The 396,763-nt window shown below is 65.7% G+C and carries 334 protein-coding genes, 2 tRNA genes, 1 pseudogene and 2 riboswitches (1 of these 339 cut by a window edge); of the genes and pseudogenes, 171 read left to right on the top strand and 166 right to left on the bottom strand.

Annotated features, from left to right (window positions below; all coding sequences use genetic code 11):
* Positions 1-204, top strand: a 204-nt coding sequence (locus tag EWH21_RS04860) for an IS3 family transposase (RefSeq protein WP_277698747.1), incomplete at its 5' end; no start/stop codon positions are given.
* Positions 205-222: 18 nt separating this feature from the next.
* On the opposite strand, the gene EWH21_RS04855 is transcribed toward EWH21_RS04860, so the two are convergent.
* The 8 genes from EWH21_RS04855 to fdnG all read right to left on the bottom strand — a co-directional run bounded on the left by EWH21_RS04855 (position 223) and on the right by fdnG (position 12,059).
* On the bottom strand, positions 223-612 hold the full coding sequence (locus tag EWH21_RS04855; RefSeq protein WP_277699945.1) for a hypothetical protein: 390 nt from the start codon (positions 610-612) through the stop codon (positions 223-225).
* Positions 613-1,249: 637 nt separating this feature from the next.
* A complete protein-coding gene (locus EWH21_RS04850) occupies positions 1,250-1,600 on the bottom strand; it encodes a hypothetical protein (RefSeq protein WP_277699944.1) in 351 nt (116 codons plus the stop codon).
* 1,043 nt (positions 1,601-2,643) lie between these two features.
* On the bottom strand, positions 2,644-4,596 hold the full coding sequence (gene selB / locus EWH21_RS04845; RefSeq protein WP_277699943.1) for a selenocysteine-specific translation elongation factor: 1,953 nt from the start codon (positions 4,594-4,596) through the stop codon (positions 2,644-2,646).
* Positions 4,593-5,999 carry an L-seryl-tRNA(Sec) selenium transferase gene (gene selA / locus EWH21_RS04840; RefSeq protein ID WP_277699942.1) on the bottom strand — a complete coding sequence of 469 codons (1,407 nt, stop codon included), beginning with the start codon at positions 5,997-5,999 and terminating at the stop codon, positions 4,593-4,595. The genes selB and selA overlap by 4 nt, the downstream gene beginning before the upstream one ends.
* Before the next feature lie 12 nt (positions 6,000-6,011).
* Complete coding sequence (gene fdhE / locus EWH21_RS04835) at positions 6,012-6,944, bottom strand: formate dehydrogenase accessory protein FdhE (RefSeq protein ID WP_277699941.1); 933 nt, start codon at positions 6,942-6,944, stop codon at positions 6,012-6,014.
* Positions 6,945-7,408: 464 nt separating this feature from the next.
* Positions 7,409-8,041 (bottom strand): formate dehydrogenase subunit gamma, encoded by a 633-nt coding sequence (locus tag EWH21_RS04830; protein ID WP_277699940.1) that lies wholly within the window; start codon positions 8,039-8,041, stop codon positions 7,409-7,411.
* 9 nt (positions 8,042-8,050) lie between these two features.
* Entirely contained in the window at positions 8,051-8,977 is a 927-nt protein-coding gene (gene fdxH, locus EWH21_RS04825) for a formate dehydrogenase subunit beta (RefSeq protein WP_277699939.1), read from the bottom strand.
* A 10-nt stretch (positions 8,978-8,987) separates the two neighbouring features.
* On the bottom strand, positions 8,988-12,059 hold the full coding sequence (gene fdnG / locus EWH21_RS04820) for a formate dehydrogenase-N subunit alpha (protein WP_277699938.1): 3,072 nt from the start codon (positions 12,057-12,059) through the stop codon (positions 8,988-8,990).
* A gap of 160 nt (positions 12,060-12,219) precedes the next feature.
* Here fdnG and EWH21_RS04815 point away from each other — a divergent pair, with 160 nt between their 5' ends.
* Positions 12,220-12,669, top strand: coding sequence for a DMT family transporter (locus EWH21_RS04815; protein ID WP_277699937.1), 450 nt, complete (start codon positions 12,220-12,222; stop codon positions 12,667-12,669).
* 1 nt (position 12,670) lies between these two features.
* On the opposite strand, the gene EWH21_RS04810 is transcribed toward EWH21_RS04815, so the two are convergent.
* Positions 12,671-13,609 carry an SdiA-regulated domain-containing protein gene (locus tag EWH21_RS04810; protein WP_277699936.1) on the bottom strand — a complete coding sequence of 313 codons (939 nt, stop codon included), beginning with the start codon at positions 13,607-13,609 and terminating at the stop codon, positions 12,671-12,673.
* 290 nt (positions 13,610-13,899) lie between these two features.
* Here EWH21_RS04810 and EWH21_RS04805 point away from each other — a divergent pair, with 290 nt between their 5' ends.
* Complete coding sequence (locus tag EWH21_RS04805; RefSeq protein ID WP_277699935.1) at positions 13,900-15,036, top strand: GGDEF domain-containing protein; 1,137 nt, start codon at positions 13,900-13,902, stop codon at positions 15,034-15,036.
* Here the strand turns inward: EWH21_RS04805 and EWH21_RS04800 are convergent.
* From EWH21_RS04800 to EWH21_RS04785, 4 genes are all read right to left on the bottom strand, one after another.
* Entirely contained in the window at positions 15,026-16,957 is a 1,932-nt protein-coding gene (locus tag EWH21_RS04800) for a methyl-accepting chemotaxis protein (RefSeq protein ID WP_277699934.1), read from the bottom strand. The two genes, EWH21_RS04805 and EWH21_RS04800, sit on opposite strands and share 11 nt — an antisense overlap.
* 192 nt (positions 16,958-17,149) lie before the next feature.
* On the bottom strand, positions 17,150-19,474 hold the full coding sequence (gene pbpC, locus EWH21_RS04795) for a peptidoglycan glycosyltransferase PbpC (protein WP_277699933.1): 2,325 nt from the start codon (positions 19,472-19,474) through the stop codon (positions 17,150-17,152).
* Positions 19,475-19,546: 72 nt separating this feature from the next.
* Positions 19,547-20,077: a transposase gene (locus tag EWH21_RS04790; RefSeq protein ID WP_277699932.1), complete on the bottom strand. Its 531-nt coding sequence runs from the start codon at positions 20,075-20,077 to the stop codon at positions 19,547-19,549.
* A gap of 109 nt (positions 20,078-20,186) precedes the next feature.
* Positions 20,187-25,085, bottom strand: coding sequence for an alpha-2-macroglobulin (locus tag EWH21_RS04785; protein ID WP_277699931.1), 4,899 nt, complete (start codon positions 25,083-25,085; stop codon positions 20,187-20,189).
* Positions 25,086-25,248: 163 nt separating this feature from the next.
* Between EWH21_RS04785 and EWH21_RS04780 the strand changes: the two genes are divergently transcribed.
* The 3 genes from EWH21_RS04780 to EWH21_RS04770 are packed head-to-tail and all read left to right on the top strand — an operon-like array spanning position 25,249 to position 28,107.
* Positions 25,249-26,628: an MATE family efflux transporter gene (locus tag EWH21_RS04780; RefSeq protein WP_277699930.1), complete on the top strand. Its 1,380-nt coding sequence runs from the start codon at positions 25,249-25,251 to the stop codon at positions 26,626-26,628.
* On the top strand, positions 26,600-27,628 hold the full coding sequence (locus tag EWH21_RS04775) for a sensor domain-containing diguanylate cyclase (RefSeq protein ID WP_277699929.1): 1,029 nt from the start codon (positions 26,600-26,602) through the stop codon (positions 27,626-27,628). Before EWH21_RS04780 ends, EWH21_RS04775 begins: the two co-directional genes overlap by 29 nt.
* 17 nt (positions 27,629-27,645) lie before the next feature.
* Positions 27,646-28,107: a DUF2214 family protein gene (locus EWH21_RS04770; protein WP_037052621.1), complete on the top strand. Its 462-nt coding sequence runs from the start codon at positions 27,646-27,648 to the stop codon at positions 28,105-28,107.
* Between the two features lie 3 nt (positions 28,108-28,110).
* Here the strand turns inward: EWH21_RS04770 and EWH21_RS04765 are convergent, their stop codons facing one another.
* Genes EWH21_RS04765 through EWH21_RS04755 form a run of 3 tightly spaced genes read right to left on the bottom strand, consistent with a single transcriptional unit; the run spans position 28,111 to position 29,598 of the window.
* Entirely contained in the window at positions 28,111-28,542 is a 432-nt protein-coding gene (locus tag EWH21_RS04765; protein WP_037052619.1) for a carboxymuconolactone decarboxylase family protein, read from the bottom strand.
* The gene (locus EWH21_RS04760; RefSeq protein WP_037052616.1) at positions 28,539-29,162 is read right to left on the bottom strand and encodes an NAD(P)H-dependent oxidoreductase; all 624 of its coding nucleotides are present in this window, start codon (positions 29,160-29,162) and stop codon (positions 28,539-28,541) included. The genes EWH21_RS04765 and EWH21_RS04760 overlap by 4 nt, the downstream gene beginning before the upstream one ends.
* Before the next feature lies 1 nt (position 29,163).
* Positions 29,164-29,598 carry a GNAT family N-acetyltransferase gene (locus EWH21_RS04755; protein ID WP_051800588.1) on the bottom strand — a complete coding sequence of 145 codons (435 nt, stop codon included), beginning with the start codon at positions 29,596-29,598 and terminating at the stop codon, positions 29,164-29,166.
* Between the two features lie 91 nt (positions 29,599-29,689).
* On the opposite strand from EWH21_RS04755, the gene EWH21_RS04750 reads away from it, so the two are divergent.
* Positions 29,690-31,102, top strand: coding sequence for a PLP-dependent aminotransferase family protein (locus EWH21_RS04750; RefSeq protein WP_277699928.1), 1,413 nt, complete (start codon positions 29,690-29,692; stop codon positions 31,100-31,102).
* A gap of 3 nt (positions 31,103-31,105) precedes the next feature.
* Here the strand turns inward: EWH21_RS04750 and speA are convergent, their stop codons facing one another.
* From speA to EWH21_RS04730, 4 genes are all read right to left on the bottom strand, one after another.
* Positions 31,106-33,019 (bottom strand): arginine decarboxylase, encoded by a 1,914-nt coding sequence (gene speA, locus EWH21_RS04745; RefSeq protein ID WP_152487820.1) that lies wholly within the window; start codon positions 33,017-33,019, stop codon positions 31,106-31,108.
* A gap of 123 nt (positions 33,020-33,142) precedes the next feature.
* Positions 33,143-33,514 carry a translation initiation factor Sui1 gene (locus tag EWH21_RS04740; protein ID WP_277699927.1) on the bottom strand — a complete coding sequence of 124 codons (372 nt, stop codon included), beginning with the start codon at positions 33,512-33,514 and terminating at the stop codon, positions 33,143-33,145.
* 296 nt (positions 33,515-33,810) lie between these two features.
* Entirely contained in the window at positions 33,811-34,359 is a 549-nt protein-coding gene (locus tag EWH21_RS04735) for an NUDIX hydrolase (protein ID WP_277699926.1), read from the bottom strand.
* Positions 34,359-35,426 (bottom strand): DUF2333 family protein, encoded by a 1,068-nt coding sequence (locus tag EWH21_RS04730; RefSeq protein ID WP_037052604.1) that lies wholly within the window; start codon positions 35,424-35,426, stop codon positions 34,359-34,361. Before EWH21_RS04730 ends, EWH21_RS04735 begins: the two co-directional genes overlap by 1 nt.
* A 319-nt stretch (positions 35,427-35,745) precedes the next feature.
* Here EWH21_RS04730 and EWH21_RS04725 point away from each other — a divergent pair, with 319 nt between their 5' ends.
* From EWH21_RS04725 to EWH21_RS04590, 28 genes are all read left to right on the top strand, one after another.
* Positions 35,746-37,359 carry a PleD family two-component system response regulator gene (locus tag EWH21_RS04725; RefSeq protein WP_277699925.1) on the top strand — a complete coding sequence of 538 codons (1,614 nt, stop codon included), beginning with the start codon at positions 35,746-35,748 and terminating at the stop codon, positions 37,357-37,359.
* Positions 37,360-37,494: 135 nt separating this feature from the next.
* Positions 37,495-39,459, top strand: a complete 1,965-nt coding sequence (locus tag EWH21_RS04720; RefSeq protein ID WP_175254112.1) for a methyl-accepting chemotaxis protein — start codon at positions 37,495-37,497, stop codon at positions 39,457-39,459.
* A 153-nt stretch (positions 39,460-39,612) separates the two neighbouring features.
* On the top strand, positions 39,613-41,388 hold the full coding sequence (locus tag EWH21_RS04715) for a protein-disulfide reductase DsbD (protein ID WP_277699924.1): 1,776 nt from the start codon (positions 39,613-39,615) through the stop codon (positions 41,386-41,388).
* Positions 41,389-41,563: 175 nt separating this feature from the next.
* The gene (gene aroQ / locus EWH21_RS04710) at positions 41,564-42,010 is read left to right on the top strand and encodes a type II 3-dehydroquinate dehydratase (protein WP_037052599.1); all 447 of its coding nucleotides are present in this window, start codon (positions 41,564-41,566) and stop codon (positions 42,008-42,010) included.
* Between the two features lie 50 nt (positions 42,011-42,060).
* Positions 42,061-42,525, top strand: coding sequence for an acetyl-CoA carboxylase biotin carboxyl carrier protein (gene accB, locus EWH21_RS04705; protein ID WP_277699923.1), 465 nt, complete (start codon positions 42,061-42,063; stop codon positions 42,523-42,525).
* Between the two features lie 17 nt (positions 42,526-42,542).
* Complete coding sequence (gene accC, locus EWH21_RS04700; protein WP_037052595.1) at positions 42,543-43,898, top strand: acetyl-CoA carboxylase biotin carboxylase subunit; 1,356 nt, start codon at positions 42,543-42,545, stop codon at positions 43,896-43,898.
* Between the two features lie 127 nt (positions 43,899-44,025).
* The gene (gene prmA / locus EWH21_RS04695) at positions 44,026-44,904 is read left to right on the top strand and encodes a 50S ribosomal protein L11 methyltransferase (protein ID WP_152487814.1); all 879 of its coding nucleotides are present in this window, start codon (positions 44,026-44,028) and stop codon (positions 44,902-44,904) included.
* 53 nt (positions 44,905-44,957) lie between these two features.
* The gene (locus EWH21_RS04690) at positions 44,958-46,193 is read left to right on the top strand and encodes a DUF3426 domain-containing protein (RefSeq protein ID WP_152487813.1); all 1,236 of its coding nucleotides are present in this window, start codon (positions 44,958-44,960) and stop codon (positions 46,191-46,193) included.
* Between the two features lie 229 nt (positions 46,194-46,422).
* Positions 46,423-47,421 (top strand): tRNA dihydrouridine synthase DusB, encoded by a 999-nt coding sequence (dusB, locus tag EWH21_RS04685; protein WP_037052578.1) that lies wholly within the window; start codon positions 46,423-46,425, stop codon positions 47,419-47,421.
* A complete protein-coding gene (gene fis / locus EWH21_RS04680) occupies positions 47,418-47,738 on the top strand; it encodes a DNA-binding transcriptional regulator Fis (protein ID WP_037052576.1) in 321 nt (106 codons plus the stop codon). Before dusB ends, fis begins: the two co-directional genes overlap by 4 nt.
* 75 nt (positions 47,739-47,813) lie before the next feature.
* On the top strand, positions 47,814-49,421 hold the full coding sequence (gene purH, locus EWH21_RS04675) for a bifunctional phosphoribosylaminoimidazolecarboxamide formyltransferase/IMP cyclohydrolase (RefSeq protein ID WP_037052574.1): 1,608 nt from the start codon (positions 47,814-47,816) through the stop codon (positions 49,419-49,421).
* A 130-nt stretch (positions 49,422-49,551) separates the two neighbouring features.
* Complete coding sequence (purD, locus tag EWH21_RS04670; RefSeq protein WP_277699922.1) at positions 49,552-50,841, top strand: phosphoribosylamine--glycine ligase; 1,290 nt, start codon at positions 49,552-49,554, stop codon at positions 50,839-50,841.
* Between the two features lie 208 nt (positions 50,842-51,049).
* Positions 51,050-53,830, top strand: coding sequence for a hybrid sensor histidine kinase/response regulator (locus EWH21_RS04665; protein WP_037052570.1), 2,781 nt, complete (start codon positions 51,050-51,052; stop codon positions 53,828-53,830).
* 66 nt (positions 53,831-53,896) lie between these two features.
* Positions 53,897-54,490 carry a MarC family protein gene (locus tag EWH21_RS04660; protein WP_277699921.1) on the top strand — a complete coding sequence of 198 codons (594 nt, stop codon included), beginning with the start codon at positions 53,897-53,899 and terminating at the stop codon, positions 54,488-54,490.
* A gap of 211 nt (positions 54,491-54,701) precedes the next feature.
* Positions 54,702-56,501 (top strand): allophanate hydrolase, encoded by a 1,800-nt coding sequence (gene atzF / locus EWH21_RS04655; protein WP_277699920.1) that lies wholly within the window; start codon positions 54,702-54,704, stop codon positions 56,499-56,501.
* Between the two features lie 4 nt (positions 56,502-56,505).
* Positions 56,506-57,210, top strand: a complete 705-nt coding sequence (locus tag EWH21_RS04650; RefSeq protein ID WP_150607951.1) for a GntR family transcriptional regulator — start codon at positions 56,506-56,508, stop codon at positions 57,208-57,210.
* A 75-nt stretch (positions 57,211-57,285) separates the two neighbouring features.
* Positions 57,286-58,551, top strand: a complete 1,266-nt coding sequence (gene urtA / locus EWH21_RS04645; RefSeq protein WP_037052561.1) for an urea ABC transporter substrate-binding protein — start codon at positions 57,286-57,288, stop codon at positions 58,549-58,551.
* A 208-nt stretch (positions 58,552-58,759) separates the two neighbouring features.
* Positions 58,760-60,328, top strand: coding sequence for an urea ABC transporter permease subunit UrtB (urtB, locus tag EWH21_RS04640; RefSeq protein WP_277699919.1), 1,569 nt, complete (start codon positions 58,760-58,762; stop codon positions 60,326-60,328).
* A gap of 110 nt (positions 60,329-60,438) precedes the next feature.
* Positions 60,439-61,524, top strand: a complete 1,086-nt coding sequence (gene urtC, locus EWH21_RS04635; RefSeq protein WP_047589862.1) for an urea ABC transporter permease subunit UrtC — start codon at positions 60,439-60,441, stop codon at positions 61,522-61,524.
* A 145-nt stretch (positions 61,525-61,669) separates the two neighbouring features.
* Entirely contained in the window at positions 61,670-62,512 is an 843-nt protein-coding gene (gene urtD / locus EWH21_RS04630) for an urea ABC transporter ATP-binding protein UrtD (protein ID WP_080757063.1), read from the top strand.
* A gap of 82 nt (positions 62,513-62,594) precedes the next feature.
* Complete coding sequence (urtE, locus tag EWH21_RS04625; RefSeq protein WP_037052544.1) at positions 62,595-63,293, top strand: urea ABC transporter ATP-binding subunit UrtE; 699 nt, start codon at positions 62,595-62,597, stop codon at positions 63,291-63,293.
* A 248-nt stretch (positions 63,294-63,541) separates the two neighbouring features.
* Positions 63,542-64,300: an SDR family NAD(P)-dependent oxidoreductase gene (locus tag EWH21_RS04620; protein ID WP_037052541.1), complete on the top strand. Its 759-nt coding sequence runs from the start codon at positions 63,542-63,544 to the stop codon at positions 64,298-64,300.
* 115 nt (positions 64,301-64,415) lie between these two features.
* On the top strand, positions 64,416-65,252 hold the full coding sequence (locus EWH21_RS04615; RefSeq protein WP_277699918.1) for an urease accessory protein UreD: 837 nt from the start codon (positions 64,416-64,418) through the stop codon (positions 65,250-65,252).
* Between the two features lie 84 nt (positions 65,253-65,336).
* Entirely contained in the window at positions 65,337-65,639 is a 303-nt protein-coding gene (gene ureA, locus EWH21_RS04610; protein WP_017678731.1) for an urease subunit gamma, read from the top strand.
* Between the two features lie 2 nt (positions 65,640-65,641).
* Positions 65,642-66,142: a GNAT family N-acetyltransferase gene (locus EWH21_RS04605; protein ID WP_150607945.1), complete on the top strand. Its 501-nt coding sequence runs from the start codon at positions 65,642-65,644 to the stop codon at positions 66,140-66,142.
* Between the two features lie 7 nt (positions 66,143-66,149).
* Positions 66,150-66,458 carry an urease subunit beta gene (locus EWH21_RS04600; RefSeq protein WP_037052530.1) on the top strand — a complete coding sequence of 103 codons (309 nt, stop codon included), beginning with the start codon at positions 66,150-66,152 and terminating at the stop codon, positions 66,456-66,458.
* A 141-nt stretch (positions 66,459-66,599) separates the two neighbouring features.
* Positions 66,600-68,300: an urease subunit alpha gene (ureC, locus tag EWH21_RS04595; RefSeq protein WP_277699917.1), complete on the top strand. Its 1,701-nt coding sequence runs from the start codon at positions 66,600-66,602 to the stop codon at positions 68,298-68,300.
* Positions 68,301-68,413: 113 nt separating this feature from the next.
* Positions 68,414-68,791 carry a DUF3592 domain-containing protein gene (locus EWH21_RS04590; protein ID WP_277699916.1) on the top strand — a complete coding sequence of 126 codons (378 nt, stop codon included), beginning with the start codon at positions 68,414-68,416 and terminating at the stop codon, positions 68,789-68,791.
* Positions 68,792-68,831: 40 nt separating this feature from the next.
* Here EWH21_RS04590 and EWH21_RS04585 read toward each other — a convergent pair whose 3' ends face one another.
* From EWH21_RS04585 to EWH21_RS04555, 7 genes are all read right to left on the bottom strand, one after another.
* Positions 68,832-69,275: a hemerythrin domain-containing protein gene (locus EWH21_RS04585; protein WP_037052521.1), complete on the bottom strand. Its 444-nt coding sequence runs from the start codon at positions 69,273-69,275 to the stop codon at positions 68,832-68,834.
* Positions 69,276-69,347: 72 nt separating this feature from the next.
* Complete coding sequence (locus tag EWH21_RS04580; protein WP_037052517.1) at positions 69,348-69,614, bottom strand: DksA/TraR family C4-type zinc finger protein; 267 nt, start codon at positions 69,612-69,614, stop codon at positions 69,348-69,350.
* A 75-nt stretch (positions 69,615-69,689) separates the two neighbouring features.
* Positions 69,690-70,553: an oxaloacetate decarboxylase gene (locus EWH21_RS04575; RefSeq protein WP_037052663.1), complete on the bottom strand. Its 864-nt coding sequence runs from the start codon at positions 70,551-70,553 to the stop codon at positions 69,690-69,692.
* A 137-nt stretch (positions 70,554-70,690) separates the two neighbouring features.
* Positions 70,691-71,692, bottom strand: a complete 1,002-nt coding sequence (locus EWH21_RS04570) for a type II secretion system F family protein (RefSeq protein ID WP_277699915.1) — start codon at positions 71,690-71,692, stop codon at positions 70,691-70,693.
* A gap of 55 nt (positions 71,693-71,747) precedes the next feature.
* Positions 71,748-72,500, bottom strand: a complete 753-nt coding sequence (locus EWH21_RS04565) for a transporter substrate-binding domain-containing protein (RefSeq protein ID WP_210390359.1) — start codon at positions 72,498-72,500, stop codon at positions 71,748-71,750.
* A gap of 40 nt (positions 72,501-72,540) precedes the next feature.
* Positions 72,541-73,314, bottom strand: coding sequence for a transporter substrate-binding domain-containing protein (locus EWH21_RS04560; RefSeq protein WP_277699914.1), 774 nt, complete (start codon positions 73,312-73,314; stop codon positions 72,541-72,543).
* Between the two features lie 79 nt (positions 73,315-73,393).
* On the bottom strand, positions 73,394-74,299 hold the full coding sequence (locus tag EWH21_RS04555) for a substrate-binding domain-containing protein (protein WP_277699913.1): 906 nt from the start codon (positions 74,297-74,299) through the stop codon (positions 73,394-73,396).
* A gap of 165 nt (positions 74,300-74,464) precedes the next feature.
* On the opposite strand from EWH21_RS04555, the gene EWH21_RS04550 reads away from it, so the two are divergent.
* The 6 genes from EWH21_RS04550 (at position 74,465) to EWH21_RS04525 (ending at position 79,275) form a co-directional block, all read left to right on the top strand.
* Positions 74,465-75,187 carry a VC0807 family protein gene (locus EWH21_RS04550; RefSeq protein ID WP_037052502.1) on the top strand — a complete coding sequence of 241 codons (723 nt, stop codon included), beginning with the start codon at positions 74,465-74,467 and terminating at the stop codon, positions 75,185-75,187.
* A gap of 40 nt (positions 75,188-75,227) precedes the next feature.
* Positions 75,228-75,665: a YqaA family protein gene (locus EWH21_RS04545; RefSeq protein ID WP_277699912.1), complete on the top strand. Its 438-nt coding sequence runs from the start codon at positions 75,228-75,230 to the stop codon at positions 75,663-75,665.
* 192 nt (positions 75,666-75,857) lie between these two features.
* On the top strand, positions 75,858-76,820 hold the full coding sequence (locus EWH21_RS04540; RefSeq protein WP_277699911.1) for a YbhN family protein: 963 nt from the start codon (positions 75,858-75,860) through the stop codon (positions 76,818-76,820).
* 137 nt (positions 76,821-76,957) lie between these two features.
* On the top strand, positions 76,958-78,223 hold the full coding sequence (locus tag EWH21_RS04535; protein ID WP_150607933.1) for an Hsp70 family protein: 1,266 nt from the start codon (positions 76,958-76,960) through the stop codon (positions 78,221-78,223).
* 84 nt (positions 78,224-78,307) lie between these two features.
* Entirely contained in the window at positions 78,308-78,841 is a 534-nt protein-coding gene (locus tag EWH21_RS04530; protein WP_179553366.1) for a hypothetical protein, read from the top strand.
* The gene (locus tag EWH21_RS04525; RefSeq protein WP_277699910.1) at positions 78,838-79,275 is read left to right on the top strand and encodes a VOC family protein; all 438 of its coding nucleotides are present in this window, start codon (positions 78,838-78,840) and stop codon (positions 79,273-79,275) included. Before EWH21_RS04530 ends, EWH21_RS04525 begins: the two co-directional genes overlap by 4 nt.
* Positions 79,276-79,280: 5 nt before the next feature.
* On the opposite strand, the gene EWH21_RS04520 is transcribed toward EWH21_RS04525, so the two are convergent.
* The 3 genes from EWH21_RS04520 to EWH21_RS04510 form a co-directional block, all read right to left on the bottom strand.
* Positions 79,281-81,467: an EAL domain-containing protein gene (locus EWH21_RS04520; RefSeq protein WP_277699909.1), complete on the bottom strand. Its 2,187-nt coding sequence runs from the start codon at positions 81,465-81,467 to the stop codon at positions 79,281-79,283.
* Positions 81,464-82,000, bottom strand: a complete 537-nt coding sequence (locus EWH21_RS04515; protein ID WP_277699908.1) for a heme NO-binding domain-containing protein — start codon at positions 81,998-82,000, stop codon at positions 81,464-81,466. The genes EWH21_RS04520 and EWH21_RS04515 overlap by 4 nt, the downstream gene beginning before the upstream one ends.
* Positions 82,001-82,116: 116 nt before the next feature.
* On the bottom strand, positions 82,117-83,016 hold the full coding sequence (locus EWH21_RS04510; protein WP_277699907.1) for an AEC family transporter: 900 nt from the start codon (positions 83,014-83,016) through the stop codon (positions 82,117-82,119).
* A 271-nt stretch (positions 83,017-83,287) separates the two neighbouring features.
* Here EWH21_RS04510 and EWH21_RS04505 point away from each other — a divergent pair, with 271 nt between their 5' ends.
* Positions 83,288-83,671 (top strand): hypothetical protein, encoded by a 384-nt coding sequence (locus EWH21_RS04505; RefSeq protein WP_047588308.1) that lies wholly within the window; start codon positions 83,288-83,290, stop codon positions 83,669-83,671.
* A gap of 43 nt (positions 83,672-83,714) precedes the next feature.
* On the opposite strand, the gene EWH21_RS04500 is transcribed toward EWH21_RS04505, so the two are convergent.
* The gene (locus EWH21_RS04500; protein ID WP_277699906.1) at positions 83,715-84,848 is read right to left on the bottom strand and encodes a fatty acid desaturase; all 1,134 of its coding nucleotides are present in this window, start codon (positions 84,846-84,848) and stop codon (positions 83,715-83,717) included.
* A complete protein-coding gene (locus tag EWH21_RS04495) occupies positions 84,806-85,894 on the bottom strand; it encodes a ferredoxin reductase (protein WP_277699905.1) in 1,089 nt (362 codons plus the stop codon). The genes EWH21_RS04500 and EWH21_RS04495 overlap by 43 nt, the downstream gene beginning before the upstream one ends.
* A 149-nt stretch (positions 85,895-86,043) precedes the next feature.
* Here EWH21_RS04495 and EWH21_RS04490 point away from each other — a divergent pair, with 149 nt between their 5' ends.
* The 10 genes from EWH21_RS04490 to azu all read left to right on the top strand — a co-directional run bounded on the left by EWH21_RS04490 (position 86,044) and on the right by azu (position 94,142).
* On the top strand, positions 86,044-86,679 hold the full coding sequence (locus EWH21_RS04490; RefSeq protein WP_037052479.1) for a TetR family transcriptional regulator: 636 nt from the start codon (positions 86,044-86,046) through the stop codon (positions 86,677-86,679).
* 163 nt (positions 86,680-86,842) lie between these two features.
* The gene (gene ureE, locus EWH21_RS04485; protein ID WP_277699904.1) at positions 86,843-87,343 is read left to right on the top strand and encodes an urease accessory protein UreE; all 501 of its coding nucleotides are present in this window, start codon (positions 86,843-86,845) and stop codon (positions 87,341-87,343) included.
* Between the two features lie 40 nt (positions 87,344-87,383).
* Positions 87,384-88,058 (top strand): urease accessory UreF family protein, encoded by a 675-nt coding sequence (locus tag EWH21_RS04480; protein ID WP_277699903.1) that lies wholly within the window; start codon positions 87,384-87,386, stop codon positions 88,056-88,058.
* Between the two features lie 14 nt (positions 88,059-88,072).
* Positions 88,073-88,687, top strand: a complete 615-nt coding sequence (gene ureG / locus EWH21_RS04475) for an urease accessory protein UreG (RefSeq protein ID WP_037052472.1) — start codon at positions 88,073-88,075, stop codon at positions 88,685-88,687.
* Positions 88,688-88,709: 22 nt separating this feature from the next.
* Positions 88,710-89,282, top strand: a complete 573-nt coding sequence (locus EWH21_RS04470) for a HupE/UreJ family protein (RefSeq protein ID WP_277699902.1) — start codon at positions 88,710-88,712, stop codon at positions 89,280-89,282.
* A gap of 148 nt (positions 89,283-89,430) precedes the next feature.
* Positions 89,431-90,345, top strand: coding sequence for a glycerophosphodiester phosphodiesterase (locus EWH21_RS04465; RefSeq protein WP_037052467.1), 915 nt, complete (start codon positions 89,431-89,433; stop codon positions 90,343-90,345).
* A 515-nt stretch (positions 90,346-90,860) separates the two neighbouring features.
* The gene (locus tag EWH21_RS04460) at positions 90,861-91,475 is read left to right on the top strand and encodes a LysE family transporter (RefSeq protein ID WP_037052456.1); all 615 of its coding nucleotides are present in this window, start codon (positions 90,861-90,863) and stop codon (positions 91,473-91,475) included.
* Between the two features lie 229 nt (positions 91,476-91,704).
* Positions 91,705-92,292 carry a TIGR00730 family Rossman fold protein gene (locus EWH21_RS04455; RefSeq protein WP_037052454.1) on the top strand — a complete coding sequence of 196 codons (588 nt, stop codon included), beginning with the start codon at positions 91,705-91,707 and terminating at the stop codon, positions 92,290-92,292.
* A 68-nt stretch (positions 92,293-92,360) separates the two neighbouring features.
* Positions 92,361-93,293, top strand: a complete 933-nt coding sequence (locus EWH21_RS04450) for a DUF808 domain-containing protein (RefSeq protein WP_277699901.1) — start codon at positions 92,361-92,363, stop codon at positions 93,291-93,293.
* Between the two features lie 399 nt (positions 93,294-93,692).
* A complete protein-coding gene (gene azu / locus EWH21_RS04445; RefSeq protein ID WP_037052448.1) occupies positions 93,693-94,142 on the top strand; it encodes an azurin in 450 nt (149 codons plus the stop codon).
* Positions 94,143-94,154: 12 nt separating this feature from the next.
* On the opposite strand, the gene EWH21_RS04440 is transcribed toward azu, so the two are convergent.
* The 3 genes from EWH21_RS04440 to EWH21_RS04430 form a co-directional block, all read right to left on the bottom strand.
* Positions 94,155-95,048 carry a transglutaminase family protein gene (locus tag EWH21_RS04440; protein WP_037052446.1) on the bottom strand — a complete coding sequence of 298 codons (894 nt, stop codon included), beginning with the start codon at positions 95,046-95,048 and terminating at the stop codon, positions 94,155-94,157.
* Positions 95,045-97,531, bottom strand: a complete 2,487-nt coding sequence (locus tag EWH21_RS04435; protein ID WP_037052442.1) for a circularly permuted type 2 ATP-grasp protein — start codon at positions 97,529-97,531, stop codon at positions 95,045-95,047. Before EWH21_RS04435 ends, EWH21_RS04440 begins: the two co-directional genes overlap by 4 nt.
* Positions 97,532-97,644: 113 nt before the next feature.
* Positions 97,645-100,950, bottom strand: a complete 3,306-nt coding sequence (locus EWH21_RS04430; RefSeq protein WP_277699900.1) for a transglutaminase family protein — start codon at positions 100,948-100,950, stop codon at positions 97,645-97,647.
* A gap of 222 nt (positions 100,951-101,172) precedes the next feature.
* Here EWH21_RS04430 and EWH21_RS04425 point away from each other — a divergent pair, with 222 nt between their 5' ends.
* The 8 genes from EWH21_RS04425 (at position 101,173) to EWH21_RS04390 (ending at position 113,759) form a co-directional block, all read left to right on the top strand.
* Positions 101,173-101,955, top strand: a complete 783-nt coding sequence (locus EWH21_RS04425) for an efflux RND transporter periplasmic adaptor subunit (protein WP_277699899.1) — start codon at positions 101,173-101,175, stop codon at positions 101,953-101,955.
* Positions 101,952-103,271: an HlyD family efflux transporter periplasmic adaptor subunit gene (locus tag EWH21_RS04420; protein WP_277699898.1), complete on the top strand. Its 1,320-nt coding sequence runs from the start codon at positions 101,952-101,954 to the stop codon at positions 103,269-103,271. Before EWH21_RS04425 ends, EWH21_RS04420 begins: the two co-directional genes overlap by 4 nt.
* Positions 103,272-105,368: a biotin/lipoyl-binding protein gene (locus EWH21_RS04415; protein ID WP_277699897.1), complete on the top strand. Its 2,097-nt coding sequence runs from the start codon at positions 103,272-103,274 to the stop codon at positions 105,366-105,368.
* A 199-nt stretch (positions 105,369-105,567) separates the two neighbouring features.
* Positions 105,568-106,059, top strand: a complete 492-nt coding sequence (locus EWH21_RS04410; protein WP_277699896.1) for an N-acetyltransferase — start codon at positions 105,568-105,570, stop codon at positions 106,057-106,059.
* Positions 106,056-106,373: a hypothetical protein gene (locus EWH21_RS04405; RefSeq protein ID WP_037052431.1), complete on the top strand. Its 318-nt coding sequence runs from the start codon at positions 106,056-106,058 to the stop codon at positions 106,371-106,373. Before EWH21_RS04410 ends, EWH21_RS04405 begins: the two co-directional genes overlap by 4 nt.
* Before the next feature lie 54 nt (positions 106,374-106,427).
* Positions 106,428-107,072 carry a tail fiber protein gene (locus EWH21_RS04400; RefSeq protein WP_277699895.1) on the top strand — a complete coding sequence of 215 codons (645 nt, stop codon included), beginning with the start codon at positions 106,428-106,430 and terminating at the stop codon, positions 107,070-107,072.
* A gap of 73 nt (positions 107,073-107,145) precedes the next feature.
* Positions 107,146-112,215 (top strand): Ig-like domain-containing protein, encoded by a 5,070-nt coding sequence (locus EWH21_RS04395; RefSeq protein WP_277699894.1) that lies wholly within the window; start codon positions 107,146-107,148, stop codon positions 112,213-112,215.
* A gap of 59 nt (positions 112,216-112,274) precedes the next feature.
* Positions 112,275-113,759: a TolC family protein gene (locus EWH21_RS04390; RefSeq protein WP_277699893.1), complete on the top strand. Its 1,485-nt coding sequence runs from the start codon at positions 112,275-112,277 to the stop codon at positions 113,757-113,759.
* A 90-nt stretch (positions 113,760-113,849) separates the two neighbouring features.
* Here the strand turns inward: EWH21_RS04390 and EWH21_RS04385 are convergent, their stop codons facing one another.
* Positions 113,850-116,144 carry a YgiQ family radical SAM protein gene (locus tag EWH21_RS04385; protein WP_037052419.1) on the bottom strand — a complete coding sequence of 765 codons (2,295 nt, stop codon included), beginning with the start codon at positions 116,142-116,144 and terminating at the stop codon, positions 113,850-113,852.
* 227 nt (positions 116,145-116,371) lie between these two features.
* Here EWH21_RS04385 and EWH21_RS04380 point away from each other — a divergent pair, with 227 nt between their 5' ends.
* On the top strand, positions 116,372-118,279 hold the full coding sequence (locus tag EWH21_RS04380; RefSeq protein WP_277699892.1) for a GGDEF domain-containing protein: 1,908 nt from the start codon (positions 116,372-116,374) through the stop codon (positions 118,277-118,279).
* Here EWH21_RS04380 and alr read toward each other — a convergent pair whose 3' ends face one another.
* From alr to rnr, 8 genes are all read right to left on the bottom strand, one after another.
* Positions 118,280-119,356, bottom strand: a complete 1,077-nt coding sequence (gene alr, locus EWH21_RS04375; RefSeq protein ID WP_277699891.1) for an alanine racemase — start codon at positions 119,354-119,356, stop codon at positions 118,280-118,282.
* 125 nt (positions 119,357-119,481) lie between these two features.
* Positions 119,482-120,876 carry a replicative DNA helicase gene (dnaB, locus tag EWH21_RS04370; protein ID WP_037052414.1) on the bottom strand — a complete coding sequence of 465 codons (1,395 nt, stop codon included), beginning with the start codon at positions 120,874-120,876 and terminating at the stop codon, positions 119,482-119,484.
* Positions 120,877-120,993: 117 nt separating this feature from the next.
* Positions 120,994-121,440, bottom strand: coding sequence for a 50S ribosomal protein L9 (gene rplI, locus EWH21_RS04365; RefSeq protein ID WP_037052411.1), 447 nt, complete (start codon positions 121,438-121,440; stop codon positions 120,994-120,996).
* Between the two features lie 21 nt (positions 121,441-121,461).
* Positions 121,462-122,355, bottom strand: a complete 894-nt coding sequence (locus EWH21_RS04360; protein WP_037052409.1) for a hypothetical protein — start codon at positions 122,353-122,355, stop codon at positions 121,462-121,464.
* 36 nt (positions 122,356-122,391) lie between these two features.
* The gene (gene rpsR, locus EWH21_RS04355) at positions 122,392-122,622 is read right to left on the bottom strand and encodes a 30S ribosomal protein S18 (protein WP_003246847.1); all 231 of its coding nucleotides are present in this window, start codon (positions 122,620-122,622) and stop codon (positions 122,392-122,394) included.
* Positions 122,623-122,650: 28 nt separating this feature from the next.
* On the bottom strand, positions 122,651-123,073 hold the full coding sequence (gene rpsF / locus EWH21_RS04350) for a 30S ribosomal protein S6 (protein WP_047590140.1): 423 nt from the start codon (positions 123,071-123,073) through the stop codon (positions 122,651-122,653).
* 174 nt (positions 123,074-123,247) lie between these two features.
* Positions 123,248-124,000, bottom strand: a complete 753-nt coding sequence (rlmB, locus tag EWH21_RS04345; protein ID WP_152487778.1) for a 23S rRNA (guanosine(2251)-2'-O)-methyltransferase RlmB — start codon at positions 123,998-124,000, stop codon at positions 123,248-123,250.
* On the bottom strand, positions 123,997-126,486 hold the full coding sequence (gene rnr / locus EWH21_RS04340) for a ribonuclease R (protein ID WP_047590144.1): 2,490 nt from the start codon (positions 126,484-126,486) through the stop codon (positions 123,997-123,999). Before rnr ends, rlmB begins: the two co-directional genes overlap by 4 nt.
* Before the next feature lie 209 nt (positions 126,487-126,695).
* Here rnr and EWH21_RS04335 point away from each other — a divergent pair.
* Positions 126,696-126,782, top strand: a tRNA-Leu gene (locus EWH21_RS04335).
* A gap of 80 nt (positions 126,783-126,862) precedes the next feature.
* Positions 126,863-126,949: transfer RNA gene (locus tag EWH21_RS04330), tRNA-Leu, on the top strand.
* A 77-nt stretch (positions 126,950-127,026) separates the two neighbouring features.
* On the opposite strand, the gene EWH21_RS04325 is transcribed toward EWH21_RS04330, so the two are convergent.
* From EWH21_RS04325 to EWH21_RS04265, 13 genes are all read right to left on the bottom strand, one after another.
* On the bottom strand, positions 127,027-128,961 hold the full coding sequence (locus EWH21_RS04325) for a methyl-accepting chemotaxis protein (protein ID WP_134676024.1): 1,935 nt from the start codon (positions 128,959-128,961) through the stop codon (positions 127,027-127,029).
* 136 nt (positions 128,962-129,097) lie between these two features.
* Positions 129,098-130,393, bottom strand: a complete 1,296-nt coding sequence (locus EWH21_RS04320; protein ID WP_037054814.1) for an adenylosuccinate synthase — start codon at positions 130,391-130,393, stop codon at positions 129,098-129,100.
* 56 nt (positions 130,394-130,449) lie between these two features.
* The gene (locus EWH21_RS04315) at positions 130,450-131,637 is read right to left on the bottom strand and encodes an ATP phosphoribosyltransferase regulatory subunit (RefSeq protein ID WP_037054815.1); all 1,188 of its coding nucleotides are present in this window, start codon (positions 131,635-131,637) and stop codon (positions 130,450-130,452) included.
* Between the two features lie 37 nt (positions 131,638-131,674).
* A complete protein-coding gene (locus tag EWH21_RS04310) occupies positions 131,675-131,860 on the bottom strand; it encodes a DUF2065 family protein (RefSeq protein ID WP_003459207.1) in 186 nt (61 codons plus the stop codon).
* Between the two features lie 125 nt (positions 131,861-131,985).
* Complete coding sequence (gene hflC, locus EWH21_RS04305) at positions 131,986-132,855, bottom strand: protease modulator HflC (RefSeq protein ID WP_037054817.1); 870 nt, start codon at positions 132,853-132,855, stop codon at positions 131,986-131,988.
* Complete coding sequence (gene hflK / locus EWH21_RS04300; protein WP_277699890.1) at positions 132,855-134,027, bottom strand: FtsH protease activity modulator HflK; 1,173 nt, start codon at positions 134,025-134,027, stop codon at positions 132,855-132,857. Before hflK ends, hflC begins: the two co-directional genes overlap by 1 nt.
* 97 nt (positions 134,028-134,124) lie before the next feature.
* Positions 134,125-135,426, bottom strand: coding sequence for a ribosome rescue GTPase HflX (gene hflX / locus EWH21_RS04295; RefSeq protein ID WP_134676025.1), 1,302 nt, complete (start codon positions 135,424-135,426; stop codon positions 134,125-134,127).
* A gap of 12 nt (positions 135,427-135,438) precedes the next feature.
* Positions 135,439-135,699, bottom strand: coding sequence for an RNA chaperone Hfq (gene hfq / locus EWH21_RS04290; protein ID WP_037054821.1), 261 nt, complete (start codon positions 135,697-135,699; stop codon positions 135,439-135,441).
* 100 nt (positions 135,700-135,799) lie between these two features.
* A complete protein-coding gene (miaA, locus tag EWH21_RS04285) occupies positions 135,800-136,771 on the bottom strand; it encodes a tRNA (adenosine(37)-N6)-dimethylallyltransferase MiaA (protein ID WP_047590154.1) in 972 nt (323 codons plus the stop codon).
* A gap of 60 nt (positions 136,772-136,831) precedes the next feature.
* The gene (mutL, locus tag EWH21_RS04280; RefSeq protein ID WP_277699889.1) at positions 136,832-138,712 is read right to left on the bottom strand and encodes a DNA mismatch repair endonuclease MutL; all 1,881 of its coding nucleotides are present in this window, start codon (positions 138,710-138,712) and stop codon (positions 136,832-136,834) included.
* Positions 138,712-140,139 carry an N-acetylmuramoyl-L-alanine amidase gene (locus tag EWH21_RS04275; protein WP_277699888.1) on the bottom strand — a complete coding sequence of 476 codons (1,428 nt, stop codon included), beginning with the start codon at positions 140,137-140,139 and terminating at the stop codon, positions 138,712-138,714. The genes mutL and EWH21_RS04275 overlap by 1 nt, the downstream gene beginning before the upstream one ends.
* Positions 140,140-140,150: 11 nt before the next feature.
* Positions 140,151-140,618: a tRNA (adenosine(37)-N6)-threonylcarbamoyltransferase complex ATPase subunit type 1 TsaE gene (gene tsaE, locus EWH21_RS04270; protein WP_037054830.1), complete on the bottom strand. Its 468-nt coding sequence runs from the start codon at positions 140,616-140,618 to the stop codon at positions 140,151-140,153.
* On the bottom strand, positions 140,606-142,105 hold the full coding sequence (locus tag EWH21_RS04265) for an NAD(P)H-hydrate dehydratase (RefSeq protein ID WP_277699887.1): 1,500 nt from the start codon (positions 142,103-142,105) through the stop codon (positions 140,606-140,608). The genes tsaE and EWH21_RS04265 overlap by 13 nt, the downstream gene beginning before the upstream one ends.
* Before the next feature lie 61 nt (positions 142,106-142,166).
* On the opposite strand from EWH21_RS04265, the gene queG reads away from it, so the two are divergent.
* Complete coding sequence (gene queG, locus EWH21_RS04260) at positions 142,167-143,228, top strand: tRNA epoxyqueuosine(34) reductase QueG (protein WP_152487770.1); 1,062 nt, start codon at positions 142,167-142,169, stop codon at positions 143,226-143,228.
* A 68-nt stretch (positions 143,229-143,296) separates the two neighbouring features.
* Here the strand turns inward: queG and orn are convergent, their stop codons facing one another.
* Positions 143,297-143,839 (bottom strand): oligoribonuclease, encoded by a 543-nt coding sequence (gene orn / locus EWH21_RS04255; RefSeq protein ID WP_037054835.1) that lies wholly within the window; start codon positions 143,837-143,839, stop codon positions 143,297-143,299.
* A 31-nt stretch (positions 143,840-143,870) separates the two neighbouring features.
* Positions 143,871-144,659: a class I SAM-dependent methyltransferase gene (locus tag EWH21_RS04250; protein WP_277699886.1), complete on the bottom strand. Its 789-nt coding sequence runs from the start codon at positions 144,657-144,659 to the stop codon at positions 143,871-143,873.
* 87 nt (positions 144,660-144,746) lie between these two features.
* On the opposite strand from EWH21_RS04250, the gene rsgA reads away from it, so the two are divergent.
* Positions 144,747-145,778 (top strand): small ribosomal subunit biogenesis GTPase RsgA, encoded by a 1,032-nt coding sequence (rsgA, locus tag EWH21_RS04245; RefSeq protein WP_047590171.1) that lies wholly within the window; start codon positions 144,747-144,749, stop codon positions 145,776-145,778.
* Here the strand turns inward: rsgA and motB are convergent.
* Positions 145,772-146,776, bottom strand: coding sequence for a flagellar motor protein MotB (gene motB, locus EWH21_RS04240; protein WP_277699885.1), 1,005 nt, complete (start codon positions 146,774-146,776; stop codon positions 145,772-145,774). The genes rsgA and motB overlap by 7 nt on opposite strands.
* A 3-nt stretch (positions 146,777-146,779) precedes the next feature.
* Entirely contained in the window at positions 146,780-147,631 is an 852-nt protein-coding gene (gene motA / locus EWH21_RS04235) for a flagellar motor stator protein MotA (RefSeq protein ID WP_037054844.1), read from the bottom strand.
* A gap of 117 nt (positions 147,632-147,748) precedes the next feature.
* On the opposite strand from motA, the gene EWH21_RS04230 reads away from it, so the two are divergent.
* The 5 genes from EWH21_RS04230 to EWH21_RS04210 all read left to right on the top strand — a co-directional run bounded on the left by EWH21_RS04230 (position 147,749) and on the right by EWH21_RS04210 (position 155,176).
* Positions 147,749-149,278 (top strand): HDOD domain-containing protein, encoded by a 1,530-nt coding sequence (locus EWH21_RS04230; protein WP_277699884.1) that lies wholly within the window; start codon positions 147,749-147,751, stop codon positions 149,276-149,278.
* 51 nt (positions 149,279-149,329) lie between these two features.
* Positions 149,330-150,145 carry a rhodanese-like domain-containing protein gene (locus EWH21_RS04225; RefSeq protein WP_277699883.1) on the top strand — a complete coding sequence of 272 codons (816 nt, stop codon included), beginning with the start codon at positions 149,330-149,332 and terminating at the stop codon, positions 150,143-150,145.
* A 69-nt stretch (positions 150,146-150,214) separates the two neighbouring features.
* The gene (gene asd / locus EWH21_RS04220; RefSeq protein ID WP_047590180.1) at positions 150,215-151,075 is read left to right on the top strand and encodes an archaetidylserine decarboxylase; all 861 of its coding nucleotides are present in this window, start codon (positions 150,215-150,217) and stop codon (positions 151,073-151,075) included.
* Between the two features lie 166 nt (positions 151,076-151,241).
* On the top strand, positions 151,242-153,044 hold the full coding sequence (locus tag EWH21_RS04215; protein WP_152487764.1) for a molecular chaperone: 1,803 nt from the start codon (positions 151,242-151,244) through the stop codon (positions 153,042-153,044).
* Positions 153,045-153,106: 62 nt separating this feature from the next.
* A complete protein-coding gene (locus tag EWH21_RS04210; protein WP_037054852.1) occupies positions 153,107-155,176 on the top strand; it encodes an EAL domain-containing protein in 2,070 nt (689 codons plus the stop codon).
* 60 nt (positions 155,177-155,236) lie between these two features.
* Here EWH21_RS04210 and serB read toward each other — a convergent pair whose 3' ends face one another.
* A complete protein-coding gene (serB, locus tag EWH21_RS04205; RefSeq protein ID WP_277699882.1) occupies positions 155,237-156,451 on the bottom strand; it encodes a phosphoserine phosphatase SerB in 1,215 nt (404 codons plus the stop codon).
* 174 nt (positions 156,452-156,625) lie between these two features.
* Between serB and EWH21_RS04200 the strand changes: the two genes are divergently transcribed.
* Positions 156,626-158,164, top strand: a complete 1,539-nt coding sequence (locus EWH21_RS04200; protein ID WP_277699881.1) for an AhpA/YtjB family protein — start codon at positions 156,626-156,628, stop codon at positions 158,162-158,164.
* Between the two features lie 14 nt (positions 158,165-158,178).
* Here the strand turns inward: EWH21_RS04200 and EWH21_RS04195 are convergent, their stop codons facing one another.
* From EWH21_RS04195 to EWH21_RS04180, 4 genes are all read right to left on the bottom strand, one after another.
* Positions 158,179-159,087 (bottom strand): hypothetical protein, encoded by a 909-nt coding sequence (locus EWH21_RS04195; protein ID WP_047590193.1) that lies wholly within the window; start codon positions 159,085-159,087, stop codon positions 158,179-158,181.
* A 146-nt stretch (positions 159,088-159,233) separates the two neighbouring features.
* The gene (locus EWH21_RS04190; protein ID WP_037054858.1) at positions 159,234-160,046 is read right to left on the bottom strand and encodes an aldo/keto reductase; all 813 of its coding nucleotides are present in this window, start codon (positions 160,044-160,046) and stop codon (positions 159,234-159,236) included.
* Complete coding sequence (locus tag EWH21_RS04185) at positions 160,043-161,218, bottom strand: FAD-dependent oxidoreductase (protein ID WP_277699880.1); 1,176 nt, start codon at positions 161,216-161,218, stop codon at positions 160,043-160,045. Before EWH21_RS04185 ends, EWH21_RS04190 begins: the two co-directional genes overlap by 4 nt.
* Positions 161,219-161,282: 64 nt before the next feature.
* Complete coding sequence (locus tag EWH21_RS04180; protein WP_037054862.1) at positions 161,283-161,615, bottom strand: multidrug efflux SMR transporter; 333 nt, start codon at positions 161,613-161,615, stop codon at positions 161,283-161,285.
* A gap of 90 nt (positions 161,616-161,705) precedes the next feature.
* Between EWH21_RS04180 and EWH21_RS04175 the strand changes: the two genes are divergently transcribed.
* Both EWH21_RS04175 and waaA read left to right on the top strand, forming a co-directional pair.
* Positions 161,706-162,593: a LysR family transcriptional regulator gene (locus EWH21_RS04175; protein WP_277699879.1), complete on the top strand. Its 888-nt coding sequence runs from the start codon at positions 161,706-161,708 to the stop codon at positions 162,591-162,593.
* Between the two features lie 43 nt (positions 162,594-162,636).
* Positions 162,637-163,902 carry a lipid IV(A) 3-deoxy-D-manno-octulosonic acid transferase gene (gene waaA / locus EWH21_RS04170; RefSeq protein WP_277699878.1) on the top strand — a complete coding sequence of 422 codons (1,266 nt, stop codon included), beginning with the start codon at positions 162,637-162,639 and terminating at the stop codon, positions 163,900-163,902.
* Between the two features lie 91 nt (positions 163,903-163,993).
* On the opposite strand, the gene EWH21_RS04165 is transcribed toward waaA, so the two are convergent.
* Positions 163,994-165,436, bottom strand: a complete 1,443-nt coding sequence (locus EWH21_RS04165; protein WP_152487759.1) for a TolC family outer membrane protein — start codon at positions 165,434-165,436, stop codon at positions 163,994-163,996.
* Positions 165,437-165,656: 220 nt separating this feature from the next.
* A riboswitch (TPP riboswitch) is annotated at positions 165,657-165,763 on the top strand.
* A 96-nt stretch (positions 165,764-165,859) separates the two neighbouring features.
* On the opposite strand from EWH21_RS04165, the gene thiC reads away from it, so the two are divergent.
* The 10 genes from thiC (at position 165,860) to EWH21_RS04115 (ending at position 177,146) form a co-directional block, all read left to right on the top strand.
* Positions 165,860-167,743 carry a phosphomethylpyrimidine synthase ThiC gene (gene thiC / locus EWH21_RS04160; RefSeq protein ID WP_037054868.1) on the top strand — a complete coding sequence of 628 codons (1,884 nt, stop codon included), beginning with the start codon at positions 165,860-165,862 and terminating at the stop codon, positions 167,741-167,743.
* Positions 167,744-167,858: 115 nt separating this feature from the next.
* Positions 167,859-168,458: an NUDIX domain-containing protein gene (locus EWH21_RS04155; RefSeq protein WP_152487758.1), complete on the top strand. Its 600-nt coding sequence runs from the start codon at positions 167,859-167,861 to the stop codon at positions 168,456-168,458.
* Entirely contained in the window at positions 168,449-168,901 is a 453-nt protein-coding gene (locus tag EWH21_RS04150) for a DUF1249 domain-containing protein (RefSeq protein ID WP_037054870.1), read from the top strand. The genes EWH21_RS04155 and EWH21_RS04150 overlap by 10 nt, the downstream gene beginning before the upstream one ends.
* Positions 168,902-169,047: 146 nt before the next feature.
* Positions 169,048-169,863 carry a 3',5'-cyclic-AMP phosphodiesterase gene (cpdA, locus tag EWH21_RS04145; RefSeq protein ID WP_152487757.1) on the top strand — a complete coding sequence of 272 codons (816 nt, stop codon included), beginning with the start codon at positions 169,048-169,050 and terminating at the stop codon, positions 169,861-169,863.
* Positions 169,864-169,967: 104 nt separating this feature from the next.
* Positions 169,968-170,579, top strand: a complete 612-nt coding sequence (locus EWH21_RS04140; protein ID WP_152487756.1) for a YqiA/YcfP family alpha/beta fold hydrolase — start codon at positions 169,968-169,970, stop codon at positions 170,577-170,579.
* Between the two features lie 15 nt (positions 170,580-170,594).
* A complete protein-coding gene (gene parE / locus EWH21_RS04135; protein WP_037054875.1) occupies positions 170,595-172,493 on the top strand; it encodes a DNA topoisomerase IV subunit B in 1,899 nt (632 codons plus the stop codon).
* Positions 172,493-173,476 (top strand): esterase-like activity of phytase family protein, encoded by a 984-nt coding sequence (locus EWH21_RS04130; RefSeq protein ID WP_277699876.1) that lies wholly within the window; start codon positions 172,493-172,495, stop codon positions 173,474-173,476. The genes parE and EWH21_RS04130 overlap by 1 nt, the downstream gene beginning before the upstream one ends.
* Entirely contained in the window at positions 173,473-173,997 is a 525-nt protein-coding gene (locus EWH21_RS04125; RefSeq protein WP_037054879.1) for a TIGR02281 family clan AA aspartic protease, read from the top strand. The genes EWH21_RS04130 and EWH21_RS04125 overlap by 4 nt, the downstream gene beginning before the upstream one ends.
* Positions 173,998-174,004: 7 nt before the next feature.
* Positions 174,005-176,254 (top strand): DNA topoisomerase IV subunit A, encoded by a 2,250-nt coding sequence (gene parC, locus EWH21_RS04120; protein ID WP_277699875.1) that lies wholly within the window; start codon positions 174,005-174,007, stop codon positions 176,252-176,254.
* Positions 176,255-176,426: 172 nt separating this feature from the next.
* Positions 176,427-177,146, top strand: coding sequence for an ABC-type transport auxiliary lipoprotein family protein (locus tag EWH21_RS04115; protein ID WP_037054883.1), 720 nt, complete (start codon positions 176,427-176,429; stop codon positions 177,144-177,146).
* Between the two features lie 44 nt (positions 177,147-177,190).
* Here EWH21_RS04115 and EWH21_RS04110 read toward each other — a convergent pair whose 3' ends face one another.
* The 6 genes from EWH21_RS04110 to msbA all read right to left on the bottom strand — a co-directional run bounded on the left by EWH21_RS04110 (position 177,191) and on the right by msbA (position 185,447).
* The gene (locus EWH21_RS04110) at positions 177,191-178,402 is read right to left on the bottom strand and encodes an acyl-CoA dehydrogenase family protein (protein ID WP_047591114.1); all 1,212 of its coding nucleotides are present in this window, start codon (positions 178,400-178,402) and stop codon (positions 177,191-177,193) included.
* A gap of 13 nt (positions 178,403-178,415) precedes the next feature.
* Positions 178,416-179,696, bottom strand: coding sequence for an acyl-CoA dehydrogenase family protein (locus tag EWH21_RS04105; protein ID WP_277699874.1), 1,281 nt, complete (start codon positions 179,694-179,696; stop codon positions 178,416-178,418).
* A 143-nt stretch (positions 179,697-179,839) separates the two neighbouring features.
* Positions 179,840-181,261, bottom strand: a complete 1,422-nt coding sequence (hldE, locus tag EWH21_RS04100; protein WP_277699872.1) for a bifunctional D-glycero-beta-D-manno-heptose-7-phosphate kinase/D-glycero-beta-D-manno-heptose 1-phosphate adenylyltransferase HldE — start codon at positions 181,259-181,261, stop codon at positions 179,840-179,842.
* A gap of 61 nt (positions 181,262-181,322) precedes the next feature.
* Positions 181,323-182,705 carry a PIG-L family deacetylase gene (locus EWH21_RS04095; protein ID WP_277699870.1) on the bottom strand — a complete coding sequence of 461 codons (1,383 nt, stop codon included), beginning with the start codon at positions 182,703-182,705 and terminating at the stop codon, positions 181,323-181,325.
* A gap of 4 nt (positions 182,706-182,709) precedes the next feature.
* Positions 182,710-183,606 (bottom strand): GNAT family N-acetyltransferase, encoded by an 897-nt coding sequence (locus EWH21_RS04090; RefSeq protein ID WP_277699869.1) that lies wholly within the window; start codon positions 183,604-183,606, stop codon positions 182,710-182,712.
* A complete protein-coding gene (gene msbA, locus EWH21_RS04085) occupies positions 183,606-185,447 on the bottom strand; it encodes a lipid A export permease/ATP-binding protein MsbA (protein WP_277699868.1) in 1,842 nt (613 codons plus the stop codon). The genes EWH21_RS04090 and msbA overlap by 1 nt, the downstream gene beginning before the upstream one ends.
* Before the next feature lie 129 nt (positions 185,448-185,576).
* Here msbA and EWH21_RS04080 point away from each other — a divergent pair, with 129 nt between their 5' ends.
* Both EWH21_RS04080 and EWH21_RS04075 read left to right on the top strand, forming a co-directional pair.
* Positions 185,577-186,758, top strand: coding sequence for an O-antigen ligase family protein (locus tag EWH21_RS04080; protein ID WP_277699867.1), 1,182 nt, complete (start codon positions 185,577-185,579; stop codon positions 186,756-186,758).
* The gene (locus EWH21_RS04075) at positions 186,758-187,408 is read left to right on the top strand and encodes a hypothetical protein (RefSeq protein ID WP_206596599.1); all 651 of its coding nucleotides are present in this window, start codon (positions 186,758-186,760) and stop codon (positions 187,406-187,408) included. The genes EWH21_RS04080 and EWH21_RS04075 overlap by 1 nt, the downstream gene beginning before the upstream one ends.
* 29 nt (positions 187,409-187,437) lie before the next feature.
* Here the strand turns inward: EWH21_RS04075 and EWH21_RS04070 are convergent, their stop codons facing one another.
* The 15 genes from EWH21_RS04070 to glnE form a co-directional block, all read right to left on the bottom strand.
* Positions 187,438-188,061 carry a CatB-related O-acetyltransferase gene (locus tag EWH21_RS04070; RefSeq protein ID WP_206596598.1) on the bottom strand — a complete coding sequence of 208 codons (624 nt, stop codon included), beginning with the start codon at positions 188,059-188,061 and terminating at the stop codon, positions 187,438-187,440.
* 5 nt (positions 188,062-188,066) lie between these two features.
* Entirely contained in the window at positions 188,067-188,945 is an 879-nt protein-coding gene (locus EWH21_RS04065) for a glycosyltransferase (RefSeq protein WP_277699866.1), read from the bottom strand.
* Positions 188,942-190,087, bottom strand: a complete 1,146-nt coding sequence (locus tag EWH21_RS04060; protein WP_277699865.1) for a glycosyltransferase — start codon at positions 190,085-190,087, stop codon at positions 188,942-188,944. Before EWH21_RS04060 ends, EWH21_RS04065 begins: the two co-directional genes overlap by 4 nt.
* Before the next feature lie 2 nt (positions 190,088-190,089).
* Positions 190,090-190,968: a DUF6625 family protein gene (locus tag EWH21_RS04055; RefSeq protein ID WP_206596688.1), complete on the bottom strand. Its 879-nt coding sequence runs from the start codon at positions 190,966-190,968 to the stop codon at positions 190,090-190,092.
* A gap of 23 nt (positions 190,969-190,991) precedes the next feature.
* Entirely contained in the window at positions 190,992-192,113 is a 1,122-nt protein-coding gene (locus EWH21_RS04050) for a glycosyltransferase (RefSeq protein ID WP_277699863.1), read from the bottom strand.
* On the bottom strand, positions 192,100-193,854 hold the full coding sequence (locus tag EWH21_RS04045; protein ID WP_277699862.1) for a carbamoyltransferase: 1,755 nt from the start codon (positions 193,852-193,854) through the stop codon (positions 192,100-192,102). The genes EWH21_RS04050 and EWH21_RS04045 overlap by 14 nt, the downstream gene beginning before the upstream one ends.
* A 12-nt stretch (positions 193,855-193,866) precedes the next feature.
* Positions 193,867-195,312 (bottom strand): lipopolysaccharide kinase InaA family protein, encoded by a 1,446-nt coding sequence (locus EWH21_RS04040; RefSeq protein ID WP_277699861.1) that lies wholly within the window; start codon positions 195,310-195,312, stop codon positions 193,867-193,869.
* Positions 195,312-196,055 (bottom strand): lipopolysaccharide kinase InaA family protein, encoded by a 744-nt coding sequence (locus EWH21_RS04035; RefSeq protein ID WP_277699859.1) that lies wholly within the window; start codon positions 196,053-196,055, stop codon positions 195,312-195,314. Before EWH21_RS04035 ends, EWH21_RS04040 begins: the two co-directional genes overlap by 1 nt.
* Positions 196,052-196,786: a lipopolysaccharide kinase InaA family protein gene (locus EWH21_RS04030; protein WP_277699857.1), complete on the bottom strand. Its 735-nt coding sequence runs from the start codon at positions 196,784-196,786 to the stop codon at positions 196,052-196,054. The genes EWH21_RS04035 and EWH21_RS04030 overlap by 4 nt, the downstream gene beginning before the upstream one ends.
* Entirely contained in the window at positions 196,786-197,592 is an 807-nt protein-coding gene (gene rfaP, locus EWH21_RS04025; RefSeq protein ID WP_277699856.1) for a lipopolysaccharide core heptose(I) kinase RfaP, read from the bottom strand. The genes EWH21_RS04030 and rfaP overlap by 1 nt, the downstream gene beginning before the upstream one ends.
* Positions 197,589-198,713 (bottom strand): glycosyltransferase family 4 protein, encoded by a 1,125-nt coding sequence (locus EWH21_RS04020; RefSeq protein ID WP_277699854.1) that lies wholly within the window; start codon positions 198,711-198,713, stop codon positions 197,589-197,591. Before EWH21_RS04020 ends, rfaP begins: the two co-directional genes overlap by 4 nt.
* A 9-nt stretch (positions 198,714-198,722) precedes the next feature.
* Positions 198,723-199,727 carry a lipopolysaccharide heptosyltransferase I gene (gene waaC, locus EWH21_RS04015; protein WP_277699852.1) on the bottom strand — a complete coding sequence of 335 codons (1,005 nt, stop codon included), beginning with the start codon at positions 199,725-199,727 and terminating at the stop codon, positions 198,723-198,725.
* A gap of 2 nt (positions 199,728-199,729) precedes the next feature.
* Entirely contained in the window at positions 199,730-200,773 is a 1,044-nt protein-coding gene (gene waaF / locus EWH21_RS04010; RefSeq protein WP_277699851.1) for a lipopolysaccharide heptosyltransferase II, read from the bottom strand.
* Between the two features lie 61 nt (positions 200,774-200,834).
* Positions 200,835-201,758 carry a branched-chain amino acid transaminase gene (locus tag EWH21_RS04005; RefSeq protein WP_037054925.1) on the bottom strand — a complete coding sequence of 308 codons (924 nt, stop codon included), beginning with the start codon at positions 201,756-201,758 and terminating at the stop codon, positions 200,835-200,837.
* A 56-nt stretch (positions 201,759-201,814) separates the two neighbouring features.
* A complete protein-coding gene (gene glnE, locus EWH21_RS04000) occupies positions 201,815-204,757 on the bottom strand; it encodes a bifunctional [glutamate--ammonia ligase]-adenylyl-L-tyrosine phosphorylase/[glutamate--ammonia-ligase] adenylyltransferase (RefSeq protein WP_277699849.1) in 2,943 nt (980 codons plus the stop codon).
* 271 nt (positions 204,758-205,028) lie between these two features.
* Here glnE and aceE point away from each other — a divergent pair, with 271 nt between their 5' ends.
* The gene (gene aceE, locus EWH21_RS03995) at positions 205,029-207,674 is read left to right on the top strand and encodes a pyruvate dehydrogenase (acetyl-transferring), homodimeric type (RefSeq protein ID WP_047592756.1); all 2,646 of its coding nucleotides are present in this window, start codon (positions 205,029-205,031) and stop codon (positions 207,672-207,674) included.
* A gap of 11 nt (positions 207,675-207,685) precedes the next feature.
* Complete coding sequence (gene aceF / locus EWH21_RS03990) at positions 207,686-209,650, top strand: dihydrolipoyllysine-residue acetyltransferase (RefSeq protein WP_277699846.1); 1,965 nt, start codon at positions 207,686-207,688, stop codon at positions 209,648-209,650.
* 97 nt (positions 209,651-209,747) lie between these two features.
* On the opposite strand, the gene EWH21_RS03985 is transcribed toward aceF, so the two are convergent.
* The gene (locus EWH21_RS03985) at positions 209,748-210,281 is read right to left on the bottom strand and encodes a hypothetical protein (RefSeq protein WP_231499301.1); all 534 of its coding nucleotides are present in this window, start codon (positions 210,279-210,281) and stop codon (positions 209,748-209,750) included.
* 139 nt (positions 210,282-210,420) lie between these two features.
* Between EWH21_RS03985 and EWH21_RS03980 the strand changes: the two genes are divergently transcribed.
* From EWH21_RS03980 to EWH21_RS03965, 4 genes are all read left to right on the top strand, one after another.
* A complete protein-coding gene (locus tag EWH21_RS03980; protein ID WP_037049784.1) occupies positions 210,421-213,126 on the top strand; it encodes an EAL domain-containing protein in 2,706 nt (901 codons plus the stop codon).
* Positions 213,127-213,176: 50 nt separating this feature from the next.
* The gene (msrA, locus tag EWH21_RS03975) at positions 213,177-213,830 is read left to right on the top strand and encodes a peptide-methionine (S)-S-oxide reductase MsrA (RefSeq protein ID WP_277699843.1); all 654 of its coding nucleotides are present in this window, start codon (positions 213,177-213,179) and stop codon (positions 213,828-213,830) included.
* 15 nt (positions 213,831-213,845) lie between these two features.
* A complete protein-coding gene (locus tag EWH21_RS03970; protein ID WP_037049790.1) occupies positions 213,846-214,043 on the top strand; it encodes a putative motility protein in 198 nt (65 codons plus the stop codon).
* Between the two features lie 61 nt (positions 214,044-214,104).
* Entirely contained in the window at positions 214,105-215,358 is a 1,254-nt protein-coding gene (locus tag EWH21_RS03965; RefSeq protein ID WP_152487733.1) for an HD-GYP domain-containing protein, read from the top strand.
* A gap of 69 nt (positions 215,359-215,427) precedes the next feature.
* Here EWH21_RS03965 and rlmJ read toward each other — a convergent pair whose 3' ends face one another.
* Both rlmJ and EWH21_RS03955 read right to left on the bottom strand, forming a co-directional pair.
* Positions 215,428-216,282 carry a 23S rRNA (adenine(2030)-N(6))-methyltransferase RlmJ gene (gene rlmJ, locus EWH21_RS03960; protein WP_277699841.1) on the bottom strand — a complete coding sequence of 285 codons (855 nt, stop codon included), beginning with the start codon at positions 216,280-216,282 and terminating at the stop codon, positions 215,428-215,430.
* Positions 216,283-216,308: 26 nt separating this feature from the next.
* Positions 216,309-217,196 (bottom strand): LysR substrate-binding domain-containing protein, encoded by an 888-nt coding sequence (locus EWH21_RS03955; protein WP_277699840.1) that lies wholly within the window; start codon positions 217,194-217,196, stop codon positions 216,309-216,311.
* A gap of 94 nt (positions 217,197-217,290) precedes the next feature.
* On the opposite strand from EWH21_RS03955, the gene EWH21_RS03950 reads away from it, so the two are divergent.
* The 10 genes from EWH21_RS03950 to EWH21_RS03905 all read left to right on the top strand — a co-directional run bounded on the left by EWH21_RS03950 (position 217,291) and on the right by EWH21_RS03905 (position 232,249).
* Entirely contained in the window at positions 217,291-218,481 is a 1,191-nt protein-coding gene (locus tag EWH21_RS03950) for a YbfB/YjiJ family MFS transporter (protein WP_277699839.1), read from the top strand.
* Entirely contained in the window at positions 218,472-219,524 is a 1,053-nt protein-coding gene (locus tag EWH21_RS03945; protein WP_277699837.1) for a nitronate monooxygenase, read from the top strand. The genes EWH21_RS03950 and EWH21_RS03945 overlap by 10 nt, the downstream gene beginning before the upstream one ends.
* Before the next feature lie 121 nt (positions 219,525-219,645).
* The gene (locus EWH21_RS03940; RefSeq protein ID WP_277699836.1) at positions 219,646-221,451 is read left to right on the top strand and encodes an acyl-CoA dehydrogenase; all 1,806 of its coding nucleotides are present in this window, start codon (positions 219,646-219,648) and stop codon (positions 221,449-221,451) included.
* A gap of 187 nt (positions 221,452-221,638) precedes the next feature.
* A complete protein-coding gene (locus tag EWH21_RS03935) occupies positions 221,639-223,384 on the top strand; it encodes a potassium/proton antiporter (RefSeq protein ID WP_210390289.1) in 1,746 nt (581 codons plus the stop codon).
* Between the two features lie 114 nt (positions 223,385-223,498).
* Positions 223,499-226,849 (top strand): mechanosensitive channel MscK, encoded by a 3,351-nt coding sequence (mscK, locus tag EWH21_RS03930; protein WP_277699835.1) that lies wholly within the window; start codon positions 223,499-223,501, stop codon positions 226,847-226,849.
* Between the two features lie 18 nt (positions 226,850-226,867).
* Positions 226,868-228,331 carry a protein adenylyltransferase SelO gene (gene selO / locus EWH21_RS03925; protein ID WP_277699834.1) on the top strand — a complete coding sequence of 488 codons (1,464 nt, stop codon included), beginning with the start codon at positions 226,868-226,870 and terminating at the stop codon, positions 228,329-228,331.
* A 177-nt stretch (positions 228,332-228,508) separates the two neighbouring features.
* On the top strand, positions 228,509-230,299 hold the full coding sequence (locus EWH21_RS03920) for an SLC13 family permease (protein ID WP_277699833.1): 1,791 nt from the start codon (positions 228,509-228,511) through the stop codon (positions 230,297-230,299).
* A gap of 59 nt (positions 230,300-230,358) precedes the next feature.
* A complete protein-coding gene (gene trxC, locus EWH21_RS03915) occupies positions 230,359-230,793 on the top strand; it encodes a thioredoxin TrxC (protein WP_277699832.1) in 435 nt (144 codons plus the stop codon).
* 92 nt (positions 230,794-230,885) lie between these two features.
* Positions 230,886-231,329, top strand: coding sequence for a YiiD C-terminal domain-containing protein (locus tag EWH21_RS03910; RefSeq protein ID WP_210390286.1), 444 nt, complete (start codon positions 230,886-230,888; stop codon positions 231,327-231,329).
* A 122-nt stretch (positions 231,330-231,451) separates the two neighbouring features.
* Positions 231,452-232,249 carry a universal stress protein gene (locus EWH21_RS03905; protein ID WP_037049814.1) on the top strand — a complete coding sequence of 266 codons (798 nt, stop codon included), beginning with the start codon at positions 231,452-231,454 and terminating at the stop codon, positions 232,247-232,249.
* 42 nt (positions 232,250-232,291) lie between these two features.
* On the opposite strand, the gene EWH21_RS03900 is transcribed toward EWH21_RS03905, so the two are convergent.
* Positions 232,292-233,062 (bottom strand): ParA family protein, encoded by a 771-nt coding sequence (locus EWH21_RS03900; protein WP_037049815.1) that lies wholly within the window; start codon positions 233,060-233,062, stop codon positions 232,292-232,294.
* Between the two features lie 145 nt (positions 233,063-233,207).
* Here EWH21_RS03900 and EWH21_RS03895 point away from each other — a divergent pair, with 145 nt between their 5' ends.
* Complete coding sequence (locus tag EWH21_RS03895; protein ID WP_037049817.1) at positions 233,208-233,639, top strand: hypothetical protein; 432 nt, start codon at positions 233,208-233,210, stop codon at positions 233,637-233,639.
* Between the two features lie 44 nt (positions 233,640-233,683).
* On the opposite strand, the gene hemE is transcribed toward EWH21_RS03895, so the two are convergent.
* The 12 genes and pseudogenes from hemE to EWH21_RS03835 form a co-directional block, all read right to left on the bottom strand.
* Positions 233,684-234,751 carry a uroporphyrinogen decarboxylase gene (gene hemE / locus EWH21_RS03890; protein ID WP_047591919.1) on the bottom strand — a complete coding sequence of 356 codons (1,068 nt, stop codon included), beginning with the start codon at positions 234,749-234,751 and terminating at the stop codon, positions 233,684-233,686.
* A 104-nt stretch (positions 234,752-234,855) separates the two neighbouring features.
* A pseudogene (locus EWH21_RS03885) lies at positions 234,856-235,019 on the bottom strand (cyanate hydratase); the annotation flags it as partial.
* 236 nt (positions 235,020-235,255) lie between these two features.
* Entirely contained in the window at positions 235,256-236,674 is a 1,419-nt protein-coding gene (locus EWH21_RS03880) for an FAD-dependent oxidoreductase (protein ID WP_277699830.1), read from the bottom strand.
* 118 nt (positions 236,675-236,792) lie between these two features.
* The gene (gltB, locus tag EWH21_RS03875; protein ID WP_277699829.1) at positions 236,793-241,241 is read right to left on the bottom strand and encodes a glutamate synthase large subunit; all 4,449 of its coding nucleotides are present in this window, start codon (positions 241,239-241,241) and stop codon (positions 236,793-236,795) included.
* Positions 241,242-241,481: 240 nt separating this feature from the next.
* Positions 241,482-243,074, bottom strand: a complete 1,593-nt coding sequence (locus tag EWH21_RS03870) for an AAA family ATPase (RefSeq protein ID WP_277699828.1) — start codon at positions 243,072-243,074, stop codon at positions 241,482-241,484.
* A 10-nt stretch (positions 243,075-243,084) separates the two neighbouring features.
* On the bottom strand, positions 243,085-244,188 hold the full coding sequence (gene aroB / locus EWH21_RS03865; protein ID WP_277699827.1) for a 3-dehydroquinate synthase: 1,104 nt from the start codon (positions 244,186-244,188) through the stop codon (positions 243,085-243,087).
* A gap of 51 nt (positions 244,189-244,239) precedes the next feature.
* Complete coding sequence (aroK, locus tag EWH21_RS03860) at positions 244,240-244,758, bottom strand: shikimate kinase AroK (protein ID WP_277699825.1); 519 nt, start codon at positions 244,756-244,758, stop codon at positions 244,240-244,242.
* A 5-nt stretch (positions 244,759-244,763) separates the two neighbouring features.
* A complete protein-coding gene (pilQ, locus tag EWH21_RS03855) occupies positions 244,764-246,872 on the bottom strand; it encodes a type IV pilus secretin PilQ (protein WP_277699824.1) in 2,109 nt (702 codons plus the stop codon).
* Positions 246,873-246,927: 55 nt separating this feature from the next.
* A complete protein-coding gene (gene pilP / locus EWH21_RS03850; RefSeq protein ID WP_037049843.1) occupies positions 246,928-247,452 on the bottom strand; it encodes a type 4a pilus biogenesis lipoprotein PilP in 525 nt (174 codons plus the stop codon).
* Positions 247,452-248,072 carry a type 4a pilus biogenesis protein PilO gene (gene pilO / locus EWH21_RS03845; protein ID WP_152487717.1) on the bottom strand — a complete coding sequence of 207 codons (621 nt, stop codon included), beginning with the start codon at positions 248,070-248,072 and terminating at the stop codon, positions 247,452-247,454. The genes pilP and pilO overlap by 1 nt, the downstream gene beginning before the upstream one ends.
* Positions 248,069-248,641, bottom strand: coding sequence for a type 4a pilus biogenesis protein PilN (gene pilN / locus EWH21_RS03840; RefSeq protein ID WP_277699822.1), 573 nt, complete (start codon positions 248,639-248,641; stop codon positions 248,069-248,071). Before pilN ends, pilO begins: the two co-directional genes overlap by 4 nt.
* The gene (locus tag EWH21_RS03835) at positions 248,641-249,705 is read right to left on the bottom strand and encodes a pilus assembly protein PilM (protein ID WP_037049850.1); all 1,065 of its coding nucleotides are present in this window, start codon (positions 249,703-249,705) and stop codon (positions 248,641-248,643) included. The genes pilN and EWH21_RS03835 overlap by 1 nt, the downstream gene beginning before the upstream one ends.
* Positions 249,706-249,886: 181 nt before the next feature.
* Between EWH21_RS03835 and EWH21_RS03830 the strand changes: the two genes are divergently transcribed.
* On the top strand, positions 249,887-252,298 hold the full coding sequence (locus tag EWH21_RS03830; RefSeq protein WP_277699820.1) for a penicillin-binding protein 1A: 2,412 nt from the start codon (positions 249,887-249,889) through the stop codon (positions 252,296-252,298).
* A gap of 84 nt (positions 252,299-252,382) precedes the next feature.
* Here EWH21_RS03830 and EWH21_RS03825 read toward each other — a convergent pair whose 3' ends face one another.
* From EWH21_RS03825 to rpmE, 4 genes are all read right to left on the bottom strand, one after another.
* Entirely contained in the window at positions 252,383-253,651 is a 1,269-nt protein-coding gene (locus tag EWH21_RS03825) for a malic enzyme-like NAD(P)-binding protein (protein ID WP_037049853.1), read from the bottom strand.
* Positions 253,652-253,754: 103 nt separating this feature from the next.
* Positions 253,755-255,191 carry a M48 family metalloprotease gene (locus EWH21_RS03820; RefSeq protein WP_277699819.1) on the bottom strand — a complete coding sequence of 479 codons (1,437 nt, stop codon included), beginning with the start codon at positions 255,189-255,191 and terminating at the stop codon, positions 253,755-253,757.
* Positions 255,188-255,988: a thermonuclease family protein gene (locus tag EWH21_RS03815; RefSeq protein WP_277699817.1), complete on the bottom strand. Its 801-nt coding sequence runs from the start codon at positions 255,986-255,988 to the stop codon at positions 255,188-255,190. Before EWH21_RS03815 ends, EWH21_RS03820 begins: the two co-directional genes overlap by 4 nt.
* Positions 255,989-256,014: 26 nt before the next feature.
* Positions 256,015-256,227 carry a 50S ribosomal protein L31 gene (gene rpmE / locus EWH21_RS03810; protein WP_003459015.1) on the bottom strand — a complete coding sequence of 71 codons (213 nt, stop codon included), beginning with the start codon at positions 256,225-256,227 and terminating at the stop codon, positions 256,015-256,017.
* 158 nt (positions 256,228-256,385) lie between these two features.
* Here rpmE and EWH21_RS03805 point away from each other — a divergent pair, with 158 nt between their 5' ends.
* The 10 genes from EWH21_RS03805 (at position 256,386) to EWH21_RS03760 (ending at position 269,244) form a co-directional block, all read left to right on the top strand.
* A complete protein-coding gene (locus EWH21_RS03805; RefSeq protein WP_277699816.1) occupies positions 256,386-258,605 on the top strand; it encodes a primosomal protein N' in 2,220 nt (739 codons plus the stop codon).
* Between the two features lie 136 nt (positions 258,606-258,741).
* Positions 258,742-260,481, top strand: coding sequence for an arginine--tRNA ligase (gene argS / locus EWH21_RS03800; protein ID WP_277699815.1), 1,740 nt, complete (start codon positions 258,742-258,744; stop codon positions 260,479-260,481).
* Positions 260,482-261,156, top strand: a complete 675-nt coding sequence (locus EWH21_RS03795; RefSeq protein ID WP_037049868.1) for an SPOR domain-containing protein — start codon at positions 260,482-260,484, stop codon at positions 261,154-261,156.
* Positions 261,157-261,251: 95 nt separating this feature from the next.
* On the top strand, positions 261,252-261,782 hold the full coding sequence (hslV, locus tag EWH21_RS03790; RefSeq protein WP_037049870.1) for an ATP-dependent protease subunit HslV: 531 nt from the start codon (positions 261,252-261,254) through the stop codon (positions 261,780-261,782).
* A 43-nt stretch (positions 261,783-261,825) separates the two neighbouring features.
* Complete coding sequence (hslU, locus tag EWH21_RS03785) at positions 261,826-263,166, top strand: HslU--HslV peptidase ATPase subunit (protein WP_277699814.1); 1,341 nt, start codon at positions 261,826-261,828, stop codon at positions 263,164-263,166.
* 93 nt (positions 263,167-263,259) lie between these two features.
* Positions 263,260-263,631, top strand: coding sequence for a DUF971 domain-containing protein (locus EWH21_RS03780; RefSeq protein WP_037049873.1), 372 nt, complete (start codon positions 263,260-263,262; stop codon positions 263,629-263,631).
* Positions 263,632-263,927: 296 nt separating this feature from the next.
* Positions 263,928-265,607, top strand: a complete 1,680-nt coding sequence (gene phaC, locus EWH21_RS03775) for a class II poly(R)-hydroxyalkanoic acid synthase (RefSeq protein ID WP_037049875.1) — start codon at positions 263,928-263,930, stop codon at positions 265,605-265,607.
* Between the two features lie 144 nt (positions 265,608-265,751).
* Positions 265,752-266,609 carry a poly(3-hydroxyalkanoate) depolymerase gene (gene phaZ / locus EWH21_RS03770; protein ID WP_037049877.1) on the top strand — a complete coding sequence of 286 codons (858 nt, stop codon included), beginning with the start codon at positions 265,752-265,754 and terminating at the stop codon, positions 266,607-266,609.
* A 216-nt stretch (positions 266,610-266,825) separates the two neighbouring features.
* Entirely contained in the window at positions 266,826-268,508 is a 1,683-nt protein-coding gene (phaC, locus tag EWH21_RS03765) for a class II poly(R)-hydroxyalkanoic acid synthase (protein WP_277699813.1), read from the top strand.
* 121 nt (positions 268,509-268,629) lie between these two features.
* A complete protein-coding gene (locus EWH21_RS03760; protein WP_047588806.1) occupies positions 268,630-269,244 on the top strand; it encodes a TetR/AcrR family transcriptional regulator in 615 nt (204 codons plus the stop codon).
* Positions 269,245-269,321: 77 nt separating this feature from the next.
* On the opposite strand, the gene EWH21_RS03755 is transcribed toward EWH21_RS03760, so the two are convergent.
* The 3 genes from EWH21_RS03755 to EWH21_RS03745 form a co-directional block, all read right to left on the bottom strand.
* Positions 269,322-270,170 (bottom strand): phasin family protein, encoded by an 849-nt coding sequence (locus EWH21_RS03755; RefSeq protein ID WP_277699812.1) that lies wholly within the window; start codon positions 270,168-270,170, stop codon positions 269,322-269,324.
* A gap of 10 nt (positions 270,171-270,180) precedes the next feature.
* Positions 270,181-270,627 carry a phasin family protein gene (locus EWH21_RS03750; protein WP_037049887.1) on the bottom strand — a complete coding sequence of 149 codons (447 nt, stop codon included), beginning with the start codon at positions 270,625-270,627 and terminating at the stop codon, positions 270,181-270,183.
* A gap of 215 nt (positions 270,628-270,842) precedes the next feature.
* The gene (locus EWH21_RS03745; RefSeq protein WP_037049889.1) at positions 270,843-271,118 is read right to left on the bottom strand and encodes a polyhydroxyalkanoic acid system family protein; all 276 of its coding nucleotides are present in this window, start codon (positions 271,116-271,118) and stop codon (positions 270,843-270,845) included.
* A gap of 147 nt (positions 271,119-271,265) precedes the next feature.
* Here EWH21_RS03745 and ubiE point away from each other — a divergent pair, with 147 nt between their 5' ends.
* From ubiE to EWH21_RS03700, 9 genes are all read left to right on the top strand, one after another.
* On the top strand, positions 271,266-272,036 hold the full coding sequence (gene ubiE / locus EWH21_RS03740) for a bifunctional demethylmenaquinone methyltransferase/2-methoxy-6-polyprenyl-1,4-benzoquinol methylase UbiE (protein WP_047587328.1): 771 nt from the start codon (positions 271,266-271,268) through the stop codon (positions 272,034-272,036).
* Positions 272,036-272,653 (top strand): SCP2 sterol-binding domain-containing protein, encoded by a 618-nt coding sequence (locus tag EWH21_RS03735; RefSeq protein WP_037049893.1) that lies wholly within the window; start codon positions 272,036-272,038, stop codon positions 272,651-272,653. Before ubiE ends, EWH21_RS03735 begins: the two co-directional genes overlap by 1 nt.
* Positions 272,650-274,233: a ubiquinone biosynthesis regulatory protein kinase UbiB gene (gene ubiB, locus EWH21_RS03730; RefSeq protein ID WP_134676124.1), complete on the top strand. Its 1,584-nt coding sequence runs from the start codon at positions 272,650-272,652 to the stop codon at positions 274,231-274,233. The genes EWH21_RS03735 and ubiB overlap by 4 nt, the downstream gene beginning before the upstream one ends.
* A gap of 70 nt (positions 274,234-274,303) precedes the next feature.
* Positions 274,304-274,702, top strand: coding sequence for a phosphoribosyl-AMP cyclohydrolase (gene hisI / locus EWH21_RS03725; protein WP_037049899.1), 399 nt, complete (start codon positions 274,304-274,306; stop codon positions 274,700-274,702).
* On the top strand, positions 274,695-275,027 hold the full coding sequence (locus EWH21_RS03720) for a phosphoribosyl-ATP diphosphatase (protein WP_037049903.1): 333 nt from the start codon (positions 274,695-274,697) through the stop codon (positions 275,025-275,027). The genes hisI and EWH21_RS03720 overlap by 8 nt, the downstream gene beginning before the upstream one ends.
* A 30-nt stretch (positions 275,028-275,057) precedes the next feature.
* A complete protein-coding gene (gene tatA / locus EWH21_RS03715) occupies positions 275,058-275,291 on the top strand; it encodes a twin-arginine translocase TatA/TatE family subunit (protein ID WP_037049905.1) in 234 nt (77 codons plus the stop codon).
* A 3-nt stretch (positions 275,292-275,294) separates the two neighbouring features.
* Positions 275,295-275,636, top strand: coding sequence for a Sec-independent protein translocase protein TatB (gene tatB / locus EWH21_RS03710; protein ID WP_037049907.1), 342 nt, complete (start codon positions 275,295-275,297; stop codon positions 275,634-275,636).
* Positions 275,633-276,427, top strand: coding sequence for a twin-arginine translocase subunit TatC (gene tatC, locus EWH21_RS03705; protein ID WP_037049910.1), 795 nt, complete (start codon positions 275,633-275,635; stop codon positions 276,425-276,427). The genes tatB and tatC overlap by 4 nt, the downstream gene beginning before the upstream one ends.
* Entirely contained in the window at positions 276,424-277,134 is a 711-nt protein-coding gene (locus EWH21_RS03700) for a 16S rRNA (uracil(1498)-N(3))-methyltransferase (protein ID WP_277699811.1), read from the top strand. Before tatC ends, EWH21_RS03700 begins: the two co-directional genes overlap by 4 nt.
* A 60-nt stretch (positions 277,135-277,194) precedes the next feature.
* On the opposite strand, the gene EWH21_RS03695 is transcribed toward EWH21_RS03700, so the two are convergent.
* The 3 genes from EWH21_RS03695 to pip are packed head-to-tail and all read right to left on the bottom strand — an operon-like array spanning position 277,195 to position 279,185.
* Complete coding sequence (locus EWH21_RS03695) at positions 277,195-277,743, bottom strand: RDD family protein (RefSeq protein WP_179553245.1); 549 nt, start codon at positions 277,741-277,743, stop codon at positions 277,195-277,197.
* Positions 277,744-277,779: 36 nt separating this feature from the next.
* Complete coding sequence (gene dtd / locus EWH21_RS03690; RefSeq protein WP_277699810.1) at positions 277,780-278,217, bottom strand: D-aminoacyl-tRNA deacylase; 438 nt, start codon at positions 278,215-278,217, stop codon at positions 277,780-277,782.
* On the bottom strand, positions 278,214-279,185 hold the full coding sequence (gene pip, locus EWH21_RS03685; RefSeq protein WP_037049918.1) for a prolyl aminopeptidase: 972 nt from the start codon (positions 279,183-279,185) through the stop codon (positions 278,214-278,216). The genes dtd and pip overlap by 4 nt, the downstream gene beginning before the upstream one ends.
* A 186-nt stretch (positions 279,186-279,371) precedes the next feature.
* On the opposite strand from pip, the gene EWH21_RS03680 reads away from it, so the two are divergent.
* Positions 279,372-279,809, top strand: coding sequence for a hypothetical protein (locus tag EWH21_RS03680; protein ID WP_037049920.1), 438 nt, complete (start codon positions 279,372-279,374; stop codon positions 279,807-279,809).
* Between the two features lie 37 nt (positions 279,810-279,846).
* On the opposite strand, the gene EWH21_RS03675 is transcribed toward EWH21_RS03680, so the two are convergent.
* The 7 genes from EWH21_RS03675 to EWH21_RS03645 all read right to left on the bottom strand — a co-directional run bounded on the left by EWH21_RS03675 (position 279,847) and on the right by EWH21_RS03645 (position 289,253).
* Positions 279,847-280,389, bottom strand: a complete 543-nt coding sequence (locus tag EWH21_RS03675) for a lipocalin family protein (protein WP_277699809.1) — start codon at positions 280,387-280,389, stop codon at positions 279,847-279,849.
* A 12-nt stretch (positions 280,390-280,401) separates the two neighbouring features.
* Positions 280,402-280,653, bottom strand: coding sequence for a lipoprotein (locus tag EWH21_RS03670; protein WP_047590086.1), 252 nt, complete (start codon positions 280,651-280,653; stop codon positions 280,402-280,404).
* Between the two features lie 71 nt (positions 280,654-280,724).
* Complete coding sequence (locus tag EWH21_RS03665; RefSeq protein WP_277699808.1) at positions 280,725-281,339, bottom strand: DUF924 family protein; 615 nt, start codon at positions 281,337-281,339, stop codon at positions 280,725-280,727.
* Between the two features lie 3 nt (positions 281,340-281,342).
* Entirely contained in the window at positions 281,343-282,350 is a 1,008-nt protein-coding gene (locus EWH21_RS03660; RefSeq protein WP_037049929.1) for a class 1 fructose-bisphosphatase, read from the bottom strand.
* Between the two features lie 62 nt (positions 282,351-282,412).
* Positions 282,413-284,083, bottom strand: coding sequence for a histidine kinase N-terminal 7TM domain-containing protein (locus tag EWH21_RS03655; RefSeq protein WP_277700590.1), 1,671 nt, complete (start codon positions 284,081-284,083; stop codon positions 282,413-282,415).
* Positions 284,084-284,277: 194 nt separating this feature from the next.
* On the bottom strand, positions 284,278-285,621 hold the full coding sequence (locus EWH21_RS03650; RefSeq protein ID WP_277699807.1) for a DUF3999 domain-containing protein: 1,344 nt from the start codon (positions 285,619-285,621) through the stop codon (positions 284,278-284,280).
* Positions 285,618-289,253 carry a DUF2339 domain-containing protein gene (locus EWH21_RS03645; RefSeq protein ID WP_277699806.1) on the bottom strand — a complete coding sequence of 1,212 codons (3,636 nt, stop codon included), beginning with the start codon at positions 289,251-289,253 and terminating at the stop codon, positions 285,618-285,620. Before EWH21_RS03645 ends, EWH21_RS03650 begins: the two co-directional genes overlap by 4 nt.
* Before the next feature lie 309 nt (positions 289,254-289,562).
* Between EWH21_RS03645 and EWH21_RS03640 the strand changes: the two genes are divergently transcribed.
* Complete coding sequence (locus tag EWH21_RS03640) at positions 289,563-289,958, top strand: YkgJ family cysteine cluster protein (RefSeq protein ID WP_047588238.1); 396 nt, start codon at positions 289,563-289,565, stop codon at positions 289,956-289,958.
* A gap of 7 nt (positions 289,959-289,965) precedes the next feature.
* Here EWH21_RS03640 and EWH21_RS03635 read toward each other — a convergent pair whose 3' ends face one another.
* From EWH21_RS03635 to choX, 4 genes are all read right to left on the bottom strand, one after another.
* A complete protein-coding gene (locus EWH21_RS03635) occupies positions 289,966-290,442 on the bottom strand; it encodes a thioesterase family protein (RefSeq protein WP_037049939.1) in 477 nt (158 codons plus the stop codon).
* A gap of 112 nt (positions 290,443-290,554) precedes the next feature.
* Positions 290,555-291,526 carry an L-carnitine dehydrogenase gene (locus EWH21_RS03630; protein WP_277699805.1) on the bottom strand — a complete coding sequence of 324 codons (972 nt, stop codon included), beginning with the start codon at positions 291,524-291,526 and terminating at the stop codon, positions 290,555-290,557.
* A 105-nt stretch (positions 291,527-291,631) separates the two neighbouring features.
* Complete coding sequence (locus EWH21_RS03625; protein ID WP_037049944.1) at positions 291,632-292,519, bottom strand: 3-keto-5-aminohexanoate cleavage protein; 888 nt, start codon at positions 292,517-292,519, stop codon at positions 291,632-291,634.
* A 98-nt stretch (positions 292,520-292,617) separates the two neighbouring features.
* A complete protein-coding gene (gene choX, locus EWH21_RS03620) occupies positions 292,618-293,550 on the bottom strand; it encodes a choline ABC transporter substrate-binding protein (RefSeq protein WP_152487697.1) in 933 nt (310 codons plus the stop codon).
* A gap of 213 nt (positions 293,551-293,763) precedes the next feature.
* Here choX and EWH21_RS03615 point away from each other — a divergent pair, with 213 nt between their 5' ends.
* Entirely contained in the window at positions 293,764-294,714 is a 951-nt protein-coding gene (locus EWH21_RS03615; protein WP_047588230.1) for a GlxA family transcriptional regulator, read from the top strand.
* 8 nt (positions 294,715-294,722) lie between these two features.
* Here EWH21_RS03615 and EWH21_RS03610 read toward each other — a convergent pair whose 3' ends face one another.
* From EWH21_RS03610 to EWH21_RS03595, 4 genes are read right to left on the bottom strand one after another with little or no spacing between them, the layout of a single operon-like run.
* Positions 294,723-294,944 carry a formate dehydrogenase subunit delta gene (locus EWH21_RS03610; protein WP_037049955.1) on the bottom strand — a complete coding sequence of 74 codons (222 nt, stop codon included), beginning with the start codon at positions 294,942-294,944 and terminating at the stop codon, positions 294,723-294,725.
* A complete protein-coding gene (gene fdhF / locus EWH21_RS03605; RefSeq protein ID WP_037049957.1) occupies positions 294,941-297,817 on the bottom strand; it encodes a formate dehydrogenase subunit alpha in 2,877 nt (958 codons plus the stop codon). Before fdhF ends, EWH21_RS03610 begins: the two co-directional genes overlap by 4 nt.
* The gene (locus EWH21_RS03600) at positions 297,814-299,373 is read right to left on the bottom strand and encodes a formate dehydrogenase beta subunit (protein WP_175253252.1); all 1,560 of its coding nucleotides are present in this window, start codon (positions 299,371-299,373) and stop codon (positions 297,814-297,816) included. Before EWH21_RS03600 ends, fdhF begins: the two co-directional genes overlap by 4 nt.
* Complete coding sequence (locus EWH21_RS03595) at positions 299,367-299,849, bottom strand: formate dehydrogenase subunit gamma (RefSeq protein WP_150607715.1); 483 nt, start codon at positions 299,847-299,849, stop codon at positions 299,367-299,369. The genes EWH21_RS03600 and EWH21_RS03595 overlap by 7 nt, the downstream gene beginning before the upstream one ends.
* 487 nt (positions 299,850-300,336) lie before the next feature.
* On the opposite strand from EWH21_RS03595, the gene EWH21_RS03590 reads away from it, so the two are divergent.
* The 7 genes from EWH21_RS03590 to EWH21_RS03560 all read left to right on the top strand — a co-directional run bounded on the left by EWH21_RS03590 (position 300,337) and on the right by EWH21_RS03560 (position 308,681).
* A complete protein-coding gene (locus tag EWH21_RS03590) occupies positions 300,337-301,314 on the top strand; it encodes a dipeptidase (protein WP_037049964.1) in 978 nt (325 codons plus the stop codon).
* A gap of 147 nt (positions 301,315-301,461) precedes the next feature.
* Positions 301,462-301,992, top strand: coding sequence for a DUF5943 domain-containing protein (locus EWH21_RS03585; protein ID WP_037049967.1), 531 nt, complete (start codon positions 301,462-301,464; stop codon positions 301,990-301,992).
* A gap of 89 nt (positions 301,993-302,081) precedes the next feature.
* Positions 302,082-304,142 (top strand): dimethylglycine demethylation protein DgcA, encoded by a 2,061-nt coding sequence (gene dgcA, locus EWH21_RS03580; protein WP_037049972.1) that lies wholly within the window; start codon positions 302,082-302,084, stop codon positions 304,140-304,142.
* Positions 304,143-304,256: 114 nt separating this feature from the next.
* Positions 304,257-306,218: a dimethylglycine demethylation protein DgcB gene (gene dgcB, locus EWH21_RS03575; RefSeq protein ID WP_277699804.1), complete on the top strand. Its 1,962-nt coding sequence runs from the start codon at positions 304,257-304,259 to the stop codon at positions 306,216-306,218.
* 88 nt (positions 306,219-306,306) lie between these two features.
* Positions 306,307-307,536, top strand: coding sequence for an electron transfer flavoprotein subunit alpha/FixB family protein (locus tag EWH21_RS03570; RefSeq protein ID WP_277699803.1), 1,230 nt, complete (start codon positions 306,307-306,309; stop codon positions 307,534-307,536).
* A 74-nt stretch (positions 307,537-307,610) separates the two neighbouring features.
* Positions 307,611-308,384, top strand: coding sequence for an electron transfer flavoprotein subunit beta (locus EWH21_RS03565; RefSeq protein WP_037049981.1), 774 nt, complete (start codon positions 307,611-307,613; stop codon positions 308,382-308,384).
* Between the two features lie 45 nt (positions 308,385-308,429).
* Positions 308,430-308,681, top strand: coding sequence for a hypothetical protein (locus EWH21_RS03560; RefSeq protein WP_047592973.1), 252 nt, complete (start codon positions 308,430-308,432; stop codon positions 308,679-308,681).
* Between the two features lie 95 nt (positions 308,682-308,776).
* Here EWH21_RS03560 and EWH21_RS03555 read toward each other — a convergent pair whose 3' ends face one another.
* Positions 308,777-309,871: a GlxA family transcriptional regulator gene (locus EWH21_RS03555; protein ID WP_037049985.1), complete on the bottom strand. Its 1,095-nt coding sequence runs from the start codon at positions 309,869-309,871 to the stop codon at positions 308,777-308,779.
* A gap of 761 nt (positions 309,872-310,632) precedes the next feature.
* Here EWH21_RS03555 and EWH21_RS03550 point away from each other — a divergent pair.
* From EWH21_RS03550 to betA, 8 genes are all read left to right on the top strand, one after another.
* The gene (locus EWH21_RS03550; RefSeq protein ID WP_047592974.1) at positions 310,633-311,577 is read left to right on the top strand and encodes an ABC transporter substrate-binding protein; all 945 of its coding nucleotides are present in this window, start codon (positions 310,633-310,635) and stop codon (positions 311,575-311,577) included.
* A 962-nt stretch (positions 311,578-312,539) separates the two neighbouring features.
* Complete coding sequence (locus tag EWH21_RS03545; RefSeq protein ID WP_152487688.1) at positions 312,540-313,745, top strand: glycine betaine/L-proline ABC transporter ATP-binding protein; 1,206 nt, start codon at positions 312,540-312,542, stop codon at positions 313,743-313,745.
* Complete coding sequence (locus EWH21_RS03540) at positions 313,738-314,622, top strand: proline/glycine betaine ABC transporter permease (protein WP_047592976.1); 885 nt, start codon at positions 313,738-313,740, stop codon at positions 314,620-314,622. Before EWH21_RS03545 ends, EWH21_RS03540 begins: the two co-directional genes overlap by 8 nt.
* A gap of 28 nt (positions 314,623-314,650) precedes the next feature.
* Positions 314,651-315,595, top strand: a complete 945-nt coding sequence (locus tag EWH21_RS03535) for a choline ABC transporter substrate-binding protein (protein WP_277699802.1) — start codon at positions 314,651-314,653, stop codon at positions 315,593-315,595.
* A 207-nt stretch (positions 315,596-315,802) separates the two neighbouring features.
* Positions 315,803-316,654, top strand: coding sequence for a glycine betaine ABC transporter substrate-binding protein (locus tag EWH21_RS03530; protein WP_037049999.1), 852 nt, complete (start codon positions 315,803-315,805; stop codon positions 316,652-316,654).
* A 138-nt stretch (positions 316,655-316,792) separates the two neighbouring features.
* Complete coding sequence (gene betI, locus EWH21_RS03525) at positions 316,793-317,383, top strand: transcriptional regulator BetI (protein ID WP_047592981.1); 591 nt, start codon at positions 316,793-316,795, stop codon at positions 317,381-317,383.
* A 156-nt stretch (positions 317,384-317,539) separates the two neighbouring features.
* Positions 317,540-319,012, top strand: coding sequence for a betaine-aldehyde dehydrogenase (gene betB / locus EWH21_RS03520; protein ID WP_037050004.1), 1,473 nt, complete (start codon positions 317,540-317,542; stop codon positions 319,010-319,012).
* A 119-nt stretch (positions 319,013-319,131) separates the two neighbouring features.
* Positions 319,132-320,838: a choline dehydrogenase gene (gene betA / locus EWH21_RS03515; RefSeq protein WP_277699801.1), complete on the top strand. Its 1,707-nt coding sequence runs from the start codon at positions 319,132-319,134 to the stop codon at positions 320,836-320,838.
* On the opposite strand, the gene torT is transcribed toward betA, so the two are convergent.
* The gene (gene torT, locus EWH21_RS03510) at positions 320,827-321,846 is read right to left on the bottom strand and encodes a TMAO reductase system periplasmic protein TorT (RefSeq protein WP_175253257.1); all 1,020 of its coding nucleotides are present in this window, start codon (positions 321,844-321,846) and stop codon (positions 320,827-320,829) included. The genes betA and torT overlap by 12 nt on opposite strands.
* Positions 321,847-321,948: 102 nt before the next feature.
* Here torT and mdtD point away from each other — a divergent pair, with 102 nt between their 5' ends.
* The 3 genes from mdtD (at position 321,949) to EWH21_RS03495 (ending at position 326,133) form a co-directional block, all read left to right on the top strand.
* Positions 321,949-323,397 carry a multidrug transporter subunit MdtD gene (gene mdtD, locus EWH21_RS03505; protein WP_277699800.1) on the top strand — a complete coding sequence of 483 codons (1,449 nt, stop codon included), beginning with the start codon at positions 321,949-321,951 and terminating at the stop codon, positions 323,395-323,397.
* 81 nt (positions 323,398-323,478) lie between these two features.
* The gene (gene dbpA / locus EWH21_RS03500) at positions 323,479-324,855 is read left to right on the top strand and encodes an ATP-dependent RNA helicase DbpA (protein WP_277699799.1); all 1,377 of its coding nucleotides are present in this window, start codon (positions 323,479-323,481) and stop codon (positions 324,853-324,855) included.
* 42 nt (positions 324,856-324,897) lie between these two features.
* Positions 324,898-326,133, top strand: a complete 1,236-nt coding sequence (locus tag EWH21_RS03495) for a diguanylate cyclase (RefSeq protein ID WP_152487681.1) — start codon at positions 324,898-324,900, stop codon at positions 326,131-326,133.
* On the opposite strand, the gene EWH21_RS03490 is transcribed toward EWH21_RS03495, so the two are convergent.
* Positions 326,134-326,865, bottom strand: a complete 732-nt coding sequence (locus EWH21_RS03490; protein ID WP_150607705.1) for a transporter substrate-binding domain-containing protein — start codon at positions 326,863-326,865, stop codon at positions 326,134-326,136. It lies immediately after the preceding gene.
* A 192-nt stretch (positions 326,866-327,057) separates the two neighbouring features.
* Here EWH21_RS03490 and EWH21_RS03485 point away from each other — a divergent pair, with 192 nt between their 5' ends.
* Positions 327,058-328,242, top strand: a complete 1,185-nt coding sequence (locus tag EWH21_RS03485; protein WP_277699798.1) for an NAD(P)/FAD-dependent oxidoreductase — start codon at positions 327,058-327,060, stop codon at positions 328,240-328,242.
* An 86-nt stretch (positions 328,243-328,328) separates the two neighbouring features.
* Positions 328,329-330,146, top strand: coding sequence for an SLC13 family permease (locus tag EWH21_RS03480; protein ID WP_277699797.1), 1,818 nt, complete (start codon positions 328,329-328,331; stop codon positions 330,144-330,146).
* Positions 330,147-330,153: 7 nt separating this feature from the next.
* Here the strand turns inward: EWH21_RS03480 and EWH21_RS03475 are convergent, their stop codons facing one another.
* The 5 genes from EWH21_RS03475 to EWH21_RS03455 all read right to left on the bottom strand — a co-directional run bounded on the left by EWH21_RS03475 (position 330,154) and on the right by EWH21_RS03455 (position 334,447).
* A complete protein-coding gene (locus EWH21_RS03475) occupies positions 330,154-330,912 on the bottom strand; it encodes a transporter substrate-binding domain-containing protein (RefSeq protein WP_277699796.1) in 759 nt (252 codons plus the stop codon).
* 105 nt (positions 330,913-331,017) lie between these two features.
* Positions 331,018-332,139, bottom strand: a complete 1,122-nt coding sequence (gene ald / locus EWH21_RS03470; RefSeq protein WP_047593006.1) for an alanine dehydrogenase — start codon at positions 332,137-332,139, stop codon at positions 331,018-331,020.
* Positions 332,140-332,405: 266 nt separating this feature from the next.
* Positions 332,406-333,089, bottom strand: a complete 684-nt coding sequence (locus EWH21_RS03465; protein ID WP_277699795.1) for a glutathione S-transferase N-terminal domain-containing protein — start codon at positions 333,087-333,089, stop codon at positions 332,406-332,408.
* Complete coding sequence (locus EWH21_RS03460) at positions 333,086-333,787, bottom strand: glutathione S-transferase N-terminal domain-containing protein (protein WP_175253265.1); 702 nt, start codon at positions 333,785-333,787, stop codon at positions 333,086-333,088. Before EWH21_RS03460 ends, EWH21_RS03465 begins: the two co-directional genes overlap by 4 nt.
* 63 nt (positions 333,788-333,850) lie before the next feature.
* Positions 333,851-334,447 (bottom strand): TetR/AcrR family transcriptional regulator, encoded by a 597-nt coding sequence (locus EWH21_RS03455; protein ID WP_277699794.1) that lies wholly within the window; start codon positions 334,445-334,447, stop codon positions 333,851-333,853.
* A gap of 119 nt (positions 334,448-334,566) precedes the next feature.
* On the opposite strand from EWH21_RS03455, the gene yccS reads away from it, so the two are divergent.
* Positions 334,567-336,750, top strand: a complete 2,184-nt coding sequence (yccS, locus tag EWH21_RS03450; protein ID WP_277699793.1) for a YccS family putative transporter — start codon at positions 334,567-334,569, stop codon at positions 336,748-336,750.
* A 58-nt stretch (positions 336,751-336,808) separates the two neighbouring features.
* Positions 336,809-338,608 carry a diguanylate cyclase gene (locus tag EWH21_RS03445; RefSeq protein WP_277699792.1) on the top strand — a complete coding sequence of 600 codons (1,800 nt, stop codon included), beginning with the start codon at positions 336,809-336,811 and terminating at the stop codon, positions 338,606-338,608.
* Positions 338,609-338,612: 4 nt separating this feature from the next.
* On the opposite strand, the gene EWH21_RS03440 is transcribed toward EWH21_RS03445, so the two are convergent.
* The 6 genes from EWH21_RS03440 to EWH21_RS03415 all read right to left on the bottom strand — a co-directional run bounded on the left by EWH21_RS03440 (position 338,613) and on the right by EWH21_RS03415 (position 345,500).
* Positions 338,613-339,287, bottom strand: a complete 675-nt coding sequence (locus EWH21_RS03440) for a response regulator transcription factor (RefSeq protein ID WP_277699791.1) — start codon at positions 339,285-339,287, stop codon at positions 338,613-338,615.
* A 246-nt stretch (positions 339,288-339,533) separates the two neighbouring features.
* Entirely contained in the window at positions 339,534-340,523 is a 990-nt protein-coding gene (locus tag EWH21_RS03435) for a fimbrial protein (protein WP_277699790.1), read from the bottom strand.
* Positions 340,520-342,946 carry a fimbria/pilus outer membrane usher protein gene (locus EWH21_RS03430; RefSeq protein ID WP_277699789.1) on the bottom strand — a complete coding sequence of 809 codons (2,427 nt, stop codon included), beginning with the start codon at positions 342,944-342,946 and terminating at the stop codon, positions 340,520-340,522. The genes EWH21_RS03435 and EWH21_RS03430 overlap by 4 nt, the downstream gene beginning before the upstream one ends.
* A gap of 64 nt (positions 342,947-343,010) precedes the next feature.
* Positions 343,011-343,790 carry a molecular chaperone gene (locus EWH21_RS03425; RefSeq protein WP_277699788.1) on the bottom strand — a complete coding sequence of 260 codons (780 nt, stop codon included), beginning with the start codon at positions 343,788-343,790 and terminating at the stop codon, positions 343,011-343,013.
* A gap of 97 nt (positions 343,791-343,887) precedes the next feature.
* Positions 343,888-344,412: a fimbrial protein gene (locus tag EWH21_RS03420; protein ID WP_152487671.1), complete on the bottom strand. Its 525-nt coding sequence runs from the start codon at positions 344,410-344,412 to the stop codon at positions 343,888-343,890.
* Positions 344,413-344,783: 371 nt separating this feature from the next.
* Positions 344,784-345,500, bottom strand: coding sequence for a response regulator transcription factor (locus EWH21_RS03415; protein WP_277699787.1), 717 nt, complete (start codon positions 345,498-345,500; stop codon positions 344,784-344,786).
* A gap of 379 nt (positions 345,501-345,879) precedes the next feature.
* On the opposite strand from EWH21_RS03415, the gene EWH21_RS03410 reads away from it, so the two are divergent.
* From EWH21_RS03410 to EWH21_RS03400, 3 genes are all read left to right on the top strand, one after another.
* Entirely contained in the window at positions 345,880-346,233 is a 354-nt protein-coding gene (locus EWH21_RS03410) for a response regulator transcription factor (protein ID WP_152487669.1), read from the top strand.
* A gap of 123 nt (positions 346,234-346,356) precedes the next feature.
* Positions 346,357-346,839 carry a GreA/GreB family elongation factor gene (locus EWH21_RS03405; protein ID WP_152487668.1) on the top strand — a complete coding sequence of 161 codons (483 nt, stop codon included), beginning with the start codon at positions 346,357-346,359 and terminating at the stop codon, positions 346,837-346,839.
* Between the two features lie 64 nt (positions 346,840-346,903).
* Entirely contained in the window at positions 346,904-347,137 is a 234-nt protein-coding gene (locus EWH21_RS03400; RefSeq protein WP_277699786.1) for a DUF2789 domain-containing protein, read from the top strand.
* Between the two features lie 8 nt (positions 347,138-347,145).
* Here the strand turns inward: EWH21_RS03400 and EWH21_RS03395 are convergent, their stop codons facing one another.
* From EWH21_RS03395 to EWH21_RS03385, 3 genes are read right to left on the bottom strand one after another with little or no spacing between them, the layout of a single operon-like run.
* A complete protein-coding gene (locus EWH21_RS03395; RefSeq protein WP_277699785.1) occupies positions 347,146-347,652 on the bottom strand; it encodes a M48 family metallopeptidase in 507 nt (168 codons plus the stop codon).
* 30 nt (positions 347,653-347,682) lie between these two features.
* On the bottom strand, positions 347,683-348,783 hold the full coding sequence (locus EWH21_RS03390) for a PQQ-dependent sugar dehydrogenase (protein ID WP_152487665.1): 1,101 nt from the start codon (positions 348,781-348,783) through the stop codon (positions 347,683-347,685).
* 13 nt (positions 348,784-348,796) lie between these two features.
* Positions 348,797-349,264: a hypothetical protein gene (locus EWH21_RS03385; RefSeq protein WP_037050066.1), complete on the bottom strand. Its 468-nt coding sequence runs from the start codon at positions 349,262-349,264 to the stop codon at positions 348,797-348,799.
* 345 nt (positions 349,265-349,609) lie between these two features.
* On the opposite strand from EWH21_RS03385, the gene EWH21_RS03380 reads away from it, so the two are divergent.
* Positions 349,610-350,293 (top strand): polysaccharide lyase family 7 protein, encoded by a 684-nt coding sequence (locus tag EWH21_RS03380; RefSeq protein WP_037050069.1) that lies wholly within the window; start codon positions 349,610-349,612, stop codon positions 350,291-350,293.
* An 86-nt stretch (positions 350,294-350,379) separates the two neighbouring features.
* On the opposite strand, the gene fba is transcribed toward EWH21_RS03380, so the two are convergent.
* From fba to EWH21_RS03345, 7 genes are all read right to left on the bottom strand, one after another.
* Positions 350,380-351,444 (bottom strand): class II fructose-bisphosphate aldolase, encoded by a 1,065-nt coding sequence (gene fba, locus EWH21_RS03375; RefSeq protein ID WP_277699784.1) that lies wholly within the window; start codon positions 351,442-351,444, stop codon positions 350,380-350,382.
* Between the two features lie 160 nt (positions 351,445-351,604).
* Positions 351,605-351,931 (bottom strand): MliC family protein, encoded by a 327-nt coding sequence (locus tag EWH21_RS03370; RefSeq protein ID WP_152487664.1) that lies wholly within the window; start codon positions 351,929-351,931, stop codon positions 351,605-351,607.
* A gap of 12 nt (positions 351,932-351,943) precedes the next feature.
* Entirely contained in the window at positions 351,944-352,129 is a 186-nt protein-coding gene (locus tag EWH21_RS03365; RefSeq protein WP_047586104.1) for a hypothetical protein, read from the bottom strand.
* Between the two features lie 103 nt (positions 352,130-352,232).
* On the bottom strand, positions 352,233-353,393 hold the full coding sequence (locus tag EWH21_RS03360; RefSeq protein WP_277699783.1) for a phosphoglycerate kinase: 1,161 nt from the start codon (positions 353,391-353,393) through the stop codon (positions 352,233-352,235).
* A gap of 4 nt (positions 353,394-353,397) precedes the next feature.
* On the bottom strand, positions 353,398-354,465 hold the full coding sequence (epd, locus tag EWH21_RS03355; RefSeq protein ID WP_037050082.1) for an erythrose-4-phosphate dehydrogenase: 1,068 nt from the start codon (positions 354,463-354,465) through the stop codon (positions 353,398-353,400).
* 119 nt (positions 354,466-354,584) lie between these two features.
* The gene (gene tkt, locus EWH21_RS03350) at positions 354,585-356,585 is read right to left on the bottom strand and encodes a transketolase (protein ID WP_277699782.1); all 2,001 of its coding nucleotides are present in this window, start codon (positions 356,583-356,585) and stop codon (positions 354,585-354,587) included.
* Between the two features lie 99 nt (positions 356,586-356,684).
* On the bottom strand, positions 356,685-357,839 hold the full coding sequence (locus EWH21_RS03345; RefSeq protein WP_277699781.1) for a TDT family transporter: 1,155 nt from the start codon (positions 357,837-357,839) through the stop codon (positions 356,685-356,687).
* Positions 357,840-357,950: 111 nt separating this feature from the next.
* On the opposite strand from EWH21_RS03345, the gene EWH21_RS03340 reads away from it, so the two are divergent.
* The 4 genes from EWH21_RS03340 to EWH21_RS03325 all read left to right on the top strand — a co-directional run bounded on the left by EWH21_RS03340 (position 357,951) and on the right by EWH21_RS03325 (position 361,772).
* Positions 357,951-358,859 carry a LysR family transcriptional regulator gene (locus tag EWH21_RS03340; RefSeq protein ID WP_277699780.1) on the top strand — a complete coding sequence of 303 codons (909 nt, stop codon included), beginning with the start codon at positions 357,951-357,953 and terminating at the stop codon, positions 358,857-358,859.
* Positions 358,860-358,904: 45 nt separating this feature from the next.
* Complete coding sequence (locus EWH21_RS03335) at positions 358,905-359,909, top strand: metalloregulator ArsR/SmtB family transcription factor (RefSeq protein ID WP_277699779.1); 1,005 nt, start codon at positions 358,905-358,907, stop codon at positions 359,907-359,909.
* Positions 359,906-361,096, top strand: a complete 1,191-nt coding sequence (gene metK / locus EWH21_RS03330; protein WP_277699778.1) for a methionine adenosyltransferase — start codon at positions 359,906-359,908, stop codon at positions 361,094-361,096. Before EWH21_RS03335 ends, metK begins: the two co-directional genes overlap by 4 nt.
* 280 nt (positions 361,097-361,376) lie before the next feature.
* Positions 361,377-361,772, top strand: a complete 396-nt coding sequence (locus tag EWH21_RS03325; protein WP_047591642.1) for a DUF1090 domain-containing protein — start codon at positions 361,377-361,379, stop codon at positions 361,770-361,772.
* Here EWH21_RS03325 and EWH21_RS03320 read toward each other — a convergent pair.
* The 3 genes from EWH21_RS03320 to EWH21_RS03310 form a co-directional block, all read right to left on the bottom strand.
* A complete protein-coding gene (locus EWH21_RS03320) occupies positions 361,766-362,215 on the bottom strand; it encodes a cytochrome c (protein WP_152487658.1) in 450 nt (149 codons plus the stop codon). The genes EWH21_RS03325 and EWH21_RS03320 overlap by 7 nt on opposite strands.
* Positions 362,216-362,326: 111 nt before the next feature.
* A complete protein-coding gene (locus tag EWH21_RS03315) occupies positions 362,327-362,716 on the bottom strand; it encodes an MAPEG family protein (protein WP_152487657.1) in 390 nt (129 codons plus the stop codon).
* 125 nt (positions 362,717-362,841) lie between these two features.
* Positions 362,842-363,231 (bottom strand): hotdog domain-containing protein, encoded by a 390-nt coding sequence (locus EWH21_RS03310; RefSeq protein ID WP_277699777.1) that lies wholly within the window; start codon positions 363,229-363,231, stop codon positions 362,842-362,844.
* A gap of 183 nt (positions 363,232-363,414) precedes the next feature.
* Positions 363,415-363,507: riboswitch (S-adenosyl-L-homocysteine riboswitch) on the top strand.
* A gap of 23 nt (positions 363,508-363,530) precedes the next feature.
* Here EWH21_RS03310 and ahcY point away from each other — a divergent pair.
* The 5 genes from ahcY (at position 363,531) to EWH21_RS03285 (ending at position 370,241) form a co-directional block, all read left to right on the top strand.
* Positions 363,531-364,922: an adenosylhomocysteinase gene (ahcY, locus tag EWH21_RS03305; RefSeq protein ID WP_277699776.1), complete on the top strand. Its 1,392-nt coding sequence runs from the start codon at positions 363,531-363,533 to the stop codon at positions 364,920-364,922.
* A gap of 97 nt (positions 364,923-365,019) precedes the next feature.
* Complete coding sequence (gene metF / locus EWH21_RS03300; protein ID WP_277699775.1) at positions 365,020-365,865, top strand: methylenetetrahydrofolate reductase [NAD(P)H]; 846 nt, start codon at positions 365,020-365,022, stop codon at positions 365,863-365,865.
* A 76-nt stretch (positions 365,866-365,941) separates the two neighbouring features.
* Positions 365,942-367,315, top strand: a complete 1,374-nt coding sequence (gene ppnN / locus EWH21_RS03295) for a nucleotide 5'-monophosphate nucleosidase PpnN (protein ID WP_152487654.1) — start codon at positions 365,942-365,944, stop codon at positions 367,313-367,315.
* 67 nt (positions 367,316-367,382) lie between these two features.
* A complete protein-coding gene (locus EWH21_RS03290; protein WP_277699774.1) occupies positions 367,383-368,153 on the top strand; it encodes a transporter substrate-binding domain-containing protein in 771 nt (256 codons plus the stop codon).
* 189 nt (positions 368,154-368,342) lie between these two features.
* Positions 368,343-370,241 (top strand): DEAD/DEAH box helicase, encoded by a 1,899-nt coding sequence (locus EWH21_RS03285; protein WP_047591632.1) that lies wholly within the window; start codon positions 368,343-368,345, stop codon positions 370,239-370,241.
* A 150-nt stretch (positions 370,242-370,391) separates the two neighbouring features.
* On the opposite strand, the gene EWH21_RS03280 is transcribed toward EWH21_RS03285, so the two are convergent.
* Complete coding sequence (locus EWH21_RS03280; protein WP_179553207.1) at positions 370,392-370,967, bottom strand: YceI family protein; 576 nt, start codon at positions 370,965-370,967, stop codon at positions 370,392-370,394.
* A 59-nt stretch (positions 370,968-371,026) separates the two neighbouring features.
* Positions 371,027-371,572, bottom strand: a complete 546-nt coding sequence (locus tag EWH21_RS03275; protein WP_277699773.1) for a cytochrome b — start codon at positions 371,570-371,572, stop codon at positions 371,027-371,029.
* A gap of 255 nt (positions 371,573-371,827) precedes the next feature.
* On the opposite strand from EWH21_RS03275, the gene EWH21_RS03270 reads away from it, so the two are divergent.
* The 3 genes from EWH21_RS03270 (at position 371,828) to EWH21_RS03260 (ending at position 375,740) form a co-directional block, all read left to right on the top strand.
* Positions 371,828-373,231: an adenosylmethionine--8-amino-7-oxononanoate transaminase gene (locus EWH21_RS03270; RefSeq protein WP_037050121.1), complete on the top strand. Its 1,404-nt coding sequence runs from the start codon at positions 371,828-371,830 to the stop codon at positions 373,229-373,231.
* Positions 373,232-373,315: 84 nt separating this feature from the next.
* Entirely contained in the window at positions 373,316-374,041 is a 726-nt protein-coding gene (locus EWH21_RS03265) for a 16S rRNA (uracil(1498)-N(3))-methyltransferase (RefSeq protein WP_134676172.1), read from the top strand.
* A gap of 208 nt (positions 374,042-374,249) precedes the next feature.
* The gene (locus tag EWH21_RS03260; RefSeq protein ID WP_152487650.1) at positions 374,250-375,740 is read left to right on the top strand and encodes an alanine/glycine:cation symporter family protein; all 1,491 of its coding nucleotides are present in this window, start codon (positions 374,250-374,252) and stop codon (positions 375,738-375,740) included.
* An 82-nt stretch (positions 375,741-375,822) separates the two neighbouring features.
* On the opposite strand, the gene EWH21_RS03255 is transcribed toward EWH21_RS03260, so the two are convergent.
* The 8 genes from EWH21_RS03255 to pilG form a co-directional block, all read right to left on the bottom strand.
* A complete protein-coding gene (locus EWH21_RS03255) occupies positions 375,823-376,293 on the bottom strand; it encodes a chemotaxis protein CheW (protein WP_047589664.1) in 471 nt (156 codons plus the stop codon).
* Positions 376,294-376,322: 29 nt separating this feature from the next.
* Positions 376,323-377,342 (bottom strand): chemotaxis protein CheB, encoded by a 1,020-nt coding sequence (locus EWH21_RS03250; protein WP_037050131.1) that lies wholly within the window; start codon positions 377,340-377,342, stop codon positions 376,323-376,325.
* Entirely contained in the window at positions 377,339-384,655 is a 7,317-nt protein-coding gene (locus EWH21_RS03245; protein WP_277699772.1) for an Hpt domain-containing protein, read from the bottom strand. The genes EWH21_RS03250 and EWH21_RS03245 overlap by 4 nt, the downstream gene beginning before the upstream one ends.
* 25 nt (positions 384,656-384,680) lie before the next feature.
* Positions 384,681-385,541, bottom strand: a complete 861-nt coding sequence (locus EWH21_RS03240; RefSeq protein WP_037050283.1) for a protein-glutamate O-methyltransferase — start codon at positions 385,539-385,541, stop codon at positions 384,681-384,683.
* 60 nt (positions 385,542-385,601) lie between these two features.
* Positions 385,602-387,638, bottom strand: a complete 2,037-nt coding sequence (locus EWH21_RS03235; protein ID WP_037050137.1) for a methyl-accepting chemotaxis protein — start codon at positions 387,636-387,638, stop codon at positions 385,602-385,604.
* A gap of 84 nt (positions 387,639-387,722) precedes the next feature.
* Complete coding sequence (locus EWH21_RS03230) at positions 387,723-388,259, bottom strand: chemotaxis protein CheW (protein ID WP_037050140.1); 537 nt, start codon at positions 388,257-388,259, stop codon at positions 387,723-387,725.
* A 44-nt stretch (positions 388,260-388,303) separates the two neighbouring features.
* The gene (gene pilH / locus EWH21_RS03225) at positions 388,304-388,669 is read right to left on the bottom strand and encodes a twitching motility response regulator PilH (protein WP_004373130.1); all 366 of its coding nucleotides are present in this window, start codon (positions 388,667-388,669) and stop codon (positions 388,304-388,306) included.
* Between the two features lie 47 nt (positions 388,670-388,716).
* Entirely contained in the window at positions 388,717-389,124 is a 408-nt protein-coding gene (pilG, locus tag EWH21_RS03220; protein ID WP_003458788.1) for a twitching motility response regulator PilG, read from the bottom strand.
* Between the two features lie 241 nt (positions 389,125-389,365).
* Between pilG and gshB the strand changes: the two genes are divergently transcribed.
* The 8 genes from gshB to EWH21_RS03180 form a co-directional block, all read left to right on the top strand.
* Positions 389,366-390,322, top strand: a complete 957-nt coding sequence (gene gshB / locus EWH21_RS03215; RefSeq protein WP_037050142.1) for a glutathione synthase — start codon at positions 389,366-389,368, stop codon at positions 390,320-390,322.
* A gap of 88 nt (positions 390,323-390,410) precedes the next feature.
* Positions 390,411-391,307: an energy transducer TonB gene (locus EWH21_RS03210; protein ID WP_047585600.1), complete on the top strand. Its 897-nt coding sequence runs from the start codon at positions 390,411-390,413 to the stop codon at positions 391,305-391,307.
* 75 nt (positions 391,308-391,382) lie between these two features.
* Positions 391,383-391,952 carry a YqgE/AlgH family protein gene (locus EWH21_RS03205; RefSeq protein ID WP_277699771.1) on the top strand — a complete coding sequence of 190 codons (570 nt, stop codon included), beginning with the start codon at positions 391,383-391,385 and terminating at the stop codon, positions 391,950-391,952.
* Entirely contained in the window at positions 391,949-392,386 is a 438-nt protein-coding gene (gene ruvX / locus EWH21_RS03200; protein WP_134678179.1) for a Holliday junction resolvase RuvX, read from the top strand. Before EWH21_RS03205 ends, ruvX begins: the two co-directional genes overlap by 4 nt.
* Positions 392,387-392,459: 73 nt before the next feature.
* Complete coding sequence (pyrR, locus tag EWH21_RS03195) at positions 392,460-392,963, top strand: bifunctional pyr operon transcriptional regulator/uracil phosphoribosyltransferase PyrR (RefSeq protein ID WP_134678176.1); 504 nt, start codon at positions 392,460-392,462, stop codon at positions 392,961-392,963.
* A 10-nt stretch (positions 392,964-392,973) separates the two neighbouring features.
* Positions 392,974-393,981, top strand: a complete 1,008-nt coding sequence (locus tag EWH21_RS03190) for an aspartate carbamoyltransferase catalytic subunit (RefSeq protein ID WP_037050152.1) — start codon at positions 392,974-392,976, stop codon at positions 393,979-393,981.
* A complete protein-coding gene (locus tag EWH21_RS03185) occupies positions 393,981-395,252 on the top strand; it encodes a dihydroorotase (protein ID WP_277699770.1) in 1,272 nt (423 codons plus the stop codon). The genes EWH21_RS03190 and EWH21_RS03185 overlap by 1 nt, the downstream gene beginning before the upstream one ends.
* 260 nt (positions 395,253-395,512) lie before the next feature.
* Positions 395,513-396,763, top strand: partial view of a beta-ketoacyl synthase gene (locus EWH21_RS03180; RefSeq protein WP_277699769.1) — the 5' portion only. Its footprint extends 657 nt past the window's final position; the window shows 1,251 of its 1,908 coding nt (coding positions 1-1,251); it begins with the start codon at positions 395,513-395,515; its stop codon lies beyond the right edge, outside the window.

Below are 396,763 nucleotides of genomic sequence, written 5' to 3'. Positions count from 1 at the left end.
AACGCGGTCGCGGAGAGCTTTTTCCAGTTACTGAAGCGGGAGCGCATCCGACGGAAAACCTACAGCACCCGCGAAGAAGCTCGCAGTGATGTGTTCGATTACATCGAGATGTTTTATAACCCCAAGCGCCGGCACAGCAGCGCTATGCAGCTATCGCCAGTGGAGTATGAAAAGCGCTATTTTCAGAGCTTGGAGAGTGTCTAGGAAACCTGGGGCGATTCACTAGTTAGGTGCAGGGTTAACAGACAGCACTGCCTCATACACTCCGCTTTCGGGGTTGAAGGGCATAAAACTGTTTACCTCTTTCTGAACCCACAACTTACCGCACAACTGGCACTCGTAGGCCATAATAGAATTATTCAATAATGCGCTCCCGATAATGTCATAGCAGACCTCAGCCGTCTTCGGTCGCCAGGGCGTATTTCCGTATCGCTCATCTAAATGAGCTTCTAGATTTCCAGCTTTTGCTGCAGTCAATAGAAAGTTAATTTCTTGCGCCAAATGTTGAATGAACTCCTCTTCCTGCTGATCTTTTATAAGTGAGGCTTTGTAGGATAGTGAGTCCGTTTGGTCACAGATTATATGGCCACATGTGCATGCGAGCTTACTCATGAAGCACCTAACGATTAAGCTAAGAAAAAAGGGGGACAGATTTATCTTCTCGTAACGACACGCGGTAAGACTGTAGCAGAGAGACCAAGCAAACCCTACCCTACCAATTACGAAGCCAACCGAAACGCTGACCCATTCAGCACGAGATAAAGAGCACGCAGGAAGCAGCTAGGCGCTGGTATGCTTGAGCACATGGTTCCAGGTGCGAGTAAAGTAAGCAGCGAACGGTTTGCACCAGTTGTTATGTGTCATCGTGCCATTTTTCCAGACCGCAATTCATGCATTTATTGCTGCCAAGCAACCAGTTGACGCTGGAGTACTGTTTTTTGCATCTTGGGCACTTAAAGTTTATCAGTCGATATCCAGAGATAAAAAATATTGGCAAATAAATAGCTAGCGCCATTAGCCCAGAGTGCTTGCTGCCTGTGAGGCTCTCTAGTAATGGTGACACTTTTGCCCCGATAATAATCCAGGAAAGAAATACAGCTATAAACATTCCTCGCCTTACTCTAAAGGACATCCACTGCTTCGAGTAATTTGCGCTCATAATTCCAATACATAACATTTGGTTACGGGGCGGGCTCTAACCCGTCCCCTTTTCCGCAGCGAACTACTTGAACCACTAGTTAGGTGGCGCTCAAAATTTTAGCTTCTCTACTGCTTCTTTCCAGGCTATTTCGAATTCATCCCTGGTAATTGGGGTATCACAAAAATCAGCAATGCTCATGTTGGTATCAAGCCAGAAACCATAGTTTTCTTTATTTGGCCCCGCGATGACCGGTGTGCCATTTTTGGTTATACCGATTTCACGACTGGGTAAACCTCTGTCGTCAAACTCTATTAGCCATTCATGTACCAGATGAAGTTTCGATTCACAGCCAGGATTGGCTCTTGGTATAAAACTCAGAAGTGCTCTTTCGATGCGTTCAACGATTGAAGGGATTGGTCGCTTCCAGTCTGTTGCTTTAGTGGTGCGAATGAATTGCACGAATAAGCTACCTAACGATTAAGCTAAGGGGCCGGCTTTAGCTGGTCCCAGTGAGCGAAGCGAATGACTTGAGCGATTTGTTAGGGTGATTCTTCATACCCTTTCCCATTTTTAGACTCCTGAATGTGCCATTGCATATAAGAGAAGCATGCAAAACGTAACAACTACAGAAGCATAAGATGTCACAGCAATTACAGAAACTGGGTTAAACATAAAACCATGGTCATTATAATTTGTAAGCTTGGTCAGCAGCCAATATAAAGTCGCGAGCCATGTTGGCAAAAAACCGACAACCATTATTAGAGGAATCAGGCCGAGCGACAGAAGATTTTCTAGCATATAGCTCTCTCTCTGGAGTTATCCTAACGACCGAGGTGAGCGACACGAAGTGTTCGCTCTAGTGAGTAGTTATCCGATGATTTGCACGCGGACGCGTAGCGGCCATATAAATGAAGGTGAAACTCAAGGGGGCAAAAATCAGAAAACAGCAGCTTCCAGCGAAACCAAACAGCGCTGTTTGGTTTCGCTCAATAGCAGATTTTTTGCTTTTGGGTCACCTTGATTCCATATCATTTACGTTTCCTTACGCCGATCTGACCTTCATTGGGTAACCATTAATTAGGCGACATTGCTGTCGCATAACACACCTTGGCGATGTCGGATAACGTTCCTTGTCATACAGTAAGGCCTTGATTCGCTTGAAGACAAGACGGAGGAACGCGACTCCGGGTTGGCGGAAAACGACAAAACAGCCGATCAGCCAAGGCAACGTAATGGCCAGACGCTACTGGCAGGCTTGAAAGCTGTCCAGACGGCGTGTCGAAAAAGTGTCGAAATCACTGCAAGGGATAGCTGGACAATGCAGCCAAGGGTAGGAGCCGAGGCCAGAAAAGCCGGGCTTTGCAGAGCCATGCGAGAGCGAACCAGAGGGTTGAAGCCCGGCCACGCCACCGGGCGTGATTGCCTTCCTCGTTCGTTGGCTGCGTGGTGCATGGCAGCCATCTTTGTTCTTGCGCAGGGTAGCCGATGGCGACCGTCGTGCGTCAATGGATGCCACTGGGTGAACCACCCTCCTCTGCCTTGATTCCCATCAGTTGAATGGCCAATGCCGAGTCGCCGCGGATGCGGCGCTCGGTGGCCAGGCGGCGGGTGAAGCCGATGCGGTCGAAGTACTCCAGCAGCTGGATGCTGCGCTTGCGGCCAACGGCGATGCGGTCTCGCCAGTCGATCACGCGCAGGCCGCCATGCTGCTGCTCCAGCGTCAGGGCATGGAGTGCCAGGCTGTGCAAGGTTGGCTCGGGGTAGAACAGATCCTTGACCACCTGATGCAGCAGGCCCAGGCGCGCCAGTTTGCGCAGCAGCAGGCGTACGCTGGCTTCATCCTGCTGCACCGCGCCAGCCAGGTCGCGGACCCAGGGCGGGTCGAAGCCGCCGGCGAGCAGCAGCGGCCAGAGCCGTTCGCGCAGCGCTTCGTCCTCCGCACCCAGTTGCACGCGGTGATCCGGCAGGTGCAGCCAGGGCCCGCTGCTGCTTATACGCCCCTCGGCCAACGCCTCGTCCAGCAGGGCAATGAATACCGGGCGCTCCAGTTCGCTCAGGGCATAACGGCGCAAACGGTCGCGGTCCGGGCCGAGCTCGTCCGGCGATTCAGCATGAAAACGTCGCAGGCCTTCGACCAGAGCCTCGCGCAACGCCTGCAACTGAGTCGCATCGAACAGCCGCGTGCCCTGGCGGGTGACCAACTCGCAGAGACCAGAGGGCAACGTCCAGCTGTCACGCTGGCGGTTGAACTGGCGCTCCAGCAGCGCGGGATCGAGGCCATTGCCGGCAGACTGCAGCAATGCCGGTAGTGCTTCCTCCAGAGAGGCGCTGCGCAGCGCCTGCAGCTGTACAAGCCTCGGCGATGAGCGGCGCCCACGGGCCGGAGCGAAAGGGTCGAGGATCTGCCCCCCGCCCAGGGTGCGCTGCGCGGACTGGTCACGCAGCACCACGCGATCGCCGTGTACGGCATGCGCCGGGGCATTGAGCACCAGTTGGGCCAGGCAGGACTGTCCGGGCGCGAGGCTGTCCGTATCGAGCAGGGCGACACGCCCGTTGACGTCCTGTGCTGCCAGGTGCACGTGCACCGGCGTCCAGTGCGCCAGCGCACGTGTTTCCGAGGCGAGCAGTTGCAGCTCGATATCCAGACGGGTGCTCGGCGCCAGCAGCGCCGGTGCCAGCAACCAGTCGCCCCGATGCAGTTGCTCGACCGTCAGACGCTCACCAGCCAGGTTCAGCGCCACCCGCTGGCCGGCGACGGCACGTTCGGCCTGGCGGTTCTGTGCATGCAGGCCGCGTACCCGCACACGACGCCCGGAGGGGCTGAGCAGCAACTCGTCGGCCAGCGCTACCTGCCCGGCGAAGGCCGTGCCGGTGACCACCACACCGGCGCCGTCGACACTGAAAGCGCGGTCGATGGGCAGGCGGAAATAGTCCTGCGCGCTGCGCGCCGCCTGCGCGGCCGCGAACGCCAGCAGGTGCTGGCGCAGGCTCTCGATGCCTTGCCCACTGAGGCTGTCCACCGCCAGCAGCTCGGCGCCAGCCAGCGGGCCGGGGGCGAGCAAGTCGCGCACCTGCTCGCTAACCTGCTGCACGCGTGCGGCATCCACCCGGTCGACCTTGCTCAACACTACCAGCGCCTGGCGAATGCCCAGCAGCTCGGCGATGGCCAGGTGCTCGCGGGTCTGCGGCATCACGCCGTCGTCAGCGGCCACCACCAGCAACAGCAGGTCGATGCCACAGGCGCCGGCGAGCATGTTGTGGACGAAGCGTTCATGCCCGGGCACGTCGATGAAACCGGTGAGCTGGCCGTCGCCCAGGTCGGCATAGAGGTAGCCCAGGTCGATGGTGATACCACGGGCGCGCTCGGCCGGACGGCGGTCGCCCTGCTGGCCGGTGAGCGCCTGCAGCAACGCGGTCTTGCCGTGGTCGATGTGGCCGGCGGTGCCGACGATCACGGCAGTGCCTCGCGCAGCCTGGAAAGTTGCGCGACGAAGGCGGCCTCGTCGTCGAGCTGGCGCAGGTCGAGCCACAGAGCGTCGTCGTCGACCCGGCCGATCACCGGGATCGGCAACTCGCGCAGCAGCCCTTCCAGTTCGCGCAGCGCACGACCGCGCAGGCGCTTGGAGGTCTGCGGACGAATGCACAGGGCCGCGCTGGGCAGGCGCGCCACGGGTTGGGCGCCGCTACCAATCATGCCCAGGGCGTCGACCACGGCAACCTGCCAGGACTCGCCGAGACTGGCAGCCAGTGCCGGGGCGACGCGCTCGGCCTGGGCGCGAATGTCCACCTGCGCCCGGCTGAGCAGGCGCAGGCTGGTCAGGCGCTCACCCAGGCGGTCCGGATCACGGTACAGGCCAAGCACCGCCTCCAGCGCGGCCAGGGTCAGCTTGTCCACGCGCAGGGCGCGCTTGAGCGGGTTTTTCTTGATCCGCCCGATCAGTTCCCGGCTGCCGAGGATGATCCCGGCCTGCGGGCCGCCGAGCAGCTTGTCGCCGCTGAAGGTGACGATATCAGCGCCATCGCGCAGTGCTTCCTGCACGGTCGGTTCCTTGGGCAGGCCCCAGCGAGTGAGGTCGATCAGGCTGCCGCTGCCGAGGTCTTCCAGCAGCGGCAGGCCATGGGCGTGGGCGATGGCGGCCAGGTCACGGGTGGCGACGCTGGCGGTGAAGCCCTGCACGCTGTAGTTGCTGGTGTGCACGCGCATGAGCAGGCCGGAGCGCGGGCCGATGGCGGCCTCGTAGTCCTTGGCGTGGGTGCGGTTGGTGGTGCCGACTTCGACCAGCTTGACCCCGGCGCGCGCCATGATGTCGGGAATGCGGAAGGCGCCACCGATCTCGATCAGCTCGCCACGGGAAATGATGCCTTCCTTGCGCGCCCCCAGGCTGTTCAGTGCCAGCAGCACAGCGGCGGCATTGTTGTTGACCACGGTGACGGCCTCGGCGCCCGTCAGCTCGCGAATCAGGCCGATGATCAGGTCGTCGCGGTCACCGCGCTTGCCGCTGGCCAGGTCGAATTCGAGGTTGAGCGGATAGCGCGCGGCCTGGGTGATGGCGTCGATGGCTTCCTCGGGCAACAGCGCCCGGCCGAGGTTGGTGTGCAGCACGGTACCGGTGAGGTTGAATACGCGGCGCACGCGGCTGGCATGGCGCGCCGCCAGCCGCTCACCGGCACGGCCGGCGAGCACGGCCTCGCTCAGTTCGACGGCAGCGAGCTGGCCACTGCGCGCGGGTTCGCGCAGCTCGTCGAGCAGGTCACGCAGGGTGGCCAGCAGGGCATCGCGGCCATAGCGTCGTTGCAGCGGCGCCACGCTGTCGCAGCGCAACAGGCGGTCGATGGAAGGCAGGCGGGCAGCGTTCATCGTCACGCTCCGTCAATCGGTATTGCCGGGGGCCAGCAGCAGATTCGGCGCGCGGCGCAGATGCCCGTCCTCGCTCAGGCGCATGTCCAGATCGAGGCTGGCCAGGTCATCGGCGACGGCATCGGCCTGGTCGTCGAACTCCAGGTAGCACTGCTTGAGATAGCCCTGGCACGCCGGGCAGACCTCGGCCCGAATCGCCGCCCGCTCGGCAGCCACGCCTTCGCGCTGCAAGGACAGGTAGCCAAGGTGCTTGGACGACTCGCAATGGCTGCACTTGACCCGCACGTAGTGCCATTCGCAGGCGCACAGCGAACAGCTCAGGTAGCGCAGGCCGGCATACTTGCCGCGATGGCGCAGCATGCCGGCCACCGGCGGCGAGCCGCAGGCCGGGCACTGCGTCTGGCTGCCGGCCTCGACCAGACGTTCGCTCGGCAGCGCCAGCAGCCAGTGACTGAACGCGACCTGCAGCGCGGCACCGAGAAAGGGCGCCAGGGCGGCAGGCAGCAGGTCGAACTGGCCGCCCAGAAAAGCGATGGCCCAGACCTTGCGCTGACCGCTGTCGGCTTCACGCAGGGCTGCCAGGGCAGCACTGACGGAGGGGTTGCCAGTGGCCTGGAAGCTGCTCAGCAGCGCATTCAGCGCCGGCAGCCAGGCATCGCCACGTACCAGCGTGTCGAAGCCCAGCGGCGGCATCTGGTGTTCCAGGCAACGGCTCAGGGTGTCGGCCGAGGGGCCCGGCAATGCAGGCGGCGCGTCCAGCACGCGCTGCTGGGCCTCGCACAGCTCGGCCATCAGCAGCAGATAGGCGGCCAAGGGGTGATCCACGGCGAGGTGGCGCAGGCGTTGGGCACGGCGGCGGAACAGGTCGGGCTCGGGCAAGTGGAGAAAGGGCGGAATATTGGCCGCAGCTTCGATCTGCCCCGGCTCGAGAATCTGGCCTGACACGCAGGACTCCTTAGGGACTGCTCCCGTGGAAATGGCTGTGATCAGCCTAGACCAGGCTGATGGGGTTTGCCGGTGGGGATGGGCAGGTTGCTGGAGGGTCAGCTGTGTGGTTTCTGTTACGGGGCTGTCGCGGCTGAAGCCGCTCCTACAGAGATGTACGTTGGTGCTTGGCCGGGGGCGGCCCCGGATTGCATCCGGGCTACGGGGTGGTGTGCGGCGATAGGCGTGGGAGGCGCTTTAGCGGCGAGCTTTTATCGCGGCTGAAGCCCCTCCCACAGAGACGTACGTTGGTGCTTGGCCGGGGACGGCCCCGGATTGCATCCGGGCTACGGGGTGATGTGCGGTGATAGGCGTGGGAGGCGCTTTAGCGGCGAGTTTTTATCGCGGCTGAAGCCGCTCCCACGGGATATGGCTTCATGTAGGAGCGGCTTCAGCCGCGATGGAACGCTCATCCAGCAACGCGCTCAGTGGTTTTTGTGGCTGTCCTTGCTCACTTCCTCGTACCAGGCGGCGTGGTACTTGCGGGCCCAGCCCTTGCTGACCCAGCCGCTGACCATCGCGCCGATGGAGCCCTTGACCCAGATGCCGGCGTAGACGTGCACGATGATGCAGATGATCAGCCCCCAGGCCGCCGCCGCATGCAGCAGCGAAGCGAGGCGGATCAGGTCGATGCCGAACAGGTGGCTGAAGTACTGGCGCCACATGACGATGCCCGTCGCCAGCAGCACCAGCATGCACAGCAGCAGCACCCAGAACAGCAGCTTCTGCCCGGCGTTGTAGCGCCCCACCGGCGGCAGGTTTTCCTCGCGGTTGGCGACCACGTCGCGCCACTGTGCCAGCCATTGGCGGTCGCCGGCTTCGAGGCGGTTGTGCCCGGCGAAGCGCATCACCAGCCAGAGGAAGAACAGGAACATGCCGAGGCCGAGGAAGGGGTGCAGGATGCGCGTCCACACGCCGCCACCGAACAGGTTGCTGAGCCAGAACAGCGCCGGGTGGAACAGCGCCAGGCCGGACAGGCCGGCGAGGATGAAGAGGATCGCCACCACCCAGTGGTTGCTGCGTTCGCCGGCCGTGTAGCGTTGGATATCGTGTTTCATGCTGGTCTCCTACGGCCGCTGGTTCGGATCATAGGTGTGCACGGCCGGGTCGACCTGATGCACCGCAGGATCGCCGGTCACGGGCTCGTCTTCCTCCACGCGGTTGCGTCCGACGCGGATGTAGTGGAAGAAGCCGAGCAGCGCCGTGGCGCCCATGGCCAGCAGGCCGAGCGGCTTGGCCACGCCCTTCCACAGCGCCACCGTCGGGCTGATGGCCGGGTCGTCCGGCAGCCCGGCGTACAGCGACGGTTTGTCGGCGTGGTGCAGCACGTACATCACGTGGGTGCCGCCGACGCCGGCCGGGTCATAGAGACCGGCATTGTCGTAGCCGCGCGACTTGAGGTCGGCGATGCGCCCGTCGGCGTGCTCCTTCATCGCCTCCTTGCTGCCGAAGACGATGGCGCCGGTCGGACAGGTCTTCACGCAGGCCGGCTCCATGCCGACGGACACGCGATCGGAGCACAGGCTGCACTTGTAGGCCTTGTGGTCCTTCTGCGAGATGCGCGGGATGTTGAACGGGCAACCGGTGATGCAGTAGCCGCAGCCGATGCATTTGTCCTGGTTGAAATCGACGATGCCGTTGGCGTACTGGATGATCGCCCCTGGGCTCGGGCAGGCCGCCAGGCAGCCCGGCTCGGCGCAGTGCATGCAGCCGTCCTTGCGGATCAGCCACTCCAGCTTGCCGCTTTCCTCCTCGTGTTCGGTGAAGCGCATCAGCGTCCAGGAGCTGGCCGTGAGGTCGGCCGGGTTGTCGTAGGTGCCGTGGTTGTGACCGACCTCGTCACGCAGGTCGTTCCACTCCGAACACGCCACCTGGCAGGCCTTGCAGCCGATGCACTTGGAGACGTCGATGAGCTTGGCCACCTCGTCGAGCTCGCGCACGGAGCGCATCGGCGTGGTGGTGGCGGAGCGGGCAATGATGTCTTGTGAGGCCATGGCGCTGCTCCTATGCCTTTTCCACGTTGACCAGGAACGACTTGAATTCCGGGGTCTGCGTGTTGCCGTCGCCGACGAAAGGCGTGAGGGTGTTGGTCAGGTAGCCGTTGCGCGCCACGCCGGCGAAGCCCCAGTGCAGGGGAATGCCGACCTGGTGCACGGTCTTGCCATCCACGGTGAGCGGTTTGATGCGCTTGGTCACCACCGCCACCGCCTTGATGTAGCCACGGTTGGACGACACCTTGACCCGCTCGCCGGCGGCGATGCCCAGTTCCCTGGCCAGCGCCTCGCCGATCTCGACGAACTGCTCGGGCTGGACGATGGCATTGAGGCGGCAGTGCTTGGTCCAGAAGTGGAAGTGCTCGGTGAGGCGGTAGGTGGTCGCCGCATAGGGGAACTCGTCCGCCTTGCCGAACAGCTCCATGTCGTTCTGGAACACCCGGGCCGCCGGATTGCTGATGGCCCCCGGGTTGTCCGGGTGCATCGGGTTGCGCCCGATGGGCGTCTCGAACGGCTCGTAGTGCTCGGGGAACGGCCCTTCGGCCATCTTGTCCACGGCGAACAGGCGCGCCACCCCCTCGGGGTTCATGATGAAGGGGTTCATGCCGGCATCCGGCGGCGAGTCGGCCTTGAAGTCGGGCACATCGGTGCCGCCCCAGGCCTTGCCGTTCCACCACACCAGGCGTTTCTTTTCGACATCCCAGGGCTGGCCGCTGACATCGGCCGAGGCTCGGTTGTAGAGAATCCGCCGGTTGGCAGGCCACGACCAGGCCCAGCCGAGGGTCTGGCCCATGCCATAGGGGTCGGCGTTGTCGCGCCGCGCCATCTGGTTGCCCTGCGCGGTCCACGAACCGCAGAACAGCCAGCAGCCACTGGCGGTGCTGCCGTCGGCGCGCAACTGGGCGAAGCCGGACAGCTGCTCACCGCCCTTGACCAGCAGCGCGCCGCTGGCCGGGTCGGTCAGGTCGCTCAGGGCCTTGCCGTTGAACTCGCGGGCCAGCTCGTCCGGGCCGGGTTCGTCGGGTTTCAGGTACGACCAGTCGAGGTTGAGGATGGGTGTGGGGAAGGCCCCGCCTTCCTTCGCGTACAGCCCGCGCAGGCGGTGGTAGAGCCCGGCCATGATGGCGATGTCGGTGCGGGCCTGGCCAGGCGGCTCGGCGCCCTTCCAGTGCCACTGCAGCCAGCGCCCGCTGTTGACCAGCGAACCGTCCTCTTCGGCGAAGCAGGTGGTGGGCAGGCGGAACACCTCGGTCTGGATGCTGGCGCTGTCGACATCGTTGAACTCGTCGACGTGCTTCCAGAACTCCGAGGTCTCGGTGGCCAGGGGGTCCATGACCACCAGGTACTTGAGCTTGCCCAGCGCCGCGCCGACCTTGGCCTTGTTGGGGAACGAGGCGATCGGGTTGAAACCCTGGCAGAAGTAACCGTTGACCTTGCCCTGGTACATCATGTCGAAGACCTTGAGCACGTCGTAACCGGGAATATCCAGCTTCGGCAGCCAGTCGTAGCCCCAGTTGTTCTCGGCCGTGGCGTTCTTGCCGTACCAGGCCTTCATCAGGCTGACGTGGAACTTCTCGTAGTTCTGCCAGTAGGACAGCTGCCCCGGCCGCAGCGGCTTCGGCGCGCGCTTGGCGATGTAGGCGGCATAGTCCTGCTCGGCATCGCCAGGCAGGTTGAGGTAGCCCGGCAGCAGGTTGGAGAGCAGGCCGAGGTCGGTCAGCCCCTGGATGTTGGAGTGGCCGCGCAGGGCGTTCATGCCGCCGCCAGGCATGCCGATGTTGCCCAGCAGCAACTGCAGCATGGCGCCGGTGCGGATCATCTGCGAGCCCACCGAATGCTGCGTCCAGCCCAGGGCGTACATGATGGTCATGACCTTGCCCGGCGCCGAGCACTCGGCGATGGTCTCCCACACCTGCAGCATCTGCGCCTTGGGTGTGCCGCAGATGCTGCTGACCAGGTCCTGGGTGTAACGGCTGTAGTGTTTCTTCAGCAGGTTGAACACGCAGCGCGGGTGGCTCAGGGTCGGGTCGACCACGGCATAGCCGTCCTCACCGATCTCGTAGCCCCAGCTGGCCTTGTCGTAGCGCCGCTTCTCGGCGTCGTAGCCACTGAACATGCCATCTTCGAAGGCGAACTCCTCGCGCACCACGAAGCTGACGTCGGTGTAGTTGCGCACGTACTCGTGCTGGATCTTGTCGTTCTCCAGCAGGTAGTTGATCAGCCCGCCGAGGAAGGCGATGTCGGTACCGGTGCGGATCGGCGCGTACAGGTCGGCCACCGAGGCCGAACGGGTGAAGCGCGGATCGACCACCACCAGCTTGGCCTGGTTGTGCGCCTTGGCTTCGGTCACCCACTTGAACCCACAAGGGTGAGCCTCGGCGGCATTGCCGCCCATGATCAGGACCAGATCGGCATTCTTGATATCGACCCAGTGGTTGGTCATGGCGCCGCGGCCAAACGTCGGGGCAAGACTTGCCACCGTCGGGCCGTGTCAGACACGTGCCTGGTTATCGAACCCCAGTATGCCGAGTGAACGCACCACCTTGTGGGTGATGTAGCCGGCCTCGTTGCTCGACGCAGAGGCGGCCAGGAAGCCCGTGCTGAGCCAGCGGTTGACCGTCTGCCCCTGCTCGTTCTTCTCGATGAAATTGGCGTCGCGGTCGGCCTTCATGTGCCGGGCGATGCGGTCCAGCGCCTGGTCCCAGTCGATGCGCTTCCACTCGCTGGAGCCGGCTTCGCGCACTTGCGGGTACTTGAGGCGATTGGGGCTGTGGACGAAGTCCAGCAGGCCTGCGCCTTTCGGGCAGAGGGTGCCGCGGTTGACCGGATGGTCGGCGTCCCCTTCGATATGGATGATGTTCTGCGCCACGTTCTTCGCCGCATCGCCCTGGCTGTACATGATCAGGCCGCAGCCGACCGAGCAGTAGGGGCAGGTGTTGCGCGTTTCGGTGGTACTGGTCAGTTTGAAATGTCGCACCTGGTCGGCGAAGGCATCCGGGGGCGCGACCCCCAGAGCCGCCAGGCTCGATGCTCCAAGGCCTACGCCGCAGACCTTGAAGAACTGTCGACGGTTCATGTCCATCGTGGGTTCTCCGAATCAGGCTGACGCCCGGTGCGTTGCCGGGCGCATCGCAATCAAGCCTAGCCGAAGCCTTCGGCTTCGCCAGGCGCCTCGTCGGACAGCGGCGCGGGGGCGCCGGCGCGTCATAATGGCGCTCTTTCCCTGCCTCTGGAGTGCTCCCATGAATCAAGTCAGCGGATGGCTGCTCGCCCTGCCCTTCCTGGCCGGCGCCGTGCTGCCGCTGCAGGCCGGCATCAACGGCCAGCTCGCCCGCCATCTGTCCAGCGTGTTCGCCGCCGCGCTGATCTCCTTCGCCATCGGCACCCTGGCGCTGCTGCTGATGACCCTGAGCCAGCGCGAGCTGCCCGGCCTGGGCCTGCTCAAGGAGCTGACCTGGTGGCACTGGAGTGGCGGCCTGCTCGGCGCCTTCTTCATCGCCACCGCCGCCTTCGCCGGCCCCCGCGTCGGCGCCCTGCTGTTCATGGTGCTGGTGATCGCCGGCCAGTTGGCCATGGCCATCACCCTCGACCATTTCGGCTGGGCTGGGTTTCGCGAGTCGCCGATCACCTTCGGCAAGGTGGCAGGCCTGCTGCTGATCGTCGCCGGTATCTGGATGATCCGCCGCGGCTGAGTCAGCGGCGCTGCAGGCGATAGAACAGATTGGGTTCGCTGGCCAGGTAGAGATTGTCCTGGCCATCGAACGTCACGCCCTCGGCCTGCGGCACGCTGCTGTGCAGGCCGGCAAAGCCTCGCAGCAGCGAACGGAAACTGATCAGCCGGCCATCCTGGCCGAGTTCGATCAGCAGCTTCGACTCGTCGCTCAGCAATACCAGGTGACCGGTGCGCTCGTCGAAATGTACCGACGACAGGTCGCTGGCGAAGATCTTCTGGTCGATCCAGGCCTGGCGGTCGATCACTTCCAGGTTGAAGCGGCCCTGCAGGCTGCTCTTGAGCCCCCTGACCTCGTAGAGCTTGCGTGGCGAACGCTCCTTGACCACGAACAGGCGATCACCGGCGCGGTCGTAGCCAAGGCCCTCGAAGCCCTGGTTGCCTCCCAGATCGATGCTCAACGTCAGCGCCCGATGCTGCGTGCGGCGAATGGCGTCTCCGGGTTGCCTTGGAACGGCGACGGCGACCAGCGCGTGCTTGCGCTCCTCGGCCAGCAGCAAGAGGTCGTCGCCCAGGTAGGTCACGCCCTCGACATCCTCGAAGCCTTCGAGCGGGTAGCGTGCGATCAGCTCGCCTTCAGGCGACAGCCGCAGCAGTTGCTCCGGGTTGTTGACCACCGCCCAGATCTGCTGGCGATCATCGTCGAAACTGAGCCCGGAGAAGTTGTTGCCGACACCGGCGACCGGCTTGGCGTCGATCGCCACGCGGTATTCGGGCAGCCACAGGCTGCGATGCTCCCAGGCATCCTCATGCCAGGAGGTCTTGATCCAGAAGTACAGCCGCTCATCGAGATGCAGCAGACGCAGGGAATAGGTCGCCAGCAGCAAGGCCAGCAACAGCGCCCATTTCCATGGGCTGAGGACAGGAAGCTTTCCAAGCATCCCCTTGGCAGCGGACAACATCGCAGAGCGCTCGCATGAAGGTGGATGAACGACAGCCTGCGCCCGTTTTGTTGCAATCGTGCGCAGTGCAGTCTCCGACTGCGACGAACACCCACGGGTTCTTCCGCCAGGGGCAGGCAAACGTAACGGGACATTGCCCGCCGGGGCCGGCAACGACAGGCGGCACACAGTAGTGGCGATTCGACACTCATCTCCCCGTAAAAAGCGCTATGCTCTGGCGAACTGGCTTCTGTGATCACAAAAACTCCAGGAGAAGGCACCGACCTCTCCAGCGAGGCCCAAGCAGAGAAATGACCGACGCCGAAGTACCGCGCCAGCCAACGACCTTCGCCCTGTGGCGCGAAGTGGACGACACGCGCATCCGCACCCGCGTGGGCGGACTCTTCTACCTGCTCGCCTGGCTGCTGACCTGGATATTCAGCGCCTCTCCGGCAGGTGTCGTCGTCAGTGGCGTGCTGGGCAGCTGCCTGTTCGCCGGATTGCTGATCGCCCGGCTGCTGCATCGCCCCAACGCGATCGACGATCCGCAGCAGCTGAAACACTGGCTGGATCGTCACTGGGGGCTGATTCTGCTGACGGCGTTCTGCTGGGGCCAGGCGCACGCCCTGGCGCTCTACAGCGACGCCTACGACGGCTCGGAACTGATCGCCACGCTCGCCACCGTGGCCTTCAGCACGGCGATGACCTTCAACTTCGCCATGCGCTACAGACGTGCCCTGCTGGCGCTGATCCTGCTCTATCTGCCAGGGCTCGCCGTGATGGCGTCGAACTGGGACGAGCGCCATGCCGTGCTGATCACCCTGCTCTTCTACCTGGGCTATCTGGTTCTGGTGCTGGGGCGCAATCACCGTGAGTACCGCGCCACGCTGGAGCTGGAGCTGAAACTGCTGGATCAGCAGCGCCAGCTCGACCTGCTCAGCCGTACCGACAGCCTGACGCAACTGGGCAACCGCTATCAGTTCAACAACCTGTTCCCCAGCCTGGTGGCCAATGCCATACGCCAGGGCGAACCGCTGTCGCTGGTGTTGCTGGACATCGACTTCTTCAAGCAGGTCAACGACGAACACGGCCATGCCAGTGGCGATGCCTGCCTGACTGCCTTCGCCGAACGCATGCGCCGGGTCTTCCGACGCGATGCCGATGCCCTGCTGCGTCTGGGTGGCGAGGAGTTCGGCGTGCTGCTGCCGGGTACGAGCCTGGCACAGGCCTGGGACCTGGCGGAGCACTTCCGGCGCGAGCTGGAGGAAGAAGGCCTGGAGCTGCCCGGACAACGCCTGGTGCTGACCACCAGCCTCGGCGTCGGCTGCTTCGACAGCCGCCACGACAGCGATGCCGACGCCTTCTTCCGTCGCGTCGACAGCGCGCTGTACCGGGCCAAGCGCGAAGGCCGCAACCGCCTGGTCTCGGCCGAGCCGGTCAGAGCCTGAACTTGCCCATCTGCCCCGTCAGGTCGTCGGCCAGGCAGCTGAGGGTCTGACAATCCTCGCGACAGGCACGGACTTCACCGGCGGTGGCATGCGCCAGGTCGGCGATGCCCTGCACGTTGCGGTTGATCTCCTCGGTCACCGAGCTCTGCTCCTCGGTCGCGGCCGCCACCTGGGTGTTCATGTCGCTGATGCGCTCGACCTGCTCGGTGATCGCCCCCAGCGACTGCCCGGTGCGCTGGCTGGACTCGACGCCGGTGCTGGTCGCCGCCTGTCCCGCATGCATGGAGCTGACCGCCGTCTCGGCGCCCTGTTTGAGGCGCTGTATCATCTGCTGGATTTCATCGGTCGAGGCCTGGGTGCGGCTGGCCAGGGTACGCACTTCATCGGCGACCACCGCGAAGCCACGGCCCATCTCGCCAGCGCGTGCGGCCTCGATGGCGGCGTTGAGCGCGAGCAGGTTGGTCTGCTCGGAAATCCCGCGGATCACCGCCAGCACCTGATCGATGGAAGCCACCTGGTCGGCCAGTTCGGTGACCGCCTCGGCAGCGCTGCCGATGTCCGCCGACATCCGCTCGATATGGGCGATGGACTGCCCGACCACCTGGCGCGCACCCTGCGCCTCGTCACGTGCGGCATGCGAGGATTGCGCGGCGCTGCTGGCGTTGCGTGCGATCTCCTGCACGGTGAGGCCCATCTCATGCACGGCGGTGGCCACCATGTCGGTCATTTCCTGCTGCTGGCCGGCACGTCCGGCCGTGTTCTCCACCACCCGCGTCACCTGGCCGACCGCCGTGCGCAGGCGCTCGCTGGTCGCCAGCACGTCACCGATCAGGTCGCGTTGGCTGGCGAGAAAACGGTTGAAGCCGCGCGCCAGATCACCCAGCTCATCGGCCCTCGACTCATCGAGACGACGGGTCAGGTCACCACCGCCACCGCCGATTTCCACCAGCGCCTGAGTCACCTGACGAATCGGCCGCACCAGCCCACGCGCCAGCAGCACCACTAGGCCGAGAAACAGCAGCGCCACGGCGACGCCGATCAGGCTGGTCACCCACAGTGCCTGCCGCGCCTCGGCATAGACTTCCGCCTCCGGCACCTCGCTGACCAGCAGCCAGTCGATGCTGGCGAACTTCTGCGCCACCGCGAGAAAGGTCTCGCCATCACGCTCGAAACGCACCGCGTGGCTGTCACCGGCCAGGACCTGGCGAGCGGCATCGGCACCGAAGAGTTCGCTCAGCTTGCCGCTGCCGCTGAGCTCCGAGCGCGGATGCACCTTGACGTTGCCCTGGCCGTCGACCAGGAACACCTGGCCACGCTCGCCGAAGTGGAACTCGCTGATCATCTTCGACATGTCCGCCAGGCTGTAGCCGAGCCCGGAGACGCCCAGGGTCTTGCCGCCCTGCTTGATGCGCTGGTTGATGAACAGCGTGGGCAGGTGCGTGGTCTTGTCGATGTCGATCTCCAGCGCCCGGTCACGGTCGCTGTCGACCAGGCGATAGAACCACTGGTTCTCCGTCTGGCTGCGGTCGAGGGTGCGCATCAGCCCTTCACCGGTGGTGTAGTTGCCGCTGGCGAGGGCGACGATGGAAGTGGTCATGGCGTTCTGCTGAGCGCGCACGCCCTCGAGGTAGCGGGCGAACTCGTCGCGCCGGGTCGCGTCCTCGCCAGCGGCCAGCCAGTCCTGTACCAGGCTGTTCTCGGCGATCGAGGCATTGGCGGTGATCGGCGCGGTCAGCACCCGCTCCAGGTCGTTGCGTATCGCCAGAACCCGTGCGGGCAGCGCCTCTTCGATCAGGTAGCGCTCGGTCAGGCGATTGACCACCGCCGAGTAGATGCCGACGACGATCAGGATGCTGGCCAGCAGAGCGGCGCCCATGCTGAGGATCAACTGCCACTGGATACTGCGTTGCCAGAGACGCATGGAGGGTTCTCCCGGAGGTGGTTCGGAGCTCGACCGAGCAATTGGATACAAAATTGTACACAGATTGCAAATCAGTGACCGATAGATGTCCTATCGGCGGCGCCGGCCCGGACTTTACTCGCGTCGTCCGGGGCGTTCGGCCAGGCGCCCGCGCAGAGCGGCCGGCGCCTGCCTGCGCGGCGTCGGGCGCACTCAGGGGGCGACGCTGAATTCCAGACGAGCGGTCTGGCCACCGTCGTCGAGCACGCTGAGCTGATGCCGACCGCTGTCGAAGACCTGGCTGAAGGTCGCGTCCATCGCGCTATCACCAAGCGGCCGACCGTCGAGGAACCACCAGCGTCGACCACTGCCGCCCAGGGCCGAGAGGCTCAGGCGCAGTGGTTCATGGTTGCCCTGCGGCCTGCGTAGGCGGTCACCGTCGCGCACACCGACGATGGACAGCGGCGCCGCCTGGTTGCGCGGCGGCGGCGGGCAATCGGCATCCACGCCCGGCAACCGCGCACTGCGCCGTTCGCGGCGTGGCAACCAGGGCTCCAGCGGCGCCGGCCACAGGTCCAGTTCCCGCGCCTCGGCCCCCGCACAACCGGGGCCAACGCGCTTGCCCTGGGCGTTGACCCAGTAGCGCTCGCGCAGGCCGCTGCCCAGCGGCTGATCGGCCGCCAGCAGGGTCGGTGGCGTGGTGCCCTCCAGCGTCCAGGCGAAACGCAGGCGCCGGCAGTTGGGATCGTCCTTGCTCATCGGCTGCCCCAGCGGCCAGCAGACGGCGGCGACACCGACCTCGGCCGGCTGCGGATCGGGCGGCACGGCGATGCCGCGCTGGCTGTCACGGTTGACCAGCAGATCATGCACCTGCAGCAGCAGCGGCGCGGCAGAGGCCAGGCCGAACTGGCCAGGCACCGGCGTACCGTCGGGACGACCGATCCACACACCGATCAGGTGACGCGGACCCACGCCGATGGCCCAGGCATCGCGAAAACCGTAGCTGGTGCCGGTCTTCCAGGCCAGCGTCGGGCGCTGCGCCAGGTAGGCACGCGGGTCGCGGTCGGGACGGGCCTGGCCGCTGAGAATACGGCGGATGATCCAGGCCGCCCCCGGGGACAGCAGGCGTCGCTCACGCAGCACATCGCCGGGCTGCAAACGCGGTTTGGCGGCCATGCCGCCGCGGGCGAAGGCGCTGTAGCCGGCCACCAGGGACTCCAGTCGCGCCCCGCCACCGCCGAGGATCAGCGCCAGGTTGGGCTCGGCCAGCGGCGGCAGGCGGATCGGCACGCCAGCACCGCGCAGCTCGCCGGCAAAACGCTTCGGCCCATAGGCTTCGAGCAGTTGCACGGCAGGCAGGTTGAGCGACGTGGCCAGCGCCTCGCTGGCCGACACCGGGCCGATGAAGCCCGCAGCGAAGTTGCCGGGACGGTAGTCGCCATAATGGCGCGGCACGTCCTGCAACAGCGACTCGGAATGGATCAGCCCGGCATCCAGCGCCATGCCGTAGAGGAAGGGTTTCAGCGTCGAGCCGGGCGAACGCAGCGCTCGAACCATGTCGACATGACCAAAGCGCGCGGTATCGCCGATGTCCACCGAACCCAGGTAGGCACGCACGGCCATGCTCGGATGCTCGACCACCAGGATCGCTGCCGAGGTGCGCTCGGGCAGACGCGCGCGCCAGCCCAGCAGCAGGTCTTCCAGGCGCAGCTGCAAGCCGGCGTCGAGCGTGGTGCGGATCAACGGCGGGCTGCCGGCGCGATTCAGGCGCCTGGCCAGCAGCGGCGCGAGGCTCGGCTCGCGGCGCGGGGCCAGGAACACCGGTTCCTCCAGCGCCTCGTCCACCTGCGCCTGCGGCCACACCTGGAACTCGCCCAGGCGGCGCAGCACCTTGTCACGTGCGGCCTGGGCGCGCTGCGGATGGCGGTCCGGGCGCAACCGGCTGGGCGCCTGAGGCAGTACCGCGAGCAGGGCCGCCTCGGCGCGGGTCAGCTGGCTCGGCGGCTTGCCCAGGTAACTCCAGCTCGCCGCCGCCACCCCCTGCAAGGTACCGCCAAACGGCGCCCGGTTCAGGTAAAGGGCGAGGATCTCGTCCTTGGACAGGTGCCACTCCAGCTGCGCGGTACGCCACAGCTGCTTGAACTTGCCGGGCAGATCGCGGCTGTGCGGGTCGAGCAGACGCGCGACCTGCATCGACAGCGTGCTGCCGCCGGACACCACGCGCCCGCCCGTCAGGTTCTGCCAGGCCGCCCGTGCCAGCGCCAGCGGATTCACCCCGGGGTGCTGACGAAACCAGCGGTCCTCGTAGGTCAGCAAGGCTTCCAGGTAGTAAGGCGAAACCTCGTCCGGCTGCACCGGGTAGCGCCACACGCCATCATGGTCAGCGAAGCGCCACAGCGGCGTGCCATCCTCGGCCAGCACCACACGGGCCAGATCGTCCTCGGGCAAGGGCAGCGGGAACAACTGGTCGGCGAGCCAGAGCAGGGCCAGGGGTACGAGGGCAACGATAAGCCAACAGCGTATGCGTCTGGGCAGCATGCTCAACACAAGCCCCCGGATTGCATGCAGAGCAACGGCCCGACGTAGCCCGGATGCAATCCGGGGAATGCCTCACTCGCCAGCATGTTCGATCTCGACACCTGCGCCACCCGCCCAGTCGATGGGTAGCAGGCCGCGACGCACGTAGTGATGAAAACTGGAATACGGCCAGTCCTGCACACGAGCGACCAGACCATGCTTGAGCGGATTGATATGGATGTAATCCACATGGTTGCAGTAGTCCTGCTCGTCACGAATCAGATGTTCCCAGAACCTGCGCTGCCAGACATTGGCTTCGCCCTTGGCGTTGGTCAGCACCTCGTGCGCGCCTTGCTGACGAAGCATTGCGACGAACGCGATCTTAAATTTACGCACCCGCGCAGAATAATCCGCCTCGTCTGGCGGCAGCACCATCAGCAGATGCAGATGATCCGGCAGCACCACCAGTGCGGGTAGACGAAAAGGCAGTTGCACCTGCACAACGCGCAAACACTGACGCACCTGCGCGGCATGTCTGCTCAACAGATCGCTGCCTCTGTTCTGCAGCGCCAAGGTCAGGAAGTAACAGGCACCGGCAACTCGGGCTCGGCGATATTTCACCATCCGGCACCTCCTTGTGCCTGCCTATCCCCGGATTTCATCCGGGCTACGTTTTGCAGCCCGGCGTTGGTTTACGTGGGCTCCGTAGCCCGGATGCAATCCGGGGCCGCTTCTAACGCCCCCTTACCACCAGAGTACCCGGCGAACTGCCCAGCGCCTGCCAGCTGGGCCGGTACATCGATTCCACCTGAGGTGGCGGCACGCGGTAGCTGCCGGGGGTCACGGCGCGGGCCAGGTACAGCAGGTGGGTGGTGCCGTAGCCCTCGACATCCACGGCAGCCACGTAGCGGTCACCGCGATATTCCTGGTGCTTGATGCGGGCGTTCTGCATGGAGCGGCGCCATTCCTTGACGCTACTGCCCGCGTCGTCGAGGCTCGCGGCGCTTTGTGCCAGGTTCTGGTTCTCCAGCTCCAGGCCGGCGGGCAGCAGGTCGACCACCAGGGCATCGGGCACGCGCTGCTTGGCGCGCACGGCCAGGTGCACCAGCACCAGTTCGCCGCTGTCCAGGCGCTGCAGGTCGAGCGGGCGACCATCCATGCCGAGGTACTCGCGCTCGATGCTCAGGTTTTCACCTCCAGCTCGCGGCGCCTGGGTCGGGTAGCCGGACAGGGTCAGCTGCTGGTACAGCGTGGCGCTGCCGGCGTTGTTCACGCTCAGCGGCTCAGCCAGTTCGGCGCGTTCCAGCTTGATGCCCGGCTGCTGGTCGCTCAGTTCGAACTGGAAGGCACCGCTGGCGAGCGCTGCGCGCCAGTTCTGCTCCGGCTTGCTGAGAATGCCGCGACCGGCAAGGAACAGCGAGTTGCGCTCCTGGGTCGACAGCCAGCGCTTGCCGGCCAGTTCATCGGCCAGATCGAACAGGCGCTGCTCGCTCTGCTCGGCAGCCAGGTCGTTCTCCTCGAGCACCGACAGGATCAGCGCCTGGTCACGCAGCGGGCTGCCGTAGTCGGCCATCCAGCGCTCGCCATCACGTTTGCGGCTCAGCCCGGCAGCCAGTGCCTGACCTGCACGCGGGCCATCGCCCATCAGCTTCAGCGCCGCCGCCAGCTGCACCAGCGGCAGACCGGAACGGGCGTCGTTGCGCCGGTCGAACAGGCTGCGCAGCGCCCCCAGCGGGGCCTGCTGGCTGCGCGCCAACACGTAGCCGGCATAGGCCTGCACGGCGAAACGGGTGTGCGCGAAGTCCTGGCTGTAGCTGGCCTCGATCAGGCTGCTCTGCTGCAGGTAGCGCAGCAGGCGATCGTTGGCTTTCTTCAGCGCCTCGGCCGGCACGCCGAAGCCCTGCTCGCGGGCGCGCAGGAGGAAGTCGGTGACGTAGGCGGTCAACCAGTACTCTTCCTCGCTCTCGGCGCTCCACAGGCCGAAACCACCGCTGTGGCGCTGCATGCCGAGCAGGCGTTCGATACCCAGCTCGATGCTCTTGCGCCGCTGCTCGTCGGGCTCGCCTTCCAGGCCAAGTCGCTTGAGGCTGGCGGCATCGGCGTACAGCGAGGGGTACAGGCCACTGGTGGTCTGCTCCAGGCAGCCGTAGGGATAGGCCTTGAGTGCGCGGATCTGCTCGCCGAGGTTCAGCGGCGGCCGGCTCGACAGCGCCAGCACCGCCTCCAGACCGGCCGGTTCGAACTGGTTCAGGGTGCCAGCCGGCATGCTCCACGGCTCGCCCTCGCCCAGCACGGCACGGAAGTGCTGCAGCTGCGCCGGGTAGGCCGGACGAATGCCCAGTGTCCACTCGCGGGTGAAATCACCCAGCGCCTCGTTCGGCAGCGCCAGGCCCTGCACCTCGACATGGATGCGCCCCTGGCCCAGGCCACCTTCGGCCCGTACCGGGATGCGCAGCGTGGTGCGTTCACCGTCCTTGAGGTTGATCGGCGACTCGCCCTTGCCGAGCAGACGCAGCTGGCCTTCCACGCCCAGTTGCACGTCGAGCTTCTGCTCGCTGCCGGAGAGGTTGGTCAGGTCCAGCGCCAGCGTAGTTTCGTCGCCGCCGGCGAGGAAGCGCGGCATCGACAGTTCGGCGACCAGCGGCGCTGCCACCACCGTCTTGGCCTCGGCCATGCCAAAACGCTCATCGGTCCAGGCCTGCGCCATCAGCCGCAGCTCACCGTTGAAGTCGGGGATGTCCAGGCTGACTTCACCTTCGCCCTTGGCGTCGAGCTTCAAGGCATCGCTCTGCAGGGCGACGATCAGCACGCTGGTGTCCGGGCGCTTGCCACCGGCGGCGAGGCCGGCGTCCCCCCCGAAGGCCAGGCTGGCGACGCGGCCTTGCGCCTCGATCAGTTGGCCATAAATATCCAGCTGGTCGGCGCCATAGGCCTTGCGCCCGAAGAAGTTGGCGAACGGATCGGGCGTGGCGTAGCTGGTGATGTTGAGGATGCCGACGTCCACCGCGGCAACCAGCACGCGCACCGTCTCGGGAATGCTGCCATCGGCATTGCGCGCGCTGACCTTGACCTTCAGCGGCTGCTTGGGTCGCATCTTCTCCGGCGCGTCCAGGCTCACCGCCAGCTTGCGCGGCGCACGCTCCAGCGGCAGGTGCAGCAGGCCCACGGCACGCTTCGGCGTGACCTGCGCCTTGCGCTCACCGGGGCGCACCACCAGGGCACTCAGGTACAGGTCATGCCGCGCCCACTGCTTGTCGATCGGCAGCTCGAAGGTCTTGCCTTCGGCCGGCACGCTGATTTCCTGCCACCACAGCGGCCCCTCGCTGGATTCGACCAGCAGGTAGCCATTGCCGGCAGCCGGCGGAGTGACGGTGATCTTGGCCACGTCGCCGGCGGCATAGGCCGGTTTGTCCAGCGCCAGCTTGACCTGGTCCGGGCGCACCGCGCCGCCGTCGGCGTTGTCCTGCCAGCGGTAGCCGGCCCAGAAGCGCAGATTGCTGACCAGACCGGTCTGGTTGTCCACCACCTCGACCCGATACGGGCCCCACTCCACCGGGAAGCTGACCTTGGCGGTGCCGCCGGCGGCGATCTTCAGCGGCTCGTCGCTGAGGGTGAGGAATTTCTCGTTGTAGTTGTGGCGCCAGCCCTCGCCGTCGGAGAAGCTCCAGAAGTAGTCGCGGCGCTCGCGCACCAGGCGCACGTTGAGGTTATCGGCGGCCAGCTTGTTGCCGTCGGCGTCGGCCACGAGAATTTCGAACTCGGCGAGGCTGTCGGCATCGACCTCTTCGCCGTCGAACAGGCCGCGCACACCGGGCAGGCGCTCGGCCGGCCATACCGGCTGCACCAGGCGCCGGGTGATCGGGCGACCACCGGACTCCTGCAGGCTGGCCTGCAGGATCAGACGCAGCGGCGACTTGGCGTCGCTCCAGCGGTTCTCCGGACGCAGCACGGCACGACCTTCATCGTCGAGGTTCTGTTCGTCGAGCTCCTGGTCCTGGCTCAGGTCGGCCTCGGTGATATCGCCGAACTGGTAGCCGGGCAGGCTCGCCACGGCTTCACGCAGCGGTCGCACGTAGAGCTGCCCGCTCAGGCGATTGCCGGCGGCCGGCGCGCCATAGAGGTAACGCCCGGTCACCGCGAACTCGGCGCTGTCGCTCGGTGCGTAAGGCTGTTCCTGGCCCTTGAGTTCCAGCGCCATGCGCTCGGGCAGGAAGTCTTCGACGAGGAATTCATAGAGCTGCGGGCTGCCGTCGCCGAGATCGAGCAGCAGTTGCCAGCGCCCGGTCGGCGCTTCCTCGGCCAGCGGCAGCTGGTATTGATAGAGGCCACCCTCGTCGGCATTCCAGACGAACTTGCGGCTGACCTGCTCATCCGGGCGACGCACCTCGACGCTGATCGGCTGAGCCTTCACCGGGCTGCCATCGGCATCGCGCAGCAGGCCATTGAGCAGCACGGTCTCGCCTGGGCGATAGAGGTCACGCGGGCCGAACACGAAGAACTGCAGGGCATGGGCCTTGGGACCGGTGATATCGAATTCGGCCAGGTCCAGCGCCGGGGTATTCAGGCGCAGCAGGCTGGTCTGCTCGTCCTGCTTGGCCAACAGCACCTGGGCCTTGGCCGGCAGCGGCAATTGCGCATGGCCGGCGGAATCGGTCTTGCCCTCGGCGAGCAGCGCGCCTTCGCCGTCGAGCAGCTCCAGCTGCACGCCGGACTGGGCCTTGCCGCCCTCCAGCGCCTGGGTGAAGACATCCAGGCGATCCTGGTAGCGATGCGCCGACAGGCCGATGTCGCTGAGGCTGAACAGGGTCGCCGGCTGCGAATAGCTGTAGCTGCCGGCTTCACGCATCACCGCCAGGTACACGCCGGGCTGCTTGAACGGCTCCAGGCCGGCGATCGGCAGCAGCAGGGTCTCGCGGGTGTTGCGCGCCGGGTTGAGGTCGAAGCGTCCGCCGTAGACCAGATCGGCCATCGGCAGCAGCTCACGGGCTTCCCAGGTGTCCAGGTTGCTGGCGCGGCCCCAGCGCGAGAGGAAACGCGGCAGCATCTCCGGTTTGATGCGGAAGAACTCGACATTGACCTTGTCGACGTTCAGGGCGATCACCGGCAGGCCCTCGGCCAGGCGGGTGGGCAACAGCGAGCCACGACTGGCGAAGCCGACGCTGGCCTGCAGGTCGCGGGTCTGGAAACGGCTGACATGCTCGCTCGCCAGTTTGCCGCCATTGATCGATTGCAAGCCGGCATCGACGGTCAGCACCAGCTTGCGCTTGGGCTCCAGGTGGCGCAGGCGCAGTTCGCTGAGGTTGTCGGTCAGCTCCCAGGCGCCGTCGACCTTGCCGCTGGTGCTGTCGACCAGATGCAGGCGCTCGGCGAAGGGCTGCTCGGGATCGAGGGGAATGGAGAAGGTCACCGACAGCGTGCTGGCGCCGTCGAGCTGCACTTCGGAAACGTCGACCACCTCCAGCTCGCGACCGGCGTAGCGCTTGGCCAGCGCCTCGCGATCGATTGCGGGTCTCGCGGCCTCGGCCTGCTGCGCGGCAGGGGCGGCGGGGGTCACCGTGGCAGGAGGTTGAGAGGAATCACAGGCACTGAGCAGACTCAGTACCAAGGCCAGAAGCAGTCCTTTGTTCGGCATTGCGGGCTCCATGATCGGGGGGCGCAGAAGCCGACAACTATAGCCGAGGCATCCCCCCAGCGACGAGCCGTCCCGACGAATTCGCCAAGCCACTCACACTCCTGCCACGGCATGCGGGCAGCACAACGCTGTGCCTATAATCGCCGCTTTGCCGGAGCCGTCCATGTCCGCCCTGCTCGACGCCTGGCGCCACGCCCCGACCCAGCGCAAGGTCTGGGCCCTGGCCGCGCCGATGATCCTCTCCAACCTCTCGGTGCCGCTGGTGGCCCTGGTGGACACCGCCGTGGTTGGCCACCTGCCGCATGCGCACCAGCTGGCGGCAGTGGCGGTCGGCGGCAGCCTTTACACCCTGCTGACCTGGGCCATGGGCTTTCTGCGCATGGGCAGCACCGGCTTCGCCGCCCAGGCGGCCGGCCGTGGCGATGGCGGCGCGCTGCGCCAGGTGCTGCTGCAGGGCCTCGGCCTGGGCGTGTGCCTGGCACTGCTGCTGAGTCTGCTGGCCATTCCCTTCAGCAGCGCGGCGCTGAGCCTGATGCAGCCGTCGGCCGAGCTGGATCAACTGGCGCGCCAGTACTTCCAGATTCGCCTGTTCGGCCTGCCCGCCAGCCTGGCGACCTATGCCCTGATCGGCTGGCTGCTGGGCACGCAGAGCGCACGCGGGCCGCTGGCCATTCTGCTCACCGCCAACCTGCTCAACGTCGGGCTGGACCTGCTGTTCGTGCTCGGCCTCGAATGGGGCGTGGCTGGCGCGGCCTGGGCCTCGGTGATAGCCGAATGGAGCGGCGCCCTGCTCGGCCTGTGGCTGACCCGCGGCGCCCTCGCACGCTACCCCGGCCACCTGGACAGCCGCGCACTGCAACGCTGGAGCAGCTGGCGCCCGCTGCTGGCGGTCAACCGTGACATTTTCATCCGCACGCTGGCGCTGCAACTGGTGTTCTTCCTGATCACCGTGCAGGGCACGCGCCTGGGCGACGCCACAGTGGCAGCCAATGCCCTGCTGCTCAACGGCCTGACGCTGACCGCCTATGCCCTCGATGGCCTGGCCCATGCCGTCGAAGCGCTGTGCGGTCATGCGCTCGGCGCCCGTGATCGCCATGCGCTGAGGCGCGCCCTGCTGGTGGCCGGTGCCTGGTCATTGCTGGCCAGCATCGGCTTCGCGCTGTTCTTCCTGTTCGGCGGGCACTGGTTCGTCGCCCTGCTCACCGACATCAGCGAGATACGCGTGCTGGCCCAGGTGTTCCTGCCATACCTGGCCGTGCTGCCGTTGCTGGCCGTGTGGAGCTACCTGCTCGACGGCCTGTTCATCGGCGCCACGCGGGCCCGCGAGATGCGCGACGCCATGCTCATCGCCCTGGCGCTGAGCCTGCCGCTGGCCTGGTGGCTGCAGAGCCTGGGCAACCACGGGCTGTGGTTGGCATTTCTGGCATTCATGGGGCTGCGAAGCCTGGTTCTCGGGGGCTATGCTTGGAACATGAATCGTCGCAACCTCTGGTTTCCCCCTGGAGAGATCACCGATGCTCAGTGCGCCGCTACCCGCGAATGAAACTGAACGCCAGCAGGCCCTGGAGAGCCTGGACGTGCTCGACACACCGGCCGACCCCTACCTGGATGCGCTCACCCGTCTGGCCCGCGATCTGTTCGGGGTCAAGACAGCGCTGATCAGCCTGATCGACAACGAGCGCCAGTGGTTCAAGAGTCGCCAGGGCCTGGAGGTCGCCGAGACCCCACGCGCGGTGTCGTTCTGCGCCCACGCGATCCTGCAGGACACGCCACTGGTGGTCGAGGACAGCCACCGCGACAGCCGTTTCTGCGACAACCCGATCGTACTGCGCGCCCCGCACGTGCGCTTCTATGCCGGCCACCCGCTGTTCGATGCCCAGCAACAGGCGCTCGGCACGCTCTGCCTGATCGACCCGGCACCGCGCCGCCTCGATCGCCAGGAGCTGATGCGACTCAGGGATCTGGCCTACGTGGTGCAGGGCTACCTGCAACTCCGCCACTGCGCCCACCAGGCCGATGACCTGCGCGATGCGCTGAGCCGCGAGCAGCGCAAGGGCATGCTCGACCCCCTGACGCAACTGTGGAACCGTGCCGGGCTGCTGCATTTCCTGCCGCTGGAGCAGGCGCTCGCCGAGCGCAGCGGCTTGCAGCTCGGCCTGATCTACTGCGACCTGGACCACTTCAAGCGGGTCAACGACGAGCATGGCCACGATGCCGGCGACCACGTGCTGTGGGAAAGCGCACGGCGCATGAGCGCGACGGTACGCCCGCAGGACGTGGTCACGCGCAACGGCGGCGAGGAGTTCGTCATCCTCGCCCTGGTGAAGGATGACCAGGAGCTGCTGCTGATCGCCGAACGCATCCGCCAGGCCATCGCCAGCCAGCCCATCGTGCTCGAACACACGCAGTTGCAGCAGACCGTCAGCCTCGGCTGTGCCCTGCTCGGCCCCGGCGAGAGCAGCGGCGCGGCGCTCAAGCGCGCCGACCAGGCGCTGTATCGCGCCAAGCACGAAGGCCGCAACCGCAGCCTGCTCGCCCCCTGATCCGAAGAGGAACCCGCATGGCCGCTGCCCTCGTCGCCTACCTGCACTACCTGTCGATCTTCGCCCTGTTCGCCCTGCTCAGCATCGAGCATGTGCTGTTCAAGGCGCCGCTGGACCTGTCACGCGCGCGCAGCCTGATGATCACCGACATCGCCTACGGCATCTGTGCCGGCGTGGTCCTGGCGACCGGCGTCGCCCGCGTACTGTGGTTCGCCAAGGGCACCGACTATTACCTGGGCAACAGCCTGTTCCATGCCAAGGTCGGCCTGTTCATCCTGGTCGGCCTGCTGTCGATCCTGCCGACCTATGTCTTCTTCAATTGGCGCAACGCGGTTCAGGCCGGCCAGGTCCCGGAGCCCAGCCCCAGGCAACTGCGCCTGGTGACCTGGACCATCCGCCTGGAACTGCTGCTGTTGCTGGTGATTCCCCTGCTGGCCGCGCTGATGGCGCGTGGCTATGGCGTGATCAGCGCAGGCTGAGCGTCACAGACGCATGCCGATGGCCAGACGATTGAGGCCACTCATCAGGGCCACGGCAATGGTCAGGTCGGAGATTTCCCTGGCACTGAAGTGCGCCTCCAGCGGTTGGTAGTCCTGATCGTCGGCATGGCTACGGGCGATCTCGCTCAGCGACTCCGCCCAGGCCAGCGCCGCTCGCTCACGCGCCTGGAAATGACGACTCACGCGCCAACCGGCCAGGCCGTCCAGCTTGGCCTGGGGCACACCCTCCGCACGTAGCGACTCGCTGTGTTTCTCCAGGCAGTAGGCACAGCCGTTGATCTGCGAGACGCGCAGATAGAGCAGTTCGATCAGTTCCTTGCCCAGCGGGCCACGCTCCAGCGCGGCCTTGGTGGCGAGCAGGCCCTGCATCGCTTCGCCGGACAGATCGTAATAGGGCTGGCGCAACGCGCTCATGGCAGGACTCCCGGCGCAGCAAGATGGGGGTTGGCATCCAGCTGCGCGCGCGCCTGCGCCAGCATCGCCTCGGCATGCGCCTGGCCGCGGACCAGGCCCTGCAGGTGAATGAACTCCAGGTCGTGGATACCGATGGTACTCAGCACATGGCGCAGGTAGGAGGTGAGGAAGTCCGGCTGCCGCGCCTGCTCGCCACGGTAGAAGCCGCCCGAGCTGACCACGACGAAGGTCGGACGATCCGCCAGCAGCCCCACCTTGCCAGCCTCGGTGGCGGCGAAGCTGCGCCCGATGCGCAGCACGTAGTCGATCCACAGCTTCAGCGCCGCCGGCACCGTGAAGTTGTGCATCGGCGTGGCGATCACCAGGCAGTCGCTGCCTTCCAGCTCGCCGATCAGTCGCTCGGAGACCTGCAACGCCGGATCGTCGCCAGGCGCCTGCGCCACCAATGCCTCGGCATAGGCCGCTGCCAGTGCCGGCAAGGGCTCGCTCGCCAGATCGCGCTCCAGCACCTGGGCCTGGGGGTGACGCTGACGCAGACGCTCGACCAGCTCCTGCGCCAGGCCGCTACCGCGACTCTGGCGACCGAAGGGGCCACATTCCAACAGGAGGATTCGCTGCATTTCAAAGCACCTCGCGAAAGTGCATGCCGATGGCCAGCAACCCCTGACGGTAGTAGAAACGCTGCCCGCGTGCGTTGCCCAGCGCCGTGTCCAGCACGAAGTTGGCACAGCCCAGGCGGCGTGCCTGGGCCCGCGCCTCATCCAGCAGCCGCTCGCCGATGCCCTGGCTACGCAGGTCCTCGCGCGTCACCAGGTCATCGACATAGAAGAAGCGCCCGTGCAGCAGGTTTTCCTGCAGGCGACAACCGGCCAGGCCCAGCACCTCGTCGCCCTGGCGCGCCGCCAGCAGGCGATAACCCTGCTCGGCCTGGCGTTGCAGGCGCTGGACGAAATCGTCGGCGTCGCTCAGGTGTGGGCGCAATACGCGCATCAGGGGCAGGCAGGCACGCAGTTCGTCCGGGTCGTCGAGCCAGTCACAGCGGTAGTCGGAAATCATGGCGGTTCTCCATCGAAGATGGCCGCCACTCTAGGCGGAACATGGCATAGTCAGTAGAGCCAAGAATCATCGAATCAATTAGGACATAGGCATGTACAGCATTCGCCTGGAAAGCGCACGCGACAAGGCGACACCGATCTACCTGCAGCTCTATCAGCGCCTGCGCGAGGCGATCGCCGAGGGCCGCCTGCAGCCAGGTGAACGCGTGCCCTCGGTTCGCGCCCTGGCCAGCGAGCTCAATCTGGCGCGCGGAACGGTGGAGGCGGCCTACCAGTTGCTGGTCGGCGAGGGTTATCTGCTGCCACGCGGGCCGGCCGGCACCGTGGTCTCCCCACAGTTGCCGCATGCCCCCGGCAACCCGCTGCTGCCCGCCAAAGAGCGCCAGGCCTCGCGCTCAGGCGATGAGCCGAGCGCAGAGGCGCTGCCGTTCCAGCTCGGCCTGCCGGCCCTGGACAGCTTCCCACGCAAGCTCTGGAGCCGGCTCGGCGCGCGCCACCTGCGCCAGCTGAGCAGCCCCGACCTCAACTACCCGCCCGCGCAAGGCCTGCCCGCGCTGCGGCGCAGCCTGGTGCGCTATCTGGGGGTGTCGCGCGGCATCGCCTGCGAGCCGGAACAGATCTTCATCACCGCCGGCTATCGCAACGCCCTGCTGCTGATCCGCCAGGCCTTGCTGCAGGCCGGCGACCGCTGCTGGTTCGAAGACCCAGGCTATTTCAAGGCACGCCAGATGCTCGAGGGCAGCGAGGTCACGCTCGTCCCGGTGCCGGTGGACGAACACGGACTCTGCGTGGAGCGCGGCCAGGCGCTCGCCCCGGATGCCCGCTGTGCGCTGGTCACGCCGTCCCACCAGAGCCCCCTGGGTGTGTCGCTGAGCCTGCCCCGGCGACTGGCCCTGCTCGACTGGGCGGCGAGCCGCCAGGCCTGGATCATCGAAGACGACTACGACAGCGAGTACCGTTACGTCGGTCGCCCGCTACCGGCCCTGAAGAGCCTCGACCATGCCGGCCGTGTGCTGTACTGCGGGACCTTCAGCAAGGTGCTGTTCCCCGGTTTGCGTCTGGCCTACCTGGTGGTGCCGCAGGCACAGGTGGCGCGCTTCGCCGCCTGCGCACAGGACTTCGATCACGGCTGTCCGGCGTTGCCTCAGGCGATCACCGCGGACTTTCTCGACCAGGGCCACTTCGCCCGCCACCTCAAGCGCATGCGTGCGCGCTATGCCGAGCGCCGCGCTCATCTGGCCACGGCGCTGCAACACGTCCTGGGTTCACGCCTGCGTGTCGAGTTGCAGGCCGGCGGCATTCATCTGCTGGCCCGGCTCGACGAGCGCGAGGACGACCGCGCCCTGGCAGCCCGCGCACAAGGCGCCGGGCTGGCAGTGATGGCATTGTCGGAGTGGTCGCGGCAGCATCCCTGCGGCAGCGGGCTGCTGCTGGGCTTCACCAACATCGCCAGCGCCGAGCAGGCGTTGCACCTGGCTCGACGTCTGGCCGAGGCGATCAGGTGAGCGTCAGGACGCCAGGTAGGAGGAGCGGGTCAGCCCCAGGCGCAGCGCGTCGAGGAACTGGGTGCGCTCGCGAGCACTGATCCGGGCGCTGGCCACCTTGTCGCGGTAATGCGTCATCAGCTCCTCGGGCGACAGGTGCACGTAGCGCAGCATGTCCTCGATGGTGTCGTGGGTCTCGATGCCGGCATGCACCGCACTGCCATCGGCGGCCTGGTAGATGTTCACCGAGTCGGTGTCACCGAACAGGTTGTGCATGTCGCCGAGAATCTCCTGGTAGGCGCCGACCAGGAAGATGCCCAGCACATAGTCCTCGCCCTCCTTGATCTCGTGCACCGGCAGGCTGGTCTCGATGGACTGCTCGTCGACGTACTGGCGGATCTTGCCGTCGGAGTCGCAGGTCAGGTCCTGCAGCACGGCACGGCGCAGCGGCTCCTCGTCCAGGCGCGACAGCGGCAGGATCGGCAGGATCTGGCCGATGGCCCAGGTGTCCGGCAGGCTCTGGAACACCGAGAAGTTGCAGATGTACTTGTCGGCCAGCTTGTCGTTGAGCTCGTCGATCACCGCACGGTGCGAACGCTGACGGGCCTTGAGCTGGTTGTGCAGGCGACGGCAGATGGCGAAGTAGCACTGCTCGGCCAGGGCCTTCTGCGCCAGGCCCAGCTTGCCGGCGGAATACTGCGCGGCCACTTCCTCGATGTAGTGGGTGGCACGCCAGTAGGTCTCGGCGACCATTTCCGGATCGCTGTCGTCGAGCAGCTCGATCAGCACCTGGAGGATTTCCGGCTGTTCGACGCTCGGATCGATCTCCGGCACCTTGTCGTTGTGCCGCTCGACATCGGTGACCTGCACCAGCAGCACGGCGTGGTGCGCGGTCATCGCCCGGCCGCTCTCGGAGAAGATGTGCGGATGGGGGATTTCCTGGCGGTCGCAGAATTCCTTGAGCATGTCGACCACGGCATCGGCGTAGTCCTGCATGTCGTAGTTGATCGAGCTGGCGTTGCGCGAGTGGGTGCCGTCGTAGTCCACGCCGAGGCCGCCGCCGACATCGATGTGATCGACCGGCAGGCCCATGGCGCGCAGCTCGCCGTAGTAGCGGATGGCCTCGCGGAAGCCCTTGCGGTAGTCGGCGATGTTGGCGATCTGCGACCCCATGTGGAAGTGCAGCAGGCGGATGCCCTGGTCCAGCCCGGCCGCGCGGAAGCGCTCGACGACCTGGAGGATCTGCGCGGCCGAGAGACCGAACTTGGATTTCTCGCCGCCGGTGTCGGCCCACTTGGAGGATGCCAGCGAGGACAGGCGCACGCGCAGGCCGATCTGCGGCGCGACCTTGAGCTCGGCCGCCTCCTCGATCACCAGGCGCACCTCGGATTCCTTCTCGATGACGATGAACACGTTGTGGCCGAGCTTCTGCCCCATAAGCGCCAGGCGGATGAACTCGCGGTCCTTGTAGCCGTTGCAGACGATGGTGCCGCCCTTCGGCGCCAGCGCCAGCACGGCCAGCAGCTCGGGCTTGGAGCCGGCTTCCAGGCCGATGGAAACGTTCTGCGTGGCGATGATGTTCTCGACCACCGCTTCCTGCTGGTTGACCTTGATCGGGTACAGCGCGGTGTAGCGGCTCTGGTATTCCAGACGCTCGATGCTGGAGTCGAAGGCGCCGGTGAGGCGACGCACGCGGTCCTGCAGGATGTCCGGGAAGCGCACCAGCAGCGGCAGCGACAGACCGCTCTGGCGCAGCTCCTCGACCTGCTGGCTGAGGTCGATGGGCTGGCTGTCGGGCCCGTTGGGACGCACCTCGACGCGACCGGCATCGTTGATCGAGAAATAGCCGGCGCCCCAGTGGCGAATGCCGTAGACACTGCGGCTATCGGCTACGGTCCATTGGCTGCCGTCGTCTTTGCGGGTGCGTCGTGCGGACATCGGGTTCTCCCATGAGAAAGCCTGGCCTGCGGGCGGCCAGTCGGAAAATGTAAGCAAGCAAGATGACGTTTGCTCGGCGGTTGACCCTCCGAGCTTCATCGAAGTTTAGAAAATAATGGCGCGTCAGCCGCCGGACTTCTTCGCGGTGAAACCGCGCTTGCCCAGTTCGGCCAACAGCAGGTCGACGTGATCGCCCTGGATCTCGATCACGCCGTCCTTGAGCGCACCACCGGTGCCGCAGCGCTTCTTCAAGGCGCTGGTCAGCTCCTTGAGCGGCTCCTCGGCCAGCGGCACACCGCTCACCGTGGTGACGGTCTTGCCGCCACGCCCCTTGGTTTCACGGCGTACGCGGGCGATGCCATCGCCTTCGGGAATGCGCGTCTGCTTGCAGACACAGGCATCCACCGGCTGGTTGCAATCCGGGCAATGGCGACCACCATCGGTGGAATAGACGAGACCGCTCAGAGCGGAGAATGAAGAGGCTTTCTTGACCACCGGCTTGTCCTCGTAGGGGTCAGGATAGCGACTGGCCGACGCAGGTCGACCGCGAAGCCCCACTCAGGCAGGGGCAGCGCTGGCGAACAGAGGTCCGCCGAAAAGGTCGCGCAGTGTAACGGCAAAGACCGAGCTTGCTAAGTACGTATTTGCGTCATTGTCCGGCACGATGGCGACGCTGTTCGCCATCGTGCACGAAGCGCTCGGAATCCGCGACACCACAGGCGTGCAAGCACCCAACTGGCAGCCATGCGAGGCGTTGCCGGGCATGCTGCGAGCGCCCAGTAACGAAGGCATCAGACAGCCGCAGGCGGTCTGTTCATGTAACGTTCCAGCGCCGCCAGCGAGTCCGGGCAGTACGGCATATGGCGGGTTTCCTCCAGGGCCTGTTCGACACTGATGAAACGCGCTTCGAGCACCTCCTCCGGCTGCAGCACCAGCGGCGCATCGGACACCGCCGAATAGGCCATGCACCACAGGCGGCTCTCCGGCGCGTCGTAGAGAAAGTGCGCATGCTCGACCAGCTCGGCGTCGACGATTCCCAGTTCCTCGGCCAGCTCGCGCTCGGCGGAGAGGCGGTAATCCTCGCCTTCGAGCACCATGCCGCCTGCCGCGACATCCCAGTAGCCTGGGTACAGCGCCTTGCTCAGGGTACGGCGGTGCACGCACAGCAGGCCGGCAGAGTTGAACAGCAGGATATAGGTGCCACGGCCGATCAGGTGACGCTCACGCAGCTGCGCCCGCGAGACGCCACCCAGCGGCCGGTCGTTCTCGTCGACCCAGGCGACCCGCTCGCTGTCGGAGGCGGCACGATGCGCCGCCTCCGCCGCCGAGATCGTGCTCATCAACCCTGGCTCAACAGCTGACGCAGATCGATGATGCCGGCGTTGGCACGCGAGATGTAGTTGGCCATCACCAGCGAGTGGTTGGCGAGGATGCCGTAGCCACTGCCGTTGAGGATCATCGGGCTCCACAGCGTCGCCTGCGCCGCCTCCAGCTCGCGGATGATCTGGCGCACGCTGACGGTGGCGTTCTTCTTGGCCAGCACATCGGCGAAGTCGACTTCGACGGCACGCAGCAGGTGAGCCAGCGCCCAGGCCTGGCCACGGGCCTCGTAGAACACGTTGTCGATCTGCAGCCAGGGGGTCTCGTACACGCCGCCCTCACCGATCAGACCCGACTCCGCGGCATCGTTGCCGACCTGCTGGTTGTCGCTCAGGCGTACCTGGCCGACGCTGGCCGACAGACGCTGCGACAGCGAGCCGAGACGGGTGCCGGCGTCGCCCAGCCAGTTGTTGAGGTTGTCGGCACGCGCATAGAACTGCGCATTCTTCTGCCCCGGATCGGCCAGACGGGCGAGGTAGCGGTCCAGCGACTTGATCCCTTCGCGGTACTCGGATTCGGAGGCAGGCAGCGCCCAGCTCTTGTGGTCGAAGTGAAAACGCGGCTCGGCCTTGGCCAGGTCCGGGTCTTCCGTGGACTGCGACTGCGAGCGCGAGAAGTCCTTGCGCAGCGCCCGGGCGAAGTCGCGCACCTGCACCAGTGCGCCGTATTCCCAGTTCGGCATGTTGTCCAGCCACAGGCCCGGCGGTGCCAGGTCGTTGGACAGATAGCCGCCCGGCTTGTCCAGCAGGGTGCTGGCGACCTGTTTGAGCGTTTCCACCGTGGTGTAGCCGGTAACCATCTGGCGCTGCGCCTGCTGCGCGGCCGCCTGGGCATGTTGTTGCACCTGAAAGGCGCCAGGTTCCTGGCTCCAGTACCAGCCCACGACCAGGGTCACCAGCAGGTACACACCGAGCAGCCCGCCGAGCGCGCGTCCAATCAGGCTGGAGCTGCTGCGCTCACGCCCCAGTTTCGCGGTCTTGTCGGTACCGTCGGGCGAGCTCGCCGCGCGATTCTTCCAGTCCAGCATGGCAATGTCCTTTTTAAGCGAATTCGAATGTTCGACCACAAGCCGACCAACGGGTTGCGACCTGTCCCGCACTATAAGGCAAGCTCGCAGCAAAACGCAGGGCGCGCGGGCAAACTTACCGCCGGTACGAGGAAAAGCCGTTTTTGTGACTCGCCTCGCCTGACGCACCGGTACGTGCGACGTCAAAATAGCCCAATGCACATTTTTGTCGCCTATTCGACAGAAATACCGCCGCCAATTGATCGGCGGCAATGCCAGCACCGCCGACAAGTGATAGCATCAAGCCACCACTGACTTAACACTCGATAGAAGTCGGCCCATGACCGAGCACCCGGACCCCAGTCGCGACCGCCTCAAGCACCACTTTGCCCAGCGCGTGATCCATCAGGCGCGTCAGGTGCTGGAAGTCTGGCAGCGTCTGCAGCGCAGCGAGTGGAGCGATGCCGGCATGGCCGAGCTGACCGAGGCCAACCTGCGCCTGCTGCGCTACGCCGAGCGTTTCGAGCAGATCGAGCATGCCCAGCTGGCGAAGACCATCAGTACCAGCCTCGATGAGGTGGTGGAGAATCGCGGGCGCCTCAACAGCAGCCTGATCGCCCGGCTCAACCAGGCCATGCAGCGCCTGTCGCGAACGGGTCTGCGCCACAGCGATGCCTTCGAGCAGACCTTCCTGCCGCCCCTGCGCAAGCCGGTCTACCTCGCCCTGCAGGATGCCCAGCGCGCCGAGCGCCTGGCCCAGCAACTGGAATTCTTCGGTCTCGCGGCGCAGCCACTCGGTGACGAGCGCGCCTTCCGCGCGGCCATCGCCGAACGCCACCCGGCGGCCATCGTCATGGACGTGGACTTCGCCGGCATCGGCCTGGAACTCGCCGACTCCATCCAGCAGGGCCTGGAACAGAAGATTCCCCTGCTGTTCTTCAGCCATTGCGACACCGACACCCCGACCCGCCTGGCGGCGGTGCGTGCCGGCGGGCAGGAGTTCTTCACCGGTTCGCTGGATGCCTCGAGCCTGCTCGAACGCATCGAGGTGCTGACCCATGTCTCCCAGTACGATCCGTACAAGGTACTGATCGTCGATGACTCCAAGGCCCAGGCCACGCATACCGAGCGCGTGCTCAACAGCGCCGGCATCCTGACCCACACCCTCACCGAGCCGATCAAGGCGATGGACGCGCTGGCCGAGTTCCAGCCGGACCTGATCATCCTCGACATGTACATGCCCGAGTGCAATGGCACCGAACTGGCCAAGGTGATCCGCCACAACGACCGCTACGTCAGCGTGCCGATCATCTACCTGTCGGCCGAGGACGACCTGGACAAGCAGCTCGACGCCATGAGCGAAGGCGGCGACGACTTCCTCACCAAGCCGATCAAGCCACGCCACCTGATCGCCACCGTGCGCAACCGGGCGGCGCGCGCGCGCAACCTCAAGGCGCGCATGGTGCGTGACAGCCTCACCGGTCTGTACAACCACACCCACACCCTGCAGCTGCTCGACGACGCCTGCTACCGCGCCCGCCGCGAAGAGCAGCCGCTGGCCTTCGCCATGCTCGACATCGACCATTTCAAGAAGGTCAACGACACCTACGGCCACCCCATGGGCGACCGGGTGATCAAGAGCCTGGCGCTGTTCCTCAAGCAGCGCCTGCGCAAGACCGATCACATCGGTCGTTACGGCGGCGAGGAGTTCGCCGTGGTGCTGCCGGACACCGACGAGCAGTCGGCGCTCAAGGTGCTCGAGGAAATCCGCCAGCGCTTCGCCGAGATCCACTACCCGGCGCAGCCACAGGACCTCTCCTGCACCTTCAGCTGCGGCATCGCCATGCTGCAACCGGGCCTGGACGGCAACGCCCTGTCCAAGCGGGCCGACGAGGCGCTGTACAAGGCCAAGCATGGCGGGCGCAACCGGGTCGAGCTGTACAGCGACGACTGAAACGCTCGACCGTGCGGCCCACCGAGGGCGACGGCTGGACAGGCAGGAAAACGTGACGCAGCGCACGCCGTCATCAGGCTGTAACCAAATCGCAATAACCTCGCAGGCATCGTTCAGTCTTCGTTCGAGCCTGCCATGCGCCTCAAGCTGCTCACCAACCTCAACACCCTGCTGCTGGTCACCGTCTGCGTAGCCCTGGCAGCTACCCTCTGGTGGTCGCAACGCGCCCTGCAGCAACCGGTCCAGCTGATGGAGCGCTACCTGACGCTGTCGCAGCAGTTCCAGCGCGAGGTCGCCGACAACATCCAGGCCTACCTGGCCAGCGGCAACGCCGTGCAGCACAGCACCGCGACCCAGGCCATCGACGCGTTCAAGCAGGCGCTCGACCAGCTTCCGCCGCAACTGGCCGACGAACTGCGCCCCAGCCTCGAACAGCTCCGCGAATTCAGCGGCAACCAGCTGCTGGCCGCCGGCAAGCTGGCGGGCGACCCACAGGGCCTGCTGCTGCAGGCAGAACGGGAAATGCTCGCGGCGATGGAACAACTGACTCAGTACGCCGATAGCGCCGACACGCCAGCCGCCAGCGCCTACCGCAAGCCCCTGCGGGAGGCGGGTTCACGCCTGCTGAAACTGGTGCATGCACGCGAGCGCTTCATCAGCCAGGGGCGCAGCGAGCTGCTGGGCGATGTCGAGCGCGAGCTCAAGGCACTCGGCCAGCAGGTCTCGGCGCTGGACGCCCTGCCACTGCTCGGCGTGCAGGAAGCCGACAGCTCCGCCAGCATCGGCTTCGCCGCCCTGCTCGGCCTGGACGAAGGCCAGCAGGAACAGCAGGCGCAGGACCGGGGCATCGACCTCAAGCGCGAGCTGAGCACACTGGTACGCCGCTACCCCAATGAACTGCAACGCACACGCGAGCTGGTCGAGCAACGCCAGCAACTGGCCCAGACCACCAGCGAGCGCGTGACCCAGGTGCAGCAGGCGCTGGCCGGGCTGGAACCGCTGGTCAGGGCCGAATACGCGCGCATCCAGGGCGAAGTGCGCCTGATCCAGGGCCTGATGATCGGCCTGATCCTGCTCATCGCCCTGGTCATCGACCGTATCCAGCGCCGCCTGTCACGGGTCCTCGGGCACCTGGTCCCGGCGCTGTCGAAGTGGGCCCATGGCGACTTCGCCGAGGCCATCACCATCAACTCGCGCACCCGTGAGCTGAGCGATATCGAGGATTCGCTCAACCACCTGCGCCGCTACCTGGTGGAGCTGGTCGCCAGCATTCGCGGCCATGCCGAACAGGTTGCCGGCTCCAGCCGTACCCTGGCCGAGCTCAGTGGCGGCCTGCACAGCGGCGCCGAGCGCCAGGCCGGCGACACGGCCCTGATTCGTGACGCCCTGGGCGAGCTGGAGGCGACCATCGGCCAGGTGGCGCAGGACGCCAGCCAGACGGCAGACGCCAGCCGCGACGCCGACCGCGCCCTGGTCCAGGGCCAGCAGGTCATCGGCCAGAGCCTGGAGGGCCTGCACGCCCTGGTGACGGAAGTTCAGGGCAACGCCCAGGCCATCGAGCGCCTGGCCGATGAAACCGCCACCATCGGCAGCGTGCTGACGGTGATTCGCGGCATCGCCGAACAGACCAACCTGCTCGCCCTCAACGCCGCCATCGAGGCGGCGCGGGCCGGCGAGGCCGGGCGAGGTTTCGCCGTGGTCGCCGACGAAGTCCGCTCGCTGTCGCAACGCACCGGCAGTGCCACCGCCGAGATTCAGGACGTGATCGGTCGCCTGCAGCAGGCCGCACACCAGTCGGTGCAGGCCATGCGCGCCCAGGTCGAGCACGCCGAACAGACCGCAGGCAAGGCCGAGGCCGCCGACGGCGCGCTCGACGAGATCGTCAGCGCGATCCGCACCATTGCCAGCATGGCCGAACGCATCGCCGAGGCCACTGCCCAGCAGAGCGACTCGGTCAGCGAGATCCGCGAGCACGGTGAGCGCATCCACCAGTTGGGCGACGACAACCTGCAACGCATCGGCCAGGGGCGTGACCAGGGAGAGCAACTGATGCAGCTGGGCGGCCAGCTGCACGAGGCCGTCCAGGCGTTTCGCGTCTGACCTGCGGCATACCGGCGCAGGCCTGGAACTCGGCGCGCGGCCGCCGATCCAAGCGACGCTCATCCGAGCAGATCGGCAGTCCGTTCAGCTGGCGAAATGTGCATGGGCGCTTTCCGGTATCATGCCGCCACCTTCCGCCGAGATAGTCGCCCGATGTCACTGCGTCGTCTGCTCCTTCCCCTGCTCCTGCTGTGCCTGAGCCTGCCGGCCAGCGCCAACCTGTTCGACCAGCGCCCGGCCGCGTCGCCGCTTGGCGCCCCGCTGAACAACAGCAGCGATTTCCTGCCGGTACGGGAAGCCTTCAAGCTGAGCCTGGTGAGCAGCGATGCGCAGAGCGTGACCCTGCGTTTCGTCGCGGCCGAGGGCTACTACCTGTACCGCCACCGCCTGAATTTCAGCGTGGAGCCGGCCGGCTTCGACCTCGGCGAGGCGCAACTGCCTGCCGGCAAGGCCAAGCACGACGAATTCTTTGGCGATGTCGAGGTGTACTACGGTGTGCTCGACGTGCGCCTGCCGCTGGACAACCCGGACAACCGTCCGCTGCGCCTGCAGGTGGGCTACCAGGGCTGTGCCGACAAGGGCCTGTGCTACCCGCCCGAGACCGAGTACATCGAGATCGGCGAGATGCCCGCCAGCGTCGCCGACCTGCAGAAGAGCGAGTGGACCTGGAAAGATCTGGCGCTGTTCTTCCTCGCCGGGCTGGGCCTGACCTTCACCCCCTGCGTGCTGCCCATGCTGCCGATTCTCTCCGGCGTGGTGCTGCGCGGTCGCCCGAGCAATGCCCGCGGGCTGGTCCTGTCGCTCGCCTACGTGCTGCCGATGGCGGCCTGCTATGCCGTGCTCGGCGCGCTGATGGGGCTGTTCGGCGCCGGTCTCAACCTGCAGGCCATGCTGCAGTCGCCCTGGGTGCTGGTGCCCTTCGCCGCCTTCTTCGGCCTGTTCGCCATGGCGATGTTCGGCGTCTTCGAACTGCGCCTGCCGGCCTTCATACGCGACCGCCTCGACCAGCGCGCCAGCCAGACCCGGGGCGGCACCATCGCCGGGGCCGCGACCCTGGGCGTGCTGTCGAGCCTGATCGTGTCGCCCTGCATCACCGCGCCCCTGACCGCCCTGCTGCTCTATATCAGCAGCACCGGCGACGCCGTCGGTGGCGGCCTGCAACTGTTCGCCCTGGGCCTGGGCATGGGCACGCCGCTGGTGCTGTTCGGCGCGGGTGGCGGCGCCCTGCTGCCGAAGTCCGGCCCGTGGCTGGTCACCGTGCGCAACGCCTTCGGCGTGATGCTCCTGGCCGTGTCCGTCTGGCTGCTCGAACGCGTGCTGCCGGGCAGCCTCAGCCTGGCGCTGTGGGGCCTGCTGGCCGGCGGCGTGGCGGTGTTCCTCGGCGCACTGGAATTCGGCCCGAAGACGCACCGGCAGAAACTCGACCAGATCGTCGGCCTGGCCCTGCTGGTCTACGCCCTGGCCGCCTGGGTCGGTGCCCTGCAGGGTACGAGCGACCCGCTCAAGCCGCTCGGTCAGCTGTCGGCCACTGCCAGCCAGGGCAGCACCAAGAGCGGTGCCTGGCAGACCCTGAGCAGCCCTGCCGAGCTGGACGCTGCGCTGGCCGAGGCCAAGGCAGCCGGGCAGCCGCTGCTGCTGGACTGGTACGCCGACTGGTGCATCAGCTGCAAGTTGATCGAACGCGAAGTGTTCGGCAATGCCGAGGTGGGCAGCAAGCTGGCCGGCTGGAGACTGATACGCTTCGATATCACCGAAAGCAGTGCCGCGCAGCGCGCCCTGCTGGATCGCTACCAGCTGTTCGGGCCGCCCGCCATCCAGCTGTTCTCCGACCAGGGTGACGAACTGCTCGATCTGCGTGTCGTAGGTGAAGTCGACGCCGCCACCTTCGGCGTGCGCCTGGATCGAGCCGCGGCACGCAGCAGCCGCTGACCAGCCACACCGCGGACATTGCGACCTCACAGGGGCAGCGCAACGATCCGATAGCGACCAGACCAGCTGCTATAGTCATATTCTTGCCGCAAACGGCAGGCATCGTGTCGACTATTGCTGACATCGCACGGCTGCGGCATAGTCCTGCGCAGCCCGAACAACAAGGAACGCGTCCATGGCCACTCTACTGGTACTTCACGGCCCCAACCTGAATCTGCTGGGTACCCGTGAGCCAGACAAATACGGCGCCACCACGCTGGCCGAGATCAATCAGGACCTGGAGCTGCGCGCCCGCGAAGCCGGCCACCACCTGATGTACCTGCAAAGCAATGCCGAGTACGAACTGATCGACCGCATTCACGCAGCAAAAGGTGAAGGCGTCGACTTTATCCTGATCAATCCTGCCGCTTTTACCCATACGAGTGTCGCATTACGTGACGCGTTGCTGGCAGTGAGCATCCCATTCATCGAAGTGCACCTGTCCAACGTGCACAAGCGTGAACCATTCCGCCATCACTCCTATTTTTCCGACGTTGCAGTAGGGGTGATCTGCGGCCTTGGCGCCAGCGGTTATCGGCTGGCCCTGGAAGCGGCACTCGAACAACTGGCCGAGCGCGCCTGACGCGACGCTCGGTAGACAAGTCCTACCTCACCTCTGGGAGTTGAACCTTCATGGATATCCGTAAAGTCAAGAAACTGATCGAGCTGCTGGAAGAGTCCGGTATCGACGAGCTGGAGATCAAAGAGGGCGAAGAGTCCGTACGCATCAGCCGTCACAGCAACAAGCAGCCGGCCTACGCCGCGCAGCCCATCTATGCACCGGCCCCGGCCGCTGCTCCGGTTGCCGCCCCGGCTCCGGCCGCCGGCGCTGAAGCCGCCCCGGCTGCCGCACCGAAGCTGAACGGCACCGTCGCCCGTTCGCCGATGGTCGGTACCTTCTACCGCGCCGCCTCGCCGACCTCGGGCAACTTCGTCGAAGTGGGCCAGAGCGTGAAGAAAGGCGACATCCTGTGCATCGTCGAAGCGATGAAGATGATGAACCACATCGAGGCCGAAGCCAGCGGCGTGATCGAGTCCATCCTGGTGGAAAACGGCCAGCCGGTTGAGTACGACCAGCCCCTGTTCACCATCGTTTGATGCACGGGGAGCCTGCAATGCAGAAGCTGGAAAAAGTCCTTATCGCCAACCGTGGCGAAATCGCCCTGCGTATCCTGCGCGCCTGCAAGGAACTGGGCATCAAGACGGTGGCCGTGCACTCCACCGCCGACCGCGAACTGATGCACCTGGGCCTGGCCGACGAGTCCGTCTGCATTGGTCCGGCACCCGGCGCACAGTCCTACCTGCACATCCCGGCGATCATCAGCGCGGCTGAAGTCACCGGCGCCACTGCCATCCACCCGGGTTACGGCTTCCTCGCCGAGAACGCCGACTTCGCCGAACAGGTGGAGAACTCCGGCTTCGCCTTCATCGGCCCGAAAGCCGACGTGATCCGCCTGATGGGCGACAAGGTGTCGGCCAAGGACGCCATGATCAAGTCCGGCGTACCGGTGGTACCCGGCTCCGACGGCCCGCTGCCGGAAGACGAGGAAGAAGCCCTGCGCATCGCCCGTGAAGTGGGCTACCCGGTGATCATCAAGGCCGCCGGTGGCGGTGGTGGTCGCGGCATGCGCGTGGTGCACAAGGAAGAAGACCTGATCAAGTCGGCCAAGCTGACCCGCACCGAAGCCGGTGCCGCGTTCGGCAACCCGATGGTCTATCTGGAAAAATTCCTCGGCAACCCGCGCCACGTCGAAGTCCAGGTGCTGTCCGACGGCCAGGGCAACGCCATTCACCTGTACGACCGTGACTGCTCGCTGCAGCGTCGCCACCAGAAGGTGATCGAAGAGGCCCCGGCCCCGCTGATCGACGAGAAGGCCCGCGCCGAAGTGCTCAAGCGCTGCGTCGATGCCTGCGTCGAGATCGGCTACCGTGGCGCCGGCACCTTCGAGTTCCTCTACGAAGATGGCCGTTTCTACTTCATCGAGATGAACACCCGTGTTCAGGTGGAGCACCCGGTCACCGAGATGGTCACCGGCATCGACATCGTCAAGGAGATGCTCAGCATCGCCGCCGGCAACAAGCTGTCGATCAAGCAGGAAGACGTGAAGATCCTCGGTCACTCGGTCGAGTGCCGGATCAACGCCGAAGACCCGGACAACTTCATGCCCAGCCCCGGCAAGGTCAAGCATTTCCATGCCCCGGGCGGCAACGGCGTTCGTGTCGACTCGCATCTGTACAGTGGCTACAGCGTACCGCCGCACTACGACTCGCTGATCGGCAAGCTGATCACCTTCGGCAAGGATCGCGACGAGGCCATGGCGCGCATGCGCAATGCTCTGGACGAGATCGTTGTCGACGGCATCAAGACCAACGTGCCGCTGCACCGCGACCTGACCCGCGACAAGGGTTTCGTCAAAGGCGGCGTGAACATCCACTACCTGGAAAAGAAACTGGGTATGGACAGGCACTGAGCCTGATACGCGTTGCAACAAGGGCTGCCCACGGGCGGCCCTTGTCGTTTCGGCGGGCACGCTGGCAAGCCGGCCGTCCGTTCAAGTAAGCTGCGCGGCCAAACGCGCCCCGTTCATGAGGTTTTCCATGCCCTGGTTACAAGTCCGTCTCGCCATCACCCCCGAGCAGGCGGAAACCTACGAAGATGCCCTGCTGGAAGTGGGCGCCGTGTCGGTGACCTTCATGGATGCCGAAGACCAGCCGATCTTCGAACCGGACCTGGGCACCACGCCGCTGTGGTCGCATACCCACCTGCTGGCGCTGTTCGAAGCCGACACCGATGAAACCGCGCTGCTCGCTCACCTGCAGCTGCTGTGCGGCGGCGCACTGCCCGAGCACCAGGTCGAGCGCATCGAGGACCAGGACTGGGAGCGCAGCTGGATGGACAACTTCCAGCCCATGCGCTTCGGCCGGCGCCTGTGGATCGTCCCCAGCTGGCACGCCGCGCCGGAGCCGCAAGCCGTGAACCTGCTGCTCGATCCGGGCCTGGCCTTCGGCACCGGCACCCACCCCACCACTGCCCTGTGCCTGGAATGGCTCGACGGCCAGCAGCTCGAAGGCTGCAGCGTGATCGACTTCGGCTGCGGCTCGGGCATTCTCGCCATCGCCGCCCTGCTGCTCGGCGCACCGCAGGCGGTCGGCACCGATATCGACCCGCAGGCTCTGGAAGCCTCGCGCGACAACGCTTCGCGCAATGGCATCGACCCGGCGCGCTTCCCGGTCTACCTACCTGCGGACATGCCCCAGCAACAAGCCGACGTGGTGGTCGCCAACATTCTCGCCGGCCCGCTGGTAGCCCTGGCCGCGCAGATCACCACCCTGGTCAGGGGCGGTGGACGCCTGGCGCTGTCGGGCATTCTCGCCGAGCAGGCCGAGGAAGTCCGTGCCGCCTACGCAGAGGCGTTCGACCTCGACCCGACGGCCGTCAAGGATGGCTGGGTGCGCATCAGCGGCGTCAAGCGCTGAACCGCGCGTAGCCGTTGCGTTAGACTAGCCGCCTCGTTTCCCCGGACCCGCGCATGAGCGAAAGCCACGTCACCCAGTGCCCCAATTGCCGCACCAGCTTCCGCGTCAGCCAGGCGCAGCTGGCTGCGGCCCATGGCGCAGTCCGCTGCGGTGCCTGCCTGCACGTGTTCAACGCCGCCGAGCAACTGTTCGGCCCGCGCGGTGCGGCAGCGGCGACCAGCGTCAAGCCGGTCAGCGCCCCCGCCAGCAAGCCGCAGCCGCCAGGCAGCCCCAAGGCGCCTGCGGCGAAGGCCGTCGACGAGACCCTGTGGATTCATGACGACCTCGACCTGGACAGCCTCGACCTGGATGAGGAGCTGGCCAAGCTGGAAGAGCAGGAGCAGCAGCTGTCGCAGCAGTTCCTCGCCCTGGAGCGCGCGCCGCGCTACAGCGAGAGCTTCGGCAGCGCCACGGCACAGGACGACGACGATGTGCATGACGAGGCCTGGGCCGAAGCACTGCTGCGTGACGAACAGGTAAAGCGCGACAGCTTCGAGCTGGAGCCGACGAACGCCCCCGAGCCCGCGCCGCGCCAGAGCGACGAGCTGCTCGCAGCGGCCTCGCCAGCCGCGAGTGCCGTCGAACGCGAGCAGCCGCAAGAGCCTCGCATCGGCGCACTGGACGCGGCGGACGCGGAAGACGACCAGCCTCACGACGAGCCCGAACCCGACGACAGCGCACGCAGCGAGCCTGCTCTGCGCGAGGAACGCCTGTTCGACCTCGACGACGAACCGCTGCAACTCGACTGGCAGCAGCAGAAGGAGACGGCCTGGGGCCGCCTGTTCGGCTGGGGCCTGCTCAACCTGCTGGCCGCAGCTGGGCTGCTGGCGCAGTACGCCGCCTACAACTTCGACGAACTGGCGCGTCAGGATCGCTATCGCCCCTGGTTCGAACAGCTCTGCCCGAACATCGGCTGCGAGCTGCCGTCGAAGGTCGACATCAGCCAGATCCGCAGCAGCAACCTGGTGGTGCGCAGCCACCCGGAGTTCTCCGGCGCACTGATCGTCGACGCCATCCTCTACAACCGCGCGCCCTTCGCCCAGCCCTTCCCACTGCTGGAAATGCGCTTCGCCGACCTCGGCGGACAACTGGTCGCCAGTCGTCGCTTCAAACCCAGCGAATACCTCGCCGGCGAGCTCGCCGGGCAGAGCGAAATGCCGCCGCAGACGCCCATTCACATCTCGTTGGACATCCTCGACCCGGGCACCCGCGCGGTGAACTACAGCCTCAGCTTCCACTCCCCGGAATAGCCTGGAGGCCACGCGGCCTGTGGTCGCAGGCCGTCCATCTAACTACTGGCGATAAGCCCATAGCTGTTCAGAATTTGTTCAAAACAGCCTTTATCCGGTCACCCAGAGCGGGTATCATGCCCACCCTTTCGCGAGCACCGACCCACCATCGTTTCCCCTGAGGACACAGTGGAGGGCAGGTGTTGATCGCCCTTTGTCTCAACTGCGAACCAACAAGCAGGGACGCCCCATGTCGGCCCCACGTATTGGCCCCTACACATTGCCCAATCGGTTGATCCTGGCCCCCATGGCCGGTGTCACCGATCGCCCGTTCCGCCAGCTGTGCCGCAACCTCGGCGCCGGCCTGGTGGTGTCGGAGATGGTCACCAGCGATGTGCGCCTGTGGAATAGCCGCAAGTCCAGTCTGCGTCTGCTGCACGCCGGTGATCCCGAGCCACGCTCGGTGCAGATCGCCGGAGGCGACCCGCAGATGCTCGCCGAAGCGGCGCGCAAGAATGTCGAGCTGGGCGCACAGATCATCGATATCAACATGGGCTGCCCGGCCAAGAAGGTCTGCAACAAGGCCGCCGGCTCCGCCCTGTTGCGCGACGAGCCGCTGGTGCGCGAGATCCTCGATGCCGTGGTCGGCGCGGTGAGCGTGCCGGTGACCCTGAAGATCCGCACCGGCTGGGACCGACAGAACAAGAACGGCGTGACCGTGGCGAAGATCGCCGAGGACGCCGGCATCAGCGCACTGGCCGTACACGGTCGCACCCGCGCCGACCTGTACACCGGCGACGCCGAGTACGAGACCATCGCCGCCATCAAGCAGGCGGTCAGCATCCCGGTGTTCGCCAACGGCGACATCGACTCCCCACAGAAAGCCAAGGCCGTGCTCGACGCCACCGGCGCCGACGCGCTGCTGATCGGTCGCGCCGCACAGGGCCGGCCGTGGATCTTTCGTGAAATCGAGCATTACCTGCGTACCGGCAGCACCCTGCCGGCGCCCGGCCTGCTCGAAGTGGAACGCATTCTGCTAGAACACCTGGCCGCACTGCACGCCTTCTACGGCGAATTGATGGGCGTACGCATCGCCCGCAAGCATGTCGGCTGGTATCTGGCAACCCTGCCGGGCGCCAGGGAGTTTCGCGCCCAGTTCAACCGTCTGGACAGTACGGACGCACAGTGCGCCCACGTTCGCGAGTTCTTCCGCGAGCGGCACGATGATGGAAACGAGGTGGCCGCATGACGTTGATGACAGAGACCTTAGTGAGTGGAATTGCACCCGTGAGTGACAACACCAGCCTGAAACAGCACCTGAGCACGCCGAGCGAAGAGGGCCAGACCCTGCGCGGCGCCGTGGAGAAGGCGCTGCATAACTATTTCGCCCACCTGGAGGGCGCGGACGTCACCGACGTGTACAACCTGGTGCTCACCGAAGTGGAAGCGCCGCTGCTGGAAACCGTCATGAATTATGTGAAAGGTAACCAGACCAAGGCCTCCGAACTGCTCGGCCTCAACCGCGGCACGCTGCGCAAGAAGCTCAAGCAGTACGATCTGCTGTAACCCTGAACTCCTGAAAAGGGCGGCCCGCATGAGCCGCCTTTTTTGCTGATATCCCCCGCTCTGATGGATAGTGACATGACCGACCAGACCACCCTTCTGCCCGTCCGCCGCGCGCTGATCAGCGTTTCCGACAAGACCGGCGTCCTCGAGTTTGCCCGTGAACTGAGCGCCCTCGGTGTCGAGATCCTCTCCACCGGCGGCACCTACAAGCTGCTCAAGGACAACGGCGTAGCCGCAGTGGAAGTGGCGGACTACACCGGCTTCCCGGAGATGATGGACGGCCGCGTGAAGACCCTGCACCCGAAGATCCACGGCGGCATCCTCGGCCGTCGCGCCCTCGACGCGGCGGTGATGGACGAGCACGGCATCAAGCCGATCGACCTGGTGGCGGTCAACCTCTACCCCTTCGAGGCCACCGTGGCCAAGCCTGACTGCGACCTGGCCGACGCCATCGAGAACATCGACATCGGCGGCCCGACCATGGTCCGTTCGGCTGCGAAGAACCACAAGGACGTGGCCATCGTGGTCAACACCGGCGACTACGCCGGCATCGTCGCCGCGCTGAAAGCCGGTGGCCTGAGCTATGCCCAGCGTTTCGACCTGGCCCTCAAGGCCTTCGAGCACACTGCCGCCTACGACGGCATGATCGCCAACTACCTGGGCACCATCGACCAGGCGCGTGACACCCTGTCCACCGAGGGCCGTGGCGCCTTCCCGCGCACCTTCAACAGCCAGTTCGTCAAGGCGCAGGAAATGCGCTACGGCGAGAACCCGCACCAGAGCGCGGCGTTCTACGTGGAAGCGAAGAAGGGCGAAGCCAGCGTCTCCACCGCCATCCAGCTACAGGGCAAGGAGCTGTCCTTCAACAACGTGGCCGACACCGACGCCGCGCTGGAATGCGTGAAGAGCTTCGTCAAGCCGGCCTGCGTCATCGTCAAGCACGCCAACCCGTGCGGCGTTGCCGTGGTTCCGGAAGACGAAGGCGGCATCCGCAAGGCTTACGACCTGGCCTACGCCACCGACACCGAGTCGGCCTTCGGCGGCATCATCGCCTTCAACCGCGAGCTGGATGGCGAAACCGCCAAGGCCATCGTCGAGCGCCAGTTCGTCGAAGTGATCATCGCCCCGAAAATCTCCGCCGCAGCCCGTGAAGTGGTCGCGGCCAAGGCCAACGTGCGCCTGCTCGAGTGCGGCGAATGGCCGGCCGAACGTGCCGCCGGCTGGGACTTCAAGCGGGTCAACGGCGGCCTGCTGGTGCAGAGCCGCGACATCGGCATGATCAAGGCGGAAGACCTGAAGATCGTGACCCAGCGCGCACCGAGCGAGCAGGAAATCCATGACCTGATCTTCGCCTGGAAAGTGGCCAAGTTCGTCAAATCCAACGCCATCGTCTACGCCAAGAACCGTCAGACCGTGGGTGTCGGCGCCGGCCAGATGAGCCGCGTCAACTCCGCCCGCATCGCCGCGATCAAGGCCGAGCACGCCGGCCTGCCGGTACCGGGCGCGGTCATGGCCTCGGACGCCTTCTTCCCGTTCCGCGACGGCATCGACAACGCCGCCAAGGCCGGCATCACTGCCGTGATCCAGCCAGGTGGCTCGATGCGCGACAACGAAGTGATCGCGGCGGCCGACGAAGCCGGCATTGCCATGGTGTTCACTTCGATGCGCCATTTCCGTCATTGATTGGCTGGTGGATGGCTTCGGCCATCCACCCTACGTCACCCGAAATGTGTAGAACGTAGCCCGGATGAAATCCGGGGACGCCCTAATTGAAAGCCCCGGATTACATCCGGGCTACGCTCAGGAGAACCCCATGAACGTACTGATCATCGGCAGCGGCGGCCGCGAGCACGCCCTGGCCTGGAAAGTGGCGCAGGACAAGCGCGTCGAGAAGGTTTTCGTTGCCCCGGGCAACGCCGGCACCGCCGTCGAGGCCAAGTGCGAGAACGTCGCCATCGACGTGCTGGCCATCGAGCAACTGGCGGACTTCGCCGAGAACAACGTGCAGCTGACCATCGTCGGCCCGGAAGCGCCGCTGGTCAAAGGCGTGGTCGATCTGTTCCGCAAGCGCGGCCTGGACATCTTCGGCCCTACCGCTGCGGCTGCTCAGCTGGAAGGCTCCAAGGCCTTCACCAAGGACTTCCTGGCGCGCCACCGGATCCCCACCGCCGACTACCAGAACTTCACCGAGATCGACCCGGCGCTGGCCTACCTGCGCGAGAAGGGTGCGCCCATCGTGATCAAGGCCGATGGCCTGGCCGCCGGCAAAGGCGTGATCGTCGCCATGACCCTCGAAGAAGCCGAGGCAGCCGTGCGCGACATGCTCGCCGGCAATGCCTTCGGTGACGCCGGTTCGCGCGTGGTGATCGAAGAGTTCCTCGACGGCGAGGAAGCCTCCTTCATCGTCATGGTCGACGGCGAGAACGTGCTGCCGATGGCCACCAGCCAGGACCACAAGCGGGTCGGCGACGCCGATACCGGCCCCAACACCGGCGGCATGGGTGCCTACTCCCCGGCTCCCGTGGTCACCGCCGACGTGCACAAGCGCGTCATGGACGAAGTGATCTACCCCACCGTGCGTGGCATGGCCAGCGAAGGCAACGTCTACACCGGCTTCCTCTACGCCGGCCTGATGATCGACAAGAGCGGCGCGCCGAAGGTCATCGAGTTCAACTGCCGCTTCGGCGACCCGGAAACCCAGCCGATCATGTGCCGCCTGGAAAGCTCTCTGGTGCTGCTGGTCGAAGCCGCGCTGGCCAAGGCGCTGGACAAGGTCGAAGCGACCTGGGACCCGCGTCCGACCGTGGGCGTGGTGCTGGCAGCTGGCGGCTACCCGGGCGACTACGCCAAGGGCGACGTGATCAGCGGCCTGGATGAAGCGGCCCAGCTCGACGGCAAGGTGTTCCATGCCGGCACCGCGCTGAAGGACGGCCAGATCGTCACCGCAGGCGGCCGCGTGCTGTGCGCCACGGCCATCGGCGCCAGCGTCGCCGACGCCCAGCAGCAGGCCTACCGCCTTGCCGAGAAGATTTGCTGGAACGGCATGTTCCACCGCAACGACATCGGCTACCGCGCCATCGCCCGCGAGCGCGGCGAGGACTGAGGCACAGGTGCGGACCGGCCAGCGAGCCGGCGAGCTCGACTCGCCGGTCACGCCTGCTGGCTCGCCAAGCAGCCGCCACGGGCCCGGAACGCCCGTGGCGAGCCGCGTTGCCAGTTGGCCTGATGGGTCACAAAAAGCCGCTCTGTAGCGTATTCCCCCAAACGGATGCTTGGCTATAATCCGGCCACTTATATAGAAGGACTTGCCCGTGCGCCGGCTCAGGATTGCCATTGGACTCATCGCCAGCTTGCTGCTGCTCGGCCTCGCCGTGACAGCAAGCGCCAGCGTAAGCCCGACGGGTACCACGACCTGGTCCTACCTGGTCGACGCCAGTGCACGGCTGGGGCTCGATGAGGTTCGCGCGCAACGCCAGCAGTTCAAGCCTCTGACCAAGCAGTCCTTCACCTTCCCCCCCAGCAAGCATGCCGTCTGGTTGCGGGCCGAACTCGCGCCGCAGCAGCAACCGGCCTGGCTGTGGGTGTTCTCGCCACGGGTTCAGTACCTCGACTACTACCTGCTCAGGGACGGCCAGCTCGAGCAGAACCTGCACACCGGCGAGGCCATGCCGCAGGAATCGCGACCGCTGCCGTCGCGCTTCTACCTGATGCCCCTGCCCAACGATGGCCAGGCCCGCGTCGCCTACGTACGCCTGACCTCCAATCACCCGCTGATGACCTGGTTCAAGGTGATGGACCAGGCCGAGCTGGTCAGCCTGGAGAAGCCCGTCTACCTCTACGGCATGCTCTTCGGCGCGCTGTTGCTGCTGACCCTGTACAACCTCATCCGCTTCATCTACACCCGCAGTGGCAGTGCGCTGTGGCTGGCTGGCGTCAACATCGGCCTGGCCATCTGCTCCTCGGCCAACCTCGGCATCTTCGCCCAGTGGCTGCCCAGCCTGGGCTACAACCAGTCGCTGATCGCCGACCTCTCGGCGCTGTTCGCCGCCTTCAGCGTGCTGGCCTTCGGCCTCGGCTTCGTGCACAGCACACCAGTGCAGAACAGCCGCCTGAATCGCCTGCTGATGGGCAACGCCGTGCTGGTGCTGGCCTACGCACTGTGCATCGCCCTCACCGGCTTGTACTGGTTCAGCTCGCTGGTCTACCTGCTGGTGGTGGTGAGTTCGCTCAACCTGCTGCTGGTCAGCAGCCTGCACTGGCGCTCCGGCTACACACCGGCGCGCCTGATCGCCGTGGGCATGCTGGTGTTCAACCTCGGCTTCGGTTTCTTCGTGCCGGTGCTGCTCGGCTTCGACCAGCTCACCCCCGGCTGGCTGGTGCTCGGCGTGTTCAGCGTCGCGACCCTGGCCGGACTGATCCTCAGCATCTCGCTGACCGAGCGCCAACGGCAGATCCAGCAGGACACCCTGCAACAGAGCACGGCGCTCGCCGCGAGCAGCGCTGAGCTGCGGGCCAAGGCCGAGTTCCTGGCCAAGATCAGCCACGAAATCCGTACCCCGATGAATGGCGTGCTGGGCATGACCGAGCTGCTGCTCGGCACGCCGCTGTCGGCCAAGCAACGCGACTACGTGCAGACCATCCACAGCTCGGGCAACGAGCTGCTCACCCTGATCAACGAAATCCTCGACATCTCCAAGCTCGAATCCGGCCAGATCGAGCTGGACGACGTGCAGTTCGACCTCGGCGCGCTGATCGAGGACTGCCTGGACATCTTCCGCGCCAAGGCCGAGCAGCAGAAGGTCGAACTGATCAGCTTCATCCAGCCGCAGGTGCCACGGGTGATCAGCGGCGACCCCACGCGTCTGCGTCAGGCCCTGCTGAGCCTGCTGGACAATGCGTTCAAGCAGACCGACGAGGGCGAGATCCTGCTGGTGGTCGCACTGGACAACAGCGACGGCAACTACCGCCTGCGCATCGCCGTACAGGACAGCGGCCGCCCGCTGCTGCCCGAAGAGCGCGACGCCCTGCTCAACGCCGAACTGCAGAGCCGTGACTTCCTCGCCGCCACCCGTCTCGGCGGCCGCCTGGGCCTGATCATCGCGCGCCAGCTGGTGCGCCTGATGGGCGGCGAATTCGGCATCCAGGGCAGCGGCAACCAGGGCACCACGCTGTGGCTGACCCTGCCACTGGACGCGGCCCGCCTGGAGCAACCGGAAGCCGACCTGGACAGCCCGCTGCAAGGCGCACGCCTGCTGGTGGTGGACGACAACGACACCTGCCGCAAGGTGCTGATGCAGCAGTGCAACGCCTGGGGCATGCAGGTCAGTGCCGTGCCATCGGGCAAGGAGGCGCTGGCACTGTTGCGCACCAAGGCGCACATGCGCGAGTACTTCGACGCGGTGCTGCTCGACCAGGACATGCCCGGCATGACCGGCATGCAGCTGGCCGCCAAGATCAAGGAAGACCCGAGCCTCAACCACGACATCCTGATCGTCATGCTGACCGGCATCAGCAATGCACCGAGCAAGGTGATCGCCCGCAACGCCGGGATCAAGCGCATCCTGGCCAAGCCGGTGGCCGGCTACACGCTCAAGACCACCCTGGCCGACGAACTGGCCCAGCGCCCCAACGACACCCCCGCCCAGGCCGCGCCGACACCGGTGAGCACGCCGCTGAACGTGCCGGCCGACTTCCGCATCCTGGTGGCCGAAGACAACAGCATCTCCACCAAGGTGATTCGCGGCATGCTCGGCAAGCTCAACCTGCAGCCGGATACCGCCAGCAACGGCGAGGAAGCCCTCAGCGCGATGAAGGCGCAGCCCTACGACCTGGTGCTGATGGACTGCGAGATGCCGGTGCTCGACGGCTTCTCCGCCACCGAGCAGCTGCGCGCCTGGGAACAGAGCGAGCAGCGCCCGCGCACCCCGGTGGTGGCGCTGACCGCGCACATCCTCAACGAACACAAGGAACGTGCCCGCGCCGTGGGCATGGACGGGCACATGTCCAAGCCGGTCGAGCTGTCGCAGTTGCGCGACCTAATCGAGCACTGGATCGCCGAGCGCGAACTGCGTCGCCAGCGTGAAGTGTCGTAAGGCGGGTGAACCCCGCCTGACCATCGATGGCGGCTTGCCCCCGCCCTACTCTCAAACGAGCCCCCCATGTCCGAGTTGTTCAGCCTGTACCTGAAGATGCTGGTGCTCTACAGCCCCTTCTTCGTCCTCTCCTGCTTCATCGGCCTGAGCCGCGGCTACACCCTCAAGGAGCGCAAGCGCCTGGCCTGGAAAGTGGCGCTGGCAACGCTGGTCGCCAGCGTGCTGCTGTACCTGTTCGGCAAGCACATCTTCACCCTGTTCGGCATCACCATCGACGCCTTCCGCATCGGTGCGGGCTCGGTGCTGTTCATCTCCGCGCTGGGCATGGCCCAGGGCAAGTCGGCGGTACAGAGCGACAACGTGCAGCAGGACGTCACCATCGTGCCGCTGACCATTCCCATCACCGTCGGCCCCGGCACCATCGGTGCCCTGCTGCTGATGGGGGCCAGCCAGCCGCACTGGGATGACAAGCTGGTGGCGGTGGCGGCGATCCTCCTCGCCAGCCTGACCGTGGGCGTGGTGCTGTACCTGTCCAACCAGTTCGAACGCCTGCTCGGCGACCAGGGCCTGCAGATCGTCAGCCGCCTGATGGGCCTGTTCGTCTGCGCCCTCGCCGCGCAGATCATCTTCACCGGGGTGAAGAACTACCTGGTGCCGTAACCCGTAGAACCTGCCCCGGACTTCATCCGGGCTACGCCGTTGCAACGGCATTCGCGCACCACAAGCTCGCAGCCCGGCCCCGGCACGGTGCGCCCAGGCCGTGCCGGCCCCTGCCAATCCGCGCCCTGCCCCTTGAAAACAGCGGGCTGAACAGACCTGGCACCTTCGTTGCTCTGCTGATCCCAACTTGGATACAAGATGGGATCAGCACATGCTCACCGCTCCTCACGCCCTCACCCTCGGCCAATGGCAGCAGGCCTACCGCGACGGTCAGTCGCCAGCCGCACTGATCGGCGCGCTGCGCGCCGAACTCGACCACGCCGACAACGCCTGGATCGCCCTGGCCAGCGATGCCCAGCTGAGCGCGCAGCTGGAAGAACTGGCAGCCGCGCTGGACACGGCTGCCGGCGACCTGAGCAGGTTGCCCCTGTACGGCGTGCCCTTCGCCATCAAGGACAACATCGATGCCGCCGGCTGGCCGACCACTGCCGCCTGCCCCGAGTTCGCCTACGCGGCCACTACCGACGCCACCGTGGTCGCCCGCCTGCGTGCGGCCGGCGCCATCCTCATCGGCAAGACCAACCTCGACCAGTTCGCCACCGGCCTGGTCGGCACCCGTTCGCCTCACGGCGCGGTGCCCAACAGCTTCGACCCGGCCTATGTCAGCGGCGGCTCCAGTTCCGGCTCGGCCAGCGTGGTCGCGCGGGGCCTGGTGCCCTTCTCGCTGGGCACCGATACCGCCGGTTCCGGCCGCGTGCCGGCAGGCTTCAACAACATCGTCGGGCTCAAGCCGACCAAGGGCTGGCTGCCCAACACCGGGCTGGTGCCGGCCTGCCGCACGCTCGACTGCATTTCAGTGTTCGCCCTGACCGTCAGCGACGCCCTGGCGGTGGCCAATATCGCCGGTGGCTACGACGCCGCCGATGCCTACAGTCGCAGCAACCCGAACAGGGCCAAGGTCGGCATGCCGGCCCGCCCACGCCTGGCGGTGCCGGCCAATCCCGAGTTCTTCGGCGACAGCCAGAACCAGGCGGTGTACAGGGCTGCGCTGGACAAGCTGCAAGGGCTGGGCGCCGACCTGATGGAAATCGATTTCGCCCCCTTCCAGCAACTGGCCGAGCAGCTCTACTACGGCTCCTGGGTTGCCGAGCGCAGCGTCGCGGTGGAAGGCGTGAACCCCGAACACATCAACCCGGTGGTGCGCGGCATCGTCGCGAACGGCCACAAGTACAGCGCCTGCGATGCCTACAAGGCCGAATACATCCGCGCCGAACTGAGTCGCGTCATCAACGACGCCCTGGCCAGCTTCGACGCCCTGGTGGTGCCCACCTCACCAACCCTCCGCACCCTGGCCGAGATGGAAGCAGAACCGGTGCTGTACAACAGCCAGTTCGGCACCTACACCAACTTCACCAACCTCGCAGACCTGTCCGCCCTGGCCGTTCCGGCGGGCCTGCGTGCCGACGGCCTGCCCGCCGGCATCACCCTGATCGCCCCGGCCTGGCATGACCAGGCGCTGGCCGCCTTCGGCCAGCGCTGGCAACAGGCACTCGACCTGCCCATGGGCGCCACCGGCAAGCCGCTGCCTGCACAAAACGCCAGCGACAAGCCGGCCCCCGGCAGCATTCGCGTCGCCGTGGTCGGCGCGCACCTGACCGGCATGCCGCTGAACTTCCAGCTCACCACACGCGATGCCGTACTGGTGGAACAGACCCGCAGCACCGCCCGCTATCGCCTCTTCGCCCTGCCCGGCAGCGTGCCGCCCAAGCCGGGCCTGGCGCGGGTCGCCGCCGATGGCGCGGAGATCATCGTCGAGCTGTGGGACGTGCCGCAGGCGCGCTTCGGCGAGTTCGTCGCGGAGATTCCGCCGCCGCTGGGCATCGGCAACCTGGAGCTGGCCGACGGTCGCTGGGTCAAGGGCTTCATCTGCGAGCCCTATGCCCTCGACGGCGCCCGCGACATCACCAGCTTCGGCGGCTGGCGCGCCTTCATCGCCAGCACCCAGGCCTGAGCCCATGTCGCGCAGCGCGCCACGTCCACCGAGCCTGGCCGAGCGTATCTACGCTCGGCTCAAGGACGACATCTTCGAGTTTCGCCTGATGCCCGGCGACCGCTTCTCCGAAGGCGAGGTCGCCGAGCGCATGAGCGCCAGCCGCACCCCCGTGCGCCAGGCCCTGCATCGCCTGCAGCGCGAGGGCTTTCTCGATGTGCACTTTCGCAGCGGCTGGCAGGTGCGCCCACTGGACTTCGCGCAGTTCGACGAACTGTACGAGCTGCGCATCCTGCTCGAACTGGACGCCGTGCGCCGGCTTTGCCAGCGCCCCAACGATGAACAGCCCCCTGCACTGCAAGCGCTCGCGCGCACCTGGATGGTGCGCAAAGAGAATCAACTGCAGGACGGCAGCGCCGTTTCACGCCTCGACGAAGCGTTTCACTGCCAGCTGCTCGAGGCAGCCGGCAACCGCGAGATGGCCCGCGTACACCGCGAGGTCAGCGAGAAGATCCGCATTCTAAGGCGGCTGGACTTCACCCAGGCGCGGCGCATCGAGCTGACCTACGCCGAGCATGGGCAGATTCTCGAGGCAATCCTGACTCATCGCTCAGAAGAGGCACAGCAATTGCTCAAGAGCCATATAGAGGTCAGCCAGGCAGAGGTGCATTCGATCACCTTGCACAAGCTTTACGCCGCGAGACAGCGCGTGGAGCGGATGCCGGAATAACCGAGCCATGACCTTCACTGCATGACCCATAACAACGCTGTCCACTTACTCACACTTGTGAATGGAGATCGCACCATGCAACGTCGCAGCCTGATCAAGGCCTTCACCCTTTCCGCTTCCATCGCCGCCATGGGCCTGAGCTGGTCCATCCAGGCCGCCGAGACCATCAAGGTCGGCATCCTGCACTCGCTGTCCGGCACCATGGCCATTTCCGAAACGTCGCTGAAAGACATGGCGCTGATGACCATCGACGAGATCAACGCCAAGGGCGGCGTGCTCGGCAAGCAACTGGAACCGGTGGTGGTCGATCCCGCGTCGAACTGGCCGCTGTTCGCCGAGCGCGGGCGCCAGCTGCTGACTCAGGACAAGGTCGCCGTGACCTTCGGCTGCTGGACCTCGGTGTCGCGCAAATCCGTGCTGCCGGTCTATGAAGAACTCAACGGCCTGCTGTTCTACCCCGTGCAGTACGAAGGCGAGGAAATGTCGCCGAACGTGTTCTACACCGGTGCGGCGCCAAACCAGCAGGCCATCCCGGCGGTGGAATACCTGCTCAGCGAAGACGGCGGCGGCGCCAAGCGCTTCTTCCTGCTGGGTACCGACTACGTCTACCCGCGCACCACCAACAAGATCCTGCGCGCCTTCCTGCACAGCAAGGGCATCGCCGACAAGGACATCGAAGAGGTCTACACCCCCTTCGGCCACAGCGATTACCAGACCATCGTCGCCAACATCAAGAAGTTCGCTGCGGGCGGCAAGACGGCCGTGGTCTCCACCGTCAACGGCGACTCCAACGTGCCGTTCTACAAGGAACTGGCCAACCAGGGCCTGGAAGCCACCGACGTACCGGTGGTGGCCTTCTCGGTCGGTGAAGAAGAACTGCGCGGCATCGACACCAAGCCGCTGGTCGGCCACCTCGCGGCCTGGAACTACTTCCAGTCCGTGGAGAACCCGGTCAACGAGAAGTTCGTCGCCGACTGGAAAGCCTACGCCAAGGCCCAGAAGCTGCCGAACGCCGACACCGTGGTGACCAACGACCCGATGGAAGCCACCTACGTGGGTATCCACATGTGGGCCCAGGCCGTCGAGAAGGCCGGCACCACCGACGTCGACAAGGTTCGCGAGGCCATGGCCGGCCAGGAGTTCGCCGCGCCGAGCGGCTTCACCCTGAAGATGGACGAGAAGAACCACCACCTGCACAAGCCGGTGATGATCGGCGAAATCCAGGATGACGGTCAGTTCTCCGTGGTCTGGGAAACCGAGGGGCCGATCCGCGCCCAGCCGTGGAGCCCGTACATCGAAGGCAACGACAAGAAAGCCGATACCCCGGTGAAGTCGAACTAAGGCAAAAGCCCCTCTCCCCCAGCCCCTCTCCCGTATGTGGGAGAGGGGAGACACGCGGCACGGAGCGATGCACTGCACCGTACCGGTCCCCTCTCCCCCCTTTCTTTCATGAAGAGGGGGAGAGGGCCAGGGAGAGGGCCGCCGTAGCCCGGATGCACGTCCGGGACGCTCACCCCGGATTGCATCCGGGCTACGCCAAGGACACCTTATGCCCACTGCCCTTACCCGAATTCTCCTCAGCCTGCTGCTGTTGCTGCCACTGGCCGCGACGGCTGGCGAGGCCGACGATTTCGCCGCAGCCAACGCCAGCAAGCAGGCCAAGCTCCTGCAAGGCTGGGCGGCAGCCCCCACCATCGAGCGCATGCCGCTGCTGCAGGCCCTGCAGCAGGGTCGCGTCGCCAGCGATGCCGACAAGCGCGCCTTCATCGATCAGGACGGCACCTGGCAGGCCGCCGTTGGCGAGGGTGAAGCCAACGGCACACCACGCAAGCTGCGCCTGAACAATCGCCTGCGCGGCCTGATCGGCGTGGCCGTCGCCAGCCATCAGCTGCTCGACGATGCCGCCGCCGTGCGCCTAGAGGCGGCCCGGCAACTGCAGCGCAACACACCGCCCAACCTGCTGCCACTGCTGGAGAGCCGCCTGAGCATCGAAGCGGACGACGCGGTGCAGGACGCCATCACCCTGGCCCTGGCCAACCTGCAGCTGAGTGACGCCGACCCGGCGGTGCGCCTGGCGGCGGTCAAGCGCCTGGGGCAGACCGGCGACCCGCAGGCGCGTACCCGCCTGCAAGGTCTGCTCGACGGCGACGAAAGCGACGCCGACGTGCGCGCCGCAGCCGAGCAGAGCCTGGCACAGGTGAAGAACAAACTGCTGATCGGCGAGCTGCTCGGCCAGGCGTTCAGCGGTCTGTCGCTGGGCTCGATCCTGCTGCTCGCAGCGCTCGGCCTGGCCATCACCTTCGGCCTGCTCGGGGTGATCAACATGGCCCACGGCGAGATGCTGATGCTCGGCGCCTACACCACCTACGTGGTGCAGCTGGCCTTCCAGAAGCTCGCTCCCGGCTACCTCGAACTCTATCCGCTGGCGGCGCTGCCAATCGCCTTCCTGGTCACCGCCTGCATCGGCATGGCGCTGGAGCGCACGGTGATTCGCCATCTCTACGGCCGCCCGCTGGAAACCCTGCTGGCCACCTGGGGCATCAGCCTGATCCTGATCCAGCTGGTGCGCGTCACCTTCGGTGCGCAGAACGTCGAGGTGGCCAACCCGGCCTGGCTGTCCGGCGGCGTGCAGGTGCTACCGAACCTGGTGCTGCCGTACAACCGCATCGTCATCATCGGCTTCGCGCTGTTTGTCGTGGTCCTTACCTGGTTGCTGCTGAACCGGACGCGCCTGGGCCTGAACGTGCGCGCGGTGACGCAGAATCGCAACATGGCCGCCTGCTGCGGCGTGCCCACCGGTCGCGTGGACATGCTGGCCTTCGGTCTCGGCTCGGGCATCGCCGGCCTCGGCGGTGTCGCCCTGAGCCAGATCGGCAACGTCGGCCCCGATCTCGGCCAGAGCTACATCATCGACTCCTTCCTGGTGGTGGTGCTCGGCGGCGTCGGCCAGCTGGCCGGCAGCGTGCTGGCCGCCTTCGGCCTGGGCGTGGTGAACAAGTTCCTCGAACCGCAGATCGGCGCCGTGCTCGGCAAGATCCTCATCCTCGCGCTGATCATCCTGTTCATCCAGAAACGTCCGCAAGGCCTCTTCGCGCTCAAGGGCCGGGTGATCGACTGATGGTGGCCCCATCGACCGTGGGGCGGGTGAAACCCGCCACCCCGAGCGGGCCATCGCTGCAGCGGCGGGTTGCACCCGCCCTACGCCAATAAAGAATGAGTGATCGACTGATGAATGCGCTAAACCAAACCTTGCTGGCCCGCGCCAGCGCCAAGCTCGGCCCCCGCGTCTGCATGGCCGTCGGCGTGCTGGTACTGGCGCTGCTGCTGGCCATGCCGCTGCTGCACCTGCTGCCGGCCGAGCATGCCCTGCATGTGACGGCCTACAGCCTGACCCTGGTGGGCAAGATCCTCTGCTACGCCATCGTCGCCCTGGCGCTGGATCTGGTCTGGGGCTACGCCGGCATGCTGTCGCTGGGCCACGGCCTGTTCTTCGCCCTCGGCGGCTACGCCATGGGCATGTACCTGATGCGCGAAGCCGCCGGCGACGGCCTGCCGGCGTTCATGAGCTTCCTCGCCTGGAACGAGCTGCCCTGGTACTGGTACGGCACCTCCAGCTTCCTCTGGGCCATGTGCCTGGTGGTACTGGCGCCCGGCCTGCTGGCCCTGGTGTTCGGCTTCTTCGCCTTCCGCTCGCGGATCAAGGGCGTGTATTTCTCGATCATGACCCAGGCGCTGACCTTCGCCGGCATGCTGCTGTTCTTCCGCAACGAGACCGGCTTCGGCGGCAACAACGGCTTCACCGGCTTCACCCGCATCCTCGGCTTCGACATCACCGCGCAGGGCACCCGCGCCGCGCTGTTCTTCGCCACCGTGCTGCTGCTGGTCGCCAGCCTGTACCTGGGCTTTCGCCTGGCGCGCAGCAAGTTCGGCCGGGTGCTCACGGCCCTGCGCGACGCCGAGAATCGCCTGATGTTCTGCGGTTACGATCCGCGCGGCTACAAGCTGTTCATCTGGGTGCTGTCCGCCGTGCTGTGCGGCCTGGCCGGGGCGCTGTACGTGCCGCAGGTGGGCATCATCAACCCCAGCGAAATGGCACCGACGCAGTCCATCGAAGCGGCCGTGTGGGTCGCCCTCGGCGGGCGCGGCACGCTGATCGGCCCGCTGCTCGGCGCTGGCCTGGTGAACGGCATGAAGAGCTGGTTCACCGTGGCCTTCCCCGAATACTGGCTGTTCGCCCTGGGCGCCCTGTTCATCGTCGTCACCCTGTTCCTGCCGCGAGGCGTCGTCGGCCTGCTGCAGAGGAAGTCATCATGATCGCTCCTGCGCTTTCCATCTGCGGCGTTGCGCGGTGCCCGCTCCTCACCGTACCCACTCGTACTGCTTCGTCGCTGCGCGCCTCGCGCCTTGCAGCTGAAAATGCTCGCGACGCGCTCCTGACGACCTCCACGGAGAAGGATCAATGAGAGCTACTCCGGTACCCGAAACCATGCTCGAAGCCGCTTTCGACCCCACCGGCCTGTCGCTGGACACCGGCAAGACCGTCGGCAAGGGCGTCAATGTCCGTCACGGCACCATCCTCACCCTGGAAGACATCAACGTCAGCTTCGATGGCTTTCGTGCGCTGACCGACCTGACCCTGTACATCGGTGTCGGCGAGCTGCGCTGCATCATCGGCCCCAACGGCGCCGGCAAGACCACCATGATGGACGTGATCACCGGCAAGACCCGCCCGGACAACGGCGTGGCCTACTTCGGCGAACAGTACGACCTGACCGCCATGAGCGAGGTGGAGATCGCCCAGGCCGGCATCGGCCGCAAGTTCCAGAAACCCACGGTATTCGAGGCACTGTCGGTGTTCGAGAACCTGGAGCTGGCGCAGAAGACCAACAAGTCGGTGTGGGCCAGCCTGCGCGCCAGGCTCAGCGGCGAACAGAAGGACCGCATCGAAGAAGTGCTCACCACCATCCGCCTGGAAAGTTCGCGCCACCGTCCGGCTGGCCTGCTCTCCCATGGCCAGAAGCAGTTCCTGGAAATCGGCATGCTGCTGATGCAGGAGCCGCACCTGTTGCTGCTCGATGAACCGGTGGCCGGCATGACCGACGCCGAGACCGAGTTCACCGCCGAGCTGTTCAAGTCACTGGCACGCAAGCACTCGCTGATGGTGGTGGAACACGACATGGGCTTCGTCGGCTCGATCGCCGACCACGTCACCGTGTTGCACCAGGGCAGCGTGCTGGCCGAAGGCTCGCTGGAGCAGGTGCAGAACGACGAGCGGGTGATCGAGGTTTATCTGGGGCGCTGACGCGCCAGCTGCAAGCCTCAAGCCGCTTTTACTTGTGGCTTGCAGCTTGAAGCCTTCAGCGCCAAGAACGAGGAATTGAATCATGCTCCAAGTCCAACAACTGCATCAGTACTACGGCGGCAGCCACATCCTGCGCGGGCTGTCGTTCGACGTGAAGGTCGGCGAGGTCACCTGCCTGCTCGGCCGCAACGGCGTGGGCAAGACCACCCTGCTCAAGTGCCTGATGGGCCTGATCCCGGCCAAGGACGGCAGCGTGCAATGGGAAGGCAAGGCCATCACCGGCTTCAAGCCGCACCAGCGGGTGCACGCCGGCATCGCCTACGTTCCACAGGGACGCGAGATCTTCGGCCGCCTGACCGTGGAGGAGAACCTGCTGATGGGCCTGTCGCGGTTTCCCGGCAGCCAGGCCAAGGTCGTCCCGGAATTCATCTACGAGCTGTTCCCGGTGCTGCGCGAGATGAAGCAGCGGCGTGGCGGCGACCTCTCCGGCGGCCAGCAGCAACAGCTGGCCATCGGCCGTGCCCTGGCCAGCCAGCCACGCCTGCTGATCCTCGACGAACCCACCGAGGGCATCCAGCCCTCGGTGATCAAGGAAATCGGCGCGGTGATCCGCAAACTGGCCGAGCGCGGCGACATGGCCATCCTGCTGGTCGAGCAGTTCTACGACTTCGCCGCCGAACTGGCCGACCAGTACCTGGTGATGAGCCGTGGCGAGATCGTCCAGCAGGGCCGTGGCGAGAACATGGAAGCCGAGGGCGTACGCGGCTTGGTGGCGATCTGAGGCAGGTCGCGGGCGGTACGCAGCGACGCCTGACACCACGGCATCATCTGTGCGACAGTACCGGCCTGCCCTTACCGGCGGGCCTCCAGGCGCTCACCGCAGCGGCCCGCGGCCGCCCGCCCCGGTAACCGGGGCCAGTGGCGAACGCCGTGTGCGCCTCGCCCCACGCCAAGCCCCGACTGCCGGGGCCAGCGCTGCTGCGGCAGCGCCGCGTCACCCTCCACTCCAGAACCTGTACAGGACACCCCATGAGCAACGTGATCTTCATCACCGGCGCCACCTCCGGCTTCGGTCGCGCCGCCGCCCGCCGTTTCGCCGAGGCCGGCTGGTCGCTGGTACTTTCCGGTCGCCGCGAGGAGCGCCTGCAGGCGCTGCGAGACGAACTGGCAGCCAAGGTTCCCGTGCACATCGCCACCCTCGACGTGCGTGACGCAGAGGCCGTGCAAGGAATGGTCGATGCCTTGCCGGAGGCCTTCCGCAAGGTCACCGTGCTGCTCAACAACGCCGGCCTGGCCCTGGCCCCCGAACCGGCGCAGAAGGTGGCCCTGCAGGACTGGCACACCATGATCGACACCAACGTCACCGGTCTGGTCAACGTCACCCATGCCGTACTGCCGCTGCTGCTGGAAACCGGCAAGGGCACCAGCATCATCAACATCGGCTCGGTCGCCGGCGAGTGGCCCTACCCGGGCGGCCACGTGTACGGCGCCACCAAGGCCTTCGTCAAACAGTTCGGTTTCAACCTGCGCTGCGATCTGGTCAGCACCGGCGTGCGCGTCACCGACATCGCGCCCGGCATGGCCGAAACCGAGTTCACCCTGGTCCGCACCAAGGGCAACCAGGCTGCTTCCGACGCGCTGTACAGCACCACCACGCCGCTCAGCGCCGAGGACATCGCCGAGCAGATATTCTACGTGGCCACCCTGCCCGCGCACATCAACATCAACCGCCTGGAAATCATGCCGAGCCGTCAGGCCTGGTCGTCCTTCGCCGTGGATCGCGACTGACCCGCCCGGCGCCGACCGCTTCAGGCCGGCGCCCGCAACGGCGCACCGAATTGGTTCAGGGCACGCCTCTTGCTTGCCCACTCGGTCAACTATCGAGTGGAATCCCTGCCCCACCATGAATCTGCCTGCAGCCCTGTTCACGCCAAGCTGGCCCGCCGAACTGGAACTGGCCTACGCACGCCATGGCGAGCGCACCACCCCGGTGCAGAGGCGCCACCTCGGCCCACTTAGGGTGCAGAAGCACCTGTATGCCGAAGGGCCGCAGGTCTGCCAGCACATCATCGTGCACCCGCCCGGTGGCATCGCCGGCGGCGACCGCCTGGACATCTCGGCAGACGCCGGGGAGAACACCTGGGTGCAGCTCACCAGCCCGGGCGCAGCCAAGTGGTATCGCGCCAGCGAGGTGGCCCGCCAGGATCTGCGCCTGAGCGTTGCGGCCGGCGCCACCCTGGAGTGGCTGCCGCAGGAAACCATCCTCTATGCCGGCGCCCAGGCCGAGCTGCACACGCAGATTGAGCTGCAGGGCGATGCCCGGCTGTTCTACTGGGACATCATCGCCCTCGGCCGCCCGGCCGCCGACGAGCGCTTCGGCAGCGGCCATTTCCAGGCCGCGCTGGACATCCGCCGCGACGGCAAGCTGCTGTGGCACGAGCGCCAGCGGGTCACGGGCGACGACGGCCTGCTCGACTCGCCGCTCGGCCTCGATGGCCAGCCGGTATTCGCCACCCTGCTGGTCGGCGGCGAGGTGCCCGGCGAGCTGCTGGAGCGCTGCCGTGAAGTGCAGGTCGCGGGCGTACGTGGCGATCTCAGCCAGTTGTCCGGGCTGTTGATCGCACGCTGCCTGGCCAGCGAAGCGCTCAAGGCCCGCGCCTGGCTGATCGCCCTGTGGCGCCTGCTGCGACCGGCGCTGCTCGGCCGCGAAGCCGTGCCGCCACGGATCTGGAGTACCTGAGCGGATGAACATTCAGCCATCGCTGGCCACCCACCACTTTCGCCACGCAGGGCTGCCCTGCCACGCCATCTGACTGGAGTTCTCATGGACCTATCGCCAAGAGAGAAAGACAAGCTGCTGATCTTCACCGCCGGCCTGGTGGCCGAGCGTCGCCTGGCCCGAGGGGTGAAGCTGAACTACCCGGAGGCCATGGCCTACATCTCCGCGGCACTGCTCGAAGGCGCGCGCGATGGGCAGACCGTCGCCGAGCTGATGCATTTCGGCACCACCCTGCTGAGCCGCGACCAGGTGATGGAAGGCGTGCCGGAGATGATCCCGGAAATCCAGATCGAAGCCACGTTCCCCGACGGTACCAAACTGGTCACCGTCCACCAGCCGATCGCCTGAGCATGAGTTACTCGATCATGGACGCCAGCGAAGCCGACCTGCCCGGCATCCTGGCCATATACAACGACGCGGTGGAGTTCACCACGGCGATCTGGAACGAAACGCTGGTGGACCTGGCCAACCGACGCGCCTGGCTGGCCGAGCGCACGGCCAGCGGCTTTCCCGTGCTGGTGGCGCGCGACGCCGACGACGAGGTGCTCGGCTATGCCAGCTATGGCACCTGGCGCAGCATCGAGGGCTTTCGTCAGACCGTCGAGCATTCGGTCTACGTACGCGCCGACCAGCGTGGCCGTGGCCTTGGCCCGGCCCTGATGCAGGCGCTGATCGAGCGCGCCCGCGCCGCCGACCTGCACGTCATGGTCGCTGCCATCGAGTCCGAGAACAGTGCCTCGATCCGCCTGCACCAGCGCCTCGGCTTCGTCACCACGGGGCAGATGCCCCAGGTCGGCCGCAAGTTCGAGCGCTGGCTGGACCTGACTTTCATGCAACTGATTCTGGAGTGAGCACCTGATGATTCCCGGCGAATACCAGATTGCCGACGGCGAGATCGAGCTGAATGCCGGTCGCCGCACCCTGACCCTGTCCGTGGCCAACAGTGGCGACCGTCCCGTGCAGGTCGGCTCGCACTACCACTTCTTCGAAACCAACGATGCGCTGCTGTTCGACCGCGCGGCGACACGCGGCATGCGCCTGAACATTCCGGCCGGTACGGCGGTGCGCTTCGAGCCGGGGCAGAGCCGCGAGGTGGAGCTGGTCGAGCTGAGCGGCGCACGCCGCGTGTTCGGCTTCGCCGGGCGCGTGATGGGCGACCTGGATTGAGGTGAGGTTTGTAGGAGCGGCTTTAGCCGCGATAACGGTTTCGCGGCTAAAGCCGCTCCTACAGAAGAACCGCAGCGCCTCATGCCCTGACAGACAGAAAGACAAACACGCGCCAGCCTTCGCACCACAAGGGAAGCGAATATGAAAATCAGCAGACAAGCCTACGCCGACATGTTCGGCCCCACCGTCGGCGACAGGGTGCGCCTGGCCGATACCGACCTGTGGATCGAAGTGGAGAAGGACTTCACCACCTACGGTGAAGAAGTGAAGTTCGGCGGCGGCAAGGTGATCCGCGACGGCATGGGCCAGGGCCAGCTGTGCGCCGCCGATGTGGTCGACACCCTGATCACCAACGCGCTGATCATCGACCACTGGGGCATCGTCAAGGCCGACGTCGGCCTCAAGGACGGGCGTATCGCCGCGATCGGCAAGGCCGGCAACCCGGACATCCAGCCCGATGTGAGCATCGCCATCGGCGCCGGTACCGAGGTGATCGCCGGGGAAGGCATGATCCTCACCGCCGGCGGCATCGACACCCACATCCACTTCATCTGCCCGCAGCAGATCGAAGAAGCGCTGATGAGTGGCGTCACCACCATGATCGGTGGCGGCACCGGGCCGGCCACCGGCACCAACGCCACCACCTGCACCTCGGGCCCCTGGCACATGGCGCGCATGCTGCAGGCCGCCGATGCCTTCCCGATGAACCTCGGTTTCACCGGCAAGGGCAACGCCTCGCTGCCGGAGCCGTTGATCGAACAGGTCAAGGCCGGCGCCATCGGTCTCAAGCTGCACGAAGACTGGGGCACCACCCCGGCGGCCATCGACAACTGCCTGAGCGTGGCCGACCAGTACGACGTGCAGGTGGCGATCCACACCGACACCCTGAACGAGTCGGGTTTCGTCGAAACCACCCTCGGCGCCTTCAAGGGCCGCACCATCCACACCTACCACACCGAGGGTGCCGGAGGCGGCCACGCGCCGGACATCATCAAGGCCTGCGGCTTCCCCAACGTGCTGCCGTCGTCGACCAACCCGACCCGGCCATTCACCAAGAACACCATCGACGAGCACCTGGACATGCTCATGGTCTGCCACCACCTCGACCCGAGCATCGCCGAGGACGTGGCCTTCGCCGAAAGCCGCATTCGCCGCGAGACCATCGCCGCCGAAGACATCCTGCATGACCTCGGCGCGTTCAGCATGATCAGCTCCGACAGCCAGGCCATGGGCCGTGTCGGCGAAGTGATCACCCGTACCTGGCAGACCGCCGACAAGATGAAGCAGCAGCGCGGCCCGTTGCCCGAGGATGCCCCGGGCAACGACAACTTCCGCGCCAAGCGCTACATCGCCAAGTACACCATCAACCCGGCGATCACCCACGGCATCAGCCACGAGGTCGGCTCCATCGAAGTCGGCAAGTGGGCCGACCTGGTGCTCTGGCGCCCGGCCTTCTTCGGGGTGAAACCGACGCTGATCCTCAAGGGCGGAGCCATCGCCGCCAGCCTGATGGGCGACGCCAACGCCTCGATCCCGACGCCGCAACCGGTGCACTACCGGCCGATGTTCGCCAGCTATGCCGGCAGCCGCCACGCCACCAGCATCACCTTCATCAGCCAGGCCGCATTCGACGCCGGCGTGCCGCAGCAGCTTGGTTTGCAGAAGCAGATCGGCGTGGTCAAAGGCTGCCGCGAGGTGCAGAAGACCGACCTGATCCACAACGGCTACCTGCCGAGCATCGAGGTCGACGCGCAGAACTACCAGGTCAAGGCCGACGGCCAGTTGCTCTGGTGCGAACCGGCCGAGGTGCTGCCGATGGCGCAGCGTTACTTCCTGTTCTGAACGGACAGTCGGGCGGAGCGCATCCGCCCGCTGCCTGCGTGAGCAACATCACGGCCACCCGGACGCAACCTCGCTAACCTGCGCGCTCTTTCACGGATGACAGGACGCAACGGATGCACCGTTTCAAATCCGCGCTGTTTCTCGGCATCGGCCTCTTGCTACTGACCGCCACCCTGTACGGCTACCTGGATACGCTCGCCTTTCTCGACGAGGCGAAGCGTGCGCCGGGCCAGGTGGTGGCGCTCAATGCTGGCGGCTCGCACCCGCAGATCAGCTTTACCGATGAACAGGGCCGGCAGCACAGCTATCCACAAGGCGGGCTGATCTTCGGCTACGAGGCAGGCGAAGCCGTGCAGGTGCTCTATCTCGCTGAAAAACCCGCGCCCAGCGCGAGGCTGGAAGCCTTTGGCGCACTCTGGGCAGAGCCACTGCTGTGCGGTCTGCTCGGCCTGGCCTTCACACTGCTGGTGCTCTGCCAGCGCTCACGCTGAGCAGCCAGCAGAGCGGGTGCAACCTGTCCGGCGGGCCGATTCAGGAGGCCTGTTTCATCTCGTCGTAGGCGCTCAGGTAATCACCTGCCAGTTGCTCCTTCTGCCGTTCGCGCAGCAGCTTGCCGGCCATCTGGAAGAAGGTGCGTTCCTCTTCCCGGAGGTGATGTTCGACCTTGTCCGCCAGGGCCTTGGCCTGGGCCAGCCAGCTGGGGCTGCTGGGGTCGGTCGCCTCCAGGTCCTCGATCATTTCATCCATCTGGTGATGCTCGGCAATCGCATGGCGCGACAGGTCGACGCCGGCATCCTGCTGCATCAGGGGAATGTAGAAATGGCGTTCCTCGGCCACCGAATGCACGGCCAGCTCCTGCTTGAGCTGGGCGAACAGGGCGTGGCGTTCGGAGCTGTCCCCGTGGGTGGCGACCAGCTTCTGCGCAAGCTCGCGCTGAAGGTCATGGCTGAGTCGCAGCGCTTCGAAAATCGTCATGCAGGCACCTCTTCCTGAGTGATGGTCGTAGTAGAACTAGACCCTCGACGCGCCGAGAGGTGCCGCATTCGTTCAACGCAGCTGGCTATCCTTGCTGCCGCGCCGGTTGTAGCCGGTGAACGCGGCGTTCTCGCGGTCATGCTCGGCCTGGCACGTCACGCACAGGCGCACGCCGGGAATCGCCTGGCGGCGCGCTTCGGGGATGAGCGCGTCGCACGCCTCGCAATGACGCAGGCTCTCGCCTTTCGGCAGCTGGCTACGGGCACGCGCAACGGCGTCCTCGATGCTGCTGTCGATCTGCTCCTGTACCGCGTCGTCGTTCGCCCAGCCACTGGCCATGCTCAGCCTCCTGTAGTTCACCGCACAGATATGCGCCCGGTGAACCCGAAGTGCAAGCGCAGCCCATCGGCAGGGCTACTCGCGGACTTCCATGAACTCCTTGGCCCAGACGATGTAGTCCTCGGGCATGGTGTACTTGTGCGTCAGCTCGGTGGCGTTGAGGTCACAAGGCTGGGCACCGCGCTGCTCGCGCAGGCAGTCGTAGGTGGCCTTGATCGCGGCGAAGTAGGCAGCGTGGCCGTTGACCACGATACGTACGCCCAGGCGCGCCAGGCGCTGGTTGTCACGCAGCTCCGGGTTGCCGTAGGTGACCAGCATCAGCGGCACCTTGAGGCCCGCGGCGATCTGCTCCAGATGGGCGAAGTCCTTCACGCCCACCAGGCAGATGCCGTCGGCGCCAGCGGCCTCGTAGGCGCGGGTACGGCGGATCACCTCGTCCACCTCCAGTACGCCGGCGTGGGTCCGGGCGATGATCGCCAGGTCCGGGTCGACACGCGCCTCGAGCGCCGCGAGGATCTTGCCGACCCCTTCCTCGATAGAGATCAGGTCGGTGGACTTGCGTCCGAACTGGGCCGGCAGCAGGGTGTCCTCGATGGTCAGCGCGGCGACGCCGGCGCGTTCCAGCTCGACCACCGTACGCATGACGTTGAGCGCATTGCCATAGCCGTGGTCGGCGTCGGCGATCACCGGCAGGCGCGACACACGACCGATGCGTGCGGCCTGCTCGACGAACTCGCTGAGGGTGATCAGCGCGAAGTCCGGGGCGCCCAGCACCTGAAGCGAGGCGACGGAGCCGCCGAGGATGCCGACCTCGAAATCGAGGTCGGCGGCGATGCGGGCGGACATGGGATCGAAGACCGAGGCGGTGTGGTAGCAGCGGTCGGAAGCCAGCAGGGCACGAAAGGCGCTGCGTAGCTCATGATGGGATGCACGTTGCAGGATGGGCATGGGGCGTATTCCAAAGTCGGTTGAATCGCTTTTTTCTCTTTTTAGTAATGGCCTAGACGTGACGAATGCTAGCGCAAGGCACTTGCTGCCAGCTTTCAGCCAGGCCCGCCTGGCCAATGACCAGCAAATTACCGGCCAGCCAGCTCCGCCGGCAGCGTCGGGAAGAAACCTCCGCCGGTCAACAGCCCGTAGGCCATCCAGCCGGCGACGCCGAGGTAGCACAGACGCGGCAGCCAGGTCGCCAGCATCTGCTGCTGCGAAGCCAGCTGCTGCGCCTGCATGCGCGCGAACCGTAGCAGCGCCTCTCCCGGCCGGCCTGTCGCCTCGCCCGTGTTGAGCACGCCGATCAGCATCGATTTACCGGCGAAGGACAGGCCATCGAAAGCGCGCACCAGCGACTGCCCCGCCGCGACGCGAGGCGCCAGGCTGGCGAAATCCCGCCGCAAGCGCGGGTTGCTCACGGCGCTGCACGCACGTGGCAAGGCATCGAGCGCCGGCATCCCCGCCTCCAGCAACAAGCCGAGGCTGTCGCAGAAATTGCGGATATCCGCCCGGCGCAGCAGGCTGCCGAGCACCGGCAGCGCCAGCAGCAGGTCGTCGAGCGGGCCAGGGCGTTCCGCGCGACGGCGCTGCAGACGTTGCCACGCCAGGCGCACGACGAACAGCACGGCCAGCAGCCAGAGCAACGGCAGCAGCACGGCCAGCAGGTAGCCGCCGACACCCAGGCTGCCGGCGACCAGCGCCGGCAGGGGTTTGACCAGCAGTGCCAGCAACAGCACACCCGCCGGCATCAACAGGCGGGAACGCAGCTCTCCGGCCTGGCGCGCCTGTTCCTCGTAGCGCTGCGCCAGCTGCTGGTGGATATGCGCCAGCGCGCCCGCCTCCTGGGCCGCCCGCAGCAGGCTGCTTTCCAATGGCGTGAACACGCCACTCAGCTGGCCGGAACTCGCCAGATCACGGCCTGCGCCGACCATCTGACGCAGGCGCTGCAGCGCCGGCTCGTGCCGCGGCCCCAGGTTCAGGCTGGCCAGCGCTCGATCGACGGGTACCCCAGCCTGCTCCATGGCATGCAGGTGCGCGAACAACTCGGCGCGGCGGGACAGGGCAAGCGGGGGAAGACGACGCGGCATGATCGGACTCGCTACGGATTGCAGCGCTCAGGTTAACCAGTCGAGACAGCGCTCGCTACGGTTCGACCGGCGGCATCGGTGCATGCGGCAGCCAGCGTTGGAGAATCGCGGCGAGACTGCCATCCTCGTGCATCTGCCGCAGCGCACGCTGCCAGCGCGCCACGCGCACCACCGAGGTCTGCGGCGAGAAGGCGATGTAGTAGGCCGAACGCATGAACGGCACATGGGCGGTGACGTCCTGCGGCTTCAGGTCGACGGTGGCCAGCTCGCCAGCCAGGGTCAGGTCCTCGGTGGCGATCAGCTTGACCCGCCCATGCTTGAGCATGGTCATCATCTGCTTCGGCGTGGACACCCCGTAGAGGTTGTCGAAACCACGCGCGCTGAGCGTCTCGAAGGTGTACCACTGCTTGGGCAGGGCGAGCGGCCCGCTCGCGGCGGCCTGCTGCAGATCGTCGATGACCAGGTTGCGCGACCTGAGCGAGTAGAAGCTGGTCGTCCCGACCACGATGGGGCCGACCCAGAGAAACTTGCCCTCACGTTCCGGGGTGCGCACGGTGGAGAACAGGGCGATGTCCGCCTGCTGCTGGGCGAGGTAGAAGGCGCGGGTCCAGGGCATCAGTTCGATCTTTCCGCTGTCGCCGGTGCGCGCCAGCAGGGCCCGGACCACCTCGACGGAGAAGCCGCTGACCTCGCCGTCGCGCATGAAGCTCATGGGCGGGGTGTCTTCGGTGAGCAGCTGCAACTCTGCCAGCGCAGGGCTGCACAGCATCGCCAGGCAAACGCACGACAGCCACCTCACCAGCTTCATTCCTCCCTCCCGCCTGCGGCCGGGCACTCAGCGCAGCCCATCACTCGACACTCAGCAGGTCGGCCAGGGCCTGCTCATCGGCCTCGGGAAACCAGTGTCGATAGATGCGCTCCAGACTACCGTCATGCCGCATTTCCTGCAGCGCCCGCTGCCAACGTGCGACACGGGCAGCCTGGGTGCGCCGGGAAAAGGCGATGTAGGAGTCGTTGGCCATCAGGTCGAACTGTTCCTGCAACTGGCAGGGCCTCATGCCCTGCTCGGCGAGCATGCCATTGAGCGTCAGGTTGTTGGCCAGCAGCAGCTTGACCCGGCCATGGCGGAACATGCGCAGCATGTCCTGGGGGGTCGACACACCGTACAGGTTGTCCAGTTTCTGCTCGGCCAGCAGCTCGTAGCTGTACCAGCGCTTGGGCACCGCCAGGGTGCCGAGGCGACGCACATCGTCGAGGTTGGTGACCTGCAGCCCGGCCTCCTTGAGCGTGTAGAAGCGCGTATGACCATGGGCGATCGGCCCGACCCACTGGAAATCGGCCTCTCGCTGGGCCGTGCGGACGGTGGAGAAGATCGCTGCGTTCGCCTGCTGGCGAACCTGGTGGTAGCCACGCGTCCAGGGCACCAACTCGATACGCGCCGGCTCGCCGGTACGGCGGATCAGTTCCTCGACCACCGCCACGGCCATGCCGCTCGGCTTGCCATCTTCGAGATAGCTGAAGGGTCGATAGTCCTCGGTATAGAGCTGCAGCTCGGCGGCAGACAGGCAGGTGCAGACACTGCAGAGCAGCGTCACGACACAGGCCTTGAACGTCGGATTCATTGCACACCACCGTCTGGATCGGGCCCTGCAGCGATTTCAGGGCGATCGGTCAGGCGATGATAAACACCCGTCCCCGCTCTCACCAAGAACCTCCTGGCGCGGTCGCCGTCATCACCCGCGGCTCCAGCAACAGTTGCAGCGGCGTGGCCGCGCGCTCACCGCTGAGCGCGCGCTGCACCAGGCGCACCGCGTGATCCCCCATGGCCTGCGGCTGCTGCAACAGCAGCGCCTGGAGCTGCCCGTCGTGCAGGGCATCGAACAACAGCTCGCCACCGTCAAAGCCGACGAAGGCCACCTGGCCCGCCCTGCCCATCTGCCGCAATGCCGCCAGGGCCGCACGGGTGCTGCTGCCGTTGGGGCTGAACAGGCCATCCAGCTCCGGCAGCATGCGCGTCAGCGCCGCGACCATGCGCTGTCGGTCAGCGCCCAGGTAATCATCGAAGACCACCTGCAGGCCCGCTGCATGGGCCGCCAGCAGGAAGCCGCGCTCACGCTCCTGGGTCGACTGCAACCCCGGCTGCAGGCGCAGCAGCGCCACCCGCTTGCCGGCGCCCAACTGCTCGGCCAGCTGCTGCCCAGCCAGCTGACCGGCGAGGAAGTTGTCCGTGGCGACCAGCGCATAGGCCCCTTCGCCGGCGACGCTGCGATCGACGTAGACCGTGGGGATGCCCTGCTCGCGCAGGGCGACGACACGCGCATCGATGGCGTCGCCGGCCGGCGCGATGATCAGGGCCTTGCAGCCATGCGCGAGGACGCGCTCGATCAGTTGCAGCTGCACGTCGACGCTGCCCTCGTTGGTCGGGGCTCGCGTGTAGATATCCATCTGCAGATCATCGGCGCTGCGACGTGCGCCCGCTTCCAGGTCCGTCCAGAAGGCCGAGGTGCTGGCCGGTATCAGACCGATGCAGTCGCGCGCCATGGCCATCGCCGGGAGCAGGAGGGCGGCTGTCAGCAGCAGGCAAACGAAAGAAAGGACTCTTGGCATGTTCGACTCCCAGCCATTGCCATCACTTTAGCATCAGGCGTTGGCCTCATGCCCCTGTCGCGAAGCTGTCGGCTCATACTTTTTAACCTTCCAAACCGACGGTCGGACTAGCCCTGACGCCTCAGGCAGGCGATCATCCGGGTTCCGTCGCAGACTCCAGCTACCATGACCACCACCATCGACAGCCCCACCCCGACGCACAAGCCCCGCCCGTTGATCGACCTGGCCATCAGTATCCTGATCCCTTCGTTCATCCTGATGAAACTGAGCGGCGAACACCGCCTGGGGGCCGATGGCGCGCTGTTGCTCGCCCTGGCATTCCCGCTGGGCTGGGGGGCGTTCGAGCTGATCAAGTACCGCAAATTCAACTTCATCGCCCTGCTCGGTCTGATTAGCGTAGCGCTGACCGGCGGCATCGGCCTGCTGCATCTGGATACCCAGTGGCTGGCCGTGAAGGAGGCTGCCATTCCGGGCCTGATCGGCATCGCCGTGCTGGTTTCCACGCGCACGCGCTACCCGCTGATTCGCACCCTGCTGTTCAACAAGACGGTGCTCAACGTCGACAAGATCCATGAGCGCCTGGAGCAGGGCGGCCACGTCGAACACTTCGAGACCCGTCTGCTGCGCGCCACCTACTGGCTCAGCGGCACCTTCTTCTTCTCCTCGTTCATGAACTACGTGCTGGCCAAGTGGATCGTCACCAGCCCCGCCGGCACCGAGGCCTTCAATGACGAACTGGGGCGCATGACACTGCTCAGCTACCCGATGATCGCCATCCCCTCGATGATCATGCTGATGGCCATCTTCTACTACCTGTGGAAAACCATTCATGGCCTGACCGGGCTGAGCCTGGAAGAAATCATGGCCAACACCGGCCAGGAGTCGTAAGCCCAGGAGCAGGCTGGCCCGTGCGCCGGCCTTGCTGAGCATGCTCGGTCTCTCCGCCTACCCGGCCCTGTTCCTCTCCGCCCTCGGTGCGGCGACGCTGTTGCCGCTTCAGTCCGAGGCGGCTCTGGTCGCCCTGCTGCTGGCGGGCGAGCATCCTGCCTGGGCCCTGCTGCTGGTGGCGACGCTGGGCAACGTGCTGGGCTCATGGATCAACTGGCTGCTGGGGCGCTCCATCGAGCACTATCGGCACCGGCGCTGGTTCCCGGTCAGCCCGGCCCGCCTGCAGCAGGCTCAGGCCTGGTACGCGCGCTATGGGCGCTGGTCGCTGCTGCTGAGCTGGATGCCGGTGATCGGCGATCCGCTGACCCTGGTCGCAGGCGTGATGCGTGAACGCCTGTGGACCTTCCTGATCATCGTCACGCTGGCCAAGGCAGGCCGCTACATGGTGCTGGCGGCGCTCACCCTGGCCTGGCCATGAGCGCTGCCACAGCGGCCGCGCGCTCTGCCCGCTTGCCAGTTGAGTGCACAGGGCCGCTCGCCGATACTGCGCAGCGCGCCATGCCATCACGGCCCGACCGTTACGGCAGCCATACGGCCCCAGGGTCGACCAACAGCAGCCTCGAACGAGGCATGCGGCCCTCACCCGGGGCCTAGCGAACGAGGAATACCGGTGTCCGTCGTAGAAGCCAAACCCAAGCTGAAACGCAGCGATCTGATCTGGACCCTGATCGGACTCTGCGCCGTGGTGTTGTCTGGTGTCCTGCTCTACCGCGAACTGCGCACCATTTCCCTGGACGAGATCAAAGGCAGCCTCGAAGCGATTTCCCACCTGAACTGGGCACTGGCCGCCGTGGCCACCCTGGGCGCCTACTGGGCACTGGCCTGGTATGACCGTATCGCCGTCGCGCACCTGGGCAAGCAGATTCCCTGGCGCTTCATCACCCTGTGCTCCTTCACCACCTACGCGCTGGCCCACAACATCGGCGCCTCGGTGTTCTCAGGCGCGGTGGTGCGTTATCGCGCCTACAGCAGCAAGGGCCTGACACCCCAGGAAATCGGCGTGCTCATCGTCTTCTGCTCCTTCACCTTCGTGCTGGGCACACTGCTCGCCAGTGGCTGCGTGCTGATCGCGCAACCCGAACTCATTCACCGCGTCGCCAGGATCACGCCGCTGGTGTCGGTGATCATCGGCAGCCTGCTGCTGGGCGTGGTCGCTCTCTACGTGCTCGGCTCCTGGCGCCAGTTCAAGCCCTGGACGCTGGGCAAGGTGCATGTCGAGTATCCACGCCTGCGCATCGTCAGCCGCCAGTTGCTGGCCGGCCCGCTGGAGCTGCTCTGCGCGGCGGCGATCATCTACTTCGCCCTGCCGGCGGACAACCACCCGGACTATCTGGTGGTGCTCGGCGTGTTCCTCGCCTCCTTCTCCCTGGCCCTGCTGTCCCATGCCCCCGGCGGGCTCGGCGTGCTGGAAGTGACCTTCCTCGCCGCACTGCCGGAGATCCCCGCTGCCGACGTGCTGGCCGCGCTGATCGTGTTCCGCATCTTCTACCTGCTGCTGCCGTTCGCCCTGTCGCTGCTGGTGGTGCTGGGCTTCGAATGGACGCAGTGGCAGGAGCGGCGCAAGGCGAGCTGATCGCCGACTCGCCGCATCGGCGAGGCTGACATAGAATACGCGGCCGTTTTTCAGGCCCGCCGTCGAGGCGGCTGCCTTCCGGGTCGTCGCGATGCGGCGTCATACCTCTTCCCGGTCACTTTCAGGCTCTGCGTTCCATGTCCTTCTCTACCCCCGCCCGCGCCTGCGGCATCGACTTCGGCACTTCCAACTCCACCGTCGGCTGGCTGCGTCCCGGCCAGGACAGCCTGCTGGCCCTGGAAGACGGCAAGATCACCCTGCCCTCGGTCATCTTCTTCAACACCGAAGAACGCCGCCCGGTCTATGGCCGCCTGGCCCTGCACGAATACCTCGAAGGCTATGAAGGCCGCCTGATGCGCTCGCTGAAGAGCCTGCTGGGCTCCAAGCTGCTGAAAAGCGAAACCACCGTACTGGGCAGCGCCCTGCCGTTCAAGGACCTGCTCGGTTTCTTCATCGGCGAACTGAAGGCACGCGCCGAAGCCCAGGCCGAGCGCCCCTTCGAGGAGGTGGTACTGGGTCGCCCGGTGTTCTTCGTCGACGATGACCCGGCCGCCGACCAGGAGGCGCAGAACACCCTGGTGGCCGTGGCGCACAAGCTCGGTTTCAAGGAGGTGTCGTTCCAGTACGAACCCATCGCTGCGGCATTCGACTACGAGTCGAGCCTGGCGCGTGAGGAGCTGGTGCTGATCGTCGACATCGGCGGTGGTACCTCCGACTTCTCCCTGGTCCGTCTGGCACCGGAGCGCCATCAGCTGGCCGAGCGTCAGGCCGACATCCTCGCCACCGGCGGCGTGCACATCGGCGGTACCGACTTCGACAAGCAACTGTCGCTGGCCGGGGTGATGCCGCTGTTCGGCTACGGCAGCCGGATGAAGAGCGATGCCTTCATGCCGACCAGCTATCACCTCAACCTGGCTACCTGGCACACCATCAACGCCCTGTACGCGCAGAAGACCCAGCTGGCGCTGCAGAACATGCGCTACGACATCGTCGACGCCACCGGCATCGATCGCCTGTTCGGCCTGATCGAGCAGCGTGCCGGGCACTGGCTGGCGATGCAGGTGGAAGAGAGCAAGATCGCCCTCAGCGAAGAGGATTCGCGCCCCATCGACCTGTCGCGCGTCGAGCCGGGCCTGGTCGCCGAGCTGACCCGCGTGCTGTTCGAAAGCGCCATCGAGCCGCTGCTCGAACGCATCCGCGCCAGCCTCACGCAGTTGCTGGCCGATGCCGGCGTCAGTGCCGACCAGGTCGACACGCTGTTCTTCACCGGCGGCTCCAGCGGCGTGCCGGCCCTGCGCCAGAGCGTGGCGGCGATGCTGCCCAACGCGCGCAGCGTGGAGGGCAACACCTTCGGCAGCATCGGCAGCGGACTGGCCATCGAGGCCAAGAAGCGCTACGGCTAGGGCGACCGCCCTGTTCGGCCACGCCTCGCGGAACAGGCTCTGGGTTATGCTTGCCGCCCAATCGAACGACCAAGGAATCACCTGATGAAAGCCCAGCTGGAAGAACTGATCGGCAAGATAAGCTCCGGCTGCCTGGCCGAGGACGAGATCGTCCGCATCGCTGATGAGGCCACGCAGGCCTATGCCGACCCCGCCGCCTTTCTCGCGGCCAACCCGGACATCAACTACGACGACGAATTTCCCATCCCGCTGGGCGAGTGGGTAGTGGTCGGCAGCCTGCCGGAGACCGTGCTGTTCCAGGCTGACAGCTACGAAGAGCTGTTCCAGCGCATCACCGAGTCGTTCGGCCCGCAGGTGCAGTTCGTGCTCAAGGCCAAGCAACTGGCCAAGACCGAGCCGCTCAAGGCGCTCAACCGCATCCAGGTGCAGCTCTCCGCCCTGTCGCCGGAAACTGGTGGCTACGTGCTGGTGGATTTCAGCGAACCGCTGGATGACGAGCTGCAGGCCGTGCTGGTGTACGCCAACGACCTGCCCAGGGTGATGGCGCTGGCCGTGGAGGCAGGCATCTACGCCGCCCCTGCCCTGCAAGCCCTGCAGGCCGCACAACAGCAGGAATGAACGGCGCAGCGCTGCCCGCACTGACGCCCGAACTGCTGGTCAGCGACCTGCCGGGCAGTCTGGCGTTCTACCTGCAGACGCTGGGTTTCCGCCTGCTCTTCGAACGCCCGGAGGCCGGCTTCGCCGCCATCGCCCTGGGCGAGGCGGCGCTGATGCTGGAGCAGATCGACCCGGATGCGCCGCAGGACGATCCGTGGACGGTAAGGCCGCTCGATCGCCCCCTGGGGCGCGGCATCAACTTGCAGATCAGCGTCAGCGACCTGCAGCCGCTGCAGCAGAGGCTGCTTGAACACGGCGTCCCCCTGCGCCTGCCCGCAGAAACCCTGAGCTACCGCGTCGACGATCATCGGCTCAGCGTACGCCAGCTGATGATTCAGGATCCGGACGGCTACCTGCTGCGGTTCAGCCAGGTGCTCGGCACCTCCCCGCTCTAGCGCACTCAGCCGTTGGCGCCGGGCGCGTCCTGCGCGCCGAGCTTGCTTTCCAGCAGCTGGTTGAAGGCCTCGACGGTCAACGGCGGGTAGTAGAAATAACCCTGGACCTCGTCGATGCCCTCGGCCTCCACCAGGGTCAGCTGCGCGGCAGTCTCGACCCCTTCGGCCGTGGTCTGCAGCGACAGCGCGCGGCACAGCCCGGCGATGGACGAGAGCAGCGCGCGCCCGCGTGGCGACTGTTCGAGGTCCGAGATGAAACTGCGGTCGATCTTGACCCGGTCCAGCGGCAGGTCCTTGAGGTAGCCGAGGGATGAATAGCCGGTGCCGAAGTCATCGAGCGCGATGCGAAAGCCCGCGTCGCGCAACGCCTGCAGGCGCGCCCTGGCGAAGTCGGCATCCGCCAGCAGGATGGACTCGGTGACCTCCAGCTCCAGCGCAGCGGGCGAGGCGCCACTGCGCTGCATGCTCTCGCAGAGTACCGGCAGCAGCGCCTCGTCATGCAACTGCCGCGCGGACAGGTTGATCGCCAGCGTCAGCGGCCAGCCGCGCGCATGCCAGTCATCGAGCAGCGTCGCCGCCTCGCGCACCAGCCAGTGGCCGATCGGGACGATCAGCCCCAGTTCCTCGGCGATGGGAATGAACACATCCGGCGGCACCCGGCCAAAGGCGGTGGTGTCCCAGCGCAGCAGCGCCTCGGCGCCCACGATCTGCCGGCCGTCCATGCCGATCTTCGGCTGCAGGGCCAGGCTCAGCTCATGCTGCTCCAGGGCACTGCGCAGCAGGTTGGCGAGCTTGACGCGGTGCAGCAGCTGTTCGCTGAGTTCCGGCCGGTACAGCGCGTACTGATTGCGCCCTTCACGCTTGGCCACGTACATCGCGGCATCGGCGTGACGCAACAGCTCGCCCGCCTCGTTGCCATGCTCGGGAGCCAGGGCGATGCCGATGCTGGGCGTGGTCGTGAGCACGTGGCCGGCCAGTTCCACGGGTTCGTTGAGCGCCTTGATCAGCTTGTCGGCGACCAGCACCACCTCGTCGTGGCAGTGCAGCTCCAGCAGCACGACGAATTCGTCGCCGCCCCAGCGCGCCACCAGATCGCGCTGGCGCAGGGAACGCACCAGGCGCGTGGCGACCTGCTGCAGCAGCGCATCGCCGACGTCGTGGCCGAAGGCATCGTTGACCTGCTTGAAGTCGTCCAGGTCGACGAACAGCAGCGCCAGGCAGCGATCGTCATGCTGATGCTGCAGGGCGCGCTGCAGGCGCTCCTGGAACTGCAGACGATTGGGCAGCTGGGTCAGCACGTCGAGACGCGCCAGATGGCGCAGATGATCGGCCGCCCGCCGCCGCTCGCTGATATCGCGCAGCGACAGCACCAGATGCCGCGCCTGACGGTCACGGGCGCGCACCAGGGTGCTGCTCAGCTCGACCGGGATGCGCTGGCCATCGCGCCGCTGGCAGATCAGCTCGCCCTGCCAGTGATCGGTGGCGAACAGGTGGTCCCAGGGACACTGCTCATCGGCATCGAGCAACAGGCGCTCCAGCTCGAGATCAGGCAGCTCGCCGGCGCCGATGCCGACCAGTTCGAGAAAGGCCGCATTGGCCTGCAGCGCATGCCTGTCACTGGCCAGCACCACGTTGGCATCACGGTTGTTGGCGAAGGCGGCGGCCAGCAGGCGCAGATGCTCCTCGGCCTCATGCTGGCGACTGATGTCCTTGCAGGTGCCGGTGATGCGCCGTGCCAGGCCATCCGCATCGCGCTCCACGGCGCGGCCCTGGGTGCGAAACCACAGCCAGCCCTGCTCGGGCTCGCGACGCATGCGAAATTCCAGATCGTAGTACTCGCAACGCCCGCAGCGGTGCGCCTCCCAGGCCTGCAGCGCGTTGCCCCGGTCATCCGGGTGCAGGCGGGCGATCCAGTCCGACCAGAGCAGCGCCTCCTCGAGCGCCACGCCCGGCTCGCTGGAGAAGTGGTGCAGGCGCATCAGGTCGTCCTCGGCGTGCCACTCCCAGATCAGCTCGCCGCTGCCCCAGAGCGCCAGCTGCAGCCGGCGCTGGTTCTCCGACGCGGCCAGCGCCTGCTGCAGGTCGACGGTGGTCTGATACAGCTCCCGCGATTTATCGGTCAGCAGCCGCTCGGCCGTCTTGCGCGCTTGCCGTTCACGGTCCAGACGGCGCTGCCAGAGTGCTTCGCTCAAGGTCGGGAAATCTCGAAGCGGGTGATGCTGAGCCCCTCGCGCGCCGGCAGGTCGACGCGCTGAACGCCATTGCGCTCGCCATAGTGCTCGATGCAGCCACGGATGAGCCCCTCGGCCAGATCGGCCAGGCCGCGGCTGGAGCGGTACTCCAGCACCAGGCAGGCCGGGGTGTGGGTCAGCGTTTCGAAAACCGGCAGCTGGGCCTGGGGATAGAGCTTGTGCACCTCGCGATGGACGTGGCCGTCGACCTGGCTGAGCAGGTCGAAACTGTCGCGGCAGTGCTCGAACATCTCGGGATACAGCTCGACGAAACGCCGGAACAGGTACTCGCCATAGTCCTGCAGCAGCGCCGGCACGCTGTTGCCGGTCAGTCTGGAGAGGGTCGCCAGCAGCGCCTGCATCTCCGCATAGGGGTAGTAGCCCACCGCGGTATAGGCGCCATCGTTGGCGAGCGTCGTCTGCGTCAGCATCTGGTCGGCCAGCTCGGGCGAGAAGCGCTGCTCGACCATCTCCAGAAACTCGGTGAAAACCATGCCCAGCATCATCCATCCCCACTGACGTCCATCACCACTAGAGGGTATAGATGACTGCGGCGGATGCAGCCAGCCGAGCGCTTGGCGACGCTGGCCGGCGGGCCCGGCTGCTTTGCCTAGAAGCCCACCAGCAGCATCCACAGTGGCAGGGACAGCGCCGCCAGCAAGGTGGACAGGGAAATCGCCGCGCTGACGCTGCGACTGTCCTGCGCCGTGCGGGCGAAGGCCATCACGTTGACGCCACTGGGGCATGCTGCGAGCAAGACCAGCACGCTGCGCGCCGTGTCGTTCAGGCCGGACAACTGCCCGCTGAACCACCACACCAGTGCGGGAAACAGCAGCAGCTTGGCCAGCGCCACGCCCCAGGCCTCGGCGGTCGGGCGCAGGCGATAGCGCGACAGGCTGGCACCGAGCACGATCAGCGCGCAGGGCAAGGCAGCCTGGCCCAGCCAGGTGACCGCCCGCCACAGGCTGTCCGGCACGCTCAGGCCGGACAGGTTGAGCAAGGCGCCCAGGGCCAGGCCGATGATCATCGGGTTGGCCAGGTTCTTCAGCAGCGCCCGGGCGTCGACCCGCTCATGGCTGCCGAAGGCCGCGTAGAAACTCTGCAGGGAAAACAGCGTGAGGCTGTGGAAGACCAGGATGGCGAAGACGTAGAGCAGGCCATCGTTGCCCATCAGGCTGGCGATCAGCGGGATCCCCACCAGCACGTTGTTGGAGAACGCGGCGACCAGCCCCAGCGGCGTTGCCGTGCCCCGGCGCCAGTGCGCCAGCAGATTGACCAGGAAGAACACCAGCAACACCGGCACGTAGTAGGCCAGCAGCAATACCGGCGACAGGCCCTGCACCAGCGGGGCCTTGGCGATGCCGGCGAACAGCAGGGTGGGCATGAACAGCTTGAAGGTGATGTTGGCCAGGCCGGCCGCCGACTCCGCGGTGAGCCACTGGCGCCAGCCCAGCAGGTAGCCGAGAACGATCAGAGCAAAGATCGGCAGAATGGCCTGTGCCGCGAGCATGCTGGAGCTGCCTCCGGAAACGACTGGAGAGGACGGATCGAGCACGACCCGCGAGGGCCGCCAAGCATACGCCTGCGCGACGACCAGCGCGATGCCCTGCGAAACCTGCGCAGCGTCTCCGCGGCGATGCCCGGAAGCACCGAGATAGAGCCCCGCAACCAAGTATTGAGGGTATCGATGATCACTATCAGGCCAGTCAAGTTCTTATCCGCGCCCTGGTCTCCGAGAATTGACTCCGAAGCCACTTATTACTCCCTGCGGAGACATCGACATGAAAACCCAACTGACCCTCGCCGCCCTGGCCCTGAGCCTGATGACCACCAGCGTCTTTGCCGCTTCCAGCAGCGCTCCCTTCCCGCTGGTGGGTGAAGCCAAGGAAAGCCAGGTGCAGCAGCAACCCATCGAGCCCCTGGCCGAGAATGGCGCCGAGCGCACCCCGGGCATGCAACGCCTGCAACTGGCCGAAGACGGCGCCGACCGTACCCCCGGCGCCCAGCGCTTCCAGCTGGTGGAAGGCGGCTATGATCGCACCCCTGGCGGCCAACGCGTCCAGCTGGCCGAAGGCGGTTACGATCGCACCCCGGGCGGCCAACGTATGCAACTGGCCGAAGGCGGCTCGGATCGCCTGATCGAGCAGCGCGGGCATACCGCCTGAGTGCTCTGGCAACACCCCCAAGCCCGGCGCACGCCGGGCTTTTTTACGCCTGCGGATCGCTCATGGCGGCAGGTGGCAGGCGGTAGATCCAGATGCGTCGCAACACCGTGGCGAACTGTGCCCACAGGCTGCCGCAGTTGTAGTGCTGGCCGTAGCGCACACAGATCAGCCGCACCTCACGGGCAAGCTCGGCGTAGCGCCGCGCCGGCAGGTCCGGGAACAGATGGTGCTCGATCTGATGACTCAGATTGCCGGTGAGGATGTGCAGCAGCGGCCCGCCGGAGAGATTGCTCGAGCCACGCAGCTGGCGCAGGTACCAGTGCTCGCGCGTCTCCCCTTCGAGCACCTCGGGCGGGAAGACCGCCGCCTGCTCGGTGAAGTGGCCGCAGAAGATCACCAGGAAGGTCCACAGGTTGCGCAGCAGGTTGGCCAGCAGGTTTCCCGTCAGCACGGCCAGGGCATTGGCGCCGAGCAGCAGCGCCAGCAGCGGGAACAGCAGGTAGTCCTTGCCCCATTGCCGCATCAGCTTGGTGCCGAACTGACGCGCCAGTGGGCGCACCTCCTGCGCACTGATACGCCCCTTGATCAGCTTGTCCAGGCGCAGGTGCTGAATCGCCACCGCGTACTGGAACAGCAACGCCTGGAGGGTCACCCACAGCGGCTGCCAGCGGTAGAAGGGTTTCCAGCGCTGCTCGGGAAACAGGCGCACCACGCCGTAACCGACGTCATCGTCCATGCCCAGCACGTTGGTATAGGTGTGATGCACATGGTTGTGGGTGTGCCGCCAGAAGTCGGCCGGGCCGACGATATCCCACTCGTAGTGACGGCCGGCGAATTCCGGGTCGTTCATCCAGTCGTACTGGCCGTGCATCACGTTATGGCCCAGCTCCATGTTCTCGAGAATCTTGCCCAACCCCAGCAGCAGGGTGCCGAGCAGCCAGGTCGGCGGGAACCAGCCGAACATCAGCAGCGCGCGACCGCTCCAGCAGCACAGGCGCACGACGCTGCGCACCCGGCGGATGTAGCGGGCGTCGGCTTCGCCCAGGTCGGCCAGGGTTCGCCGGCGCAGGCTGTCCAGCTCCTGGCCGAATGCCTCGAGTTCGGCGAGGCTCAGCTCGCGGTCCTGACGCACGCTCACAGATCGATCTCCACGTCCCCATGCGGGGCACTGACACACAGACGAATGGGTTGGTTGGGTTCGGCGAACAGTTCGCCCGTGCGCAGGTCGCGCACCGTGCCGGCCAGCAGCTGGCAGGTGCAACGGGTGCAGATGCCCTGGCGGCAACCATGCTGCGGGCGCAGGCCCGTCGCCTCGGCCTGCTCCAGCAGGCTCCGCGCGGTAAGGCCCTGTGCCTGTAAGGCGCTGCGAGCGAAGGTCAGCCGCACCTCACGAGTCTCCCCCGGAGCCTGAACCGCCAGCGGACTGAAGCTTTCCGCCTGCACGCTCGCGCCTCGCCCCGCCTCGCGCCACCAGCCACAGGCCTGCTCCACGAACCCACGCGGGCCGCAGACCAGCAGGTGCTCGCCCGGCAACGCGGCCAGCCGTTCGGCGGCAAGCCGACCACCGGCCTCGGCACTGAAGGCCCAGTGCACCCGGAAATTGCCATGCCGCTCGGCCAGTGCCTGCAGCTCACCGGCAAAGGCCTGCTGCCCCGGATGACGCACCTGGTGCCACAGCGTCAGCGGCGCCTTGAAACCACGGGCAAGGGCATCGCGCAGCAAACCCAGCAACGGCGTGATACCGCTGCCAGCGGCCAGTAGCAGTACGCCCCCCGGCTCGCCCGGCCAGACGAAATCGCCACCGGCCTGGCCCAGTTCGATCACCTCGCCGACCGCCAGGTGATCGAGCACGCGGTTGGACAGGCGCCCGCCCGGCTGACGCTTGATCGCCAGCTCGACCTGCCCGTCGGACGACACCGAGGTCAGGCTGTAGCTGCGCCCGTGGCGCACGCCATCCTGCTCCAGATACAGCTGGACATGCTGGCCCGCGCGCCAGCCACGTGCGTTGCCGTTGCAACGCAGGCGCAGCGCCAGCATGTCGTCGGCCACCCAGCGGCGCGCCTCGACCCGGGCGAAAACACGGTTGAGGCGCAGCACCGGGTGCAGCAGGCGCAGGCCCAGATCGACATCCGCCTCGCGCAGCCAGCCGGACGCACAGAGCCGGCGCAGCGGCTGCAGGCAACGCGCAGCACGCCGGCTCGCGGAGAGGGAAAGCAAAGCCATCGAGGACAATCCAGTGAACACTTGTTCACAAGGCTGACAGATGGCCCGCAATTCAGTCAACACCTGTTCACTGAATGATGCCCCAGCATGGTTCGACGCTGGCGCCGCGCATTTGCTAGAGTGCGCCATCGTTCAACGAACCGACCCGCATGACGCCACGCGCCGAACAGAAGCAGCAGACCCGCCAATCCCTGATGGCCGCCGCACTGACCCTGATGGAGAGCGGGCGTGGCTTCGGCAGCCTGAGCCTGAGGGAAGTCACGCGCGTCGCCGGCATCGTGCCCACCGGCTTCTATCGCCACTTCGCAGACATGGACGAACTGGGCCTGGCGCTGGTGGCGGAAGTCGGGGAAACCTTCCGCGCGGCGATCCGCCAGGTGCGTCGGCATGAGTTCGAGATGCGCGGCATGATCGACGCCTCGGTGCGCATCTTCCTCGCCGAAGTAGCCGCCAACCATGGCCAGTTCCTCTTCCTCGCCCGCGAGCAGTACGGTGGCTCGCAGCCCGTACGCCAGGCGATCAGCGCCCTGCGCGAGCGCATCACCAACGACCTGGCGGCCGACCTCAAGCTGATGAATCGCATGCCGCATCTCGACGATGCCGCACTCGACGTGGTCTCCGACCTGGTGGTCAAGACGGTGTTCGCCACCCTGCCCGAACTGATCGACCCGCCCGCCGAAACCCTGCCGGCGCACCTCAGCGCCGAGGCCAAGATCATTCAGCAGCTGCGCTTCATCATGGTCGGCGGCAAGCACTGGCAGGGCCTGGGCAAGCCCAGCGCATGACGCGCACCAATCAGGTGCGCCAACCGGCAAAACGCACCAAATAGTTTCTGACCATACGGACAAGTTATCCACAGACCGCAGCAATGCGCCGTCCTGCGGCACTCTGCGGCCTTGGCAAGCCACTTGCACTATTTCCGGGCACATTGCCCCGGAATAGATACCCATGCTGGTGATCCACAGTCGAATCGCGCCACAGGCGAACCCTGATGACGAACTGGAACTGACCTTCGAGGCCCGCAGCAAGAGCCGCCTGCGCTGCTTCACCACGGCTGGCGAAGAAGTTGGCCTGTTCCTCGAGCGCGGCCAGCCGGCACTGGCGGATGGCGAATGCCTGCAGGCCAGGGATGGGCGCGTGGTGCGCGTGCGCGCCAAGGCCGAACCCCTGCTGCACGTCACCTGCAGCAGCCCGTTCGAACTGATGCGCGCCGCCTACCACCTGGGCAACCGCCATGTCGCCCTGCAGCTGGGCGAAGGCTGGCTGCGCCTGCCCGATGACTACGTGCTCAAGGCCATGCTCGAACAGCTGGGCGCCAGGGTCGAGGCCGTGCAGGCACCTTACCAGCCCGAGCAGGGTGCCTACGGCGGCGGTCACCATCACTCGCATCAGGGTGACGAGGAATTCAACTACGGCCCGCGCCTGCACCAGTTCGGTGTGCGCACGTGACGCCACACACAGCCGCCGTGACATCCCCCGAGGTCTGCTCGTGAAGCCGGCCTGGGCCCTGCTGCGCCTGGCCAGCCCGCAACTGCCGATCGGTGGCTACAGCTATTCGCAAGGGCTGGAATGGGCCATCGACAGCGGCCTGATCGTTGACGCCGACAGCGCCGAGCGCTGGCTGGCCGATCAGCTCATGCTCAACCTTGCGCGCTTCGAAGCGCCGCTGCTGCTGGCCCACTGCCGCGCGGCGGACGCAGCCGACTGGTCGCGCCTGCAGGCACTGGCCGAACAGCACCGTGCCAGCCGCGAAACCCGTGAACTGGCCCTGGAAAGCCGGCAGATGGGCTATTCGCTGCGGCAACTGCTCGCAGGCCTGCCCGAACTGGATGACGACGCCCGCACCTTGCTCGATGCCCAGGACGAGCCCGGCCTGGCCCTGGCCTGGGCACTGGCGGCGCGCGCCTGGCACATCACCCCGGACGATGCCCTGGCCGCCTGGCTCTGGGGCTGGCTGGAAAACCAGCTGGCCGTGCTGATGAAGGTCCTGCCGCTGGGCCAGCAAGCCGCCCAGCGCCTGACCAGTCGCCTGTTGCCGCAGCTCGATGGCGCGCAGCAGCAGGCCGCCGATCTTTCCCCCGAACACTGGGGCAGCGCCGCGTTCGGCCTGGCCCTGGCGAGCATGGCGCACGAGCGCCAGTACTCGCGTCTCTTCCGCTCCTGACGAGGATTGCACACATGAACAGCCAACCCCTGCGTGTCGGTATCGGCGGCCCGGTCGGTTCCGGCAAGACCGCCCTGACCCTGGCCCTGTGCCGCGCCCTGCGCGAGCGCTACAACATCGCCGTGGTCACCAACGACATCTACACCCAGGAAGACGCCCAGTTCCTGGTGCGCAACGAGGCCCTGGAACCCGAGCGCATCATCGGCGTGGAGACCGGCGGCTGCCCCCACACCGCCATTCGCGAGGATGCCTCGATCAACCTGGAAGCCGTCGAGCAGCTCAATCGCCGCTTCCCCGGCCTCGACCTGGTCATCGTCGAGTCCGGTGGCGACAACCTGTCCGCCACCTTCAGCCCGGAACTGTCGGACCTGACCCTGTACGTGATCGACGTGTCCGCCGGCGACAAGTTGCCCCGCAAGGGCGGCCCCGGCATCTGCAAGTCCGACCTGCTGGTGATCAACAAGGTCGACCTGGCCCCCATGGTCGGCGCCTCGCTGGAGGTGATGGAACGCGACACCCTGAAGATGCGCGGTGACAAACCATTCGTCTTCAGCAACCAGAAGGTCGGTCAGGGTCTCGACGAGATCATCGCCTTCATCGAACGCCAGGGCATGCTCACGGCGGCCTGATTCCCACCTCAAGGAGAACCTCATGAATCTGCGCAAAACCGTCTACGCCATCGCCCTGTTCTGCACCCCGGCGCTGGCCTTCGCCCACCCGGGCCATGGCGAGTCCGGTCTCATGGCCGGCCTGGCACACCCGGTGTTCGGCCTCGATCACCTGCTGGCGATGTTCGCCGTCGGCCTGTGGGCCGCGCAGCAAAGCGGCGCGGCGCGCTGGCTGCTGCCGCTGACCTTCGTCGGCAGCATGCTGGTCGGCGGCCTACTGGGCTTCGCCGGGGTGGAGATTCCCCTCATGGAGACCGGAATCGCCGGCTCGGTCCTGGCCTTCGGCCTGCTGGTGGCCGTGGCCGCACGCCTGCCGATGCTCCTGTCCGTTGGCCTGACCGCGGTGTTCGCCCTGACCCATGGCGTCGCCCACGGCCTCGAACTGCCCGACCTGGCCAGCCCTCTCGGCTACGCGGCCGGCTTCATCGTCGCCACTGCCGCGCTGCATGCCATCGGCTTCGCCCTGGTGCGCTTCCTGCCGCGCGCGGCGGCTCCGCTGGTACGCATCGCCGGTGGCGCATCGGCGGCAGCCGGGGTCTGGCTGCTCGCCAGCTGAGGTTCATCCCGAGCAGAAGGGGCGTTCGCGCGTCGAGGCCAACAGGTCCGGCGCGGCCATCGCGGTGGCGCGGCGCCCCTTGCCACAACACTTGCCAACACCCCTGCGCTGGGGCACAAAGTCCCGAACCGCTTTCGAGACTTCACCCATGCTGCGTCTCACTCGATTCCTGCTCGCCCCCCTGCTGCTGATCGGCGTCGTCATCCTGCTGCTGGCGCTGACCAGCCACCCGGCGCCCACCCCGCCCGTGCTTGCGGACCTGGGCCAGCGTCCGCTGGTCATCGCCCACCGTGGCGGCAAGGGTCTGTGGCCGGAAAACACCCTGTTCGCCTTCGAGCGAGCCGCTGCACTCGGCGTCGACATGCTGGAGATGGACCTGCAACTGAGCCAGGACGCCAAGCTGGTGGTGATGCATGACGACACGCTGGAGCGCACCACCAATGGCGAAGGCCAGGTCGCGCACTACAGCCTGGCCGAACTGCAGGCCCTGGACGCCGGCTACAACTGGACCGCCGATGGTGGCCAGAGCCATCCGTACCGTGGCCAGGGCACGCGCATCGCCGCGCTGGAAGAGGTATTCGAACGCTTCCCGCTGATCCCCAAGGTGCTCGACATCAAGGTCCCCGACGTCGGCATGGAAGCGGTGCTCTGCGAGATGCTGGCCGCCTACGACCAGCTCGACCGGGTCATCGTCGGCAGCTTTCATGAACGCAGCCTGGCGCGCTTCCGCCAGCTCTGCCCGGAGGTCGCCACGTCCGCCGGCCCGGTCTCGGTGCGCATGCTGCTGGCGCTGAACTGGCTGGGCCTGAGCGACTTGCTGTCGCCCTCCTATGCCGTGCTGCAGATTCCTCCGCAGCACAGTGGTCTCGACCTGGCGACGCCACGCCTGGTGCGCAATGCACAGGCCCGTGGGCTGAACGTTCAGCTGTGGACGATCAACGAGCAGCCCGCCATGCGCCGCCTGCTGCAGATGGGCGTCAACGGCCTGATCACCGATTACCCGGACCGCGCCCTGCAGCTGCTCGGCCGTCCGACACAGCTCGGCGCGCTCCCCGGCGAGTAGCCTGGCGAGAAATTCGCCGCCCCCGGCAACGCCAGACTGCACGCGGCCCGAGCACCCTCATGAGCAGCTTGTCCACAGCTCCATCAACAGTTTCCGGGGATAATTTTCCAGCTCGCCTGCCGGCAGTGGAAAACACTGGACAATCCGCCGCGACCATGCCGCAGAAAATGCCTGATCAGAAATTCACCAAAGCGCTGCAAGCCCCGAAATATAGGGCCTCAGACAATGCTTACAGAAGTTATCAACAGCACCACCCACAGCAGCCGTGGACAACCTCGAGCCCGCCACGCCATTCAGCGACAAACTGTCAAGCCCTTGTGTACAAAGGAAAATCCCCGCTGCTCAGATCTTGTCCGCTACCCTGCAAGCGGCACCAAATCCGCCTGCCAGGCAAGCACCACCAGCTTTTCCACAGTTATTCCCACAGCCTTGGTGGAAAACTTTATTTTCACCGGGTTGGCATGCCGGCTGCTTGCTGAGCTGGCCTTCGTTCTCCTGCCCGTTAAGGACACCTGATGTTCAGCTTCTTCCTCGCCGCCCTGCTCCTTGGTTTCGTGTTCAACGCCGCCCCGGGCGCCGTCTTCAGCGAGACCTTGCGGCGCGGCCTGCGTGACGGCTACCGACCGGCACTGCTGGTGCAGATCGGTTCGCTGGTGGGTGACGCCACCTGGGCCGCCCTCGGCCTCACCGGTCTGGCCCTGCTGCTTGACAGCGCCCAGATTCGCTACCCGCTGACGCTGGCCAGCGCGCTGTACCTGGCCTGGCTCGGCTATCAGTCGCTGCGCGACGCCCGCTGTCCGCCGCAACCCAGCGCCGACGACCAGGCGGCTGCCGGCGGCGCCTTTGCTGCAGGGGCCGCGCTGTCGCTGAGCAACCCGCAGAACATCGTCTACTGGGCCGCCATGGGTGGCGCGATGGCGGCCATCGGCGTCGCCCAGCCGACGCCGACGCACCTGGCGGTGTTCTTCAGCGGGTTCATGCTGTCGTCGCTGCTCTGGTGTTTCATCTGCGCCGGCCTGGTGGACTGGTTCCGCCGCGCCGCCTCGCTGCTCTGGCATCGCCTGACCTACGCGGCCTGTGGCGTGATGCTGCTGGGCCTGGCCGGGATGAGTGCGCTGGAACTGGTCTGATCGACTATCGCCGTCATCGAAACAATCTAACGGCGCGTTCGCCGCAACGCGGCTAGCCTGACCAGCATGTCCCTGCGTCAGGAAGCCGCACCATGTCCCTCAACGACCTGTTCAAGCAGTTCCTCGCCAGCTACGCCTGCGCCACCTGCGGCATTGATACGCGCCACTGACACTTGGTCATGACGCGGCGTGCCGCTACCCTTGACGCATTTGCTCAAGGAGTCCGTGCATGTCCCTGCGTAGCGTCTGTGTCTTCTGTGGCGCCAGTCCCGGCGCCAGCCCGATCTACCGCCAGGCTGCCGAAGAGCTTGGCCAGTACCTGGCCCAGCGTGGCATCCGCCTGATCTACGGCGGCGGCGCGGTCGGCCTGATGGGCGTCGTCGCCGATGCCGCCCTGAATGCCGGCGGCGAGGTCATCGGCATCATCCCGCAGAGCCTGGAGCGTGCCGAGATCGGCCACCGTGGCCTGACCTGCCTGGAAGTGGTCGACGGCATGCACGCGCGCAAGGCACGCATGGCCGAGCTGGCGGACGCCTTCATCGCCCTTCCTGGCGGCCTGGGCACGCTGGAGGAACTGTTCGAGGTCTGGACCTGGGGCCAGCTGGGCTATCACTCCAAGCCGCTGGGCCTGCTGGAAGTGAACGGTTTCTACAGCAAGCTCGGTGACTTCCTCGATCACCTCGTCGCCGAGCGCTTCGTGCGTCCGCAACACCGCGAGATGCTGCAGATCGCCAGCAGCCCGCAGAACCTGATCGATGCGCTGGCCGAGTGGCAACCCAGCGCAGCGCCCAAGTGGGTCGATCGCTCGCCGAGCTGATTTGTTCACGTCAGGCAGGCGGGTGCGGTGCTAACCTTGGCGCCTTGTCCTTACATGGAAGCCGCAAGATGGCCGGAAGCAGCCTGCTCGCCCTGATCGATGACATCAGTGCCGTACTCGACGATGTCGCCAGCATGACCAAGGTCGCCGCGCGCAAGACCGCCGGCGTGCTGGGCGACGACCTGGCCCTCAATGCCCAGCAGGTCACCGGCGTCAGGGCGGACCGCGAGCTGCCCGTGGTGTGGGCGGTGGCCAAGGGCTCGCTGCTGAACAAGGCGATCCTGGTGCCGGCCGCGCTGCTGATCAGTGCAGTGGCGCCCTGGCTGGTGGTGCCGCTGCTGATGTTCGGCGGCCTGTTCCTCTGCTACGAAGGTGCGGAAAAACTGCTGCACAAGCTGCTGCACCGTCACGAGGACGACGGCAAGCAGGCGCGCCTGGAGGCCCTGGCCGATCCCGACATCGACCTGGTGGCCTTGGAGCGGGACAAGATCCGTGGCGCGGTGCGCACGGACTTCATCCTCTCCGCAGAGATCATCGCCATCACCCTGGGCACCGTGGCCAGCGCCAGCTTCGTCAATCAGCTGGCGGTGCTCAGCACCATCGCCCTGGTGATCACCCTCGGCGTCTACGGCCTGGTGGCCGGCATCGTCAAGCTGGACGACGCCGGGCTCTACCTCAGCCAACGCAGCAGCGCCTTCGCCCAGAGCCTGGGCCGCGGCCTGCTGGCCCTGGCGCCCTGGCTGATGAAGACACTCTCGGTCGTCGGCACGGCGGCGATGTTCATGGTCGGTGGCGGCATCCTCAGTCATGGCCTGCCCCCGGTCGAAGCCGCCCTGCATCACGCCGCCGAGTGGGCCGCGCAGGATGTCGGCCTGCTCTCCGCACTGCTGCCGACCCTGTTCAATGCCCTGCTGGGCATCGTCGCCGGTCTGATCAGCGTCCCGCTGGTGAGCCTCGGCGCCCGCCTGTGGCGCGCGCTGCGTCCTTCGACGGCCGCCTGAGCCGCTCATTTTCCAGCCAGCCGACAGCCGCTCAGGGCAGCCGCTGTCGGCGCTGACTTTCCCCAAGCTTATCCACAGCTTGCTCCACACCTTCCGTGGATAAGCCCGGCGCCCCGCCCGGCACCTCGCGTGCAGCCCTGCATCGATAACTCAAGCAGTTAATTTTCAAGGTTTTTTGCCTGATTCCCGAGCCGCCGCGAACGCCTGAGCAAAAGCTGACCAGGGGCTCGAAAACGGCCAGCGACGCGCCCTGGAACGAGCCATGCAGACCTTGCCCACACAGTTATCCACAGATTCTCGGGATAACGCCGCCGTGGCGTTCGGTCGCAGTCACAGGACGTCACCACTGTGCGAGTCTTTTAGGACCTGACCGATTTATCAGAATCTGGAGGCTTCAAGATGTTGCGTAACGTTGCTCTGATGGCACTGCTCGGCCTGGCCAGCACACCGCTGTTCGCTGCCGAGTGCTCGGTGGATGTCGAATCGACCGACCAGATGACCTACAACACCCAGGCCATCTCCATCAGCAAGAGCTGCAAGACCTTCACCGTCAACCTCAAGCACACCGGCAGCCTGCCCAAGACCGCCATGGGCCACAACCTGGTGCTGAGCAAGACCGCCGACATGCCCGGCATCGCCACCGACGGCATTGGCGCCGGCCCCGACGCCGCCTACGTCAAGGCCGGTGACGAGCGCGTGATCGCCCACACCGGCCTGATCGGCGGCGGCGAAAGCACCTCGGTGACCTTCGATGTGAGCAAGCTGGCCGCTGGCGAGGATTACAGCTTCTTCTGCTCCTTCCCGGGTCACTACGCGCTGATGAAAGGCAGCGTGAAGCTGGTCGACTGATACCTCGACCTCTCAGCCCAGCGGCAGCACCGTCACCTGCACTTCAGGGTCGTGGCTGCCGCCCCCCAGAATGACCCCGCGCAACGGTGACACATCGGAAAAATCCCGGCCCCAGGCCAGGGTGATGTGCTCCAGCGCCGGACGCACGTTGTTGGTCGGATCGAAATCCACCCAGCCCTGACGCGGGCAGTACAACGACACCCAGGCATGCGAGGCGTCGGCCCCGATCAGGCGTGGCTGACCGGGCGGCGGCTGGGTCAGCAGGTAGCCACTGACGTAACGCGCTGCCAGCCCCCGCGAGCGCAGGCAGGCGAGCATCAGGTGGGCAAAGTCCTGGCAGACCCCGCGTTTTTCCTCGAGCACCTGCAACAGCGGCGTCGCCACCTGGGTCGCGCCCGCGTCGAAACTGAACTCCTCGAAGATCTTCTGCATCAGCGCCTGGCCCGCTTGCAGCAGCGGCCTGCCCGGCGTGAAGCAGTCATCGGCATAGTCGGCGAATACCTGCTTGAGCCGCACGTAGGGCGACTCGAAGCGATAGCGCGCGGCCTCCAGCAGGTCCGGCGCCAGCCGCGTGCCGGCATAGCTGAGCGCCGCGCAGGCGGCCTCCCAGGGCGGTGAATCGTCGAGATCGAGGGGCGGCCGCGCCAGCACTTCGATACGCAGGCGCGCGCTGACGCTGAGCGCCTCGTGCGGGCGCTCGAACACCAGGCGGGTCAGCGGATTGCCGAACACGTCCAGGCCATCGCGGCGCTGGCAGGGCTGCGGGTCGACGCGCAGCGCCTGCTCATGGCTGCGCTGCCAGGGGCACTGGCGCGGCCACAGGTGGGCCAGCTGCTGGGCCAGGGAGACCGGCGCCGAGTAACGGTAGTGGGTGTCGTGTAGCACCTGATACAGCGCACTGCTCATGAGGATTGCGTCCGCTGGCTGACATCGACGTGGGCGAAGAAGCGCAACCCGAGGTGATCCGATACCGTCCCGGCCGCTTCGCTGATGGCCACCAGCAGGTCGGCCAGGCCCTCGAGCACCGCGCGGGTACTGCCGGGGCCGAACAGCGGATTCTCCAGGCTGGCCAGGCTGAAGGCGCTCAGCTGCTGCTCCAGGTAGGTCAGATAGCGCTCGGCCGGCAGCTCGAAGCGCTCGTCCAGCCGCGCCAGCGAGGCCAGCAGGGTGCGCAGCTGGAACAGCACCGCATGCGGGTTCTGCTCGTCGAGCAGGAGCAGGTCGAGTACCGGGATCAGCTGCGCCGACGCCAGGTAGCGGGTGCGATAGGTGATGCTGCTGTTGCCCAGTTCCAGCAGCCACTCCAGCGCCGACTGGTCGGTAGCCGCGCCGCTGCGCAGGAAACCGGCGAAGCTGTCGCAGAGAAACTGCAGGCGTTCGATGTAGCGGCCGAGCATGAGAAAGCGCCAGCCGTCGTCACGGGTCATGTCATCCAGGGCGAAGCCGGACAACGCCGCCAGGGACATCAGCAGGCGATTGAGAAAGTCCAGCAACTCGCCGAAATCGGCAGGCTGGGCCTCGAGCAACTGAGCCTCCCCCTGCAACTCCACCAGCGCCTGCCAGTTGGCCTGGGACAGCTTGCCGCGCACGCTGCCCGCCGCCCATTGCAGGCGCTGCAGGTTGGCCCGCAGGCTGGCCGGCCAGTCGCTGCCAAGCAGGGCCTGCAACAGGCGCGGCTCCAGCGCGCCCTCCTCGGCCGGTGCCAGCAGGCCCAGTTCCTCGGCCAGCGCCAGCGCGCTCTGCAGGGCCTGCGGGTCATCGTCGTCGTCGACATAGCGCGCCAGCATGATGCGCAGCAGGCGGGCGCTGTCCTCGCAGCGCTCGGCATAACGGCCGAACCAGTACAGGTTCTCCACCACCCGCGAGGGCAGGAAGGGGTCACTGCGCACCAGGTCGGCGGTGCCCAGGGTGCGCTGCGTCTGCCATGGCTCGCCACCGCTCTGCCGCGTACCGAGCACCCAGGTGTCCTTGCTGGCCCCGCCGCGCTGCATCGACACCACCTCGGCGTCGGCCTCAGCGGCCACACGCGTCAGGCCGCCGGGCATCACCCGGTAACCGTCGGCACTGGCCACGGCGTACACGCGCATGCCGATGGCGCGCGGCTGCAGGCCAGTGCCATCCCATACCGGCGCCTGCGACAGCTTGGCCCGTGCCTGCGCCACGTAGGCATAGGGGCGCAGCTTGAGGCGCGCCGCCAGCTTGGCGCGCTGCGCCTCGTTCAGGTCGCGGCCGAACACCGGGGTGAAGCTCTGCGAGGGGAACGCCGGACGCACCAGCAGTTCGTCGAGCTTTTCCAGCGCCTCCTCCAGCACCGGCGGCTCGCCGCACCACCAACTGGCGATGGATGGCAGCAGCAACTCCTCGCCCAGCAGATGCTCGCTGATCGCCGGCAGGAAGCCGGGCAGACCAGGTGACTCCAGCACGCCGCTGCCGAGGGCATTGGCCACCAGCACGCGGCCACGGCGCACCGCTTCGAGCAGGCCCGGAACACCGAGGGCGGAATCGGTGCGCAGCTCCAGCGGGTCGCAGTAATCGTCGTCGAGGCGGCGCAGCACCGCGTGCACGCGGCGCAGGCCAGCCAGGGTCTTGAGATAGAGCGTGGCATCCCGCACGGTCAGGTCGCTGCCTTCGACCAGCGGATAGCCCAGCTGGCGCGCCAGGTACAGGTGCTCGAAATAGCTTTCGTTGAAACGCCCCGGCGTCAGCAGCACCACCAGCGGAGTCTCGCCGCCGCTCGGCGCCTGGCGGGCCAGGGTGTCCTGCAGGGTCCGGAAGAAACCGGCCAGATACTGCACGCGCAGGTCACGGTACAACTCGGGAAAGGCCCGCGAGACGATCTGCCGATTCTCCAGCGCGTAGCCGGCACCGGAGGGCGCCTGGGTACGATCGGCCGTCACCCACCAGCGGCCGTCCGGCGCACGGGCCAGGTCCACCGCGTACAGGTGCAGCCAGGTGCCCCCCGGCGCCTGCACGCCCTGACAGGGCCAGAGAAAGTTGTTGTGACCGAACACCAGCTCCGTCGGCAGCAGGCCCTCGGCAATCAGCTTCTGCGGCCCGTAGAGATCGGCCACGACGCGATTGAGCAGGGTCGCGCGCTGGGCCACGCCGGCGGCGATCTGCTGCCACTCGTCGGCGGGGATCAGGTTCGGCAGCAGGTCCAGCTCCCAGGGCCGGTCGGCCCCGTCGGGATCGGCGTAGACGTTGTAGGTGACGCCGTTCTCCTGAATCTGCCGGGCCAGCATGGCCTCGCGCTGGGCCAGTTGCTCTGGGCGGCTGCGCTCGAGCTGCTCGAACAGGCGGCGCCAGTGCGGGCGCACCTTGCCCTTGGCGTCGAGCAGTTCGTGGTACCCCCCGGCAGGAGGCGGATAATCGGCTAGCAGGTCGGGCATGGCAGGCTCGGCAGTGACAAGGCAGCGTGACGCAAATTGACGGCTGCATCCGTGGCAGGCGCTTCAGCAGCGACGGTTCGCGGCCAAGGCCCCTGCCACAGACGGGATTGGCGTCAGACGCGACGCAGATCCAGAGTCATCGGTAGTTCATTATTGTCCATCGGTTGCAGCACGGGGCGCTTGCCCGGGCTGTGGCCGAGGCGGAAGAAGCGCGCCAGACGCCGGCTTTCCGCCTCGTAGGCGTTGACCGGCAGGCTGTCGTAGTTGCGCCCGCCCGGATGCGCCACATGGTACTGGCAACCGCCCAGCGAGCGCTGCATCCAGGTGTCGATCAGGTCGAACACCAGCGGGGCATGCACGCCGATGGTCGGTTGCAGGCAACTGGCCGGCTGCCAGGCCCGGAAACGCACGCCACCGACGAACTCACCGACCTTGCCGGTGGGCCGCAGCGGCACCGGCACGCCGTTGCAGGTCAGCAGGTAACGGTCCGGCGCCATGCCGGCGAGCTTCACCTGCATGCGTTCCAGTGACGAGTCGACGTAACGCACCGTACCGCCGATGGCGCCCTCCTCGCCCAGCACATGCCAGGGCTCCAGCGCCTGGCGCAGCTCCAGATCGATGCCCTTGACGGCGAAATCGCCGGCCTTGGGAAAGCGGAACTCCAGGTGCGGGGCGAACCATTCGCTGCGCAGTCGATAGCCGAAGCTGCCCAGTTCCTGCAGCACGTCGGCGAAATCCTGCTCGACGAAATGCGGCAGCAGGAAGCGGTCATGCAGCTCGGTCCCCCAGCGCACCAGCTTGGCCGGGCGATAGGGCTCCTGCCAGAAGCGTGCGATCAGCGCGCGCAGCAGCAACTGCTGGGCCAGGCTCATCTGCGCATGCGGCGGCATCTCGAAGGCACGCAGTTCGAGCAGGCCGAGTCGCCCGCTGGCGGAGTCCGGCGAGTACAGCTTGTCGATGCAGAATTCGGCGCGGTGGGTGTTGCCGGTCACGTCCACCAGCAGGTTGCGCAACAACCGGTCGACCAGCCACGGCGGGGCATCGCGTCCCGGCTCGGGCATCTGCGCGAAGGCGATCTCCAGTTCGTACAGGGCATCGTTGCGCGCCTCGTCCACCCGTGGCGCCTGCGAGGTCGGGCCGATGAACAGGCCGCTGAACAGGTAGGACAGCGACGGGTGGTTGTGCCAGTAGCTGATCAGGCTGCGCAGCAGGTCGGGACGCCGCAGGAAGGGCGAATCGCCCGGCGTCGCCCCGCCGAGGACGAAGTGGTTGCCGCCGCCGGTGCCGGTGTGACGGCCATCGATCATGAACTTCTCGCTGGACAGCCGCGACTGCCGCGCCGCCTCGTAGAGAAACTCGCAGCGCTCCACCAGCTCGTCCCAGCTGGCCGCCGGATGGATGTTCACCTCGATCACCCCCGGATCGGGGGTCACGCGGAAGTACTGCAGGCGCGGGTCGAGCGGCGGCTCGTAGCCCTCCAGCAGCACCGGGCAATCGAGCTCGGCCGCTACCGCCTCGATGGCCGCGACCAGCTCCAGGTAGTCCTCGAGATGGCTCAGCGGCGGCATGAACAGATACAGCCGCCCCTCACGCGGCTCGGCGCACAGTGCCGTGCGCACGATGCCGGCGGCCGACTGACCGCTGGCCGGGCGCGCACTCTGCGGGCCGCTGCCAGGGGCGACACTGGCGCCACGCCAGACCCCGCGCAACTGGCGCTGGATCTGCGCCGCGGCGGGCAACGGCGGCTGCGCCTGGCTCGGGTCGACCGGGTTGATGTAGGGGTAATCGGCCTGGCTGACCCAGGGCAGCGAGTCCAGCGGCAGGCGGTAGCCCAGCGGCGAGTCGCCCGGCAGCAGGCGGCAGTGCTCGTCGCGCAGGAACCAGCGCCCGCTCTGCCAGCCCTCGCCGACCACCTGGCGCGCCAGTGGCAGGACATGACCGACCACCGCGTCGAGCCCCTGGTCGAACACCTTGCGCAGGCGCTCGCGCTCCAGCGGATCGCTCAGACGCGGATCGTCCGGCGTGACGTTGTCCGGCAGCTTGCGCTCGCGCCACAGGTAGTAGAACCAGTCCTCGAAGGCCGGAAAGACGTTGTCGGCCTCCACCTGCAGGTGGGCGGCCAGGCTGGCCAGGAAGCGCTCGGCGGTCTCGGCCGTGGCGCCATAGCCGCGCTTCTCGTCGGCCAGCAGCCTGGGGTCGTGCCACAGGGGCTGGCCATCGCGACGCCAGAAGCAGTTCAGCGACCAGCGCGGCAGCTGCTCGCCGGGGTACCACTTGCCCTGGCCGAAATGCACCAGTGCATTGCCGGCATAGTGGTCACGCAGGCGGTAGAACAGGTCGGCAGCCAGGCGCCGCTTGTTCGGGCCCAGCGCAGCGGTGTTCCACTCGTCGTCGTCCGGGTAGTCGAGCGCGACGAAGGTCGGCTCGCCGCCCATGGTCAGGCGCACGTCATGCGCCTGCAGGTCATCGTCGATCTGCCGCCCCAGCGCCTGGATCGCCTGCCACTGCGCTTCGCTGTAAGGCTTGGTGACGCGTGGCGCCTCCCACACCCGTTCGACGCTCATCAGGTGCTCGAACTCCACCTCGCACTCGTCCAGCCCGCCGCTGATCGGCGCCGCCGACGACGGTTCCGGGCTGCAGGCCAGCGGAATGTGCCCCTCGCCCGCGAACAGGCCACTGGTGGGATCGAGACCGATCCAGCCGGCGCCGGGCAGGTAGACCTCGCACCAGGCGTGCAGGTCGGTGAAGTCCTCGTCGGTGCCGGAAGGACCATCGAGGGATTTGACGTCGGCCGTGAGCTGGATCAGGTAACCGGACACGAAGCGTGCCGCCAGGCCGAGGTGGCGCAGCAACTGCACCAGCAGCCAGGCCGAGTCACGACACGAGCCGGCGGCCAGCTGCAACGACTCTTCCGGCGTCTGCACGCCCGGTTCCATGCGGATCAGGTAGCGGATGTCGGCGGACAGTCGCTGGTTCAGCTCGACCAGGAAATCGACGCTGGGTGTCGGGCTGCGCTCGATCCCGGCCAGGTACCTGGCGAACAGCGGCGTGGCCGGCAGCTTGACCAGATAGGGCGCCAGCTCGCGCTGCTCGCCCTCGGTGTAGGCGAAGGGAATGCGCTCGGCGTAGGGCTCGAGAAAGAAGTCGAAGGGGTTGAACACCGCCATCTCGGCGACCAGGTCCACCTCGACCTTGAATTCACGGGTCTTCTCGGGGAAGACCAGGCGCGCCAGGTAGTTGCCCTGCGGGTCCTGCTGCCAGTTGACGAAGTGCTCGCCCGGCTCGACCTTCAGCGCATAGGAGAGGATGCGCGTACGGCTGTGCGGCGCCGGGCGCAGACGCACCACCTGCGGACCAAGGTTCACCGCACGGTCGTAGCGGTAGTGGGTGACGTGATGCAGCGCGACATGAATCGACACGGCGGCCTCCTGCTAGCCTGGACGATGAGCTGTGCAGCGCAAGACTTATGCCACAGACCGTGCGTCGCTGCCCACCGCGTCTGCCGCCGAATGCACGCACCACAACGGAGCCTGGCACGCACCAGCCCCCTGCGCACGCACCAGTTCGACTCACGCGGTGCTCAATTTGCTTCACTGCACTTCTGCCTTAGACTGCGACGACTTCATGCAAGGACGTATGCCATGCCCCTCCGCTCCAGTCGCCTGTTCCCCGTCGGCCTGCTGGTTCTGACCCTCAGCCCGCTGTTGCAGGCGCAGGACCCGTTGCTCGAAGCCCTCGAGCGTGCCGAACCCACGGGCGCCGAACGCCAGGTACGCGGCGTACTGCGGGCACGCGACCAGGCCGTGCTCTCCAGCGAATTGCCGGGGCGCATCGTCGAGATGCCGTTCGCCGACGGCGAGGCCTTCGCCAAGGGCGATGTACTGGTGCGTTTCGATTGCAGCGCCTACCAGGCCCAGCTCAACGCCGCGCAGGCCGCCGCACGTGCCACCCGTGAGGAACTGAGCCACAAGAAGCAACTGGCGGCGCTGAACTCGGTGGGGCGCTTCGAGGTGGCGCTGGCCGAGGCGCGCCAGGCGCAGGCGCAAGCCGAGGCCCAGGTGTATCAGGTGCAGGTCAAGCGCTGCAGCGTCAGCGCACCATTCGCCGGGCGCGTGGTGCAGCGCCGCGCCCAGCCCCACGAAAGCGTCGCAAACGGTGCGCCGCTGCTGGATGTGGTCGACAACGGCACCCTGGAAATCTATCTGCTGATACCGTCCAGCTGGCTGAGCAGGGTCCAGCCCGGGCAACGCTTCGACTTCACCCCGGATGAAACCGGCGAGCCACTCGAGGCCAGGGTGAAACGCCTGGGTGCACGCATCGACGAGGGCAGTCAGACCCTGCTGCTGATCGGCAGCCTACCCGAGAAGGCGGACGGGCTGCTCTCCGGCATGAGCGGCAGCGCGCGCTTCACGGAGGCGCCATGACCGCCCAGGCGCCTGGGCCAGCCGAGCAGGTATTCGCCCGCTTCCTGGCCCTGCAGCACCAGGCCCGGGCCGCGGCGGACATCGACAGCCTGGCCTATGCGCTGGTCAACGACGCACAGGCACTGTTCGGCTTTCGTCATGCGGCCTTGCTGATCGCGGGCCGGGTGCGCGCAATCACCGCGATCAGCGTCGTCGAAGCGCATTCTCCCTTCGTCGCCTTCGTCGAAGAGGCCACGCGCCAGCTGCTTGCCCAAGGCCGCTCCAGCCAGGCCCAGGTGGTGACCGCCGACTCGCTCAGCGAGCAGACGCGTGGCGACTGGCAGGCGCTTTCCGCAGGCTCGGTGTTCTGGCTGCCCCTGCTCGACCGCAAGCAGGCGCTTTTCGGCGGCTTGTGGATCGCCCGTGAACAGCCGTGGAGCGCGGCCGAACAGGCACTGCTGCTGCAACTGGGTGACTGCTACGCCCATGCCTGGCTCGCCCTGCAACCGCACAAGCCGTGGCGCCTGCGCTGGCCACGCCGCCGCATCATCGCCGTGGCGACGGTGGCATTGCTCCTGCTGCTGCTACCGATTCGCCAGTCGGTTCTGGCTCCCGCCGAAGTGGTGCCACTCGACGGCCAGGTCATCGCCGCGCCCTTGGACGGCGTGATCGCGACGTTCCAGGTCAAGCCCAACCAGGCGGTCAGCAAGGGCGAGGTGCTGGTGCGCTTCGACGCCACCTCCATCCGCGCCCAGGCCGATGTTGCCGAGCGCAGCCTGCAGGTGGCCGAAGCCGAGCTCAAGGCCAACAGCCAGCGCGCCTTCAGCGATGCCGAGTCCAGCGCGCGCATCGACCTGCTCGCCGCGCGCGCGGCGCAGAAACGTGCCGAGCGCGACTATGCCCGCGAGCTGCTGGCGCGCACCGAAGTCAGAGCCGAGCGCGACGGCATTGCCGTGTTCGCCGATGCCCAGCGCTGGGTCGGCAAGCCGGTACAGACGGGCGAGCGCCTGATGGAGATCGCAGACCCCAGGCGCGCCGAGCTGCGCATCGACCTCGCCGTGGCCGACGCGCTGAACTTCCAGCCCGGCGCGGAGGTCGGCCTGTTCCTCGACAGCGACCCGCTGCATCGCCACGACGCCCAGCTGCAACGCCTGGCATACGAGGCGCAGCCACTGAGCAACGGCCAGCTGGCCTACCGCCTGGACGCCGGTTTCGTCGCGGCACCACCGCGCATCGGCCTGCGTGGCACCGCCAAGCTCTACGGCGAGCGCGTGCCGCTGGCGCTCTTCCTGCTGCGCCGCCCGCTGGCGGCGCTGCGCCAGACACTGGGTCTGTGAATGCGCCTGCCAAGCCTGCGTGCCGACCTGCAGCTTTCCAGCTCGGCCCCTGCGCTGGACGGCGCCCCGCAATGGACGCTGGCCGACCCGCTGCGCGGGCGCTACTTCAAGATCGGTGCCGAGGCCATGCGCCTGCTGCGGCACTGGCAGCTGGGCGATCCCGCGCAGGTGCTGCAGGCGGCGAACAATGAACCCGGCCAGGCGCTGGCGGGCGCCGACCTGGAAAGCATGCTGCGCTTCCTCAGCACCCACGACCTGATCACGGCAGCGGATGCGCAACAGCGCAGCAGCTACGCGAGCAAGGCGGCGCAACAGCGCCAGGGCCTGTGGAAAGGCCTGCTGCACCAGTACCTGTTCTTTCGCATCCCGCTGTGGCGCCCCAACGCCTTTCTCGACCGCACCTGGCCGGTGCTGGAGCGCCATGGCCCCGCGCTGCTGCGCCGTGGCCTGCCCATCCTGCTGCTGCTCGGCCTGTTTCTCGTCGCACGCGACTGGGACCGCTTCATCTCCAGCTTCCCGCACCTGTTCAGCCTGGGTGGCGCCATCGCCTTCGGCTGTGCCCTGGCATTCGCCAAGCTGTGCCACGAGTTCGGTCACGCCTACATGGCCAAGCGCGCGGGCTGTCGGGTACAGAGCATGGGGCTGGCGTTCATGGTGCTGCTGCCCATGTTCTATACCGATGTCAGCGATGCCTGGCGTGTCAACGATCGCCGCTCCCGCCTGCTGATCGGCGCCGGTGGCGTGCTCGCCGAACTGCTGCTGGCCTGCCTCGCCCTGCTGGCCTGGTCCCTGCTGCCGGACGGCCCCCTGCGCACCGCCACCTTCATGCTGGCCAGCGCCACCTGGATCACCACCCTGCTGATCAACCTCAATCCCTTCATGCGCTTCGACGGCTACTTCCTGCTCAGCGACCTGTGGGGCGTCGACAACCTCCAGCAACGGGCCTTCGCCCTCTGTCGCTGGCGCCTGCGTGAAGCCCTGTTCGGCTACGCGGAGCCTGCCCCCGAACCCTGGACGGCGACGATGCGCAGACGCCTGCTGATCTGGGGCTATGGCTCCTGGCTATGGCGCGCCGCCCTGTTTCTCGGCATTGCCCTGGCCGTCTACCACATGTTCTTCAAGCTGCTGGGCATCGTCCTGATGCTGGTGGAGCTGCTCTGGTTCATCGGCCTGCCAATCTGGCGCGAATGGCAGGAATGGTGGCGGCGGCGCGATCAGGCCGCCCCGGGCAAGACCCTGCTCACGGCTGCCGGGCTGCTGATGCTGTCGGCCCTGCTGGTGCTGCCATGGCGTACCGCCGTCGACGTGCCGAGCGTGCTCGAGGCCGCCAGCAGCACGGCTCTCTATCCCCCGTTGTCCGCGCGCCTGAAGCAGTTGCATGTCCGCGACGGCCAGGCGGTGCAGCAAGGTGAACTGCTGCTGGAGCTGGAGTCTCCGGACCTCGAGTCGCGCCAGGCCATCGTGCGCCAGGAAATCCAGATACTGCAGCTGCAGCTGCGCCGTCAGGCCGGTCGCAGCGAGACGGTGGGCGACGCTGCCGTGCTCGAACAGCGCCTGGCGACATCGGTCGCCGAGTACCGTGGCCTGGATGCGCAACGCGAACGCCTGCAGCTGCGCGCGCCGGAAAACGGCGTGGTGCGGGACCTGCAGCCGAATCTGGCGCCAGGCCGCTGGCTCAAACCAGGCGACCCGCTGCTGCGCGTCGTGGCGCCCGGCGTCCGCCTGCGCGGCTACCTGGCCGAAGACGGGCTCTGGCGTGTGCAGCCAGGCAGCGAAGGACGCTTCATCGCCGACGACCCGGCGCGCGCCGCGCTGGCGGTCCGCCTCGATGACGTGGACGACACCGGCGTCGCCTATCTGCAGCTGGAGGCACTCGCCTCCGACCACCACGGCCCCATCGCCGTACGTCGCGACGCCCAGCACCGGGCAGCCCCCTTGCAGGCGCAGTACGGCGCCCGCCTCAGCCTGCTGGAGGCAGCGGACGAACCCTCGCTGCCCGTGCGTGGCGTCGTCGTCCTCGAAGGGACGGGGCAGTCCATACTCGGCGCCACCTGGCGCCGCCTGGCCGCACTGGGCGTTCGCGAAAGCGGCTTCTGACGCCAGCGGTTGCGCCACTCACCCCAAGGCACGCCTGCAGCAGGCGAGCGCCTGCAGAAAGAACCTGCCGCCCGTAAGGAAATAGTGGCAAGTCCCTATCACCGTTCTATATTCAAGGGGCGCACATGCAGTGCGCCCGACAAGCCAACGACTGCGCCTGTTTCGTTCACGAACAAGGTGCGCAAGGAAGCTCCACACCGTGTCCACATCTGACGTGCATCTGCGCCCCATCACGGCAACCGACCTGAGGTTTCTGCTCGACCTGTACGCCAGCACCCGCGCCCAGGAGCTCGACCCGCTGCCCTGGAGCCAGGCCGAGAAAGCGGCATTCCTGCAGCAACAGTTCGATGCCCAGCACCGCCACTACCAGGCCCACTATCGGGGCGCCGAGTTCTCGCTGATCCTTCAGGGTGAGCAACCCATCGGCCGTCTCTACCTGTTTCGCGGGCCCGGCACCCACAACCTGATGGACCTGTCCTTGCTGCCGGCCTGGCGTGGCCGGGGCATCGGCCGCGCCCTCCTCGCCGGCCTGGTCGATGAGGCCGACAGGGTGGGGAAAGCGATTCGCCTCTACGTCGAGTCCGACAACCCTGCCCGACGCCTGTATGAACATTTCGGTTTCATCGTGACCGGCCAGCACCCGATCTATCTGGAGATGCACCGCACCGCCGCACGGAGTCTGAGCGCATGAACGACGTCCCCAGCCAGGCAGACCTGCAGCAGGCCCTGGGCCAGACCTGGCGCCTCAGCTGGGAAGGACATCCCGGTGTCGACGTGCAACTGGTCGAAGTGAGCCAGGGCAAGGCCATGAACCCGCGCCATCAGTGCTACGACGCCATCTTTCGACAGCCCGCCGGGGTCGACCTGCCGCAATTCAGCTATACCTTGCACAGCCCGGGCGAGGCGTCATGGTGGGTCATGCTCACCCCGATCGGCCCGGACGACGACGGGGCCCGCCTGTTGCAGGCCGTTTTCCATACACGGACATCCGCGCCACGGACCTGAGCCATCACGACAACCCGTCGGTCACACCGGCGTCACACAGCAGGGAGCAACAACATGGAACCGTTCCTCGGCGAAATCAAAATGGTCGGCTTCAACTTCGCACCGCGTGGCTATGCGATGTGTCAGGGCCAGCTGATGCCCATCGCACAGAACACTGCCCTTTTCTCACTGCTCGGCACGATGTATGGCGGCAATGGCCAGACCACCTTCGGCCTGCCCGACTACCGTGGGCGCAGCCCGGTAGGGATGGGGCACGGGCCAGGCCTGGACGTGATTGTCCAGGGCGAGATGGCCGGCCGCGAAAATGTCACCCTGACCACCGCAGAGCTGCCGATGCACGCGCCAGTCGCGCATTTCACCGGCCAGGCCAGCAACGGCGCCCTGACCATCAGTGCCGCCGTGGCCACCAACCCGACCGCCGCGATGGTGCCACCCACGGCAGGCAACACCACCTACCTCTCCGCCACGACCGCAAAAGCCGGTCCTGCCAGTGTATTGTTCGCGGGGTTGTTCACCGATACGCCACCCGACTCGACGAAAGCCAACCTGGGCGGGCTCAGCGGGCAGGCCAGCATCACACCACAGGGAACGGTCACCATCTCGCCCGTCGGTGGCAGCCAGTCGTTCGGTATCCGCAATCCCTTCCTCGGCACCAACTTCGTGATCGCGACCGAAGGGGTCTTCCCGTCGCGAGGCTGAGTCGAGCAAGCACCTGAAGGTCGGCCCGCCCAGGCGGGCCGCCACTTACGTAAAGCAACGCCGGGAGCAGATGATGAAACGCAGAGCCACCGTCACAGCGACACCCCAGGCCCCGGCGGGCCCTGCCTGGCTACTGGCCCTCGAACCGCGCATGATGTTCGACGGGGCGGTTGCCGCCACGGTTGCCGATACGGTCCAGGCCGACCCCACGCCCCAGGCGGACAGTGCCAGCGACAGCCAGGTCGATGACGGTGCGGCTGCCGCGCCAGCCGCCAGCAGCGGTCAGCGCCAGGAGATCGTCTTCATCGACGGCAACGTGCAGGACTATGCACAACTCATCGCCGGCGTCAGCGAAGGCACCGAGGTCGTCGTACTGGATGGCAGCCAGGATGGGCTCCAGCAGATTGCCGACTATCTGAACGGGCGCTCCGGCATCGATGCGATCCATATCGTCAGCCATGGTTTGTCAGGACAGATCACGCTGGGCAGCCTGACCCTGGATGCCAGCAACCTGCAAGATCACAGCTCCACGCTGGAGGCCATCGGCAGCAAACTGGGTGGGGATGGCGACATCCTGCTCTATGGCTGCGATATCGCCCTAGGGGACAAGGGCCAGTCCTTCATCAGCCAGATTGCCGCCATCACCCAGGCCGACGTTGCAGCATCCACCGACGCGACCGGCAGCAGCATCAACGCCAGGAACTGGGTGCTGGAGACCTCGACCGGCACCATAGAGGCCGGCATGCCGTTCTCGCTTGCCGCCCAGAACGCGTTTACCGGCCAGTTGTTTTCCGGAACGCTGAATTTTTCCGGTGCCGACACGATCCTGGGTACTCCGGTGACCGACGGCCAAGCCCAGTCGAGCGACATTCCTGGCGTGACGATAGAGATCTTTTCCGCCGACTCCGGCAACTCCAATAACGGCGCGGCGTGGAAGTACTACAGCGATCTGTTCACGGATGGGGCCGGCAGCCAGGACGAAGGTATCGTCGACGATTCCGGGAATGGCTCGCCCATCGTCGTGATTCGCAGCCAGGACGGGAGCGAGTTCTCGTTCACCGGAATCAAGATCGTCGACTACCTTGGCGCGCACTCTCAAATCAAGTTCGAAGCCTTCCAGAACGGTGTCTCCAGAGGCAGCGTCACACTCGCGACCGACGGCGACTACATCTCGGACTTCACCCAGGGCAATGGGCTGACGGCATCGATATTCCAGTACGCAGACGAAATCCGTATCACGGATCCAAATGGTCAACCTCTGTATATCGGCATCGACAATGTGGGTTTCGCGGATGCGGTCGCCCCCAACGCAGCGCCCACCGTCAGCAACCTCAACGGCGACAGCGTGGCCTGGGGCGGCGCAGGCAATACCGTCGGCCTCGACGTGGGCAGCAATGCCAGCCTGGCCGATGCCGAGCTGGATGCGCTGAACGGCGGCAATGGCGACTGGTCCGGCGCCAGCCTGGTGATCCAGCGCAGCGGCACGGCGATAGGCAGCGACGTGCTGGGCTTCGACACCAGCGGCGGCCTGTTCACCGTCAGTGGCAGCAACCTGCAGTCGGGCGGGCTGACCTTCGCCACCTTCACCAACAGCGGTGGCGTGCTGACCATCACCTTCACCAGCAGTGGCACCACGGCCACCTCAGCACTGGTCAACGACGTGGCGCAGCGCATCACCTACCGCAGCGACACGCCCGCCGGCGACGCCACCGTGGCGGTCACGGTGAACGATGGCGCTGGCGGCAGCGCCAGCGCCAATGTCACGGTGACCAGCGACACCATCTACGTCACCAATGCCACGGATACCGCGACCATCGACCGCAGCAATGGCGTGAGCTTCAGCGAGGCGGTGGCCATCGCCGCCGCCGACAGCACCGGCAGCCAGACCATCGTCTTCGCCAGCAGCCTGGCCGGGCAGACGCTCAACCTCAATGCCGTGTCGCTCAACGAGAGCCTGACCTTCGACATGGATCAGGCCAGCGGCCTGGTCCTGACTGGCGGTACCCTCAGCCTGGCCGGCGGCACCACCCAGACCTTCACCAACGGCAGCGGCGATACGGCGACCATCTCCAGCGTGGTCGCCGGCATCGGCAGCCTGAACAAGAGCGGTAGCGGCAGCCTGACCCTGACGGCCAACAACACCAGCACGGGCAGCAGCACCGTGTTCGCCGGCACGCTGATCGTGGACGGCAACACCAGCAGCACGACCACCGTGGCTAGCGGTGCCACGCTGGCCGGCAGCGGCTCGCTGGGGGGCAACGTCACCGTGCAGAGCGGCGGCACCCTGTCCCCCGGCAATGGCGGTGCAGGCAGCCTCAACATCAACGGCAACCTGAGCCTGACCGCAGGCAGCACCCTGGCCCTGGACATCAACGGCACGACGGCGGGTAGCGGCTATGACCGGGTGCTGGTCAATGGCTCGGCCAATCTCTCCGGCGCGACCCTGGCCGTCACTCATGGCTACACGGCTGGCAGTGGCGACCGCTACACGGTGATCGTCAACGACGGTGGCGATGCGATTACCGGTACCTTCACCGGCATCAGCGAGGGCGGCACGATCACGGCGGGCGGCAACGGCACCGAACTGACCACCAGCTACGCCGGCGGCACCGGCAATGACCTGACCCTGACCGCACCTGCCGCACCGGTGGTCACCAACATCACCTCCAGCACGGCCAACGGCACCTACAAGATCGGCGACGTCATCACCGTGACCGTACAGTTCGACACCTCGGTCAACGTGACCGGCACGCCGACCCTGACCCTGGAAACCGGAGCCACCGATCGCATACTCAACTACGTGTCCGGTTCAGGCACCGACACCCTGAGCTTCAGCTACACCGTACAGGCCGGAGACATCTCCGCCGACCTCGATTACGCCTCCACCTCGGCCCTCAGCCTCAACGGCGGCACCATTCAGGACGGCACCAGCCAGTCAGCCATCCTCACCCTGCCGACCCCAGGCGCCGCAGGTTCCCTGGGCGCCAACAAGGCCCTGGTGGTCGATGGCGTGCGCCCTGCGGCGAGCAGCATCACCCTCAGCGACACGGCCCTGCGGATCGGCGAGACGGCGACCGTCACCGTGACGTTCAATGAGGCAGTCACCAATTTGACCATTGCCGACTTCAGCGTCGCAAACGGCGCGCTGAGCGGACTCAGCAGCAGTGACGGCGGGATCACCTGGACCGCCACATTCACCCCCGGCAGCAATGTCAGCGATGCCTCCAACCTCATCACCCTGGACAACACCGGGGTGAACGACCTGGCAGGCAACAGCGGCAGTGGCAGCACCGACTCGGGCAACTACGCCATCGACACCCAGCGCCCCAGCGCCACCGTGGTGGTGGCTGACAGCACGCTCAAGGCCGGCCAGAGCACAACCGTCACCATTACCTTCAACGAGGCGGTCAGCGGTTTGACCACGGCGGACTTCAGCGTCGCCAACGGCGCGCTGAGCAACCTCGGCAGCGTCGACGGCGGGATCACCTGGACCGCCACCCTGACACCGAGCGCCAACGTCACCGCCGCCGGCAACCTCATCACCCTGGACAACACCGGCTACACCGATGCGGCCGGCAACACCGGCTCCGGCAGCACCGACTCGAACAGCTACAGCATCGATACCCAGCGCCCGAGCGCCACTGTGGTGGTGGCCGACAGCACGCTCAAGGCCGGCCAGAGCACTACCGTCACCATCACCTTCAGCGAAGCGGTGAGCGGCCTGACCACGGCGGACTTCAGCGTGGCCAACGGCGCGCTGAGCAACCTCGCCAGCAGCGACGGCGGTATCACCTGGACCGCCACCCTGACCCCCAATGCCAACGTCACCGACACCAGCAACGTCATCACCCTGGACAACACCGGCTACACCGACGCGGCTGGCAACACCGGCACCAGTACCACCGACTCCAACAACTACGCCATCGACAGCAAGGCGCCGGCCGTCACCAGCGTCGGCGTGCCCGCCAACGGCACCTACCTGGCCGGCGACAACCTCGACTTCACGGTGAATTTCGACGAGGCCGTGACCGTCGACACCAGTGGCGGTACACCGCGCCTGGCGATCACGCTGGATGACGGCGGCGTCGTCTACGCCAGCTACCTCAGCGGTTCGGGCAGCAGCGCACTGGTGTTCCGCCTGACCGTCGCCAACGGCCAGCAGGACACCGACGGCATCACCGTTGCCGGCGGCCTGGACGCCAACGGTGCGACCCTGCGCGATGGCGCCGGCAACGATGCACAGACGGCACTGAACAGCGTGGGCTCCACCAGCGGCGTGCTGGTGGACGCCGCCGCACCGGAAGTCACCGGCATCGCTCTCGACGGCAGCTCACCGACCACCAGCGACACCCTCGGCTTCACCGTCAGCTTCAACGAGGCGGTCAGCGGCGTCGATCTGGGCGACTTCGCCCTGACCACCAGCGGCAGTGCCAGCGGCACCCTGCTGTCCCTGGTGCAGCTGGATGCCCGCACCTACCGCGTCACCGTCGGCGGTGTCAGCGGTCAGGGCACGCTCGGCTTGTCACTGGTGGCGGCAGGCAGCGGCATCGTCGACGGCATCGGCAACACCCTGCAGAGCGGCTTCAGCAGCGCCGCTTACACACTGGGCGGGCTGACTACCGGCGACCCGGAATTCCGCGCCAACCCTGGCCCCAGCGCGCCGCCAGTGATGACGCCGACACCTCAACCCGACGTGCCCGTCGCACCGCCGCCGCCCACCACCTCGCCGCTGCTGCCGCCGCCGTTGTTCGAGCAACCGACGCTGGGCAGCGGCGTTCCCACTGTGGGCACCATTTTCCTCAACCCCAACGTCCTGGCTCCCAGCTTCATCGCGCAGGTCTTCGCCAGCAGCGACAGCGGTGCCGGCAATGGCAGCGGTATCGGCTTCCTCGGCTTCGGTGGCGGCGACGGAGGGGTGTTCGGCAGCAGCAGCCTCTCCGGCATCTTTACCAAGGATGTGCAGCAGGAGAGCCAAAAGCTGGAGGTCTTCGATGGCAAGAAATGGGGGGCCGGGGGTGGCGGCTTCCTCTCGGCCCCGACGCTGGGCCAGCAATTGCAGGCGCTGAACGAAGGTGAGCAACGCCAGCACCAGGAACTGGCCCAGGCCCTGCAACAGATCGCAGCGGCCCAGGCACAGATCTGATCGACCGATAACAACGAGAAAGCAGTGAGTCGGAGCCGTGACAAGGGGGCGGCCCAAGGATGAAAAAGAGCCAAACACTAGGGGTAGTGAGCATGCTGGCGCTGGCCATCAGTGGCTGCGCGGTAACCAGCCAGCCCATCGAGCGCAGCGTCAGCGAGCAACGGGCGCAGAGCGACCTGCAGGCGATGTTCGCCGACCAGGAGCCGCTCAACGGCCCGCTGACCCTGCACGAGGCCATGGCGCGTGCGGTGAAGTACAACCTCGAGGCGCGCCTCAAGGTGATGGAAGAGGCCATGGCCCAACGCCAGGTCGATCTCGCCACCTTCGACATGCTGCCGCGCATGGCACTGTCGGCGGGTTATGCAGGGCGCAACAACGTCAGCGCGTCGAGCAGCCAGAGCATCGAAACCGGCACCCAGTCGCTCGAACCCTCCACCTCTCAGGATCGCGACCGCGGCGTGGCCGACCTGACCATGGTGTGGAACGTGCTCGACTTCGGTGTCAGCTACGTCAGCGCCAAGCAGCAGGGCGACCAGCGCCTGATCGTGGAGGAGCGTCGGCGCAAGGTGGTGCACACCATCATTCAGGACGTGCGCTCCGCCTACTGGCGCGCCGTCGCCGCCGATCGCCTGCTCAGCCAGATCGACAGCCTCATGACACGCGTGGCCGAGGCCCGGGACAACAGCCAGCGCCTGAGTGAACAGCGCATCGGCGACCCGATCCAGGCCCTGAGCTATCAGCGCGCCCTGATCGAGGCCACTCGCCAGTTGGAGGAACAACGTCGCGCCCTGTCACTGGCCAAGACCGAGCTGGCCACGCTGATCAACCTGCCCCTGGGCACCCAGGTCGAACTGGCGCCCGAGACCGGCTACCAGGTCCCGGAGCTGAAGGTGGAACTGGGCACGCTGGAACAGGAGGCCCTGGCCAGCCGCCCCGAACTGCGCGAGCAGGACTACCAGGCGCGCATCAGCGCCGCCGAGACACGCAAGGCCATGCTGCGCCTGCTACCGGGCCTGGAGTTCTCGGCCGGCGGCCACTACGACAGCAACTCGTTCCTGGTCAACCAGAGCTGGGCCGACTACGGAGTGAAGGTCACCTGGAACCTGTTCAACGTCCTCTCGGCACCGGCCGCCATCGATGTCGCCAAGGCGGGCCAGGAGGTCGCCGACGCCCGCCGCCAGGCCATGTCGATGGCGATTCTCGCCCAGCTGCACGTGGCCAACGCCAACTTCCGCGAAGCGCAGCGCCAGTTCCGCACCAGCCAGCAACTGGCCGGGCTGGACGGCCAGATCGTCGAGCAACTGCGCAACCGCTACAAGGCGCAGGGCATCGGTGAACTGGAGCTGATCCAGGGCGAACTGAACACGCTGCAGGCGGACCTGCGCCGCGACCTGGCCTACGCGGAGCTGCGCAACAGCTACGGCCAGCTGTTCGCCAGCGTCGGTCTCGACCCGCTGCCGGAGACCATCGCCGCCGACAGCGTCGAGGCCATCGCGGCCGCGCTCGCCAGCCGCGAAGCACAGTGGCAGGCAGGCCAGCTGTAAGGCGCTCGGCCCGCGCCGTCGCGGCGCGCTGCAGTCCGCGCCAGGCTGCGGGCGGACAGAAAAACGCCAGCTCGAGGCTGGCGTTTTCATTCAGCGTGGCGCGACGGGCCTGGGCTTCTTCTTGCCGCCACCGCTCGCTTTGCCACCTTTCTTCTGCTCCTGCATCTTGGCGAAGGCAGCCGCCTTGGCCTGCTCGCGCTTGTCCCAGGGCTTGGCACCGTCGCTGCCACGGGGTGGCAGGCCGTTGTGCTGGGTGAGGATCTTGCCACCGGCGCCGGCTTTCTTGCTGCCCACGGGCGTGGAGTTCTTGCGCCGCGCGCTCTGGTAGCTGCCGTCACCCACAGGCTGGGTAGCGGGGATCAGCTGGTGCTTGGCCGGGCCGATCAGGTCGGCACGGCCCATGCGCTGCAGTGCTTCGCGCAGCAGTGGCCAGCCCTTCGGGTCGTGGTAGCGCAGGAAGGCCTTGTGCAGGCGACGCTGCTGCTCGCTCTTGACGATCTCGACGCCGTCGCTCTTGTAGGTGACCTTGCGCAGCGGGTTCTTGCCCGAGTGATACATGGCCGTGGCCGTGGCCATTGGCGAGGGATAGAAGGCCTGCACCTGGTCGGCGCGGAAACCGTTGCGCTTGAGCCACAGGGCGAGGTTCATCATGTCCTCGTCGGTGGTCCCCGGGTGCGCCGCGATGAAGTACGGGATCAGGTACTGCTCCTTGCCCGCTTCCTTCGAGAACTTCTCGAACATCTGCTTGAAGCGGTCATAGCTGCCGATGCCCGGCTTCATCATCTTGTCCAGCGGGCCGCGCTCGGTGTGCTCCGGGGCGATCTTCAGGTAGCCGCCGACGTGGTGGGTGACCAGCTCCTTGACGTACTCCGGCGACTCGACGGCCAGGTCGTAGCGCAGGCCGGAGGCGATCAGGATCTTCTTCACGCCGGGCAGCGCACGTGCCTTGCGGTACAGCTCGATCAGCGACGAGTGGTCGGTGTTGAGGTTCTCGCAGATACCCGGGAACACGCACGACGGCTTGCGGCAGTGACGCTCGATCTCCGGGTCCTTGCAGGCGATGCGGTACATGTTGGCGGTAGGACCGCCCAGGTCGGAAACGACCCCGGTAAAGCCCGGCACCTTGTCGCGCATCTCTTCGATCTCGCGGATGATCGAGTCGTGCGAACGGTTCTGGATGATGCGGCCTTCGTGCTCGGTGATCGAGCAGAAGGTGCAGCCGCCGAAGCAGCCACGCATGATGTTCACCGAGAAGCGGATCATCTCGTACGCCGGGATGCGCTCGCCGCCGTAGGCCGGGTGCGGCACACGGGCGTAGGGCATGCCGAACACGTAGTCCATTTCCTCGGTGCTCATGGGAATGGGTGGCGGGTTGAACCACACGTCCACCTCGCCATGCCTCTGCACCAGCGCACGGGCGTTGCCGGGGTTGGTCTCCAGGTGCAGCACACGGTTGGCGTGCGCGTAGAGCACCGGGTCGTTACGCACCTTCTCGAACGACGGCAGGCGGATCACCGTCTTGTCGCGGGTCATGCGCGGGCTTTCGAGAATCTGCACCACCTTGGCTTCGTTGGGGTCTTCGACCTCGCCACCCTTGCCCTGCTCGATGGCGCAAGCCTCGGTGTCCTGCGTATTGACGTAGGGGTTGATGATCTTGTCGACACGGCCCGGACGGTCGATGCGCGTGGAGTCCACCTCGAACCAGCCCTGCGGGGTATCGCGCCGGATGAAGGCGGTGCCGCGCACGTCGCTGATGCTCTCGATCGACTCGCCACGCGACAGGCGCTGGGCCACCTCGACCACGGCGCGCTCGGCGTTGCCGTAGAGCAGGATGTCGGCGGTGGCGTCCATCAGGATCGAACGACGCACCTTGTCCTGCCAGTAGTCGTAGTGGGCGATGCGGCGCAGCGAGGCCTCGATGCCGCCGAGAATCACCGGCACGTGGCTGTAGGCCTCCTTGCAGCGCTGGCTGTAGACCAGGCTGGCGCGATCCGGGCGCTTGCCGGCCAGGCCGCCAGGGGTATAGGCGTCGTCGGAGCGAATCTTCTTGTCGGCGGTGTAGCGGTTGATCATCGAATCCATGTTGCCGGCGGCGACGCCGAAGAACAGGTTCGGCTCGCCGAGCTTCATGAAGTCGTCTTTGCTGCGCCAGTCCGGCTGGCTGATGATGCCGACGCGAAAGCCCTGGGCCTCCAGCAGGCGGCCGATGATGGCCATGCCGAACGAGGGATGATCGACGTAAGCATCACCGGTGACGATGATGATGTCGCAACTGTCCCAGCCGAGCTGATCCATTTCTTCCCGGCTCATCGGCAGGAACGGCGCTGGCCCGAAACACTCGGCCCAGTACTTGGGATAGTCGAACAGCGGCTTGGCGGCTTGCATATTTTTTGATCAGCGGGCTATCACGAGGGGCGCGGATCATAGCACAAATTTTGACCAAACCAGACTAATTCACTGGGTTTAATCCCTCGGAAGCAGCCTCCCGCGCCGCTGCAACTTGAGGAAAACCTGGCATTTTCCTGCAATAGCGCCAGGCCATATTTGTTTTCGATCAATAACGTTCCTGTGCATATACTCAAAACACTCGGACACCGCCTATCAGGATGCCTATGCTGCAGCGTTTCGTCTTATCGCTCGCTCTCTTGCTGTGGCTGGCCTCCACCAGCCAGGCGGCCCCCGTCATCACTCTGAGCGCGACCAGCAGCGGCTCGGCGCTCAACGCCGACGTCGAGCTGCTGGAGGATTCGCACGGCACGCTGAGCATCGGCGACATCACCTCAGCCACACAGCAATCGCGCTTTCAGGCAGCCAACGGGCGGGCCAGCGTGGGCCAGAGCCTGAATCCCTGGTGGATCAAACTCAGCGTGCAACGCGACAGCAGCGCGCCGACGGACTGGGTGCTGGAAGTCGGCTCGGTCACCCAGCTCGATCTGCAGCTCTACCTGCCCGATGGCCAGGGTGGCTGGCAGATGCGCCAGGCGGGAGAACGCGTGGCTTTCAGCGAGAGCCGCGACCTCGCATACCGGCGCATGGTGTTCGACCTGCCGGCGCTGGGCGAACAGCCGCTGACCCTGTACCTGCGTGCGTTCGACCCGGCCGGCAACTCCTTTCCCCTGCGCATCTGGCAGAGCGACGACCTCACGCAACTGGCGATCCGCGAGAACCTCGGGCTGGGCGTCATCTACGGCGTGGTCTTCGCCCTGCTGCTGTACAACCTGTTCATTCTCATCTCGCTGCGTGACAAGGCCTACTTCTGGTACGTGCTGACCACGGCCTTCGCCCTGCTGTTCATCATCAGCATGACCGGCCATGGCGCGCAGTACCTGTGGCCGAATCACCCCGTTCCGGTCTGGCTCGACCGCATCACCCTGCCGTCGCTGTGGGGCCTGTTCGCCAGCCGTTTCACCCAGACGCTGCTGCAGACCAAGCTCTACGTCCGCTGGGCCCATCACCTGCTGAACATGGCCTGCGTGATCTACCTGATCGCCATCGGCCTGACCCTGTTCGAGCAGCGCTACCTGGCCGCCTGGGCCATCGCCCTGCTGTCGCTGACCAGCATTCCCGCTGCGCTAGGCAGCGCCGTGATCCGCTGGCGCCAGGGCTTCTTCCCGGCGCAGCTGTACCTCTACGGCTACGGCCTGGTGCTGGGCAGCGTCGCCATTCTGCTGCTGCGTACCACCGGCGTGCTGCAACCGGCCGAGTGGAACGCCTATGTGTTCCCCCTGGCCGTCGCGGCCGAGTCGATCCTGTTCTCCTTCGCCCTGGCCTATCGCATCCAGATCCTCAAGCAGGAGCGCGCCGACGCCCTGCAGCAGGCGGACCGCGAAAAGACTGCGCGCCTCGCGCAACTGCAGGCCAGCGCGGACGAGCTGCAGGCGGCGGTGACCGCACGCACCGCCGAGCTGGCCGCGACCAACAACCAGCTCCGCGAGCGCGAGCACGAGCTGCAGCACGCTGCCTTCCACGACCCGCTGACCGAACTGCCCAACCGCCGCTATCTGGTCGAGCGCTGCGAGTCGGCCCTGGCGCATGCCGAGCGCCACCAGGAGAGCGTGGCGCTGCTGCTGATCGACCTGGACCACTTCAAGCCGATCAACGACCGCTTCGGCCACGCCGCCGGCGACCTGATGCTGCAGGTCATCGCCAAGCGACTGCGCGAGCACGTGCGCGCCGGCGACGCCGTCTCGCGCCTGGGAGGAGACGAGTTCGCGGCGCTGATCTGTGGCAGCGATGCGGAAAACCAGGCCAGGGAAATCGCCGCACGCCTGGTCAGCGAGCTGTCCGTACCGGTGCACTACGGCGCCGAGCGCCTGCGCGTCACGGTCAGCATCGGCGCCGCCCTGTACCCCTGCCATGCACAGAGCTTCACCGGCCTGTACAAGGCCGCGGACGCCGCGCTCTACCGCGTCAAGGAGCTGGGCCGTTCAGGCTCGCGGATACATGGCGACGATGGCGAACTCAGCGAACAGGCCTGCCTGCAGCTGGATGTGCTCAAGGTGCCGAGCGGGCTGGCCTGATCAGCCGATGTAGCGGCGCGGCACGCGAGCCGTGACCTTGGTCAGCAGCTCGTAGCCGATGCTGCCGCAGGCGATCGCGACCTCGTCCACCGGCAGGTTGCTGCCCCACAGCTCCACCGGCGAGTCGATGCCTGCCTCAGGCACGTCGGTGATGTCCACCGCCAGCATGTCCATCGAGACCCGCCCCGCCAGCATCGCCAGCTGACCCTCGACCAGCACCGGCGTGCCGCTGGGGGCGTGGCGGGGATAGCCGTCGGCGTAACCGCAACTGACCGTGGCGATACGCGAGTCGCGCTCGGCGACCCAGGCAGCGCCATAACCGACAGACTCGCCAGCCGCCACCTCATGCACGGCGATGACCCGCGCAGCCAGGGTCATCGCCGGCTTCAGGGCCAGCTCACTGGCGCTGAGATCGGCGAACGGCGTCGCGCCGTAGAGCATGATGCCGGGGCGCAACCAGTCCATGTGCGCGGCGGGAATGGTCAGCACGGCGGCCGAGTTGGCCAGCGAGCGATGCGTGAAGTCCAAGTCCAGCAACCCGAGGAAGCATTCGACCTGCTGCTCGGTGAGCGGGTGGCCGCGCTCGTCGGCACAGGCGAAATGGCTGAGCAGATTGAGCTCGGCGACCTGCGGGGCATCCGCCAGGCGCGCATGCCACTGGCGCAGTTCGGCGGCATCGAAGCCCAGGCGGTGCATGCCGGAATCCAGCTTCAGCCAGACATTCAGCGGGCGCGGCAGCTCACTGCCCAACAGAGCCTCGGCCTGCGCCGCGCTCTGCAGCACCAGGTCGAAGCCGAGCTGAGCGGCGATGGCATATTCGCCGGCCTCGAAGCAGCCCTCCAGCAACAGGATGCGCGCCTCGTCGTGCATGGCGCGCACTTCCGCAGCCTCCTCCAGGCTGGCCACCGCGAAACCGTCGGCGATATCGCGCAGCGCCGTCACCACCTCGCGCACGCCATGCCCGTAGGCATTGGCCTTGACCACCGCGAACGCCTGGCGGCCCGGCGCGCAGCGCTTGGCAACGCTGTAGTTGTGGACGATGGCGGAGAGGTCGACGATGGCAGCAAGCGGACGCATGGCAGAGGGCCTGAACGAAAAACGGGTACCCATCTTAACCCTTGGGCACCCGTTTTCATTGATCTGCGCCAGACCATCGTTGCCGTGAGCGCTGGGAGGTAGGAAGCCCGGCGCGCAGCAACGATTTATTCGTCGTCGAACTGGTAGCTACCCGGTGCCAGATTCTCGAAGCGCGAGAACTTGCCGAGGAAGGCCAGGCGCGCGGTCCCCAGCGGGCCGTTACGCTGCTTGCCGATGATGATCTCGGCCACGCCCTTGTACTCGGTCTCGGGGTGGTAGACCTCGTCGCGATAGACGAACAGGATGATGTCGGCGTCCTGCTCGATCGCCCCGGATTCACGCAAGTCGGAGTTGATCGGGCGCTTGTTGGGACGCTGTTCGAGGCCGCGGTTGAGCTGCGACAGGGCAATCACCGGGCAGTTGAATTCCTTGGCCAGGGCCTTGAGCGAGCGCGAGATCTCGGAAATCTCGTTGACCCGGCTGTCGCCGCTGGAACCCGGAATCTGCATCAACTGCAGGTAGTCGACCATGATCAGGCCGATCTCGCCATGTTCACGCGCCAGGCGCCGCGTACGCGCACGCATCTCGCTCGGGGAGATGCCGGCGGTATCGTCGATGAACAGCTTGCGGTCGTTGAGCAGGTTCACCGCACTGGTCAGTCGCGGCCAGTCGTCATCGTCGAGCTGGCCGGCACGCACCTTGGTCTGGTCGATGCGCCCCAGCGAGGCGAGCATACGAATGACGATGGACTCCGACGGCATCTCCAGCGAGTAGACGAGGATCGACTTGTCGCTGCGCATCAGCGCGTTTTCCACCAGGTTCATGGCGAAGGTGGTCTTACCCATCGACGGACGGCCGGCGACGATGATCATGTCGGCCGGCTGCAGGCCGCTGGTCAGGTTGTCCAGATCATCGAAGCCGGTGGACAGACCGGTGATCGCGTCACCGTTGTTGAACAGCTCGTCGATACGGTCGATAGCCTTGACCAGGATATCGTTGATGCCCACCGGGCCACCGGTCTTCGGCCGGTCCTCGGCGATCTCGAAGATCTTGCGCTCGGCCTCGTCGAGGATCTCCTCGCCGGTGCGCCCCTCGGGGGCATAGGCGCTGTCAGCGATTTCGTTGCTGATGCCGATCAGCTTACGCAGGGTCGCGCGTTCACGGATGATCTGCGCGTAGGCCTTGATGTTGGCCACCGACGGCGTGTTCTTCGCCAGTTCGCCCAGGTACGCCAGACCGCCGACCTGCGACAGCTGACCTTCCTTGTCCAGCTGCTCGGACAGGGTCACGACGTCGAACGGCGCATTGCGCTCGGCCAGCTTGAAGATCGCCCGGAAGATCAGGCGATGGTCGTGGCGATAGAAGTCACCATCGGAAACGCCATCGAGCACGCGCTCCCAGGCATTGTTGTCCAGCATCAGACCACCCAGCACCGCCTGCTCCGCCTCGATGGAGTGCGGTGGCACCTTCAGGGCCGCAGTTTGCAGGTCGTATTGTTCGGGGATGCTGATGTCGTTCATAGGCTCGAAAAGAAAGTGCAGCGATAGAAAAACAAAGGGCACGGATCGCAGAAGCGATACCGTGCCCGATTGTCAGCAGACCTGCACCGAAGCGCAAGCCCGCTTGGCGGCTACTGCTTAGGCAGCGACCACGATCACCTTGACGGTGGCTTCGACGTCGGTGTGCAGGTGCAGTGCAACGTCGTACTCGCCGACCAGACGGATAGTACCGTTGGGCAGACGAACTTCAGCCTTGGCCACTTCAACGCCGGAGGCGGTCAGGGCGTCAGCGATGTCGTGGGTACCGATCGAACCGAACAGCTTGCCTTCATCGCCAGCAACGGCGGTGATGGTGACTTCCAGCTCAGCCAGTTGAGCAGCGCGAGCTTCAGCGGAAGCTTTCTTCTCGGCAGCGGCTTTTTCCAGCTCGGCGCGGCGGGCTTCGAACGCAGCTACGTTTTCAGCGGTAGCAGCGGTGGCCTTGCCTTGCGGCAGCAGGAAGTTACGGCCGTAACCGGCTTTAACGTTCACTTTGTCGCCCAGGTTGCCCAGATTGGCGATTTTTTCCAGCAGGATGACTTCCATTTGGGTCTTACCTCTTAACTTTTAACCTTCACCGTTCGCAGAGCCCGGGCCGTTCTTGCGCGCCAGGCGACCGCGAAAATCAAACAGACTGTCGACGATGGCCAAGACCACCAGCAAGGGATAGATCAGCTGCATGAACAGCAGCAACGTGATGTACAGGCCCACCAGCCAGAAGCGAGCGAGGCCACCCTTTTCCACCAGGCCATGCACCAGGGCGACCCCGGCGAACAGCAGCGGCACGCTGCACAGCGGCGTGAGCATGGCCAGTTGCGGCCCGAGGTTCGGACCCAGCAGCATGCCCGCCAGCAGCAACAGTGCCTGCGGCAGCGGCAGTCTCAGGGCGCGGAACTCGCTCCCGAAACCACCCGGGTTGTACAACACGGCCTGCCAGTAACGCCCAAGTATCAGGCTCAGCAAGCTCAGGATCTGCAGCAGGGCCGCCAGCAAACCGGTCAGCACTGGCGCAATCAGGGCCTCGAGACGCTCGCGTTCGTTCACCGTCATCTGCTGGTGAACCCCATCCAGCATGTTCGGCAGCAGCTTCTGCAGCTCGCCGGCCATGGCCGCGATGGGTTCGCGGAACACTGCCCCAAGGACAACCCCATACACCAGGCCCAGTACCACACTGCTCAGCAGTATGCGGTTCCAGGTCCAGCTGGCGCGCAACAACAACGCCAGTCCCAGCGCCCCGACCAACACCAGCAAGGTGCGTGGTTCGCCGAAATACCACCAGGCAATCGCCGGTAGCATGGCCCAGGCCACGATGCCCAGGGCATCGTTGGCACCGCGCCGCAACAGCACCAGGCTGCCAGCGGCGGCACTCAACCAGAACAACAGCGGCATCGCTGCCGATCCCACCACCACGAGGGTGGCCTGCATGCGGCCGCGCATGATGTATTCAGCCAGGGCACGCATGCGATCTATTCCTTAACTCTTGTCGACTATCCGATCTCAGCGGCCGTGGCTGTCGGTGTAGGGCAGCAGGGCCAGGAAGCGGGCGCGCTTGATAGCGGTGGCCAGCTGACGCTGATAACGAGCCTTGGTACCGGTGATACGGCTGGGAACGATCTTGCCGGTTTCCGAGATGTAGGCTTTCAGGGTGTTGAGATCTTTGAAATCGATCTCTTTCACGTCTTCAGCGGTGAAACGGCAGAATTTACGACGACGGAAGAAACGTGCCATGTGATTGGCTCCTCAATAGATCCGTGGATTACTCGTCAGCGTTGTCGCTGTCGTTGCTGTCGCTGTCATCGCTGTCGTTGGACTCAGCGTTTTCAGGACGTTCACGACGCTCGCGGCGCTCACTGCGGTTTTCTTCGGCCTTCAGCATCTCGGACTGACCGGTTACGGCCTCGTCGCGACGGATGACCAGGTTACGGATCACGGCGTCGTTGTAGCGGAAGCTGTCTTCCAGCTCGGCCAGGGCCTTGCCGGTGCACTCTACGTTGAGCATCACGTAGTGAGCTTTGTGGACGTTGTTGATGGCGTAAGCCAGCTGACGACGGCCCCAGTCTTCCAGGCGGTGAATCTTGCCACCGTCTTCTTCGATCAGCTTGGTGTAACGCTCGACCATGCCGCCGACTTGCTCGCTCTGGTCCGGGTGAACCAGAAAGATGATTTCGTAATGACGCATAAATGCTCCTTACGGGTTGTAGCCTGCCAACTAAGGTGGTCAGGCAAGGAGTGGGTTTTCTCGTGATGAGCTCACCGGACGTAAGGCATAGAAAAGCCTGCCGTCACGGCAAGGGGCGCCATTCTAGAGAAGCCCCCTGCCGCACGCAAGGTGAACTGGCGATTATTTGAACAGTCAGCCGCGCACCTTGGCCTGGCGCTGGCGCACCGCCTCGAACAGGCAGACGCCGGTGGCGACCGATACGTTCAGGCTGCTGACGCTGCCGCCCATGGGCAGCTTGACCAGGTAATCGCAATGCTCGCGGGTCAGGCGGCGCATGCCCTTGCCTTCGGCGCCCATCACCAGCACCGTCGGCCCGGTCATGTCGAGCTGGTACAGCTCCTGCTCCACCTCACCGGCGGTGCCGACGACCCACAGGCCTTTCTTCTGCAGCTTCTCCAGGGTCCGCGCCAGGTTGGTCACCGCGACCAGCGGAATGACCTCGGCGGCGCCGCAGGCCACCTTGCGCACGGTGGCGTTGAGCGTGGCCGACTTGTCCTTGGGCACGATCACCGCCTGCGCACCCGCGGCATCGGCCGTACGCAGGCAGGCCCCCAGGTTGTGCGGATCGGTGACGCCGTCGAGCACCAGCAGCAAGGGCACGCCCTCGCTACGTTCGAGCAGCTCGTCGAGCATGTTCTCGCCCCAGACCTGGCTCGGACTGACCTCAGCGACCACGCCCTGGTGCACGCCCTCGGCCCACTCGTCGAGTTCCTGGCGCTCCTTATGCCCGACCGGCACGCGGTGCTGCGCCGCCAGCTCCAGCATCGGCTGGATACGCGGCGCCTGGCGGCTCTCGGCCAGCCACAACTGCTTGACCCGCTTAGGGTGATGGCGCAGCAGCGCCTCCACGGCATGCACGCCGTAGACCTTCTCCAACTGACTCATCGTTTCGCCTTACGCTTGCTCGGCTTGCCGCCAGCGCTGGTCTCGGCCTTGCCCTTGGGTGCAGGCGCGCCCTTGCGATGACTGGACGATTTCTTCGCCGGCGCCTTGGCACCGCCCTTCTTCGCTCCATCGAGCAGCGCCTTCTTCACCTCGCGGCTTTTCTGCACGTCGGTATTACCCATGCCGCCGCGCTTGCCCGTGCGACGTGCGTCATCACCCTTGCCGGCCTTGCCCTGGCTCAGCTCGAAGTCGATCTTGCGTTCGTCGAGGTCGACCCGCATCACCTTGACCTCGACGCTGTCGCCCAGGCGGAAGCTGCGACCGCTGCGCTCGCCGGACAAGCGATGATGGACGGGATCGAAGTGGTAGTAGTCGGCCGGCAACGCGGTCACGTGCACCAGGCCCTCGACATAGATGTCACGCAACTCGACGAAGATGCCGAAGCCGGTCACCGCGGTGATCACGCCTTCGAAGGTCTCGCCGACGCGATCCTGCATGAACTCGCACTTGAGCCAGTTGACCACGTCACGAGTGGCCTCGTCGGCGCGGCGCTCGGTCATCGAGCACTGCTCGCCGAGTTTCTCCAGGGCCGCCTCGTCGTACGGATAGATGCGCGCCTTGGGCATGGTCGCCGCACCGGCGCGCTCGACGTGCTTGGTTTCCCGCTTGGAGCGAATCATGCTGCGAATGGCGCGGTGCACCAGCAGGTCGGGATAGCGACGGATCGGCGAGGTGAAGTGGGTGTAGGCCTCGTAATTGAGGCCGAAGTGCCCTTCGTTCTGCGCGCTGTATACCGCCTGGCTGAGCGAACGCAGCATCACGGTCTGGATCAGGTGGAAGTCCGGACGCTCGCGGATGCTCTCCAGCAGGCGCTGGTAGTCCTTCGGCGACGGGCCATCCTTGGATTTGCCGCGCTGCAGCGACAGGCCAAGCTCACCGAGGAACTGCTTGAGCTTTTCCAGGCGCTCCGGCGGCGGGCCATCGTGCACGCGATACAGCGAGGGAATCTCGTGATCCTGCATGAAGCGCGCGGTGGCCACGTTGGCGGCCAGCATGCACTCCTCGATCAGCTTGTGCGCATCGTTGCGCTGGGTCGGACGGATCTCGTCGATCTTGCGGTCGGAACCGAAGACGATGCGCGTCTCCTGCGTCTCGAAGTCGATGGCGCCGCGCTCGTGACGTGCGGCGACCAGCACCTGATAGAGCGCATACAGCTCCTTGAGGTGCGGCAGGACCGCCTTGTACTCGCTGCGCAGGGCCTTGCCTTCGGCGCCCTTGGGATCTTCCAGCATGTAGCTGACCTTGTTGTAGGTCAGGCGCGCATGGGAGTGGATCACCGCCTCGTAGAACTTGTAGTCGACCATCTGGCCGCTCTTGGACATGCTCATCTCGCAGACCATGGCCAGGCGATCGACATGCGGGTTGAGCGAGCACAGGCCGTTGGACAGCTCCTCCGGCAGCATCGGCACGACGCGCTCGGGGAAGTACACCGAGTTGCCACGCTCCACCGCCTCGGCATCCAGCGCCGAGCCGACCTTCACATAGTGCGACACGTCGGCGATGGCCACGTACAGCTTCCAGCCACCGGAGAACAGCTTCCAGCGGCTGCTGTTCTTCTCGCAGTAGACGGCGTCGTCGAAGTCGCGCGCATCCTCGCCATCGATGGTGACGAACGGCAGATGACGCAGATCGACGCGCTTCTCCTTGTCCTTCTCTTCCACCTCGGGCTTGAGCTTGCGCGCTTCCTTGATCACGGCCTCGGGCCAGACATGCGGAATGTCGTAGCTGCGCAGCGCCACGTCGATTTCCATGCCCGGCGCCATGTAGTTGCCGATCACCTCGACGATGTCGCCCTGCGGCTGGAAGCGCTGCGTCGGCCAGTGGGTGATCTTGATCTCGACGAACTGACCGATCCGCGCACCGGCGGTGCGGCCCGGAGTGACCAGCACTTCCTGCTGAATCTTCGGGTTGTCCGCGACCACGAAGCCGATACCGTTCTCTTCGTAGTAGCGACCGACGACGCTCTCGTGAGCACGTTCGATCACCTCGACGATGCCACCCTCGCGGCGCCCGCGACGGTCGAAACCGGCCACGCGCACCAGGGCCCGGTCGCCGTCGAAGACCAGGCGCATCTGCGCCGGGCTGAGGAACAGGTCGTCACTGCCGTCGTCCGGCACCAGGAAGCCGAAACCGTCGCGGTGACCGCTGATGCGACCGCAGATCAGGTCGAGCTTGTCCACCGGGGCATAGCTGCCTCGCCGGGTATAGATCAGTTGACCGTCGCGCTCCATGGCACGTAGGCGGCGGCGCAGGGCTTCGAGCTGGTCTTCGGTTTCGAGACCGAACTCTTCGACCAGCTGCTCGCGGCTGGCGGGCGAACCACGCTCGGCCAGATGGGCCAGGATCAGTTCGCGGCTGGGAATGGGGTTTTCGTATTTTTCCGCCTCGCGGGCGGCCTCGGGATCGAGGGATTGCCAATCGGCCATTTAAAGGGGGTTACCTATGCGTATGTATAAAGGTGTGTGTGCCATATGCCTATTGAAGCGCGAAATCGGCATCCGGGGCAGCTTTTCCGGCGACAATAATTTTTTTGGGGTCAGGGGTTTACAAGGTAAATGCCCGCCCGTATAGTTCGCGCCCACAGCGTCGAGGAGACGTTGTAACACGAAGCAGATGATGATTCATCGGCTTCAGTGCCCAGGTGGCGGAATTGGTAGACGCGCTGGTTTCAGGTATCAGTGGTGGCAACACCGTGGAAGTTCGAGTCTTCTCCTGGGCACCAAATTCGTGAAGCAGATTGATAACCTGTTTCACAATAACGGACGCAGTGATCCGTGTCGGCAACGATGAACATTGCAGTGTGCCCAGGTGGCGGAATTGGTAGACGCGCTGGTTTCAGGTATCAGTGGTGGCAACACCGTGGAAGTTCGAGTCTTCTCCTGGGCACCAAAATTCAAGAAAACCGAGTCGAAAGACTCGGTTTTTTTATGCCCGCAGAAAAAGGCCGCCAGCAGGCGGCCCCAGACTCAGACCTTGAACTGCCCCAGACTGGCCTTGAGCTGCGCCGCCAGCTCGTCCAGCGCCCGCGCATTGCCGGCGATGGCCGTCACCGCCTCTGCGGCACGCCGCGCCTCGGCATGAATCACCTCGACCCGCTCACGCACCGCCCCGGCGCCCTGCGCCTGGTGCGCCGCCGCCTGCGTCGCGGCATTGATGGCGCCATGCACCTCATCCACCGACTGCTGCACAGATTGCTGCAGGCGCGCACTGTCGCGCAGCACCTCGAGCCCTTCGTTGCCCTGGGTGCCCGCCTGGGTGATGGCCGCCACCGCTTCCTGTGCGCCACGCTGCAGGGCAGCGATATGCGTCTGGATGTCGCCGGTCGATTGCTGGGTCTTGCTGGCCAGGGCACGCACCTCGTCCGCCACCACGGCGAAACCGCGACCGCTTTCCCCGGCCCGTGCTGCCTCGATGGCCGCGTTCAGCGCCAGCAGGTTGGTCTGCTCGGCGATGGACTGAATCACGGTCAGTACCACCTCGATCTGCTCGCTCTGCTTGGCCAGGCGCTCGATCACCGCCGAACCGTCCGCCACACGGGCGACCAGCCCCTCGATCAGAGCGGATAGCCGCTGAGCGATCGCCGCATTCTCATGCGCCGCCTGGCGAATGGTGTCGACGCGCTGCAGCGCCTCCTGCATCGCCTGGCTCTCGGACTGCGCCTCATCCGCCATCTGCTCCAGCGCCTGCAGGCTGCCCGCCACCTCGTCACGCTGGCGACCGGCCGCCGCTTCCGCCGCCACGCCGCGCTCGGTCAGGCTGCGAATCTGCTCGCCAGTGCGCAGCGCCACCTCGCCGGATTCGCGCACGATGGGCTGCAACTTGGCGATGAAGCGATTGACCGCCCCCGCCATCTCACCCACTTCGTCCTGGCTGCGAACATCCACGCGGCGCGTCAGATCGCCCTCACCCGCCGCCAGATCGTTGAGCGCATCGCTGAGCAGGCGCAGACGGCTGAGCACCCGCCAGCCCAGCACCAGCGCCACCGCCATCAGCGCCACGGCACCGACCACCAGCAAGCCCAGGGCGATGTTCCAGCGCAGCGTGTCCGCTGCGGCACGCACCGACTCGCCGCCATTGCGCGCCATTTCGTCGGTGTAGCGCTCGGCCGACTTCAGCCGCTCGCGCAAGGCCCGCGCCGCCTCTTCCGACGCCCCCGACAGACTACTGTCGACCAGCTCGCCCGCACCGTTGACCAGCCCGTTGAAGCGCCCGTCGAGTGCCGCCAGCTCACGCTCGACCACCTCCAGCGAGAGCCCCATCTGGATCTTGCCGATCTGTGCGCCCATCGGATTGATTTCCGCCTCGACGATGTACACCCGCGGATCACGCGAGGCGGCATCGACCAGCTTGTCCAGCGGCGAACTGCCCTGCCCCGCCGCGACCAGCTCGCGCACCCTTGAGTTGCTGCGGTTGAAATTGCGCGTCAGGCGCTTGCCCTCGGCGTCGTAGACCACCGCGAAGAGCACCGCCGGGTCCTGCTGCGCGATACGGGTCAGGGCCGTCAGCGCCGGAACGTCCAGGTCCCATATGGCCTTGGGCGCCACCCCGGCGAGCAACCGCGCCAGCGATTGCCCGGACTGCTTGAGACTGCCCTCGAGCACCTCGCGCAGTTGCGCCTGCTCGCTCTTGAGCTGCCCGGAAAGGCCCTCGGTAAGGCGTGCGCGGGTGCTCTGCGAGAGCGCCGCCAGGCCCTGGCTCATCTCCTGCTCGGCCAGGTTCAGCTCATCGCCCAGGCGCCTGCTTTCGCCGCCCAGACGCTGGGCGAGATCCTCGACCATGCCATTGACCGACGCCCCCATCAGCCACACCGCAAGCCCGACCTGCACCAACATGGCCAGACCCAGGGCAACGTACACCGGGCGCAGCAGACGACTGCGCAACATCGAAACGATGGCGAACACGGGCAACACTCCTCAACGACCGTAATCGTGTTAACGGCGACTTCCGGGATAAATTTAGCTCAAGCAAGCTTCATACCCGGCACCCGGATACGAAAAGACCGCCCGGAGGCGGTCTTTTCAGTGATCGAACGGGCGATCAGGCGAACGGGTGACGCAGGACGATGGTCTCGTTGCGGTCCGGGCCGGTGGAGATGATGTCGATCGGCGCACCGACCAGCTCCTCGACGCGCTTGATGTAGGCACGAGCAGCGGCCGGCAGGTCGTCCAGGCTCTTGGCGCCCAGGGTCGACTCGCTCCAGCCCGGCATTTCCTCGTACACCGGCTGCAGGCCGATGTAGCTGTCGGCATCGGTCGGCGCATCGCTCAGCACCTGGCCGTTGGCATCCTTGTAGCCGGTGCAGATGCGGATGGTTTCCAGGCCGTCGAGCACGTCCAGCTTGGTCAGGCACAGGCCGGAGATGCTGTTGATCTCGATGGCACGACGCAGGATCACGGCATCGAACCAGCCGCAGCGACGGGCACGACCGGTGGTCGCACCGAACTCGTGACCACGCTTGGCCAGGAAGGCACCGATGTCGTCGAACAGCTCGGTCGGGAACGGACCGGAACCCACACGGGTGGTGTAGGCCTTGGTGATACCGAGGATATAGTCGAGGTACAGCGGGCCGAAACCGGAACCGGTGGCGATACCGCCGGCGGTGGTGTTGGAGCTGGTGACGTAGGGGTAGGTGCCGTGGTCGATGTCCAGCAGCGAGCCCTGGGCCCCCTCGAACATGATGTCCTTGCCGCCCTTGCGCAGGTCATGCAGCACTGCGGTGACGTCGGCCATCATCGGCTTGAGCAGCTCGGCGTATTCCATGCACTCGTCCAGAGTCTTCTGGAAGTCGATGGCCGGCTCCTTGTAGAAGTTGACCAGCTGGAAGTTGTGGTAGTCCAGCAGCTCGCCGAGCTTGGCGGCGAAACGCTCGCGATGGAACAGGTCACCGACCCGCAGGCCACGACGCGCTACCTTGTCCTCGTACGCAGGGCCGATGCCGCGACCGGTGGTACCGATCTTGGCGTCGCCACGGGCCTTCTCACGCGCCTGATCCAGGGCGACGTGATAGGACAGGATCAGCGGGCAAGCCGGGCTGATGCGCAGGCGCTCGCGCACGGGCACGCCCTTCTCTTCCAGCTTGTTGATTTCGCGCAGCAGGGCGTCAGGCGCGACGACCACACCGTTGCCGATCAGGCACTCGACACCCTCACGCAGGATGCCGGACGGAATCAGGTGCAGGACGGTCTTCTCACCGTCGATCACCAGGGTGTGGCCGGCGTTGTGGCCGCCCTGGTAACGCACGACTGCAGCGGCCTGCTCGGTGAGCAGGTCGACGATCTTGCCCTTGCCCTCATCACCCCACTGGGTGCCCAGGACGACGACATTCTTACCCATAAACTTGTCCTCTTCGCGCAAGCTTCGATGCCGGCAGTTGGCCGGCGAAAATGAATTCAGGACGCCAGGGGCGTCACCTGCCAACGTCCATCGCGCAGCGCCAGCAGCCGATCACAGCCTGCCTCGTGCGCATCCGCCTCGCTCTGCCCGGGCAGCGCCTGAACCACGCGCTCGCCCTCACCACGCAGACGACGAACGGCCTGCCACAGATAGAGGTCATGATTGTCCGGCGCCCAGATGCCTTTGACAGTCTCATCCAGGCGCATGTCCCCCAGGGTCACCAGGGTTTTCAGATCGGTGGAGAAGCCCGTCGCCGGGCGTGCCCGGCCGAATACGGCCCCCGTGTCGTCGTAGCGCCCGCCCTGAGCGATGGCTCCGCCTTCGCCCGGCACGAACGCCGCGAACACCACACCGGTGTGATAGTTGTAGCCACGCAGCTCACCCAGGTCGAAATACAGCGGCAACTCTGGGTAGCGCAGTTCCAGCGCATCGGCGATGGCGACCAGCTCATCGAGCGCGGCATGCACGGCATCGGGCGCCTCGACCAGCGCGGCCTGGGCCAGGTCCAGCACCTCGCGGCCGCCGCACAGCTCGGCCAGGGAACGCAGCATGCTGCCCAGACCGGCCGGCAAGGCGGCGGTCAGCGCTTCGATCTCGTCCATGGCCTTGCGCTGCAAGGCATCGAACAGCTGTTGCTCGGCCTCGCCAGAGAGACCAGCGGCACGCGCCAGGCCACGGTAGATGCCGACATGACCGAGGTCCATGTGCACGTCCGGCACGGCGGCCAGCTCCAGGGTCTCGACCAGCAGGCTGATCACCTCGATGTCACTGGCCGGGCTGGCGTCGCCATAGAGTTCGGCACCCAGCTGAATCGGGCTGCGCGACGTGGTCAGGGCACGCGGCTTGGCATGCAGCACACTGCCCGCGTAGCACAGGCGGCTCGGCCCCTCGCGACGCAGCGTGTGCGCGTCGATGCGCGCCACCTGCGGCGTGATGTCGGCACGAAAGCCCATCTGCCGGCCGGACAGCGGATCGGTGACCTTGAACGTACGCAGGTCAAGATCCTGGCCAGCACCAGTCAGCAGGGATTCCAGGTACTCGATATGCGGGGTGACGACGAACTCGTAACCCCAACGCTGGAACAGGTCCAGCACCTGACGGCGTGCCGCCTCGATGCGCGCCGCTTCCGGCGGCAGTACTTCTTCGATGCCATCTGGCAGCAGCCAGCGGTCTACCGTTGCCATTTCGCCATTCCCCTCTCGATCCGGGCGGCACAAGCCTTCAGTGAAGCAGATAGAGAAGAGCCGTACCCAGCAGCATGCTGGCCAGCCCCATAAGACGCAGTCGGCGGTCGGGCAGCCGGGCTGCCTGCATTACCGCCCCGCGCCAGTGGCGCGGATAGAGGAAGGGCAGGATGCCTTCCAGCACCAGTACCAGACACAGAGCGATGCCGAGTTCCTGCCACATGATTCCCACAGACGCAAAAAAGCCGGGATTTTCCCGGCTGCCGCATCATACCACGCTAAAAGCCTCGAGCCACAAGCTTCAAGCCGCAAGTAGACGACCAGCGTCTACTTGCGGCTTGCTGCGGCTCAAGGTTTGGCTTTTTCCAGGTAGCGGAAGAAATCGCTACTCGGGTCCAGCACCAGCACATCGCGCTTGTCAGCGAAGCTTTCGCGATAGGCCTTGAGGCTACGGTAGAAGGCGTAGAACTCCTGGTCCTGACCGTAGGCACGGGCGTAGATGGCGGCCGCCTGAGCATCACCGTCACCGCGCAGCTCTTCGGCCTGGCGATAGGCCTCGGCCAGCAGTACGCGGCGCTGACGGTCGGCGTCGGCACGGATGCCCTCAGCCAGCTCGCGACCCTTGGCGCGATGCTCGCGCGCCTCGCGCTCACGCTCGGTGCTCATCCGCTCGAAGACGCTGCGGTTGACCTCACGCGGCAGATCGATGGCCTTGACCCGCACATCGACCACTTCGATACCCAGCTCGCGCTCGGCGGCGCGGTTGAGCGTCGAGGTCACATCAGCCATCAGCGCATCACGCTCGCCGGACACCGACTCGTGCAGGGTGCGCTTGCCGAACTGGTCACGCAGCGAGGCCTCCAGACGACGCGCCAGGCGCTCGTCGGCGACCTGCTTGAGGCCCGAGGTGGACTGGTAGAAGCGCTCGGCATCCTTCACCCGCCACTTGGCGTAAGCGTCGACCATCAGCGCCTTCTTCTCCAGGGTGAGGAAGCGCGAGGACGTCGAGTCCAGGGTCAGCAGGCGAGCGTCGAAGATGCGCACCTGGTTCACGTACGGAATCTTCACGTGCAGGCCCGGCTTGACGTCCGGGTTGACCACACGGCCGAACTGCAGCAATACCGCACGCTCGGTCTGCGCCACGATGTAGAAGCTGTTCCACGCCACCAGCGCCAGAACCACGGCCACGATCAGGCCGATCAGGGACTTGTTGCTCATCAACGGCCCTCCCGGGAACGCAGGTTGCGCTGCGACAGATCGCTGCTCAGCGGCACGGCCGGATCACGCGTTGTCGCAGTACTGCTGTTGGCAGAAGCGGACGAGGAGGAAACGCCACCACGACCGTCGACCATCTTGTCCAGCGGCAGGTACAGCAGGTTGTTCTGCCCCTTGTCGCCAGTGACCAGAACCTTGCTGGTGTTGCTCATCATCTCCTGCATGGTGTCCAGGTACAGACGCTCGCGCGTGACCTCGGGCGCCTTGCGATACTCGGTGACCAGCTTGGTGAAGCGATCGGCCTCACCCTCGGCGCGCGCGATGACTTCATCACGATAACCGTTGGCTTCCTCCAGCAGACGCTGGGCCTGGCCACGCGCCTCGGGGATCACGCCATTGGCATAGGACTCGGCCTGGTTCTTCTCGCGTTGTTCGTCCTCGCGGGCACGAATCACATCGTCGAAGGCTTCCTGAACTTCACGCGGCGCCGCAGCGCTCTGGATGTTCACCTGGGTGATGGTGATACCGGTACGGTAGTTGTCGAGGAAACGCTGCAGACGCTCGCGCACTTCGCTGGCCATCTGCTCACGACCTTCGGTCAGCACCTGGTCCATCTCGGTGGAGCCCACCACGTGGCGCACGGCGCTGTCGGTCGCATGCTGCAGACTGACTTCCGGCTGGTCCACGTTGAGCACGAAGTCCTGCAGGTTGCTGATGCGGTACTGCACGGTCAGCGGCACTTCGATGATGTTCTCGTCCTCGGTCAGCATCGCGCCCTGCTTGCTGTAGGCACGCTCACGAGTGACGTTTTCCTGGAACTTGCGGTCGATCGGCGGGAAATAGATGTTCAGGCCGGGACCGACGGTTTCGTGGTACTTGCCGAAGCGCAGCACCACGGCCTGCTCCTGCTCGTCCACCACGTAGATCGCGCTGTACAGCCAGATCACTGCCAGCAGGCCGAGGCCCACGAACAGCAGGCCGAAACCGCCACCGCCGCTACTGCGGCCAGAGTCGTCGTCACCGCGCTTCTTGCCGCCACCAAAAAGCCCGTTCAGGCTTTCTTGCAACTTGCGGAACGCTTCGTCGAGATCCGGCGGGCCCTGCCGGCCACCGCCTTTGCGGCCGCCCCAAGGGTCTTGATTGTTCGAGTTGCCACCCGGCTCATTCCAAGCCATAGCGTTCTCCGTACTGATAAAGCGAAGGCGCGCCCACGGCGCGCCGGCCAATGCTACCCAAAGCCCCCGGCCGACAGCAAAGCCGCCGCCACAGGCTTTATTGCAAAGTATGTTGCTCGATGAACAGCTGAGGCTCCATGCCTTCGCGACTCACCAGGCGATTGAGCTCGACCCTCGGCAAGCGCACCGACAGCAGACTACGCCCCTGCTCGTCATGCCCTTCGTCCTGCACCGCCCCCAGTTCGAAGAACTGTGCGCGCAGGCGCCCCAGACGTTGCGGCAACTGCAGCGTACCGACGAACAGGTCGTCCGCCAGCAACTCAGCCACCGCCTGCCGCAACAACTCCAGACCGCGCCCCTCGCGCGCCGACAGCCAGACGCGCAGCGGTTTGCCATCGGCATCGCGCTGAATCTGTGGCTCGACACCTTCCAACAAATCCAGCTTGTTGTACACCTCGAGCATCGGCAATTCGTTCGCACCGATCTCCTTGAGCACCGCCTGCACCTGCTCGATCTGCGCCATGCGCTCGGGCTCATGGGCATCGATCACGTGCAGCAGCAGGTCGGAGTTGCTCGACTCTTCAAGCGTAGCGCGAAAGGCCTCGACCAGCTTGTGCGGCAGGTGGCGGATGAAGCCCACGGTATCGGCCAGGACGATCGGCCCGAGGTCGTCGAGTTCGAGTCGGCGCAGGGTCGGATCGAGCGTGGCGAACAGCTGGTCCGCAGCGTACACCTCGGAGGTGGTCAGCGCGTTGAACAGCGTGGACTTGCCGGCGTTGGTGTAACCCACCAGGGAAACCGAAGGGATGTCCGCGCGCTTGCGCCCGCGACGCGCCTGCTCACGCTGACTGCGCACCTTCTCCAGCTTCTGCTTGATCTGGCGGATACGTACACGCAACAGACGACGGTCGGTCTCCAGCTGGGTTTCACCCGGACCGCGCAGACCGATCCCGCCCTTCTGCCGCTCCAGGTGGGTCCAGCCACGCACCAGGCGCGTGCTCATGTGATCGAGCTGCGCCAGCTCGACCTGCAGCTTGCCTTCGTGGGTACGGGCGCGCTGGGCGAAGATATCGAGGATCAACCCGGTACGATCGAGCACGCGACATTCGAACGCACGCTCGAGGTTGCGCTCCTGGCTCGGTGTCAGGGTGTGATTGAAGATGACCAGTTCGGCCTCGCTGGCCCTGACCTGGTCGCGCAGCTCCTCGACCTTGCCACTCCCGATGAGGTACTTGGCGGTCAGGCGACTGCTGGGCACGCTGAGAAAAGCGACCATGTCGGCACCTGCCGACATGGCCAACTCCTGGAACTCCTGGGGATCTTCGCTCGCCTCGGAGTCTTGGCCTTCCAGATGAACCAGGATGGCCCGCTCACCGCCCTCATGACGCTCGAAGAACAATGCAGCCCCCTATCAGGCGTTACCCGGCTCGGCATCACCCTGTTCGGAGTCGCCAGCGCTCGGCAGGCGTACCGGACGGCTGGGCACGACGGTGGAAATGGCATGTTTGTAGACCATCTGGCTGACAGTGTTCTTCAGCAGGATGACGAACTGGTCGAAGGACTCGATCTGGCCCTGCAGCTTGATGCCGTTGACCAGATAGATGGAAACAGGGACGCGTTCCTTACGCAGGGTATTCAGGTAAGGGTCTTGTAGCGAATGCCCTTTTGACATGTGCCGCACTCCTTTCGAGGATCAATTTCAATAATTTTAGTAGGTAAACAATAGCTTCGGACCGTCACACCCCCAAGGATAGACGGCCAGCGGCAAGGTCTCAGTTCAATATGGAGACGCTTTCCAGGTATTTCAAGGTGCGAGACAGATTGTCGCAGGCCAGGCTGTCCAGCCAGTGCAGCCCGTCCCAGCCTCGCAGCCAGGTGAACTGACGCTTGGCCAGTTGCCGAGTGGCGATGATGCCGCGCTCGACCATTTGTTCACGGGACAACCCACCGTCGAGGTATTCCCATACCTGGCGATAACCTACCGCCCGTATAGACGGCAGCCCTGCGTGCAAGTCACTTCGTCTGCGCAGGGCTTCGACCTCGTCCACGAAACCCTGTTCCAACATCGCTTGAAATCGTTGTGCGATGCGCTCATGCAGAACCTGGCGCTGCGCCGGAGCGATAGCAAGCTGCGCAACAGTATAGGGCAATTGCCCGCCGGCCGATGTGCCCGTATCGGAGTTTCCAGCGGCCTGACGACGGCGGTGCTCGCTCATGCTCAGGCCGCTCACGCGATAGACCTCCAGGGCCCGGGTCAGACGCTGCGGGTCATTGGGGTGAATGCGCGCCGCCGACTCCGGATCGACCGCAGCCAGCTCGCGGTGCAGGGCCTCCCAGCCCTCGGCCGCAGCCCGCGCCTCCAGTTCGGCGCGCACGGCCGGGTCGGCACTGGGCATGTCGGCCAGGCCCTCCAGCAATGCCTTGTAATAAAGCATGGTGCCGCCCACCAGCAGCGGGATGCGTCCGCGTGCCGCGCTGGCGGCCATGGCGGCCAGCGCATCGGCGCGAAATTCCGCGGCGGAATAGCTCTCGGCGGGATCGCGAATATCGATCAGGGCATGCGGAAAGGCGTCGAGAATGGCGCGCTCCGGCTTGGCAGTGCCGATGTCCATGCCCCGGTAGATCAGCGCGGAGTCGACGCTGATCAGGTCGCACGGCAGCAGGCGCGCCAGCTCCAGGGCCAGGTCGGTCTTGCCGGCGGCGGTCGGGCCCATCAGAAAGATTGCGGGGGGAAGCGAAGACATCGGCATGACTCGAAACACGAAGACGGGAGAAGCCCTGGCGACAGGGCCTCACTGGCTCAATTACTGGCCGCGCATGAACAACTTGTCGAGCTGATCCATGCTCAGCTGCGTCCAGGTCGGCCGGCCATGGTTGCACTGGCCGCTGCGCTCGGTCTGCTCCATGTCACGCAGCAGGGCGTTCATCTCGGGAATGGTCAGGCGCCGGTTGGCACGCACGGAACCGTGACAGGCCATGGTCGCCAGCAGCTCGTTGAGGTGCGCCTGGATACGGTCACTGGTGCCGTATTCGAGCAGGTCGGCCAGCACGTCACGCACCAGTTGCGTCGCTTCGGCCTGCTTGAGCAGTGCCGGAATCTGGCGAATCGCCAGGCTTTCCTCACCCAGGCGCTGCAGCTCGAAGCCCAGGCGCTGGAACCATTCGCCGTGCTCCTCGGCGCAATCCGCCTCGCGCTGGCTGACGGCGAGCGACTCCGGCACCAGCAACGGCTGGCCACGCAAGCCTTCGCTGGCCATGGCGTGCTTGAGCCGCTCATAGGTGATGCGCTCGTGCGCCGCATGCATGTCCACCACCACCATGCCCTGGGCGTTCTCGGCGAGGATGTAGACCCCCTTGAGCTGCGCCACGGCGTAGCCGAGCGGTGGAATGTCGCCCTGCTCCTGCGGCAGGGGCTGCGCCGTCGCCGTCGGCAGCGGCGAGAAATACTCGCGATACGTCGCCTGGGCCTCGCCCGCCGAAACGCCAGGATTGCCGGTAGGCTGCTGGTAACCGGCACCACTGCCGCGCCAGGCCGGCTGGACACTGGGAGCTGGCGCGTCGAGAACGCTGGCCGCCAGGCCCATCTCGCCCTGCGGGCCGAACTCACCCGCGGCCTGCCCGGTCGGGCGCATCATCGGCGAGACAGTGGCCGGCGCAGCGACCTGATCCTCCGGGCGTACATCGGCCAGCGCACGGTGCAGGGTGCCGTAGAGGAAGTCGTGCACCATGCGGCTGTCGCGAAAGCGCACCTCGTGCTTGGTCGGATGAACGTTGACGTCCACCGTCGCCGGGTCGATTTCCAGGAACAGCACGAAGGTCGGATGCCGGCCGTTGAACAGCACGTCGCGGTAGGCCTGGCGCACCGCGTGGGCGACCAGCTTGTCGCGCACCATGCGCCCGTTGACGTAGAAATACTGCAGGTCCGCCTGGCTGCGCGAGAAGGTCGGCAGGCCGACCCAGCCCCACAGGCGCAGGCCGCCACGTTCGATCTCGATGGGCAGCGCCTGCTCGAGGAAGGCCGGGCCACAGACCGAGGCCACGCGGCGCGCGCGGCTGATGTCGTCCCCGGCCTCATGCAGGCTGAGCACGGTCTTGCCGTTGTGGCGTAGATGGAATGCCACATCGAAACGGGCCAGCGCCAGGCGCTTGATCACTTCCTGCAGGTGGTCGAACTCGGTTTTTTCCGCCCGCAGGAACTTGCGCCGCGCCGGCGTGTTGAAGAACAGGTCACGGACTTCCACCGAGGTGCCGACCGGGTGCGCGGCAGGCTGCACCCGCGGCTCCATGTCGCGGCCCTCGGTCTCCACCTGCCAGGCCTGGTCGGCATCGGCGGTACGCGATGTCAGGGTCAGGCGCGACACCGAGCTGATCGACGCCAGTGCCTCACCACGAAAGCCCATGCTGAGCACCGCCTCGAGGTCTTCCAGTTCGCGAATCTTGCTGGTGGCGTGGCGCGCCAGGGCCAGCGGCAGATCGTCCGGGGCGATGCCGCCGCCGTCGTCGCGCACCTTGAGCAGCTTGACGCCGCCCTGCTCGACTTCCACGTCGATGCGCCGCGCACCGGAGTCCAGGCTGTTTTCCAGCAGTTCCTTGGCCACCGAGGCGGGGCGCTCGACGACCTCGCCCGCAGCGATCTGGTTGGCCAGGCGCGGGCTGAGCAAATGAATACGGGACATGACACTCATTACTGGGCTGCCAGGGACGTGGCGGGTATCTGCAGTTTCTGACCGACCTTGATCACGTCGCCCTTGAGTTTGTTGGTACTGCGCAGCGTCGCCAGGCTGATCTGGTAACGCTGTGCGATCAGCGCCAGGCTCTCGCCACGGGACACCACGTGCTCACGCGGCCCGCTGGCGATCTTGCCTTCGTCGCGCAGCCAGGCGACATAGGTGCCGGGCGGCGGGTTCTCATGGAAGAACTGCTTGACCCCGGAGGTGATCGAACGCGCCAGTGCCTGCTGGTGACTGGCGCTGTGCAGCTTCTTCGCTTCGTTGGGGTTGGAGATGAAACCGGTTTCCACCAGGATCGACGGGATATCCGGCGACTTCAGCACCATGAACCCGGCCTGTTCCACCCGGCGCTTGTGCAGCGGCGTGATGCTGCCCATGTTCGACAGCACCTTCTGCCCCACGTTGAGGCTGGACGACAGCGAGGCCGTCATCGACAGGTCCAGCAGCACGCCGGCGAGCATCTTGTCCTTGTCGTCCAGGCTGACGTTGCCGGCACCGCCGATCAGGTCGGACTGGTTCTCCGCGTCGGCCAGCCAGCGCGCCGTCTCGGACGTGGCGCCGCGCTCGGACAAGGCATAGACGGAGGCGCCGAATGCCGACGAGCGCGGCGCGGCGTCGGCATGAATCGAGACGAACAGATCGGCGCCTTTCTTGCGCGCGATCTCGGTGCGCTTGCGCAGCGGAATGAAGTAATCGCCGGTGCGCACCAACTCGGCGCGGAAGCCCTTCTCGGCGTTGACCTGGCGCTGCAGCTCCTTGGCGATGGCCAGGGTCACGTGCTTTTCGTACTGGCCCTTGACCGGCGACAGGGCGCCCGGGTCTTCACCGCCATGACCGGCATCGATGGCGATGACGATATCGCGCTTGCCACCCGGCACGGGTGTCAGCTTGGGCGGTGGCTGGGTCGGCGTGACGGGCACCGGCGGCGAGGTGTTGGCGACGCTCGGGGTCTGGGTGCTCGGCGGCGCACTGCCCTGATCGAACAGGTCGACCACCAGGCGATGCCCGTATTGCTGGTTCGGCGCCAGGGAAAAGCTCTTCGGCGTGACAGGCGCTGACAGGTCGATGACCACCCGCAGATCGTCCGCGCCGCGCTGGGCGGAACGCACCCCGGTGATCGGGGTATTGGCCAGCGACAGCTGGTCGAGGTTGGTGGCCAGCTTGGCGCCACTGACGTCGATGACGATACGATCAGGCGCCGCGAGGGTGAAGACGCTGTGCTGCACCGGCCCGGACAGGTCGAAGACCAGGCGCGTGTTGTCGGGAGCACGCCAGAGGCGCACGCCGCGCACATCCGAGGCAGCCAGGGCCTCGGCAGCCAGAGCCGCCAACAAAACACCCACAGCGGTAACCAGCGCGCCTATGCGCATACCCAACCCCATCGATTCTTGCTTTATTGTTTGCTGCTCAGGGCCTCGCACCAGGCATCCCCTCGAGCCCCATGCCCCTGCAGCAACAGCGAACGGCCGCCCGCTTGGGGGGTAATGGTAATGTCCATGTCGGGCTTTGGCAAAACACCCGCGCCGCGCTGCGGCCACTCGATCAGGCATAGGGCAGCGCCATCGAAATAATCGCGAATGCCGAGGAACTCCAGCTCCTCGGGATCGACCAGCCGATACAGGTCGAAATGGAACGCCCGCAGCTCGCCGATCTCGTAGGGTTCGACCAGGGTGAAGGTCGGGCTCTTCACCGCCCCGCAATGCCCCAGGCCACGCAGGATGCCGCGTGACAGGGTGGTCTTGCCCGCCCCCAGGTCGCCGTGCAGGTAGATCACTCCCGCGCCACCGCTGACCTCGGCGATACGCGCACCCAGGGCCAGCATCGCTGCTTCATCGGCAGCTTCGAGTCTCACTTCAGACAAGGACACAACTCCTCCAGTAACTGACGAATGGCGCACGGCAGATCGCCGGCAGCCAGACCACGCCCTTGCCGGGCCAGCACCTCACCGGCCCGCGCATGCAACCACACCGCGAGGCAGGTCGCGTCGAATGCCGCCATGCCCTGCGCCAACAGGGCGCCGATCAGTCCGGCCAGCACATCGCCCAGCCCGGCGCCGGCCATCGCCGGGTGTCCGCGATCACACAGGGCCAGGCGACCATCGGGCGCCGCAATCAGGCTGCCAGCGCCCTTGAGCACCACGACCAGGCCATAGCGTTGCGCCAGCGAGCGGGCGGCAGCGGGGCGGTCGGCCTGCACGCTGGCGGTGTCCTGCCCCAGCAGCCGCGCCGCCTCTGCGGGATGCGGCGTCAGCACGCCCTGCCTGGGCGCGGGAACCTGCCCCGCGGCCAGCAGGTTCAGCGCATCGGCGTCCCAGACCTGCGGCGCGCCGAGTCCCGCGACACTCGACAGCAGGCTGCGCGACCAGGCGCCCTGCCCCAGCCCCGGGCCCAGCACACAGACATCGGCGCGCTCGGCCAGTGCCAGCAGCTGATTGGCCGATGCCACCGCCGCGCACATGATCTCGGGCCGCCGCACCAGGGCGGCGGCGACATGCTCGGCGCGGGTCGCCAGCGTCACCATCCCGGCACCGGCGCGCAGCGCGCTGTCGGCGCAGAGCAGCGCCGCACCGCCCATGCCCAGATCGCCGCCAACCACCAGCAGATGACCGAACTGCCCCTTGTGCGCCACCGGCGAGCGCGGCGCCAGGCGCGGCAGGCAGCGTTCATCCAGGCGCTGCGCCACGCTGGGGGCCTGCGCCAGCACCTGCGCATCGGCCTGCAGGTCGTCGAACTGCAGCTCGCCGCACAACGCCGGCCCTTGCCCGGTCAGCAAACCCAGCTTGAGTGCGATGAAGGTCATGGTCAGGTCGGCGCGAACCGCGACGCCGAGGCACGCCCCCGTATCGGCCAGCAGGCCGGAAGGAATATCCACCGCCAGCACGGGCAGCCCGGCCTGATTGATCGCGCCAATCACCTGCGCATAAGGCTCGCGCACGGCGCCTGCCAGCCCGGTACCGAGTAGCGCATCGACCAGCACACCGGCCAGCGGCAGACCCTCGCCCCAGGGCAGGATGTCCACACCGGCCGCACCGGCCTCGGCGCAGGCTTGCGCGGCGTCGCCCTGCAGGGCTGCCGGATCGCCGACCGCCAGCACCCGGACACGCCAGCCGGCACGTTGCGCCAGCGCCGCGATCAGATAGCCGTCACCGGCATTGTTGCCGCGCCCGGCCAACACCGTTATCTCACCGGCCTCGGGCCAGCGCCGGCGTAGGGCACGCCAGGCCGCATGGGCGGCGCGCTGCATCAACTCGAAGCCCGGCGTGCCGGCGGCGATCAGTTGTGCATCCAGCGTGCGCACCTGCTGCGCGCTGTGCAGAGTCGAAGGCAGGGAAGCGGAGGATAGATGCATGGCTCGCTCGGAACGGATGTCTGGCAGAATTATACCCACCTCAATCCTCTGCGCCCGCCTCATGTCCGACCATCGCCTCGACCTCAATGCCCTGGCCCAGTCCATCAAGGACTGGGGACGCGAGCTCGGGTTCCAGCAGGTAGGCATCGCCGATGTCGAGCTGAGCGAGCATGAAGCCCACCTCAAGCGTTGGCTTGCCGCCGGCTACCAGGGCGAGATGGACTACATGGCCGCGCATGGCGACAAGCGCTCACGCCCGGCCGAACTGGTGCCCGGCACGCTGCGCGTGGTGTCGCTGCGCATGGACTACCTGCCTGGCGACACCCAGATGGCCCAGCGCCTGAAGGAACCCGAGCAGGCCTATGTATCGCGCTACGCACTCGGTCGCGACTACCACAAGCTGATCCGCAAGCGCCTGCAACAGCTGGCCGAGCGCATCCAGCAGCAGATCGGGACGTTCGGCTATCGCGCCTTCGTCGACAGCGCCCCGGTGCTGGAGAAGGCCATCGCCGAGAAGGCCGGCCTGGGCTGGATCGGCAAGAACACCCTGGTGCTCAACCGCAAGGCGGGCAGCTACTTCTTTCTCGGCGAACTGTTCGTCGACCTGCCCCTGCCGGTGGATGCGCCCCATGCGAGCGAGCATTGCGGGCGCTGCAGCGCGTGCATGGACATCTGCCCCACGGCCGCCTTCGCCGGGCCCTACCAGCTCGACGCGCGGCGCTGCATCTCCTACCTGACCATCGAGCTCAAGGGCTCGATCCCCGTCGAGCTGCGCGCACCGATCGGCAACCGGGTGTTCGGTTGCGACGACTGCCAGATCGTCTGCCCCTGGAACCGCTTCGCCCGCCCCACCGAGCAGGGCGACTTCCAGCCACGCCATGGCCTCGACAACAGCGCCCTGGCTGAACTGTTCCTGTGGACGGAGCCGGAGTTTCTCGCCCGCACCGAGGGCTCGCCCCTGCGCCGCGCCGGCTACGAGCGCTGGCTGCGCAACCTGGCGGTCGGCCTGGGCAATGCCCCCTCGACCATCCCGGTGCTGGAGGCGCTGAATGCCCGCCGCGACCACCCCTCGGAGCTGGTGCGCGAGCATGTGGAGTGGGCGCTGCAGCAGCATGAACGATAGGTGACAGGCTTCAGGCGGCAGGCAAAAGCAGCGCAGCCATCCGCTCCACTCCGGGCCTGCTGCGGCCTTCAGACCTTGAGGAAATGCTCGCGGTAGTGGCGCAGCTCGGCGACGGATTCGCGAATGTCGTCCAGCGCCTGATGCGTGGCGCTTTTCTGGAAGCTGTCCTTGACCTCCGGCGCCCACATGCCGGCCAGGATCTTCAGCGTCGACACATCCAGGTAGCGGTAGTGGAAGTAGGCTTCCAGGGCCGGCATGTACTTGTAGAGGAAGCGCCGGTCCTGACCGATGCTGTTGCCGCAGATCGGCGACTTGCCCTTCGGCACCCACTGTTCGAGAAAGGCGATGGTCTGCGCCTCGGCGGTGGCCGCATCGATGCGACTTTCGCGCACGCGCTGGGTCAGGCCGCTCTCGCCATGGGTACGGGTATTCCACTCGTCCATGCCGGCCAGCGTCTCGTCGCTCTGGTGAATGGCGATCACCGGGCCTTCGGCCAGCACATTGAGCTCGCTGTCGGTGACGATGGTGGCCATTTCGATGATCACATCGCGCTCCGGCTCCAGGCCGGTCATTTCCAGGTCGATCCAGATCAGATTGTTGGGGTTTTGCATGGTAAGGGGCTCCTAGGCTCAGCCGGCAAGTCTAGCGGATATCCACAGCCTTCATCTGCCACAGATACAAGGACGTCTGCCGCCCCTCGTCGACCGCGAGCGTGCGGTCGGCCGGCACGCCCGGAATCTCGAAGGTGTTGCTGATCAGCCAGCTGCCAGGGCGCATCTCACCTGCCGCCTTGCGCCACAGACGCGGCATCGGAACGGGCGACAGGAAACAGTAGGCGATATCGAAGTCGGCCAGATCGACCCGCCAGAGGCTCTGGTAACGGATGCTGCAGTTCTCCTGCAGCAGGCAGCGCAGCCAGGCGAAGACGAAGAGCAGCGGCGCCGTTTCCACGCCGACGAACTGCCCGCGCGGGCAGTGTCGCGCCAGCTGCAGCAACGTACCCGCCGTGCCGCAGCCCAGGTCGATGAAGCGCAACGGCGGCTCGCGCTCGCTCAGGCAGCGCTGCAGTTGCTGCTGCGCCCTGCGCCCGCTCAGGTACAGCGGCACGCGCTCGCGCAGGCTGTTCCAGTTGACCAGCAGCAGCACCACGAACCCCAGCAGGAACAGCCAGGCAGGCAACTCGGCACGCTGCGCCAGCAACAGCGCCGGCAGGAACGCCAGGTTGATCCACCACCACCAGCGCGACAGACCAAGCCGCCAGCCGATCAGCGCCGCCAGCATGCCTTGCAGCAAGGCCACCGCCAGCAGCGGAAGACGCCAGGACAGCAACGCCAGCAGGTACACCAGCACGACCACCAGCGCCAGCGCCAGGCCCTGCGCCAGCAGGGCCTGCATCAGTGGCACACGCGCCAGCATTCTCTCATCGCCCATCACCGCCCTCCCCCATCTGGCGCCGCAGCGCCACCAGGCGCTCATGCTAAACTCGCCGCGATCTAGTCTCCACCACCCGGAAAGCCAATGGCCAAACGCCAACTCAACCGCCGCCAGAGCTGGCGTATCGAAAAGATTCAGGGCGAGCGCGCCGCCCGTGCGGCCAAGCGCGAGTCACGCGCCGTCGAAGCCCTGGAAGGTGGTGACCTCGGCCCCGAGCAGACGGGCCTGGTGATTGCCCATTTCGGCGTTCAGGTGGAAGTCGAGGGCCTGCAGGATGAACTGGCCGGCCAGATCTTTCGCTGCCACCTGCGAGCCAACCTGCCCGCCCTGGTCACCGGTGATCGGGTGGTGTGGCGCCCCGGCAACCAGGGCGACGGTGTCATCGTCGCGCAACTGCCACGCGACAGCGAGCTGTGCCGCCCCGACATGCGCGGCCAGCTCAAGCCGGTGGCGGCCAACGTCGACCAGATCGTCATCGTCTTCGCGCCCATGCCCGAGCCGCACGCCAACCTGATCGACCGCTACCTGGTGGCGGCGGAGCATGCCGGGATACGCCCGCTGCTGCTGCTGAACAAGGCGGACCTGATCGACGAGCAGAACCAGGTCGCGCTGGAGGCACTGCTCAAGGTCTACCGCCAGCTGGAGTACCCGCTGCTCGAGGTGTCGGCGCACCAGGGCGATGGCATGGAGCAGCTGAAAAAGCGCCTCGACGGCCACGTCAGCGTCTTCGTCGGCCAGTCCGGGGTGGGCAAGTCATCGCTGGTCAACGGCCTGCTGCCAGGGGTCGACACCCGCGTCGGCGCCCTCTCGGAGCTGACCGGCAAGGGCACCCACACCACCACCACGGCGCGGCTGTTCCACTTCCCCGGTGGCGGCCAGCTGATCGACTCGCCCGGCATCCGCGAGTTCGGCCTCGGCCATGTCAGCCGGGATGACGTGGAGGCGGGCTTCATCGAGTTCCACGACCTGCTCGGCCGCTGCCGCTTCCGCGACTGCAAGCACGACCGCGAGCCCGGCTGCGCGCTGCTTCAGGCCCTGGATGAGGGCCGCATCCAGCCACAGCGCATGGCCAGCTACCGGCACATCCTCGCCAGCCTGCCCGAAGACGACTACTGACGGTTGAGCTGGTCCAGCGGGCTGTTGCTGCTGTCGAAGATGTTCAACTGCTCACGCAGCTGGTCGGCCGGCAGCGCCTCGCCGGTGTTGCCAGGCGCCCCTTCGGCAGGCGGCTGATCCGGTGCCGCCGGTTCGCCCCCGGCGCCCTGCTCACCTTCGATGTTGCGCTGCGCACGCTTGGTCAGCACGACGATATCGATGCGCCGGTTGACCGGGTTCAGCGGGTCCTCGCGGTCGAACAGCGCCGACGAGGCGTAGCCGACCACCCGCGCCACCTGCTCGTCCGGGTAGCCGCCGGCGACCAGAGTACGGCGCGCGGCGTTGGCACGGTTGGCAGACAGCTCCCAGTTGCCGAAATCACCGCGCCCGACGAAGGGCTTGGCATCGGTGTGGCCGCTGACGCTGATCTTGTTCGGCACGGCGCGAATGGTATCGGCCATGGCCAGCAGGATGTCCTCGAAATACGGCTGCAGCTCGGCACTGCCGAGGGCGAACATCGGCCGGTTGGCGGCATCCATGATCTGGATGCGCAGGCCGTCCTGGGTGATCTCGAACAGGATCTGGTCCTTGAAGCGCTGCAGCTCGGGGTTTTCCTCGACCTTGTTCTGCAGTTCCTGCAGCAGCAGCTCCAGGCGCTCCTGCTCCATCTTGTCGGCCAGGGTCTCGATCTGATCGGTGCTGACACCGGTTTCGTCCGGCTGGCTCTCCGGCGTTTCGGAAATGTCCGGGTTGAGCGTTCGCTCGGGCGCCGGCGTCGGCGTACCGCCGAGGTCGATCGCGTAGGGGCTGGCGCTCTCGGTGAAGCCGATGGGGTCCTGGAAGTAACCGGAAATCGCGCGCTTCTGTTCGGGCGTGGCCGAGGACATCAGCCACATCACCAGGAAGAACGCCATCATCGCCGTGGCGAAGTCGGCGAAGGCGATCTTCCAGGCACCGCCATGATGGCCGCCAGCGCTTTTCTTGACGCGCTTGACGATGATGGGTTGGTTGTTTTCCATGGCTTAGTTGCCGCGCATGGCCTGCTCGAGCTCGCTGAAGCTCGGGCGATGGGCCGGGAACAGCACCTTGCGCCCGAACTCTACCGCCAGGGTCGGCGGCATGCCCGAAGCCGACGCCACCAGGGTCGCCTTGATCGCCTCGTAGAGGTTCAGCTCTTCCTTGGCGTCGTGCTCCAGCGCGCCGGACAGCGGGCCGAAGAAGCCGTAGGAAGCCAGAATGCCGAGGAAGGTACCGACCAGCGCCGTCCCCACCTTCTCGCCGATCTGCGCGTTATCCGCCTCGGCGAGAATCGACATGGTGATCACGATACCCAGTACCGCCGCGACGATACCCATGGCCGGCATGCCGTCGGCGACCTTGGCGACCGCATGGGCCGGGTGCTCGACCTCTTCCTTGAGGCTGGCCAGCTCCATGTCGAACAGGCCCTCGAGCTCGTGCGGAGCCATGTTGCCGGACGACATGATGCGCAGGTAGTCGCAGATGAACGCGGTCATGCGGGCATCCTTGAGCACCGCGGGATACTTGCTGAAGATCGGGCTGGCATTCGGGTCTTCGACATCCGCCTCGATGGCCATCATCCCCTCGCGCCGGCTCTTGTTGAGGATCTCATAGAGCAGCTTGAGCACTTCCAGGTAGTAGGTGTGGGTGAAGCGCGAGCCGAACATGCTCAGCGACTTCTTGAACACCGTCATGAACATGCTGCCGGGGTTGGCCTGCAGGAACGCCCCCAGGGCCGCACCACCGATGATGAGCACCTCGAACGGATGGACCAGTGCCATCAGTTGCCCGCCCGAGAGGATGAACCCACCGAACACGCAGCCGAAGACGACGATGATGCCTATGATTTTTGCCATAAAGGAACGCTTGCAGAGCCAAGAGGATGGGTTATTAAAAACAACCCTTCTAATTATCGGAGCTTATGCGCCAGACTATAGCCAGTTAAGGTCAAAAGCCAGTTCGGCTCAACCCACATGTCGACGCCAAAGCCCCTGCCGCGCACCCTGGACGCCTGGTTGCAACAACTGGCCAAGCTGCCGTTGCCGATCGAACAGCAGCAGCATGTGCGCTTGCGTCGCATCCTGGGCGACAGCCGTCGTACCTGGCGCGAAATTGCCGAAGCCATCGAGTCCAGTCCGTCGTTCGCCCTGCAGGTCCTGCGCGAGGCCAACCAGTCGAACAACAGCCTGAGCGAGCCGGCCGAAAGCGTCGAAACCGCGCTCTCGCGTCTCGGCCTGAGTCGTTGCGAAGCCTTGCTGAGCCAGGCGCCAGCGCTGCCGGAAGACGAGATCCCCCTGGCGTTTCGCCAGATCCTGATGATCAGCCAGCACGCCAGCCAGCAGGCTCGCGGCCTGTTCGGCGCCCGCCTGGCACGCCTGTGGAACGAGCTGCACGGCTGCAGCCTGCTGTTCCTCGCCCCCCTGTGGCCGTTGCTGTGCGCCCACCCGCAGCTGTTCGAAGCCTGGGAACAGCGCGTGCTGCTGAAAGGCGAACGCCCCGGAGTGGTGGAGAAGGAACTGCTCGGCGTGCCGCTGATACAGCTCTGCGTGCGTCTGGCCGAGCGCTGGCGCCTGCCGGAATGGATCGTGCGCGGCTACCGCCTGCTGGAACGCGATCGCCGCCAGTTGATCAAGGCGCTGCACATCGCACGCGACTATGAACACCCCCTGCACCAGCAGCAGATGCTCGACGCGGACACGCCGCTGCGCCACTGGCTGACCCAGCCCAGCAACTGCGTGCTGCTGGCCAACGGCCTGGCCGTCTCCGCCCACCATGCCTGGGACACGCCCCACACCCTGCGCTGGCAGCGGCTCACCGGGCTGTACCTGCAACTGCCGCTGAACGAGCTGCAGCAGGAAGTGCATCAGCATGCCGTGAGCAGTGCCCGCCTGCTGCATGACAGTGCATTGTGGCACCCGGCGCAGGCGCTGCTCTGGCCCTGGGACGCGCACCGCCTGAAAACGGCCCGCAGTAACAGCAGTGCCGCCCCCCCCCAGCGCGACGACCTCGCCGCCTGGCGCCAGCAGTGTGCACGCCTGCTCGCCGAACCCAGTGCCTTCGCCAATGTGCCGCAACTGACCGCCTGCGCCCGCGACGCCCTGCAGGCCTGTGGCCTGAAACGGGTTCTCGTGCTGCTCGCCGATCGCCAGCACAGCCGCCTGCAAACCCAGCAACAGGCCGGGCTGGACGCCAGCGCGGCAACGCTCAGCCTGGATCCCGCACAGAGCCAGGTCCTCAGGCGCCTGCTCAGCGAGCCGGGCCAGCTGCGTCTCACGCCCGCCAACGTCGCCAAGTTCTCCGCGCTGCTGCCGGGCAACCTCAAGGCCCTGTTCCCCAGCGAGCATCTGCTGCTGCGCTCCCTGGCCAGCAACGGCCGGGTGGTCATGCTGCTGGTGGCCGACCAGGGCGGCCAGCCGCTCAACGAGGTCTGCCTGCAGGCGTTCGGCAAGACCGTGCAGTGCATCGAGCGCGCCCTGGGCAGCTTCGCCCGCCGTGGACGCTGACGCCCCTCGGTTTCCGCTACAATCGACCTCTTTTCATTTAGGGACGCTGCCATGTCCGCCTTCGACAACCTGCCTCTGGTGATCGAGCCCGCTGAACTGGAAGCGCGCCTGGACGCGCCCGAGCTGATCCTGCTCGACCTCAGCAGCGCAGCACGCTACGCCAGTGGCCACATACCCGGCGCGCGCTGGGCCGACGCCAAGCGCACGCAGCTGGGCCAGCCGCCGGCACCCGGCCTGCTGCCCGAACGGGCGCAACTCGAAGCGTTGTTCGCCGATATCGGCCATCGCCCGGATGCCACCTACGTGGTCTACGACGACGAAGGCGGCCCCTGGGCCGGGCGCTTCATCTGGCTGCTCGACGTGATCGGCCATGCCCGCCACCACTTCCTCAACGGCGGCCTGCAGGCCTGGATCAGCGACGGCCGGCCCCTGAGCCAGACAACCCCCGTGGTCTCGCGTACCCAGGTGTCGCTGACGCTGAGCGACGAACCCACGGCCAGCCGCGAATACATCCAGCAGCGCCTGAACGCCGCCGACCTGGCCATCTGGGATGTACGCGGCGAGGACGAATACCGTGGCGAGAAACTCAGCTCCGCACGCGGCGGGCACATCCCCGGCGCCACGCACTTCGAATGGACCGCCGCAATGGACCCGCAGCGCGGCATGCGCATCCGCACGGATATCGGCGACGTCCTGCACGATCTCGGCATCACCCCGGACAAGGAAGTGATCACTCACTGCCAGACCCATCGCCGCTCGGGTTTCAGCTACGTGGTGGCCAAGGCGCTGGGTTATCCGCGCGTGAAGGCCTACGCTGGTTCCTGGTCCGAATGGGGCAACCTGCCCGATACACCTGTCGAACGCTGACGCCGTCGACCATCAGTTGCACCCGGCACGGGGATGCCTGCGCCGACTCAGAACCCTCAAGGAAACACGATGAAACAACGTCTCTTCATTCTCAGTCAGTACCTGCTGCCTCATCACCTGCTGTCGCGCCTGATCGGCTACGTTGCCGAATGCCGTATCGGCTGGCTGAAGAACCCGCTGATCTCGTGGTTCGCCAAGCAGTACCAGGTCGACATGAGCGAAGCGCAGGTGGAAGACCTGCGTGCCTTCGAACACTTCAACGCCTTCTTCACCCGTGCGCTGAAAGAAGGCGCCCGTCCACTGGATGAGACGGCGGGTGCGATCCTCTGCCCGGCCGATGGCGCGATCAGCCAGCTGGGTGCCATCGAGCATGGCCGCATCTTCCAGGCCAAGGGCCACAGTTTCAGTGCGGTGGAACTGCTCGGCGGCGACACCGAGCGTGCCGCGCCCTTCATGGGCGGTCAGTTCGCGACCGTCTACCTCTCGCCGAAGGACTACCACCGCGTCCATATGCCGCTGGGCGGCACGCTGAAGGAAATGGTCTACGTACCGGGTCGCCTGTTCTCGGTGAACCAGACCACGGCCGAGAACGTGCCGGAACTGTTTGCCCGCAACGAACGCGTGGTCTGCCTGTTCGACACCGAGCGCGGCCCGATGGCCGTGGTGCTGGTCGGCGCGATGATCGTCGCCAGCGTCGAGACCGTCTGGGCCGGCCTGGTCACCCCGCCCAAGCGCGAGCTGAAGAGCACCCGCTACGATGCCGAATCCCGCGGCCCGATCGAACTGGCCAAGGGCGCGGAAATGGGCCGTTTCAAGCTGGGCTCCACCGCCATCGTGCTGTTCGGCCCGGAGCAGATGAAGTGGGCCGAAGAGCTGAGCGCCGGCAGCGCAGTGCGCATGGGGCAGGCGCTGGGCCATGCCCTGGACTGAAATCCGCACGAACTGAACCCGCATGTCGACCCTTTGGTCATAAATCCGTAGGCTGCCGAGGCAGACCGTCCTTGAGGACGGCTGCCAGCGCAGCCAGATGCTGCTAGAGTTCGAAAGACTATTACTAGAGCCGCTTGTCATCGTGTGGCCGGAGTATCCGAGTTCGATGGATAGACAGAGTCCCCACCTTCAGTTGTTGCGCGTCCCCACACCGAGCAAGCAAAGCCTCAGCTTCTGCGACGGCACTCCTCGCGACCTCAAGCGCTGGATTGCCGCACTGCCCAAGGCGAACATCGGTGAGACCGCGCGCCAGCTGTATCAGAGCCTGGTGGAACTCAATCAACTGGTCACGCCATCGGACAACCGTCTGCAACTGCTGGAAATGCTGCGCCCGGAAGTGAGCTTCGTGTGCCAGCACCTGGAGCGCCACTTCCTCAACCAGGCCATCGTCCTCGACGAACGCCCGCGCAAGGTCGCCAACCTCTGCCAGGCCCTGCAGAACCACCTCGCCGTCGGCTACAAGCTGATCATTTCCCGCGTCATCGAGCGCACCGGCAAGGACCGCGACCAGCTGCTCGCGGTCGCCCTGCAGCGTGCCAGCCACAGCCTGTGCAGCCCGCTGATTCGCGCCAGCCAGCTGTACTGCCCGGTACCGGAAGGACTCTGGCTGGAGTTGCACCAGCTCTATCAGATCGCCGTCGAACAGCGCCTGCAGCGCCAGGTCATCCGCGATCCGCTGGCCCGTCATACCCAGGGCCTGAGCACCGAGCAGACCTACGTGACCGCGCTGCTGCTCGGCTGCGCACGCACCAACCAGATGCGCCAGAACGGCATTGCCCGCCTGGCCGAAGCGCTGGAACCCTGGAGCGCCCTGGTCAAGCTGCAGGCGGGTGATCACCCTGACAGCCTGTTCGTCCTCGCCCCACAGGTCGACGGGCCGCCGCGTTACAAATCCCTGTACCAGAGCGGTGAACTGCACAACCTGCTGGGCATCGACACGCAGCCGCTGGTCGATGCGATCAAGGATCATCTGGAACTGCCGGAAGAGGAGCGCGGCCAGTCGCGTCTGGCGATTCCCGACGGCATCAGCCTGGACCTGCTGCAGCATGTCGCGGCCGCCTGGGGAGACATCGCCGAACGCACCTTCCAGCGCACACCGGGCCAGGGCAATCTGACCCTGTGCATCGGCATGACGGCGCTGCACTTCTTCCTCGCTGGCCGCCGCTCCTTCGCCGACGTGCTCAAGCGCCCGGTCGAACTCGGCGCCGCAGTGTTCAAGCCGACCACCGGCGAACCGGACGTCTGGTCCAACGCATTCGACGCGCAGCGCAACGCGGTGGACGACATCCACTTCGAGGAAATCCAGTACACCAAGGTCACGCCCGGCGAGCAGGCACAGCCAGAGAACAGCGGCGAGACCTACCCGACCTACCCGCTGGCCATCGTCAACCACAGCCCGGGCGGCTATTGCCTGTCCTGGCCCAAGGACGTGCCCAGCCAGTTGCAGGCCGGCGAGCTGCTGGGCGTGCAGGACAGCCCGAGCCAGGGCTGGAGCGTGGCGATCGTGCGCTGGATTCGCCAGGTCCGGGGCGGTGGCACGCAGATGGGCATCGAGCTGATCGCCCCGCATGCCCGCCCTTGTGGCCTGCAACTGCTGCGCAAGGCCGAGCAGAACAGCCAGTACCTGCGTGCACTGCTGCTGCCGGAAATCAGCGCCATCTCGCGCCCGGCCAGCCTGATCACGCCACGCCTGCCCTTCCAGGAAGGCAGCAAGGTGCTGATCAACGACCATGGCGAGGAGCATCGTGCGGTGCTGACGCGCAAACAGGTCAGCACCGGCAGTTTCAGCCAGTTCGAATATCGCCGTGTCGGTGAGGAAGAGGGCGCGGCCGGGACGCCGGTCACAGCCTCGCAAAGCCAGAAGCCTGCTGGGGAGGAAGATTTTGACTCGCTCTGGAAGTCGCTGTAGGCTCCGACCCACTCACCATTTGTCGCCTTTTCGCGCCCGTTCGGCGCGGTATTGACCCTTCTATGGCCATCGAAAAAAAAACCATCCGCCTGCTGATTCTCGAGGATTCGCAGAACGAAGCCGAGCGCCTGGTCAGTCTGTTCCGCAATGCCGGACACGCGACGCGTGTCCATCGCCTGACCTCCAGCGAAGACCTCGCTGAAGCCCTGCAGCACACCTGGGACCTGCTCATCTGCGCACCGAGCAGCGAACGCCTCGACCCGAGCGAGGCGATTGGCGCCATCCGCCGCCAGGCCAAGGACATCCCCGTGGTGCAACTGGTCGACGGCAACGACTCCGAGACCATCACCGAGGCCCTGCTGTTCGGCGCTCAGGATGCGCTGCCGCAAGGCGAGGATGAACGCCTGGTCCTGGTGGCCAAGCGCGAGCTGGCCAACCTCGAGGAACGCCGCGCCCGTCGCGCCGCCGAAGTGGCCCTGCGTGAGGCGGAAAAACGCTGCCAGCTGCTGCTGGAGAGCTCGGTAGACGCCATCACCTACGTGCACGACGGCATGCACATCTATGCCAACCGCGCCTACCTGGAGCTGTTCCGCTACGAAGATGGCGACGAGCTCGAAGGCATGCCGATGATCGACCTGATCGCCAGTGCCGATCAGAGTGCCTTCAAGGACTTCCTGAAGAACTACCAGAGCGCCGAGGGCGACGCCGAGCTGAGCTGCCAGGGCATGCGTGCGGACGGCAGCGGCTTCGCCGCCCAGATGAGCTTCTCGCCGGCCACCTACGACGGCGAGCCTTGCATCCAGGTGGTCATCCGCGCGGAAACCTCGAATGCCGAACTGGAAGAAAAGCTGCGCGAAATCAGCAGCCAGGATCTGGTGACCGGCCTGTTCAACCGCAACCACTTCCTCGAGCTGATGGATGGCGCCGCCGAGCGTGCCGTCAGCACCGGCCAGCCGTCGACCCTCGCCTACATCCGCGTCGACCGCTATGCCGGCATGCAGGGCGAGATCGGCCTGGCCGGCATCGACCTGCTGCTGACCGACCTGGCCGGCCTGCTGCGCGCGTACTTCCCGGCGGACACCCAGCTGGCTCGCTTTGGCGACGACGTGTTCACGGCGCTGCTGCCGGGCCAGTCCCCCGAGCAATGCGAGGCCAGCCTCAGCGCCCTGCTGAAGAAGATCGAGGGGCACCTGTTCGATGTCAGCGGGCGCACCGCCCAGACCACCCTGTCGATCGGCGTCGCCGGCCTCAGCGAGAAGACCGCCAAGGCCCAGGTAGTCATCGATCGTGCCCACCGCTGCGCGGACGAGCTGGCCGATGGCAACGCCATCAAGCTGTTCAACCCGGCTGCCGAGCTGGCCGCCGCGGCCAATCGTGGCAACCTGCTGGCGATGGTGCAGCAGGCGCTGGAGAACAACAGCTTCCGCCTGCTGTTCCAGCCGATCATCAGCCTGCGCGGCGACGCCCACGAGCACTACGAAGTCCTGCTGCGCCTGCTCAACCCGCAAGGCGAGGAGGTCCCGCCGACGCAGTTCCTGACCGCTGCCAGGGATGCCGGGCTGGGTGAGAAGATCGACCGCTGGGTGATCCTCAACTCGATCAAGCTGCTTGCCGATCACCGCTCGAAAGGCCACAACACCCGCCTGTTCGTGCACCTGTCCAGCTCCAGCCTGCAGGATCAGACCCTGCTGCCCTGGCTCAGCGTGGCGCTCAAGGCCGCTCGCCTGCCGTCCGACTCGCTGGTGTTCCAGTTCAGCGAGCCTGATGCCATCGCCTACCTTAAGCAGGCCAAGGCACTGACCCACGGGCTCGCGGAGCTGCACTGCAAGGTCGCCCTGAGCCAGTTCGGTTGTGCGCTGAACCCGTTCAACACGCTCAAGCACCTGCAGGTGGACTTCGTCAAAGTCGACGGTTCCTTCTCCCAGGACCTGAACAACGCCGACAACCAGGAAGCCCTCAAGACCCTGCTCAGCAGCCTGCACGCCCAGGCCAAGTTGACCATCGTGCCCTTCGTCGAGAGCGCCAGCGTGCTGGCCACCTTGTGGCAGGCCGGGGTCAACTTCATCCAGGGTTACTACTTGCAGGGCCCGAGCCAGTCGATGGACTACGACTTCTCGGCCGGCGACGAATAACGCCGCAGACACGAAAAAGCCGCCTCATGGGCGGCTTTTTCGTTGGGCCCGGAAAGCCGCTCAGTCCTGCCCCTCGCGGTCACGGAAGCCCAGCAGGTAGAGAATGCCGTCCAGACCGAGCGTGGAGATCGCCTGCTTGGCCGACTGCTTGACCAGCGGCTTGGCCCGGAAGGCCACGCCGAGCCCGGCCAGGCCGAGCATCGGCAGGTCGTTGGCGCCATCGCCGACGGCGATGGTCTGCTCCAGCTGCAGACCTTCCTTCTGCGCCAGCTCACGCAGCAGGTCCGCCTTGCGCTGGGCATCGACGATGGGCTCGACGGCCACACCGGTCACCTTGCCGTTCTCGATCTGCAGTTCGTTGGCGAACACGTAGTCGATGCCGAGCTTGGCTTGCAGCTGGTGGGCGAAGTAGGTGAAACCACCGGAGAGAATCGCCGTCTTGTAGCCCAGGCGCTTGAGCTCGGCGAACAGCACTTCGGCACCTTCGGTCAGGCGCAGCGAGGCGCCGATCTCTTCCAGCACATCCTCGGACAGGCCCTGCAGCAGGCTCAGGCGCTCCTTGAAGCTGGCACGGAAATCCAGCTCGCCGCGCATCGCCCGCTCGGTGATCTCGGCGACCTGCTCACCGACCCCGGCCGCCTTGGCCAGTTCGTCGATGACCTCGGCCTCGATCAGCGTCGAGTCCATGTCGAACACCGCCAGGCGACGGTTACGGCGGAACACCGAGTCGCGCTGGAAGGCGATGTCGACGTTGAGTGCCTGAGCCACGCTGAGGAACTCGGCGCGCAGCGCGACGGGGTCGGCCGGCTCGCCACGCACGGAGAATTCGATGCAGCCCTTGCCCTGCTCGGCGGGCATGTCCAGCGGCATGCGTCCGGACAGGCGATCGATATGGTCGATGTTCAGCCCGTACTTGGCGGTGATCGCACTGACCCGCTGCAACTGCTCGGCGCTGACCTTGCGCGTCAGCAGGGTGACGATATGGCGGGCCTTGCCCTGGCCACCGACCCACTGCCGATAGTCCTCTTCGGAAACCGGGGTGAAACGCACCTGCTGCTCGAGTTCGTAGGCGGTGAACAGCAGGTCCTTGAGCACGGCCTGGGAACGGCCGTTGTCCGGAATCTCGATGAGGATGCCGAACGACAGGGTGTCATGGATCACCGCCTGGCCGATATCGAGGATATTCACCCCGCCCTGGGCCAGTACGCCGGTGATGGCGGCGGTGAGTCCGGGGCGATCCTCGCCGGTGATGTTGATCAGGACGATCTCGCGCAAGACGCACCCTCCAAGGCAGACGATTGAGGCGGGCCAGTGGCGAATGAGCCACCGACCGACGAAAAGGCGCACATTCTACCCAGTTTCCTGCCGATCCGGGCAGCCGCGCGCTTTGCCCGCCCCAGGCCGCTCGCTATACTGCGCGGCATCTTCAGTCGACAAGAGCCGAGCTCTGTGAACCGGCCCGCGCCCGTCAAGCCCGACAATTTCTTCATCATGATCTTCCACGCGCTGCGCCAGCGGCGGGTGCCTCTGGTGCTGCGCATCGCCAGCCACAGCCTGCTGCTGGTGGCGCTGGCGATGCTCATCTATGCCTGGGTCATGGGCATGCAGTTCAAGCAGGCCATGCAGCAGCAGGCCGACGCCCTGGGCCAGAGCCTGATCACCCAGACCGCCGCCTCCGCCACCGAGCTGCTGGTGTCCAACGACATCCTCAGCCTCAATGTGCTGCTCAACAACCTGGCGAAGAACCCGCTGGTGGCCCATGCGGCCATCTACAGCGTGGACAACCGCATCCTCGCCGAGTCCGGCACCCGCCCGACCCGCAGCATGCTGGGCGAAAGCGACGGCCTGTACTCCACGCAGATCACGTTCCAGGAAGTGATCGCCGGGCAGTTGCGCATCAGCCTGGACATGCGCCAGTTCCAGCAACCGATGACCATCAGCCTGCAGAGCATGGGCATTCTCAGCCTGATCCTGCTGGCCCTGACCCTGTCGCTGAGCATGCGCCTCGGTCGGCATATCTCCACGCCGCTGCTGCAGCTGCGGCTCTGGCTGCGCGACCCGGACGATCCGGCACCAGGCGCGGGGCGCAATGACGAGATCGGTGACCTGGCGCGCCAGCTGCAGACGCGCCTGGTACCGGAAAAGCCCGAACCCGAGCCGGAAGAGCTGGAAGAGCTGGAAGACGACGCCCTGCTCGACACCGACGACTACCCGCAGGAAAGCGACGACGTCGACGTCGAGCAGGAAGCACAGCCGCTGGCGGAGCACGGCATCGACGCAGACGCAGCCGATGACGACGACGAGGCCCTCAAGCCCTGGCCCGATTCGATCGAACCGGAGGACCCTTTCGCCGACCTGCGTGACGAAGCGGACGACAGTGCGCCCAGTGCCCCGCTCCAGCCACCGCGCCAGGCACAGGCCAGCGCCGTGCTGGCCATCCAGCTTGGCGCCCAGGAACAGCTGCGACGCCTGCCGCGCACACGCCTGCTGGACCTGCTGGAGCGCTACCGGGCCTGTCTGGAACAGGCCTCCGCGCTGTATCAGGGGCAACTGCACACCCTCAAGGACGGCAGCAGCCTGATGCTGTTCCACGAGCGCGAGTGCGGCGAGGACTACCTGACCCACGCCATCTGCTGCGGCGAGCTGATGCGCGCCCTCGGCCACGCTCTGCAGATCGAGGTGGCCGACAGCGGCATCACCCTGCAACTGCAGCTGGGCCTGACCCTCGGCAGCGACCTGGAAGCACTCGGCCAGGCCGAACTGCTGCTCAGCGACAGCGCCCTGGACGCCCTCGCCCTATCGCAACACAGCCGCAACCTGCTGCTGGTCGAGCAACGGGTCGCACAGGACAGCCTGGCCCGCCAGCGTGCACGCATTCGTCCGATCGCCAGCCCCGAGGGTGCGAGCTGCGTCGAACGCCTGCTCGACCCCTATCCGGCCCTGCTGGAAAGACAGCTGACGCGCATGCACGAAAGCCGGGCGCACTGACGCCCGGTATCGGCCTAGGCGCTGGCCTGGGCTCGCCGCTGCGGCGTCGGCACCCCGTAGCGCTGCAGCCAGTCCTTCCAGCGCACGCGCTCGTCACGCACCAGCCAGCCATCCTGCTCGGCGAAGCTTTCCGACAGCCACAGCCCCCGCGTGCTGACCGCCTGCAGCTCGCCCTTGCGCAGGGTGAACAGGCCGCCGCTGGGCGCCCCCTGATGCAGTGCCAGCAAGTAGATATCCGGGCGCCGACGCTCCAGGCGAGCGACCAGGCGCCCATCCTCCAGGCACTCATCGACATGGAACAGGCTCAGCTGCCGGGCGTCGCGCGGCAGCTCCAGACTCATGTCATAGACCAGTTGCAGGGACGCTGTGGGCAGATGCACATAGGCACGCGGGCGCTCCAGCAAGGTCAGGTTGCCGCACTGCACCGGCCGCGCCGCCCCTGACAGCGGGCTGAGGCGAAAGTGGCTGGCCTCGCGGTAGCGCAGGGCGCCCTGGTAAGGCGTCGGCAGCCAGGTATCGGCAAAGCGCCCGGCCAGCCAGCCCTCGGCACTTTCCAGCAGGCACTCCTCGGCGACTTCCTGGATGGCGGTGAGCAGCGGCAGGTTCAGTTCGTGCGCGGGAACGTAACCGGAGATCAGCTTGAGCACAGTGTCGCCACGATCCGGGCGACGCTGGCGCACCAGCAGCCAGTAGTCGCGCCCATGCAGGCGCAGGGTCAGGCGCACCGACACACCGAGATTGGCCAGCTCCACGGCGAAGCGCGAGCTGTCGGCCACCTCGACCGGACGGCGGCGTTCCAGCATCTGCTGGAAGTTCAGGGGCACGCCCAGGCTCTGATAACGCAGGCCATCGGCCGTGGCCTCGACGAACAATGGCAGCGTCTTGAAGTTACTCGGGTCCTTGCGGATCAGCGTACGCGACATCTCGACTCCTTGTTCCGGCTTGGCGCGGATGCGGCCGGGCAGCCGACCTCCACACGAGGATCAGGGTGAAACGAAACCGCTCAAGGCTGCCCCAAGGCCGGCGCCGAACACAAGCCCGGCCTGTAAGAGGACGTGACCGCAGCCGCTCAGCGCAGGCCCTGCAACACGGCGGCGACGGTGGCCACGTTGGCGGCCAGGTGCGCCGGCGTGATGGTGCCGACGATGGCGCTGCCGACGCCCGGGTGCGCGAAGATCAGCTCGAAACTGGCGCGCACCGGATCGACCCCCTCTGCCAGGCAGGCATGGCCGCTGGCCAGCGCCTTCTTGATCAGAATGCCCTTGGCGTGAGTGGCAGCGTAGTCCAGCACCGGCTTTTCGCCCTGCTCGCTCAGGTTGTAGGTGACCATGGCGCAGTCACCCTCTTCCAGCGCCAGCAGCCCCCCCTCGACGGTCTTGCCGGAAATCCCGTAGCCGAGGATCTTGCCCTCGCGCTTGAGCGCCGCCAGCGTGTCGTACACCCCGGTGTCACGCAGCACCGCCAGGTCGTTACCGTCGGAATGCACCAGCAGCAGGTCGATACGATCGGTCTCCAGGCGCTTGAGGCTGCGCTCCACCGAGAGGCGGGTATGCGCGGCGGAGAAGTCGAAGCGCGACTGCCCCTGCTCGAACTCTTCGCCGGTCTTGCTGACGATCACCCACTCGTCGCGCTGGCCACGCAGCAGCGGGCCGAGACGCTGCTCGCTGACGCCATAGGCCGGCGCGGTATCGATCAGGTTGATGCCCAGTTCACGCGCCTGGCGCAGCAAGGCACTCGCCTGCGCGTCATCGGGAATGGTGAAGCCGTTGGGGTACTTCACCCCCTGGTCGCGCCCGAGCTTGACCGTGCCCAGTCCCAGCGGCGATACGCGCAGGCCGGTAGAGCCCAGCGGGCGATGCAGATCGTGCAGGGTGGCGCTCATGGCAGCAGCGTCTCCCATACCGGCTGCCCCAGTGCCGGGCGCGGCAGCTCGGGCAACGACGCATGATGCGCCGGCGTCACCCCGTCGCGCTGCAGCGTCGCCAGCACCCGGTCGGCGAAGTCCGGCGCCAGCGCCAGCTTGGTCGGCCAGCCCACCAGCAGGTTCTGCTGTTCGGCGAGAAAGGCATTGTCCGGGCGCACCAGACCCGATTGCGCGGGCTCGGCGCGGTCCACGCGCAAGGTCGCCCAACGCGTCTGGCTCTGGTCCACCCAGGGCAGCAGCGCCGCCATCTCCTTCTGCGCCGCCGTGACCTGCGCGCCTTCGTCACGCGCCACGCCGTCGGCCTCGGCCAGATCGCCACCGAGGTACCAGACCCATTGGCCATCGGCCGCCGGGTGGGTGGTGACGGTGACGCGCGGTTTCGGTCCGCCGCCGAGACAATGGGCATACAGCGGCTTCAGCGCCGGCCCCTTGGCCAGCACCATGTGCAGCGGCCGCAGCTGCTGAGCCGGCTGCTCGATGCCCAGGGCCGCGAGCAATTCGGCATTGCCAGCCCCGGCACTGAGCACCACGCGCTGGGCGCGAATCTCGCGGCCATCGACGATCAGCCCGCACAGTTCACCGCCTTCACGCAGCGGCTCGACCTGCCGGGCAGCCAGCAGTCCATCGCCGGCCAGCTCGGCCAGGCGGGCGATCAGGCTGGGTACATCGAGCACCAGCTCGGCGAGCCGATAGACCTTGCCCTTGAACTTCGGGTGCTGCAGCGCCGGCGGCAACTGCTCGCCCTTGACCTGGTCGACGCGCCCGCGCACCGCCTTGCTGGCGAAGAAGCTGGTGAGGTTGCCGGCCAGGGTGCCCGGCGACCACAGGTAATGCGCGTCGGAAAGGATACGCACGCCGGACAGGTCCAGCTCGCCAGCGCCGGCCAGCGCCTCGCGCCAGCGTCGCGGCATGTCGGCGATGGCTTCGGAAGCACCGGTCAGCGCGCCGTGCAGGGCGTACTTGGCGCCACCATGGATGATGCCCTGCGACTTCAGGCTCTGCCCGCCGCCCAGGCTGCCGCACTCCACCAGGACGGTGGCGAAGCCCTGGCGACGCAGGCGTGCATTGAGCCAGAGGCCGGCGATACCACCGCCGACGATCAGGACATCGGTGCTGAGAGACTGGGACATGAACGGGCCTCGGCGAAAAACAGGCGCGCAGTATAACCCGCCTGCCCTCGCGCCCGTCGGCCGATCAGTGCCCGGTCGACTGGGAGAACAGCTGGATCACCACCACGCCGCTGACGATCAGGCCCATGCCCAGCATGGCCGGCAGATCGGGTTTCTGCTGGTAGATGAAGGCGGCGGCGATGCTCACCAGCACGATGCCCAGGCCGGCCCAGATGGCATAGGCAATGCCCACCGGGATGGTGCGCACCACCAGCGTCAGCATCCAGAACGCGATGCCATAGCCGCCCACCACCAGCAACAGCGGCAGCGGCTTGTTGAAGCCTTCGATGGCCTTCATCGAGGTGGTGGCGAGCACTTCGGCGGCAATGGCGATGGCCAGGTAGAAGTATCCGGGCATGATGGCGACTCCTGAAAGAATGCCCGGGATTCTAAGGACTTCGACGATGGGATAAAGTCATTACCTATCAGCACAACAGATAGGTTGACCATGAACTGGAACCTCGACCAGCTCCATCTGTTCGTCCGCACGGCGGAAAGCCGCTCGTTCTCGGCGGTGGCACGGGAAACCGGGCGCGCCCAGTCCGCCGTGAGCACGGCGATCGCCCTGCTCGAAAGCGACCTCGGCGTGACCCTGTTCGAGCGCAGCAGCGGGCGGCAGCCACGCCTGACCGAGGCCGGCAGCGCCCTGCTGGAAGAGGCGCGCAGCGTGCTGCAGCAATGCGAGCGCCTGGATGCTCGCGCACTCGGCCTGGCCCAGGGGCAGGAGGCGCGCCTGCGCCTGGCACAGGACGAAGCCATGCCCTACCAACCGGTGCTGGCCAGCCTGGAGGCCCTGGCCGAGGCCTTCCCGCTGCTGGAGGTACAGCTCGCCAGCGGCGCGCAGGGCGACGTGGCGCGCAAGCTGCTGCAGCGTCAGGCGGACCTTGGCCTGCTGTTTCACCATGAGCAGATGCCACGCGAGCTGGAGAGTCAGCACCTGGGCAGCATCGAGATGGTCACCGTGTGCAGCCCGCACCACCCCCTGGCCAGGCTCACCAGCGTGGAGCGCCGCGATCTCGCCGAGCATCGCCAGCTGCTGATGACGCCCCAGGACAGTCACTATCCCGGCGGCGAGCAGATCAGCCCGCTGGTGTGGCGCGCCGACAGCTTCTACGCGATGGCCGAGCTGGTGGTTCGCGGCCTTGGCTGGGCCTGGCTGCCGCGTCACGTGGCGCAGTATCCGACCTACCAGGGCCACCTGCAGGAACTGCGCAGCGACTGGGCGCCGTTGCCACTGGTGGTGGAACTGGTCCGCCGCCGCGACGGCGCGCTCGGCCCCGCCGCCAACTGGCTGGCGGACTGCCTGGCACGCGAGCTGTTGCGCCCACCGGCATGATCGCCCTTCCAGCACCCGGCCGGCAGCGATAAGCTGCGCGCCCATGAACAGACACCTCTACACCCTGCTGCTGCACCTGGCCCTGCCATTGATCGCCCTGCGCCTGGCGCTGCGCGCACGCAAGGCGCCCGCCTACGCGCGCCGTATCAAGGAGCGCTTTTCCTTCGCCCTGCCGCCGCTGAAACCTGGCGGCATCTGGGTGCATGCCGTGTCGGTCGGTGAAAGCATCGCCGCCGCGCCGATGATCCGCGCCTTGCAGGCGCGTTACCCCGAGCTGCCGATCACCGTCACCTGCATGACCCCGACCGGCTCCGAACGCATCCAGGCCCTGTTCGGCGACAGCGTGCAGCACTGCTACCTGCCCTACGACCTGCCCTGGGCGGCAGCGCGCTTCCTCGACCGGGTCCGCCCGCGCCTGGCCGTGGTGATGGAAACCGAACTGTGGCCGAACCACATCCATCAGTGCGCCAGGCGCGGCATCCCTGTGGCGCTGGCCAATGCGCGCCTGTCCGAACGCTCGGCACGTGGCTATGCACGCTTTGGCAAACTCACCGCACCGATGCTCGCCGAACTGTCGCTGATCGCCGTGCAGACCCAGGCCGAAGCGCAACGCTTTCTCGACCTGGGCGCACACCCTGACTGCGTGGAAGTGACCGGTTCGATCAAGTTCGACCTGAAGATCGACGCCGAGCTGCTGCAGCGTGCAGCCGAGCTGCGCCGCCAGTGGCAGGCCGAGCAGCGCCCGGTGTGGATCGCCGCCAGTACCCATGCCGGGGAAGACGAGATCGTCCTCGCCGCCCATCGCCAATTGCTGGAGACGCGGCCGAATGCGCTGCTGATCCTGGTCCCGCGCCACCCCGAGCGCTTCAACTCGGTCCATGAACTTTGCCTCAGCGATGGACTGACGACACGCCGCCGCGCCACGGGTGAAGCAGTGCAAGCCGGCGACCAGGTGCTGCTGGGCGACACCATGGGCGAGCTGCTGTTTCTCTATGCACTGGCGGACATCGCCTTCGTCGGCGGCAGCCTGGTGGCCAACGGCGGGCACAACCTGCTGGAACCCGCTGCGCTGGGCAAGCCGGTGCTGAGCGGCCCGCACCTGTTCAACTTCCTCGAAATCGCCGCGCAACTGCGCGCGGCCGGCGCGTTGAGCGAAGTGGCGGACGCCGCGCAACTGGCTGAGCGCACCGCCACCCTGCTGGACACCCCGGCCGAAGCCCAGCGCATGAGCGCAGCCGGCCTGGCCGTGCTCAAGGCCAACCAGGGCGCCCTGGAGCGTCTGCTCGACGGCCTGCGCCGCCTGCTCTAGCCCATGCCGGTGGAGTGCAGGGCGCCGCGACGATAGCGCCGAAAACGAAAAAGCCCGACTCAGGTCGGGCTTTTTCTTTGCTCACAACGGATCAGAAATCCTGATTGTTCTGCAGGCGCGCCTCGGCGGCAGTGGCCAGATCCGGCGGCAGGAAGTCCTTGTCCGGGTTGTAGTCCGGCTTGAGGAAGCTGCCCAGGGCATCCAGGTCGGCCGGGCTGAGGGTGCCTGCCGCCTGCTTCAGGCGCAGGTTGTTGAGGATGTAGTCGTAGCGCGCATCGTTGTAGTTGCGCACGGCGCTGTACAGCTGACGCTGGGCGTCGAGCACATCGACGATGTTGCGGGTACCGACCTGATAGCCGATCTCGGTGGCCTCCAGCGCACTCTGGTTGGAGATGATCGACTGGCGCCGCGCCTGCACGGTTTCCACGTCGGTGTTCACCGCACGGAACAGGTTGCGGGTGTTCTGCACCACCTGACGACGCAGGCTCTCGCGCAGTTGCTCGCTCTGCCCCAGACGCTGGTAAGCCTCGCGCACCTGCGAACTGGTCAGGCCGCCGCTGTACAGCGGGATGTTCAGTTGCAGGCCGATGGAGCGCTGCGCAACGTCACCGCTGTAACGCGGCGCACCAAAGGTGCCCGAGTTGGTGAAGCCCAGGCTATCGTTGTCGCCCTTCTGGTAGCTGGCCACGGCATCCAGGGTCGGCGCATGGCCGGCCTTGCGCTGGCGCAGGTTTTCCTCGGCGGCCGTCACGGCGTACAGGCTGGCTTGCAGGTTGAGGTTCTGCGCGGCAGCGGTATCGACCCAGGACTTGGCGTCGTTCGGCGTCGGCGCCAGCACCGGCAGGGAGTGGACGATCCCCTCGACGGCGACATAGTCACGGTTGGTCAGCGCGATCAGCGCTTCGAAGGCGTCGTCCACCGCGCGCTCGGCGAGCAGGCGGTTGGCGCGGGCCGTGTCGAAACCGGCCTGCGCCTCGAGCACATCGGTCTTGTCGGAGAGGCCGACGTCGAAACGCTCGTTGGCCTGGTCCAGCTGGCGCTTGAATGCCGCTTCCTCGGCCTTGGTCGAGGCCAGGTTGTCCTGGGCACGGAGCACGGCGAAGTAGGTCTCGGCGCTCTGCAGGATCAGGTTCTGCTCGGTGGCGGACAGTTCCAGGGCCGCCTGCTCGCTGGTGGCTTCTGCCGCCTGCAGCTGGAACCAGCGGTCGGCGCGGAACAGCGGCTGGCTGAGGTTGGCCTGATAGACCAGGCCGCTGCGCGAGAGGGTGGCACTCGGCGAATCGACGTTCGTGCGCGTATCGCCATAGTTGGCGCCGGCGGAGAGGTTGGGCAACAGGCCGGCCCTGGCCTGCGGCACCACTTCACGACGCGCCTGATAGTCGGCACGGGCGGCGGCGATATCAGCGTTGTTCTTCGCGGCCTCCTGATAAACGGTGACCAGGTCGGTCTTGCTGGACAGCGGGGCCTCTTCGGCCTGAGCCAGGCCCACCGTCGCGGCGGCCACGGCAAGGGCCAGGGAAAGTCTGCGCAACATGAATGTCGATCCTTGAATAGGCGGTAATCGCCAAGGCTACGGGGCGCCACGGGCGAGGGTCAAGCGCGCCATGGGCGTGAACAGTCTAGCTGGCGGCAAGCTATGTTGCTCGTCGGGAACAATCGGCCCGGCGCATGGCTGACGGTCCGTTTCCGACGCACGGGTCGAGTTTTTTTGACCGCCGGGTTGGTTTTATTCCATCAGCTTGATTAGACTGCCCGAGTTCTTGTCGGGGTGCCCCAAATGCGGGGCTGAGATTGGCAGCTGCCGGATCCCGTTGAACCTGATCAGGTTAAGGCCTGCGTAGGGAACAAGATGTCCTCGCCAGCGTCCGGCGAGTCCTCTCGACACCGCCTGTGGTGTATCTCGCGCCCCTCGTCCGCTCAGGTTCCAACTCCGACACCTATCCCGGAGAGAGCCTTGATGAGCACACAACAACAAAAGAACCTGAGTGAATCGGCACAGGTCGACCAGCAGTCGGTACAGCCCTTCCCCCGTTCGCAGAAAGTCTACGTCCAGGGCTCGCGCCCGGACATCCGCGTGCCGATGCGCGAGATCAGCCTGGACGTGACGCCGACCGATTTCGGTGGCGAGATCAACGCCCCGGTCACCGTCTATGACACCTCCGGCCCGTACACCGACCCGAACGTCAGCATCGACGTACGCAAGGGCCTGGCCGACGTGCGCAGCGCCTGGATCGAGGATCGCGGCGACACCGAGAAACTGCCCGGCCTCTCCTCCGAATTCGGCCAGCGCCGCCTCAACGACGCCGAACTCTCCGCCATGCGCTTCGCCCACGTGCGCAACCCGCGCCGGGCCAAGGCCGGCCACAACGTCAGCCAGATGCACTACGCCAAGAAGGGCATCATCACGCCCGAGATGGAATACGTCGCCATCCGCGAGAACATGAAGCTGGCCGAGGCACGCGAAGCCGGCCTGCTCGACGAGCAGCATGCCGGGCACAGCTTCGGCGCCAACATCCCGAAGGAGATCACCCCGGAGTTCGTGCGCAGCGAAGTCGCCCGCGGCCGCGCCATCATCCCGGCCAACATCAACCACGTGGAGCTGGAGCCGATGATCATCGGCCGCAACTTCCTGGTGAAGATCAACGGCAACATCGGCAACAGCGCCCTGGGTTCCTCCATCGAGGAAGAAGTGGCCAAGCTGACCTGGGGCATTCGCTGGGGTTCGGACACCGTCATGGACCTGTCCACCGGCAAGCACATCCATGAAACCCGCGAGTGGATCATCCGCAACTCGCCGGTGCCGATCGGTACCGTACCGATCTACCAGGCCCTGGAAAAGGTCGGCGGCATCGCCGAGGACCTGACCTGGGAGCTGTTCCGCGACACCCTGATCGAACAGGCCGAGCAAGGCGTGGACTACTTCACCATCCACGCCGGCGTGCTGCTGCGCTACGTGCCGCTGACCGCCAAGCGGGTCACCGGCATCGTCAGCCGTGGCGGCTCGATCATGGCCAAGTGGTGCCTGGCGCATCACAAGGAGAACTTCCTCTACACCCACTTCGACGACATCTGCGAAATCATGAAGGCCTACGATGTGTCCTTCTCCCTGGGTGACGGTCTGCGTCCGGGTTCGATCGCCGATGCCAACGACGCCGCCCAGTTCGGTGAACTGGAAACCCTCGGCGAGCTGACCAAGATCGCCTGGAAGCACGATGTGCAGTGCATGATCGAAGGCCCCGGCCACGTGCCGATGCAGCTGATCAAGGAGAACATGGACAAGCAGCTGGAATGCTGCGACGAGGCGCCGTTCTACACCCTCGGCCCGCTGACCACCGACATCGCTCCGGGCTACGACCACATCACCAGCGGCATCGGCGCAGCGATGATCGGCTGGTTCGGCTGCGCCATGCTCTGCTACGTCACACCCAAGGAGCACCTCGGCCTGCCGAACAAGGATGACGTCAAGACCGGCATCATCACCTACAAGATCGCGGCCCACGCCGCCGATCTGGCCAAGGGCCACCCCGGCGCGCAGATCCGCGACAACGCGCTGAGCAAGGCACGCTTCGAGTTCCGCTGGGAAGACCAGTTCAACCTCGGCCTGGACCCGGACACCGCCCGCGCCTTCCACGACGAGACCCTGCCCAAGGATTCGGCCAAGGTGGCGCACTTCTGCTCCATGTGCGGTCCGAAGTTCTGCTCGATGAAGATCACCCAGGAAGTCCGCGACTACGCCAAGGAACAGCGCATCAATGCCGTCGACCTGGACGCCGAGCAAGGCATGCAGGCCAAGGCCGAGGAGTTCAAGGCGCAGGGCAGCCAGCTCTACCAGCGCGTGTAGCAGGCCGTCATGGAAGCTTGATCTGGCGGCACTATGCTCGCTAGTGTGACGGGTAACGGGCCGCAGTCGGCGGACCACAGGTCTGCCGGGCCCGTTACGACCATCAGGAGTGTCCATGGACAAGAACGACATCGAAATCCTCGCGCGCGAGGCGTGCTTTCGCGGCTTCTACCGGCTCGACCGGATCAAGTTGCGCCACCGGCAATATGCCGGCGACATGGGCCCGCAACTGACCCGTGAGCTGTTCGTGCGCCACGACGCCGTCTGCGTCCTGCCCTACGACCCGCAACGCGACGAAGTGGTGCTGATCGAGCAGTTCCGTGTCGGCGCGATGGACAAGGCGGCCAACCCCTGGCTGCTGGAACTGGTCGCCGGCCTGATCGACAAGGACGAGGAGCCCGAGGAGGTCGCCCGTCGCGAAGCGGTCGAGGAAGCCGATCTGATTCTCGGCCCGCTGTGGCCGATCACCCAGTATTTCCCCTCGCCAGGCGGCTCCGACGAGTTCGTCCACCTGTTCCTCGGCCGTTGCGACAGCAGTGGCGCGGGCGGCGTACATGGTCTGCCCGAGGAAGGCGAGGACATCCGCGTGCACGTGCTGCCGCTGGAAGACGCCCTGGCTGCCGTGCGTGACGGGCGCATCAACAACGCGGCCAGCATCATCGCCCTGCAATGGCTGGCACTGAACCGCGACGAAGTACGAGGCATGTGGTCGTGAACCTGCTCCGCGAGCGCTATCGGGTCGACCTGGTCGAGCTGCAGGCCGCTTGCGAGGCCAACTACGCCCGCCTGATGCGCCTGCTGCCGCGCATGCGCGAACAGAGCGAGAGCCGCCGTGTCGCTCTGAGCCAGGGCGAGCACCTGCTCGGCATCCTGGCGCTGGAGGTGCTGGAAAGCTGCCCCTACACCACGACGCTGCGCGTTCGCCAGGAGCACAGCCTGCCCTGGTTGCCCGTGCCGCAGCTGGAAGTCAGGGTCTATCACGACGCGCGCATGGCCGAAGTGGTCGGCGCCGAGAATGCCCGCCGCCTGCACATTCGCTACCCCTACCCCAACGCGGCGATGCATCAACCGGATGAAAAGAGCCAGCTCAACCTGTTCCTCGGCGAATGGCTGAGCCACTGCCTGGCCTGCGGTCATGAACCCCAGCCGGTGATGTAGCTCCGCCCACCCGGCGATCAAGCTTTTCACTCCCTGGCCGATAGCGCGACGTTGTGCCAGTTTCTGTGATCTGTGTCCGCTTCCTGGGTTTTCCCTTTGCTGCGGCAGCCACCATAATTGCTCTGATTGAGCCCTAGGAGACGGTCTTGCCGAGCCTGCCCATCCCATCCGCTGATTCTTCGGTCCTGCTGGTGCAGTTGTCCGACAGTCACCTGTTCGCCGAAGCGGACGGCAAGCTGCTGGGCATGGATACCTGCGACAGCTTGCAACGCGTGATCGAGCAGGTGCAGCAGGAGCAGCCACAGATCGACCTGATCCTGGCCACCGGCGATCTGTCGCAGGACGGCAGCGTGGCGTCCTACGAGCGTTTCCGGCAGCTCACCGCACCGATCGGCGCGCCGTGCCGCTGGCTGGCCGGCAACCATGACGAAACCCCGCCCATGCAGGCCGTGTGCAAGGACAGCGAGCTGCTGCAGCCGGTGATCGACCTCGGCGCCTGGCGCATCATCATGCTCGACTCGTCGATCCCCGGCGCCGTTCCCGGTTTTCTGGCCGACAGCCAGCTCGAACTGCTGCAGCGCGCCCTCGACGAAGCGCCGCAACGCCACCACCTGGTCTGCCTGCACCACCACCCGGTGGCCATCGGCTGCAAATGGATGGACCCCATCGGCCTGCGCAATCCCGATGCGCTGTTCGCCATCCTCGACCGCCACCCACAGGCGCGCGCCGTGCTCTGGGGGCATATCCACCAGGAATTCGACCAGCCGCGCGGCAACCTGCGCCTGCTCGCCTCGCCGTCGACCTGCGTGCAGTTCGCCCCCGGCAGCGAGGAGTTCCAGGTCGGCAGCGAGGCCCCCGGCTATCGCTGGCTGCGCCTGCACGCCGATGGCACGCTGGACACCGGGATATCCCGCGTCACCGGCATCCACTTCGAAGTGGATTACAGCGTCAAGGGCTATTGAGCCAGCGGCAAGCGAGAAGTGCAGCCCAACGGCCACCGCCCGGCTTTTTCTTGCAGCCTGCAGCTTGCAGCTTGTAACCGCTTTTTGTAGTAGCCTCCCGCTCCATGACTGCATCCATCCTCTATATCCACGGCCTGAACAGCTCGCCGGCCTCGCACAAGGCCAGCCAGCTGAGTCGCGCCATGGCCCGCCTGGGCCTGGCCGACCGGCTGCGCGTGCCGGCGCTGCATCATCACCCGCGCCAGGCCATGGCCCAGTTGCAGGCGCTCGTCGCCGAACTGGGCGCACCCGTGCTGGTGGGCAGCTCCCTGGGTGGCTACTACGCCACCTGCCTGGCCGAGCAGCATGGCCTCAAGGCACTGCTGATCAACCCGGCGGTACGGCCTCACCTGCGCTTCGACGGCTACCTCGGCCCGCAGAAGAACTACTACAGCGACGAGACCTGGGAACTCACCGAGGATCACGTCGCGGCGTTGGCCGAGTTCGAGGTCGCGCCCCCCGTCGATGCCGAGCGCTATCAGGTGTGGTTGCAGACCGCCGACGAAACCCTCGACTACCGCGACGCCGAGCGTTACTACCGCGCCGGCGCGCTGCGCATCCAGGCCGGTGGCGACCACGGTTTCCAGGGATTCGCCGAACGTCTTCCGATACTCTTCGCTTTTGCCGGCATTGACGCCACACTCTGGCGCGATATCGACTTTTCCGCATTCAATTGATGAACAAGAGAGCCCATGGCCCAGCAGAACGCCTATAACGCCGATGCCATCGAAGTCCTTTCCGGCCTCGACCCGGTGCGCAAGCGCCCGGGCATGTACACCGACACCACGCGCCCCAACCACCTCGCCCAGGAAGTGATCGACAACAGCGTCGACGAAGCCCTGGCCGGTCACGCCAAGTCGATCCAGGTGATCCTGCACGAGGACAACTCGCTGGAAGTGCTCGACGACGGCCGCGGCATGCCGGTGGACATCCACCCGGAAGAAGGCGTTCCCGGCGTCGAGCTGATCCTCACCAAGCTGCACGCCGGCGGCAAGTTCAGCAACAAGAACTACCAGTTCTCCGGTGGTCTGCACGGCGTCGGCATCAGCGTGGTCAACGCCCTGTCGACGCGCGTGGTGGTGACCGTCAAGCGTGACGGCAGCGAGTACCAGATGAGCTTCGCCGACGGTTTCAAGGCCAGCGACCTGCAGGTGATCGGCAGCGTCGGCAAGCGCAACACCGGCACCAGCGTGCACTTCTGGCCGGACGCCAAGTACTTCGACTCCTTCAAGTTCTCGGTCAGCCGCCTCAAGCACGTGCTCAAGGCCAAGGCCGTGCTGTGCCCGGGGCTGTCCGTCACCTTCGAAGACAAGGCCGCCGGCGACAAGGTCGAGTGGCACTACGAGGACGGCCTGCGCTCCTACCTGGTCGATGCCGTCAGCGAGTTCGAACGCCTGCCTGCCGAACCCTTCTGCGGCACGCTGGCCGGCAACAAGGAAGCGGTGGACTGGGCCTTGCTGTGGCTGCCGGAAGGCGGCGACGCCGTGCAGGAAAGCTACGTCAACCTGATCCCCACCGCGCAGGGCGGCACCCACGTCAATGGCTTGCGCCAGGGCCTGCTGGACGCCATGCGCGAGTTCTGCGAGTTCCGCAACCTGCTGCCGCGCGGCGTCAAGCTGGCCCCGGAAGACGTCTGGGAGCGCATCGCCTTCGTCCTGTCGATGAAGATGCAGGACGCCCAGTTCTCCGGCCAGACGAAGGAGCGCCTGTCCTCCCGCGAGGCCGCCGCCTTCGTCTCCGGCGTGGTCAAGGACGCTTTCAGCCTGTGGCTCAACGCCAACCCGGAAACCGGCCTGGCCCTGGCCGAACTGGCCATCAGCAATGCCGGCCGACGCCTCAAGGCGGGCAAGAAGGTCGAACGCAAGAAGATCACCCAGGGCCCGGCACTGCCTGGCAAGCTGGCTGACTGCGCCGGGCAGAACCCGCTGCGCTGCGAGCTGTTCCTGGTCGAGGGTGACTCCGCCGGCGGCAGCGCCAAGCAGGCGCGCGACAAGGAATTCCAGGCAATCATGCCGCTGCGCGGCAAGATCCTGAACACCTGGGAAGTCGATGGCAGCGAGGTGCTGGCCTCGCAGGAAGTGCATGACATCGCCGTGGCCATCGGTATCGATCCGGGCTCGAGCGATCTCTCCGGCCTGCGCTACGGCAAGATCTGCATCCTCGCCGACGCCGACTCCGACGGCCTGCACATCGCCACCCTGCTCTGCGCTCTGTTCGTGCGCCACTTCCGTACGCTGGTCGATGCCGGCCATGTCTACGTCGCCATGCCGCCGCTGTACCGCATCGACCTGGGCAAGGAGATCTTCTACGCCCTGGACGACGCCGAACGCGACGGCATTCTCGACCGCCTGGTGGCCGAGAAGCGCCGCGGCAAGCCACAGGTCACGCGCTTCAAGGGCCTCGGTGAGATGAACCCGCCCCAGCTGCGCGAAACCACCATGGACCCGAACACCCGGCGTCTGGTGCAGCTGACCCTGGACGACTTCGAAGGCACCCGCGAAGTGATGGACATGCTCCTGGCCAAGAAACGCGCCGGCGACCGCAAAAGCTGGCTGGAAACCAAGGGCAACCTGGCCGAGGTTCTGGCTTGATGCGCCATCACCTCCTCGCACTCGGTCTGTTGGCCGGCGTGGCCAACGCCGAGCCGGTGCAGCTGGAAGAGCTGCAGCTGCAGCGCGAGTTCCCGGTAACCCAGATGCCCAGCGGCCACCTGTCCGGCCTGGCGATGTGCGGTGAAGCCCTGTGGGCGGTGTCCGACCGTGACGACGATCGCCTCTACCAGCTGCACCAGGAGGATGACCTGCTGCGTGCCGAGGCGGAGACCTTCGTCGCCCCCGAACCGCCGGAAAGCACCCTGCCCTGGGGCCTGCGCATGCGCAACTGGGCGGCCGGGCTGGTACGCGGCGGCAAGCTGGACTTCGAAGGCCTGTCCTGCGACACGCAGGGCAATCGCTACCTGATCAGCGAAACCCGCGCCGCCGTGCTGCAGGTCGCCAGCAATGGCAGCACCCAGTGGCTCAACCTGCCCGGCGCCGTGGTCCGCCAGGCCCGCGCCAGTGGCATGCTGCTGCATTTCAACCAGGGTTTCGAGGGCATCGCCGTCGACCCTGCCGGTGAACGCCTGTGGCTCGCCGCCGAACAGCGCCGTCGCGGCCTGGCCGTGCTGCATCGGCGTGGCAGCAGTTGGCGTTGCACGGGAGGCTGCGTGCTGACCAGCGAAGGCGGCGACGAGCCCTCGCCGGCCGCCCTGGGTGGGCAGATGGCCGCACGCGACTTCTCCGGGCTGGCCTACTTCGGCGAGAAACTCTTCACCCTCGAGCGGCAGTCCCACCGCATCTGTCGGCGCGCGCTGGGCGACGGCGTGGCGGAGCTGTGCTGGTCGTTCGCCGACGAGGCCTTGCGCGAGCCCCGTCGCTACGCCCAGGACTACGGCATGGCCGAAGCCCTATGGATCGACAAGGAAGGCGCCTGGATCGGCCTCGACAATGGCGAACAGCCCCGTGGCGATGGCGAGCAACGCCCGATCGTCTGGCGCTTTGCCGCGCCCAGGGGCGGCTGGAGCCAGCGCTCGTGAGCGAGCAGGCGCCTGGCCGCCGCGCCGGACGGGTCATGCTGGTGCTCGCCTGGGGCGCCGGCCTGCTGCTGGCCACGCACTTCTTCGGCAACTGGGAAGACAGCCAGCGCAACCCGAACCAGACGCCACAGTCCGTGCACGGCAACGGCTTCGTCGAGGTCAGCCTGGCCAGCAGTCGCCAGGGCCACTACCTGGTGAACGGCGAGATCGACGGCCAGGAAGTGACCTTCCTGCTCGACACCGGCGCCACCGCCGTGGCCGTCCCCGAAGCCCTGGCGCGCAAGCTCGGCCTGAAGCGCGGTGCGCCGATCACCCTGAGTACCGCCAATGGCCGCAGCACGGGCCATCGCACACGCCTGGCGACCCTGCGCCTGGGCGACATCGAACTGCGCGACGTCGCGGCCCTGATCGCCCCCGGCATGGACGGCGACGAAGTGCTGCTGGGCATGAGCGCGCTGCAACAACTCGAATTCAGTCAGAAGGGCGGCACCCTGGTGCTGCGCCAATCAACCTTGCAATGAGGCCCGCATGAGCGAATCCCTCGATTTGAGCCTGGAAGGCGTGGAACGTCGGTCACTCGCCGACTTCACCGAGCAGGCCTATCTCAACTACTCCATGTACGTGATCATGGACCGCGCCCTGCCGCACATCGGCGACGGCCTCAAGCCCGTACAGCGACGTATCGTCTATGCCATGAGCGAACTGGGCCTGGACGCCGACGCCAAGCACAAGAAATCCGCGCGGACCGTCGGTGACGTGCTCGGCAAGTTCCACCCGCACGGCGACAGCGCCTGCTACGAAGCCATGGTGCTGATGGCGCAGCCGTTCAGCTACCGCTACACCCTGGTCGACGGCCAGGGCAACTGGGGGGCGCCGGACGATCCCAAGTCCTTCGCCGCCATGCGCTACACCGAGGCGCGCCTGTCGCGCTACTCGGAAGTGCTGCTGGCCGAACTTGGCCAGGGCACCGTCGACTGGGTACCGAACTTCGACGGCACCCTCAACGAGCCGGCGACACTGCCGGCACGCCTGCCCAACCTGCTGCTCAACGGCACCACCGGTATCGCCGTGGGCATGGCCACCGACGTGCCGCCGCACAACCTGCGGGAAGTCGCCGCCGCCTGCGTACGCCTGCTGGACGAGCCGGGCGCGACCGTCGAGCAGCTCTGCGAGCACATCCAGGGCCCGGACTTCCCCACCGAAGCGGAAGTCATCACGCCCAAGGCCGACCTGCTGAAGATCTACGAGAACGGTCGCGGCTCGGTGCGCATGCGCGCCGTGTATCGCGTCGAGGACGGCGACATCGTCGTCACCGCCCTGCCGCACCAGGTCTCCGGCTCCAAGGTACTGGAGCAGATCGCCGCGCAGATGCAGGCCAAGAAGCTGCCGATGGTCGCCGACCTGCGCGACGAGTCGGACCACGAGAACCCGACCCGCATCGTCATCATCCCGCGCTCCAACCGCGTCGACGTCGACGAGCTGATGACCCACCTGTTCGCCACCACCGACCTGGAGTCCAGCTACCGGGTCAACACCAACGTCATCGGCCTCGACGGCAAGCCGCAGGTCAAGGACCTGCGCACCCTGCTGCGCGAATGGCTGGAATACCGGGTCGGCACCGTGCGTCGCCGCCTGCAGTTCCGCCTGGACAAGGTGGAGAAGCGCCTGCATCTGTTGGAAGGCTTGCTGATCGCCTTCCTCAACCTCGACGAAGTGATCCGCATCATCCGCACCGAGGACCATCCCAAGCCGGTGCTGATGGAGACTTTCGGCCTCACCGACGTGCAGGCCGACTACATCCTCGACACCCGCCTGCGCCAACTGGCCCGCCTGGAAGAAATGAAGATCCGCGGCGAGCAGGACGAACTGGCCAAGGAGCGCGAGAAGCTGCTGGCCCTGCTCGGCAGCGAAGCCAAGCTGAAGAAGCTGGTGCGCAAGGAAATCATCGAGGACGCCGAGAAGTACGGCGACGACCGCCGTTCGCCGATCGTCGCGCGCGCCGAGGCCAAGGCCCTGTCGGAAACCGAGCTGATGCCGACCGAACCGGTCACCGTGGTGCTCTCGGAAAAAGGCTGGGTGCGTTGCGCCAAGGGGCACGACATCGATGCCACCGGCCTCTCCTACAAGGCCGGCGACGGCTTCAAGGCCGCCGCACCGGGGCGCTCCAACCAGTACGCGGTGTTCATCGACTCCACCGGGCGCAGCTACTCGCTGACCGCCCATTCGCTGCCCTCGGCACGTGGCCAGGGCGAACCGCTGACCGGCCGCCTGACCCCGCCACCGGGCGCCAGCTTCGAATGCGTGATGCTGCCGGAAGACAGCGCCCTGTACGTGATCGCCTCCGATGCCGGCTACGGCTTCGTGGTCAAGGGCGAGGACCTGCAGGCCAAGAACAAGGCCGGCAAGGCCCTGTTGACCCTGCCCAACGGTGCCAGGGTGGTGCCGCCCAAGCCGGTCACGAATCTGGAGGACGACTGGCTGGCCGCGGTGACGACCGAGGGTCGCCTGCTGCTGTTCAAGGTCACCGACCTGCCGCAACTGGGCAAAGGCAAGGGCAACAAGATCATCGGCATCCCCGGCGAGCGCGTGGCCTCACGCGAGGAGTACCTGACCGATCTGGCCGTCCTGCCCAATGGCGCCAGTTTGGTTTTACAGGCCGGGAAGCGTACCCTGACACTCAAAGCCGACGATCTGGAACACTACAAGGGTGAGCGCGGCCGCCGTGGCAACAAGCTGCCTCGCGGCTTCCAGCGCGTCGACCAGCTTCTGGTGGAATAGCGTCGGCAGACATGCCGTCCATTCGTGATGTCCGCGCTACCGGCAAGCGGCCAAGGCTGGAGTCGTAGCGCGGTTTGACGGATGATACGCGCCCTGGGTCATGCGCGAATGACCTCACCTGCATGATATGGGATCGATGTGCAGCTGCCCCAGAAGCGGCTGCCGGGAACGAATGATGACTGTAGTACGCCCCCTGGCCGTGCTTCTGATGACGCTGCTCACGCTCAGTGGTTGCAGCCTGCTGCAGCAGAAGCCCGTACCGCTCTATCAACTGGACAGTGGCAGCGCCGAGACGCCGACCAAGGACAACGGTGTCACGGTCCTGGTCGGCCCGATCAGCGTGGCCGACTACCTGCGCCAGCAGAACCTGCTGCAACGCCAGGCTGACGGCAGCCTGGTGGCGGCGCAGAACGCGCGCTGGGCCAGCGGCCTGGCCAACGACATCGACCAGCAGATGCTGCGTCAGCTGGCCTGGCGTCTGGATAGCCAGCGCCTGGTTCTGGCCCCTGCTGCACCGGGCTTCAGTGCCGATGCCCAGGTCATGCTGACCATTACCCGTCTCGACTCCGGCCCCACTCAACCGGCCGTGCTGGAGGCCCAGTGGCGCCTGCTCGACCGTCGCGGGCAACTGCGCGACAGCCGCCTGATCCGCCTGGAAGAAGCCCACAGCGGCACGCTGGCCGAACAGGTAAAGGCGCAGAGCACGCTGGTGCAGCGCCTGGCCAGCGAGCTGGCCGTCGCCATCCAGCCGATCGCCATCGCCGAGGACCCGACGCCGGAACCGCCGCGCCGCAAGCCGCCCGTAGCCAAGGCCAAGCCGGAAGAGCCCGCCGGGCCGAAGATCCCGGTGGCCGAGCCGATCAAGATCGATACGGAAGTCTTCCGTTTCTAAGCAAAAAGCCCGCAAATGCGGGCTTTTTTCATGGTGTGACCGCGCTATTTCAGCTCGCTGGAGCTCTTGCCCAGCAGGCGCCTGGCAACGATCAGCAACTGGATCTGCTGGGTGCCCTCGAAGATATCGAGGATCTTCGAATCCCGCGCCCACTTCTCCAGCAGCTCATCCTCGGCATAACCGCTGGCGCCCGCCAGCTCGACGCACTTGAGCGTCACCTCGCTGGCAACGCGCCCAGCCTTGGCCTTGGCCATCGACGCTTCCCTGGAGTTGGGCAGCTTGTTGTCGGCCATCCAGGCCGCCTTGAGCGTCAGCAGACGCGCAGCCTCCCATTCGGCTTCCAGGCGGTAGAGCGTCGCTTCGGCATGGCTGACGCTGAGCAGCGGCCGGCCATGGTCCAGGCGACAACCGGCCTCGCGCAGCAGCTCACGGGTGCGGTCGAGCGCGGCCTTGGCCACACCAACCGCCATCCCCGCGACCAGCGGCCGGGTATTGTCGAAGGTTTCCATGACCCCGGCGAAGCCCTTCTGCACATCGACTTCCGCGTTGCCCAGCAGGTTGGCCGCCGGCACGCGGCAGTCAGTGAAACTGATCGATGCCGTGTCCGAGGCCTTGATGCCAAGCTTCTTCTCCAGGCGCGTCACCGTCATGCCGGGCGTGCCCTTCTCCACCACGAACGACTTGATCGCCGCCCGCCCCAGACTGCGATCGAGACTGGCCCAGACCACCACGGCATCGGCACGCTCGCCGGAGGTGACGAATATCTTCTCGCCATTGATCACATAATGATCACCGTCCTTCACGGCGGTGGCGCGAATCGCTGCAGAGTCCGAGCCACAGCCCGGCTCGGTGATGGCCATCGCGGCCCAGGTCCTGCCCAGGCGGGCCAACTGCTCGTCATTGGCGACTGCGGCGATGGCGGCGTTGCCCAGCCCCTGACGCGGCATGGCCAGGAGCAGGCCGACATCGCCCCAGCACAGCTCCATCACACCCAGCAGCGCGGCCATGTTGCCGCCATTCTTGACGCCCTCCTGCTGCTCGCGCGCCGCGCCACGCTTGCTCGCCGAGCCGGCACCGACGGCATCGGGCGAGCCCTCGTTCATGCCGTCGAGCAGCGCGGCCAGCATGTCCAGTTCCTTCGGATAGGCATGCTCGGCCTTGTCGTACTTGCGCGAGATCGGTCGCAGATAACGGGCCGCGACTTGATGGGCCTGGCGCTGCAGGCCAGCGAACTTCTTCGGGGTTTCCAGATTCATGATGAGCTACCTGTCAGAGATGAAGACCACCGGCGAGTACCGCCAGGCTGCGCAGGTCGCGGTACCAGCGCTCGACCGGGTGCTCCTGGGTGAAACCGTGACCGCCGAGCAACTGCACCGCGTCGCAACCGATCTTCATCGCCTTCTCGGTACAGAGCAGGTGAGCCAGATAGGCTTCGCGGTGAAACGGCCTGCCGCTCTCGGCCAGCGCACAGGCGCGCCACAGCATCAGGCGCATGGATTCGAGCTCGATGGCCATCTCGGCGATCATGAAGGCCACGCCCTGGCGATGACTGATCGGCTCACCGAAGGCCTGCCGCTCGTTGCAGTAAGGCACCACGTAGTCCAGGGCGGCCTGTGCGGTGCCCACCGCCAGGGCACAGAAGGCCAGCGCCGAGTAATCGAGAAAGGCGCGAAAATCGAAATCGTCCGCCGCCAGGCGCTGCCCGGCGGGCACCTTGACCGACTTGAACTGGATACGCGCCAGTCCGCAGGACTTGAGCCCCATGGCCGGATCGGCCTGCCGCGTGATGCCCTTGCTGGCCGCGTCGATGAGGAACAACGCCGCTCCGTCGCTGGCTTGCGCGGTCACCAGCAGGCGACTGGCGGACATGCCGCCAAGCACCAGCACCTTCTCGCCATCGAGCAGGTAATGCTTGCCACGTCGCCGGGCGCGGGTCGCAGGCGCTTGCGGGTCCGCCAGGACGGCCGCTTCGCTCACCGCCAGGGCATGCAGCGGAGCCCCCTCGTCGCTGACGAAGGCGGGCAGCCACTCGGCCTGCTGCTGCGAGGAGCCCCAACGGCGAATGCAGTTGGCCGCTGACAACGGCCCCAGCAGCGTGGCCGCCAGCGAGAAGTCGCCCCGGGCCAGGCTCTCGGCGATCAGCGCGTTGCTCAGCACGGTGCGTTCGCCGGCCAGGCCGCCCTGCGCTTCACTGACCCCGTAGTGCACCAGCCCCAGCTCGCGAGCCTGGTTCAGCAGCGCCGCCGGCACCCGCCCGTCGCCATCGGCCTCGTGCGCCGCCGGGCGCAACACGTCCAGCGCGAAGCCCTGGAGCATATCCACCAGCATCTGCTGATCATCGGAGAGAGTCAGGTCGAACAGGTCGTCGCCCTGCGGGCGTTCGATACGCGGCTTGCCGGACGCGCGCTGGGCGACCAGGCGAAAGCTGGCGCGACTGCCGCTGTAGATGAACTTCTCGAAGGGTTTGCGCAAATTCAGGCGGTCCGGCCAGTCGGCCTGCGCCACCTTGCTCAGCACGCTCAGGGCCTGGCCCTGTACATCGACTTTCATGGCATCTCGCTCCACGCGGGTGATGCCACCGATGATGCGCCGGCCGCTGGCGAGCGACTATGACCCTCAAGCCGCGAGCATACGGCAGTCGGGTCAAGCCCGCAGCAGCGTGGGCATGGCTGGCGCCAGGCCCACTGCCGGCATCACTTGTTGCGGATCTTCTCGACGATGGCCGTGGTGGAGCTGTTCTCCACCAGGCCGAGGACACGGACCTCGCCGCCATAGGCCTGGACGATGTCGGCGCCCACCACCTGGTCGACGCCATAGTCGCCGCCCTTGACCAGCACGTCCGGCTGCACCTGCTTGAGCAGGCGCTCCGGGGTGTCCTCGCTGAAGCTCACCACCCAGTCCACCGCACCGAGGCCGGCGAGCACCGCCATGCGACGGTCGACGGCGTTGATCGGCCGGCCCGGGCCTTTCAGGCGACTGACCGAGGCGTCGTCATTGATCGCCACGATCAGCCGGTCGCCCTGCGCGCGCGCCTGCTCCAGGTAGGTCACGTGGCCGGCATGGAGGATGTCGAAGCAGCCGTTGGTGAAGACGATCTTCTCGCCATGGGCGCGCGCGTCCTCGATGGCGATGAGCAGCTGGTCCAGGCTCAGCACGCCGCGCTCGGAACCCTCCTCGCGCTGGACCGCGCGGCGCAGCTCCGGAGCGCTGATCGCCGCCGTACCCAGCTTGCCGACGACGATGCCCGCTGCGAGATTGGCCAGGGCCACGGCATTCGGCAGCTCCTCGCCGGCGGCGATGGACGCCGCCAGGGTGGAGATCACGGTGTCACCCGCGCCGGTCACGTCGAACACTTCGCGGGCACGGGCCGGCAGGTGCAGCGGCGCGTGCTCCGGGCGCAGCAGGGTCATGCCATGCTCGCCACGGGTCACCAGCAAGGCGCCCAGTTCCAGCTCGCGCATCAGCCGGGCGCCCTTGCTGACCAGCTCGGCCTCGTCGACGCAACCGCCGACGATGGTCTCGAACTCGTGCAGGTTGGGGGTGATCAGGCTGGCGCCGCGATAGATGGAGAAATCCTTGCCCTTGGGGTCGGCCAGCACCGCGATACCGCGAGCACGCGCCAGCTGGATCAGCGCCTGATGATTCTGCAGTGCGCCCTTGCCGTAATCGGAGAGCACCAGCACCTTGACCCCGGCGAGCAACTGCTCGACCTCACGGGCTAGTGCTGCGCTGTCGGTATCGAAAGGCTCCTCGAAATCCATGCGCAGCAGTTGCTGGTGGCGGCTCATCACCCGCAGCTTGACGATGGTCGGCTGCTCGTCGAGACGCTGGAAGTGGGTTTCCACGCCCACCCCACGCAGGCTGTCGCTGAGGCTGTCGGCGGCTTCGTCCACACCGGTCACGCCGACCAGCAGGGCACGCGAACCGAGCGCCGCGATATTCAGGGCGACGTTGGCAGCGCCACCGGGACGATCCTCGATCTGGTCGACCCGCACCACCGGCACCGGCGCCTCCGGAGAGATCCGTGAGGTACCGCCATGCCAGTAGCGATCGAGCATCACGTCGCCCACCACCAGAACGGCGGCTTGGTCATAGCGGGGCATGGTCAGTTTCATTGCGGCTCCAGAAGGGGAGAAAAACGGGAAAAATCATAGCATGACCAACTCGGGGCACGACTCAGCGCTGGCGTACCCAGAACAGCTCGTGCCGGCGCACCGCCTTGCGGAAGAACTCGTCCTCGCCCGTGGCGGGCCAGCGACGCCCGGCCAGCAGCCGCTGGATCAGGCGGCGCAGGCGCTTCTTCAGCGGCAGCGCGCCCTGCAGATCATGCTGCAGGGCCAGCGCCATGGCCTTGTCCAGCTGCCGCTCTGCATCGAGCGACGGGCTCCACAGGCGATCGGCAGGCAGCGCACTGATCGCCGGCGGCAGGGCGATGCCCATGCCCGCCGGGCCCATCGGCCAGCGGTCGTTGTCATGCAGGTGGTTGGCGTACAGCAGCAGGGTCTGCGGCTGCCAGCGAGTCTGCGCGCAGGCCTCGAGCACGGCGCGCGTGCTGGCGACGTGATCGTGATGCGGGTCCAGCTCCGGGTGCGGGGTCAGCAGCACCTCGGGGCGGTAATGCTCGATCACGGCAGCCAGATCGGCGATCAGGTTGTCCCAGGTCGGCCGGCCGTCGGCATCGGCGGGCAGAGCCAGCGGATTGTGCCGGCGCACGCTGCGCACGTCGCATTCGCCGGACTCGCGCGAGGCGAACGGCGTCTGCGGCTGCTCGGCCATGGCAGGCAATTGCAGGCAGTAGTAGCCAAGCTGGACGCAGCGCGCCTGCGCCACGCCGCCCCAGAGTGGCGCGGCCAGGCTGTCCCAGGCACGCAGGCGGCCCTTCAGACGGGCCGCAGCGGCCTGGTCCAGGCCCAGGCGCTGATAGCCCTGCGCCTCGATCTCGCCCTGAGTCAGGGTGACGATGGCCGTCTCGGACGAGCGGCTGTACTGACCGAAAGCCGCCAGTTCGGCATCGTCGGCATGCGGTGCGATGATCAGCATGCGCTGCGCGGCGAAGTCGGGATTGCGCATGGCATGCAGGCGCAGCCCGGCGCCGATGCGACAGAAACGCGGGGCGATGCTCAGCCCATGCGCCTGTTGCCCGGACAGGTTGAGGTAACGCCGCCCCGCCACGCCACGCTCGAAGTCCTGGCGGTCATCGCCGATCCGCACCTGGGGATCGAGCCAGCGCCCGAGCCAGGTCGCCTGCAGGCGCAGTTCGAGCAGCAGGGTGTCGTAACCCGCGAGATCGGCCTCGACCTGCAACGCACCCTGCTCGATACGCACCGGCACACTGACGCAATCGGCCGGGAAGTCATACTGGTAGTCATCGCGCGGCGAATAGAACAGATGATCGGCGAACCAGGCCTCATGCGCGATCCAGCCCAGCACCAGCAGCAGTGGCGGCAGCCACCAGGCGACGAAGACGCCCAGCAGCGCCAGCGCCAGCAGGGCCAGCAGCAGGGCCGTGCGCTTGTTGCGCCGATGGCGTTTGAGCAGTTGTTGCTTGCGTCCGTTCATCGCCTCACACCTGATAGACCGGCACCCGGTTGCACCAGCGGTCCTTGTACTCGCGATCGGCACGGCCGAAGGAGTAGCGCAGCGGCTTGCCCAGCGCCCGCGCCTGTTCCCACTCGTGCTGCGTGTTGACGAAGCTGAGCACGCTGCCGGGGCTGAACTCGCGCTGCTGCGGATCGACCCCGCCGTTGATGTACTCGAGGCTGACCCACTGCGGCGCCTCCACGCGATAGAGCACCTGGATCGCGACCGGCTCGTCATTCAGGTAGATCAGCGAACCGGTCATGAACTCGCGCAACAGGCCGAACACCTCGGCCAGGTGATCCTTGCCCGTGGCCTCGAAGCCCCAGCGGCGCTGGAACAGATCCGCGTAGATGCGCGCCTGCTCCTGCGCGGTCAGTTCCAGCATCGGCCTGATCACGCCGCCCGCCTCTTCCAGCAGGCGCTGTTCGCGACGCTGGTTGTAGCGGAATTTCTTGCTGTACTGCTCCGGCTCACGCGCCAGCGCCAGGCCCTCGGGCTGCTCGCTGACACCGAGAAGCCCGGCGGCGTTCAGTTCGGACAGGTAGCGCGCACGGTGGCGCAGCGCGACTTGTGCGCCAGCCGCCAGCGGCAGGATGATTTCGGCATTGCCCAGATCGAACAGGCCACGCTTGCCGCGTTGCTTCAGCACATCCTTGGACAGGGCCAGGTGCCGCCCCCAGGTGGCGATCGCCGCATGCAGCTGGCCATCGACCTGCCAGCCGAGGTAGCGCACGGCAATACCGGACAGCCCGGCCAGCCGTGCCACCACCTCGGGATGCGTCGCCACGCTGCCGCCGAAACGTGCCCACGCGTCGGCATAATCGGCTGCCGAAATCGGCGCCCAGCCCCGTTCACGCCAGAATTGCAGATGACTCAACATCAGGCGTCGTGCTCGTCAGTGACGACCGCATCGCCCTCTTCGAACTGCTTGGCATGCAGACGCGCGTAATAGCCGTTCTGCGCCAGCAGTTCGGCGTGAGTGCCACGCTCGACGATCTGCCCCTGATCCATCACCAGGATCAGGTCGGCCTTCTCGATGGTGGTCAGACGGTGCGCGATGACCAGCGTGGTACGCCCCTGCATCACCTGATCCAGCGCGGCCTGGATATGCCGCTCGGATTCGGTATCGAGCGCCGACGTGGCCTCGTCGAGGATCAGCAGTGGCGCATCCTTGAGCAGCGCGCGGGCGATGGCCAGGCGCTGACGCTGGCCACCGGAGAGCAGCACGCCGTTCTCGCCGACCAGGGTGTCGTAACCCTGGGGCATTTTCTCGATGAACTCGGCGGCATAGGCATCGCCCGCCGCCTGACGCACGGACTCCAGTGGCGCACCGGCCAGGTCGCCATAGGCGATATTGTTGCGCACGGTGTCGTTGAACAGGGTGACGTGCTGGGTCACCAGCGCGATGTGCCGACGCAGGTTGCGCAGGGTGTAGTCCTCGACGTCCAGGCCGTCGAGCAGGATCTGCCCCTGCTCGTGGTGGTAGAAACGCGGAATCAGGTTGGCCAGGGTCGACTTGCCGCTGCCGGAGCGGCCGACCAGCGCCACCATCTGCCCGGGCTCGGCGACGAAGGAGATGTTTTCCAGCACCGGTTTCTCGGTGCCCGGATAACTGAAGCTGAGGTCACGCACCTCGAGCCGGCCGCTGACACGCTCACGCGCTTGCGTGCCATGATCGACCTCGGGCTCCTCATCGAGCTGCTCGAAGATGCTCTCGGCGCCTGCCACACCACGCTGAATGGTCGAGCTGACCTCGGAGAGCTGGCGTATGGGCTTGGGCAGCAGGCCGGCAAGCGTAATGTATGCGACCAGATCGCCAGCCGATGCATCACCGCGCAGCAACAGCACCAGGAACATCAGGACGGCCATGGCACTGTAGATGACCAACTGCAGCGACGGGGTGTAGACCGCATTGGTCTTGACCATCTTCAGTTGCTTGAGTTTGTTCTCTTCACTGGCATCGAGAAAGCGCGTTCTCTCGTAGTCCTCGCCACCGAAGCTGCGCACCACGCGATAACCCTGGATGCTCTCGGACGTCACATGCGTGACGTCGCCCATGCTGGTCTGAATCTTCTTGCTCTGCTTGCGAAACTTCTTGCTGGTGCTGGTCACCATCACGCCAATCACGGGCAGGATCGCCACCATGACCAGGGTCAGCTTCCAGTTCATCCACAGCAACGTGGCAAACAGGAAAATGACCGTCATCCCCTCACGCACCACGACCTTGATCGCATCGGTGGCCGCACCGGTGACCATGGTCACGTTATAGGTGATCCGCGAGATCAGGTGTCCTGAATTATGGCTATCGAAGTAGCGATTGGGGAGCGTCAACAGATTGTTGAACAGGGCCACCCGCAGGTCCTGCACCAGCCCCATCGAGACCTTGGCCAGATAGTAGTTGCCAAGAAAGGACCCGACGCCCTGCCACAGCGCGATGAACACGATAAGCAGCGGTACGGCCTGCAGCAGTTTGAGATGGGCCAGCCAGGGCGCATGTTCGAGCAGCCAGGGGGCCTTTGCGAACAGACTCGCCTCGGGATTGGACAGACCGTCGACGAAGTACTTGAGAATGTAGCCCAGCATCGGCTGAGTCGAGGCGAAGATCAGAAAGCCGACGATACTGAGCAGAAACAAACCGATGTAGGGCCTGACATAGCTCAGCAGGCGGAAATAGATTTTCAGGCTTGAGCCGGATGGCGAGTCGCCAGAGGTATCGGTCATGGGTAGTTGCCGTGGCCAGAACGGGGGCCGCATATTATCACAGCGCCTGTTGCGCACAGGACGCGCGAAATCTGTGAGCGTATCCCGTAGAATCCCGCCCTCGACTCACCATCAGGGAATACGCACTGCATGTCATCTGCCATTCGCACTTGGCCGCGTAACACGTCAGATTTCATCAGTACCTGGCTGCTACCGCTGGGATATCTCTGCCTGTTGACCAGCCTCACCTGGCTGGAGGATCGAAGCCTCTATCACAAGCTGTTCTACGGTTTGATGGCAGCCCCGGCGTTGCTGGTGCTGATACTGCAACCCAGACGCTGCGCGCCTCTTCTCAGGGATCCCACGTTCCTCGCGTTCCTGGCCTATGCCTCGTGGGCGCTGCTCAGCATTGCCTGGTCTGGCACCGAAGACTCTGCTGGCTCGCTGATCAAACGTCCACTGTATATCTCGATGCTCTTCACAGCCTGCGCACTGATGGTTGAGCAGAACCACGCGCGCTTCATTCAGGTCATCCGGGTAGCTTCGCTGCTGATCATTCCGCTCGCTACCTACGGCCTGGTCGATTTCTTGCTGCACTACTCCAGTGGCGCTCGCTTGGTCGGCACCGGCGCGCTGGACAATCCTCTGCTCAGTTCGCACCTGTTCGGTTTCTTCTGCATCATCTGGCTTGGCTGGGTGATGACGGCCCCGGTCAGGCAAAGCCTGCTGGCACTGGTCCCCCTGGCCCTGCTGCTGGCAACACTGCTCGCTACCGGGTCACGCACCCCCATTCTGGCATCAGCGCTTGCGGCTGGCTGGCTGATCCTCTGCTGCTGGAACGCTCGTTCGGCGATACTCGTCGGCCTCGGATTCGCCTGTCTCGCAGCACTGCTAATGCTTTTTCCAGAGAGCCTGCTCAACCGCGGGACATCGTATCGCCTGGAAATCTGGCAACTCGCGCTGGACAAGATTGCCGTCCACCCATGGTTGGGCCACGGCTTCGACGCACCGCTGGCCATCTTGGTACCCGGCATCGGCTATTGGTTCAGGGAGCCACATAGCTTCTTTCTCGGCGTGCTGTACTACACCGGGATCATAGGCGCAGCACTCTGGTTATCGATGCACCTCCTCGCACTGTGGACGTGCTGGAAGCATCGCTCGGATACCTACTTCACCATCGCCGGGGCGCTGGTCGTTTATGGAATTGGCGCGGGACTCGCAGAGGGTGGCGGCATCCTTGCCAGGCCCAAAGAGCACTGGTTTCTGACCTGGATACCGCTTGCCCTGGTCACCGCACTCAATATCGGTAGAAAACTCAGGGAAAAGGCTTGATGCAACGGGTATCTGCTGCCGATCTTAGCCGTCTGACGGCCGATGCGACGGTTCTGGAGCAAGACGGCCTGGGCCCCAAAGTCCTGCGACTGCAAGACGGCAGCTTCCTGAAGCTGTTCCGCAAGCGCCGCTACTTCTCCAGTGAAACGCTGAAGCCGTACGCAAAGCGCTTTGCCGACAATGCGACGACCCTGCAGCGACTGGGCTTCACCTGCCCGCAGATCATCGGCGTGTACCGCGTCGAAGATCCGGTCAATGGCACGGCGGTTCATTACCTACCGCTACCGGGCGATACCCTGCGCAGCCGGCTGGAGCAGGCTGCACCGGCACGGGCCGCACAGCTGATCGGCAAGTTCGGCCACTTGCTGGCCAGGCTGCACCGCAAGGGCGTGTACTTTCGCTCTATCCATCTGGGCAACGTACTGGTCTTGCCGAGCGACGAGCTGGCACTGATCGACATTGCCGACATGCATATCGGTCGTTTCCCGTTGTCGCTGCACAAGCGACTGCGCAACCTGAAGCATATGCGCCGCTATCCGCAGGACAGCAACTGGCTATTCGAGCGATACCAGGAGGACCTACTGAAGGCCTACCGGGCAGAAGAACCTCGCCATGCCGAAGCACTGCTCGCAAGGACGCAGCGGCCCTAGCAGCCAAGGCTGGACGTGACCATATCCACCTAGCCCGCCCCCCGGTCGCGGGCATATGCCAGAAATGCTTCGAGCCGCTCGCTACACAGCAGGCAACTGACCTGACGCACCTCGTCTTCCGGCCACTCCCACCAACGAGCCGCCAACAATGCCTGTCGCTCGTCTTCGGAGAAGCGCCAGCGGACATGACGGGCGGGATTCCCCGCGACGATGGAATAAGGCTCCACATCGCGACTGACCACGGCCCCGGCAGCGACCACTGCGCCGTCTCCAATCGATACACCAGACAGAATCATTGCGCCGGTGCACAGCCATACATCGCTGCCAATCACGACATCACCCCGACTGAAGGCGTAACCGGAAACATCCGCCGCCTCATCAATCATTGCCGGAAACGGGTAGGTCGTGACCCAGTCGCTGCGGTGGTGCCCGCCGAGAAAGATCTCCACCTGTTCGGCAATGGAGGTATAGGCGCCGATCCGCAGCGTCGCTCCCTCCTGCCAGTCATGAACGATCGGCAGGCCATAGCTGCCGACACCAATGGAGTAATCGGGATAGCGATGCAGAAAGCGAGCTTGCCCCCTGTAGAGCTTCGGTAGCTTGCGAATCGCTCGCTTGACCCTGCGCTCGCGAAATCTCTCCCAGATGCCCATGGTTCTCAGCGCTTCTCCAGCGGCGAAAAGAACAACCTTCCCAAGCCACGCCAGGTTTTCTTGTTCCAGCGTCGGAATGGAATCTGCATCAACAACTGCCGGGCGTATGCCCGATCACGGTTGGAGCACTTGAGAAACATCGAACTCAGAAAGCGTGTCCTGACATATTCATACTGCGGATGATCTGCAAACAGCGCATAGGTGCGAAGAATACTGTCGATCATGAACGGCGTGTTCTTCGACGAGTTGCTGGCATGCTTGCGGTACTGCGCGAGTACTTCACCCAGGCAGTCGATGTAATAGCCTGCATGGGTAATCTTCAGCTCGATCAGCAGGTCCTCCAGGCGAATCTGCGGATCGAAGCCACCGACCTTCTCCAGTGCCTCCTTGCGAAACAGCAAGGTAGGTGCCGGCGGGTAAGGCTTGCGCTCCATGAACACATCATCGAAGTCCAGGCGCCTGAACGGAGTATCCCGGCGCTGGCGCGCCTCGGGGAAAAGCTCGCCGCCAGAATCGATCAGCTCGATATTGCCCGCACAGATGCCAACTTCTGGCTTGTCCTGCATGTAGGCAACCTGCTTGGCGATGCGCTCGGGACACATGATGTCGTCCGAGCCAAACGGTGCGATCAGACTTCCTTTGGCCCGCGCAATCGCCTCATTCAGCGTGCACGTCAGTCCTTTGTTCTTCTGCGTACGAAAATCGAAACCATATTGCTCCTGCAAACGCTCGATACGCTGAACACTGTCATCCGTCGAACCATCGTCCACGACCAGCAGTTCGATGTGCGGATAGGTCTGCTGCAACACACTGAGAATGCACTGTTCGATATAGGGCGCATGGTTGTAGGAGGCGACGATAACGGTCACCACGGGTTCTTTCATGCCAACACCTCAGGCAACGACGATTCAATCAGATCCAGGTACTGCTGACGGAAGACATCGATATCGTGATGTACTGACAGGTAGCGGTACGACTGCTCGCCCCTGTCGCGCAATTGCGCCTCACTCAAGGCCAGGTAGGTATCCAGGCCGGAGGCCAGAGAGTCCACGTCACCTGGCATAACGGCGATCCCCCCTGCCCCTTCGATCAACGGTTTCATCGCAGGAACATCACTGGCAACTACCGGCAGGTGCCCGCTCATCCCTTCCAGCAGCGCCAACCCCAGCCCCTCGGCCAGCGACGGCATCGCCCAGATGTCGAATGCACGGACAAAACGCAATGCGTTCTCACGGAAACCCAGCAGATGAACCCTACCTTGCAGCCCAAGTCGCTCGATCTCCTGCTGAAGGCGCTTTTCCTCACGCCCGGCACCGATGATCGCGAGCTGCGCAGACGGATGCTTCGTCGCCAGGCGGGCAAATGCCTGAACCAGGTAGACATGCCCCTTGACCGGCACAAGCCGCCCTAATGCGCCGATCAACCGCACATCGCTCGACAACCCCAGTTCGGCACGGGCCTGCTCGCGCGACAGCTGCAACGCTTCAGCCTGAACAAGGTCGATTGCGTTGGTTATCGCGACCGTATTCTGCTCGGTGAACCCGCAGCGACAATCCAGCAGGTACTGCTTGACGGCCGGAGATACGCCAACGAAGCGCCAGGCAGCGTTGACCAGCCCGGCAGTCTGTCTACGCCGATAGGCTCGATCGTACTCGCCAAAACCATGAGCGATGCCGATACACAGGGGAATCTTCAGCCAGCGATTGAGCATCAACATCATGTTGACCGGCTTGAAGCGGTTACAGATCACCACGTCGAAACGCTCGCGACGGCAGTAGCGATACAGATGCCACATGGCGCGAATGCGCATGCCCTTGAGCTGCGCATCAGTGAAACCGAAATAGACCGAACGCTCCGCACGGCTCACTGGCTGTCCAGCAGAAGGCCGTCCACGGAGGAATGCGTTGACGGTCTCAAACCTTTCGCGGGGTAGTGCGTGAAAGATCTGCTCTCCCAGATCGGCAAAATCCTGCGACTTGATGTTGTAGTCCGGATGGAGCTGCAGAACCTTGATCCGGCGCTTCATGTTCATGTCCATTGAGAAAAGCCATCTTCGCTCACAACCCAGGCTGGGCATCGAGCAAGCTCGTCGATTGCAGAGGGAGCAGGCAGCGGGCGGCCCGACCATGCACCTCGCTTCCAGATCGCGAAGTGGAAATAGGGAAACTCGCGCGCGGCGTCACGGTCATTGCTCAGCTGCCCCTCCTTCCAGAACCATCGGCGCGGAAAGTCGAAGCTGCCATCCAGCCACGGAATACAGCCGTCAGGCGTGCTGAAGGCTTCAACGAACTCGCTACGCCTGCGCAATGGATTGAATAACCCAACGAGCTTGAACAGCGGGTCCGGGAAGTTCTTGCGCCACAGGAACAGACGGCTGAACGCCCCCTCGTCCAGCGCGTGATGCGTCTGATCCGTGAGGCGCTCCTGCCAGCGCGGCATGCGCATGAATGCCCGACGCATCGTGTCTGTGTTACGGATCAGGCAAAGATGTCCGGAGACTCTGCGAGCATGGGTGGAATAGAGGTCGTAGCGCGCCAGCCTGGCCGTCGTGAAGTACTCGCGAAGACGTCCATAGATCAGGTCGAGATCACCGAAGGCCCAAAAGTCGTAGCCTTTCAAGTGCTCCTGATGGACATAGCCCAGCGCCGGCTTCAGATCACACAGCTTGTATGGATTTTCTGGCGCAAAGTTGATCCCCAGGCGCGCCGATACCTGCGCGCAATAGCTCGCATAATCAATCGGTTCGACTCTGACATTTTCAGGCAGACCTTCGGGGACGCCACAATCGCTGAACAGCAGCCAGTCGATGTCCGGATTGCGCCTGCAACTCTCGAGAAACAGCGGCATCCAGAACGGCCAACGCCCAAAGTAGGGAATCAAGAAACAGATACGCGGGGCTTCAGCCACGGTCCCAGACCTCAATCAAAGTGTCATAGATCATAGGATAGCCAGCCCAAGGCTCTGAAACGTTCACGCGCTGCCTGGTCACTGAAGGTTTCCAGACACTCAGGCACGCGATCCTGGCCTGAACGTGTCACGGCCAGCTCAACGAAGCAGGCCGCCAAGGCATCTGCCTGGGCGAAGGGGAACAACAGCCCTGAGCCGCTCACCACCTCACGCCCGCCACCACAGTCGCTGCATATCACCGGTACGCCAGCCGCCATCGCCTCCAGCAACACCATGCCGAACGGCTCGTGGTCGGAGGTCAGGGCAAATACGTCGAACGCCTTGAAATAGCGCCGGCCGCTGGCCACCTGGCCAAGAAAGCGCACGGCATCGCCGACACCCAGTTCGGCTGCCAGGGCCTTGAGCTGGGCCTCCAGCCGGCCACTGCCCATGATCGCCAGCAAACTGCCGACCGGCAGTTGCGGCAATGCCTGGGCGAAGCCGCGAATCAACGTGGCCTGGTCCTTGTCCGGATGCAGACGGCCGACATTGCCGACCACCCAGGCATCCGCTGGCAGCCCCAGATGCTCGCGAGCCTGCTCACGAGAAACCTGTTCGGCCTGCACGGCCGCGATGTCGATGCGGTTGTACAGGGTCTCGATACGCTCAGCTGGCCAGGAGGGCAGGCAGGCGCGCATGTCGTCGCGTACGGCGTTGGACACGCCGAGCAGGCTCAGGCGCTTGCGCAAGCAGTTGGCGAACAGCTGCCGGGAGCGCCGCTTGTAGTCGCCGAACGCATGGTGCACGCCGATCACCGGCAACGCACTGCCCAGCAGCGCGACGTAGATCGGCTTGAAGCGGTGCGCGATGCACAGGGCGAAGTCGCGCGAGGCCGCGATGCGTCGGAAATCACGGATCGCACCCAACTTGAGACCACGGACCTGCGCGCTGGAATAGTCGAGGAAGATCACCTCGTCGGAGGCCGAGCCGCGCTCGACCTCGGCCGAAGGCGCGCCGGTCAGGTAGACGGTGCAGACCTTGTACGGCGTGCCCTTGAACAGCACCGCGTATTGCCGCGCGCAATCCAGAAACGGGCCGTCATAGCCGTGACAGAACTGCAGGACCCAGCGCTGCGCCGGGCCCGGGGCCTGTTCAGATGCCGTCATACCAGTCCCTGCCGTCCTTGACCACGAGGATGTCTTCCATGATCAGGTACTGCAGGTCCGAGCCGTAGAACATGTTCAGGGCATCGGTCGGCGAGCAGATCATCGGCTCGCCACGACGGTTGAGCGAGGTGTTCAGCGACACGCCGTTGCCGGTGAGTTTCTCCAGCTCCAGCATCAGGTCGTACCAGCGCGGGTTGTACTGGCGCTCCAGCACCTGGGCACGCGAGGTACCGTCCTCGTGCACCACTTCACCCACGCGCTCCTTCCACTCTTCATTGACCTCGAAGGTGAAGGTCATGAACGGGCTCGGGTGATCGACCTTGAGCATCTTCGCCGCCACGCTGTCGAGCATCGACGGGCAGAAGGGTCTCCAGCGCTCGCGGAACTTGATCTGCTCGTTGATTCGATCGGCGACGCCCGGCACGCTCGGGCAGCCGATGATCGAACGCCCGCCGAGGGCGCGCGGACCGAACTCCATGCGGCCCTGGAACCAGGCCACCGGGTTGCCGTCGACCATGATCCGGGCGATGCGCTCCGGAGTGTTGTCGATGCGCTTGAACACCGGCTGGTGCGGGTGCCTGGCGCAGGCAGCGATGACGTCTTCGTTGGAATAGGAGGGGCCGAGGTAGACGTGCTCCATCTTCTCCACCGGCACGCCACGCTGGTTCGACACATAAGCCGCCGCACCGACGGCGGTCCCGGCGTCGCCGGAAGCCGGCTGCACGAACAGCTCCTTGACGTCGTCGCGAGCGATGATTTTCTGGTTCAGCTTGACGTTCAGCGCGCAGCCACCGGCGAAGGCGATCTTGCCGGTTTCCTTGAGGATGTCGCCGAGGTAGTACTCCATCATCTGCAGCGCCAGCTTCTCGAACAGCGCCTGCATGCTGGCAGCGTAATGGATGTAGGGGTCGTCGGCGATGTCGCCCTCACGCTTCGGCCCGAGCCACTCGATCAGCTTGGGCGAGAAGTAGTAGCCCTTGCCGTTTTCCTTGTAGCGGCGGAAACCGATGACGTTGGCGTACTCGGTGTTGATGATCAGCTCGCCGTTCTCGAACTTGGCCAGGCGCGAGAAGTCGTACTTGGCGGCATCGCCGTAGGGCGCCATGCCCATGACCTTGAACTCGCCGTCGAGCATCTCGAAACCGAGGTATTCGGTGATCGCGCCATACAGGCCGCCGAGCGAGTCAGGATCGAAGAACTCCTTGATCTTGTGGATCTTGCCGTTCTCGCCGTAGCCGAAGAAGGTGGTGGCGTACTCGCCCTTGCCATCGATGCCGAGGATCGCGGTCTTTTCCGTGAAACCCGAGCAGTGGTAGGCACTGGAGGCGTGCGCCAGGTGGTGCTCGACCGGCTCGATCTTGACCTTCTTCAGGTCGAAGCCGAGCTGCACCAGGCACCACTCGATACGTTTCTTGTAGCGTTTGTAGCGGCGATTGCCGAACAGGATCGCATCGAGGGCGCGATCCGGCGCGTAGGCGTAGCGCTTGGCGTACTGCCAGCGGGCCTTCTCGAAGATGCTGATGGGGGCGAAGGGAATGGCCACCACATCGACGTCAGAGGGCTTGATACCCGCCTGTTCCAGACAGAACTTGGCCGACTCGTAGGGCATGCGGTTCTTCGCATGCTTGTCGCGCACGAAGCGCTCCTCTTCCACCGCCGCGATCAGTTTGCCGTCGATGTACAGCGCGGCGGAGGGATCGTGACTGAGGGCGCCGGACAGGCCGAGAATGGTCAATGCCACAGGTTTGAGCCTCTAATTCGGGCAGGTGCCGGGCACCTGCGGTAAACGTTGGTCGAGCAACTGGTGCAAGGCGGAGTCCGCCGGCCAGTTGCGCAGGAAACGGGCGCGGTCGCGGGCATAGGCCCGGGCGAAGCTGCGCGCACTGCGATGTTGCCGCATGGCATCCAGGTCGATCAGCGACCAGGCGCCCTGCACCTCATCCCAGAACAGGTTGTGCCCCTTGAAGTCGCCGTGGCTGATGCGTTCACGCAGCATCGCCGCGAACAGTCGATCCAGCGCCAGCAGCTCGATTTCCGGGGGCGTTGCCTGCTGATATGCCTCGAAACGCGCGATTATATCCTGCCCACCACAATAGTCGGTAATCAGGTACGCACGTCCACGCAGCCAGCACCAGCGGCGCTCGATCACCGCCAGCGGCGTCGGCGTGACGATGCCCAGCAACTGCAGACGATTGCCCTCGCGCCAGCTGTGCCAGGCACGGCTCGGACGCCAGAAGCGCTTGAACCAGTGCAGCAGGTTCTTCACGTTGTAGCGCTTGACCACCAGCGGCCTGCCATCGACATCGACGCGCGCCACCGTGGCCGCGCCCCCCGTCTTGTAGATATGCCCGCCCTCGATGCGTGCATCCAGCTCGGCCAGCAGCGGCTGCAGGGCCGGCTCGGCCTCACGGCGCAGCACGCGCAAGCCGAAGGCGCCAATGCGCGCGGTGAACAGGCTGCACTCACGCGCCGCCTTTCTCAGGTAGTCACGCAGGCGCCAGCGGCGCACCTTGGCCACCTCGGCCTGGAGCATCTCCAGCGGCAGCGCGTGTTCGCCATTGGCCAGCAGGTAATGGATCAGCAGCTCCTCGAGGCAGGGATCCAGCTCGGCCGGCAACTGGGCGAAGAACACTCCCAGGTTCTCCAGCACACGCGCCCGTGACAGCGGCTGGCCCGGCGTCTCGGCGCACACCCCGCCACCGTCGATCAGGTACAGGCTGCCGTCATGACGCAACAGGTTGTCCAGATGCAGGTCGGCCTGCCACAGGCCTTGCGCATGCAGGCTGCCGACCGTAGCCAGCGCCTCCCCCAACACTGCCTGCTGTGCATCCGTCAGCACCGGTTCGGCAGCGACGGCCTGCCAGGCCGACCACAGGCTTTGCGCCCCCGAGAGATACTCGAACAGCAACCAGCCGCCCTGCCCCTCGACGAAGCCATGCGCCAGCAGCGCCGGCGTCGGCAGCCCCTGCCCGGCCAGCAGGCGGGCGCCATCCAGCTCGCGCTGATAGTGACGCTGCGCCCGACCGCCAACCAGCAGCTTGGCCAGCACCTCGCGCCCTTGCCAGGTGGCCACGCCCACGTAACGCTGGCCCGGCAGCACCCGCAGCCACTCGCTCACCTGCACAGTGGTATCGGCCATCTGCACCTGCAGCGGCAGCGCCGGCGTGCGTCCAGCCTGGCTCAGGTCCCGCAGCGACATCAGCGCGCCTCCTTGTAGCGCTTGCGCGCTTCCAGCTGATGCCACCAGGTGTCGACGCTTTCACTGTGGCCCAGGTACGCCGCCAGCAGGGTGCGGACGTTCGCCTCGCTCCAGACGCTCGCGCGACGCAGCAGCGGTTCCAGGTCCTTGATCCGGTCACGGCGGCCGAAAAGCAACGGGCGGGTCTTCTCCAGATCGATCAGCTGCGCATCGAAACCGCCCCCCTGCTCACGCAGGAAGATGTGCTTGGGGTAGAAGCAGCCATGCATCTGCCCTGCCCGGTGCAGGACGCCCGCCAGGTCGCCCGTGGCCCGCAGGATCGCATTCTGCTGCGCCGCACCCAGCGTCGGCCATTGCGCCAGCCAGCTGTCCAGATCCTGCCAGCCATCCAGCGCACGCGTCAGCAGGATCGCGCGGCGCTCGCCGGGCATGCGCCGCTCGCCGAAGAAGGCGGCCTGCAACGCCGGAATCGCCAGCTCGGCGTAACGACGGATGTTGCGGAACTCACGGGCGAAGGTCGGCTCTCCCCATGGATGCAGGACGCTGCGCGTCAGGTGGTTGCTCTGCCGCTTGAGGTAGAACGCCCGCTCCCCCAGCTCCAGTCGATAGACGCTGCTCCAGCCGCCCCGCTCGGTGTTCGGTTCATCCACGGCCTCCAGCTTCAACGCCCAGAGCGCATCGAAACTGGCCAGACCATGCTGCTCGAGCAGCGCGCGATCCTGCTGCGAGACGAAATCCGTCATTCCCTACCCTCGAAAAATTTCAGCACCTGACGCAGGCGCCGCTTGTCGCGTGCGCCGAGGCGGTCACGGCCACGGTACTGCAGATAGAAACGCAGGCGCTGCGTTCGCGACAGCACGCGCTTGGCCACCTTGTCGAGGCAGGCCAGGTCCTTGACGATGCGATAGCGCAGCAGGGGCCCCCACCAGAAGCTGCCGGTGGGACAGTCGATGAAGAACAGCTCGGCCTTCTCGTTGACCAGCAGGTTGCGCCACTTCAGGTCATTGTGGGTGAAGTGGTGGTCGTGCATCACCCGGGTACTGGCCGCCAGCTGCCGGCTGACTCCCCTTACCCAGGCGCCATCCTGCAGCCGCGGGTCACCCTGATCGGCCATCAGCGCGAGGTCCTGGGTGTTCTCCAGCTCCCGGGTGACCAGCGCGCCGCGCACGAACGCGCCGGCGTTGCGCTCCAGGCCATGCGCGACGATCGGCGCCGTGGGAATGCCCCACTTGGCGAAGAGCTTGAGGTTCTGCCACTCCGCCTTGACCCTGGGCCGGCCGAGATAACGGCGCAGGCCCTTGCCTGCGCCCCAGTAACGCTTGACGTAGAAACGCACACCTTCACGCTCGATCCGCACGACCTCGGACAGAGGGTCCTTGGTCAGTCGCTCCCCCTCGATCGCGAACACCGCCGCCAACGAACCGAAGTCCTTGGACAGGCCCTGATAGTCCCTTGCCAGGTTCCAGCCAGCCATCAGAGGGCATCTCCATAGCGCTGCTTGCGCTCATACAGTTTCGCCGCCTTGCGCTCCAGCCAGGCGAGCAGGCGCGCTTCGTCGCGCAGCACCTGGCGCAGCGGGCGCTGGAAGTAGGTGCGCAGGAAACGCAGCTTGTCGCGGCGGGTCAGACCGATGTCCAGAGCCGAGAAATACAGGGCAGCCAGGTCCTTGTCGCGCCAGCGGCGCGGGGTTCGCTCGCGCACCTGGGCACGATGCAGGTCGATGACCGACAGGCGCAGGTCGCCCGCCTGGATCGGCCGGTCGGTATGCAACAGGAAGTGGCAGATATAGCAGTCGCGGTGATTGACCCCGGCACGGTGCATGGTACCGGTCATCTGCCCCACTTCACGGATCAGCGCCCACTTGAGTTCGGGCCGGGGTGGCTGCTGCGCCCAGTTGAGGCTGAGCTGCTCCAGATCCACGGTCGGCGCCAGCTCCTCGGTGATGATGAACGAGTGCTGGCGGGCCGGGTTGCTGCCGCGCTCACCGTAGGCCACCGCCGTCATGGTCGCCACGCCGGCTTCGCCGAGGCGCTGGATCGCCTGCCACTCCTGAGCGGCGCCCAGTACAGGGGCCTTGGCGGTCAGCAGGTTCTTGACGATCTCGCCCCAACCGATGCCGCGATGAATCTTGACGAAATAACCGCGGCCATCGACTTCGGTGCGCAGCGTACGGCGCCCCTCCAGCTCGCGGTAGACCTGCCCCTGCAGCGCCTCGACGGCAGCGAAGGCGTCACGGTTCGCCCACAGGCGCTTGAAGGGTTCGGCGAGAATCAGCTTCACGGGCACCTCGGGGCCAGAATCACATCCGCAGCCTTCTGCGGCATGGAATAGAGGTCGGCACTGTCGGCATAGGCCAGGCCGTTGCGCCCCCAGAACGCGCGGCGCTCGGGGTCGGCCAGCATGTCGGCCAGGGTGCGATTGAGGCGCTCCTGCTCGAAGGGGCTGGGCAGCACCCGCCCGCAATCGGCCTCGGCGATGTAGTGGGCGTAGCCACAGACATCGGTGACCAGCACCGGCAGACCGGAAACCAGCGCCTCCAGCAGCACGGTCCCGGTGTTCTCGTTGTAGGCCGGATGGATCAGCAGGTCGGCACCGAGCAGGAAGCGCGGGATGTCGCTGCGCCCCTTGAGGATCTGCACCTGGTCGGACAGGCCCAGGGCCTTGACCTGCAGCAGGAAGGGCTTGGGGTCGTCCTGGCCGATGGCGATCAGTCGGGTGCGCTTGCGCAGCTCCCGCGGCAGCGCGGCCAGCGCCTTGAGGCTGCGGTCCAGGCCCTTGGTCTTGAACCCCGAACCGATCTGCACCAGCAGCAGGTCGTCGTCGCCCAGCTGAAACTCGCGGCGGAAGTCCGCACGCATCTCGGCGGCGTTCGCCGGCGCCCGGCGATCCTGGGCAATACCGGGCGGCAGCAGGTGGAAACGCTGCAGCGGGGTCTTGTAGTGCTTGATGAACAGGGGCTGCTGCACCTCGGAGATCATCAGAATCTCGGTCTTCGACTCCGGCGCGAATACCGCGCGTTCGTAGTCGGCGAAGTGCTTGTAGCGCCCCCAGCGCCGGTAGATCGGATTGCGCAGGGTCTGCGCCTTGTCCTCGAAGCAACCATCGGCGGCGTAGTAGACGTCCAGCCCCGGCATCTTGTTGAAACCGATCACCCGGTCGACCGGATCACGCGCCAGGTCGGCCTGCAGCCAGGCGCTGAACTTCTCGTTGCGACGGTGGTTGAACAGTGCCCGCACCGGCGCCACGCGCACGTCGAAGCCTGCGGGAGTCTCGCCTTCCCAGATCGGGGTGTAGACACGAATTGCATGGCCGCGCGCCTGGCACTCCAGGGCGATGCGCATGAAGTCACGCTGAAGCCCGCCGAACGGGAAGTACTTGTAGAGAACGAAGGCCAGCTGCATAGCCGCTCCTTAAAGGGTGCCAGGAGGCGCCAGCAGCAGTGCCTCCAGTTCCAGGCCGACACGCTCGGCGCCCAGGCCGTCGAAGCAGGGCTTGTCGCGATCACCGCTGCCCGCGCCCGGGCCACTGGCACACAGATGAATCTGGCCACGGCCATAGGCGCCGACCTTGCCCGGCAAGGTCGGCCCGTAAAGGGAAATGTTGGGCACATCCAGCGCCGCCGCCAGGTGACCCAGTCCGGTGTCGACGGACACGCAGGCACTGGCCCCGGCGATCACCTTGGCCACTCCGGCCAGGTTCAGCTTCGGCAGCACGGCCGCATGCGCGAGCCCGGCGGCGATGCGCTCGGCACGCGCCTTCTCGGCCTCGCTCCCCCAGGGCAGGCGCACCGCCCAGCCCAGTTCGTCCATGCGTTCGGCCAGCGCGCGCCAATCGGCCTCAGGCCAATGCTTGCTGGCCCAGGTGGTGCCGTGGAGAAACACCAGATAGGGCGGCGCCGCAGCGTCCATCAGCGCCGCCCGGTCCAGGCCGTAGTCAGCGCTGCCCGATGACAGTGCATAACCCAGCGCCTTGGCGAACAGCTGGCGCACTCGCTCCAGGGCATGCTGGTCCTTGGCCACCGCGTAGCGACGGTCGTAGAAGCGGCTGGCCAACGGCTCACGCGCCGAATCACGATCCAGCCCGGCCACGGGGGCCTGCACATAGCGCGTCAGCCAGGCGCTCTTGAGCAGCCCCTGGGCGTCGATCACCAGGTCGTAGCGGGTCTCGCGCAGGCGCTGCTTGAAGCGTGCCCACTCGCCACTGCGCCAGGTGCGCAGCGGGTGCTTGCGCCAGCGGCGGATAGCCACTGGGATCACCTGGGACACGGCCGGATGCCAGGCGGGAATCTCGGCGAAGCCTTCTTCCACGACCCAGTCGAAGCGGATACCGGGGATGGCGCGAGCCGCATCGGTCAGCGCCGGCAGGGTGTGTACCACGTCGCCCAGCGACGACGTCTTGATGATCAGTACCCGCAAGATCAGTCGCCCTCGACCAGGGTCAGGGTTTCACCGACCAATCGTTCCAGCGCCTCGATCACCGGGCGCGGCTTGAGTTCGCGCAGGCAGTTGTAGTGCCCGTAACGGCAGGTACGTTCGAAGCAGGGGCTGCACTCCAGGCCCAGGCGGACGATCTCGACACGATCGGCCAGGGGCGGGGTGAAACCGGGCGAGGTGGAACCGTAGACGGCCACCAGCGGGCGATTCAGTGCCGCGGCCACATGCATCAACCCGGAGTCGTTGGACACCACGGCGGTGGCGGCGGACATCAGGTCGATGGCCTCGGCCAGGCTGGTCTGCCCGGAGAGGTTGCTGACCTCCTCGCGCAGCCCGGGAATCAGGCGCATGCGGATGTCTTCGCCACCGGCATGGTCGTTCTTCGAACCGAACAGCCAGACCTGCCAGCCCTGGCGGATCTTGACCTCGGCGACCTTGGCGTAGTGCTCCGCCGGCCAGCGCTTGGCCTCGCCGAACTCGGCGCCGGGGCACAGCGCCAGCACCGGACGATCCAGCTGCAGGCCGAACTTGGCCAGTGCCTGGCCACGGCTGGCCTCGTCGATCACCAGGCGTGGCTGCGGATAGGGCTGCGGCAGCTCGGCGCCCGGCTCGAAGGCCAGCGCCATGAAGCGCTCGATCATCAGCGGATAGCGCGCCTTGTCCAGCGTGCGGATATCGTTGAGCAGGCCGTAACGCATCTCGCCCTTCCAGCCCGTGCGTTTGGCGATGCCGGCGAACCAGGGCACCAGGGCGGACTTCAGCGAATTGGGCAGCAGAATGGCCTGGTCGTACTGACCGGCCAGCGACTTGCCGATGCGTCGACGCGCGCCCAGATCGAGCACGCCATGGCCCAGCGGCAGGCTCAGCGCCGCACGTACCTCGGGCATGCGCTCGAGTATGGGCCGGCTCCAGTCCGGCGCCAGCACGTCGATCTCGCATGCGGGATGACGCTGCTTCAGGCACTGGAACAGCGTCTGCGCCATCACCATGTCGCCCACCCAACTGGGCCCAACGATCAGTATCTTCATATCCTTTCCAGAAACGACCGGGGAGGCTCAGCGCCTCCCCGTCATAGCCCAGATGACCGGCTTACTTGACCCGCGTACGCCACTCGGCGTGCGCGCTGGTCTTGCCGGTTACCAGGTCGAAATAGGCTTTCTGCAGTTTTTCGGTAACCGGGCCACGGCGGCCGATACCGATCTGACGGCCATCCACTTCGCGGATCGGCGTGACTTCGGCGGCGGTGCCGGTGAAGAAGGCCTCGTCGCAGATGTACACCTCGTCACGGGTGATGCGCTTCTCGACCACCTTGATACCCAGCTCGTCGGCCAGGGTCAGGATGGTGTTGCGGGTGATGCCGTTGAGGCAGGAGGTCACTTCCGGGGTGTACACCACGCCATCCTTGACCAGGAAGATGTTCTCGCCCGAACCCTCGGCCACGTAGCCTTCCGGGTCCAGCAGCATGGCCTCGTCGGCACCGCCGGAAATCGCTTCCTGCAGGGCCAGCATCGAGTTGATGTAGTTGCCGTTGGCCTTGGCGCGGGTCATGGAGATGTTGACGTGGTGACGGGTGTAGGAGCTGGTGCGCACCTTGATACCGGTCTGCAGGGCTTCTTCGCCCATGTAGGCGCCCCAGTGCCAGGCGGCGACGATCACGTGCACCTTCAGGCCGGCGGCACGCAGGCCCATGCCTTCGCTGCCGAAGAACACCATCGGGCGCAGGTAGGCGCTTTCCAGGCCGTTCTCACGCACGGCGGCGCGCTGCGCCTCGTTGATCTCTTCCTTGGAGAAGGGGATCTGCATGTTGAAGATGTGCGCGGAGTCGAACAGGCGATCGGTGTGCGCCTGCAGGCGGAAGATCGAGGTGCCGTCCGGCGTGTTGTAGGCGCGCACGCCCTCGAACACACCCATGCCGTAGTGCAGGGTATGGGTCAGCACATGGGTAGTCGCTTCGCGCCACGGTACCAGTTCACCGTCGTACCAGATCACGCCATCACGGTCGGACATCGACATCTTGCCTGCTCCTCAATTCGCTTCGCGGTTCGATCATTCGTACGGCCCTGCGGCCATCAACCCAGTTCCAGCTGGCGCCACAGCCGCATCACGGCGTGGCGCTCATCCTGGAACTGATCACCCGGCACCACCCCGGGCTGCTTCTGCAGCGCCTGGCGGTGAGCGGCCGAGCGGTAAACCTTGTAGACCTCGCGGAGCAACCCGGCATCTTCCGCCGACATCAGACCGACCCGCTCGAGCCCCTCGAGGATGCGGATGTTGTCGGTGAATTCAAGCAGTTGCGGGTGTTGCCACGACCAGGCCAGAGCCGCGTATTGCACCATAAATTCGATATCGACGATACCACCGGCATCCTGCTTCAGATCGAAGGAGCTCGCCGCATCGAAGGCGTTTTCCCCGGTGCCGGCCCCCGTGGCGCGGGTACCGAGGTTGTCGCGCATCTTCGCGCGCATCTCGCTGACTTCGCCGCGCAGCGCGACCACATCACGCTGGCGCCCGAGCACCTCGGCGCGCACGCGGGCGAACTCGCCCGCCAGGCGCGGGCAGCCCACCAGCACCCGCGCACGGACCAGCGCCTGGTGCTCCCAGGTCCAGGCTTCGTTTTCCTGGTAACGCTGGAAGGCCCCCAGCGAACTGACCAGCAGCCCGGCCGCGCCGGATGGACGCAGGCGCATGTCCACGTCGTACAGCGCGCCGGAGGTGGTCTGGGTCGTCAGCAGGTGGATGATGCGCTGCCCCAGCCGGGTGAAGAACTGCGCCCCGTCGATGGGCTTGGCGCCGTCGGTCTCGGCCTGCGGGTCGCCATCATGGATGAACACCAGATCCAGATCCGAGCCATGGCCGAACTCCAGGCCGCCGACCTTGCCGTAGCCGACGATGATGAAATCCGGATCGCAAGGCGTGCCATCGGCACGCGACGGGCGGCCGTGGCGCTGCACCGTGTGCTGCCAGGCCAGCGCCAGCACCTGGTCGAGAATCGCCTCGGCCAGCCAGGTCAGGTAGTCCGACACCTTCATCAGCGGCAGCGTACCGGCGATCTCCGACGCCGCCACGCGCAGGCTGTGCGCCAGCTTGAAGTGGCGCAGCGCTTCCATCTGCTGCTCGAGGTCCTCCTCGGGAATACGGATCAGCCGCTCGCGCAGCTCGGCGGCGAGCTCCGGCGCCAGCGGCGGCGAGTACAGCCGCCCCTCGTTGAGCAGCTCGTCGAGCAGCAGCGGGAAGCGCGCGATCTGCTCGGCAATCCACGGGCTGGCCGCACACAGGGTGATCAGGCGCTCCAGCGCGCCGGGGTTCTCGCTGAGCAACACCAGGTAGGCGGAACGCCGCGCCACCTTTTCCACCAGCGGCAGCACGCGCTCCAGCACCAGGTCGGGGCGGTCGTGCTCGATGGTCTGGGCCAGCAGGCGCGGAATGAAGGCATCCAGCCGCTCACGCCCGAGACGCTGCATGGCCCGCACCTGCGGGCCATTGCGCAGGTCGACCAGGCGCCGGAAGGCCGCTCCGGCCTCGCCGAACCCGGCCTCCTGCAACTGCTGCACGGCGGCCTCCTCATCCAGCGCGCCTTCCCAGAGCGGCAGCCATTCGGCGCCGACACAGGCCTCGCTGCCCTGCGCCTCATCCTCGTCGGGATCGGCGATCACCTGCTGGAAGTGCCACTCGATGCGCCCACGCCAGTGCATCAGCCGCTCGTGGAAACTCGCCCAGTCGGCGAAGCCCATGATCGCCGCCACGCGCGCCTGGTCGAGCGGGTCCGCCGGGAGCATCTGCGTCTGCCGGTCGCCGATGCCCTGCAGGGCATGCTCGGCGTAGCGCAGGAACTCGTAACCTTCCTTCATTTCAGCGACCACCGTCGGCGGCAGGTAGCCCTGCCCTTCCAGCGTGGCCAGCACCTTGAGCAACGGCCGCTGCTGCAGGCTGAGATCGCGCCCGCCATGGATCAGCTGGAAGGCCTGGGCGATGAACTCGATCTCGCGGATACCGCCGGCGCCGAGCTTGATGTTCTCGCTCATGCCCTTGCGCCGCACCTCCTGCTGGATCAGCTGCTTCATCGAGCGCAGTGCCTCGATGGCGGAGAAGTCCAGGTAGCGGCGGTAGACGAAGGGCCGCAGCATCTCCAGCAGCTCGGCGCCCGCCTGCTGGTCACCGCCGACCACGCGCGCCTTGATCATCGCGTAGCGCTCCCAGTCGCGCCCCTGATCCTGGTAGTACTGTTCCAGGGCATTGAAGCTGAACACCAGCGCACCGGACGAACCGTAGGGACGCAGGCGCATGTCGGTGCGGAAGACGAAGCCGTCGACGGTGATCGCATCCAGCGCCTTGATCAGCTTCTGCCCCAGGCGGATGAAGAACTCCTGGTTGTCCAGCGGGCGCTTCACGCCCTCGGTCTCGCCGCCCTCCGGGTAGCCGAAGATCAGGTCGATGTCCGAGGACAGATTGAGCTCGTGCGCGCCGAGCTTGCCCATGCCGAGGATGACCATGTGCTGCGCCTGGCCGCTGCGCCGGCCGGTCGGGGTGCCGAACTGCTCGCAATGGCGCGGATAGAGCCAGTGGTAGGCCAGGTCGATGCAGGCGTCGGCCAGGTCGGAGAGGTCGCGACAGGTTTCGCCGAGCGCCGCCTGACGGCTGAAGTCACGCCAGATGATGCGCAACTGCTGGCGGCTGCGGAAGCGCCGCAGGCAACGCCCCAGCGCCTCCTCATCGACGCAGTCGGCCAACAGTGCCTGCAGCTGCTGACGCAGCTCGCCCGGCGCCAGGCTGCGCTCCAGCTCCCCCGACTCGGCAAGCGCGCTGAACATCTGCGGATCGCGCTGCGCCTGCTCTGCGACGAAATCACTCAGGGCCGCGACCTGTCGCCAGGCGTCATGCCGCGCCTGCGGCCAGGCAGCGAAGCGCGCAGACAGCCCCTCATGCTCGGCCAGCGCGGTCTGCAGCGACTGCTCGGCGCGTTCGGACAGGGCAATAAGGGAAGGGGGCAACTCGACCAGCAACGGCAGGCTCATGGTCTATCCTTTTGGCGGACTGCCGGACGCACGGTGCAAACGCCCGGAACCCCGCTCCTGCGGGGCACGCGCGGCCGGCAGCGCCGCGAATTGTAGTTTTACTACTAAAGAATTGTATCCAGAGGGCTGAATCCGCCGTCGGAATGTAGTAAAACTACAAGCGGCCGGTCCTACCCCCGGTAAATCCAAGAATTTCAACTTGCCCGCCCAAAAAGCCGGCGAGACCCAACTGGCCTCCGATTCTGGAAGCCTTTCCGCCCTGGAGCAAGCCATGCAAGACCTCGATCCGATCGAAACCCAGGAATGGCTGGACGCCCTTGAATCCGTCCTCGACCGTGAGGGTGAAGACCGAGCCCATTACCTGATGACCCGTCTGGGCGAGCTGGCCACCCGTAGCGGTGCGCAACTGCCCTACGCGATCACCACGCCGTACCGCAACTCCATTCCGGTTACCCATGAAGCTCGCATGCCCGGCGACCTGTTCATGGAACGCCGCATCCGCTCGCTGGTGCGCTGGAACGCTCTGGCCATGGTGATGCGCACCAACCTGGACGACCCGGATCTGGGCGGCCACATCTCCAGCTTCGCCTCCTCGGCGACGCTCTATGACATCGGTTTCAACTACTTCTTCCAGGCCCCGACCGACGAGCACGGCGGCGACCTGGTGTTCTATCAGGGCCACGCCAGCCCTGGCGTCTACGCCCGCGCCTTCATGGAAGGCCGCATCGACGAAGACCAGATGAAGAACTTCCGTCGCGAAGTCGACGGCAAGGGCCTGTCCTCCTATCCGCACCCCTGGCTGATGCCGGACTTCTGGCAGTTCCCGACCGTATCCATGGGTCTGGGCCCGATCCAGGCGATCTACCAGGCGCGTTTCATGAAGTACCTGGAAGCACGCGGCTTCATCCCGGCCGGCAAGCAGAAGGTCTGGTGCTTCATGGGCGACGGCGAGTGCGACGAGCCGGAATCCCTCGGTGCCATCTCCCTGGCGGGCCGCGAGAAGCTGGACAACCTGATCTTCGTCATCAACTGCAACCTGCAGCGCCTCGACGGCCCGGTTCGCGGCAACGGCAAGATCATCCAGGAACTCGAAGGCGTGTTCCGTGGTGCCCAGTGGAACGTCAACAAGGTGGTCTGGGGCCGCTTCTGGGACCCGCTGTTCGCCAAGGACAAGGACGGCGCCCTGCAGCGTCGCATGGACGAAGTGGTCGACGGTGAATACCAGAACTACAAGGCCAAAGACGGCGCCTACGTACGCCAGCATTTCTTCAACAGCCCCGAGCTGCAGGAGATGGTCAAGGACCTCTCCGACGACGAGATCTGGAAGCTCAACCGTGGCGGCCACGACCCGTACAAGGTCTACGCGGCCTACCATCAGGCGGTCAACCACAGCGGCCAGCCGACCGTGATCCTGGCCAAGACCATCAAGGGCTACGGTACCGGCGCCGGTGAAGCGAAGAACACCGCGCACAACACCAAGAAGGTCGATGTCGACAGCCTGCGCCAGTTCCGCGACCGCTTCGACATTCCGGTCAAGGACGAAGAGCTGGAGAACCTGCCGTTCGTTCGTCCGGAGCCGGGCAGCCCCGAGTACAAGTACCTGCACGAGCGCCGCAACGCGCTGGGCGGCTTCGTACCACAGCGTCGCCAGCAGAGCTTCAGCATCCCCACCCCGCCGCTGGATACCCTCAAGGCCATCCTCGACGGTTCGGGCGATCGTGAAATCTCCACCACCATGGCCTTCGTGCGCATCCTCGCGCAGTTGGTCAAGGACAAGGAACTCGGCCAGCGCATCGTCCCGATCATCCCGGACGAGGCTCGTACCTTCGGTATGGAAGGCATGTTCCGCCAGCTCGGCATCTACTCCTCGGTCGGTCAGCTCTACGAGCCGGTCGATAAAGACCAGGTGATGTTCTACAAAGAGGACAAGAAAGGTCAGATCCTCGAGGAAGGCATCAACGAAGCCGGCGCCATGAGCTCCTTCATCGCTGCAGGCACCTCGTACTCCTGCCACAACCAGCCGATGCTGCCGTTCTACATCTTCTACTCGATGTTCGGCTTCCAGCGTATCGGCGACCTGGCCTGGGCCGCCGGCGACAGCCGCACCCGTGGCTTCCTGATCGGCGGCACCGCCGGTCGTACCACCCTCAACGGCGAGGGTCTGCAGCACGAAGACGGTCACAGCCACATGCTGGCGGCGACCATTCCCAACTGCCGCACCTACGACCCGACCTACGGCTACGAGCTCGCCGTGATCATCCGCGAAGGCATTCGCCAGATGACCGAAGAGCAGCAGGACGTCTTCTACTACATCACCGTGATGAACGAGTCCTATCAGCAGCCGTCCATGCCGGAAGGTGTCGAGCAAGGCATCATCAAGGGCATGTACCTGCTCGAGGAAGACAAGAAGGAAGCCGCGCACCACGTGCAGCTGCTGGGTTCCGGCACCATCCTGCGCGAAGTCCGCGAAGCGGCGAAGATCCTCCGCGACGAGTTCAACATCGGCGCCGATGTGTGGAGCGTCACCAGCTTCAACGAACTGCGTCGCGACGGCCTGGCCGTCGAGCGCAGCAACCGCCTGCACCCGGGCCAGAAGCCCAAGAAGACCTACCTCGAAGAGTGCCTGAACGGTCGCAAGGGGCCGGTCATCGCCTCCACCGACTACATGAAGCTGTTCGCCGAACAGGTTCGCCAGTGGGTCCCGAGCAAGGAATACAAGGTCCTGGGCACCGACGGCTTCGGCCGCAGCGACAGCCGCAAGCAGCTGCGCCACTTCTTCGAAGTGGACCGCAACTGGGTCGTGCTGGCCGCTCTGGAAGCCCTGGTAGACCGTGGCGAGATCGAAGCCAAGGTGCTGGCAGATGCCATCGCCAAGTTCGGCATCGACGCCGATAAAGCCAACCCCCTGGACTGCTAAGGAGCGTAGCGATGAGTGAGTTGATTCGCGTACCCGACCTCGGCGGTGAAGGCGAGGTCATTGAACTGCTGGTGAAGGTCGGCGACCGTATCGAAGCCGACCAGAGCGTACTGACCCTGGAGTCCGACAAGGCCTCCATGGAAGTGCCCTCGCCCAAGGCCGGCGTGATCAAGGAACTGAAGGTCAAGATCGGTGATCGCCTGAAGGAAGGCGACGATCTGCTGGTGCTGGAAGTCGAAGGTGCCGCGCAAGCGGCGCCTGCGCCGAAAGCCGCGGCGGCACCGGCCGAAGCCCCGAAAGCGGCCGCTCCGGCTGCTGCCCCTGCGGCTGCGACCAGCAGCAGCGTGCAGGACGTGCACGTGCCGGACATCGGTTCCGACGCCAAGGGCAAGGTCATCGAGATCATGGTCAAGGTCGGCGACCGCATCGAAGCCGACCAGAGCCTGCTGACCCTGGAGTCCGACAAGGCCTCCATGGAAATCCCCGCGCCGGCTGCCGGTGTGGTGGAAGCACTGCTGGTCAAGCTGGATGACGAGATCGGCACCGGCGACCTGATCCTCAAGCTCAAGGTCGAAGGCGCCGCCGCAGCGGCCCAGCCGGCTGCCGCGAAAGCCGAAGCCGCTCCCGCTGCTGCTCCGGCAGCGGCCGCCGCTCCGACCGGCAGCAGCGTGCAGGACGTGCACGTGCCGGACATCGGCTCCAGCGCCAAGGGCAAGGTCATCGAGATCATGGTCAAGGCCGGCGACAGCATCGAAGCCGACCAGAGCCTGCTGACCCTGGAGTCCGACAAGGCCTCCATGGAAATCCCCGCGCCGGCTGCCGGTGTGGTGGAAGCAGTGCTGGTCAAGCTGGATGACGAGATCGGCACCGGCGACCTGATCCTCAAGCTCAAGGTGGCCGGCTCCGCCCCGGCCGCTGCGCCGGCGCAAGCCAGCCAGGAAGTGCACCGCGTGCCGGAAGGCGCCGCCCCGGAAGTGGCCGCCGAAGTGCGCGCCATTGCCTCGCTGTCGGCGGCGGCTGCCGAAGTCGCCAACGCGCCCAAGCGCGACGGTGCCAAGGTGCATGCCGGCCCGGCCGTGCGTCAGCTGGCCCGTGATTTCGGCGTCGAACTGGCGGACATCGCCGGCACCGGCCCGAAAGGCCGCATCCTCAAGGAAGACGTGCAGGTTCACGTCAAGGCGATGATGCAGAAGGCCAAGGCCGCACCGCAGGCTGCTGCAGCCGCTGCCACCGGCGGTGCCGGCATTCCGCCGATCCCGACCGTGGACTTCAGCAAGTTCGGCGAGATCGAAGAAGTGCCGATGACCCGCCTGATGCAGGTCGGCGCCGCCAACCTGCACCGCAGCTGGCTCAACGTGCCGCACGTCACTCAGTTCGAGTCCGCCGACATCACCGACCTGGAAGCCTTCCGCGTCGCGCAGAAGGCCGTGGCCGAGAAGGCCGGCGTCAAGCTGACCGTGCTGCCGCTGCTGCTCAAGTCGTGCGCGCACCTGCTCAAGGAGCTGCCGGACTTCAACAGTTCGCTGGCCCCGAGCGGCAAGGCGATCATCCGCAAGAAGTACGTGAACATCGGCTTCGCCGTGGACACCCCGGATGGCCTGCTGGTACCGGTGATCAAGAACGTCGACCAGAAGAGCCTGCTGCAGCTGGCTGGCGAAGCCGCCGAACTGGCTGACAAGGCCCGCAAGAAGAAGCTCTCTGCCGATGACATGCAGGGCGCCTGCTTCACCATCTCCAGCCTCGGTCACATTGGCGGCACCGGCTTCACGCCGATCGTCAACGCGCCGGAGGTGGCGATCCTCGGTGTGAGCAAGGCCAGCATGCAACCGGTCTGGGATGGCAAGGCCTTCCAGCCGCGCCTGATGCTGCCGCTGTCGCTGTCCTACGATCACCGTGTGATCAATGGCGCCGCTGCCGCCCGCTTCACTCTGCGCCTGTCGCAGCTGCTGGCGGACATCCGCACCATCCTGCTGTAAATCGTTTCGAGCACGCCACGCTCGCATCCTCAACCCCGTCTGTTCAGGCGGGGTTTTTTTTACCTGCCATCCCTGGCGGTAATCCCTTCTACCGTTCTCAGCCCTTCTGCACGTTGCGAATCAGAAAGCTCAGTGCCTTGGCCAGTTCGCCCGCGCCCTGGTGATCGCGCACGATCGTCAGCAACGGGCTGCCATCAGCCGGGTTGAACAGCACGCAACGGATACCGCTGGTCGGACACTCATAGCGGATGAACGGATCGACACCGAACACCGCGAGCCGCTGATTGTGCACGGCGATGGCACTGCCTTCCGCTCCCCGGCGCTCCTCGCGCAGGATCAGTTCACCGGTATCGGCGACGCTGAAGCGATAGAGCAGGTCCTCCGGCTGAGCCTGCCCGACCTGGTAGCCGGCGCGCAGGGCGTAGGTTTCAAGCAGTGCGTTGCTGTGCGCCAGCAGCGCCTGGCGTTCGTTGCCGGTGAGGTAGAGACGCTTGAGTCCGTCTAGATAGACGACCTGCTCATCGCCTTGCAGCGCCTTGCTCTGGTCGGCGCTGGAAACAGCGGGCAAGGCGGCGGAAAGCGCCCCGCCCAGCACGATGGCCATCAGTTTTCTTGTCAGTCTCGCTTGCATGATGCACCCTTGCCGAACGCTATAGTGAAGTAGGCCTGAGCCCTAGCCTCCGTCCATGTCACCGCGCCCTGCGGCTGTGGTGACTCTGTACCGAGAACGGATGCCTCGCCTGGTCAGCATACTGGAAGCCCAACGCCCAATGAAAAGCCATCCCGATGCCGGCCCCCGTTCGGCAGCCGAGGTTGTGACGCAGTTGCCAGTGCCATCACGGCTCGGCATGTTGCGTTTCGAGCGCTTGAACGAGCCAAGCTGGGCACTGCTGTTTCTCGACCCGGCCTGCGAACGCAAGCTGGGCATCAGCGCCGCCGATCTGTGCGCGCTGATCGACGCCCCCTACGCCAGCCTGATGGAGCCCGAGGCACGCTATCGCCTGCACGACAGCATCCAGCAACAGTTGCTGCAGGGACAGCACTACCTGGTGCGCTACACCCTGCACACGCCACAGGGTGCACTGAACCTGCTGGAGATGGGCGAGCCCTTCAGGCAGCACAACCGTCAGCTGCTGCGTGGCTACCTGCTGATCGCCGATGAAAGCCTCGCCGCCCATACCCCCGACGAGAGCGAGCTGCTGGCGCAGAACCAGAACCTGCGCAACGCCTTGCAGCAGTATCAGCGCACTCAGCGCGACCACCTGCAGCACCTGGCCCGCTCGCATACCCAGCAGCAGCTGATCGTGCGCCTGTCACGCCAGCGCTATGTCTCCAGCGATCCGCAACAGGAGGCGGCCGAGCTCATCACCCAGGCTGCCTGCGAGGTATACGGCGTCGCCCGTGCGGGCATCTGGCACCTGAACAGCCAGAGCCTCGACTGCATCTCGCTGTACCGCCGCGACCTGGATCGCCACGAACAACTGCCGCCGATCGATGCGCGCAGCTTCCCCCACTACCTGGACGCGCTGCACAGCGGCCGCGCCATCGATGCCCACGACGCGCAACACGACCTGCGCACCCGCGAACTGAAGCCGACCTACCTGGAACCGCTGGGGATCAGCTCCATGCTCGATGCCAGCATCCGCATCGAAGGCGAGGTGGTGGGCATCCTCTGCCTCGAGCACATCGGCGCCAAGCGCATCTGGCAAGCCGACGAGATCGCCTTCGCCGGGGAGCTGGCCGACCAGTTCGCCCAGGTCCTGATCAATCAGGAGAAGCGCTCCGCCACCAACGCACTGCACCTGTTCCAGCGCGCCGTGGAGCAGAGCGCCAGCGCCTTCCTGCTGGTCGACCGCGACGGCCGCGTGGAGTACGTCAACCCGAGCTTCACCGCCATCACCCTGTACAGCAGCGACGAAGTCTGCGGCCACCGCCTGTCCGAGCTGCCGGCGCTGTCCAACCTCAGCGACCTGCTGTTCGACGCCGATTCCAGCCTGGCCGAGCACAGCAGCTGGCAAGGCGAGTTCCGCAGCCGGCGCAAGAGCCAGGAGCCGTACTGGGGCCATCTGTCGATCTCCAAGGTCTACGGCGACGATGGCGAGCTGACCCACTACATCGGCATCTACGAAGACATCACCGACGCCAAACTGGCGCAGCAACGTATCGAGCGCCTGGCCTACACCGACAACCTGACCAACCTCGGCAACCGGCCTGCCTTCATCCGCAGCCTGGAAGAGCGCTTCGCGCGTCATGCCCGGCGCCCCATGGGGCTGCTGCTGGTGGACATCGACAACTTCAAGCGCATCAACGACAGCCTCGGCCACCAGACCGGCGACAAGCTGCTCTCGGCCCTGGCCCGGCGTCTGCGCAACAGCCTTGGCACCCAGGGCACGCTGGCGCGCTTCGCCAGCAACGAGTTCGCCATCCTCCTCGATGGCAGCGATCAGGACGGCGGAATGCGCATCGCCCAGCAGGTCCTGCAGACGCTGGACAAGCCGCTGTTCGTCGACAACCAGCTGATCAGCATCACCGGCTCCGTCGGCCTGGCCATCGCCCCGGAACACGGCGACGACCCGCAGACCCTGATGAAGCACGCCGGCCTGGCCCTGCACAAGGCCAAAGCCAACGGCAAACACCAGGTGCAGCTGTTCACCGAAGCCCTGAACGCCGAGGCCAACTACAAGCTGTTCGTCGAGAACAACCTGCGCCGCGCCCTGACCCAGAACGAACTGGAAGTCTTCTACCAGCCCAAGCTCTGCCTGAAGAGCGGGCAACTGCTCGGCATGGAAGCGCTGCTGCGCTGGCAGCACCCGGAAAAGGGCATGATCCGCCCGGACCAGTTCATCAGCGTGGCCGAGGAAACCGGCCTGATCATCCCCATCGGCAAGTGGGTGGTGCGCCAGGCCTGCCGCATGAGCAAGCAGATCGCCGCCATCGGCCTGGGGCAGCTGCAGGTGGCGATCAACCTGTCGCCCAAGCAGTTCTCCGATCCCGACCTGGTCGGCTCCGTCGCCGCCATCCTCAACGAGGAACAGCTCGACCCTCGGCTGCTGGAGCTGGAACTGACCGAGAGCCTGCTGCTGGAAGCCACCGAAGACACCCGCCACCAGCTCGGCCGCCTGAAGAGCCTGGGCCTGACCCTGGCGATGGATGACTTCGGCACGGGCTACTCCTCGCTGAGCTACCTGAAGAAATTCCCCATCGACGTGATCAAGATCGATCGCAGCTTCATCAAGGACATTCCCGACAACCAGGACGACATGGAGATCACTTCGGCGGTGATCGCCATGGCCCACAACCTCAAGCTCAAGGTGGTCGCCGAGGGCATCGAGACCGGCGCCCAGCTCGGCTTCCTGCGGCGCCAGCAATGCGACGTCGGCCAGGGCTACCTGTTCGACAAACCGATCTCGGGCCGTGAGCTGATCGACAGCCTGCGCCGCTACCCGTGCCGCCCGCAGGCCGACCAGCGGCTGTAATACGCGGCGTCACACCGAGTCAAACACCTGCCCACCTTCAGGAGACCGCCATGGTTCTGCGTTCCCAGATACTCGTCCACAAGCTGGCCCTGCCGAGCGCCGAACAGGCTCTGCCGGGGCGCAACGAGCCGCTGCCGGTGGCCGATGTCCATCACCTCAACGGCCACCCGATCAAGCCGCCCTTCCCTGCCGGGTTGCAGCAGGCCGTATTCGGCCTGGGTTGCTTCTGGGGGGCCGAGCGACGCTTCTGGCAGCAGCCGGGCGTGTACAGCACGGCGGTGGGCTATGCCGGCGGCCTGACCCCCAACCCGACCTACGAAGAAGTCTGCTCGGGCCTGACCGGGCACACCGAAGTGGTGCTGGTGGTGTTCGATCCGCAGCAGACCAGCTTCGAAGCCCTGCTCAAGGTGTTCTGGGAAGCGCACAACCCGACCCAGGGCATGCGCCAGGGCAACGACCAGGGCACCCAGTACCGCTCGGCGATCTACTGCCACGACGCCGCGCAACTGAATGCGGCCCTGGCCAGCCAGGCGCGCTTCCAGGCCGAGCTGGAGAAGGCGGGCCTGGGCACCATCACCACCGAGATCGGCAATGCGCCGACCTTCTACTACGCCGAGACCTATCACCAGCAGTACCTGGCGAAGAACCCCAACGGCTATTGCGGCCTCGGCGGAACAGGCGTATGTCTACCCCCTGAATCCTGAAACCGGTAGACCCTCGTGGAAGTAAGCAGCCTCGCCAGCCAGGTATCCACCCAGGCATCTGCGCAGATCTCCGCGCAGATGTCGCTTCTGCTGCTGCGCAAGACGCTGGACCTGCAGGCCGCCAACATCACCGGCCTGGTGCAGTCGGCCGCGCCGGCCAGCGCGCCGAGCAATCCGCCCCACCTCGGCAACAGCATCGACGTGATGGCCTGATGACCGCCCGCGCCTGTCGGACTACACTGCCGGCAAATAGCCATCTTTCTGCGTACACGGCATGTCCGCCAGCCCTGCCTACATTTCTCCCGAGCAGTTGTGCATCGGCCTCTACGTTCAGCTGGAGCTGAGCTGGTGGGAGCACGACTTCGCCTTCAGCAACTTCAAGATCAAGGATGAAGCGCAGATTCGCGCCCTGCGCGCGCTGAACCTCGAACGGTTGCGCTACGACCCGGCACGCAGCGACTGCGCGCCGCTGGAGCCGGCCGACAGCCCCAGCGAAGCCGTAGTCGAAGCGCCACCTGTCGACCCGCAGCACCAGGCCCGCCAGGAGCGTGCGCAGAAACTGCGTCACCTGCGCAGCCGCCTGGCGGAGGTCGACCGGCGCTTCAGCGAAGCCAGCCAACGCATCAAGACCCTCAACCAGACCCTGCGCAGCCGTCCCGAGGACGCCGTGCAGCAGGCCGGCGCCATCGTCAGCGAAATGGTCGAGACACTCCTTGGCGCGCCCGGCGTGGTGCTGCACGGCATCACCGGCAAGGCCGCCGAGGACAGCTACTTTCACGCCCTCAACGTCACCGTGCTGGCGCTGTTGCTCGGGCGCCAACTGGGTCTCGACAGCGAGGCCTGCCACAGCCTGGGCCTGGGGGCGCTGTTGCACGACATCGGCAAGCTGGAGGTGCCGAGCAAGGTGCTGCTCAAGCCGGAGCCGCTGACCCGACCGGAACAGCAGCTGCTGCAGATGCACACCGATTTCGGCCTGCGCATGGGGCAGAAGCTCATGCTCGACGACGAGGTGCTGCGCATCATCCACGAGCACCATGAGCACTGTGACGGCTCGGGCTATCCGCGCGGCTTGCGCGAGGCGGGCATTGGCCGCCTCAGTCGCCTGGTGGCCATCACCAATCACTTCGACGGCCTGTGCAACCCGCTCGACCCGCGCCAGGCCCTGAGCCCTCACGAGGCGCTGGTGCAGATGTTCAAGCAGCAGCGCGAGCACTTCGACGAGGTGGCGCTGAAGGCCTTCGTCCGCGTCATGGGCATCTATCCGCCTGGCAGCCTGGTGCAGCTGGAAGACGAGCGCTACGCGTTGGTGCTGGGCATGAACCCGACCCAGGCACTGAGGCCGACGCTGATCCTCTACGACGCCAGCGTCGCCAAGCACGAAGCGCTGATCGTCGACCTGGCCGAAGACAGCGACCTGGCCATCGCGCGCAGCCTGCGCCCGTCACAGCTGCCGCTGGAAGTGCTGGAGTACCTCAGCCCGCGGCGCAACCTGAGCTATCACATCGAACCGAACCACGAGCGCGGTTGAGCCCTGGCAGCCCGGATGCACTCCGGGGCTCGGCGGCCACGGGTCCCGGACTTCATCCGGACTACGCGTTCATGGCTTGCCGCTTGCCGCCTCTTCTACCAACCAGTCCAGACGCCAGCCGCCCTGACTCTGCCCGAGCGCATCGGCCAACCAGGGCAGCAGTTGCTTGAGCTCGTCTTCCAGACCCCATGGCGGATTGCTGATCACCAGCCCGGAGCCGCTCAGGCGACTGGCATCGTCCGGGGCATGGACGTACAGCTCGGCACGCAGCAGCTTTGGCGCGTTGCTCTTGCTCAGGCCGGCGTAGAAGCGCGCAAGCTGGCGCTCATCCTTGATCGGGTACCAGATCGCCACGATGGCCTGGCGCATGCGCCCATGCGCCTCGTTCAGTGCCTCGACGCAGCGCTGCAATTCGTCCGCCTGCTCGAACGGCGGGTCGATCAGCAGCAACACGCGCTTCTCGCGGGTGGGCATCAGGGCGCGGGGCACATGCCAGCCCTCGCCCAGGTGCACGGCCACGCGGCGGTCACCACGCATGTTGTCCTTGAGCAGACGACCATCCTCGGGGTGCTTCTCGTTGAGCTGCAGGCGATCCTGCTCGCGGCTGAGCAGCCGCGCGAGCTCCGGCGAGCCGGGGTAGTAGCGCAGCGTGCCATCGGGGTTCATCGCCCGCACCACGTCCAGGTAGGCTTCGACCGCATCCGGCAACTGCTCGGCCTGCCACAGACGGCCGATGCCCTCCAGGTACTCGCCGGTGCGATTGGCCTGATCGCCTTGCAGGTCGTACAGGCCGATCCCGGCATGGCTGTCGAGGTAGGCGAAAGGCGCCTCCTTCTTCGACAGCAGGGCGATCAGGCGGGTCAGCAGCAGGTGCTTGAGCACATCGGCATGGTTGCCGGCATGGAAGGCGTGGCGGTAGTTCATGAGGGTCTCCGAAACAGCCGTCGAGTTTACTCGTTGAGCGGACTTTGCGCGCGCATCAGCTCCAGCAACAGGGACAACGGCGGGTGCTCGCCGGCATCGCGGCGCCGCGCCAGCAGCGTGGTGGTCGCCCCCAGCTGCGGGGCGATGGCCTGATACTGCACCAGGTGCACACGTGGATGGCGCTCGAGCAGGCTGCGCGGCAGCAGGCCGATGCCCATGCCCGCCGCGATACCGGCGAAGATCGCATCGATCGAACCATAGCTCTGCCGCGCCGCCACCTGCAGGTCGCTGGAGAGCGCCCAGCGCTCCAGGCGCTCGCGGTAGTGACAGCCTTCGGGAAAGCCGAGCAGCGTTTGCGGGCGCGCGCCCAGGCTGGCGGCGTCCTGGGCGGGTGGCAGGACCAGCATCAGCTCCTCCTGCCAGATCGGCAGGCAATCGAGCTGCGGATGCTCGAACGGCCCTCCGATCAGGCCGGCATCCAGCTCCCCGGCCAGCACCTCCTCGACCAGGCGCCGGCTCGGCCCGGTGCTCAGTTGCAGGTTGACCCGTGGCGCACGCTGATGGAACGCCGCCAGCAGCTCGGGCAGACGCACGGCAGCGGTGGTCTCCATGGAGCCCAGGCGCAAGTCACCACTCCACACATCCTCCTGCACGCTGCGCCAGGCCAGCTGGCAGAGCTGCTCGAGGTGCTCGGCATGCGGTCGCAGGCGCTCGCCCGCCTGGCTCAGGCGCAGCCGCTGGCCCTGACGGCGGAACAGGCGCGTGTCGAGCTGCTGCTCCAGCTGGCGCAGGCGCGCCGAGACGTTCGACGGCACGCAATTGAGCCGCACACCGGCGGCACTGAGGGAGCCCTCACGCGCGACGGCGAGGAAATAGCGCAGCAGTTGCGGGTTGAGACGTTGCCAGGCATCCATGATCTTTCACCAAAAGTGAAAACTGATCGCAGTATTTTTCACTAACAGTCCATATAGAACAACGACTATGGTGCGCAGCACGACCGGAGGCCCAATGCTCAAACTCGACCGCGACTGCTTCAAGGCCATCCTCGCCGCCGCCCTGGCACTGGTGGCGGTGCATGCCCTGGGCCGTTTCGCCTACACCCCGCTGCTGCCGCTGCTGCTCGACGATGGCCTGTTCAGTCTGGCCCAGGGCGCCCAGCTGGCCACCTGGAACTACCTGGGCTACCTGCTCGGCGCCTTGCTCGCCCTGCCCATGGCCAGCCCCCAGGGGCTGCGCCTGGGCCTGCCGGTCGCGCTGCTGCTCAACGCCGGGCTGACCCTGGCCCAGGTATTCACCCGCGACATCGACATGCTGGCCGTCCTGCGCCTGAGCAACGGCATCAGCAACGGCGTGGTCTTCGTCCTCGCCCCGGCACTGGTGCTGGAATGGCTCGCCGTACGTCAGGCCACGGCACTGAGTGGCCTGGTCTACCTGGGCCTGGGAGGCGGCATGCTGCTGTGCGGCGCGCTGGTCGTGCTCACGCCCTGGCAGGGGCCGCTGCGCTGGCTGCCCATCGCGCTGGTCGCCCTGCCCCTTGCCCTGATCAGCGCCGGAATGTTGCGACGCCTGGCCCAGCAGCTGCCCGCCAGCGCCCAGGCCAGTGCGCCGGGGCGACTGATCGACCGTCGCAGCCTGCCGTTGCTGCTCGCCTACCTGGGCGCCGGCCTGGGCTACATCCTGCCGCTGACCTTCCTCCCCGCGCTGGCCCGCGAACAGCTTCCGCCCGGCCATCCCCTGCTGATCGGCAACTGGTGGTGGACCGCCCTGGCCTGCCTGATCTCCGCGACCCTGTGGAATCGTGTCGGTGCCTGGCTCGGCGACCGCCGTGCCCTGCAGGTCAACTACGTGCTGCAACTGCTGGGAACCGCCCTGCCGGTCCTGCTGCCCGGCCCTGTCGGTGTGCTGGGCAGCGCCGTGCTGGTCGGCGGCACCTTCCTCGGCACCGTCCTGCTGACGCAGCGCCTTGCCCGCGCGCTCAAGCCGAGCCAGGGACCGCGCCTGGCCGCGCTGCTGATCAGCCTCTACGGCGGCAGCCAACTGGTCGGTCCCTGGTTCGTCGAACACTGGACCGCCGCCGGTCACAGCCTGACCAGCAGCTTCTCGATCGGCGCCCTGGCCTTGCTCTGGTCATTGTTCTGGACCTGGCGGGCGCCCACCCCCGACTCCCCTACCGAAAGGAAGCTCGCCCCATGCTCGTGAATGACCTGTTTGGCAGCCCGCTGCCACTGATCCAGGCGCCCATGGCCGGTTCGCAGAATCACCGCCTGGCCGCCGCCGTCTGCGAGGCCGGAGGCCTGGGTTCGATCCCCTGTGCGATGCTCACGCCGGCCGCCCTGCGCCAGGAGCTGGAGGCGCTGCGCGGCCTGACGCAGCGACCGTTCAACCTCAACTTCTTCAGCCACGTGCAACCTGAGCCGGATGCCGCCCGGGAAGCGACCTGGCGTGAGGCACTGGCCCCGTACTACCAGGAATTCGGCGTGGCTCAGGCAACGATCGCAGGCGGCCCCGGGCGCCTGCCGTTCAATGCCGAGGCGGCGGAACTGGTCGAGGAGTTTCGCCCGGCCGTGGTGAGCTTCCACTTCGGCCTGCCGGAAAACGCCCTGCTGCAACGGGTGCGCGACAGTGGCGCCAGGATTCTCTCCAGCGCCACCACGCTGGCGGAGGCCTTGTGGCTGCAGGAGCGCGGCGTCGACGCGGTGATCGCCCAGGGGCTGGAGGCCGGCGGTCATCGCGGGCACTTTCTCGATCATGACCTGAGCCGCCAGCTGGGGACTTTCGCCCTGCTGCCGCAGCTCGTGGATGCCCTCGACGTCCCGGTGATCGCCACGGGCGGCATCAGCGATGCACGTGGGGTGGCGGCGGCCATGGCACTTGGCGCCGCAGGCGTGCAGGTCGGCAGCGCCTACCTGCTGTGTCCGGAGGCGAGCACCAGCGCCCTCCACCGCACGGCCCTGCAGAGCCCCGCAGCGCGACACACGGCACTGACCAACCTGTTCAGCGGCCGGCCCGCGCGTGGCATCGTCAATCGCCTGATGCGCGAGCAGGGCCCGCTCAGCCCCCTGGCGCCCACCTTCCCCCTGGCAACGGCGGCCATCGCGCCGCTGCGCGCGGCAGCCGAAGCGCGGGGCGATAGCGACTTCTCGCCACTCTGGGCCGGGCAGAACGTCGCCAACTGCCGGCCGATGCCGGCCGCCGAGCTGACCCGCGCGCTGGCGCGGGGCTTCGAGTCCCATCGCGACTGAGGCCGCTCCTGCGGTGCCGGGATCGGCAGGGTGGTGTGGCGCTTTATCACCGTGACTGATGATGCTGGGCAGTCGGGCAACGGACTGCCTAGACTCGGACGATCATCAGGAGACCCGTTCCATGTCCGAGACTCTGCTCAGCGCCCGCAACCTGGCCTTCGAACTCTATGAAGTACTCGACGCCGAAGCCCTGACCCAACGCCCAAGGTTCGCCGATCACAACCGCGAGACCTTCGATGCGGCGATCAGCACCGCGCGCGGCATCGCCGAACAACTGTTCGCCCCGCACAACCGCAAGAGCGATGAACACGAGCCGCAGTACGTGGACGGCGGCGCCGTGCTGATCCCGGAGGTCGAGCCTGCGCTGCGCGCGTTCCACGAAGCCGGTTTCCTCAACGCCACACGGGATTTCGAGCAGGGCGGCATGCAGCTGCCCAACCTGCTGTCGCAGGCCTGCTTCGCTCACTTCCAGTCCGCCAACTGCGCCACCAGCTCGTACTCGATGCTGACCATGGGCGTGGCCAACCTTATCGAAGCCTTCGGCAGCGACGAGCAGAAAGAGCGCTTCCTGCAGCCGATCATCGACGGTCGCTTCTTCGGCACCATGGCCCTGACCGAGCCGCACGCCGGTTCCTCGCTGTCGGACATCCGCACCAAGGCCGAGCCGCATGCCGATGGCAGCTATCGCATCAAGGGCAACAAGATCTTCATCTCCGGCGGCGACCAGCCGATCTCCGAGAACATCGTGCACATGGTGCTGGCCAAGCTGCCGGATGCACCGCCCGGGGTGAAGGGCATCAGCCTGTTCATTGTGCCCAAGTTCCACGTCGACGCCTATGGCAGCCTGGGCCCGCGCAACGACGTGACCCTGGCCGGGCTGTTCCACAAGATGGGCTGGCGCGGCACCACCTCCACCGCGCTGAACTTCGGCGACAACGGCGAATGCATCGGCTATCTGGTAGGCAAGCCGCACGCGGGTCTGTCCTACATGTTCCAGATGATGAACGAGGCGCGCATCGGTGTCGGCATGGGCGCCATCATGCTCGGCTACGCCGGCTACCTCTATTCGCTGGATTACGCACGCAACCGTCCGCAGGGTCGCCAGCCGGACGGCAAGGACCCGTCCAGCGCGCAGATCTCGATCATCGAGCATGCCGATGTGCGGCGCATGCTGCTGACGCAGAAGGCCTATGTCGAAGGCGCCTTCGACCTCGGCCTGTACGCCGCGCGGCTGTTCGACGACACCCACACCCTGGAAACCGCCGAGGAGCGCACCCAGGCACTGGAGCTGCTCGACCTGCTGACACCCATCGTCAAGTCCTGGCCCTCGGAGTTCTGCCTCAAGGCCAACGAACTGGCGATCCAGATCCTCGGTGGCCACGGCTACACCCGCGAGTACCCGGTGGAACAGTACTACCGCGACAACAGGCTCAACCCGATTCACGAGGGCACCCACGGTATCCAGTCGCTCGACCTGCTCGGGCGCAAGGTCTCGCAGAACGGCGGCGCCGCGCTCAAGCAGTTGCTCAAGCTGATCAACGCATGCTGCCAGCGCGCCAGCCAGCACGAGTCGCTCACGCCCCTGCGCCAGCCGCTGGAGCAACTGGTGGCGCGCCTGCAGGCGGTCACCCTGGCACTGCTCGGCGACCTGATGAGCGGCAAGGTCAATCAAGGCCTGGCCAACTCGGCGCTGTACCTCAAGGTGTTCGGCCACACCGTGATCGGCTGGCGCTGGCTGGAGCAGGCGATTCACGCCGAACAGGGTCTGGCGCGCACCGACAACGCCGAGGAACAGGCCTTCTACCGTGGCAAGCTGCAGGCCGCGCGTTACTTCCTGACCTGGGAAGTGCCGGGCTGCCACCACGATCTGGCCGTGCTCGAGGCACGCGACGACACCTGCCTGGGCATGCAGGACGGCTGGTTCTAAAGAGCAGCCACAAGTTGCAAGCCTCAAGCGACAAGAGAAAGCGGCAGTGCACTCCGCTCAGGCTTGTGGCTTGTGGCTTGTGAAAATGTAATAACCTTTTTGACAGCGGTACGAAGGCTACGGTTAGAATCCCTGGCACGCGCCATGCATGACGGCGCTCCATCCACCCAGCCAGGAGTATGCGCATTTGGATGCCAGCGCCATCAACAATCTGTTCTTGATCGGCGCCTTGTTGGTAGCGGCCAGCATTCTGGTCAGCGCTTTCGGGACACGTTTCGGCATCCCCATCCTGGTGATCTTCCTGGGCGTCGGCATGCTCGCCGGCACCGACGGCCCTGGCGGCATCATCTTCAACAACTACCCCCTGGCCTATCTGGTCGGCAACCTGGCGTTGGCGGTGATCCTGCTCGACGGCGGCATGCGCACGCGGGTCTCCAGTTTCCGTGTGGCCCTGTGGCCCTCGCTGTCGCTGGCCACCGTGGGGGTGATGATCACCGCCGGCCTGACCGGCCTGGCGGCAGCCTGGCTGTTCGACCTGACCCTGCTGGAAGGCCTGCTGATCGGCGCCATCGTCGGCTCCACGGATGCGGCGGCGGTATTCTCCCTGCTCGGCGGCCGCGGCCTCAACGAACGGGTCAGCTCCACCCTGGAGATCGAATCCGGCAGCAACGACCCGATGGCGGTGTTCCTCACCATCACCCTGATCGCCATGCTCGCCAGCGGCCAGACCGGTTTCAGCTGGGACCTGCCGATCCAGCTGGTACAGCAGTTCGGCCTCGGCACCCTGCTGGGCCTGGGCGGCGGCTGGCTGCTGCTCAACCTGATCAACCGCATGGAGCTGGCCACCGGCCTGTATCCGCTGCTGGTGGTCAGCGGCGGCCTGATCATCTTCGCCATCACCACAGCGGTGGGGGGCAGCGGCATCCTGGCCATCTACCTGTGCGGCCTGCTCCTGGGCAATCGCCCGATTCGCTCGCGCCACGGCATCCTGCACATGCTCGACGGCCTCACCTGGCTGGCACAGATCGGCATGTTCCTGGTACTCGGCCTGCTGGTCACGCCGCACGAGCTGCTGCCCATCGCCCTGCCGGCGCTGGCCCTGGCGCTGTGGATGATCCTCTTCGCCCGGCCGCTGTCGATCTTCCTCGGTCTGCTGCCATTTCGCGCCTTCCACGACCGCGAGCGGATGTTCATCGCCTGGGTCGGGCTGCGCGGCGCCGTGCCGATCATTCTCGCCGTGTTCCCGCTGATGGCCGGGCTGCCCAACGCCCAGCTGTTCTTCAACGTGGCCTTCTTCATCGTGATCATCTCCCTGCTGCTGCAGGGCACCAGCCTGCCGCTGGCGGCCAAGCTGATGCGCGTCACCGTACCGCCGGAGCCGGCACCGGTGTCGCGCGCCGGCCTGGAAGTGCACCCGACCAGCCAGTGGGAACTGTTCGTCTATCGCCTGGGCGCGGAGAAGTGGTGCATCGGCGCGGCTCTGCGCGAACTGAACATGCCCGAGGGCACGCGTATCGCGGCGCTGTTCCGCGGCCGCGAGCTGCTGCACCCATCGGGCAGCACGCGCCTGGAAGCCGGCGACCTGCTCTGCGTGATCGGCCACGAACATGACCTGCCAGCCCTCGGCAAGCTGTTCAGCCAGGCGCCCAAGCGCGGCCAGGACCTGCGTTTCTTCGGCGATTTCGTGCTCGAGGGCGATGCCGAGCTGAATGCGGTGGCAGCGCTCTACGGCCTCAAACTCGGCGACGTCGAGGGCAACCAGCCGCTGGGCCGCTTCATCGCGCAGGAGATCGGCGGCGAACCGATCGTCGGCGACCAGGTGGAATGGCAGGGCATGACCTGGACCGTGGCCGCCATGGAAGGGAACAAGGTACGCAAGGTTGGCGTCAGATTCCCCGAAGGCGCTCGCCCAGGCCCTGGGCTGCACTTCTAGAAAACCGCTGCAAGGACTCTGCTAGCATCAGCAGCAGACACGGGCCTCAGGCCCGTGCCTGCGTCACGTCGCCAGCACTTTTCGTCGCCACCGCCATCGGTAGATCACTGCACCATGCACCTGTCGCGCCTGCCCCTCGTTGCCGTCCTGTTCGCCCTGTGCCTCGGCCTGCCGCCAGCGTTCGCCGACGAACCACCCAAAGCCGAGAACGTCCAGCAGAGCCTGGACAGCCTGGCCGACCGCAAGCTGCCGGAAGCCGAGCAGCTGGCCATGAAGCAGACGCTGGAACAGACGCTGCGCATGCTCAGGGATCGCGATGACGCCGAGAAACGCCTGGGCGATCTGCGCAAGCAGCTGGACGAGGCGCCACGCCTCATCACCGAGTCCCAGCGCGAGCTGAGCAGGCTCAAGGCCAGCCCCGAACGGCCCATCGCCGAGCGCCACGCGCGTACCACCCTGCCCCAGCTGGAGCAGCTGCTGAACGAACGCTCCAGCCAGCTCAGCGACTGGAACAAGGCCATCATCGAGGCCAACAGCCTGGTGATCACCGCACAGACCCGCCCGGAGCGCGCGCAAGCGGAGATCAGCCAGAACCAGGCGCGCAGCCAACTGATCAACGACAGCCTGAAGAGCGGCCGCTACGACGGCAAGTCGCTGAGCCGGGAACGCCGCGACCAGCTCAATGCGGAACTCGCGCTGCTCGCGGCGCAGACCCAGCTGCGCCGCCAGGAGCTGGCCGGTAACAGCCTGCTGCAGGACCTCGGCAGCGCCCAGCGCGCCCTGCTCGAAGAGCGCATCAACCGTGCCGAGCAGGAACGTCAGGCCTTGCAGAGCCTGATCAACGAACGCCGCCGCGCCGAGTCGGAACAGACCGTCGCCGAACAGTCGCGGGAGGCCGAACGTGCCAGCTCGGACAAACTGCTGGCGAAGGAGAGCACGCTCAATCTCAAGCTTTCCGACTACCTGCTGCGGGCCACGGATCGCCTCAACCGCCTGACCGAGCAGAACCTGCAGACGCGCCAGCAACTGGACAACCTGGCCCAGGCAGAACAGGCACTGGATGAACAGATCCGGGTCCTGCAGGGCAGCCTGCTACTGTCGAAGATTCTCTATCAGCAGAAGCAGGCGTTGCCGCAGCTCAAGCTGGAGGACGGTTCGCTCGCCGATGAAATCGCCGACATCCGCCTGTACCAGTTCGAGCTGAACAAGCAGCGCGAGGAGATTCGCGACCCGTCGCGCTACGTCAACGACCTGCTGGACAACCAGCCGGGGGAGCAGGTCAGCCCCGAACTGCGCAGCGCCCTGCTCGACCAGCTCGATACCCGCCGCGAACTGCTCGACCGCCTCAGCCGCTCGCTGAATGCGCTGCTCAATGAATCGATCACCCTGCAGCTCAACCAGAAGGAACTGCAGAGCACCTCCAGCAGCCTGCGCGCCACCATCGACGAGCAGATGTTCTGGATCCCGAGCAACAAGCCACTCGACCTCGACTGGCTGAAGTCGGCGCCGCACTACCTGCAGCAGCAGCTCACCGACATGCCCTGGGCGATCGCCATCAGCGAGCTGGGCGCGGGCCTGATCGACCGCCCCCTGGTGTTCCTGCCGCTGATCCTGCTCTGCGCTCTGATCCTCTGGCGCCGCCAGTACCTGTTCCGCAAGCTCGGCAGCCTGCACGGCGACATCGGCCACTACAAGCACGACAGCCAGCTGCATACCCCGCTGGCCCTGGGGCTGAACCTGATCCTGGCGCTACCGGTGGCGCTGTTCCTCGCGCTCTGCGGCTATGCCCTGCTGCACGATGCACGCGGCCAGAACCTCTACCTGGGTGGCGCGCTGTACGAGATGGCGGAAGCCTGGCTGGTGTTCTACACCCTGCACCGGATTCTCTCGCCGGACGGCGTGGCCATCCTGCACTTCCACTGGCCACCGGCCAACGTCGCCTTCTTCCGCCAGCACCTGCGCCGCCTGGGCATGGTGGTGATGGCGCTGGTGGCGGTCGTGAGCATCGCCGAACATCAGCCGGCCAGCCTCGCCAACGACGTGATCGGCATCGCCGTGGTGCTGAGCTGCTACGCCCTGATGGCCTGGCTGCTGTTCCACCTGCTGTTCAATGCGCCGCTGCGCGAGAACACCTCGGGGCTGCGCACCGCTATCGGTCTGGTATTCAACCTGCTGCCACTGGCACTGATCGGCGCCGTCGCCTTCGGTTACTACTACACGGCGCTCAAGCTGACCGATCGCCTGATCGACACCCTCTACCTGGTGATCATCTGGCTGGTGCTGGAAGCGACACTGGTACGCGGCCTCAGCGTCGCGGCGCGGCGCCTGGCCTACCAGCGCGCGCTGGCCAAGCGCCAGACGCAGAGCAAGGACGGCCCGGAAGGCGAGGTAGCGGTGGAGGAGCCGACGCTCGACATCGAGCAGGTCAACCAGCAGTCGCTGCGCCTGATCCGCCTGGCCCTGCTGGGCGGCTTCCTGGTGTGCCTGTACTGGGTCTGGGCCGAGCTGATCGGCGTGTTCACCTACCTCGACACGGTCAACCTCTACGAGTACAGCAGCGGCACCGGCGAGGCCGCCACCCTGGTGCCGATCAGCCTGATGGACGTGATCGGCGCGCTGATCATCGTCGCCATCACCGTGGCCCTGGCGCGCAACCTGCCCGGCCTGCTCGAGGTGCTGGTGCTGTCGCGCATGCGCCTGGCCCAGGGCAGCGCCTACGCCACCACCACGCTGCTGTCCTACGCCCTGGTCGCCATCGGCATCGTCACCACCCTGTCCACCCTGGGCGTGAGCTGGGACAAGCTGCAGTGGCTGGTGGCCGCGCTCTCGGTCGGCCTGGGTTTCGGCCTGCAGGAAATCTTCGCCAACTTCATATCCGGCCTGATCATTCTCTTCGAGCGCCCGGTGCGCATCGGCGACGTGGTGACCATCGGCAACCTGTCCGGTACGGTGAGCAAGATCCGCATCCGCGCGACCACCATCACCGATTTCGACCACAAGGAAATCATCGTTCCGAACAAGACCTTCATCACCGGCCAGCTGATCAACTGGTCGCTGAGCGACACCGTGACCCGCGTCACCCTCAAGGTCGGTGTCGGCTACGGCTCGGACCTCGACCTGGTGCGCAAACTTCTGCTGCAGGCCGCCCAGGAAAACAGCCGGGTGCTGAAAGACCCGGCGCCGATTGCCTACTTCCTGAATTTCGGCGAAAGCACCCTGGATCACGAGCTGCGCATTCACGTGCGCGACCTCGGCGACCGCAACCCGGCCACCGACGAGATCAACCGTTTCATCGACAAGGAATTCCCCAGGAACGGCATCAACATCGCCTTCCGCCAGGTCGAGGTGTACGTGAAGAACCTGGAGCATGGCGAGCAGAAGCTCGACCAGAAGGATCTGATCAAGGCTGCTGCGGCGGGCGCCGCAGCGGTGCAAGACACGCCCCCTCCCCCCGCCACGCCCTGACCTGCAGAGGAGCCCCAGGTGAAACGCCTCGACGCGCTGACCTTCGACAACCGCTTCGCCCGCCTGGGTGATGCCTTCTCCACCGAGGTGCTGCCCGAGCCCATCGAGCAACCGCGCCTGGTGGTGGCGAGCGAGTCGGCCATGGCCCTGCTCGATCTCGATCCGGCCGAGGCGCAGCGCAGCGAGTTCACCGAGCTGTTCGCCGGGCACAAGCTGTGGGGCGAGGCCGAACCGCGTGCGATGGTCTACTCCGGGCACCAGTTCGGCGGCTACACGCCACGCCTGGGCGACGGCCGAGGCCTGCTGCTGGGCGAGGTGCTGAACACGGCCGGCGAGCACTGGGACCTGCACCTCAAGGGCGCCGGCATGACCCCCTATTCGCGCATGGGTGACGGCCGCGCGGTGCTGCGCTCGTCGATCCGCGAGTTTCTCGCCAGCGAACACCTGCACGCGCTCGGCATTCCCAGCTCACGGGCGCTGTGCGTGACCGCCTCGAGCACCCCGGTGTGGCGCGAGAAGCAGGAAAGCGCCGCCATGGTCCTGCGCCTGGCCCGCAGCCATGTGCGCTTCGGTCACTTCGAGTACTTCTACTACACGCGCCAGCACGAGCAGCTGAAAGTGCTCGGCGAGCACGTGCTGAGCTGCCACTTCCCGCACTGCCTGGAGCAGGACGAACCCTGGCTGGCGATGCTGCGCGAGGTGATCGAGCGCACCGCGCAGATGATCGCCCACTGGCAGGCCTACGGCTTCTGCCACGGGGTGATGAACACCGACAACATGTCGATCCTCGGCATCACCTTCGACTACGGCCCCTATGCCTTCCTCGACGATTTCGATGCCCAGCACATCTGCAATCACTCCGACGACAGCGGCCGCTACAGCTTCAGCAACCAGGTCCCCATCGCCCACTGGAACCTCGCAGCCCTGGCCCAGGCGCTGACCCCCTTCGTCGCCGTGGAGCGCCTGCGCGAGACGCTGGAGCTGTTCCTGCCGCTGTATCAGGCCCACTACCTGGACCTGATGCGCAGGCGCCTGGGGTTCACCCGGGCCGAGGACGACGACGAGGCGCTGGTCCAGCGCCTGCTGCAGCTGATGCAGGCCGGCAAGGCCACCGACTACACGCTGTTCTTCCGCAACCTGGGTGAGCGTGCGCCCGCAGACGCGCTGCAGGTGGTGCGCGAGGACTTCGTCGACCTCGCCGGCTTCGACGCCTGGGGCGGCGACTACCTCGCCCGCTGCGCACGCGAGGGCGGCGAGCAGGCCGAGCGGCAGGCGCGCATGCAGGCGTGCAACCCCAAGTACATCCTGCGCAACTACCTGGCCCAGCAGGCCATCGAGGCCGCCGAACGAGGCGACTACGGCCCGGTACGTGAGCTGCACGCGGTGCTCTCACGGCCGTTCGACGAGCAGCCGGACATGCAGCGCTACGCCGAGCGTCCGCCGCAGTGGGGCAAGCACCTGGAGATCAGCTGCTCGTCCTGAGCGGCTGTCGAAGCCCCGGACAACCCCGCTGGCTGCCTTATCTGTTAAATCGAAAAGGCATATCAATCTGCCCAAACATTCTTAGACTATCTAAGAGAAGCCCTCTATCTTGGCGCCCAGCCAGGCCGCCCCGTGCGTGCCCGATACCTCACACGAGATTCGCTGCCAAGGATTTTCATGCCCTGGGACTCCCTGCCCCTGCTGTTCGTCGGCGCCCTGCTGATCTGGGTGCTCTACGCCTTCGTGCGGGAAAAGTGGAGCCCGGACATCGTCGCCGCCATCGCCGTGGCCGCGCTGCTGGTCAGCCAGCTGCTGACGCCAGGGGAAGTGCTCAGCGTGCTGTCCAACTCGGCACCGGTCACCATCGCCTGCATGTTCGTGCTCTCCGCCGCCCTGGAACGTACCGGCTGCATCGACGCGCTGGGCAACTGGCTGGGCAATCTGGTCGGCACCAGCCCGATCCGCGTGCTCTCCGGTCTCACCGTCACCGCGCTGGTGGTCTCGGCCTGCCTCAACAACACCCCGGTCGTGGCCATCCTCACCCCGGTGGCCATCGCCCTGGCGCGGCGCGCCGGCACCCTGCCATCCAAGCTGCTCATCCCACTGTCCTATGCCACCATCCTCGGCGGCACCCTGACCATGATCGGCACCTCGACCAACATCCTGGTCGACGGCGTGGCACGCAAGGCGGGTCTGGAGCCCTTCGGCATCTTCGAGATCACGGGCGCCGGGCTGATCATGGCCGCGTTCGGCATGGCCTACCTGCTGACCATCGGCCGGCGCCTGCTACCGGAGCGCGAGACCCTCTCGCGCCAGCTGCGCCCGGACCTGTCACGCACCTTCATGACCGAACTGCTGGTCCCGCACGACTCGCCGATGATCGGCAAGACCCTGCACGAGGCCAACCTCAACGGCGGCAGCGGCCTGCAGGTGCTCAAGCTGTTTCGCGACGAACAGGAACTGACCGAGCCGGGCGCCAGCACCCTGCTGGCCAGCGGCGATCGCCTGATGCTCCACGGCCAGGTGAAGAACGTGGTGGAACTGCGTGAAAGCGGTCACCTGAGCTTCAACCGCGGCGACGCCTTCGAGACCATCAGCAGCCACGACGTGATCCTCGCGGAGGCCATCGTCGGGCGCAACTCGCGCTACAGCCACCGGCCGATGCGCGACCTCGACCTGACCGCACGCTACGGCATCGCGGTCCTGGCGATCCACCGCCAGGACGAGAACGTGCAGGGCAACCTCGACGACTTCCAGCTGCAGTTCGGCGACGTGATGCTGGTGGAAGGCACGCCGGCGCAGATCAAGCGCTTCGCCGACAACGGCGAACTGATCAGCCTCAACGCCGTGCAGGAACGCGCCTTCCGCCGCGACAAGGCGCCGATCGCGATCATCGCCACGCTGGCGGTGATGCTGCTGGCCGCCTTCGGCGTGATGCCCATCGAGGGCCTGGCGATCATCGGCGCCGTCACCGTCCTGGCAACCCGCTGCCTCGACGTCGAGGACGCCTACAAAGCGGTGGACTGGAAGATCCTCAGCCTGATCTTCGGCATGCTGGCCATCAGCATCGCCATGGACAAGGTCGGCCTGGTCAGGCTGCTGGTGGAGAACGTGATGGGCTGGCTGCCCTGGGCCGGCCCCCTGCTGATGCTCAGCGTGATCTATCTGTTCACCTCGGTCCTCACCGAGATGCTGTCGAACAACGCCGTCGCCGTGCTGGTGACGCCGATCGCCATCGGCCTGGCCCAGCACCTCGGCGTCGACCCGCGCGCCTTCGTGGTCGCGGTGATGTTCGCCGCCAGCGCCAGCTTCGCCACCCCGATCGGCTATCAGACCAATACCTTCGTCTACAACGCGGGGGGATACCGCTTCACCGACTTCATGAAGGTCGGCGTGCCGCTCAATCTGCTGCTCTGGGCCGTGGCTACCGTGGTCATCCCCTGGTTCTTCCCGCTGACGCCGATCTGACTTGATATCCGCCGGCGGCGACTCCATCTGTTCGACATGTTCCCTGGAGCGTCGCCGTCATGCCCGATCCCCTGCTGATTCCCTGCCCGCACTGCAACGGGCTCAACCGCATCCCAGGCGAGCGCCTGCACGACAGCCCGCGCTGCGGCCGCTGCAAGGCGCAGGTGCTGCCGGCAGCCCCCATCGAGCTGACGCAGAGCAACTTCGCCAGCCAGCTCAAGGGCGACCTGCCCCTGCTGGTGGATGTCTGGGCGAGCTGGTGCGGCCCCTGCCAGGCGTTCGCCCCCACCTTCCAGCAGGCCGCGACGCAGCTGCAAGGACGTTGCCGCCTGGGCAAGCTGGACAGCGAGGCCAATGCCCAGCTGTCCGGGCAGCTGGGCATCCGCTCGATCCCCAGCCTCATCCTGTTCAGGGGCGGTGTGGAAGTGGCCCGCCAGAGCGGCGCCATGCCCTTGCCGCAACTGCTGGCCTGGCTGCGCCAGCACGGCCTGTGAGCGCTTCGGTCAACGCGCTCGGGCGCTGAGGTCAATTGCAGGGCAGGGTCCAGCCTTTAGGCTGGGGCGATCATCGCCCCTGGAGTCGCGCCATGCCTCTGCCCACGGAAATCGCTCGTCAGCTGACCGAAGAACAGATCGCCTTCGTCCACCGCAGCGGCCTCAAGGCCGAGGTTCTGGAGCCCGGCTTCGTGCGCCTGCGCATGCCCCTGCAAGGCAACCAGAACCACATCGGCAGCATGTACGCGGGCGCCCTCTTCACCCTGGCGGAAATTCCGGGCGGCGCCCTGTTCCTGACCAGCTTCGACACCCAGCGCTTCTATCCCATCGTCACGGAAATGAACCTGCGCTTCCGGCGCCCGGCCAGCGGAGACATCCAAGTCGAAGCGCGCCTGTCGGCCGAGGAAATCCAGGGCCTGGAGGAGCAGGCTCACCAGCAGGGCAAGGCGTCCTACCTGCTGGAACTGCAACTGACCGACGGCAACGGAGAAGTGGTCGCGGAAAGTCGCGGCCACTATCAATTGCGTTTACGCTGAACGACGCCGCGACCGGCATTCGCAATCGGTTACAGTCCCCGGCCTTGCCATAGGTCAAAAGAGCGGCTATCTGAACAGGCACAATAAAATTGCCGACGGGTATCGGCAGGAGAGCCGTCACCATGTTCAATCACATTCTTATCGCCCATGACCTGCGCGACACCGCCGACCTGGCCCTGTGCCGTGCCACCCAACTGGCCAAGCAGCACAATGCCCGCCTGACCATCCTGCACGTCCTGGACCCGAGCCAGAGCAGCGAGCAGCACGAGAAGGCCCGCCAGGCCCTGGACCGCAGCCTGACCCAGTACGCGCCAGCCGGGACCGCGCTGCGCATGCTCAGCGGCAAACCCTCGGAGGTGGTCTTGCAGCAGGTGCAGGAAACCGGCTGCGACCTGCTGGTGCTGGGCGGCCATCACCAGCGCCATGACTTCTTCTCCGGCACCAGCCTGGACCGTATCGCCCGCCGCTGCACCGTACCGCTGCTGCTGGTCGCGCGCAATGACTTCGCCCCTTACCAGCGAGCACTGGCCGCCATCGACTTCTCGCTGTGCGCCTGCAGCGCCCTGGGCCAGGCGTATCGGCTGCTGCCCGAAGGCGCCGAGCTGCACGCGCTGCACGTCTTCGAACCGGACAAGGGCACGCCTCAGCAAGTCGAACAGCAGCTCGAGACACAGCGCGGCCTGATCGACCAGCTCCTGCACGACGAGTCGCAGAGCCTGCCGCCGGGCGGCCCCTCGCTCAGCCACGAGGTGCTGCAGGGCGGCATCCTGCGCAGCCTGCAGGAGCAGATCAAGAGTCGCCGCGGCGAGCTGCTGGTCCTCGGCAGCCACGGTCGCAGCGCCTTCTCCCAGGCGCTGCTCGGCAGCCTGGCCCAGCACTTCCTGCACAAGGCGCCGTGCGACGTGTTCGTGGTGCGCTGATGAACAAAAGGCGCCCGAGGGCGCCTTCTCTTTGCCGGATGATCAGGCCTGGTTGAGCAGGTCGTGCAGCTCGACGAACTGCTGAGTCAGCTTGTGCCGTGCATCCAGATGGATCAGCGGCGTGCACACCTGGTGCGATTCGCGCATCTTCACCGAGCTCATCAGGTTGACCGGCAGCACCGGCAGCCCCTCGGCAAGCAGCTCGTCCAGCAGTTGCTGCGGCAGCGAGGCGCGCGGCTGGAACTGATTGACCACGATGCCCTCAACCTCCAGCGCCTCGTTGTGATCCTCGCGCAGCTCTTCGATCTCGGCCAGCAGGCCGTACAGCGCATTACGCGAGAAGCTGTCGCAGTCGAAGGGGATCAGCACCCGGTCAGCCGCGATCAGTGCGGAGACCGTGTAGAAGTTCAGCGCAGGCGGCGTATCCAGGTAGATGTGGTCGTAATCCTCGGCCAGCTCGTCGAGTAGTTTGCGCAGCTTGTTGATCTTGTGCTTCTGCTCCAGCTTGGGCTGCAGCTCCGCCAGTTCCGCCGTCGCGGTGACCACATGGAGGTTGTCGAAGGGGGTTTCGTAGATATCCACCTTGCCCTTCTTGGAGAACGGCCCGGACGCCAGGGTCTGCTTGAAGAAGTCGGCAATGCCAACGGGTATTTCCTCACCGGTCAGCCCGGTCAGGTAGTGGGTCGAGTTGGCCTGGGCATCGAGGTCGATCAGCAGCGTCCGATAACCCTGCGCGGCACTCACCGCGGCGAGATTGCACGCGATGCTGGACTTGCCCACGCCCCCTTTCTGGTTGAACACCACACGTCGCATCGTTGCTCTCCCTGAATGCTCTGGACTCCAGAGCTTATGCAAACCTCATGACAATCACGACAATAATGGCCAACTGATATCAGTCGTGATAGTTTCCGCGCGCGCCAGCGGCGCATCAGGACAACATGCACAACAAGGAAATGCAATGCAGTACCTGCGTACACTTTTGATTGGCGGCCTTCTGGCCATCACCACCGGCTGTGCCAACGGGCTCAACTCCGTACAGAAAGCCGAGCTCGACGCGTATGAAAGCCGTGGCATGGCCATCCGGGACAAGAGCCCCGGCGCGGCTGCCGCACTCGGCCTGCTCCCCGGTGGTGGTTCGTTCTACGGGCGCGAATATGGCTATGGCGTCGTCAACCTGCTGCTCTGGCCGCTGTCCATCCTCTGGGATCCGGTCAGTGGCTACGACGCAGCACGTGCGATCAACTACAACGTGACCAAGGCCCATGTCGCCAAACTGCACGAGCGAGAGCTGCAGGAACTGGACGATCAGCTGGGCAGCGGGCAGATGGACATTGCTCGGTACACACTGGAAAAGCGCAAGGTCGACAGCAAGTACCGCGCAGGTTTCTAAGAAAAAGCCCGGCATTGCCGGGCTTTTTCATGGTGCTACTGGTGCTACTGGTGATACTGCGCCGACAGCTCGTGCACGGCCTCGAAGAAGGCGCCGGCATGGGCCGGGTCGACTTCCGGGGTGATGCCGTGGCCGAGGTTGAACACATGGCCGCTACCGGCGCCGTACGCCGCCAGGATGCGTGCCACTTCGGCGCGAATCGCCTCGGGCTTGGCGTAGAGCACCGCCGGGTCCATGTTGCCCTGCAGTGCCACCTTGGCGCCGACGCGGGCGCGGGCGCTGCCGATGTCGCAGGTCCAGTCCAGGCCCAGGGCTTCGGCGCCGCTGTCGGCCATCGACTCGAGCCACAACCCGCCGCCCTTGGTGAACAGGATCACCGGGACCTGGCGACCTTCATGCTCGCGGATCAGGCCAGCGACGATCTTCTTCATGTAGGCCAGGGAGAACTCCTGATAGGCCGCTGCCGACAGCGCGCCGCCCCAGGAGTCGAAAATCTGCACCGCCTGCGCCCCCGCCAGGATCTGCCCGTTCAGGTAGGCAGTGACCGACTGCGCCAGCTTGTCCAGCAGCGCATGCATGGCCTGCGGGTTGTCGTAGAGCATGGCCTTGGTCTTGCGGAAATCCTTGCTCGAGCCGCCTTCGACCATGTAGGTCGCCAGCGTCCACGGGCTGCCGGAGAAACCGATCAGCGGCACCCGCCCCCCGAGTTCGCGGCGGATGGTGCGCACGGCATCCATCACGTAGCCCAGGTCCTTCTCCGCGTCGGTGACCGGCAGCGCCTCGATGTCGGCCAGGCTGCTGACCACCTTCTTGAAACGCGGACCTTCGCCGGTCTCGAAGTACAGCCCCTGCCCCATCGCATCGGGGATGGTAAGGATGTCGGAGAACAGGATCGCCGCGTCCAGCTGCGGATAGCGATCCAGCGGCTGGATGGTGACCTCGCAGGCCAGTTCCGGGTTCTTCATCAGGCTCACGAAGTCGCCGGCCTTGGCCCGGGTCGCGCGGTATTCCGGCAGATAGCGGCCGGCCTGGCGCATCATCCAGATCGGCGTGACATCCACAGGTTGCTTGAGCAGGGCGCGCAGGAAACGGTCGTTCTTCAGGGCGGTCATGGCAGAGTCCTGGAAAAAAAGTGCGGGCATTTTCGCAGAGCGCAAAACAAAAGGCACGGCGGGTGCCGTGCCTTTCGTCCATCGCGACCATATGCCGCGCCGTTTCACCAGGCCTTGCAGGGCAGGAACTTGCCGTTGGGCACGATCTGCACGCGGTCGCCCTTGGGGTCGGCGACACGGGAAATGTCCATGCTGAAGTCGATGGCGCTCATGATGCCGTCGCCGAACGCCTCACGGATCAGTTCCTTGATGGTCTCACCCGGTACACGCCTGCGACTGGACCTGCCCAGCGACGCACCGGCGGAGCCGCTGACGCCAATAGCCAAGGAGCAGGAAGCACGACAACCTGATCGCCGCGCTCAGTGTCTGCGTGGGCAGGATATCGGGTAAGGAAGGGGCGGCGCGGTTGCTGGAGCTCAAGCCCACCACCCTGCGCTCGCGCCTGGAGAGTTTCGCCATCGACCCGCGCGACTACCGAACGCAGCCGCGCAGGTCTCGGGCGAATCAGACGCTGAGGTAGTCGAGGATACCTTCGGCGGCGTTGCGGCCTTCGAAGATCGCGGTCACCACCAGGTCCGAACCGCGCACCATGTCGCCACCGGCGAAGATCTTCGGGTTGCTGGTCTGGTGCTTGAACTGACCCTGCTCGGGCGCCACGACGCGGCCCTGGCTGTCGGTCTGGATCTCGAACTGCTCGAACCAGGGGGCCGGGCTCGGGCGGAAACCGAAGGCGATCAGCACGGCCTCTGCCGGGATGACTTCCTCGGAACCCGGAATCGGCTCGGGGCTGCGGCGGCCACGGGCATCCGGCTCGCCGAGACGGGTCTCGACCACCTTGATGCCTTCCACCTTGCCTTCACCGACGATGGCGATGGGCTGGCGGTTGAAGAGGAACTTCACGCCCTCTTCCTTGGCGTTCTTCACTTCCTTGCGCGAGCCCGGCATGTTCTCTTCGTCACGCCGATAGGCGCAGGTCACCGCTTTGGCGCCCTGACGGATCGAGGTGCGGTTGCAGTCCATCGCGGTGTCGCCACCGCCGAGCACCACGACGCGCTTGCCCTTCATGTCGATGAAGTCTTCCGGCGACTTCTCGAAGCCCAGGTTGCGGTTGACGTTGGCGATGAGGAAATCCAGTGCGTCGTAGACGCCCGGCAGGTCCTCGCCCGGGAAACCGCCCTTCATGTAGGTGTAGGTGCCCATGCCCATGAACACGGCATCGTACTCATCCAGCAGTTGCTGCATGGTCACGTCCTTGCCGATCTCGGTGTTCAGGCGGAACTCGATGCCCATGCCACTGAAGACTTCACGGCGGCGGCTGAGTACGGTCTTCTCCAGCTTGAACTCGGGAATGCCGAAGGTCAGCAGGCCACCGATCTCCGGGTTCTTGTCGAACACCACCGGGGTCACGCCGTTACGCACCAGCACATCGGCACAGCCCAGACCGGCCGGGCCGGCACCGATCACGGCGACGCGCTTGCCGGTCGGCTTGACCTTGGACATGTCCGGACGCCAGCCCATGGCGAAGGCGGTGTCGGTGATGTACTTCTCCACCGAACCGATGGTCACCGCGCCGAAACCGTCGTTGAGGGTACAGGCGCCCTCGCACAGACGGTCCTGCGGGCACACCCTACCGCAGACTTCCGGCAGGGTGTTGGTCTGGTGGCTCAGTTCGGCCGCCGCGAGGATGTTGCCCTCCGAAACCAGCTTGAGCCAGTTCGGGATGAAGTTGTGCACCGGGCACTTCCACTCGCAATACGGGTTGCCGCAGCCCAGGCAGCGATGCGCCTGGTCGGAGGCCTGCGCCGGCTTGAAGTTGTCGTAGATCTCGACGAATTCCTTCTTGCGCTGACGCAGCAGTTTCTTCTTCGGGTCTTTGCGCCCGACTTCGATGAACTGGAAGTCGTTGTTCAGACGTTCAGTCATTGCATTACCTCATAACAGCAGCGGCAAGCTTCAAGCTGCAAGCTGCAAGACGATCACGTTGGATCGGCAAGCCCGGAGCTGCTTCTGACTTGCAGCGTGGGGCTTGCCGCTTGCGGCTTTATTGCGGGTTGGCACGGGTGCTGGACAGCAGCGACTTCAGGCTGGCCGCTTTCGGCTTGACCAACCAGAACTTGCGCAGGTAGTCGTCCAGGTTCTCCAGCAGGTTATGACCCCACTCACTGCCGGTTTCCGCGACGTACTCGGCCAATACGCTTTCCAGGTGGCTGCGATAAGCCTCCATCGCCTCGTTGTTGATGCGCTGGATTTCCACCAGCTCATGGTTGACGCGGTCGTAGAAGCCGTTGTCCAGGTCGAGCACGTAGGCGAAGCCGCCGGTCATGCCCGAACCGAAGTTGTAGCCGGTCTTGCCCAGCACGCAGACGAAGCCGCCGGTCATGTATTCGCAGCAATGGTCGCCGGTGCCTTCCACCACGGCATGAGCACCGGAGTTACGCACAGCGAAACGCTCGCCGGCGGTGCCGGTGGCGAACAGCTTGCCGCCGGTGGCGCCGTACAGGCAGGTATTGCCGATGATGGCGCTGTCCTCGGTGGCGAACGGGCTGCCCGCAGGCGGGGTGATGACGATCTTGCCGCCCGTCATGCCCTTGCCCACGTAGTCGTTGGCGTCGCCTTCCAGGCACAGGTTCAGGCCGCCGGCGTTCCATACGCCGAAGCTCTGACCGGCAGTGCCCTTGAAGCGGAAGGTGATCGGTGCGCCGTTCATGCCCTGGTTGCCGTGGGCACGGGCGATCTCGCCGGACACACGGGCACCGATGGAACGGTCGCAGTTGCCGATCTTCAGCTCGTACTCGCCGCCCGTCTTGCCGGCGATGGCGTCCTTGGCCAGTTCGACCATCTTCTCGGCCAGCAGACCTTCGTCGAACGGCGGGTTCTTCGGCACCCGGCAGTACTGCGGCTTGTCGGCCGGGATATGCGCACTGGCGAGCAGCGGCGACAGATCCAGATTGCCCTGCTTGGCGGTCTCGCCCGGCAGCACCTCGAGCAGATCGGTACGCCCGATCAGGTCCTCGAGGCGGCTTACGCCGAGCTTGGCCAGCCACTCGCGGGTTTCCTCGGCGACGTAGGTGAAGAAATTCATCACCATCTCGACGGTACCGATGAAGTGGTCCTTGCGCAGCTTGTCGTTCTGCGTGGCCACGCCGGTGGCGCAGTTGTTCAGGTGGCAGATGCGCAGGTACTTGCAGCCCAGGGCGACCATCGGCGCGGTGCCGAAGCCGAAGCTCTCGGCACCGAGGATGGCGGCCTTGATCACGTCCAGGCCGGTCTTCAGACCACCGTCGGTCTGTACCCGCACCTTGCCGCGCAGGTCGTTGCCGCGCAGGGTCTGGTGGGTCTCGGCCAGGCCCAGTTCCCACGGCGCGCCGGCATAACGGATGGAGGTCAGCGGCGAGGCGCCGGTGCCGCCGTCGTAGCCGGAAATGGTGATCAGGTCGGCGTAGGCCTTGGCCACACCGGCGGCGATGGTGCCCACCCCGGCCTCGGCCACCAGCTTGACCGAGACCAGCGCCTGCGGGTTGACCTGCTTGAGGTCATAGATCAGCTGCGCCAAGTCTTCGATCGAGTAGATGTCGTGGTGCGGCGGCGGCGAGATCAGGGTCACGCCCGGCACGGCATAGCGCAGCTTGGCGATCAGGCCGTTGACCTTGCCACCCGGCAGCTGGCCACCCTCACCGGGCTTGGCGCCCTGGGCCACCTTGATCTGCAGCACTTCGGCGTTGACCAGGTATTCCGGGGTCACGCCAAAGCGGCCGGTGGCCACCTGCTTGATCTTCGAACTCTTGACGGTGCCGTAGCGCGCCGGGTCCTCACCACCCTCACCGGAGTTGGAGCGGCCGCCCAGGCGGTTCATCGCTTCGGCCAGTGCCTCGTGCGCCTCGGGCGACAGAGCGCCCAGGGAGATACCGGCGGCATCGAAGCGCTTGAAGATCGACTCCAGCGGCTCGACCGCATCGAGGGCAATCGGTGTGGCGGATTCCTTGACCTTGAGCAGGTCGCGGATCATCGAGGCCGGACGGGTATCGACCAGCGCCGAGTATTCCTTGTACTTCTCGTAGTTGCCCTGCTGCACGGCGTCCTGCAGCGTACGCACGACGCCCGGGTTGTAGGCGTGGTATTCGCCACCGTAGACGAACTTGAGCAGACCGCCCTGCTGGATCGCCTTGCGGTTGTTCCAGGCTTCGAAGGAGAGCAGCTTCTGCTCGCTTTCGATGTCGACGAAACGCGCGCCCTGGATGCGGCTGGCGACGCCACGGAAGCACAGCCCGGTGACTTCATCGGCCAGGCCGACCGCTTCGAACAGCTGCGCGCCACGGTAGGAGGCCACGGTGGAGATACCCATCTTCGACAGGATCTTCAGCAGCCCCTTGGAGATGCCCTTGCGGTAGTGCTTGAACACTTCGTACAGGTCGCCCAGCACTTCGCCGGTGCGGATCAGGTCACCCAGCACTTCGTAGGCGAGGAACGGATAGACCGCCGACGCACCGAAGCCCAGCAGCACCGCGTAGTGGTGCGGATCACGTGCCGTGGCGGTTTCCACCAGGATGTTGCAGTCGCAACGCAGACCTTTCTCGGTCAGGCGATGGTGCACGGCACCGGTAACCAGCGCCGCATGCGCCGGCAGCTTGCCCGGGGCAATGTGACGGTCCGTCAGTACCAGCAGCACCTTGCCGGCGCGCACGGCTTCCTCGGCCTGGTCGGCCATGTTGCGCACGGCCGCTTCCAGTCCCAGCGCCTCGTCGTAGTTCATGTCGATGACATGACGATCGAAGCCAGGGCGCTCCAGGTTCATCAGCGCGCGCCACTTGGCGGGCGAGATCACCGGGCTGCTGAGGATCACGCGGGTAGCGTGCTCGGGCGACTCGCTGAAGATGTTGCGCTCGGCGCCCAGGCAGATCTCCAGCGACATGACGATCGCTTCACGCAGCGGGTCGATCGGCGGGTTGGTGACCTGGGCGAACTGCTGACGGAAGTAGTCGTAAGGCGAACGCACGCGCTGGCTGAGCACCGCCATCGGGGTGTCGTCGCCCATGGAGCCGACCGCCTCCTGGCCCTGCTCGCCGAGCGGACGCAGTACCTGGTCACGCTCCTCGAAGGTGACCTGGAACATCTTCATGTACTGCTTGAGCTGATCCGGGTCGTAGAAGGCCGAACCATGGTCGCGGTCTTCCAGCGTCGCCTTGATGCGCTGGGCATGCTTGCGCAGCCACAGTTTGTAGGGGTGACGCGACTTCAGGCGGCTGTCGATGGACTCGGTGTCCAGCACCTGGCCAGTCTCGGTGTCGACCGCTAGGATCTGCCCCGGACCGACACGGCCCTTGGCGATGACGTCCTCGGGCTGGTAGTCCCAGACACCGATTTCCGAGGCCAGGGTGATGTAGCCGTTCTTGGTGGTCACCCAGCGCGCCGGGCGCAGACCGTTACGGTCGAGCAGACACACGGCATGCCGACCGTCGGTCAGGACCACGCCGGCAGGGCCGTCCCACGGCTCCATGTGCATGGAGTTGTACTCGTAGAACGCACGCAGGTCGGCGTCCATGGTCTCGACGTTCTGCCACGCCGGCGGAATGATCATGCGCAGGCCACGGAACAAGTCGATGCCCCCGGTGACCATCAGCTCGAGCATGTTGTCCATGCTCGAGGAGTCGGAACCGACGCGGTTGACCAGCGGGCCGAGCTCGTCCAGATCAGGGATCAGTTCGTTGGCGAACTTGGTGCGACGCGCCTGCGCCCAGTTGCGGTTGCCGGTGATGGTGTTGATCTCGCCGTTGTGGGCGAGATAGCGGAAGGGCTGCGCCAGCGGCCACTTCGGCAGGGTGTTGGTGGAGAAGCGCTGGTGGAAGACCGCGATGGCGGTCTGCAGGCGCTCGTCACCCAGGTCAGGGTAGAACTGCTGCAGGTCCGCCGGCATCATCAGGCCTTTGTAGATGATGGTCTTGTGCGAGAAGCTGCAGATGTAGTGATCGCTGTCGTCGGCATTGGCCACCGAGGAGCGACGGCGCGCGCTGAACAGCTTGATGGCGAATTCCTGGTCGCTGAGACCCTCGCCACCGATGAACACCTGCTCAATCTGCGGCAGGCGCTCCAGCGCCAGCTGGCCGAGTACGCTGGTATCGACCGGCACCTTGCGCCAGCCGACCAGTTGCAGGCCGGCCGCGAGGATTTCGCGGTTCATGTTCTCGCGCGCGGCCTCGGCCTTGGCCGCATCCTGATTGAGGAACACCATGCCGACGGCATATTGCGCGGGCAGATCGACGCCGAAATGCTCCTGGGCCATCGCACGCAGGAACTGATCGGGCTTCTGGATCAGCAGGCCACAACCATCACCGGTCTTGCCGTCGGCGTTGATACCGCCGCGGTGAGTCATGCAGGTGAGGGCCTCAATAGCGGTCTTGAGCAGGTGATGACTAGCCTCACCTTGCATGTGGGCGATCAAGCCGAAGCCGCAGTTATCCTTGAACTCATCAGGACGGTACAAACCTGCTTTCATAGGGGAAACTCTCACCAGGCTGCCTAGACCTCAGGCAAATTACTTTCTAATTCAATTGCTTAAACCCGAAAAGCAGGCACGCGCCAGCTTTGCGTAGGCAAAAGGGAGGTCATTGTACATATCCACCCATGGCGTCACAAATTTTCGTGACGAGGGGGTGAAAATTAATGTCGCAAAAACGAAGGATGGGACCGCGAGGTCGTGCTAAAGACCGGGCGGTCACCTTGGAGGCGGGAGAGCTTAGCGGCTCATTTCCTGCTGGATGCTGCCCAGGGTGCGCGGCCAGGGCTTACCCGCCTGCAGCTTGGCAGGCAGGGTTTTCACGGCAGCCTGGGCAGCGTCACGAGTGGCGAAGCTACCATAGGTCAGCACGTACAGAGGCTGGCCCTGGTGGATTTTCTTGAAGTAGCGGTACTCGCTGCCACCCTCGCGCGCCAGCGCCTGGATATTCGACTCCGAACGCGAACCCACCACCTGCAATGCATAGCGCGATGCAGGCTGCTGGGCATACCAGCTACCCGCAGCATTGGCCGCAGCCACAGGCTTGGCTGGCTCTGGCTTGGCAGGCGCAGGCCTGGCTGCCGGAGCAGGAGCAGGAGCAGGAGCAGGAGCAGCCGGTTTGGATGCGACAGGCTCAGGCTGCTTCGCAGGTGCAGGTGCAGGTGCAGGTGCAGGTGCAGGTGCAGGTGCAGGTGCAGCAGGGATTGCAGCGGTTGGCGCCGTTACGGTCGAGGGGACAGTTGCAGCAGGCGGCTCGAAAGCGTCCAGCTCCTCACCCGCAGCCTCGGCCAGTGGCTGACGAATGACGGCCTGCGACTCGCCAACCAGAGGCAACGGCAGCGGCTGGCTTGCACCGGCGAACTCGATGGCCGGCGCGCGCTCTTCCGTCGCCGCCAGCGGCGCTGGCGCCTCAGCCTCTACGGCAGGTGAAGTTTGCTGCAGCGGCAGTGACGCATTGCTGGCAACGGGCGCCGAGGAAGCACTGTCACGCCCCTGCATGAACCAGGCAGCGGCGACACCGACAACAACCACCGCCAGGGCGAGCAGGTGCTTCTTCGGCAAGGCAAAGCCGGCGCCCGCGCCACGCCCGGCTGAACGCTGCGCGAGCATCTGCTCGACCAGCAGCTCGCGAGCCTCCTGATTGATCGCTCCCGGCCAGCCTTGCGCCCGCGCATGGATATCCTCGACCTGATCGTCGCTGAGCAGGTCGATCCCCTGTCCGGCGCCCTCGAGGCGCTGCGCCAGGTATTCACGCGTCTCGTCCTCGGCATAGGGTTGCAGCTCGATCGCGTGATAGCACTCCTCGCCACCCGCGAGGGCCTCCAGCCGGGCCAGCAAACCCTGTTCGGCAAACAGGAACAGATGGGGACGCCCCTCGCCATTGCCGGCCGCCAGCGCCAGAACCGCTTTCAGGGCAGCGTCATCCAGCTGATCGGCGTCATCGACCAGCAGATAGACCTCCTGCCCCGTCAGCGCCAGCTGCCCGACCTGAGCCAGGATCGCGCTCACATCGGCCTGGGCGACGGACAGTCCCTGAGCCACCTGACGCAGCAATGCATCACTGCCCGTCACGCCCTGCGCAACGACCACCGTCTGCACGGCCTGCTTGTTGGTACTGGCGACCAACGCCTGACGCAGCAGCGTCTTGCCGCTGCCTTCCGGCCCGACAACGGCCAGCAGCAACTGGCTGTAACGTGCCAGGTGGTGCAGCTGCCCCAGCACCGGCTTTCTCTGCGCTGGGAAGAACTTGAAACCGGGCACTCGCGGCGCGAAGGGGTCGTGACTGAACTGGTAGTGCGCCAGGAAAGCTTCGTCAGCATGCAAACTGGTCATGAATCACTCTTCAAGAGTTGGATGACTGAGCCAGCGCCGCATAATCGCTACGCAGCGTGGCATCGAGAATTTCACGCGGGTAATCGGCGGTCACCACAGCCTCGCCCAGACGCCTGAGCAATACCAGACGAAGCTGGCCATCGAGGACCTTCTTGTCCACCGCCATGTGCTCGAGAAACTGCTCGGGCGTCATGTCTTCAGGGGGTACGACAGGCAAACCGGCGGCTTGCAGCAGACGCACGCCTCGATCCCGATCCGCTGCGGACAACCAGCCGAGACGATAGGACATCTCCAGCGCCATGACCGTTCCAGCGGCAACGGCCTCGCCATGCAGCCAGACCCCGTAGCCCTGCTCCGTCTCGATGGCATGGCCGAAGGTATGCCCCAGATTCAAGGTCGCACGAATGCCGGACTCACGCTCGTCGGCACCCACCACCCGCGCCTTGGCCGCACACGAGCGCTCGATGGCGTAGGTCAGCGCCGCCCCATCCAGCGCGCGCAGAGCTGCCATGTTGTCTTCCAGCCAGCCCAGGAACGGCTCATCGCAGATCAACCCGTACTTGATCACCTCGGCCAAACCGGCCGACAGCTCGCGCGCCGGCAAGGTGTTCAGGCTGGCCGTATCGATCAGCACCGCCCTGGGCTGATAGAACGCGCCCACCATGTTCTTGCCCAGCGGGTGATTGATCCCGGTCTTGCCGCCGACGGAGGAGTCGACCTGTGACAGCAAGGTGGTCGGCACCTGGATGAAATCCACGCCGCGCTGATAGCAGGCAGCGGCGAACCCGGCCATATCGCCGATCACGCCGCCACCCAGCGCCACCACGGTGGTGCGCCGGTCGTGGCGCGCGCTCAGCAGCCCGTCGAAAATCAGCTGCAGGGTCTCCCAGTTCTTGAACGCCTCGCCATCGGGCAACACCACCGACGCGACCTTGAAGCCGTCCAGCGAACGCATCAAGGCATCGAGATAGAGCGGCGCGACCGTTTCATTGGTGACCACTGCCACCTGCCGACCGGCGATATGCCGGGCAAGCAGTTCCGGCCGGCCCAGCAGGCCGTCACCGATGTAGATGGGATAACTGCGCTCGCCGAGTTCAACGTGAAGAGTCTGCATGAGGCCCCCAGAATAAAAAGGCCTTAAGAATAGCGCAGTTCGCCCCGCGCTTTAACGGGGCGAAAGAGCTTCAAGACGCGAGAGAATTTCCTGCACCACCATACGCGGCGGACGCTCGTCCGTCTCGATGATGATATCGGCCACCTCCCGATACAGCGGATCGCGCAGTGCCATCAGGTCTCGCAGCACCTGAGCAGGGTTGGCCGTGCGCAACAAGGGACGATTGCGGTCACGCGAGGTGCGATCGATCTGCTGATCGACCGAGGTATGCAGGTAGACCACACGCCCGCCGGCATGCAATGCCTGACGGTTCTCCGGACGCATGACCGCACCGCCGCCAGTGGCAAGCACCAGGCCATCCTGCATCGACAGTTCGGCGATGACGGCTTGCTCACGCTCGCGAAAGCCCTGCTCCCCTTCGACATCGAAAATCCAGGGAATATCGGCCCCCGTACGCTGCTCGATCTCCTTGTCGGAGTCCCTGAAGGGCACACGCAGTTCTTTTGCAAGCAGACGCCCGATGGTGCTCTTTCCAGCACCCATCGGGCCCACGAGGATTACATTCCGCACTTAGATCATCGATTCACGGCAATAGAATTGTTATTCATGATGCGCGGAGTGATGAAAACCAGCAACTCGGTCTTTTCGTCCTGCACGATGTCGCGACGGAACACACGACCGACGAACGGCAGGTCACCGAGGAAAGGCACCTTCTCGGTCGCCTTGGTCTGGGTATTCTCGAACACCCCACCGATCACGATGGTTTCACCATCGTTGACCAGCACCTTGGCATTGACCTCATTCTTGTTGATCGGCGGAACGCCGTTGATGGCGGCCTGGAAGTTCGGGGCATCCTTGGTCACCTTGACTTCCATGATGATGCGGTTGTCCGGCGTAATCTGCGGCGTCACCTCCAGCGACAGAGCGGCCTCTTTGAAGGACGTGCTGGTCGCACCGCTGGAACTGGCCTCCTGATAGGGCACTTCCTGACCCTTGAGGATCTTCGCGGTCTCCTTGTCGGAAGTCACGACCTTGGGCTGGGAGATGACCTCACCGTTACCGGTCGCTTCCATGGCAGAAAGCTGCAGGTCCAACGTGATGTTGTCCGTCAGAAAGCCAATGCCGATGCCCGCTGTACTATTGGCGACCCCCATGTCAACGAACGGCACAGGAGCGGTACCCTCATCCAGCGTGAAGTCGCCGACAGTGTCGGTACCCGGCAGCAAAACCCGCCCGTCATCATCAAATGACGTAGCACCATCCTTGCCATACACACTCCAGTTACCACGGCGGGAAGCACCACCCCAGCGAACACCCAACGCCTTGTTGTAGTCAACGTTGGCCTCCACGATTCGCGCCTCGATCATCACCTGGCGCACCGGGATATCCAGCTGGGCAATGATCCGGCGCAGCTCGTCCAGACGTTCCTGGGTCTGATAAGCAATGATGCTATTGGTGCGATCGTCCACCGTGATAGAACCACGGTCATCAGCCGCACCATCGGCACTGGTCACCGACTGGAACAGCTTGGCCATATCGGTCGCCTTGGCGTAGTTGACCTGAATCAGCTCACGACGCAGCGGAGCGAGTTCGGCGATCTGCTTCTGCGACTCCAGCTCCTGGCGCTCGCGGGCGGCGATCTCGTCGGCCGGTGCGACCAACAGCACGTTGCCCACCTTGCGCTTGTCCAGCCCCTTGGTCTTGAGCACCAGGTCCAGCGCCTGATCCCATGGCACGTTCTGCAGACGCAGGGTGATATTACCGGCGACGGTATCACTGGCCACCAGGTTCAGATCGGTGAAGTCCGCAATCAGCTGCAGCACGGAGCGGACATCGATGTCCTGGAAGTTCAGCGACAGCTTCTCACCCGTGTAGGCAAAACGATCCGCATTGCGACGCTCGACATCCTCCTGAGTCAGTGGCTTGACGCTGAGGGTCAGCTTGTTCTCGGTCTGATAGGCGAGGTAATCGTAAAAACCTACTGGCTCGATGACGATGCTCGCCTTGTTGGAACTACCGGTGGCACTGACGAACTGAACTGGAGTCGCGAAATCCTTCACGTCCAGACGTACACGCAAGGACTCAGGCAACTCGGTCTTGGCGAAGTCGAGACGAATCTTGCCGCCCTGCTCCTGAATATCAGGTGCGACGGACTTGTCGGAAAGGGTAATGACGACGTTACCTTCACCCTGCTCGCCACGCTGGAAGTCGATACTACTGATTGCCTTCGCCTGCGGACCATAGGCCTTCTTGGCAGGAGCGGGAGTTGCTGCGACAGGCGTAGTAGCCGGACGAGGAGCGACAGCAGAGTCACCGACAACGACGAACAGATCGTTGCCTTCGACACGCGTGCTATAGGCCGCCAGGCTTGTCAGATTGACGATCAGGCGCGTGCGGTCCTTGGCCTCGACAATGGTGACGCTGCGCGCATTACCGATACCCAGTTCCCGGTTCTTGGAACCAAGTTTGTTCGATACACCCGGAAGATCCAGGGCGATGCGAGCGGGCTGCTCGATGGTGTAGCCTCGCGGCGCCGTCACCGGCTCATCGAAAGACAGTTTCAGCTCGACCCGGTCACCAGGCAGGCTGGCGACATCCAGGCCCTGCAGGTTGGCTGCCAGGACTACTGGCGACAGCAGCGCTGCCATGAAGGCGACACTAAGACGCGAAAGAGAGCCGTTCATTTTCGTATCCCGTTTGGCAGACAGATTATTTATAGTCATTTCTCACCTCGCCCCGTCAGGAGCGCTCCTTCAAGGTCAGGCTGCGCGGTCGCTCAAGCCAGCCACCCTCGCCATCCGGAACAATTTCCATTACATCGACCTTGGACTCGTCGATCAGAATGATCTTGCCGTGGTTGCGCCCCAGGTAATCACCTACTTTCACACGATGCACACCACCGGCGCCGTTAACCAATGCAAACAATTCACGGTCATTGCGCAACGTGCCGACCATTTCGAAGGTTTCGATATTGAAGCCCTCAAGGAACTGCTTGACGCGGCTCTCATCCGGCTTGATCTCGGCCGAGCCTTTCTGCCGAGCGACAATGTCGATCTTGACTGGCGGTTGAAACGGGCTACGCAACGAGGCTGCACGATAGGTGAAGCTCTCGTACGGCTGAAAGGTGGGCAGCGGCTCGATAGCGCCCTTCGGCTTGGCACGGACTTCATCCATGTAGCTGCGCAGATCATCGAAGTCGCCACTGGAGCCACAACCAGCAAGACCCAAAAGCCCTACAACCAGAAGAGAGCGAGAAAAACTCATCATTGAGCCCCCTTGTCGTTGTAACGGTAAGTCTTCGCCATGATCTGCATGCTCAACCGAGTCGAACTATCGGCGCTGGCCCGGACCAACTGAAAATCATGCAAGGTCACGATACGAGGCAAGCTGGCCACGCCACTGACGAAGGTAGCCAGATCGTGATAACTGCCACTGACTTTGATCTGGATCGGCAACTCGATATAGAACTGCTGAGCCACTTCAGGCTGCAACTTGATCTCCTCGAATTCCAGGCCGCTTCCCAACCCCGTGCGCGTAATATCCTCCAGAAGCCCGGGAACTTCGGTATCGCTCGGCAGTTGCCGCAGCAGCGCACCGAAAGACACTTCCATCTCCTCCATCTGCTCTTTGTAAGCCTCCAGATTCGCAGCCTGGAAGGCCTTGATGGAAAACTGATCTTTGAGCGTCACTTCCTCGCCCTGATGCTGCTCCAGCATGGCCTGCAGGTCTTTCAGGTGAAAGTTGTAACCGAGCCCGAGCACGATGATGAACAGCAGCAAGCCGGCGATGAACCTGACCGCAGCCGGCCAGGAGCCGACATTGTTCATGTCGAGATCATTGAGATCGATACTGCGCAGACCTTCCAGCGCACTCTTGATACTCATCGCGCGGCCTCCACTTTTTCCTGACCAGGCTGAGTCTGCTGAACCGTCAGCTGGAACACGTTCGCCTGATCCAAAGCACCAGCCGTAACCGCCTTGACCTCGGTGAGGTTAGGCGCCGTCAACCATTCGGAACCATCCAGATTGCGCATGAGATTTGAAACCCGGTTGTTCGACTCGGCAGCACCGACGATGGCAATGTTCTTGCCGCTCATCTTGACGCTGGTGAAGTACACACCATCCGGCAGCGTCCGCACCAACTGATCGAATACGCGACCAATGATCGGCCGGTTGCCCTGCAGATCCTGGATGATCTTCATCCGCTCCAGCAGTTGCTGACGACGGGTCTTGAGCTCACTGATTTCCTTGATCCGCGCATCGAGGACGGCGATCTCTTTCTTGATGAAGTCATTGCGAGCGCTCTGATTATCGATCGCGGCGTTGAGCATCTGATCACCAAGGAACACCAGGCCCGCCGCAACGATGAACACGCCTGCGAGGCTGACCATAAAGCGCTGCTTGCGCTCCTCGCGCAGTTGCTCGCGCCAGGGAAGTAGGTTGATCCGCGCCATCAGTCGAAACTCCTCATCGCCAGGCCACAGGCAATCATCAGTGCCGGCGCGTCACTGGCCAGCGCACCGGCGTTGACCTTGCTGCTGAGCGCCATATCGGCAAAGGGATTGGCTACCAGCGTCTGCGTACCGATCTTCTGCTGAATCAGTCGATCGAGATCCGGAATGGACGCGGTACCGCCTGCCAGGAGGATGTAGTCCACATCGTTGAACTGGCCGGCAGCGAAGAAGAACTGCAGCGAACGCGAGACTTGCTGAACCACCGCTTCCTTGAACGGCTGCAAGACCTCGCTGTCATAGTCATCCGGAAGACCGCCCTGCTTCTTGGCAAGACCAGCTTCCTCCACCGACAGACCATAGCGACGCTGAATTTCCTCGGTCAGCTGTTTGCCACCGAAGAGCTGCTCGCGGGTATAGATGGTGCGCCCGTTGTGCAACACGCTGAGCGTGGTCATGGTCGCACCGATGTCGACCACGGCGACCGTCAGTTCGTCATGACCACCACCGAGCTGCGCTTCCAGCAGGCCGTAGGCACGCTCGAGCGCATAGGCTTCGACATCGACCACCTTGGCGGTCACACCAGCCAGCGCCAGTGCCGCCTCGCGCACCTCGACGTTCTCCTTGCGGCATGCCGCGAGCAGGACTTCGACCCGCTCCGGGTTACGCGGCGCAGGGCCCTGCACTTCGAAATCGATCGCGACTTCTTCGAGCGGATAAGGAATGTACTGATCGGCTTCGATCTTCAGCTGGTTTTCCAGCTCGTCCTCGGAAAGACCCGCTTCCATCTCGATGGTCTTGGTGATGACTGCCGATCCCGCGACGGCGACGGCCGCGGTCTTGACGCCGGTCTTGGCCTTGGCCAACACGCGCGAGAGCGCCTGACCGACCCCCTCCAGCTCGGCGATGTTCTTTTCAACTACTGCGTTCGGCGGGAGCGGCTCGACTGCGTAAGCCTCTACCTTGTAGCGGCTTCCCGAGCGACTCAGTTCGAGGAGCTTGACCGAAGTCGAGCTGATATCGATCCCCAGCAGCGTATTCGCTTTCTTAGTGAAGAGCCCTAGCACGACCGTTTTCCTATTGGCATCCGCGACTTACGGACTATTTATGTTTTTCCACATTAAATATCAGTCTTGACAGAAGCGCAAATGGCTCCCCGGGAAAAAAAACGCTTATAATGTGATCAGCTTTTCCCTTTTTGCCACGACTCCTGCTTAACTCATTCTTTTACTTGGAATTCCAAACATTTTGATGCGCCTGCTGAAGTTCATCTGGTGGTCCTGCGTTGCCGTTTTTTGTGGGCTGTTGCTCAGTTTCAGCGGTGCGTTTCTTTATCTTAGCCCGACCCTTCCGTCCGTCGAGTCACTGCGGCAAGTGCAGCTGCAGATACCGCTGCGCGTCTACAGCAGCGATGCCAAGCTGATTGCCGAGTTTGGCGAGATGCGCCGCTCCCCCATTCGCTTCGACGAAATCCCCAAGGATTTCATCAGTGCGCTACTGGCAGCCGAAGACGACAATTTCGCCAATCATTATGGCGTCGATGTGACCAGCCTGATGCGCGCTGCCACGCAATTATTGAAAAGCGGGCAGATTCAGAGCGGCGGCAGCACCATCACCATGCAGGTGGCGAAGAACTTCTTCCTCACCAACGAGCGCAGCTTCTCGCGCAAGGCCACCGAGATTCTCCTGGCGCTGCAGATCGAGCGCGAACTGAGCAAGGACGAGATTCTCGAGCTGTACGTCAACAAGATCTACCTCGGCCACCGCGCCTACGGCATCGAGGCGGCGGCGCAGGTCTACTACGGCAAATCGATCCGAGACCTGAGCCTGGCGCAGATGGCGATGATCGCCGGCCTGCCCAAGGCCCCCTCGCGCTACAACCCGCTGGTCAACCCGACCCGCGCCAAGGAACGCCGCGACTGGATCCTCGGTCGCCTGTTCCGTCTTGGCCGCATCGACCAGGCCAGCTACGAGTCCGCACTGGCCGAAGAGGTCGATGCTCGCTATCACGTGCCGGCGCCGGAGATCAGCGCGCCCTATATCGCCGAGATGGCACGTGCGGAGATGGTCGGTCGTTACGGCAGCGAGGCTTATACCGAAGGCTTCAATGTCACCACCACGGTACCGAGCAACCTGCAGGAAATGGCCAACACCGCCCTGCGCGACGGCCTGATGGCCTATGACCAGCGCCATGGCTACCGCGGTCCGGAAAGTCGCCTGCCAGGCATGACACGCGAAGCCTGGCTGACCGAACTGAGCAAGTTCCGCGGCATCGGCGGACTGGAACCGGCCGTGGTCACCCAGGTGGAGAAAAGCGGCATCCTGGTGCTGCCGCGCAACGGCGAAGAACAGGCCGTGGCCTGGGACAGCATGAAATGGGCACGCCCCTTCCTCAGCACCAACAGCATGGGCCCTCGCCCGCAGCAACCCGCCGATGTCGTCCAGGTAGGCGATGTGGTCAGGGTGCAGCGCCAGGCTGACGGCAGCCTGGTCTTCTCGCAGATTCCGGCCGCGCAGAGCGCGCTGGTCTCCCTCGACCCCTACAGCGGCGCCATCCAGTCGCTGGTCGGCGGCTTCTCCTTCGACCAGAGCAACTACAATCGCGCCGTCCAGGCCAAGCGCCAGCCCGGCTCCAGCTTCAAACCCTTCGTCTACAGCGCTGCCCTGGACAGTGGCTACACCGCCGCGACCCTGGTCAACGACGCACCGATCATCCTCTCCGACGACTACCTGTCGCAGAAGTGGCGTCCGAAGAACGACAACAACACCTTCCTCGGCCCCATCCGCATGCGCGAAGCGCTGTACAGGTCGCGCAACCTGGTGTCCATTCGCCTGCTGCAGGACATGGGCGTCGACCAGACGGTGAACTACATCCAGCGCTTCGGCTTCGCGGAACAGGACCTGCCACGCAACCTGTCCCTGGCGCTGGGCACCGCCAGCCTGACCCCGATGGAGATCGCCGAGGGCTGGGCCACCTTCGCCAATGGCGGCTACAAGATCGAGCCCTACCTGATCGAGCGCATCGACGATCGCAACGGCAAGCCGCTGTTCCGCGCCAACCCGGCACGCGTACCGGGCAGCAAACCGAGCGAGGAGAACGCCAACCTGGCCGTGAATGCAGCGGACGACCTGCCCCAGGAAGAACCCAAGGTCGCCGAGCAGATCATCGACGAGCGTACCGCCTACATCATGACCAGCATGCTGCAGGACGTGATCAAGCGCGGTACCGGCCGCCGCGCCCTGGCCCTGGGCCGCAACGACCTGGCGGGCAAGACCGGGACCACCAACGACTCCAAGGACAGCTGGTTCTCCGGCTACAACGCCGACTACGTGACCACCGTCTGGTCCGGCTTCGACCAGCCGGAAAGCCTCGGACGCCACGAGTACGGCGGCACCGTTGCCCTGCCCATCTGGATGAGCTACATGGGCGCCGCACTCAAGGACCGCCCCAGCCACCTGCCCAAGGAACCCAAGGGCATCCTCACGCTGCGGGTCGATCCGGTCAGTGGCCGCGCCGCCACGCCGAGCACGCCGGACGCCTACTTCGAGCTGTTCAAGAGCGAGGATTCGCCACCACCGATGAGCGAGTTCGAGCCTGGCATGGGCATCCCCGGCAGCCCGCTGCCGGCTGACGAGATGGCACCGATCGACCTGTTCTGATCGGTGCGCCGCCCCCAGGGGCGGCAAACGACAGACAACAAAAAACCCGCCTAGGCGGGTTTTTTGTTGTCTGCATCCAGGGGATCAGCCGTTGAACACGTCATCCACCGACTGCAGCGGGTAGTGCTTCGGATACGGCAGCGTCGCCACGCCGGACTCGATGGCAGCCTTGGCCACCGCATCGCAGACCACGGTGATCAGACGCTGATCCATCGGTTTCGGAATGATGTATTCGCGACCGAATTCCAGCTTGATGCCACCGTAGGCGTCGCAGACGTCCTGCGGCACCGGCAGCTTGGCCAGGTCACGCAGCGCCAGCGCGGCTGCGATCTTCATTTCCTCGTTGATGCGGGTCGCACGAACGTCCAGCGCGCCACGGAAGATGAAGGGGAAGCCCAGCACGTTGTTGACCTGGTTCGGGTAGTCGGAACGACCGGTCGCCATGATCACGTCGTTGCGGGTCTCGTGCGCCAGCTCCGGCTTGATTTCCGGGTCCGGGTTGGAGCAGGCGAAGACGATCGGGTTGGCCGCCATGCGCTTGAGATCTTCCGGGCTCAGCAGGTTGGCGCCGGACAGGCCGACGAACACATCGGCACCTTCGAGCGCGTCGGACAGCGTGCGCTTGTCGGTCTCGGTGGCGAACACTGCCTTGTACTGGTTCAGATCGTCGCGGCCTGCGTGAATCACGCCCTTGCGGTCGATCATGAAGATGTTCTCGACCTTGGCACCCATGCTCACCAGCAGCTTCATGCAGGAAATGGCGGCAGCACCAGCGCCCAGGCAGACGATCTTCGCCTCTTCCAGGCTCTTGCCGGCGATTTCCAGGGCATTGAGCATGCCGGCGGCGGTAACGATCGCGGTACCGTGCTGGTCATCGTGGAATACCGGGATATCGCACTGTTCGATCAGCGCGCGCTCGATCTCGAAGCACTCGGGGGCCTTGATATCTTCCAAGTTGATGCCGCCGAAGGTGATGGAGATGCGCTTCACGGTGTCGATGAAGGCCTGCGGGCTTTCCGAATCGACCTCGATATCGAACACGTCGATACCGGCGAAACGCTTGAACAGCACGCCTTTACCTTCCATCACCGGCTTGGACGCCAGCGGGCCGAGGTTACCCAGGCCGAGGATGGCGGTGCCATCGGAAATCACTGCCACCAGGTTGCCTTTACCGGTGTAGCGGTAGGCCAGCTCGGCATCGCGGGCGATTTCACGCACCGGCTCGGCGACACCCGGGCTGTAGGCCAGCGACAGGTCGCGGGCAGTGGCGGTGGCTTTGGTCAACTCGACGCTCAGTTTGCCGGGGCGCGGCTGGGCGTGATACTCGAGAGCGGCAGTTTTCAAATCAGACATAGTGGCATTTCCGCTTTTGTTGGCTGTTGAACGGGCAGCGGCCGAGGATACGCAAGTTGTATACAGCTGCACAAGACTGTTCGGTCGCGATTGAAGCGCCCCACTAGCGCAGCGTTTTCAACCACTGCCCTGCACGCGGCTCACCAGCGGGGTAGAGCCCGTTGAGCAAGCGCAGCTGCGCCTCGCCATCGCTCGGCAACGGCGAGTTGCGAGCGAGGCCCGCCATGCCCTGCCCTGCCTTGGCCCGCACCAGATGCAGACGCACCGGCTCGGCCAGCTTGCGCTCGGTCGCCTTGAGCGGACGATAGCTGCGGATCACGTCGAGGAAACGCTCGTCTTCGCTCTCCAGCGAAGCGCGCCCCTTGACTGCGGCGACGAACAGATAGGCACTGTCGCCACGATAGATCACCGCCACCCGGCGCGCCGCCTGCCCCTGCAAGATGGCCGTGTAGCCACGCAGCGTACCCAGGCGCAGCTCTTCACCGGCCACCAGGCGCTGATTGCCGACCCGCTTGCGCAGGTACTCGGCAGGCGCGAGCGCCTTGTCTGCCGGCTCCAGCGTCATGGCGATGAACGCCTGCTCATCCGGAGTATGGCCGATCAGCACATCGGCACGATTGACCAGTTGCCAGCCCTGCGGGTAGGTCAGGGTGAAATCCAGCTCGCCATGATAGAAGTGGCGCCCGCGACGAATCCCGCTGGCCGCCGAATCACCGAACACCAGGCCATCGAGTCGCTGCAGGAACGCATCGCGCCCCACTTCCTGATTGCCACCGACCAGCGCCCGCGCCGGACCGATCACCTCCTGCAGGCGGCGATCGTTGTCAGGGTGGGTGTCGAACAGTCCGTGATAGCCGCCCTGCGCGGGCGCCTCACCACGCCTGGCGGCCTGCTCGCGGGCGAAGTCCTCCTGACTCTTGAGCACCTTGACCACTTCGATCATCGCCTGCGGGTCATAGCCGCTGCGTGCCAGGTACTGTGCGCCGAGGCCGTCCGCCTCCAGCTCCATGTCGCGGCCATAGCCACGCACGAAGGCATTGCCCATGACACTGGTCAGGTCGCCGACAGCGCCAACCCCGGTGCCGATGGCCGCCGCCTGGCCGAGCAGCCCCCAGGCGGTCGACTGGCTCTGCTGGCGCACGCTGTGGCGCGCCGTCACGTGACCGATCTCATGACCGAGCACGGCGGCCAGTTCCGCCTCGGAGTTGAGGTAGGCGAGCAGCCCACGGTGAATGTAGATATAGCCGCCCGGCAGGGCGAAGGCATTGACGTCCGGGCTGTCGACCAGAGTGAAGACGTAGCTGAGCTGATTGCGATGGCTGTTGCGCGCCACCCGCTCGCCCACCCGCTGGATATAGGCCTGCAACTTGGCGTCCGCATAAGGCGGGTTCTGCTTGAGGATTTCCTGGTTGTAGCGGGCGCCGAGGTCGAGCTCCTGGCGCTCGCTCATCATCACGAAATCAGTGCGACCCGTGGCAGGGTTGACGGCGCAGCCCGTCAGCCAGGCGCAGAACAGGCAAAGCGTCAATGCACGCATCATGGCAACACCTCCAGCATCGCCGAGTGGGTCAGTGGCAGCATCCAGCGCGCCTGGCCCGACTGCAGACCACCCCGTGACTGGCGGTCGATCACCCAGCCGCGCGCCTCGACTCGTCGCCCCTCGAGCGCCTGCATCGCCGGCAGGTCGAATGCATCCAGGAGCGCCGGTGCCACGCGCAGCACGCGGCCACCGTCCAGCTCCAGCCACAGGCCGCCGCGATTGCGCTGCACCCTGGCCACGCGCCCACTCAGCAGGGCAAACCCGCCGCTGCGGATCTGCCCGGCCGAACGGACCCGGTAATCCCGCCAGAGCCCCAGGCGCCGATCTCGCGCCTCGCGCTCGGCGGCCGCCTGACAGCGTACCAGTTCGACATTCGGCGCCACCGCGACCATGAAACCCAGGCCTTCGCCGAGCAGCTGCGCCTCGAGATTACGTCCCTGAGCGTCATAGAGATGCGCCAGGGTGCGTCCGTAGCGATCCTTGCGCTGCTCGCCCGGCAGCAGGCCGACGCGCCCGTCACTGGCATCCACCAGCGCCTGCAGACGGCGCTTGGCCTGCACGGCATAGGGTTCGTCGCTGCGCCCCTTGCGCCCCAGCTCAGGGGCGTTGATGCCAATCAGGCGAATGCTGCGCCCATCGACCAGGCGCAGGGTGTCGCCGTCGACCACCTGGCGCACGGCGAAGCGGGGCAGATCCTCGCGCAGCGGGCAAAAGGCCTGCGCCAGCTCGACGCAGAACAGAGAAACGAAAAAGGCGCCCACCAGGGACGCCTTTTTCAGTAGCACGGAGTGGCGCATGCCAGATTCCGTCTTGCTTCGGCCGCTTACTTGGCGCCGAATACGCCGAAGCGCTGCTTGAAGCGATCGATACGGCCGCCGGTGTCCAGCACTTTCTGCTTACCGGTGTAGAACGGGTGGCACTCGGAGCAGACGTCGAGGCTCAGGTTCTTGCCCAGGGTGGAGCGGGTCTTGATGACGTTGCCGCAGGAGCAGGTGGCGTCGATCTCGACGTAGTTCGGATGGATATCGGCTTTCATGATGCTTTCCTCGGGGTAGTCGTGCCGCCACCCAACCAATGTCAGGCACCGCACAGAAATAGGCCGCGCATCTTACCAGACACGTGAAGCGATGCAAGCCAGACAGGGCACCGGCCGTCGCGTGTTACCATCGGCCACCTGTCATTGGAGCTTCCGGCTTGCCCGACCTGATCCTGCGCCTCGCCCTGCCCTCGCCCCTGCGCCGCCTGTTCGACTACCGCGCCCCTGCCAATGTACCGCGTAGCGCGCTGCAGCCTGGCGCACGCCTGCGTGTGCCGTTCGGCCGGCGCGAGATGATCGGCGTACTGGTGGAGGTCGACAACCAGAGCGACGTGCCGGCCGACAAGCTCAAGCCTGCGCTGCAGCTGCTCGACGCCCGCCCGCCGCTGCCGGCAGCGCTGTTCAAGCTGTGCCTGTGGACCGCCCAGTACTACCAGCACAGCCTCGGCGACACGCTGAGCTGGGCATTGCCGGTGCTGTTGCGCCAGGGCGAACCGGCCGAGGCGCGGCAGGAGCGCTTCTGGCTGGCCAACGGCGGCGCCAGCGTCGACGACCCGCGCCTGGCCCGGGCACCGCGCCAGCGCGATGCGCTCAAGGCGCTGGCCCAGCACCCGCACGGCGTGGCCCACAGCCTGCTCAGTCAGTTGCAGCTCAACCGCGACAGCCTGCAGCTGCTGCATGAGAAAGGCCTGGTGCGCGTCGAGGTGCGCCGCAACAAACCACAGGCGAAGCCCGCCCACTGGCTGGCGCAACCGGAGCTGCCACTCAACGCCGAGCAACGCGCGGCGGTCAACGCTGTCGCCTCAGGCTGGGGGCAGTTCAACGCCTTCCTGCTGGCGGGCATCACCGGCAGCGGCAAGACCGAGGTCTACCTGCAACTGATTCATCAGTGCCTGGAAGCCGGCAAGCAGGCCCTGGTGCTGATCCCCGAGATCAACCTCGGGCCGCAGACCTTCGAGCGCTTCGCCCGTCGTTTCAATGCACGCATCGCTCTGCTGCATTCGGCGGTGAACGACCGCGAACGCCTGGACGCCTGGCTGGCGGCCCGCGACGGCGAAGCGGACATCATCATCGGCACCCGCTCGGCACTGTTCACCCCCATGCAGAACCCGGGGCTGATCATTGTCGACGAAGAACACGACGCCTCCTATAAACAGCAGGAGGGTTTGCGCTACCACGCCCGCGATCTGGCCCTGGTGCGAGCGCGCCAGGAAGACGTGCCCATCGTGCTCGGCTCGGCCACGCCGTCGCTGGAGAGCCTGCACAACGCCCATAGCGGCCGCTACGCCCTGCTCAAGCTCACACAGCGGGCGGGTGGCGCCAGCCAGCCACGTTTCCTGCGCCTGGACGTGAAGAGTCGACCGCTGGACGCCGGCATCTCCGGGCCGATGCAGCAGGCCATCGCCCAGACCCTGGCGGCCGGCCAGCAGGTGCTGGTGTTTCTCAACCGCCGCGGCTTCGCCCCGGCCCTGCTCTGCCACGACTGCGGCTGGCTGTCGGAGTGCCCGCGCTGCGATGCGCGCATGACCGTGCATCAGCGCTACCAGGAACTGCGCTGCCATCACTGCGGGCACGTCGAGCGCCAGCCGAGCAACTGCCCGAAATGCCAGCACGTCGACCTGCGCCCGGTCGGCGCCGGCACCGAGCGTGCCGAGGAGCGCCTGGCGGTACTGTTTCCCGATTACCCGGTGCTGCGCATCGACCGCGACAGCACCTCGCGCAAGGGCGCCATGGATCGCCTGTTCGCCACCATCAACAAGGGTGAGCCGTGCATCCTGGTCGGCACGCAGATGCTCGCCAAGGGCCATCACTTCCCACGGGTGACGCTGGTAGCGATCCTCGATGCCGACGGCGGCCTGTTCTCCGCGGATTTTCGCGCCAGCGAGCGCATGGCCCAGTTGATCGTGCAGGTCGCCGGGCGTGCCGGACGCGCCGAAGAGCCGGGCAAGGTGATCATCCAGAGCCACCTGGCCGACCACCCGTTGCTGGTGCAACTGACCGAGCAAGGCTACTTCGCCTTCGCCGAACAGGCCCTGAGCGAGCGCCGCGCCGCCGGCCTGCCGCCGTTCTGCCACCTGGCCCTGCTGCGCGCCGAGGCGCACAAGCCGGGGCAGGCGGAAGGATTCCTCGATGAAGCCTGCAGCGAGGCGGAGTACCTGCTGGGCGAGCTGGGCCTGTCCGGCATCGAGTTGCTCGGCCCGGTTCCCGCCCCGATGGAGCGCCGTGCCGGGCGCTTCCGCGCGCAGCTGCTGCTGCAGGGCAGCACCCGCGCCGCCCTGCATCGCCTGCTCACCCCCTGGCTGCAGGCGCTGGAGCAGATGCCCAGCGGCCGCGCGGTACGCTGGTCGCTGGATGTCGACCCGATCGACCTTTTCTGAGCTTTTAACTACAAACCACAAGCTTCAAGCAAGAACGGCGACGTGCTTTTCCTTGCCGCTTGTGGCTTGCAGCTTGTCGCTGCTCTTATAATGCACAGTTTTCGACCAAAGCCCCCAAGGCAGCCCCGAGCCGAACATGAAAGACAGCATTCGCCACCTGATCCAGCAAGCCCTCGACCGCCTCACCGCAGAAGGCGTGCTGCCTGAAGGTCTGACGCCGGCCATCCAGGTGGAGAACACCAAGGACAAGAGCCACGGTGACTTCGCCAGCAACATTGCCATGATGCTGGCCAAGCCGGCCGCCATGAAGCCGCGTGACCTGGCGGAGAAACTGATCGCCGCCCTGCCGGCCGATGCGCAGATCGCCAAGGTGGAGATCGCCGGCCCCGGCTTCCTCAACTTCTTCCAGAACAGCGACGCCCTCGCCCAGCGCCTGGAAGCTGCACTGGCCGACGCCAGGCTCGGCGTGCGCAAGAATGGCGCCGCGCAGCGCGTGGTGGTCGACCTCTCGGCACCCAACCTGGCCAAGGAGATGCACGTCGGCCACCTGCGCTCGACCATCATCGGCGATGGCGTGGCCCGCGTGCTGGAGTTCCTCGGCGACACCGTGATCCGCCAGAACCACGTCGGCGACTGGGGCACCCAGTTCGGCATGCTGCTGGCCTACATGCAGGAAAACCCGGCGGCCGCCGAGAGCGAGCTGGCCGACCTGGAAGGCTTCTACCGCGCCGCCAAGAAGCGCTTCGACGAGTCCCCCGAGTTCGCCGACCGCGCCCGTGAGCTGGTGGTGCAGCTGCAGGCCGGCGACGCCGAATGCCTGCGCCTGTGGAACCGCTTCAACGACATTTCCCTGAGCCACTGCCAGGCGCTGTACGACCGCCTCGGCGTCAAGCTGAGCATGGCCGACGTCAAGGGCGAGAGCGCCTACAACGATGACCTGCCGCAGGTGGTCGCGGATCTGGCCGCCAAGGGCCTGCTGACCGAGGACAACGGCGCGCAGTGCGTGTTCATGGACGAATTCAAGAACAGCGAAGGCAACCCGCTGCCACTGATCGTGCAGAAGGCCGGTGGCGGCTACCTGTACGCCACCACCGACCTGGCCGCCACCCGCTATCGCGCCGGCACGCTCAAGGCCGACCGCGTGCTGTACTTCGTCGACCAGCGCCAGGCCCTGCACTTCCAGATGGTCTTCGCCTGCGCCCGTCTGGCCGGCTTCGTGCCTGCCAGCATGGAGATGGAGCACATGGGCTTCGGCACCATGAACGGCCCAGACGGCCGCCCGTTCAAGACCCGCGACGGCGGCACGGTGAAGCTGGTGCAGCTGCTCGACGAAGCCGAGCAACGCGCCTATGAGCTGGTCAAGAGCAAGAACCCGGAGCTGGGCGACGACGAGCTGCGCCAGATTGCCCGCGTGGTCGGCATCGCCTCGGTGAAATACGCCGACCTGTCCAAGCACCGCGCCAGCGACTACAGCTTCAACTTCGACCTGATGCTGAGCTTCGAGGGCAACACCGCGCCCTACCTGCTGTACGCCTACACCCGCGTGGCCGGCGTATTCCGCAAGCTGGGCAAGGGCATCGAGGAAATCGGCGGGCAGATCACTCTGGTCGCCGAGCAGGAGCAGGCCCTGGCCGCCAAGCTGGCGCAGTTCAATGAATTGCTGAGCAGCGTCGCCGAGAAAGGCACGCCGCACATGCTGTGCAGCTACCTGTACGACATCGCCGGCCTGTTCTCCAGCTTCTACGAGAACTGCCCGATCCTCGCTGCCGAAGACGAGGCCACGCGCGACAGCCGTCTGCGCCTGACCGCGCTCACCGGCCGCACCCTCAAGCAGGGCCTGGAGCTGCTCGGCCTGGACACCCTGGAGCGGATGTAAATGGCCGCGCGCAAGAAACCGGCGCCCAAACGCGGCGCCAGTCGCTACCAGGCTCCGGCCAAGAAACCCGTACCGGGCTGGATCTGGCTGGTCTGCGGCCTGGTGGTCGGTGGTTTCTTCATGTTCCTGTTCAGCCTCGAACCCGGTCGCGACGAGATCAAGCGCGACCGTGGCGAGCAGGCGCGCAGCACCAAGCCGGAGCCCAAGCCGAGCAAACCGGAACCGGCCAAGCCCAAGTACGACTTCTACACCCTGCTGCCGGAGTCCGAGGTGATCCTGCCGCAGGCACTGGAAGAAACACCGCCGCCAACCGCCGCGCAGAAACCAGTCACCCCCGAGGAAGCCGCGAAGATCGACACCGCTCGCGCCGAGGCCGCACTCAACGGCCAGGTACCGCCGCCCCCGCCGCCGGTCATCGCCAGCGCACCGGTCACCACGCAGTTCTTCCTGCAGGCCGGCTCGTTCCGCAAGCGCGATGACGCCGACACCCTGCGCGCGCAGATCATCCTGCTGGGGCAGAACGTGCGCGTGGAGACCGGCAAGGTGCGCGAGGAAACCTGGCACCGCGTGCTGGTCGGCCCGTTCGCCAGCCGCGAGCAGCTGGCGTCGGCGCAGAAGACCCTGGCCGGCAATGGTTTCAGCAACCTGCTGTTACAGCAGCGCCAGGTCCGCTGATCGTCGATTCGCCCGCTGCCGGTTGAAAAGCCGCAGCGGGCACCCCATCTGAGTTTCCATCCGGGCAATTCGCCCCGCAGCGTGGAGATTCACCCTTGACCACCATCGTTTCAGTGCGCCGTCATGGCAAGGTCGTGATGGCTGGCGACGGCCAGGTATCGCTCGGCAACACCGTCATGAAGGGCAACGCCAAGAAGGTGCGCCGCCTGTACCACGGCCAGGTGCTGGCCGGTTTCGCCGGCGCCACCGCCGATGCCTTTACCCTGTTCGAGCGTTTCGAAGGCCAGCTGGAAAAACACCAGGGCCATCTGGTGCGCGCCGCCGTGGAACTGGCCAAGGACTGGCGTACCGACCGCAGCCTGAGCCGCCTGGAAGCCATGCTGGCAGTGGCGAACAAGGATGCATCGCTGATCATCACCGGTAACGGTGATGTGGTCGAACCCGAAGAAGGCCTGATCGCCATGGGCTCCGGCGGCAACTTCGCCCAGGCTGCCGCGCGCGCGCTGCTGATGAAGACCGACCTGTCCGCCCGCGAAGTGGCCGAGACCGCGCTGGGCATCGCCGGCGACATCTGCGTGTTCACCAATCATCACCAGACCATCGAGGAACTGGACGCCGCCGAGTAGCGTCCACCGCCTCACCGTTTTCGTTTATTGCGAGCCAAATTCCATGTCCATGACGCCCCGCGAGATCGTCCACGAACTCAACCGCCATATCATCGGCCAGGACGACGCCAAACGCGCCGTTGCCATCGCCCTGCGCAACCGCTGGCGGCGCATGCAGCTGCCGACCGACCTGCGCCAGGAAGTCACGCCGAAGAACATCCTGATGATCGGCCCCACCGGTGTCGGCAAGACCGAGATCGCCCGTCGCCTGGCCAAGCTGGCCAACGCGCCGTTCCTCAAGGTGGAAGCGACCAAGTTCACCGAGGTCGGCTATGTCGGCCGTGACGTCGAGTCGATCATCCGCGACCTGGCCGATGCAGCGGTGAAAATGCTGCGCGAGCAGGAAATGGTCAAGGTCCGCCACCGCGCCGAGGACGCCGCCGAGGAGCGCATCCTCGACGCCCTGCTGCCACCGGCACGCCAGGGCTTCGGCGACGAGCCGGCGCGCAGCGAGGACTCCAACACCCGCCAGCTGTTCCGCAAGCGCCTTCGCGAAGGCCAGCTGAACGACAAGGAAATCGACATCGAGGTCGCCGAGTCGCCCATGGGCGTCGAGATCATGACCCCGCCGGGCATGGAGGAAATGACCAACCAGCTGCAGAACCTGTTCTCCAGCATGGGCAAGGGCAAGAAGAAGAGCCGCAAGCTCAAGGTCGTCGATGCGCTGAAGCTGGTGCGCGACGAGGAAGCCGCCCGCCTGGTCAATGAGGAAGAACTCAAGGCCCGCGCACTGGAGGCCGTCGAGCAGCATGGCATCGTCTTCATCGACGAGATCGACAAGGTCGCCAAGCGCGCCAACGCCGGCGGCGCCGACGTCTCCCGCGAAGGCGTGCAGCGCGACCTGCTGCCGCTGATCGAGGGCTGCACGGTCAACACCAAGCTGGGCATGGTCAAGACCGACCACATCCTGTTCATCGCCTCCGGCGCCTTCCACCTGAGCAAACCCAGTGACCTGGTGCCCGAGCTGCAGGGGCGTCTGCCGATTCGCGTCGAACTCAAGGCGCTGAGCCCGCAGGACTTCGAGCGCATTCTGCGCGAGCCGCACGCGTCGCTCACCGAGCAGTACAGCGAACTGCTGAAGACCGAGGGACTGAACATCGAGTTCGCCGACGACGGCATCAAGCGTCTGGCCGAGATTGCCTGGCAGGTCAACGAGAAGACCGAGAACATCGGTGCGCGCCGCCTGCACACCCTGCTCGAGCGCCTGCTGGAAGAGGTGTCCTTCAGTGCCGGCGACCTGGCCGGGCAGCAGAACGGCGAACCGATCCGCATCGACGCCGACTACGTCAACGGCCACCTGGGCGAACTGGCCCAGGACGAAGACCTGTCGCGCTATATTCTCTGACAGCACTCACGCCACGTAGCCCGGATGACATCCGGGGACGTTTACGACAGCGTCCCGGATTGCATCCGGGCTACATCGTTTCAGGAGCCGCACATGCCCATCCCCAGCGCGATCAAACTGCACAAGGCCTCGAAGACCCTGGAGCTGCGCTATGGGGAAACGAGCTACCAGCTCAGCGCCGAGTTCCTCCGCGTGCACTCGCCCTCGGCCGAGGTGCAGGGGCATGGTCAGCCGATCCTGCAGACCGGCAAACTCGGTGTCGGCCTGGAGCGCATCGAGCCGGCCGGCAACTATGCACTGAAACTGTGCTTCGACGACGGTCATGACAGCGGCCTGTTCACCTGGGACTACCTGCACGAACTGGCCACGCGCCAGAGCGAGCTGTGGGCCGACTATCTGGCGCAACTGAGCGCGGCCGGAAAATCCCGCGACCCCAACGAATCGGTCGTCCGCCTGATGCTCTGAGGCGCCAGGCAAACCCTTGCCGCAGAGCGCCCGGCACCCTCACCACCGATCACGTTAGCGACAGTTAGGGCGAGTTTTCTAATCTATCGCGGCATACTCCTGCGCCATCGACTGGCTTGCTTAACTGCACAAACTCGGGTAACCAAGGAACTGGCAGGTTCCCTGCATTTGGCTGTGCCAGGTGCAACGAAATGTGCGGACTCGATCCGCCCCCGGTAACCCGAGCAGTACCAGGCCCTGTTCAGCCGCGCGCCTTCGCAGGCCGGTATTCGTCTCAGGACAATGGAGCGTCGTAGATGAGTGACAAGAACAACGATGACCTGAAACGCCAGGCCTCGGAAAATACGCTGGGACTCAACCCGGTGATTGGCATCCGCGGCAAGGATCTTTTGACCTCTGCCCGCATGGTGCTCGCTCAGGCACTCAAGCAACCCTTCCATAGTGCCAAGCATGTGGCCCACTTCGGCCTCGAACTGAAGAACGTCCTGCTCGGCCAGTCCGCGCTCCAGCCCGAAGACGGCGACCGCCGCTTCAACGATCCGGCCTGGAGCCAGAACCCGCTCTACCGCCGTTACCTGCAGACCTACCTGGCCTGGCGCAAGGAGCTGCACGACTGGATCGAGCACAGCTCGCTGTCCGAACAGGATGCCAGTCGCGGCCACTTCGTCATCAACCTGATGACCGAAGCCATGGCGCCGTCCAACAGCATGGCCAACCCGGCCGCCGTCAAACGCTTCTTCGAAACGGGCGGCAAGAGCCTGCTCGACGGCCTCTCGCACCTGGCCAAGGACATGGTCAACAATGGCGGCATGCCCAGCCAGGTGAACATGGAAGCCTTCGAGGTGGGCAAGAACCTGGCCACCACCGAGGGCGCCGTGGTGTTTCGCAACGACGTGCTGGAGCTGATCCAGTACAAGCCGATCACCGAGAGCGTGCACGAACGCCCGCTGCTGGTGGTGCCACCACAGATCAACAAGTTCTACGTATTCGACCTGTCGCCGGACAAGAGCCTGGCGCGCTTCCTCCTGCGCAGCCAGGTGCAGACCTTCGTGGTCAGCTGGCGCAACCCGACCAAGGCGCAGCGCGAGTGGGGCCTGTCGACCTACATCGAAGCACTCAAGGACGCCATCGACGTCATCTGCGCCATCACTGGCAGCAAGGACGTCAACATGCTCGGCGCCTGCTCCGGTGGCCTGACCACCGCCTCCCTGCTCGGCCACTACGCGGCACTCGGCCAGCAGAAGGTCAACGCCCTGACCCTGCTGGTCAGCGTGCTCGACACCCAGCTCGACACCCAGGTGGCCCTGTTCGCCGACGAGAAGACCCTGGAAGCCGCCAAGCGCCGTTCCTACCAGGCCGGCGTGCTGGAAGGCAGCGACATGGCCAAGGTGTTCGCCTGGATGCGCCCCAACGACCTGATCTGGAACTACTGGGTCAACAACTACCTGCTCGGCAACGAGCCGCCGGTGTTCGACATCCTCTACTGGAACAACGACACCACGCGCCTGCCTGCTGCCCTGCACGGCGAATTCATCGAGATGTTCCAGACCAACCCGCTGACCCGTCCGGGCGCGCTGGAGGTCTGCGGTACGCCGATCGACCTCAAGCAGGTCACCTGCGACTTCTTCGTCGTGGCCGGCACCACCGACCACATCACGCCCTGGGACTCGTGCTACAAGTCGGCGCACCTGTTCGGCGGCAAGTGCGAGTTCGTCCTGTCCAACAGCGGCCATATCCAGAGCATTCTCAACCCGCCGGGCAACCCCAAGGCACGCTACATGACCAACAGCGAAATGCCGCTGGACCCGAAAGCCTGGCAGGAAAGCTCGACCAAGCATGCCGACTCCTGGTGGCTGCACTGGCAGACCTGGCTGGCCGAGCGCTCGGGTGAAACCAAGAATGCCCCCAGGGCACTGGGCAACAAGAAGTACCCGGTCGGCGAAGCCGCGCCGGGCACCTATGTACACGAACGCTGATCATCGACCTCAACCGCGGTGGCACCGGGAAGTGCCGCACGCCACGCCGGCCCTTGTGGGTGTGGTGAGCCAGGCGCGTCCTGGTAACTCTGGAGGCGGCCCGGACGGCCCTCTCCAGCGCTCAACTCCATAGGGGCTGCGCCTATGCCGCAACCATTCGTATTCCGCACCATCGACCTCGATGGACAGACCATCCGTACCGCAGTGCGGCCGGGCAACAGCCAGCTGGTGCCGCTGCTGATCTTCAACGGCATCGGCGCCAACCTGGAGCTGGTGATGCCCTTCGTCGCCGCACTCGACCCGGAGCTGGAGATCATCGCCTTCGACGTTCCCGGCGTCGGTGGCTCATCGACCCCCGCCACGCCCTACCGGTTTCCCGGACTGGCCAAGCTGGCGGCGCGCATGCTCGACTACCTGAACTACGGCCAGGTCAACGCCATCGGTGTGTCCTGGGGCGGCGCCCTGGCCCAGCAGTTCGCCCACGACTATCCCGAGCGCTGCAAGAAGCTGATCCTCGCCGCCACGTCGGCCGGCGCGGTGATGGTGCCCGGCAAGCCCAAGGTCCTCTGGCGCATGGCCAGTCCCAGACGCTACGTGCAGCCCTCCTACGGCGTGCGCATCGCCCCGGACATCTACGGCGGTGCCTTCCGTCGCGACCCCAAGCTGGCCATGGCGCATGCCAGCAAGGTGCGTTCGGGCGGCAAGATGGGCTACTACTGGCAGCTGTTCGCCGGCCTCGGCTGGACCAGCATCCACTGGCTACACAAGATTCGGCAGCCTACGCTGGTCATGGCTGGCGATGATGACCCGCTGATCCCGCTGATCAACATGCGTCTGCTGGCCTGGCGCATTCCCAACGCCGAGCTGCACGTCATCGACGACGGCCACCTGTTCCTGGTAACGCGTGCCGAAGCGGTGGCGCCTATCATCATGAAGTTTCTCGAGGAGGAGCGACAGCGTGCGGTGATGCACCCGCAGCCCACGCCACTACGCCAGCATTGACCGCACCAGCAGAGTGCGCAATGTTCGGCATGCTCGACGAAGGGGCGCAAGCCGCCCCGGGCAAATTCGACGCGGCTGTCTGGAATGCACCTCCTGCGCGTCTGGTACAGGGCTTGCTGCATCTCTGTGCAAGCAAGCGGCGCACCTGAGGCTTCGAGCGAGGCCGGCAGTCGGTGCCATGCAAGTCTCTAGACGGTTTGACGACGGAGTGTTGCCATGCGAGACAAGTCGACCCCGGCTACCCTGCCGGCACCTGCCAGTTTCATGAATGCCCAGAGCGCCGTGGTCGGCGTACGCGGCCGCGATCTGCTGTCCACGATGCGCCTGCTGGCCAGCCAGGGGCTCAAGAACCCCGTACGCAGTGGCCGCCACCTGCTGGCCTTCGGCAGCCAGCTGGGACGCGTGCTCATCGGTGATACGCTGCACAAGGTCAACCCGCAGGACGCCCGCTTCGCCGACCCGACCTGGCACCTCAACCCCTTCTACCGGCGCAGCCTGCAGGCCTACCTGGCCTGGCAGAAGCAACTCGCCGCCTGGATCGACGACAGCGACCTGTCGCCTGACGACCGTGCCCGCACGCGCTTTCTCGCCTCGCTGATGAGCGATGCGCTGTCGCCCTCCAACAGCCCGCTCAACCCGCAGGCGGTCAAGGAGCTGTTCAATACCGGTGGCAGCAGCCTGCTCAAGGGGCTGCGGCACCTGTTCGACGACCTGCTGAACAACGACGGCCTGCCCAGCCAGGTCAGCCGGCACGCGTTCGAAGTCGGCCGCAACCTGGCCTGCACCCCCGGCGCGGTGGTGTTTCGCAACGAGCTGCTGGAACTGATCCAGTACAAGCCGATGAGCGAGAAGCAGTACCTGCGCCCATTGCTGATCGTGCCGCCGCAGATCAACAAGTACTACATATTCGACCTGTCCAACGACAAGAGCTTCGTCCAGTACGCACTGAAGAACGACCTGCAGACCTTCATGATCAGCTGGCGCAACCCGGACCCGCGCCACCGCGAGTGGGGCCTGTCGACCTACGTGCAGGCGGTGGAAGAAGCCGTCGATGCCTGCCGGGCCATCACCGGCAGCAAGGACGTCAACCTGCTCGGCGCCTGTGCTGGCGGCCTGACCATCGCCGCCCTGCAGGGCCACCTGCAGGCCCGCCGCCAACTGCGCAAGGTCGCCAGCGCCACCTACATGGTCAGCCTGCTGGACAGCCAGATCGAAAGCCCGGCGATGCTCTTCGCCGACGAGCAGACCCTCGAATCGGCCAAGCGCCGCTCCTATCAGCAGGGCGTGCTGGACGGCCGCGACATGGCCAAGGTGTTCGCCTGGATGCGCCCCAACGACCTGATCTGGAACTACTGGATCAACAACTACCTGATGGGCAAGCAGCCACCCGCCTTCGACATCCTCTACTGGAACAACGACAACACGCGCCTGCCGGCGGCGCTGCATGGCGACCTGATCGACTTCTTCAAGCACAACCCGCTGACCCGTGCCGGTGCGCTGGAGGTCTGTGGCACCCCGGTGGACCTGACCAAGGTCACCGTCGACAGCTTCAGCGTGGCGGGCATCAACGACCACATCACGCCCTGGGATGCGGTCTATCGCTCGACCCTGCTGCTCGGCGGCAACCGCCGTTTCATCCTGTCCAACAGCGGCCATATCCAGAGCATCCTCAACCCGCCCGGCAACCCCAAGGCCAACTACTACGAGAACGCCAAGCTCACCTCCGACCCACGCGCCTGGTACCACGACGCCCAGCACCAGCAAGGCAGTTGGTGGCCACAATGGCTGGAGTGGATCCAGGCCCGCTCCGGCGAACAGCGCGAAACCGTCATGGCGCTGGGCAACCAGCACCATCCGGCCATGGAGGAGGCGCCAGGCACCTACGTGCACATCCGTTGATGGGCACGCACGCCACATCAGCAAGGCGTCGCCGTACGACGTTCAACTGACAAGCGATGGCCGGCAGGACGCCAGCCGGTTATCGTCACCTCTCCGCGCCAGATCGAACAAGAAGTAACGGATGAAGACCCGCGAGCGCATTCTGCAAACCGCCCTGGTTCTGTTCAACGACCAGGGCGAACCCAACGTTTCCACCCTGGAGATCGCCAACGAGCTGGATATCAGCCCCGGCAATCTCTACTACCACTTCCACGGCAAGGAGCCGCTGGTGCTGGAGCTGTTCGAGCGTTTCCAGGCCGAGATGGCGCCACTGCTCGACCCACCGGCCGATGCCCGGCTCGATGTCGAGGACTACTGGCTGTTCCTGCACCTGATCGTCGAGCGCCTGTCGCAGTACCGCTTCCTCTTTCAGGACCTGTCGAACCTGGCCGGGCGCCTGCCCAAGCTGGCGCGTGGCATCCGCCACTGGCTCAACGCACTCAAGCGCACCCTGGCGGCACTGCTGGCGCGCCTGATGGCTGATGGTCAGTTGAACAGCGGCACCCAGGCGCTGGGACAACTGGTCGAGCAGATCACCCTGACCCTGCTGTTCTCCCTCGACTACCAGCGCATCCTCGACCAGGAAGGCGAAGTGCGGCTGGTGGTGTTCCAGATCATGATGCTGGTCGCGCCACACCTGAATCAGCCCTCACGCGGCGCCGTCGAGCACCTCGCGCAACGCTACCTGGAAGCCTGAGACGCGGCGCTTGCGCCTTTCCGGGCGCATAACGCAAACGCCCGGCACTAGGCCGGGCGTTCTTGATCCCGAGAAACTCAGGACGGGTTGGCTGGCGTTGCCGGAGCGGCAGCCGGGGCCGGTGCAGCAGCAGGCGCGGCAGCAGCCGGTGCCGGGGCTGGTGCTGCCGGTTTCGCGGCAGCGGCCTTGGGCGCGGCTGGTTTCTTCGCTGCGGGCTTCTTCGCCGCCGCCGGCTTGGCGGCCGGTTTCGCAGCGGGTTTGGCCGCTGGCTTGGCAGCCGGTTTGGCCGCAGCTTTCGCGGCCGGCTTTGCCGCTGGCTTGGCGGCGGCCTTGGCAGGTGCCGGCTTGGCGGCTGCAGCAGGCTTGGCGGCCGGTTTCGCAGCGGGCTTGGCCGCTGGTTTGGCAGGCGCCTTGGCTGCAGGTTTGGCTGCGGCTTTCGCGGCCGGCTTGGCTGCTGGTTTCGGAGCGGCCTTGGCGGCAGGCTTGGCGACCGACTTGGCCGACACACCGGCGATCTTCTCCAGCTGCTTGGTCAGGCTGTCGACCTTGTCGTTCAACGCCTTCACTTCGTTGCGGCTGGGCACGCCCAGGCGCGAGATGGCATTGTTCAGACGCTTGTCGAACGCTTCCTCCAGTTCACCCCACTTGCCGATCGCCTTGCCCCGGACCTCGTCGACCTTGGAGCGGGCGGAGCCGACCTTGGAACCGACGCCGGCTTTCACCGCATCGACCTGCTTGTCGACTTCGCTCTTGGCCTGCTTTTCGGCCTTCTCGCCATCCTTGACCAGCGAGTCGAACAGCTTGGTGCCGTCCTTGCTGACCTTGGAATAAGCGCCCAAGCCTGCCAACCAGATCTGGCGCGAGTATTTCTCGACCTCGCCGATCCAGGAGCTGGTCTGTTTCTCGGTTTTCTTCTTAACAGCCATCCTGATCTCCTTATTTGGTACGCGCGACGTGCTCGAGCAACGCGCTCAGCTCATCCAGCTTAGCAGAGAGTGCTTCAACATCCTGCTTGGACGGAATGCCGATGCGATTCAGCGCGGCAGCCACACGGGTGTCGAACGCCTTCTCGATCTTGTCGAGCTGAACTTCGACCTTGCCCTTGACGCTGGTGACGTTGCTGTTGACCGACTGCTTGACCGATTCGATCTGGCTGTTGGCGGCTTCTACCTGCTCGTCGACCAGTTTCTTGCCTTTGCTTTCGACGCCTTCACCGGTCTTGACCAGTTCCTTGAAGTATTCGGCCCCCTCGGCACCCGCCTTGGCATAAGCACCCAGGCCAGCGAGGTAGATCTTGCGGGCATAACCCTTCACGTCATCGAGCAGACCGGCCTTGTCTTCGACCACGGCTTCGACTTTTTTCTTCACGGCAACTTTCGACATGGTGCACCTCACGCGCTTTGACAGTTAGCGGAAACGCCCACGGAATGCAGGCTTGGGTACACCCTAAGGAGAAAAATTAGAAATCGCATACTAGGAGCGGCTGCAGCGGGCCGGAAGGATCACGCGCCACCGATCCACCGGTCTGGTGGATGGAAACAGCGCCATCCACCCTACGCGCTGACTTGAAGCTTGTGGCTTGCCGCTTGAAGCTGCTTCTACGCCAGGGATTTGTCCAGCACCTGCTCGATCTCGCGCTGGATCATGCTGCCCATGGGCGAGAGCAGCAGGCCGAGCTTGAGTTCCACGCGCACGGTGTCTTCACCGACCGCGATGCTGCCATCGGCGCCGCTGCGCTTGAACTCCAGGGTGTCGCCGTTCCAGCGGTAGCGCACGTCGTACTCGCTGGCCAGGCGTTCGGCCAGGCGCTCGGCTTTTTCGCGGGCCCCCTCACGACCGAGAGAATGGGATCGTTCGACACGAATACGGGACATGACAACTCCTTGAACTGACAGCGCGCCGCAAGGCTGCGGCATGAGGTCGCGTCACTCTACCAGCCCACCGCACGGTGGGGCACCCAGGCAAGACAAAGACCGCACGCAGCTTTAGAATGGTGCGGTTTTCTACCCGGTGAGAGCGACATGAGCGATCCACGCAAGGCCCAGGAGCAGGAACCCACCACCCACTTCGGTTTCCAGGACGTGCCGGAAAGCCAGAAGGCGGACAAGGTGGCCGAAGTCTTCCACTCGGTGGCGGCCAAGTACGACCTGATGAACGACGTGCTGTCCGGCGGCCTGCATCGCCTGTGGAAGCGCTTCACCATCGAGCTGTCCGGTGTCCGCCCGGGCAACCGCGTGCTGGATATCGCAGGCGGCACTGGTGACCTGACCCGCAAGTTCTCCAGCATCGTCGGGCCGACCGGCGAAGTGGTCCTGGCCGACATCAACGACTCCATGCTCAAGGTCGGTCGCGACCGCCTGCTGGACAAGGGCGTGGCCGGCAACGTGCAGTTCGTTCAGGCCGATGCCGAGAAGCTGCCGTTCCCCGACAACCACTTCGATGTGGTCACCATCGCCTTCGGCCTGCGCAACGTCACCCACAAGGATGAGGCCCTGCGCTCCATGCTGCGCGTGCTCAAGCCCGGCGGCCGCCTGCTGGTGCTGGAGTTCTCCAAGCCCGGCAACCCGCTGCTGGCCAAGGCCTATGACACCTACTCGTTCAGCTTCATGCCGCTGGCCGGCAAGCTGATCACCAACGATGCCGACAGCTACCGCTACCTCGCCGAGTCGATCCGCATGCACCCGGATCAGGAAACCCTCAAGGCGATGATGGTCGACGCCGGTTTCGAACGCGTCACCTACCACAACATGACCGGCGGCATCGTCGCCCTGCATCGCGGCATCAAGCCCTGATGCTGATAACCGGCTTGCTGGCCAGCGTCGAAGCCGGCCTCAATCGTGTTCTGCGCCTCGACGGTACGGCCTTGCCGCGCCTGCAGGCGCTCAGCGGCAAGGTCATCGCCGTGCAGTGCCAGAGCCCGACGCTGGAGCTGTTCATCCTGCCCAGCGGCGACGGCCTGCGACTGGCCGCGCAGTGGCACGCCCCGGCCGACTGCACCCTCACCGCGCCGGCCGCCAGCCTGGCGCGCCTGGCCCTGAGCCGCGACAAGACCGCCGTGCTGCATCGCCCGGACGTGTCCCTCGACGGCGACAGCGCCGCGCTGCTGCAACTGGCCGAGATTCTCCAGGACCTGGAGCTGGACTGGGAATACGAAGTCTCGCGCTGGCTCGGCCCGGTGGCCACCACCCTGCTCGCCAGCCACCTGCGCAGCCGGGTGAACCTGGCCAGCAACGGTGCCGCCAGCCTCAGGCAGGACCTGGCCGACTACCTGGCCGAAGAATCACGCACCCTGGTCGGACAGCGCGAAGCCGATGTGCGCTTCGCCGAACTGGACCGACTGAAACTCGCCCTCGACCGCCTGGAAGCACGCATCGAGCGCCTCACTTCTGCCCATAAGCCCGACGCATGAAGCTGCTTGCCGTTCGCCGCCTGTTCCGTATCCAGCGTGTCGTCGTCCGCTACCAGCTGGACGAGATGCTCCTCGAGTTGCCGCTGCCCATCTGGCTGCGCGCACTGTCCTGGCTGCTGCCCTGGCGCTGGCTGCCTCGCAAGCCACTGGACCTGTCACGCGGCGCCCGCCTGCGCCTGGCACTGGAAGACCTGGGGCCGATTTTCATCAAGTTCGGCCAGCTGCTGTCCACCCGCCGCGACCTGCTGCCGCCGGACATCGCCGATGAGCTGGCACGCCTGCAGGATCAGGTCCCACCCTTCCCCGAGGATCAGGCCATCGCCCTGATCGAGCGCCAGCTCGGCGCCCCGGTGAACGAAGTGTTCGCCCGCTTCGACAGCCAGCCGCTGGCCTCGGCCTCGGTGGCCCAGGTGCACGCTGCACAGCTGAAAAGCGGCGAGGAAGTGGTGGTCAAGGTCGTGCGCCCCGGCCTCAAGCCGATCATCCGCCAGGACCTGGCCTGGCTGTTCCTCATTGCCCGCATCGCCGAAAAGGCTTCGGCCGATGCCCGTCGCCTGCGCCCGGTCGAGGTGGTCAGCGACTACGAGAAGACCATCTTCGACGAGCTCGACCTGCTGCGCGAGGCCGCCAACGCCAGCCAGCTGCGGCGCAACTTCGAAGGCTCGCCGCTGCTCTACGTGCCACAGGTGTACTGGGACCTGTGCCGCCACCAGGTGCTGGTGATGGAGCGCATCTACGGCATCCCGGTCACCGACCTGGCGACCCTGGCCGACCAGCGTACCGACATGAAGCTGCTGGCCGAGCGCGGCGTGGAGATTTTCTTCACCCAGGTGTTCCGCGACAGCTTCTTCCACGCCGACATGCACCCCGGCAACATCTTCGTCAGCACGCGCACGCCGTGGAGCCCGCAGTACATTGCCATCGACTGCGGCATCATCGGCAGCCTCACCGACGAGGATCAGGACTACCTGGCGCGCAACCTGATCGCCTTCTTCAAGCGCGACTACCGCAAGGTCGCACAGCTGCACATCGACTCGGGCTGGGTGCCCGCCGATACCAAGGTCAACGAATTCGAAGCGGCGATCCGCACCGTATGCGAGCCGATCTTCGAGAAGCCGCTGAAGGACATCTCCTTCGGCCAGCTGCTGCTGCGCCTGTTCCAGACCGCGCGGCGCTTCAACATGGAAGTGCAGCCGCAGCTCGTTCTCCTGCAGAAGACCCTGCTCAACATCGAAGGCCTGGGCCGCCAGCTGTACCCCGACCTCGACCTGTGGAGCACCGCGCAGCCGTTCCTCGAGCGCTGGATGCGTGAGCGTGTCAGCCCGCTGCATCTGTTGCGCAACCTGCAGCAGCAGGCCGAGCAGGTGCCGCACCTGTCGCAGATCGCCCGCGACACGCTGGAGCGCCTGCAGCAACCGCAACAGGCGGAGCAGCCCCGCAGCGGCGACCACTGGCCGCTGCGTCTGCTGGGCGCCGCCCTGATCGGTGCCGGCGCCATGCAGGGGCTGGCGCCACTGCTGGCTACCTGGCCAGCCTGGCTGATGGTCGGTGGCGGGCTGTATCTGGTGTTGCGCCGATAGCCAGTTGGCCGTCGCACTGGCACACTTGGCGAATTCACGGGCCGCGAGGCCCGGCAGACTTGGAACACCGATGAACGATTGGCTCGACGAAATCCACTGGAACGAAGACGGCCTGGTGCCGGCCATCGCCCAGGATCACAAGACCGGCCGTATCCTGATGATGGCCTGGATGAACCGCGAATCCCTCGCCCTCACCGTCAGCGAGCAGCGCGCCATCTACTGGTCACGCTCGCGTGGCAAGCTGTGGCGCAAGGGCGAAGAATCCGGCCACGTGCAGAAGCTGCATGAGCTGCGCCTCGACTGCGACGCCGACGTCATCGTGCTGATGGTCGAGCAGCTGGGCGGCATCGCCTGCCACACCGGGCGCGAGAGCTGCTTCTATCGCGTCTATGAGAATGGCGGCTGGAAGACCGTCGACGCCGTGCTGAAAGACCCGCACGCCATCTATGCAGGACACAGCCATGAGTGACACCCTGACCCGCCTGGCCGAAGTACTGGAAGCGCGCAAGGGCGCAGCCCCCGACAGCTCCTACGTCGCCAGCCTCTATCACAAGGGCCTGAACAAGATTCTGGAAAAGGTCGGCGAGGAGTCGGTGGAAACCATCCTCGCCGCCAAGGACGCCGCTGCCAGTGGCGACTGCAAGGACCTCATCTACGAAACCGCCGATCTGTGGTTCCACAGCCTGGTCATGCTCGCCGCCCTCGGGCAGCATCCGCAGGCCGTGCTGGACGAACTCGACCGCCGTTTCGGCCTGTCCGGGCATGCGGAAAAAGCCGCACGCTCGCCACAATGACCTGACAACTACTACAACGGAGAACACATCATGGGATTCGGTGGTATCAGCATCTGGCAACTCCTGATCGTCCTGCTCATCGTCGTCATGCTGTTCGGCACAAAGCGCCTGAAGAATCTCGGCTCCGACCTCGGTGACGCGATCAAGGGCTTCCGCAAATCGATGGACAACAGCGACGCCGACAAGCCGGCCGTGGAAGACGGCAAGGGGCAGACCATCGACGCCCAGGCACGCAAGGTCGAAGAGCCAGCGAAGAAAGACTGAGCCATGTTCGACATTGGCTTCACCGAACTGCTGCTGGTCGGCCTGGTCGCCCTGGTCGTGCTCGGTCCCGAGCGCCTGCCCGGGGCCGTGCGCACGGCCGGCCTGTGGATCGGCCGAATCAAGCGCAGCTTCAACTCGATCAAGGCCGAGGTCGAGCGCGAGATCGGCGCCGACGAGATCCGTCGCCAACTGCACAACGAGCGGATTCTCGAGCTCGAGCGTGAGATGAAGGCGATGAAGCAGGACATCCTCGGTACGGGCACCGGCCAGCCTGCCACAGAGCAACGTGCAGAACCGAGCAGCGACGCTGCTCCGAGCGTTCAGGACAAGAATCCCCAACCATGAGCAGAAAGCCGGAAGAAGATCAGGAAATGCCCCTGGTCTCGCACCTGACCGAACTGCGCACGCGTCTGCTGCGCTGCGTGGTGATCATCCTGTTGATCTTCGCCGGCCTGTTCTACTTCGCCCAGGACATCTACGCGCTGGTGGCGGCGCCACTGCGCGCCTACCTGCCGGCCGGGGCGACGATGATCGCCACCGGCGTCGCCTCGCCCTTCCTCACGCCCTTCAAGCTGACCCTGATGTGCGCGCTGTTCCTCGGCATGCCGGTGATCCTGCACCAGGCCTGGGGCTTCATCGCGCCGGGGCTGTACACCCACGAGCGGCGCATCGCGGTGCCGCTGCTGATCTCGAGCATCTTCCTGTTCTACGCCGGGATGGCCTTCGCCTACTTCGTGGTGTTCCCGATCATGTTCGGCTTCTTCGCCAGCGTGACCCCGGAAGGCGTGGCGATGATGACCGACATCGGTCAGTACCTGGACTTCGTCCTCACCCTGTTCTTCGCCTTTGGCGTGGCCTTCGAGATCCCCATCGCCACCTTCCTGGTGATCTGGGTCGGCCTGGTGGACGTCGCCACCCTGCGCAAGAGCCGCCCCTACGTGGTGGTCGGCTGCTTCGTGATCGGCATGGTGCTGACGCCTCCTGACGTCTTCTCGCAGACGCTGCTGGCCTTGCCCATGTGGCTGCTGTTCGAGAGCGGCCTGCTGGCCGGCGCACTGGTCCGCCGCAAACGCGACGACGAGCAGAGCGACGAACAAGCCGAGCCGGAAGACCAGCCCCCCGCGCCACAACCGTGAACCTTCTGCTGCTGGAAGACGCCGACTTCGTCGGTGTCGATCGTGTTCGCCTCAGTGGCCGGCGCCTCAAGCACCTGCACGAGGTGCATCGTGCCGAAGCGGGTGACCGCCTGCGCGTCGGCCGTCTCGGCGGCCTGATGGGCGAAGGTCAGCTGCTCAGCCTGGATGCCGAACAGGCCGAGCTGCAGGTCTGTCTCGACCAGCCGCCACCGGCCAAGCTCCCCCTGACCCTGGTCCTCGCCCTGCCCCGCCCAAAGATGCTCAAGCGCGTGCTGCAGACCGTCAGCGCCATGGGCGTGCCGCGCCTGGTGCTGGTCAACAGCTACCGGGTGGAGAAGAGCTTCTGGCAGACGCCGTTCCTGCAGCCCGACGCGCTGCGCGAACAACTGATCCTCGGCCTGGAGCAGGCGCGCGACACCGTGCTGCCCGATGTCAGCATCGAAAAGCGCTTCAAGCCCTTCGTCGAGGATCGCCTGCCGGCACTGGCCGCCAGTACGCTCGGCCTGATCGGGCACCCCGGCGACTATCCGGCCTGCCCGCGCGCGGTCGACGGCCCGGTGACCCTGGCCATCGGCCCGGAAGGTGGCTGGATTCCCTACGAGGTCGATCTGCTGCAACAGGCCGCCGGCCTGCACCCGGTGCAGCTGGGTGAGCGCATTCTGCGGGTGGAAACCGCCGTGCCGGTGTTGCTGGCCAGGTTGTTCTGAGGCGTCATCCGCTCTGCAAGCCGCAACACGCAAGGTCTTGCACCATAGCCACAGTGCGCCTCAGGTAACTGGGCCCAGCGCATCATCCGCCACGTCGGTACTTTCTACCTCGGGCTTCAGCGGCACCCTCAGAATGACCAAGGTGCCTGCGAGGCGGTCATGCACCCCCTGCTTGCGCTTGTCCACACTCATCCAGATAGCCAGCAGTGGGATGGTGTACCCACCCAGCACAGCAACCAGAGCAACGAAGACCAGGTAGCGCAGGACCAGCCGCCACCACACTGGCCGTTCCAGCGTGCGGCGGTCCACCAGCTCGGCATGCACTGCCCGCATTCCCGGCGTCTTGCCCCAGCGATACCAGCAGAACAAGAAGTAAACCGGCCCCAGCAACACTAGCGAGACCTTGCTGAACAGGGCAAGCAGACCACCGGTGTCGGCATTGAAGCGCATCAGCAGGGCTGCACCAAAAATACCGGCGACAGTCACTATCGTCACCAGCAGGAAATCCAGCAGGGCCCCGGCCCCACGGTCGAGCATGCCGACTAGTTGGTAATGCTCGCCTGAGCCATGGTGCTCATAGGTAAAGAGATTGATACGACGATCGTCCATTTCCACCCCACTCCGTTTGGGTGACGTCCTACATACTCAGATTTCGAGGAGAAAGGTCACCGGCCCATCGTTGACCAGATGCACCTGCATGTTGGCACCGAAGCGCCCGGTGGCGACCAGCCCATGCTCGCTGCGAGCGCGCTCGACCAGCATGTCGAACAGGGCAGCCCCCTGCGAAGGTGGTGCGGCGCTGGAGAAGCTGGGACGCATGCCGCTCCTGGTATCGGCCGCCAGGGTGAACTGCGAGACCAGCAGCAGGCCACCGCCGATATCCTTCAGCGAGAGGTTCATCTTGCCGGCCTCGTCGCTGAAGACGCGATAGCCCAGCAGCTTGTGCAAGGCACGGCCGACGCTGGCCTGGTCATCGTGCGGCTCGATGCCGACCAGTGCCAGCAAGCCCTGGTCGATGCTACCCACCACCTCGCCTTCGACCTCTACCCGCGCCGCGCTGACGCGCTGGATCAGCAGCTTCATGCGTCCTCCGGGGGCAGGTCGAGCAGGCGCCGGGCCATCTCCTCGGCAGCACGCACCAGCGCATCGGTGATGCCCGGCTCGGCTGCCGAGTGGCCGGCATCACGGATGATCTGCAGCTCACTGTTGGGCCAGGCCTGGTGCAGCGCCCAGGCGTTGTCCAGGGGACAGATCGCGTCGTAGCGGCCATGCACGATGATGCCCGGCAGGTGGGCGATCCTGGGCATGTCGCGGAGCAGCTGATCGGGCTCGAGAAAGGCGTCGTTGACGAAGTAGTGGCACTCGATACGGGCGATGGACAACGCGCGATGCGCCTCGCTGAAGCGGTCGACCACCTGCGGGTTGGGACGCAACGTGGCGGTGCGCCCTTCCCAGGTCGACCAGGCCTTGGCCGCGTGCATCTGGGCGATCTGGTCGCTCCCCGTCAGCCGCTTGTAGAAGGCGCCCATCAGATCGCCGCGCTCCTGCGGCGGAATCGGCGCAATGTAGTCTTCCCAGTAATCGGGGAACAGGCGGCTGGCACCTTCCTGGTAGAACCAGTGAAACTCCTGCGGGCGACAGAGGAAGATGCCGCGCAGGATCAGGCCATGCACGCGCTGCGGATGCGCCTGAGCGTAGGCCAGCGCCAGGCTCGAACCCCAGGAGCCGCCGAACAGCACGAACTTGTCGACGCCCAGGTGTTCGCGGATGCGCTCGATATCGGCGACCAGCGCCTGGGTGGTGTTGTTCTCCAGGCTCGCGTAGGGCGTGGAGCGCCCGCAGCCGCGCTGGTCGAAGGTAACGATGCGGTACAGGTTCGGATCGAAATAGCGACGGCTGGCGGCATCGCAGCCGGCGCCCGGGCCGCCATGGATGAACAGTACCGGCAACCCGTCCGCCGAGCCGCTCTCGTCGACATACAGCACGTGCGGTGGCTCGACCGCCAGCTCGTGGCGGGCGTAGGGTTTGATCTCCGGGTACAAAGTCTGCATCGTTGGGCTCCTTGAAATCCGCTTGCGAATGGCGCACCAGGGGCGGACGCTCGCGAAAACCACCTGGGTGATTTTCAACGCCGCCTGGGCGCCGCGCAGCAGATCGTGAACAGGCTCTAGGCTGGCGGGCTGCGACTACCGTATCGCACTCTGCCCGGCATCATAACCATGAAAAGGGAGTTCAGCATGTCAGCAAGATTTCTACTCGCACCGTTGCTGCTGTTTGCCGCACTGATGCTGGGTGCCTGCGGCGCCAAGGACGACCCACAGGCGGCGCTGGAAGCCGCCGTGCAGGCGCTGCAGGACAACATCGAAGGCAAGCGCAGCAACGCGGTTCTGGAACAGCTGCATGCCGATTTCAAGGCCCGCCAGGAGTTCGACCGCGACTGGGCCAGGCGCACCATGGCCCTGCTGTTCCTGCGCCACAAGAACGTCAAGGTGATCGCCCTCGGCGAAACCAGCTGGATCGACCCGGCAATCCCCAGCAAGGGCTACAGCGAGGCGCAGGTCGGCGTGAGTGGCGCCGAAGGCCTGATCCCCGACGCCGCACGGCACTACTCGGTGAAACTGGAGTGGTGGCGCGAAGGCGACGAGTGGAAGCTGGCCCGCCTGGACTGGGAGTGAGGCACGACCCGCACGCGTCGGGCCACGCCACGGTACATCAATCGGTCTTGCGCCAGATCAGCTCGCCGGTGGTGTAGCCCTGCTCGCGGGCGACCGAAAGCAGCTTGTCACGCGTTTCCTGATCGACCTCGGGGGTACGTGAGAGTAGCCACAGGTACTTGTGCTGCGGATGCCCGACCAGCGCCACGCGGTAGTCCTCGTCGTGGTACAGCACCCAGTACTCGCCCTTGATCGGCAGCAGCTTGCTGGCCCAGTTGTCGAAGCTGACCCAGAGCTTGTCGGTGCGCCCTTCGGCCAGGGGTTCGGCGATGCCCCTGGCTTCAATCCACTCGCCGTCGTCATCGCGACAGCGATTGGTCACATCGATGCGCCCGTCGTCGCGCAAGCCATAGTGGGCTTCGGACTGCACGCAGTTGCGCTGGAAGAACATCGGCAGACGAGCCAGCTCGTACCAGGTGCCCTGGTAGCGCTGCAAATCGACCTGGACGGTTTCCGGCTCCGGCTTGGGGATGTTGCCAGTGCCGGAGTTGGCACAACCGACGAGGGCGAGAAGGGCACTGGCGAGTAGGATCGAACGCATGGAGGCTCCTGTCTATTTGAGTCCCTTGCCGGAGAACAGCATGACCTTGTCCCCGGCGTACTGGACGCTGATATAGGCCTTGTCGTCGCCCCAGGTGCAACTGGTCATGCCCAGCGCGCCGGCGCACTCGCCCGGTGCTCCGAGCAGGCTCTCGACCTCGGCCTTGCTCATGCCGGCCTCGAGCTTGGAATAGTTGTCCTGGTTGACCTTGCTACAGGCCGCCAACAGGCCGCAGGCGAACAGGGCAAGGAAACGCATCTTCATGGGGGTGACACTCCTGATGGGAAGATGCCAGCAAGCTTGGCATAGCCGGCGACGACTTGCCCGCTTGGAGTTCAGAAACGCGAGCCAGGTTCCCGCAGGAAGGCCTCTTCTTCGGCCGTGGAGACACGCCCGAGAATGGCATTGCGATGGGGAAAGCGAGCGAAGCGGGCAATCACCTGCTGGTGACGCTCGGCGAAGTCGAGGAAGCTGGCGAACTGCGCCCGGTCGTCCGCCGCGGCCTCGTCCAGCAGGCCACGGAACAGCTCGACGGCACGCTCCTGCAACGGCAGGTCCTCGGCATGCTCGAAGATCAGGTAGGCGAAGACCCGCTGGATCGGCGTCAACGCCCGGTCCAGACCGCGCGCCAGACCGTCCTGCAACAGAGGACGCGCCAGGGGATCGCCGGCGAAGGCACGCGGCGTGTCGCGGAAGATCATGCGTGGCAGCTGGTCGAGCAGGATCAGCTGGGCCAACCAGCCCTGCGGGTCGCTGCTCCAGCCCGGCAGTTCACCGGCCAGGGCCTGCTCGACCTGCGCAGCGAAACGCTGCTCGGCTTCGCGGTCCTGACTCTCGCGCTTGCCGAACCACAGGCCGTGGCGCGCCGCCGACACGGCACGGGCGCTGGCGGACGAACCGAGTTCGTCCGCAGCGAACCACCAGTCGAGCAGCGGCTGCCAGGGCTGCACCGATCAACCCCGGTGGTAGGCCGTGATGCGCAGCACTTCTTCCTTGGAACCGAGGAAGACCGCGACACGCTGGTGCAGGGACTCCGGTTCGATCTCGAGGATTCGCTGCTGGCCATTGGTGGCGGCACCACCGGCCTGCTCGATGATCATCGACATCGGGTTGGCTTCGTACATCAGGCGCAGCTTGCCCGGCTTTTCCGGCTCGCGGGCATCGCGCGGGTACATGAACACGCCGCCGCGGGTGAGGATGCGATGCACGTCGGCCACCATCGAGGCGATCCAGCGCATGTTGTAGTTGCGCCCCAGCGGGCCGGTCTCGCCAGCCAGCAGTTCGCCGACGTAGCGCTGCACCGGCGCTTCCCAGTGGCGCTGGTTGGACATGTTGATAGCGAATTCCTTGGTCGACTCCGGCACCTTGATGTCATCGTGGGTGAGCACGAAGCTGCCCAGTTCGCGATCCAGGGTGAAGCCTTTCACGCCGTCGCCGAGGGTCAGCATCAGCATGGTCTGCGGGCCGTAGATCGCATAACCGGCAGCAACCTGCTGGGTGCCGGGCTGGAGGAAGGCCTCTTCGCCCAGGTCACCGGTTTCGCCCTGGCGGTCCGGGCAGCGCAGCACGGAGAAGATGGTGCCGACCGAGACGTTGACGTCGATGTTGCTGGAACCGTCCAGCGGGTCGAACACCAGCAGGTAGGCGCCTTTCGGGTACTTGCCCGGAATCTGGTAGGCGTTGTCCATTTCCTCGGAGGCCATGCCGGCCAGGTGACCGCCCCACTCGTTGGCCTCGAGCAGGATCTCGTTGGAGATCACGTCGAGCTTCTTCTGCACCTCGCCCTGCACGTTCTCCGAACCCAGACTGCCGAGCACACCGCCGAGGGCGCCCTTGGATACCTGGTGGCTGATCTCCTTGCAGGCCCGGGCCACGACCTCGATGAGAAAACGCAGGTCGGCCGGGGTGTTGTGGCTGCGAGTCTGTTCGATCAGGTAGCGGCTGAGGGTGACGCGGGACATGGACGACTCCGGAAAGGAAAAAAATCGCGCGCAGTTTAACCCGAGTCGCCGCGTAATGCTGCCTAGCGGGATGGATGGCTGACTCGGGCACTCTCATCCAGGCTGCAGACACGGTTACGCCCCGTGCGTTTGGCCTGGTAGAGCGCCGCATCGGCGGCGTGCAGCAGCTCGTCGAGCGCCTGCCCCTGCTGGGGCCAGTACGCCAGGCCGGCGGACAGGGTCACGCGCTGGTCGCCACCGCGTGTGGCGATCTCGCGCGCCGCCAGTTGCGAGCAGATGCTCTGCAGGCGCGCGCTCGCCTCATCAGGATCGGCGCCGGGCAGGATCAGCAGGAACTCCTCGCCACCGATGCGAAACACCGCGTCGGTGCTGCGCAGGTTGTCCAGCAGGTGTTGGGCGACGGCCTTGAGCACATCGTCACCGACCAGGTGTCCGCACTCGTCGTTGAGGCGCTTGAAGTGATCGAGATCGATCAGGGCTACCGCCAGCGGCAGGTTCTCGCGCTGGACCCTGGCCAGCTCGCGCTCGAAGAATTCGTCCAGGTAGCGGCGGTTGTACAGCCCGGTCAACGGGTCGCAGAGCGCCTGCTCGCGCAGTTGCTCGTGCAGGCTGGAGATGGTGCGCAGACGCTCTTCGCTCAACGCCAGCGCCTCGGCCAGCTTCAGCTCGCTCAGGTGACGCTGGGTGACGTCGCGCACGTAGATCATGTGGCCGAGCAGTGCCGGACCATGGCGGGTGGCACGCTCGATGGCGCGCAGACGCACTTCGTAGTAGCGCGCCGCGCTGGTCAGGGTCAGCGGCCGGTCGTGCTCACCGGCGTGCTCGAGCAACAGCGCCTGCAGGTCCGCACCGAACACCGGCCATTGCTTCAGCTCACGCCCCTGCCAGCCCTGCTGCAGCCCGGCCAGCTTCAGCGCCGCCGGGTTGGCCTCGATCACCCGCCGGCTGGGGTCGACCACCAGCACCGGATCGAGCAGGGCTTCGAGCAGCAGATGCCTGGCCACTGGCAACAGGTCGAACAGACGCACGCCCACGATCAGCCATGAGAAGGCGACGAGGGTGAAGGCGAAGCTGAACGGCGTCGGGTCGAAGCCGAACAGTGTCCAGCCGAACCCCACGTAGCCGACGTTGGCCACCCAGGGCACCGCCGTGACCAGCACGAAGGCCAGATAATGGCGGCGGTGCAGCCCCTGGCTGAGCGCCGCCGCGCGCGTCACCACGCCCATGCAGAAGGCCATGAACAGGTAGACGTACACCGCGGCGGCGTAGAACAGCGGGCCATGCTCATAACGCACGGGGGCACCCAGGCTGTCGTCGATCGGCGCACTGCCCGCGCCATAGAACAGGCCATGCCAGGGGTTGCTCAGCGCCAGGCCCCAGACCAGCAGTGGCACCACGCTGAGACCGAGAATGCCCTTGCGCGGCAGCGGTGCACGCATGCTGTTGACGTACTGCCAGAGGAACACCGCCCAGAAGGTCGGCGTGGAAACGATGCCCGGCCAGGCCATGCTGGCCCAGAACATCTTGCAATCGGCACCGAGAAAGCTCATCTCCAGTGCCGCGGCCCCCATCCACCAGAGGCTCGCCAGGTGCAGCAGGATGAAGCTGTCGCGTCCGGGAAAGTCGCGCTGACGCGTGACCCAGTGCGCCAGCATCACGACCCCGAAGCACACCAGCAGGGTCAGCAACACCGGCGGCGACAGGCTCCAGCCGGAAGCCACGCACGCCTGAATCACCTGTCCCTCCTTGCATGCGGGGGACAGGCAAACGGGTCGAACACGGCGGCACCGACACAGAACGAACGGGCAATGACGCGAATCGAAATACGCAAGGGCCTTCCTGACCTCAAATGCTGGATTGGCGCAAGGCAGCTAAGATACTGCAAAAGCCCTGCCGCAGCAGCGCTTTGTTCGCCCTCCGCAGCCTGTCAGGCCTTCGGCTGGCCGCGCAACAGGCTCGCCGCCATCGCAGCGAGCAACCCAACTCCCAGTAGCAGTACAGCCCAGAGTCCCCAACGCTGCCAGTCGGATCGCGATTCGACCTGGCCCGTGGCAGCGGCGAGCAGCGGTTCAGCCAGCTCCGCCCGACCGAGACGGCTCAGGCGCTCTGCCTGGTAACCGGGGATCAGGGTGTGCAACGGCAGCGCCGCCGACTGCGCATGCGCATTGCCCAGTGCGAGCACGTAGGGCGGCTCGCCACGAGCCAGAAACACCAGCCGCGTGGCACGCAGCGCCACCTGGATGGCCACGCTGTCCTGGCCAAGGCCGCCGCCACGCGGGTCCAGCTGCATGCGCAGCTGACGCAGCGGCCAGCCCGGCAAGCTCAGCTCATCGTTGAGCACCTCGCGCCCGCCCTCGGGGAGGCGATAGAGCACGGCATTGGCCAGCGGCTGCCAGCCTCCCTGGTCGCCGGTGCGTGACTCGAAGCGCACGGGGGCCAGCGTGTTGTCCTGCTCCAGGGCGACGCGCAGGCGCTGCAACGGCAACGTCAGTGGCAGCTGCCACTGGAAGCGCCCATCGCCGCTCGCGCGGGCCGCCAGGGGCTCGGACCACACCAGCGGCGCCGGCTGCTGGTCCTGGCGGCGACTGCGCAGCGTCACGCTCTGCAGTTGCGGGGCCGGCAGCGGGCTCTGCCAGAGCAGGCGCAGGTAGCGGGCACGCTGCCCTGGCAACTCGACCTGGCGCTGTTCGATACGCTCGTCGGCGAAGCTCAGGCGGGCCAGTTGTCCGTCGCCCCAGCGGCGCCAGTGCTGCAGGTCGTCACTGGCTTCGATGCTGAAGCGCTGGAACCCCTCCTCGGCACCGCTCCAGTCCAGGGTCAGGCGCACCAGTGGCGCCTCGATGGCACTGGCATCGAGCAACCAGCCGCGCAGTTGCAGGCCGGCGTCGGCCGGGGCGGCATCGCTCAGCTCGATCAAGGTGCCGCTGGTGCTGCGCTCCACGCGCAACGCCGGCACATCCTGCGTATCGGCGGGACCACGCAGCGGGAACCAGCGCACGCCATGTTCCTGCTCCTGGTCCACCCGTTCGCTGCTGGCAGGAATCAGCGCATAGGCCTGCGCCTGGCCATTGGCATCGAACACCCGCAGATCACGCAGGTCAGCATGGCTAGCGGCAAGGTGCGCGGCGAAGGGCAGCTCCAGGCGATACCAGGGGCCCGCGCCTGACAGCTGCAGGTCGGCGGTTTCATGAAAGTCGCGCAGCTGCTCTCCAGCCTGCGCGACAGTCGCCATGGACAGGGCCAGCAGCAGGCCAAGACCGGTCATCTTCATGCGCCAGACTCCTGTTCGTTGGGTGCGTCGCGCTCGGCCTGACGCGGCGGCAGCGGGGCGAAATAGCCCACCACCAGCAGCAGCACGCCCACGCCGATGAAGGACACGATACGTTCCAGCCCGCCGCGATTGCCCAGCTCGACGAAGAACAGCTTGGCCACCACCAGGGCGATCAGCGCCGCCCCGACCAGCCACAGCTCGCGGCGTGCACGCAGGTGCCCGAACAGCATCAGCGCCAGGGCGATCAGGGTCCAGACGATGGACAGCCCGGCCTGCACCAGCATCGATTCGAACAGCGCTGCACTGTGCCAGGGCACGCCGCCCCAGTGATGGGCGCTGCGCATTACCATCAGGGTGAACAGGGCGAACAGCGACACGCCGACCACGACCTGCAACAGCTGCAGCGCACGCCCCGGTTCCAGGCCCAGGCGCGGCAGCGCGGCACGCCCCCAGACGAACAACGCGCCCAGGCACAGCAGCAGGCCTATCTCCAGCGGATTGAGCAGCGGCAGGTACGGCAGCGGGTCGCTGTCGCCTGCACTGTTGGCATTGGCCAGCCAGAACCAGCCGAGCATCAACACGGCCAGGGGCGCAGCCGCCCACAGGCGGTATTCACGTTCGAAGCCAGCCACCGGCCAGGGCAGCCGACGTGCCTGCGCCATGGCCCAGAGATAGGCCGTCGGCAGCAGCGCCCAGCCCAGCCAACGCCAGGCGTTGTAGTGATCGGCCAGACTCAGCAGCAGGTAGCGCAGTTCCAGCGCCAGCACGCCGAGCAACAGCCAGCAGCCGAGCACGTGGGCGACACTGGCCGCCGTGGCCGGCAGCAGCCCGGCCAGGCGCCGCAGCGACCACAGGTGAGCAGCGAACACCAGGCCCCAGCCGAGCCAGCCCCACTGCGCCGCAGGGTGATAGAACGGGTGCCAGGCATACAGCAGCAGCATGCCGGCCAGCGGGACCAGCAGGCCATCGAGCAGGGCCAGCTCGACCCAGCGGTTGCGGGTCGCCAGCCAGGCATACAGCGCCATGTTCAGCGCCAGCAGCACCAGCAGCACGCCGACCTGCAGCTCCGCCGCGACGAAACGCAGCACCTCGCTGGCGAGCGCCAGCGCCCACCAGGCGGCGCCCCAGGTCAGCAGCAGCTGCCCCAGACGCTGCACGCTGACGCCATCGATCCCGCTGTCCCGCCCACTGCGCAGCAGCGCATGCAGACGCCAGGCGCCGATCTGCGCAGCCAGGCCGAGCACCGCAGGTGTCCAGAAGCCGGTATGCGCCAGTGGCGACAGACCGACACCACTGATTCCCGACAGCAGCAGCGGCCCGGCTGCCAGGAAGGCCAGGCCAGCGAACAGCTGCAGCACCAGGCTGAACCAGAAGGCCGCACGCTGCTGCAGGTAGAGCGCCAGCCACAGAGTCAGCAGCCCGCTGGCTCCCCATACCGCCGCAGCGGCCACCCAGGGCAGCACGAACAGCACCGCCAGGTTGATGAACACCAGGCCCACCAGCATCACCCAGGACAAGGCCGCAAGCTGGCGACGGTTGTCACGGATCAGCGGGTCGCGCGCCGCCAGCAGCATGCCCGCGATCAGACCGAAGCCGACCACCGAGGCCGCCAGCAGGCCGAACCAGCCGGCGTTGAAGCCGCCCCGCCCTTGCAGCGACTCCAGCGCCATCTGGCCGAGGAACAGCAGCCCGCCAAGCAGCTGGATGGCGAAGGCGGCGTAGACGAAAACGGGCGCGGCCAGACGCAGGCCGATGAACAGGGTGACCAGACCGGCCAGCGCCCAGGCGATGGCCGTGCCGGGGGCCGCGAAGGTCAGCGGCGCGATCAGGCAGAGGAAGGCCAGCCCCGCCAGCCCCAGCCAGGGCTGCAGACGCACCTCCCAGGGGCTGGCAGCCTGCGGCGCCTGGCGCAGTTGCCAGTAGCTGAACGACAGCGCCACGCCGAGCATCAGCGCGCCCAGCGCCGAGCCGTCGAGCAGGCTGGAGTCGCCCGCTTCCAGGCCTGTGGCGAACGCCAGGGCGGCACCCACCTGCAGCAACAGGGCGAAGCCACGCGCCAGTGGCCGCTGCTGCCGCAGGCCCAGCCAGTAGATCCCGGCACCCTCCACGGCCCAGGCAGCGGCTGTCCAGCTGGCGTCGAGGGCCAGTGGGATGGCCAGGCTGGCGAACACCACGCCCAGGGCCAGGCAGGTTTCCACCAGCAGCAGGGCACGTCCGCCGGCGCGCAGCTGCAGCACACGCGCCAGCAGCAGGTAGAACAGGCCCAGGCCGAGCGCACTGAACGCGGCGGCGAATTCGATGTGGCGCACCAGCGCTACCTGCAGGCCGAAGCCGACCAGCGGTGGACCGAACAGGGTGGTGGCATCGACATAGTCGCCGCGCTGCAGCGACCAGCGCAGCAGTTCGCCACGCGCCTCAGGGGCATCCGCCGCGTCACGCAGGGTGCGGCGGGCGAAGAGCAGGCCGATGGCCACGTACATCAGGAAGAACAGCACCAGGAACGGCTCGGTGCTCCACAGCAGCTGCGGCTCGTAGGAACGCAGCCCCCAGGCGAAGCCGATGCCGAAGGTGCCGACGAAGCCGATCAGGTTGAGCAGGCGCCAGGCCTTGAACCAGGCGATGGCGAAGATGCCGGCATTGAGCAGGGCGAAGTAGGAGAACAGCGCAACATGGTTGCCGCTGCCGGTGGAGGTGAGGATTGGCGCAGCAAAGCCGCCGAGTGCGGCGGCCGCCGCCAGGCCCAGGGCATTCTGCTGCACGGCGAGGATGGCCGAGAACAGCGTCACCGCCACCAGCAGGCCCAGCGCCATGCCCGGGTCGAGCAAGGGATGCAGGCGCATGGCAGCGAACACCGTCAGGTACAGCACGGCGATGCCGGTGCCCTGCAGCACCAGGGCATAGCTGCGGTTGCGCAGCCGCAGCCACCAGCCCAGGCCCAGCAGCGCCAGGGCACTGGCGGCCACGCCCATGTAGCGCAGCTCCACCGGCACCTCGACACCTTCGGTGGCGTAGCGCAGGAGGAAGGCGAGGCCGAGGAACAGCAGGACCACACCGACCCGCAGCACGGTATTGCCGCCGAACAGCCAGGCCTTCGCCGCAGCGATGCCGCGCTCGATCAGGCTGGGCTCGCGTGGTGCCTGTTCGCGCCAGGGACCTTGCTGCGGGGCAGGCGTCGGTTCATGCGCGAGCGACGCGGCAGCTGCCACAGGCTGTGGCGCCGGTTGCTGGGGGGCGACTTCCGGAAGCGGGTCCAGCGTCCAGTCCAGCTCGGGCTCTGGCTCTGGCTCTGGCTCGGGCTCTGGCCGAGGCGCCTCCGCCGTCCTGGGTTGCGGTTCTGGTGTGGGGGGCGCGCTGACGACAGGTTCCGCCGCCACGGGAGCCGCTTCCGGCTCGACAGCCCCGCCCTGCTCGACCTTGACCAGGCGCTCGTGCATGGCCCGCGTGCCGCGCTCGAAACGCTCGGCGAAATCCTTGAGCTGCGCCGCCAGCTGCGCGTTACGCTTCTCGAGCCCCTGCAGGCGCAGCGCCTGGCCCAGGCTCAGGCCGATCAGCCCGCCCAGCAGTGCCCCGGTTAGCGATTCGCTGGCGCCCGTGCCGAGCACCAACCCGACCAGCATGAAAATCCATTGCATGCAGCATGTCCCGTTCCGATGAGAAAGTCGCCTCGCGTCCCTGCTGGCAGCCCGAGGTGGCCACAGGGTGCCTCCGAAAACCTCGGCAAGGTAGTCAGCTTGTTGCCAACGCAGCGCTGACCACGCAGGCCGTTTTTCAGAGTCGCCCGCCAGTATAGGAGTCGCGCCGTCCAACACCCAGAGAGACGATTGCCACCTCCATCACAGGCACAAGGAAAATCCGCCGCCGACCGGTGGTTCACAAATTCACCGCGCCCGCTATCATCGCCGCCCCGTGACCGATGCGGCGCAGACCGCCCCTAGCCAACCATGATCAAGCCCCGCCTGATAGCCGCCGCAGAAATCGACCGCCTGGAAACCTGGGCCAAATACAGCGCCGACATGTGCCACAGCTGCATGTCCAGTTGCTGCACCCTGCCCGTGGAGGTACGCCTGAACGACCTGATCCGCCTGGAGCTGGTGGATGAGTTCGAACGCAGCGAGCCGATCAAGAACATCGCCAAGCGCCTGCAGAAGGACGGCACCATCGAGCGCTTCAACCAGAAGTCGGGCATCTTCACCCTGACGCGCATGTCCAACAACGACTGCCTGTTCCTGGACCGCAAGACACGCCTGTGCAGCGTCTACGAGAAACGCCCGGACACCTGCCGCCACCATCCCAGGGTCGGCCCACGACCGGGCTATTGCGCGTACAAGCCGAAGTAGAGCGCCGTCAGCGGCGCAGGCCGATGACCCGCCCGACGCAGGCCGGCGTTGCCAGCTCGTGGTGGTCTGCCGCCAGGCGCTGCACCTGCTCGGCCACCTGGGCATCGAATGGCGCCGAACGGCCGGCTACGCTGTCGATGTTCATCAGCATCTGTTCGCTTTCCGCCAGGCTGTCGGCCTCTGCCGGGCGATACAGCGCGTGATGGATATGCAGGCGCTTGGCGTCGTGGGCGAGCAACTGCGTGCGCACTTCCACCGCTTCGCCGCCCTTCACTTCCGCCAGGAAGTTGAGATGGCACTCCAGGGTATACAGGGTGTGGCCGGTACGGGCACGACCGGCCTCGTCCAGCCCCAGCGCATCCATCAGCGCATCGGTGGCATGACTGAAGATCAGCAGGTAGAAGGCATCGCGCAGATGGCCGTTGTAGTCGACCCAGTCGGCGTGGATGCGCGTGCGGTAGGTGGTCAGGGCTGCGTTGCACATGTCGATGTGGCTCCGGATGCATCCCCCCGGCCCTTCTCCCGCAGGCAGGAGAAGGGTGGGCGGAGGGGTTGGATAGCGTAGCGCAGGGTTGCCCTGCGCAGAACGGACTCGGCTACTCGGCGAAATCGAAGCCGTGCTTGGCCTTGGTCTGGCGGATCGCCTCGAGTACCGCCAGCAGGCAGTCGTCGCGGTAGCGTTCCAGTGCATCCAGGCTGCGCTCGCCCTGTTGCGCGGCCGTCCCTTCGACTACCGCATCGATCAGCCCCTCGGTCAGCTCCGGCGCTTCCAGGTAGGTCCAGGGCAGCTTCAGCGCCGGGCCGAACTGGGCCATGAAGTGGCGCATGCCGGCCGGCCCGCCGGCCAGGGTGTAGGTGAGGAAGGAGCCCATGAACGACCAGCGCAGGCCGGCGCCGAAACGGATCGCGTCATCGATCTCGCCCGTGGTGGCCACACCGTCGTTGACCAGGTGCAGCGACTCGCGCCACAGCGCCTCGAGCAGGCGGTCGGCGATGAAGCCCGGCACCTCCTTGCGCACGTGCAAGGGGCGCATGCCCAGCGATGCATAGACCTGGATCGCGGCCTGCACGGCCTCCGCTGCGGTTTTCGCGCCACCGACCACCTCCACCAGCGGCAGCAGATAGACCGGATTGAACGGGTGGCCGACCAGGCAACGCTCGGGGCGCACGGCATCGGCATAGAACTCGCTGGGCAGCAGGCCCGAGGTGCTGGAGCCGATCAGCACGTCGGGGCGCGCGGCGGCGCTGATCTTCGCGTGCAGCTCGCACTTGAGTTCCAGGCGCTCGGGCGCACTTTCCTGGATGAAGTCGGCGTTGGCCACGCATTGCTCGATGCTCTCGACGAAACGCAGCCGCTCCAGCGAGGCGCCGGGCGCCAGCCTCTGCTTCTGCTTCTGCAGTGCGGGCCAGGCGTTGGCCAGGCGCGTGCGCAGCGCCTGCTCGGCGCCCGGGGCCGGGTCCCAGGCGATCACGTCGAGGCCATGGGCCAGGGCGCGGGCGATCCAGCCGGCACCGATCACACCGGTGCCGAGGGCGGCGAAAGTCTTGATCTCGGTAACGAAGGTCATGCTTGAACTCCGGTAGCCCGGATGCAATCCGGGGGATGGCAAAGGTTTTCTCGGCCCTGGTTCAGGGTGAGGGGCGCTCGCAAGCGCCCCGGACGACGTGGCGCGTCAGCCACGCCGCTTGAGTTTCATCTTCTCGCGGCCCTCGGCCGGGGTCAGGGCACGGCCGCCAAGGCGTTCGATGATCTCGATGGCGCGCTCGACCAGCTGACCATTGCTGGCATGCACGCCGCGATCGAGCCAGATGTTGTCCTCCAGCCCCACGCGTACGTGGCCACCCAGCAGCATGGCCTGGGCGACCATGGGCATCTGCATGCGGCCGATGCCGAAGCCGGCCCAGGTGATGCCGGGCGGCAGGTTGTCGACCATGGCCTTCATGCTGGTGGTGTCGGCCGGCGCACCCCAGGGAATGCCCAGGCACAACTGGATCAGCGGGTCTTCCAGCAGCCCCTCCTTGAGCATCTGCCTGGCGAACCACAGGTGCCCGGTGTCGAAGATCTCCAGCTCGGCCTTGACCCCCAGCTCGGTGATGCGCCTGGCGCCGGCACGCAGTTGCGCCGGGGTGGAGACGTAGATGAAGTCGCCGTCGCCGAAGTTCAGCGTGCCGCAGTCCAGCGTGCAGATTTCCGGCAGCAGCGCCTCGACGTGCGCCAGGCGTTCGATGGGCCCGACCAGATCGGTACCGGCGCCGAACTCGAGCGGCTGCTCGCCCGCGCCGATCTCCAGATCGCCGCCCATGCCGGCGGTGAGGTTGATGATCACATCGGTGTCGCTGTCGCGGATGCGCTCGACCACCTCGCGGTACAGCGCCACGTCACGGCTGGGCTTGCCGGTCTGCGGATCGCGCACGTGGCAGTGGGCGACGGTGGCGCCGGCCTTGGCCGCTTCGATGGCAGCGGCAGCGATTTCCTTGGGGGTGACCGGTATCGCCGGGTGCTTGCCGACGGTGTCGCCAGCGCCGGTCACCGCGCAGGTGACGATAACCTCGTAGTTCATCTTGAGCTGTCCTGTGCAGGGCATGAGGGTGCCTGCGGCATGGCCGCATGCGTTGGAGAAATGGGGATGGGCGCCGGCCACAGGCCGGCGCCAGGGGCTCAGTTGCCGGCGACCAGGGCGGCGTTGGCCGGCTTGCCGTCGAGCGTGGTGACCCCGACGAGCCAGGCGTCGACCACCTGCGGGTTGGCCTTGATCCAGTCACGCGCGACCTGCTCCGGCGCCTTGCGCTCCATGATCGGCTGCATCAGCGCGGCCTCCTGGTCGCTGGTGAAGCGCAGGCTGGTCAGCAGGCGATTGGCATTCGGGCAGCGCTCGGCGTAGTCCGGCGCAGTCACGGTGGAGACGGTGGCGGCGCCATCGTTGGGGCCGAACACATCGTCGGTGCCGCTCAGGTAGGAGATCTTCATCGACAGGTTCATCGGATGGGGTTTCCAGCCGAAGAACACCACCGGTTTCTGGTTCTTCGCCGCGCGACCGACCGCCGCGAGCATGCCCGCCTCGCTGGACTCGACGAGCTTGAAGCCGCCCAGGCCGAACTGGTTGGCATCGATCATCTTCTGGATCGCGGTGTTGGCCCCGGAGCCGGCTTCGATACCGTAGATCTTGCCGTCCAGCTCGTCCTTGAACCTGGCGATGTCGGCCAGGGTCCTGAGGCCCTTGTCGGCGGTGTAGCTGGGTACCGCGAGCACTGCCACGGCATCGCTCAGCGACGGCTCGGCGGCGACCTTGACCGCGCCGGCATCGAGGAACGGCTTGATGTTGTCGTCCATGATCGGCTTCCAGTAGCCGAGGAAGGCGTCGACCTGGCCCTTCTGGATACCGGCGAAGATGATCTGTTGCGATGCCTGGGTCTGCTTGGTCTCGTAGCCGAGCCCTTTCAGCAGCTCGCTGGCGACTGCGGTGGTGGCGACCACGTCGGTCCAGCCGACGGCGCCGAGGCGAACGTTCTTGCAGCTGGCGTCATCGGCCAGCAGGGAGGTACTGAACAGGCTCAGGGTGCAGCACGCGGCCAGCGCGGTAAGACCTTTCATCTGGGTGCTCCTCATCGTGTCACAGCGGTTCTATTTCGTTCTTCTAGAGGCTCGTGGCCCCCACCGTGCTCGGGGATCTCGTCTCCCGATGACACCACCTTACGCCGGCCACTGGCAGAATATTCGAACTTATCCGACTATTACTTGACCTATGACGACCTGTTTCATGCGACATCTGCGCCTGCTTCCCTGGCGCAGACGCGCGGAGCGACGATGACCCAGACCTTCTGCTTCCTGCTCCTGCCCGGCTTTTCCATGATGGGCCTGATGTCGGCGATCGAGCCATTGCGCGTGGCCAACCGCTTTCGCGGCGACCTGTATCGCTGGCACCTGCTCAGCCGCGACGGCGCCGCCGTGGCGGCGAGCAACGGCATGTCGCTGAATGTCGACGGTGCACTGGAACTGGTGGAGGCGACCGAGGCGCTGTTCGTGGTCGCCGGTTTCGACCCGCTGGCCCACCACGACAGTCGCCTGACGCACTGGCTGCAACGCTGCGAAACGGAGCTCAAGGTGCTTGGCGGCATCGACACCGGCAGTTTCGTGCTGGCCGAGGCCGGGCTGTTCCAGCAGCAGCGCCTGACCCTGCACTGGGAAGCCATCGACGCCTTCCGCGAGCGCTATCCGGCGCTGCAGGTGACCCAGGAGCTGTTCGAGATCGACGGCCGGCGCATCACCAGTGCCGGCGGCACCAGCAGCCTCGACCTGATGCTCGGGCTGATCGCCCAGGACCATGGCGAGGCCCTGGCGGTGCAGGTTTCCGAGCAGTTCGTGGTCAGCCGCATCCGCACGCGCCTGGACCACCAGCGCATGCAGGTGGCCAGCCGCTATGGCCTGCACAACCGCAAGCTGATCCGCGTCATCGGCGAGATGGAGCGCCACAGCGAGCAGCCGTTGAGCGGCGAGGTGCTGGCCGAGCGCGTCGGCGTCAGCGTGCGCCAGCTGGAGCGCCTGTTCCGCCATCACCTGGCGACCACGCCGTCGGCGTTCTATCTCGGCCTGCGCCTGGACAAGGCGCGCCAGCTGCTGCGCCAGAGCGACCTCAGCGTGCTCGAGGTGAGCCTGGCCTGCGGTTTCGAGTCGTCGAGCTACTTCTCCCGCAGCTACAAGGCGCACTTCGGCAGCACGCCAAGCAGGGACCGGCACGAGCACCCGTCCCACGCCTGAGCGGAGTACTAGACGGAGCGGCCCATTTCGGCGAGCGCGGACTGCACCAGGGGGTGCAGGTTCTCGCCGTGGCGCTCCAGTTGCCAGGCCATCAGTTCGATGCGCATCGCCGGCGTCCAGAAGTTCTGCAGGTGCTGATGAACCCCCTTGACCGCCTGCTCCCTGTCCGGCTCGGTGGCGAAGAACTGGGCGATCTGATTGGCCATCTTGACCAGGTTCTCGGCGCTCATCGACGCACCTCCGCTTTCTCCTGCCTGCGCCGCTCGGCGAGCAGGCGCCGCTGCTCGTCACTGAAGGCCTGGTAGCGTTTCTGCCACTCCGAAGGCTGGTAGACTCGGGTGACCTCCACCGCCGTGACCTTGTACTCCGGGCAGTTGGTCGCCCAGTCGGAGTTGTCGGTGGTGATCACGTTGGCGCCGGACTCCGGGAAGTGGAAGGTGGTGTAGACCACCCCCGGCGCCACGCGCTCACTGACCCGCGCGCGCAGCACGGTCTGCCCGGAGCGGCTGCCCACGCCGACCCAGTCGCCGTCGCCGATACCGCGGCTCTCGGCATCGCTGGGGTGGATCTCCAGGCGGTCCTCCTCGTGCCAGGCGACGTTGTCGGTACGCCGCGTCTGCGCGCCGACGTTGTACTGGCTGAGAATGCGCCCGGTGGTGAGCAGCAGCGGGAAGCGGCTGTTGACCTTCTCTTCGGTCGGCACGTAGCCGGTGAGCATGAAGCGCCCCTTGCCCCGCACGAACTGGTCGATGTGCATGGTCGGCGTACCGTCCGGCGCGGCATCGTTGCACGGCCACTGCAGGCTGCCGTGACGGTCGAGCTCGGCGTAGCTGACGCGGGCGAAGGTCGGCGTCAGGCTGGCGATCTCGTCCATGATCTGCGCCGGGTGCTGATAGTCCATCCGGTAGCCCAGCGCCTCGGCCAGGGCGATGGTGGCCTGCCAGTCGGACTTGCCGGCCAGCGGCTCCATCACCTTGCGCACCCGCGAGATGCGCCGCTCGGCGTTGGTGAAGGTGCCGTCCTTCTCGAGGAAGGAACTGCCCGGCAGGAACACATGGGCGAACTTGGCGGTTTCGTTGAGGAAGATATCCTGCACCACCACGCATTCCATCGCCGACAGCGCGGCGGTGACGTGCTGGGTGTTGGGGTCGCTCTGGGCGATGTCCTCGCCCTGGCAGTACAGCGCCTTGAAGCTGCCGCCGAGCGCGGCCTCGAACATGTTGGGGATGCGCAGGCCCGGATCGGGTTGCAGGGTGACGCCCCAGGCCTGTTCGAACTGGGCGCGGACCTCGGCGTTGGAGACATGCCGGTAACCCGGCAGCTCGTGCGGGAAGGACCCCATGTCGCAGGAACCCTGCACGTTGTTCTGCCCGCGCAGCGGGTTGACCCCCACGCCTTCACGACCGATGTTGCCGGTGGCCATGGCCAGGTTGGCGATGCCCATCACGGTGGTACTGCCCTGGCTGTGCTCGGTGACGCCCAGGCCGTAGTAGATGGCCGCATTGCCTCCGGTGGCGTACAGGCGCGCCGCCTGGCGAATCAGCTGCGGCTCGACGCCACAGACCGGGCCGAGCACCTCCGGCGAATTCTCCGCCTGGCCGACGAAGGCGCTCCAGCGGGCGAAGTCCGCGGCTTCGCAGCGCGCGTCGATGAATGCCTGGTCGAGCAGGCCCTCGCTGACGATGACGTGCGCCAGCGCGTTGAGCATGGCCACGTTGGTGCCCGGACGCAGCGCCAGGTGCAGCTCGGCGCGGGCGTGCGGCGAATCCACCAGGTCGATGCGCCGCGGGTCGATGACGATCAGGCGTGCGCCCTGACGCAGGCGGCGCTTGAGCTGGGAGCCGAACACCGGGTGCGCGTCGGTGGGGTTGGCACCGATCACCAGGATCACGTCGGCCTGCATCACCGAATCGAAGTTCTGCGTGCCGGCCGACTCGCCGAGGGTCTGCTTGAGGCCGTAGCCGGTCGGCGAGTGGCAGACGCGCGCGCAGGTATCGACGTTGTTGTTGCCGAAGCCGGCTCGCACCAGCTTCTGCACCAGGTAGACCTCCTCGTTGGTGCAGCGGCTGGAGGTGATGCCACCGATGGAGTCACGCCCGTAGGCCAGCTGGATGCGGCGGAACTCGCTGGCGGCGTAGGTCACCGCCTCGTCCCAGCTGACCTCCTGCCACGGATCGCTGATGCGCTTGCGGATCATCGGCTTGGTGATGCGATCCGGATGGGTCGCATAGCCCCAGGCGAAGCGCCCCTTGACGCAGGAATGGCCGTGGTTGGCCTGGCCGTTCTTGTCCGGCACCATGCGCACCAGCTCGTCGCCCTTCATCTCGGCGCGGAACGAGCAACCGACGCCGCAGTAGGCACAGGTGGTGATCACACTGCGCTCGGGCTGGCCCTTCTCGACCACGCTCTTTTCCATCAGCGTCGCGGTCGGACAGGCCTGCACGCAGGCGCCGCAGGAGACGCACTCGGAGCTGAGGAAATCCTCGCCCCCCGCCGCCGCCACCCGCGAGTCGAAGCCACGCCCGTCGATGGTCAGCGCGAAGGTGCCCTGCACTTCCTCGCAGGCCCGCACGCAGCGGCTGCAGACGATGCACTTGCTCGGGTCGTAATCGAAGTAGGGGTTGGAGACGTCCTTGGCCTCGCTCAGGTGGTTGGCCCCCTCGTAGCCGTAACGCACCTCGCGCAGGCCGACCTGGCCGGCAACGGTCTGCAGCTCGCAGTTGCCGTTGGCCGAGCAGGTCAGGCAGTCCAGCGGGTGATCGGAGATGTACAGCTCCATCACGTTGCGGCGCAGGGTCGCCAGCTTCGTGGTCTGGGTACGCACCACCATGCCCTCGCTGACCGGTGTGGTGCAGGACGCGGGGTAGCCGCGCATGCCCTCGATCTCGACCAGGCACATGCGGCAGGAGCCGAAGGCTTCCAGGTTGTCGCTGGCGCAGAGCTTGGGAATGCTGGTGCCGAGCATCGCGGCGGCGCGCATCACCGAGGTGCCGGCCGGCACGCTGATGCTGCGTCCATCGATGTTCAGGCTGACCTGCACCTCGCTCTCGCGAGCAGGGGTGCCGAAGTCGGTGTCCGTGGCGGGGTCGAAGTAGCTGATCATTGTTCTGCCTCCGAGGTCTTGAGCCCGAAGTCGCCGGGGAAGTGCTTGAGCGCACTGCTCACCGGAAAGGCCGTCATTCCACCCAGGGCACACAGGGAGCCGTGGGTCAGGGTGTCGCACAGGTCCTTGAGGATGATCACCTGCTCGTCACGGGCAGCGTCATCGCTGGCCGCCAGCAGGCGGTCGACCACCTCGACGCCGCGGGTGGAACCGATGCGACAGGGCGTGCACTTGCCGCAGGACTCCTCGGCGCAGAACGCCAGGGCGAAACGCGCCATCTGCGCCATGTCCAGGCTGTCATCGGCCAGCACCACGCCACCGTGCCCGAGCATCGCGCCCATGGCGGCGAAGGCCTCGTAATCCAGCGGCGTGTCGAACTGCGCCGGCGGCACCCAGGCGCCCAGCGGGCCGCCGACCTGCGCCGCCTTGATCGGCCGGCCGCTGGCGGTCCCGCCGCCGTAGTCCTCCACCAGCTCGCGCAGGGTCAGGCCGAAGGCGCGCTCGACCAGGCCGCCCTGGCGGACGTTGCCGGCGAGCTGGAACGGCATGGTGCCGAGCGAGCGCCCCATGCCGAAATCGCGGTAGAAGGCGGCGCCACGCGCCAGGATGACCGGCACCGAGGCCAGGGTCAGCACGTTGTGCACCAGCGTCGGCTGGCCGAACAGCCCCTGCAGCGCCGGCAGCGGCGGCTTGGCCCGCACCGTGCCACGCTTGCCCTCGAGGGATTCGAGCAGCGAGGTCTCCTCACCGCAGATGTAGGCGCCAGCGCCGACACGCACCTCCAGGTCGAAGGCACGGCCACTGCCGCCCACGTCGGCGCCGAGCCAGCCGGCCGCGCGGGCGACCTCGATGGCCTCGCGCAGGACCTGCACGGCCTGCGGGTATTCGGAGCGCACGTAGATGTAGCCCATGCTCGCCTCGACCGCCAGGCCGGCAATCGCCATGCCCTCGATCAGCACGAAGGGGTCGCCCTCCATCAGCATGCGGTCGGCGAAGGTGCCGGAGTCGCCTTCGTCGGCATTGCACACCACGTACTTCTGCGCGGCCTGGGCGCCGCGCACGGTGCGCCACTTGATGCCGGCCGGGAAGGCCGCGCCGCCACGCCCGCGCAGCCCGGAATCGAGCACCTCGGTGACGATGGCGTCGCCGTCCATGCCGATGGCGCGGGTCAGCCCCGCGAATCCGCCGCTGGCGCAATAATCCTCCAGCACCGTGGGCCGGGTCAGACCGGCACGGGCGAAGATCAGTCGTTGCTGGCTATGGATGAACGGCAGCGCCTCGACCAGACCAACGGCAGCCGGCGCCGGGTTGCCGGCATCGGTCAGGGCATCGAGCAGCGCGCCGGCCTGGTCGGCAGACAACGGGCCGAAGCCCTGGCGCCCTTCGGCGCTGTCGACCTCCACCAATGGCTCCAGCCAGTACATGCCGCGCGAACTGCTGCGGCGGATCTCCAGCGGCAACTGGCGGCGCTCGGCCTCCTCGCGCAGGGCCTCGGCCAGCAGATCGGCACCCACCGCGCGGGCGAGCGAATCGCAGGGAACATGGAGCGTCAGCATGATTCTTTCTCCAGGCAGCCTTCGACCAGTTCGTGCAGGCGCTGCGGCGTCACCCGCGCATGCACCTGGCCATCCAGCTCCAGGGCCGGAGAACAGGCGCAGGCACCCAGGCAGTAGACCGGGCGCAGACTGATCTGGCCATCCGCGCTGGAGCCGTGGTCATCCAGGTCGAGGTGTTCGCGCACCTGGGCGGCCAGCGCCTTGGCACCACGGCTCTGGCACGACTCGGCGAGGCACAGGCGCAGGATGTGCCTGGCCGGCGCGACGCGGCGGAAGTCGTGGTAGAAGCTGATCACGCCGAGCACCTCGGCCTGGGTCAGGTTCAGGGCATGGGCGATCTCGCCGATGGCGATATCCGGTATGTGACCGATACCGTCCTGGATGGCGTGCAGCACGGGCAGCAGGGCACCGGGGGTGTCCTTGTGCGCGTGCAGAACGCCTTGGATCAAAGGCAGGTGAAGCGTCTCATCAGGCATTACAGCGTTCCTCTGTCACAGGCCGTTGTTGTTCTTGGGGCCTGGAGGTTTCGGCTGTGGCGAGCGGCCCGCCACGGTTGCGAGCCGATCACCATCGAAGATGGCCAGGGCGGTGCATCTGCGCGCACGCGCCTGGGCATTGGCTGAGCTTGCCATTCCCGCACCGGCGGGATTGCACCGCAGCGACGCCGCGCATACTGAAACCGACGCCCGGCGACGAAGCACTACCACACCCATCCTTTATAGGCGTTGACGACAGGATTCGCCGCACCATCGCGCCCGTCACCGCGAACGCGCCATGGCCCGGAGCCCGCCAGGCAGACGCGAAAGCGGCGCAGCGAAGCCCGCATGTCTATCCGCGACCGGTTTGACGTTTTCGGCAATACCCCAGTCGTTTTTACGCGATAGCGCCCAAAGTCCCGGGGATATGCTCCCCCCAAAGCGCCGACAGTCGATTCGGCGCAGAAGAACCCAAGGGGACAGCCTGATGAGCCCAGCCGAATTGCACGCCGACAGCATCGTCATCGACGGTCTGATCATTGCCAAATGGAACCGCGAACTGTTCGAAGACATGCGCAAGGGTGGCCTGACCGCCGCCAACTGCACCGTGTCCGTGTGGGAGGGTTTCCAGGCCACCGTCAACAGCATCGCCGCCAGCAGCAAGCTGATCCGCGAGAACAGCGACCTGGTGATGCCGGTACGCACCACCGCCGACATCCGCAAGGCCAAGGAGCTGGGCAAGACCGGCATCCTCTTCGGCTTCCAGAATGCCCATGCCTTCGAAGACCAGATCGGCTACGTGGAGGTGTTCAAGCAGCTCGGCGTCGGCATCGTGCAGATGTGCTACAACACCCAGAACCTGGTCGGCACCGGCTGCTACGAGCGTGACGGCGGCCTGTCCGGGTTCGGCCGCGAGATCGTCGCCGAGATGAACCGCGTCGGCATCATGTGCGACCTGTCGCACGTCGGCTCCAAGACCAGCGAGGAGGTCATCCTCGAATCGAAGAAGCCGGTCACCTACTCCCACTGCCTGCCGTCCGGCCTGAAGGAGCACCCGCGCAACAAGTCCGACGAAGAGCTGAAGTTCATCGCCGACCACGGCGGCTTCGTCGGCGTGACCATGTTCGCGCCGTTCCTGGCCAAGGGCATCGACTCGACCATCGACGACTACGCCGAAGCCATCGAGTACGTGATGAACATCGTCGGCGAAGACGCCATCGGCATCGGCACCGACTTCACCCAGGGCCACGGCCAGGACTTCTTCGAGTACCTGACCCACGACAAGGGCTACGCCCGTCGCCTGACCAACTTCGGCAAGATCATCAACCCGCTGGGCATCCGCACTGTGGGCGAATTCCCCAACCTCACCGAGACCCTGCTGGGGCGCGGCCATTCCGAGCGCGTGGTGCGCAAGATCATGGGCGAGAACTGGGTACGCGTTCTGGCTGATGTCTGGGGCGAGTAAGCCCTTCACGATAATCAATCGACTGCATCTCGTAGGGTGGATGACGCTTCTTTCATCCACCAACCCCGCACGCGGCGGGCTTAACGCTGCGGTGGATGGATGAAGCGCCATCCACCCTACCTACAACCTGATTCCGGAGTTGCCAACATGTCCACCCACGCCCCCGAAATGCCCATCCTGGTCGACGACGAAACCGGCGTCTGGACCACCGACGCGCTGCCGATGCTGTATGTGCCGCGCCACTTCTTCGTCAACAACCACATGGGCATCGAGGAAGTGCTCGGCGCCGACAAGTACGCCGAGATCCTCTACAAGGCCGGCTACAAGTCCGCGTGGCACTGGTGCGAGAAGGAAGCCGAGTGCCATGGCATCGAAGGCGCGGCGGTGTTCGAACACTACATGAAGCGCCTGTCGCAGCGCGGCTGGGGCCTGTTCGAAACGCAGAAGCTGGACCTGGAGACCGGCTACGCCGAGGTCAAGCTCAAGCATTCGGCCTTCGTCTACGTGTACGGCAAGGTGAACCGCAAGGTCGACTACATGTTCACCGGCTGGTTCTCCGGCGCCATCGACCAGATCCTGGCCGCCAAGGGCAGCCCGATCCGCACCGTCACCGTGCAGGAATACAGCGGCTCCGAAGAAGGCCATGACGACGGGCTGTTCATCACCCGGCCACTCTGAGTCACCCATAAGAAATCCGCGAGAGGGCCTCAGCCGCGACGGCAGCCCTCTAGCGGAACCGCTACAGCGCTTACCGTGAGGATGCCGTAATGGCCTTCGAAGCAATGTTCCAGCCGATCCAGATCGGCAAGCTCACCATCCGCAACCGCGTGCTCTCCACCGCGCATGCCGAGGTCTACGCCACCGATGGCGGCATGACCACCGAGCGCTACGTCAAATACTACGAAGAGAAGGCCAAGGGCGGCATCGGCCTGGCCATCTGCGGCGGCTCCTCGGTGGTGGCCATCGACAGCCCGCAGGAATGGTGGAGCTCGGTGAACCTGTCCACCGACCGCATCATCCCGCACTTCCAGAATCTCGCCGACGCCATGCACAAGCACGGCGCCAAGATCATGATCCAGATTACCCACATGGGTCGTCGCTCGCGCTGGGACGGCTTCAACTGGCCGACCCTGATGTCGCCCTCCGGCGTGCGCGAGCCGGTGCACCGCGCTACCTGCAAGACCATCGAGGTCGAGGAAATCTGGCGCGTGATCGGCAACTACGCGCAGGCCGCACGCCGCGCCAAGGAAGGCGGCCTGGATGGCGTCGAGCTGTCCGCCGTGCACCAGCACATGATCGACCAGTTCTGGTCGCCGCGGGTGAACAAGCGTACCGACGAATGGGGCGGCAGCTTCGAGGGGCGCATGAAGTTCGGCCTGGAAGTGCTCAAGGCCGTGCGCGCCGAGGTCGGTGACGACTTCTGCGTGGGCATGCGCATCTGCGGCGACGAATTCCACCCGGACGGCCTGTCCCACGAGGACATGAAGCAGATCGCCGCCTACTACGACGCCACCGGCATGATCGACTTCATCGGCGTGGTCGGCTCGGGCTGCGACACCCACAACACCCTGGCCAACGTCATCCCCAACATGAGCTACCCGCCGGAGCCCTTCCTGCACCTGGCGGCCGGCATCAAGGAAGTGGTCAAGGTGCCGGTGCTGCACGCGCAGAACATCAAGGACCCGAACCAGGCCACGCGCATTCTCGAAGGCGGCTACGTCGACATGGTCGGCATGACCCGCGCGCACATCGCCGACCCGCACCTGATCGCCAAGATCAAGATGGGCCAGGTCGACCAGATCAAGCAGTGCGTCGGCGCCAACTACTGCATCGACCGCCAGTACCAGGGCCTGGACGTGCTGTGCATCCAGAACGCCGCGACCAGCCGTGAATACATGGGCGTGCCGCACATCATCGAGAAAACCACCGGGCCCAAACGCAAGGTGGTGGTCGTCGGTGGCGGCCCGGCCGGCATGGAGGCAGCGCGCGTCGCCGCCGAGCGCGGCCACGACGTGACCCTGTTCGAGAAGCAGGACCAGCTGGGCGGGCAGATCACCCTGGCAGCCAAGGCGCCGCAGCGTGACCAGATCGCCGGCATCACCCGCTGGTACCAGCTGGAACTGGCGCGCCTGGGCATCGACCTGCGCCTGAGCACCCCGGCGGACGAGGCGACCATTCTCGACCTGCGCCCGGATGTCGTGCTGCTGGCCAACGGCGGCCACTCCTTCCTCGAGCAGAACGAACACTGGGGCGCCGCCGAAGGGCTGGTGGTGAGCAGCTGGGACGTGCTGGCAGGCAAGGTCGCACCGGGCAAGAACGTGCTGGTGTACGACACCATCTGCGAATTCACCGGCATGTCGGTGGCCGACTTCCTCGCCGACAAGGGTGCGCAGGTCGAGATCGTCACCGACGACATCAAGCCGGGCGTGGCCATGGGCGGTACCACCTTCCCCACCTACTACCGCAGCCTGTATCCGAAGGAAGTCATCATGACCGGTGACATGATGCTGGAGAAGGTCTACCGCGAGGGTGACAAGCTGGTGGCGGTACTCGAGAACGAGTACACCGGCCAGAAAGAGGAGCGCGTGATCGACCAGGTGGTGGTGGAGAACGGCGTGCGTCCGGACGAAGGCCTCTACTACGCGCTCAAGGAAGGCTCGCGCAACAAGGGCCAGATCGACGTCGAGGCGCTGTTCGCGATCAAGCCGCAGCCCTGCCTCTCCGAGCCGGGCGACGGCTATCTGCTGTTCCGCATCGGCGACTGCGTCGCGCAGCGTAACGTGCACGCGGCGATCTACGACGCCCTGCGGCTCTGTAAAGACTTTTAAGCAGCCTCCTGTAGGAGCCGGCTTGCCGGCGACAGACGATGACGTGACTGCGTTGCTCGCGCGTCCGAATCGCTGGCCAGCCAGCTCCTACAAGACCCTTGCGGGAGCTTCACCATGCTTGGCACTCTACTTCCCATCCTGCTCTTCGCCGCCCTCGGCCTCGCCGTGCTGGGCGCGCTGAAGCGCTTCTTCATGTGGCGCCGTGGCCGGCCGGCCAAGGTCGACTGGATCGGCGGCCTGCTGCAGATGCCGCGCCGCTACCTGGTCGATCTGCACCATGTGGTCGAACGCGACAAGTACATGTCCAGGACCCACGTCGCCACCGCCGGCGGCTTCGTCCTGGCAGCCGTGCTGGCCATCCTCGTGCACGGTTTCGGCCTGCACAACCGCATCCTCGGCGTCGCCCTGCTGGCGGCCACCGTGCTGATGTTCAGCGGCGCCCTGTTCGTCGCCAAGCGTCGTCTGGACCCGCCGTCGCGCCTGTCGAAAGGCCCGTGGATGCGTTTGCCGAAGAGCCTGCTGATGTTCGCGGCCAGCTTCTTCATCGCCACCCTGCCGGTGGCCGGCATCCTCCCGGCGGGTTTCGGTGGCTGGGTTCTGGCCATCCTCCTTGCCGTTGGCGTGGCCTGGGGCGTGTCCGAGCTGTTCTTCGGCATGACCTGGGGCGGGCCGATGAAACATGCCTTCGCCGGTGCCCTGCACCTGGCCTGGCACCGCCGCGCCGAGCGTTTCGGTGGTGGCCGCTCCAGCGGCCTGAAAGCGCTGGACCTGGACGACCCGAAAGCACCCCTGGGGGTGGAAAAGCCCAGCGACTTCACCTGGAACCAGTTGCTTGGTTTCGACGCCTGCGTGCAGTGCGGCAAGTGCGAGGCCATGTGCCCGGCCTTCGCCGCCGGCCAGCCGCTGAATCCGAAGAAGCTGATCCAGGACATGGTCATCGGCCTGGCGGGCGGCAACGACGCCAAGTTCGCCGGCAGCCCCTACCCAGGCAAACCGCTCGGTGAACACAGCGGCGGCCCGCACCAGCCGATCGTCTCGCTGCACGGCAAGGCGCTGGTCGATGCCGAAACGCTGTGGTCGTGCACCACCTGCCGCGCCTGCGTCGAGGAATGCCCGATGATGATCGAGCACGTCGATGCCATCGTCGACATGCGTCGCCACCTGACCCTGGAGAAAGGCGCCACGCCGAACAAGGGTGCCGAGGTGCTGGACAACCTGATCGCCACCGACAACCCCGGCGGGTTCAACCCGGGCGGCCGCCTGAACTGGGCCGCCGACCTGAACCTGCCACTGCTCGCCGACAAGGGCGAGACCGACGTGCTGTTCTGGGTCGGTGACGGCGCCTTCGACATGCGCAACCAGCGCACCCTGCGCGCCTTCGTGAAGATCCTCAAGACCGCCGGCGTCGACTTCGCCGTGCTCGGCCTGGAAGAACGCGACAGCGGTGACGTGGCCCGTCGCCTGGGTGACGAGGCGACCTTCCAGCACCTGGCCAGGCGCAATATCGCGACCATGGCCAAGTACCGCTTCAAGCGCATCGTCAGCTGCGACCCGCACAGTTTCCACGTACTGAAGAACGAGTACGGCGCGCTCGGCGGCAACTACCAGGTGCTGCACCACAGCACCTTCATCGACGAACTGGTGCGCAATGGCTCGCTCAACCTCGGGCAGAGCAAGGCCGCCAGCGTCACCTACCATGACCCCTGCTACCTGGGCCGCTACAACGGCGAGTACGAAGCGCCGCGCGCGGTGCTCAGGGCCATCGGCATCGAGGTCAGGGAGATGGAACGTTCGGGCTTCCGTTCGCGCTGCTGCGGCGGCGGTGGCGGCGCGCCGATCACCGACATCCCCGGCAAGCAACGTATCCCCGACATGCGCATGGTCGACATCAGGGAAACCGGCGCCGAACTGGTCGCCGTCGGCTGCCCGCAGTGCACGGCGATGCTCGAAGGCGTGGTCGCCCCACGCCCGGAAATCAAGGACATCGCCGAACTGGTCGCCGAGGTGCTGATCGAGCCCACCGAAGTGCCGGCCAAGCGCCCGAACGCCCAGCGTGCAGCTGCGGAGGTGCAGTGATGAACGCGAGCGACGCAGGGCGGGTGCACCCCGTCAGCACCTGTCCGGCGGGTTGCACCCGCCCTACGCACAGCCTGGAGGCCATGCAATGAGCGACATCATCCGCCGCGACCCACGCGCCGAGTGGATCGCCCGCAACCGCCTGCATCCGCTGCATGCGTCGATGCAGAAGGCCGAGACCAGCTGGATGGGCCCCAACGGCATCATCCGCAAGAACCCGCACGCGCTGGCGGCCGGCTTCATCGGCCCGGCCGGCATCAAGCGCATCGACCGCAGCGGCGCCCAGCAGGGCACCAGTGGCAAACGACAGAGCGCCAGCGTGGAGGTGCAGCTGCCGCTGCACGTGGTCGAGCAACCGGCCTACCACATCGTGGTGGTGCCCGACATGGTCGGCGGCCGCCTCTCCAGCCACGACAAGGACCTGCTCGGCCTGGCCCACAAGCTGGCGGCCGATGGCGGCGCAGTGGCCGCCGTGCTGTTCGGTGACGACAAGGAAAGCGCCTTCGATACCGCCGGCGTGGACCGCATCCTGCGCATCGCCGGCGACACCTTCGACGGCTATGCGCCGGAGGCCCGCGTGCTCGCCCTCAGTGCCGTCGAGGCGCAACTGGCGCCGCGCCACTGGTTGCTGCCCGACAGCCGCACCGGCGGTGGCGAGCTGGGCCGGCGCCTGGCCGCCAAGCTCGGCGAGCGGCCGGCCACCCGCGTCTGGCAGGTGGCTGGCGAACAGGTGACCGGCCGTGCCGGCAGCGGCCAGCAGGACCTGCAGCGCGCGCTGCCCCGGCTGCTGCTGGCCGCCGCCGAATGCGCCGAGCCGGTCAGCGAAACGCGTCATGAGGCGCGCCCGCTGGAGCTCAGCAGCAAGATCGCGCAGAGCCTGCCACGCATCGAGGACCTCGGCTCCGTCGCCGTCGACCCGGCGCAGATTCCCATGGCCGAATCCGAGTTCATCCTCTCCGGCGGCAACGGCGTGAAGGACTGGGAACTGTTCCACCAGGCCGCAGTTGCCCTGGGCGCCACCGAAGGCGCCTCGCGCGTGGCGGTGGACGACGGCTTCATGCCGCGCAACCGCCAGGTTGGCGCCACCGGCACCTGGGTTACCGCACGCGTGTACGTTGCGGTGGGGATCTCCGGCGCCATCCAGCACCTGCAGGGCATCGGCGCCTGCGACAAGGTGGTGGCGGTGAACATGGACCCCGGCTGCGACATGATCAAACGTGCCGACCTCTCGGTGATCGGCGACTCGGCGCTGATCCTCCAGGCGCTGATCGAGCGCGTCGCCGCCTGGCGCCAGGAGGGCAAGCGCGATGCAGCCTGAAACCTGCGTAGCCCGGATGCAATCCGCAGCCCTCACAACCCATCCCCGGAGTGCATCCGGGCCAAGGGGGAGCCATGCCTGATCTGAATATCGTCGCCCTGGTCTCGGTTGGCGCACACCCGACCTCGGGACGGGCGCGCCGCGCCGAGCAGGACGCCCGCGCCGTGGAACTCGGCCTGCGCCTGGCCGGGCAGAATCTGCAACTGCTGCATGCCGGCGACCCGCAGGCCGAAGCCCTTCGCGGCTACCTGGGCATGGGCCTGGAGCAGCTCGACGTCCTCGAACAGACCGAGGGCGCCGATGCCCTGCCGTTGCTGGTCGACTACCTGCAAGGCAGCCGTACCCAGCTGGTCCTGACCGGCAGCCAGGCGGAAACCGGCGAGGGGTCGGGCATGCTGCCGTTCCTCCTCGCCGAGCACCTGGGCTGGCCGATGGTGGTCGGCCTGGCCGAAGTGGAGAAGGTCGAGAATGGCGTGGCGCAGGTACTGCAAGCCCTGCCCCGTGGCCAGCGGCGACGCCTCAAGGTCCGCTTGCCGTGCGTCGCCAGCGTCGACAACGCCGCCCCCGTGGCGCGGCAAAGTGCCTTCGGCCCGGCCCGACGCGGCCTGATCGAGGCGCATGAGGTCGCGGTGGTGGACGACCCGCTGCTGGCCGCAGCCAGCCTGCAACCGGCCAGGCCGCGACCGAAACGGCTCAAGGTGATCAAGGCCAAGACCGGTGCCGAACGGATGAAGGCCGCGACGGCCAAAGCCAGTGGCGGCGGTGGGCAGGTGCTCAAGGATGTCTCGCCACAGGAAGGCGCAGAGGCTATCTTCAAGCTATTGATCGAAGAAGGCGTACTGCGCTAGCAGGCGGCTGAACGACGACCTGCGCTGCCAAGAGGAGCCACGACCATGATGCATGCCGACCTGATCGACCAGGAAGACTTCCGCGAACACCTGATCGCCCTGGGCCTGAACATCCCCCCGGGCGCCTCGCCGGAGCAGGCCTGCGAGCTGGCCGTCAGCGGGCTCAGCGCCGAGCGCGCCCTCGCCCTGCGGCGCCTGGTGGAAGAACTGCTGGGCGGCAGCGCCACCCTGCTGCCCAACGTGCGCGAGGCCATCAGCCGGCATCTGCTGCCGGCGCTGGTGCCCAAGCCCAGCTGATCACTGCAGCAAAGCTGCCGCCCAGCAGACTCCTGCTGCGTGGGAGGGGCAAAAAAAGGGGCGCCACTGGCGCCCCTTTTTTCTTTGCCGCGCGGTCAGATGCGCACGCTGGCGAAGGTCGACTCGCCCTGGGCTCGGTTCAGCGCCAGCACGGCACTGGAGTTGACCTGCTGATCGGGGATCGGCAGCAGCACCACCAGGTTGTTGCCCTGCTGACCCGCGCGCTCGTCACGCGGCGGAATACCGAAGTACTCGCGGTAGCACTTGGAAAAGTGCGGGGTGGAGACGAAGCCGCAGACCGAGGCGACCTCGATGATCGACATGCTGGTCTGCTTGAGCAGCTGGCGTGCACGAATCAGGCGCAGCTTGAGGTAGTAGCGCGACGGCGAGCAGTGCAGGTATTTCTGGAACAGGCGCTCCAGCTGACGCCGGGAGATGTCGACGAAGCAGGCCAGTTCGTCGAGGTCGATCGGCTCCTCCAGGTTGGCTTCCATCAAGGCGACGATTTCCTGCAGCTTCGGCTGGTTGCTGCCCAGCATGTGCTTGAGCGGCACGCGCTGATGATCCTGTTCGTTGCGAATGCGTTCGTAGATGAACATCTCGGAGATGCCGGCGGCCAGTTCACGACCATGCTGCTGGCCGATCAGGTGCAGCATCATGTCCATCGGCGCAGTACCGCCGGAGCTGGTGTGGCGATTGCGATCGATGGAGAACAGACGCGTGGTGATGGCCGCACGCGGGAAGGCTTCCTGCATCGACGCCAGGCATTCCCAGTGCACACTGCAGTCATAGCCATCGAGCAGGCCGGCCTTCGCCAGCGCCCAGCTGCCGGTGCACACCGCGCCGAGCTGACGGCCCTGGCGCGCCTGCAGTTGCAGCCAGCTGACATGCTCGCGCTTGACGCTGTGCTGGATGTCCACACCGCCGCAGACGATCACCGCATCCAGCGCCGGCGCATTGTGCATGGCCGTGTCCGGGGTGATCTGCAGACCGTCGCTGGCGCTGACCGGCTGACCGTCGTGGGTCAGGGTATGCCAGCGGAACAGTTCCTTGCCGGAAAGCTGGTTGGCCATGCGCAGCGGTTCCACCGCCGAGGCGAGGGAAATCAGGGTGAAGTTGTCCAGAAGCAGGAAGCCGATGGACTGAGAAACGCGATTCTGGGGTTGTCCCCCCTGGCCTAACTGCGACATCGATGAACACCTCACGCCAAGCACGGTATGAACCCCGCTCGAGGAGGGGCTCTCTTCTAGTTCTGCCGCCGATCAAGGGACCCGCGCAGCTATGCAAATTCACGCAAAGGCCATGCCTAAATTGATTACGCGTTCAAAAATAAATCGCGCGCGACGCACACCGCGAAAATGCCGGCTCAGACGGCCTGGAAAGAGGCGCCCCAGGCACGCGCAAAGCCACGTGGGCAGAGGGTTTGAGCATTTCGGTAGCACTCGTCTGACAACGTGCTACGGGGCACTGTTCGCGCAGTAACGCTCGCCCGGTAACAGCCGCGACCGACCGGTCATTTTGCATGATCCGCACGCCCGTATCGGCCGCACCAAAATCTCGCGAAAGAGGGCCATCTGGGGCGACTTTGCACCAGCAAGGATCAGCACGCGCCGGCACATCTGAACGCACCTCTCGAAGCCCCGCGAGGCCGCGCGCGTGACGCCTGCGCAACGCGAACAGCGTCGACCCGAGGCGCACCGGAATCCGGCTGCACATCTGCTCGCCGCACGCTGCCCATGATCGGGTTTTCACCATCCGCATCACGCCTGACACCGACCCCGGCATGCCCGGGCGCGGCGCCGCGGCGGCGCATCGGCAACGTCTCGATTCGGCATGCGGAGGTCGTTTTTCGGGCGTACCGGCGGCCTGTCTCTTGCTACGAAATAGCCCGCACGCGCTGCACCGCAAGAGGATCGACCCATCTCTGGCCACCCCGCACACAGGACTGCTCATGAACAGACTTAGCCCGCTGCTGCTCGCCACCACCCTGCTCTGCTCCGCCACGCTGCAAGCCGCCGAAGATGCACGCTGCGAGCTGGTACGCCTGAGCGATGTCGGCTGGACCGATATCACCATGACCACCGCAGTGGCCCGCCTGGTACTCGGCGAAATCGGCTATCGCACTCAGGTGCAGCGCATGTCCCTGCCCGATACCTACCGCAGCCTGTCGGAAGGTCAGCTGGATGTGTTCCTCGGCAACTGGATGCCGGCACAGGCCGACCTGGTCCAGAACCACATCGACAGCGGCAAGATCGAAAAACTGCACACCAACCTGCCGACGGTGCGTTACACCCTGGCCGTGCTGACGCCAGGCTACGAAGCCGGACTGAAGGACTTCGCCGACATCCATCGTTTCAAGGAGCAGCTCGGCGGGCAGATCTTCGGGATCGAGCCCGGTAACGAGGGCAACGAGATGGTCAAGGGGATGATCCGCGACAACACCTTCGGCCTTGCCGGTTTCACCCTGGTGGAGTCCAGCGAGAGCGGCATGCTCAACCACGTCGAGCGCGCCCAGCGCCTGGACAAGTGGGCGGTCTTCCTCGGCTGGGAACCGCACCCCATGAACGAGCGTCTGAAAATGAACTACCTGGCAGGCGGTGACGACTTCTTCGGCGCCAACTACGGCGCCGCCCAGGTCAATACCGTGGCCCGGGGCGACTTCAGCCGGCAATGCCCCAACCTGGCGCGGCTGTTTCGCAACATGACCTTCACCATCTCGGCGGAGAACCACCTGATGAGCGCGGTGCTGGAAGGCAACACCAACCGCCGGCGCGTGGCCAAACAGTGGATCGAGGAGAACCCGCAGATAGTGGCCAGCTGGCTCGAAGGCGTCACGCGTTACCAGGGTGGGCCGATTACCGTCGCCTTCGACACCCCGCTGGCCTCCAGCAACTGAAAAACGGCGAAACAACGATAAAAAGTGACGAAAGCGCATTCATTTTTCAGGATCGTGCGAGAACCTGGAACCGCTCAGCGAGGCATCCCCGCGCAGCGCGGGTCGGCGGCCCGGGTGACTCCCGAGTCAGCCCGAACCGACAGCCGTTTTCACTCGCCACGGGGTGGGCGAATGCACCTTTCTGTAAATTTTTTTCAACATCGCCACAGCCCCCGCGATACGCCGCCTGCGTCCACCCTGGAAGGGCAAGAACCACGCCCGGCGCGGCTTCCAGCCTTGGCCAAGGGGTAAAAAAGTCTGTTAAGGTTTTTAAGGCACGCGCTCGAAACCGTCTCCCGGCACCTGCCCGGAAACGATTCGAGAGCGCATCGAGCAGTGGAATCGGGAGCCCGGAAAACGTCAGAACGACGGGAATGCACACCACGTGATGGGGTATGTCGTCGCCCAACACGTCAGGGTCGCAAATCGATAATTGCGCAGACCCCAAGACTATATCGTTGAGTCAGCCGATGACGTCGCTGCCGCATCTCAAGAGAGAGCGGCAGACCGGGGCCCTCCGCCCCGGACCGAAGAACAGAACAAGCGCTGGCCCCCCGCAATTGGGCGCCAGCCCAACAAGAAATTTCGGATGTACGCATGCGCCAGGATGGCGCATGAAATCCCAAGGGAATGGCTTCGAAACACTGCCAGAGGGTTTGGAAAGCGGTTTGCAGCACGGCAAGACAGTGGTCACTCATCAACAGGTCGCAACGACGCAGCGGGCAGTTCCTGCCAACAGCCGCGTGCGCTGCGGTGTGCCCGAGTGTCACCAACCCGGCCAGCAGCGAAACGCCCACCAGCCTCGACACTTCAGCAAACACCCACACAGGTATCAGAGACCTGACACAGCTGACCTACGCTTCGACGACGCGTGCTCGGCCGTGCCAGCGTGAACTGAATATCGATTGAAGGGGAAACGTCCCATGCAGTCTGGAAAGATCGTGGTCGAACACCTGTACAAGGTTTTCGGCTCAAACCCACAAGAAGCCATCGACTTGCTCAAGGAAGGCTGGAGCAAGGAGAAGATCCTGGCCGAGAAAGGCGCCGTGATCGGCGTCAGTGATGTCTCGTTCAGTGTCGAAGAAGGCGAAATCTTCGTTCTCATGGGCCTCTCCGGCTCTGGCAAGTCCACCCTGATCCGCCTCATCAACCGCCTGGTCGAACCCAGCGCCGGCGATGTCTACATCGATGGCCAGAACGTCGCCAAGCTGCCGCAGTCGCAACTGATAGACCTGCGTCGTCGCGACATGAGCATGGTCTTCCAGTCCTTCGCCCTGATGCCTTCGCGCAGCGTGCTGGACAACGCCGCATTCGGCCTCGAAGTCGCCGGCGTCGGCCGCAAGGAGCGCGAGAAGCGCGCCATGGAAGTGCTTACCCAGGTCGGCCTGGACACCTTCGCCCACAAGTACCCGCATGAACTCTCCGGTGGCATGCAGCAGCGCGTCGGCCTGGCCCGCGCGCTGACGGTGAACCCGTCGATGATCATCATGGACGAGGCCTTCTCCGCCCTCGACCCGCTCAAGCGCCGCGAAATGCAGGACGTGCTGCTGGAGCTGCAGAAGACCCATCGCCGCACCATCATCTTCGTCTCCCACGACATCGAAGAAGCCATGCGCATCGGTACCCGCATCGGCATCATGGAGGGCGGCAAGCTGATCCAGGTCGGCACCCCGCAGGAGCTGATCGAGAAGCCGGCCAACGAGTACGTGCGCAACTTCTTCGACACCGTCGACACCAGCCGCTACCTCACCGCCGGCCAACTCAAGGCCGACAGCGTGCCGACCTACGTCTACAACGGCAAGGCGCCGGATGCAGCGAAGATCTGCAAGGAACTGCAGGCGCTGGACAAGCACTACGCCTTCATCGTCGACGAGCAGAACAATTTCCAGGGCTCCATCAGCCTGGAGAAGATCGCCCTGATGGTCGATGGCGACGAGCCCAAGCCGCTGGAAAGCGAGGCGCTCAAGCAGGTCGTCCCCGTTCCGGAAGACATGCCGCTGGAAGACGTCATCACCCGTCTCGTGGACAACGAGGGGCCGATCCCGGTGGTCGACGCCGAAGGCCACTACTGTGGCGCCATCAGCAAGGGCCGCCTGCTGACCCGACTGCAGGGTGAAGCCAATGAATGACAAGAAGCTCGACCTGGGTAGCTGGGTCAACGACGTCGTCCAGCACCTGCTGGACAACTACAGCGGTGCCTTCGACAGCATCGGCCAGGTCGTCAGCGGCTTCTCCGAAGCCATCGAAAACCTGCTGATGCTGCCGCCGGCCTGGCTGCTGATCGCCATCTTCGTCGCCCTCGGCCTGTGGCGCATCGGCGCCCGCTTCGCCGTGTTCACCGCGGTGGCCTTCATCCTCATCGTCATGACCGGCTTCTGGGAGCAGACCGTCGTGACCCTCGGCCTGACCTTCTCCTCGACGCTGATCAGCCTGCTGCTGGGCATCCCGCTGGGCATCTGGGCCGCCAAGAGCGAGCGCGTGGCGACCATCATCCGGCCGATCCTCGACTTCATGCAGACCATGCCGGCGTTCGTCTACCTGATCCCGGCGGCCATGCTCTTCGGCCTGGGTCGCGTGCCGGGCATCATCGCCACGGTGATCTTCGCCATGCCGCCGGCGGTGCGCCTGACCAGCCTGGGCATCCGCCAGGTGAACAAGGAAATCGTCGAAGCCGGTCAGTCCTTCGGCTGCACCAGCCGCCAGCTGCTGTTCAAGGTCCAGCTGCCCAATGCCATGCCGTCGATCATGGCAGGCGTCAACCAGACCATCATGATGGCCCTGTCGATGGTGATCATCGCCTCGATGGTCGGTGCCGGCGGCCTGGGCAACGACGTACTGGCCAGCATCCAGCGCCTGGATATCGGGCTAGGCTTCGAAAGCGGCATGGCCGTGGTGTTGCTGGCGATCATCCTCGACCGCATTACCGAAAGCTTCGGCACCCCGCAAACGAACAAGCGCGGCATCGTCGCCTGGTTCAGCGGCAAGCTGCAGCGTCAGTCCACCTAATTCCGTTTCACTTCACAGGGAACCGCAGATGAAAACGATCAAGACCACCGCCGCCATCGGCCTGCTGTCGTGCGCACTGATGCAGGGAGCAATGGCAGCCGAGCCGGCCAGCTGCAAGCAGGTGCGTTTCGCCGAGATCGGCTGGGCCGACATCGCCGCGACCACCGGCGTGGCCATGACCCTGGTCGAAGGCCTGGGCTATCAGCCGCGCAAGATCATGGCATCGGTCCCCATCGCCTTCACCGGCGTGAAAAGCGGCCAGGTCGATGTATTCCTCGGCTACTGGGCCCCCTCGATGGACTCGGTGATCGAGCCGTTCCTCAAGGACAACGGCGTCAAGGTGCTGGAGAAGGCCAACCTCGAAGGGGCCAAGTACACCCTCGCGGTGCCGACCTACGCCGCCGAGGCCGGCCTCAAGAGCTTCCAGGACATCGCCAAGTTCAAGGACCAGCTGGGCGGCAAGATCTACGGCATCGAGCCGGGTAACGACGGCAACCTGCTGATCGACGGCATGATCAAGAACAACCAGTTCGACCTCGGCGGCTTCCGCATGGTCGAGTCCAGCGAAGCTGGCATGCTGGTGCAGGTATCGCGCGCCATCAAGAAGAAGGAGCCGGTGGTCTTCCTCGGCTGGGCGCCGCACCCGATGAACACCCAGTACGACATCACCTACCTGTCCGGTGGTGACGACGTGTTCGGCCCCGACTACGGCGCAGCCAAGGTCTACACCGTGGTCCCGCCGGACTACGAGGCTCGCTGCGAGAACGTCGGCAAGCTGCTGGGCAACCTGCAGTTCACCGTGGAAATGGAAAGCCAGCTGATGGAGAAGGTGCTGGAGAAGGAGAACCCGCAGAACGTCGCCAAGGAGTGGATCAAGGCCAACCCGGCGATCCTCGACCAGTGGCTGAGCGGCGTCACCACCTTCGACGGCCAGGACGGTGTAGCTGCCGTGAAGAAACACGTCGGGCTGTAACAGGCCACGACCCGATTCAGGCCCGCGACCTCAGGTCCGGGCCTGGAATCTCCCCTCCCGCACCCACGTGTCGGCCTCTGGTCGTGGCGGGGAGAATCTGCCCGCGAACCGGCAATCTGCTGCGCAACACGGATTCGCAAGGCCCGCAATGAGAACGAGCCAGTCAACGATATTGCAACTGCCACTCAACTGACGGAGCACAAGAACATGCGCGTATTCAAGCATCTCTGCCTCGGCGCCGCCGCCCTGGCCATCGGCATGGGCAGCGCCCTCGCTGCCGAAAAACCCACTCTCAAGATCGGTTACGTCAACGGCTGGGACGACAGCGTCGCCGTCACCCATGTCGCCGGCGAGATCCTGCAGAGCAAACTCGGCTACAAGGTCGAACTGAAGCCGGTCGAGCCGGCCATCATGTGGCAGGGCGTGGCCCGTGGCGACCTCGACGCCACCCTCTCCGCCTGGCTGCCGGCGACTCACGGCGAGTACTACGAGAAGCTCAAGGACAAGGTCGAAATCCTCGGCACCAACTACTCCGGCGCCAAGATCGGCCTGATCGTGCCTGAGTACGTGCAGGCCAAGAGCATCGAGGACCTGGAGAAATACGCCAAGGACTTCGACGGCAAGATCACCGGCATCGACGCCGGTGCCGGCGTGATGCGCCGCACCGAAGACGCCATCAAGGAATACAACCTGGCCAGCATCAAGCTGATGCCGAGCTCCGGCCCGGCCATGGCCACCGCCCTGACCCGCGCCGAGAAGGCACAGAAGCCGATCGTGGTCACCGGCTGGATCCCGCACTGGATGTTCGCCAAGTGGAAACTGCGCTTCCTCGAAGATCCGAAGAAGGTCTACGGCGATGACGAGCGCGTCGACACCGTGGCCAACCCGGAGCTGAAGGGCAAGGCCGCCGACGCCGCCGCGTTCCTCTCCAAGCTGTCCTGGAGCGGCGAGGAAGTGGGCGCCGTGATGCTCGCCATCCGCGAAGGCGCCAAGCCGGAGCAGGCCGCCAAGGACTGGATCGCCGCCCACCCGGAGCGCGTCGACAGCTGGCTGAAGTAAGGCTCGGTTTCATCGAGCAGATGCAGCGGGCCCCTGGCCCGCTTCGTCGTTTCTGACGCTCGTTCGAGCGCAGGTTTAATTGATCGCCCGATCAAAATCCGCCTAGACTTCGGCTCCCCCGCCCGCACGGAGAGACCGATGCCCAAGGTCGGCATGCAGCCCATTCGCCGTTCTCAACTGATCGCCGCCACCCTGGAAGCCGTGGACCAGGTCGGCATGGCCGACGCCAGCATCGCCTATATCGCACGCCTGGCCGGGGTCTCCAACGGCATCATCAGCCACTACTTCAAGGACAAGAACGGCCTGCTCGAGGCGACCATGCGCCACCTCATGCAGGCGCTGCGCGACGCCGTGGCCGAACGCCGCCTGGCACTCGGCGACGACGCCCCGCGCGCCCATCTGCGCGCGATGATCGACGGCAACTTCGACGACAGTCAGGTCAGTGGCCCCGCCATGAAGACCTGGCTGGCATTCTGGGCCAGCAGCATGCACCACCCGGCGCTGCGGCGCCTGCAGCGGGTCAACGACCATCGCCTCTACTCCAACCTCTGCGGCCAGTTCCATCGCGCCTTGCCGCAGGATCAGGCACGCCTCGCCGCTCGCGGCCTGGCCTCGCTGATCGACGGCCTGTGGCTGCGCGGTGCGCTCTCCGGCGAGACCTTCGACACCGGGCAGGCACGCCGCATCGCCTACGACTACCTCGACCTGCAGTTGAGCAAGGCGCCGTAAGCCCGGAGTAACCCACCGCGCAGACCCGGCCTGGCTGACTCCGTGATCAATCGCCATGTCGTGATTGGCTGCGTGCTGTCGTTTTTATTGATTGATCGTTCAATTTAAATAAAATAGGCTGTTCTCAAGCAGATGACCGAATCCAGAGGACAGCCCATGCCCCGTTTCGCCGAACAGCAGCTCTACATCGGTGGCCAGTACGTCGCCGCCAGCAGTGGAGAAACCTTCGACAGCATCAACCCGGCCACCGGCGAGGTGCTGGCCAAGGTGCAACGTGCCAGTCAGGCGGATGTCGACCGGGCCGTGGCCTGCGCAGCCGAGGGCCAGAAGGTGTGGGCGGCGATGACCGCCATGCAGCGCTCGCGCGTACTGCGCAAGGCGGTGGACATCCTGCGCGAGCGCAACGACGAGCTGGCCGAGCTGGAAACCCTCGATACCGGCAAGCCGCTCTCCGAGACCCGCTACGTCGACATCGTCACCGGCGCCGACGTGCTGGAGTACTACGCCGGCCTGATTCCGGCCATCGAGGGCGAGCAGATTCCGCTGCGCGACACCTCCTTCGCCTACACCCGCCGCGAGCCACTGGGCGTGGTCGCCGGCATCGGCGCCTGGAACTACCCGATCCAGATCGCCCTGTGGAAATCCGCCCCGGCCCTGGCCGCCGGCAACGCGATGATCTTCAAGCCCAGCGAGGTCACCTCGCTGACCGCCCTGAAGCTGGCCGAGATCTACAGCGAAGCCGGTCTGCCAGCCGGCGTGTTCAACGTGCTCACCGGCAGCGGCCGTGAAGTCGGCCAATGGCTGACCGAGCATCCGGGCATCGAGAAGGTCTCCTTCACCGGCGGCACCGTCACCGGCAAGAAGGTCATGGCCAGCGCCTCCAGTTCCAGCCTCAAGGAAGTGACCATGGAGCTGGGCGGCAAGTCGCCGCTGATTGTCTTCGAGGACGCCGACCTGGATCGCGCCGCCGACATCGCGGTGATGGCCAACTTCTACAGCTCCGGCCAGGTCTGCACCAACGGCACCCGCGTGTTCGTGCCGCGCATGCTGCAGGCGCGCTTCGAAGCCAAGGTGCTGGAGCGGGTCAAGCGCATCCGCCTCGGCGATCCGCTGGCCGACGCCACCAACTTCGGCCCGCTGGTGAGCTTCGCGCACATGGAAAGCGTGCTCGGCTACATCGACAAGGGCCGCAGCGAAGGCGCGCGCCTGCTGATCGGCGGCTCGCGCGTGACCGACGGTGACTACGCCAGCGGCGCCTACGTGGCCCCCACCGTGTTCACCGACTGCCGGGACGACATGACCATCGTGCGCGAGGAAATCTTCGGCCCGGTGATGAGCATCCTCGTCTACGACGACGAAGAAGAAGTGATCCGCCGCGCCAACGACACCGACTACGGCCTCGCCGCCGGCGTGGTGACCCGCGACCTGAATCGCGCGCACCGGGTCATCCACAAGCTGGAAGCCGGCATCTGCTGGATCAACACCTGGGGCGAGTCGCCGGCCGAGATGCCCGTCGGTGGCTACAAGCAGTCCGGCGTGGGCCGCGAGAACGGCCTGGTCACGCTCGGCCACTACACGCGCATCAAGTCGGTGCAGGTGGAGCTGGGCGACTACGCCTCGGTGTTCTGACCACCCGCCAGGGCAGGAGCGATCCGCACCTGCCCGAATTGCCGCCCCCTAGCCCCGGCCCTGATCCGGGGACAGTCACCCGCGTTCTCCCGGATAACCGCCGGGCAACAGGAGGAGCCATGCCTCAGGAATTCGACTACATCATCATCGGTGCCGGTTCGGCCGGTAACGTCCTGGCCACCCGCCTGAGCGAAGACGCGGACGTCAGCGTCCTGCTGCTCGAAGCCGGCGGCCCGGACTACCGCCTCGACTTCCGTACCCAGATGCCCGCCGCCCTGGCCTACCCGCTGCAGGGGCGTCGCTACAACTGGGCCTACGAGACAGACCCCGAGCCGCACATGAACAACCGGCGCATGGAGTGCGGGCGCGGCAAGGGCCTCGGTGGCTCGTCGCTGATCAACGGCATGTGCTACATCCGCGGCAACGCCCTGGATTTCGACAACTGGGCCAAGGCCAAGGGCCTGGAAGACTGGACCTACCTCGATTGCCTGCCCTACTTCCGCAAGGCGGAAACCCGCGACATCGGGCCCGACGACTACCACGGCGGCGACGGCCCGGTCAGTGTGACCACGCCCAAGGCGGGCAACAACCCGCTGTTCCACGCCATGGTCGAGGCCGGCGTGCAGGCCGGCTACCCGCGCACCTCCGACCTCAACGGCTACCAGCAGGAAGGCTTCGGCCCGATGGACCGGACCGTGACCCCGCAAGGTCGTCGCGCCAGCACCGCACGTGGCTATCTGGACCAGGCCCGCGAGCGTCCGAACCTGACCATCGTCACCCATGCCACCAGCGACCGCATCCTCTTCGACGGCAAGCGCGCCAGCGGCGTCAGCTACCTGCTCGGCAACTCCAACGACGCCCACACCGCCCACGCCCGCCGCGAGGTGCTGCTGTGCGCTGGCGCCATCGCCTCGCCGCAGATCCTGCAACGCTCCGGCGTCGGCCCTGCGGCGCTGCTCGGCGAACTGGACATCGCCCTGGTCCACGATCTGCCGGGTGTCGGGCAGAACCTGCAGGACCATCTGGAGATGTACCTGCAGTACGCCTGCACCAAGCCGGTGTCGCTGTACCCGGCGCTGAAACTGCACAACCAGCCGGCGATCGGTGCGCAGTGGCTGTTCGCCGGCAAGGGTATCGGTGCCAGCAACCAGTTCGAGGCTGGCGGCTTCATCCGCACTCGCCCGGAGTTCGCCTGGCCCAACATCCAGTTCCATTTCCTGCCGGTGGCGATCAACTACAACGGCAGCAACGCGGTGAGCGAACATGGCTTCCAGGCCCACGTCGGCTCCATGCGCTCACCGAGCCGTGGCCGCGTCCAGCTCAAGTCCAAGGACCCGCGCCAGCACCCGAGCATCCTCTTCAACTACATGAGCAGCGAACAGGACTGGCAGGAATTCCGCGACGGCATCCGCCTGACCCGCGAGATCATGGCGCAACCGGCGCTCGACCCCTACCGCGGCCGCGAGATCAGCCCGGGCGCCGACGTGCAGAGCGACGCGCAGCTCGATGCCTTCATTCGCGAGCACGCGGAAACCGCCTTCCACCCGTCCTGCTCGTGCAAGATGGGCGAGGACGACATGGCGGTGGTCGACGGCCAGGGCCGCGTGCATGGCCTGCAGGGCCTGCGCGTGGTGGATGCGTCGATCATGCCGGAGATCATCACCGGCAACCTCAACGCCACTACCATCATGATCGCCGAGAAGATCGCCGACCGGATTCGCGGGCGCCAGCCCCTGCCGCGCAGCACCGCGCCCTACTTCGTGGCGGGCGAGCGTCCGGTACGCGAGGCGCCGCTGCGCAACGCCAACGACCGCCTAGTCGGGTAGTTCCTGGCGGATCATCCAGTGTCCCTCGGGCGGCATCAGCCGGCCGAGGTCGAAATGCCTGAGTGACGCGGCATCGAGCATCTCGATCTGCGGACTGACCAGCTGCGGCAGCTTCTCGCCGTGCAGGCCACGCACCGCCAGGTCCAGCGCGACGCGCGCCTGGATCACCGGCGAATCGGTCGGTGCGGCCAGCACCTGGCCCTCGCGAATCTGCTCCAGCACCCGCTCGGTGGCATAGAAGGACAGCACCTGCGCCCCGGAACCGGTGTTGCGCACCAGCTGCGCGGCGAACGCAGCCGCTTCGGCATTGCCGATCAGGTAGTCGAGTTGCGGATGCTGCTTGAGCAGCTCACGAACCAGCTTGGCCTGACGGCTGCGATCCACCGGTCCGTAGCCGCCGTGGGCCAGGGTGATGGCCTTGCCAGCCAGCGCCTCGCGTAGCCCGCGCTCGGCATCCTGCACCCAGCCGGCATCGGCCGGACCTGGCAACCAGCCGACCCGGATCGGCCGGCCGCCACTGACGCGCACCAGGTAGTCCAGCGTGGCGCGTGTCATGTCGGCGAAATCGACCCGCGAATGGGCACTGAGCCCCGTGCAGTCCAGGCGATTGATCAGATCGATGACCGGCCTTCCGGCCTGCAACTGCACTTTCGCGGCACTGCACAGGTCATAGGTGTTGATGCTGGCGACGACGAAGGCATCGGCACCCTCGGCCACACAGCGGTCGAACTGTTCGAGCTGCACGTCGCCATGCTCGTAGCCGCCGGCTTCGTAGATGCCGAGACGCACACCCAGCCGCTGCGCCTCCTGATCCAGCCCCCAGGCGACGCCCCACCAGTAGCGGTCCTTGCCGTGCGGCAACAGCGCGCAGATTCGCCATGGCTGGGCTGCCGCCGGCAACGGCCGGTAGTCCAGCATGCGGCCATCGGCCTGGACCGGGTAGGGAAACCATTCCGCAGCCAGGAGCGATTGGCACGCGAGGGAAAGCCACAGGGATATCCAACGCATTCAGCCATCCTTAGCCCGTAACGGGCGATATGCCACCAGAACCAGCGTAGCACCCTCTCCGCCCCACGTTCGGGTTTGCCTGAGCGCTGGCGGCAGCCTAGAGTGAAGCGCGCAGATCACGAGAACAGCATGACCAGCCCCACCCCGCTCGATCCGAGTACCGCCCGCCTGCTGCCATGGATAGTCGCCATCGCCTTCTTCATGCAGACGCTGGACGGCACCATCCTCAATACCGCCCTCCCGGCCATGGCCCGCGACCTGGCCGAGGACCCGCTGCGCATGCAGTCGGTGGTGATCGCCTACATGCTCACCGTGGCGCTGCTGATCCCGGCCTCGGGCTGGATGGCCGACCGTTTCGGCACACGGCGCATCTTCTTCGGCGCCATCGCCCTGTTCAGCCTGGGTTCGCTGTTGTGCGCCCTGTCCACCTCGCTGGGCATGCTGATCGCGGCGCGTGTCATCCAGGGCCTCGGCGGTGCCCTGATGATGCCGGTGGGGCGCCTGGTGGTGCTGCGCGCCTATCCGCGCTCGGAGCTGGTGCGCATCATGAGCTTCATCACCCTGCCCGGCCTACTCGGACCGCTGATCGGTCCCACGCTCGGCGGCTGGCTGGTGGAAGTGGCCAGCTGGCACTGGATCTTCCTGATCAACCTGCCGGTCGGGCTGCTCGGTTGCTGGGCCGCGCTGCGGCACATGCCTGACCTACGCGGCCCGGAACGCAGCCGCTTCGACACGGCGGGCTTCCTGCTGTTCGGCGCCGCCATGCTGCTGATCACCGTGGCCCTGGAAGGCCTCGGCGAACTGCACCTGCCGACCCTGCGCGTGGTCCTGCTGCTGCTCGGCGGCATGGCCTGCCTCGCCGCCTACTGGCTACGCGCCGGGCGTATCGAACACCCCCTGTTCGCCCCCTCGCTGTTCCACACCCGCAGCTTCGCCGTGGGCATCATCGGCAACCTCTTCGCCCGCCTGGGCAGCGGCGCGCTGCCCTTTCTCACCCCGCTGCTGCTGCAACTGGCGATGGGCTATTCCCCGGCTCAGGCCGGCATGAGCCTGATTCCCCTGGCCCTGGCCGCCATGGCGGTGAAGCCCCTGGCCAAGCCGCTGATCGAACGCATCGGCTACCGCAATATCCTCACCAGCAACACCCTGCTGCTCGGCGCCCTGATCGCCAGCCTGGCGCTGGTGGATGCCGGGACCTCGACCCTGCAACTGATCGTCCAGCTGAGCCTGATCGGCGCCTGCAACTCGCTGCAGTTCACCGCGATGAACACCGTGACCCTGATCGACCTGGACAACCGCGACGCCAGCAGCGGCAACAGCCTGCTGTCGGTGGTGGTGCAACTGGCGATGGGCCTCGGCGTCGCCTCCGCAGCCGCCCTGCTCAGTGGCTTCAGCCAGGAATTCGCAGGTGACGGCCAGGTGCTCCAGGCGTTCCAGGCCACCTACCTGTGCGTGGGCCTGCTGTCGATGCTGGCCGCCGCGATCTTCCTCCAGCTGGATCCCCGGGAGGGACGCGGCGGGCGGACCGTACAGCTGCCGACGGACGACTGAAGAACTGCCGGCATCATTACAGAAGCGCCGGACCCGGCCTGCTACACTGCGGCCCTGTTTCACCAGCCCCGAGCCCTTGCCGTGACCGCCAACGCCTTCGCCAGCCTTCCCCTTTCCGCCGCCATGCAGGCCAATCTCGCCGCCATCGGCTATGCCGAGATGACGCCCATCCAGGCCGCCAGCCTGCCGCTGATGCTCAAGGGCCGTGACCTGATCGCCCAGGCCAAGACCGGCAGCGGCAAGACCGCGGCCTTCGGCATCGGCCTGCTGCATCCGCTCAACCCGCGCTACTTCGGCTGCCAGGCCCTGGTGCTGTGCCCGACCCGCGAGCTGGCCGACCAGGTGGCCAAGGAGCTGCGCCGCCTGGCCCGCGCCGCCGACAACATCAAGGTCCTCACCCTCTGCGGTGGCGTACCCTTCGGCCCGCAGATCGGCTCGCTGGAGCACGGCGCGCACGTCATCGTCGGCACACCGGGACGCGTGCAGGAGCACCTGCGCAAGGGCACGCTGAAGGTCGACGGCCTCAACACCCTGGTGCTCGACGAGGCCGACCGCATGCTCGACATGGGCTTCGTCGACAGCATCAGCGAGATCATCGAGCAGACCCCGGCCCGGCGCCAGACGCTGCTGTTCTCCGCCACCTATCCGGCCGGCATCGAACAGCTCGCCGCACGTTTCCTGCGCAACCCGGAGCGGGTCGAGGTCGAGGCACTGCACGACGACGGGCAGATCGAACAACGCTTCTACGAGATCGCCCCGAGCCAGCGCATGGAGGCGGTCAGCACCTTGCTGCGGCATTTGCGCAAGCAGCCGGTCGTGGCCTTCTGCGCCACGCGCCAGCAATGCGACGAGCTGGCCAGGCAACTGGAGGCGGAGAAGATTTCCGCCGCAGCCCTGCACGGCGACCTGGAGCAGCGCGAGCGCGACCAGATCCTCGCCCTGTTCGCCAACCGCAGCCTCAGCGTGCTGGTGGCCACCGACGTCGCTGCACGCGGCCTGGACATCGCCGGCCTGGAGATGGTGATCAACGTCGAGCTGAGCCGGGATGCCGAGGTACACATCCACCGCATCGGCCGCAGCGGACGGGCCGGTGAGAAAGGCCTGGCCCTGAGCCTGGTGGCGCCGGCCGAAGCCGGCCGCGCCCAGGCCATCGAAGCCCTGCAGGGCAAGGAACTGGCCTGGTACCCGCTGCCCGCCGCGAAAGCCAGCGGTGAGCCGCTGCTGCCGCCGATGCACACCCTGTGCATCGCCGCCGGGCGCAAGGACAAGCTGCGCCCAGGTGACATTCTCGGCGCGCTGACCGGGGACGCGGGCATCGGTGGCGACCAGGTCGGCAAGATCGCCCTGTTCGATCACCAGGCCTATGTCGCCGTTCAGCGCGACGTCGCCCGCAAGGCCCTGAGTCGCCTTGCGGAGGGCAAGATCAAGGGCCGATCTTTGCGTGTGCGTCTAGTGTAAGGCTGATATAAAGCATTAAATGGCCTGGGGCCGGAGTCACCCATGCGCAATATTCTGGTCATCGAAGACAGCCCGCTGGTACTGAAGATCCTCGAGCATCTGTTCCGCCAGGAACCGGATCTGGAGCCGATCTTCTGTGCCTCGCTGGCCGAAGCCGAAGTGATGCTGGACACCTCCTCCGACCTGTTCTTCGCCGCCATCGTCGACCTGCACCTGCCGGACGCGCCCAATGGCGAGAGCGTCGACCTGGTGATGCGCTATCACCTGCCCTGCATCGTGCTCAGTGGCAGCTACAACGAGCAGCGCCGCGACGAGCTGCTGATGAAGGGCGTGGTCGACTACGTGCTCAAGGAAAGCCAGCACTCCTACGAATACGCCTTCCGCCTGTTGCACCGGCTCGATCACAACAGTCACATCAAGATCCTCATCGCCGACGACTCCGACGCCCAGCGCCACTACATCCGCCATATTCTCGAGCCGCACCACTACCAGATAATCGAGGCCCGCGACGGCAAGGAGACCCTGCGTCAGCTCAACGAGCATCCGGACCTCGACCTGCTGGTGCTCGATCACTCCATGCCCGGCGTCAGCGGCTTCGAGCTGGTCAAGCTGCTGCGGCAGAAGCTGCGGCTCAACGACCTGATCATCATCGGTGTCTCCGCCGACCCCAAGGGTTCGCTCAGCGCCCAGTTCATCAAGCACGGGGCCGACGATTTCCTGCGCAAGCCGTTCTGCCCCGAGGAACTGAACTGCCGGGTGATGTCGACCCTGGAGCGCCGCGACCTGCTGCGCGCCCTGAAGAAAGCCGCCGAATACGATGCCCTGACCGGGCTGAGAAACCGCCGCGCGTTCTACGAACAGGGCATGCAGATTCTGCAGCAGGCCCAGCGCGACAGCCGCCACATCAGCGTGGCGATGCTCGACCTCGATCATTTCAAGCAGATCAACGACGGCTTCGGCCACGCCAGCGGCGACAGCGCGCTGGTGGTCTTCGCCCGCGCTCTGAGCAGTTTTTTCCCGGACATGCTCCTGGGGCGCCTCGGCGGCGAGGAATTCGCCCTGCTCACGCTGCACGGCGCCGATCACGTGGACCAGGCACTGGAGAAGCTGCGCCAGCACTGCGCCGGCCTGCACTACGCCGTCGGTGCGCCGCCGCTGTCGTTCAGCGCCGGGCTGTATCACGGCGAGCCGGAGGACCTGGAGAGCCTGCTGCACGAGGCCGATATCCGCCTGTACCGGGCCAAGCAGCAGGGCCGCGCCCGCACCGTTCTGGCCTGATCAGAAGCCGTGGCGGCGAAACGTCGCGGCATAGCTGCCATCATCGCGCATGGCCTGGATCGCCGCATCGAAGCGCTCGACGATCGCCTTGTGCTCGGGATGACTCAGACGCACCAGAATGTGCAGGCCGTTCTCGCTCAGCGGCTGCGGCAGGAACTCCAGACCATCACGCAGCATGCTCAGGCTGCGCCCTAGCTGATGCCGCGCCACCAGTTCATCCTCTAGCGCCAGCTCCACCCGCCCGGCGTTGAGCATGCGCGCGGCGATCTCGAAGCTGCTGACGCCGACCTTGTGCAGGTCCGGGTCGTTGTCGAATGCCTTGGAGTAGGCGTAGCCCCTGACCACCGCAATGCTGTGCGGATAGAGATCGGCCAGGCGCTGAAAGCGGATATCGCCGCCCTTGCGCTGCAGGAAGCGGATGCGATTGATCAGGTACGGCTGCGAGAAATGACCGAACCGCGTGCGTTCCACGCTGTACCAGGCATTGATCAGCACATCGTAGTCACCCCGTTTGAGCCCCAGCACGGCTCGCTCCCAGGGCACCTCGGCATAGTGGGTGCGGTATCCGGCACGCTCGAGGGCCTGCTCCACCAGGTCACTGGCCAGGCCGTTGCCGGGTAGCCGCTGATCGGTGAACGGTGGCCAGGGGTCGGCCACCAGCCGCAACGATTCGGCCGCCGCCAACGCAGGCAACGACATCAGCAGCAACAGCCAGGCGCGCAACAGGGGCATCGACGGCGGTCCATCCGGGGTGGGCCCCTGTAGTGATAGCAGCCCTGATGGCCAGCGTCACTGTCTCGCCCCTGACACAGCCACAAATGCCCTGGGGTCTGCACACTTCGCCGCCATGCCGGCCTCGACCGCTTCGGGTAAACTTCGCGGGTTTTCGCGCAGCCGATCCTGCGCCAGCCAGGGGAATCTTTCGTGTTGCAAACCGAGGTACTGATCATCGGCGCGGGTGCCGCCGGCCTGATGTGCGCAGCCACTGCAGCGGCCCGCGGGCGCAAGGTGCTGGTGCTGGACCATGCCAACAAGGCCGGCAAGAAGATCCTCATGTCAGGAGGCGGTCGCTGCAACTTCACCAACCTGTACTGCGAGCCGGCCAACTTCCTCTCCGGCAACCCGCACTTCTGCAAATCGGCGCTGGCGCGCTTCACCCAGTGGGACTTCATCGGCCTGGTGGCCAAGCATGCTGTGCCCTACCACGAGAAGAAGCTCGGCCAGCTGTTCTGCGACCACAAGTCCAGCGACATCCTCGAGCTGCTGCTGGCCGAATGCGCCGAGTCAGGCGCCGAGATTCGCCTGAACACGGCCGTGCAGAGCATCGACAACGCCGCACAGGGCTTCCTCCTGCACACCGACCTGGGCGAGGTGGCCTGCCAGTCGCTGGTGATCGCCACCGGTGGCCTGTCCATCCCGACCCTGGGCGCCACCGGCTTCGGCTACCAGGTGGCCAGGCAGTTCGGCCATACGCTGCTGCCGACCCGCGCCGGCCTGGTGCCCTTCACGGTCACCGAACCGCAGCTCAAGGCGCTGTGCGCGGAATTGTCCGGCACCTCGGTGGAGGACTGCCGGGTCAGTTGCAACGGCCAGAGCTTCGTCGAGAACATCCTCTTCACGCACCGTGGCCTCTCCGGCCCGGCGATCCTGCAGATATCGTCCTACTGGCAACCCGGCGACACCCTGCATATCGACCTGCTGCCGCACATCGACCTGCCCGAGTGGCTGGCCACGCAGCAGCGCGAGCGGGGCAACAGCGAGCTGAAGACCCTGCTGGCCGAGCTGTTCACCCGCAAGATGGCGACGCTGCTGGTCGACAGCTGGTTCGTCAACAAGCCGCTGAAGCAGTACACCCCGGCGGAACTGACGGCGATCGCCGAGCGCCTGTCCGACTGGCAACTGGTACCGGCCGGCACCGAGGGCTATCGCACCGCCGAGGTCACCCTGGGCGGGATCGACACCCACGAGGTGTCCTCGAAGACCCTGGAGTCGCTCAAGGTCCCCGGGCTGTACTTCATCGGCGAGGTGCTGGACGTCACCGGGCATCTCGGCGGCTTCAACTTCCAGTGGGCCTGGGCCTCGGGCTACGCCGCCGCCCAGTTCGTCTAGCAGAAGGCCGGGAACTGCCGGGGCAGCGCGCACTCTGCTACATACAGCACACGCGCCCGTGCGCGCCACAAGGACAGTCCCGCCCCATGACCCTCGAACAAGGCCAGATCTTCGCCATTCTCGTCGCCAGCATGGGGCTGTTCATCTGGGGCCGCTGGCGGCACGACGTGGTCGCCCTCGGCGCCCTGCTGGCCTGTGTCATCGTCGGCCTGGTACCCGAGCGCGATGCCTTCACCGGCTTCGGCCACCCGGCGGTGATCACCGTGGCCTGCGTGCTGGTGCTCAGCTACGGCCTGCAACGTACCGGCGCGGTCAACCGCCTGGCCCTGCGCCTGATTCCCAGTGGCTCCGGCGTGCTGCTGTCGATCGCCGCCCTGACCGGCCTGGGCGCCCTGCTGTCGGCGTTCATGAACAACGTCGGCGCCCTCGCCCTGCTGATGCCCATCGCCCTGCAGATCGCCTCGCGCCTGGAAATGCCGCCGGGGCGCATCCTCATGCCGCTGGCCTTCGGCACCATCCTCGGCGGCATGACCACGCTGATCGGCACGCCACCGAACCTGATCGTCTCCAGCTTTCGCGCACAGCACGGCGACGGCCCCTTCGCCATGTTCGACTTCAGCCCAGTCGGTGTCGCCGTGGCGCTGGCCGGCGTGCTGTTCATCACCCTGCTCGGCTGGCGCCTGGTCCCCAGACGCGAGGTAGGCAATGCCGCCAGCTTCGATACCGGCCACTACCTGACCGAGGCCCGGGTCAAGGAAGGTGGCGTGGCCCAGGGCAAGACCCTGCGCGAGATCGAGCAGTTGCTCGACGAAGCCGACGCCCAGGTGGTCGCCATGGTGCGCAACAAGCTGCGCCTGAGCGCGCCCAACCCGCGCCGGGTGCTGCAGGCCGACGACGTGCTGGTGATCGAGGCCGACCCGGAGGAACTGGGTGAAGTGCTCAGCCAGCTGGACCTGCTGCTGGAGGCCGCACGCGAGGCCGAGGAGGCGGAGCAACGCGAGGAGCAGGACAACGACAAGGACGCGGAAAAGAAGGACAGCAACGGCGACGAACGCACCCTGCTGGAACTGCTGGTCAAGCCGGACTCGTCGCTGATCGGACGATCCGCCAGCAGCACGCGCCTGCGCAGCCGCTACGCCATCAACCTGCTGGCCATCTCACGCCAGAGCCATCGTTCGATCAAGCGCCTGCGTTCGACCCTCATCCAGAACGGTGACGTGCTGCTGATGCAGGGCAGCGCCGAGGACATCGGCGAGTTCGCCAACGACTACGGCTGCGTGCCCCTGGCGGCGCGCGCCATCAACATCCCCGACCCGCGCCAGGCCAACCTGGCCCTCGGCATCATGCTCCTGGCCATTGCCGCGGCGGCCTTCGGCCTGCTCTCTGCGGCGATAGCCTTCGCCACCGGCGTACTGGCCTACATGCTGCTGCGCCTGGTGCCCCTGCGCGCCGTCTATGAGGCCATCGACTGGCCGGTGATCGTCCTGCTCGGCGCCCTGATTCCGGTGGCCGGGGCGATGTCATCGAGCGGCGCGGCCGACCTGCTGGCCCGCCTGCTGATGGAGCACCTGGCCCAGGGCAATCCAATCATCATCGTCATCCTGCTGCTGGTGGTGACCATGACCCTGTCAGACTTCATGAACAACGCCGCTACCGCCGCCGTGATGTGCCCGATCGCGCTGAGCGCCGCGAGCCAGCTCGGTGTCAGCCCGGATGCGCTGCTGATGGCCGTGGCCATCGGTGCCTCGTGCTCGTTCCTGACCCCCATCGGTCACCAGAACAACACACTGATCCTCAGCCCCGGCGGCTTTCGCTTCGGCGATTACTGGCGCCTGGGCCTGCCACTGGAGATTCTCGTGGTCGCGCTGAGCGTACCGATGCTGCTGTGGGTCTGGCCGCTGTAGAGGGTCTTCAGGGCGGCAGCGGCAGGCCGGGCAGCCATTTGTGGTAGATGGCGGCGAAGCTGCCATCGGCCTTCATCGCATCGAGCGCCTCTTGCCAGCGCGCCAGCAATCGCGGGTCGGTGTCCTGCGAAAAGGCGATGTAGGAATCACTGTGCAGGAACACCAGCAGCTGCTCCACCTCCCCCACGGCCAGCCCGCCACCGTCGAGCAGGGCATTGAGGCTGAGGTCATCCAGCGCCATCAGCTTGACCCGGCCACGCTTGAGCATGCGTATCACCTGGTCCGGGCCCGCCACCGGATACAGGTTGGTGAAGCCATGCGCCAGCAGGTGCTGATGGCTGTACCAGTCACGCGGTACCGCGATCTTGCCCACCTGGCGAGCCTGTTCGAAGTCATCCAGCTGCAGCCCGCTCCTGCGCAGGGCATAGAAGGACGTGGTGTTGCGCGTCAGCGGCCCGACCCAGTGAAACAGCTTCTCGCGCTCGGGGATGCGCATCGTGACGAACAACCCGGTATTCGGCCTGACCTGCGCCTGCTGGTAACCCCGTGCCCAGGGCACGACCTCGATGGGCGCCGTGTCGCCGGTGCGCCGCATGATCTCGAGCACCACCTCGGTGGCCAGACCGGTCGGCTTGCCATCGTCCCGGCTGAAGTTGATCGGCGGGTACTCTTCGGTATACAGCCGCAAGCGTTCGGCCTGCGCAACGCCCTGGAAACCGAAGCCAACGAGCAACGCCAACAACACATGCACACAGCGAGCGAACACGGCCGTATCCTCAAGCGCGAGATACCTCATTCAGCTTAGTCAGTGCACGCGCCGCCTGCCGCCAACGCTGGCGAACGGCGCGACACAGGACGACATCCCCTGCGGCTAGAGCTGCTCGAGCAGGCTGGCCGGTGAATGGAATTTCAACCCGTGCGCCTCGGCGACGCTGCCGCAGGTGATCACGCCGCGCGCGACGTTGAGACCGGCAAGCAGATGCGCATCGTCCTCCAGCGCCCTGCGCGTGCCCTTCTGCGCCAGCGCCACGACGAAGGGCAAGGTGGCGTTGTTCAACGCCAGGGTCGAGGTGCGTGCGACCGCCCCCGGCATGTTGGCCACGCAGTAATGCACGACATCGTCGACCACGTAGGTGGGCTCGGCATGCGTGGTGGCATGCGAGGTCTCAGCGCAGCCACCCTGGTCGATGGCCACGTCCACCAGCACAGCCCCGGCCTTCATCCGCTTGACCATCTCGGCGGTGACCAGCTTGGGCGCCGCCGCGCCGGGAATCAGCACACCACCGATCACCAGATCGGCGGCAAGCACCTGCTCACGCACCGCCGCGCGGGTCGAGTAGAGCGTGGTGATACGGTTGCCGTACTGGCTGTCGAGGCGGCGCAGGGCGTCCACGCTGCGGTCCAGCACGCTGACATCCGCCCCCAGCCCTACCGCCATCGCCAGTGCATGGCTGCCGACCACGCCACCGCCAAGAATCACCACCTTGCCAGGCGCCACGCCCGGCACGCCACCAAGCAGCACGCCACGGCCGCCGCGCGCCTTCTCCAGGCAGCCGGCGCCGGCCTGGATCGACATGCGCCCGGCCACCTCCGACATCGGCGCCAGCAACGGCAAGCGCCCCTGTGCATCGGTGACAGTCTCGTAGGCAATACAGGTAGCGCCGCCTGCCATCAGCTCTTCAGTCTGCGGACGATCGGGGGCCAGGTGCAGGTAGGTGAACAGCGTGTGCTGCGGCCGCAGCTTGGCGCGCTCCACCGCCAGGGGCTCCTTGACCTTGACGATCAACTGCCCCTGCTGGAACACCTCGCTCGAATGGCTGGCGATCTGGGCGCCCGCCTCACGGTAATCCTCGTCGGCGAAGCCGATGGCCGCACCGGCCTGGGTCTCGACCCATACCTCATGCCCCAGGGCCGTCAGCTCGGCAACCGATTGCGGCGTAAGGCCGACGCGGTATTCGTGGTTCTTGATTTCCTTGGGTACGCCGATTCGCATGACCGTCTCCAACCATTGCGGGCCAACAACCTCAAGTCTAGGAAAACGTGCGGCAGCTCACAGGAAAATCCATGAGAAATTTCGGCGCCGGCGTATTGATGGGGGAAGCCATGCGGACAGCGAGGCACCAGACCGAGAGCAATCAGGCGCCACGCAGCGGTAGCCGCTGACGGGTCCGAAGGAGGAACTCCAGCCGGCCAGATAGCGCGTGCCGGACGAATGCCAGGCCACAAGCCCGGCACTCGGGTTCGCCGGTACGGCTGCCGTCACTGCCCGAACAGCAGCTTGCGCGCTTCGGCGGTCAGCAGTGCCTGGGGATCTTCGTTGACCTTCTCCACCAGCGCATAGGCCCGTTGCACGGCCGGGCGTGCGCCGATGCGTTCGAGCCAGGCGGCCATGTTGGGGAAGTCCTCCAGCCGCTGCCGCTGCATCTCCCACAGCTTGGCCCAGGGATAGATGGCCATGTCGGCGATGGAGTAGTCGCCCGCCACGTAGTCGCGCCCGGCCAGCTGGCGATCCAGCACGCCGTACAGTCGCGCGGTCTCTTTCACGTAGCGCTCGATGGCATAGGGAATCGGCTCCGGCGCGTAACGCACGAAATGGTGGTTCTGCCCCGCCATCGGTCCGACACCGCCCATCTGCCAGTACAGCCACTGCAGGACCTCGAAGCGGGCACGCGTCTCGCGCGGCAGGAACTGGCCACTCTTGTCCGCCAGATATTCGAGGATCGCCCCGGACTCGAACAGCGCGATGGGCTCACCGCCGTCGGCCGGGGCATGATCGACGATGGCCGGAATGCGGTTGTTCGGTGCGATCTTGAGGAACTCGGGGGCGAACTGCTCGCCCTTGCCGATATGCACCGGGCGCACGCTGTACTCCAGCCCGGCTTCCTCGAGCAGGATGCTGACCTTGTGACCGTTCGGGGTGGTCCAGTAGTAAAGGTCGATCATTGGCTTTCCTCCACTTGGGTCGGGGCCCGTCTGACCGGGCCGTGAGTGCTTTCGTAAGCCTGCAGAATGCGCGAGAACCAGGCGCCGAAGGCCGAATCATCGGCCCAGGGCTGCACGCCCAGGCACCAGGCCCAGAACATCAGCCCGGCCAGCAGGTAGTCGCAACCGCCCGCCTCCTGGCCATCCAGATACGGCTGCTCGCTCAACCAACTCTCCAGCGGGGCGATGGCCTCGCGAAACAGCCGCTCGCCGCCTTCCGGGTCGGCGAACGCCTCCAGGCTCATGCCCAGCGCCTTCTCCCGGGTGCTGCGGAAATAGTCACGGTCGACCGGGTCGATCACCTGCCAGACGCGTGGCACCAGCATCTTCAGCAGCGGCATGCGCACCGCATGGAAGCTCAACTTCTCGACCAGGCGTGCCCGTTGGCTCGCCTGCGCGTCGCCCAGCAAGGGCTGCTGAGGGTAGCGTCGGTCGAGGTAGGCAAAAATGGCCAGGCTGTCGTTGATCGTTTCGTCGCCATCGGTCAGCACCGGCACCAGCTTCTGCCCAGAGAAGGCGATCGCCTCCTTGTCGGTGAAGTGAATCGGCCGGCTCTGCCAATCCAGCCCCTTGTGGGCCAGCGCCAGACGCACTCGCCAGCAGTAGGGTGAGAACAGCAGCTCGCGGTCGGCACCGCACAGTTCGAACAATTCCCGCATATCGCCTTCCTTTAAGAACCAATCAGTCCAAAATTAAGCGAACGAAGCCCCGCACAGGCGTCTTCATACGCCGTTCAAGCTCGCCATCACCACCGCCACGGTGGTTCGAATCGATGCGGCGGGCAGCCCCGACTTGACCTGGGTGCGCAGCCCGCTCATCACGCATTGCAGATAGCCGGCCAGCGCCACCCGATCGTCGCAGCCGCTCAGCTCGCCGCAAGCGACGGCGCGTTCCAGCGCCTGTTCGAAAATCTGGCAGATACCGGCCGTGGCCTGCTGCAGGACCGGCACCAGGGCCGGCTCCGACAGCGAAAACTCGTTGGCCACGTTGACCAGCATGCAGCCACGCGGCACACCATCGGGCCCATCGTCGTCGAGCACGCTGAGCAGGCGCTCGCGAATGAAGCCCAGCGGCGAGGCGCTGGCGGCCAGTTGCTCGAGCATCAGGGCACGACGCTGCGCCACGTACAGGCTGAACGCGGCGACGAACCAGGCCTGCTTGCTCGGGTAGGTCTGGTACAGGCTGCTCTTGGACAGGCCGGTGGCTGCCTGCAGGTCCTGTAGCGACGCGGCTTCATAGCCGCGCTGCCAGAACAGCTGCATGGCATTCTCCAGCGCCCGGTCCGGGCAGAAGCTCTTGGGGCGTCCACGTGTCGTCATGCCGCGAACTTTAGAACCGATCAGTCCATAAATCAATCCCAGCGCTGCGCGACGTCGCCGATACCCAGTGACCGCTGAGTTCCGGTAGGCTGCTCGCATCCTCTGCGATCAGGTCCGCCATGCCCCGTCCACGCCTTCGCCAATCACTGCGCCGCCTCTGGGCGCTGGACAAGTTCAGCGCCAGCCTGCGGGTGTTCATCGCCCTTGCCGGCGCACTGGCACTGTGTGGCTGGCAGGGCTGGACGCATGCGCTGATCCCGCTGTTTCTCGGCATCATCGCCAGCGCCCTGACCGAGACCGATGACAGCTGGCAGGGGCGCCTGGGCACGGTGCTGGTGACGCTGGTCTGTTTCAGCGCGGCGGCCTATGCCGTCGAGTGGCTGTTCCCTTATCCCTGGCTGTTCGTCGCTGCCCTGGCCCTGTCGGCATTCTGCCTGACCATGCTGGGCGCCCTTGGCGAGCGCTTCGCCACCCTCGGCTCCGGCACACTGATTCTCGCGGTATACAGCATGATCGGCGTGGAGCAGCGCGGCGGCGTCGCCGGCCTGTGGCTGGAACCCTTGCTGCTGGTGGCCGGCGCGGCCTGGTATGGCGTGCTGTCGGTGATCTGGCAGGGATTGTTCGCCCATCAGCCGGTCCAGCACAGCCTGGCCCGCCTGTTTCGCGAGTTGGGCAAGTACCTCAAGCTCAAGGCTGCGCTGTTCGAGCCGCTGCGCCAGCTCGATGTCGAGCAGCGACGCCTGGCCCTGGCGCAACAGAACGGCCGGGTGGTGTCGGCACTCAACGCCGCCAAGGAGATCATTCTGCATCGGGTCGGCAATGGCCGCCCCGGCCCCAAGGTCAATCGCTACCTGAAGCTGTACTTCCTCGCCCAGGACATTCACGAGCGCGCCAGCTCGTCGCACTACCCCTACAACGAACTGGCCGAGGCCTTCTTCCACAGCGACGTGCTGTTCCGCTGCCAACGCCTGTTGCGTTTGCACGGCGAAGCCTGCCAACGCCTGGCCGGCGCCATCGAGCTGCGCCAGCCGTTCGAGTACCGCGAACTGTGCAGCCAGGCCCTGGAAGACCTGCACGCCTCGCTCGATCACCTGCACCTGCAGAGCAACCCGGCCTGGCGCCACCTGCTGCGCTCACTGGGGGCGCTGGCCGGCAACCTGGCCACCCTCGACCAGTTGCTCGGCAATGCCAGCAATCCCGATGCCCTGGCCGACGAGCAGGACAGCAGCCTGCTGGACCGCGAGCCACATTCGCTGCGCGAAGTCGGGGAGCGCATCAGCCAGCAGCTCACCCCCACCTCGCTGCTGTTCCGCCATGCCCTGCGCCTGTCCATCGCCCTGGCCGCGGGCTATGGCCTGCTGCACCTGATCCACCCGACGCAGGGCTACTGGATCCTGTTGACCACGCTGTTCGTCTGCCAACCGAACTACGGCGCCACCCGTCTCAAGCTGGTGCAGCGCATCGCCGGCACGCTGCTCGGCCTCGGCATCGGCTGGGCGCTGTTCGACCTGTTCCCCGACCCGCGCATCCAGGTGCTGTTCGCGGTGGTCGCCGGGGTGGCGTTCTTCGCCACCCGCAGCACGCGCTACACCCTGGCCACAGCGGCAATCACCCTGCTGGTGCTGTTCTGCTTCAACCAGATCGGCGACGGCCACGGCCTGTTCATGCCACGCCTGATCGATACCCTGCTCGGTGGCCTGCTCGCCGGCCTGGCGGTGTTCCTGATCCTCCCAGACTGGCAGGGTCGGCGCCTGGGCAACATGCTGGCCAACACCCTGAGCTGCAACAGCGCCTATCTGCGGCAGATCATCGCCCAGTACGCCCAGGGCAAGCGCGACGACCTCGGTTATCGCCTGGCGCGGCGCAACGCGCACAATGCCGACGCCGCACTGTCCACGACCCTCGGCAACATGCTCATGGAGCCGGGGCACTTCCGCAAGGACGCCGACCTGGGCTTCCGCTTCCTGGTGCTCTCGCACACCCTGCTCAGCTACCTCTCGGGACTCGGCGCACACCGCGGCGAGCAACTGCCCCAGGCGACCCAGGCCCAGTTGCTGGAACAGGCCGAGAAACTCGCCGGCAGCCTGGACGACATCGCCGCCGGCCTGCGCGGCGAGCGGCCACTGGCGATCCACAGCGACGAGGAACAGACCCTGGCGCAGAACCTGGAGCAGACCGCCGATGACGCCGACGAGCGCCAGCGCTTGGTGCAGACGCAGTTGGCGCTGATCTGCCGCCAGCTGGCACCGTTGCGGACCTTGGGCGCGCACCTGCACAAGGACGCCCGACCCCCGAGGCACTAGCTGTCGCGGGAGGCTTTCTGCCACTATTCGTGGCATGCCGGTTCTCCAGGCCCAGCCCATGCCAGCCAATCGACGCCCCACCGCTGACTTTTCGGTCTCGCTGCCGGGCCTGCTCATGGTGCTCTGCCTGCTGCTGGCCCGCCCGGCGGCGCACGCCGAGATGCGCCTCGCCGAGCACACGCCGACGCAGGATCTGTACGGCCAGGTCGACTTCCTGGCCGATCCGCAGGGCACATCGAGCCTGGCCGAGGTCATGCGCAGCGATGCGCCATTCCACAGCTCGCTGACCCGACGCGACCTGAGCTTCGGCTATATAACCGGCGTGATCTGGTTGCGCCTGCCACTGCTGTCGGAGGCGGAGCACACGCGCACCTGGCGCCTGGAGCTCAGCTATGCCTCGCTGGACGAAGTGCGCCTGTACGATGTCGGCGCCGACGGCATCCGGCAGTCACGCAGCGGAGACACCGTGCCCTATGCCCAGCGCAGTGTCGGCCACCGCAACCCCGTGTTCGACATCGTCCTGCAACCGGGAGAGCGCCGCACGCTGTACCTGCGTGTCGACTCACGCGGCAGCATGACCCTCAGCGGCACCCTGATGTCGCTGCGCGACTTCGAACAGCACAGCCAGATTGGTTACCTGGTGCATGCCATCTACTTCGGCGTGCTGATCGCCCTGGGCCTGTACAACCTGCTGCTGTTCCTGGCACTGCGCGAGCGTCCCTTTCTCAGCTACGTGTCGTTCATGTTCGCCTTCGCCCTCAGCGTGCTCTCGCTGAACGGCCTCGGCGCCCAGTATCTGTGGTCGCAGGCTGCCCCCTGGAGCAATCGCATGCTGCCGGTCAGCCTGACGCTGGCGGCACTGCTCTCAGTGGTATTCGCCCGCAGTTTCCTCGACACCCGCCAGTGGCTGCCGCGCTGGGACAAGGGGCTGCTGGTGCTGTGCGCCGCCATCGCCGCTGCCGTGCTGGCGACCATCGTGCTTCCCGTGCAACGGGCCCTGCAGCTCATGTCGCTGACCGGCCTGAGCGCCACCCTGACCCTGCTGCTCACCAGCTTCGTCTGCGTCGGCTACCGGGTACCCGGTGCCCGTCTGTTCGCCTTGGCCTGGCTGATGCTGCTGAGCGGCGCGGTGCTGCTGGCGCTGCGAAATTTCGCGCTGATCCCATCGAACTTCCTCACCCTCTACTCCATGCAGATCGGCTCAGGGCTGGAGATGATCCTGCTGTCCTTCGCCCTGGCTGCACGCTTCAACGAACTGAAACGGCAACGCGAAGCGGCCTTGCAACTCAACGAGCAGGTGCTGGCCAAGCGCGTGACCGAACGCACCCAGGCACTCGAGCATGCCAATCTGCGCCTCAGCGAGCTGGCCATGCAGGACCCACTGACCGGCCTGGCCAATCGCACTGCCCTGCAACAGTATCTGGAGCAGGCCCTGGCGCGCAGCAGCAGGCGCAACGAGCTGCTGGCGGTGATGCTGATCGACCTGGATGGTTTCAAACCGATCAACGACCAGCACGGCCATGCCTTCGGCGACCAGGTGCTGGCGGAAGTCGCACGGCGCATGCGCCAGTACGTCCGCGACGTCGACCTGCCCGCCCGGCTCGGCGGCGACGAGTTCGTGGTGGTCTGCGAGAACGTGCAATCGGCCGACGCGGCGCAGGACCTCGCCAGGCGTTTGCTGGAGGGGCTCGACACACCCATGTACCTAGAGGGTCGGGCCGTACGGGTCGGTGCCAGCATCGGTGTAGCCCTGACTCAGGGTCACGAGGATGCCACCGACCTGATCCGCCAGGCCGACAGCGCCATGTACCAGGCCAAGGCCCAGGGCCGCAACCGCGTCTGCCTGGCGCAGCCCTGAGGGATCAGGCCTTGGCGCACGCCTCCAGCTGTAACGGCATGCAGTGTTCGAGCAGCCCCATTTCGATGGAGTAGCGGATCAGCTCGGTGTCGCGCTCCAGCCCCAGCTTCTGCATGGCGGTAGTCTTCTGCGTACTGATGGTTTTCTTGCTGCGATGCAGGCGCTCAGCGATCTCGTTGACCTTCAGCCCCGAAACGAACAGGCGCACCACTTCCAGTTCGCGCGGGCTCAGCACACCGAAGCCGGCCCTGCGTGGGCTGTTGTTCATCAGCGTGGCGATGCGCGGTGACAGGTAGCGCCCCTTGGCCATCGCCCCCTGGATGGCCGGCAGCAGATGGCTGAGCGGGTCGCGCTTGCTGAGGATGCAGGAAATACCCGACGAAGCCAGTGCATGGAGGATGCTCGGATTCTCCTGCATGGTCAGCACCACGATATTGAGGTTGGGATACTTGCGCCGGATCAGCTGGAACAGGCTCAACCCACCGCTGTGCCCGGCGGCGGGGAGGATATAACCCGACAGCAGCACATCGAAGTCCTGGTCATGGCCTTCGAGCCGCTCCAACAAACGCGCCGGCCCCTGCACCGAGTCCACGATGGAAACACCATGGCTGGCAAACAGCGTCTGCCTTATACCGGCACAGACAACAGGATGGTCGTCCGCGACCAGCAAGCGAATCATTTCATTGTTCATTGTATAAACCCTATCTCTGATGACAGTCCCTGTCGCAGGCTTGCCCCGTATGCCTCAGCAGTCGGCCGGAGCACCCAGCACGCACAAACATGACGCAGCAGAAGCCGATAGCAACGCACGCTGTGGCATTGACAGCGCCACCCAATGATAATGACTTGCAAATACATTCTTTGATCTTGTGACGTTATCTCAGAATTGCCCGCCCTCCCCTGGCGACGCGCCGGTGCTGGCCGCTCACAGATAAGTCAGTGTCAAGGTCACCGAGGCAAGCACTGCTCCGGCACCCACCTGTGTAGAGGCCTGGTAGTAACGCACCCGGTAAGGCAGGGTGTTCAGGCCACGGGTCAACCCCGCCAGCTGCTTGGGCTGACCGAGCTCCACTGGCGCATTGGTGGTGCCGTCGAGTAACTGCAAGCCCACCCCCGTTGCCGCAGCACCCGACGTCAGCGCAAGCACTCCGGGAGCGTTGGAGCTGTGTGGCGTTCCGTCCATGCGCAGCCGGACGACACCGTTCACGACATTCTCACACTGCAGAACGATGTCGAATGACTGCTCGCCTTGCGTCGAACCCACCCCGGAAAAGCGGTTGCGGGACACAGGCGCCAGCGTAACGGTCTGATCAGGGTTGCCGAAAAGGCGACATGATGAGGGAGGAGGCGCAATCCAGGCGGACTGGATGTTGACTTGCAGGTAGCGGTTATAACCAGCGGTGCGCAAGCTCGCATAGTTGCCAGGCGTAATCATGCCGGCACCAAGCGTAGTGCTGGTCGCCACCAGTTCAAGCTTGAGCTCTCTCCAGCCTTGCGCCGTCAACATCCCGGTGAACAGGAAAGGAATAGGCTGCTGCCATTCGCTTCCGGCATAGAGTCCCTCCGGTTGCAGGCTGACTCGATAACCGACCCCCTGGACGTGGGTCCGGTATACGCCGGGCAACATTGTGCTCGAACTCTCGGCGACGAAGGTCCCTGTGGCGTAACCCTTGCCCAGCAGGCATCTCAATAGATAGAACGGGGACCTGACCGGCTGTCTCGACTCCGCGAGGACTTGACCGATCTGGAGCGGGCCTGCAGGCAGCGTGATCGGCGCGGAGAAGTTGAAGGCATAGACACCCTGGTCGAAACCGCGCTCCCATAGACAGGTTGCATGGGCAAGTGGCGCAGCACTTACGAGCGCCGTCAGCCATAACAAGCGAAAAAGAGAGTGTGTAAACAGCGGCGCGATCATCGGCAGGTCTCCTTCAAGTTTCTGATCGGCGTCTGCAGCGTCTCCTGCGACACGCGGTAGGCCACGGTACAGCTCGCAGCCCCGGCGCCCCAGCTCACGCTCAGCTCACCCGCAGGTGCGGCCCCCGCGACATAGGCCAACCCCTCGGGGCCAACCAGGCCCAGCTCCTGACCACTGGTGTCTGCAATCCGCGCCCCAAAGGGCAAGGGTTCTCCCTGTGCATCGCTCAACTGCAGCATCAACCGGTAGCCACTGCGGGCCTCGAACGGCGCCAGCACCACGGCGCCACGGGTCGGCACTACCTCCTGGACGGCCGTCAGCACCTCGACATTCCCCCCCAGCCCGTTCAACGACAGCGCCAGGCGGTTGCTGCGGTAGGGCGTCAGGCTCGGGACGACCGCATAGCCGCTCCCGTCCGTGCGCACGCCCACCTGGGACTGCAGCGCCAGACCCTCGGCATCAGGTATCCGCACCAGCGCTATGGTCTCCCCCAGCGGTTGAGACAGCGTGAGGCCATCGGCATGCGCGACCATCCCACCGGACAGTCCCAGGTTGGTCTGTTCATAACCCTCGCCTTGGCTGTGCCCCAGATCGACCCGCCCATAGCGCCCCCGGTAACCCAGGTTGAGGCTACCCCTGGAGCCTTGTTCGTCGGAACGATCGACGGTCACGCCGTAGTCGAGGTTGCGGTCATCGAGGGTGTTGCCGAAGAGACTGGCCTGCTGATACAAGCGCTGGTCACTACCACGAGACACCGAGTACATACCCGAGGCGCCAGAAGAACCCAGCGGTATGCTCAAAGACAGCATCAACTGGCGCTCTGGAGCAGCGAACGGCGTGCGGTACTGGTTGTAGTAGAGGTTGTAGCTGAGCTGCCGGTAGCTACCGGAAACCCCCAGTTGCACGAAACGCTCCTGGCCGCCGCTGCCCCAGTAACGCTGCTGCCGTGCGGAGAAGAACAATGCCCCCCAACGCCCCATAGACTGCGACAGGTCCACCTGCAGTTCGCTGCGCCGGTCGAGGAACGGCAGCTCATTGCTCTCCAGCGCCTGCATCTGCACCGCCTCGGGAAAGCTGCGAAAGCCAGGGGTCGAATAGCGGTAACCGGCCACGCGAAAAGTCGTGTCCGTACGTTCCAGCGTCTTGGCATAGAGCAGCCGTAGCGACTGTCCGGAGAGGTGCCCCTGGTCACTACGCGTGCGAGCGTCCGACAGGTCAAGGGACAGCGCCCCGAAACCCAGCATGTTCTTGCCCACCCCCAGCAGCCCCGCCTGGTAGCCCTGCCCTAGCAGCACACCACCATACAACGAGAAGTCACCAGACAACCCACGCGCCAGGGTGCCCTGAAAGAAGTAGGGGCGCAGCCGTTCATCCTCATAGCCGGTACGGTACTCACCGGCACTCAGTTCATAGCGCCAGCGCCCCTCGCGCAACAGTGTCGGCACCGAAGAGAACGCCTGCGTATAGCGAACCTGGCGGCCGTCGGCCTCCAGAATAGTGACCTCCAGATCGCCACCGTTGGCAGTCGGATAGAGGTCGTCCAAAGTGAACTGCCCAGGTGCGACGTAAGTGCTGTAGATGATGAAGCCATTCTGTCGTACGACCACACGCGCGTTGCTCTGCGCCACGCCGCGGACAGTCGGGGCGTAGGCGCGCAGGCTATCCGGCAGCATCGCCTCGTCCGAGCTGAGCTGTACACCGCGAAACTGAAAGCCGTCGAACAACTCTCCCAGGGTGTTACCGTCGCCCACCAGCAACTGGCCACCCAGCGCCTGGATATCCCGCTGGGCATAAGTGCGCCCGTCCTGCCAGCTGCGCTGACCGAGACGATCACGGTTATAGGTGAGTTGCTGACGCAGGCGCCAACTGCCCAGATTGAGCCCACCATGCATACGGCCGAACAACGTGTTGCTCGATCCGCCCCCGGCACGCCCCTCATCATTGCGCGCCAGACTCAACTGGTAATCGAACAGGGCCGCGTTCATCCCCTGGTCCCAAAGGCGGGGATCGATCGTCCCCCGCGCCTTGCGCGACAGCGCCGCCTGCGGAATGCTCAAGCGCAGACGCTGCGCAGCCGCATCGTAATCGACACGGGCCTCGGCAAGCTGCGCCTCCAGATCGATACAGGTTTCCTGCAGCGTCGTACTCACGGCAGGTAAGGCCGCCAGGTTCAAGCCCCACTCACCCAACTGCTCGGCACTCAGGCAAGGCCGGGCGTCGCTCCCTGCCTCACGCTCGACGAAGCGGACCGTAAATCGTCCCAGCAGGACATCGTTGCGCAGCACATCGACTCGGTACTCACCCGCCAGCACCCGGCTACCGAAGGCGAACATCGACAGGTCAACATCCGCCGGACCACCGCCCAGCTCAAGAAACGCCTCATTGAACACCGTGGCAACGGGCTCAGCAGCATGGACGAGCACTGCACCCAACAACGCCCAGGCACACAGGCACCGGCCCAAGGGGCCCTGCCGAACCGCGCGCACCTCAGAAGGCTCGGTTTTTTGAACTGATCGAGGAGCGAGGATCGATCCGCACCGGCTCATGCTCCAAGGGCACTTCGACGTGCTCCTTTTCCGAAAGGCCGCCATAGTCATTGATGACGGCGAATTCCACGCTGACGGCCTGTGGCGCGCGAATCGACGTCAGCGGGTACTCGCGCATCTGATAGGGAGGGACCATGTCCGGCGCGATGTTCTCCGTACCAGGGCGGACCCGCATCACACCGAAGGTCACATGATACGGCGTGGGATTTTCCACACGCAGCACCGCGCCACCGTCGCGATCAGCCCGCACGGACCACTTCAGCTCGTTGCGCGCCTCCTCGGCACGATTACCGCCAAGTGCTGCAGGACGATAGAACAGCTTGATCCGCGTGCGGATAGCCAGTTGCAGCACGTTATCCTGCTGCACCTTCTCCGGAATCTCCTTGACGTTGATCCAGAACACCGACTCGCGATCTTGCGGCAGGTCATCCAGCACCCGCATCACACGCAACATGTTCTCGACATTCGGATCGAGCCGGGACAACGGCGGCACCAGCAGGAACGGCGTCTTGGTACGCCCCTCTCCATCGTCCACCCAGGCCTGCACCACGTAGGGACGGTCACCCTCGTTCTTGATCGCGAGCGCGGCCTCGTGATTGCTCTCCAGAAAGATCAGCCGTGTGGCGCCCAGTTGCACGGCCGCATCTGCCGACGCGCAACACAGCATGAGCAAAGCAGCCCGCAACGATCTACGGACGACCAAGCCATTGAGAGAAAACATACGTCCTCCCGAACGGTAGCGCGCGACAGCCGGTCAGTGAAAAAGCCCACGCGCAACAAAACTCCGGCGCCTGGCGACGCCGGAGATGACAGAGTTTTTATTGGTAGCTCACCGTGAACTGGGCCATCGCATTGGCAGCCCCCGGCCGAACCTGAGTGCTTGTGGAAACATAGGCCGCCTGGAACTGCAGCTCGTTATCACCCTGACGCAGCTGGAAGTTCTGTGAGGCCGCTCCAGGGTTTACAACCTGCCGCCCTCCGCCAGTTGAAATCTGAATACCGACACCCGTCGCACCTCCAGTGACCGCCAGCAGGGTAGCGTTGGCCGGATCAGCCGTTGCTGCGAAGGTCACACGTGCCGTCTTGGCCACAACGCCACAGCCCGTCAGCTTGATGGTGAAGTCAACGAGCGGAGAGCGAGTACCGACGCCGCCAGCAGCCAATACGGAGTTGGAAATCTGGCCTAGATCTACGGTCTGATTCGCGTCCCCACCCATGATCGAGCAAGGCGCGTCGATGATCGACCCACTGAAGTTAACCGTACCATCCTTGGCAAGTACTCCCTGGGCAGTTACACCCAAAGCCAGCGCAAGAGCAGCTTTGAGCGTGGTAAGAGCGTTCATAACTTCCTCCACTTATGCAGTCATAAACCAACAACTATTGTAATAAGACATATTTTCCCACAGCCGATAAATAATCCCAGAACGCTCGAAACCAGAACATAGGAATAGGCCCAAAATAACAATAGGATTTAACTTATTTTGAGGAAACCAATAGGACTACCCCTATGACGAACGATACCCACTGACAATTCATGCCACAACGACTTCCATTGAAAGCGCAAGTGCGACAAGCCAACCCAAGAAGAAAAAACAATATTGTTTCGAGCAGTTTATCCGCATGAACCGCACATAAGAATTGCGGCACATATGCCAAGGGCGAAGTGGTTTTCAGCGAATAGACAAGACAGGCGAAGAATCAATGCCGAACGCACTCAGAGCGGCTCGACCCGCTCAAGGCGATAGCCGTAGCCATAGATAGAGGCCAGGCACCAGCCGTATTCGGGCGACAGCTTCAGTTTGCTGCGCAGGCGATAGATCATGGTGTCCAGCGGGCGCGAAGAGTAGCGCTCGCCCTGCGGCCAGAAACGGTCATAGAGATACGAGCGCGACAGCGAGCGGCCGAGGTTTTCCATCAGGCAACGCGCCACGTAGTACTCCCGCTCGGTCAGCAACGTAGCACTGCAGTCACGCGTCACGGTGCGCCCGGCGTCATCGAACAGTAGGTCGAAGTAGACATGAAAGCGGCGGACCTGGCCCTCGGCGGCCTGGATACGGCGGCGATTCACCACCAGAATGCGTGCGTGCAGTTCGTATTCGCTGAACGGCTTGTGGATGAAGTCCTCGGCGCCAGCGTTAATGGCCTTGACGATGTCTCCCTCTGCACTGCCGCCAGTCAGCACAATGACCGGAGGGGGTACCTCAAGGTGCTCCTGCACCCAGCACAACAAGGCGTAGCCGCTCATGCCCGATAGGTACCAGTCGATGATCAGCAGGTCGAAGTTCTCGCGCTTGAGGCGCCGCAGCAGGTCTTCTCCCGAACTGAAGCCGTGCACCGTCCAGTCGAAACCACTCGCCCTGGAATAGCTACTGATAACCTTCAATGCCCGATCCAGACAGATCTCTTCATCATCCAAGACAGCTATCCTCATGGACGCCCCCTATTATTCTTAAAACAGCGCCACTCACCTTATCGCCAGGGCGTACTCGGATTCACCCTAGAATCTGAGATAGTGTTACAAGCAGGCACCGAACAATATCACTACCGTATTATTAAATCGCATTTAATTGACTTATAGGCAACAGCCTATCGACCTATAGGTTTTGCCTTAGCTATTAGTCCTAGCTCCTGCCATGAACTTCCGAAACAAGAGCAGCACCCACCCCCATCTATAACCGGGAACAACAAGTACCTGTAGCTACCCGTGCCATATACCACCGGGACGAACTCACAGTAACCCGCTGACAGGTTACGACGGCAGTCGAACAAGTGCAGAGCAAACTTTGGCCAGAAAAGACCGGAATGCCCAAATGATCGAAAAGAAACTACGCATTCTGCTTATCAGCGAGAAACCTGCGACAGCCCGGGGCCTGGAACATGCACTGAACCGGCTGGGCTACTTTCGCGTGACCACCATCGACTCGCTGGTCGATGCCCTGCCGTTGGCCGACTCCATCAAGCAGCGCTTCGATCTGATCCTGATTGCCCCGCACATCCGCCGCAACGGCAAGGCTCGGCAGCTCGAGCAGGCCCTGAGCGGCAATCGACTGGTCGACCACCTGGCAGTCGAAACGCCTCCCGTCGTCAGCTTCGTCTCGATCATCACCGGCATTCGCGAACTGCAGTGCCTGATCAACCGCTGCCAGCCTGCCTACGCGGACTGAGCAGCACGCCAGGCAAGGCGACGGCGCCATTTTCTTCAGCGAAACATGATCCGCGATGCGGCAGCGGGGCCGATAAGCCCTACAATCGGCCAACCGAACGCCTCCCCCGACTCGACATCGACCATGGACAAGACCCTATTACTGCAACAGGTGCTCACTCACCTGCAGGCTGATCTGGAGCAGGCTCACCAGGCGGCGCTGAGCGCCCACGAAACGGCTACCCATGAAGAGAATGTCGCCGAGAACAAGTACGACACCCTGGGCCTCGAAGCAGCCTATCTCGCCAGTGGCCAGGCTCGCCGTGTCGAGGAGCTGCGTCAGACGCTGATCACCTGGCGTCAGTTGCGCCTGCGACCCTTCGACGAGAACCAGGGCGTCGAACTGGGGGCACTGGTCCAGCTGCTCGATGCGCATGACCAGGTGCGCTGGCTGTTTCTCGGCCCCCAGGGCGCCAGCATGAAGCTGCAGCATGCCGGCCAGACGATTCAGGTGCTCGGCAGCGCCGCGCCACTGGGCCGTGCCTTGCTGGGCAAGGTTCCGGGCGACCAGATCAGCGTACCGATGGCCGGCGCGGCACAGGATTTCGAGGTGCTGAGCGTCGAGTGACGGGGAACTATCTGGGCTAGGGTTGGTAGAGAACCTTATAGCCACCACCGTCCGGGAGCTCAGCATGGAACCGCCTGTTCACAACCTGTCTTCGCTGTTCAAACAACTCGGTCTGGCCGACGACAGCGCCAGCATCGACACCTTCATCAGAACCCACGCGCCACTCCCCGCCGAGCGCAAGCTGGCGGACGCCTCGTTCTGGACCCCGGCACAGGCGGCCTTCCTGCGCGAGGAGATCCTCGAAGACGCCGACTGGGCGGAGGTAGTCGATCAGTTGAACGTGCGCCTGCGCGGCTGACGCATGAACTAGGCGCCGCTCATCTCGCGCCAGGTCAGGTACATGCGCAGGTCGAACTCGATCTGCGCGTAGCCGGGCAACATGTAGTCGCAGAGTTTGTAGAAGGCCTTGTTGTGTTCGGCCTCCTTCAGATGCGCCAGCTCATGCACCACGATCATCTGCAGGAAGACTGGTGCGGCATCGCGAAACAGCGAGGCCACGCGGATTTCCTTCTTGGCCTTGAGCTTGCCGCCCTGCACCCGCGAGATCGCCGTATGCAGCCCCAGCGCGCGATGGGTGAGATCGAGGCGATTGTCATAGAGCACCTTGTCGATGCCGGGCGCGTTCTTCAGGTGCTCCTGCTTCAGCGCCATCACATAACCGTAGAGCGCCTTGTCGCTCTGCACGTCATGGCGTCCGGGATAACGCTGCGCCAGGTAGCCGCCCAGGCGGTCATCGGCGATCAGCTGGCGGACCTGCTGCTGCAACTCGACCGGATAACCCTGTAGATACTTCAATGATGCCGCCCCATACATGACTGGAGCACCAGTGTAACGGATGCCCGCCTATTCGCTCGGCAGTACGCGCAGTATCCGCCCCTGTGGGTTGTCGGTCAGCAGGTAGAGCGCCCCGTCGGGCCCGCTGCGGACGTCGCGGATACGCTCGCCCAGTTCCTCGAACAGCACCTCCTCGCCAGCCAGCATGCCATCGCGCAGGCGGATGCGCCGCACGCTGCGCTCGGCCAGGGTCGAGGCGAACAGGTCTCCCTGCCAGTCGGGAAACAACTCACCGCGGTAGAGCATCAGGCTCGATGGCGCGACCGAGGGCGTCCAGTGCAGCAGCGGTGCGACCAGCCCCGGCAGCTCGGTGTAGGGGCTGACCCTGGCGCCGGTGTAGTCGACACCGAAGGTCGCCAGTGGCCAGCCGTAGTTGCCGCCCGGCTCGATCAGATTGAGCTCGTCGCCGCCGCGAGGGCCGTGCTCGTGGCTGTACAGGCGCCCCTGCTCGGCGTCGAAGAAGATGCCCTGCACATTGCGATGGCCCAGGCTGTAGATCTCCGGCGCCGCACCCTGCTGTCCGAGCAACGGATTGTCCTGCGGCACACTGCCGTCACGGTTCAGGCGCACGATCTTGCCGAGGTGGTTGGCGGGATTCTGCGCCTGTTCACGCCAGTCGAAACCATCACCGAGGGTCAGCACCAGCGTCTTGTCCGCCAGGAAGGCGATGCGCCCGCCATAATGCGCGGCGCCGGCCTTGAGCGGCTGGGCGGTAAACAGCACCTCGAGATCCTGCAACTCGCCATCCACCAGGCGCGCACGTATCAGGCGCGTGTTGTTGGCCTCCAGCGAACCCTGGGCGTGGGTCAGGTAAAGCCAGCGGTTGTCGCTGTAGTCCGGATCCAGCGCCACCTCCATCAAGCCGGCCTGGGCGGCGATGAACCCCTCGGGCACGCCCGCTACCGGCTCGGGGTCGAGCCGGCCATCGGCCTCGACGATACGCAGGCGGCCGACGCGCTCGGTGACCAGCAGGCGGCCATCCGGCAGGAACGCCATCGACCAGGGGTGCTCCAGCCCTTGGCTGAAGGTTTCGATGCGGTAATCGTGCGCGGCCAGCGGTGCGCTGGCGAACAAGGCGCCGAGCGCCAGCACGCGGAAGGTGTTCAACATGGGCAGCGCCTTGTCACGGAGTATCGGAGGTAGTCGGCTGCGTCCGGTAGCGCACCCGCCGGCCCAGCAGGCCGAACAGCAACGCACCGGCACTGCCGCAGGCCATCAGGGCCAGGGTTCCCAGGGGATGGCGATCAGCGGCGATCAGCGTCGGCATGGGCGCCAGCGTGTTGGCCAGGGCCAGCGCCAGCCAGATCGCAGTGGCGCCAGCCACGACGAGAATGGCCCAGCGCAACGATGGCAGGCGCCGCGCCAGCCAGAGCGAAAGCGGCAGGGCGACGACAAAACCCAGCCCTGCCAGCAGTGCGAAAGTGGGGGCAAAACCGAGCAGATCCAGGCAGGTGGTGCCGAGGCGCACATCGAGCGGCACGGGCGCCCCCAGCGCTTGCAGGGCCGCGAGATTGCTCTGCGTCTGGAAGATCGAGGCAAAGGCGCTGGTCAGCAGCACGGCGAGGACGAAGGCGAGCAGCAGGCGCGGCATAAACGAGGTTTCCGGAACGGCAGTGCCCGAATTATGGCGTAGGCCGCCCGCTGCATCGGCCTGGGTGTTTTACAGGGTTTTACCTGATGCGCCCGACTGGATGGCGAGACCTGTCGTCACCCAGAAACAACCATATATTGACGCCAATAAATCGACGAACGGTGCTCACGCTACAGACAGGGGTGGCGCTATAGATCGCGCCGCAAGCGCAGCCCGCGCTCACGGCAGGCAGACCTGCCGCCTTCTAGCTCGCGTGTCACCCGCTGGAACGCCAAGTAACGCGTTACTGACTCCTGGACGAGATGTGCACCCGACTGAAGTTCCCATCATCAAGGAGCTTTGAGCATGATCGAACTCGCCGTGTGGAACCTCAGCATTCCTGTCGGAGTTCCCGCCACCACCATCGATACGCCGGTCCTCGCCGGTGGTTATCAGGACCACTATTTCCAGTCCCGCGATGGCGCGATCTTCTTCTGGTCACCGGTCAACGGCACCACCACCATCAGTGCCAAGTATCCGCGTAGCGAACTGCGCGAGACGCACGCCGATGGCAGCGTGCGCAACTGGACCTATCCGGGGGCGGAGCATTTCCTGCGCGCGGCGCTGAGCGTCAGCCAGGTGCCCTCGACCGGCAAGATCGTCATCGGCCAGATCCACGCTTACAAGAGCTCGATGCCGATGCTCAAGCTGGAGTACCAGTACAAGGCCTGGGCAGGTAGCGGCAACATCGTGGCGAAAGTGCGCATGACACCGGACGCCGAGATCCAGGTCGTGACCATCGCCAGCGGCATCGTGCTGGGCCAGCCCTTTCACTACACCCTCAACCTGAAGGCGGACGGCACGCTGGCGATCCGCCTCGACCAGATCGACTGGAGCACGCGGGTCGACCCGAGCTGGGCCACCAAGCCGTTGTACTTCAAGGCCGGTGTCTACACCCAGGACAACACCGGCTACGAGACGGAAGCCGGGGCCGCGCGTTTCGACCAGCTGAGCATCGAGCACCGCGCACTCGGCAGCAACACGCCCTGAGCGACGAACGCCAGGCAATAAAAAGCCGCGACGCTTGCGCGATCGCGGCTTTCGGCTGAACGTGACGGGCTCATGCCCGTCGCCGATCAGTTGACCTTGGCGTTCAGCTCGCCACTGGCGTAGCGCTGGAACATGCCTTCCAGGGAGACCGGCTTGATCTTGGAGGCGTTGCCGGCGGTGCCGAAGGCTTCGTAGCGGGCGATGCAGATGTCACGCATGGCAACGATGGTCTTGGCGAAGAACTTGCGCGGGTCGAACTCGCTCGGGTGCTCGGCCATCATGCGGCGCATGGCACCGGTGGAGGCCAGACGCAGGTCGGTGTCGATGTTGACCTTGCGCACGCCGTGCTTGATGCCCTCGACGATTTCCTCGACCGGCACACCGTAGGTTTCCTTGATGTCGCCGCCGAATTCGTTGATCACCTTCAGCCATTCCTGTGGAACGGACGAGGAACCGTGCATCACCAGGTGGGTGTTGGGGATGCGCTTGTGGATTTCCTTGATGCGCTCGATCGACAGCACGTCGCCGGTTGGCGGCTTGGTGAACTTGTAGGCGCCGTGGCTGGTGCCGATGGCGATGGCCAGGGCGTCGACCTGAGTTCTCTTGACGAAGTCGGCGGCCTCTTCCGGGTCGGTCAGCAGCTGGCTGTGATCCAGCACGCCTTCGGCGCCAACGCCGTCTTCCTCACCCGCCATGCCGGTTTCCAGGCTGCCCAGGCAACCCAGCTCACCTTCCACGGACACACCGCAAGCGTGGGCGAATGCCACGGTCTGCTGGGTCACGCGGACGTTGTACTCGTAGTCGGCCGGCGTCTTGCCATCTTCTTTCAGCGAGCCGTCCATCATCACCGAGGAAAAGCCCAGCTGGATCGAGCGCTGGCAGACGTCAGGGCTGGTGCCGTGATCCTGGTGCATGCACACCGGGATGTGCGGGAACTCTTCGATGGCAGCCAGGATCAGGTGGCGCAGGAACGGCGCACCGGCGTATTTGCGGGCACCAGCGGACGCCTGGACGATGACCGGCGAATCGGTCTTGTCGGCGGCTTCCATGATGGCGCGCATCTGCTCGAGGTTGTTGACGTTGAAGGCCGGCACGCCGTAGCCGAATTCGGCGGCGTGGTCGAGCATCTGGCGCATGCTGATAAGTGCCATCTTTTGAAGCTCCCGATATGGGTTTGTTTAAGTGTACAAGCCTGCCGCAGGGGCAGGCTCGGTTCAAGCTTGGAACATAGCCAAAAGCTACGAGCCTCTAGCTGCAAGAAAACCTGGGCAGAGCATCGCCTTGACTTGCGGCTCGAAGCTCGCCGCTGCTTTATTGCGCCCTGCAGCCGCGCCCGATCAGGTCGTCGTTCGCGGTCCAGTAGACCAGGCCTTCCTCGCCCTTGGTGTGGAAGGACAGGCGCCCATCGCTGTAGAGCGCGCCGGATGCCGCCGGCTCCTGGGTCAGGCGATGAACGATGTCACCACCGCCCAGGCGCACGTCCACCTGATCGAAACTGCCATTGGCGAAACGCCACAGCACCACGGCCTGGCTATCGCAGACCCAGCGATTCCACTGATCCGGCGCCGCCGGCTGGCTGTTGCACGCCGCGAGCAGCAAGGTGATGGCGGCGAATCCCGCCAGTCTGATTGCGATCATTGCTCTCCCTCGTCAGCAACGCTGTTCCGCTGCCGGACCTGTAGGCCGGCCACTGTTCTCTTCGATTCGCTGGTCATCCTGGGTCGTCGGCGTCTCGATCTGCGCGGGGCTGAACACCTCGCACGCAGTTTCCCGACCACCGCCGGCACAACCTGCCAGCAAAATACCGATGACACCCAGGGCGGCTAACTTGTCCATGGCATGACTCCTTGTTCGAGGGTACTGCTTGTACAGACCGCCCGATCACGCCAGGGTTTTATCCGCCAGGGCAAAGAGTGACTTCCTTCACCCTGGCACGCTGTTACTTCGCGCGCTGCTCCAGGACCTCGACGGCCGGCAGGACCTTGCCCTCGACGAACTCGAGGAAGGCGCCACCACCAGTAGAAATGTAGGAGATTTTCTCGGCCACGCCGTACTTGTCGATAGCCGCCAGGGTGTCACCACCACCGGCGATGGAGAACGCTGCGCTGTCGGCGATGGCCAGGGCCAGGGCCTTGGTGCCGTTACCGAACTGGTCGAACTCGAACACGCCGACCGGGCCGTTCCACAGGATGGTCTGCGAAGCCTTGAGCATCTCGGCGAACTGCGCGGCGGTCTGCGGACCGATGTCGAGGATCATGTCGTCCTCGCTCACGTCGGCGACGGCCTTGACCGTGGCCTCGGCATCTTCGGCGAAGGCCTTGGCCACCACCACGTCGACCGGCAGCGGCACGCTGACCTTGGCGGCGATGGCCTTGGCGGTGTCGACCAGGTCGGCCTCGTACAGCGACTTGCCCACCGGCAGGCCTGCAGCGGCGAGGAAGGTGTTGGCGATGCCGCCGCCGACGATCAGCGAGTCGCAGATATCGGCCAGGGAGTTGAGCACGTCCAGCTTGGTCGACACCTTGGAACCGGCGACGATGGCCAGCATCGGGCGGGCCGGCTTGTCCAGGGCCTTGCCCAGGGCGTCCAGCTCGGCCGCCAGCAGCGGGCCGGCACAAGCGACCTTGGCGAACTTGGCCACGCCATGGGTCGAGCCTTGGGCGCGGTGGGCGGTGCCGAAGGCATCCATCACGAACACGTCGCACAGGGCCGCGTACTGCTGGGCCAGTTCGTCGCTGTTCTTCTTCTCGCCCTTGTTGAAACGCACGTTCTCCAGCAGCACCAGTTCGCCAGCCTTGACCTCGACACCGCCGAGGTAGTCCTTGACCAGCGGCACGTCGCGGCCGAGCGCCTTGCTCAGGTAGGCCGCTACCGGTGCCAGGCTGTCTTCTTCGCTGTAGACGCCCTCTTCCGGACGGCCCAGGTGCGAGCAGACCAGCACGGCCGCGCCTTTTTCCAGCGCCAGCTTGATGGTCGGCAGGGAAGCGAGGATGCGCGCGTCGCTCTTGACCACGCCATCCTTCACCGGGACGTTGAGGTCTTCGCGGATCAGCACGCGCTTACCGGCGAGGTCGAGGTCGGTCATCTTCAGAACGGTCATGGCATCAGTCCTTCACGGGGGCTGGTTGTACAGAGGAGGTGGATACAGCAAGAAAATGTTCGGCGACATCGAGCATGCGGTTGGCGAAACCCCACTCGTTGTCGAACCAGGCCAGCAGGTTGACCAGACGCGGGCCGGACACACGGGTCTGGCTGCCGTCGACGATGGCCGAATGCGGGTCATGGTTGAAGTCGCAGCTGGCATGCGGCAGCTCGGTATACGCCAGCAGCCCCTTGAGCGGGCCGCTTTCCGCCGCCTGGCGCAGCACGCGGTTGATTTCCTCGGCGGAGGTGTCGCGCGCGGTCTGCAGGGTGATGTCGAGACAGGACACGTTGACCGTCGGCACACGGATGGCCTTGGCCTGGATGCGCCCGGCCAGCTCCGGCAGCAGACGCTCGATACCGCGTGCCAGGCCGGTGGACACCGGGATCACCGACTGGAAGGCCGAGCGCGTGCGGCGCAGGTCTTCGTGGTGGTAGGCATCGATCACGGGCTGATCGTTCATCGCCGAGTGAATGGTGGTAATGGAGACGTACTCCAGACCCACCACCTCGTCGAGAAGTTTCAGCAGCGGCACACCGCAGTTGGTGGTGCAGGACGCATTGGACACCAGGCGCTCGCTGCCATCGAGGCCATCCTGGTTGACCCCGTAGACGATGGTGGCGTCGATATCCGCCTCGCCGGCCATCGGCTGCGACAGCAGCACGCGCGGCGCACCGGCAGCGATGAAACGCTGCGCCTCGCTGCGGGTGACGTACTGCCCGGAGCACTCCAGCAGCAGGTCGATATCCAGCGCGGCCCAGTCGATCGCTTCCGGCTCGCTCTGGCGCAACACCTTCACGCAATCGCCGTTGATGTGCAGGCAGTCGCCGTCGACCTTCACCTCACCCGGGAAACGCCCATGAGTGGAGTCGAAACGGGTCAGGTACTCGATGCTGGCCTGATCGGCCAGGTCATTGAGGGCGACGATTTCCAGGCTCGCCCCATCGCCGCGCTCATGCAGCGCGCGCAGCACGCAGCGACCGATGCGGCCGTAGCCGTTGAGGGCGACGCGAAAAGGGCGATTGGACATGGGCGATCTCGATAACGTAGCGACTCCCTCTGCCATTCACTGGAGAGGGCCGGGGGAGAGAGCGGCAACGCGACCCTCTCCCCTCAGCCCCCCGCACGCGGCGGAGGGGAGTCAGCGGTTCAGGCGTCGAGCAGCTCTTCAGCCGTGGCAACGACGTTGTCGACGGTGAAGCCGAACTCTTCGAACAGGGCGGCAGCCGGCGCCGACTCACCGAAGGTGGTCATGCCGATGATGCGGCCTTCCAGGCCCACGTACTTGTACCAGTAGTCGGCATGCGAGGCCTCGATGGCGATACGCGCACCCACCTCGACCGGCAGCACGGACTGCTTGTAGGCAGCATCCTGCTGGTCGAACACGCTGGTCGACGGCATCGACACCACGCGCACCTTGCGGCCCCTCTCTTCGAGCTTGGCGGCAGCCTGCATGGCCAGGCCGACTTCCGAGCCGGTGGCAACGAGGATCAGTTCCGGCTCGCCAGCGCTGTCCTTGAGCACGTAGCCGCCGCGGGCGACATCGGCCAGCTGCTGGGCATCACGTGCCTGGTGCGGCAGGTTCTGGCGGCTGAACACCAGGGCGGACGGGCCGTCGGCACGTTCGATGGCGTGTTTCCAGGCCACGGCGGACTCGACCGCATCGGCCGGGCGCCAGGTGTCGAGGTTCGGCGTGCCACGCAGGCTGGCCAGCTGCTCGATCGGCTGGTGGGTCGGGCCGTCTTCACCGAGGCCGATGGAGTCGTGGGTGAACACGTACAGCACGCGCTGCTTCATCAGTGCGGACATGCGCACGGCGTTGCGGGCGTATTCCATGAAGATCAGGAAGGTCGCGCCATAGGGCACGAAGCCGCCGTGCAGGGCGACACCGTTCATGATCGCGCTCATGCCGAACTCGCGCACGCCGTAGAACATGTAGTTGCCGGAAGCGTCCTCGGCGGACACGCCCTTGCAGCCCTTCCACAGGGTCAGGTTGGAGCCGGCCAGGTCAGCCGAGCCACCGAGGAATTCCGGCAGCAGCGGGCCGAAGGCATTCAGTGCGTTCTGGCTGGCCTTGCGACTGGCGATGGTCTCGCCCTTCTCGGCCACTTCACGCACATAGGCGGCGGCCTTCTCGGCGAAGTCGGCCGGCAGCTCGCCAGCGATGCGGCGCTTGAACTCGGCAGCCAGCTCGGGGAAGGCGGCGGCGTAGGCGGCGAACTTCTCGTTCCAGGCGGCTTCGGCGGCAGCACCGGCGGCCTTGGCGTCCCACTCGGCGTAGATCTCGGCCGGCACTTCGAACGGGCCGTGATTCCAGCCCAGGTTGGCGCGGGTCAGGGCGATTTCGTCATTGCCCAGCGGCGCACCGTGGCACTCTTCCTTGCCGCCCTTGTTCGGCGAACCGAAACCGATAGTGGTCTTGCAGCAGATCAGGGTCGGCTGGTCCACACTCTTGCGCGCGGTCTCGATGGCCATCTTGATCTCTTCGGCGTCGTGACCGTCGACATTGCGGATCACCTGCCAGCCATAGGCCTCGAAACGCTTCGGCGTGTCGTCGGTGAACCAGCCTTCGACCTCACCGTCGATGGAGATGCCGTTGTCGTCATAGAACGCGACCAGCTTGCCCAGGCCGAGGGTGCCGGCCAGCGAGCAGACTTCATGGCTGATGCCTTCCATCATGCAGCCGTCGCCGAGGAACACATAGGTGTTGTGGTCGACGATGGTGTGACCGTCACGGTTGAACTGCGCGCCCAGCACTTTCTCGGCGATGGCGAAGCCGACGGCGTTGGCGATGCCCTGGCCGAGCGGGCCGGTGGTGGTTTCCACACCCGGGGTGTAGCCGTATTCCGGGTGGCCCGGAGTGCGGCTGTGCAGCTGGCGGAAGTTCTTCAGATCGTCGATCGACAGGTCGTAGCCGGTCAGGTGCAGCAGCGAGTAGATCAGCATAGAACCATGGCCGTTGGACAGCACGAAGCGGTCACGATCGGCGAAGCTCGGGTTCTGCGGGTTGTGCTTCAGAAAGTCGCGCCACAGCACTTCGGCGATGTCCGCCATGCCCATGGGGGCACCGGGGTGGCCGCTGTTGGCTTTCTGCACGGCATCCATGCTGAGGGCACGAATGGCATTGGCTCGCTCACGACGGCTGGGCATCGCTGAATCTCCTGCGGGGGGCTGTTCACGGAAAAAGGCGGCTATTTTCGCCCAGCCGCACCCCGCGGGGCAATGACAGATGGTCGTAGATCCGTCGACTCAGCCGACGCGTTCGCTGAGAACCCCCACCGCAGGGCTGCCCGGCCCACCCAGGCAAGGCGCCTGGAACAGCTCGCCATGCCAGACGCCGGCCAGTGTGCGACTGAATACCAGGCACCACACGCCCAGCAACTGCAGGGCCAGCACCACACCGGCAAAGCTGAAGAAGGCCAGGCCCGTCAGCGCCTGCAGCTCAAAGGTGGCCAGGGCGAACACCCCCAGCGGGAAGGTGAACCCCCACCAGCCGAGATTGAACGGCATGTTGTCGCGAATGTAGTGACGGGTGAAGAGCGTGGCGATCACCAGCCACCACAGGCCCGCGCCCCACAACGCCAGGCCGCCGACCAGGCCGAGGTCACGCGCCAGCTCCGCGGCGCCGGCCAGGGGCGTGCCGGCGAACGCCAGCGGCGCCGCCTGCCCCATGCTGAGCAGGCCCAGGCAGCCGGTGGCCAGCGGGCCCAGCGGCAACCAGCTGGTGGCAGCGAAGTCGGTATCCGGCAGTTTGTGCAGCGCCAGGCGCAGCAGCACCAGCGTGATCAGCGAGAAGGCCAGCGACAGCGACATCCCCCAGAGCACGAAGCCGGCCGCCAGCAACTGCTGCGCGTTGGCGGCGGAAAGATGAGGGGCCAGGGCGCCCGCCGCGCTGGCCGCCACCTCGGGTGCGACGATCGGTAGCAGCCAGACTGCGGTGAGTTTCTCCAGCGCATGATGCTGACGGGTGAACATCAGATAGGGCACGAGCAGCGCACCGAGCAATGCCAGCGCCGCGTCCAGCCACCACAACGCATGCGCCAGTGCATAAACGCCCTCGCCCCAGCGCGGCACGCCGAACAGCAGCAGCCCCTTGATCAGCACCGCCATGCCCATGGGGATGGCGCCGAGAAACATCGACTGCACCGGATGCAGCAGCATGGGCCAGAGCGTGTCGCGAAACAGCGCCAGACGCAGCAGGAACAACAGGCTGAAGAGGACGAACAGGCCGACGGCGAAAAACCACAGCCCCTCCGCCAGCATCACCAGGCCCGGCAGATGCCAGGGCAGATGGGCGAGCACCAGAGCGAGAACGCCGGTGCCCATGGTCATGGCGAACCAGTTGGGCGTGAAGTGACGAATGAAGGCGAGCGGTTCGGGTAAACGACTGAAAGGGCGCGACATGAATCGGGTGGTCCCGTGACATGAGTGACGCCGACAAGGTTAAGAACCGGCTTGCCATATGAAAAATACATATTCAGCATCCATGACATACCTTTAATGCATAGGCATGCCATGAACCTCCACCACCTCAAGGTGTTCCTTGCCGTCGCCGAAGCCGGCAGCATCAGCGCGGGCGCCGAGCGCCTGCACATCAGCCAGCCGGCGGTCACCCGCGAGATACGCGACCTCGAAGCCAGCCTCGACCTGCGCCTGTTCGACCGCCAGCCACGCGGCGTGCAACTGACCGAGGGGGGGCGGCGCCTGCTCGACTACGCCCAGCGCATCTTCAATCTGGAGCGCGCTGCAGAACGCGACCTGCACGACTTCGCCCAGCTCGGCCAGGGCGAACTGAACCTGGGCGCCAGCGCCACGCTCGGCTCCTACCTGCTGCCATCGCTGATCAGCCGCTTCCGCACCCTGCACCCGCAGATCTTCGTCAGCCTGGAGGTGAGCAACACGGACGTGGTGACCCGCCAACTGGACGAGGGCCTGGTCAGCCTGGGTTTCGTCGAAGGGCCGTTCGTCCGCAGCGACTACGCCCACCAGCTGCTGGCGCGCGACGCCCTGCTGCCGGTCGTGGCGCCCCATCACCCACTGGCCAGCAGCGGTCGACTGGCCGCGCGCATGCTGCAGCGCTACCCGCTGTACATGCGCGAACCCGGCTCCGGCGCGCGGGTCAGCATCGAGCAGGCCTATCGCGCCCATGGCCTGGAGCCCGAGGCCAGCATGGCCATCGGCAGCACCGAGGCCCTGAAGCGCCTGCTCGCCGACGGCCAGGGCATCGCCTGGCTGTCGCAGCGCATCGTCGAGCGCGAGTTGGCCAGCGGCGAATTGCGCCACCTCCAGGTGCAGGACCTGCAGATCGAGCGCGACCTGCACGTGCTCTGGCGCCAGGGCGCCAGCCTGAGCCCGGCACCCGCGGCCTTCCTGGCCTTGAGCGGCGCCACGGAGCAACCGGACAGCAATATCAAAATATTTTGATATTGCTGTTGCTGTATGAAAAATGACCGACTAGACTGCACCACCATGACCCTGCGCGCATCCCAGCTGGAATTCGACCCCTGCGACGAGCTCGCCGCCCTGTGCAAGGCCGGCGGCGATCCGCTACGCCTGAACGTGCTGCGCGCGCTGAGCAACGACTCGTTCGGCGTGCTGGAACTGGCACAGATCTTCGCCATGGGCCAGTCGGGCATGAGCCATCACCTCAAGGTACTGGCCCAGGCCGGCCTGGTGGCCACCCGCCGCGAAGGCAACGCGATCTTCTATCGCCGTGCGCTGCCCAACGGGCGTCTGCACGCCGCACTGCTGGAAGATATCGACGAGCTGCCCGTGCCGACCGACAGGCAGGCGCGGATTGCCGCGGTACACCAGCAGCGCGCCACTGTCAGCCGCGACTTCTTCGCGCGCATGGCCAGCAACTTCCAGGCCCAGCAGGACCTGATCGCCGGCCTGCCGCAGTACCGCGACAGCCTGCTGGCCCTGCTCGACAGCCTGCACTTCGCCCCCGGCGCCACGGCAATGGAAATCGGCCCGGGCGACGGCGCCTTCCTGCCCGAGCTGGCGCGCCGTTTCGCCCAGGTCATGGCGCTGGACAACAGCCCGGCCATGCTCGAGCTGGCGAGCCAGCGCTGCGCCAGCGCCGGACTGGACAACGTCGAGCTGACACTCGGCGATGCCCTGCAGAGCGAGCACGGTGCAGCCGACTGCGTGGTGCTCAACATGGTGCTGCACCACTTCGCCACCCCGGCCGAGGCTTTCCGCCAGCTGGCACGGCACGTAAAACCCGGCGGCAGCCTGCTGATCAGCGAGCTGTGCAGCCACGACCAGAGCTGGGCCCGAGAGGCCTGCGGCGATCTCTGGCTAGGCTTCGAGCAGGAGGATCTGTCGCGCTGGGCCAGCGCCGCCGGTCTGCTGCCCGGCGAGAGCCTGTACATCGGCCTGAAAAACGGCTTTCAGATTCAGTTACGCCACTTCGCCCAGCCCCTTGAGCGAGCGGCCTTCAGTTACGGCAAAAAAGGAATCCATCCATGAGCGAATACTCCCTGTTCACCTCCGAGTCCGTGTCCGAGGGACATCCGGACAAGATCGCCGACCAGATCTCCGATGCCGTGCTCGACGCCATCATCACCCAGGACAAGCACGCCCGCGTGGCCGTGGAAACCCTGGTCAAGACCGGTGTCGCCATCGTCGCCGGCGAAGTGACCACCAGCGCCTGGGTCGACCTCGAGCAGATCGTCCGTGACGTGATCAACGGCATCGGCTACACCAGCAGCGATGTCGGCTTCGACGGCTCCACCTGCGGCGTGCTCAACATCATCGGCAAGCAGTCGGTGGACATCGCCCAGGGCGTCGACCGCTCCAAGCCGGAAGACCAGGGCGCTGGCGACCAGGGCCTGATGTTCGGCTACGCCAGTAACGAGACCGATGTGCTGATGCCGGCGCCGATCCGCTTCTCCCACGCGCTGGTCGAGCGCCAGGCCGAAGCCCGCAAGTCCGGCCTGCTGCCGTGGCTGCGCCCGGATGCCAAGTCCCAGGTCACCTGCCAGTACGAGAACGGCAAGGTCGTCGGCATCGACGCCGTGGTGCTGTCCACCCAGCACAACCCGGACGTGTCGCTGAAGGACCTGCGCGAAGCGGTGATGGAGCTGATCATCAAGCACAGCCTGCCGGCTGAGCTGCTGCACAAGGACACCCAGTTCCACATCAACCCGACCGGCAACTTCGTCATCGGCGGCCCGGTGGGCGACTGCGGCCTGACCGGGCGCAAGATCATCGTCGACAGCTACGGCGGCATGGCCCGTCACGGCGGCGGCGCCTTCTCCGGCAAGGACCCGTCCAAGGTCGACCGTTCGGCTGCCTACGCCGGCCGCTACGTGGCCAAGAACATCGTCGCCGCCGGCCTCGCCGACCGCTGCGAGATCCAGGTGTCCTACGCCATCGGCGTGGCCCAGCCGACCTCCATCTCGATCAACACCTTCGGCACCCACAAGATCGCCGAAGACAAGATCATCCAGCTGGTGCGCGAGGTGTTCGACCTGCGTCCGTACGCCATCACCAAGATGCTCGACCTGCTCCACCCGATGTACCAGGCCACCGCGGCCTACGGCCACTTCGGCCGCACCCCGGAACAGAAGACCGTGGGCGACGACAGCTTCACCACCTTCACCTGGGAGCGTACCGACAAGGTCGAGGCACTGCGCACCTCTGCCGGCCTGTAACCAACGCCTGAAGAAAAGCCCCGCCAGCCTCGGCTGTGCGGGGCTTTTTCGTTCCTGCCTCGGGCAAATCTCGGGGCGCCACAGGATAGAAGCTCAGCCCTGCCCCTTGCCCCCGAAGAGCCTCCTCGCCCCCCTCGTTTCGCGAGACAAGTCCAGCGTCGGCCTGCCGATTCGGAAGCAACCTGCGGATCACTGACCCTGATCAAGGGAGTGGCTCAGCACCGCGAACCTCGTGAGCCATTGGCGGTCACTTCGAGAGAGAGACTCACGAGGAAAGACCATGATTCGCCAAGCCACCGTTCTCGGCCTGATGCTGGTCGCCGGGCTGAACGTCACCCCCATCCTGGCCGCCAAACCCGACGGCGACTGCGCCGCCAAGCGTCAGGTCATCCAGGAAAAGATCGAGGCCGCCCGCCAGAACGGCCACTCACACGAACTGCAGGGCCTGCAGCGCGCGCAGGGCAAGGTCGAGGCGCACTGCGATGACGCCGCGCTGCGCCAGGAGCGCCTGGCCGATGTGAAGGACGCGCGGCAGGAGGTCGAGGAGCGCGAGATGGATCTGCGCGACGCGATGGGCAAGGGCGACCAGGAGAAGATCGGCAAGCGTCAGGCCAAGCTGGCCGAAGCCCGCGCCGAACTGGAACAGGCCGAAGCCGAAGCCCGTTCGCCTCAGTAGGCGCGAAACGCCTTGTGGCACGCTTCGCAGCTGTCCTCTACCGCCTGCACGGCTGGCTCGAGCTCGGAACGGCGCAACGGCGGTGCGCTGGTTGCCTGGACCAGCGCCGCGGTGGTCTGCTCCAGATCTCGGGCCATCTTCTGGAACTGCTCCTGGCGCTCCCAGACCTCGGGGTTGGCCTTGCTGCGCTCGTCATCCCGCACCTGCGGGAAATGCTGCCAGGGCTCACGCGACAGGCGGTCCAGCTCGGCAGCTCCCGTGATGAAGCCGGCCTCATCGTAAGGAATACGGCCCCGCAGCATGCCCCCCAGGTCCTCGCTGACCTTGAGCATTTCCTTGAACAGGGCCTGACGCTTGCCCAGTGGCGAGTTGGGATCGACACCACCACAGGCGGCCAGAGTCAGGCACACACAAGTGAGCAGGAGGAGTTTCTTCGGGGTCATCGACACAACTTCCGGACAACGAGGGGGCGCCAGTATCGCGACTCATCTCGACCTGGCCAAGCGACCTCTTGTCACAAGCCCTGTCTTTCCTACGCACCTGTCAGCCGCTGTTCAGCCAGCAGAGACCATGAACAGCGCCGCGATCAGCCCCATACCGGAGAACCATACCAGCGAGCGCAGAGGACCCCAGCCGGCCAGATAGCAGATGAAATACAGCGCGCGACTGACAATGAACGCCACCGCCAGCTGGTCGAGCAGTGCCTGCTCGGCGCCCCCCGCCTGATGGGCAATGATCACCGCCGCCGCGAACGCCGGCGTAACTTCGAAACCGTTGAGCTGGGCGCTGTTGGCACGCTTGCGCCAGCCCTCCAGGGTCCCAAGGAAAGCACGCGGATCCTGGTTGGCGCGCGGCCCATATCCAGGACCGAGGAACTTGGCGGTAGCGGTGCCCAGATAAGGCATGAAGATGGCGATCAGTACGCACCAGTAGGCAAGAGTCATGGCGTGGTTTCACTGCTGATAGAGGAAAAACCAGCCTGAGCGAATGCACCTGCCGCGTCCATGACTGCGACAGCCTGTGATGCCTGCAGGTCGGCCAATTCTGCGGCCGTCCACGCCAGCGCGAATCAGTCCTGGAAACGGTCCCGGGCGTAGGTGATTTCGGTCTTGCCGTGCGGCGCGGGCAGACCATCCTCGCCGAGGTTGACGAATACCAGCTTGTCGATGGTCAGGATGCTCTTGCGTGTAACCTTGTTGCGCACCTCGCAACGCAGGGTGATCGAGGTGCGGCCGAACTCGCTGGCGGTGATGCCCAGTTCGATGATGTCGCTCTGGCGCGCCGAGCTGACGAAGTTGATCTCGGAAATGAACTTGGTGACCACGCGCTGGTTGTCGAGCTGGACGATGGCGTAGATCGCCGCCTCCTCGTCGATCCACTTCAGCAGGCTGCCGCCGAACAGGGTGCCATTGGGGTTGAGATCCTCAGGCTTGATCCACTTGCGGGTATGGAAATTCATGCATGGTTCTCCTTGCCAGGTTGGGCGACCATCATGCACCGCCGTCACCGCGCCTGTCGTGGCAGGCCCGGCTATGGTTTCGATAGCCGGGCAAATACGACGGAAAGCCTTGGGCTGTGCCGCACGGGCAGCTATAATTTGCCGGTTACACGCGACCGGCACCGCTCCGGTCGCTCCCGCCACCCGGTCGAGGGGCGCTGCAGCAAACCCGCATCACGCGGTTTTGTCAGGCTCGCCCGGGGCGTTATCCAAACGCATCAACGGCGCCCATTCGCAGACAACGAATGGAGAGTTACTGCATGAGCGCTTTCAACGACTACAAGGTCGCCGATATTTCCCTGGCCGACTGGGGCCGCAAAGAGCTGATCATCGCCGAATCCGAAATGCCGGCACTGATGGGCCTGCGCCGCAAGTACGCCGCCAGCCAACCGCTGAAAGGCGCGAAGATCCTCGGCTGCATCCACATGACCATCCAGACCGGCGTGCTGATCGAGACGCTCACCGCCCTGGGCGCCGAAGTGCGCTGGTCCTCGTGCAACATCTTCTCCACCCAGGACCAGGCCGCTGCCGCCATCGCCGCTGCCGGCATCCCGGTATTCGCCTGGAAGGGCGAGACCGAGGAGGAGTACGAGTGGTGCATCGAGCAGACCATCCTGAAAGATGGCCAGCCGTGGGACGCCAACATGGTGCTGGACGACGGCGGTGACCTGACCGAGATCCTGCACAAGAAATACCCGCAGATGCTCGAGCGCATCCACGGCGTCACCGAAGAGACCACCACCGGTGTGCACCGCCTGCTCGACATGCTCAAGGCCGGCACCCTGAAAGTCCCGGCGATCAACGTCAACGACGCCGTGACCAAGAGCAAGAACGACAACAAGTACGGCTGCCGCCACAGCCTCAACGACGCCATCAAGCGCGGCACCGACCACCTGCTGTCGGGCAAGCAGGCGCTGGTCATCGGCTACGGTGACGTGGGCAAGGGCTCGGCCCAGTCGCTGCGTCAGGAAGGCATGATCGTCAAGGTTTCCGAAGTCGACCCGATCTGCGCCATGCAGGCCTGCATGGACGGCTTCGAGCTGGTTTCCCCGTACAAGAACGGCCTCAACGACGGCACCGAGGCCAGCGTCGACGCTGCGCTGCTGGGCAAGATCGACCTGATCGTCACCACCACCGGCAACGTCAACGTGTGTGACGCCGGCATGCTCAAGGCGCTGAAGAAGCGCGCCGTGGTGTGCAACATCGGTCACTTCGACAACGAGATCGACACCGCCTTCATGCGCAAGAACTGGGCCTGGGAAGAGGTCAAGCCGCAGGTGCACAAGATCCACCGCACCGGCGCCGGCAGCTTCGACGCCGCCAACGACGACTACCTGATCCTGCTGGCCGAAGGCCGCCTGGTGAACCTGGGCAACGCCACTGGCCACCCGAGCCGCATCATGGACGGCTCCTTCGCCAACCAGGTGCTGGCGCAGATCTTCCTGTTCGAGCAGAAGTTCGCCGATCTCTCCGTCGAGAAGAAAGCCGAGCGCCTGACCGTGGAAGTGCTGCCGAAGAAACTGGACGAAGAAGTGGCCCTGGAAATGGTCAAGGGCTTTGGCGGCGTGGTCACTCAGCTGACCAAGCAGCAGGCCGACTACATCGGCGTGACCGTGGAAGGTCCGTTCAAGCCCGATACCTACCGCTACTGATCACAGCCACAAGCGGCAAGCCGCACGCTGCAGGACGGGACCCGCGCCCTCTGCAGCTTGAGGCTTGCAGTTTGCCGCTGGGAAGGGAACCTTCTCCATGAGTCAAGAACGCCGTTACAGCTTCGAGTTCTTCCCGACCAAGACCGAAGCCGGGCACGAAAAACTGCTGAACGTGGCGCGCCAGCTGGCGAGCTACAACCCCGATTTCTTCTCCTGCACCTATGGTGCCGGGGGCTCCACCCGTGACCGCACGCTGAACACCGTGCTGCAGCTCGACGGCGAGGTGAAGGTGCCGACCGCACCGCACCTGTCCTGCGTCGGCGACAGCAAGGCCGAGTTGCGCGAACTGCTGACCCTGTACAAGGACGCCGGCATCAAGCGCATCGTCGCCCTACGTGGCGACCTGCCCTCGGGCATGGGCATGGCCAGCGGCGAGCTGCGCTACGCCAACGAGCTGGTCGAGTTCATCCGCAACGAAACAGGCGATCACTTCCACATCGAAATCGCCGCCTACCCGGAAATGCATCCGCAGGCGCGCAACTTCGAGAGCGACATCGCCAACTTCGTGCGCAAGGCCAAGGCCGGCGCCAACAGCGCCATCACCCAGTACTTCTTCAACGCCGACAGCTATTTCCGCTTCGTCGAGCGCGTGCAGAAACTGGGCGTCGACCTGCCGATCGTGCCGGGCATCATGCCCATCACCAACTACAGCAAGCTGGCGCGTTTCTCCGACGCCTGCGGCGCGGAGATCCCGCGCTGGGTACGCAAGCAGCTGGAAGCCTACGGCGATGACGTCGAAAGCATCCAGGCCTTCGGCCAACAGGTGATCAGCGAGATGTGCGAACGCCTGCTCGACGGTGGCGCACCGGGCCTGCACTTCTATACGCTGAACCAGGCCGACCCCAGCCTGGCCATCTGGAACAACCTCAAACTGCCACGCTGAGGCAGTTCACCCGCAGGCTGCCTTCGGGCAGCCTGCTCGCGTCACACCCCGCCTTGCCGCCGAAGGATCGCCTGCCATGCTCAAACGCTCCACGATCAATGCCTCAGTCAGCCCCAAGGGCAGCCTGGAAACGCTCTCGCAACGCGAGGTGCAGCAACTGCGTGAAACCGGTTCTGGCAGCGTCTATCGCCTGTTCCGCCAATGTGCACTGGCAATCCTCAACACCGGCTCGCACAGCGACAACGCCAAGACCATCCTTGAGGCATACCCGGATTTCGAGGTGAAGATCCACCAGCAGGATCGCGGCATTCGCCTGGAACTGCTGAACGCTCCCGCCGACGCCTTCGTCGATGGCGAGATGATCGCCAGCACCCGTGAAATGCTCTTCAGCGCCCTGCGCGATATCGTCTACACGCAGAGCGAGCTGGAGAACAAGCGCATCGATCTGGACAGCTCGGAAGGCATCACCGACTACGTCTTCCACCTGCTGCGCAACGCTCACACGCTGCGCAGTGGCGTCGAACCGAAGATGGTGGTGTGCTGGGGCGGACACTCGATCAGCTCCGAGGAGTACAAGTACACCAAGAAGGTCGGCCATGAGCTGGGCCTGCGTGGCCTGGATATCTGCACCGGCTGCGGCCCCGGCGTGATGAAGGGGCCGATGAAGGGCGCCACCATCAGCCACGCCAAGCAGCGCAACCTCACCGGCCGCTACCTGGGCCTGACCGAGCCGGGCATCATCGCGGCGGAAGCGCCGAACCCCATCGTCAACGAGCTGGTGATCCTGCCGGATATCGAAAAACGCCTGGAAGCATTCGTGCGCGTCGGGCACGGCATCATCATCTTCCCGGGCGGCGCCGGCACCGCCGAGGAATTCCTCTACCTGCTGGGCATCCTCACCCACCCGGACAACCAGGACCTGCCCTTCCCGGTCATCCTCACCGGGCCGAAGAGCGCCAGCACCTACCTGCAGCAGCTGCACGACTTCATCGGCGCGACCCTCGGCAAGGCCGCGCAGCAGCGCTATCGCATGATCGTCAACGACCCGGCCGAAGTGGCCCGGGAGATGGCGGTCGGGATCAAGGCCGTGCGCCAGTTCCGCCGGGAACGCAACGACGCCTTCCACTTCAACTGGCTGCTGAAGATCGACGAGAGCTTCCAGCATCCGTTCGAGCCGACCCACGACGCCATGGCCAGCCTCAACCTGACCCGCGAGCAGCCGCTGCATCAGCTCGCGGCCAATCTGCGTCGGGCCTTCTCCGGCATCGTCGCGGGCAACGTCAAGGAAAACGGCATTCGCCTGATCGAAGAGAACGGCCCGTACGAGATCAAGGGGGACGCCAGCATCATGGCGCCCCTGGACCGACTGCTGCAGGCCTTCGTCGAACAGCACCGGATGAAGCTGCCCGGTGGCACGGCCTACGAGCCCTGCTACCGCGTCGTGTCCTGAACGCGCCTGCCGGGGCGCACCCTTGCTGCGCCCCAGCCCCTTGCCAAAGGGGGACTATGCTTAAGCCATGAGAGCAGTCGTACGCGTCGTCATTGGCCTGCAGCTGATGTGCTGCATGGCCTTCGGCCTACGGGCCGAACCCTTGCGCCTGGTCACCGAGGCGTGGCCACCTTACGTCTACGAAGAAAACGGCCAGCCGACCGGGCTCGACTACGAGATCACCCGCGAGGTGCTGCGCCGCCTGGGCCGCGAGATGCAGTTGCAGTTCATGCCCTGGAAACGCTGCCTGCTGGCCATGCAGCAAGGGCAGGCCGACGGCATCCTGGACGTCTTCTACCACCCGTCGCGCGAAGCCAGCATGCAGTTCGCCTCGGAGCCGCTGAGCGACATCGAGTTCGTGCTGTTCTACTCGCGCAGCCGGCCCTTCCGCTATCGCCACATCGACGACCTGCGCGGCCTGGTGATCGGCATCTCGGCGGGCTACTGGTACAACGACGACGCGTTTCGCACCGCGCAGACCTTCCGCCGCGAAGAAGGCCCCAGTCACGAGGCCAACATCGGCAAGCTGGCGCGCCATCGTGTCGACCTGGTGGTGAACGATCGTCGCACCGGCATGTTCCTGGCCAACCGCCTGGGGCTGGGCCGCAAGATCAGCTACAACGCGACGCCGGTCGGCCAGGACAATCTCTACCTGGCACTGGCCAGGACAGCGGAGCTGCGAACCCTAGCCCAGGCCTTCAGCGAGGAGCTGCGCCGTTTCAAGGCCGAGCCGGCCTATGCCGAGCTGCAGGCGCGCTACGCCGAATCGCCCGGCGCCGACGAAGCCTCCACGCCGTGAACCAGCCGACAGGCTGGTGGATGCGCAACGCGCAAGCTCTGTTATACTCGGGCCTTCCCGCCAGGCTTGCGCCCGGATGCTGGTTCTCGGAAGCCAGCAGTACCGGACGGGATCATGCCCCCCACGCGTGATTCAAGCCAGGCAATATCACCCCATAGGGCCACGCCCTCACTACGTACAGGATTGCCCATGTCCTTTGCTTCCCTCGGTCTCTCCGAGGCTCTAGTCCGTGCGATCGAATCCGCCGGCTATACCCAGCCCACTCCGGTGCAACAGCGGGCCATTCCCGCCGTGTTGCAAGGTCGCGATCTGATGGTGGCGGCCCAGACGGGCACGGGCAAGACTGCAGGTTTCGCCCTGCCGATTCTCGAACGCCTGTTCCCGGCCGGCCATCCGGACCGCGAGCAGCGCCATGGCCCGAAGCAACCGCGCGTGCTGGTGCTGACGCCCACCCGCGAGCTGGCTGCCCAGGTGCATGACAGCTTCAAGATCTACGCCCGCGACCTGAAGTTCGTCAGCGCCTGCATCTTCGGTGGCGTCGGCATGAACCCGCAGGTCCAGGCACTGGCCAAGGGCGTCGACGTACTCGTCGCCTGCCCCGGCCGCCTGCTCGACCTCGCCGGCCAGGGCAGCGTGGACCTTTCCCACGTGGAAATCCTGGTACTGGACGAAGCCGACCGCATGCTCGACATGGGCTTCATCCATGACGTCAAGAAGGTGCTCGCGCGCCTGCCCGCGCAGCGCCAGAACCTGCTGTTCTCGGCGACCTTCTCCAAGGACATTACCGATCTCGCCGGCAAACTGCTGCACGATCCCGAGCGCATCGAGGTCACGCCGCCGAACACTACCGTCGAGCGCATCGAGCAGCGTGTGTTCCGCCTGGCCGCCAGTCACAAGCGCGCACTGCTTGCGCACCTGATCACTCAGGGTGCCTGGGAACAGGTACTGGTGTTCACCCGTACCAAGCACGGCGCCAATCGCCTGGCCGAGTACCTCGACAAGCATGGCCTTCCGGCTGCCGCAATCCACGGCAACAAGAGCCAGAACGCCCGCACCAAGGCCCTGGCCGACTTCAAGGCGAACAAGGTGCGCATACTGGTCGCCACCGATATCGCCGCCCGCGGCCTGGACATCGACCAACTGCCGCACGTGGTCAACTTCGAGCTGCCCAATGTCGAGGAGGACTACGTTCACCGCATCGGCCGCACCGGCCGTGCCGGACGTAGCGGCGAGGCCATCTCGCTCGTCGCCCCGGACGAGGAGAAGCTGCTCAAGAGCATCGAGCGCATGACCAAGCAGAAGATCCCCGATGGCGATCTGATGGGCTTCGATGCCAGCACCGTGGAGGCCGAGCGCCCCGAGGCGCGCGAACCACGCCAGCCGCGCAACGCCGGCCAGAAGAAGCAGAAGGCCGAGTCCGGCGACAAGCCCAAGGGCGAGCACCAGAACGGTGGCCGCAAGGACAAGGGCAAGGACGGCGGCAAGGATCAGAAGGCCAAACCACAGGGGCAGAAGCGCCGCCGCGGACAACGCAGCGGCACTGGCCAGGGCCAGCCTGCAGCGGCGATTCCCGCCCTGCCGCCAGATCGTGATCCGGAAGAGTTCCTCGACGACGATATCGACAACTTCGGCAACCGCGTCGACTACGTCAGCCCGGCCCAGAACAAGCAGCAGGGCCGTGGCCGTCGTTCGGGTGGCAACCCCGGCAACGGCGGTACCCAGCAGGGTCAAGGCCAGCGCCAGAGCAACAAGGGCCCGCGCAGCAACAATGGCGGTGGTGCCGGCAATGGCGCCAACAAGAACCGTCGCCAGGGCAGCGGCCAGGGTGGCCAGGGCCAGGGACGCAACGGTGCCAACCGCGGCCGTGGCCGCGCTGCCCATGACGGCCGCGTCACCTCGCTCGACCGCGACGAGCTGCCGCGTGCAGAGGCTGCCGTGCGTAGCCCGCGCGACAAGCAGCCAGTCATCATGCACAAGAGTTCGCGACTGGACCGCTTCCCCACGGCCGAGCAACTCGATGAGCTGAGCAACAGCAACCGCCCTCGCGGCGAGAAGCCGGCACTGCTGACGCGCAACCGCGACGAGTAAGCGCCGACGCAGCAACAAAAACGCCGCCCCTGAGGGCGGCGTTTTCGTTTAGCGGAAAAGGCGAGTGGATCACCACCCCTCTCCCCTCGGGCCCCATTCCCATGAATGGGAAAGGGCCATCGGACGACCGCTGGCTAGCGGCCGCTTTCCTTACTGGCGAACGCCTTCGATCGAAATGATCAGCTCGACGGTTTCCGAAGCCGGGCCGAGGTCCATGGCAATGTCGAAGTCCTTCATCTTCAGGGTCGTGGTGCCTTCGAAACCGGCGCGGTAGCCGCCCCACGGGTCCTTGCCCTCACCGATGAACTTGGCCGCGATCACCACCGGCTTGGTCACGCCGTTGAGGGTCAGGTTGCCGGTGACATCAGCGGTGCCTTCACCGGTGGACTTGACCGAGGTGGACTCGAAGGTCGCGGTGTCGTGCTTGCTGGCATTGAGGAAGTCGGCACTGCGGATGTGCTTGTCGCGCTCGGCGTGGTTGGTGTCGACGCTGGCGGTCTTCAGGCTCACGCTGACCTTGCTGGCCTCGGGGTTGGCGGCGTCGAAGCTGAACTTGCCGTCGAAATCCTTGAAGGTGCCGTACAGCCAGCTGTAGCCCAGGTGGCTGATCTTGAAGTTGACGAAGGCGTGCTGGCCTTGCTTGTCGATGGCATAGTCGGCCGCCATGGCCTGCCCGCCGATCAGGGCGGAACCCAGAACCAGTGCAGCGAGGGCATTCTTCAACATGGGTGTTCTCCTTGCGAGGTTGTCGATCTAGGTGGGCCTTGGCCCGATGATGAATAGCTTCAGCGCCCGAACATCCGCAGCAGGGTGCCGTCGCGGTCGATGAAATGGTGCTTGAGTGCGGCCAGGCCGTGCACGACCGCGAAGATCACCAGGCCCCAGGCCAGGTATTCGTGGATATCACCGGCGATATCTTCCTGGTGCTCGATGCCCGTCAAGGTGGCGGGCACGCTGAACAGCCCGAATACCTCGATACCACGGCCATCCGCGGTGGAAATCAGGTAACCGGAGACCATCACGCCGAACAGGCCCAGGTAGAGCGCGGCATGGCCCAGCCTGGAGGCCAGGCGGGTGAGCGCGCCATGGTTCTCCAGCGCCGCCGGCGCCGGGTTGAACAGGCGCCACAACACGCGCAGCAGCATGGTCGCGAACAGCAGGATGCCGATGCTCTTGTGCAGGTCCGGCGCACTCTGGCGCCAGGGGTCGTAATAGCTGAGCCCGACCATCCAGAAACCGAGGGCAAAGAGGCCGAACACGGCCAGCGCCACCAACCAGTGCAACAGCACGCTGACCAGACCGTAACGAGCAGAGGTATTACGCCATTGCATGGGGACTTCCTGATTCAATTTCCGAGCAAGACTAACGGCAAATATATCGATTTAAAGCGGAAAATTTCGCTATGAAACATCGAGAAATGCGATAGCTCATTTCCATGCCTTCAAGCCGATCGGATTAGTGCGCCGCCGCTGCCGCAAAGTTCGCAGAGATGGCTACAGACGGCACAAAACACCGGACCAGCGGCAGTTTCCATCCCCGCGCGCGCCTTCTGGTAGGCTGTGCCGCCGAACAGCGGGAGATTTCTCATGAGCCAGAACGACCATTGGATGCAGCGCGACCTCGACGTGCTGTGGCACCCCTGCACCCAGATGAAGGATCACGAACGCCTGCCGCTCATCCCCATCCGCCGCGGCAAAGGCGTCTGGCTGGAGGACTTCGACGGCAAGCGCTATCTGGATGCGGTCAGCTCCTGGTGGGTCAACGTCTTCGGCCACGCCAACCCGCGCATCAACGCACGCATCCGCGAGCAACTAGACAGCCTCGAGCACGTGATGCTGGCCGGTTTCAGCCACGAACCGGTGGTGGAACTGTCCGAGCGCCTGGTGCGCCTCACGCCCGCGGGCCTGAACCGGGTGTTCTACGCCGACAACGGTTCCTCGGGCATCGAGGTGGCGCTGAAGATGAGCTTCCACTACTGGCTCAACAGCGGTGCGCCGGCCAAGAAGCGCTTCGTCACCCTGACCAACAGCTACCACGGCGAGACGGTCGCGGCGATGTCGGTGGGCGATGTGTCGCTGTTCACCGACACCTACCGCGCCCTGTTGCTCGACACCCTCAAGGTACCGACCCCGGACTGCTACCTGCGTCCCGAGGGCGTGAGCTGGGAAGCGCACTCGCGCAGCATGTTCGCCCACATGGAACAGACCCTGGCCGAGCATCACCACGAAGTCGCTGCGGTGATCGTCGAGCCTCTGATCCAGGGCGCCGGCGGCATGCGCATGTACCACCCGGTCTATCTCGAGCTGCTGCGTGACGCCTGCAACCGCTACGGCGTGCACCTGATCGTCGACGAGATCGCCGTGGGGTTCGGCCGTACCGGGACGATGTTCGCCTGCGAACAGGCCAACATCACCCCGGACTTCATGGTGCTGTCCAAGGCGCTCACCGGCGGCTACCTGCCGATGGCCGCCGTACTCACCACCGACGATGTCTACGCGGCGTTCTACGACGACTACGCGACCCTGCGCGCCTTCCTCCATTCCCATACCTACACCGGCAACCCGCTGGCGTGTGCGGCGGCGCTGGCGACCCTGGACATCTTCGAGCAGGACAACGTGATCGAGGCCAACAAGGCCCTCGCCACGCGCATGGCCAGCGCCACCGCGCACCTGGCCGAACACCCGCACGTCGCCGAGATCCGCCAGACCGGCATGGCCCTGGCCATCGAGATGGTGCAGGACAAAGCCAGCAAGACCGCCTACCCCTGGCAGGAGCGACGTGGCCTGCGCGTCTATCAGCATGCCCTGCAGCGTGGCGCGCTGCTGCGTCCGCTCGGCAGCGTGGTGTACTTCCTGCCGCCCTACGTGATCACCCCCGAGGAAATCGACTTCCTCGCCGAGGTGGCCAGCGAAGGGATCGATATCGCCACCCGTGAATCGGTCAGCGTGGCGGTGGACAATCGCTTCCCCGATCACCGCGATCCAGGCTAGCGCCGACGCCAGCGGCAAGTAACAGCGCAGAGGCACAGTGCTTTACACTTGCCGCTTCGAACTTGTCGCTCAGTAGCTATTCATATGCGCCTATCCCGCTTCTTCATCGACGCCCCGCTCTCCCTCGGCCAGCACGAGCTGCCCGAGGCCCAGGCGCACTACATCGGCCGGGTGCTGCGTCATGCCGTGGGCGATGCCGTGCAGCTGTTCGACGGCAGTGGCCGCGAGTACCTGGGCGAGCTGATCGAGGTGGGCAAGAAAAGCGTGCGCGTGGAACTGCGCGAGGCCCTCGATGGCCTGGCCGAGTCCGCGCTGCGCATTCACCTCGGGCAAGGCCTGTCACGCGGCGAACGCATGGACTGGGCGATCCAGAAAGCCACCGAGATGGGCGCGACGGAAATCACTCCCATCGTCTCGACGCGCTGCGAAGTGCGCCTGAAGGACGAACGGGCCGACAAGCGCATGGCTCACTGGCGCCAGGTGGCGATCAGCGCCTGCGAACAGTGCGGCCGCTCGGTGCTGCCGGTGATCCACCCACCACTGGAGCTGGCCGCCTGGCTGCAACAGACCGAAGCCGATCTGAAGCTGGTGCTGCACCCGGTCGCCGCACCGCTGCAGAGCCATGAGCGGCCAGACGATCTGGCCTTCCTGATCGGGCCGGAAGGCGGCTTGAGCGATGCGGAAGTGGAACAGGCCATGCACGCCGGCTTCCACGCAGCTCGCCTGGGACCGCGCGTTCTACGCACGGAAACGGCGCCAGTGGTGGCCCTGAGCGTCGCTCAGCAGCTGTGGGGCGACCTCCAGGCGTAAAATGTCGCCTTGGCGTAACAAAATGTGACCTCAAGAGATTGCAAGCCGAGCAGTCTTTGTCATGCTCTGCGCGCCGCGTGCGCGACCTGCTTTACCAGCGACCTGCGCCCGGCCGAGGCCGGCGCCCCGCTGCGTCGTTCCTCTTCCAATAACAAATCAACGGGCTTCGGCCCCGCCCAAAAGGCGGCCGCATGCCCAGGAGCATTGCATGAACGAACTGGTCTCGACCCTCAACGGTCTGGTCTGGAGCCCGGCGCTGATCTATCTATGTCTCGGCGTTGGTCTCTACTTCTCCCTTCGCGGCCGCTTCCTCCAGGTCCGCCACTTCAAAGAAATGATCCGCCTGATGTTCACCGGCAAGACCGATGAGCACGGCATCTCCTCCTTCCAAGCCCTGACCATGACCCTCGCCGGTCGCGTCGGTACCGGTAACATCGCCGGTGTGGCCACCGCCATCACCTTCGGCGGCCCGGGTGCGATCTTCTGGATGTGGATGGTTGCCTTCCTCGGCGCCAGCTCGGCGTTCGTCGAGTCCACCCTCGGCCAGGTGTACAAGGAAAAGCTCAACGGTGAATACCGCGGTGGCCCGGCCTTCTACATCGAGAAAGGCCTGGGTCTGAAGTGGTACGCCTGGCTGTTCGCCGTGGTCACCGTGTTCGCCTGCGGCCTGCTGCTGCCGGGCGTACAGGCCAACTCCATCGCCTCCAGCGCGCAAACCGCATTCGGCATCGACCCGAACGTGACCGCTGCCCTGCTCGCCGTCCTGATCGGTCTGATCATCTTCGGTGGCGTCAAGCGTATCGCCCACTTCACCCAGGTGGTGGTGCCGTTCATGGCGCTGGGCTACATCCTGGTCGCCCTGGTGATCATCCTGCTGAACATCGAAAAGCTGCCGGAAGTGATCGCTCTGATCTTCCGTAGCGCCTTCGGCCTCGAAGCCGGTTTCGGTGCCATCATCGGCATGGCTATCCAGTGGGGCGTGAAGCGCGGCGTCTACTCCAACGAAGCAGGTCAGGGCACCGGCCCGCACGCCTCCTCCGCGGCAGCCGTCAGCCACCCGGCCAAGCAGGGCCTGGTACAGGGCTTCTCGGTCTACATCGACACCCTGTTCGTCTGCTCGGCGACTGCCTTCATGCTGCTGATCACCGGTCAGTACAACGTACAGGCTCCCGATGGCAGCGCGCTGTTCACCGGTATCGCTGGCGTCGCCGCCGGCCCGGGCTACGTGCAGACCGCGATGGAGAACATGATGCCCGGCTTCGGTAACGCCTTCGTTGCCATCGCCCTGTTCTTCTTCGCCTTCACCACCATCCTGGCCTACTACTACATCGCCGAAACCAACATTGCCTACATCAACCGCAAGGTGAAGCGTCCGATCCTCACCCTGCTGCTGAAGTTCGGCATCATCGCGGCCACCGTATACGGCACCGTGCGCAGCGCCACCGTTGCCTGGGACCTGGGTGACCTCGGCGTGGGCCTGATGGCCTGGCTGAACATCATCGCCATCGTGCTCATGCACAAGATCGCCTACAAGTGCCTGAAGGACTACGAGCAACAGCAGGACGAAGGCAAGGACCCGGTGTTCCACCCGGAAAAACTCGGCATCAAGAACGCCGACTACTGGGGTAGCCACACCTCGGAAGACAATCTGGAAGAAGAAAAGAAAGCCGAAGCTGCAGAGGCTAACGCGCAGCGCTGATTGCGCTCGCTGACGGCATAAAAAAGCCCCGGCCATGTGCCGGGGCTTTTTCGTTGGGGCCTGCTGCGCCTTGCAGCGCGACTCAGATCAGGCCGGCATCGTCCAGCATCTGCTCCAGGGCCACCAGATCCGGAATCCGCACCACCTCATCGGCAATGCGTGCGGCGCCCAGCTCGAGCGGCGCCAGCTCGACATCGGCCGCAGCCAGGTCACTGCCGACCTTCAGCGAGCGGGGAATGCCCTGCACCAGCAAGGCAATGAACTTGACCTTGGGGCGACCGCCCAGTGCGTTGATCACCGCGACCCGCGCCCCGCTGGCGACCTGCGCCTGGCCACCACTGGCGGCCTCGAAGGAGAACAGCGGCAGGCTCAGGTCACGCCAGGCGATCTGGCCGAGAAACCACGCCGGCGCACCTTCGCTCACCTGGGGCGCGCGATAGGGAATCAGCTCGGCGACCGCCACGTTGGGCAGCAGCAGGGTGCGGTCGGCCAGCGGCACCAGCAACCCGGTGAGGTTGGCTGCACTGTTCTGGGTGGCGACGGCTTGACTCATGAAAACGTCCTATACGGGGCAAACCCCGATCAACTGCAATGTTCGGCAAGGTGATTGACCAGGGCCACGGCCAGCTCGCGCGGGTCGGCGCTGAAGCTGCTGTAGCCGCCCTCGCGCAGGCTGTCGGGCATGCTCGGGCAGGCGCAGCTGTCGCCGCGCTGGGTCCAGATCACCCCGCCCTGGCGTTTGACGTACGCGGCGGCGGCACTGCCGTCGCTGCCCATGCCACTGAAGACGATGACGCCACACTGGGCGCCGAACTGTTGCGCCAGATTGAGCATCATCTGGTCGATGGAGGGGCTGTAGGGCTCCGGCCAGCCGCGCTCGGCGATCTGCATGGCGCCCTGATCGTCGAAACCCAGCTCGCTGGCGATCGGCACCACCACCACCTCGCCACATCGCACCGGGTCGCCCTGGCGTGCCGGATTGACGTGCCACTGGCTGTGTCGCCCGACGGCCTGCGGCAATGCCGCTTCGAAGCTGGCGTCGATGTGCTGGGCGTAGATGAAGCCGATGGGCAGGCCGCCCGGCAGCGCATCGAGAAAGGCTTTCACAGCCGCCGGACCGCCCAGCGAGGCCGCCAGCAACCAGACCTGACGCGCCGGTTCGCCAGCCTTTAGCGGCGTATCGGCGAGCGCCTGCGGCAGCTCGAGGCGGGTCGGCCGCTGCGCTTCGTCCAGCAGGGCCTGCAGGCTGGGGCCAACGGCCTGGGCCGGGTCCCCGACCAGACGCTTGAGCTTGCCGAACAGGCTGCGCTCCCAGCGCGGATAGTTTTCGGACTGACGTTCAGGGGCATGCCCCTCGCCGAACAACACCGGCGCGCTGGCGCGCTCCAGCAGGCTGTCGACCAGCGGCGAATCATCCGACTGGGCCAGGTCCACCAGCCACAGATCGGTCTCGCAAGCGGCCAGGGCATCCTCGTCGAGACGCGCCGGATCGCTGTTGAGCACCACCTGGTAACCACCACCTGCCAGCGCCTGCTGCAGCACATGGCGCTGCAGCGAGGTGTCGGCGATGACCGCAATGCGCGCGAGGGATTTCTCTGTCATGTCCGCTTGACCTGATGGCTATCCACCAACTGAGCGATGGTTTCGAGCAGCAAGGACTCCTGATAGGGCTTGCCGAGGTACTGGTTGACGCCGATGGACATCGCCCGCTCACGGTGTTTTTCACCGGTACGCGAGGTGATCATGATGATCGGCAGGTCCTTCAGGCGTTCATCGTGGCGCACCAGGGTCGCCACCTCGAAGCCGTCCATGCGCGGCATCTCGATGTCCAGCAGCATGATGTCCGGCTTGTGCTCCTGCAGTTGGGCGATGGCATCCACCCCGTCCTTGGCAGTGACCACGTTCATGCCGTTACGCTCGAGCAGACGGCTGGTGACCTTGCGCACGGTGACCGAGTCGTCCACCACCATGACCAGGGTTGGCCGATCGACTTCGACCTCTTCGCTGATCGCCACCTGGCGCGAAGCCAGACGCGGCAGCAGCTGATTCTGCAGGTGCGCGTGCAGCACGCGGATGGTCGCCAGCAGGTCGAGAATGACCACCACGCGCCCGTCACCGAGGATGGTCGCACCGGAGATGCCATGCACCCCGGCGAACTGCGGGCCGAGGCTCTTCACCACGATCTCGCGCGAACCGGCCAGGCTGTCGACCTGCACAGCCACGGCGTGCTCGCTGGAGCGCACCAGGATCACCGGCAGCGGCAGGCTCTGCCCCACCAGCTTGGGCTGCTGGCCATTGTTCAGCAGGTCACCGAGGTACTTCAGTTCGTAGGCCTGGCCGGCATACTCGAAGCGCGGCGCATCCGGGGCGTAGTAGGCCTCCAGCTCGTAAGGCGAAACGCGCACGATACCTTCGATGGTGTTCAACGGAATGGCGTACAGGTCCTCGCCCGAGTACACCATCAGCGCGCGGTTGACCGACACGGTGAACGGCAGGCGGATGGTGAAGCGCGTGCCCTGGCCCAGGGTCGAGTCGATGCTCATCGAGCCGCCGAGCTGCTTGACCTCGGAGTGCACCACGTCCATGCCGACGCCGCGTCCGGAAATCTGCGTGACCTTCTCCGCCGTGGAGAAACCGGCCTCGAGGATGAACTGCAGGATCTCGTGATCGCTCAGGTCGCTGTCGGCGTCCATCAGGCCACGTTCGATGGCCTTGCGGCGCACGGCTTCCAGACGGATACCACCGCCATCATCATCCAGCGTGAGGACGATATCACCGCCCTCGCGCCCCAGATTCAGGCGGATGGTGCCGGCGTCCGGCTTGCCTGCCGCGCGGCGTACATCAGCCACTTCGATCCCGTGGTCGACAGCGTTGCGCAGCATGTGCTCCAGCGGCGCGACGATACGTTCGAGCACGGTACGGTCCATTTCCCCCTCGGCGTTGCCGACGACGAATTCCACCTGCTTGCCGAGCTCGCCGGCCACCTGCCGGACGATGCGCCGCAGGCGCGGGACCAGACGGTCGAAGGGCACCATGCGCGTACGCATCAGGCCTTCCTGCAACTCGGTGTTGACCCGTGCCTGTTGCAGCAGCAGGGTCTCGGCGTCGCGGTTCTTCGCGGCCAGGGTTTCCTTCAGGTCGAGCAAGTCGGACGCGGACTCGAACAGCGCACGCGAGAGCTGCTGCAGCTGCGAGTGACGGTCCATTTCCAGCGGGTCGAAATCCTCGTAGCCGGCACGTTCGGCCTCGGCCTGGTAGCGGCTGAGAATCTGCGCCTGGGTCTCGGTGTCGAGACGACGCAGCTGGTCACGCACACGGTCGATGGTCGCTTCCATCTCGCTCAGGGTGAAGCTCACGTCACTGACCTGCTGCTCGACACGGCCGCGGAAGATCGAGGTCTCACCGGCCAGGTTGACCAGCCCTTCGAGCAACTCGGCAGGAACCTTGACCAGTTCCTGCGGCGCGCGGCGCGCGGCAGCCTCGGCGGCCGCCTCTTCGGCCCGGCGCACGAACGGCAGGACCTTGGGTGCCTGCAGCTGCGTCGGCGCGTCGCTGGCGGCGACGATCGGCGCACTGCTCTGCACCGGCAGAGCGGCAACCTCGACCGGTTCGACCGGCGCGGCAGCCGGCTCATCGGCCAGGCTGGCACTGAGGCGCTGGCGCAGCAGGTCGAGTTCCTGCTGCAGGCCTTCGAAACCGGACTGCACATCGAGGAACAGGCTTTCCGGCCACGGTGCGCCCTGCTGCAACGCCTCACTCAGATGCTGTTCGAGGTCGTGGCTCATGTCACCCAGGCGCTTCTGTCCAGCCAGGCGCGCACCGCCCTTGAGGGTGTGCAGGATGCGCAGCATCTCGTCGATCGGCGCACTGTCCTCGCGCTGATCTTCCCAGCGCCCGATAGCCGTTTCCATCGCCTCGAGCAGGTCATCGCCCTCTTCGAGGAAGATGTCGAGAATGTCGCTGTCCGCCTCATCGGCGTCGTCGCTCTCGACCACGGCCTTGAGCTGAACGGCCGACGGCATGCTCAGTTGTTCGTCAGGATTGGCGCGGAAGCGTTTGATCGTATCGATCAGGTCCTCGCCCGAGGGCACCGCACGCTGGCCACGCACCGCTTCCAGCATCTCGGCCAGGCGGTCATGACAGGCCTGCAGCAGGGTGAAGAGTTCCGTGCTGGCACGCAGACGGCCGCCGCCGAGACCTTCGTAGAGGAATTCGAGCTCATGGGCCAGATCGCCGATTTCGCGAATCTCGGCCATCCGCGCACCACCCTTGAGGGTGTGCAGATCGCGTTGCAGGGCTTCCAGCTCCAGGCTGTTGTCGACATCGCCCATCCAGCGCTGCAGGGCTGCGCCCGCGCTTTCGATGATGTCGAAGCCTTCCTCGAGGAAGATCTCCACCAGCTCGGGATCGCGCTCCTCGTGCCAGCTGTCCACGACCTGCGGTGCAGGTGCAGGTGCTGGTGCAGGCGCAGGTTCCGGCTCGGGCTCGGGCTCGGGCTCGGGCTCGGGCTCGGGCTCGGCAACAGTCTCGACCTGCGGCTCCTCAGGCAGTTCCAGCTCCACTTCGTCGACGAGCGGCAGGTTGTCTTCGAGCGGCACGTCGATGATCTCGTCGACAACGACGTCGTCCTCGACCAGGGCCAGAGGCGGCGTGTCATCGTCAGCGAGATCGAACTCGAGCGGCTCGTCAGCCTCGCTGGACGGTTGTTCGTCGAGCATCGGCGCCTCGACCTGGGCAACGGCTGCCGACAGGCTCGGCGCCGGGCCGCCCTGGCGGAACTGACGGATCGCCTGGATCAGGTCATCACCGGAAACCAGCGGCTGGCGCGCCTGCAACTGGTCGAGCATCTGCGCCAGGCGGTCGTGGCTCTGCTGCAGCAGGTTACCCAGCGCCGGTGAATGGTTGTAGCGACGGTCGACCAGGCCCTCGTACAGGGACTCCAGTTCATGACCCAGGTCGCCTATCGGACGAATCGAGGCCATGCGCGCACCACCCTTGAGGGTGTGCAGGTCACGCTGCAGCGACGACAGCGGCATGGTGTTGTCCGGCTCGCTCAGCCAGCGCTCCAGCGCCTGTCCCGCGCTTTCCAGAATGTCGACGGCTTCTTCGAGGAAGATCTCGACCATCTCCTCGTCGAGTTCGGCATCGGCCGGGCTGAAGCTCGCCTGCTCTTCAGGCACTGGCTCGGCCTCGATGGTCTCGAACGACGCCTCGGCCAGCTGCGATTCGCCAGGCTCCTCGCTCGCGGCCGACTGCTCGGCCTGCTCGAGTTCGGCAGTGGCCTGGTCCAGCTCGACGACTTCCAGACCTTCGACATCGGGCGACAGCAACGCCAGGGTGTTCGGATCGATGGCTTCGGCCAGCAACTGACGCAGCGCCTCAACACGCTCGGGCTGAGGGCTGACCTGCAGCGCGGCGGCCACCTGGTCCATCATGCCGATCAGCGCTTCGTGGGCTTTCTCTGCCTCGTCGAAGAAACGCTCGCTGACGGCCAGGCTGCCTTCCTCGACGGCGCCATAGAGGTCGAGCAAGGCTTCGCAGAGCTCGTCGATCTGCGGCAGTTCGGCCATTTCCGCGCCACGTCCCAGGGTCGTCAGCTCTTCCAGCAGCGCGGACAGCTCCTGGCGCTCGGAGGGGTGCTCGCGCCACTTGCGCAGCAGGTCCTCGGCATCCAGCAGGATGTCCATGCCTTCGGCGAGGAAAATGCTGATCAGCTGCGGATCACGGCTCTCGCCGCTTTCTCCGCTGCGCTCGTCCTCGGCATTGGCGAGACGATCCTGATGCAGTGCCTGGACCCGGGCAAGGAATGCCTCGGCACCGGGAATCGCTGCCAGCGGCTGGCTTTCCAGGTTGTCCAGGCCAATGCGGAACAGCCCCTCGGCACTGCTCAGCAGTTCCGCAGCGGCGAGGTCGACCTGAATCAGGTTGGTCTTGAATTCCTTGACCAGCTTCTCCAGCGGCGCGGCGATTTCCGCCACGGGGAGAATGCCGGCCATGTAGGCGCTGCCCTTGAGCGTGTGCAGGGCGCGCTGCAGGTCGTCGGTTACCGGTTGCGGCAACTCCTGCGCACAATCGGCGAGGAAGCCGACCAGGGTATCCAGATGAGTCTCGGCCTCGTTGCGGAAGATCTCCAGCAGCTGAGGATCGAGGGGCTCGCCATCGAGGTCCTGATCCACGACGACCGGGGCCTGCTCGACGGCGGCGGTAGCTTCGGTTACGCCCACGGGTTCGGCTACCTGCGGAGCGGCCGGGGCGTCAGATTTTGGGGGCGTTTGCCCCTTGGCCAGGGCGTGCGCCGTGGCGGCCAGCAGGTCGACATCATCGCGCTGACGCTGGGCCTTGGCGGCGAACTCCTCGACCAGTGCCGGCATCAGGGCGACGACATCGAGCACGACCTGCTGCACCGGTGCAGCGGGCTCGATGCTGCGATCCAGAACACGGTTGAGCAGGTTCTCGATGGACCAGGCCAGCTCCCCGATGACCAGCGCGCGCACCATGCGCCCGCTGCCCTTGAGGGTGTGGAAGGCGCGCCGCACTTCGATCAGCGCATCCTTGTTGTCGGTATCGGCCTGCCACTGCGGCAGGTACTCGGCGATGGTTTCCAGCACTTCGCCGGCTTCTTCGATGAAGACTTCCAGCAGCTCCTCGTCCACCGGCTCCTCGTCGGCAGGCGGCGGCAGCAGGCTGGGCGGAACGTCGGCTGCAGGCGGGTTGATCGCCTGTACCGGTGCGGCCATCACATCGGCCATCGACAGCGGCTTGTCCGCCTCCGCCTCGGCGGCTGGCGGCGCAACCTCGGGCGCGCTGGGCAGTTCGACTTCCGGCAGTTCCAGGTCGGCCAGTTCCAGCTCGTCCCACTGCGGCGCCTCGCTCAGTTGCTCGAGGCTCAGCTCTTCCAGCTCAGGTTCCGCCTCGATCTCGATCAGCGCGGCAGGGGCAAGCTCGTCGTCCTGCAGCGACGGCAGCTCATCGAGTTCCGCCAGCTCGAAGGTGAAGCCGTCAGCGGAATCAGCGGCGACCGGCAGCTCCGCGTCGCCTTCCAGCAATTCCAGATCGGCCGGTGCCTCGGCGGGCTGCTCGTCGATCTCGTCAACCTGGGGCGCGGTCTCGGCCAGCGGCTCTTCCAGCAGTTCGTCCTCGGCACCGAGCAGTTCGATTTCCTGCAGCGGGTCGGCCAGTGGCGCCAGGGTTTCTTCCTCCGGCTCGACGCGGTCGAGAATCGAAGGCTTTTCCTTGAGGGGATAGCCCAGGGTCTCCAGGCTTTCCTCGGCAACGTCGAGGATCAGATCGCCCTGGGTGCCATGGTCTTCGGCCAGGCGCTCGAGGTAGTACTCGACGCTGGTGATGGCGTCGGCCAGGGTATCCAGGCTCTGCCAGTTGGGCACGGCCTTGCGTGCCAGCAACTGCTCCTGAATGTAGCGGTTGCAGGCATTGAGCAGGTCGGCGGCGCGCTGCAGCGGAATCATCGCCAGGCCACCACGGACCTGGGTCAGCAGTTCGGGCACGCGCGCCAGGTGTTCGTGGTTCCACTGCGAGGCAATGAACTCGATGATCGCGTCCTTGGCCTGCTCCAGGCCATTGCGCGCTTCCTTGATGACGAGCTGGTGAATCTGCCCGACATCGGTGGTCGGCAGATGGCTCTGCTCGTTCTGGCTGTCATCGCCCGGGCCGACCATGCCGGCCAGCGTCGCTTCGACGTAGAGCAGCGCGCCAGCCACGTCCATCAGCACCGCGTCGTTCGGTTCGCGCTGGCCAAGGGACAGCGCATGGATCACGTCGATCTGGTCGAGAATGACCTTGCGCGGCTGGCCGAAACCAAGCACCGCGAGGGTATCGGCGATCTGCTTCAGCGGGGCCAGCAGGGCATCCAGCTCGCCCGGACGGCTGCGGTCGCTGCGCACGAACAGGTCGAGGCTGTCCTTGACCCGCACCAGCTCCTCGCACAGTGCCGCCACCACCGAGCGCATGGCATCGCGGTCGGGGCCAGCCAGACGGGCACGTTCTTCGTCCACCACCTCGGTATCGGGCAGGGCATCGTCGAGGCGGTACTGCGCCTTCAGGCTGCGGATGCGCGGCGATTGCGCCGGCGCCTTGGCCACATAGAACAGCAGGTTCTTGGTCAGTTCGTCGGGAGCGGACTGGTTGATGCCGTCAGCACCTTCTTCGACCAGGCGCTTGAGCTCCTTGTCGACCTGGCGCAGCAGGGTGCGCACCGAGGTGCCGTTGACCACGCTGCCATTGGCCAGCCCTTCGATCAGGCCGGAGGCGATCTGCCACAGGCCGCCCAGCGGGGCGTCCTTGCACAGGTTCTCCAGACGGGCGAAGACCCGCGCCATGTAGCCGAGGTTGGTGGCCAGGTCCTGGTTGCGGATGACGCCGACCAGCGCCATCTGCAGCATCTGCCGCAGCTTGCGCAGCAGCACCGGCAGTTCGGCGGTACGCAGACGCGCCAGGCCACCCTCCGGCAGCGCCGGCAGGCGGACGGACATGTCCGGGGAGAACAGGCTGGTTTCCGACAGCAGCTTCTCGCCACGGGCGGCGCGCAGGTCGTTGAGCAGTGGCAGCACGACCATCGGCAGGTCGCGACGGGCGGTCTGGATGCGGTCGAGGTAGACCGGCAGCTGCAGGATCGCCTGCATCAGCACTTCCAGGGCCTCGCCCTGGTTGGCGACGCGGCCTTCCATCAGTGCCTTGGCCAGCTGTTCCATCTCTTCGGCGAGCAGCGCAGCGCCGTAGAACTCGACCATCTGCAAGGTGCCGTGAACCTGGTGCACGTAGGTCAGGCAGAAGCGCATGCGCGTGGGGTCCTGCGGGTTCTCGACGAACGCCTCCAGGGCCTGCCGCGCCTGCTTCAGGGTTTCCCCGATCTCGCCTTTTACCCACTCCAGGGCGACATAATCATGCCGATCACCCATAGCCACTCCACTCATAAACTTGGCCTTATCCCTTGCGGGTAAACGCCAGAACTCGCTCGTCGGCCACCGGCACCAGGTGCGGGTGCTGCCAACCGGCTACTTCGCCCACACCTACGACCAGCAGGCCACCCGGCGCCAGGCTTTCGGCCAGGCGGTTGAGGATGTCGCGGCGACGCCAGCGGCGGAAATAGATCAGCAAGTTCTGACAAAAAATCACATCCATGCCGGACATTGGCGCCTTGGCCAGTTCCAGCACATTGAGCCTGGCGCAACACACGCGAGCTGCCAGGCTCGGTACAACCTTGAAACGTCCGTCTGCCTGCGCGAGAAAGTAGCGTTCACGCAGTTCATCACCCACCTGCTCCAGGCGCCGCGCCGAGTAACTGGCTTCACGCGCCCGGCTCAACGCACCCTGACTGATATCGGTACCGGTGACCGCGAAATGCTCCGGCAACTCACTGCCCTGCAAGGTCTCGGCGGCCTGGATGGCCAGCGAATAGGGCTCCTCACCACTGGAGCAACCCACGCTCCACAACTCCCAGGGTTTGCTCAGCCCGGCGGCCAGGCGCTCCTGCAGATACTGCGCGAGCACCTCGAACGACGGCTGATGGCGAAAGAAGCGGGTTTCCTGCACGGTCAGACGATCCAGCAGGGTCGACCACTCCACCGCGCCACGGGGGCCATCGGTGACCTGTCGGTAGTAACTGGCGTAGTCCGTGACGCCCAACTCGCGCATCCGCGCACTCAGGTTGGTCTGCAGAAAGGCACGTCGCTGTTCGCTGATCACCACACCGGTACGCGCTTCGAGCAGCGTCTGCCAGTCGTGGAAATCGGCTTGCGACATGTCGGTCACTGGGCGCAATGCCCAAACGCCCGCTGACTGCATACCTTCGCCCTGGGTCATGGCTATGTCGCGGAGGCTGCAGCCAGCCTCCGCACTCCTTTATCAGGCGTCCGGGAGGGTGAAGCCAGACACCGACTTGCGCATCTCACTGGCCATCTTGGCCAGGTTACCAATGCTCTTCGCGGTGGCGGTGGTACCCGAGGACGTCTGCGAGGTGATTTCCTGAATCACGTTCATGGTGTTGGAGATGTGACCAGCCGACGAGGCCTGCTGACGGGCAGCGTTGGAGATGTTCTGGATGAGGGCCGCGAGGGTCTTCGATACCTTCTCGATCTCTTCCAGTGCCACACCGGCGTCCTGCGCCAGGCGTGCACCGCGCACCACTTCGGAGGTCGTCTGCTCCATGGAGATAACGGCTTCGTTGGTGTCGGTCTGAATGGTTTTCACCAGCGCTTCGATCTGCTTGGTCGCCGCAGAGGAACGTTCTGCAAGGCGCTGTACCTCGTCCGCTACCACCGCGAAGCCTCGGCCTGCGTCACCGGCCATGGAGGCCTGGATCGCGGCGTTCAGTGCGAGGATGTTGGTCTGGTCGGCAATGTCGTTAATCAGGCTAACGATGTCACCGATCTCCTGGGACGATTCACCGAGGCGCTTGATCCGCTTCGAGGTGTCCTGGATCTGCTCACGGATGTTATCCATGCCGGTGATGGTGTTGTGTACGACCTCGTTACCCTTGTTGGCGATGGCTACCGAACGTTCCGCTACCGCGGACGATTCGCTGGCGTTCGCCGATACCTGGTCAATCGACACGGCCATTTCGTTGATCGCCGCGGAAGCACCGGCGATTTCCTGGGCCTGGTGCTCGGAAGCCTCGGCCAGGTGCATCGCCGTGGCCTGGGTTTCCTGAGCAGCACCGGCTACCTGAACGGCGGTCAGGTTGATGGTCGCTACCAGGTCGCGCAGCTGGTCGATGGAGTAGTTGATGGAGTCGGCGATGGCACCGGTGAAGTCCTCGGTTACCGTCGCGGCCACGGTCAGGTCACCGTCGGCGAGGTCGGCGATCTCATCGAGCAGTCGCAGAATCGCTGCCTGGTTACGCTCGTTCTTCTCGGCGGTTTCAGCGAGACGGCGGTTGGTCTCACGCACCATCACCAGACCGATGAGGATGATCGCAGCCAGCGCCAGGGCACCCAGCACGTAGCCGAACAGGGTGTTCATGGCACGACCGTCGGCCAGGTCTTCGAAGCCACCGGCCAGATCGGATGCCTTGTCCAGCAGGGTCTGGGAAACGGTGAAGATGGAGTTCGCCGATTCACGCACCTGGAACAGTTCCGGCGAGGTTTCGAGAATCTCGTCCACAGAACCGGATACGAATTCGAACAGCTCGGAAATCTCCGCCAGACGCTCGAGAGCCTCCTCGTCGGTCACCTGGGTGATTTCCATCGCCGCGTTGCCTTCCAGCATCGCAGCCAGTACGCGGCCGAACAGGCTGGCGTCGCGGCCGAACATGTCAGCGGCCTGCACCGAGTCCTCGTCACCCGCCAGTACCTTGTTCACCGAACCCAGGATACGTTCTGCCAGCAGCGACTGACGCTGGGCCACGGAAACCTGAGCGGCCGGCGCACCACTTTCCAGCAGGATGTCGACCACTTCCTCGTACTCGACCTGCAGCTGCGGAATGGTTTCCGCCAGGGTGGCGGCTACCTGGTGCAGCGACAGTACGGTCTGCTCACTGGCGAGAATGGCGTCGGTGTTCTGCCGCAGGCTGTCCCAGTCCTGCTGTACCGTGGCCATCTGCGGCTGTACGGCCTCGGGCGCCGGCGGCAGGCCGCTGGCGGCGTCGCCGTCGGTCAGGTAGCCCCAGCGCTGCTGGAAGTCGTTGCGCGCATCGCGCAACAGGCCGAAGGCCTCGGCAGTACCTGCCGCCGCTTCCGTGGCGTTCTTGGCGATACGCTGGGAGAGTACGCGCAGCTCACCGGAGTGGCCGATGTACTCGGTATCGTAGTTGGATTGGGTGTTGATGTAGGCGAAGTTCGCGAACAACAGCACGATGGAGACGATGAGCACGACGAACAGCGCCGCGATCAGCGTGCTGCTGCGTGCCCCGACCAACAAATTGCCTGTATTGAGTTTTTTCATTATCTGGCCCCCGCCTGGACCGACCGCACTACGGTTCCCATGTAACGCCAAAGGGCCGGAAGAACCGACCCAACCGAATTTCTGTTAGTAGGCAACATCGAGAAACCCCTGATCGGCCGCCAACGCATGCGGGCTGAATACCAACCAGGGCTGTTCTCGCTGAAAGACTCCGTGAATGAACGGTGCAATGCTCGCCTCGAGAGGCGGCAGCTGTTCTGAAAACGCATCCACGGGAAAATGTTGCATGCCGAAGACCTCGTCGACCGTCAGGCCGGCGAAGATCTCCTGGTGGTCGACCACCAGCACGCGTCGCAGCTTGCGCAGCGGCGACAGTTCGCTGCCGAAGAACCCGCACAGGTCCATCACCGGCAACAGGCGGCCACGCACGTTGGCCACCCCTTTGACCCAGCCTTTCACACCCGGCAGCAGGGTGTAGCGTGGCTCGTGCAACACCTCACCCACCTCCCCCATCGGCGCGACGAAGAATCGCTCGCCCATGCGAAAGCCGATGCCGCTCCAGGTCTGCACCGCCGTCTGCTGCGACGGCAAGCCGGCCGCCAGGGCTCGGCAACGCTGGTCGATCTCGAGGAGAATCTGGAATGGAGTCTGCACGTCCGCCATGCCGGCCTTGGCCTTTTCTTATCTGCTTCGCGACCTGCCCGGCATCAGCCGGCCAGTACCGCATTGAGGGTTTTCAGCAAGGTTTCTTCGTCAACCGGCTTGGTCAGGTAGTCCTTGGCGCCTTGGCGCTTGCCCCAGACCTTGTCGGTTTCCTGATCCTTGGTGGTGACGATGATCACCGGGATGTGGCTGGTTTCGGCGTCCTTGGTCAGCTGACGAGTCGCCTGAAAACCATTGAGCCCGGGCATGACGATATCCATCAGCACCGCATCCGGTTTCTCCTGGCGAGCCAGGGCAACGCCATCGGCGCCGTTTTCCGCCTTCAGCACCTGATGGCCATGCTTTTCCAGCATGGCCGTCAGCTTGTACATCTCGGTCGGTGAGTCATCAACAATCAGAATTCGAGCCATGGTGTTTCCCAATACAGAAGAGGCGTACGGCCCTGCAGGCCGACACGTCAGGAGGCTTGTTCTACCGGGGTGAAGTCCGGCACGTGGGCTTTGATCGCTCCGAGCAGCTCTTCCTTGCTGAAGGGCTTGGTCAGATATTGATCGGAACCGACGATCCGCCCCTTGGCCTTGTCGAACAGGCCGTCCTTGGAGGACAGCATGATCACCGGGGTGGACTTGAAAGCACTGTTGTTCTTGATCAGGGCACAGGTCTGATACCCATCGAGACGCGGCATCATGATGTCGACAAAGATGATGCTCGGGTGAGTGTCGGCAATCTTGGCCAGGGCATCGAAGCCATCGACCGCGGTGATGACATCACAACCCACTTTTTTCAGCAGAGTTTCCGCGGTGCGACGAATCGTTTTCGAATCGTCGATCACCATCACTTTCAAACCCTCGGAATGCTGTTCCATGTTCGCCCTACCATCGCCTCGGTGAGTCGTTATATTCGCGTTATCAGTATGCCTGAGGCCCAGTCGCCGATTGGTCTTGCCCCAATCGTCGGGCCTTTTTAGCACACTCTCCACATGCAATCTATAAGGCCGCCAGGGCAGCACCGGCCCTTGACCAAGGCCCCGGCCGACGCCACCCTGACAGCCATTGTTCGGTACGGCCAACCCGGCCTTCACCCTTTATCTCGCGGAGATTTTCCCCATGAGCCTTCGTCTCGGGATCGTCATGGATCCGATTGCCAGCATCTCCTTCAAGAAGGACAGCTCGCTGGCCATGCTGCTGGCCGCTCAAGCACGCGGCTGGTCGCTGTTCTACATGGAACAGCAGGATCTCTACCAGGCCCAGGGCCAGGCCAGAGCCCGCTTGCGGCCGCTGGAAGTATTCAACGACCCGCAAAAGTGGTTCACCCTTGGTACGGAACAGGACATGCAGCTCGCCGAGCTGGACGTGATCCTGATGCGCAAGGACCCGCCCTTCGACAATGAATTCGTCTACTCCACCTATCTGCTCGAGCAGGCCGAACGTGACGGCGTACTGGTGGTGAATCGACCTCAGAGCCTGCGCGACTGCAACGAAAAATTCTTCGCTACCCTGTTTCCCCAATACACACCGCCGACCCTGGTCAGTCGGCGCCCCGACATTCTGCGCGAGTTTGCGATACAGCACCGTGACATCATTCTCAAACCCCTGGATGGCATGGGCGGATCGCAGATATTTCGCCATCGCGAGGGCGATCCCAACCTCTCGGTGATTCTGGAAACCCTCACTCAGCATGGCCAACAGCAGATCATGGCGCAAGGTTATCTGCCGGCCATCAAGGAAGGCGACAAGCGCATCCTGATGATCGACGGCGAACCGGTGCCCTACTGCCTGGCGCGCATCCCCGCCGCCGGCGAGACCCGCGGCAACCTCGCGGCCGGTGGACGGGGCGAGGCACGCCCGCTGACCGAGCGCGACCGCGAGATCGCCGCGGCAGTGGGCCCGAGCCTGCGCGACAGGGGGCTGATCTTCGTCGGACTCGACGTGATCGGCGAACACCTGACGGAAATCAACGTCACCAGCCCCACCTGCATCCGCGAGATCGATGCGGCCTTCGATACCCGCATCGGCGATCGCCTGATGGACTGCATCGCGAGCAAACGCGGCCTAAAAGCTTGACGCAGGTGGCAGCCTGGCGCCTGCAACTTGCAGGCGCACACCCCGACCCGGCAGACTGCGCGACATTCGAAAGCAGACCCGAAACGCGATGAACGCAGCAGCCACCCCACCGCCCACCACCTCCGCCACCGTCCGTCCGGCGGATCGCCTGGGGTTCACCCTGTTTCTCGCCGCCGCGCTGCACGTGGCGCTGATTCTCGGCATCGGCTTCGGCCTGGAGTCGCCACCGGACATCAGCAAGACGCTGGAAATCACCCTGTCCACCTTCAAGAGCGATGAAAAGCCCAAGGAGGCCGACTTCCTCGCCCAGGACAACCAGCAGGGCAGCGGCACCCTGGAACACGTCGCCGCCCCCAAGACCACGGAGCAGGCGCCGTTCCAGGACAGCGAGGTGCGCAAGGTCACGCCGCCGGCCACCCCGCAGCAACCCGCCACCCGCCAGGAAGCGCCCAAGGCGGCGGTGGCCACGCGCGCACCGCAACAGCAGAAGACCCCGGTCAAGCGCGAGGAAGCCAAGCCGGTGCCGGACACGCGCCCGGCGCCGGTCTTCGACTCCGCGCAGCTGTCGGCGGAGATCGCCAGCCTCGAGGCCGAACTGGCCCAGGAAGTCCAGCAGTACGCGAAACGCCCGAAGATCCATCGCCTCAACGCCGCCTCGACCATGCGCGACAAGGGTGCCTGGTACAAGGACGAGTGGCGCAAGAAGGTCGAGCGCATCGGCAACCTCAACTACCCGGACGAGGCGCGCCGCAAGCGCATCTACGGCAGCCTGCGCCTGCTGGTGTCGATCAACCGCGACGGCAGTCTCTACGAGGTGCAGATACTGGAGTCCTCGGGCCATGCCGAACTCGACCAGGCCGCCCAGCGCATCGTGCGCCTGGCCGCGCCCTACGCCCCGTTCACCGGTGACCTGGCCGATATCGACCGCCTGGAAATCATCCGCACCTGGCGCTTCGAGCGCGGCGACCGGCTGTCGAGCAACTGACCCCGCGCCGGGACGATGCACCCGCCTGAGCGGCCGCGCTTGTAGCTTGCCGCCAGCCGCTCCAAACTAGGCGCCATGAACACATCAGCCCCGACCTCGCTCAAGCACCATTTCCTGATCGCCATGCCGCACATGGCCGATCCGAACTTCGCGCAGACCGTGACCTACCTGGTCGAGCACAACGACCAGGGCGCGATGGGCCTGGTGATCAACAAGCCCAACGGCCTCAACCTGGCCGACGTCCTGGAGCAGTTGCGCCCGGACGAGGAGCCCGCCGCGCTGTGCCACAGCCTGCCGATCTTCGCCGGCGGCCCGGTGCAGACCGACCGTGGCTTCGTCCTCCACCCCGCCGGCCCGCAGTTCCAGGCCACCCTGGAGCTGGGCGAACTGGGCCTGTCCACCTCGCAGGACGTGCTCTTCGCCATCGCCGACGGCAGCGGCCCGGACAAGTACCTGATCACCCTGGGCTACGCCGGCTGGGACGCCGGGCAGCTGGAGGCCGAGCTGGTCGACAACGCCTGGCTGACCTGCCCGGCCGACAGCAGCATTCTCTTCGACCTGCCTTACGACCAGCGCCTGAATGCCTCCGCCGCACGCCTGGGCGTCAATCTCAGCCTGCTCACCTCGCAGGCGGGCCACGCCTGATGAGCGACAAACCACTGCGCCTGCTGCTGGGCTTCGACTACGGCAGCAAGCAGATCGGCGTCGCCGTCGGCCAGATGATCACCGGCCAGGCCCGTGAACTGTGCGTGCTCAAGGCTCAGAACGGCGTGCCGGACTGGAACCGCGTGGAAGCATTGATCAAGGAGTGGCAGCCCGACGCCGTGGTGGTCGGCCTGCCGCTGAACATGGACGGCACGCCCAGCGAGATGAGCGCCCGCGCGGAAAAGTTCGCGCGCCGCCTCAACGGCCGCTTCAACCTGCCGGCCTACACCCACGACGAGCGCCTGACCACCTTCGAGGCCAAGGGCCAGCGCCTGCGCGAGGGCCAGAGCGGCGGCTACCGCGAGCGCCCCGTCGACGCCATTGCCGCCGCCCTGCTGCTGCAGGGCTGGCTGGAGGAAAACTGCACGGGCTGAGAACCGGTTGCGCTGCCGGCGCTCGGCAGCCTCGCTCACGCTCTCAGCAGCCGTTTAATCAAGGAGTTTCGCCATGCTACCGAACCCCAACGACCTGCTGCCGGCCATGGCCAGCGCCCTGACCCAGCATCTCAACCAGCGGCAGATCAGCGAGCCACGCTTCATCGGCATCCGCACCGGCGGCGTCTGGGTCGCCCAGGCCCTGCTCCAGGCACTCGGCCGCGAGGACGCACTGGGCATCCTCGACGTCTCCTTCTACCGTGACGACTTCACCCAGAACGGCCTGCACCCGCAGGTGCAGCCCTCCGAGCTGCCATTCGAGATCGAAGGCCAGCACCTGGTGCTGATCGACGACGTGCTGATGAGCGGCCGCACCATCCGCGCCGCCCTGAACGAACTGTTCGACTACGGCCGCCCGGCCAGCGTGACCCTGGTCAGCCTGCTCGACCTCAACGCCCGTGAACTGCCGATTCGCCCCGATGTGGTCGGCGCCACCCTGTCACTGGCGGCCAACGAGCGGGTAAAATTGTCCGGCCCCACGCCCCTGACCCTCGAACTCCAGACGCTCGCCAACTGAGACCCCCGCGATGACGCCACTCGCCGCCAAGCGCCCGCTGCAGCTCAATGACCAAGGCCAGCTGTGCCATTTCCTCTCGCTCGACGGTTTGCCCCGCGAGCTGCTGACCGAAATCCTCGACACCGCCGACTCCTTCCTCGAGGTCGGCGCGCGTGCGGTGAAGAAGGTCCCGCTGCTGCGCGGCAAGACCGTGTGCAACGTGTTCTTCGAGAACTCCACGCGCACCCGCACTACCTTCGAACTGGCCGCCCAGCGCCTGTCGGCTGACGTCATCAGCCTCAACGTGTCGACCAGCTCGACCAGCAAGGGCGAAACGCTGTTCGACACCCTGCGCAACCTCGAGGCCATGGCCGCCGACATCTTCGTCGTGCGCCACTCCGACTCCGGCGCCGCCCACTTCATCGCCGAGCACGTGTGCCCCAACCTGGCGATCATCAACGGCGGCGACGGCCGGCACGCCCACCCGACCCAGGGCATGCTCGACATGCTCACCATTCGCCGGCACAAGGGCAGCTTCGAGAACCTTTCGGTGGCCATCGTCGGCGACATCCTGCATTCGCGGGTGGCGCGCTCCAACATGCTCGCTCTGAAGACCCTGGGCTGCCCGGACATCCGCGTGATCGCGCCGAAGACCCTGCTGCCCATCGGCCTGGAGGAGAGCTACGGCGTGCGCGTGTTCAGCGATGCCGACGAAGGCCTCAAGGACGTCGACGTGGTGATCATGCTGCGCCTGCAGCGCGAACGCATGCAGGGCGGCCTGCTGCCCAGCGAAGGCGAGTTCTACCGCCTGTTCGGCCTGACCGAGCAGCGCCTGGCCCTGGCCAGGCCCGATGCCCTGGTGATGCACCCGGGGCCGATCAACCGCGGCGTGGAGATCGAGTCGGCGGTGGCCGACGGCCCGCAATCGGTGATTCTCAACCAGGTCACCTACGGCATCGCCATCCGCATGGCCGTGCTGTCCATGGCCATGAGCGGGCAGAACGCGCAACGTCAACTCAACGCCGAGGAGGCCAACTGATGCGTACCGCAATCCTCGGCGCCCGCGTGATCGATCCCAGCAGCGGCCTGGATCGGGTCAGCGACCTGTACCTCGACGGCGGCAAGCTGGTCGCCATTGGCCAGGCGCCCGCCGGCTTCACTGCCGACAAGGCCCTCGACGCCCAGGGACTGGTCGCCGCCCCCGGCCTGGTCGACCTGTCCGTGGCGCTGCGCGAACCCGGCTACAGCCGCAAGGGCAGCATCGCCACGGAGACCCTGGCTGCGGCTGCCGGTGGCGTCACCAGCCTGTGCTGCCCGCCGTTCACCAAACCCGTGCTGGACACCCCGGCGGTGGCCGAGCTGATTCTCGACCGCGCCCGCGAGGCCGGGCACACCAAGGTGTTCCCCATCGGCGCGCTGAGCAAGAACCTGGCCGGCGAGCAGCTGGCGGAGCTGGTGGCCCTGCGCGACACCGGCTGCGTGGCCTTCGGCAACGGCCTGGACAGTTTCCGCAACAGCCGCACCCTGCGCCGCGCGCTGGAATACGCCGCGACCTTCGACCTGCAGGTGATCTTCCACTCGCAGGACTTCGACCTGGCCGAAGGCGGCCTGGCCCACGAGGGCCCCACCGCCAGTTTCCTCGGCCTGGCCGGCATCCCGGAAAGCGCCGAAACCGTGGCCCTGGCCCGCGACCTACTGCTGGTGGAGCAGAGCGGCGTGCGCGCGCACTTCAGCCAGATCACCAGTGCCCGTGGCGCCGAGCTGATCGCCGCCGCCCAGGCCCGTGGCCTGCCAGTGACGGCGGACGTGGCGCTGTACCAGCTGCTGCTGACCGACGAGGCACTGATCGACTTCTCCAGCCTCTACCACGTGCAACCGCCGCTGCGCTCCGGCAAGGACCGCGACGGCCTGCGCGAGGCGCTCAAGGCCGGCGTGATCTCCGCCATCGCCAGCCATCACCAGCCGCACGAGCGCGATGCCAAGCTGGCGCCCTTCGCCGCCACCGAGCCGGGCATCAGCAGCGTGCAGCTGCTGCTGCCGCTGGCCATGACGCTGGTGCAGGATGGCCTGCTGGACCTGCCGACACTGCTCGCACGCCTGTCCAGCGGACCGGCCGCTGCACTGCGCCTGCCTGCCGGGCAACTGGCCGTCGGCAGCGCCGCGGATATCGTGCTGTTCGACCCGCAGGCCTCGACCCTGGCTGGCGAGCGCTGGTACTCCAAGGGCAGGAACTGCCCCTTCCTCGACCACCGCCTGCCTGCGGCAGTGCGCTATACGCTGGTCGATGGTCACATCAGCTACCAGAGCTGAGCCCTCCGCGCCCGCCACCCGGCGGGCGCGCGCCTCGCGGGGCGCACCCCGCCCCCCACGCATCGCCCTGAACACGGCCTGTCTCATCCGCGACATGCCTTGCCCGCGCCACGACATTGGACGAATGAGTGACTCGACAGTCATGATCCACGTCAGGTTAGGCAGCCGAGATTTTCCAAACGCCACCGCCCTATGACTCCCGCCCGCGCCCAAGGCGCCGGCCTGGCGTCGCGCTGGCCTTGTTCAGGAGCTTTTGAGTTATGTCGCGCTTACCTGTGATCGTGGGTTTTGGGGGTTACAACGCAGCCGGGCGCAGCTCCTTCCACCATGGTTTCCGTCGCACCGTACAAGAGTCGCTGCAGCCCCAGGCCCGCCAGGAGACGCTGGCCGGTCTGGCGCAGATGATGAAACTGGTGCGCGTGGTCGATGGCCAGTATCAGGATCAGGACGGCCAGCCACTGAGCCTGGCAGACATCGAAAGCCGCTACGCCGAGCAGATCCTCGCCGGCACGCTGGTCCGCCGTATCGAGAAGCAGCACCTCGATCCGGATGCCGCCCACTGGCACAAGAACATCGGCGTCGCGCCCGCCAACGGCACGGCCCTGAGCTTCGTCACCCAGCGCAAGCAGTTGCCCGAGCCGTTGCCGGCCAACTGGTCGCTGGAAGCGCTCGACGGCAACGACGTACGCGTCACCCTGCACGACAGCTGCGAATTCAAGGTCGACAGCTACCGCCCGCTGGCCGTGAAATCCGCCGGGCAACTGCCCACCGGCTTCGAGCCGAGCGAGCTGTACAACTCGCGCTTCCACCCACGCGGCCTGGCCATGACCGTGGTCGGCGTCACCGACGCGCTGCGTTCGGTGGGTATCGACTGGCAGCGCATCGTCCAGCACGTCGCGCCGGATGAAATCGCCGTGTTCGCCAGCTGCATCATGAGCCAGCTCGACGAAAACGGTTTCGGCGGCATGATGCAGTCGCGCCTCAAGGGTGGCCGCGTCACCGCCAAGCAGCTGGCCCTGGGCCTGAACACCATGCCGGCCGACTTCATCAACGCCTACGTGCTCGGCAGCGTCGGCACCACCGGCAGCATCACCGGCGCCTGTGCCACCTTCCTCTACAACCTGCAGAAAGGCATCGAGCAGATCGCCAGCGGCAAGGCCCGCGTGGTGATCGTCGGCAGCAGCGAGGCACCGATCAACCAGGAGTGCATCGAAGGCTACGGCGCCATGGGCGCACTGGCCACCGAGGATGGCCTGCGCCAGCTCGAAGGCCGCGACAGCGTCGACTTCCGCCGCGCCAGCCGCCCGTTCGGTCCCAACTGCGGTTTCACCCTGGCCGAGGCCTGCCAGTTCGTGGTGCTGATGGACGACGAACTGGCCCTGGAGCTGGGTGCCGAGATCCACGGCGCGGTGCCGGACGTGTTCATCAACGCCGACGGTTTCAAGAAGTCGATTTCCGCCCCGGGCCCGGGCAACTACCTGACCGTGGCCAAGGCCGTGGCCAGCGCCGTG

The organism is Pseudomonas sp. REST10 (assembly GCF_029542605.1).
GTDB lineage: Bacteria > Pseudomonadota > Gammaproteobacteria > Pseudomonadales > Pseudomonadaceae > Aquipseudomonas > Aquipseudomonas khazarica.
This window is presented reverse-complemented; position numbering and strand designations above follow the sequence as displayed.

What these genes read in the sequence shown, in the direction of transcription:
- EWH21_RS04855 (WP_277699945.1), bottom strand. Translation starts at nt 612, where the DNA reads ATGAGTAAGCTCGCATGCACATGTGGCCATATAATCTGTGACCAAACG.
- selA (WP_277699942.1), bottom strand. Translation starts at nt 5,999, where the DNA reads ATGAACGCTGCCCGCCTGCCTTCCATCGACCGCCTGTTGCGCTGCGAC.
- EWH21_RS04830 (WP_277699940.1), bottom strand. Translation starts at nt 8,041, where the DNA reads ATGAAACACGATATCCAACGCTACACGGCCGGCGAACGCAGCAACCAC.
- fdxH (WP_277699939.1), bottom strand. Translation starts at nt 8,977, where the DNA reads ATGGCCTCACAAGACATCATTGCCCGCTCCGCCACCACCACGCCGATG.
- EWH21_RS04815 (WP_277699937.1), top strand. Translation starts at nt 12,220, where the DNA reads ATGAATCAAGTCAGCGGATGGCTGCTCGCCCTGCCCTTCCTGGCCGGC.
- EWH21_RS04810 (WP_277699936.1), bottom strand. Translation starts at nt 13,609, where the DNA reads ATGTTGTCCGCTGCCAAGGGGATGCTTGGAAAGCTTCCTGTCCTCAGC.
- EWH21_RS04805 (WP_277699935.1), top strand. Translation starts at nt 13,900, where the DNA reads ATGACCGACGCCGAAGTACCGCGCCAGCCAACGACCTTCGCCCTGTGG.
- EWH21_RS04800 (WP_277699934.1), bottom strand. Translation starts at nt 16,957, where the DNA reads ATGCGTCTCTGGCAACGCAGTATCCAGTGGCAGTTGATCCTCAGCATG.
- pbpC (WP_277699933.1), bottom strand. Translation starts at nt 19,474, where the DNA reads ATGCTGCCCAGACGCATACGCTGTTGGCTTATCGTTGCCCTCGTACCC.
- EWH21_RS04790 (WP_277699932.1), bottom strand. Translation starts at nt 20,077, where the DNA reads ATGGTGAAATATCGCCGAGCCCGAGTTGCCGGTGCCTGTTACTTCCTG.
- EWH21_RS04785 (WP_277699931.1), bottom strand. Translation starts at nt 25,085, where the DNA reads ATGCCGAACAAAGGACTGCTTCTGGCCTTGGTACTGAGTCTGCTCAGT.
- EWH21_RS04780 (WP_277699930.1), top strand. Translation starts at nt 25,249, where the DNA reads ATGTCCGCCCTGCTCGACGCCTGGCGCCACGCCCCGACCCAGCGCAAG.
- EWH21_RS04775 (WP_277699929.1), top strand. Translation starts at nt 26,600, where the DNA reads ATGCTCAGTGCGCCGCTACCCGCGAATGAAACTGAACGCCAGCAGGCC.
- EWH21_RS04770 (WP_037052621.1), top strand. Translation starts at nt 27,646, where the DNA reads ATGGCCGCTGCCCTCGTCGCCTACCTGCACTACCTGTCGATCTTCGCC.
- EWH21_RS04765 (WP_037052619.1), bottom strand. Translation starts at nt 28,542, where the DNA reads ATGAGCGCGTTGCGCCAGCCCTATTACGATCTGTCCGGCGAAGCGATG.
- EWH21_RS04760 (WP_037052616.1), bottom strand. Translation starts at nt 29,162, where the DNA reads ATGCAGCGAATCCTCCTGTTGGAATGTGGCCCCTTCGGTCGCCAGAGT.
- EWH21_RS04755 (WP_051800588.1), bottom strand. Translation starts at nt 29,598, where the DNA reads ATGATTTCCGACTACCGCTGTGACTGGCTCGACGACCCGGACGAACTG.
- EWH21_RS04750 (WP_277699928.1), top strand. Translation starts at nt 29,690, where the DNA reads ATGTACAGCATTCGCCTGGAAAGCGCACGCGACAAGGCGACACCGATC.
- speA (WP_152487820.1), bottom strand. Translation starts at nt 33,019, where the DNA reads ATGTCCGCACGACGCACCCGCAAAGACGACGGCAGCCAATGGACCGTA.
- EWH21_RS04735 (WP_277699926.1), bottom strand. Translation starts at nt 34,359, where the DNA reads ATGAGCACGATCTCGGCGGCGGAGGCGGCGCATCGTGCCGCCTCCGAC.
- EWH21_RS04730 (WP_037052604.1), bottom strand. Translation starts at nt 35,426, where the DNA reads ATGCTGGACTGGAAGAATCGCGCGGCGAGCTCGCCCGACGGTACCGAC.
- EWH21_RS04725 (WP_277699925.1), top strand. Translation starts at nt 35,746, where the DNA reads ATGACCGAGCACCCGGACCCCAGTCGCGACCGCCTCAAGCACCACTTT.
- EWH21_RS04720 (WP_175254112.1), top strand. Translation starts at nt 37,495, where the DNA reads ATGCGCCTCAAGCTGCTCACCAACCTCAACACCCTGCTGCTGGTCACC.
- EWH21_RS04715 (WP_277699924.1), top strand. Translation starts at nt 39,613, where the DNA reads ATGTCACTGCGTCGTCTGCTCCTTCCCCTGCTCCTGCTGTGCCTGAGC.
- aroQ (WP_037052599.1), top strand. Translation starts at nt 41,564, where the DNA reads ATGGCCACTCTACTGGTACTTCACGGCCCCAACCTGAATCTGCTGGGT.
- accB (WP_277699923.1), top strand. Translation starts at nt 42,061, where the DNA reads ATGGATATCCGTAAAGTCAAGAAACTGATCGAGCTGCTGGAAGAGTCC.
- accC (WP_037052595.1), top strand. Translation starts at nt 42,543, where the DNA reads ATGCAGAAGCTGGAAAAAGTCCTTATCGCCAACCGTGGCGAAATCGCC.
- prmA (WP_152487814.1), top strand. Translation starts at nt 44,026, where the DNA reads ATGCCCTGGTTACAAGTCCGTCTCGCCATCACCCCCGAGCAGGCGGAA.
- EWH21_RS04690 (WP_152487813.1), top strand. Translation starts at nt 44,958, where the DNA reads ATGAGCGAAAGCCACGTCACCCAGTGCCCCAATTGCCGCACCAGCTTC.
- dusB (WP_037052578.1), top strand. Translation starts at nt 46,423, where the DNA reads ATGTCGGCCCCACGTATTGGCCCCTACACATTGCCCAATCGGTTGATC.
- fis (WP_037052576.1), top strand. Translation starts at nt 47,418, where the DNA reads ATGACGTTGATGACAGAGACCTTAGTGAGTGGAATTGCACCCGTGAGT.
- purH (WP_037052574.1), top strand. Translation starts at nt 47,814, where the DNA reads ATGACCGACCAGACCACCCTTCTGCCCGTCCGCCGCGCGCTGATCAGC.
- purD (WP_277699922.1), top strand. Translation starts at nt 49,552, where the DNA reads ATGAACGTACTGATCATCGGCAGCGGCGGCCGCGAGCACGCCCTGGCC.
- EWH21_RS04660 (WP_277699921.1), top strand. Translation starts at nt 53,897, where the DNA reads ATGTCCGAGTTGTTCAGCCTGTACCTGAAGATGCTGGTGCTCTACAGC.
- atzF (WP_277699920.1), top strand. Translation starts at nt 54,702, where the DNA reads ATGCTCACCGCTCCTCACGCCCTCACCCTCGGCCAATGGCAGCAGGCC.
- EWH21_RS04650 (WP_150607951.1), top strand. Translation starts at nt 56,506, where the DNA reads ATGTCGCGCAGCGCGCCACGTCCACCGAGCCTGGCCGAGCGTATCTAC.
- urtA (WP_037052561.1), top strand. Translation starts at nt 57,286, where the DNA reads ATGCAACGTCGCAGCCTGATCAAGGCCTTCACCCTTTCCGCTTCCATC.
- urtB (WP_277699919.1), top strand. Translation starts at nt 58,760, where the DNA reads ATGCCCACTGCCCTTACCCGAATTCTCCTCAGCCTGCTGCTGTTGCTG.
- urtC (WP_047589862.1), top strand. Translation starts at nt 60,439, where the DNA reads ATGAATGCGCTAAACCAAACCTTGCTGGCCCGCGCCAGCGCCAAGCTC.
- urtD (WP_080757063.1), top strand. Translation starts at nt 61,670, where the DNA reads ATGAGAGCTACTCCGGTACCCGAAACCATGCTCGAAGCCGCTTTCGAC.
- urtE (WP_037052544.1), top strand. Translation starts at nt 62,595, where the DNA reads ATGCTCCAAGTCCAACAACTGCATCAGTACTACGGCGGCAGCCACATC.
- EWH21_RS04620 (WP_037052541.1), top strand. Translation starts at nt 63,542, where the DNA reads ATGAGCAACGTGATCTTCATCACCGGCGCCACCTCCGGCTTCGGTCGC.
- EWH21_RS04615 (WP_277699918.1), top strand. Translation starts at nt 64,416, where the DNA reads ATGAATCTGCCTGCAGCCCTGTTCACGCCAAGCTGGCCCGCCGAACTG.
- ureA (WP_017678731.1), top strand. Translation starts at nt 65,337, where the DNA reads ATGGACCTATCGCCAAGAGAGAAAGACAAGCTGCTGATCTTCACCGCC.
- EWH21_RS04605 (WP_150607945.1), top strand. Translation starts at nt 65,642, where the DNA reads ATGAGTTACTCGATCATGGACGCCAGCGAAGCCGACCTGCCCGGCATC.
- EWH21_RS04600 (WP_037052530.1), top strand. Translation starts at nt 66,150, where the DNA reads ATGATTCCCGGCGAATACCAGATTGCCGACGGCGAGATCGAGCTGAAT.
- ureC (WP_277699917.1), top strand. Translation starts at nt 66,600, where the DNA reads ATGAAAATCAGCAGACAAGCCTACGCCGACATGTTCGGCCCCACCGTC.
- EWH21_RS04590 (WP_277699916.1), top strand. Translation starts at nt 68,414, where the DNA reads ATGCACCGTTTCAAATCCGCGCTGTTTCTCGGCATCGGCCTCTTGCTA.
- EWH21_RS04585 (WP_037052521.1), bottom strand. Translation starts at nt 69,275, where the DNA reads ATGACGATTTTCGAAGCGCTGCGACTCAGCCATGACCTTCAGCGCGAG.
- EWH21_RS04580 (WP_037052517.1), bottom strand. Translation starts at nt 69,614, where the DNA reads ATGGCCAGTGGCTGGGCGAACGACGACGCGGTACAGGAGCAGATCGAC.
- EWH21_RS04570 (WP_277699915.1), bottom strand. Translation starts at nt 71,692, where the DNA reads ATGCCGCGTCGTCTTCCCCCGCTTGCCCTGTCCCGCCGCGCCGAGTTG.
- EWH21_RS04565 (WP_210390359.1), bottom strand. Translation starts at nt 72,500, where the DNA reads ATGAAGCTGGTGAGGTGGCTGTCGTGCGTTTGCCTGGCGATGCTGTGC.
- EWH21_RS04560 (WP_277699914.1), bottom strand. Translation starts at nt 73,314, where the DNA reads ATGAATCCGACGTTCAAGGCCTGTGTCGTGACGCTGCTCTGCAGTGTC.
- EWH21_RS04555 (WP_277699913.1), bottom strand. Translation starts at nt 74,299, where the DNA reads ATGCCAAGAGTCCTTTCTTTCGTTTGCCTGCTGCTGACAGCCGCCCTC.
- EWH21_RS04550 (WP_037052502.1), top strand. Translation starts at nt 74,465, where the DNA reads ATGACCACCACCATCGACAGCCCCACCCCGACGCACAAGCCCCGCCCG.
- EWH21_RS04545 (WP_277699912.1), top strand. Translation starts at nt 75,228, where the DNA reads ATGCTCGGTCTCTCCGCCTACCCGGCCCTGTTCCTCTCCGCCCTCGGT.
- EWH21_RS04535 (WP_150607933.1), top strand. Translation starts at nt 76,958, where the DNA reads ATGTCCTTCTCTACCCCCGCCCGCGCCTGCGGCATCGACTTCGGCACT.
- EWH21_RS04530 (WP_179553366.1), top strand. Translation starts at nt 78,308, where the DNA reads ATGAAAGCCCAGCTGGAAGAACTGATCGGCAAGATAAGCTCCGGCTGC.
- EWH21_RS04525 (WP_277699910.1), top strand. Translation starts at nt 78,838, where the DNA reads ATGAACGGCGCAGCGCTGCCCGCACTGACGCCCGAACTGCTGGTCAGC.
- EWH21_RS04515 (WP_277699908.1), bottom strand. Translation starts at nt 82,000, where the DNA reads ATGGTTTTCACCGAGTTTCTGGAGATGGTCGAGCAGCGCTTCTCGCCC.
- EWH21_RS04510 (WP_277699907.1), bottom strand. Translation starts at nt 83,016, where the DNA reads ATGCTCGCGGCACAGGCCATTCTGCCGATCTTTGCTCTGATCGTTCTC.
- EWH21_RS04505 (WP_047588308.1), top strand. Translation starts at nt 83,288, where the DNA reads ATGAAAACCCAACTGACCCTCGCCGCCCTGGCCCTGAGCCTGATGACC.
- EWH21_RS04495 (WP_277699905.1), bottom strand. Translation starts at nt 85,894, where the DNA reads ATGGCTTTGCTTTCCCTCTCCGCGAGCCGGCGTGCTGCGCGTTGCCTG.
- EWH21_RS04490 (WP_037052479.1), top strand. Translation starts at nt 86,044, where the DNA reads ATGACGCCACGCGCCGAACAGAAGCAGCAGACCCGCCAATCCCTGATG.
- ureE (WP_277699904.1), top strand. Translation starts at nt 86,843, where the DNA reads ATGCTGGTGATCCACAGTCGAATCGCGCCACAGGCGAACCCTGATGAC.
- ureG (WP_037052472.1), top strand. Translation starts at nt 88,073, where the DNA reads ATGAACAGCCAACCCCTGCGTGTCGGTATCGGCGGCCCGGTCGGTTCC.
- EWH21_RS04470 (WP_277699902.1), top strand. Translation starts at nt 88,710, where the DNA reads ATGAATCTGCGCAAAACCGTCTACGCCATCGCCCTGTTCTGCACCCCG.
- EWH21_RS04465 (WP_037052467.1), top strand. Translation starts at nt 89,431, where the DNA reads ATGCTGCGTCTCACTCGATTCCTGCTCGCCCCCCTGCTGCTGATCGGC.
- EWH21_RS04460 (WP_037052456.1), top strand. Translation starts at nt 90,861, where the DNA reads ATGTTCAGCTTCTTCCTCGCCGCCCTGCTCCTTGGTTTCGTGTTCAAC.
- EWH21_RS04455 (WP_037052454.1), top strand. Translation starts at nt 91,705, where the DNA reads ATGTCCCTGCGTAGCGTCTGTGTCTTCTGTGGCGCCAGTCCCGGCGCC.
- EWH21_RS04450 (WP_277699901.1), top strand. Translation starts at nt 92,361, where the DNA reads ATGGCCGGAAGCAGCCTGCTCGCCCTGATCGATGACATCAGTGCCGTA.
- azu (WP_037052448.1), top strand. Translation starts at nt 93,693, where the DNA reads ATGTTGCGTAACGTTGCTCTGATGGCACTGCTCGGCCTGGCCAGCACA.
- EWH21_RS04440 (WP_037052446.1), bottom strand. Translation starts at nt 95,048, where the DNA reads ATGAGCAGTGCGCTGTATCAGGTGCTACACGACACCCACTACCGTTAC.
- EWH21_RS04435 (WP_037052442.1), bottom strand. Translation starts at nt 97,531, where the DNA reads ATGCCCGACCTGCTAGCCGATTATCCGCCTCCTGCCGGGGGGTACCAC.
- EWH21_RS04425 (WP_277699899.1), top strand. Translation starts at nt 101,173, where the DNA reads ATGCCCCTCCGCTCCAGTCGCCTGTTCCCCGTCGGCCTGCTGGTTCTG.
- EWH21_RS04420 (WP_277699898.1), top strand. Translation starts at nt 101,952, where the DNA reads ATGACCGCCCAGGCGCCTGGGCCAGCCGAGCAGGTATTCGCCCGCTTC.
- EWH21_RS04415 (WP_277699897.1), top strand. Translation starts at nt 103,272, where the DNA reads ATGCGCCTGCCAAGCCTGCGTGCCGACCTGCAGCTTTCCAGCTCGGCC.
- EWH21_RS04405 (WP_037052431.1), top strand. Translation starts at nt 106,056, where the DNA reads ATGAACGACGTCCCCAGCCAGGCAGACCTGCAGCAGGCCCTGGGCCAG.
- EWH21_RS04400 (WP_277699895.1), top strand. Translation starts at nt 106,428, where the DNA reads ATGGAACCGTTCCTCGGCGAAATCAAAATGGTCGGCTTCAACTTCGCA.
- EWH21_RS04395 (WP_277699894.1), top strand. Translation starts at nt 107,146, where the DNA reads ATGAAACGCAGAGCCACCGTCACAGCGACACCCCAGGCCCCGGCGGGC.
- EWH21_RS04390 (WP_277699893.1), top strand. Translation starts at nt 112,275, where the DNA reads ATGAAAAAGAGCCAAACACTAGGGGTAGTGAGCATGCTGGCGCTGGCC.
- EWH21_RS04385 (WP_037052419.1), bottom strand. Translation starts at nt 116,144, where the DNA reads ATGCAAGCCGCCAAGCCGCTGTTCGACTATCCCAAGTACTGGGCCGAG.
- EWH21_RS04380 (WP_277699892.1), top strand. Translation starts at nt 116,372, where the DNA reads ATGCTGCAGCGTTTCGTCTTATCGCTCGCTCTCTTGCTGTGGCTGGCC.
- alr (WP_277699891.1), bottom strand. Translation starts at nt 119,356, where the DNA reads ATGCGTCCGCTTGCTGCCATCGTCGACCTCTCCGCCATCGTCCACAAC.
- dnaB (WP_037052414.1), bottom strand. Translation starts at nt 120,876, where the DNA reads ATGAACGACATCAGCATCCCCGAACAATACGACCTGCAAACTGCGGCC.
- rplI (WP_037052411.1), bottom strand. Translation starts at nt 121,440, where the DNA reads ATGGAAGTCATCCTGCTGGAAAAAATCGCCAATCTGGGCAACCTGGGC.
- EWH21_RS04360 (WP_037052409.1), bottom strand. Translation starts at nt 122,355, where the DNA reads ATGCGTGCCCTGGCTGAATACATCATGCGCGGCCGCATGCAGGCCACC.
- rpsR (WP_003246847.1), bottom strand. Translation starts at nt 122,622, where the DNA reads ATGGCACGTTTCTTCCGTCGTCGTAAATTCTGCCGTTTCACCGCTGAA.
- rpsF (WP_047590140.1), bottom strand. Translation starts at nt 123,073, where the DNA reads ATGCGTCATTACGAAATCATCTTTCTGGTTCACCCGGACCAGAGCGAG.
- rlmB (WP_152487778.1), bottom strand. Translation starts at nt 124,000, where the DNA reads ATGAGTCAGTTGGAGAAGGTCTACGGCGTGCATGCCGTGGAGGCGCTG.
- rnr (WP_047590144.1), bottom strand. Translation starts at nt 126,486, where the DNA reads ATGGCCGATTGGCAATCCCTCGATCCCGAGGCCGCCCGCGAGGCGGAA.
- EWH21_RS04320 (WP_037054814.1), bottom strand. Translation starts at nt 130,393, where the DNA reads ATGGGTAAGAATGTCGTCGTCCTGGGCACCCAGTGGGGTGATGAGGGC.
- EWH21_RS04315 (WP_037054815.1), bottom strand. Translation starts at nt 131,637, where the DNA reads ATGGCAACGGTAGACCGCTGGCTGCTGCCAGATGGCATCGAAGAAGTA.
- EWH21_RS04310 (WP_003459207.1), bottom strand. Translation starts at nt 131,860, where the DNA reads ATGTGGCAGGAACTCGGCATCGCTCTGTGTCTGGTACTGGTGCTGGAA.
- hflC (WP_037054817.1), bottom strand. Translation starts at nt 132,855, where the DNA reads ATGAGCAACAAGTCCCTGATCGGCCTGATCGTGGCCGTGGTTCTGGCG.
- hflK (WP_277699890.1), bottom strand. Translation starts at nt 134,027, where the DNA reads ATGGCTTGGAATGAGCCGGGTGGCAACTCGAACAATCAAGACCCTTGG.
- hfq (WP_037054821.1), bottom strand. Translation starts at nt 135,699, where the DNA reads ATGTCAAAAGGGCATTCGCTACAAGACCCTTACCTGAATACCCTGCGT.
- miaA (WP_047590154.1), bottom strand. Translation starts at nt 136,771, where the DNA reads ATGTCTTCGCTTCCCCCCGCAATCTTTCTGATGGGCCCGACCGCCGCC.
- mutL (WP_277699889.1), bottom strand. Translation starts at nt 138,712, where the DNA reads ATGAGTGTCATGTCCCGTATTCATTTGCTCAGCCCGCGCCTGGCCAAC.
- EWH21_RS04275 (WP_277699888.1), bottom strand. Translation starts at nt 140,139, where the DNA reads ATGGGGTTGGGTATGCGCATAGGCGCGCTGGTTACCGCTGTGGGTGTT.
- EWH21_RS04265 (WP_277699887.1), bottom strand. Translation starts at nt 142,105, where the DNA reads ATGCATCTATCCTCCGCTTCCCTGCCTTCGACTCTGCACAGCGCGCAG.
- queG (WP_152487770.1), top strand. Translation starts at nt 142,167, where the DNA reads ATGTCCGACCATCGCCTCGACCTCAATGCCCTGGCCCAGTCCATCAAG.
- orn (WP_037054835.1), bottom strand. Translation starts at nt 143,839, where the DNA reads ATGCAAAACCCCAACAATCTGATCTGGATCGACCTGGAAATGACCGGC.
- EWH21_RS04250 (WP_277699886.1), bottom strand. Translation starts at nt 144,659, where the DNA reads ATGGGCGATGAGAGAATGCTGGCGCGTGTGCCACTGATGCAGGCCCTG.
- rsgA (WP_047590171.1), top strand. Translation starts at nt 144,747, where the DNA reads ATGGCCAAACGCCAACTCAACCGCCGCCAGAGCTGGCGTATCGAAAAG.
- motB (WP_277699885.1), bottom strand. Translation starts at nt 146,776, where the DNA reads ATGGAAAACAACCAACCCATCATCGTCAAGCGCGTCAAGAAAAGCGCT.
- motA (WP_037054844.1), bottom strand. Translation starts at nt 147,631, where the DNA reads ATGGCAAAAATCATAGGCATCATCGTCGTCTTCGGCTGCGTGTTCGGT.
- EWH21_RS04230 (WP_277699884.1), top strand. Translation starts at nt 147,749, where the DNA reads ATGTCGACGCCAAAGCCCCTGCCGCGCACCCTGGACGCCTGGTTGCAA.
- EWH21_RS04225 (WP_277699883.1), top strand. Translation starts at nt 149,330, where the DNA reads ATGTCCGCCTTCGACAACCTGCCTCTGGTGATCGAGCCCGCTGAACTG.
- asd (WP_047590180.1), top strand. Translation starts at nt 150,215, where the DNA reads ATGAAACAACGTCTCTTCATTCTCAGTCAGTACCTGCTGCCTCATCAC.
- EWH21_RS04215 (WP_152487764.1), top strand. Translation starts at nt 151,242, where the DNA reads ATGGATAGACAGAGTCCCCACCTTCAGTTGTTGCGCGTCCCCACACCG.
- EWH21_RS04210 (WP_037054852.1), top strand. Translation starts at nt 153,107, where the DNA reads ATGGCCATCGAAAAAAAAACCATCCGCCTGCTGATTCTCGAGGATTCG.
- EWH21_RS04195 (WP_047590193.1), bottom strand. Translation starts at nt 159,087, where the DNA reads ATGTCGCGTACGCTGATCCGCAAGGACCCGAGTAACTTCAAGACGCTG.
- EWH21_RS04190 (WP_037054858.1), bottom strand. Translation starts at nt 160,046, where the DNA reads ATGAGCGCCACCCTGCACGATCTGCATCGCCCGCTGGGCTCTACCGGC.
- EWH21_RS04185 (WP_277699880.1), bottom strand. Translation starts at nt 161,218, where the DNA reads ATGTCCCAGTCTCTCAGCACCGATGTCCTGATCGTCGGCGGTGGTATC.
- EWH21_RS04180 (WP_037054862.1), bottom strand. Translation starts at nt 161,615, where the DNA reads ATGCCCGGATACTTCTACCTGGCCATCGCCATTGCCGCCGAAGTGCTC.
- EWH21_RS04175 (WP_277699879.1), top strand. Translation starts at nt 161,706, where the DNA reads ATGAACTGGAACCTCGACCAGCTCCATCTGTTCGTCCGCACGGCGGAA.
- waaA (WP_277699878.1), top strand. Translation starts at nt 162,637, where the DNA reads ATGAACAGACACCTCTACACCCTGCTGCTGCACCTGGCCCTGCCATTG.
- EWH21_RS04165 (WP_152487759.1), bottom strand. Translation starts at nt 165,436, where the DNA reads ATGTTGCGCAGACTTTCCCTGGCCCTTGCCGTGGCCGCCGCGACGGTG.
- thiC (WP_037054868.1), top strand. Translation starts at nt 165,860, where the DNA reads ATGAGCACACAACAACAAAAGAACCTGAGTGAATCGGCACAGGTCGAC.
- EWH21_RS04155 (WP_152487758.1), top strand. Translation starts at nt 167,859, where the DNA reads ATGGACAAGAACGACATCGAAATCCTCGCGCGCGAGGCGTGCTTTCGC.
- EWH21_RS04140 (WP_152487756.1), top strand. Translation starts at nt 169,968, where the DNA reads ATGACTGCATCCATCCTCTATATCCACGGCCTGAACAGCTCGCCGGCC.
- parE (WP_037054875.1), top strand. Translation starts at nt 170,595, where the DNA reads ATGGCCCAGCAGAACGCCTATAACGCCGATGCCATCGAAGTCCTTTCC.
- EWH21_RS04130 (WP_277699876.1), top strand. Translation starts at nt 172,493, where the DNA reads ATGCGCCATCACCTCCTCGCACTCGGTCTGTTGGCCGGCGTGGCCAAC.
- parC (WP_277699875.1), top strand. Translation starts at nt 174,005, where the DNA reads ATGAGCGAATCCCTCGATTTGAGCCTGGAAGGCGTGGAACGTCGGTCA.
- EWH21_RS04115 (WP_037054883.1), top strand. Translation starts at nt 176,427, where the DNA reads ATGATGACTGTAGTACGCCCCCTGGCCGTGCTTCTGATGACGCTGCTC.
- EWH21_RS04110 (WP_047591114.1), bottom strand. Translation starts at nt 178,402, where the DNA reads ATGAATCTGGAAACCCCGAAGAAGTTCGCTGGCCTGCAGCGCCAGGCC.
- EWH21_RS04105 (WP_277699874.1), bottom strand. Translation starts at nt 179,696, where the DNA reads ATGAAAGTCGATGTACAGGGCCAGGCCCTGAGCGTGCTGAGCAAGGTG.
- hldE (WP_277699872.1), bottom strand. Translation starts at nt 181,261, where the DNA reads ATGAAACTGACCATGCCCCGCTATGACCAAGCCGCCGTTCTGGTGGTG.
- EWH21_RS04095 (WP_277699870.1), bottom strand. Translation starts at nt 182,705, where the DNA reads ATGAACGGACGCAAGCAACAACTGCTCAAACGCCATCGGCGCAACAAG.
- EWH21_RS04090 (WP_277699869.1), bottom strand. Translation starts at nt 183,606, where the DNA reads ATGTTGAGTCATCTGCAATTCTGGCGTGAACGGGGCTGGGCGCCGATT.
- msbA (WP_277699868.1), bottom strand. Translation starts at nt 185,447, where the DNA reads ATGACCGATACCTCTGGCGACTCGCCATCCGGCTCAAGCCTGAAAATC.
- EWH21_RS04080 (WP_277699867.1), top strand. Translation starts at nt 185,577, where the DNA reads ATGTCATCTGCCATTCGCACTTGGCCGCGTAACACGTCAGATTTCATC.
- EWH21_RS04075 (WP_206596599.1), top strand. Translation starts at nt 186,758, where the DNA reads ATGCAACGGGTATCTGCTGCCGATCTTAGCCGTCTGACGGCCGATGCG.
- EWH21_RS04070 (WP_206596598.1), bottom strand. Translation starts at nt 188,061, where the DNA reads ATGGGCATCTGGGAGAGATTTCGCGAGCGCAGGGTCAAGCGAGCGATT.
- EWH21_RS04065 (WP_277699866.1), bottom strand. Translation starts at nt 188,945, where the DNA reads ATGAAAGAACCCGTGGTGACCGTTATCGTCGCCTCCTACAACCATGCG.
- EWH21_RS04060 (WP_277699865.1), bottom strand. Translation starts at nt 190,087, where the DNA reads ATGAAGCGCCGGATCAAGGTTCTGCAGCTCCATCCGGACTACAACATC.
- EWH21_RS04050 (WP_277699863.1), bottom strand. Translation starts at nt 192,113, where the DNA reads ATGACGGCATCTGAACAGGCCCCGGGCCCGGCGCAGCGCTGGGTCCTG.
- EWH21_RS04040 (WP_277699861.1), bottom strand. Translation starts at nt 195,312, where the DNA reads ATGTCGCTGCGGGACCTGAGCCAGGCTGGACGCACGCCGGCGCTGCCG.
- EWH21_RS04035 (WP_277699859.1), bottom strand. Translation starts at nt 196,055, where the DNA reads ATGACGGATTTCGTCTCGCAGCAGGATCGCGCGCTGCTCGAGCAGCAT.
- EWH21_RS04030 (WP_277699857.1), bottom strand. Translation starts at nt 196,786, where the DNA reads ATGGCTGGCTGGAACCTGGCAAGGGACTATCAGGGCCTGTCCAAGGAC.
- EWH21_RS04020 (WP_277699854.1), bottom strand. Translation starts at nt 198,713, where the DNA reads ATGCAGCTGGCCTTCGTTCTCTACAAGTACTTCCCGTTCGGCGGGCTT.
- waaF (WP_277699851.1), bottom strand. Translation starts at nt 200,773, where the DNA reads ATGAAGATACTGATCGTTGGGCCCAGTTGGGTGGGCGACATGGTGATG.
- EWH21_RS04005 (WP_037054925.1), bottom strand. Translation starts at nt 201,758, where the DNA reads ATGTCGATGTCCGACCGTGATGGCGTGATCTGGTACGACGGTGAACTG.
- glnE (WP_277699849.1), bottom strand. Translation starts at nt 204,757, where the DNA reads ATGAGCCTGCCGTTGCTGGTCGAGTTGCCCCCTTCCCTTATTGCCCTG.
- aceE (WP_047592756.1), top strand. Translation starts at nt 205,029, where the DNA reads ATGCAAGACCTCGATCCGATCGAAACCCAGGAATGGCTGGACGCCCTT.
- aceF (WP_277699846.1), top strand. Translation starts at nt 207,686, where the DNA reads ATGAGTGAGTTGATTCGCGTACCCGACCTCGGCGGTGAAGGCGAGGTC.
- EWH21_RS03985 (WP_231499301.1), bottom strand. Translation starts at nt 210,281, where the DNA reads ATGCAAGCGAGACTGACAAGAAAACTGATGGCCATCGTGCTGGGCGGG.
- EWH21_RS03980 (WP_037049784.1), top strand. Translation starts at nt 210,421, where the DNA reads ATGAAAAGCCATCCCGATGCCGGCCCCCGTTCGGCAGCCGAGGTTGTG.
- msrA (WP_277699843.1), top strand. Translation starts at nt 213,177, where the DNA reads ATGGTTCTGCGTTCCCAGATACTCGTCCACAAGCTGGCCCTGCCGAGC.
- EWH21_RS03965 (WP_152487733.1), top strand. Translation starts at nt 214,105, where the DNA reads ATGTCCGCCAGCCCTGCCTACATTTCTCCCGAGCAGTTGTGCATCGGC.
- rlmJ (WP_277699841.1), bottom strand. Translation starts at nt 216,282, where the DNA reads ATGAACTACCGCCACGCCTTCCATGCCGGCAACCATGCCGATGTGCTC.
- EWH21_RS03955 (WP_277699840.1), bottom strand. Translation starts at nt 217,196, where the DNA reads ATGGATGCCTGGCAACGTCTCAACCCGCAACTGCTGCGCTATTTCCTC.
- EWH21_RS03950 (WP_277699839.1), top strand. Translation starts at nt 217,291, where the DNA reads ATGCTCAAACTCGACCGCGACTGCTTCAAGGCCATCCTCGCCGCCGCC.
- EWH21_RS03945 (WP_277699837.1), top strand. Translation starts at nt 218,472, where the DNA reads ATGCTCGTGAATGACCTGTTTGGCAGCCCGCTGCCACTGATCCAGGCG.
- EWH21_RS03940 (WP_277699836.1), top strand. Translation starts at nt 219,646, where the DNA reads ATGTCCGAGACTCTGCTCAGCGCCCGCAACCTGGCCTTCGAACTCTAT.
- mscK (WP_277699835.1), top strand. Translation starts at nt 223,499, where the DNA reads ATGCACCTGTCGCGCCTGCCCCTCGTTGCCGTCCTGTTCGCCCTGTGC.
- EWH21_RS03920 (WP_277699833.1), top strand. Translation starts at nt 228,509, where the DNA reads ATGCCCTGGGACTCCCTGCCCCTGCTGTTCGTCGGCGCCCTGCTGATC.
- trxC (WP_277699832.1), top strand. Translation starts at nt 230,359, where the DNA reads ATGCCCGATCCCCTGCTGATTCCCTGCCCGCACTGCAACGGGCTCAAC.
- EWH21_RS03910 (WP_210390286.1), top strand. Translation starts at nt 230,886, where the DNA reads ATGCCTCTGCCCACGGAAATCGCTCGTCAGCTGACCGAAGAACAGATC.
- EWH21_RS03905 (WP_037049814.1), top strand. Translation starts at nt 231,452, where the DNA reads ATGTTCAATCACATTCTTATCGCCCATGACCTGCGCGACACCGCCGAC.
- EWH21_RS03900 (WP_037049815.1), bottom strand. Translation starts at nt 233,062, where the DNA reads ATGCGACGTGTGGTGTTCAACCAGAAAGGGGGCGTGGGCAAGTCCAGC.
- EWH21_RS03895 (WP_037049817.1), top strand. Translation starts at nt 233,208, where the DNA reads ATGCAGTACCTGCGTACACTTTTGATTGGCGGCCTTCTGGCCATCACC.
- hemE (WP_047591919.1), bottom strand. Translation starts at nt 234,751, where the DNA reads ATGACCGCCCTGAAGAACGACCGTTTCCTGCGCGCCCTGCTCAAGCAA.
- EWH21_RS03880 (WP_277699830.1), bottom strand. Translation starts at nt 236,674, where the DNA reads ATGACTGAACGTCTGAACAACGACTTCCAGTTCATCGAAGTCGGGCGC.
- gltB (WP_277699829.1), bottom strand. Translation starts at nt 241,241, where the DNA reads ATGAAAGCAGGTTTGTACCGTCCTGATGAGTTCAAGGATAACTGCGGC.
- EWH21_RS03870 (WP_277699828.1), bottom strand. Translation starts at nt 243,074, where the DNA reads ATGACCAGTTTGCATGCTGACGAAGCTTTCCTGGCGCACTACCAGTTC.
- aroB (WP_277699827.1), bottom strand. Translation starts at nt 244,188, where the DNA reads ATGCAGACTCTTCACGTTGAACTCGGCGAGCGCAGTTATCCCATCTAC.
- pilQ (WP_277699824.1), bottom strand. Translation starts at nt 246,872, where the DNA reads ATGAACGGCTCTCTTTCGCGTCTTAGTGTCGCCTTCATGGCAGCGCTG.
- pilP (WP_037049843.1), bottom strand. Translation starts at nt 247,452, where the DNA reads ATGAGTTTTTCTCGCTCTCTTCTGGTTGTAGGGCTTTTGGGTCTTGCT.
- pilO (WP_152487717.1), bottom strand. Translation starts at nt 248,072, where the DNA reads ATGAGTATCAAGAGTGCGCTGGAAGGTCTGCGCAGTATCGATCTCAAT.
- pilN (WP_277699822.1), bottom strand. Translation starts at nt 248,641, where the DNA reads ATGGCGCGGATCAACCTACTTCCCTGGCGCGAGCAACTGCGCGAGGAG.
- EWH21_RS03825 (WP_037049853.1), bottom strand. Translation starts at nt 253,651, where the DNA reads ATGTCTGATTTGAAAACTGCCGCTCTCGAGTATCACGCCCAGCCGCGC.
- EWH21_RS03820 (WP_277699819.1), bottom strand. Translation starts at nt 255,191, where the DNA reads ATGATGCGTGCATTGACGCTTTGCCTGTTCTGCGCCTGGCTGACGGGC.
- EWH21_RS03815 (WP_277699817.1), bottom strand. Translation starts at nt 255,988, where the DNA reads ATGCGCCACTCCGTGCTACTGAAAAAGGCGTCCCTGGTGGGCGCCTTT.
- rpmE (WP_003459015.1), bottom strand. Translation starts at nt 256,227, where the DNA reads ATGAAAGCCGATATCCATCCGAACTACGTCGAGATCGACGCCACCTGC.
- argS (WP_277699815.1), top strand. Translation starts at nt 258,742, where the DNA reads ATGAAAGACAGCATTCGCCACCTGATCCAGCAAGCCCTCGACCGCCTC.
- EWH21_RS03795 (WP_037049868.1), top strand. Translation starts at nt 260,482, where the DNA reads ATGGCCGCGCGCAAGAAACCGGCGCCCAAACGCGGCGCCAGTCGCTAC.
- hslU (WP_277699814.1), top strand. Translation starts at nt 261,826, where the DNA reads ATGTCCATGACGCCCCGCGAGATCGTCCACGAACTCAACCGCCATATC.
- EWH21_RS03780 (WP_037049873.1), top strand. Translation starts at nt 263,260, where the DNA reads ATGCCCATCCCCAGCGCGATCAAACTGCACAAGGCCTCGAAGACCCTG.
- phaC (WP_037049875.1), top strand. Translation starts at nt 263,928, where the DNA reads ATGAGTGACAAGAACAACGATGACCTGAAACGCCAGGCCTCGGAAAAT.
- phaZ (WP_037049877.1), top strand. Translation starts at nt 265,752, where the DNA reads ATGCCGCAACCATTCGTATTCCGCACCATCGACCTCGATGGACAGACC.
- phaC (WP_277699813.1), top strand. Translation starts at nt 266,826, where the DNA reads ATGCGAGACAAGTCGACCCCGGCTACCCTGCCGGCACCTGCCAGTTTC.
- EWH21_RS03760 (WP_047588806.1), top strand. Translation starts at nt 268,630, where the DNA reads ATGAAGACCCGCGAGCGCATTCTGCAAACCGCCCTGGTTCTGTTCAAC.
- EWH21_RS03755 (WP_277699812.1), bottom strand. Translation starts at nt 270,170, where the DNA reads ATGGCTGTTAAGAAGAAAACCGAGAAACAGACCAGCTCCTGGATCGGC.
- EWH21_RS03750 (WP_037049887.1), bottom strand. Translation starts at nt 270,627, where the DNA reads ATGTCGAAAGTTGCCGTGAAGAAAAAAGTCGAAGCCGTGGTCGAAGAC.
- EWH21_RS03745 (WP_037049889.1), bottom strand. Translation starts at nt 271,118, where the DNA reads ATGTCCCGTATTCGTGTCGAACGATCCCATTCTCTCGGTCGTGAGGGG.
- ubiE (WP_047587328.1), top strand. Translation starts at nt 271,266, where the DNA reads ATGAGCGATCCACGCAAGGCCCAGGAGCAGGAACCCACCACCCACTTC.
- EWH21_RS03735 (WP_037049893.1), top strand. Translation starts at nt 272,036, where the DNA reads ATGCTGATAACCGGCTTGCTGGCCAGCGTCGAAGCCGGCCTCAATCGT.
- ubiB (WP_134676124.1), top strand. Translation starts at nt 272,650, where the DNA reads ATGAAGCTGCTTGCCGTTCGCCGCCTGTTCCGTATCCAGCGTGTCGTC.
- hisI (WP_037049899.1), top strand. Translation starts at nt 274,304, where the DNA reads ATGAACGATTGGCTCGACGAAATCCACTGGAACGAAGACGGCCTGGTG.
- EWH21_RS03720 (WP_037049903.1), top strand. Translation starts at nt 274,695, where the DNA reads ATGAGTGACACCCTGACCCGCCTGGCCGAAGTACTGGAAGCGCGCAAG.
- tatA (WP_037049905.1), top strand. Translation starts at nt 275,058, where the DNA reads ATGGGATTCGGTGGTATCAGCATCTGGCAACTCCTGATCGTCCTGCTC.
- tatB (WP_037049907.1), top strand. Translation starts at nt 275,295, where the DNA reads ATGTTCGACATTGGCTTCACCGAACTGCTGCTGGTCGGCCTGGTCGCC.
- tatC (WP_037049910.1), top strand. Translation starts at nt 275,633, where the DNA reads ATGAGCAGAAAGCCGGAAGAAGATCAGGAAATGCCCCTGGTCTCGCAC.
- EWH21_RS03695 (WP_179553245.1), bottom strand. Translation starts at nt 277,743, where the DNA reads ATGGACGATCGTCGTATCAATCTCTTTACCTATGAGCACCATGGCTCA.
- dtd (WP_277699810.1), bottom strand. Translation starts at nt 278,217, where the DNA reads ATGAAGCTGCTGATCCAGCGCGTCAGCGCGGCGCGGGTAGAGGTCGAA.
- pip (WP_037049918.1), bottom strand. Translation starts at nt 279,185, where the DNA reads ATGCAGACTTTGTACCCGGAGATCAAACCCTACGCCCGCCACGAGCTG.
- EWH21_RS03680 (WP_037049920.1), top strand. Translation starts at nt 279,372, where the DNA reads ATGTCAGCAAGATTTCTACTCGCACCGTTGCTGCTGTTTGCCGCACTG.
- EWH21_RS03675 (WP_277699809.1), bottom strand. Translation starts at nt 280,389, where the DNA reads ATGCGTTCGATCCTACTCGCCAGTGCCCTTCTCGCCCTCGTCGGTTGT.
- EWH21_RS03670 (WP_047590086.1), bottom strand. Translation starts at nt 280,653, where the DNA reads ATGAAGATGCGTTTCCTTGCCCTGTTCGCCTGCGGCCTGTTGGCGGCC.
- EWH21_RS03660 (WP_037049929.1), bottom strand. Translation starts at nt 282,350, where the DNA reads ATGTCCCGCGTCACCCTCAGCCGCTACCTGATCGAACAGACTCGCAGC.
- EWH21_RS03650 (WP_277699807.1), bottom strand. Translation starts at nt 285,621, where the DNA reads ATGAAGATGACCGGTCTTGGCCTGCTGCTGGCCCTGTCCATGGCGACT.
- EWH21_RS03645 (WP_277699806.1), bottom strand. Translation starts at nt 289,253, where the DNA reads ATGCAATGGATTTTCATGCTGGTCGGGTTGGTGCTCGGCACGGGCGCC.
- EWH21_RS03640 (WP_047588238.1), top strand. Translation starts at nt 289,563, where the DNA reads ATGATCAAGCCCCGCCTGATAGCCGCCGCAGAAATCGACCGCCTGGAA.
- EWH21_RS03635 (WP_037049939.1), bottom strand. Translation starts at nt 290,442, where the DNA reads ATGTGCAACGCAGCCCTGACCACCTACCGCACGCGCATCCACGCCGAC.
- EWH21_RS03630 (WP_277699805.1), bottom strand. Translation starts at nt 291,526, where the DNA reads ATGACCTTCGTTACCGAGATCAAGACTTTCGCCGCCCTCGGCACCGGT.
- EWH21_RS03625 (WP_037049944.1), bottom strand. Translation starts at nt 292,519, where the DNA reads ATGAACTACGAGGTTATCGTCACCTGCGCGGTGACCGGCGCTGGCGAC.
- choX (WP_152487697.1), bottom strand. Translation starts at nt 293,550, where the DNA reads ATGAAAGGTCTTACCGCGCTGGCCGCGTGCTGCACCCTGAGCCTGTTC.
- EWH21_RS03615 (WP_047588230.1), top strand. Translation starts at nt 293,764, where the DNA reads ATGACCCAGACCTTCTGCTTCCTGCTCCTGCCCGGCTTTTCCATGATG.
- EWH21_RS03610 (WP_037049955.1), bottom strand. Translation starts at nt 294,944, where the DNA reads ATGAGCGCCGAGAACCTGGTCAAGATGGCCAATCAGATCGCCCAGTTC.
- fdhF (WP_037049957.1), bottom strand. Translation starts at nt 297,817, where the DNA reads ATGATCAGCTACTTCGACCCCGCCACGGACACCGACTTCGGCACCCCT.
- EWH21_RS03600 (WP_175253252.1), bottom strand. Translation starts at nt 299,373, where the DNA reads ATGCTGACGCTCCATGTTCCCTGCGATTCGCTCGCCCGCGCGGTGGGT.
- EWH21_RS03595 (WP_150607715.1), bottom strand. Translation starts at nt 299,849, where the DNA reads ATGCCTGATGAGACGCTTCACCTGCCTTTGATCCAAGGCGTTCTGCAC.
- EWH21_RS03590 (WP_037049964.1), top strand. Translation starts at nt 300,337, where the DNA reads ATGAGCCCAGCCGAATTGCACGCCGACAGCATCGTCATCGACGGTCTG.
- EWH21_RS03585 (WP_037049967.1), top strand. Translation starts at nt 301,462, where the DNA reads ATGTCCACCCACGCCCCCGAAATGCCCATCCTGGTCGACGACGAAACC.
- dgcA (WP_037049972.1), top strand. Translation starts at nt 302,082, where the DNA reads ATGGCCTTCGAAGCAATGTTCCAGCCGATCCAGATCGGCAAGCTCACC.
- dgcB (WP_277699804.1), top strand. Translation starts at nt 304,257, where the DNA reads ATGCTTGGCACTCTACTTCCCATCCTGCTCTTCGCCGCCCTCGGCCTC.
- EWH21_RS03570 (WP_277699803.1), top strand. Translation starts at nt 306,307, where the DNA reads ATGAGCGACATCATCCGCCGCGACCCACGCGCCGAGTGGATCGCCCGC.
- EWH21_RS03565 (WP_037049981.1), top strand. Translation starts at nt 307,611, where the DNA reads ATGCCTGATCTGAATATCGTCGCCCTGGTCTCGGTTGGCGCACACCCG.
- EWH21_RS03560 (WP_047592973.1), top strand. Translation starts at nt 308,430, where the DNA reads ATGATGCATGCCGACCTGATCGACCAGGAAGACTTCCGCGAACACCTG.
- EWH21_RS03555 (WP_037049985.1), bottom strand. Translation starts at nt 309,871, where the DNA reads ATGTCGCAGTTAGGCCAGGGGGGACAACCCCAGAATCGCGTTTCTCAG.
- EWH21_RS03550 (WP_047592974.1), top strand. Translation starts at nt 310,633, where the DNA reads ATGAACAGACTTAGCCCGCTGCTGCTCGCCACCACCCTGCTCTGCTCC.
- EWH21_RS03545 (WP_152487688.1), top strand. Translation starts at nt 312,540, where the DNA reads ATGCAGTCTGGAAAGATCGTGGTCGAACACCTGTACAAGGTTTTCGGC.
- EWH21_RS03540 (WP_047592976.1), top strand. Translation starts at nt 313,738, where the DNA reads ATGAATGACAAGAAGCTCGACCTGGGTAGCTGGGTCAACGACGTCGTC.
- EWH21_RS03535 (WP_277699802.1), top strand. Translation starts at nt 314,651, where the DNA reads ATGAAAACGATCAAGACCACCGCCGCCATCGGCCTGCTGTCGTGCGCA.
- EWH21_RS03530 (WP_037049999.1), top strand. Translation starts at nt 315,803, where the DNA reads ATGCGCGTATTCAAGCATCTCTGCCTCGGCGCCGCCGCCCTGGCCATC.
- betI (WP_047592981.1), top strand. Translation starts at nt 316,793, where the DNA reads ATGCCCAAGGTCGGCATGCAGCCCATTCGCCGTTCTCAACTGATCGCC.
- betB (WP_037050004.1), top strand. Translation starts at nt 317,540, where the DNA reads ATGCCCCGTTTCGCCGAACAGCAGCTCTACATCGGTGGCCAGTACGTC.
- betA (WP_277699801.1), top strand. Translation starts at nt 319,132, where the DNA reads ATGCCTCAGGAATTCGACTACATCATCATCGGTGCCGGTTCGGCCGGT.
- torT (WP_175253257.1), bottom strand. Translation starts at nt 321,846, where the DNA reads ATGCGTTGGATATCCCTGTGGCTTTCCCTCGCGTGCCAATCGCTCCTG.
- EWH21_RS03495 (WP_152487681.1), top strand. Translation starts at nt 324,898, where the DNA reads ATGCGCAATATTCTGGTCATCGAAGACAGCCCGCTGGTACTGAAGATC.
- EWH21_RS03490 (WP_150607705.1), bottom strand. Translation starts at nt 326,865, where the DNA reads ATGCCCCTGTTGCGCGCCTGGCTGTTGCTGCTGATGTCGTTGCCTGCG.
- EWH21_RS03480 (WP_277699797.1), top strand. Translation starts at nt 328,329, where the DNA reads ATGACCCTCGAACAAGGCCAGATCTTCGCCATTCTCGTCGCCAGCATG.
- ald (WP_047593006.1), bottom strand. Translation starts at nt 332,139, where the DNA reads ATGCGAATCGGCGTACCCAAGGAAATCAAGAACCACGAATACCGCGTC.
- EWH21_RS03465 (WP_277699795.1), bottom strand. Translation starts at nt 333,089, where the DNA reads ATGATCGACCTTTACTACTGGACCACCCCGAACGGTCACAAGGTCAGC.
- EWH21_RS03460 (WP_175253265.1), bottom strand. Translation starts at nt 333,787, where the DNA reads ATGCGGGAATTGTTCGAACTGTGCGGTGCCGACCGCGAGCTGCTGTTC.
- EWH21_RS03455 (WP_277699794.1), bottom strand. Translation starts at nt 334,447, where the DNA reads ATGACGACACGTGGACGCCCCAAGAGCTTCTGCCCGGACCGGGCGCTG.
- yccS (WP_277699793.1), top strand. Translation starts at nt 334,567, where the DNA reads ATGCCCCGTCCACGCCTTCGCCAATCACTGCGCCGCCTCTGGGCGCTG.
- EWH21_RS03445 (WP_277699792.1), top strand. Translation starts at nt 336,809, where the DNA reads ATGCCAGCCAATCGACGCCCCACCGCTGACTTTTCGGTCTCGCTGCCG.
- EWH21_RS03440 (WP_277699791.1), bottom strand. Translation starts at nt 339,287, where the DNA reads ATGATTCGCTTGCTGGTCGCGGACGACCATCCTGTTGTCTGTGCCGGT.
- EWH21_RS03435 (WP_277699790.1), bottom strand. Translation starts at nt 340,523, where the DNA reads ATGATCGCGCCGCTGTTTACACACTCTCTTTTTCGCTTGTTATGGCTG.
- EWH21_RS03425 (WP_277699788.1), bottom strand. Translation starts at nt 343,790, where the DNA reads ATGTTTTCTCTCAATGGCTTGGTCGTCCGTAGATCGTTGCGGGCTGCT.
- EWH21_RS03420 (WP_152487671.1), bottom strand. Translation starts at nt 344,412, where the DNA reads ATGAACGCTCTTACCACGCTCAAAGCTGCTCTTGCGCTGGCTTTGGGT.
- EWH21_RS03415 (WP_277699787.1), bottom strand. Translation starts at nt 345,500, where the DNA reads ATGAGGATAGCTGTCTTGGATGATGAAGAGATCTGTCTGGATCGGGCA.
- EWH21_RS03410 (WP_152487669.1), top strand. Translation starts at nt 345,880, where the DNA reads ATGATCGAAAAGAAACTACGCATTCTGCTTATCAGCGAGAAACCTGCG.
- EWH21_RS03405 (WP_152487668.1), top strand. Translation starts at nt 346,357, where the DNA reads ATGGACAAGACCCTATTACTGCAACAGGTGCTCACTCACCTGCAGGCT.
- EWH21_RS03400 (WP_277699786.1), top strand. Translation starts at nt 346,904, where the DNA reads ATGGAACCGCCTGTTCACAACCTGTCTTCGCTGTTCAAACAACTCGGT.
- EWH21_RS03395 (WP_277699785.1), bottom strand. Translation starts at nt 347,652, where the DNA reads ATGTATGGGGCGGCATCATTGAAGTATCTACAGGGTTATCCGGTCGAG.
- EWH21_RS03390 (WP_152487665.1), bottom strand. Translation starts at nt 348,783, where the DNA reads ATGTTGAACACCTTCCGCGTGCTGGCGCTCGGCGCCTTGTTCGCCAGC.
- EWH21_RS03385 (WP_037050066.1), bottom strand. Translation starts at nt 349,264, where the DNA reads ATGCCGCGCCTGCTGCTCGCCTTCGTCCTCGCCGTGCTGCTGACCAGC.
- EWH21_RS03380 (WP_037050069.1), top strand. Translation starts at nt 349,610, where the DNA reads ATGATCGAACTCGCCGTGTGGAACCTCAGCATTCCTGTCGGAGTTCCC.
- fba (WP_277699784.1), bottom strand. Translation starts at nt 351,444, where the DNA reads ATGGCACTTATCAGCATGCGCCAGATGCTCGACCACGCCGCCGAATTC.
- EWH21_RS03370 (WP_152487664.1), bottom strand. Translation starts at nt 351,931, where the DNA reads ATGATCGCAATCAGACTGGCGGGATTCGCCGCCATCACCTTGCTGCTC.
- EWH21_RS03365 (WP_047586104.1), bottom strand. Translation starts at nt 352,129, where the DNA reads ATGGACAAGTTAGCCGCCCTGGGTGTCATCGGTATTTTGCTGGCAGGT.
- EWH21_RS03360 (WP_277699783.1), bottom strand. Translation starts at nt 353,393, where the DNA reads ATGACCGTTCTGAAGATGACCGACCTCGACCTCGCCGGTAAGCGCGTG.
- epd (WP_037050082.1), bottom strand. Translation starts at nt 354,465, where the DNA reads ATGTCCAATCGCCCTTTTCGCGTCGCCCTCAACGGCTACGGCCGCATC.
- tkt (WP_277699782.1), bottom strand. Translation starts at nt 356,585, where the DNA reads ATGCCCAGCCGTCGTGAGCGAGCCAATGCCATTCGTGCCCTCAGCATG.
- EWH21_RS03345 (WP_277699781.1), bottom strand. Translation starts at nt 357,839, where the DNA reads ATGTCGCGCCCTTTCAGTCGTTTACCCGAACCGCTCGCCTTCATTCGT.
- EWH21_RS03340 (WP_277699780.1), top strand. Translation starts at nt 357,951, where the DNA reads ATGAACCTCCACCACCTCAAGGTGTTCCTTGCCGTCGCCGAAGCCGGC.
- EWH21_RS03335 (WP_277699779.1), top strand. Translation starts at nt 358,905, where the DNA reads ATGACCCTGCGCGCATCCCAGCTGGAATTCGACCCCTGCGACGAGCTC.
- metK (WP_277699778.1), top strand. Translation starts at nt 359,906, where the DNA reads ATGAGCGAATACTCCCTGTTCACCTCCGAGTCCGTGTCCGAGGGACAT.
- EWH21_RS03325 (WP_047591642.1), top strand. Translation starts at nt 361,377, where the DNA reads ATGATTCGCCAAGCCACCGTTCTCGGCCTGATGCTGGTCGCCGGGCTG.
- EWH21_RS03320 (WP_152487658.1), bottom strand. Translation starts at nt 362,215, where the DNA reads ATGACCCCGAAGAAACTCCTCCTGCTCACTTGTGTGTGCCTGACTCTG.
- EWH21_RS03315 (WP_152487657.1), bottom strand. Translation starts at nt 362,716, where the DNA reads ATGACTCTTGCCTACTGGTGCGTACTGATCGCCATCTTCATGCCTTAT.
- EWH21_RS03310 (WP_277699777.1), bottom strand. Translation starts at nt 363,231, where the DNA reads ATGAATTTCCATACCCGCAAGTGGATCAAGCCTGAGGATCTCAACCCC.
- ahcY (WP_277699776.1), top strand. Translation starts at nt 363,531, where the DNA reads ATGAGCGCTTTCAACGACTACAAGGTCGCCGATATTTCCCTGGCCGAC.
- metF (WP_277699775.1), top strand. Translation starts at nt 365,020, where the DNA reads ATGAGTCAAGAACGCCGTTACAGCTTCGAGTTCTTCCCGACCAAGACC.
- ppnN (WP_152487654.1), top strand. Translation starts at nt 365,942, where the DNA reads ATGCTCAAACGCTCCACGATCAATGCCTCAGTCAGCCCCAAGGGCAGC.
- EWH21_RS03290 (WP_277699774.1), top strand. Translation starts at nt 367,383, where the DNA reads ATGAGAGCAGTCGTACGCGTCGTCATTGGCCTGCAGCTGATGTGCTGC.
- EWH21_RS03285 (WP_047591632.1), top strand. Translation starts at nt 368,343, where the DNA reads ATGTCCTTTGCTTCCCTCGGTCTCTCCGAGGCTCTAGTCCGTGCGATC.
- EWH21_RS03280 (WP_179553207.1), bottom strand. Translation starts at nt 370,967, where the DNA reads ATGTTGAAGAATGCCCTCGCTGCACTGGTTCTGGGTTCCGCCCTGATC.
- EWH21_RS03275 (WP_277699773.1), bottom strand. Translation starts at nt 371,572, where the DNA reads ATGCAATGGCGTAATACCTCTGCTCGTTACGGTCTGGTCAGCGTGCTG.
- EWH21_RS03270 (WP_037050121.1), top strand. Translation starts at nt 371,828, where the DNA reads ATGAGCCAGAACGACCATTGGATGCAGCGCGACCTCGACGTGCTGTGG.
- EWH21_RS03265 (WP_134676172.1), top strand. Translation starts at nt 373,316, where the DNA reads ATGCGCCTATCCCGCTTCTTCATCGACGCCCCGCTCTCCCTCGGCCAG.
- EWH21_RS03260 (WP_152487650.1), top strand. Translation starts at nt 374,250, where the DNA reads ATGAACGAACTGGTCTCGACCCTCAACGGTCTGGTCTGGAGCCCGGCG.
- EWH21_RS03255 (WP_047589664.1), bottom strand. Translation starts at nt 376,293, where the DNA reads ATGAGTCAAGCCGTCGCCACCCAGAACAGTGCAGCCAACCTCACCGGG.
- EWH21_RS03250 (WP_037050131.1), bottom strand. Translation starts at nt 377,342, where the DNA reads ATGACAGAGAAATCCCTCGCGCGCATTGCGGTCATCGCCGACACCTCG.
- EWH21_RS03245 (WP_277699772.1), bottom strand. Translation starts at nt 384,655, where the DNA reads ATGGGTGATCGGCATGATTATGTCGCCCTGGAGTGGGTAAAAGGCGAG.
- EWH21_RS03240 (WP_037050283.1), bottom strand. Translation starts at nt 385,541, where the DNA reads ATGCAGTCAGCGGGCGTTTGGGCATTGCGCCCAGTGACCGACATGTCG.
- EWH21_RS03235 (WP_037050137.1), bottom strand. Translation starts at nt 387,638, where the DNA reads ATGAAAAAACTCAATACAGGCAATTTGTTGGTCGGGGCACGCAGCAGC.
- EWH21_RS03230 (WP_037050140.1), bottom strand. Translation starts at nt 388,259, where the DNA reads ATGGCGGACGTGCAGACTCCATTCCAGATTCTCCTCGAGATCGACCAG.
- pilH (WP_004373130.1), bottom strand. Translation starts at nt 388,669, where the DNA reads ATGGCTCGAATTCTGATTGTTGATGACTCACCGACCGAGATGTACAAG.
- pilG (WP_003458788.1), bottom strand. Translation starts at nt 389,124, where the DNA reads ATGGAACAGCATTCCGAGGGTTTGAAAGTGATGGTGATCGACGATTCG.
- gshB (WP_037050142.1), top strand. Translation starts at nt 389,366, where the DNA reads ATGAGCCTTCGTCTCGGGATCGTCATGGATCCGATTGCCAGCATCTCC.
- EWH21_RS03210 (WP_047585600.1), top strand. Translation starts at nt 390,411, where the DNA reads ATGAACGCAGCAGCCACCCCACCGCCCACCACCTCCGCCACCGTCCGT.
- EWH21_RS03205 (WP_277699771.1), top strand. Translation starts at nt 391,383, where the DNA reads ATGAACACATCAGCCCCGACCTCGCTCAAGCACCATTTCCTGATCGCC.
- pyrR (WP_134678176.1), top strand. Translation starts at nt 392,460, where the DNA reads ATGCTACCGAACCCCAACGACCTGCTGCCGGCCATGGCCAGCGCCCTG.
- EWH21_RS03190 (WP_037050152.1), top strand. Translation starts at nt 392,974, where the DNA reads ATGACGCCACTCGCCGCCAAGCGCCCGCTGCAGCTCAATGACCAAGGC.
- EWH21_RS03185 (WP_277699770.1), top strand. Translation starts at nt 393,981, where the DNA reads ATGCGTACCGCAATCCTCGGCGCCCGCGTGATCGATCCCAGCAGCGGC.